We start from the raw sequence: 400,105 nt of genomic DNA on the forward strand, positions 1-400,105 counted from the left end.
CATCTGGTCCGGCAGCGCCAGTTCCTCATGAACCAGTTCGTATGCCCCACCCCTATAGCTGAACGACGTGCCGGCCTGTTCGTCCATCATTCGGGCACGGTGGCGGTAGGCGGCGGCCGAGACGATGCTGCGTCCCGCTCCCCTGCTGAGCACCTGCGCTCTGACGAACATGATCGCCACTGCCGCCTCCACATCACCCGAGTACGTCGCTACAGCGACGTATATTGCGCCCTCAAACCGATCGGACCGAAGGGCCGATGCCGCTTTTCCGGAAGACGGCCATTGGCCGTCTTCCGGCTGCGATGTTTTGGGGTTGGTGCAAAATAGCCTATTTAACTATCGTTTTCTAGTTAGTATAAGCATCATGCTGAGGCTAATTTCAGGAAAGGAAGGTACACCAATGGCCGTAAAATCATCGATTTCTGATCTCGATGCACAGATGGAGAAGCTGCGAGAACGTCGGCGGGTTTTGATAGTTAAATCGGCCGAGCGATTTGCCCGCGCGGCGACGAAATCCGGACTGGCGGAAATGGAGATCACCGACGAGGAGGTCGAGCGGATCTTCGAAGAGATCGCCGCTCGATTTCGCAAAGAGGAGAAGAAAGGGGCCGGCGGCCCGCCTCCTCAAGCGCGTCGACCAGCAGCTGGTGGCGCTGGAACGGCGCTGGAGGTTTCACATGACGGCTGAGCGGAAGAAAGATGCACGCGAGAAATTTCTGCTTGGCGGCATCGTCGTGAAAGCTGGTCTGTCGATGGCGGACCGGGCGTTTCTGCTCGGCGGACTCATCGAGCTGGCGACAGTGATGCCGGGATCGTCCGAACATCAGCGGCTACGCGATATCGGTGAAGAGGCGTTCAAGGCCCCTTCGCTCGATCCTTCTTCACCGCGCGTCGAGGAGAACGCCGGATGGCGCTGAAGGGTCGATTGCATGCAAGCCTGCTGCTGGTCTTCGTGCCGATCGCCGTGACAGCGATCACCGTCTACATCACCGGATGGCGATGGTCGGCACTGGCTCACGGCCTAGCCGACAAAACCGAATATTGGTTTCTGCGAGCAGCCCCCGTGCCGGCGCTGCTGTTTGGGCCGCTCGCCGGACTTCTGGCCGTCTGGGCGTTGCCGCTGCATCGCCGACGGCCTGTCGCTATCGCCGGCCTCTTCTGCTTTCTCGTCGTCGCCGGATTCTACGCCTTGCGCGAATATGGACGCCTGGTCCCATCAGTGGAGCGCGGCGTGGTCACATGGGACCAGGCGCTTTCCTATCTGGATCTCGTTGCCGTCATCGGCGCGCTGGCGGGCTTCATGGCAGTGGCGGTCGCCGCCCGGATCTCTGTCGTCGTGCCCGAGGCTGTTAAACGGGCACGGGGCGGAACCTTCGGCGATGCCGATTGGCTCCCAATGTCGGCGGCGGCAAAGCTCTTTCCACCCGACGGTGAGATCGTCGTCGGCGAGCGTTACCGCGTCGACAAGGAAATCGTCCATCAGTTGCCCTTCGATCCGAAGGATCGCAGCACATGGGGACAGGGCGGCAAGGCGCCACTGCTCACCTACAGCCAAGATTTCGATTCCACCCATATGCTCTTCTTTGCCGGCTCGGGCGGATACAAGACGACCAGCAACGTACTGCCAACCGCCTTGTGTTACACCGGCCCTCTGATCTGCCTCGATCCTTCCACCGAGGTCGCGCCAATGGTGGTCGAGCATCGCACCCGTGCTCTCGGGCGTGAGGTCATGGTGCTCGATCCGGCTAACCCGATCATGGGCTTCAATGTCCTCGACGGCATCGACCACTCGACGCGGAAAGAGGAGGATATCGTCGGCATCGCCCACATGCTTCTGTCCGAAAGCCTGCGTTTTGAATCCTCGACAGGATCCTACTTCCAGAACCAGGCGCACAATCTCCTGACCGGACTGCTTGCCCATGTCATGTTGTCGCCGGAATATGCCGGCCGGCGGAACCTGCGCAGTCTGCGCCAGATCGTTTCCGAGCCAGAACCCTCCGTGCTCGCCATGCTACGCGACATTCAGGAACACTCGGAATCTCCCTTCATCCGCGAAACGCTCGGCGTCTTCACTAACATGACTGAACAGACCTTCTCCGGTGTCTATTCGACGGCGTCGAAGGATACGCAATGGCTCTCATTGGACAGTTACGCCGCGCTCGTCTGCGGCAATGCCTTCAGGTCGAATGATATCGTATCGGCCAGGAAGGATGTGTTCCTCAACATCCCGGCGTCGATCCTGCGCTCCTATCCCGGCATCGGGCGTGTCATCATCGGCTCTCTGATCAACGCCATGGTCCAGGCCGATGGCGGCTTCAGCCGCCGAGCGCTCTTCATGCTCGATGAGGTCGACCTGCTCGGCTATATGCGGGTGCTGGAAGAGGCGCGCGATCGCGGTCGCAAGTACGGCATCAGCATGATGCTCCTCTATCAATCGGTCGGGCAGTTGGAGCGGCACTTCGGGAAGGATGGCGCGACCTCATGGATCGATGGCTGCGCTTTCGCCTCCTACGCCGCGATCAAGGCGCTCGATACGGCGCGCAATCTTTCCGCCCAATGCGGGGAAATGACGGTTGAGGTGCAGGGGCGTTCGCGGAACATCGGCTGGGACGCGAAAGGCGGCGGCGCGCGCAAATCCGAGAGCGTCAATTTCCAGCGCCGGCCGTTGATCATGCCGCACGAGATCACCCAGTCGATGCGCAAGGACGAACAGATCATCATCGTCCAGGGCCATAGCCCGATCCGTTGCGGCCGGGCGATCTATTTCCGGCGGAAGGATATGGACGCGCAAGCAAAGGCCAATCGCTTCGTGCGGACTTGATGGCGAGGGCAAGCCTGCCTCTCCGGGTTTCAGTGGTATTGAGGAAGTGTACAATGAGGAAAGAGCTGCCTCACGGCAACTCCTCCTCGGCGTATTTGGCAAGTTCGGCGCGCGCGGCTTCCAGCTCCGCCTTGATGCGGCGACGCTCCTCGACGGTAGGTGCTTCTCTGGCTTCAAGGCGCAGTTCCTCGATGGTGCATTCGATGTTGAAGGCGCTTTCGTTCGTCATCGTCATCTCCTTGTTGACGTGAAAGATGACGCCGGCAGTCGTGAGGATCGGGCCGGGTCAAGGTTCGCGTCAGCGACCGGCGGAGCCGGCGCGCGGAGGGGCCGATTTTGTCGGAGCGGAGTGCAACGCAGCGGAGGCAAAATTGGAGGCGCCGCACGACCTTGAGGCGGCCCGGTCCTCATGACAGGCTTGATGATCTGAGCAGACAGCTCACGTTTCGTTTGGCACCAGAAAACAGGCGGCGGGCAAAGCCTGCCGCCTCAGATGTGTCACCGCCGAAGCCGGCCCCGATCGCTCGAGGCCGGCAGCTCGTCATTCAGTTTGGATTGTTCCAGAGGATGACCTTGCGGTTCGGCTCGCCGCCGGGGGCTTGCGCGAGGTTGCCGAAGATTACGCCGATCTCCGGGGCCTCCAGCTTCACCGAAAGGTATTCCTCGCCAGTCTGGCGGGCGATACGGTTCCAGCCCGCGCCGATCTCGAAGCCGGTCTTGCGATGGATGATGCGATAGTCGGGAGCTTCCTCGCTCGCCTTGTGGGGGTTCGGGACGATGGCGATCGGGGCATTGACCCGGATGGTGGCGAAGATGCCTTCGAGGCTGCCGTCGGTCTTCTGCGTCAGGGTTGCGATCGTGGTGGCCATGGTATTGTCTCCTTCGGTTGCTCGGGACCATTCCCGATGGCGCCCGAAGAAGGGGCCGAGCCGCAGGCGTCACCGGAGCGCCAGCGCAGGGAAACCCCTTGCGGGTTGACGCTAGTGGCGGCCGGTCCCTTAAAAAGGCGACATGGAGAACGGGAATGGTCCCGCGCGACCGAAGGTCGGGACGAACCATTATGGCCGCTCGGTCCAGCGCTTGCGAAAAGACCAGGAGCTCTTGGAATACCCTCCGCCATCTCGCGCAAAGCCCTCGCCGCTCCTGACCACCGTAAGCGGGAAGCGCCCACCCACTGCTCCATCATCATATGTCGGCACCAGGCGGAACCGACACGGTGATCGCATCCGCGCTGCAGGCCGTGCAACTGCCGGGTGGGTTGTTCACTCCGAGATCGAATACGTGATGTTAGCCGACACGCCCCAGCAGCGCGGCTGACGGATCCGACAGTGTTCCGCCAGGCACCCAGCTTGAGCGCCCTGGCCAGCCCGCGTGATTGAGACCGGTTTCGTCGAGCGTTCTTCGCCAGGCCCAGGACGCGCCAACACATCACAAAACGGAATCCATCGGCTGCAAAGGATTCCAAACTCTCGTTGGACAGCGTCGGTCCGAGCAGGAATGATTCCCGGCATGAGCCGAAAGTCGTTCCACCTCCATTGTCAGCGCATCGAAGCCAGCCGCAACATGGCGCGCTATTACACGCTTGCAATCGATGCCAGAGCCGGGAAACACGATGACGCCAGTCGGCATGACCGAGAGCATCTCGTCGTTGCGGCGGAATGGAGCGGCCTTGGCATGCTTCCTCCAGTTCGGCGTGAAGGTGATCTGTGTCACGTTGCGGGCCTCGGCCCAGCAGGCTGCTATACGCTCGGCGCCTTTCGGCGCACCGCCGTGGAGCAGAATCATATCTGGATGCTTGAGTTGCGCCTGGTCGAGCTTTGCCTAGATGCGTTGGTGATCGTTGTAATCCATACCGCCGGAGAAAGCGATCTTGGTCCCGGCCGGGATCAGCACCTCGGTCTCGGCGCGGCGGCGTGCGGAAAGGAAATCCCTGGAGTCGATCATCGCCGCGGTGATGTTGGCTTCGTGGCCCCTCTCTTACTCTTCCGTTACGGCCGCGCACCTGCGTCCTGCTGGCCTGCAGCGGAAAATTCATGCGGTTGCCAACTTCCAGATTTCGGATCCATGACTTCCAATCAACAACTCGTTGACTTCCAATTTTCATGGTTGAGAATTCCTATTTCGGAAGGCACGCGCCACCGTCAAGGCCAGCGATCTTGGAGGATTGAAGGAGCTGGCGGAAACATGCGGGGAGAAGTTCGCCTTCGGAGTCGTCCTTTATGACAGCACCGATGTCGTCCCCTCGGCGACCGGTTGCAGAAGCTCCCCTCGTGCCTTTGGCGATTAGCCGTTTCCAGTCGCTCGGACCTACAACCGATATACTACCTATTTTAAGATAGTATAACCGTCAAGGTTCGTGCTACGCATTCTCACGTGGTTTGGTCGGCCGTTCCGGCGAAAGATGATTGTGAGAGCGATGTGCGACAGTTTCTGATTGGCGGGCAGGCGTTCGATGGCGACGCACCCGAGCTTTCGGCCCGGCTCGAACATGCCTACGCGCAGAAGCTGCGGCCACTTTGCCGATGCAAAGAGCCGCCGCTTCCCATGTACATCGCCCGCGTCGACGATCTTTATGTCATCAAGCGCATGCCACTTTCGGGGCGGGACCATGACCCCGCATGTCCGTCCTACGAACCGCCCTACGAATTATCAGGTTTGGGATCTTTGATCGGCAACGCGATCCAGATCGACGCGAGTGGGAAGGCTGCTCTGCAGCTGGATTTTCCCCTGACGAAGAAAGGCGCACGCAGCACACCCGCATCTCGCCCAGAGGCATCTTTGCCGGCGCTGCGCAATGAGACAAAGAAGCTCTCTTTGCGCGCCGTCCTGCACTATCTCTGGGAGGCGGGAGAACTGACGGAATGGCGCTCTTCGTGGGCCGGCAAACGTGGCTGGGGCCGGGTGCGGACAAGTCTCATCAACGCCGCCTCACAAATGACCGCTCGCGGTGGAGCTTTGAATGACATTCTGTTCGTGCCGGAAGGGTTTCATCAGGATGACCGGGAAGGTATAGCCGCCCGGCGGGCGGCGGCCCTGGCCGGTGCCTATGCCTCCGGTTCTGGGCCCCGGAAGCTGATGGTGAGCGTGGCGGAAATCAAGGAGTTCATTGCTGCCCGCGGTGGCCAGAAAATCGCCGTTCGTCATCATCCCTTCCCCTTCATGATTGAAGATGGGACATGGAAGCGATTGAGCGTAAAATACGAGACGGAGCTCGAACTGTGGCGGTCGAGTGAAGACTTCCATCTGATCATGATTGCGACGTTCTCGATATCCGCTGGGGGGATCACCTCTATCGAGGAGATCGCCATGATGGTTGTCAACGAGTACTGGATCCCGTTCGAGAGCATCCATGAGCAACATCTTCTGGAAAGGCTCTCAAGATTGAAGCGCAAGAGCGTGAAAGGCCTGCGTTTCAATCTCTCTCGGGAGCAACCGGTCGTCTCGGTCACCTTGCCGGAACAACACCCGGCTCCCGTCGCCATGTTCATTGTGCCTCCTGGTGCCGGTGAAGATTACGAGAGGGCGCTGGCCGAAATGATCGAGGCGAGGCCTGAAATAACAGCATGGATCTGGCGTGTTTCGGAGGAAGAGATGCCGAAGCTCCCATGATCGGAAGAGGCAAAATGTCTAGTTTTTTTAGTAATACTGACAATGGAATTGCTCCCGCACAGAGATCGACGCTGCCGAACGGTCGCAACCGAGACGAAGAAGTCGAGCGGCGATTTCTTCCTCATCTCCGCGAAAATGCGCAGGCTTAGATGTATCCGATGGTCAACGCCATCCTTGCAGGCGCCTCGAACGACGCGTCTGGGGATGTCGGAGGCGACGGGAGCAAGAGTCGGACCTTGGCTGCGGCTGCCAAAGCGTCGATATCGTCGGGAGCCGTGATTAGCCTTGTCTATCACGTGGCTATCGGGCTGTTACAGTGATCCGCGTCTCTCATGGCTGAGGCGGCTCACGCCGCCTCCTCCTCTTCCAGGTCCGGCTGCAAGGAATGCAGGTAATCGACGGCCCGCTGCGCATGCGCTGCCGCAGAAAAGATGGCGCGCTTGTCGTTGCCGAGAACCTTGAGCCAGCCATCGAGATAGCTTGCGTGGTCGGGGCGTGGTTCCAGTTCAGGGACGATGCCAAGATCGGCGCAAAGAAAGCAGCTCCCAAGTTCCGCGATCAGTTCTTCGCGGGCGCGTTCGCTCCTGTCTTTAGCATAGCGGCTGAGGTCACGATTAAGCCTCCGCGGTGCAGCGGTCCAGTGTGTTATCTCGTGACTAAGGATGGCCACATAGGAGGCGTCGTCCCTGAAGGCATTCAAGCATGGCATCTGGATGTAATCCCGAACGGCGGCATAATAGGCCGCCGATCCGCCGTGCCGGATCAGCGCGCCGGTATTGGCAAAGAAGCGAGCGGCGTCGCCGATGCGGCTCATCGGATCCTGGACAGCCGCCATTTCAGGAAAGCGCCCATAAAGACCGGCGATCTGATCGGTGTTGAACACCGTGTAGGCTTTGAGGAACGGTATATTCTGTTCGATCTCAGTGCCTCTGTCGATTGTCTCGGTGCGGATGAACGAACTGGCAAAGACCACGGTTGTGCCGGTTTCGCCCTTGCGGACGGCGCCGCCGAGCTCTTTTGCCTGGCGAAACGTCATCCACCTCGATGACTTAAAGCCGCGCGCTATGGCTTCAGACCAGAGGAGCAGAACGTTGATCCCGGTGTAGGGTTGACCGTTGTGGCGCAGTGGCCGGCTGACCTCGACTGTCGCACCTCCCGTCGTCCACGGTTTGGTCCATGACCGCACACCCTGTTCGAGATCGGCGATGATCTTCGTGGTGATGCGGCTGTAGATGTCGGAGCGTTGGTTAGATTGTTGCCTGCCCATATTTAAACCTCCGTTTTGAGGCCGCGGTCATCGCGACCTGCTACGGCGGTCCGAAAGCCAGGCTGCAAGCGCCGCCTGCACCTGCAAAGGCCGCAACGAAGTGGAGGACGGCAGAGCCGTTGCGGGGGGCGCGAGCCTGGCAGGACCAAACGCCGGGGCAGGACGCGATGGCCGCAATACGATCGGGAGGTTGTTGACGAAGGCAGACGCGGCAAGATCCGCGAGCGGTAGCCCGTCACTCACGCCGCAGATGAACCCCCGCGAAGATGGTTTACCGAGGTGACGAAGTCCGCCGATGCCGTCTCGATCCTTCGGCGCGGCAAGCTGGTCGGTACCGGCAAGGTCGGTGAACTCTCACTGCCGAGATGGCGGCGATGATGATCGGCGACGTCAAGCTCGCCGAGCTCGACAGCCGTCTGCCGGTGGCCGAAGCGGCAAGACCGGTGTTGACCGTAAGCCAGGTAAAGGCCCCGATCGCTCCGGCCTGAAGACGATCGAGATCGACGCGCTGACAGTCCGCTCCGGCGAGATCGTCGGCATCGCCGGCATATCGGGCAACGGCCAGAAGGAGCTGACGGAGATTCTCGCCGGCCAGCGCCCGACCGATGCCGGTAAGGTCATGGTCAATGGCGAGGCTTACGGCGCCACCCGCGATGAGACGCGCAAGAACAAGGTGCGTTTCATTCCCGAAGAACCGTTGCAGAATGCCTGCGCGCCCAAGATGAGCGTGAGCGAGAATCTTGCGTTTCGCACCTTCGACTTGAAGGCGAACGGCAAGGACGCGATCTGGCAGAATGAAGAAGCGTGCCTCGGCACTGATCCCCGACTTCAAGGTCAAGACCGCCTCTTCCTCTTCGCCGATCGCAGCGCTTTCGGGCGGCAACGTGCAGCGGGCGGTGCTCGCCCGCGAACTGACCGGCGATGTCGATCTGCTGATCGTATCGAACCCCTGTTTCGGTCTCGATGTTCGCCATCGAGGAGTTCGGCACGGTCGACGTGTTCGTCAACAACGCCGGACTTCAGAGGGATGCCCCTTTCGCAAGGCCGATACCGCCGAGTTTTCGAGCCAATTCCGCCAAATTTTTCGTTGACGTGATCCGGATAGTTGAGATCGAGGTCGGTGAGGCCCGTCACGGGCGGCGCGCTCGTCCATCTGCATGACGGACGGCTTCGACGACTGGCCCGGCCACTCGACTCCAACGCGACGATCGACATGCGGCTGGAACTGGGGTAGCGCCTGGAACGTTTAGAGAACGAACTCAGGAGGCCGTTATGAGCAACAATCCGAAAACCAAGACATCGTCCAATACGCAGAAGGACCCCGACGATTGGGTGAGCGGCGACGAGCCAATGACGGGAGCGCAGCGGTCCTATCTGAAGACCTTGTCCGAACAGGCGCACCAGGCCGACGTCTATGCCGAGGATCTGACCAAGGCGGAAGCGTCCAAGAGGATCGACGAACTAAAGCAGTCTCTCGATTTGAAATGAGCGGCCGCGTGCGATGGCCAATTACTTGAAGCCGAAGGCTGAGGGCAGAACTTTTGCGCGCCGAAACATGTGATCGCACAACGGCGAAAGGTCGAGACCATGGTAGGCCTGCAACTCGGCGGACTGCCTCCGCGTGAGATTTGGCGTAAAGGACTTACGCCGCAATGCAGCTAATTGAGGCGTTGTCGCTGCAAACTAAACCTTCGGAACCAATGTGCACGACGAAGCAATTTGACTTGGGTCGCTGAACGTCTCCTCTGGAAAAATTGTTAGCTTCGTGATACATATTCGTCCAATCTGTAGTGCGAAGGTGACTAATGCCAACACCTCATAATCCTCCGGCCGCTGTGCGGCGCGCGCTGGGCAAACTGGGCGCAGACATACGCGACGCTCGTCGACGTCGCCGGCTGCCTATGGCTGTAGTGGCCGAACGCGCCTTCACCTCACGCTCAACGCTTCAGAAGATCGAAGCTGGCGACACCAACGTCAGCATCGGAATCTATGCCGGCGTCCTCCAGGCACTCGGCCTTCTAGATGGGCTAAGCCAAGTCGCCGACATCACCAACGACAGCGTCGGGCAGTCTCTGGCCAGTGCGGAACTACCTAAGCACGCTCACCCGAAGCGATCGCCGAGATCGTCACGCGATGGCTGATTTTGAAGTTCATCTCGACCTTCACGGCCGCACACGTCCGATTGGACTGACGCGGAGCAACCGCGTCCGTGGCACCGAGACGATCATGTTTGAGTATGACCGAGCCTGGCTTGAGGACCCCGACCGCTTCTCGCTAGAGCCCGCTCTAGCTCTGACCCGAGGAGCCTTTGCGCCACCCGCCGGCCTCGCAACTTTTGGCTCCATTGGCGACTCTGCACCCGATACTTGGGGCCGGCGCCTCATGCAGCGCTCGGAGCGGCGTACGGCTGAGCGCGACCGCCGGGCCGTGCGCACGCTGGCGGAAAGCGACTATCTGCTTGGCGTCGCCGACGAGACCCGGCTTGGTGCGCTCCGCTTTCGCTGGGTCGGCGAAGAGCAATTCCGAGCCCCGATCCGCGCGGGCGTCCCCGCCCTCATTGAGCTCGGCCATCTGCTGCAGATCACCGAACGTATTCTGCGCGACGAGGAAACCGACGAAGACCTCCAACTTATCTTCGCGCCTGGTTCGTCGCTTGGTGGAGCGCGTCCGAAGGCCTCTGTCATCGATCAGCATGGCCATCTCTCGATTGCCAAGTTTCCCAAGGAAACCGACGACTACAGCATGGAGACATGGGAGGAGGTTGCTCTGCGACTGGCTGAACAAGCCGGCATTGTCACGCCCCTCCACGAGCTCATCGACGTCGCCGGAAAGAAGGTCATGCTCTCGCGTCGCTTCGACCGAAATGGCGCCGTCCGGATCCCCTTCTTGTCTGCGATGGCGATGATGGGCGCAAAGGACGGCGAGCGCGGCAGCTACCCGGAGATCGTAGACGCACTGGCCGAACACGGCGCGCAGGGAAAAACCGATGCCCAAGCGCTTTATCGCCGCGTCGCCTTCAATGTGCTGATTTCCAACGTGGACGACCACTTGCGAAATCACGGCTTTCTGTGGCTCGGCAAAGCCGGCTGGTCGCTGTCCCCTGCCTATGACCTCAATCCAGTGCCTACCGACGTCAAAGCGCGCGTCCTTACAACTAACATCAATCTTGATGAAGGCACCTGCTCGCTTGATCTGCTGGAAGAAGCTGCCGGGTTCTTCGCCCTCACGCTCTCCCAGGCTCGCGTGATCATCAAGGAAGTCGCCATCTCCACCGCGACGTGGCGCGAGACCGCAAAAGCGGTCGGTGCGCGGTCGGCCGAGATCAACCGAATGGCCAGTGCGTTCGACCACAATGATTTGCAGCGAGCGCTGGCCCTATGACGAGAACCCTCATCCACAGTTTCGATCTGCCCTCGGCCAGCCCGATCACCGACGTGACCGTCGACCTCGATGTAGCGGACATTGAGGTTGCTGGCATTCGCGAGGTGGTTCAGACGCCGGTATCGCGTATGGCCCATGGCCTATCCTCGACTTGCTCCTTGCTCCGATCGGTCTTGGAACGCCCTTCATCTTCCGCGAACCGCTCGGCCGGGCCCGAGGAAGATCGCTCTATCGGGGGCTACTCGGCCGCTTCGTCGCGCGCCCCCATCTAGAGCGCTAGTTCAACCTCTCGATTTTTGCGCATCTCAGCAGTTAGACCATAGATCTGCAACGGCGACGGAAGATCAAAGTCACGCGTCTACCGCGAGGAGATCTACCGTATTGGATTGCCTGGGCGCCGCCGGATTTGTCCTCGCTCGCCGTCGCTGAAGCCACACCCAGCTGGCGAACGCCCTTATACGGCAGCTCGATAGTATATTTCAGTCACCCGAAACCGACCATCGATGCGTTTGCACTGGACGATGACGTCGATCGCGATCTTCAGCATCTCGCGTATGTCGTCTCGCCCCAGATCCCGACCGCCGTCGGATTCCTTCACCAGCAGTGTCAGTTGTTCGAATGCCAGCCTGGCCGAGTCGGCATGCACGGTGGTGATCGAGCCCGGATGGCCTGAGTTCACATTGCGAATGTAGTAGAACGCTGTGCCGTCGCGCAGTTCCTGCAGAAGAATGCGATCCGGCCGCATGCGCAGACAGGATTCGAGCAAATCCTTTGCCCCGACCTTTGCCAGCCCTTGGCCACCCTTGGAGTAGAAAAGGCGGACCTGGTTCGGCTGCGGGATCACGAGCTCGGGCGTATCTTCAATCGAGATGATGCGTTCGCTGGAAGGTATATGGCGGATCAACGCCTTCGAAAGCGTCGTCTTGCCGGATCCCGTCGCCCCGGAGATGATGATGTTCTTGCGCGCGTGGACGGCCCCTCGCAGAAATGCCGGGTAGGACCCTGTTCTAAAGAACTCCAGAAGCCTACGGTCGGCCGAAGAGATGTCCGTCTCTTGCCTCGCGACCTCGGCGAACAAGCCGCCCTGCTCAAGATCGTTCAGGCTCAGCGACACCGACGACGGCTTTCTAATCGTGATGCTGACCGTTCCCTTTGTCGTCACCGGCGGGATGACGATCTGGATGCGCTCGTCGCCCGGCAGCGTTGCCGAGAGGATGGGCCGGGTTTCGTCGATCGACTGGTTGGAATAGGTGGCAACAGCCCGTGCGAGACGCATCAGCTTGTCGAACGACAGATCCGGCAGATCGTGGGTTTGCCACCCGGCCGTGCCCTCGGTGACCACCTGGGTCGGCCAATTGATGATGACCTCGTAAAGCGACTTGTCGCGCAGGAAGGGCGACAGCGGTACCAGCAGCTCGCGCACGACGCCTGAATCAGCTCCCTCTGTCATGGCGGGCTATTTCGTGACCAGGGTCGAGGCTGGACTGAAGTCGCCAAGAACCGCCCGATCGTAAATGCGGTTGCGCGGTTCGGTCACGCGAAGCCGATAGACGCTCGAGAAATCGAGATCACGCGCCACGAAGATCGAGACCAGCTCTCCTTGATGCTTCAACAGGGTCGGCGGAATGTTGATTGACTGCTCAACGGCGATGGTCGCGGCCTGCTTGCCGGCGCTCGTTGTGTTGTCTGCCTCGACATCGCTATCCTGCAGTTGGCTGTTGGCGTAGGAGCTGGCGTCGCCGACAATCGACAACAGGATCGCGCTGCCGAAGCGCTCCCACCAATGGCTATCGACGTAGCCGTCGACACCGGCACGCCCAAGGGCATCGGTTGCCGGCGACGCCAGGGTGATGATCACGGCCTTCGGCGTTTTTGCCCGGTTCCAGAGAACAAACAGGCCTTTCTGACCGCGGCGAAGGCCGCCCCGATATTCGCCAACCACTTGCGTGCCCTTCTCCATCAGCACGACCCTGCCATTATCCGACAGGACGTCGCGGTTGATGACACAGCTCGTGAATCCGGGTTGGTCGGAGGAGAGTGCCGTCTCCAGGACGCATGGAATAGAGGTTCCCATGGCGACGATGAAGTCGCGATTTCCAAGGGTTCCGGCACGCGAACCCTGCAGCTGTGTCGGTGTCAACAGCCGATTGAAGCGCTGGTCCTCGTTTTCCGCCTGGGCACCGAGACCGCCCGGGCTGTTTCCGAGTGAAACGTAATTCGAAGCGGCATCGGTGCTGGTATCCTGGTCTCGAGGATGAGACTGAGGGGATTTTTTGCCACCATAAGCGATGACCGGCGCGCGACGGGCGGCGTCGAGGAGCTTCTCATCCTCACCCGCCTGCTCGGGCATGCCGGGCGTCGGCAGGATTGTTTCCGCTGGCGTGGCGACGGGTTGGACCGGCTCCTTCGCCGGCTCGAAATCCGATGTCTGGCGGATGACGACGCGTTCGGGCTGGACGCCATCTGCGGGCTTATCCTGCCCGCGCATCGACCAGAGCGCAAAGCCGACGAAGGCGATGATTGCCAGCGCCACCACACCACGTCTCACCGTCGGATTGTTATCGAGGCCGCGGCCGGTCGTCGTTTCGGCGCGCTCACCCGGAATGTGGGTGCTGTCTTCCTCGGCCATGACGTCCTCCTATTGTCCTGTCGCAGCCGGCGTCTTCACGACGCGCTCGACAGAGGGTGAGGTCGTATTCGTTTCGGGATTGATGCCGATACGATCATAGGCCTCGTTGAAGACGCAGAGGACGTCGCCTCCCCTGCGCAGGATGAACTTGCGGCTGATCGCGTGTACCAGCACCAGATTGTTCTCGACGGACTTCGGCACCAGGCTCTCGCTGCCGTCGGAATTTTCCATGTAGATCGCCGGCATTTCCTGGTTGCCGGCAAAGGCGAATGTGGTGACCTTGCCGTTGTCGTAGACCGCCTGCGGTTCTAGTGCCGCGGCTCCTTGAGCCGAATAGCGCCAGTTGCGTGGTCCATAGGCTTCGTGAAGGGCGAGAACCTTGTCCGCTTCGCCGGCTTGAGCTGCTTGCGCGCGCGCAGCGGCCTCCAGCCTCCGACGTTCGGCCTCGTCGGCGGGATAGCGATACTTCACATAAAAGTAAGTGTTCTGCCCGGCCTCGACGGTGCCGTCGCGCACCGTCAGTTCCATCTGGTAACTGCGTGTCGAGCCGTCCCGCCTGGTCGTGACGGCCGAGATGTTGGTCACCGGCTGGTTTTCGCGGGGCTTCAGGAACAGGATGTTGCCGGCCGGCGCCACTTCCCACGCAACGCTGTTGCCGAGCGCGACGTGGGCGATCTCCTCATCGGCGGCAAACTCTATCTGCACCGAGGACCGCAACGTGCCGACGATCTTGGTGATGTTGTAGGGCTGGTAGTCGATGAAACGGACGCGGCTATCCTGCGCGGCGCCGCGCGGTATATCGAGTGCGAAGGCCGCCGTGGAGAGGCCGGCGGTCAGCGTCAGGGCGATCAGGAAACTCTTCTTCAATTGATGGCCTCCGGATCGGCACGATAGTCGCTGACGGCAAAACCAAGCGGATTGGTCAGGCGGTCGGTCGCGGACATCGGCGCGTTGACATAGGAGAAGGTGAGCGTTGCGACCCAATGGGTGGTCCTGACGTCGTCACCGCGGGTGACGGTCCTGGTATAACGCACCGATACGACATTGGCGTTGATCAGCGAGATCGAGACGATGTTGACGCGTGACGTCGCGCCGCGACCGTAGATATTCTGCGGAGAGTCCGGATTGCCGCCCCGGTAGATCACCGCAAAGCGCGTCTGTTCCGGCTGGGTCGAGAGCAGGGCGACGGTGCGAAAATTCTCCTCGGCCTCGCTCCAGACATAGGCTTCCCGCGCACGCACATATTTGGCGGCGAAGTATTTGGTCACCGCCTCATCTTAGCCGCCGGCGGCAGATGTCAGCGCCGAGACGACGTCGACGATGCCGGTCGAATTGTCGACGCGAACGACGAAAGGTTCGACCGTCTTCAAGGGCGTGAGGCCGGCAACGGCAAAGATCGAGGTGGCGGCAAGCACGCTCGCGGCGATCGCGATGGACCAGGCGATGCGCGCCGACCGCTCCACCTGGACCAGCCGATCCTGATCGAAGCGGCGCGCTCTTTCGAAATAGCTCTTTAGACTGTCCGTGCTCACCATCTCACCCCTCCCCGCACGGCCGATAGGAACCCGCAGCATCGAAATCCACGAAGGCGGCCGGCTTCTCCGTCAGCCGCTCTTTTCCATAGGAAGATACGTGGGCGGTCGCCGCCGCCGGGACAGCGTCGGAACCGTCCTGCTTGATGGGCTTGTTGCCCTCCCATTGCCACATGGAGCGGTTGAGCGGCCGGCGCGAATAGCCGTCGCACTTGGGCAAAGGGTGGGACTTCGAAGCGCAGCCAGTGAGCTCCATGGCAAGGAGAATCGAGACGATGATGCGGATCATTGGAACGCAAACCTCTGAAGCATTTGTCGTGGAGAAGTCGTCATCCGGTCCCTCAAGATCTGAGGCGACGTCCGACGGAGCGGGCTCCTCGTCCGACCGCTCGAGCGCTATGGGAGGCTGCCCAAGCGAGCGTGCCTTCGTGAGCGTCTCGGGCGGCGCCATATCCGTAGGTCAGGGACGCTCCGCCTGCCGCAAGCGCCGAGGCGATGCCGGGCAACTGATAGAAGACGTAGAGGGCTGCAAGGCAGATGGCGCAAAGCGCGACCGGGCGCATCAAGACGTCGGTATAGCCTTCGATCGCCGTGAAGGTCGTGTCGATGCAGGTGACCAACAGCGAACCGATCGCGACCACCAGGACCTGCAGAATGACAAAGTTGGCGAGCTGACCGATCCAGGACTCGGTGAAACGACGGGTCGACGGGAACATCGCAAGCGCTACGAAAATCGGGCCGATCGCCAGCACGATGGCGAGCGCCAGCCGGGCGTAGAGCGAGACGATGTAGCCGATTGCCGCCACGGTGAAGCTCGCACCGATTGCCATCATCCCGCCGATACCGGTGACGATGTCGACTGGCCAGGTGGAACGCGACCAGATTTCGCGGGCGCATTTCTGGCCCTTGTCGAGCAGGCTGTCGAAGGTGGAAGCGCTCGGTGCGGCGCCGGAGTTCAACGCCTGCGAGATCTCGCGCGGCAGGGCCTCGAAAAAAATGTTAGTGACATAGGTCTGATATTCACTGGCGTTGCGCACCAGCATGACGATGATCGCAAGCTTCATCGCCCGAAACGCGAATTCAAGAATGGGCTCGTGGACCGAGCCACGCAGGACAAGGTAGCCATAGAGCACGACGTAGAGCGTCAGCGCCGCGGTGAGCGGGCCGCTGATCCAGTTGGCGATGTTCGACGTTCCCGACGAGATGAAATTTTCTAGCGGCGACTTGAACTGGCCGTCGACGAAGCTGAAGACCTGGTACATGGCTCAGCCTCCAAGCGATGTTTTCATACGTTCAAGTCGCAGCTTCCAGTCCGCCGCCTCCGCATTTTGGCAATCGGGCGTTTGGCGCAACCCGCCGGGGTTGTTGCGGCATTCGCTGATGATCTTTGTCAGCAGAGCCTCATCAGCCATGAGCTCGTCGACAGTGTAGGTCTTGTCTCCCTGGCCGGAGCAGCCAGAAAGGGTGCGGGTGACGACGCCAAGAAGGACATTTCTCATTTGAGCGCCTCTCCCATGGCATCCATGCGCTTGCGCCAATCCTCGGCCTTGCGCTGATCATCGACCTGAACCTCTGCTTGCTGGACCATCTGCAGGGCCTGCATGCGCAGGACGTCGGCTTGCAGAAACGCCGTTTCTGCTTGTAGCCGTGCCTGGAGATCGGCGATGTCCTTGGCATCCGCAGCACCTGATATCTGCTGGCGCAGCTGATCGATGCCGTCGATGCGCTTGGTGGCGGCATCGTAGATCTGCTGGCCGAGGCTCATCTCACCGGCATTCTGGTTCTGGACGCGCGACAATTCCTGCGCATAGAAATCATCGGCGTCGGTGCGATAGGTCGAATTATCCTCCAGGAATTTCGACGCGGAGCTGCCGAAGACGCCGGTACCCGATCCCTTGAACAGACCTTCGATGGCATTGAAATCCTGCGGCAATGCCTTGCGGATCGAAGGATCGTTCAGCAGACCGGCGACATCGGCCATATTGGTGATCTTGTTCAGCGATGCGTAAAGCTGCTGGGCCTGCTGAAGCTGCTGATTGAGTGTGCCGAGCTGGGATTTAAGCTGGGTGATGCTCTCGATCTGCTTGGCGATCGCCGTCTCATCGATGACCGGAATGCCCTGCGCGAATGCAGTTCCAACGGGCAACAGTGCAGCCATCATCGCCAGCGCAAACTCTCTTCTGACCCTTTCCATCAATCCGCCCTCCTTCTTTGCTGAAACACCGGTAGCCAGTCTTCGAGCCGGTCTCCGATCTCCGAGCGGATCGCCTCGGCGAGTTCGACGTTCGCGGTGCGGCCGGACAGGATGTCGAGTTCGTCATCGAAACCCCTGAGGTTCAATTCAGCGACGACGCTGTTGTGACCCTGCTTGACGATGAAGCGCCGGCTCTCGACCGAAAGCTCGCGCGAGAGAAGTTCGAACTCGCGCTCCGTCAGTTTGAACCCGTCGACGTAGTCGGCATGGTCGCCGCGCGGATTGGGCAGAAAGATTTGCGTCGGGCACTGCTCGATGATCGTGTGGGCGATCGGCGAGACGATCGCATCGCGCGGGCTTTGGGTCGCAAACAACATCAGGCCGTTCTGCTTGCGGATCGTCTTCAGCTTGTTCTGGGCGAGATCGCGAAAACCCGCATCCCGCAGGGCCTTCCAGAACTCGTCGATGACGATGATAATGCGCCGCCCGTCGATCAGCTGCTCGATGCGGAAGAACAGATAGGCCATCAACGGGGTGCGGATTTCCTCATTGTCGAGGAAGTCGGTCATGTCGTATCCGATGAACCTGGCGCCGATCCCGATGTCATCGGTCTCGTTGTCGAACACCCAGCCGAGCGGCCCTCCTCTCTCCCAGCGCCTGAGCCGCGAGGCGATGCCTTCGGGATCGGTGTTGTTGAGGAAAGTGCGCAAGGCGCCGATCGAGCGTCTTTCGACCGGCAGGTCCGCCAGGCCATCGATGGCCGAGGCGATGTCGCGCAGCTCCAAGACCGTCAGTTCGCGCTTTGCCGATCCGACCAGCTGGCCGACCCAGCGGGCGAGGAACACCTTGTTCTCCGGCGTGAGTTCAAGTGCCTTCAACGGCGCGCAGGCGGTGGCAACACCGTTTCGAAGCGGCAGGTAAGTGCCACCCGCGGCCCGCACGAAAAGGTCAGCTCCTCGATCCTTGTCGAAGAAGACCATGTGGGGATCATGTTTTTCCAGCTGGGAGAGCATGAAGTTCAAGAGCACCGTCTTGCCGGTGCCCGACGGGCCGCACACGAAGGTGTTGCCAAGGTCGCTGTGATGGAAATTGAAATAGAAGGGCGAGCCGGAGGCAGTCTTCAGCATGGCGACGGCCGATCCCCATTCATTTCCGTCCTTCCTGCCTGTCGGATAGGAATGATAGGGGGCGAGCGCCGCGAAATTTCGCGACGTGATAGCGCCCGATCTTGCGCGATAGCGGAAATTGCCCGGCACCTGCCCCCACCAGGCCGCCTCAAGGCCAAGATCCTCGCGGGCGACGACTGCGCCGCCGTTGGTGAGATGGGCCCGTGCTTTGGCCATATGATCGGTCAGTTCTTTCACCGACGGCGCAAAGACCGAAAGCGCCAGATGGTGCTCTCCGAGCACAAAGCGGTTCGATTCAAGGTCGTCCATGGCATCGCCGAGCTCTTCGATCTGCGACGCCGCCTTGTCGCCTGCGCTCACCATCTGGTTCTGTTTGCGCCCCATGATCGTGCGCGCATCGGCTTTCGAGACGAAGGCGAAAGACTGTGTCAGGATGAGCTCGAACGGCGCCGTCAGGATGCCGTCGAGCATGCCGCTGCGGGTCGTCGCCGGATATTCCTTGAACCCGAACATGCCGGCATAGCGGCTTTCGGCCTCATGACGGATCTCGATGGTCTCGCGCCCGAAGATCACCCGATCCGAATAGATCGCCGACGATATCCTGCCCTCTGTCAACGGAACGCGTTCCCGCCGGCCGCCGACGATCTGATGCAGGACCTCGCTCGGTTCGGAGAAGAAGATGTCGTCCTGCTCGTAGAGGGAGAGCACCCGAGGCTCGAAGCGTTTCAGCCCGGCGGTCACGTCGGATACCTTGTCCTGCAGATGCTTCAGCACACCCTCGTCGACTTCGACACCGTTGCGGCGCGCCTTGCGGAGGAGCGAAAGGAGGTTGGCGGTTTTTTCGGCCGGATCCCGGCCCGGATGCCAGACAAGCGAGAGGTAAAGATCGTTTCGAAATAGATCCTCTCCGATCATGCGTTCGCGGTATCTTGTGTTCAGCCCCTGCGAAAAACGATTGGCGAACTCTCCGTCCGGATAGTCGTTGTCGCGACGGCGAATGACATGTGTCCAGAGCGCCAGGCGCTCATCGGCGATGTTGCGGTAGAGCGTATTGAGATCGCGGTGCAGGCTATTGAGGTCCAGGACATCGGCGGTTTCGAAGGATATGCCTTCAAGCGCGAGCATCACCATCAACGCCCTGGATTCGAGCGCGATCGTCGTCTCGTCGACATGACGGACGTACGGAATGAAGGTTTCCGGCCCGAGTTCGCGCGAGCGAAGCGTTGCGATGCTAGGCAAGGCTCAAATCCTTTTCGTCATAGCGCCGGATGAGCCTCAGAGGCGACAAGGTGGCGCCGCCCCAATAGCCGGCGTTGCGCGACCGGCCGCGGGTCTCGATCCAGGAAATCAGGATCCGGAACATGTTGTGGTCATGCTTGACGAGGGTGCGGAATATGAAATGGAAGACGACGCCGACAAGCGCGTAACCGATCGATCCCGCGGTGATGTAGAGGATCGTCGTCAGCATGACGTTCATGCCCATCGCCTCCATCGTCACGCCGGCGATCATCGCCGGGCGGGTGCAGGCCAGGAACAAGGTATCTTCCTCGATCGCGGCGGTGGTCGGCATGACCTTCAGCTTCCGACGATCGTGTTGACGAGTTCGGTCGCCCCAAAAATTCCGCCGATGCCGATGATCCAGAAACCGGCACGGCGCAGATCCATGTAGCCGAACATCCAGGCAATGCAGATGATGATGACGGCGATGACGGCGAGCAGCCGGGCGATGTTGCCGGTCAGCATGTCGACGATATTCTGCAAGACGGTTTCGACGCCAGCTGCCTGGGCGAAAGCCGGTTCCACCAGGCTGGCGATGATGGCCGCTGCTATCAGGAGAGAGGCCGCGACAGGGCGAAGGCTTGTTTTCGAGATCATTCACTTTGCTCCGATCGTTCGTTCTTAAACACGAGAACCTGGTATGACCGCCGGGCGTTAAAGACGTCCCACGATGCGGCTTCACCAGATTGGGGAAGGAACTGTGCGGGCGGGGATGCCTCCCCTGTGGCTGGCCGATCCGCGCGAGGGGCTTCTTCACGCGGCTCGGCGATAGCGAGAGACGCCAGGTCGGAAGGCAGGCGGACCATTTCCTGGCGGACCTGCTCGTCATAGTTGATCATTTCGCCAACAGACGGATCGTCACGCCCGTAGTAGGACTGAAGCATGACCTTTTCGGCTTGGATCGCATCGGCGCCGGCGCGCAAGGCCAGACGATAATAGCCGTCGAGCAGAGTGGCCGTCGCCTTGAGGTTCTGGCAAGGATCGAACGCATCCGAGATCGAGAGCTTGAGCCTGCGCAACTCCGTCTCGCCGATGCCGCCAAGACCGATCTGAATGTCCTGCTGATCGGCAACGAGGGAGGTCGCCAGTTCAATTGCCTCGGCCTTTGATGTGGGTTGGGGCTCAAGCGGCGGGCCGCTGTTGATCCGAATGGCGAAGGGTTTGAAGCCGCTCTCGAGACTGATGACAGCCGCGAGCGTTCTGATTTCCACCATGGGCGCGCAGTTCTGGGCGAGATCCATGAATGCCACAGCCATCGATCAGTACCAGACCCGCTGCATCGCTGCCCCGTCGATCGTGACGTCGACATAGTGAGGCTGCGATCTGACGTTCGGGCGGGCGGTGGGATAGCCCATACATTGTCGCCGTCCGTCCAACAGCTGCCATCGCGGGGACAGAACTGAGCCGTCGCTGAAATTGTACTCGTCCCCAACATGAGGGCAGAATGCATCACTCACCGGCTGGAGGGCCGTCGACACGCAGGTTACTTCTTGCCCGCGCGGTCCATAATCGCTTTCCAGCCGGTATCCGGTTTCGCAGTAATAGGGCTCATAACCCGGGCGCGAACTGTGGAAGGTGGCGCCGCTGCATGTCGGGAACGAATGCCCCTCGGCAAGCTCGCGCCAGAGCTTCTCGATCGGCGGCCGGCATTCCGCGAACTGCGTCGGCCCTCCGGGGTTGGAGAGGCACAGGATAACCTCGCAACCCCAATCATTTGCTTGCGCCCTGCCAGGTGAAGTAAGGTAGGGTGGCAGTAGGCAGCAGGCCGCCACGACTGAGTTGAACAGAAGGTTTTTCATGAGCACGACCCTTCCAAGGATATTCCATTGCCAAAGAGGCGGCCTGCCTCCCGAACTGTTTATACTGACTTATATAGCACAGTAAAATAGCATGACAAGAGCGCTCAAGACGCAATGGCATAATCTCGCCTTCTCGGGCCTCATCCTGCATGAGATCCTCGACCACCCCCGTGATGATGAGACGCCTCAGGCCAGGCTGAAGCAGGTCGGCATGATGACGATTTTGTACAGCATGAACCAGGCGCACCAGAAGCTAACCCTTTCCAGCATTATGGAAATAACGGCTCTGACGCGCAGCGGCGTCAAGGAGACGGTGGATCTGCTGGTCAAACGAGGAATGCTGGAAGAGACGATCGTCAAGAACTCGATGGGTCGTGGAACCGCGCGCCAGTTCGAGATTTCCGAAACGCTTCTGGAGAAGCTAAGTTCGTTCGGCGCTGGGTGACCAACGAGTTAAAGTGACGAATTTCGGCGCCGTCAGGTCTCACGTGCGATAGACCATTGATCTTGCATAGTCAGGAAAGAATGCGTTATGGCGCGCGCTAGCCTTCGCATGCGGTGGCCTGAAGTGGCAGGAACCTTAGGCGATTGCTATCGGATCAACTATGCTCGCAACTTGAAGCAGAAACTGACAGAACGACATCACGCAGATCCATAGCCGAACGGGTGATCGTACAGACGACCAGGGCGGCATGCCAATCGATGGAGACGTTGAGTTCATGGCGATCGTCGAGCTATGTGTTTCTGGCGACATCGAAGCCGGTGAGGTGCGCGATCGATATAATGCGTTGTTGGCACGCCGCTCGCGCAGCAAACGCGGCCTTGGTCGCAGCCCCGGAATCAGTCCGGAGATGCCGCAACCAGCTTTCGTTCAGGTAAGCGTCGGACCAGCTGGCGAGTTCCCGGACTGACTACAGATTCACCAAGACCATTGGAGAGAAGCATGACACGAGCACCACGCCGCCCCGCCAATCCACTTGATGCGGCAGAGGCTTTGTTCAAGCCAGCAAAGAAGGCCGCAGCGGCACCAGCCGCTGAACGGCGAGCGCTGCCGCACGTGAAGGAGCCGGTCTCCATGAGACTCGACAGCGATGTGCTCGCGTATTTTCAGGCGGAGGGTCCGGGATGGCAGGAGCGCGTCAACGATGCCCTGCGTGCAGCGATGAAAGAGTGATCGTGAAGGGACTGCGATCGCCCACCGGCATAGGCGGCCCGCTCACGTTCCTCCTCGCTGTCCTGCGTAGAAGTGTGTTGGGGCTTTCAGGAGGTTGATCGCACGGGGTGATTTTCCCTGTCCGAGGCGGAATAAAGCTCTTGAAGGGGTCGCGACCAATGGTCTCCGATCTCCTGAAGCATCTGCATTATTCCGAGCCAATCACGCCAATCGCAAATCGAGAGACGGGTGCAGCTTCTTTAGGTTCGGGAGAGATTTAGCCTGCCACGGATATTGATGAGTGCCTTTGACCACAAGCAGGAGGTCGCTGATTTTCCTGGCCTCGATAGTCAGCTTCGCCAGCAGATTGATCCCGGAAGAATTGAGAAACTCCAGACCCGTCAGGTTGAACGTCACCTGCTTGTGGCCTCCGTGGAGGATGCCTGAGATCAGCGAGTAGATGGGCGCGTAGGCGTCCGGCCCTGCCAGCCGGAACACGCCGTCGAAATATACCTGGTTTCGTTCCGCCCACACGCGGAAGTTTTCGTCGCTGATTTCCATTCTTCGCTCACTGATTGGAGAAGGGCGGCATCGCCACGGCTGCAGTCGTCGTCAGTATGATATGCTGATCATCATGCTCCTCGAAAGCCCATGCCATTTTTGCATCATAGTCGCTCAGAAGCGTAAGCAAACCCAGACCCGAACCGCTTCCCATTGATATGGCATTGATTTCGATTTGCTCAAGAAGAAGTTCCTCCGCGTTTTTCGACTGAATGTGACGCAGCAATTGCTGAAAACGCGCCGCGCTGCCGCCATCGATCGTGTTCTTCACCCTTATGAAAAAACGGCCGTCGAATATGCTGGCTTCAACAAGGATTTCACCAGGCTGTCGAAACTTAACGGCATTTTCTATCAGCTCATTGCTGAGGTACCCGATGTCGTGATGCGCCTGCCTGTAGTCTTTCCTGGAGCGGGAGAACGGAAGAGCCATCACCTCAGCTATAAAGTCGGAGGTCATTCCCGAATGCTTCCATCCGAGCTGAAGCGGCCCGTCGCTCAATGTAAGGCGAGTATCGACATTCAGTCTTAAGCCCGCCAAAGACTCGATACCGTATACCCTTGGTGCCATGTGTCACCTATGCCGCACTGCGAGAAGCGTAATGTCATCGTGTATCTTCTGTGATCCGATGAAGAGCATGAGTGCCGCCACAATTTCAGAAACGATTTTGTCGGCACTTAGACCGTTCAAGCGTCGTGCCTCCCGGCACAACCGTTCCATGCCGAACAGTTCCCCGAGCTCGTTTTCGGCTTCTGTTACGCCATCCGTGTGCAAAAGTATGAGGTCGCCCGTCTCAAACGCTATTTCATGGGTTTTTACGAACGCTGAGATATCGGCTTCCAGCCCGATCGGTATCCCTAGATCCATCGTGTCGATGCGCTCCACCTTGCCGTTCGCCCGCACTATGACGACTTCCTCGTGTTGCCCCGAGAGAATCATGTCCTTTCCGTCATAGTCCAGAAACGCCAGCGTGAGGTGCTTGTCGATCTTGGTCCTCACGATGTTTTTAAACAGGGCGCTGTTCAGGTCAGTGAGAAATTTGACGGCATCGGTGTTTCCCGCTTCCTGCAGGGCACGGGCCACGGACTGGACCATCAACATCAGCACACCGCTTTCGAGCCCATGTCCAGTGACGTCGCCGATGCCGATCTTTAGCCTGTTCCCGTTCTTCAAGACGTCATAATAGTCGCCACCAACTTCTTCGGCAGGTCGCATGTATGCTGCGATTTCGAGGGTCTGAAACTCCTCGAGCTCCTGATGCAGCGGAAGGACCATGAGTTGGATTCTTTCGGCGACGGCCAGCTCCGTTCCAAGACGTCGGTTTTCTCGCTGGAGCTGCGCGTTCAGTGACGAAATCTCTTCCTTTGCATCCTCGATCTGAGCGGTTCGCTCGTCGACGAGTTGCTCAAGGTTTTCGGTGTGGTAGCTGATCTGTTCGGCCATGCGATTGAATGCTTCACCCGCCTCGCCGACCTCATCTTTGCTTGTTATGGCTACCCTGACCGAATAATCCTTCGCCTGTATCCTCTTGGCGGCATCGGCAAGTGCGCTGATTCCGCTCGTTATTCGTTTCGAAGCCGCGAGTACCGCGATCGTCACGACAAGCAGCGACAGTAGGATCGCCAGAATCTGATAGATCACGATCCGGTTCGTTGCCTCTGAAATCTTGGCCTGAGCCGCATAGAGGGAGGCGTCGATTTCTCGCTCAGGCACAACCACGCCCAGAGACATCGCCTCTTGCCGAACGGGCCCAGTGACCCAGAGATTGGTCGCAGGGAGTTTCTTTACGATAGCAATATAGGGCACCAATTCGCCGTCCTGCTGCAACAACAAGTGCTGGATGCCCTGTTCGCGATCGAGAGCCATGCTCGCTATCGCTGGCTGCGAGCTTCGCTTCAGCGAACGTTGCAGCCCGGTCACGCCGGTTCCGCTCGCATCGCTCGCAGAACGAAGGCCGAGCGTTTTTTCGCCTGTGCTGTTGATTGCCACGACGTTTCCGTCTGACATGACGAGAAATCCAAAGCCGGACTGGGCCACTTTCACATTTTCAACAGTCTGCGCGAGCTGGTCGAGCGTGATATCGGCGCCTGCCGCCCCGGAGACATCCTTCCTGTCGGCGGTCCACAAGGGATGGAAGAAACTTACGATCAGCTTCCCGGTGATCGCATCCGTATAGGGAGCAGTCTGCGTTATCTCGTCCGCGACCGGCCGCGTTTTGCTGTCCTTGGCCCAATCCTGCCAGGATTCATAAAGCCCGGGAAAAAAGAAGTCCCAGAGATTCGCCTCGTTGTGACCCGGATAAAGACGGTCGAAGGTCTGAGCCTGGTCGGTGTAGGGCGTCGTCCGGAAGATCGGCCGCTCTTTCGATCCGATGTAGTACATTTGCAGCTTTGAGGCGCCGTGTTGCATCAGGCTCGGCGCAACAAGGTCGAGAACCGAGCTGGTCTGGATGTCGCGCTCGACATCCGGCTTTGGCTTATGGTCTGGTCCGAGCAGATACCCCCAGACGCTCATGACCGATACGGAACCCGCGGCGTTCTGCGACCATCTCCCCTTCTCATCGTAAGAGAGGCTGACGCTGCCCGGAGATGCACGAGAAACCGCGGCACCCACCTCGGAATTGCGCTCGGGATCGTCGATCTGCGCCTGGAGCACGCCTGCCAAGGCGCTGACGTCATTATGGACCTGGCGCAGGAGCAGACTCACCTGTGCCGCGGTCGAATCGGCATATGTGCGTACGTATTCCTGGCTTGCGGCCTCAAGGCCCTGCCCGACCTCCAGCGTTGCGTCACGCGACAACCGTTGAACGTTCCAAAGCGCCAGTCCGCCGCTCACCAGCAGGTCAAAGAGAACGGCTCCACCGACGACCAGGATGAACTTTGCTCGAAATGAGCCCAATCTTATCGGTCTTTTCGATGGTTTCCTGTCCATTACAGCGGCTTCCGGCCGGAAGCTGCCCAGATCGGCCAGCCTGCATAACCCTTGGGGTGAAGAGCAGCAAAGACATGATCTCTGAATCCTTGCCGGAACCTGCGAATGAATTCCAATGAGTCGCCACGTCGGACGGCCATCTCACCGGCATAGACGTTTTCCCATGCTTCTATGATATCTGCGAAGTCCTGGGGATCCCCGTCAAGGTTCGTCACCATAAAGCAGTCGACCTTGATCTCATCGAAGCCGGCGTCGGCGAGGAGATGACGGCTTTTCGGCCCCATCTCGACATCCATGTCGAAGTGCCTGAACAGTTTGGCGACTTCCTCGTAAGTCCATTTTATGGTTTCCGCATGTGGCTCCCCGAGACAATGCGAGTTTTTTTCGTTTGTGATGTAGACGCGCCCGCCTGGTTTGCAGATGCGGTAAAGCTCCCGCAGCAGTATCTCGGGGCGATTGAAAATCTGCAGCGAATGGCGGCAGGTCACGAAGTCGAATTGATTGTCTCTGAGCAGCATTTGCGAGGCATCGCCATAGGTGTATTCGATTCCCTGCAGATCGAAGTCGGCGGCGATCCGGCGGGCATATTCGAGGCTGCGCACGGAATGATCCAGCGCAACAAGGCGTGCCGGTGCAAACTCCCGCTGAACCAAGGCTGCGAAATCCCCAATTCCGCAGCAGATATCCGCGACGACAAGACCGCTGCGCAGGCCGTGGCGGGGCAACAGTTCCCGTTCATGCCTCCATGTCATTTTCGTCTGGGTGCGCAGAATAGGAATGAAGGTTTCATCCTCGACAAAGCTCTGGCCGGGATAGAATGCCGAATCGTAGACTTCGATCGCCAAGTTCGGCTCCGTCGCGGCGAGGGTCTGGAACAACGCGGTCGACCACGCCACCACGCTTGATGTGATAATGACGATCTTCCGTTCCGGCCTATTCCGGCAGCTCTCCTTGAGAAGGTCGGACAGGGCGGCGAAGGCAGTCATGTTGATGTGTGTCAAACGTTTGACATTGAGGTAAACGACCCCGCTGTATTTTTCCAAACTTTGCTGCACCAGCCTGAGAGCATCGGCAATCATAGCGGCGCTTTCGGGCCGCATCTTGCCTGAGAGCACCAGCTCTTGATTGGTCGGATCGAAATAAACAGCAAAGGGCACAGGAAGCATGTTCATTGGAAGTCCTCGGTCGAGGGGAAATCCGCGATGATTTGTATTCCCCGCGTGCCGTCTTTCTCAATTCGGATGGCGGCGCGGAATATCGCTGCCAAATTGGCGAGCGGAACCGTCCCATCGGACTCGACGGGATATCCGGACGCGGCCCCAAGGATAGGCTGGCGTTCGCTTGATCTTGCACGTGCGTGCTCGCGGTCAGATCCTTCCTCGCAAGGGAACGCAATTCTCAACCGATTGAATGTGGCGCTGCGATAGAGATCGAAACTTATCCTCCCCGGCTCTCCAGTCGAACGGAAAGCGAGTTCGACGAGCTCGTTCGTCGCCACGGAAAGAAAATTGGAATAGCGAGCGGGATCGCTGTGACCCTGGCCGAGAATGTCTGAGAGATATTCCGTAATCCTGTCGCAAAATTGCCATTGGGATTTGAACATCCCAACGTTCATTTCCATCGATACCATGGGCGCAAATGCGTGGTCATCGAAGTTGGATGCTTCTTCTTTCAATACACCCTCCATTCGTTTGCCGAAGGCGTCGGGTTGATGGGTGCCGCGGCTGAAACACGGCGAAAAATGATTCTTCACTATGGTCGTGGCTGACTTGCGGATTTTTCCGCCTGAGTGACGAACTCGCCGATCGCCTCGACCGAAAGCGGCCTGCTGACGAGATAGCCTTGAAGCCTGTCGCAGCCGACGCTGCGTAACCATGTCGCCTGATCGGGCGTCTCAACCCCTTCGGCCGTCACTCGCATCTCGAGGTCATGCGCAAGATTGACAATGCAGCGGACGATTGCCTGGCTTTTGAGATCGCTTTCGAGGTCGGTGATAAAGTATCTGTCAATTTTTATCGTATCGAAGGGGAAGGTCTTGAGATAGCTAAGGGACGAATAATCGGTCCCGAAATCGTCAAGCGAAATTCGTATCCCCAGCACGTTAAGGGTATTCAGCGTATCGATGTTGTTGACGGTTCGCTCAAGGAGCACGCTTTCCGTTATCTCAAGTTCCAGACGCTCGGGCGGCAAGCCGACCAGGTCCAATGTCTGGGACACGCGGTCGGTGAAGCCGCTTGTCAAAAATTCGGCCGCAGATAAATTGACGGCGACAGTGTAGTTCTGCGGCCATTTCATCGCCTCGCGACATGCCTGCTCCAAAACCCATGCACCAATTTCCGGCATCAATCCGTCGGCTTCGGCCACCGGAATAAATGCCGCAGGTGGAATAGTTCCAAGCAAGGGATGGCGCCATCTGAGCAATGCTTCGAAGCCGAAGATGCGGCCGGCTTCTGCGATGGGCTGGTACTCGATGAAAAATTGATGCTGGACCAGCGCCATGCGAAGGCTGCGGCGCAACAGTTCGCGCTGTTCCAGGGATTCAAGCATTGAAGGATCGAACGGTTTTGCGCGGCCGCGTCCTTCTTTCTTCGCAGCGTAAAGTGCGACGTCGGACGACTTCATGAGCTGCTCCGGACTTATTCCGTCCAACGGAGCAGCGGAAGTGCCGATACTTACACCGACAAACAGCGCGATACCGTCTATCGTGAAGGGCTTCTTGAACGCGTCCACCAAGGCTTCTGCCAGTCGATGCCCTTTGGCGGGATGCCCCGAGCCCATGGAAATGACCATGAATTCGTCACCCGCCAGTCGATAGGCCCTGTCGTCGTCGGTGAGGCACCCTTGAATGCGGCTCGCGGCGAGCTGAAGAAGCTTGTCGCCGGCCGGATGCCCGAGCGTGTCGTTTACAGGCTTGAAATCGTCGAGGTCGAGCTGCATCAGGGATAGAGCTTCATTCGAGGCCGTGGCCTCATGCAGCGATGCGGCGAGATCGTCGCCGAACTGACGTCGGTTGGGAAGCCCGGTCAGCGGATCGTGAGTGGCCAGATGCAAAAGGGTTGCGAGGTCGGCGCCGTTGCGTTCCTCAGACCGAACCACGGCAAACAATTCTCCGATCCGATAAATCGTGATGCCATGCGATCCCGGCTTGTTTGGATCCAGCGAGATGCGCAAGGGCCGAGCGGCGTCGCCGATCGAATGAGCCGCGAGCGTGATTTCGGACCTGTCCAACTCGGGGAAATGCTCCCAAAGCGATGCTGCTGGCCTAACGGCAGCAGGCAGTGGATTGCCCAGCAAAGTCTCGACGGGATTGAATTCGCGATCAAAGAACAAAAGCCCATCGGCCGGGTGCAAAGCTTTTGCCTCGGTTTGTTCGAGGGGCGAGCGAGCCGCACGATCTCTTGGCATGTCCCGGGCTTTCTCCAGTCGAATCTCCTAGCAGGCAGGTGGAGTATAGTGCAACTTGAGCGCGTTTGGATCCTATATTAGGCCCCCCTGATTAACAATCCCCAAAAGTCAGGACGCCGTAGCGCCTGTCCACGGTCCCGAATCCCTTGTGACCTGGCCGAGGAAAAAAATAGTATTTCGCAATCTAATCCAATGGGAAATAGGGCCTCCGCCTCCAGCTTGCCTTGCCGTTCCGTTAAACGGGGAGAATGGGCGAACAGCGCTCGCCCCTCCCCGGCTCATTTCGTGATGGTCTTGCCGTTCGGCAGTTCCACGCCAAGGACGTCATCGACGCTGCCCGCGCCGATCTCTCCAACGGTTGGAAGAGCGTTCGCGTTGAGGGCATTGGAGGTAATCGCATTCCAAGTGATAGCGTTCGCAGTGACAGTAGCTGGCGACTCCGGCCAACACCACGTGATACGGAACCGTGCCTTATGGCACCTGAGCCCCACTCACTGCGACATACACCGAATAAATCGACCGTGTTGCCGCAATAAACAGCCGGTTGCGTCTTGGCCCACCGAAAGTGAGGTTGGCGACGGTCTGCGGTACGCGGATCTTTCCGATCAGTTTGCCCGCCGGGTCGAAGCAGTGCACGCCGTCTGCGGCACTCGACCAGAGGTTTCCGTTCACGTCGGTGCGGATCCCGTCCGGGATGCCTTTGTCGATAAGGCAAAAGACGCGGCCGTTCGCGACCCTCTCGCCATCGACCACGTCGAACGCGCGGATGTGGCGTGGCAGGCTTTCGTCGTGGCTTGCCCCCGAATCCGCGACGTAAAGGATCGTTTCGTCTGGCGAGAACGCAAGGCCGTTCGGCTGGATGAAATCCGTGACGACGGCCGCAAGTTGGCCGGTCGCCGGATCCAAGCGGTAGACATTGCGGGTCGGCTGCTCCGGCTCGGCGTGATAGCCTTCATAGTCCGACATGATGCCGTAGGTGGGATCGGTGAACCAGATCGTGCCGTCTGATTTCACCACCACGTCGTTCGGCGAATTGAGCCTTGTGCCTTCGAAACGGTCGGCGAGCACGGTGATCGAACCCTCGATCTCGGTGCGCGTGACGCGCCGCCCGCCATGCTCGCAGGAGATCAGCCGGCCCTGCCGGTCGCGTGTATGACCATTGCTGAAATTGGACGGTTGCCGATAGACGGAGACGCCGCTCTCCGGTGTCCACCGCAGCATGCGCTGGTTGGGAATATCGCTCCACAGCAGCTGGTTCGCATCATTAAACCAGACAGGCCCCTCCGCCCAGCGACAGCCGGAATAAAGTTCGTCGAGGCCGGCGCTCGTCACGATCAACTGCCGGAAGAGCGGGTCGTGAATTTCGTAGATGCTGGCCTCGGCCATGGCGGTCTTCCCAATTATCGCATGCCGGCCCGGCGGCCGCCGGCGAGCATGATGACGCTGATGATGATGAGGCCGGTCATGATCAGGCGAATGCCCGCGCCGACCCCGTAGGTGTTGAGCATGGAGACGACCAGGAACATGAAGAGCGACGCGCCCCAGATGCCCGGCACGTTGGAATCGCCGCCGGCGACGGCCGTGCCTCCGATCACCACGACGGCGATCGACATCAACAGATATTCCGAGCCCATGTTGAGCGCCGCGCCGCCGGAAAAGCAGGCGAGCAGATAACCCGCAATCGATGCGAGCACGGCGCAGAAAAGATAGGTGACGAAGCGCGTGCCGTCGACCGGTATGCCCGCCATGCGCGCGGCCGGCATGCTCTGGCCGATCGCCGAGATCCAGCGCCCGTAGATCGTCTTCTCGAGCAGGAACCAGGCGAGGAGCGAGATGAGAAGTGCGACGATTGCCACGTTGGGTACGCCAAGCGTGTTCGACGTCGTGAATTCCGCCAGCACGCTCGGCGGCTTGATGCGCAATCCCCGGTTCGTCCAGATCGCTGCAGACTGCACGATGAAGCTCGTCGAAAGTGTCGCAATGATCGGCGGAATGCGCAGCGCCTTGATGAGTGCATAATTGCAGAGGCCGACGACGAGGCCGATGACGATGGCGACGAAGAGGCCGGGCAGGATCAAGCCATTTTCGACATTCATCAGCTTCAGCGCCACCGTGCCGGCAAGCGTCATCGTGGCGGGAACCGAGAGATCGATATTGCCGGGACCGAGCGTGATGACGAACATCTGGCCGATGCCGACGACGACCGAGAAGGCGGCGAAGGTGAGTGCTGCCTGCGACAGGCCGAGCGTGCTGGCGCCGAGCGTCACCATGACCGTCAGGAACCAGACGGTGAAAGCGGCAAGCCACGACCAGATCCAGGGCTTGCCGAACAGGCGGAGCAATGGGGTCATCGGCGTTTCTCCTGCTTCTCCAGGCGGTTCAGCATCAGGCGGAGCGCCAACACGATGATCAGGATGGCGCCCTGAGCGCCGATCTGCCAGTCCGGCGAGATGCGCAGGAAGGACAGGAATGAGCCGGCCAGCGTCAGCGTCAACGCGCCGATGACGGCGCCGATCGGGGAGACGCGGCCGCCGATGAATTCGCCGCCGCCGAGGATCACGCCGGCGATCGACAGCAGCGTGTAGCGCAGCGCGATATTGGCATCGGCCGAGGTGGTCAGGCCGACGAGGGCGATGCCGGCAAGCACTGCGAACAAGCCCGCAAGCCCATAGGCGGTAGCGCGCGCCCCGACAATCGACCAGCCGGCGCGCTCGACCGAGCGCTGGTTGCCGCCGATGCCGCGGATCAGCACGCCGAGCGACGACCGCATGACGAGAAGATGGGCGACGGCAGCAATGGCAATGCTGGCGACGATCGCCATCAGCGCGATCGGCGGCTTGACGGTCATCAGCGAGCGCACCCAATTCGGCGCCTGCCCGCCTGGAGCCGGCAGCAACAGCACGGCAAGGCCGCCCCAGACGAAACTCATGCCGAGGGTCACGACGATGGACGGCAGGTTGCGCAGATGGATTATGACGCCGAGCGCCGCATAGGTCGCGATCGCGCCGGCAAGGATCAGGACGCCGATCACCGGGGCATCGCGCAGAAAGGTCGCGGTGACGCAGGCGACGAAGCTCACGAAGGTGCCCATCGAGAGATCGAGATCGTTGACCGCCATCACCAGCATCTGGGCGATCGTCGCGAGCGCGATGGGCACAGCCAGGTTGAACAGCAGGTTGAGCCCGACATAACTCACGGCGCGCGGCTGCATCCAGAAGACGGCAGCGAGCAGCAGCGTCAGCGACAAGGCGGGAATGGCGAGACGCATGGCATCGGACGAGAGCCTGAACGTCATGCAGCGACCCCTTCGAAGGAGGCGGCAATGATATTCGTCTCGTTGACGGCGTCGCCGGCGAGTTCGGCCTTGATGCGGCCTTCGCGGAAGACGTAGACGCGGTCGCAAAGGCGGACCTCGTCCATTTCAGTCGAATACCAGATGAAGGTGCGGCCGCGCGAGGCTTCGTCGCGGATGATGGCGTAAACCTCCTGCTTGGTCCCGACATCGACGCCGCGCATCGGATCGTCCATCAGCACGACGGGCGCGCGGGTCGCAAGGGCGCGCGCAAAGAGCACCTTCTGCTGGTTGCCGCCGGAAAGCGACAGGATGCGGTTGGCCATATCGGGCGTGCGGATCTCGATCCGCCGCTTCCAGTCGGCGCCTTTCGTCTCTTCCTCGTTTGCGAGGATGAGGCCGCGTCGCGAAAGGTCACCGAGCGAGGCGATGGAGAAATTGCGCAAGATGCTCCACAGCTCGAAAACGCCGTTGAGGCGGCGGTCGCCGGCAACGAAGGTGACGAGCGGATCGCGCTCGGGCAGCCAATTGCTCGACTGGGCCGCATGCAGGGCAAGCAGCAACTCGGTCTGCCCGTGGCCGGCCAGTCCCGCCAGCCCGATGATCTCACCTTTGCGCGCCGCGAAGGGCAGGCCCTTCGTCTGATGCGACAGGATGAGCGGAGCGAGGGATTGTTCGCGCACCGAGCGCTGCGCGATCTCCTCCTTCGCAACGGTGCCCATGGCTTCCACAAGGCCATGATGATCAAAACCGTTCGCCGGACGTTCGGCGACGACGCGGCCGTCCTTCATGACGACGATGCGATCGGAGGTCTCGAGGATCTCGTGCAGGATATGCGAGATGAAAATGACGGAGCCGCCGGCGGCAGTGAAGCGGCGGACATGGTCGAGCATCTGACGGGCAAGGCTCGCATCGAGGGACGATGTCGGTTCGTCGAGGATCACCAGCCGTGGGGCAATGCCGGCGTCGGAGAAGGCCATTGATATCTCGACCATCTGCCGCTCGGCGATCGAAAGATCCCCCACAGCCCGGCTGCTGTCGATGCCATGGCCGGGAAAGACGGTGTCGAGGCTCTTCTCGATGATTTTTGCCGCGCGCCTGCGCCAGCCGAAACCACCGAGATCGCGGTGCATGATGCGCGTGTTCTCGACGATCGAAAGGTTGGGGCAGAGAGAAAGTTCCTGGAAGACACAGCGCACGCCGCGGGTTCGCGCGGCGTTGATGCCATAGCGCTCCAGCCGCTCGCCGTCGCTCGCCACACTTCCTTCGTGCGGCGTGAGGCCGCCATTGATCACGCTGACGATGGTGGACTTGCCGGCGCCATTGTGTCCGACGAGCCCGACGCATTCCCCCGGCATGACGCTAAGCGTCACGCCATCGAGTGCCCTGACCGCGCCGAAGCTCACCTTGGCGCCATCGACGGCGATCACCGCCTTCAAAACGTCATCCATGCTGCCCGCCATGCCTGCTCGTATAGACTGCCGCGCGGCCATTTGCGGCCGCGCGGCAGTCGCCGGGAGATTTATTTTGCCGACTCGATGACCTTGATTGCATCAGCCTGCGTGTATTCCACGTTGGCAACGCCGCCGGCCTGGGTATTGGCGAGGTTCGTTTCGAGATTATCCTGGTCGATGCGCAGGAAGGGCACGACGAGGTCCTTCTTGACCTGCTTGCCGTCGAGGATCTGCTGGGCGACCCAGAAGGCGAGCGTGGAGACGCCGGGCGCGATCGACACGGACATGGTCTCGTAGCCCTTGCCGTCCTTCTGCTCCTTCCACCATTTCAATTCGTCTTCGCGGTTGCCCATGATGATGGTCGGCATTTTCCGGTCAGTTGCGGCAATCGCCTGTGCGGCGCCATAACCGTCGCCGCCCTGCGTAACCACGCCGACGATGTCGGGCAGGCTCGGCAGGATGCCGGCAACCGCCTTCTGCGCCACGTCCTGCGCCCAGTCGCCGTGAACGGAGCCGACAATCTTGAACTGCGGGAACTGCTTGACGCCGTCATGGATGCCGGCCGAGATCTCGTCATCAACGAAGACACCGGCCAGACCGCGGATCTCGAGCAGGTTGCCGCCCTGCGGGAGTTTCTTCGACAGGTACTCCACCTCGCTTCGGCCCATTTCCTTGAAGTTGACGGCGATGCGCCAGGCGCAGGGTTCCGTCACGATGCCGTCGAAGGACACGACGGTAATGCCGGCGTCGCAGGCTTCCTTGACCGCGCCGTTCAGCGCCGTCGGCGAAGCGGCGTTCAGCACGATCGCATCATAGCCCTGCAGGATCATGTTCTGGATCTGCGCGGCCTGTTCCGTCGCCTGGTTCTCGGCGGTGGTGAAAGGGTCGGCTGCGGCAACGACGCCTGATTTCACGGCTTCGCCCGTCACCTTGCCCCAGCTCGTCAGCATGGCTTGGCGCCACGAGTTGCCGGCATAATTGTTGGAAAGGGCGATTTTCTTGGCCGACGTATCGGCAAAGGCAGAAACGGGCATCGCGGCGCAAGCAATAGCGGCCGATGCCAGAAGCATCTTACGGATTGTCATGTCTTCCTCCCTCATGATCGCCGGTCGGCGGATCGTTTCACTCCTGCCTGCCCCAATGGGGTTCGAGTGAAAATTGTTCTTGCACTGAGCTTCCTCCTCTCAGTAAGGGCAGGATGCGGGAGATCGACTGGCCTGTACAGGGGCAAGGCGGCAATTCGTTTGCGGGTTTTGCGCAACAAGCTGCGGGTTTACGCAAGACGGCGGCGCTTTCTCGGGCGCTTACTGCGAAGCGATCGCAGCGGGTTGAGGAGCCCGCTGCCGTCTATGGGAGGAACTGACGATGCTGCATCTCGCACCCGCAGCCATGTTCGACCACTATCTCGGCATTTCCCGGCTGCTCGCGGGCCAGCTCGACTTCCGCTCGGCCATCCGTTCCGTCGCCGCCGAGGTCGCCCATATCATCCCCCACGACCATCTCGATGTCTGCGTGCTGCTCGAAGGCGGCAACTACCACACGGCTTACGAGACAGGCATCGAGACCGCCTGGGGCGAGATTGCAGGGGCGCCTGTTGTCAACAGCCCCATCCGTTCGCTGCTCTGGGGCGAGGTGGAGTTTATGCTGACGGACGACGCTATGACGGATCCGCGCTTCCACTTCGAGGGCGCGTTCAAGCGGCCGATCGTCGAACAGTCGCTGAGGAGCCGCTTGCATGTACCGATGAAGGTGCAGGGCACGATCATCGCCGCACTCTCCTGTTCCTCGCAAAGGGCGGGCGTCTATACGATGGAGGATATCGAACGCGCCCGCATCATAGCCGACCTGTTGACGCCCTATTTCTTTGCGCTCAGGGCGGCCGAGCATGCACAACGCTCGGCGATCGTCGAGGCTGAGGCTCGGGCCCGCGAGGAGGGATTGCGGCAAGGCGCGCTGAAGCTGACCGAAGCTCTGGAGCAGGAGCGCCAGCGGATCGGCATGGACCTTCACGACCAGACGCTGGCCGACCTGACGCGGCTTGCCCGCCGGATCGATCGGCTGTCACGCAACGGCGAGGTGGCGCCCGAAGCGCTGGAGCCGGTCTCGCGTTCCCTGCAGCATTGCATGCAGGATCTGCGGCAGATCATCGAGCAGGCAAAGCCCTCCGTACTCCAGCTCTTCGGCCTCGCCCAGGCGATCGAGCATCATCTGGACCGATCGACCCGCGATGCGGGATCGGCCATCGAATGGGGTCTCGTTGACGAGACGCATGGCGCACTGGAGCAACTGGAACCGACCGTCAGCGTCGCGCTGTTTCGCATCGCCCAGGAGGCGATCAACAATGCGGTGCGCCATGCCGCCCCGCTCACCATCATGGTGCGGCTCGAGGCTGACGACGAGAGGCTATCGATCGAAATCTCCGACGACGGCACCGGGCTCGCCAAGGCGCGGGGACGGATCGGCGGCGGCATCGACAATATGAAGACCCGTGCGCGGCTGATCTCGGCACGCTTTATGACTGGGCCTGGTCACAACAATCGCGGGACTGCGGTGCGCGTCGTGCTGCCGCTCGGCCCGCACGACCCGGCGAGCGGGCCAAACTGAGGAGAAAGACGCGATGAAGGTTCTGATCGTCGAGGACGACCCGCTGCACCGGTCCTATCTGCACGAAGCGGTCAACGCGGCCCTGCCGGAATGCAACACGGTGATCGAGGCGGAGAACGGAACCGTCGGCGAAAAACTCGCCCGCGACCATAAGTCGGCCCATATCGTCATGGACCTGCAAATGGCGAGCCGCAACGGCATCGAGGCTGCGCGCACGATCTGGAAAGAACGACCGGAGACGCGCATCCTGTTCTGGTCGAATTATTCGGACGAGGCCTATGTGCGCGGCGTCTCGCGTATCGTGCCGGATGGCGCCGCCTATGGCTATGTGCTGAAATCCGCCTCGGACGAGCGGCTGAGGCTCGCATTGCGCTCGATCTTCATCGAGAGCCAGTGCGTCATCGACCGCGAGGTGCGGGGCCTGCAGCAGAAGAGCTTGGGCCAGACGAACGGCTTCACCGATTCCGAATACGAAATCCTCGTCGATATCGCCCTCGGCCTCACGGACAGGGCCATAGCCAAACGGAGGGGCCTTTCGCTGCGCAGCGTGCAGAACCGCCTGCAGCAGCTCTACGACAAACTCGACGTCTACCAGAGCGCAGGCGACGACCACGAGGACGGTCGCTTCAATCTCCGCGCCCGAGCTGTTACCGTCGCTTTCCTGCGCAAACTCCTGAACTACAGCGCCCTGGAGCGGGCTGAAGCAGAGCTGCAGGAGTGGCTGGATGGAAAGTAGTTTGGGAACAAACAGGATATCGATCGAACGCCAAGAGCAGGCGCCGGCGCCACAGAGGCAATAGGCGGTTCGTTCCGAAGAGAAGACACGATCCCAGGAAAGAATTTAAGATGCGGCCGGTACTACGGCCGCCACACCATAGCCTCCTGGCAGAAATCGGGTGGCCGATGGCTGACCTAGCGTGCAGAATCAATCCGCCGTCAAAGGAGGAATTTATGCTTACGCTTTACGATTATCGCCCATCGCAGAATGGCTGGAAGGTCAGGGTCCTGTTCGGGCTGCTGGACATTCCGTATCAAGTCCGCTTGCTATCGATTTTCGAAGGCGAAGCCCGCACCGATGCCTTTTTCGCCCTCAATCCGGCGGGAGGCATTCCCGTTCTGGAACTGGAGGATGGGCGGACGATCGCCGAATCCAATTCCATCCTCGCCTATCTGGCCGAGGGAACCCGGTTTCTGCCGGCAGATCGCTATCAACGTGCCAAGGTCATGCAATGGCTGTTCTTCGAACAGTATCACATCGAGCCGGTCATCGGCACGCTGCGCTTCTGGACGTTGACAGGGCGCCTCGGGCTCAACGCGGCCATGGTCGAAGCCAAACGCGCGGCTGGCCTGCGTGCCCTTGCCGCACTGGAACGCGGGCTGAAGAACACGCCGTATCTCGTGGATGAGGAGTTTTCGATCGCGGACCTGGCGGTTTACGCCTACGCCCACCGGGCAGCGGATTGCGGCTTCGTCCTGACAGATTATCCGGCGGTTACCACTTGGTTCGATCGCGTGCGGGAAGTCATCGGTCCCGGCCATCCGGTCTACCCGTATAGCGACGATCCTCATTCAGCCATCTGAGCGCGATGCAACACGGACATGAATCGATCCGCCGCGACCGATTCAGGAAACTCGTTGGACCGCCAAATGGTGAGCGCGCATGATCCGGCTATGGATGCAAAAGCCGATATCATGCTGCTTTACCGGATCGATCCGTCTCGAAACATGGCGCGCTTCTATCGCCTATCAATCCAGCCGACATTGTTCGGAGGCAGTTCTCTCGTGCGCAACTGGGGCCGGATCGGGACCGAGGGCGGCTGACAGTGGAACTGTTCGATACGCCCGGGGAGGCTGCTGTTGCCTATGAGCGCATGGCTGTCCGCAAGCTGCGTCGCGGCTATCGATACGAGAGTGCGACATGCGCCACGCAAGGGACCGTTGACGCTGCAAGGCATCTCGATCGCCTCGAACACAGTGACTAGGTATGATCCTTTGCTGATCGCGCTTGGCAGGATCAACCGTAATGTCAAATATTGACATCGCCTCGGGGATGCAGAACAATTCATCTAGCAATCTGGATAAGGAGGCCGCGGTGATGACCAGCAGCCTGCATGTTAGCCTGCCCGATGAAATGCGCGCCTTCGTCGATATGCGCGCCAACGGGAAGAGCCAATACACGACGCCGAGCGAATATGTGCGCGCGCTCATTCGCGAGGATATGGCACGCGAAGAAGACCGTCGTTATGCCATCCGCTCGCTGCTGCGGGCCGAAGAGGAATTCCGACGCGGAGAGATGCTGCCCCTTTCTGCGCTGGACGCCGTCGATGCGGAACTGGATGAAGAGCTGCGCTAGTGGCTCCTCGCGTTCTCATTCTGCTGACTGCCCTTGATAACTATCGCCTGGCAGTCCGCGAAACGGCGCGGAAATGGTCCATCGAACAGGCAAAGGCATACGGCCGCCTGCTGCGGGCGGGATTTGAAGCCATTCCCGAAGCGCATGCCCGTGTGAGGACAAAGAAAGACGAGCGCGTCGGAAATTCGCTCTTCCGGCTCCACAAAATCGAGCACCACTACGCCGTCTATATTGTCGCTGACGATACGACGTTCGTCATTGCCGCGGTCTTGCATGAGCGGATGGACATTCCCGCACAGCTGCGGGCAATCGAACGTTTGACCGACAGAGAGTACGACGCGCTGATGGGACATCCTCGGCCGAAGTCCTAAGGACCATCGGTCACGCCGAAGTGACCTGAAACGATGATCCGGAATTCACAATCCAGCCTTTCCGAACATGATCCGCCGAGCCAACCGGAACGGGCTGGCACGGGAAAACTCTCCATCATTTCTCAGACCTGTGTTGTGTTCACTGGGCGGCCGGCTTCCGCATATCCAATTGACAGATATCCTACAAGTGGATATGTCTCGATCGACGTAAATACGGATGGAACGAAACCGGCATGCCGCTGAAGTCGATCAAGCCCCTCACCCGCGCTCCCCTTCTCCACGTTTCGGTGCAGGAAAGTCTTCGCGCCTATATCGACGACAATGGGCTGAAGCCTGGGACGCTCCTGCCGGCAGAATCCGAGCTGGCAAACCAGCTGGGTGTCAGCCGCAATTCGCTGCGCGAAGGCATCAAGGCTCTGGAGTCGGTCGGCGTGCTGGAATCACGCCGCGGCGTCGGCATCTTCGTCAAGGCGTTCTCTTTCGAGCCGCTGCTCGACAATCTCGCCTACGGCCTCGGCGGCGCGCTCCGTCAGATCGAGGAAGTGATCGAGATCCGCCGGACGCTGGAAGTCGGTCTGATCGGCAAGACGGTCGAAAAGATCAGCGACGAGGACATTGCCGAGTTGCGAGCGACGGTCAACAGCATGGGCGAACATGCGCGGCGCGGCGAATCCTTTGCGACCGACGACCAGCGGTTCCACACCCTCCTCTTCCGGTGCCAAAACAACGAAACGCTTGCGCGTCTCATCGATGTCTTCTGGCTCGCCTTCTACAAGGCCTCCGATTTCGTCAATCTCGATAACGTCGATCCCGTCGCGACCTGGAGGGATCACGCGGCGATCGTCGATGCGATCGAGGCAAGGGATGTTGCAGAGGCGCAAAGACGCCTGGATCGCCACTACGAGGGTATTTCTCGGGTGATCGCTGCCAATAAGACAAATTCAAATGTGGGAGGAGCACAATGAATCGACTGTCAGGATTGTCATCCGCCATCGCGCTTGCCGCGATGATGGCTACGACCGCCATTCCAGCCTTCGCCACCCCGGCTGAGGCGGCAACACTCTCGGGCGGCTTCGATGTAGGCCCTAGCGGCTTCCAGGGCAATTTCAACCCACTGGCCGCGACGGCGGGCTTCACCTGGCTCAGCGTCTATTTCGAGCCCTTGGTCACCTACGACGAAAAGCTGCAGAAGGTGGTGGGCCTGCTTGCTTCATCCTACGAAGTCAGCCCCGATCAACTCACCTACACGTTCAAGCTCGCGGATGCGGAATGGCATGACGGCAAGCCTTTCACGGCGAAGGATGCCAAGTTCACGATAGGGCTCGCCCAAAATGCAAAGACCGGCTCTGTTTTTGCGGCCCGTCTGAATGCGATATCCTCGGTTGAGGCCAAGGACGACAAGACGCTTGTCATCAAGCTGTCGGCGCCCTCCGCAAACCTGATGGACGCCATGACCAAGGTCATGATGCTGCCCGAACACGCTTTGTCGCAGATCCCCGCCGAGCAGCTCGCCAAGAACAGCTGGTGGTCCACCTCGCCGATCGGCACAGGTCCGTTCAAATTCACCAAATACGTGACCGACCAATACGTCGAACTCGCGGCCAATCCCGATTACCGCGGCGGCAAACCGGCGCTCGAGAAGGTTATCAATCGCTATTTCGCCAATCCGGCTGCGGCGATCGCCGCGCTGCGCGCCGGCGAGATCCAATTCACCTACGTGGATTCGAACGACCTGACCGCCTTTAAGGACAGCAAGGATTTTCGCGCCATCGAAGGCAACTCTTTCGTCGTCAACTATCTCGGCTTCAATCACGACTCGCCGATTTGGAAGGATCTTCGAGTCCGTCAGGCGGTGATGTACGCGATCAATCGTGATGCGATCATCCAGAGCCTATACGGCGGCGCCGCCAAGCCGGCGAATTGCGCTTATGTCGCCGATCAGGTGGTGCCGAAGGGCATCGAGACTTATGCCTATGATCCGGAAAAAGCCAAGCAGCTCCTGAAGGAAGCCGGCTGGGACCAGATCAACGGCAACAAGCCGATTACCCTTCTGACCTATTACACGACGCCGCTTGCCGGCAATGTCATGGCCGCGATCCAGGCGATGCTCGCTCAGGTCGGCATCAACGTGACGCCGCGCGCCGTCGACGCTCCGACCTATAACAGCATCGTGCTCAACGCGTCGCCTGATGTCGCGCAGTTCCAGAAGGTCTATGCAGGCCTGCAGAACGGCCCAGATCCGGGCAGCATCAATGTCGGCCTCAACGAGAAGCAGATTCCACCGGCCGGCCCGAACGTCGCTCGGGTGCGCATGCCGGAGCTGACAAAGGCGCTCGATGCAGCCCTCGGAGAAACGGACGGTGCCAAGCGGGACACCCGATATCAGGACGTCTGCAAGGTGATGAACAGCCAGCTTCCCTGGGGCACGCTCTGGGTGGCGAACCGTTACGGCATCGCATCCACCAAGCTGAAAGACTTCACCTGGACCCCTGCCCCCGGCGGCGGACCTTACCAGGCGCATCCGGAAAAATGGGCGATCGCCGAATAGGGCGTTGCCCGTCCTGAGAAGCAAAGGGTGGCCTCGTCACCGACCCCGCCACCCTCACAGGAACGGACATTTATGCTGAGATACAGTCTCCGGCGTCTGCTGATCGGAGTGGGCATGCTCTTTGCTTTGAGCGTGCTGATCTTCGTCATGCTGCGCCTTACCCCCGGCGATCCGATCGACGCGTATATCGATCCCAATGTCCCGATGTCGCCATCGGACCTTGCGGAACTGCGCGCCACGCTCGGCCTGGATCGGCCGCTGCCGGTCCAATACGTCGCTTGGCTGGAGCAGGCGCTGACAGGAAATCTCGGTTACTCCATCAAGCGGCCCGACCAGCCGGTCCTCGGCCTCGTCCTGTCACGCGTCGGCCCAACGGTCCTTCTGATGGGAACCGCGATCGCAATCTCGATCGTCGCGGGGATCGCAACCGGCATCGTCGGCGCGGTTCGCCGCAATTCGATCGCCGACCTGTCATTGTCGGTCTTCGCGGTTATGGGCATTTCCAGCCCGCCGTTCCTGAGCGCTCTGGTCGGCCTCTATCTCTTTTCCGTCTATTTCAACTGGATGCCCTCCGGCGGCATGCTGACACCAGGACGGGAATTTTCGGCCGCCGACCTCATCCATCACCTCATCCTGCCCGGGGCACTGCTGGCCGTCGCTCAGACGGCGCTGATCATGCGCTACATGCGGGCCTCCATGCTTGAGGTCCTGAACCAGGACTATGTGCGCACCGCGCGCGCCAAAGGCGTCTTCGAATTCTGGGTCATCACCAAGCACGCCCTGCGCAATGCGCTGCTCCCCGTCATCACGCTGATCGGCTCGACCATCGGCCTTGCCATCGGCGGGGCAATCTTCATCGAAAGCGTCTTCAACTGGCCAGGCATGGGCCTGCTCATGGTCGACGCGGTGGAGGGCCGCGACTATCCCGTCATCATGGGCTCGACGCTGGTGATCGGCGCCTGCGTCATCGTCGTCAACCTTCTGACCGACCTCGCCTATGTGGTGGTCGATCCGCGGATCAGGGTGGGTTGAGCGATGCTGGCACGACCTTCTGCCCGCAGCCCAGGCCCGATCGCGCGATCCCTCCACCGCTTCACGCTCAACAACGCGGCATGCCTTGGCCTGTGCGTGATCGCGCTGATGATCCTGGCGATCCTTTCCTATCCGCTCTGGTGGAGCTTCCAGCCCAACGACATCGACCTCCTAGCGATGAATGCGGGACCAGGGGCCAAGCACTGGTTCGGCACCGATGGCGTCGGCCGCGACATCTTTGCCCGGGTCATGGATGGTGGGCGGATTTCGCTGTTGGTGGCGATCACCTCGACGGTCATTTCCGCAATCATAGGCTTCCTGGTCGGCGCGGTCTCCGCACTTGCCGGCCGCTGGGCGGATGCCGTCACGATGCGTTTCGTCGATCTAGTCATGACGTTGCCACCCGTCATCTTTCTGCTGGTGCTCGCCTCGATCGCCGGCACCGGCATCTGGCCGACGGTCCTCGTAATCTCGCTCCTCTCCTGGCCGCTGTTGGCGCGTATGGTGCGCTCGCGGCTGCTCGAACTTCGCGAGCGTGATTTCGTCATGGCGGCACGAGGCATGGGCGCCGGTCTCCCGCACCTCCTCCTCCGTCACGGCCTGCCGAACTCGATCGATATTCTGGTCGTCTTCGCGACGCTGCAGATCGCCAATGCCATTCTGCTCGAGGCAGGTCTTTCCTTCCTCGGGCTTGGCATCGCGCCGCCGGCAGCAAGCTGGGGCAACATGCTGAATGCCGCCCGTTCCACCGCCGTGCTTGAGCAGTACCCATGGCAATGGCTGTTTCCCGGCGGCGCATTGGTGCTCGCCGTCCTTGCCATCAACTTCATTGGCGATGGTCTTCGCGATGCCTTCGACCCTCGCGCCGAATTAAACTGACGTCGAAAGAAAGCAAAAATGAGCAAATTCAAGGGTGTCGTCCCCCCCGTCATTACCCCGCTGAACAAGGATTACACCGTCGACTACCCATCCTACACACGGGTGCTCGAAAACCTGATCGAAGCCGGATGCCATGGCCTCTTCGTGCTCGGCTCGACCAGCGAGGTCGTCTTCCATGATGAAAAAACGCGGCAGGAAATCATCGAGCATTCGGCCAAGGTCATCAACGGTCGTGTTCCCCTGATCGTCGGCGTCATCGATCCGACGACCGACCGCGTCATCAATCATGCCGGGATCGCCAAGTCGGCCGGCGCCGACGCCGTGGTCGTCACGGCACCGTTCTACACGGTCACCAGCCAGGCCGAGATCATCGATCACTTCCGCTATATCCGCGATGCCGTGGACGTGCCGCTGATCGCCTACGATATTCCCGTCTGCGTGCACGTGAAATTGCTGCGCCAGACCAGCGTGACGCTCGCCAGCGAGGGAACCATCATCGGCATCAAGGATTCGAGCGGCGACGATGGCAACTTCCGTTATGTGCTGCTCGATCTCGCAGACAACAAGGACGTCTTCCTGATGACCGGCTCCGAGATCGTCGTCGACACTGCGCTGCAGATGGGCGCACATGGCGTGGTGCCCGGCATCGCCAATGTCGATCCGCATGGCTATGTCAGGCTCTGGGATGCAGCTCAGCGTGGCGACTGGGCCGCTGCCCGCAAGGAGCAGGAACGCTTGTGCCGGCTCTTCGAAATCGTCTGGGTCGGCGCCGGCCGCGTCAGCGGCGGAGCTTCCGGCATCGGCGCCTTCAAGGCCGCGATGAAGAGCCTCGGCATCATCGACACGGCCTTGATGCCCCGCCCCCGCGCCGCCCTCAACGAAGCGGAAACCGCGGGGATCGACGAGATCCTGCGCGCGACAGGCCTTCTTTCCTGATGGACGCCATGCACCAGATCGGCGACACCATTCTCGACGTCAAGGGGCTGTGGACAGTCTTCCGCATCCGCTCCGGCGAGGTGACGGCGGTCAATGGCATCGATTTCTCGGTCGCAGCCGGCGAGACGCTTGCGCTCGTCGGCGAGTCCGGTTCGGGCAAATCAGTTACCAGCCTATCGGTCATGCGGCTGCTCACCCGCAACATCGGTGCGATCGCCGCCGGCAGCATCCGGCTGAAGCGCAAAAACGGCGCAGTCAGCAATCTCGTCTCGCTCAAAGATCAGGAGATGCGCACCATCCGCGGCAATGACATTGGCATGGTCTTTCAGGAACCGATGTCAAGCCTCAATCCCGTCTATACCATCGGCGATCAGATCGCCGAGCCGATCCGCATCCATCGCGGCGCGGGCCGCAAGGCCGCGATGGATGCTGCGGTGACGCTTCTGGAAGGCGTCGGCATTCCGGACGCCAGGCGCCGTGCCGACCAATATCCGCATGAGCTTTCGGGCGGCATGCGCCAGCGTGCCACGATCGCCATGGCGCTTGCCTGCGATCCCACCCTTCTGATCGCCGACGAGCCGACCACCGCGCTCGATGTAACCATTCAGGCGCAGATCCTCGACCTCCTGCAAAAGCTGCAGCGCGAACGCGGCATGGCCATGCTATTCGTCACCCATAATCTCGGAGTCGTCGCGGAAATCGCCCATCGGGTTGCCGTCATGTACGCCGGCCGGATCGTCGAGACCGGCCCGGTCACTGAGGTTTTCCGCAATCCGAAGCATCCCTATACGATGGGCCTGCTCGCCTCGATGCCGAAGCTTGGCAACGCCAGCCGCATGAAGCAAGCGGGCGAAAAGCTGGCTGCAATTCCGGGCGTGGTCCCGAGCCTCGGCAACATGCCGTCCGGCTGCGCCTTCGAGCCGCGCTGCCGGTTCGCGACAGAGGACTGTCGCAAGGCGGTGCCGCCACTTTTCGACGTCAATCCGCGCCACAAGAGCCGCTGTATCCGCTGGCAGGAGATTTAGGCCCGATGAGCGAACCACTCCTCTCCGTCCGCGACCTGGCAAAACATTACACGTCCCGCGGCACGCAACTGACGATCCTGCAGGGAATCTCCTTCGATATCGGCAAGGGGGAAGTCGTGGGACTGGTGGGAGAATCGGGCAGCGGCAAGACCACCATCGGCCGGTCCGTCCTGCGCCTGGTCGAGCCCTCGGCCGGCAGCGTCCGTTTCGACGGCACCGAGATCACCACTCTTTCGTCATCCGAGATGCGCCGCGCCCGGCCCCGGATGCAGTACATCTTCCAGGATCCGTTCGCGAGCCTTTCGCCGCGCATGACGATCGGGGAGATTCTGACCGAAGGCCTGAAAATACAGGGCATCGGCACGCCGAAGGAGCGATCGGAGCGCGCCCGCACTGCGCTGGAACAGGTCGATCTTCCGCCCGATGCGGTCAACCGCTACGCGCATGAGTTTTCGGGCGGCCAGCGGCAGCGCATCGGCATTGCCCGCGCCTTGACGCTCGGACCGGAATTCATCGTCGCCGACGAGCCGGTCTCAGCGCTTGACGTCTCGATCCAGGCGCAGGTCATCAATCTTCTGCGTGATCTGCAACAGCGGCTACGCCTGACGATGCTGTTCATCAGCCATGATCTCGCGGTGGTCGAATACATCTGCGACCGGGTGATCGTGCTCTACCTTGGCCGCATCATGGAAATAGCACTGAGCGCCGAGCTTTATGCCGGGCCGCAGCATCCCTACACCCGCGCACTGCTTTCGGCGATTCCGTCGCCCGATCCCGATGCGCCACGGCACCGACAGATCCTGAAGGGCGACATTCCGAGTCCTGCCAATCCCCCGAGCGGCTGCGTCTTCCGCACCCGTTGCCCGAACGCGCTGCCGGCATGCGGCGAGGTCGTCCCGGACCTTAGGGAAACCGCGCCGGGCCATTTCAAGGCCTGCATCCGCGACGACCTCAACTGACGCCGGAAACCGATCCATGACGCTGCAAACCCGCCGCCATCCCATCGCCGGAAACTGGGCGACCCTGCTGCTTCCGATCGCCGATGACGACAGCATCGACTTTACGGCGCTCGCCCGGGAAATCGACATCCTGATCGATGCCCGGGTCGACGGCATCTATTCGAACGGCACGGCCGGCGAATTTCATAACCAGACGGAGGCGGAATATGACCGCATTCAGGAAATGCTGGCTGGCCGCTGCCAGGCAGCCGGCATGGCCTTCGTCATCGGCGCCTGCCAGCCGGATCCGGTCATCATGCTCGCTCGCCTGCGTCGCGCCGTACCGCTGAAACCGTTGGCGATCCAGGTCATCCTTCCCGACTGGTGGCCGCTGACCAATCAGGAGGCAATCGACTTCCTGAAACGCGTTTCGGAGGCAGCCGACGGAATCCCGCTCATTCTCTACAATCCGCCACATGCGAAGCGTGTTCTATCGCCACGTGATCTCTCAGAAGTGTGTCGGTCTTGCCCGTCGGTGGTCGGCATCAAACTCGCCGATGGCGATGCGGAATGGTATGCCGAGGCCCGCGCCCACCTCAGCGAGTTCAGCCTTTTCGTACCCGGCCATCATCTCGCAACCGGAATGAATGCGGGCGTCGCGGCCGGCGCCTTCTCCAATGTCGCCTGCCTCAGCCCGCAAGGCGCACAAGCCTGGACGGACATGATGCGGACCGATATCGAGGCCGCGCTTTCGATCGAGAAACGCATCTGCGCCTTCATGGACGATCATGTCGTCCCGTTCCGGCGGGATCACGGTTTTTCCAATGCCGCGCTCGACAAATTGCTTGCCGCAATCGGCAACTGGGGGCCGGTTGGCACCAGATTGCGCTGGCCTTACCGCTCTATCGACGGGCAAAACGCAGAGACGCTGCGGGAAACCGCTCACGCCATGATTCCGGAACTCTTTGCCCCGCGGCGCTAACGCGTGGATCGGTTGGTCACCGTGCGATCCAGGAAATCAAGCACGCGAGTGGTCAGCAGCGCCGTCGCGTCCGCATCGTACGACGGCAGCGAGCTGTCGGCAAAGTAGTGCTGATCGCCGGGGTAGAGGAAAAGTTCCGCATCCTCGACCTTCTCCACGATCTCGCGGGCAGCGTCGATATCGCCCTCGCCTGCGAAAATCGGGTCGTTGTCCATACCGTGGATCTGGACCGCGACGCCATCAGGCCAGGGTCCGAAGGCCCACTCGCCGCTGATCGGCAGGCAGGAGTAGAAGAGCAGCGCCCCACGCGCACCGGGTCGCGTCTGTGCCAGCTTCTGGGCCGGCAGCACCCCGAATGAAAACCCGGCATAGACGAGCTCGGCGGGCAGTTCGCCGGCGACGCGAACGCCGCGCTCCCTCATGGCATCGAATCCGATCTCGCCGATATAGGCGAGACCCTCGTCAATGCTTGGGAATGTGCGCCCGTCGAACAGGTCAGGCGTATGCACCGTGTGGCCGGCCACCCTCAAATCGTCGGCGAATGCACGCACACCCGGGGTCAGCCCCTGTGCGTGGTGGAACAACAAGACCTCAGCCATACGGAGCCTCCGGGTGGGATGATCGGCGCACATTCGGCAACTCTACCGGGTCATCGCCTCGCCGGGAAGACGTCAGTTGCGGACCAGTGCCACGCTCTACGTGTGGCAGCAGGAACCGTTTGGACTGTTACCGGGTGAACGCTGCAGACGATTGTCGACACTCTGCTCGTTTCCATTCGGCGGCAGGTCCATGGCGATGTTGGATGCGAAGAAGCCGTTCGGTTTCAGTGTGAAGCCCGCATATTCCACTGGCATGATCGGAAAATCCTCGGGCTTGCAGACATGGGTATGGCCGAAGGAATGCCAGAGCACGACATCGGCATTCTCGATCTCGCGGTTCTGCTTGATATAATCCGGCAGGCCGTCGCCGCCGGCATGCACGTTTGGATAATCGCCGCTTGCATATTTTTCCCTGGCATCGAAGGCCGTGACCCAGATGTGCTTCTTGGCGAAGCCGCCGCGCTGGGCAACGGTCGAATCCGGCTGGGCAAGCATGACAGGCGACGGCATGACGACAATCTTGTAGCCCGGCGCTTTGCCGACGCTGTTCCGGATGTTCGGATTGGAGATTTTCCAGTAACGGCCGGTCTCGCCATTGGCAAGCGCCGGCGAATCGAGTTCGCGCTTCAGCACACGAGTCCTGGTATCGAAGACGTTGCCATAGGGATTATCTTCACCCCACGGACGCGGCACAAACTCATGCTCGGTCACGGTATTGCCATCGCCATCGACATCCATGTGCAGGCGCGCATTGAAGAAATGCTGGTGGGTCGGACCGCCGAGATTGTCATCGACCATGCCGCCCCAAGGATAGGTTTCGCCGGTCGCAACCGCCGCCGTCTGGATAATGCCGGTGAGCTTGGCTTCGAGCTGGATCGTGCCGTCCTGGTAGAGATACCAGTAGAAGCCGTAATCGTAGTTGCCGACGGTTGCGAAGAAGGAGATGACGAGGCGGCGTGAACGGCGAACTTCGAAAATCCCGTTGCGGAATTCGTAGTGCTTCCAGAGGATGCCGTAATCCTCCTCATGCATGCAGATGGCGTTCTTCATGATGAAAGGCTGGCCGAAATCGTCCGCCGCCGGCACGTCGAAATAGTGAATATGGCCGAGGCAGTCGCAGCCGAGTTCGAGGCAATTGGCCAGGCGTCCAAGGCCATATTCGCCGGCATCGAAGGCGCTCTTCCAATAGTGGTTTGCGGTCGGATCGGCATAGGGCACGACCATTTCGGTGACACTGGCGCGGAAGACGACGGGCCGCAGCCTGCCCTGATCCCTAATGCCGAGTTCATGCAGAACGAGGCCCTCGCGCGGGGTGAAACCGATACGGAAACTCCAGTTCTGCCATTCGACTTTCCAGCCGTCGACAGCAAAGCTCGGCCCTTGCGGCTGAACGATATGCAGCGGGTTGAGATCGGGCCGCGGTTCCGGGAAGGTTTCGCGGCCATAATTGCGCTTCTTCCTCGGCACCGGAATGATCTTTTCATCGTCGACGAGATCGACCACTCGGTTGGTGATCAGGTCGACCACCGCCACCACGCCCTCGATCGGATGCGCATAGCCGTTGTCACGGATATCCTCGCGCCAATAGGACACGGCGCGGACGATGCGCTTTCCCTTCTCGAACTCGCGGCCAAAATAGCCTGAGGAAAAGGGATCGATCTGGATGAGCGGAATGTCCTCGTCGGTGATGCCGCGCTTCTTGACGGCAGCGATCCAGCGCGGATCGGATTTGACGGTGCCTTCAACGGTTTCGAATTCGCACAGCATGACCGGCGGCTGGCCATAGGGCAGTTCATCGAGAGGCAGTCTTATGCAGGAGGACACCTTGGCGGCGGTCAGGTCTACGATACCCTCGAAGGTTTCACCGTTGCTGATATCCATCGCCAGGATGAAGGCGAGCCGCGGCAACCTCTCGCCCAGCCGATGGGCGGCAAGATCCGCCTTGGTCGGCTCCTCCAGCCGGATTATCGGAAAGCGAAAGGTGGCTTCGAGTTTCTGTGTCTCCTTGAGTATGGCAACAGCACAGGCGATCTCGGCAAGGCTCAGAGGATCGAGCGGATGGGTGACTGCGACAACGGCGTCCATGGACATACCTCTTTGATTTTGTGCCTTTAATTTTGGGAGAGACGACGCACCATCGCGCGTCGCAAGCCGCGGCGATCAGGATCGACCGGAGCAGATCTGCGTCTCGATCGTCACCGAGCCTGCGTGAATGCAAAACACCGAGCAGAAGGCGTGTGCCTCAACGGCAACCAGCAACGTTGCGCCGGTGAGGATTGCGACCGCGAGAACCAGAAGGCGATCGACGGGTGCAAGTTCAGCCACGGCACTCATTCGAAAACCTTTCCAAGGGAGGCGTAGAGAACGGGCCTGGATCTTTTGATCCGGACCGCAAAAAGCGCGCCAAGAATGCCCACCAGCACCATCGCATAGGGAAACGCCTTGACGATCAGGCTTTCGCTTCCGGAAAGGAGAGAAAGATTGGAAGTGACCAGCACCAGCGAACCCATGAGGCCAAGCAGCGCCAGCGCCGGCGCGATCATCGTGGTCCAGGCACCGTAGCTGCTCGGCGTCTTGCGGAAGAACATGATGACCGCGACGGAAACCAGCACCTGCACCAGCAGAATGCCGATACCTGCAAGCGCTGACATCCATGAGAACACGACGGTGTAGGGATCCGCGCCGAAGGTTACGAATAGGGCAAGCACGATGGCTGCGATCAGACTTTGCAGCAGACCTGCAGCATAGGGTGAGCCATGTTTGGCGTGAACCTTGCCAAGCACCTTTGCAGCTAGGCCTTCCCGGCCGAGGGCGAAGAAATAGCGATTGAGCGTGTTGTGGAAGGACAAGATGCAAGCAAACAGGCTGGTGATAAGCAGCACGTTCATCACCTGGCTCGACCAGGCACCGAGCACGGAATTGGCGGCAGCGAAGTAGAAACTGTCGAGGCCGGCAGCAGCAGAGGCCTGCACATTGCCCGGACCGTAGAATTGCACGATGGCCCAGGTGGAGAAGGCATAGAAGAGCGTGATGAGCAGCACGGCGACATAGGTGGCGCGGGGAATGGTCTTTTCCGGATCTTCGGCTTCCTCGCCGAAAATGGCCGTGGCCTCGAAGCCGATGAAGGAACCGATGACGAAGACCAGCGCCACACCAAGACCTGGCGTAAAGACCGACGATGGGGCGAAGGAGGAGAAGGTGATGCCTTCCGGTCCGCCGCCTGAAAAGACGATGGCGAGATCGAGAACCAGCAATATGGCGATTTCGGCAATCATGCAGACGCCCAGAATCGCGCCTGAGAAGGCGATGTTGCGCTGACCGCAGACGAGCACGACGACAAGTGCTGCGAAGGCCCAAGCCCACCAGGGCAGGACCAGCCCAAGCGGCGCGATAGCATTGGCCATGAAGAAACCGAACAGCCCATAGATGGCGACCTGAACCGCGCTATAGGTGACCAGCGCCATGAAGGCGCCACCCACACCAGCCGGCTTGCCGATGCCGTGGGTGATATAGGTGTAGAAGGCACCTGCCCCGCCCACATGGCGACTCATGGCGGTAAAGCCGACCGAGAAGAGCAGGTAGAGCAGGCCGGCGAGCACGAACGCGCCGGGAACGCCTGCGCCATTGCCAAAAGCAAAGGCGGCCGGCGAAGCGCCGACGACAGCGGTGAGCGGCGCGGCCGCTGCGACGACGAAAAACACGATATGCGCGAGCCCCACCGAGTCCTTGGCCAGACGATGCTCCGGCGATGATAGTGTGGGCATGCCTGCTTCCAGTGTCATGGAGAACCCTCTTTGCTTGTTTGTTAGCAGGAAGGTAGGCGCGGCGATCTGGCCCCGAAATTGCAGTTTGTGCCAATGAATCGATAATTCGCGCCACTGAGGTCACCGGAGACGCTGAAAATGGCAGTTGCATCGCATTTGGTCAGCCGCATGCCCGCAGTTGCTTCAATTCGAGCTTCTGTTTTGATCCCGCTGGTCCAACAAATCGATAAAAGATCCGGGAAAACCGACCTTCTTCTGGCTTCGCACGGCATTCTGCGCTCGCAACTGGAAGATCCCTATGCTGTCCTGCCCATGGCCCGTTATGTCGCGCTGTTCGAGGAAGCGGCGACAATGACCGGCGAACCAGTACTGGGAGCTCGCATGGGCACCGGATTCAAGCCCGCCGACATCGGCCCGATCGGCATGCTTTTCGCGCTCTCGCCGACTGTTCGCAGCGCTTTCGAACGGCTGTCGAAATATGTGAACGCGGTGCAGGGCGCGACCAGTTCCGGTGTGTTCGAGGAGAATGGCGATTTTGTCTGGAGCTACCGGATCGTCGATCCCAGCATGTGGCCGCGCCGGCAGGACAGCGAATTCACGATCGCCGCCTCCTGTCAGCTCGTCCGTTCGTGCTTCCGCCGTGGCTGGCGGCCGATCGAAATCCAGCTCGAGCATCACGCCCCGCGCGACGCCAGTGTGCTGGAACGCATCTATGGGACGCCCATCCTTTTCGGCCAATCCGGCAACCGGATCGTCATCGCCAAGGCGGATGCAGATCGTGTCCACCGCGCGGAAGACAAAAGCCTGATCGAAATCCTGGAGCGGCATATCGGCGATCTGGTCAACGAGCCAGCGGCGGACGATAGTGTCAGGGAAAAGGTCCAGGCTCTGATCAGCATCTATCTGGGCCGCAAGCCGATTATGGTCGCAAACCTGGCTGCCGAACTGAAGATGTCGACGCGAAGCCTGCAGCGCCGGCTGTCGGAGGAAGGCGTGTCGCTTCGCGATCTCGTTCGCCAACACCGCCAGACACTCGCCGCCCACTATCTCGCTGACCGAAAAGCCGCACCGATGTCCGAGGTGGCGCGTGTGCTGGGCTATGCGGACAACACTGTGCTCTGGCGTGCTCTACGGTCCTGGGACAAGAAAGAACCCCCATCTTCGATAGGTTGAATCGCAACAGAGATCGCCCGATCGCTGCTCTACTGCGTCGCGCCGAAGAAGGCGAGCCGGGTGAAGATCGTGTAGTCCGCTTCCGATACCATCAGCGCCACAAAAACCAGCACCAGCAGCGGCGGCAGCAGGATGGCGTAGACGAGCGCCAGCCGTTCCCAGGCCATGTGCATGAAGACGGCGACGATGAGGCCAGCCTTCAGCATCATAAACAGCAGGATCAGCGTCCATCTCAGATAGCTTTGGAAGCCGAGATAGTCGACCATGTAGGAGGCCGCGCTGAGGACGAAGAGCAGGCCCCAGACGAAGAAGTAGAGCCCGATCGGGTGCTGCTGTCCGGTATGTGCCTGTGCATGCGCCGTTTGGACTTGTGCATGCGCCGTTGTCTCGCTCATGACGACCTCACCACAGATAGAAAAACGCGAAGATGAAGACCCAGACCAGGTCGACGAAGTGCCAGTAGAGGCCCATGATCTCGACGGCCTCGTAGCGGCCCTTCCGGCTGGTGAAGAAGCCGCGCCGTTCCACGTCGAAATCGCCGCGCCAGACCTTGCGAGCGACGATGATGAGGAAGATGACGCCGATCGTCACATGCGTGCCGTGAAAACCGGTGATCATGAAGAAGGTCGATCCGAACTGGGCCGCGCCCCACGGGTTCTCCCAGGGGCGCACGCCTTCGGTGATCAGCTTCGTCCATTCGAAGGCCTGCATGCTGACGAAGGTTGCGCCGAGAAGCGCTGTCAGCAGCATCAGGATCGCCGTCGTGCGGCGGTCGCGGCGATAGCCGAAATTGACCGCCATCGCCATGGTGCCGCTGCTCGAGATCAGCACGAAGGTCATGATCGCGATCAGAATGAGTGGCACGTCCCGGCCGCCGATATGGAGCGCGAAGACCTCGCTCGGATTGGGCCATGGGACGGGCGTCGACATGCGCGCGGTCATATAGGCGATGAGGAAACAGCCGAAGACGAAGGTGTCGCTGAGCAGAAAAATCCACATCATCGCCTTGCCCCAGGAGGCGGTCTTGAAGGCGCGCTGATCCGAACTGAAATCAGCGGCGACACCGCGAAGGCCTGATGGCCTGAGGTCTGCCCCGCCGTGTGTCTCGATAGTCTGTGCCATCTGCACCCCCTAGCTAATCAACGTGCGGCAGAGATCGACGAAATCATTGGCCCAGCCGGCAAACAGCGCGAAGAGCAGCAGCCACACGGCGAGCATGAAATGCGAATAGATGGTGGACAGATCGACGCTGAGCCGCAGCCTTTCCGGCTGAACGTCGGCGGCGAATGCCCTGACCGTCGTGTGCGCGAGCACCGCAAGTCCGCCAAGGATATGCAGCCCGTGCAGGCCGGTCAGCATATAGAAAAAGCTGTTGGCGGGATTATCGGCGAGCACATAGCCGGCCGCGGTCAGTTCCCGCCATGCCTGGATCTGCCCGGCGAGAAAGAACACTGCCAGGGCAAGTGCCGTAGCGAGCGCCGGCCGCAGGCTCTCCATACGGCCTTGCTGCGCTTCGCGTTTGGCCCATTGGAGCGCGGCACTGCTGAGGGCTAGTGCTGTGGTGTTTACCCAAAGGAGGCGCGGAACCGGCATCCCCCACCAGTCGGCCGAGGCCGCGCGCATGAAATAGGCGCTGACGGCAAGGCTGAAGAGCGCGCCGACGACGCCGAGAAACACGAAGAGACCGATCTTCACCGCCGGCACGGGCGGCCGGTCGACGCCGTGATGATCCGGCAGCAGCACCGAGCCGGTTTCGAGCCACGGCTTCGAGGTCAGCCGCTGCCCGGAGAGCCACCAGATCATGATGGCGGCGATGGCAGCCAGAAAGATCAGCACGACGCTCATGCCGGAACCTCGCGGGTGACGCCATCGCTTGCCGGCACATTCTGCGGTATGAAATCCTCAGCCGCTCCCGGCACGCTGTAATCATAGGCCCAGCGGTAGACGACAGGCAGGTCCCTGCCCCAATTGCCGTGGGCCGGTGGCGTCTGCGGCGTCTGCCATTCCAGCGTCGTTGCCCGCCATGGGTTGCCGCCCGCCTCCCGGCCCCGGAAAAGACTCCAGACCAGGTTGAACAGGAAGACCATCTGCCCGGCCCCAACGACGAGCGCCATTACGGTTATGAAGATATTCAGCGTATGGGCCGAAGGTGGAACGAAGGCCGTCTCTCCCATCTCGAAATAGCGGCGCGGCACGCCGAGCAGGCCGAGATAATGCATCGGAAAAAAGATCGCATAGGTGCCGAGGAAGGTGATCCAGAAGTGGATCTGGCCGAGCGTCTCGTCCAGCATGCGTCCCGTCACCTTCGGATACCAGTGATAGATCGCCCCGAAGATGACGAGGATCGGCGCCACCCCCATGACCATGTGGAAGTGCGCCACGACGAACATCGTATCCGACAGCGGCACGTCGACAACGACATTGCCGAGGAAGAGGCCGGTCAGCCCGCCATTGACGAAGGTGACGATGAAGGCGAGCGCAAAGAGCATGGGCAGCGTCAAGTGAATGTCGCCGCGCCACAGCGTCAGCACCCAGTTGTAGACCTTGATCGCCGTCGGGATGGCGATGATCAGCGTCGTGGTAGCGAAGAAGAAGCCGAAGGCCGGGTGCATGCCGCTGACATACATGTGGTGCGCCCAGACGACGAAACTTAAGGCCCCGATGATGACGATCGCCCAGACCATCATCCGGTAACCGAAAATGTTCTTGCGCGCATGCGTGCTGATCAGATCCGAAACGATGCCGAAGGCCGGCAGCGCCACGATATAGACTTCGGGATGGCCGAAGAACCAGAAGAGGTGCTGGAAGAGGATCGGGCTGCCGCCGCCATGCTGGAGCTGCGTGCCCATCTCGACGATGGCGGGCATGAAGAAGCTGGTGCCGAGCACCCGGTCGAACAGCATCATGACGCAGGCGACGAAGAGCGCGGGAAAGGCAAGCAGCGCCATCACGGTCGCGGTGAAGATTCCCCAGACGGTGAGCGGCATCCGCATCAGCGTCATGCCGCGCGCGCGGCCCTGCAGCACCGTCACGACATAGTTCAGCCCGCCCATGGTGAAGCCGATGATGAAGACGATCAGCGAGGTGAGCATCAGGAGGATGCCCCAGTCCTTGCCGCCTGGCGTGCCCGACAGAACCGATTGCGGCGGATAAAGTGTCCAGCCGGCGCCCGTCGGGCCGCCGGGGGCGAAGAAGCCCGCAACAAGGATCAGCACCGCAAGCAGATAGATCCAGTAGCTCAGCATGTTCGCGTAGGGAAACACCATGTCGCGCGCGCCGACCATCAGCGGAATGAGGTAGTTGCCGAAGCCGCCGAGGAAGAGCGCGGTCAGGAGATAGATCACCATGATCATGCCGTGCATGGTGATGAACTGGTAATAGTGATCGGCATCGATGAAGGAGAGAGCGCCGGGAAAGGCGAGCTGAATCCGCATCAGCCAGGAAAGCACCAGCGCCACCAGGCCGATCGAGATCGCAGTAATCGAATATTGCACGGCGATGATCTTGGCATCCTGGCTGAACACATATTTGGTCCACCAGCTGTGCGGATGATAAAGCTCGACATCCTCGACTTCGGCGGATGGGATGCTGCCGGATGGAATCTCGACCATAATCTCTCTTCCCTTCCTTTCCCCGATGCGGCCTCCGGCCGTCCTCACCACGTCAGTTTGCCGGCGGCGGCTCTCCCGACGACGCCGTCAATTGGGTGAATGTCTGCTGTTGCCCGAGCCAGGTCTGGTAGTCCGCGTCATTATCGACGACGACAGTGCCGCGCATCTGCGGATGGCCGACGCCGCAGAGTTCGGCGCAGAGGATTTCGAAGGTGCCGGTGCGCGTCGGCGTCAGCCAGAAATAGGTAACCATGCCGGGGATCATGTCCATCTTGGCGCGAAATTCCGGCACGTAGAAATCGTGGAGAACATCGATCGAGCGCAGCAGGATATGCACTGGCTTGCCGATCGGCAGATGCAGCTCGCCGCCTTCGACGATGATGTCGTCGAGGCCGGTCGCGTCGTTCTTGTCGAGGCCGAGCGGGTTTTCGGGCGTGACGTCGCGCGTGTCGGCGCGGCCGAGCTTTCCGTCCGCCCCCGGCAGGCGGAAGCTCCACAGCCATTGCTGGCTGACGACCTCGACCGAAGCGGCATCGGCAGGCACCGTGATGAACTGGTTCCAGACGATGAGGCCGGGCGCCAGCATCGCGGCGACGCCGACCGCCGTTCCCGAGGCGAGCATCACTTCGAGCCTGCGGTTCTCAGGCTCGTAATGCGCCTTGTTGCCCGGCTTGTGGCGGAAGCGATAAACGCAATAGGCCATGAACGAAACCACCGCCACGAAGACGATGCCGGTGATCCAGAAGGTGATGACGAGGGTGCTGTCGATATAGGTCCAGTTGGACGCGATGGGCGTCCACCACCAAGGGCTCAGCACATGGAACAGCACGGAGCCGACGACAATCAGGACGAGGATCAGCACGACAGCCATGTCCGCTCCTCCTCGAGCAGGTTGACCCGTGAAACCACATTCCGCAAAAAAGTCCGTGTTTATTATCGCACAGATAGAAAATATCGGCAATTACGGCGATTTAGGCAGAGGCCACGTGATCCGCGACCTGCCATTCGGAGTATTGCCCAGCGTTTGGATTATCGCCCATCATTTCGAATATTGCTTTAGATAGGCGATGAGATTGGTGATCTCCTGATCGTCCTTCAGGCCGACGAAGGCCATTTTCGTGCCCTTCACTTTCACCCTCGGATTATGGAGATAATCCCGCAGCGTCGCTTCGTCCCAGACGAGACCGCCGTTACCGGCATCCTTCATCGAGGCCGAATAGGCGAAATTGGGATGCGTCCCGGCCTTGCGGCCGAACAGACCGTTCAGCGACGGGCCGACCTTGTTCGTATCGGAATCGGCGATATGACAGGTCGCGCATTTCTTGAAAACTTCGGCGCCCGCCGTCGCATCGCCCTCCTGCGCTCCAGCGCCAGCAGGGGAAAGGACAATGACGGATGCGGCGATCAGCAGAACAACACGGTAATCCACGGCAAACCCATCCTCCTCAAGCTTGCCCAACCACTCGCCACTTCTGCCGCCATTGTCGTGCGGCGCATGTTAGCGATGTTTAAAACTTAGTCCTTCGCGGACGCAAGTCAATCGGTTCGGCAATTCTGCCGCAGGATGGTGGATCCGCTGGTTTCAGCCGTCAAAAATCCTCCCATTGCCGATCCGCAGCCGCAGCGGCAGACGAACCGTTGCCGAACGCCACCGTCAGCTTCTGTTTCAAGGCATGGGCAGGAGATGCGGCCGCTCCTCCTTGGACGAGCGAAATCTGACCTGCGCGAGGCCGTTGTTCGCCATGGTGCTGGGCGGCGTTGCGGCCGATGGCGCCTGAAGAAACACCGAGCCGGAACTGCGCGAGGCGGTCGGACAAGACGGTGACTTCGGTTGCGAGCGTGTGCGACGCAGCGTTCGACTCCTCGACCATTGCCGCATTTTGCTGAGTCGACTGGTCCATCTGATTGACGGCGGTGTTGATCTCCTGAAGCCCCGTCGATTGCTCCCTGGCCGATTGAACGATCGCGTGGACATTCTGGTTGATCTGCTGCACTTCCTCGACAATTCCATTCAGGACGGCGCCTGTCTGGCTGACAAGATCGACGCCGTGCTTGACCTGTGCTCCAGATGAAATGATGAGGGCCTTGATCTCCTTGGCCGCGTTGGCTGAGCGCTGGGCAAGTTCACGGACTTCCTGGGCGACCACGGCAAAGCCCTTGCCGGCCTCACCGGCGCGCGCGGCTTCGACGCCGGCATTGAGGGCAAGCAGATTCGTCTGAAACGCAATGTCGTCGATGACGCCGATGATGTTGGAGATCGAATTGGACGATTGCTCGATGTCATGCATTGCTTCCACCGCGCGGCGAACAATTTGACCCGAGCGCTCGGCGTTCTCCTTGGTCCGCGTGACCATGGATCCTGCCTCCTCGGCGCGAACGGTGGAATCCTTGACCGATGTGGTGATCTGTTCGAGTGCAGCGGCGGTCTCCTCGACGGAGGCAGCCTGCTGTTCCGTCCGTCGCGCAAGGTCGTCGGCGGCCGAACGAATTTCGTCGGCGCCAGCCTGTATCACCTGCGCATTCTGCGAGAACGACATCATTGCCGAACGCAACTTGACGACCGAGTCGTTGAAATTGGTTCGGGCTTCATCGAGTGCCGGCGTGAAAGGCCTTTCCAGCGTGACGGTCATGTCGCCTTCCGCAAGTCTCGCAAGGCCAAGCGCCAGTTCGCCGACGGCAAACTTCACGTCCGCTTCCTGGGCCTGGTTGAGCCGGGTCCGCTCGGCACGTTCCTGATCCTGCTGTATGCGACCAGCCTCCGCCTCGGATTCGAGTTGCGCCTTATGGCGGTTGCCTTCCAGGAGGAGCTTCAGGGAACGCGCCAGATCCCCGATTTCATCACATGCGTCAACGCCGCTGATCTGAACGTCGAGTTGACCTGCTGCAATCCCCGCGGTCTCATCGATGACGTTCGAAATCCGGTTGACGAAGCGGCGCGCAATCAGCCAGCCCGCCAAGCCCAATAGGACCGCGGCCACGCCGGTGCTGATCGCCGCAGCCCGCATGATCGTGTTCAGCTGGGCAAAGAGCGTTGCCTTGGGTACGGACACGATCGCAAACCAATTCGAGCTTTCCGTAAGCTTCACCGGAACGGCTACCGCCAACGACGCAGTGCCATCCTGGCCTGTGACTTCATGCTCTTCACCGGGATTGGCGATCAGACGATCCCAGCCCGCCGTTTCCGCTCCGCTCTCAGAGAGACTTTTCCCGATCAGGCCGGCATTTGGATGGCTGACGATCTTTCCGGCAGCGGTCACAAGGCTGATGAAGCCGGTTTCCATCGGACGAATCTGCGAAAAAGCCTTGTTGGTGTCCTGCAGAGAAAGGTCGAGCCCTGCCACTCCAACCGCTTTGCCATCGATGACGATCGGCTTGGCGACCGAGGTCATCAGCACGTCCTTGCCGTCGATCGCGTAGAGATAAGGCTCGATGACAGTCGTCTTGCCGGTCTTGAACGGGATCTGATAATAATCGCCAGCGCCGGCGACCGTGTAGTCTGTCAAAGCGGCATGCGTAATTTGTCCGCCGCTGCGAACCCAGTAGGGGATGTATCGACCGGTCTGGTCATGTCCGTCCTTGTTGACGAACTCCTTGTCTTTTCCATCGAAGGCGTCCGGCTCCCAGCCCGTCCAGGTCCCAAGTACGTTCGCGTTGGCTGCAAGCATATTCGTCAGGATCTTGTCGGCTCTCGCACGGTCGGCATCTCCGGTCTGCCTCATCGTCGACAGAACCGTGTCGAGACTGTCAACAATGTGGACAGTGCCCCCGATATCTCGTTCAATCACCACGGCCTCCGACCGGGCGATCTGCCGCATCTGCTCGATGCTTTCCGTACGAATTGCGTGGTACGAGCTGTAGAATAGGACACCTGAAGCCGCAACAACGGCGATGACGCCGCAAGCGGCAATCGAAAACAAATTACGACCAGTCGTTGATTTAAACAGCATCCCCTGCCCCAAGTACTGTGACGATCTTAATTCTGCCGGATCAACTCTTCCGCCCTGTCGGCCGCCAAATATTTCGCAGGTGCGAAAAGTCGCATTTGAAATATTTTAGCCGAGCACAATTAAGAAATTCTTCGTTCTCCCCTTAATTTTCGTGGGTCGCCACGACCCTTTCACCTTGCAGGAGGATTGTACTCATCGGGTGCGCAGTTTCTGATCCGGCAGGACGAAAGGAACGAAATCCGGATGAGGCAGTTAGCCCAAGAAGCGGCACCCCCTTCGGCGGCCGATGACGACGTGCGCCCAAGGAGCATGACCTACCTATCAATCGACGGGTGAAGGTGATCCATGGATATGACGCGCATCCGAGATCGCATGGTGGAGCACCTTGTGACGCACCGTGGCATTCGCGATCCCGGCGTTATCAGGGCGATGGGCACGGTGCCGCGCGAAAAATTTGTCGATCCGGGATTCGAGGAGTACGCCTATGAAGATGCGCCGCTTTCGATCGGCGATGGCCAGACCATTTCGCAGCCGTTCATCGTGGCCCTGATGATCGAAAAGGCCGATCTGGATGCCGATGACAAGGTGCTCGAGGTCGGAACGGGCTCTGGCTACGCTTCAGCGCTCATCAGCCACATCGCAATGTACGTCTATTCCATCGAGCGTCATGAACGGCTGGCGCTCCAGGCAAGGGAGCGGTTCGAGAAGCTCGGATACGGCAATATCGACGTTCGCGTGGGCGATGGCAGCAAGGGCTGGGCGGAAGCCGCTCCCTTCGATGCTATCATCGTTTCCGCAGGCGCTCCTGAAGTGCCGGGCGCCCTGAAAGAACAGCTGGGTCCGGGAGGGCGGCTTATCATCCCCGTCGGCTGCAGCGACGCGCAGCGTCTGAAGCGCATCACGCGCACCGCAGCCGCTACCTTCGAGGAAGAAGATCTCGGCGGCGTAGTCTTCGTTCCCTTGATCGGCGAAGACGCCTGGACCGCTGCACATCCGATGTATACGGCCACGGCCCCGAGGAAAAACAAATGAACCAGTCGCTCTCGCAGAGCTACGAGCGCCTATGCCCCGATTGCGGAAAACCGCGGTTTCTTCTCGATCTCAAAGCCGACGAAAGGGACGCTGTAGCGTTTTGAATTGCTGTCCGAATTCATCTCAGAAATTGCATCTCAGAAGGAGAGATCAAGCACCTTGCCCTCGAACAGGCGGTCCCGGGAGCCTTCGAGATGCGCCTTCATCAGCCTTTGCGCGTCATCGGGCCGGCCGTCGGCGATCGCCTTGTAGATGGCATTGTGCTCTTCGTAGACCTGTTCCAGCCCTTGGCGGGGGCCAAGCAGGGAGAGGCCGTGAAGATGCATTCCGACGGCGATATGAGCTTTCAGCGCATCGATCGAGGCGGTGTAATAATGGTTGTTGGCAGCCTCCGTCACCGCGCGGTGGAAAATGAAGTCGGCGTCGGTGCGGTGAAGCTGATGGCTCGTTGCCTCGCGCAGATCCGCCAGCGCGCTGGCAATCTTCTGAATCGCCTGCTCATTGCGGCGCTTGGCGGCGAAATAGGCGGCCGCCGGCTCGATCGTCAGGCGGAATTCGTAACAGCGCTGGATATCGGCGATCGTCTTGACCGGCGAATAAGCAAGCTGCGTGGTCGGCGATCCGTGCGCGCTGACGAAGGTGCCGGCGCCTTGCCGAGCATAGACCATGCCCTGGTCGCGCAGGCGCGCCAGCGCATCGCGGACGATCGGCCTGGACACACCGAGCATCGAGGCAAGCTCATGCTCGCCGGGAAGACGTGAATCCGGCGGATAGTTTCCGCCACGGATACGCTCGAGCAACTGGTCGAAGACGCGATCGACCAGCTTGACGGCCTTGCCGCGTTCGGGCTTGCCCGGCGGGCCGGCTTCCGCGTTCAAAGAGTCGCCATTCACTTCAACCACGTCATTCTCCCCGACGGTATCTTACTATGCCGCCTGATTCCGAAGAACCAGTTTTAGCAAACTATCGGGCTTGCCGAAGCCCCCCGACTTGAGGGCGCACCGAAAATGCCGCCCGTCTTTGGCCGTAACATCGAACCAAGGAATACCGGCCTCGATCTCGCCCTTCGGCGCCACCACCCGGATGTTAAGCGCCTGGAACACCGCAAGCGCCGTATCGCCGCCGCCGACCATCAGCATGTCGGGCCTCGTGTCGTCGATGACCGCTTTGACGCCCGCCGCAAAGCGCTGGGCGACAAGGCCTGAATCGGCCGCCATGTCGCCGGTGCAACGCAGCAGCACCGGCAGCGCCAGGCCCTCCCCGCATTCGATCTCGCCCGACGGCGCGTCCACCACCACACGCAAGGTACCGGAGGCCTCGAGGCGGCTCATCTGGGCGGCGGTTATCGGATCGCGCGAGCCGAAGGCAAACAGCGTGCGCGGGCTTGCCACAAATTCCGTGACTGGCCGCCCCGCTTCGCCAAGCCGGCGGGCAAGTGCTGCGCCGAGACCACGTGCACCGACGGCAAGCGTCCTCAGCCAGTCATGACCGTCGACGATCTGGTCGAGGTCTATATCGTCCTCGGCATCGGCAACGACAACATTGTCCCTGCTGCCCTTGAACAGGTCGGCGATCCGCAGCGGTTTGGCGACCCCACGGCCGACGACGCAGCCTCGGTAGGTCACGCGTTCCTGATCAGGAATGGCGGGCGCCACGAGGATCGTCTCCAGACCAAGCGCCTCCGCCAGCGCCAGGCTTTCCGCTGCGACATTGCCCTTCAGCCGGGAGTCGATCTTCTTCATGACGACGGCGGGCTTGGCGCCACGAAGGACCTCCGTCGCCATCCTAACTCTTTCCACAGCCTCGCGCTCGCCGAGCGCGCGCGAGGCTGTGTTGACGACGACGACATCGCTGCCGGTGGCAATTGCATCCTGCACCGCCTCGATATCGACGGCGACCACAACCGAAAGGCCGGCTCCGGCAAAGGGCGTGCCGGTATCGAGCGCACCTGTCAGATCGTCGGCAATGATGGCGGCTTTCAGCGTCATGCGGTCTCACCCGTGTTGACGGCATGGCAGGCGACGAGATGCCCGGGCCGGGCCTCTTTCCAGGCGGGGATGACCTTGCCGCAGACATCCATGGCGATCGGGCAGCGTGTGTGAAAACGGCAGCCCGAGGGCGGGTTCAGCGGGCTCGGCACATCGCCCTGCAGGATCTGGCGCTGGCGAGTGCGCTCATGCTCCGGATCGGTCTCCGGAACGGCAGACAGCAACGCCTTGGTATAGGGATGCAGCGGATTGTCGAAGAGTTCCTCTCGGGTCGCCAGTTCGGCGAGCCGCCCGAGATACATGACGCCGACGCGGGTGCTGATGTGGCGCACGACAGCGAGATCATGGGCGATGAAGAGATAGGTCAGCCCGTATTTCTCCTGCAGATCGAGCAGAAGATTGATGATCTGCGCCTGGATCGAAACGTCGAGCGCCGAGATCGCCTCGTCGCAGACGATGAATTTCGGCTGGCAGGCGAGCGCGCGGGCGATGGCGACTCGCTGGCGCTGGCCGCCGGAAAGCTCATGCGGATAACGCTGGGCGAACCGCTTGGGCAGGCCGACGTCGGCGAGCAGCGTCGCCACCCTCTCCTTCAGCTCGGCCTTGGTGCAGAGCTTGTGGAAGAGAATGGGCTCGCCGATCGCCTCGCCCACCGTCATGCGCGGATTGAGCGTTGAATACGGGTCCTGGAAGACGATCTGCAGGTCGCGGCGGAAAGGCCGCATCTGCTTCTCGTCGAGCGTGGCGAGATCCTGGCCTTTGTAAACGACCCTGCCGCTGGTTGCCTTGTAGAGGTTGAGAATGGTGAAACCGGTCGTCGATTTGCCGCAGCCGGATTCGCCAACGAGGCTCAGCGTCTCGCCTTCCATGATGTCGAGATCGACATTGTCGAGTGCATAGACAGTCGCCGATCGCTCACCGAAGGCGCCGAGCCTGACGTGGAAATGCTTGACCAGATTTTCGACCTTGAGCAGCGGTTGAGCAGCCATCACGCGGCCTCCTGCATTCTCTGGACGACGAAACAGGCGGCGCGATGATTGGCGCTGCCGCTCAACGGTTCGAGCTGGGGCACCTTCTCGTGACAGATCGTTTCTGCGAGCGGGCAGCGCGGCGCAAACGGGCAACCCTTCGGCCGGCGGCCGGGCTCCGGCGGCGTGCCGCCGATCGAGGAGAGCCGGCTTGTCGGCGAATCTGAAAGCTTCGGGATCGATGACAGCAGCCCGCGCGTATAGGGATGGCTCGGGCGGGCATAAAGCTCATCAACAGGCGCGTCCTCGACCACCGTGCCGGCATAGAGCACGGCGACACGATCGACGAGGCCGGCGATCAGCGCCAGGTCATGGGTGATCCAGACGACCGACATGCCGAGCTTGGCCCTCAGATCCTTCACTAGATCGACGATCTGGGCCTGGATGGTGACGTCAAGCGCCGTCGTCGGCTCATCGGCAATCAGGAGCTTCGGATTGCAGGCAAGGCCGATCGCGATCATCACGCGCTGGCGCATGCCGCCGGAAAGCTCGTGCGGATAGGCTTGCAAACGCTCTTCCGGGGCGGGAATGCCAACGAGACGCAGAAGCTCGACGGCGCGGGCGCGGGCCTCGGCCTTTTTCATTCCGCGGTGATAGATCAGCGGCTCGCAAATCTGGTCGCCGACCCGCATGACGGGATTGAGCGAGGTCATCGGATCCTGGAAGACGAAGCCGATATCACCGCCGCGCACCTTGCGCAGCTCGGCATTCGACATCGTCTGCAGGTCGCGGCCATCGAAGCTGGCCGATCCCCCGGTGACCTTGATCTTGTTCGGCAGCAGCCGCATCAGGCTCAGCATGGTGAGGCTCTTGCCGCAGCCGGATTCGCCGACGACGCCGAGGGTCTCGCCCCTGTCGACATGGAGATCAATGCCGTCGACGACGACGGCCGGGCCATTGCGGCCATCGATTTCGACGGTCAGACCTTTGACATCAAGCAGGCGTTTGCTGTTTTGCATATCCATCATTTGCTGCCCCGCGGATTGAGCGCGTCGTTGAGACCGTCGCCGAGGAAGCTGAAGGCCACCGAGGCAAGGCCAAGCACGGCCGCCGGAGCGGCGAGAAGATGCGGATAATGCTGCCAGACGCGCAGGCCGTCCGAGATCATATTGCCCCAGCTCGGCGTCGGCGGATTGACTCCGACGCCGAGGAAGCTGAAGGCGCTTTCCAGCACCATCGCCGTGCCGAGACCGGCGCTGACCGAGACGATCAGGGGTCCGAGCGCATTCGGCACGACATAACGCTTGATGATAATCCAGTTCGACAGGCCGAGCGCCTGGGCCGCTGTGATATAGGGGCGGCTGCGGATCGACAGCACCTGGGCGCGCACCAGACGGGCATAGGGCGGCCAGGAGATCAGCGCCATCGATCCGAAGACGAGGATGAAATCCACCCATATCGTCTGGCGGTAGAAGGGATTGAGGGTCTCGAGATAGCGCGCCTCCATCCACCGGGTGATCGGCGATTTCAGCGACGCGTTGATGACGACGACGAGCAGCAAATTGGGAACCGACATCGTCACATCGGTCAGCCACATGATGGCGCGATCGAAAGGGTTGCCGAAGAAACCGGCCACCGCACCGAGCGTGAGGCCGATCAGCACCGCGAAAGAGGTGACGATGACTGCGACCAGGAAGGCGGTCCGGGTGCCGAAGACCACGCGGCTGAAGACGTCGCGGCCGAGATCGTCGGTCCCGAAGAGGTGGCTCATCGACGGCGGCGCGTTGCGGGCATTGAGGTCCTGGCTCAGATAATCGTAAGGCGTCAGATACGGTCCGAAGATCGCCGCAAAGGCGAGGATCAGAACGACGGCCAGGCCGAAGACGGCGAGTTTGTTGCGCCGCAGCCGGTGCCAGGCGTCGCGCCACAGGCTGACCGCCGGCTCCTCGATGGTTTCTGCGGGGGAAAGAGGGATTGCGGACATGGTCAGCGGCTCCTTCTTGTATCATTGGCGCGCGGATCGAGCAGCGGATAGAGCACATCGACCAACAGGTTCGACACCATCACCAGGAACGATCCGATCAGCGTGATCGCCAGAATGACAGGATAATCGGAATTGATCAGCGCCTGCACGGTCAGCCGGCCAAGACCCGGCAGGCCGAAAACAAGTTCTACGAAGATCGCACCGTTGACGATGGTGATCATGATCAGGCCGAGCTGCGTGACGACAGGCGTCAGCACCGGGCGCAGGATATGGCGCAATGCCACGACGATCTCCGGCACGCCCTTGGCGCGGGCGGTGCGGACGAAATCCTCCGACAGCACCTCGATGACGGCGGCGCGTGTCTGCCGCACGATCAGCGCGATCGGCTGGAAGGAAAGGACGAGCAGCGGCAGCAAGATGCGGACATCGAGGATGCCGCCCCAGCCATAGGGCACGCTCGCGCCCGGCAGCAGCACGATGAGGCCGACCATCAGCAGCGGACCGGCGACATAGGCCGGGATCGCCCAGAGGAAGAGAGCCGAGCCCAGAATGGCATAGTCGATGCGCGAATTCTGGTTCAGCGCCGCGATCATGCCGAGCGGGATCGCGACGACTGTTGTCAGGATGATGGAACAGAGGGCAAGCTGGAAGGAGACGGGGGTCGCGGCCGAGACCATCGCCCAGACGGAGCGGCCCGAGGTCAGCGAATTGCCGAACTGGCCGTGCAGCAGGTTCCAGATGTAAAGGCCGAACTGCTCGATGAAAGGCCTGTTGAGACCGGCGCTTTCGCGGATGGCTTCGATGCGCTGCGGATTATAGGCGACATCACCTGGCGCGCGCAGAAAGATGAGCTTGATCGGATCGCCGGCGCCATAGAAGGCCAGCGCATAGACAGCCAGCATCACCACCAGAACGGACGGAACCCAGATGGCAAACCGGGTTAGCACGTAGCGCAGCAAGGCCACCTCCCACCTGTTGTACGATGCGTTCCCATCCCTGGAAGTCAGGCGGATCGCATCTCTTCTTCTTGAAACTTGCGCGAAGACCTTGCGGCCTTCGCGCGCTTATTGCCAGGAATGATCGTTCCGATTCAGCCGATGGAGATGTTCCAGGGTTCAACGATCTGCCAGTCGAGGTTCTTGTCCAGGCCCTTGACCTCCTTGGTGGCCCAGCGCGACATCGCCTGAGAATACCATGGAATGAAGGCCCAATCGTCGCGGAACGCCTTCTGGGCCTGCTGGGCGAGAGCGATACGCTGCGGATCATCGGCAGCCTTGGTCGTCGCTTCGGCAAGCGCGCTGTCGACCTTGTCGTTCTTGTATCCGCCAAGCTTGTTCTGGGCGTTCGACGAGGTCGAGGCAATGGAGCCGGCGAGATACGAGACGGCATCGGGAACACGGGTGCCGACGTCGTCGCGGAAGATCTGGACCGAGTTCTGATCCGGACCGGCATAGGAATCCTGCTGCGGCTTCATGTCGACGGCAGTGATGCCGAGATTCTGACGCCACTGCTCGGCGATGAACTGGGCGGCGGCTTGAATAGCCGGCCCGGAGATGCCGACAAACAGGATCTTCGGCAGGCGTTCAGGCCCGCCGTAGCTCGATTCCGCGAGCAGCTTCTTTGCGCCTTCGGGATCATAGGGATAGGGCTCGAAGCCGGAATTGTCGGCGCCGGGAACCGAGTTGAGGATCTGGTCGGCTTTCTTGTGCGGCCCGTCGGGATAGGAGGCTTTGAACAGGCCGTCGCGATCGACCGCCATGATCAGGGCCTGGCGCACCTTCGGATCGTCCATCGGCGCACGGGAAATGTTGAACCAGAAGTGCTGGCTCGTGGGTATCAGCGGGCCGGCCGAGAATTCCGGGCCGAGATCCTGGATGATGGTCGAGGTGATGAGTTCGGTATGGGCATTGAACTCGCCCGACTTGATCAGCGACGTTGCGCTGACATTGTCCTCGATCGAGGTGATGTCGATGCGCGCAAGCTTCGGCTTCGGCCCGAAGAAGTTCTCGTTCGGCTCGAAAGAGAGCTTGCCGGCGTCGATATCGATGCTCGTCAGCTTGAAGGGACCGGAGAAGGCCGGCTTATTGTCGGGCTTGTACCAGTCGATGATCTCCTCGCCGTCGCTGCCGCGCGACTGCGATGCCTTGGTGATCGGCGCGATGTGGTTTGCAAGCCGCATGAAGAAGATCGGATCGGCGGCAGCCAGCGTCACGACAACAGTTCCCTCGTCGGGGGTCGCGACACCGGTCAGCTCGCTGCCAGAGCCGGCGGCGATTTCAGCGTAACCCTTGACCTTGCTCAGCACCTGGTCGGCGCGCTGGCTCTTGGTGTTCGGCATCGAGGCGACTTCCCACGAGCCCTTGACATCCGCCGAGGTGATCTTGCTGCCGTCGGAGAAGACGGCCTTGGGGTCGATCTTGAAGGTCCAGACGGTGTTGTCGGCCGATTCCCAGCTGGTGAAGACGTAAGGCTTGATATTGCCTTCGCTGTCGAAATACATGGGCGCGGCCCACCAGATCGAATTCCAGCGGAAGGTCCTGCCGCCACCGCGCAGCGGCGACCAATCCTGATCGAAGGCGGGATGAGCGACCATCAGGACCTGGCCCTCATCGGCCAGGACGATGCGGGCATTCATCCCGACCACGGTGAGGCCGACGCCGGCTGCAAGGCCGAGCTTCAGCGCATTGCGACGCGATATATTGGTCTTATCCGATTGATTAAAAGACATACATTCCTCCCAGAGTGAATTCGGCAGCGCTCTCCCTGCACCTGCCCGGCGCAGCACAATCCGTCCCCATATCGTTCTCTTGTTATTGTAAATATGTCAATAAAAATTCGCAATTTCGAACCGACGAAAGTTTTTCTAGAAAAATAATATAGCAATTACAACAAGATAAATTTTCTCTATCGCATAAAATCATTTTGTCTTCTTGACAAAATCGCCGCAATGGCAAAGCTCTTGGCGCTCTATCGCGACAGACGAATGACAATTGCATGCGCAGCCGAGCGGTTCGAACACCGACCGACGACGGGACGCGCCGAGGAGGGCGGAATGAGCAATTCCAGAATTACAGGCGTTTTCAGCGCATCGGCAACGCCCCTGAAGGCAGACAACACACCGGACCTCGCACTTTTCACCGATCATTGCAGGCAGCTGCTGGCCGAGGGGTGCCATGGCGTGGCACTGCTCGGCACAACGGGCGAGGCCAATTCCTTCTCCGGAGCCGAACGCCGCGCCATTCTGGAAGCGGCACTGAAGGCCGGTATTCCTGCCGACAAGCTAATGCCTGGCACGGGCGTCGTCGCCATTCCAGAGACGGTGGAACTGACCCGGCACGCCCTGTCACTCGGCGTGACCAAGGTCGTCATGCTGCCGCCCTTCTACTACAAGGGCGTCTCGGACGACGGACTTTTCGCCGCCTATTCGCAAGTGTTGGAAAAGGTCGCGGACACCCGCCTGCAGGTCATCCTCTATCACATCCCGCAGGTTTCCGGCGTGCCACTGTCCATTCCGCTGATCGGGCGGCTGATTGCGGCCTTCCCTGAAACAGTTGTCGGCATCAAGGAATCTGCCGGCGATTTCAATAACATGCAGGCGATCATCGCCGCCTACCCCAACTTCGCTGTGCTGGCGGGCGCCGATCCGCTGCTGCTGCCGCTGTTGAAGGCGGGCGGTGCCGGCTGCATCACCGCAACCTCCAATCTCGTGGCGAATTCACTGCGCACCGTCTACGACCATGTCCATAACGAGGCGCGAATTGCCGACGTCGAGGCTGCGCAGGCGCGCATCAACGCCTATCGCACTCTGTCCAATTCCTACGTCCAGATCCCGACCATCAAGGCGATGGTAGGGCTGAAGACCGGCAATCCCGCCTGGAAGCGCACACGCGCACCGCTGATGCCGCTGAGCGATGCTGACTATGCCGCACTCGCCGAAAGCTACGCCAAGCTGCATTGAGGAGATCCGTCGTGACCTTTACCGGCCTGCCTCCAGAAGCCGTTCCGGCCCTGATGACCGGAGCCATCACCCCTCACTCCACTGTCGAGGGCCGCGCCGAGGCCTACCTACCCTCCCCCTGCATCCAGAACCACGCGGCAAACCTCGCCTTTCTGCCGGATAGCACGCTGACCTGCGTGTGGTTCGGCGGCACGATGGAGGGCATGGGCGACATTTCGATTTACATGTCGCGGCTGGCGCCGGGCTCGCAGCGCTGGTCGGAGCCGGAGAAGATGAGCGACGATCCGGAGAAATCCGAGCAGAACCCGTTGATTTTCAAGGCTCCTGACGGAAAGATATGGCTGCTCTATACCTCGCAGACCTCGGGCAATCAGGACGGTTCCGTTGTCAAATGCCGGATATCCGATGATGGCGGAGAGACCTTCGGCCCGGTCCGAATCCTCTGCGACAGACCCGGCACCTTCGTTCGCCAACAGATCGTCGTGAATGGTAAAGGAGATTGGCTGCTTCCGGTCTTCCGCTGCGTCGGCCTGAACGGCCAGCGCTGGAGCGGCGATGCCGATACATCGGCGGTGCTGATCTCACGTGACGGCGGCGCGAGCTGGCAGATGCGTGATATTCCGGATAGTCTCGGCGCGGTACACATGAACATCCTGCCGCTCGGCGGCGATGACATGATCGCCTTCTATCGTAACCGTTTCGCCGAAAATATCCTGTCCAGCCGATCGTCCGACGGCGGCGAGACCTGGAGCGCGCCCGCGCCCACTGACCTCCCGAACAACAACTCCTCGATCCAGGCCACCATCCTGAATGATGGCGGTATTGCAATGGTTTACAACCATTCCAATGCCGACATGTCGGATGCGCGGCGCCAATCGCTCTATGACGAAATCGAGGGCATCGAGGCCGGCGAGACGGCCATTGTCGCCGACAACAGCCGCAAGGCCGTCTGGGGTGTTCCGCGTGCGCCCCTGAGCCTTGCGATATCAAGGGATGGCGGCAGGAGCTTTCCGCATCGCGTCGACCTCGATACCGGCGACGGCTTCTGCCTCAGCAACAATTCCAAGGATTCGCTGAACCGCGAATTCTCCTATCCGTCGATCGTAGGCAGCGACGGCACGCTCCATATCGCCTACACCTACTACCGGCGTGCCATCAAATATATCAGCCTCGCCCCGCAATCCCTGCCGTGAGGGAGCGGCAGCGAGCAATTGTAAAACCTGGGTCCGTTCGAGAGCAGAAGGACCCAGGATACGCCGATATTGATCGATCAGATGGTCGGAATTGATAACAGGTCGGGATCGGTCGCCAGCGGTGAAATGGCGGGCAATCCCTTACGCATGAAATCTTCTCCCCATCAAAACCATCAAGGCAACATGCTGATATATCTATATATATTTTATCGGCAGTATCGGCCTGAGACATAACTGGCCGCATGCTCGGCGACAAAAATCCCCACACATCGGAATGCCGGCTTGACATTGACATTACAACTTTACATTAAAGAGAGCAGCACTATTGCCGCAGATCCGCAGGGAGGACTGGTTCATGGCCAGCTTGGGTTCGCCAATCACGATCGTTCGGCCGCATCAGATCGAATTCGGCGTCGGAACAGCGGGAAAGCTCGGCAAATGGGCGGCCGAACAAGGCCATCGGCGCACGCTTGTCATCTCCGATGCCTTCAACGCCTCACGCATCCACATGCTGGAGTTGAAGGGCGAGGTTACCGTCTTCTCCGAAGTGACGCCTGAACCGGATACGGCCAACCTTGAAAAAGTCCTGGCGGCGGCCAACACCGCCAATGCCGAACTGGTCGTCGGCTTTGGCGGCGGCAGCGCCATGGATCTGGCAAAACTTGCCGCCGTGCTTGCCGGTTCCGAGCAGACCCTGCACGAGGTCGTCGGCCCGAACAAGGTGAAAGGGCCGCGCAAGGTGGCGCTCGCCCAGGTGCCGACGACATCCGGCACCGGCAGCGAGGCCGGCATTCGCGCGCTCGTCACCGATCCCACGACGATGGCAAAACTTGCCGTGGAAAGCCTGCACATGCTGGCCGACATCGCCGTCATCGATCCGGCCTTGACCTTCAGCGTGCCAGCCCGCACGACGGCCGCGACCGGCGTCGACGCGATGGCCCATTGTGTCGAGGCCTATACCAACCGCAAGGCCCATCCGATGGTCGACATCTATGCGATCGAAGGAGCGCGGCTCGTCGGCAAATATCTCGCCCGCGCCGTCAAGGACGGCAACGACGCCGAGGCGCGCGCCGGCCTGTCGCTCGCCTCGCTTTACGGCGGTTTCTGCTTGGGCCCCGTCAATACTGCCGGCGGCCATGCGCTCGCCTATCCCCTCGGCACACGCTGGCATGTGGCGCATGGTGCCGCCAATGCGCTGATCTTCCCGCATGTTCTTGCCTTCAACACGCCGGCCGCCCCGGAAAAGACGAAAGCGGTGATGGAAGCACTCGGCTATCAAGCTTCGGAAAACACAGCATCCGTCTTCGATGCGGCTTATGCTTTCTGCGCCGACCTTGGGATCGAGATGAAGCTTTCCGGCCTCGGCGTGCCGGAAAGCGATCTCGACGCCATGGCGGACGACGCCTTTGCCATTCGCCGGCTGCTCGATAACAATCCGCGCGACCTCTCGCGCGCCGACATTCGCACGATTTACGAAGCCGCCTTCTAGGCGACTATTTTTCGGAAGGAACCGACTGATGGACAGGAATGCGAAAGTCGCGGTGACGCTCGGCGATCCGGCCGGCGTCGGCCCCGAGGTGATCGTCAAGGCCTTGGCCACCCTTCCCAGGGAAGAGCGCCGCGATTTCATCATCGTCGGCAATGTGGAGGCCCTGGAACGCGCCGATCGCGTCAGCGGCACGGGTTTGAAATTCGGGTCTCCCGATGCCGATGACGACAGGATCGCCGTCGACGAAGTGGCGCTCGGCGCGCCCCTGCCCGAGATCGGCAAGGTGAGCCCGGTCGCTGGCGATGCTTCGGTGCGCTATATCACCCGCGCCGTCGATCTTGCCATGTCTGGTGAAGCCGATGTCATCGTCACCGCGCCGATCAACAAGGAGGCGATGAACCTTGCCGGCCATCACCATGACGGCCACACCGGGCTACTCGCGCATCTCACCGGCTCGAAGAGTTCCTTCATGCTGCTCGCCTCCGAGCGGCTGAACACCATTCACGTCTCGACCCATATCTCGCTGAAGGGCGCGATCGAACGCGCCAAGACCGAGCGGGTGCTCGCCACGATCGAAGCCGGCCACAGGCATTTCCTGCGGCTGGGCCGCAACCCACGTATCGCTGTCGCCGGCCTCAACCCGCATTGCGGCGAAAACGGCCTATTCGGCACCGAGGACATGGAATTCCTGGCGCCCGCCGTCGAGCAGGCGCAGGCAAAGGGCATCGACGTGGTCGGCCCGATCTCGGCCGATACCGTCTTCGCCCGCGCCTATAACGGCGCCTTCGATCTCGTCATCGCCCAGTATCACGATCAGGGCCATATCCCGATCAAGCTCGTCGCCTTCGAGACCGCGGTCAACGTCTCGCTCGGCCTGCCGATCGACCGCGTATCGGTCGATCACGGCACCGCTTTCGACATCGCCGGCACCGGCAAAGCCAACCACGTCAACATGCTCTCCGCCATCGCCTACGCCAGGCTGATGGCCCGCTCGCCGCGCCAAAAGGCGTGAGGTTGCAACTTGGCGCCGTTCCTCTCTGAAACCGCCATGTGATCGATGGAAATTCCGGGCGACACCTCCATAGAGCCGGACAGCCAGTGTTCTGGGTCTTGGCAAGGTCAGGAACCGTCTGGCCCGGCTTTTAATAGAGGCCGGCGCCTAATGAAAAGCCTCCTCGAATTGTGCGCAAATTATGGATAATGTCAGCCAGTCACTGACTCCTGCAGTGACTTTTTGTCCATTCGCTGTTTTTTTATTATCAGAGTCAGCATTGCTTACACTTGGGTTTTAAATGTCGATATCTTTACGTCCAGCCGCATTTCAGAATAGATGCCGCAGCTATAGTGTCGAAGATCTCATGGCTGACGCCTCCTTTGCCGCAGCTCTTCGCGAATCCGCATCCGAATTACTGGCAATCCATCGCAGAGCGCCCAGAGTAGTGCGTTATGTTGCTGATCTGCAGAAGTGGCTGCTCAGCCAAGCGGCCTTGGCATTGCATTTTGAGCGGAAACTTAACCCGTCCTGCCTCCCGTTAACCGCTTCCAACCTTGCAAAGTTTTTGGTTGAGAACCGCATCGCCAGCCACAACACTGCAGTCTCGCATCTGAAGGAGATGGCGTACTACAAATTATTCGAGCCAGCGGAAACCACAGATCGGCGCGCCAACCCGCTACAAGCAACCGCCTATGCTGAAACCCTCATTCGGCAATGGTTCGCAGGGCACCTTCGTTCCTTGGATCGCATCGACGCGGGAGATCGGTATCGGCGGTCGGAGGTTGACGAGACAATTCTATATCGCGCTCAGCCGCGTATAGCACGTCGGCTGTTTAACCATCCTGATTGGTATAATCCGCCCGAAAGCATTGCGCTGTTCGTGAGGACCGAATCCGGAAGCAATATTGCATGACCTTATGTCGCGTGTGCCGCTGGCACCGGTCTCAGGTGAGCGCTCCTGGGTGGGCGATGTCTCTGCACGACTTACCGCTATCGAATATGTAATTTCCCGCAGCCATGCCGGCAGATTGCTTGCCACCGCGCAAAATCGAGGCTTACTAGGATGGCAGGCTACCCAGATGAGCGGGGATTGTTGGATTTCCGCGCAATTCGTCTTCGACTACAGACGGTGGCAGGCCACGAAATTCTCCGTTATCTCTGAGGTTTTGGCGAGCATCCTGTAGACCCATCTGATCGCGCTGACAAAGTGCTAAAACATCCGAAATCATTCCCGGTCATGGGGAAACCGCGGCCACGGATCAACTTTCGCTCCCTCCACTCTTTTCCCTGTAGATCGTTCTTTTGGAAATTCGTTCCTCCTCATCCGTATTAATACATTTAATCTATAGACATAATTAATTGGAGAGAGTGGCAATGAGCATCGAAAAGTCCGACAACGGTCTCGGAAGACGAGACCTGCTGAAATTGTCTGCCGCCGCCGGGGTCGCCGTCGCAGGCGCATCGCTGATCGGGCAGAAGCCGGTTTTCGCAACCGAAGAGCTGTCATTGAAGGGCAAGCGCATCGCCATCAGCGCGACCGGCACCGATCATTTCTTCGACCTGCAGGCCTATAATGCCCAGATCGAAGAGGTAAAGCGCCTCGGTGGCGAGCCGATCGCTGTCGATGCGGGACGCAATGACGGCAAGCTGGTCTCGCAATTGCAGACGCTGATCGCCCAGAAGCCGGATGCGATCGTTCAGATCCTCGGGACGCTCAGCGTCATCGACCCCTGGCTGAAAAAGGCGCGCGACGCCGGCATCCCGGTCCTGACCGTCGATGTCGGTTCGACCAACTCGATCAACAACACCACCTCAGACAATTGGGGGATCGGCAAGGACCTGGCCTTGCAGCTCGTTTCCGATATCGGCGGTGAAGGCAATATCGTCGTCTTCAACGGCTTTTACGGCGTGACCCCATGCGCGATCCGCTACGATCAGCTGGTCAACGTCGTCAAATATTTCCCGAAGGTGAAAATCCTCCAGCCGGAACTGCGCGACGTCATCCCCAACACCGTGCAGGACGCCTTCACGCAGATCACGGCAATCCTCAACAAATATCCGGAAAAGGGTTCGATCAAGGCGATCTGGTCGGCCTGGGACATTCCGCAGCTTGGGGCTACCCAGGCCTTAGCGGCTGCCGGACGAACCGAGATCCGCACCTACGGCGTCGACGGCAGCCCTGAGGTGCTTCAGCTCATCGCCGATCCGAATTCGCCGGCCGGGGCCGATGTCGCCCAGCAGCCGGCGGAAATCGGCCGCACCGCCATCCGCAACGTCGCCAAGCTGCTCGCCGGCCAGACGCTGCCGCGCGAAACCTATGTTCCGGCGCTGCTCGCCAACAAGGCCAATGTCGGCGAAGTCACCAAGAAGCTGGGCATCGGCTAACAAGATTGACGAGCGATCCGCGCCATGCCGGATCGCTCGGAATTTGCAAGCCCGGAGAGATCGACATGACGGCCATTGCGTTGAAGCAGCCGGTGACGGCAGGCAACGACATCATCCGCTTCGAAGGCATCGTCAAGCACTTCGGCGGCGCGCAGGCGCTTGCCGGCGCGTCGCTGATCGTCCAGCGCGGAACCATCCACGGTCTCGTCGGCCAGAACGGCGCCGGCAAGTCGACGCTGATCAAGCTGCTTGCCGGCCTTCACCAGCCGGATGGCGGCCGGATCGAGATCGAAGGGCAAACATTCGATCGGCTGACACCGCATCTTGCCGAAGAGCTCGGCATCCACTTCATCCACCAGGATCGGCTGCTTGTGCCGACGTTCACCGTCGGCGAAGCCCTGTTTCTCGGCCGCGAGCCGCGCATATCAGGCACGCCCTTCCTCGACCGTCGGCTAATGCAGCGTCGCGCATCCGAGATTCTCAACGACTATTTCGGCGTCCGGCTGCCGAACGGCGCCCTGATCGGCGAATTGTCGACCGCGGAAAAGCAGATCGTGCAGATCACCCGCGCGCTCCTCAATCAGCCGAAGGTGCTGGTCTTCGACGAGCCGACCGCCGCTTTGGTCGCCCGCGAGGCGGATATCCTCTTCCGACTGATCCGCCGCCTGCGCGACGAGGGCGTCACCATCATCTATATCTCGCATTATCTGAACGAGATCGAGAAGCTCTGCGACCACGTCACCGTGCTGCGCAACGGGCTTGACGTGGCTTCCCCGCCAATCGGAGAGACTTCGGCCGCAGCGATTGCAACGCTCATGGTCGAGCGTGACATCAAGGAGATGTTTCCGAAGCCTGAGGTAACGCCCGGCGAGGAAATCCTCAAGGTCGAGGGGCTGTCGGCGCCGGGGAAATACAGCGATATCAGCTTCACGCTTCGCCGCGGCGAGGTGCTCGGCCTCACCGGCCTCCTCGGCTCCGGCGCAAAGGAGTTGGTCCGCACCCTCTTCGGCCTGGAGACTGCTGCGTCCGGCCGCATCGAAGTTGGCGGCAAGGCTGCTCGTTTCACCAATCCGACGCAGGCGGCCGGCCGCGAGATCGCGTTGGTGCCGGAAGACCGGCGCCGCCATGGCGTCGCGCTCGACCTCAGCGTCGCCGAAAATATCAGCCTTTCGAGCTTGGGCCGTTTCACGCGTTTCGGCTTTCTCGACCGCAAGCGCGAACGGAGCGAAGTCGATGCTCTGATCACGCGACTGCAGGTGAAAACCAACGGGCGGGATGCCTTGCTGCGCACGCTTTCAGGCGGCAATCAGCAGAAGGTGGCGATCGCCAAATGGCTGAGCCGCCATTCGGAGATCTATCTTCTCGACGAACCGACCGTCGGGGTCGATATCGGCTCCAAGGTCGAGATCTATACGCTGATCGGCGAACTGGCGGAACGCGGCGCCGGCGTCATCGTGCTGTCTTCGGATCTGCCCGAACTCATCGGCATCACCGATCGCATCCTTGTGCTCTTCCGCGGCCGCGTGGTGAGGGAATTCATATCGTCGGAGACCACGGCGGATGCCGTGCTGGCTCAATCGACTGGATCATCCGAGGGACAGCGCCATGTCCGCTGACGTAGAATTTTCGCCTTCCGGTTTTTCCGCCACGGAACCGCCTCCCCGGCTGACATTCAATATTGCCGCCGCAGCACTACGCTTCGGATCGCTGATCGCTTTCGCGGCCATCCTGATCATCTTCTCGCTGACCGCACCCTATTTCCTCAGCATCGGCAATATCGGCAATGTGCTCGGCCAATCGGCCATCTCGGGCGTGCTTGCCATCGGGCTGACGATCGTGCTGATCGCCGGCGGCTCCAATGTCGTCACCGGCGGCATCGACCTGTCGCTGGCGGCCAATATGGGCCTCAGCGCCGCCGTCTATGCGAGCCTGACGCAGCTCGGCTACGGCGATGCGACGGCGATTACGGCAGCACTCCTGACCGGCGCCCTGATCGGCACGGTCAATGCCGTCGCCGTGGTCTATGCCGGCATCGTGCCGCTGCTCGCCACCCTTGCCGTGATGAACGTCGTCGCCGGCCTGGAACTGGTGCTGACCGGGAATACCGTGCTGCCGGCTTCGACACCTTTCCTCTCCGCGCTTTCGGCCTCGGATCCTTTCGGCATACCGGTTCTCGCCTATGTGCTCCTCGGCTTTACGGCCATCGCAACGGCGATCGTGCAATATACTCCCCTCGGCTTGCGGCTATACGCCGTCGGCGAGTTTCCGGATGCGGCGCGCGCCGCCGGTTTGCCGCTCCGCCGCCTGCTCGCCGGCGCCTTCGTCGCCAGCGGCCTTGCCGGCGGCATTGCCGGCATCCTGTCCGTTTCCTATCTGAGCGGCAGCACGACCGGCTCGGGCGAGATGCTGCTGCCTGTCGTGGTGACCGCCCTGCTCGGCGCGGTCTTTTCGCGGCGGCTCGTTCCGACCGTGACCGGGACGCTGCTTTCAGCTCTGCTGGTCGGCTTCCTCACCAACGGCTTCCAGCTGCTGAACATTTCGAGCACGCTGGTCAGCGGCGTCCAGGGCCTGCTCATTCTCATCGTGGTCTCCGCGACCACGCTACTGCGCCGGCAGGAGGGCTGACCATGTCGCTCGAGACCCACTCCCCTGCCACCCCCGGCTTGCCGCGTCTGATCGCCGAAGGCCTGGTGCGCTATAGCCTCGTCCTCGCCCTGGTCGTGGTGTTTGCTGTCTTCTCCGTGGCAACACCGACATTCCTGACGCTTGCGAACCTGCAGAGCATTCTGGTCAACAATTTCACGCTGCTTGCCATCGTGTCCATCGCCATGACCTTCGCCGTCGCCTCGGGCGGCATCGACCTTTCTGTCGGAACGGCGGTTGATTTTGCCAGCTTCGCCTTTGTTTCGCTCGTCCTCGCCGGGCAGCCGGTAGCCATCGCCGCACTTGCGGGACTGGCCGCCGGGGCGCTGGTTGGTGCCTTCAACGCGCTGCTGATTTCAGGGATCGGCGTGTCGCCGTTTCTTGCCACGCTCGGCACGCTGTTCATCGGCCGCAGCGTCCAGCAGCTGCTGACCAATGGCGGCAATCCGATCTATCTGCCGCCGAACGGCGTGCCGGAAGCCTTCCGTTTCCTCGGCCACGGCGCGATCGCCGGCTTTCCGGTGCCGCTTGCCGCCGCCATCGTCGTCATTGCCGCCGCTGCGGTGGTTTTTGCCCGCACGCGGTTCGGCCGCATTATCATGTCGATCGGCATTCAGCCGGGCGTCGTGCGCTATTCCGGTATCGCCGCGCCAGCCCATATCGCCGTAACCTTTATCCTCATCGGATTGATCGCGTCAATCGCCGGCCTGATCCTGACCGCAACCGTCACCACTTACATCCCCTCCTCGGGCAATGCCTTCCTGCTCAACGCCATCGGGGCAACCTTCATCGGCACGACGCTCAACCCGCTCGGACGGCCGAATGTCGGCGGGACCGTTCTCGGCGCGCTGCTACTCAGCATGGTCGCCAACGGGCTGCTGTTGACCGATCTGAACTTCTATTGGCAGCAGGTCGGCACGGGAACACTGATCTTTGCGGTGCTCGCCCTGAGCTTCATCAACAGAAAGGCCACCGTCGGCGTGTGAGAAAAGCCGCTATTGCGGCGGCATGCCGAAACGTTCTAACCCGCCGTGGCGTCCGAGATCATGCGCGATACGGCATTCTTCCAGCCGATGATCTTGCCCTGCCGCTCGGTCTCCTCCATCGAAGGGCTGAAGCGGCGGTCGCAGGCCCAGGCCTTGGCAAAATCCCGCTTGCCGGGCCAGATGCCGGCCTTTGAGCCGGCGAGCCAGGCAGCTCCGAGCGCCGTCGTCTCACGGATAGCCGAGCGGTCGACGGGATTTCCCGTGATGTCGGCCAGGCACTGCATCGTCCAGTCCGACGCCGCCATGCCGCCATCGACGCGCAGCACCGTTTCCAGCTGGTTGGCGCCCCAGTCCTTCTTCATCGCCACCAGCAGATCGAGCGTCTGGTAGGCGACGGATTCGAGCACGGCGCGAGCAAATTCCGCCGGGCCGCTGTTGCGCGTCAGGCCGAAGATCGCGCCGCGGGCGGCCGGATCCCAATAGGGTGCGCCGAGACCGGTGAAAGCAGGAACAATATAAACCTGCTGTCCGGGATCGGCCTTGGTTGCCAGAATCCCCGCCTCCGAAGCCTGGCTGATAATGCCGAGGCCGTCGCGCAGCCATTGCACGGCTGCACCGGCAATGAAGATCGAGCCTTCGAGCGCATAGGTCGTCTCGCCGTCGAGCCGGCAGGCGATCGTCGTCAGCATGCGGTTCGAGGAGGAAACACGATCCCTGCCGGTGTTGAGCAGCGCGAAGCAACCAGTGCCATAAGTGGATTTCATCATGCCGGGCTCGAAGCATGCATTGCCCACGGCCGCCGCCTGCTGATCGCCGGCGACACCGAGGATCGGAAGTGCGGCTCCGAACAGCGCCTCGTCGACGCGGCCGAAATCATCGGCACATTCCCTCACCTGGGGGAGCATGGCTGAGGGAATACCGAGAATACCGAGAAGCTCCTCGTCCCATGCGCCGTCATCGATATTGTAGAGCAGCGTCCTCGAGGCATTGGTCGCATCAGTGGCGTGTATGCGACCATCAGTCAGCTTGTAAATCAGCCAGCTGTCGATTGTGCCGAAGCAAACCTCGCCCGCCTCCGCCTTCCCACGCAGCCCATCGATATTGTCGAGCAGCCATCGCAGCTTGGTTCCGGAGAAATACGGGTCGAGCAGCAGGCCGGTCTTGGCGCTGAACAGCTTCTCATATCCGTCGGCCTTCAGGCTCTCGCACATTTCGGCCGTGCGCCTGTCCTGCCAGACGATCGCGCGGTGAAGCGGTGTGCCGGACTTGCGATCCCAGACGACCGCAGTCTCGCGCTGATTGGTGATGCCGATTGCAGCGATATCGGTGGCGTCAAGACCAGCATCGGCAATCGCCTTGCGCACCGTGTCAACGACGGACTGCCAGATTTCGGCGGCGTCATGCTCCACCCATCCGGGCTGCGGATAATATTGGGTGATCTCCGCCTGGGCCGAGCCGGCCATCTTCATGTCGCCATCGAAAATGATGGCGCGCGACGATGTCGTGCCTTGGTCGATTGAAAGAATATAGCCGCTCATATCCGTCTCCGGCTCGCACGAAACCGCCCCGCCCGGCGAAGAGGGCGGATGCGAAGATTTCATGAGAGAAAGATTGTGGGTGCCACCGGCTTGCCGCCGGTGGCAGAAGTGATGGCCGGAAGCCTCGTCGCCTCCGGCCAGGTTCGCCTTACTTCGACTGCCAGCTCTTGACAAGTTCGTCGTAGTTGACCGTGACCGGCTTTTCCTTCTCGTTCTTGATCATCAGCTGCGGCGCAAGGTTGCCCTTCTTCACCGCATCCGCGTTCCAGTAAGCGAGATCATGCTCTTCGGCCAGTTTCGGGCCGATATCGCCCTGGACGCCCGATTTCTCGATACGGCCCATGACCTTTTCCTGCTCGCCGCAAAGAGAATCCATGGCTTCCTGCGGAGTCTTGGCGCCGGCAGCGGCGTCACCGATAGCCTGCCACCAAAGCTGAGCCAGCTTCGGATAGTCGGGAACGTTGGTGCCGGTTGGCGACCACTGAACGCGGGCCGGCGAACGATAGAACTCGATCAGACCGCCGAGCTTCGGAGCACGCTCCGTAAAGCTCTTGTCGCGAATGGTGGATTCGCGGATGAAGGTGAGACCGAGCTGGCTCTTCTTCACGTCAACCGTCTTGGAGGTCACGAACTGTGCGTAGAGCCAGGCAGCTTTCGCACGGTCCGTCGGGGTCGATTTCATCAGAGTCCAGGAACCGACGTCCTGATAACCGAGCTTCATGCCGTCTTTCCAGTAAACGCCATGCGGGCTCGGTGCCATGCGCCACTTCGGCGTACCGTCCTCATTCATAACAGGCAGGCCAGGCTTGACCATGTCTGCGGTAAACGCCGTGTACCAGAAGATCTGCTGCGCGACGTTACCCTGTGCCGGCACCGGACCGGATTCCGAGAAGGTCATGCCCTGAGCTTCCGGCGGTGCGTACGCCTTCAACCAATCGAGATACTTCTGGATCGAATAGACCGATGCCGGTCCGTTGGTATCGCCGCCGCGTGCGACGCACGAACCGACAGGACGCGACTTCTCGTCGACCTTGATGCCCCATTCGTCGACCGGAAGGCCGTTCGGCAGGCCCTTGTCGCCGTTGCCGGCCATCGACAGCCAGGCGTCGGTGAAGCGCCAGCCGAGCGACGGGTCCTTCTTGCCGTAGTCCATGTGGCCGAAGACCTTCTTGCCGTTCACGTCACGGCCGGTAAAGAATTCGGCAATGTCCTCATAAGCCGACCAGTTGACCGGAACGCCGAGATCGTAACCGTATTTCGCCTTGAAATCGGCCTTGTTCTTCTCGTCGTTGAACCAGTCGTAGCGGAACCAGTAGAGGTTGGCGAACTGCTGGTCGGGAAGCTGGTAGAGCTTCTTATCAGGCGCGGTCGTGAACTTGGTGCCGATGAAGTCGTTGATATCGAGCCCGGGGTTGGTAACGTCCTTGCCTTCGCCGGCCATCCAGTCGGTCAGGTTGCGCACCTGCTGATAGCGCCAGTGGGTACCGATCAAGTCGGAGTCGTTGACCCAGCCGTCATAAAGGTTCTGCCCGGTCTGCATCTGTGTCTGAATCTTTTCGACAACGTCACCCTCTTGAATGACGTCGTGCGTTACCTTGATGCCGGTAATCGCAGTAAAGGCAGGAGCCAGAACCTCGGACTCATACTTGTGGGTGGTCAAGGTTTCCGAAACAACCTTGATGTCCATACCCTGGAAGGGCTTCGCCGCATCGACGAACCATTGCATTTCCTTTTCCTGGTCTGCGCGAGAGAGCGTCGACACGTCGCCGATCTCTTTGTCCAGGAAAGTTTTTGCCTCGTCCATGCCGGCATAGGCCGACCCGGTCATGGCCAGCAGTACCGCTGCTGTCGTCGTCAATAAATGCCTTCGCATGATATCCTCCCAGGGTTTTGCGATTGCAGTCTTCACGTCTCAGGCGGCCAGAAATACCCCCGGCCATCTGCATCAGTTTGCCTCACACGTAACGGAATACGCCGACGGCGTAGACAACGGAGAGAGCGAGAGCCCACCAGAGGCTTGATCCCGCGAGACCAAGCCAGGCAAGATGGATAAAGGCGCTGCCGAGCAGCGAAAGGAAAAGCCGGTCACCGCGCGTCGTCTCGAAGCGCAGGATTCCGATCCGCGGGTTGCCGCCCGGCACGGCATACTCCCAGACCCCCATGCCGATCAGCAGCAATACGATAACGATGAAGAACGCGGCCGTCGGCCAGGTCCATGCCATCCATGAAAAATCGGGAAGCGAAAAGCTCATCAAACCCTCCCCAGGGCGAAGCCCTTGGCGATGTAATTGCGCACAAACCAGATCACCAGCGCCCCTGGGATTAAGGTCAGAACACCCGCGGCGGCGAGCAAGCCCCAATCCATGCCGGATGCAGAGACGGTACGGGTCATGGTGGCAGCGATCGGCTTCGCGTCGGTCGTCGTCAGCGTTCGTGCGATCAGCAACTCGACCCAGGAGAACATGAAGCAGAAGAAGCAGGCGACACCTATGCCGCTCGCAATCAGCGGCGTGAAGATCTTCAGGAAAAACCGCGGGAACGAATAGCCATCGATATAGGCCGTTTCGTCGATTTCCTTCGGCACGCCGGACATGAAGCCTTCAAGGATCCAGACCGCAAGCGGCACATTGAAGAGGCAATGCGCCAATGCCACGGCGATGTGCGTATCGATCAGTCCAAAGGCTGAGTAGAGCTGGAAGAACGGCAGGGCAAAGACCGCCGGCGGCGCCATCCGGTTCGTCAGCAACCAGAAGAAAAGATGCTTGTCACCAAGGAACCGATAACGGGAGAAGGCATAGGCCGCCGGCAGCGCGGCTGCGACCGAGATCACCATGTTGATCACGACATAGGTGATTGAATTGATGTAGCCGGAATACCAGGCCTTCTCCGTGAAGATCGTCACGTAATTGGCGATCGTCGGGTTATGAGGATAAAGCGTCAGAGAATTGACGATTTCCGCATTGGTCTTGAAGCTCATGTTGACGAGCCAATAGATCGGCAGCAGGAGCACGATGATATAGATCGTCGGAACCAGCCACCACCAGCGCGATTCCTCGCCGCGCCGGCGCATCAGACGGCTGACTTCATCGGAGGAGAGACCGCTTGCGACACTGGCAACGCTTGAGATTTTTCGGCTCGCTGTCGTTTCGTTGGAGGCGCTCATTTCAATTCTCCGCGTCGTGGCTTGTCATGACGGTGTAGAACACCCACGAAAGCAGCAGGATGATCAGGAAATAGATCAGCGACATGGCAGCGGCCGGACCGAGGTCAAACTGTCCGAGGGCGGTCTTGACCAGATCGATCGACAGGAACGTGGTCGCGTTGCCGGGACCGCCACCCGTGACGACAAAAGGCTCGGTGTAGATCATGAAACTATCCATGAAACGCAGCAGCACGGCGATCAGAAGAACGCGCTTCATCTTTGGCAGCTGGATATAGCGGAACACGGCCCAACGAGACGCACCGTCGATCTTGGCTGCCTGATAGAAAGCATCCGGAATGGAAACGAGGCCTGCATAGCAGAGCAAGACGACCAAGCTCGTCCAGTGCCAGACGTCCATGATGATGATCGTCACCCAGGCGTCGAGCGGATCCTGCACATAGTTGTAATCGATGCCAATGGCATTGAGGGAATAGCCGAACAAACCAATGTCGTTGCGGCCGAACACCTGCCAGATCGTGCCGACAACGTTCCACGGGATCAGCAGTGGCAGCGCCATCAGAACCAGGCACACCGGCACGCCGATGCCCGATTTCGGCATGTTCAGCGCAATGAAGATACCGAGCGGGATCTCAAGAGCGAGAATGATCAACGAAAAAATTAGATTTCGCTGCAGGGCGGCCCAGAAACGGTCGGAGTGCAGGATTTGGGTAAACCAGTCCGTTCCGTTCCAGAAGAACTGGTTGTTTCCGAAAGTGTCCTGAACGGAATAGTTCACAACAGTCATCAAGGGAATGACGGCCGAGAATGCCACGAGCACGAGGACCGGCAGGACCAGAAACCACGCTTTGTTGTTCCAGGTTTTTTCCATGATCAAGCCTCCGGTCCGGCGCGCCAAGAGTCGGCATAGACACTGATACCCGATGGCTCGAAGGTCACCCGGGGATCAGCAGGAATTTCCTGGTCTTCAGGGACGACGATCGCGATAGGCTGGCCGGCAAGCTGCGCGCGGACGATCTTCTGCCGACCGATATCTTCCACCTTGCTGACGGTCACAGGCATGCCCTCGCGGCCGACCCGAACAAACTCGGGCCGAATCCCAAGCTCAACCTTGGCCGCTGCCGAAGTCTTTGGCGCATAGTCGAGCGTCAGAGCATGCTCGCCCACCCGAATCGTGCGGCCTTCCACCTTGGCTGGCATGAAGTTCATGCCCGGAGAACCGATGAAGTAGCCGACGAAGGTATGGCTCGGACGCTCGAAGAGCTCGGCCGGCGTGCCGATCTGCACAATCTCGCCATCGTACATCACCACGACTTTGTCGGCGAAGGTCAACGCTTCCGTCTGGTCATGCGTGACATAGACCATGGTAAAACCGAACTGCTTATGCAGCCGCTTCAGCTGCGATCGCAGCACCCATTTCATATGCGGGTCGATAACAGTGAGCGGCTCGTCGAAGAGAATCGCATTTACATCCGAGCGCACGAGGCCGCGACCGAGCGAAATCTTCTGCTTTTGGTCCGCCGTCAAACCGCGGGCACGTCGCTTGGCCCAGTCTCCAAGATCGATCATCTCCAATATTTCACGGACACGACGATCAACGTCGGGCTCTGCCACGCCGCGGTTGCGCAAGGGGAAAGCAAGATTGTCATAGACGGTCATCGTGTCGTAGATCACCGGAAACTGGAATACCTGCGCAATATTTCGCTGCTGCGTCGGCAGGTTCGTAACATCCTGTCCGTCGAAAAGAATTCGCCCTTCGGACGGCTGAATAAGGCCGGAAATGATATTGAGCAGCGAGGTCTTTCCGCAGCCTGAAGGTCCGAGCAGCGCATAGGCGCCGCCATCGTTCCACTCGTGGTGCACTTCCTTGAGAGCGTAGTCCTTCTCGCTCTTCGGGTTCGGCCCATAGGCATGTCTGATATGATCGAGGGTGATACGTGCCATGATCTTCTCCTAGCCCCTCTGCCCGGCGGTGGTGATCGCCCGGCCGTCCGCGCCGAACGCCATCAGGTGGCGCGTATCGATGAAAACGGAGAGGTCCGTGTCCGGGTCGATATTGTGGATGCCGTGCGCAAGCATCACCCAGCGGGTGTCGGCAAATTGCAGATGCACGAAACTTTCCGACCCCGTGATCTCCGAAATCTGTGTCCGTGCTGTCAGCCGCGCCGAATCAGCCGTCTGGGCGGTTGGTGCAAGATGATGCGGGTGAAACGCTATCGTTGCCGGCCCGTCCGGCACGTTCTGAAGGTGCGGCGGCACGGCAAAAATCACAGCGCCATCGCGCAGGAAATTGCCTGCCGATTTGACCAGATCAATAAAATTCAGCGGCGGATCGGCAAAGGTTTTCGCCGTCGTCAGATCGAGCGGTTTGCGATAGACCTCGATCGTCGGGCCGAACTGCGTGATCCGGCCTTCGTTGAGCGTCGCCGTATTGCCACCAAGCAACAAGGCTTCGGAGGGTTCCGTCGTGGCATAGACGAAGATCGCGCCGGACTGGGCGAAGATGCGCGGCAATTCCTGCCGCAGTTCCTCGCGCAGCTTGTAGTCGAGATTGGCGAGCGGCTCGTCCATCAAAACGAGGCTGGCATTCTTGACCAGCGCGCGCGCAAGCGCGGTGCGCTGCTGCTGGCCGCCGGACAGGTTGAGCGGCGTGCGGTCGAGATAGGGCGTGAGCTTCAGAAGCTCGGCCGCCTTGCGCACCTCGCGGTCGATCGTGGCGGCATCCTTGCCGGATATGCGCATCGGCGAGGCGATGTTCTCATAGACGGTCAGCGCCGGATAGTTGATGAACTGCTGGTAGACCATGGCGACATTGCGTTTCTGCACCGGCATGCCGGTGACATCGGCGCCGTCGAAATGGACGGAGCCGGCGGTCGGACGATCGAGCCCGGCCATCAGCCGCATCAGCGACGTCTTGCCCGACAGCGTCGGCCCGAGCAGGACGTTCAGCGTTCCCCGCTCGAGGACCAGATCGGTCGGATAGATGTGATAATCCGCCCCCACCATCTTGGCGGCGTTTCGCAGTTCCAGCATTCCTGTTCCCGTGCCTCCACGCAGCGGGGACCACATAGCGCCTATCCGGCCATCGCCGGTCTGGCAGCCATGTACTCCTCCAATGACTGAGCCTGCTCCTTCGAAAGGCGCAGACCATCCTTTGTTCTCCTCCACAGCACGTCATCGGCGTGCCGGGCCCATTCATGTTCGACGAGGTATGTGACCTCAGCCTCGTAAAGATCGCCGCCGAACAGCCGTCCGAGATCCTCGGGGCCGCGGGCATCGCCGAGCAGTACCTCGGCCCTGGTGCCGTAGCGGCGCACCAGACGGCGCGCATGCGTATCGGCGAGGAACGGATAACGCCGTTTCAGTTTGGCGACCTCGGCCTCATAACCCCTGACCGGAAAATCGCCGCCCGGCAGATTGCTCTTGGCCGTCCAGGGCGCGCCCTTGACGCCGATCGCAGCGCCGATTTTCTCCAGCGCATGTTCGGAAAGCCGGCGATAGGTGGTGAGCTTGCCGCCGAAGACGTTCAACAACGGCGCCGCGCCGCCTTCGCCCTCGATCTTCAGCACGTAGTCGCGCGTGGCCTCCTGGGCCTTCGAGGCGCCGTCATCATAAAGCGGCCTGACCGCCGAATAGGTCCAGACGATATCCTCGGGCCTGACCGGCTCCTTGAAATATTCCGATGCCGCATTGCAGAGATAGACGGTCTCTTCCTCGGAAATCCGGACGTCCCGGGGATCAGCGGTGTAATCGCGGTCGGTGGTGCCGATCAGAGTAAAATCGCCCTCATAGGGGATGGCGAAGATGATGCGGTTGTCAGGGTTCTGGAAGAAATAGGCCCTGGGATCATCGAACTTCTTCTTCACGATGATATGGCTGCCCTGGACGAGGCGGACATGGTGAGCCTCGTTCTGACCGAAGGCCGAACGGATGACATGATCGACCCAGGGGCCGGCAGCGTTGACCAGCATGCGGGCCTGATGGCTGCCATTGCGGCCGGTGACCGTATCGATGGTGTCGATGTGCCAGAGGCCATTTTCGCGCCTGGCCGACACCACCTTGGTGCGCGGCAGGATGGTCGCCCCCTTGTCGGCGGCGTCGCGGGCGTTCAGTACCACCATGCGCGCGTCGTCGACCCAGCCGTCAGAATATTCGAAAGCCCTCGTAAACAAAGCCTTCAGCGGCTTGCCGGCCGCGTCTTTGCGCATGTCCAGCACGGATGTCGCCGGCAGCAACTTGCGGCCGCCGAGATGGTCGTAGAGGAAGAGGCCGAGCCGGATCAGCCAGGCCGGGCGGATGCCGCCCTTGTGATAGGGCAGCACGAAGCGCAGCGGCCAGATGATGTGCGGCGCCATCGCCCAGAGGATCTCGCGTTCCATCAAGGATTCGCGCACCAGGCGGAATTCGTAGTGCTCTAGATAACGCAGGCCGCCATGGATGAGCTTGGTGGCGCCCGAGGAAGTACCAGACGCAAAATCGTTCATCTCCGCCAGCGCCACCGAATAGCCGCGCCCAACGGCATCGCGCGCAATCCCGCAGCCGTTGATGCCGCCGCCGATGACGAATATGTCGTGAATTTCCGGGCCCAACTTCCCCTCCGAGCCTGCTGCGGATTTCGCATTGCACAAAACCTGCGCAATTGCGAAAGCAACATCAGTTAAAACGAAAGAGATACGAATGTCAAACGAATGTTTTCGCAGATCGATACCGGAAGAGATTCCAGAAAGAATGCTCAACGGCTTTCATGGGAATGCCCTGAAACAAAGCGCTGAAGCGCCGCGTGTCTATCGCGATCTGCCGTTGGTTTCGATTAGTTTCACATTGTTTTCGAGGCAGAGATTGCGGATCGAGGGCAGCGGACAGTGGTCGGTGATGAAGGTATGAACCTGTGAAAGCTGGCCGATCCTGACCGGTGCAGTGCGTTCGAACTTGGTCGAATCGGCAACGAGGATGACATGCCGGGCATTGGCGATGATCGCCTGGGCGACTTTCACCTCGCGAAAATCGTAGTCGAGGAGGGCGCCGTCGATGTCGATCGCAGACGCGCCGATCACGGCGTAATCGACTTTGAACTGCCGGATGAAATCGACGGCCGCTTCGCCGACGATCCCGCCGTCCGAACCGCGCACGACCCCGCCGGCGATCACCACTTCGATCGCTGGGAACAGGCGCAATCTATTGGCAACATTGATGTTATTGGTGATCACCATCAACTCGTGATGATTGGCAAGCGCCTCTCCCACCGCCTCGGTCGTCGTGCCGATATTGATGAAGAGCGAGGCTCCGCTCGGGATCAGCTCGACGGCCGCCAGGCCGATCGCCTGTTTTTCGGAAGCGGCGATCTGCCGCCGCGCCTCGTATTTGACGTTCTCCGTTCCGCTCGGGAAGGTCGCGCCGCCATGGATGCGCGTCAGGACCTGCGCATCGCAGAGATCATTCAGATCCTTGCGGATCGTCTGGGGCGTCACCGAAAAACGGGCGGCGAGTTCCTCGACCAGGACCCTGCCGCTCGATTTCGCAATCGCCACGATTTCAGTTTGCCGGTCGCTCAAAAACATAGGCGCCCCTTTCGATCTACTTTCGTTTTAAAGAAAGCGAAGAGCGGCGCAATGCCTATTTGTCAGTCACCGGCTTCCATATTCCGAATGTGTTGCGCCGTGCCAGGCGCGACTATCGCTTCCGCATCACGTTGACCACGACCACGCCGAGGATTGCCATGATCCCACCGGCAGTGCCCAGCACCGTCGGCACCTCGCCGAGCCAGACGAACCCGATCAGCGTTGCGACCGGCGGGACGCCGTAAAGGAAATTCGAAGCGCGCCCAGCCGTCAGCCGCTTCAATGCGATGGCCCAGGTCAGATAGCCGATCGCTGTGGGGAAGATGACGAGGTAGGCGACGCCCCAGTTCACGTCCGCCGGCGCCGCCGCCAGAGCGCGCACCGTCGCCGGAACGGCCGGAAAGAGCGGCACGGAGCCGATCAGCAGGATCCAAGCGGTGACGGCAAGCGCCGGCATCCGGCCAAGCAGCGGCTTCTGCAGCACGCTGGCAATCGCCGAGCAGAGTGCGGCGCCGAGAATCAGCACGGCGTTCGGATCGAGCTTGAAGCCGCTGTCGGAAGCAACAGCAATCAGCGCCACGCCGCCGAAGGAAACCGCAGTGCCCGCCCATCCCCAGCGGCCGAAGCGCTCGCCGAGTGCGAATGTTGCGATGAGCGCGGTGAAGACCGGCATGGTGTTGATGATGAAGCTCGCCGGCCCCGCCGCAACGGTCTGCTCGCCGGTGTTCAAGAGCACCGCATAGGCGGCGATGAAGAGCACGGCGGCGATAGAGAGGCGGAGGAAATCACGTTTTTCCGGCATCGGTCGGTAGATGGCCAGATAAACAAGAGCGAGGACGCCAGCCGCCACATAGCGGGCTGTCGCCAGCTCGATCGGCGTCAGAGGCCCGAGGCAGATGCGGATCACCACGAAGGAAGAAGCCCAGAAGAGGATGGTGACGACAATCGCCGCAAAGGCCACAAAATCGAAGGTGCCTTGTTGTTTCGCCGAAACCGGTGTGCTTGCCGCCATGCTCATTTTCACCTCCACTATTCGTTGCGACCATGAATTAAGCCTTTGACGCGTGCTTGAAAAGCATCGCAATCGATGATCAAATGTGCGTATGGTTCACAGCTCGCCCGTGCTTCCGCCGCTCGACACGCTCGAGACCTTTGCCCGCGCCGCCCGGCTCGGATCGTTTTCCGCCGCGGCCGAGGAAAGCGGCATCACCCATGGCGCCGTCTCGCGACAGGTCTCGCGGCTCGAGCGCTGGATGGGCGTGCGCCTGTTTGCGCGTGAAGCCCGCGGCGTACGGCTGACGCCGGAGGGCATGCGGTTTTTCGCGCGTGCCGAGGAAGCGCTTTCCCTGCTCGGCAACACCGGCGAGCGCTGGCTGCCCCGGCCCAACAAGGCGGTGGTGCGCCTTTCCGTAACGCCGTCAGTCGCTTCGTTATGGCTGTTCCAGCGCCTGCCGAAGCTCGAAGGAAACGAGCTGCATGTCGAACTGACGCTCGAACACCGGCTGGCGGATTTCGGCGAAGGCACGGATCTCGCCATTCGCTGCGGCAAGGGACCATGGGCCGGCGTGCGCGCTTTACCGCTCTGGCAGGAGAAATCCTTTCCGATCGCCGCTCCTATCCTGGCGGAGCGCCTCGGGCGGCGCTCGGATGCCATTTCGCTGCTCGATCTGCCGATCCTTCACGATTCGAATATCGAAGGCTGGCGCCGCTGGCTCTCCCGCGAAGGTATCGACTATGTCCCGCGCGGCCAGGACCGGCGCTTTGAAGACTACAATCTGGTGATCGATGCCTGCGCGCAGGGACTCGGCATCGCGCTCGCCCGCCCACCGCTGTCGGATGCGGCGCTGGCCGCCGGGCGCATCGTCGCGGTGTCGGAGCGCGCGATCGACCACCACGTGGCCTTCCACCTGATCCGCCCGGACGATGCGCTTCGAAGCCCCGCCATCGAATTTGCCAGCCGCTTCCTGCGCGAGGCCGGCCATGACGAGGAGACGATCGCCGCATTCACAGCGCCCGGGCGGGCGAAAACCTAGGGGATCTGGGCGGATCGCGCTGGATTGAGCCAAGAATAGGAGGAGCATATCCATGGCTACAGTGATCCTGTTCCACTCTGTCCACGGATTGCGCTCCCTTGAACGGGATTCGGCGGAGCGCCTGCGGGCGGCTGGACATGATGTGTTCACCCCCGATCTTTATGAGGGCAAGGTCGCCCGATCGATCGACCAGGGCTTTGCGCTGAAGGAAGCGATCGGCTGGCCCACTCTTTGCGAACGGGCGGAAAAGGCGACTGCAGCGCTGCCTGCCTCGGCCGTGCTCGGCGGATTTTCGATGGGCGTCGGCATCACAGCCGATCTCTGGCCGATGCGGCCGCTGACGGCAGGCGTACTGCTGCTTCACAGCGTTGGTGGAATTCCGGATAATGTGCGCAGCGGCCTGCCCGTCCAGGTCCATCTTGCCGATCCGGATCGCTTCGGCCCCGCCGACGAGGTTGCTGCCTGGCAAGCGGCGGCGGCGCGCTTGGGCATATCAGCAGAGATATTCAAATATCCCGGCATCGGCCATCTCTACACCGATACGACTCTGCCCGATTATGATGCCGAGGCCGCTGAACGGACATGGAACCGCATCATCGACTTCCTCGGCGCGCTTTAGGGTTTTTTCCTAATCGGCCGCAAGCTTCAGGCGCATTTCCTTCGCCAGTTCAAAACCAGCGGCCTGATAGACGGGTTCGCCGGCATCCGAGGCGTGGATGACAGCCGTGGTGCAGCCGAGCGATTTCAGGTGGTCGACAGCCTTTTTGGTCAGCGCCAGCGCGATGCCGCGCCGGCGGAAGGCGTCCTCGACATAGACGGACCAGATATAACCGAGCAGCCGTTGCTCCGGCCGAATGATTTCGGGAAACGGCGACTGATGCAGCTGGCAGGATACGGAACCGGCGATTTCACCGTCGACAATGGCAAAAAACGAGGTGAGGCATCGCTCCTCGCGGCCGCTTCTGATGAAAGACAATATCCATCCCGCCGCATCCGGTCTGTAGTGTTCCGGCGGCGTCCCGTAGCTGTCCCAGATCTTCAGATAGTGTTCGACGAGAACCTCGTCCTCAGCGGACGTCGCCATTCGAATATCGATCATTTCACAATCCGCCTTGAGCATGCGGGGGATCTGGCGTCTGATGAGGTGACGCCCCCGCCGCGATCCGGCAGGGGCGCGTCAAAGGATCCGTCAGTTCGCCGGGGTCAGCGTCATCGAAGCGCTGCCGGCGGCAACGTTGAGGCCGAGCTGGCCGGTCAGGCTGACCGTCTGCAGATGGATCGAGCCGGAGGTGCCCCCGACCAGGAGATTGGCGCCGACGCCGGCGCCGAGTGTCGCTTCGGCGGTGGCGCCGACATAAAGGCCTGCAAGCGATCCGCGATGATAACCGGCCGTCGGCGCGAACACGGCCCAGATCAGGCGGCTGCGCGTGGTAAAGCCGAGGTCGATGCCAAGCTTTCTCACTTCACCGGTATAGCGGTCAAGAAGCTCGTTGCCGACGATGGACTGGAAGATGCAATCGGCTTCCTTGGATGAACCGAGCACATAACCCGTGCCGCCGCCGATATCGCAGGTGAGATAGCCGATTTTCACGCCGTTGCGCAGATCCGGCTCTTCATATGTCTTGGTGACGAGATCGGCGGCACTGACCGCCCCCACGCCGACAAAGGTCAACGATGCCGCGGCAAACGCCGTTGCAAGAGTTTTATTCATAAGTCTCTCCTTCTCAAATCGTGGCGGGAGCATATACGCGGCTGCCCGACACCAGATAACGGACGGAACCGCAAAACGATCCCAAACCGGCGCAATTTCCGCATCGCATATGAAAGCGCATGGGAAGAGCGCAAGCGACAACAGGCTCACGGTTCGGCCCCCTTTCGGACATTTCGAAGGCACCATGCCGCCTTCTGCGCCATTTCACGATCTTGTCCGGAATGGTTGCAAAAAAGGCACGATTTCGATCACCCGGCCCGCTGCTCCGGAGCCTTGCGCACGTCAGCACCATCGATCCGATGCCGCCGCCGATGATCGCGCAGGTTGCCACGCCGCATGTATAGCTGTAGTATTCGGAAGCTTTCTCCTTGCAGAACCGTAAGCAGGGAGAATCATATGGCATTTTCCGGCATTGCCGCAGAATTTCTGCATATTCTCAAGGCATTTCTGTTTTCACTTTGACAGAAATGCCGCCTGAAATTCGTGATCCATACCCAGAAGATTATTTTTGCCGGGCCGGACAACAGCACGCCCGCCGATCTCTATTTGAGATGGCGGCGTATCGTTCATTGGGAGGGAAAAATGCGCGTACGCACAACTATCATACTGGCGGGAAGCCTTGCCGTATCCGCCTGTCAGTCCGGGACGACGTCACAGGCCGTCTCGGACCGGAATTCCGAATTCGGCTGTATTGCCGGCACCGTCGGCGGCGCGATCGTCGGCGGCCTGATCGGCAGCACCATTGGCGCCGGCACCGGCCAGGTCCTCGCCGTCGGCGGTGGCATAGCCGGTGGCGGTTTCGTGGGCAATCGCCTGGCTTGCAAATAATTCAGGAGGATAGAGCAATGAAAACCTTGCCTTTGGTGATGGCAATCATACTGTACCAATATGCCGGCGCGCTCGCCCAGCAGCCCGGTTCCCAGCAACCTGCCTCGATGTATCAGGGGCAGATGGACAGGCTCGACGTCAATTCCAGCAAAACGGTCGATCGTTCCGAATATGAAGCCTTCATGGGTACGGCTTTTGTCAGTCTCGACAAGAACAAGGATGGGAATCTGAAAGCCGATGAGACGGTGCAGATCCTGACCGTCGAGCAATTCACCCTGACGGACGCCAACCACGACGGCCGCATCACCAAGAGCGAGTTCATGCAACGGGTGATGGCGGATTTCGCAACGGCGGACCGGGATCGAAACGGCAATCTTCAATAGAAGGAAAACCCGGGGACGTCTTGAACTGACCCCGAAGATTGATGTCCAATTTTCTGGGGCCAGTTCAATTTGGCTGGGTTTTTATTCTCGATCTGTCCGCGCTATACTCTTCGCATCAGGCGCATGACGATCGAAACGACGAAGAGCACCAGGAAAATGAAGAACAGAACCTGGGCAATGGAAGCTGAAGCCCCTGCGATGCCGCCAAATCCGAGGACGCCGGCAATCAAGGCCACAACGAGAAATACCAGAGCGTAGTATAGCATCGCGATCTCCTTTTACGTTGCTGCGGTAATAACGGAGACCGCCCGCTTTGGTTCCCTCACGGCCGGAGCTGTCGCAGCGGCTTTGTTCAGCCGAAATGAAAGACGCCGCTGTACATCCGGTCGCCTTCATTCGGCTCGGGAGGCTCGGCTGCATCGAGATAGGCCTTGAGCGGACCAGTCAGCACGAACCAGACGCTCGCCCCCAGCATGAAGGAGGTTCCGACCGGATCGTCGATGCGGGCGACGAAGGGAAGGCAAGCGGCTGCAAACAGCACGATGATCCGCACGGACCACTCCGCATCGCGTTTGGTGACCGCGCGCGCTCTCAGCGATTTGTATTCCCGGGCGCCGTAGACATTTTTCCCCGCCCTCACCACCGAAAGCAGTTTGCGTGCGGAAGGCAGTGCCAGCATGATCAGGGCGATGACGCTGAGCGCGAAAGGCTTGCCGGCCATGACCTGTCCGCTGGCAATCAGGAGAAGGGAGAGCACGGCAAGATTCCACGTCGGCTCCAGCAGCTCCGGCGGCTGGCGCGTGCGGATGTGCCAGCTCCGCAGCAAGCCTGCCGCGCCGTTCAATAACGGCTGATCGATGTAACGATTGATCCAGTCCATGCAGATGCCCCGCCCCGATTGTCTGAGGAGGGTCCCGAACACCACGGAATTGGGTCATCATCGTGGCAAGCGGCCGCAATATCGACCGAAGCCGGCCCTTCGCCGATACGAATCAGCTGCGGTTAGCCCAACTCCTGCGCAACTTCCCAGACATGGCCCGAGGGATCGGCAAAGGCCGCCGTGCGGCGCCCCCATGGGCGATCGACCGGGCCGTTGAGCAGCTTTACCCCAAGCTTGCGCAGTTCGGCGCAGACCGCATCGACGTCATCGACCTTGATCGTCAGCAGAACGCGCACGCCGGAAGCGGGCGCTGCCACCGCCGATGGCTCGACCAGTTGAGGCGCTTGCGTGGCCTCCAGCAGATTGACCATCACCCCCGCGAATTTCAGGACGGAGCTGACCGCATCCTGATAGACGGCCTCGCAGGCAAAGACCTTTTGATAGAATGACTTCGCATCGTCGATATTATCGACGAACAACGTGATGACCTCGATCCCGTTCAGCTGCATGGGCAATTCTCCTCCGTTGCTCCAACCGTTCGACCGATATCGCGATCGGTCTCTGCTGGTCGGTTCGACCCTGACGGTTTCGACATGCCGCTTCAAAAAAACAGCCGTCAGCTCCGCAGGCCAGGCGCCTCGTGGCCGGTTCGCGCTACATACTCGGTGTAGCCGCCGCCATACTGGTGGATGCCCTCGGGCGTCAGCTCCAGCACGCGGTTGGAGAGTGCGGCCAGGAAATGTCGGTCGTGCGAGACGAAGAGCATGGTGCCCTCATATTGCGACAGCGCCTTGATGAGCATCTCCTTGGTGTCGAGGTCGAGATGGTTTGTCGGCTCGTCGAGCACCAGCAGGTTCGGCGGATCGAACAGCATCATTGCCATGACCAGCCGGGCCTTCTCGCCGCCGGACAGCACTCGGCACCTTTTCTCGACATCGTCGCCGGAAAAGCCGAAACATCCGGCCAGTGCGCGCAGAGGCCCCTGCCCCGCCTGGGGAAAGCGGTCTTCCAGCGATTGGAAGATGGTGCGCTCGCCGTCGAGAATATCCATGGCGTGCTGGGCGAAGTAACCCATCTTGACGCTGGCCCCGAGAGCGACATTGCCCTGGTCGGGCGCGGTAGTGCCTGTCACGAGCTTCAGCAGCGTCGACTTGCCGGCGCCGTTGATTCCCATGATGCACCAGCGCTCCCTGCGCCGCACCATGAAATCGAGCCCCTCATAGATGCTTCGGCTGCCGTATTTCTTGTGGACGTTCTTCAGACTGACCACATCCTCGCCCGAGCGCGGGGCCGGCTGAAACTCGAAAGCGACCGACTGACGGCGTTTGGGCGGCTCCACCCGATCAATCTTCTCCAGCTTCTTCACGCGGCTCTGCACCTGCGAGGCATGCGAGGCGCGCGCCTTGAAACGCTCGATGAACTTGATTTCCTTGGCGAGCATTGCCTGTTGGCGCTCGAACTGGGCCTGTTGCTGCTTTTCGTTCTGCGCCCGCTGCTGCTCGTAAAACTCGTAGTCACCGGAATAGGTCGTGAGCGCGCCGCCGTCGATCTCGAGGATCTTGTTGACGATGCGGTTCATGAACTCGCGATCGTGCGACGTCATCAGCAGCGCGCCCTCATAACCCTTCAGGAACTCTTCGAGCCAGATCAGGCTTTCGAGATCCAAATGGTTGCTCGGTTCGTCGAGCAGCATGACGTCGGGGCGCATGAGCAGGATGCGGGCGAGAGCCACGCGCATCTTCCAGCCGCCCGACAGCGCACCGACATCGCCGTCCATCATCTCCTGGCTGAAGCTCAAACCGGCGAGCACTTCGCGGGCGCGGCCATCGAGCGCATAGCCGTCCAGCTCTTCGTAACGCGCCTGCACCTCGCCGTAGCGCTCGATGATCTCCTCCATGTCGCCGGCCCTTTCGGGGTCGGCCATGGCGGCCTCGAGTTCCCGCAGCTCGGCGGCGACGATGCTGACGGGGCCGGCGCCGTTCATCACCTCGGCAACGGCGCTGTGGCCAGCCATCTCGCCGACATCCTGGTTGAAGTAGCCGATGGTGACGCCCTTCTCGCAGGAGACTTGGCCTTCGTCGGGCTGCTCTTCGCCGTTGATCATCCGGAAGATCGTCGTCTTGCCGGCGCCGTTCGGACCGACGAGACCGATCTTCTCGCCTCTGTTGAGCGCTGCCGAGGCCTCGATGAAGAGGATGCGATGGCTGAGCTGTTTGCTGATATTTTCGATACGAATCATGATGCGTGCGCGGGCCTGGGAAGAAATTTTGGCGCCCTTATGCCACGCGAGGCAGCGGCAGGATAGCCCGTTTTCCGTCCCGAAAAGCGTGCGCGGTTTTCGGGACGCGATAAGGCCGTGCTTCTTGATTTCGATCCGGATTGGATAATATCGTGGCTTACGCCAAAGGGAATCCCTGCCAATGAGCGTTCGTCCGCCGCAGTCCTTCAGATCATCCCAGCAGGATAAAAACGGTTTCAATGTCCTCGAATACGAGCTGATGTCGGAACGCGCCGATTCACTTGGCCGTCACGGGCTGAAGGTCGAAGCGGCCCTCGCCGCCCTGAAATCCTGGTCTGCCGACCGACAGAGCGCCGAAGAGCGTGAGAGGCTTCTCAATGATGCCTCCGACGCCGTCTGGGCGTTCTTCATCCAGCGGGAGATCTGCGGCTTGCGCAACAACCGTGACGCCATCCAGCGCTACGGCATTCCGAACGAAGTGATTGCGAGATTGGGCGCGGTACGAAAGTAACGGCTGACGCGCATCTTTCACCTACCGATAGAAATCGCGGTGCCGGCAGCTATGCTTGGTGCCGAACCAATGCGAAAGGGAATTGCGATGCCAAGTTCAATCCGGATCGGAAATCAGGATCTCACCAGCGACGTCTCTTCCCTCGGCGCCGAGATGCAGACGCTCGACACCAGCGACGGACGCTCCTGGCTTTGGACGGGCGACGCCGCTTTCTGGACCGGGCGCTCGCCGATCCTGTTTCCGATCGTCGGCAAGGCCCCCGACGACAAGATCGCGATCGACGGCACTGTCTATCCGATGGCCCAGCATGGTTTTGCCCGCCGGAGCGAATTTACACTCGCGGCTTCCACCGCGACGATGTGCCGATACGAGCTGACCGCCTCCGAGGCCACCCGGGCGGTCTATCCGTTCGATTTCCTGCTCGCCGTGGAGCATGCGGTGGAAGGCCGCGCGCTGACCGTCAGCGCTGAGGTGACCAACCGCGATCAAAAGACGATGCCCTTCGGGCTCGGCTTTCACTCGGCCTTCGCCTGGCCGCTGCCCGGTGCTTCCGGACGCGCCCACAGCATCACGCTCGACAATCAGGGCGAGCCCGAGCTCGTGCGGCTGGCGGGCGGCCTTATCAACCCCGCAGCGCTGCCCTCGCCGTTTCATGCTGGCCGGCTGGTGCTGGATCACGTGATGTTCGAGCAGGACGCGATGATCTTCCCCAAGGGTTCCGGCGGAGGGTTGCGCTATGGCGCCGAAGGCGGGCCGAGCCTGCGGTTCCGCTTCGAAAACCTGCCCAACCTTGCTCTCTGGACCAAGCCGGGGGCGCCCTTCCTCTGCGTCGAGCCGTGGCATGGGACCGCTGCACAAGCCGGGGCTTCGAGCGAGCTGTCGGAGCGGCCCTCGACCACGCTGCTCGCGCCGGGTGCGGTGGCGCGCTTCGCCTTCACTGTCGAGATCGGGCAATAGGCTTTCACGGGTGAAGCCCTCCTTCGCATGACGTGCAAAGGGGGGCTTTTCTTCAGAGGGTTCTTCCTGCGGCGTCTACCGGCCTTCAATGGGCGCCCGCACCGCCGCCGGCCTGCGGCTTTTTGGTGAGAAGCAGGGCAATCGCCGCCAATGCAAGCACCACGCCGATGACGGCGAAAGTGTCGCTGAAGCCCAGGATCAATGCCTGACGCTTGACGATCTGACCCATCGCGACGATTGCCTTTTGCGATGCGACAGCCGGATCGGTGACCCCGTGCTGGATGAAGTAGCCGGTAAGCTTGGCCAGGCGATCGCGAACTTCGTCACGGGTCAGCGTGATCGACTGGCCGATGATATTCGAGTGGAACTGCTCTCGCTTCGTCAGGATGGTGCCGAGCGACGCCGTACCGACCGCGCCGCCGAGATTGCGCAGCATATTGGTGAGGCCCGAGGCGGCGGCGGCATCGGCAGGAGCAATGCCGGCCGTGGTAATAGCTGTGATCGGCGTCAGCACCAGGGCCTGACCAATGGCACGCACGATGTTCGGGATCCAGAACTGGTCGCCGGCATTGTCAGCCGAAAGCGTGATGTTCATGAAGCAGCTGATCGCGAAGATCGAGATGCCGAGGAAGCCGATATGGCGGGCATCGAAACGCTTCATCAGAACCGGCACGAGCGGGATGAGCAAAAGCTGTGGCAAGCCGGTCCAGGCAAGCACGTTGCCGATCTGCTCGGCATTATAGCGCTGCACCTGGCCGAGATATTGCGGCAGGATATAGACCGTGCCGAAGAGGGCGACGCCGACCAGGACGTTGACCAGCACGCCGATGCCGAAATTGCGCTGTGTCAACAGGCGCAGCTTGACCAGCGGCTTCTTGACCGTCAATTCGATCCAGATGAAGGCGGCCAGAAAGACGAAGGCGACGATGCTGAGCTTGATGATGAAAGGCGAGGAGAACCAGTCGTCCTTGTTGCCTTCTTCCAGCACGGTCTGCAGTGCCGAGAGGCCGATCGCCATGGTGATGATGCCGGCCCAGTCGCCTTCCCTCAGAAGCTGAAGCTGCATCGGCTGCTTTTCCAGCGTCAGGGCGAGAGCCGCCGCCATGATGAGGCTCGGGATCGTGTTGATGAAGAAGATCGTCTGCCAGCCGTAATTCTCGGTCAGGTAGCCGCCGATCGTCGGGCCGATCGCCGGAGCGAAGGTGACCGACAGCGCAAAGATGGCAAGACCAAGCGGCTGCTGGTTCTTCGGCAGCTTGGTCAGCACCATGGTGAAGGCCATGGGAATCAGCACGCCGCCGGCAAAGCCCTGCAGGCCGCGCAGCAGGATCATCGTGCCGAGATCATGCGCGAAGGCACAGGCCATCGAAAAGAGCGGGAACAGGATGGAATTGACGAGGATATAACGGCGGAACGAGAAAACGTTGCTGAAATAAGCCGTCAGCGGAATGACGACGATCTCGCCGATCAGATAGGACGTCGAAATCCAAGCGCCGTTGTCGACACCCGTTCCGATGCCGCCCTCGATATCGAGGAGGGAGGCGTTGGTGATCTGGATGTTGAGGATCGCCATGAAGGCGCCGATCATGCCGGCGAGAACGGCGATCCAGTCTCTGGTGCTGGCCCCTACCCTTGGCTGCGGAACGGCGATGGCTGTTGCTGCGATTGTGGACATGACACGAACTCCTCATCCCCCGCCTAACTGCGGTCGTTCTTGGTGTCGATGCTCGGCTGGACGGACATGCCGGGGCGCAGATCGCCATTTGCGGCGGCGTCGCCGTCAAGTACGATCCTGACCGGAATGCGCTGGACGACCTTGGTGAAGTTGCCGGTGGCGTTATCGGGCGGCAGCAGCGCGAATTCCTGGCCGCTGGCGGGCGCAAGGCTGTCGACATGGCCGCGATAGACGCGGCCTGGGAACATATCGACTTCGATATCGACAGGCTGGCCAGCATGCACGTCGGTCAGCTGCGTCTCCTTGTAGTTGGCGACGATATAGGCAGCCGCCGTCGGCACAACAGCCATCAGCTGGGTGCCGGCCTGGACATATTGACCGACACGCAGCGTGCGGTTGCCGACCGTACCGTCGACGGGCGCAACGATCGTCGCATAGGAAAGGTTGAGCTCGGCCTGACGGGCAACGGCCTGATCACGGGCAAGTGTCGCCTTGGCCTGAGCAAGCTCGGCCTTCAAAAGATCGACCTGCTTGGTTGCGGCGTCGAGGGCAGCCGTGTCGCGCACGATTGTTGCCTGGGCGGCAGCGATGGCGGAAGCGGCCTGCTGTGCCGTCTGAACCGGCGCATAACCGTTGGTGGCAAGGTTGGTGTAACGCTTGTTGTTTTGCTCGGCGAAGGTCTCATTGGCCTTATCGACATCGAGCGTCGCGCGGGCGGCAGCGATGGTGGACTGCTGGATATCGAGCGAATCCTGCTTGGCATTGATGATGGCTTCGGCCGCGGCGACATCCGCCTTTGCCTGATCGAGCGCGGCGCGGAAATCGCGGTCGTCAATGCGGGCAAGGGGTTGACCCGCCTTGACCGTCTCGTTGTCCATCACAAGGACCTCGGCAAGATAACCCGAGACCTTCGGCGCGACCGTCGTGCTGTCGGCCTTTACGTAGGCATCGTCGGTCGAGATGTGGAAGCGGCCGACCGTCCAGTAATCGTGGCCGTAATAGGCGCCGGCGGCGATCAGCACGACGGCCGTAGCGCCGAGCAGCAATCCGCGACCGCGGCGCTTGCGAGCCGGAGGCTCCGAAACAACGGCAGGCTCGACAACGCGCGGTGCGTTGCCGGCCTCAAGGGTTGAGGGCGCGGCTTCCGCCGTCGTTTCCGTGGCAGGTGCGTTGTTATTCAGGGCTTGCAGCGTCTTAATCGACATCGTCTCTCTCCAGGTAGTGGAGGTCGCTGTCGCTATCGGCCGCGGCCTTCGAACAAAGTGAAATGCAAATTGGAAACTTGCTGTTTTCCAAAATATGTACTAGAAAATAGAAGTCAACAAGAATTTGGAAAATTGTCATGGTCCAAAATCACGAAATCGAGAAGAGGTCGCGAGGCCGACCCCAGGTCCGCTGCGACGACGATACGAAAAGCGTGATCATCGAGGCGGCCAACCGGCAATTCCACGACAACGGCTATGCCGCAGCAAGCATCGCTGCAATCGCCCAGGAAGCGGGTGTTTCGACCAAGACGCTCTACCGCCTGTTCCCGACGAAGGCCGATCTCTTTGCCGAGATGATCACGGAGCGGACGGGACGCTTCCTCACGGCGCTCGACCCCGGCACACTCGCCGCGGCGGATCTCAGGCAGGGGCTGGAGCGCATGCTGATGGCCTATGGCATGCTGACGCTCTCGCTGGATACGATCACCGTCACCCGCCTCGTCATCAGTGAGTCCGACCGGTTTCCGGAGATCGCCAATAGCTTCTATGAAAAGGCGATCGTCAGAACCAACAGGCTGATGGAGGATTGGCTTCGCAAGCAGATCGACCGTGGGCTGATTGCGCTCGACGATCCGCATGCGGCCTGCGGCATGCTGCGCGGCATGATGATCATGGAGCCCCAGCGCGCGGCGATGCTGCGCCAGGAAGCGCCGCCGAAGATCGATGCGATCGCGGCGCGGGCAAAAATGTGCGCCGATCTTTTCTTGAAAGGTTGTGCGCTCTGATGCAGCGCCCGGGCTCCAGAGCACGATGATCTGCTTACGGGCGACCCGCCAGCTGGGGCACGGGAAGAAGCTGCTCCGCAGCAGCCAGATCGTGCCGGACACAATCTCGCGGTCGGATAGCCGCAAGCCGTACCGTATCCGACACCTGCCGCCAATGCCGGCTTCCTTTTGCTGCGCTCGGACGGCCTGTGCGGGACGCGACTCCTATCCGCGCCTGCGCAACGATCGCTTTCAAAAGCGCACAGATATTACGTGATGCTACAGGCGCCACTAAGACCCACCTGCTAGTATTCCGGCTCCGAAAGCCTCCTCCTGAGCGATTGCTGGATGTGTGAATGGCAAAGCGTAGCGTGGCTCTTTTTCTTCTTCTGACGAGTTGCGGACATCCGAGCGGCGTGATGACGCCGGTTTCAATTTCATCGTCGACGCCGCCGACATCAAGGGTCGACATGCTGGTTGCGACCACCCGCGAGCCTTCGGGAAACCCGGCCACACTCTTCAACGGCGAGCGCAGTTCAAAGCCACATCTGACCCAGATCTCTGTTTCAATCCCGGCGAAGCGCGAAGCCGGCACGGTTCAGTGGCCTAAACGCCTTCCCCCCGATCCTGCCACCGACTTTGCCGTAACGAACGTTCAGCAGATCGACACCATCGCGCAAGGCCGCGTCTGGTTCCGGCAGCACGTGAACGGCGGGCACGCACTCGTCTTCATTCATGGCTTCAACAACACCTATGAGGATTCTGTCTTCCGGCTGGCGCAGATCGTGCACGACAGCAAGATGCAGGCGACGCCCCTCCTGTTCACCTGGCCGTCGCGAGCGGAAATCGTCGCCTACGAGTACGACAAGGAAAGTACGAACTATTCGCGCACGGCGCTGGAGCAGGCGCTTCGCACGTTGGCGGCCGATCCCAACGTCAAGGACATCACCGTCATGGCCCACTCGATGGGAACCTGGCTTGCCATGGAATCCCTGCGGCAGATGGGAATACGCGACGGCCACGTCAATTCGAAAATCCACAATGTTATCCTGGCCTCTCCCGACATCGACATTCAGGTCTTCGCCAAACAATTTGTGGAGATGGGCGAGCCGCGTCCGAAATTCACGATCTTTGTCTCCCAGGATGACAAGGCTCTCGCATTCTCCAGCTTCCTCACCGGGCGCGTATCCCGTCTGGGCGCGATCAATCCTGCTGAAGAGCCCTACACCTCGAAATTGGAAAAGGCCGGCATCACCGCCATCGACCTGACGAAGGTGAAGACCAACGACAAGCTCAATCACGGCAAATTTGCGGAAAGTCCCGAGATTGTCCAACTCATCGGCCAGCGCCTTATGACCGGCCAGACCCTTACCGATTCCAAGGTCACACTGGGTCAGGGCATTACGGCTGTCATCGGCGGAACGGCGGCAAATATCGGCACCGTAGCTGCCACCGCCGTCGCGGCGCCGGTTGCGATCATCGAGCAGCCCGTCACGCGGACGAGACCGCCACGATCCGCCAACGAGACGCTCGACGGCGACCTGAAACAACAGCCGCTGACGCAGTGAGGAGTTTCAGGTTGAAATGGCTTTTTTCCTTCACCGCCGTTTTTCTCTTCGCGCTGAGTGCTTTGGCGCAAACGCCGCCGGTGAGCCCTCAGCAGAAGATCGACGAACTCGTGCGCCTGCTGCAGGATCCCGAGGTGAAGGCCTGGCTTGACAGCCGCAAGCAGGAGAGCGGGTCCGTGCCATCCGTTTCACCGGCCGGCAATTCGGCCTTGGCCAGGTGGGAGGCCGGCGCGCGGGAGCGTGTGAACGCGATTCTGGCGGCGATCCCGGCGATCCCCACTGAGGTGTCGGCGGCGGCAACAAGAGCAAGGCGCGAGGCCGCCGGCAGAGGCTATGCGCCCGCATTCGTCATATTCGGCGGCCTGGTCGCCTTTGGTCTTGCCGCCGAGGCGGTGTATCGCAGGTTTGCCGCGCGTCGCGAGACATTGTTCGGTCGGCTTATCCCAATCGGCATATTCGCCGGCGCGATGGGCATCGTCTTTTTCGCGGTCGAATGGCCGCCGCTCGCGCGGGTGACGCTCCTTGCCTATCTCTCGGCGTTCATTCTGTTTCGATTGGCGGCGGCACTCCTGTCCGCGGCGGCGATGCGCTCGTCGCTGCGGATCAGGCTCTTGATCCTGTTCGGGCTCATCAGTTTTGCGATGGCGACAGCAGCCGTCGGCGAGCCGCTTGGCGTTTCCCCTGAAGTCAGCGACGCCATCAGCTACTGCTTCTCCGTGATTGGACTGCTTCTTGCCATCGAGGCCGTGTGGTCGATCTGGGAAGGAAGCCGCGCCCGGAAAGCGGCGATAACGGCCTTCCTCGTCGTCCTGTGGTTCGTCTGGTGCCTCAATATGAAGGGCCTGTTCTGGATCGGCATCTACGCGCTGGTATTGCCGGCGGTCCTGAATGCCGTCGGCCGCATGGCACTATCCCTCGCCAGCGATCCGGGCAGCCTGCGCGGTATCCTGGTCGCCCGCGGCGCGCGCGCCGCGGTTATCGCGCTCGCCGTGGGATGGCTGGCGCTCGTCTGGCATCTCAATCCGGATACGTTGGGTCAACGCGACCCGATGATCGCCGCTCTGTTTTACGGCGGCCTGAAGAGCGTCCTGATTCTCGTGGTCGCCGACCTTCTTTGGCAAGTGGCGCGGAACTGGATCGACCGAACTCTGCGCGTATCGACCAGCACGACATCACTTGCACCGGCCGACGCCGCCCGACGCGCGCGGTTTCGGACGCTTCTCCCTATCCTTCGCAATGCATTGGCCGTCGCTGTCGCGGTCATGGCGGGGTTGATCGTGCTCGCGCAAATGGGTGTGCAGATCGGACCGCTGATTGCGGGAGCGGGCATCTTCGGAGTCGCCATCGGTTTCGGCTCGCAGACTTTGGTCAAGGACGTCATCAACGGTGTCTTCTACATGCTCGACGACGCCTTCCGAGTGGGTGAATACATCCAGGCCAAGGACTACAAGGGGACGGTGGAGAGCTTCAGCCTCCGTTCGGTGCGTCTGCGCCATCATCGCGGCCCGGTGTTCACGGTGCCGTTCAGCGAGTTGGGTGCCGTCGAGAACATGAGCCGGGACTGGGTGATCGACAAGTTCAGGATCACCGTCGGGTTCGATACCGACATAGAAAAGGCGCGCAAGCTGACCAAGAAGGTCGGAGCCGATCTGATGGAAGATCCGGAACTCGGCCAGCACTTCATCGAGCCGCTGAAAATGAAGGGCGTCGAGCAGTTCGGCGACTACGGCATCGTGTTGAGCTTCGCCATGACCACGGTTCCGGGCATGCAGACCTATATCCGTCGTAAGGCCTATGCCAAAATTCGGGAGGTGTTCCTGGCAAACGGCATCGCATTCGCGCAGCCAACGGTGCAAGTCGGAGGCGACGACAAGGGCGGCGGCGGCGCGGCGGCCGCTCAAGCGATCCTTGCGCAGCAGGCGGCAAACGCGGCGACGCCGGCAAAGTGATCTGGCTGGCGAAGGCAGATTAAAGGCGCTAAGGTTTCAGATCATAGGCCTGCTGCGACGCACGAAGCTCCACCAGCGTCTTGCCGACACAGCTGCCCCCGCCAGCGCCGCCGATTGCCTTTGCCTTTCCATCGAGCGTGATCGTGCCGGCGATCCGGTCGGATGCGACATAGGTCGCCACGCCGTCGTGCGAGACACGCGATATGTAAAAGGCATGGTAGGTTTCGTTGTACTTGCAATGGATGACCAACGGAAACTGAGAGAAGGGATCGTCCTCAGCCTGGACGGCGTGCAGTTGAAAAACTGGCACCAGAGTCAGGGCGGCGACCAGGCTGGCAAGAACCCTTTTGGTCAACGCGATCGATTTTCGGCGGGTCATGGTTCAATCCCTCTATCGTGACCTGCAGCGCCGCGTGTGTCGTCAGACACGCAAAGGACGCTGTCACACTCTGCATTGCTAAATCGTCAGGGCGACGAGCGCATCGCGATCGAGAAGCCGAACAATCCGTTGTGATTTGCCGGCAAGACGAAGGATGCGTTTTTCCCGGAGCTTGGTAAAAGAGCGGGCAACTGTTTCCACCGTCAGCCCGAGATAGTCGGCAATATCGCTGCGAGACATCATCATATCGAATTCCGGATCCTCGGGATGGCGGTCGGCCATCTCCTGAACGAAGGCTGCAAGGCGCTTCAAGGCGCTTTGCTCGCTGATGATGAGTTGTTTGCATTGCGCCTTCGCCAGGTTCGTCAGGGCAATGCGCAAAAGATCGATTGGGACGGCTGCGTCCTGATTGGTGCGAAACGGCCTTACGCGCGATTCGCAGATGGCTTCTGCAAAATCGGTTCGGACATTCCCGTTTTCGAGCCCGAACCATTCGCCCTTGCTGCAGAAGGATAGGATATGCCGCTGGCCGTTCGACGTCAGGCGGTAAATCCGCACGGCGCCTGCTTCGACCTGGTAGATGGCAAGGGCGTATTCCCCTTCGCTGTAGATCGTTTCGTCGGCGCTGAGTTTGATCGATTGATCTTTGGCTGTCGCGGAAACCGTTCCATGGTGGTGGCCGGGAACCGTTGTGTATTTTCCGATCGCGTGATCCTGGAGCATGTGCGTCGTCCCCCATCCGCGTCCAGCATAAGCAATCGTTGCGTGCTTCGGTATTCGAGATACCCCTTACGTATTGCTACGGAAGCACTCGATCGCCGGCGGGTGTATAATGCTCTCACCCCTTGAGAGTGATACGGCGGTATCGCGGGAGGTCTAGATGGCACCGGAAGAGGGAGGGGACAGCCAGGCACGTCAAGACACCGAAAGCGTTCGCGCGCAGCTTGATCGTATACTCGCAAGTCCGGAATTTCTCGCGCCTGAACGCGGGCGCCGCTTCCTGCAATATATTGTGGAAGAGACGCTTGAAGGGCACGCCGGACAGCTCAAGGCCTTTACGATTGCACAGGCGGTGTTCGGCCGTGATGCCTCCTTCGATGCGCAGAACGATCCGGTTGTCCGTATCGAAGCGGGGCGCATCCGTCGCGCCCTTGAACGATACTATCTCGTCTGCGGAAGCAGTGACCCGATCCAAATCACCATTCCCAAAGGGGGCTATGCTCCGCATTTTTCGAGCGATGAAGACACCTCGACCGTCGAGGCCCCCGATACGCCAATTCAGGAGAACAAGCGCAGCCATCCCGGGCATGAGCGACCGATTCGATATCGCGATCTTCTCCTGCCGATCGGCATTCCCGCCCTCTTCGGCACAATGGCGGTACTCGCCCTCATCCGTCCGCTCGAATTCTACCTCTCACCGCCGGAAACGCCGCCGGCTGCCGCCTCGACGTTGAAGAGCAAAACCAGGATCGTTGTCGAACCCTTCGCGGCCCTCGGCGGCACTGCGCGCGGCGCAGATTTTGCCAAGGGGCTGGCCGATCAACTGATCGCCAAGCTCATGAAAGTGGACAACCTTGTCGTGCTTGCCCCCGATCGACCCAGCATGGAGTCGACCGGCTCGCTGTTCAGTCTGCAGGGAAGCACCCTTGTCGAGGGCACGGTTCTTCATCTGCATGTCCGCCTGATCAACGGCGCCGACGGCGCGGTCGTCTGGGCAAATCAATATGATCGCGCGCTGCGCGATCAAACCATTCTCGATGTCGAGGACGAAATTGCCGCTCAAATCATTATGGAAATTTCAAGCGACCACAAACTGGGCGGCGCAGGCCCGATTCCGTAGCCGCATCGCAAGCGATCGCGCTTCAGATCGCCGGCGGGACTGTCCATCCGGGATCGTTCGCGCCGTTATCCTCCCGATGGCAGGTCAACGGCCACCCCTGCGGCGCGCAGGCCCGCAAAGAACCTTTCCTGATCCGCCGGGCGCTGCAGGCGCAGCGAAATCTCCTGGCGGATGTTCGTCATCAATGCCGGCGCGTGGGACTGGAGCCAATTCTGCTCCAACTTGGCCTCGTCCATCTTCCCCGCGGCTCCGAGAATAGACAGCAAGGCAAGGTGACGCATGGGGTTGCAGTCGAGATCTGATATTCGCGACCATTGTTCCGCCGCTTCGATATCGCCCCTCATAAAGGCGCACATCGCCATGCCCGCCTCGTAATAGCCACGGGGGCCGGCATTTTTGTCAAGCGCCATCGATATCAACTCGCAGCCCGATTGCCATTTTCCCGACATCGCCAATCGTAAGCCGTACTCGCCAGCAACTTCCACATCGTCGGGATCTGCGGCATAGGCTGCCGTCCCGGCCGCCAGTGCCTTGTCGATATCTCCCCGGAAGAAGTTCACCAGCATAACGGCGCGAAGCACGCGGGGATTATCCGGCGCCAGCGATGCCGCTCGCTGTGCCGAAGCCGTTGCCAATTCGAGGGGCTCGGCCGAAGAGGGTGTGCCGAGCTTGTAGCGAAATCTAATTTCGTCAAGATAAACCAGAGACAAGAGCGCCCATGACGTCGCATCATCCGGGGTGCGCCGGAGTGCCTGTTGCAGGCACTCGCGCACTGCACCATGGCTTTGGACAGTCATCGCCTGGAGATAGCTATAATAGGCCGGAATACAGGCATGGGAATCCTGGTCTGCTTTCTGCGCCGGCTGCGCGATCATGGCTGTTTCGGCTTGAAAGATCGCGCCATGGGGCCGCGCTACCGCGCCGGTGATTTGCCGAGCAACGTTTGATTGAATCCAGAGCTTATTCTGAGCGCGAAGATCGGCATCGAAATTATTGGCCCAGATGACGGCCCCGTCCGCCCGACGCACCAGCCTGGCAACGGAGCGCAACCGGCTTCCGTCCGTCTGGACGTTGCCCTGAAGCGCGTAGTCGGCAGCAGTGGCACGATCACCCATCGGCGGATCGGCGACCACGACGATGTCATCGAGCTGGGCAAGCTGACCGATAAGATCGTCCCTCAGGCCGCGGGCGATATCCGAACTGGAATCGACGGAACTGCTCTCTGCAAAAACCTCGACAGCAACCGTCGGAAGGGAGGCTTTCGGCGGCAGCGGCCTGATCCGGGCACCTCCCGCCACAAGAAATGCCGATGCAAGGGCGAGAAGAAGAAGGATGGCCAGCAGACCGGTTCCGAGATGACGAGCGATCGGGGCCGGAGGGCTCGTCGCCTGAGGCGAATGACCTTGATCCTCGAATTCTTCGATCCGCGGATTTTCCGGGTCTTTTTCGGGCCGAACCGGCACCGACGCATCGCGGGTGTATTCGAAATGCGGCACATATCCGCCTTTCGGCACCGTAATAATCACGTCGTCCGCCTGGCCGGCGACGAGATAATAACGTTCGAGGGCCTTTCGTATTCGGCCTGCCTCGATCCTGACGACCGGATCATTCTGCGGGTCGAATGACGCTTCCCGACCAAAAACCATATTTGCGATGGTAAATGCCTTCAGGAAGCCTGATCGACCAGCGAGCGTCTCGCTGACGACAAATTCCAAAAAATTTCGCCCGCGCTTCGGCGCGTGAAACTCTTCACTTGCGAGAATTCGCTCGACTTGCCGGCAGATTTCCTCAGCCGTCGGTCCAAGACTGCTGAATACATCGATCTTTGTTGCGTTTCTCATGATCGCCCCTACGACTGATCACGCAATTATTTAAGCATCTTCTAAAGCATCATATCTCAGAGGCTTCCAGTTGCAAGCATCGCTTTTCAAATTATCGGGCGTAGGCTGGCCAGGGACTAGCCGGTAAGGTCCGCCCGGTTTCGGTCGACAGCTCGACCGCGTCGATGGCGATGGCCATGCGCATGAGCTCTGCAAGATTGCGAGCTCCCATTTTGGCCATGACGTTGGCGCGATGGACCTCCACCGTGCGCGAGCTGATGCCGAGATGATAGGCGATCATCTTGTTCTGCAAACCATCGAGCACGCCGTTCAGAACCTGATGTTCGCGGTCCGTGAGTTGACGAACTCGTGCCGCGACGCTTTCGGAATCGGCGATTGCGCTGCCTGGCCGCCTTTGTCCCATTGCCAGATTGATCGCCGCGATCAATGCTTCCTCCCTGAGGGGCTTTTCCAGGAAATCCGACGCTCCCGCCTTCATTGCCTGAACGGCTGCAGCGATATCGCCCTGGCCGGTAATGACGATCGCCGGAACGTCTGCGCTGAACCGGTGCAGACGGTGAAGCAATTCGATGCCGTTGACATCGGGCATGCGCAGATCCGTCACCAGGCAGTTTCTACCCGAAAGAGGCAGAATATCCAGGAATGCCTTTGCGCAGCTGTGCGCTCGCACGGCAAAACCTGCCGATACCAGCAAGAATGTCAAAGATCGTCTCAATACCTCCTCGTCATCGACGAGATGGATCGTAAGGTCGTTCGTCATCGATTTCGGTCTCCATCAGCGGAAGCGAGAACGAGAAGACTGAACCATTCTCTGTTCTTCTACGCGCACTTATGCGGCCTCCATGCGCCTCGATAATGCGCTTGGACAACGCCAAGCCCATACCAAGGCCATGCGGCTTGCCGGTCACGAAGGGACGAAACAACGACTCTTCCATCTCGGCTGCAATTCCGCAGCCATTGTCGGACACGTCAACAACGACATGCGAGGAATTGTCTACAGTTGTCCGGATCGCAATCGAGGGCTGCTCCACACACTCGGTCGCCTCCAGGGCGTTGCGAACGAGGTTCGTGAGCACCTGCACGATCTGAACGCGGTTTCCAAGGACAGTGTTCTGCGATGCTTCGAGCCGAAAGTCGGTGCGAAGGTCTTTTCGCCGCGCCCCGATGAGCGCGAGCCTTGTCGCCCTATGGATCAGCTCGTGCATCGCCTCCGGTTTCCTCTCGGAAGCGCCACGCTCTACGAATTCTCTGACGTTCTGGACGATACTTCCTGCCCAGAGCGCCTGCTGCGTAATTTCCAGCAGCGCTTCGCGAAGCTGTTCACCGCGCCGGCGACGATTGCCCATGACAAGGCGCCCGCACCCCTCGGAATAGGCTGCGATAGACGACAGTGGCTGGGAAAGTTCATGGGCAAGTGTAGACGCCATCTCGCCCAGTTCAGTCATTCTTGCAAGGCGGGCAATCTCATGCTGCAGCTCCTGAACTTGCTGCAAAGTCTCGCGTTCGGTTCGAAAGTCCTCAAAAATCGCCGCAGTGAAGACGCCTTTTTCATCATGCTTCCTGATAATGGTAAGGGCGGTCGGAAATTGAACTCCGCTCTTGGTGATCGCCAGACCAGCACGCACCGCCCCGTGGTCTGCCCAGCGCCCATTCAATTGAACATTCGGTGTCGCATGCCAGATGAAGCCGATCTTTCGGCCCATCAATTCGCGCTCTTCATAACCGAACATGGCGACCGCAGCCTTGTTGCAGGCTGAAATTCTATGGCGGTCATCGATAAAAAACACCGCGTCCGGCATGTGTTCGTGGAGTTGCCGGATCCAGTCCATCCGCAGCCCACCATTTCCTTCGCGCAAAGCGCACGCCGGCTCGTGAGACACCGCCTGCGGCGTTTCGGATGGGACTTGTCCTGCCACGACTGCGACGGCGGAACCGGCTTCGGCGACGACACGCGGCGCCTCCATCTTGATGGACATGATGGTCTCCTCCGTCCCTTGAGAAGTCTTGGCCCACGGACCGTCTTTTGTCCTCCAGAATGACTGCACAATACCACCGTTGGGCGGCTAATCCGTGTAGTATCGCGTAGCCTCTATTGGTCTTCCCTAGCGAACCTTTCGGCGCAAACCCATGGCGGGCGTTGATCCGGCTCAATGCCTCTGCCTCATTGTTCCACTATGGTGAGAAACAAAGGGCAAGTGGCCGTTTAAGGGAGCTAAAAGATTGAGACGCCCCCGTCACCCGTGGACGGGGGAGCCGCAAGGAATATCGGCGACCGATTGATGGCCATAGCTCGTCGGATCTATTTCCGCAGACAAGACCCACAAGTTCCGGCTGATCGCCGGACAGGCGAAACATGCCGGATAGACGAGTGGCGTGCCGGAATGACCACCTCATGTCCGGTTGACCTGGTGGATCGTCGGGAGGGTTTGGTGATGTGGCGATTGCCAGTCGAAGCTCCGTTCGAACAGGATATAGAGCTCGCCGTCATCGACGACGAAGGCGTCCATGCCCTGGTTTTCCCGTGCCAGCGTCTACCCGATGGCTGGATCAATGCGGTGACCGGCGACACGCTCGACATTCATCCTACCCATTGGCGCCTATGGCAAATCCATCGACGCGATGGTTCAGGTCTTCAATGAACTCCCGCCCATGGCTGGCGGAAGGGCAGCAACATACTGCTCCGTGGATTGTCTGCGATCAATGACACGACCGATCTGGCCGAAATAGTCTGGTTTTCGAAGAACGGCCGGCGCGGCCGCGATCCGGAAAGCTGGAAGGAGGACCACATGCGTGGTTTCGGGGTTCACTCGGAGATCGGGAAATTGAGAACCGTCATGGTTTGCAGGCCGTCTCTGGCTCATCAGCGCCTGACGCCTGCCAACTGCCATGATCTGCTTTTTGACGATGTCCTATGGGTACATGAGGCTCAGAAAGATCACTTTGATTTTGTGCTGAAGATGCAGGAACGGGGCGTTGAAGTTCTCGAGCTCCACGACTTGCTTGGCCAGGCGCTTGCCAACAAACAGGCGCGCGATTTCATATTGGACCGGCGCATCACCCCGAATGTGCTCGGCTCGCAGATCGCCGAGGCGATGCGACCGTGGCTTGACGAAATGCCGCCCGCGCAGCTTGCCGCATTCATGATCGGCGGCATTGCAATCTCCGACCTGCCTGAGGTCAAGGCGAAGTCGCTGATGCTCAGCGCCTTGCCGGAAACGGATTTCGTCATCCCGCCGATTCCGAACACGCTATTCCAGCGCGACCCCTCTTGCTGGATTTACGGCGGCGTGACCTGCAACCCGATGTTCTGGCCGGCAAGACGCGCGGAAACGCTGATCCAGCGTGCGATCTACAAGTTTCATCCAATCTTCCTCGGCGGCGATTTCCAGATCTGGTGGGGCGATTCAGACCATCAGTTCGCCAATGCGTCGATGGAGGGAGGCGACGTCATGCCGATCGGCAACGGCACGGTCCTAATCGGCATGGGCGAGCGTACGACCTATCAGGCCGTCGGCCAGGTCGCGCAGGCGCTATTCAGGAACAAGGCCGCAAAGAGGGTGATCGGCTGCCTGATGCCGAAGAGCCGTGCGGCAATGCATCTGGACACCGTTTTCAGCTTTTGCGATCGCGATGTCGTCACGCTGTTTGCCGAGGTCGTCGATCAGATCCGCTGCTACAGCATGTATCCGAAAGACGACGACGGCACATTCGAGATCCATCCCGAAAGCCAGCCGATGCTCGATGTCGTCGCCGAAGCACTCGATCTGCCGCTATTACGTACGGTCGAAACAGGCGGCAATTCCTATCAGGCCGAACGCGAGCAATGGGACGACGGCAACAATGTCGTCGCGCTCGAGCCCGGCGTCGTCGTCGCCTACGACCGCAACACCTACACGAATACGCTGCTGCGCAAGGCGGGGATCGAGGTCATCACCATTCGCGGCTCCGAACTCGGACGCGGCCGTGGTGGCGGACATTGCATGACATGCCCCATCTGGCGCGACCCTGCTTACTGACGTTTCCATCCACGAACCGGACCGACGGAGCAAGACAATGAGCTTCAATCTGCGCAATCGCTCACTTCTGACCGTGCAGGATTACACCCCGCGGGAGTTCCGCTATCTCCTCGATCTCGCCCGCGATCTGAAACGGGCCAAATATGCCCGCACCGAGCAGGAGCACCTAAAAGGCAAGGAAATCTGCCTCATCTTCGAGAAAACCTCGACGAGAACGAGATGCGCCTTCGAGGTCGCCTGCTCGGACCAGGGCGCCAACGTCACCTATCTCGACCCGTCAGGCTCGCAGATCGGGCATAAGGAATCCTTCAAGGATACGGCGCGGGTGCTCGGCCGTATGTATGATGCGATCGAATATCGCGGCTCCGCGCAGAAGGGCGTTGAGACGCTGGCACGTTACGCCGGAGTGCCCGTCTATAACGGCCTGACGGATGAATATCATCCCACACAGATGATTGCCGACGTCATGACCATGCGTGAACACAGCGATAAGCCGATCACCGCCATCAAATATGCCTATGTCGGGGACACGCGCTCGAATATGGGGCATTCACTGCTGATCGTCGGCTGCCTGCTCGGCATGGATGTGCGCATCTGCGGCCCGAGATCGCTGTGGCCGTCTGAGGAATACATGAAGATCGCCAAGGATCTGCAGAAGGCCTCGGGCGCACGCCTGCTGGTCACCGAGGATCCCAAAGAAGCCGTCAAAGACGTCGATTTCATCCACACGGATGTCTGGGTTTCGATGGGCGAGCCAAAAGATGTCTGGCGTGAACGCATCAAGCTGCTCACCCCCTACCAGGTCAATCAGGACCTGATGAAAGCGACCGGTAATCCGCAGACCAAGTTCATGCATTGCCTGCCGGCGTTCCACGATACCGAAACCACGCTTGGCAAGCAGATCGCCGAAGACTACGGCATGGCGAACGGCCTCGAAGTCACGAACGACGTCTTCGAGTCCGAGGCCAATGTCGCCTTCGAGCAGGCGGAAAACCGCCTGCATACGATCAAAGCCCTGCTTGTGGCTACCTTGGGAGATTGACATGCGTGTCGTCATTGCGCTGGGCGGCAATGCGCTTCTTCGGCGCGGGGAGCCTATGACTGCCGATACACAGAGGCGAAATGCGCGCACCGCAGCCCGGGCGATCGCGCCCCTGGCCGCTGAACACGAGCTGGTCATAACACACGGCAACGGGCCGCAGGTCGGGCTGCTTGCGCTGCAGGGGGCGGCCTACAAGCCCGAGGAAGCCTATCCGCTCGATGTTCTCGGCGCCGAGACCGAGGGCATGATCGGTTACATGCTGGAGCAGGAGCTCGGCAATCTCCTGCCGTTCGAGCAGCCTTTGGCCACGCTGCTGACCATGGTGGAGGTCGATGCGGCCGATCCGGGCTTCCAGAACCCCACAAAGTTCGTCGGCCCCGTCTATGAGAAGGCCGAGGCTGACCGGATCGCCAAGGAAAAGGGCTGGGGGTTCAAGCAGGATGGCGAAAAATGGCGGCGTGTCGTCGCCTCGCCGGCGCCCAAACGCATTTTCGAGATCCGTCCGGTCCGCTGGCTGCTGGAACAGCGCACCATCGTCATCTGTGCGGGCGGCGGCGGCATTCCGACAATGTACGAAAAGGGCAGCGACCGGAAGCTGATCGGTGTCGAAGCCGTGATCGACAAGGACCTATGCTCGGAGCTTCTGGCCCGCGAGCTTTATGCCGATCTCCTGATCATGGCGACCGATGCCGAGGCCGTCTGCACCGACTGGGGCAAGCCGTCCCAGAAGGCGATCCATCAGGCCCGTCCCGACGACTTCAAGCAGTTTTCCTTCCCGGCCGGGTCGATGGGCCCGAAGGTCGATGCCGCCTGCCATTTTGCGCGGGCCAGCGGCAAGACCGCGGCCATCGGAGCCCTCGCCGACATCGCGGGGTTGGTGCGCGGCGAACGCGGAACGATCATCAGTGAAAATTTTGCCGGCCTGAGCTGGCACACCTAGAGCAATTCCAGGAAAAGTGCGAAGCGGTTTTCCGTCCGGAATTGCGTCAAAAAAAGAGGTTAGAGCGGTTCTGCGTTTCCGTGAAAAGGTGAACCGCTCTAACCGTCCGATCCTGACCCTTCAAGCAAACTTATCCTGAGGCGGCAGCGGGCGCGGTACCGCGCTCGCTGCTGCCGTCTCCTTGTCTGTGGCGCCAGCTGCATTTCGTTTTTGCCAGACATAGACCGGGATGCCGAGCATCAAGAGTACGAGACCATAGAGCACCGGTTCGGCACCGGAGCCGTAGAGGGTGAAGATTGCAAAGACGAAGGCGATGATCTCGATTGCGCTCACCCGCGGCATTCGCCCATGGGCGACACCCGCAATGAGGCTTCTGGCAAGCGAGCAGAAGGCATAGGGAATGACGGCGGCCATGGTGCTCAACCCGACCATGAGCCGGTAGACGGCCGCGAAACCTTCGGAGCCGATCGCCTGGACGAGCACCAAAAGCGTTGCGAACGTGGCTGAGACGATCATGCCCCATGCCGGCACGCCGCGCGGGGAGAGTCTCGCAAAAAGCGGCGGAAACAGCCCGTCCCGGGCAGCCGCCATCGGAACCTGCCCCATCAGCAAGGTCCAGCCATTGAGAGCGCCGATCGAGGAGAGCAGCACAGCAACCGAGATCGCCAGCTCGCCGGGCCGTCCCCACATGACCCCCGCGGCCTGGGAGAATGGCGCAACCGAACGAACGAGCTGTTCGCGCGGCAGGAGGCCCATCACGACAATAGTGCCCAGGAGATAGAGGGCCGCGGCGATCGAGATGCCAAGCACGGTCGAACGGGGGATGGTCCGTTCGGCATTCTCGACATCGCCTGCAGGCACGGTCGCCGATTCCAGTCCTAGATAGGCGAACATCGTCAGTGGCGCCAGAGTTGCTACCGACTGCAACAGCGATTGTCCGCTCGGATTGAATTCGGAGAAATGCGAGGTGTCGATGAAGAGAAGGCCGATGATGGCGACGGCGCCGAAGGGAAGCAGCTTGGCATAGGTGGTGACCTGCGCAAAGACGCCCGCCGCATGAACGCCGCGGAGATTGACGAGCACGATCGCCCAGATCACGCCAAGCGTCAGCACGGTCGCGGCGAAGCGGTTGGCGAGAGCGGGGAAGAGATCGACCATTACGCCGGCAAAGGCAATGGCGATGACCGGCAGCGACGTCCAGATGGAAATCCAGTAGCCCCAGGCAATCAGGAAGCCGGCGAAATCGCCATAGGCGAGCCTCGTATAGGCATAGGGGCCGCCGACAGCGGGCACGAGGCGCGCCAGGCGCGCAAAGGTGAGGCCGAGGCAGATCGCGCCGGCGCCCATGATGATCCAGACGATAATTGCGAGGTTGCCATAGGGCGCGACCGCGGCCGGCGAAAGATAAAAGCCCGACCCGACCATGTTTCCCACCACGATGGCGGTGCAGGCAGCAAGTCCCAGGCTCTTGCCATTTGGCGACGTTGTCATGGTCCCCTCCCCGAAAACATCCTTTCCGACGCCGATATCGTCTCGGACATCTGTTCCCGGAGGCAATCTTCCTCCCAAAGAATAGACGCCGCAATCCGGTTCAATGCGTAGTGGGTGACCCTGTTGGGATGGCCTGGATTAAAGAGCTGAAGCATGATGTCGCTCGAAAGCCGCTCCCGCTTTTCCGCATCGTGCTTCAGCTCACGTCCAGCAGACGCGAGGCGATTGATCGTACTCAATGCTTGGCTTCGGTGCCTGAGCTATCTTCCGCAAATGAACATCATTTAGTTCTCGGGAGTTAGAGCGATGAAGATGGCCATGATCATTGGACTTGCCGTATTGACTGCCGCCACCGGAATTGCCCCGGTCGAGGCCCAGCAGACCCGACGCGAATATCGGAGAATGAACTGGAGTGAGAATCTGCCCGAGGCGGTGCGAACTTATCACGACAGACGATTCACGATCGTTAGCTACAGGATGGCAGAATTTTCGGAGACCGGCTCACACCCCAAACAGGGAAGTGAAGAACACGTCAAAGCCCTCAGAGACGCAGTTCGCGCGAACAAATGGCTTACAGCCCAACTCAAGGCCAAGAAGCTTACCGCGAACGACATCGAATGGGTCTCGCGGGCACGCAACGGCAACATGACCTTCTATACAAAATGAGCGGCATCTGTTCCGGGTAAATTTCAGGCTGGGCAGCTCTGCGCGGCCTTGCCTGCTCGTCCACCGGATGACCGGCCGGCTGCCATAGCGCGACTGCGGCCGGCAACGGATAAAAGCAAAACCACCCCGTTTCACACCTCGTCTCCCCTTCACGATCAGCATAAAACGATTGGAACGAAGGGTGTCGGAGGCGGGGGCAATGAGGTTAGACGAGCAGGGATTTCTCAGAATCTCGATCGCGGCGACGGTTGTGGTCGCTACACTCGGCGTGGTTTTCGGCATTCTTTCCGGATCGTTCTCCATCGCTTTCGACGGCGTTTATTCGCTGGCCGATGCGGCGATGACCGGGCTAGCGCTCTGGGTTTCCAGCCTGATCATACAATCGACGCAGAGCGACGCACGGTCGGGCAGAATCCGAAACCGCTTTACCATGGGCTTCTGGCATCTGGAGCCCATCGTGCTGATGCTCAATGGCTGCCTGCTGATGACGGTCGCCGTCTATGCGCTGATCAGCGCGGTCATTAGCATCCTGAGCGGTGGCCACGAACTGCAATTCGGCATGGCGGTCGCCTATTCCGCGGCGACCCTGCTTGTCTGCGCCGCTATGGCTTTCCTTGGCATTAGGCTGAACGCCAGCATCAAATCCGATTTCATCTCGCTGGACATCAAGGCCTGGATCATGTCCGGCGGCATCGCGTTAGCGCTGCTGATTGCATTTCTGATCGGCATGGCCGTGCAGGCGACGCCGGTCGCATGGGTCGCCAGCTATATGGACCCCGCGGTTCTGGCGCTGGTCTGCCTGGTCATGATCCCGCTTCCGATCGGCACCGTCTGGAGGGCGTTGAGCGAGATCCTGCTGATCGCCCCTGTCGACCTTCAGGAGCATGTCGACCGCGTCGCCTCGGAAACGGTTCGCCGCCTCGGCTTCCTTTCGCACCGCGCCTATGTCGCCCGGGTCGGTCGCGCAATGCAGATCGAACTCTACTTCATCGTGCCGGAAGGACTTCCGGCAAAGACTGTAGAGGAATGGGACGCACTCCGCGACGAGATAGGGGCCGCGATCGGAGACGAGAGCGCCAATCGCTGGCTGACGATTGCCTTCACGGCCGATGCGGAATGGGCCGAATAGGCCGGCATCAGCGTTCCACCGATATCGAAATGCTTTGCCTCACGTTGATTGCAATCAACGACGGTGCACCACCCGTCATGTACGATCCCTCCAGCTGAGATGCGCATCGCTGCAGAGCGGTCACGGCCTTTGGCCCTCGGTTTCCGGAGGAACGCATGGAATTCCAGAAGGCATTTCCGATAGCCGTTATCGACGAGGACTTTGATGGCAAGAGCGCTGCCGGACGCGGCATGCGCGATCTGGCGGCCGCAATCGAAAAGGAAGGCTTCCGGATCGTCTCCGGCGTTTCCTACGAGGATGCGCGGCGCCTCGTGCATATCTTCAACACCGAATCCTGCTGGCTGGTTTCCGTCGACGGGACCGAGGACAAGACCACGCGCTGGCAGCTATTGGGAGAGGTGCTGGCCGCAAAGCGGCAGAGGAACGACCGCCTGCCGATTTTCCTCTTTGGCGATGATACGACCGCGGAAGACGTCCCCGCCGGGGTGCTGCGCCACGCCAACGCCTTCTTTCGGCTGTTCGAGGATACGGCGGAATTCATGGCGCGCGCCATAGCGCAGGCTGCCCGCAACTATCTCGACCAGCTGCCGCCGCCGATGTTCAAGGCGCTGATGGACTACACGCTCGAGGGCGCCTATTCCTGGCATACGCCCGGCCACGGCGGCGGTGTCGCTTTCCGCAAGAGCCCCGTCGGCCAGCTCTTCTATACTTTCTTCGGTGAAAACACGCTGCGATCCGATATCTCCGTATCGGTCGGCAGCGTCGGTTCGCTGCTGGATCATGTCGGGCCGATCGCCGAGGGCGAGCGCAATGCCGCACGCATCTTTGGCACGGACGAGACCCTGTTTGTGGTCGGCGGCACGTCGACGGCAAACAAGATCGTATGGCATGGCATGGTCGGGCGCGGCGATCTGGTGCTGTGCGACCGCAACTGCCACAAGTCCATCCTGCACTCGCTGATCATGACGGGCGCAACACCCATCTATCTCACGCCGTCGCGCAACGGGCTCGGCATCATTGGCCCGATCTCGAAGGACCAGTTCACGCCCGAGGCAATCGCGCAGAAGATTTCCGCGAGCCCCTTTGCCGGGCAGACGAGCGGCAAGGTCCGGCTGATGGTCATCACCAATTCGACCTATGACGGCCTCTGCTACAATGTCGATGCGATCAAGGCATCGCTCGGCGACGCAGTCGAGGTGCTGCATTTCGACGAGGCCTGGTACGCATATGCCAATTTCCATGAATTCTACGATGGCTTCCACGGCATCTCGTCGAACCTGCCCACCCGATCGCAGAACGCCATCACCTTTGCCACGCACTCGACGCACAAGCTGCTCGCCGCTCTTTCGCAGGCCTCGATGATCCATATCCAGCATGCCAAGAACAAGCGTCTCGACGTCACCCGCTTCAACGAAGCCTTCATGATGCACACCTCGACCTCGCCGCAATACGGCATCATTGCCTCCTGCGATGTCGCAGCCGCAATGATGGAGCAGCCTGCCGGGCGCGCGTTGGTGCAGGAGACGATCGACGAGGCGATCAGCTTCCGCCGGGCGATGAACACGATGAGGCAACAGACGGATGGCAGCTGGTGGTTCGATGTCTGGGAGCCGGCGGTTGCCGAGCAGACGCCGAGCGATACCCATGCCGACTGGGTTCTGAAGCCTGATGATGCCTGGCATGGATTTACCGCCCTTGCCGAAAACCACGTCATGGTCGACCCGATCAAGGTCACCATCCTGTCGCCGGGCCTCTCGGCAAGCGGCGTCATGGACGAGCATGGCATACCGGCCGCCGTCATTACCAAGTTCCTGTCGTCGCGACGCATCGAGATTGAAAAGACCGGCCTCTATTCCTTTCTGGTGCTTTTCTCGATGGGCATTACCCGCGGCAAATGGAGCACGCTCGTCACCGAACTCCTCAACTTCAAAGATCTCTATGACGCCAATGCGCCTTTGACCCGAGCGCTGCCGGCGCTCGCCGCTGGACATCCGGAAGCCTATGCCGGCATGGGGCTGAAAGATCTCTGCGAACAGATTCATTCGATCTATCGCAAGGACGATGTGCCGAAGGCACAGCGCGAGATGTACACGGTCTTACCCGAAATGGCGCTGCGTCCGGCAGATGCCTACGACAGGCTGGTCAAGGGCCGGATCGAGAGTGTCGAGATCGACAATCTCATGGACCGCATCCTTGCCGTGATGATCGTACCCTATCCGCCGGGAATTCCGCTGATCATGCCGGGCGAGCGGATTACCCAGTCGACGAAGTCCATTCAGGACTATCTGCTGTACGCCCGTGATTTCGACCGGAAGTTCCCCGGTTTCGAGACCGACATCCACGGCCTTCGCTTCGCGCCCGGTGACGGCGGTCGCCGCTATCTTGTCGATTGCATTGCAGGGGAGGAGCAGGAATGATCCCGCGCGATGTAAAATCTCCGACGGTCGCCATACCGTTTCACAAGATGCTGAAGATCGTGGCCGTCATCGACCGTGATAATTCTCAGGCCCAGGAACTGGTGGCACAGATTACCGCCCAGGGTTTCCATGTAGAACTACGCAACGACTATTCCGCTGATGCATCTGAGGATGCTGACGTCGGCGCCTACATCGGATCGGTCGAGGGCGGCAAGCTGCCGGCGGCGCGCAGCTTCCTTCGATCCGTGAGAGATATCGGTTTTCGCACGCCAATTTGGGCAATGGCGGATACGCTGACGATTGCGGATATGGATGTCGTCGAGATGGCCGGCGAGGTGGATGGCTTCGTCTATCTCGGCCAGCAGACGCCGACCTTCTATGCCAAGCAGATCGTGTCCAGTGCGATCAATTACGGCAAGTCTTTGCTGCCACCCTTCTTCGGCGGCATGATGGCCTATGACGGCGAGGCGAATATCGCCTTCGATTGCCCGGGGCATCAGGGCGGCCAGTTCTATCGGAAGTCGCCGGCCGGCCAGCTCTTCTTCAAATATTTCGGAGAGAGCATTTTCCGCAACGATCTCTGCAATGCCGATGTCGATCTCGGCGACCTCCTCATCCATGAAGGCCCTGCCGTCGAGGCACAGAAGCAGGCGGCGCGCATCTTCGGTGCGGATCGCACCTATTTCATTCTCAACGGCACGAGCACCTCCAACAAGGTGGTCGCCAATGCGGTGCTGCGAAGCGGCGATCTCGTGCTTTTCGATCGCAACAATCACAAATCCCTGCATCAGGGCGCGCTCGTGCAGGCTGGCGCCATCCCAATCTATCTGCCGACGGCCCGCAATTCCTTCGGCATGATCGGGGCTGTCGACTGGGCAGCCTGGGACGAGGCTTGGTTGCGGCAAAAGATAGAGGAACATCCGCTCATCACCGATAAGAGCCGCGCGAGCGCTGAAAGGCCTTTCCGCCTGGCCTGCATCCAGCTCGCGACCTATGACGGCACGATCTACAATGTGCGACAGGTGATGGAGAAGATCGGCCATCTCTGCGACTATGTGCTCTGGGACGAGGCCTGGATCGGCTACAACGCCTTCCATCCGCTCTTCCAGGGCCACAGCCCAATGCGGCTGAAAGACCTGCGGGCGGATATGCCGGGACTGTTCTCAACGCAGTCCGTGCACAAGCAGGGCGCCGGTTTCTCCCAGGCTTCGCAGATCCACAAACGCGACGAACATATCAAGGGCCAGCGCCGGTTCGTCGAACACAAGCGCTTCAATGAATCGCTGCTGATGCATGTTTCGACCTCTCCCTTCTATCCGCTCTTCGCCTCGCTTGACGTCAACGCCAAGGTGCACGAGGGCCAGGCGGGTGAGATGCTCTGGGACCGCTGCATCGAGCTTGGGATCGAAGTTCGCAAGAAGCTGCGCGGTTTCGTTGAGCACTACGAAACCAAGGCCGCAGGCGCAGAAGAGAAATGGTTCTTCGATCCTTTCGTGCCGGACAAGGTCACCATTTCGGGCTCAAAACATACCAACGACCTTGAAGCCGTGCGGTGGGAGGATGTGTCCACGGACGTGCTCAAGCGCGAGCAGCAATGCTGGCGGTTCGATCCGCAGGCAAAGTGGCACGGCTTTGCCGGATATGCGCCTGAATATACGATGGTCGATCCCAACAAGCTTACGCTGCTGACACCCGGCATCGACCGCAAGACCGGCGAATATCGCGAGTTCGGCATTCCGGCGACTGTGGTCGCCAACTATCTGCGCGAACAGCGGGTCGTGCCGGAAAAATGCGATCTCAACAGTCTTCTCTTCCTGCTGACACCGGCGGAGGACGAGAGCAAGCTGAACACGCTCGTCGCCAAGCTGGTCAAGTTCAAGAATCTCTGGGATCGCGACGCACCGCTGCAGGAGGTGCTGCCGACCGTCTTTGCGGCCAATCGAGAGCGCTATGCCGGCTATACGGTCCGCCAGGTCTGCCGCGAGATGCATTCCTTCTATCGCGAGGCGGGCGTCAAAGAGCTGCAGCGTCTCTGCTTCCGCTCCGAAAGTTTTCCGGAACCGGCTATCGCTCCCAAGCAGGCCTATGAAGCGCTGGTCGCCAACGATGTCGACTATGTGCCGCTGACGCAGGCTGCCGGCCGCATTTCGGCAACGCTGGCGCTGATCTATCCGCCAGGGATCGGCGTGATCGTTCCCGGCGAGCGCTGGGACGACAGGGCGCGCCCGATGCGGGACTATTTCCTGGCTTTCGAAGAGTCTTTCAACCGATTTCCGGGGTTCAATTACGAAGTCCAGGGCGTGTTCCAGGAAAGGATCGGCGGGCGGATCAAATTCCACACATATGTCGTGCGCGAGTAGACGCAGGGAGGGTTTCGTCATGACCGACAACACAATGCATCTCGCGGCCGAGGCCACGACCAAGAAAAAGATGAACCTGATGCAGCTCACCTTCATCGTTGCCGTCAACATGATGGGGTCGGGCATTATCATGCTGCCCGCCAACATGGCCCAGGTCGGCGCGATCTCGCTGCTTTCCTGGCTCGTGACCGCTATCGGTTCGATGGCGATCGCTTATGGCTTCGCCCAGGCCGGGCTGTTCAACCAGCGTCCCGGCGGCATGTCCGCCTATGCGGAGGATGCCCACGGGAAAGACGGCTACTTCATGGTGTTCTTCCTGTATTTTCTTTCACTTGCCGTCGGCAATGTCGCGATCGGCATCTCGGCCGTAGGCTATCTGGCCGGATTTTTTCCTATACTGACGTCCACGCCCATCATGACATGCGTGGCGCTGATCATCCTCCTATGGCTGACCACGGCTGCCAATTTCGGCGGGCCGCGCATTACCGGGCGTATCGGCTCGATTACGGTCTGGGGCGTCATCCTTCCGGTCGGGCTGCTGTCGATCATCGGCTGGCTCTGGTTCAGTTCAAGCACATTCGGCGCTGCCTGGAATCCGAAAGGCCTGACGCTTGCGCAAGGCATGGGATCGAGCATTTCGCTGACGCTTTGGGCCTTCCTCGGCATGGAGTCCGCCGCGCAGAATTCCGATGCCGTCGAGAATCCCAAGCGTGACGTACCGCTCGCCTGCATGTTCGGCACGCTGGGCGCCGCCGTCATCTATATTCTGTCGACGACGGTCATCCAGGGCATCGTGCCAAATGCCGATCTCGCCACCTCCACAGGGCCGTTCGCACTGGCCTATGCCACGATGTTCAATTCGACGATCGGTTCGATCGTCATGGCGCTGGCGGTGCTTGCCTGCCTCGGCTCTTTGCTGGGCTGGCAGTTCACGATCGCCCAGACGGCCAAGACTGCTGCGGAAGAGAGGATGTTTCCATCGATATTTTCACGGGTTAACGAGATGGGTGCACCTGTCAGCGGCATGATCATTCTCGGCATCGTGCAGACCTGTCTCGCCCTGATGACCATCTCACCGACGCTCAGCGAGCAGTTCTCCGCTCTCGTCAATCTCGCCGTCGTGACGAATGTGCTGCCTTATATCATCGCGCTTTCAGCGCTGTTCGTCATGATGAAGGCTGCCGGTGTGCCCCAGGCGAAATACAGGCTGAACGCCGTCATCGCCCTGGTCGGCATGGCTTACAGCGTTTTCGCCATCTATGCCTCCGGCAAGGATGCGGTACTCGGCGGCATGATCGTCACAGGGATCGGTTTCATCATTTACGGACTTATCGCCCCGCGTTTCGCCAGCGGCGTGAACCAGGCGCCGGCCGAATAGCACAGGGAGGACCCAAACATGTCAGGGAGAAATGATCGCTGGGGGGCGATTGCCGCCTCTGTCCTCGCCGTGATGGCCGCCTCGGCCGTCGCACCGCCCGCGCATGCACAGACGCTCGAGCGCGTCAGGACGACCACCGCGCTGAAATTCGGCTACGACCCCGACGCGAGGCCTTTTTCATTCGATGCCCAGCAGGGCAGACCCGACGGTTATGCGGTTGCCCTCTGCGACCGGATCGCCGACAGCCTGAGGGCGCAGCTGAACCTGTCGAAGCTCGACGTGGAATGGGTTTCCCTTTCAGGCGACGCCAAGCTGCGTGCCATACAGGACGGCACGGTGGACCTTGTCTGCGGGGCAGAGCCGGTGACGCTCAGTCGCAGGCAGCAGGTCTCATTCTCGCTGCCGATCTTCCCGAGCGGCACCGGGGCGCTGCTCAATGCGAGTGCTCCGCTGGCGCTGCGCGAGGTTCTGCAATATGGCGAGCCATCGAGCCGGCCCGTCTGGCGCGGCGCGCCGGCCCGCACGATCCTTGAGCACAAGACATTCTCCTCGATAGCCGGAACGACAAGCGAAGGCTGGCTGTCCGACAGGATCAAGACCTTTCAGCTCGCGGCAACAGCGACGCCCGTGAGCAACTATCAACAGGGGATCGAACGTGTCCTGGACGGCCGTTCGGCGGTGCTCTTCGGCGACATGCCACTTCTGATGGATGCCGCCGCTCGCAGCGACAGCTCCGGCAATCTCATCATCCTCGAGCGTCATTTCACCTACGAGCCGCTCGGCCTCGAGCTGGCGCGCGGGGACGAGGATTTTCGCCTCGCTGTCGATCGCGCACTGAGCCAGACCTATGCAGCACAGAATTTCCGGGCGTTTTTTACAACATGGTTTGGGCAACCTGACGACGCAGTCGTGACCTTCTTCCGGCAGACGGCCCTTCCGGAATGAGGCCACGAGCAGAGTAGAAAAGACCGAGCAAGACAGGGATCATCGGCGTCGGCCAGGAGAGAGCGGCAACAGATCATCGCCATCCAGGTGATCAGACGGGAGTGAAAGTTGAGCCTCCTTTTTAAAGAGATTCGCGATAGCCCCATGCTCTGGCTGCTGGCCGCCGTGCCGATGGTGTTCGCAGCTGCGGCGCTCTTCCCCGAGGCCCATACGGCGCTTTTCGTCCTGTCGGTGCTGGCCATCGTCCCGTTGGCCGGCCTGCTCAGTCATGCGACCGAATCCGTTGCCGCCAAGACGGGTGACGCCGCGGGTGGGCTGTTGAATGCGACCCTTGGCAATCTTACCGAACTGGTTATCGCGCTGGCTGCCCTGCAGGCCGGCGAATATACGCTGGTGAAGGCATCCATCGCCGGAGCGATCGTTACCAACACGCTGTTCATGCTGGGTGCTTCGTTTCTGCTCGGCGGGCTCAAATACCACATTCAGGAGTTCAACCGGGCCAGTGCGCGTATTCAATCCGGCCTGCTTTTCCTGGCCACAGTCGCGCTGCTGATGCCTTCGGCGCTTGGCGAATTGGACACGGCATCGGTCGCGCCAGTCACTCAAACGCTCAGTCTCAGCCTCGCTGCCTTGCTGATCGTCGGGTACGGGCTTGGGCTGTTGTTCACGCTTCGGACGCATCGGGAATTTTTTTCTTCAACGGAACATGCCGAGGCCGGCGAAGCGCCGTGGCCGATTGGTCTTGCTCTTTGCACACTTGCCGGCGTCACCGTACTCGTGGCCCTGGTGAGCGAGATTTTCGTCGAGTCCGTGCAGGAAGCGGCCGAAGCCTTCGGAATGACCCCCGCCTTTGTCGGTTTCATCGTCGTCGCATTGGTCGGCGGCGCAGCCGAAATGGCCTCGGCGTTTTCAGGCGCGCGCAAGAACCGGCTGGATCTGAGCGTGGGCATCGCGCTCGGGAGCGCTTCCCAGATTGCCTTGTTCGTTGCGCCCGTTCTGGTCTTGATGAGTTATTTCATCGGTCCGTCACCGATGGATCTGCAATTCTGGCCAGGTGCCGTGACGATGATGTTTCTTGCGACGGTGACTGCGATGTTCGTCACCAACAGCGGGCGATCCGCATGGTTTGTCGGCGTGCTCGTGCTGATGGTGTATATGATTTTCGCCATAACACTGTACGTCCTGCCGCCGGCAGTACGATGAGGTCCCGCGTTCCCAGACGGGCGCGATTGGGCGGCGGACATCATACCCGGCAGATGAGAAGGCTGTTCTTCATTGCACTCGCAGAGCAGCTTCGTGTCATCTGGCCGATCCTTTCCGGCATCGTGTCGATCATGGTCGCATCCGGACTTGCAATTTGGCGGATCGAGAATTGGCGGATCGATGAAGCGCTTTATTTTACCTTCGTGACGGGACTGACCATCGGCTACGGCGACTTCACGCCCAAACATGTTTCGGCCCGAATACTGGCTTTGGTCATCGGTTTTGCAGGGATCGTGCTGACCGGCGTCATTGCAGCCGTCACAGTAAAGGCCCTGAGCGTGACGGACCGAGACGACAGCTAGACCTCGCCAGATTGCCGGCGCCACGTGGCTCTCGTTTCCAAATTCGTACATTTTATTTGTGATCTCGGGGAACGATCCGATATCTTGGTGACTTCGTAATCCATTGCAGGGGTGTGTTGAATGCGGAGCTGATCCATGAGCAAAGAACGTGGCCGCAGAAAACTAATGTTGCGACTCCCCGATATCCGGCATCTTCTGGAGAGCTTGACCAGTGAAGCGCTCGCGGAGATGTTTGAATCCTACGATCTTGCCGTCGATGCACTGGAGCGGTTCCGAAGTAGGAGCCCGAGGGACGAGAAGCTGATCATCGAATATGAACAGCTCTGCCACGAAATAGAGCAGGAGGTCGTCGTCTACTGCAAGAACCGGTGAGTCCCGCCAGCGCCGCTGGCGATCTATCCCAGAGGGGATCTCGCCTGCCTCGACGGGGCCGTCATTGCGGGTGTTCGATGCGTTCCGATTGAGCATCGAATCTCGCGGGGCGGCTATTTTCCGATCCAGTCGAACCCGAAGGCCAGGCCCAGGCTTTCAGCAGTTCGTAGAAGACGCCGAGAACGACCGGCCCCAAAAACAGCCCCAGCAGGCCTTGTGACAAGGTGCCGCCGATGACGCCGATCAGTATCACCGGCATTGGAGTGGAGAGGCCGCGCGCCATCAAGATCGGTTTCAGTATGTTATCGACGATCATGATGGGGATCGCCACGACGGTGAAAGCCAAGGCGATCCATGTCGGCCAGGAGAACCACGCCCAAACGATGACCGGCAAAAGAATAAGCGCAGGCCCGAGCTGCATCAGGCACAGGGCGAACACAAGAAAGGTCAAAGGCCCGCCCGCCGGAACACCAAAAAGGGTAAAACACAGCCCGCATAACAGCGCTTGCAGGAAGGCAACGCCAATGACGCCCCGCGATACATTGCGCACCGTAGCTCCCGCCAGCCGGGCAAAGCCGACGCCCTTTTCACCGGCGATCCGGCTTGCCAGCACCTGTATGGTTGCAGCCAGGCGTGCTGACCGCGTGAGCAATACGCCCGAAAGAATGATCGAAACGACAAAGCTCAAAACGCCGCCGCCGATCAAGGCAAGCTTCGTGACGATAACGCCCGTCACTTCACGAATGGGCGCCTGAAACTTGACGATGGTAGCGGCCAGATCGCCTGCAATCTTATTCCACGCGTCGTGGATCCGCTCGCCGACGACAGGCCATTCGCGAATGGCGGCCGGCGCTGAAGGGAGCGTGAAGTTCCCCGTCCGTAACTTGTCGATCAACACCTGCGCGGTGTCGGCAAAATTCACCGCAACGAGGGCCAGGGGCGCAATGATCAGGACGAGACAAAAGACGACGATAATTGCGGCCGCGATGACGGGCCTGTTCCCGATCAGCCTGGAAAGCGCCTCGAATATCGGGAAAAGGGCGACCGCAAGGATGGCCGACCAGATGACGATCAGCGCAAAGGGAGCAATCAGAACGACGGTCCAGTAGGCAAAAAGCCCGACAATGCCCAATCGGACAAGGTCGCTTATTCTCGCCTCTATCGAAATCTGCCCTGACCCGGCTCCCTGCGCCGCCGTATCGCCTGTATTCTCCATCGTTGCGTCCCGTCCGCCATGTTCTAGAGCGGTTCAGCTTTTCGCGGAAACGCAGAACCGCTCTAACCTTTTGTTCTGACGCAATTCCCGGCAAAAGCGCTTCGCGCTTTGCCTGGAATTGCTCCAGGCTGAGGTCGTCTTATGACGTCGTATCCGGCACAACATGGCGGATGCTACGGTCCTCCATGAAATCCGCCGGCCGCTTCTGACGTTTGCCGAGATCGGGTGCTTCAAACTTCACACGCTCATAAGGGATTGATTGCAGGATGTGCGAGATGCAATTGACCCGGGCACGCTTCTTGTCGTCCGAGGGCACAACCCACCACGGCGCATGGTTGCTGTCGGTCATCCGCAGCATCTCGTCATAGACACGCGTGTAGTCCCACCAGCGCTGATAGGATTCAACATCCATAGGGCTGAGTTTCCACTGTCGCGTCGGGTCGTCGATCCGGCGCCTGAAACGGCGTTCCTGCTCTTCCTCGCTGACCGTCAGGAAGTATTTCAGCAGAACGACGCCGCTTTCGACGATCGCAGCCTCGAAGCGGGGCGCCAATTCAAGAAAGCGCTGCGCCTTCTTTTCGCTGCAGAATCCCATGACACGATCGACGCCGGCGCGGTTGTACCAACTACGGTCGAATATGACGATTTCGCCAGCGGCCGGCATATGAGCGATATAACGCTGCATGTAGATCTGAGATTTCTCGCGGTCGGTGGGCGCCGGCAATGCCACGACGCGAAAGACCCGTGGACTGACCTTTTCCGTTATACGCTTGATCATGCCGCCTTTGCCGGCGGCATCCCGCCCCTCGAAGACGATGACGACTCTCGCACCGGATTTCTTGATCCAGGCTTGCAAATGAGCCAACTCGACCTGCAGGCGCTCGATCTCCTTGTCATAATCCCATGATTTCTTTTTCTTCTTATCCTTTCCGACGCGGCCTGCCTCTCCATCCGTCTTTGCGGGCTCGTAATTCTCGTCCATTTCTCTCTCCCTTGCGCGAACATATCCTAGCCTGCCGAGGCGGTGCTGCCGGCCTCGCCGACACGTCCGATCAGCGCTTGCAACGCCTCTTCCCTGCCGTTGAAAAGATTGTGGGCGCCGATCGCTTCGACGACCCCCGCGCGCTCGAGGATGCCGCGGCTTTGTTCGCTGAGGTCGGTCATTGCAAAGACGATATTTCGCTTCGCCAGGATCTCGGCCACGGCATCGAGCGCGGCTGCGCCGGTGCTGTCGATATGCGTGACGGCGCTGGCATCGAGTACGAGGCATCTGGTTTCGGCAGGAAGTCCCTTCGCTACCGATGTCAACCGCATGCGCACGTAATCGGCGTTGTAAAACAGAATGCTGCCTTGGATGGCGAAGACGGCGGCCCCCTCGATGGGGTGAGCTTCCGGAAAACGGGCGAGATCGAAAAAGCCGTGCCGCCCATCGATACGGCCAAGAAGACCGTCGCGGGGAAACATCGTCTGACGCAAGAGATAGACGAGCGTTGCCGCAACCGCGACGATGACGCCGTTGAGAACACCGAAGCTGATTGCGCCCCACATGGCGATCAGCGCAAAAATGAATTCCATGCGGCTGATGCGCCAGATTTTTTTCAATTCGTGAATATCGATGAGGCTGATCGCCGCCGTTGCGAGGATTGCGGCGAGCGCGGGAATGGGGAGTATCCGCAGCGCACTGTGAAGGAAAACGAGCGCTGCGATCAGCGTCGCGGCCGACACTAGCCCTGCGACCTGAGAGACGCCGCCCGTCGACAGATTTATCGCGGTTCGAGAATCCGAGACGCTGACGGGAAACGAGCCGAACAGGCCGGGCGCGATATTGGCCGCACCAAGTCCGATCAATTCCTGATTGGCGTCGACCTCCTCTCCGGTTCGTGACCCGAAGCTTCTTGCCGCGACGATGCCGGCGCCAAAGCTGACGAGAAAGATCGCGGCCGAACCGAGTACGATCTTGTCGAGAGGCATCTGATGCAATGCAGGCAGGGATAGGCGCGGCAGTCCGCTTGGGATATCGCCGACAACTGCAATGCCCCGGCCTTGGAAGTCGAAGATCGCCGAAAGGACGACCGAGAGGACAACCACCAGGACAGGGCCCGGAACTCTGAACCGGAAGGCTCGGACGATCCATAACAGGGCGAACATGAAGAGGCCGAGAACGAGCGAAGGCCAGTGGATCAGGCTACTCTTGGCGAGCATTTCGACGAGCGGCGGGATCAGTCCTTCCGATTCGATCTTCACTCCGGTGAAGCGACCGATTTGTCCAACAAGGATCGAGAGCGATACGCCAGCGAAGAAACCCACCAGAATGGGACGGGACAGAAAGCTCGCGAGAACGCCGAGCCTCAGCAATTTCGCCGCAATGCAAAAGACACCGACGCCAAGCGCAAGGGCCGACGCGATAGCGACCCTGTCGGTACCTGCCGTCGTGGGTTCGGCCGCGATGATGGCACCCATGGCGGCCGCCAGGACGGTCATGGTCGCGGCGTCTGGCCCGACGACCAAAAGCCGGGAAGGACCAAAGATCGCATAGGCGATCGGGGCAATGATGCTGGCATAGATGCCGGTCTCCGGCGGCAGGCCGGCGATGGCGGGATAGGCGATGGCGCTCGGCAAGCCGACTGCGGCGATCGACAGTCCGGCCGGAATGTCACTGCGGAGCCAGTCTTTGTTGAAGCCGGCCAAGCCCCGCAACATCGGAAGACTCCCTATCACCGCTGGCTCCTTATCCTTTGCCGCTGGCGCGCATCAATGTTCGAGGAACACGTAGTTCATCCAGCTGCTCATGCGCAGCAGCACCTTGCGCAGGACGGCGACATGGTGCCAATGATGGGTGTAGACTGCGACCTCCGCGACCACGCCGCCCGGCAGTTGATAATCATCGGTGTTTTCGAGCAGCTCGATCCGAGCCAGCGTTTGTCCGGGCGATAGGCGCTCGGGCGATTGCGGGTCGATCAGCGCGCCGCTCGGCTGCAGCTGGCCCTGGGCCATCACATCGATGACCTCTTGCACCCGCGCCTTAAATATCTTGCCGGGCACGGCTTTGAAGGCGACCTCCGCCTCGTCGCCGACGTGGACGCGCTGCAGCGAATTCTGGATGAAGGCTGCCCCCAGCATCCGGTCCTGACTGTCGATGAAGACCATGACCGGCCGCAGCGGAAGGGGATTGGCCATCATTCCAGGGCGGAGGAAGACCTGCGTGACGTAGCCGTCAGACGGCGCCCGCACCACCGTCTGATCAAGCTCGTATTCGGCATTGTTCAGCTCCGCCTGCAGCCTTGCAACCGTCGGGTTCGTTCCGTTGATGTCAGACTCGTAGGCGAGCCTTGCCTGCGCGGCTTGTGCGCGGGCGGTGTCGACCGTAGCTTCCGACGTCAGATAGATGCCGCGCCGGTTTTCCACCTCGAGTTCGGAAAAGACGGCACCCTTGCCGCTCGACTTTGCATTTTCGTTCGATTGCTGGAATTTCTCGAAGGCCTGCTGGGACCTGTCCCTTGAGGCTTCGGCGCCCGTGACCGCCGCATTGGCTGCATCCAAGGCCGCTTTCAATTGCAGAACCGACTGCTCGGCTTCGGCGAGCGCGGCTTTCTTCTGATCAACCGTGAACTGATAGGGCCGGGGATCGATGCGAAAGAGGATGTCGCCCTTCTTCAGGGGCGCATTCGGTGTCACCGGCACCTCGACGACCTGTCCTCCGACGACGGGAATAACGGGAGCCGAAGTGAAATAAATGCGCCCGTCGCTCGAATACGGATGATTGTAGCTCATCAAAAGCAGCAGGGTGGAGATGAGGAAGATCCCGCCGAGGACGGCCGTCGCGAGCGTCCACTGGTTCACCGGAATCCTGAACACTTTGAAGATCGTCCAGCAGATCGCGGCATAGGTCAGTACGAGGAGCAGATCCATCAGGCGGTCTCCTTCTCCGGCGTTTGCGCCTCAAGCTCGGCGATCCGGGCATGGAGACGAGCAATTTCCGCATTCGCTTCGGCTTCCGCCGATAGTTTTCCGTCTTGACGGATACCCCAGCCGCGGTCTTCACGGTAAAGCGTCGCCCAGATGAATAGGAACGGCCAGATCGCATGAAGCGTGAAGAGGCTGACCCATCCAGCGACATGGATGGCATCCTGATGGGGGTGATTGCGCGCCTTGGCGATCAGATGCGGAATGTCGTGAATGGCAATCACGGCATAGAAAAGGGTGACCACGACAAAGGCCAATACCCCCAAGGCAAAATAGTCGAGAAACACGACCCCTCCCTTCCGGCTTGGCTTACCCGAGCCGTCGATCGCAAAGCGAAGGTGGAATAGTAGGCCCGTTTCGGTGCAAAGGCCCGTAGCATCGCGTAATCTCTATCGGGGCGTTCGCGGACGATCCGCCCGGGGGATTTGTCGGCGTGGAAGGAAACGAGCGAGATCGGCGAGGCGAATCCCGTTTGCCGTCTCGTATCGCGCATGGGATGCGTCTTCAGAGGCCGAGCACCGTAGGATCGCGTATTTTACGTCTCCAGACGGTCCGCCTGTTATATAGTTTCCGCACTGCTTAGTGCAGTTTCGTCGGCGGGGGCGGAGATGGCGTCGGGAGAAAGTAGTTCGACATATTTGTCCGCTCTTGAAACGGCAGAGGATTATTTTCCCGACCAGGCGAGGCTGGTGCAGCGGCTTTTCTACGTCGATGAGGCTTTTCACAGCATGTGCGAGGATCTCGCTGCCGCGGCGCAGGCTTTGGCGCATGTCGAACAGTTGCCCGACACGTTGAGAGAAGCGCGGCGGCTCGAATATGCAGGCCTGGTCGATGCCTTGTTGAAAGAGATGAGGGAGGCGATTTCACAATCTAAAATTGTAATGCTCCGGCGGTCACCCGCCATCGGCCCGAAATCTCCGTGAACGCATCCGTCATTCAACTGATTCTAGGGAGGTCCATGTGCGATGAAAGCAATTTCCCGCAAACTGCTTGGTGGGTTGTCCGCTCTGGCGATCATTGCGCTGCAGCCAGCCTTTCCCATACGAGCACAGGCCCCTGCGCCGGCTGCGGCGCCCACCCAGCCGAGCCCAGAACAGCCTGCGGCTGCCCTTCTTTCGGAGGATGAACTCGAGGTGCTGGTGGCGCGGATCGCGCTTTATCCGGACGAACTGGTCGCGGCGATTTCGGCCGCCTCCCTCTTTCCCGTGCAAATCATCGAAGCGCAGCGCTTCCTGGAAGCGAAAAAGAAAAATGCCGATCTCAAGCCCAAAAGCGATTGGGACGGCAGCGTCGTTTCGCTGCTCAACTACCCTGACATCGTCAAGATGATGAGCGAGGATCTCGATTGGACTCAATCACTCGCCGATGCACTCGCCAATCAGCAGAAGGACGTGCTGATTGCCATCCAGCAGCTTCGTGACGAGGCGGTGGCAAAGAACATCATCAAGACGGACGACAAGGTGACGGTCGTCACCGAAAACGACAACGTCATTATCCGGCCGACCAACCCCGAGAAGATCTATATCCCGCAATATCCGCCGGAAATGCTTTATGAACCAGACTATGCCGCGGCGCCGATTTCCTATTATCCCGATTCTTACGACAGCTACTACTATCCGGGCGCCACGTTCTTTGCCGGCGCGGTCACCGGGCTTGCCTGGGCCGCCGTCGTCAATTGGGACGACTGGGGCGTATGGGGCGGTCGCTGGGGCGGCGGCGATATCGACATCGATTGCAACAATTGCCTGAATAATCGTAACTTCAACGGAAAAATGAAGTGGAACGACGTCGACTGGGCGAATGTCGACCGCAGTAAGCTGAGCATCGGCAAGGACCAGCTTGCCAAGCTGGACCGGTCGGCGATCAAATCGGGGCTTCAGGCCGACAATCGCAATCAACTGCGCAACAAGGCCGCAGATATCCAGGCGGGTCAAAGGCCGGGCAATCGCGGGACGGCCGCTCGTGCGGACGATATCCGAAAAAACACGGCGCAAGGGCTGAAGGCCAAACCGCAGGCGAACAGGCCGACGGCCGCCAATCGTCAGAACTTATCCCGGCCAGAAACCCGTCCTCAAAATTCGGCTAATCGCCCCGCACAGAGATCCGTCAACAAACCCAGCAAACCGCAAATGGCCGCCCGGCCAGACAATCGCGGACGCCAGTCGAGCGCACTTGGCAATGTGCAGTCCGGCCGCCAGCAGAACGTCGCCTCGAAACGAGGCGCGCAAAGCATGGGCGCCCGCCCGGCGGCCCGTCCCCAGCATCACTCGCGCCCGATGCCGTCCCGCGGTGGTGGCGGCGGCCGCGGTGGCGGTGGCGGCCGTGGCGGCGGCGGGCGGCGATGACACCCCTTACGAGCCCATGGAGTTACATCATGAGACATCAATCGATGGTAGTCCCGCTCATGCTTGCAGCAGCGCTTTGCACGATGCCGACGACGCCGGCGCTTTCGCAGGTGCAGACGGATCTCGCCGAATACAAGGCGGCAACGCCCGCACCGAAATTCGACAGCCCGTCTCTTGCACTCGACCGGCTGAAGTCGGTGCTCGGTTCCAACAATATCGGGGATCTTGGGGATCTGCTCGGCCTGAACGCAGACAGGCTGCGCTCGAGCAACGAGGCTATGATCGCTTATGGATTGATCCGGGAAGGCGCCGAGCGACAACTGACCTTGAAAGACGTCGAAGGTGCCAAGATCGTCGTGATCGGCAATCGCCTCTGGCCTCTGCCGTTTCCGCTGACTAAGGACAAGGACGGGAAGTGGTCCTTCGACACGCAGCGCGGCCTCCAGGAGATCATCAATCGGCGCATCGGCGAAAACGAACTCGCGACGATCGACACGATGCATGAATATGTGGCAGCGCAGTATCAATATGCGTCCGAAGATCGCGATGGTGACGGTATTTATGAGTTCGCCAAAAAGTTGATCAGCAGTCCGGGCAAGCTGGACGGCCTCTATTGGGACCAGAACGTCTATGCGGAGGAAAGCCCGGCAAGCGCGCTGGTCGAGACGGCCGCCTTCGGCGCCGCCAAACGCGGGGAAGGTTATTTCGGATACCGCTATCGCATTTTGACCGCCCAGGGCGACAACGTGCTGGGCGGCAAACAGAGCTACGTCATCAATGGTTATATGACCGGTGGCTTTGCGCTCATCGCCTGGCCGGTCAAATATCGGGTAACCGGCGTGCAGACCTTTGTCGTCAACGGGATGAGCGCGATCTATCAACGCGATTTGGGGCCACAAACGGAACAGCGCGCCGCCGCAATCAAGGAATTCAATCCGGACGCCAATTGGACTATTGTAAGCGAATAGGGTCTTACAGCGTAGCGCCGTCGTCGGCCGCCGCATGTACCCAGGGGCGGCTGCATGATGCAACCGCCATGGCGCGATTGGAATAGCGTTTGTTGCCCGTGACTTCCCGCCCTAGCCATTGCGGTAGGGGCGGCAGGTCATATTCGCTCGCTATTTCAATGTCCGCGAGCGTCAATCCTTCATAGGCTCCGGCAAAGACGTCTACATCCCATTTTCTGCCCTCGTGCAGTACCCGGTAGCGGGTTTTTTCAATGACATGGCCGGTCGCATGGAGAAGCAGATCCCGTGCCTCCTCGACAGGAATCTCGTATTCATATTCGTCCTTGGCGAGCCCCACTGTGCGGAATTTGATCGTCAGGCAAGCAGAACGGCCGTCAATCAGGCGAACGCGTACGGAGTTCTCATCGCGAGACAGATAAGCCTGCTGCAGGACATGCGAAGCGCCGGCAACTCTCGTTACGCACGAGGAACTTGCGCTCGATCTCGATCGCTTTCAAGTTGATCGCCTCTACATGCTGCTGCCGGTCACTCGACAGGCGGCTCCCAAGTGAGGAAGAAACCGACGTCTCCGGGCATGCCGTCCGGGAAGTTGATGATCATGGCCTTCAGCCCATAACCCTGCGGTTTGGCAACTTCCTCGAAGAGCTCGAGGAGTTCCTTTGCCTTTCCCTGCAGCGTCTTCTGCCATCCGGACAGATTGTTGTTGATGGCCCGGCCGCTGTCCGTGCAGAACGTCGACGGAAAGCTGTAGATCAGCGCCTCGTATTTGCCGTCTGCGGCTGCTTTCATGACCAGCCGCTTGATGACGGCGCGTTCTGTTTCGCCAATCTGCTTGCGAAAGAAATCCTCGACAAACTCGGCGTGTTTCTTTGCTTCACGCGCCTTGATCTTTTCGCTGCGCTCCATCTCGAGAAGCTGAAGCTCCAGAGCGCGTTTGCGCAGTTCCTCTGCGCTTGTCATGGGTTGGGGTGTAGAGGTCTCAGGTGATGTCATCGCAGGCTCCTCCAGAATACACGGCGATGATAGAGCGCGCTTGGAGGCTAAGGCAGTAAAATACATGTCGACGCTGGTAGAATACGGTATCCTACGCGTGCATTTCGTAAACTGTGACTTACGTCCATCATTTGGCTATTCACGGGCTTCGTTCAGTATTGGTTAGGTTATTCGGCTGGGCGGCATTGCCGTCACGCTGGACGGGGACTATTCTCTAGGGCTGCGTGCTGCTGGTTGTTCGCAATCGGAGTCTGGGGGGACCGATGACGAGTGCAGGCATAAACAGGGTCACCACCTCACAGGAGGAGGTGCAGCAGCAACTCGAGCGCATTCTTTCCAGCCGGGAGTTCCGCCTTCCCGAACGGGCAAGGAGGTTCCTTGAATTCGTGGTCACGGAAACGCTTGAGGGCCGTCGCGACTACCTGAAGGCCTTTACCATCGCACAGGCCGTTTTTGGCAGAGACGCGAACTTCGATGCCCAGCAGGATCCCTGCGTTCGCATCGAAGCTGGTCGGCTGAGACGGGAACTGGAACACTACTACCTGACCGCCGGCGATGCGGACCGGATCATCATCACCATCCCCAAGGGCGGCTACGCGCCGGTCTTCGATGTCGTCAGCGGTGCTGAACCCACTGATAGATCGGCGCTTGAGAAGTCCGATCGGCCCGGCTCGTCAGGCGACGATAACGGCCAGATCACTACGGCCGCGGATACGATCGGCCGGGAACAGGCGGACCGGCGCTTCTGGCCCGGCAGATATTGGCTTCTTGCAGCGGGCGCGGTGATTGTCCTGGCCTCGGCAGCGGCTCTCCTTCGGCAGGTCGGATTGCCGAGCGCGGAACGCGAAACGACATCAGGAGCCGATAATCGCCCCACCATTATCGTCGAGCGTTTTGAAAGCGTCTCTGACGGGAGCCTTGCCTCCGACATCTCTCGCGGCATGACCGACGACATCATCGAGAAGCTGGTGCGCTTCAATGATATCGTTGTCGTCACCGACATGCCGCGGAATAAATACGGCGAAGCCTCGTCACGGCCGCTCTACGCCCTCCAGGGAAGTGTGCGGATCGAAGGCAGCAAGCTGCGCTCGACAGCCAGACTCGTGCGGCGGGCGGATGCCGCCGTCATCTGGGCAAGCGATTATGATGCTGACATGAAGGTGCAAGGCATCCCGAAAACGCAAGCAAGCCTTGCCGGGGATATCGCGACGGCGGTCGCGCGTCCATTCGGCGTGATGTTCCAGACCGATACCGCGGCCATCGCCGGAAGCGCGGACGCTCTTTCATGCGTTCTGTCCTACTACAGCTACCGCAGCGAAATGACCATGCAGGCTCACGAGGTGGCAAAATCCTGCCTGCAGCAGGCCGTGAAAAAAATGCCGGCCGATTCCAATATCGTGGCCCTTCTTTCGTTGATCCATCTCGACGAGTTCCGCTTTTCATACCAACTTCACTCGAAATCGACGGCCGCCACGCTCAGCCTGGCGAAGGAACTTGCCGAGCAAGCCGTGCGACTCGACCCGAGGAATGCACGCGCGCTTCAGGCACTGATGCTTGCAAACTTTTTCGACAATGATCCAGCCGGGGCCCTCAGTGCCGGCGCCGCCGCCTATGCCAGCAATCCCAACGATACCGAGGTGGCGGGTGAATACGGCCTGCGCCTGTCAATGTCGGGGAAATGGGATCAAGGCTGCACACTGATTTCAGAGGCAGTCGGCAAGAATGCCGGACCACGCGGATATTACGAGGTCGGAATGGCGCTCTGCGCCTTCATGCGGGGTGATACGCAGGCTGCGGAACTGTGGTCGCGCATGTCGGATCTCAATTACAATCCGATGCATCGTCTCGTATTGCTCTCCATTCTCGGCACGCTTGGAAAAAAGCAGGAAGCAGCGGAACAGCTTGATTGGATCAGGCGCGAGGCACCCGCATTGATGCCAAACATCAGGCAGGAGGTTGCCAGGCGGCTGGCTCGGACCGAAGATCAAAAGCGTTTTCTTTCGGGAATAGAAGCCGCTGGCCTTTCTGTGCAATAGGGCAAAGGTCCGAAGGAGGTGTCGTTTGGGGAAACTTGTCCGCTTTCAGCCTGCATCAATCGATCGAGCAGGCCTATTCTTGTATCCTCCTTACACTCACCAATCACGGCCCGCCCTCCCACAACATCATGTTCCTAAGCTCGCTCGCCGAGGAGCATGACCGACGGCTGATCGAGGCCTTTCCTCGCAACCAGCACAGAGAACGCGCCTAACTCAAAACGCTAACAGATCGAACTGATGCGTCATACGGTATCCCGGCTTCATTACCGGGAACCTAGCCGATCCCTTATCCGTTAGATAGGCAGGAAAGCACGGGTGTTCCTCCTGTGCGATCCGTCTTTACCAAAGAACTTGCCCCGTTTCGGCGGGGCCTTTTTTGAGCGCTCGGGAAGTATGCAATCGGTCAGTTAATTTTCAGCCAATGCCTCACCCAAGCCACAGCGCCATCGCTGGCATAGGCGACAACCTCGCCAATAGTGAGGCCGGCGAAGGCTATGAGACCTGAGATGCCGCAGCCCGGCGCCTTCCTGTGGCCCCAAGCGCTGCTTCACTGCCTGGTGGTTTTCCTCGCAGCGGAAACATACCTCGACATATTTGCAGAGAGAAGTGTCTTGCGGCATTGCAATAGTTGATAACGCACTGCAATATAACTGTCACAAATCTGTGCAGTTGGGGCGCCGTACGATGAGGATTTGCATCTACAAGTCGGAAAGAGCACCTGAGCTTACCCTCTTGCTGAGAGAAGGCTTGCCTGTCCCGTTCGATACAACGATAGACAAATGGACCAAAATCAAGGTCGTCACCGACAGGGAAATGAGAGCAGACCTTCTGATTCAAATGGGCGGCGCGGGGTATGCGTTAGTTCGACTTGGCGGGATGAGACAACATTAGGCGATAGCACCGCCTTGTGCCGCGTTGTCACGACAAGACCGTCGCATCGCGTGGATTTTTCTGCTTGGAAAGACATGCGCTTGGCGCTCACGACCCGACCGGCGGCCACATTGCGCGCCTCGGACTGAAAGCTGCCTCGTTGACTTAGGGGTATTGAAGGATGCGAACCGCCGATCACGCTCAAATGCTTCGGCGAGATTCACAACGCGCCCTGCGGTGACGGAACACCGACGCGAATGGCCCGCGAGAAATTCGGCGAAACACCGTCGTCGTGCGCCCTTGCAGCGATGTGTGCGGCGGACCGCAATTGGGACAGGGGAACCGAGGTATCCAGCGCGCCCCGGTCATAGGCGTATTCCGGCAGGTATCCGTTCACGATAAGGCGCCAGTCCGTCGGTACGGCGTCGCCTGCGACGCGCATCATCTTGACGATGGTCGTCGTGCAGTTGGTCGTCAGCGAATTGTAGAAGGCGGGCGTGGCCGCGAGGGTGTTTGCGTCGGAAACGTATTCGCGCAGAAGAAGCCTCGCAGCCCCCGGCGACGCCCTCAGGCGATAGATCTGGACGTCCTCACCACGAAAATTGGAGCGGAGACCGATCACATCCCTTTCGTCTGCGGCAAGGATGACCAGGGGACTGCTTTTGAAGAGGTCTGCCAGCGGTGAGAACGAACCTCCGGAAAGGCGACGCACTTCGATGGACCACGCCAGATAGCGGCCGTCGTCGAAGCCGAAGCTCATGATGACATGCGCGATGGTCGGACCTGACCAATACGACATGAACATGTCGACGCTCTTCAGCTTGTTCAGGTCGTAACTGCGTGTCGTCCATCGTTCCGTAAAGTCGGTGGTGCTGCGCCACTGGAAATCGCGGACATTTGTCAGCGTCAACAGCTCACCGTCGAATTCGCCGGTGACCTGACGAGCGACGTCCGGAGCCCACGCGCCATTTGCCGGCGGTTCGATCGTACTCCACCAGACGAGGACAAGGACGAACGCGGCCGCAAACGCGAGGACTGCACGAAAGCGCCTTCTGTCAAGGAGAGCCACGATGACCCAGGCGCCAAAAAGCCCGAACAAGATGGCGCTGGCGTGCCTGCCAACCTCGGGCAACGGCAAGCGGTACCAAAGCGCGAGCGACGACCAGGCCGATGCAAAGGCGACAAGCAACACCAGCGCTGCAATGATGATCGCACGGACCGGTCGAACCATTTTTTGCTTTTCCAAACGAGTTTGAAGCATCCGTCCTGATCATGGACCCTATCGGTTTCCGGACTCGAAGCCCAGAACCTAGACGGCCGGCAGGAATGGTCTCGATATCGAGCGGGGAATTCTCGAAACCTGCGGGTGGCTTGACTGCGGTCATTCAGCGAAAATCACCGCGGGCGACACTCTCAGCCGCTGCAACTACTTCGTCGTCCTGACCGCGTTTCATCGCGTCGATACCCGTCCGGCCATCCAAAGCCCCGTGCGGCGTGACAAGGAACCGGTAAACCGCCCATGCACCGCCCAGAACCTCATGCAATTTCGGAAGCGCAGGATAGGGCCGACCGTCCCGATCGAGTTGCCATAACGGAAAACGGAAGCCTCGTTTGGCGCCGTCGAGACCGAGAACCTGCCCGTTCTGGCGCTTTGTGTTGACGGTGACGCGCGAAACGCCGAGCAGGTCCGCGAACGCTTCCGCGCTGAGCATATCGTCCTCCGCGAGAATTTCCGCCGCGCGACGCCTGCCACGTTCCCGTGCGGCGACCAACGCTGCCTGGAGTTCGTCATCCAGCTCTGGCACCTCTTCTACCGGAAACACATCCTGATGAGGCAGCGGCTCTTCTTCAACGACTGAAATCGTCTGCGCTCCGACCAGCGGATCCACGACGACGCGGAAACTGACCTGATGGCCGGCTTCTCGGCTCAGCTTAACCGCCTTGGCGTATTGTCTGATCAGCGCCTTCTCGAAATCGGCTTTCCGTGGCAGTTTCATCGAGAGCGCAATGTTGGGAGAATCGTTTCGGGGTTCGTTGGCGAGAGTTTTCGTAGCGGGCATGGTCTTCGGCCTCCTGCGCTATAACCTAGGCAGGATACGACAGTTCGTCAAGTTTGTTAAGTTCGTAAATCACCTCTTTCGGCCTGCCGCAGCTCAGGAAAATGGACGAGGCCTTTGGCGATCGCGCCTATGTATCGCTCCGCCGGTGACGACGGCGATGCCGTAACTGTTAGCGTGGCCGGCAGGGACGGTCGGAAGAGGCGATGGAGCGGGCGAAGGCCGTGATGATTGCGTTGACCGCGTTCGGGAGGCGAAGCGGCGGGCCGTTGCGACGCTCCAGCATTATCCAAGCGATGCGAAGTTTGGAGCAATCCGCTTGTGATGGCGGTAACTCATATACGCAAATTTGTCCTTCGAAGCGGCCCACGCGTGGACTAACCGCATAATCTCGCCCGCGGTCACGAGCCGCGCCGAATCCGACCGCGCCACGTCACTTTTCGCAGAGCCGTCGGCCGCCGGAATATGGCTGATAGGTACAATCGGACGGCCGGAAGGAACGGTAACTGCGCGAGCAGGCGGTGATATTACAGGACTGTGGCACGCCCTGACCATCGCTTGCCGCTCCTGTCGATCGCACTCCATCCAGGGTAGGTTCGGCCGTCGCCTGCCGTATGAAGTCACGCCAAATATGCGCTGGCAAGGCGCCGCCCGTCACCCCCTTCATCGGTGCGTCGTCATCGTTGCCAACCCAGACACCGACGACCAGCGATTCCGTGAAGCCGACGAACCAGGCATCGCGATTGTTCTGGCTGGTGCCGGTCTTGCCGGCTGCGAACGAGCCAGGGTCTGCTTCACGCCCAGTGCCGCGCTCGACCACCAACTGCAGGAGCCCGAGGAGATCGGATTGGTAGGGCGAAAGATCGACATTCGGCTTTGATTGTAAGCCAACTCGAAACACGTTGGGCTGCCCTGCCGCTTGAAATTCGATGATGCCCCAGGGTTTAACAGGTGCCCTGCCGAGTTGGACAGACGCATAGGCGCTTGTGAGGTTAAGCAGATTTACTTCGGATGTCCCAAGCGCCAAAGACGGGGTGCTGACGAGAGGCGCATCGATGCCCAGTTCACGCGCTGCAGCGATCACATTGTCCAAACCAACCTCTTCGGCAAGCGCCACTGAAGCGGCATTGAGTGATCGCGCGAACGCCTCGGCAAGCGTAACCCAACCTCGATAATTGCCACTGGAATTTTCTGGCGACCAGCCATTGATGTCAATTGGCGCATCCAGAACCTGGTCAGACAAGGTGAGCCCAGCCTTTAATGCTGCGTAATAGACGAACAGCTTGAAGGTGGAACCCGGCTGGCGCATCGCAGTGACGGCGCGGTTGAACTGGCTTGCCTTGTAGTCGCGCCCGCCAACCATCGCGACGACCGCGCCATCGGGCGTCATCGCAACCAACGCGGCCTGCGATGCTCCGACTGTCTTTCCTTCACCGTCCAAGGCTCCTTTCACGACCCGTTCGGCGATTTGCTGCAATTGCGGCACCAGCGTGGTTCGCACCGTCGTCGAACCTGGCGAGGAACCGGCGATTTCGCTCGCTTGCGGCGAAATCCAGTCCGCAAACCAGCTTCCCGAGCGCGGCGTTGGCGTCGTTGGATGCAGCTTGGTAAAGCTCGCCTTGGCCTCCGCCGCCTCTGGCGCGGTGATCTTTTCATTTGTTGCCATCGCGTCGAGAACGACTGTGGTGCGCTGCCGGGCGCCTTCGAAATTGTCGATAGGATTCCATTGACTTGGCGCCCGCAGCAACCCCGCCAGCATCGCCGACTCCGGCAGGTTAAGGGCGCTGATATCCTTGTTGAAATAGATTCGCGCGGCGGCAGGCATGCCAGTGGCCCCCGCGCCAAGATAGACGCTGTTGAGATAGCGCGTCAGGATTTCCCTCTTGCCGAGCTTCCACTCCAGCCAGACTGCGATCACAACCTCCTGTATCTTTCGCTTTATCGTTCGATCGCTGTCGAGGTATTGCAGCTTGATGAGTTGCTGGGTGATCGTGCTGCCACCCTCCACCACTGAGCCAGCCTCCAAATTCCGGAGAAACGCCCTCCCGATCCCTCGTGGATCGACGCCGAAATGACTCATGAACCGGCGGTCCTCAATTGAAAGGACGGCATCGATCAGATGGGGCGGGAACTGGTCGTATTGCGCATATGGCCCTTGATAAGGTCCCTGCCTTACCAGCGGCGCACCGTCAGCGGTTTCCAGAACAACGATAGGCTTCAACGTCCCGTGACGGATCTCGCTCCACGGCACGTCTTTTAGTGCCCACACCAGCACGCTGCATGCGAGAAAGCTGACAAGCAAGGCCGCCCCCACAGCGAATTTCCACCAGTTCGCCGGAAGCCATCGGCGCCGGCGACTTTCGCGCGGCTTGGTACGCCGATCACGAATGCCGCGCCCGACTTTGATCGCAGCAGTCGTCATCCATTTGGTGGGAGCTGATATGTTTTCCAGCCGCATCAACCTCCTTAGCTTCGTTCTCAAAAACGAAGCCATCGTCTTGGTCTTTGCCAATGCAGAACTTGCATGCAAATCGTGGCGCAGCGCACGTAGTAGATTGCTCGCGGCCTGTCGAGTTTGGAAGAAGGGTCCGTGGGGGAATTGCGGGCTGTCGGTCTGGGTGGTTTCCGGCGAATCCGAGGCGGTCACTTGAGTTGCCGTATCCGCGGGCTGATTGCGACCCGTGCTCGAGTTGTCAACGCTTTCGCCTGAGGATTTGGGAGGATTAGGCATGGGCTACCGCTAGAAGGCCAAAGTAAACGTGAACTTATAGCCGGGCGATGCTGAGGGTTCTATCGTAAAAGATTCCAATGGCTCCGAGGAGTTTTCCCTGTGGCGATAAGTGCGGGATTGCAGGAATGCCAAGGCGCCCATAGCCAGCAGCGATAGAAGCTGCCGGCATCCCTATCCCCGCCGAATTGGAACACCTTTTCTAAGCCGGCCGAAGAAGGTTTTGGAGGGCCTGGGCGCCCAGGCATCGAAATGACCGATTCAAATAGAGGGAGGCTGGTCCAGCCCCCAAATTCCATCGTGACGGATGATGACGCTTTGATCCGGCTGCTAATCTGACAAGCCCAGCTTAATGGTCTGCAGGACGCCCTGTAACTCTAGTGGTGTTTGAGGTGGCGGCCGCCCAACGCACAGGAGATTTCAATGCTTGGGGTTCAGCAAGTGCTCGCTGAGCGGCCCACCGAATAATACAAACTATTTATCGAAACACTGCTCAATTTGTATTTTCGAGCGAAATCAAATAATGAACTCTTTAGTTGTAAAGAAAATCTGTGGACACAGAACTCTAAAAAGTAGTATTTATTGAAAAGATACAGAGGATGCACAAAGTATCCTTGCAACACCATGACTCGTTATGCCTATAAAACACCCCATTTCTTGATCCCCGCTCTGACGGGGTTTTCTTTACAGGCATCGTTATTTGATTGTACCGGGAACCTGGCCGATCCCTTATCCGTTAGATAGGTAGGAAAGCACGGGTGTTCCTCCTGTGCGATCCGTCTTTACCAAACTTGCCCCGTCTCGGCGGGGCCTGGCCTGCTGCCGGTTTATCGGACAGGAGATTAAGCTAATCCCACCTTGGTTTCAAAGTCATTTGGGCTGAGATACCCCAGTGTCGAGTGGCGACGTTTCGGGTTGTAGAAGCGCTCGATGTAATCGAACACGTCCGCTCTGGCGTCGTTCCTCGTGCGATATACCTTGCGTGCCGTTCTCTCCGTTTTCAGTGATGAGAAGAAGCTCTCCATTGCTGCGTTGTCCCAGACATTTCCGGAACGGCTCATCGAACAGGTGATGCCGTGGTCGCCCATGAGGCGCTGGAACTGCTCGCTCGTATATTGGCTACCCTGATCGAAATGGTGCAGCAGCGCGTCCGGTTTTCCTCGACGCCAGATCGCCATGATCAGTGCATCGGTGACGAGTTGGGCCGTCATGTTGGCATTCATCGACCAGCCAACGACACGGCGTGAGAACAGGTCGATGACTGCTGCGACATACAACCAGCCCTCTGCGGTCCAGATATAGGTGAAGTCAGCCACCCACTTCTGGTTCGGACGGTCCGCTACGAACTGGCGGTCGAGGACGTTCGGCATGATGACGGCACGGTCACCGGCATCCTTTGGCAAGCCACGCCGTCTTGGCCTGGCCCTGAGCGCATTCAAGCGCATCAGCCGCTCTATACGATGGAGGCCGCAGGATAACCCCTCTTCCAGCACATCGTGCCAGACCCGTCGAGCACCATAAGTGCGGTCGCTCGACTTGAAGCTCTGCGTGATCTTGTCCAGCAAGAGCTCATCATAGCGGGCGTGTTCGCTCGGAGAACGATTGAGCCAGGCGTGAAAGCCTGATCGGGAAACTCCCAGCGCTTCGCAGAGCCATGCCACCGGCCAGATCGAACGGTGCTTTGCAATGAACGCGAACTTCATATCGCGTCCCTGGCAAAGTAGGCAGCGGCCTTTTTTAGGATATCGCGCTCCGCCTTCAGCTTGGCGACTTCACGACGGAGCCGCTCGATCTCAAGCTGCTCCGGCTTCATATGCCCTTTTCCAGGAAACGACTGGCTGGGATCGTCGCCGTATTCACGAACCCATTTGCGCAAGACATTCTCGTGGACATCAAGATCACGAGCCGCCTGCGCAACAGTGACCCCACGTTCCCTGACAAGCTTCACAGCCTCAAGCTTGTACTCGCGGCTGAATATTCGTCTTTGCATTCATGCTCTCCGGTTTCAGGAGGAACACCTTAACTCGATGTCCATGAAACCGGCAGCAGGCCAGCCTTTTTGAACGCTCGGGAAGCATCCGATCGGTCAGTTGATTTTCAGACAGTGCCTCACCCAAGCCACAGCGCGATCGCTCGAGGCCCTGCTCCGTCGGCAAGGTCAAAAATAGCTGTACTGTCCTGAACCTTGCCCGCGCCGATATCTCGAGTATTGGGTAGGAACGCCCTATGACCGGCCGTGCCAATTAAGTGTGATGCTGATCTACAGTGGAGGTGCTACTGTATGTCAGAGCGTCCGTGGTTTGTGTTGACGACGTTCCTGCCGAGTGATGGCTCGCTGCGCGAGTTTTCGGCCCATGAGGGCCATTTCCATGTCAAAAGAAGAACCGGTTGTCCATCTTGAAGCGGCAAGCACGCTTGCCGTGTGGTCTTATCGAACGAACCGCTGCTTTTCCTGTCCGCGGACCAGAAGGTTATTGCAGCCAGCACGTCCTTCTGCCGGACCTTCGAGATAGATCCTGCGACAATTCCCGGCAGAGCGCTCAGCGAGCTCGGAAACGGCGAATGGGCAATGCCAAAACTCGCTTCGCTGCTGAAAGCGACAGCGTCCCGTAGTGCAAGGATCGAGGCTTACGAAATCGACCTCAAACGTGGAATCGGCGGGCTACGAGGCGCTCGAGGCGAGCAATGCCGACGAGGCAATCCGCATCCTGGAATCGAGAGCCGACATCGACCTGGTGTTCACCGACGTGCAGATGCCCGGAACGATGGACGGCATCAAGCTATCCCACTACATCCGCAATCGATGGCCGCCGGTGAAGTTGATCGCTGCTTCAGGCATGGCAATACTCGAAGAGAGCAGCCTCCCCGAGGGAAGCCGGTTCTTTTCAAAGCCCTACAGCAATCATACGATCGCAGACGCAATGGCAGGCATGCTTTCGGGCAACTTTAGGATTCCTACCGCATAAGGAGCCGCCTCAGCGCCGAAGCTGGCTTGCAGCTTGAAACATTGGCTTCGGGCGGAACTGGAGTTCGAGCTTCCATGCCGTCACGCGGCTACCACCTGGATTTGATAGACCAGTCGCCGGGTTGGCGGCTGCCCGTTCTCTTCCAGCGTCGCCGCGGTGCCCGCAGCGCTCCGGCGCCAGTTCACACATAGCTTGACCGGTCAACGGGGCAGCCGTTGGGGATTAGCAAAGCGTAGACCTGAAGGGCGGAAACCGGGACCGACTGCCCTCCGGCAAGCCGTTCCGCTTAGCAGCCCGCGGTGCCCCTCCCAATGGCATATTGTCCAGCCATTCCTTCCCAGCGAAAGAGGACGCAAATCCCGGCCTTTACGTCGGTTTTCGACGGTGGGCCGAGCAAGGCGTCTGGTCGCTCTCCTTGAGACACTCGTGGAGCTTGGCTTAACCGACAACTGACGACATATGATCGACAGCACGATCATCCGGACCCCCGCCCGGTTCCGTTGGCAGCAGTCGTGACTACGAAGTCGCCCGATACCTTCGACGACATCCTCAGCTCGGCGGCGCGCCAAGCGCATGAAGGATGCCACGGAGTTCGGCGAGACCGCGCATGCGGCCGATGGCCGGGTAGCCCGGGGTCACCGTCTTGTCGAGATCGTCGAGCATGCGATGGCCGTGGTCGGAGCGGAAGACGATCGTGTCTTCAGCGCTGCGGCGGCGGTCTTCGGCAACCAGTTCGCGGAGAACCGCGACCATGTCGGCATCGCCCTCTAGATGTGCGCTTTCGTGGAAGGTTCGGCCGTCGCCCTCGCGGGTCGTGGCACGCAAATGGGCGAAATGGATCCGCGAGGCGAAGCGCCGGGCGATCGCCGGCAGATCGTTGTCGGCGCGCACGCCGAGGCTGCCGGTGCAGTAACACATGCCGTTGGCGGCCGAAGGCACGGCGTCGAAGAGTGCGGCATAATCCTCGCCCGTCGAGGCGATGCGCGGCAATCCGAACAGCGAGCGCGGCGGGTCGTCGGGATGCAGCGTCAGCTTGACGCCGCGCGCTTCGGCAGCCGGCGTCACCGCCTCGAGGAATTCGACCAAGTGCCGGCGCAGCCGTGTGGCATCGATGCCGCTGTAGGCGACCAGCTTCTCCCGGAAGGCCGGAATGGTCAAAGGCTCGGTGGTCGAACCCGGCAGAGCCGAGGTAATAATGCGGGTGATATCGGCAATCTCGTCGTCCGACATGGCTTCATAGACGACGCGCGCCCGTTTGCGGTCTTCATCGGAATAGTGGTGTGCGGCATCCGGCCGCTCCAGAATGAAGAGATCGAAGGCAGCGAAACGCTCGTGATCGAAACGCATGGCGGTGGCGCCGGTCGGCGTCACGAAATCGAGGTCGGTGCGGGTCCAGTCCACAACGGGCATGAAATTATAGCAGACGATCGGAATGCCGCAGGCGGCCACCGCTTCGAGGCTGGCGATCCACGCCTCGATTTCGGCCTTCGCCTCCCCGCCCTTGCGCTTGACGGCATCGGGGATCGGGATGCTTTCGACGACCGACCAGATGAGCGGCGACCGATCGGCAGGCGTCGTCTCGATCAGTGACTGCCGTTCGCGCACTTCCCTTTCCGTCCAGGCCCTGCCGATCGGCACCTGATGCAGCGAAGAGACGATATTGGTCGCGCCGGTCTGGCGAACCTCGTCCAGCGTCACAGGCGCTTCCGGCCCAAACCATCTCCAACCCTGCCGCATTCTTCTTCCTTCCCTTGCCTATTCGTTTCGCGTTGTCTGCCGTCAGCAGAAATAATCGGGATAGCGCGAGCGCAGCTCGTCGACATCTGGAATGACGGCGCTTAGGTGGTGAATCATCGCGGCACGTGCTGCCGTGGCATCGTGGGCGGCGAGCGCGTCGCGGATGACCATGTGTTCATGCACCACCTTGTCCGCGCGCCCGAGCACCGGCAGCGTCAGCCGCCGCGCCCGGTCGATCTGTATCTTCACCGTTTTCAGGATCGCCCAGATGCCGGGATAACCTGATATCTGTGCGATCGCCTCATGGAAGGCCTCGTCCTCCTCATGGAAGCTCGAGGCGTTGCCGCCCGCAGCATACCACTGCTGGCGGGCGATGATGGCGTCGAGGCGAGCGATATCAGCTGCGGTAGCGGTCAGGGCCGCGGTTTCGATAGTCGCGCCTTCAAGCGCCTTGCGCACCACCACCGCCTCGGGGATCGCCGAGACCCGCACGCGCGACACGATGGTACCCGACTGCGGATAGATATCAACCAACCCGCCTTCGGAAAGCCTGAGCAAAGCCTCGCGCACCGGCGTGCGGCTGACCCCGAAATCTTCGGCGATCCGCTTTTCCTGCAACATCATGCCGGGCGGCATCCTGAGAGAGACGATGTCGGCATGCAGGCGCTCGTAGATGGCGCCAGCCGTGGTGACACGGCGCAGCCTTCCGACGGCTTCCTGCGACGCCGGATGGACGAAGACTTCTGTTTCTGATGTCTGTCGCATGGCGATACCGGGCGCTGACGTTATGGCATACTAGTATATCAATAGTTTTCAGCTGCCAAGTCGTGCTGCAGAGGAGTGGCTCTCCAACAGCCTATGACGGCTCCCAGGGGAATGTCTTGGAACTTCGATCAGCCGAGTTGGTTGTATCCTTACCAAGGAGACGGTTATGAAAACCCAAGTGCGACGCAAGACAAACGGAAAGGCGTCAACGACGCACGGCCAAAAGATTCATCCGCGGTGGAGGCGGCTAAGCAAAAATCGACCCTGCGGGCCGCAGTCGGAAACGGCAGGTCGCCGGCATCCATTCGCGAGGAGGAAATCCGGAAAAGGGCATATTTCCTTTGGGAGAAGGAGGGTCGGCCGCAGGGAAGGCATGGACATCACTGGAAGTTGGCCGAACACGAACTCGAGAGCGAAGCCAGCAACCCTCCCAACCTAGAAGCACTGAGAGAGGCTTCGCGCCAATTTGCCGATGCATTTCTCGTCAAGACGGATATGGAGGATGCAGATCAACGCGGAGCCTCCCCCGGCACGCGCGAACAGGATTGAACTGCCGCCTCGAGCCAATCTCAGAAAGGTTCCGACATGGCTGACAAACGAAACTTAAACGCCGGTTTCACAGGAACACCCGCCGAGCAACCGGAAGGTTTGGCCAAGGCCGCGCAGTCCGCAGCCACTGAGGTGAAGCGCGAGATCTACGCAGTCGCCTCTGGCGCCAGAGACCATCCGCACACAGCAGGCGCGCTGATGCTCGGCACCAGTATTCTGGCATTCGGGCTCGGCTATCTCATCGGCCGGTCAGCGCAGGAGCGCTCGCCCCGCACCTATTGGTGATAGCGATCCTCCCAAATCGCCGACGTGACGCCCCTCCCCTGCCGCACATTCGTCGCCAACTCGCTTGACGGCTGGCGCAACCAAAGGGCCTGCTTGCATCGATCAAAGGCGGCCTATATACACCGGCGATAATCTCCACAGTGGTATCGCCGATGTTGAAAATGTTTTCGGCGGCAAGGAAATATATCCCTCGCCGGATCAAATATCTGTTGCGAAAGCCCACGCCGCCGGCCACTGCTGCGCCATTTGCCGGCCCTGTCGTGGTGGTGGGATCCGCGCCGAAATCCCACAAGCCGATTGGCCTAGACGCGACCTATCGCATCATCTCCGTCAACGCCTCGCAGCTTGCTCTTCAATCCTGGGACATCGACGCGCCCGATATCACACTGATGGGCTATAATGAGATCGAAGGCACCAATACGAGTGCGGTCGAAGTGAGACGCGTTCTTGCCGGGAAGCGCACGGGCGCCCTCTATGTCCTCGCCTGGCGGCATGGCCGCGAGCGCCTGGAAGCAGGCCTCAAGGCCATTGGTTATGGCTGCAATGAGGCCCACATCGTCGATCGCTATCAACGGATCGCGTTGCTGCACAAGGTCAGCGGACGCCTGAACCTTGAACTCGACGCCGAGACAAAGTGTTCAAACGGCATCATCGCGGTGCTCTTTGCTCTCTACAATGGCGCGACGGCTGTGATCATATCCGGCATCAATCCCCATTCGGCTGGCCACGTTTACAATGGCGTCAATCTGGCCCGCAAACACGTCCGCATGGATGCTGAAACGCTGGCACGGCTCGTCAGTCTCGGTTATCCCATCTACACGGCCGACCCGCAGGTCTCGGAAGAGATCGGCCTGCCGCTCTGGCAGGGCGATGACCATGTCGATTCAAAAACGAAGATAGCTTCTGAACGCGTTCGGACGTAAATTTCAAACCAGGGCCGCACCTCAAACGTGTTTTCTGACAAACCGGCCTTGCCGTCGCATTTGTCTCGCCACCCGCGTCATTAATTGGAACAAGTTCATCCGGGCATCTGGTTGCCGGAATGCGACACCGGGTAAAAGCCATGGATTGCGCCCTCATTCGCAGCTTGACAGAGGGGGTCTCGATCCTTAGCGAGGCAGCATTGACGCGGTCAGGACCGGCAAAGTGAAATACTTCAATCAACTCATGATAGCAGCGCTCTATCCCGGGAATGGGGCAAGGAATGCACTCGATCGAAATAACGGCATTTCGGTCTTTCTCTTTGCCATACTGCCGGGCCTTTCGCCGAACGGGAATTCCATCATCCTCACCGTGTCGATGGTGTGGGCTATATTCTGTCTGGCGACGCGCCGCTTTCCCCTGAACCTGTCGAAATCCGACCGGCTGGTCGCCATCGGCATGTCGATCTACCCGTTGGTGATGATTGCCGGCATATTCATCAATCCGCAGCCCTTCGAAGGGCTAGGCTGGATTATACGGCTCCTGCCGTTCTTTTCGGTTTGGCTGATATTGCCGCGGATGCGTCAATCTCCCAATGGCCGCCTCGTGCCGCTCTTCATCCTCGGGGCAGGCATCGGCATGATCGCCACCTTCGTTTTGAGCCTCTGGCAGGTGCAATTCGGTTTTGACAGGGCTGAAGCAGGCACGACGAACGCCGCCTTGTTGGGCATCATCGGTGTGCTCTTTGGCGGCATTGCGCTTCTCAACCTTCAGTCTCCCAGAAAGACCGAGCAAAGAATAGCGGTGCTTGGATATGCCGCAGGCCTAGGCTGCGTTCTGCTTTCCGGAACGCGATCGGCCTGGCTGGTCATCCCGGTACATGCCGTCATCTTTCTCTGGTATTTCAGCAGACATCGTTTCCACTTCAGCTTGCGCAGCCTGGCCATCACGGGCTCCTTATTGTTGTTTGGACTTCTTGCTCTGAGCAGCGCCCAGATCCTCAATCGCATTCAAACATTTCAAGAAAATGTGGCCGCGCTCGACCGCAGCGATGGCGATGTTACATCGCTCAGCGCCCGGCTCACCCTGTACAAAGCCGCTTTGTCGGCAATCAATAAGGACCCTTTTACCGGCTACGGTCCACAAAACAGGATGAGTACGGTTCTGGCAGAGGTTCCTGAAGAGATAAGACAGCAGGTCGCTTTCACGCACGTTCACAATGGTTTTCTGACCGCGGGAATCGACGCCGGCGTCTTCGGCATGGCGGCACTTTCGCTTATGCTCCTGACGCCGCTGATTGGCGCGTGGAGAAAGGAACCGGGACCTGGCCGGGATATGGCCATTGCGCTCGCTCTCCTGCTGGCTACCAGCTATGTCATAACGGGCAGTTTTGGTATCATGTTCGGCCAGAAGGCGTTGGACCCGATCTTCGCCTTCATCGTCGCCTTGATCTGCGCGGACCGAGGCGATACGCGCTTCGTCCCCGTCGTACAGAGCTGAGCTCCCAGCAGCCTGAGAGCATCTCCGTTGTTGCTGAGGGCGGAAGTGCCTTCACTCTTTCGCTTTCAAGCATTCCTAGCGCAAACGGCATGCAGACTTTTGCGCGACATGCTTTAGCTGGCGACCGATGTCCCCATAGCCGATGTATAGGTTTCAGCACCGCCGGTAAAAGCCAGATCCGAAACCTCACCCGTTGACGAGTAGCCGGAGACGAGTTCCGCCAACATCGCACGTGCCCCGATCATGTCATTGCGATCCAATACCGCCGTGAGCGAGGTGAGCTTTTTCGAAAGCTCAGGCCAGAGCAGGAAATCCTCGCGCGCCTTCATGATCCGGGGATGTTCGGTCCCCGTTGGATTATCCCCGATTAGAAGTTCCTCATAGAGCTTCTCGCCCGGCCGGAGACCGGTAACGGACAGCTCGATATCCCCTTCGGGGTTGTCCTCGTCGCGGACGGTCAGCCCGGAAAGCTCTACCATCTTGCGGGCGAGATCTGCGATGCGAACAGGTTCGCCCATGTCGAGCAGGAAAACATCTCCGCCCTCGGCCATGGCGCCCGCCTGAATGACGAGCTGCGAGGCCTCCGAAATCGTCATGAAATAGCGGGTAATCTCTGGATGTGTCAGCGTAACGGGACCACCGTCTCTGATCTGCTGCCTGAATAGTGGCACGACGGATCCGGAGGAGCCGAGGACGTTTCCAAAGCGAACCATGGAGAAATTCGTTCGCACGCCGTCGACGACCGGCTCCGCCGCAAGCGCCTGTAGGACCATCTCCGCCAATCTCTTGCTGGCGCCCATCACATTTGTTGGGCGCACGGCCTTGTCCGTGCTGATCAGCACGAAATTCGAGACGCCGCATCTATTCGCCGCCCGTGCCGCGATCAACGTGCCGATGACATTGTTTTTGATACCTTCCACGGCATTGTGCTCGACAAGGGGCACATGCTTATAGGCGGCGGCGTGATAGAGCGTCTGCGGTCGCCAGCTCTGCATGATGTGCTCCATGCGATCCTGATCGCGAACCGAACAGAGAATCGGAACGATCTCCGGACCCGTTTGCTTGTATAGCTCGGCCAGCTTCAGCAATTCAGCATGGATATTGTAAAGCGCAAACTCGTTCTGATCGATGAGGATCAGACTGGAAGGCGCATTGCGCAGGACCTGGCGGCACAATTCACCGCCGATCGAGCCGCCCGCACCGGTGACCATCACCACCTTGTTGCGCATCGCTTTGTCGAGCAACTCCTGGCGCGGCGCAACCGCCTCTCTCCCGAGCAAATCTTCGATCTCCAGTTCACGGATGTCGGAGACTGCGACGCGCCCTTGAGCCAGGGCCGTCAGATCCGGCAGCGTGCGAACATTTACCCTGGCCTTGCGAATACGCTCCAGGATTTCATTGCGGCGCTGCCGAGATGCGGAGGGGAGAGCAAGAAGCACGTTATGCACGCCAAGCGCTTCGGCGAGCACCGGAAGGTCCGACGGGTCGTAGATTGGCAAACCGCCCATGATGCCGCCCTTGAGGCGCGGATCATCGTCCAGGTAACCGACGACATTCAATTCAGCACTGTTCGTCAAGGCGCCTGCGAGCTGCCGCCCGGCGTTGCCTGCTCCGTAGATCAGCATCTTGGCGAGCGTATTCTTATGAAGGATACGCTGGTAGGTATCCCCAAGCCAATAACGGATACCGACCCTCGACAGGCCGATCGCGATCAACAACAGGAAGGGCTGGAGAATGCCGACGGTTCTAGGGACGCCCGGGACGCTGAGTGCCGTAAATATCGTCATGAAAGCGACGCCATAGATCGCAATGGCCTTCAGGACGGCAATGAACGCAGCCAAACCGGCATAACGGAAGATTGCCCGATACATGCCCATCACGATGAAGATGGGAAGCGCCATGCACAAAGAGACGAAGACGGGCAGCCACTGCACCCCGCTCAGCATCGTCCATTCGTTGAGACGGAAGCAATAGGCCAGCCAGATCGTCAGAACGCAAAAGCTGGCATCCACCAGCAAAGCCAGAGCGCGTTTGGCAGCACGCGGCATCGCCAGCAGAGGGCCGACGAGCGCCTGCATCGGCTTTAGAAACCATCCTGAGCGCAGCGTCTCAGTGGGCGTATTTTCAGGCATTGCTTACCAGCGTCTCGTGGACCAATTAGACAACCACGTTCTTGTCATTTTCTGCAATGAGCGCAACTGAAATAATCGGAAAGCGCAGTCTTCCGCACCGATTATCTATCAGAAGTAGGCAAACTAATGCGTTATTCCCTTTCGGCGGATCACCTTGCCGGCGGTCAAAAACAGGATGCGCATGTCGAAGCCGAATGAACGCCGGTTGAGATATTCGACATCGAGTTTCACCTTCTCGGGAATCGGCAATTCGTCACGCCCGTTGATCTGCGCCCACCCCGTCAATCCAGGCAGGAGCCTGTCGACGCCGTGGGCCGTTCGCATCTCTATAAGATCATACTGATTGTAGAGCGCCGGCCGTGGTCCGACAAAACTCATCTTCCCCCCAAGAATGCACCAGAGCTGCGGCAGCTCGTCGAGGCTGGATTTGCGTAAAAACGAGCCGATGGGCGTCAAGAACAGATCAGGATTTTCGAGCAGATGCGTGGCAACAGTCGGCGTGTCGATGCGCATGCTGCGAAATTTCGGCATCAGGAAAATCTGATTGAAACGCCCGACACGTTTTGACCAATAAAGGATCGGTCCCGGCGACGTAAGGCGAACACAAAGGGCGACGATAAGGCTTGGAATAAGCAGTATCAGCGACGCTATCACTGCCAGGAAAATATCCACCGCTCGTTTCAACCCCATACTCCCCAGCTCTGCCATTGTCTTGCCACTCGCGACTACCCTGCCGTATCGTCAAAAAGCGTTTTCGCGTCAACTATACGATCTCATGGAGTTCACAACGCCGATCGACGGAGCATTCCCGAGTGCCGTCGCTACCTTTTGAACCCAAGTCAAAGTGATTGAAGACAATGCATGTTCGAAAGGCAGTGTCCGCCGATGCACAGGAGCTATCCAGCCTCCTGAACGAAATCATCTTGGCGGGCGGAACAACCGCACTCGAAACTCCGCTTTCGGCTGCGGAGTTTGCGGATTGGTTTATTGACGGCGAATTTCCCCTTGTGTGTCATGTCGCGGAGCATGATCGGATGCTTGTCGGATTTCAGTCGCTGAGCTCATACGGCGATCCGCCGAGAGGCTATGCGGATATCGCGACATTTGCCCGCCTGACTCCCAAGTTTCCCGGTGTCGGCCGCGCCCTTTTTCCTGCAACACGAGCAGCGGCTGAAGAACTTGGGCTCGAATTCATCAATGCGACCATTCGTGCCGACAATGTCAGCGGCCTCGCCTACTACGCAAAGATGGGCTTTGAGCCCTATGACAGACTTGTCCAGGTTCCGCTCCTCGATGGAACTCCCGTCGATAGGATCAAGAGGCGCTTCAAAGTCAGTGTCTCGCCCCACACATAACCTTGCCATTGGCGGTACGTGGGGCAAAATCGGTGGCAGCGTTTTCGGTAAGCGAGCATAGAAGTGTGCATAACCCGGCGTTATGCAATTTTTGCATTTATTTGGTGCAATTCATATATCTTGACAATCTAAAGATGAGGCCGCAAGCTTGCGCGATGGCGAGTCTGCCTTAACGTTCTGCCGAAGAATCCGGCGATATCCGGTCGAGCCCCGGCTTAGATGTGTAAAGCGCTCCCCAGCGCCTTCAGCGCCGCCTCCATCACCGCTTCGCTGCGGGTCGGATGCGCGTAGATAGTGCCGGCGATGTCTTCCAGGCGTGCGCCCATCTCGATGGCCAGCGCAAAGGCGGCCGAGAGTTCGGAGACACCGGCCCCGACCGCCTGCAGGCCGAGCACGAGATTGGTGTCGGCGCGGGCCACAACGCGCACGAAGCCCTCATCGGACAGCATCGTCATCGCCCGTCCGTTAGCACTAAAGGGAAATTGGCCGGTGCGGATTTCATAGCCCTGGGCCTGGGCTTCCGCCGGCGAGAGACCGGCGCTGACGATTTCGGGGTCGGTGAAGCAAATGGCGGGAATGCACCGCTTGTCCCAGGCCCGCTTCTTGCCCGCAATGATTTCCGCCACCATCTCCCCTTGCGCCATGGCACGATGGGCAAGCATCGGCTCACCGGTCACGTCGCCGATCGCATAAATGCCGCGCATCGAGGTGCGGCACCGATCGTCGATCCTGAGATAGGGACCGGCGCGATCAAGATCGAGCTCTTCGAGGCCGGAGCCCGCCGTCCTCGGGCGGCGGCCGACGGTGACGAGGATTCGGTCTGCAGGCAGGGTCTGTTGCCGGCCATCTGATGTTTCGATAATCAATGCCTCGCCATTGTCGGCAAGGCCGATCGCCTTCGCACTTGTCAGAACCCTGATACCGCTTTCGGTGAGTTTGCGCATGACGGGACGCACCAGCTCGGCATCATAGAGCGGCAACACCTGCGGCGTCGCCTCGACGACCGTCACCTCCGAGCCCATCTTGGAAAAAGCCGTTCCGAGCTCCAATCCGATGTAACCGCCGCCGACCACGACGAGCTTTTTCGGCAGCTCCGTCAGTGACAGCGCCTCCGTCGAGGAAATGACGCGGCCGCCAAAGGGCAGGTTGGCAAGCTCGACGGGATCGGAGCCGGTCGCGATCACCACGGTCTCGGCGCGGATGATCTGCTGGCCGGTTTCGGTCTCCACTTCCACCGTCTTGCCGTCGCGGAAGTGGGCGCGGCCGTGAACGATCTTGACCCGTGCCTTCTGCAGCAGTCCCGAGACGCCGCCTGTGAGCCGTCCAACGATGCCGTCCTTCCAGGCGATCGTCCTTGCGAGATCGATCGAAGCCCCTTGGACGCGAATGCCCATTGGGTTCTTGCCGGCGAGCATTTTTTGCGTGGCGTCGAATTCCTCGGCGGCATGGATCAGCGCCTTGGAGGGAATGCAGCCGACCGTCAGGCAGGTGCCGCCCGGCTTGCCGGCCTCGACAATGACGGTATCGATGCCGAGCTGGCCGGCGCGGATGGCGCAGACATAGCCGCCCGGACCGGCGCCGATGACGAGGAGCTTGCAGACAATCTCTTTCATGGATCAGCCTTCGATGAAAATGAGTGCCGGCGTTTCGAGCAGCGTGCGGATGCGCTGCACGAAGGTTGCCGCATCCCAGCCGTCGATGATGCGATGGTCGAAGCTGGAGGAGAGGTTCATTATCTTGCGTGGCACGAACTGCGCGCCGTCCCAGACCGGCCGCGTGGCGATCTTGTTAACGCCAATGATCGCCACTTCAGGGTGATTGATGACAGGTGTCGAGGCGATGCCGCCGAGAGCGCCCAGCGAGCTGATGGTGATCGTGGAGCCGGAAAGCTCGTCGCGCGTCGCAGTCCCCGAGCGCGCCGCTTCCGCCAGCCGGCTCATCTCCGCCGCGCAATCCCAGATGCCGCGCGCTTCCGCGTGTCGCACGACAGGCACGGTTAGGCCGGCCGGCGTCTGCGTGGCGATGCCGATGTGCACAGCGCTATGGCGAGTGATGATGCCGGCGTCGTCGTCGAAGGTGGCGTTGACCTCCGGCTGCTCGGATATCGCCTTGACCAGCGCCCGCATCAAAAAGGGCAGAACGGTCAGCTTCGGGTGACCCGCCCGGCGGTCGCCGTTCATGGTGGCGCGCAGCTCCTCGAGCGCCGTCATATCGACTTCCTCCACATAGGTGATGTGGGGGATGCGCGAAGTAGACAGGACCATCTTCTCGGCGATGCGCCGGCGCAGGCCTGTCAGCTTGATCTCCTCGGTCGCGGTCTTCCTGGCAAAGCCGTTCTTCACCGCTGCAGGGGCGGTCCCGCTCCCCTGGGCGAGGAACTGCTCGACATCCTCGCGCAGGATCCGCCCGGCCGGTCCGCTCCCCTGCAATTGCCTGAGATCGACGCCGCTTTCCCTGGCGAAGAGCCGGACGGAGGGAGCGGCAAGCGGCTTTTCCGCCGGCGCGGCCGCCGGCGCCGGCGCCACGGGCGCCGGCGCTGCCGGGGCAGGCTTCGCAATCTCCGTTTTGGCCGTTTCGGCAATCGGCGTCTGCGAGATCTGCACTGGCGGAGCCTCGCCGACATCTCCCGCCGTCTCGATCCGCACCAGCGGCGCCTTGACCGCGATGCGATCTCCGACCTCGCCGGCAAGCCAGATGACGGTGCCGTTGACGGGAGAGGGAATTTCCACCGTTGCCTTGTCGGTCATGACGGCGGCGATCACCATGTCCTCGCGGACCGGATCTCCGGTCTTCACGTGCCATTCCACAAGCTCGGCCTCGGCAACCCCTTCCCCGACATCTGGCATCTTGATGATGAATTCGCCCACGGCTTAGGCCTCCATGACTTCGGCAAGCGCCCGCCCGACCCGGCCGGGACCGGGGAAATAGTCCCACTCCTGCGCATGCGGATAGGGCGTATCCCAGCCGGCAACGCGCACGACCGGCGCCTCGAGATGATAGAAGCAATGTTCCTGCACCAGCGCCACAACCTCGGCGCCGAAGCCTGAGGTCAGCGTCGCCTCATGCACGACGACGCAACGTCCTGTTTTCGAGACCGACTGGACGATCGTATCGAGATCGAGCGGCAAAAGGCTTCTGAGATCTATCACCTCGGCATCGATGCCGGCATCCTCGGCCGCGGCAAGCGCCACATGCACCATCGTGCCATAGGCGACCACCGTCACCGCCGAGCCGGCGCGCCGCACCTCGGCCTTGCCGATCGGGATCGTGTAATGGCCATCAGGCACCTCACCGAGATCATGCTTCGACCAGGGCGTCACCGGCCGCTCGTGATGGCCGTCGAATGGGCCGTTGTAGAGCCGTTTCGGCTCCAGGAACATGACGGGATCCGGGTCCTCGATCGCCGCGATCAGCAGGCCCTTGGCGTCATAGGGATTGGACGGCACGATGACCTTCAGCCCGCAGACATGGGTAAAGAGCGCTTCCGGGCTCTGGCTATGTGTCTGGCCGCCGAAGATGCCGCCGCCTGTGGGCATCCGCACGACGATCGGGCAGGTGAAATCGCCGTTGGAACGGTAGCGGATGCGCGCCGCCTCCTGCGTCAGCTGGTCATAAGCCGGGTACATGTAGTCAGCGAACTGGATTTCGACGCAGGGCTTCAGCCCGTAGGCCGCCATGCCGATCGCCGTGCCGACGATGCCGGATTCGCTGATCGGCGTATCGAAGCAGCGCGTCCTGCCGTATTTCGCCTGCAGGCCCTGCGTGCTGCGGAAGACGCCGCCGAAATAGCCGACATCCTCGCCGAAGACCACGACATTGTCGTCCCTTGCCATCGAGACGTCCATGGCGCTGCGCACGGCCTCGATCATTGTCATTCTGGTCATGTCAGTACCCCGCCTTCTGCCGCTGACGGCGGATATGCGGCGGCATCTCGGCATAGACGCCCTCGAAAATGTCGCGCACCGAAGGCCTGCCGCCGGCATGCAGCGTGCCATGCGTTTCTGCCTGGCGTTGCGCCTCGATCACTTCGTCCATGATTTCGGCTTCGGCCTGCACGTACCGCTCTTCCGACCATGCGCCCTTGACGATCAAATGTTTCTTCAGCCGCAACACGGGATCGCCGAGCGGCCAGGCTTCCGATTCCGTCTTCGGCCGGTAGGCACTCGGATCGTCGGAGGTCGAATGCGCGCCGACACGATAGGTCACATATTCGATCAGCGTCGGGCCGAGATTGCGCCGCGCGCGCTCGGCCGCCCAGCGGGCAACGGCATGGACGGCGAGATAGTCGTTTCCGTCGACCCGCAGCGCCGGAATGCCGAAGCCGAGGCCGCGGGCGGCAAAGGTGCCGGAGCCGCCACGGGCGATGCCCTGGAAGGTGGAGATCGCCCATTGGTTATTGACGATGTTGAGGATGACCGGCGCCTTATAGGTCGAGGCGAAGACGAGCGCCGAATGGAAATCCGATTCCGCCGTCGATCCATCGCCGATCCAGGCCGCGGCAATCCGGCTGTCGTTCTTGATCGCCGAGGCCATCGCCCAGCCGACGGCCTGCACATATTGGGTGGCGAGATTGCCCGAAATCGTAAAGAAACCGTGCTCCTTGGAAGAATACATGATCGGCAGCTGCCGCCCACGCAGGGGATCGCTCTCATTCGAGTAGATCTGGTTCATCATCTCGACCATCGGATAGTCGTCGGCAATCAGCAGGCCCGCCTGGCGATAGGTCGGAAAATTCATGTCTCCCTTGTTGAGCGCCTTGCGGAAGGCGCAGCTGACGGCCTCTTCGCCGAGATGCTGCATGTAGAAGGAGGTCTTGCCTTGTCGCTGCGCCATCAGCATACGGGCATCGAAAGCGCGCAGCTTCATCATGTTTCGCAGCCCGGTCAAAAGCTCTTCATCGGAGAGGGAGCCCGCCCAGGGGCCGACGGCCTCGCCGTCACGGTTCAGCACGCGGATGATCGAATAGGCGAGATCACGGATGTCCTCGGATGCAACATCCACCTCCGGCCGTGGCACGGAACCGGCCTTGGCGATCTTGACGTTGGAAAAATCCGGCTGGCCGCCTGGGCGGACGGCGGGTTCGGGGACGTGCAGGCTCAAACGAGCGGATTCCACCATGTCGTTTTTTTCCTCCCTTTGCCGGCCCTGCCCCTCTCCCCGGAAGCGGGCCGGATGTCATTCTTATAGATTGCGGGCTCATAGATTGCGGGCGATCACCATGCGCTGCACGTCGCTCGTTCCCTCATAGATCTGGCAGATGCGCACATCGCGGTAGATGCGCTCGACAGAATAGTCGGCGGTGTAGCCATAGCCTCCGTGGATCTGGATCGCATCGGAGCAGACGCGCTCGGCCATCTCGGAAGCGAAGAGCTTTGCCATCGAAGCTTCCGACAGGCAGGGAAGCTCCGCTTCCCGGAGAGAGGCGGCGTGAAACACGAGCTGCCGCGCCGCCTCGATCCGCACCGCCATGTCGGCAAGGCGGAAGGCAACCGCCTGATGCTCGATGATCGGCTTGCCGAAAGCCGTACGCTCCCTGGCGTAATCGCGCGCCGCCTCGAAGGCCGCCCGCGCCATGCCGACCGCCTGGGCGGCAATGCCGATCCGCCCGCCTTCGAGATTGGCGAGCGCGATGCGATAACCTTCACCTTCAGACCCGAGCCTCAGCTCGACGGGAACGCTCATGCTGTTGAAGGCGATCTGGCAGGTGTCGGAGGAATGCAGGCCAAGCTTCTCCTCGACGCGGATCACTTCGTAGCCCGGGGTGTCCGTCGGCACGATGAAGGCGGTGATCCCCTTTTTGCCGGCGCCCGGATCGGTGACGGCGAAGACGATCATGATATCGCCGTTCTTCCCCGAGGTGATGAATTGTTTGGAGCCGTCGAGCACATAGTGGTCGCCATCACGCCGCGCCCGGGTCTTGAGGTTCGAGGCATCGGAACCGGCCTGCGGCTCGGTGAGCGCAAAGCCGCCGATCCATTCGCCGCTTGCCAGTTTCGGCAGGAAGCGCTGCCGCTGCTCCTCAGTGCCGAATTTCAGGATCGGCACGCAGCCGACCGAGCTATGCACACTCATGATCGTCGAGCATGGTCCGTCGCCTGCGGCGATCTCTTCCAGCGCGGCGGCATAGGCGATCACGCCGGTATCCGACCCGCCATAGGCTTCCGGCACCAGCATGCCGAGCAGGCCTAACTCGCCCATCTCCTTCAGTTCCTCGCGCGGGAAGAGATGCTCCCGGTCGCGCTTGGCCGCACCCGGCGCCAGCCGGTCGCGGGCAAAGTCACGGGCGAGATCTGAGATTTGCTGCTGGAGTTCGGAAAGGATCATCTGTTCCCCCTCCCCGCTAGTGCCGCTCGATGGCGACTGCCGTCGCCTCGCCGCCGCCGATACAGAGCGCGGCCATGCCGCGCTTCAGGTCGTAGCGCTCCAGCGCCGCAAGCAGCGTCACCAGAATGCGGGCTCCGGAAGCGCCTATGGGATGGCCGAGCGCGCAGGCGCCGCCATGCACATTGACCTTTTCATGCGGCAGTTTGAGATCGCGCATCGCCGCCATGGCGACGACGGCGAAGGCCTCGTTGATTTCGAAGAGATCGACCTCCGAGAGCGCCAGGCCGGTACGATCGGACAGTTTCTGCAATGCGCCGATCGGCGCGGTGGCAAAAAGATTAGGCGCCTGCGAATGGGTAGCATGGCCAAGGATCGTGGCATGCGGCTTGAGGCCGCGATGCTCCGCCTCGGAGCGGCGCATCAGCACCAGGGCTGCCGCGCCATCGGAAATCGAACTGGAATTGGCGGCCGTCACCGTGCCGCCATCACGGAAGGCGGGCTTCAGCGTCGGGATCTTGTCGAGCTTCGCCTTGCCCGGCTGTTCGTCGCGGCTCACCACCTGCTCTGACTTGCCCGACTTCACCGTGACCGGCACGATCTCGCTGTCGAACCAGCCTTCGGCAATCGCCTTCTGCGCCCGCGTCAGCGAGGCGATGGCGTAGGCATCCTGCGCCTCGCGCGTGAACTGATAGGCCTCAGCGCAATCCTCCGCGAAGCTGCCCATCAAGCGCCCCTTGTCATAAGCATCCTCCAGCCCGTCGAGGAACATGTGATCCACGACACGCCCATGGCCGAGCCTGTAGCCGCCACGGGCCCTGTCAAGGAGATAGGGCGCATTCGTCATGCTTTCCATGCCACCCGCGACGGCGATCGAGGCGCTGCCGGCGGCGATCGCGTCATGCGTCATCATGACCGCCTTCATGCCCGAACCGCACATCTTGTTGACGGTGCTCGCCGCGGTCGCGAAGGGCAGGCCGGCATGGATCGTCGCCTGGCGCGCCGGCGCTTGCCCCTGGCCCGCCGGCAGCACGCAACCGAAGACGACCTCCTCGACTGCCTCGGCCGCGATGTGGCTGCGCTCAAGCGCCGCGCGGATCGCCGTTGCTCCGAGCTCCGGCGCCGTCGCCTCCTTCAGCTCTCCCTGAAAGCTGCCGATCGGGGTGCGCGCTGCACCGACGATGACGATGGGATCCTGCAAAACCATCTTTCCTCCTTGGGGCGACGCGTTCAGCGCGCGCCCATCCGCAATGCGCCGTCGAGGCGGATGACCTCGCCGTTCAGCATGTTGTTTTCACAGATATGGCGCACCAACCCTGCAAATTCCGCCGGCCGGCCGAGCCGCGGCGGAAAGGGCACGCTCTGGCCGAGTGCGGCCTGAACCTCGGCCGGCATGCCTGTCATCATCGGCGTCTCGAAAATACCGGGCGCGATCGCGACGACACGAATGCCATGACGGGCGAGCTCGCGGGCGATCGGCAGGGTCATCGCCGCCACCCCGCCCTTGGAAGCGGCATAGGCCGCCTGGCCGATCTGACCATCGAAGGCTGCGACCGACGCAGTATTGACGATCACGCCGCGTTCGCCTTCGCCATCCGGCTCCGAATTCTGGATCGCGGCGGCGGCAAGCCGGATCACGTTGAACGTGCCGATGAGATTGATGCCGATGGTGCGCGCAAAACTTTCCAGCCGATGCGGCCCGTCGCGACCGATCACCTTTTCGGCCGGTGCCACGCCGGCGCAATTCACCAAGCCGCGTAAGTCCCCGAAAGCTTCGAGGGCTGCAGCGATCACCGCGGCTCCTTCCTCGCCATCCGTCACGTCAGCCTTGACGAAACGGGCATCGCTCCCGAATTCCCGGACGATTTCCTGACCGGCTTCCACGTTGAGGTCGGCGACAGTTACCCGCCCGCCGGCTTCCACAAGCATACGCACTGTGGCCGCGCCAAGGCCGGAGCCGCCGCCGGTGACGATGAAGCTTGCACCTCGGATCAGCATGAATCTTCCTCCCTGCCGGCTACGTCCTCCTCCAAGCGCAGCCGGCAGGCACGATTCTATTCGCTCCCCCTATTGCAAGCGATGACAGAACTGCTCCATTATTTCGGCCAGTTTTGCCATAGCGGGGTTGAGATGGCCGAGATCGAGCGGCGGATGATCGCGCCTGCTTTCGTGGAGGAGGCGCTCGACAGCCTGCGGCGGCTCGGGAAACCGACGGCGCCGGTCCTCGACCGAGCCGGCCTGTCCTTCGTCGATCAGCCGGTTTCGGCGGAAACCTATGGGGCGCTCTGGCTGGCAATTGCCGCCGAACTCGACGACGAATTCTTCGGCATGGGCGCACGGCCGATGCGCAGCGGCAGCTTCACGCTGCTCTGCCATTGCGTGCTGCACGCGCCGACGCTGGGTCATGCGCTACGCAGGGCGCTGCGCTTCCTCGATGTCATGCTCGACGATCCCCGCGGGCGGCTCGTCATCCGCGATGGTCTGGCCGAGATCGAACTCCGGGATGCCGGCGACCCGCGTTCGGCCTTCGCCTACCGCACCTATTGGATCATCCTGCACGGCATCACCTGCTGGCTGGTCGGCCGGCGCATTCCGATCCGCCTCGTCGATTTCCGCTGTACGGAGCCGAAACAAGGCGCCGACTACCGGCTCTTCTTCGGCGCGCCTGTGCGCTTTTCGCAACCGATCAGCCGGCTCGGCTTCGACAGCACCATGCTCGACCTGCCGATTACGCGCAGCGAACAGGCGCTCAAACAGTTCCTGCGCGGCGCTCCCGCCAATATTTTGGTGCGCTATCGCTATGATGCCGGCATCGCCGCGGCCGTCCGCCGGCGCTTGAGCCAGGCAACGCCTGCTGCCTGGCGGAGCTTCGCCGAAATCGCTGCAGACATGCGCATGCCGCCCTCAACGCTGCGCCACCGCCTGCGCGACGAGGGACAAAGCTATGCTGCCATCAAAGACGACATCCGCCGGGACCTCGCCGTCGATCTGCTACTGGGCACACCGAAGACCATCGGCGAGATCGCCGTGCAGCTCGGTTATTCCGAACCCAGCGCGTTCTTTCGTGCTTTCCGAAAATGGATGGGCAAGAGCCCCGAGACTTTTCGGCGAGAGGAAGCGGGGGAACAGGCATGAGGTCAGTCGAACCGCTTAACCCGACTTGATTGGCCTCGCACTTTCGCGAACATCGCGGCAATCTTCATCATGAAGGATTTGCTGAAGCGACCGAGAACTTCCTGATGAGGCTCGATGTACCAGGAGTGCTCGACGATATCGTAATTATATTCATCTACGACGATCCAACTCTGTTGGAGATCGCCGAGACCAGCCCGCCGACGCTCGATGTCGGGAATTTCCAAGGTAACCCTCCCCATCTGCGGCGGCTGCGTGGTGATTGCCAGAAGGACGAGGTGCGTATTTCCATCGCTCGCGCTACGGATTGCAACGACAACACAGACCGGCCGCTGTTTTCATCCTTCGGTCTCGCCACGCTGCTGTTGCCACGCCCAGAGATAGGGATAGGTTATTATCTCACCGGGACGAAACTCATGGTTCATCGTCATAGCCTTCGCCGCGTGCCAATCGCTCGATTGCCTCGCCAAACAGTTCGGCATGCTCGTCCGGCATCTCCGAGATGATGTGGGCACGGCGCGGGTCGCTGCCACTCCGGATGCGCTCATAGTGCTCGTAACTCATCAGCACGAAACGCGGCTTGTTGTGGCGAGTAAGAACGACCGGCTCGCGGCTCGCGGCATCGGTGACATCGCCGACCTGTTTGTTGAGATCACCTGTCGTGAATTGTCGCATCGATAATATCTCCATTCGATTTCCATATATTCCATGTTTTCCATATTTTCAAGAAAATGGCATCCGAGCAAATGTGAGCGCACTTGCCGGCATCGTTCAACGGCACTTTGAACCCGACGCAACCCGCGCTACATATTCTATCGGGAGGAGTGCCATGTTTGATTTTTCGCTCGGCGAAACCGCGGACGCGATCCGCGAAACGACGGCGCGACTTGCCGCCGATCATATTGCTCCGCTCGCTGCGGAGATCGACGACAGCAACACGTTTCCGCGCCGGCTCTGGCCCGAGATGGGGGCGCTCGGCCTGCATGGCATCACCGTCGAGGAAGAATTCGGCGGCGCCGGTCTCGGTTATCTCGAACATGTCATCGCCATGGAAGAGGTCTCGCGTGCCTCGGCCTCAGTAGGCCTGAGCTATGGCGCTCATTCCAATCTCTGCGTCAACCAGATCCGCCGCTGGGCCTCGCCGGAGCAGAAACATCGATATCTGCCGAAGCTGATCTCCGGTGAACATGTCGGCTCGCTCGCCATGTCAGAAGTAGGTTCCGGTTCCGATGTCGTTTCCATGCAGCTGCGTGCCGAGCGAAAGGGCGATCGCTATATCCTGAACGGCACCAAGTTCTGGATCACCAATGCGCCGCATGCCGATGTGCTGGTCGTCTATGCCAAGACCGATCCGGCAGCCGGCCCGAAAGGCATTTCCGCGCTCATCATCGAAAAGGGCCTGCCCGGTTTCAGCGTCTCGAAAAAACTTTCCAAGCTCGGCATGCGCGGCAGCGATACAGCCGAACTGGTGTTCCAGGATTGCGAAGCGCCGGCCGAGGCGCTGATGGGCCGGGAGGGAGAAGGCGTGAAGATCCTGATGTCCGGTCTCGATTACGAGCGAACTGTGCTTGCCGGCGGTCCGCTCGGCATCATGCAGGCCTGCCTCGATGTCGTGCTGCCCTATGTGCGGGAGCGCAAGCAATTCGGTAAACCGATCGGCGATTTCCAGCTGATGCAGGCCAAGATCGCCGACATGTATGTCGCGCTGAATTCTGCGCGCGCCTATGTCTATTCCGTCGCACGCTCCTGCGACGCCGGCCGTACGACGCGCACGGATGCCGCTGCCGCCATCCTCTTTGCCAGCGAGAATGCCGTAAAGGTCTCGCTGGAGGCGATCCAGGCGCTCGGCGGCGCAGGCTACACCAAGGAATGGCCGGTCGAGCGCTTCCTGCGTGACGCCAAGCTTTATGATATCGGCGCCGGCACAAACGAGATCCGCCGCTACCTGATCGGCCGGGAGCTTATCGCATCATGACGGTGATTTCCTCGGCGATCGATCGCGACAGCGAGACTTTCAAAGCCAATGCCATCAAGAACAGGGCGCTCATCGATGAACTCTACGAGCGCTCGGCGAAGACTCGCGAAGGCGGCTCGCAAGCGGCCCGCGAACGTCACGCCGGCAAGGGCAAGCTCCTGCCGCGCGACCGTATCCAGCTCCTACTCGATGCCGGCAGCCCTTTCCTGGAGATCGGCGCGCTGGCGGCCAATGGCATGTATGGCGATGAAGCACCGGGTGCCGGCATCATATCAGGCATCGGGCGCGTGTCCGGCCGCGAGGTGATGATCGTCGCCAATGATGCGACGGTGAAGGGCGGCGCCTATTACCCGCTGACGGTGAAAAAACATCTGCGGGCGCAGGAGATCGCCCTGCAGAACCGGCTGCCCTGCCTCTATCTCGTCGACAGCGGCGGCGCCAATCTTCCGCATCAGGCCGAGGTTTTTCCCGACCGCGACCATTTCGGCGCGATCTTCTATAATCAGGCGCAGATGTCGGCCGAGGGAATCCCACAGATCGCCTGCGTCATGGGAAGCTGCACCGCTGGCGGCGCCTATGTACCCGCCATGTCGGACGAAACGGTGATCGTGCGCAATCAGGGTACGATCTTCCTCGCCGGCCCGCCGCTGGTGAAGGCCGCGACCGGCGAGATCATCTCGGCCGAGGAACTCGGCGGCGCCGAAACCCATGGCCGTCGCTCCGGCGTCGTCGATCACGTGGCGGAAAATGACGAACACGCGCTGCTTCTGATGCGCGATATCGTCGCCAGCCTCAACAGCGTGAAATCCGTCGATATCGACATCCAGGCTCCGCGTCCGCCGAAGCTCAACGCCGAGGACCTTCACGGCATCATTCCCGATGACGTGCGCTCGCCCTATGACGTACGCGAAGTCATCGGCCGGATTGTCGATGGCTCGGAACTGCATGAGTTCAAGCCGCTCTACGGCACCACGCTGGTCTGCGGCTTCGCCCGCATCTGGGGAATGCCCGTCGCCGTCATCGCCAATAACGGCGTGCTTTTTTCCGAAAGCGCGCTGAAGGGCGCGCATTTCATCGAACTCGCCTGCCAGCGCCGTGTGCCGCTGCTCTTTCTGCAAAACATTTCCGGCTTCATGGTCGGCGGCCGTTATGAGGCCGGGGGCATCGCCAAGGATGGGGCAAAGCTGGTGACGGCGGTTGCGACCGCTACCGTGCCGAAGGTCACCGTCATCATCGGCGGCAGCTTCGGCGCCGGCAATTACGGCATGTGCGGCCGCGCCTATCGCCCGCGCTTCCTCTTCACCTGGCCGAACAGCCGCATCAGCGTGATGGGCGGCGAACAGGCGGCCTCGGTGCTCGCCACCATCCGCCGCGACGCGATGGAGGCGCGCGGAGAGAATTGGCCCCTTGAAGAGGAAGAGGCCTTCAAGGCGCCGATCCGCGCCGGATACGAGGCCGAGGGCAATCCCTATCATGCCACCGCTCGCCTTTGGGATGACGGCATCATCGATCCGCGCCAGACCCGCGATGTGCTGGGCCTTGCCTTTTCCGCCTGCCTGAATGCGCCGATCCCGAAAGGGCCGCGCTTCGGCCTGTTCAGGATGTGAGCGGCGATGATGGAAAGCCTTCTCATTGCCAACAGGGGCGAAATCGCCCGCCGCATCATCCGCACGGCCAAGATGCTCGGCATCCGCACCATCGCCGTCTATTCCGAGGCCGACGCCGGCCTGCCGTTCGTCAGGGAAGCGGACGAGGCAATCGCCATCGGCCCGGCTCCGGCGCGCGAGAGCTATCTTTCAGAGGCACGCATCCTGCAAGCCGCCCGGAAAACCGGCGCCGCCGCGATCCATCCCGGTTACGGCTTCCTCTCGGAAAATGCCGAATTTGCCGAGGCGGTGGAGAAAGCCGGCATCATCTGGGTCGGCGCGCCCCCGGCGGCCATCCGGGCGATGGGGCTCAAGGACGCCGCGAAGGAGCTGATGCAGGCAGCCGGCGTGCCTGTTACCCCTGGTTACCTCGGACCGGACCAGAGCGAAGAGAGGCTGACGGCGGAAGCCGAAGCCACCGGTTATCCCGTGCTCATCAAGGCCGTCGCCGGCGGCGGCGGCAAGGGAATGCGCCGCGTCGACCGCGCTCAGGATTTCGCTGAACATCTTGCCGCCTGCCGGCGTGAGGCGGCTGCCTCCTTCGGCGACGACCGCGTGCTGATCGAGCGCTACATCAGCAATCCGCGCCATATCGAGGTGCAGGTTTTTGCCGACAAACACGGGAACTGCGTTCATCTCTTCGAACGCGATTGTTCGCTGCAACGCCGCCACCAGAAGGTTATCGAGGAGGCCCCTGCCCCCGGCCTCGATGCCGCCACACGCGCGGCGATCTGCCATGCGGCAGTGAAGGCCGCAAGAGCGGTGAATTATGTCGGCGCCGGCACCATTGAGTTCATCGCCGATGCTTCCGCCGGCCTGCATCCCGACCGTATCTGGTTCATGGAGATGAACACACGCCTGCAGGTGGAACACCCCGTCACCGAGACGATTACCGGCGAGGATCTGGTGCTTTGGCAGCTCAAGGTCGCGGCCGGCGAGCCACTGCCGAAGATGCAAAATGAGATCGTCAGGAACGGCTGGGCGTTCGAAGCCCGGCTCTATGCCGAAAATCCGGCCGCCGGATATCTGCCGTCGACCGGACGGCTCGAACATTTGAAGCTGCCGCAAAGGGTCCGCGTCGATAGCGGCGTCGAACAGGGCGATGAGATCACTGCCTTCTATGATCCGATGATCGCCAAGATCATTGCGCATGGGCCGAACCGCGAGGCTGCACTTTCAAAGCTCGCGGCCGCCTGCGCCGGGATCGAGGTCTGGCCGGTTAGGTCCAATGCCGGTCTTCTCGCCCGTATTGCCGTCGAGCCGGACTTTCGCGCGGCTCGGATCGATACCGGCTTCCTCGACCGCCACGGTGAAAGCCTTGCAGCAAAGGAGCCTGACGAGACGGTCATCGACAGAGCGGCCACTGCGCTTTCGATGGGCGCGGATGATGATCCCTGGTCGGCGCTGCGCGGTTTTCGTATCGCCGGGCCAAACGACAACCGAATGCGCGTGCGCATCGACGGTCACCTCTACTGGGGACGCGCACGCCCGGACCTTGAGCCAAATGCCGTCGAGATGGACGAAACAACGGTGCTTTTCGACGCCGGCAACGCTTGGCCGATCGGCCTGCCTGCTGCGAGCGAGGTCGAGGCGAACCATGGCCCGGGCGATGGCGCGATCCTGTCGCCCATGCCCGGCCTCGTCATTTCGGTGGATGTCGCCGAAGGCGATCGCGTTGCCAAAGGAGACCGTCTGCTGACGGTTGAGGCGATGAAGATGGAACATACGCTACGCGCACCCTTCGACGGCACCGTCGGAAAGCTGCAGGCTTCCACTGGCATCAGGGTTTCGGAAAACCAGCTGGTCGTCACCGTGGTGAAGGAGGAGGATTGATGGCAGGCCGTTATTTCGACGAGTGGGTGGTCGGCGACCGCATCGTCCACGAGATCCGTCGCACGGTCACCGAGACCGACAACCTGCTCTTCACGACGCTCTCCCACAATCCGCAGCCGCTGCATCTCGATGCCGATTATGCAGCCGGCACCGAATTCGGCCGCATCGTCGTCAACGGCACCTTCACCTTTGCGCTCACCGTCGGCCTCTCGGTTGGCGACACCACGCTCGGCACGCTCGTCGCCAATCTCGGCTATGACAAGGTGACGATGCCGAAGCCAGTCTTCCTCGGCGATACGCTAAGGGTGGAAACGGAGGTGACGGAACTGCGCCGCTCGAACTCCCGCCCCGATGCCGGCATCGTCACCTTCCGGCATCTGACGCTTAACCAGCGCGATGAGATCGTCTGCCAGTGCCTGCGCACGGCCATTCTGAAGGTGAAACCGTCATGAGGCTGCGCTCGCTGCTCTTCGTGCCCGGCGACCGGCCGGAGCGTTTCGAAAAGGCGCTCGCCTCAGGCGCCGATGCCGCCATTCTCGATCTCGAAGATTCGGTCGCGCCCGCCAACAAGCCGCGAGCCCGCGAGGCCGTGCACGATTTCGTCCTCGCTCATGCCGGCGCAACCCCTCTCCTTGTCCGCATCAACCCCCTCACCTCCCCGGAATTCCAGAATGACCTTGCTGCTCTGAGCGGCCTTCATCCTTTCGCAATCATGCTGCCGAAAGCCGAGGGGGCGGCTTCCGTGCTGAAGCTCGCAGGCTCTCTTGCATCTGAAATCCCCATCTTGCCGATTGCGACCGAGACACCATCGGCGATCTTCGAGATTGGCAGCTACCGGGATGTCGCAACCAACCTCTGCGGCCTGACCTGGGGTGCTGAGGATCTGCCCGCCGCAATGGGTGCCGCGACCGCGCGCAGGACGGATGGCCGTTACACGCCGCCTTACGAACTTGCTCGCTCGCTCACGTTATTCGGGGCGCATGCCGCCGCCGTCCCGGCCATCGAAACCGTCTATCCCGATTTCCATGATCTCAACGGTCTCAGGGCCTATGTTGGCCGCGCCCGGCGCGACGGCTTTTCCGGCATGATGGCCATCCACCCCAGCCAGGTCGAAACGATCAACCACGCCTTCACGCCCGATGCATCCGAGATCGCCTGGGCCGAGAAAGTCGCCGGCGCCTTTGCTGCCAGGCCGGACGCGGGCGTCATCCAGCTTGACGGGCGTATGCTTGATCTGCCGCATCTCAAGCTCGCGCTCCGCATTCTGGAGACATCAGGACGATAGTCCGCAATCCGCTCGCTTAACCGCCCAGCCGATCAGCCCGACTTCGCCTTTCGCTCGGGAGCTTTATGCCCTTGACCCGTGAGGTAACCGGCACCGACGGCGACGTAGAGATCCACATAATCCTTGGCGACCTGCTGCACGGTGGCTGCAAGGCTTGCCTGGGCATCGGAGACTGAACGCTGTGCGTCCAGGACATCGAGCAGCGACGAGGCGCCATCCTTGTAGCTCGTGGTCGAAAGAGCGAGCGATTCCTGTGCCGTCTGCACCTGCCTGCGCAGCGGTTCCAGCGTCTGCGTGTCGCGGCGAACCGCAGAGAGCGCGTTTTCGACCTCTTCGACCCCGTTCAGCACCGCCGCTTTCCACGCGAGATATTGGGTCCTGGCATCGGATTTCTCGATATCAACATTCGCGCGCAATTTTCCGCCGTCGAAGATCGGCAGGTTGAGTGTCGGCCCGAAGGACCAACTGGTGAGGCTCGAGCCGCTGGCACCCGATGATTTGACCCAGCTCGGCGAGATCGAACCGGAGAGCGAGATCGACGGATAAAGCTGGGCTTCGGCAGTACCGATATCGGCGACGGCCGCCGCCAGCTTGCGTTCGGCCTTTCTTATATCAGGACGTTTGCGAATGAGATCAGCCGGAATGCCGGCGCGAATGTCGCCGTGGAAAACCGGCTGGCCGGCGCTTTTCTGCAGCTCGTCCATCAGCGAGGCCGCCGGCATCCCAAGCAGCGTGGCAATGTGATGGGCCGATTCGGTGAAGCTCTGTTCGAGGCCGGGAATGTCGGACTTTGTCGACTGTACCAGGCCCTCGGCCTGAACGACGTCGAGGCGGGAGGCCGCACCTGCCTTGAGCTGCAGCTGCGTGAGTTCGTAAGTTTGCTGGCGGGATTTCAAGCTCGCCTGTGAAAGCGCGATGCGCTCCTGATAGTAGCGGGCGTCGATATAGCTCTCGACCAGGTCTTTCAGGAAGGTGAGCTTTGCATTGTCGGCCGTCGCATAGGCGGCCCCCAGCGAGGCGATGGCGCTCTCCTTCGAGCGACGGTACTGGCCGAAGAGGTCGAGCAGCCAGGAAAGGCTGGCCCCGCCGGCCGTCGTGTTGGTGGTGCCGACCGTCGTGCGGAGCCGCCCCTTCTCGCCGGATACCGTGTGCGATGCATCGACACTGAGGCTCGGCAGAGCGCCGGCGCCGGCAACCGTGACATTGGCGGAAGCCGAGTTGATGCTCTCGAGCGCCTGCAGCACATCGAGGTTCTCGCGGAGGCCATGGGCCACCAGGCCGTCGAGCCGCTTGTCGCGATAGGCCGTCCACCACTCAGCCGTCGCGACATTGCCGTTGCTCTTGCTGCCACCCTCTGCGAATTTGGCGGGGAGCGGCATCTCAGGGGGAACATGATCCGGCCCGCTGACGCAGCCTGCGAGCAGCAGCGTGAGGGCGGATGCGGCGTAGCGGAGCGATGATAGTCTTGTAGAGAGCGACGGATACACTGGCGAGCTTCCTGAACCGGGATCGTGGGTCAGGCTTAGCGAGGCCAGCGTTAACAGCGGTTAAGAAACTGTAAAGTTAGGTAAAATCGCGAGGGTCAGCCGAACCAGGAGACGTCGGCCGCCGCGGAAGCTCAATTGTGATGGCCAGTCCGCCGCCGTCAGGCAAGGATGCATGCACCCGCCCGCCATGGCGCTCGACGGCCTGCCGGGTGATGGCGAGACCCAGGCCGTATCCGCCTCTCGGCACGGCCTCTTTCCCGCGTGAGAACGGCTGGAAGATGCGCTCGAGTTCGTCGCGCCTGACGCCCGGCCCCTGATCGGTGACGCAGATTTTGAGGCGCTCGGCCGCCGCCTCGCAAGACACGGATATGCCCGAATGTTCGGCCGTGTACTTGACGGCGTTGCGCACGACGTTTTCGAGCGCCCGGTAGATCAGCTCGCCTTCGACCTCGGCGCGGAAGGCGCCGTCGACGCTTGTTGTAATCGAGACATCCCGCGTCTGGGCTTCGAATGCCGCGTCGCCGAGGATTTCGTTCAGCAGTTCGATGACATCCAGAGCCTGGGTTTTCAGCGGCAGGCCGGATCCCGCGGTCAGCCTGGCGAGCGTCAGAACTTCGCCGACCAGCGCATCGAGCCGTTCGACCTCCCGGTCCATGCGATCCAGCATGGCGCCAAGCTTCGCCGGGCTCTGCCGGAGCACACCGACAGCGGCCTGCAGGCGGGACAAGGGCGAGCGCAATTCATGGGAGACGTCGTGGAACAGCCTCTGCTGCGCATTCTGAAGCTCCTGAAGCCGCGCGGCGGTGGAATCGAAGTCATGCGCAAGTGCGGTGACCTCGTCCCTGCGGCCGGCCATCTGGTCGCCGATACGAACGTCGAAGCGGCCATGGGCAAGCGCGCTCAGGCCATCGCGAAGGTGCACGACAGGGCGAATGAGGTATCCGGCGAGTGCGGCCGCAGCAACCGTGCTCGCAATGAAGATCGAAAGCCAGGGCACCAGCAAAGCCAGGTTGTCCACGACGTTGAGAAGAAAGCTGCCTTGCGGCGTCACCGAAATCCGGTAGCAAGTTCCGTCCTTCAGGATCGATTTCGTCTCTGCCGTGCTCTCGTCCGCGCACGCAAGCGACTCCGTGCTTTTCGAAAGCCTCAGGCCGAGCGGCACCGTCTCCTCGCTTGTGCGGATGAAGCGCGCGGCGGCGTCCTCGCCATCCCTTGCAAGCACATTCGCCGTCAGCGTCAGAATGATCGCCCGCTCCTGGTATTCCCGATCGCGGCCGGGGGGCGGAATTTGAAAGAGGTTGACGATCGCGATGATGACAGCGAGCGTCGTTGCCAGCGTCAGCCAGATCGTCGCGAAGAACTTCCAGAAAAGCCTAGGCATGGTCAGTCCACGAGAAGTTGATAGCCCTGGCCGCGAACGGACTGGATCCAGGATTGCCCGTCCTCCCTCTGGCCGAGCTTCTGGCGAACGCTGCTGATATGGACGTCGATACGGCGATCGAACGGGGTCAGCGGCTTACCGAAGGCGCGCTTCGAAATCTCCTGCTTCGACACAAGCTGGCCGGCGCTGCGGGCAAGCACCTCGAGCAGGCTGAACTCGGTGCCGGTCAGGTCAAGGCTTTCTCCGCGCCATTCGGCGATCCTGCTGCCCGGGTGGATCACGAGCTGTCCCGCCCTTACGGTATCGGTGGACGCGCCGGTCGCCGGCTGACCGGCGCGGCGCAGGATGGCGCGCAGCCTCGCAGCCAGTTCGCCCGGCGAACACGGCTTCGGCACATAGTCGTCGGCGCCGAGATTGAGACCCGATATCCTGTCCACGTCATCGCCCCTTGCGGTCAGCATCAGCACGGGAACCTGGCTGAGCTTCCGGATCCTCTGCAGGACTTCGATCCCGTTCATCCGGGGCATCATGATGTCGAGCACGATAATATCGACCGTATTGCCGGCGGCAGCCGCAATGGCGGCGCGGCCGTCCGTATCCGTTACGACGTCATATCCTTCTTCGACCAGATATTCCTGCAGAAGCGTCGTCAGCTCGGCATCGTCGTCGATGAGGAGAACCTTGTTCATTCACTTCGTCCGTCATTAATCCCGTCAAGCCATACAGCACAAACACCGTCGTGGGAGCGAGTTTTACCTAACTTAACACTCACTTGACCGCACTTAACGTTCGTTCCGTTACTTATCCTGCCATGACATAGACGCGCGCCGAGGCGGTTGCCGCGCATGAGCAACAATCATCCGTCGAGTTGGCGCGGATCGGTCAAAGGCAGCGATGTCTTTGACCACAAGGAGTGCATCGTTGAGAAAACCGTCTGGAATATTCGCCACCGCCGTTGTTGCCGCGGCGCTTTTGTTTCCGCTGCGCAGTGCTGCGGCGGATCAAGCCGCTGCGCCGGCCCTCACCGTGTCGCTGGTGACGCCGGCTGAGCGGGACTGGCCGGAAACCGTTCCCGCAAGCGGCTGGCTGAAGCCCTGGCAGGAAGCCATTATCGCTTCCGAGACGAGTGGCCTGCGCATAACCGAAATCGTGGCCGATGTCGGCTCCGTGGTCAAGAAAGGGCAGACCCTGGTCCGACTGTCGCAGGACAGCGTACGGGCCGACCTTCGCAAGCAGGAGGCGGCCATCGCGACCGCCAATGCGACACTCGCAAAGGCGAAGGCCAATGCGGATCGGGCACGCCAGCTTCAGCCCTCGGGCGCCCTCTCGGATGAGAAGATCGTCGAATATTTCGCCGACGAACAGACGGCGACAGCAAGTCTTACCTCTGAAAAGGCGGCACTCGACAGCCAGAAGATCAAGCTCGACCAGACGACGGTCACGGCCGTCGACGACGGTCTGATCACCTCGCGCTCGGCCGAGCTCGGCGCGGTCGTCTCCTCCGGCACCGAGCTGTTTCGTATGGTCCGCCAGCAGCGGGTCGAATGGCAGGCGGAGGTTTCCGCCCGCTACCTCTCGCGCATCTCGGAAGGATTGAGCGTCGACATCGACGGGCCGGACGGGCGCCGCATTCAGGGCAAGGTGAGGCTCGTCGGACCTTCGGTCGACACCAATACGAGCCGAGCGATCGTCTATGTCGCGCTTCCCCAGGACGTTCACCCGCGCACCGGCCTTTACGTGACCGGCACGATCGAACTCAGGACCACGCCGGCGCTGACGGTTCCGGAGACGGCGATCGTGTTCCGCGACGGGATCAACTACGTCTTTGCGGCCGACGAGGACAAGCGGGTAAGACGGGTGCGGGTGGAGACCGGCCGCCGCAACGACGGCGAGGTCGAAATCGTCTCGGGCATCGATAAGTCGGCGCGCGTGGTGACGTCGGGCGGAGCATTTCTGTCGGACAACGATCTCGTGAAGATTGCGGGAGAAGGCTGATGAACTTTTCCGCATTTTCGATCCGCAATCCCGTCCCGGCGATCCTGCTCTTTGCGATGCTTGCCGTCGGCGGTTTGCTGGCGTTCAAACACCTGTCGATCCAGAATTTTCCCGATATGGACCTCCCGACCATCAAAGTGACCGCGACGCTCGACGGCGCCGCGCCGTCGCAGCTGGAGACGGAGGTCGCCCGCACGATCGAGGACAATCTTGCTTCGCTCAGCTATCTCGATCACATCACCACGACGATCACCGACGGCACGGTGTCGATCAGCGTCTCCTTCAAACTGGAGAAGGACAGCGAAACCGCCTTGAACGAAGTCCGCAATGCCGTGGACAGCGCCAAGGCCGATCTGCCGGCGCAGATGCAGACGCCTGGAGTCACCAAGGTTACCGTGCAGAATTCGGCGCTGGTCACCTATGCCGTCCAGTCTTCCACCCTCAATGAAACCGAGCTCTCCTGGTTCGTCGACAACGATCTGACGAAGGCGCTTCTGTCGGTGCCGGGCGTCGGACAGGTCAACCGCATCGGCGGTGTCGACCGCGAGGTCCACGTCGATCTCGATCCGACGACGATGGCCGCATTCGGCGTCACGGCGACCACTGTGTCGGCGCAATTGAAGTCGGTTCAGGCCGATACGTCGGGCGGCCTCGGAGAAATCGGTGGCACGCGCCAGACATTGCGCACGCTCGGCGCGGTTGCCTCGGTCGATGCCCTGAAGGAACTGCGAATTCCCCTCGCAAACGGGCAGCAGGTTCGCCTCGACGACGTCGCATCCGTCACCGACAGCTTCGCGGAGCGGTCTTCGATGGCCTATCTCGACGGCAAACCGGTGATCGCGGTCGAAATCAAGCGCTCGAACGGGTTTTCGGACAGCGGCGTTGCGGCCGATGTCGATACGGCGATGAAACAGTTCGCAGCCAAGCATTCCAACGTGCAAATCGAGGAAGCCTACAGCACGATCGGGCCGATTATCGACAACTACGATGGCTCGATGCACATGCTATACGAAGGGGCGATCCTGGCGATCGTCGTCGTCTGGCTCTTCCTTCGGGATTGGCGTGCGACGATCCTGTCGGCGGTGGCGCTGCCATTGTCTGTCATACCGACCTTCCTTGTCATGTATCTGGCCGGTTTCAGCCTGAATATCGTTACCCTGCTCGCGCTGTCGCTCGTCGTCGGCATCCTCGTTGACGACGCCATCGTGGAAGTCGAGAACATCGCCCGCCACCTGCAGATGGGCAAACGGCCGATCGACGCCGCTCTGGAGGCGGCCGACGAGATCGGACTGGCCGTCATCGCAACCACCTTCACGCTCGTCGCCGTCTTCCTGCCGACGGCCTTCATGAGCGGCATACCGGGACTGATATTCCGCCAGTTCGGTATTACCGCCGCCGTTGCCGTCCTCGTCTCGCTCGTCGTCGCACGGCTGCTGACGCCGATGATGGCAGCCTATTTCATGAAGGCCCATCCGAAAGAGGAAAAGGACGGCCGCATCATGCGCGCCTATATGGCAATCGTGAAAGCCGCCATGAACCACAGGAAGACCGCGGTGGCCGTGACCGCCGTCGTCGTCGCGCTTTCGCTCGCCACCATCCCGCTCCTGAAATCCGGCTTCCTGCCCGCTTCCGACGACGCGCGAGCCCAGATCACGCTCACCATGCAGCCGGGCGCCACCATCGAGCAGACGGATGCCGCGACCAGGCAGGCCGCCGATATCGTCGGCAAGCTCCAGGACGTGACGCATGTCTTTTCCGCGGTCGGTTCCGCATCCCAGGGCGGCGGCCCCGACTCGAGCACGACGAGCAGCGTCGGATCCGCGACGATCGTCGCCGTGCTGTCGCCTATCGGCGAGCGCGACCGCAAGCAATCGGAAATCGAAAACGACATCCGGCAGGCTCTCTCGGTTCTATCAGGCGTGCGGGTCGCGGTCGGCGGCGGCGGCAACGGTACGAAGCTGGAGATCACCCTTGCCAGCGACGACGCCAACGCACTCGACAGCGCCAGCACGGCGCTCGAAGAACAGCTCCGCACGGTGCAGGGTATCGGCGCGGTGACGTCGACCGCGGCCAGGCAGGCGCCGGAGATCCAGATCACGCCCGACTTCGCGCGCGCAGCGGCGCTCGGAGTGACGTCGAGCGCCATCGCCGAGGTAGTGCGCGTGGCAACGAATGGGGAATATTCCGCCGATCTTCCAAAGCTCAACCTGCCGCAACGCCAGGTCCCGATCGTCGTCCGCTTCAGCCCCGAGACACGCACGAAGCTCGACGACATCAAGAACATGCGGGTTGTGGGAACGAACGGCAATGTCGATCTCGGGTCGATCGCCGATATCCGGATCGGCGGCAGCCCCTCCGAGATCGACCGCATCGATCGGATGCGCAACGTCACCGTGTCGGTTGAACTCAACGGCCGCATCCTGGGCGACGTCAACCGCGAAGCGCAGGCGCTGCCGGCGCTCCGGCATCTGCCGTCGGGCGTCACACTTGTCGAACAGGGCGAACTTCAGCGCAGTTCGGAACTGTTCCAGAGCTTTGGCCTGGCGATGGCGATCGGGGTGTTCTGCATCTATGCGATCCTCGTCCTGCTCTTCCACGACTTCCTGCAGCCGTTCACGCTTCTGATGGCTCTGCCGCTCTCGCTCGGTGGCGCACTGCTGCCGCTGGTGTTGACCGGAACCAGCTTCTCAATGTCGGCCGTCATCGGGCTGCTTATGCTCATGGGCGTGGTGACGAAGAACTCGATTCTTCTCATCGAATACGCGATCATGTCACGCCACCAGGGCATGCCTCGGTTCGATGCCCTGGTGGATGCCTGCCACAAGCGCGCGCGACCGATCATCATGACGACCATCGCCATGGCATCCGGCATGCTGCCGGTCGCCCTCAGCCTGACCGGCGGCGATTCCAGCTTCCGGCAGCCGATGGCGATCGTGGTGATCGGCGGCGTGATGATGTCGACGCTGCTCAGCCTCATCGTCATCCCTGTCATCTTCACCTTTGTCGACGACCTCAACGAGACGCTCAAGCGCCTTGTGCGCCCGACCGGGCCTGATACCGCCGACTCGGAACCGCAGGCATCCAACGATCGCGCGGCGATCACTTTCAAGCCCGAACTTTCGAAGCGAGGGCAAGGTCAGAGATGACTGCCCTCGCCGGGTTATTGGCCAGAAGGTCCCGCGCCCGGCACGCGACGCCTGGCGATCGTCAACCTCTTCGGTCGAGTTCCTCTCCCCCGGAACAAGGCCGCGGGACGTATTCCCCCGCAGGCGGCGTCAGCCGCCTGCGCGTCCTGCTGTCTGAGATAGTCCGGTTTTCGTAATCGACCGACACGTCGCCGACGAATTGAAGACAACCGCCATCCTTGGGAATCAGCAGGTTTAGCGGCCATGCTTGGCACGCCAGGCGGCGAAATCCTCGAGGTTGTGGGGCTGCGTCGCCGGATAGAGGCCGATGATCGATTGGCCGGCCAGCACCCGTTCTGTGACGAAATCCTCGTAGGCCGTCATTTCCACGGCTTCGTCGGCAATCTCGTCGGCGAGTTCGGCCGGAATGACGATCACGGCTTCATCGTCGCCCACCATGATATCGCCGGGCCACACCGCCACATCGCCGCAGCCGATCGGCACATTGATGTCCAGCGCCTGATGCAGCGTCAGATTAGTCGGTGACGACGGGCGGTTGTGATAGGCGGGGATCGCCAGCCCGGCAATTTCGGGACTGTCGCGAAACCCGCCGTCGGTGACGACGCCGGCGACACCTCGCACCATCAGCCGCGTCACCAGAATGGAGCCGGCGGATGCGGCGCGCGGATTTTTGCGGCTGTCCATCACCAGCACGGCCCCGGGCGGGCAGCTTTCGACGCAAGCGCGCTGCGGATGCTCGGGATTGCGGAAAACCTCGAGCTTGTTCAGGTCTTCGCGCGCCGGAATGTAGCGCAGCGTATAGGCCGGGCCGACCATGTTCCGACCTTTCCCGGCGACAGGCTGCACATCCTGAATGGTCTGGTTGCGCAGGCCGCGCTTGAACAGCGCCGTGCTGATGGTGGCGACGCTGACCCGCATCAGCTTTTCGCGCGTGCCGTCCGAAAGTGTCGTCATCCCTGCATGTCCTCCTAGAAAATATCGGGTTCTCCCGCTGCCGGACCGAATTCGGGCAGCAGGTAGTCGAAATCGCAGCCCTTGTCGGCCTGGCTGACATGGGCGGCATACATCCAGCCATATCCGCGACCGAACCGATCGACGGGCTTCATCCAGGCGGCACGACGCCGGGCCAATTCCCCCTCGTCGATCAGCATGTCCAGCCGGCGGTTGGGAATATCGATGCTGATCGTGTCGCCGTTGCGCAGCAAGGCGAGCGGGCCGCCGACATGGGCCTCCGGCGCCACATGCAGAACGCAAGCGCCGTAGCTGGTGCCGCTCATGCGCGCATCCGAGAGCCGCAGCATATCGCGATAGCCCTGCTTCAGCAGCGCCTTCGGCATCGGCAGCATGCCCCATTCCGGCATGCCGGGACCGCCGAGCGGCCCGGCATTGCGCAGCACCATCACGTGATCGGGCGTCACATCAAGCGTTTCGTCCTCGACGGCCGCCTTCATTTGAGGGTAGCTGTCGAAAACCAGAGCGGGGCCTTGATGGACATGGAAGCGCGGGTCGCAGGCCGCTGGTTTGATCACCGCGCCACCGGGCGCCAGATTGCCCTTGAGCACGGCAAGCGATCCCTCCGAATAGATCGGGTTGGAAAGCGGCCGGATCACATCGTCGTTGTAGACTTTCGCGCCGGCCAGCGCCGCGCCCAGGGTTTCGCCCGAAACCGTCATCGCGCCAAGATCCAGCCGCTCGCGAAGCTGCGACATCAGTGCCAGCAGACCGCCCGCATAGTAAAAGTCTTCCATCAGATAGGTGTTTCCGGAAGGGCGGATATTGGCGATGACAGGCGTGGTGCGGCCGAGCGCGTCGAGATCGTCGAGCGTCAGCGCGACCCCTGCCCTGCGCGCCATCGCCAGGAGATGGATGACCGCGTTGGTCGAACAGCCGGTCGCCATCGCGACAGTCGCCGCATTGCGCACGGCCGCCGGCGTCACGATCCGGTCCGGCGTCAGATCTTCCCAGACCATTTCCACGATCCGCCGGCCTGAATGGGCCGACATGCGGATATGATTGGCATCAGGCGCCGGTATGGATGAGACACCGGTCAGCGTCAGGCCCATCGCGTCGGCGATCGCGGTCATCGTCGAGGCGGTGCCCATCGTCATGCAATGGCCGTAGGAGCGGGCAATGCCGGCCTCGATGCCGGCCCATTCTTTGTCCGATATCGTTCCGGCCCGCCGCTCATCCCAATATTTCCAGGCGTCCGATCCCGATCCGAGCTGCTGGCCGGCATAATTGCCGCGCAGCATCGGCCCCGCCGGCAGGTAGATCATCGGCATCCCGGCGCTGAGTGCGCCCATGATCAGGCCCGGCGTGGTCTTGTCGCATCCGCCCATCAGCACCACGCCGTCAACGGGGTGGGCGCGGATCTGTTCTTCGGTCTCCATCGCCAGAAGGTTGCGGTAGAGCATGGTCGTCGGCTTCATGAAGTTCTCTGAAAGCGCCAGCGCCGGCATTTCCACCGGAAAGCCGCCGGCCTGCAGCACCCCGCGCTTCACGTCTTCGACGCGATGCTTGAAATGGGCGTGGCAAGGATTGAGATCCGACCAGGTGGACAGGATGCCGATCAGCGGCTTGCCGGCCCAATCGCCGGCGTCGTAACCCATCTGCATCAGGCGCGAGCGGTGGCCGAAGCCGCGCAGATCTTCGGATGCGAACCAGCGGGCCGACCGCAGCTCACCTGGTGTCTTGACCGCTTTCACAGACATGCCGACATGCCTCCATTCCTATACAATATGCAACTATTGACACGACGCGAAGCGTCCGAAGCCGGAAAGATATAGGTGCTCATCAATTCCTCAAGCCTGCCCCGCCCGCCGCAGGGACCGGAGAGTCCATGCATTGCAGCGCTCGACCCATGCCAACCACTCTTGGACATTATGACAGCGGCTCCATCGCTTCGAAAGCTGGCAAGGCGCCGCTGGCATAGCCAATCGTCCCGAGCGAACCGATGGCGATCCGGCCGTCGCGGATCGACAGGAGCGGCCCATCCGGGCCTTGCTCATAGAGATCCGGATGGGCCGCGGCAAAGCGCGCTTTCTCCGCCAATGGCGCGCCCTGCATGCCAGCCACATAGTGATGGCCGTTGCGCTCGACATGGGAAAGGCCGAGGAGAGACACCAGCGCCAGATCCTGCTGCACGGCAAGTCCTGCCTGGCAGGTCAGGTCTTCGCCGGAGAGGAACAACCCCAGCACGCTTCCTGTCCTGATCCGGATCGCCTTCATGAGCGAGCGGTAAATGCCCTTGCAGGTTTTCGAAGAGACGCCGATATAGCCGAGCCCGCGGACCCGGGCGAAGGCGCCGTCGCCGTCGTCGCTTTCATCGATCAGGAAGGGCAGTTGCGCCGCGAGATCCCCGAGCGGCGTTTCCATGGTGATCTCGCGCGAGAACGGCTGTTCGACGAAGGCAATGGCGGCGCGCAGCCGCGCCAGGTGAGGCACGGCCTCGATCCGCGCCAGCAAGGCGGCAAGCTGTTCGGCGGTGGTGAATTGTTCGTTGCCGTCGACCGTCACCCGGTAATCGGGCACGCGGTCGAGCACGGCGGCGATTCGTCTGAGGCGGTCGAGATCGGCATCGATCACGCCTGAAAGCTTGATCTTGAACCAATGGTTGCCATAACGCGTTATCACCGCCTCGAGGCTCTGCGGCAGGCCATCGTCGATGGGTTCGGCGATATCGTTCTCGGTGATCGGATCGAGAAGCCCAATCGTATGCCGGGCCGAGATCGAGCCGGCGGGGCGAAGGCCGGCAAGCACCGCCGCCGCTGCATCGGCATCGATATCCCCAGGCAGCATATGGCCGCCGATGCCGATGATATTACGGCGCACTGCATCGAAAAACGAAATGCCGGCCATACGGCAATAGGCATCCAGCGCCGCGCGGGCGATGAGCGAAGGGCCGAACCCGGCGGCCAATGGATTTCCCGGCAGGCGGCGCACGGTTTCGATCTCGTTGACGCGTGCGGCGGTAAACAATGTCGTCGGGTGAGATGTTTCGAGCGACGCAGCGGCAGCGGCGCGGATCGAGGCGCGCAGCTGATCGACATTTTGCGCCGGCGTGAAGGCCGGGTTCTTGTCGAACCATTTCGGCACCATCATTTCGGCGGCTGCGCCGATGGCGGTTCGCCCCTCTTCATCCTCGACGCGGACCTTCAGGAAGGCCTGCGGCGCCTTTTCGAGGGTGGCAGCGCCGAAACGGAACGGCAGGCGCAGCCTGATATCACGCTCGAAGGCGTCGACTTCGATGATTCTGATGCGCCGCGCCGTCACGGAACCTCCAGTGCTTCTGTCCATGCTCATGCCATGCGGTCGAGCATGGCGCGGGTGACCTCGTGGTGGAGCGGCTCCCGGCGAAGAAGCCTTCCGATCTCATCCACCATGGCCTGCCCCTGGGCGAAATGCGCCTCTTCGGTGTGACCTGCGGCATGCGGCGAAATGGTGACATTCGCAAGCATGGGATCGCGGAAGGGACTGTCCGGCGGCAGCGGCTCGTTGTCGAAGACATCAAGAGCGGCCACGATACGGCCGGCCCGAATCTCGGCGAGCAGTGCCGCTTGATCGACCAACTCCGCACGCGCCGTGTTGATGAACAGCGCGCCGGGGCGCAGCAGCGCCAGTTCGCGGGCGCCGATCATGCGGCGGGTCTCGGGCAGAACGGGCGCATGCAGGGAAATCACGTCGCTTTGAGCCAGCGCATCGTCCAGCGCGGCGCTGACAACGCCGAGCGCGGCAGCCTCAGTCTCGTCCAGATAGGGATCGAAGACCAGGACGCGGCAGCCGAAAGGAACAAGCAGGCGCATCACCGCCCGGCCGACATAGCCGGCACCGACGATGCCGACGGTTCTCGCGCCAAGCAATCTCTGCGGTACGGCGGCGCGGACGTCGAGCCATTCGCCGCCGTTGCGCAGGCGATGATGCAGCCGATCAATGCCGCGCATGGCAAGCAGCGCTTCGGCGACGACGAACTCGGCCACCGAGGCGGCGATTTTCGAAGCGGCATGGCTGACGCGAAGGCCATCGTCGAACAGGCGCGCCGGTATGAGCGTGCGGACGCTGCCTGCTGAATGGGCGACAAGGGCAAGCCGAGGATGGCGCTGGCGCGCGGCGGCATCAAAGGGCGGCGTGCCCCATCCGGTAAGGCAGGCCGTGGCGCCTTGCAGCAGGCGATCAACATCGCTTGCGTCGATTGTCGCGCCGGCCGGCCAGCGCACATCGCCAAGGGTATTCAACTGGGCAATCGCCGTATCGTCGAGCATCATGCGACGTGTTTTTTCGGTCAAAAGAACGGAGATGACGGGAGCTTGTTTACGCATGGTTTTGCTCTTTCGCTGCGGCGACCAGGCGCCTGAGATGGGCGAGATCGGCGCGGGCCTTGCCGAGCGCCTGCTCGCGGGGGACCCGGTATTGGGAATGAACCGAGAGCACACCGGCAAATCCGGTGGCGACCAGATGCGGGACGATTTCGTTCCAGGGCACCATGCCCTCGTCGAGCCCATACCAATCCGAATGCCATGCGCGTTGGCCGTCGGCGCCGTAAGCGCCGGGAAACCAGCCGCCATTCTTGACGCCTATGCAGCAGAACCACGGATCGAGAAGGTCGAGGCTCAGACGCCAATCCTCGCTGCCCTCGCGAACGATCTGATTGGCCGGATCGGGATAGGCACCGATCCTGACGGGATCGCGGCCGGTGAGCAATTGCCTCGCCAGCGCGCCGGAGCTGTGCAGGGTCCCGCCGTGAAGCTGGATGGTCAGCTTGACACCGAAACGTTCGGCAAGGCGTTCGAAGCCATCAAGGTCACGCCGGGCTTCATCGACCTGCAGCTTCCAGCGGCGCGACGGATCATAGCGCCAGAAGCCAAGCCTGACCTGCCCGATGCCGGCCTCGCCGCAGCAGCCGACAAGCCGTGACGTGGAGTCGTCGGGCCGCGTGGAATCGATCGTCGCCATTGGCGTGCGCACCCCCGCCTCGGCAAAGAGCTTTGCGGCCTTGACGATTTCCTCGGGTCTCTCAGGCGAGACGGCGTGTCCCTCGCGGATGAGAAGATCGGCGCAGTCGAAGCCCAAAGCGACCGTCATCTCTGCCGCTCTTTCGAGTGACAAGCCCTCAAGGGTCTTGGTGAAATAGGCGATATCCATGGCTCAGATCCGGAAGATGCTGTTCATGAGGCAGAGACACAAAGCTCGCTGCGGCGGCCGAATGCATCGCGGGCGCAGACCGCGTAACGCACACCCTGAGGCGGCGACATGTGCAGGAATGCCGTCGAGATCAGCGGTGCCGTGCTGACTTTTTCAAAGGCCTTGCCGTCGGCGCTGGCCAGGACATCGTAGAAGATGGCAGGGCCGGCATCGCCGGCGGCCCAGAACAGCATGCGTTCTTCCCGGCCGCCGAGACCAAGGTAACGGTCGACGACAAGGCCGGTCGGTGTCGCCGGGGCCGCGCCGGTGTCGGGAACGATAAGCACCTGCGTCAGCGACGGCAACGGCACATCCAGGTCGACGCTGAGCCGGCCTTCCTCACACGCGACGACACTGATTGGATGCAGCAAGGCGGGTTCCTGCGCATGGCGCAGCTCGGCGAATTGCGCTTCGGTCGGTTCGGATGGCGCGCCGACCGGTTCGAAGGGCCCGCGCGGATTGCTTTCGTCGCGCTGGGCCTCCCAGACCTCCATCGGATTGGTGAATTCCTCGTCGATGCGCAGCAGGCAAAGCGCGTGGCGGCCGGGAACCAACCCGCTCACCTCGAGGCGAACGGCGGTCCGGCCAGAACGGTTGATGGCATCGACGCTGTGGATGAGGCTGATGGAAACGCCGCCGCCCGGCAGTCGCGTCGGCAGGATCGCCAGGCCATCCTGATCGGGAGCAAGCGGCGGTTCGGCCGTCACCTTGCAAACGGTATCGCCGAGCGTTGCCAGCAGTTCCATCGATGTGAGGCCGGGCTTCTTGACGATGTCGAAGGGCGGTGCCTGATCGACATCCGTGACCAGCCGGTTCAGATCGGTCTTGTGCTCCCACTGCGCCTTGGTGAAATTGCGCGAACCGAAATAGGCAAAGATCGTGCGCTGACCCCAACCGCCGATAAAGGCGTGGTCATTGCTGAGGAAGGTGAAATCCGCCGCCTTCGGTGCGATGATGCGCCGGTCGTGCTGTTCGATGATCCGGGCGATAATCCCGGCATAATAGGCCTTGCCGTGCCAGCTGTGATGATCGCTCCAGCCGAGCTGCGGATCGCATTCGTCGTTGACGATGGGGAGGCCGGCAAGCCGTGGGTGATGTTCCGTGAGATAGTCGACGACGAGAAGCGTGCGGTCGACGATGGCATTGGTTTTTGGAGTCAGGTCTTCCTTGCTGCCGTTGACGGCTTTTTCGTGGATCGAGATGTAGTCAAGGCGCGGCGGCCCGTCACTGGTCAGGCAGCTCGTGCCGCTGTCGCAATGGGCCATGAGGGCGCGGAAGATCGGTGACAGGGTGCGGGCGGTACCGGGTCCGCCCATCGGCAGGTTGGGATCGATGGCGTCTAGTCCCGCGACGCAGGCATCGTAATAGTTGGTGTAACCCTTGATCCCGTAGGTCCACCAGCCGGAGTCGGCCTCGTTGGTTGTTTCGAAATACCACGTGCGCAGTTCGTCCATGCCGTAACGCGCGCCATAGCGGTCCACTGTTGCCGTCACGAGATCCCGCCAGCGCCTGACCTGATCCATGTCCTCGTAATCGGTGAAGAGACCTGACGGGTTGCCCATCAGCTCGAAGAACGGCTTCAGGCGATGTTCGATCATCACGTCGAGCGCGCGGTCGAGCAGAGACCAGTCATAGCCGGTCCCGCCGGTCGCGCGCAGCAGATTGCAGAGGTAGTGCACACGCAAATACCGGATACCCTCGTTCGGCAGACCGCCGATATAGGCAAGCATCTGGCGCATCTCAGGCTCGAGCAGCAGTTCGGCCGGCGAAAAGCCGGTGCCGCGCCAGAACCGGTTGAACGGGCGGACCGCTTCACCGGCATCGACGCTGATTCGCGTACGTTCACGCATGGTCGTTTCTCCTTGGACGGAAGGTTGCCAGTTCCGCAATGCGGCAGAAGCCTGATCATTTGAACTTGTCGCGCATCGCATCGATGCCGGGGATGGTTTTGGTCAGATGCTGATGGGCGGGATCGAAGCGCTGGATCAGACCGCGGCGATGCTTGCCGACGAGAATGGTGAAGATATAACCGCGATGCCCCGGCGAGGTGGCCGTCGGGTGGTAACCCCGGTCGAGCAGGAAGGTGTCGCCGTGGCGGGTCATCAGGATCTTGACCGGGCCGTCCTCGTCATAGGTGATCTGGCTGCCGAAGCCGGTCTCGGGCTGGAAGCGATAGTGATAGAGCTCCTCGTGCCGGGTCTCGGCATCGCCGTCTTCGGTGTCGTGCTTGTGCGGGGGATAGCCGGACCAGCAGCCCTCGCCGGCATAGAGTTCGCTGACCAGGAGATTGCCGCAGCGTCCGTTCTGTCGCTGGCCGAGCAGGTGGACAATCCGCCGCTGGCTGTGTGTGTCCAGCGAGCCGACATTGACCGCGTCGACCTCGGCGGGCGTGACCCGGAACGGGGCGTAACGCGTGTCGCAGAGGCCGCCGGCAATAGCAACTTCCGCAGGTCCGCCGTGAGCCGATATCCGGACTTTGGCGCCGACCGGCGCGTAAACCGAGTCCGCATCGCCTCCCCAGATATCGGCTCGCCGGCCCACAGCTTCGAACAAGATGTCATCCACCTCGATATCCACCCGACCCGACAGCACGACATAGAGGCTTTCATGCGTGAGCAATCGCCGGGTGTCCTGCTCGTTGGAGGCAAGCATGACGAGATCGAAGTAAATGAGATCGAGCGTCTTGGAGGAGGTATCCACAATAGGACGCTGCTCGGAGCGTGGAATGAAATCGGGCATCAATTGAACTCCGGAATGGTACGGTCGGCAAAGGGATTGAGGCTCAAAGCTTCGGCGTGATGGCAGGCGACTGCGTGCCCGTCAGCTGTGACAGTGCGCAAGGCCGGCACCTCCTGCCTGCAAAGCTCGGTGGCGTGGCGGCAGCGCGGATGAAATGCGCAGCCGGGCGGCGGATGGGCGGGATCGGCGACCTCGCCCCCCAGCCGAATGCGCTGGCCGTGGCGGCGCATCCTCGGATCGGCGATCGGCACTGCAGAGAGCAGCGCTTCGGTGTAGGGGTGGAGCGGGCGCGAGAAGATCTGCTCGGTCGGAGCCTTTTCGACGACCCGGCCGACATACATGACGGCGATATTGTCGGAGATGTGCCGGACGACCGAGAGATCGTGGGCGACAAAGAGATAGGTCAACCCGAACTGCTCCTGCAGGTCCTGCAGCAAGTTGATGGTCTGCGCCTGCACGCTGACGTCGAGCGCCGAGACGGCCTCGTCGGCAATGACGAGGCGCGGATTGGACGCAAGCGCCCGGGCGATGCCGATGCGCTGGCGCTCACCGCCGGAGAAAGCGTGGGGATAGCGGCGCATATATTCGGGCCGCAAGCCGACGCTCCGCATGAGATCGGCGACCCGGTGCTCGAGTTCCCGGCCCTTGACGATGCCGTTGACGCTGAGGACCTCGCCGATGATGTCGATCACGGGAAGGCGCGGATTGAGCGAGGATTGCGGGTCCTGGAACACGATGCGCAGGTCGCGGTGGATTTCCTTGAGGGCAGGACCCGACAGCCCAGCGAGATCGACCGTGCCGCCGCTGCGGTCGCGATAGCGGATTTCCCCGCCTGTGGGCCGATAGATGCGCAGGACGGTGCGGGCAAGCGTCGACTTGCCGCAACCGGATTCGCCGACGATGCCAAGCGTCTCGCCGTCCTCGACGCGAAGCGAAACGCCGTCGACCGCCTTGACGTGCCCGACCACGTGCCGGAACGCGCCCTTGCGAATGGGGAAATGCATCCTGAGGTCGTTGAGTTCGAGCAGCGGGCTGCGTGGTGTCGCGGGACCGGCCATCATCGTCCTCCTTCGTAAAGCAGACAGCTGGCGACGTGCCCGTCGCCAATGACGACGGATTGAGGGTCATTCCGGTCGCAAAGACCCGCCCTCGCCTGCTTGCATCGGGGATGGAAGCTGCAGCCTTCAGGCCGGGCGAAACGCGAAGGCACCATGCCGTCGATGACCGCGAGCCGTTCGCTGGGTTGCCCATGCATGCGCGGCACCGACTGCAGCAGCGCCTTGGTGTAGGGATGGGCCGGCGCGTGGAAGATCGTGTCGACGTCGCCCGCCTCCACGACCCGGCCGACATACATGACGACGACCTCGTCGGCGATCTCGGCGACGACGCCGAGATCATGGGTGACGAACAGCACCGAGAGCCCGAATTCGGCCTGCAGCGAGGCCAGGAGATCGAGGATGTTGGCCTGGGTGGTGACATCGAGCGCCGTGGTTGGCTCGTCGGCGATCAGCAGCTTCGGGCGACAGGCGAGCGCCAGCGCAATGCAGACGCGCTGGCGCATGCCGCCGGAAAACTGGAATGCGTAACTTTCCATGCGCTCGGCCGGCCGGGGAATGCCGACCAGAGCCAGGGTCTCGATCGCATGCTCGCGCGCCTCCTTGCGGCCCATCTTCAGATGCAGGCGGATCACTTCCACCATCTGGTTGCCGATCGTATGGACGGGCGAAAGGGCGGCCATCGGCTCCTGGCTGATCAGGCCGATCTGAGCGCCGCGGATCGCCCGCATGTCACGGCCGCGCGGATCGAGCGCCGCGAGATCGACGGCGGGTGCGTCCGGATCGGGCCGGTAGCGGATCGCGCCCGAGACGATGCGGCCGCCACGCGGAACCTGATTGAGGATCGAGCGGCCGGTGATGCTCTTGCCCGAACCGGATTCGCCGACAACGCAGACCGTCTTGCCGCGCGGGACGGTGAAGGAGACGCCGTCGACCGCCCTGATCGTGCCCAAACCGCCGAAGAAGTGGGTCCTGAGATCGTCGACCTCGATCAGCGGGTCGCGATCGGCGCGCCGCCCGCCGGCGGCGGCGAAATTGGAGTCAGTATTCATAGGGATCTGCAGCATCGCGTAATCCATCACCAAGGAAATTGAGGGCGAGCACCGTGACGATCACCGCGATGCCGGGAAGAAACAGCCAGGGTGCGCTTGAGACCGCGAGGATGTTCTGCGCTTCCTGCAGCAGCACGCCCCAGCTGACGACAGGCGGACGCAGGCCGATGCCGAGGAAGGAGAGCGCGGTTTCGGCCAGGATCATCGTCGGGATGGCGAGCGTCACCGAGGCGATGATGTGGCTCATGAAGGACGGAACCATGTGCCGCCAGATGATGCGCATCCGGGAGCAACCATCGAGACCAGCGGCGAGGACGAAATCCTCGGTTTTCAGCGACAGGAAGCGGCCGCGCACCACACGCGCGAGATCGGTCCAGCCGATCAGCGACAGGATGACCGTGATCCAGAGATAGACCAGGACCGGATCGGCGCTGATCGGGACGGCGGCCGCGAGGCCCATCCACAGCGGGATGGTCGGGATCGAGTTGATAAGCTCGATGCAGCGCTGGATCACATCGTCCACCCAGCCGCCATAGAGGCCGGAGATACCGCCCAGGATGATGCCGAGGACGAGGCTGATCGCGACGCCGATGAGGCCCACGGACATTGAAACGCGGGTGCCGTGGACCGTCCGGCTGAAGACGTCGCGGCCCAACCGGTCGGCGCCGAACAGGTAGAATGGTTTGCCGGGCTCGGTCGGGCCTATCAGGTGCCGATCAATATTGAACAGCCCCCAGAGCCGATAGGGTTCGCCTTTCACGAAGAAGCCGACAGAAATGACGATGGCCGGATCGGGCGCGTAATCGCGGCTGAGCGCGATCGGATCGACCTTCATCGAATAGCCGTTGACGTAAAGCGGATGAAATCCGCCCGCCGCATCGTAGCCGGCGAATCTGAGCTGCTGGGGCGGCGCATAGGTGTAGCGGGAATCGTAGGTCTGCGACGAAACCGGGGCGAGGACGTCGGCGAATAGGGCGACCAGGTAGATCAGGAAGATGACGATGCCTGCGGCGAGCGCCAGCCGATGACGGCAGAAGCGCCACCAGATGAGCTTCCATTGTCCGGCCAGGGCGTCAGCGTTTTGGACGGGTTCAGGCGACAGCGCGATGGCTTGATCTGTCATTTTGTATGTCCTTCATCCGTTGCGAATGCGGGGATCGAGCCAGGCGAGCAGCAGATCCGAGATCAGCGTGCCGATGAGGGTCAGCATGCTCATCAGCAGGATGAAGGTGCCGGCCAGATACATGTCCTGGGCAAACAGCGCATTGAGCAGAAGCGGCCCTGTGATCGGCAGGCTGAGGACGATCGAAACCACCACCGAGCCCGAGACGAGGTGCGGCAGCACCCAGCCGACTGTGGAGACGAAGGGGTTGAGCGCCACGCGCACCGGATATTTCAGCAGCAGCCGGATTTCGCTCAAACCCCGGGCGCGCGCCATATCGACATAGGGCTTGTTGAGCTCGTCGAGCAGGTTGGCGCGCATGATGCGGATCAGCGCCGCGGTGGCGCCGGTGCCGAGCACGACGACCGGTATCCACATATGGGAGATGAGATCGCCGAGCTTGGCCCAGCTCCAGGCGGCGTTGATGTAGGTGGGCGAAAACAACCCGCCGACGCTTTGGCCAAAATACTGCGACGAGACGAACATCAGCACGAGCGCCAGCAGGAAGTTCGGGATGGCGAGGCCGAGAAAGCCGAAGAAGGTGGCGACGTAATCGCCCACCGAATATTGCCGCACAGCCGAGTAAATGCCGATCGGAAAGGCCACCGCCCAAACGAACAGCAGCGTGGTGACCGAGACCACCATCGTCATGCCCATGCGCGCCCAGATCAGCTCGCTGACCGGCTTGTTCCAATCGAGGGACTGGCCGAAATCGCCGCGCAGCAGGATGCCGCTGATCCATTTCCAGTATTGGACCGCCCAAGGCTGATCGAGGCCATAGCGTTCGCGCAGGCCGGCGATCACACCGGGGTCGATCGTTTCGTTCTGGGAGGCCAGACGCGCGGTCATCGCCGTCAGGAAGTCGCCGGGCGGCAGCTGGATGATGATGAAGGTCACGACCGAGATCGCGAACATCATCGGGATCATGTAGAGCAGACGTCTGATGACGAAGCCGGCCATGTTCAAGCTCCTTCAACCGGCGATCGCCGATCGGATTGGGATTGGGCGGGGCTGGTGGTGGAATGGCGCCCGCGGACGCCATTCCCGCCGATCATTTGTCTTTATTGTTGGTAGTAGAAGGTCTCCGGCTTTGCCGGTCCCGGCGTCATGTAGAACGACGTGCTGGGGATGACCTTCGGGACATTGCGCATATTGGTCTTGACGATGCCGACGCGATCCGGCTCCAGGTTGGTGCCGATGACGTAGAATTCGTCACGGGTGATCGCCAGCAGTTCTTTCATCGCGGCCAGCTGCTTTTCAAGAGTCGGGGCTTCCTGCACCTGCCGGTAGAGATCCATCTGCTTCTTGGCAGCGGGGCTCGGCTCCTCAGCGTTCGGATCCTTGGGGTTCTGGTAATAGAGGCCCCAGGCCGTCGCGAAGCTCGACTCGTATTCGTGCGGGAAATACCATTTGGGATCGAGCAGGCCGAGGAAGTCGTAGCCGCCGCCGCCAACCCATCCAAGGCCGTCATTCTCATTGTTCTGCAGGCGGGAGAAGATCAGCGAACGTTCGGCCGGGCGGGGCTGCATGTCGATGCCGACGGCCCGCCAGTAGCGCTGGATCATCTCGAGGGCGTCGATCTGGATCGGGCTTCCCGTCAAGGCGTCGATCGCAAAGGTGATCCGCTTGCCGTCCTGGCCGAGGCGATAGCCTTCGGCGTCATGTTTGGTCAGGCCTGCCTTGTCGAGATACTGATTGGCGAGATCGACATTATATTCCAGATACTGCGTCGCCATTTTCTCGTCGTAGAGTGCACTGCCTTCGCGGGGTGCGGCCTGATAGGGTTTGGCTTGTCCGGCATAGATCAGCTGGTTGAGCTCTTCGCGGTTGATGGCGTAGCTGAGGCCGATGCGGAAATCCTTGTTGGAAAAGACGGCGCGCAAGGCCGGATTCTTATGGGTCTGGTTGAGGGTGATCAGCAGGGCATTCGACCATGCCGGCCGGGCGACGAAGAGGCCGTAGCCGCCCTTTTGCTGGTTCTGCACGATCACGGTGCGGGCATCCGTCGTCTCGATGAAGCGGTTCTGCATGTCGATTTCGCCGCTGATCGCCTTCAGGATGATCGCCTGGGTATCCTGCATCACGTCGATGGTGATGCGATCGAAGTAGGGAAGCTGGTTTCCGGCCGTATCCACCTTGGCGTAATATGGATTGCGTTCGGCAACGACCTGGGTGGTGCCGTTATAGGGTGCCGTCAGCACCCAGGCATCGAGCGTCGGACGACCGAGATCGCGCCAGCGGCCGGGAAAGCCGATCTTGTTGTTGAAGAGCTGAACCCAGTCGGTTGCCCCCGCCGCCTTCACCAGGGCGTCGATGCCGTCGGGATTGAAATCCTTGTGGAACTGCTTGAGGTAGTGCGCCGGCGCGGCGGCCAGGATATCGGAGCCGCGCACGGTTGCCATATTCATCAGGAAGAGGCCGTTCGGCGCGGCAAACTTGAAGACGACCTTGTCGTCGGCGAGTTTCTCGACCTTGACGGTCTCTCCGCCCGCGGTCAGCCAGTCGGGTGCGGCCGGCGTGATCTTGGTGTTGCGCAGCACGTTCTCGTTCCACCACACCAGATCGTCGGCGGTGAAGGGCTCGTCGTCCGACCAGCGCGTGCCTGCACGCAGGGTGAAGGTATATTCGGTGGCGTTGTCATTGACCTCGACGCTCTTGGCGATATCGGGGATCACCTCGGTCCATTCCGGGTTCCAGCGGACCAGCCTGGTATAGCCGATCGAACGCTCGATCTCGCTGTCGCCGCCGCCAAAGGTGGCCGTGCGCCAGGTGCCGCCATAGGTACCTACCGATTCCAGCGGCGTGAGCACCAGCGGCTCCTTGGGCAATCGCTGGTCGACCGGCGGCAGCTTGCCGGAATCAACGAGCGCCTTGAGTTCCGGCGCCTCTTGAAAGCCGAAGGCGGCGCCCGCCCAACTGGAACCAATGAGGATCGCCGCGGCAATGGTCGAAACGACCTGCCGTCGTAGAATTCTGACGTGCTGCATTCTCTCCTCCCAACGATCGCGTTCTAGGTTATCGTTAACGTATTCTCCTCTTTCCATTACGTTATCGTTACCGTTAAATCGTGTCAAAGAGTTTTTTGTTGTCGTACTCAGAGTCCGGAACTGCCTTGGCTTTCCCGGAAATTATGTTAGTTATCGTTATCTCAAATTCCTACTATCCAAAGAGACATCCCAGTTGAGCCGCCCCAAAGAGCCAGAATCCAAAATAACCATCGCCGATGTCGCCCGCGCCGCAGGCGTGTCACCGATGACGGTGTCGCGCGTACTCAACGACCAGGGCGGCGCCAGCGCGGAGACCACTCAGCGCATTATCCTGGCAGCCAACGAACTCAATTACCGGCCCAATCCCTTTGCGCGCGGATTGCGCTCCGATCGATCGAAGACCATCGGCCTTCTCGTTCCCGACATCACCAACCCGTTCTTTCCCGAGGTCATCCGGGGGGCCGAGGATGCGGCGACTGCCGCCGGTTACAACCTGCTGCTCTCCAATGTCGTCGAAAACAGCAAGCGCGAGGGCGAGCTCATCGAAGCGCTGCTGCGCCATCGGGTCGACGGGATTATCGTCTGCAGCGCGCGGCTGCCGGATGCCGCTCTGCACAAGGCGCTCGCGCCTCACCGCGCCGTTGTGCTGATCAACCGCGAGGCCCCTACCGAGATCGCGGGAACGATCCTCACGGACTACGAGACCGGAGCCTCACGCGCCATCGATCACCTGGTCGAGCGCGGGCGCCGCAAGATCGCGATCGTCGCGGGACCACGCAGTTCGTTCGGCGGCAAGAGCCGTCTCGTCGGTGTCCGCAAGACGCTGGCGGCCCACGGGCTCAAGGCGGAAGGCATCGTCTATTGCGATCCGACCGCGGCGGGCGGACAGACGGCGGCAGCACAATTGCTAGCGGAAGCGCCCGGCATCGACGCCCTCGTATGCTACAACGACCTCAATGCGATCGGCGCCATGAAGGCCTGCCGGGCTGCCGGCATTTCGATCCCCGAGCAGATTGCCCTGATCGGTTTCGACGACATTCCGACGGCCGAACTGCTGTCTCCGGCGCTCACCACTTTGCGGGTGCAGAAGCGGGAAATGGGTGAGGAAGCCGTGCGCCTGCTGCTCAGCCGCATCGCCACCAAGAACCGCCAGCACGGCATCGTCATCGTACCCGAGCTCATTGTCCGCGAAACGACCTGAACTCCAATCCCAATAGGAGGAATATCCATGGATGCCGATAATCTGCAGTCACTGGCCTTGCCTGAGGAGAAGAAGGCCTGGTTCGTCCACGACCGGTTCGGCATGTTCGTGCATTGGGGGCTCTATGCCCTGCCGGCCCGTCATGAATGGGTCAAGAGCCGTGAAGAACTGAACGATGCCGACTACCAGAAATATTTCGATCACTTCGACCCCGATCTCTACGATCCCAGAGAATGGGCGAGACGCGCGAAGGCTGCCGGCATGAAATATGTGGTGCTGACGACCAAGCACCATGAAGGCTTCTGCCTCTGGGACACCAAGGCGACCGATTTCAAGGTGACCAACACGCCTTACGGAAAAGATCTGCTGCGCCCCTTTGTCGATGCCTTTCGCGCGGAGGGCCTGAGGATCGGCTTCTACTACTCGCTGATCGACTGGCATCATCCCGACTTCACCGTCGATCCGCGCCACCCGCAGCGCAATCATCCCGATGCGATGAAGATCAACGAAGGCCGCGACATCAAGCGCTATGCCGCCTTCATGCGCGAGCAGGTGCGCGAGTTGCTGACCGAGTTCGGCCAGATCGACATCATGTGGTTCGATTTCAGCTATCCGCAGTGGAAACTCGGAGAACTGGTCGGCAAGGGCCATCGGGACTGGGAAAGCGAGAAACTCGTGCGCCTGGTGCGCGAGCTTGCCCCCGATATCATCATCAACAACCGGCTCGATCTCGCCGGCCTGCAGCCCGACATCGTCACGCCGGAGCAATATATGCCGCGCGCCTGGCCGAAACGCGACGGCAGGCGCGTCGTCTGGGAGGCCTGCCATACGCTCAGCGGCTCCTGGGGTTATCACCGCGATGAGGATACCTGGAAAAGTGCCGAGCAACTGGTACAGATGCTGATTGGCACCGTCGCCATGGGCGGCAACCTCCTGATGAACGTTGGGCCGACGGCTCGCGGCACGCTCGATCACCGTGCGATATCAGCTCTTGCCACGTATGAGGAATGGATGGCAGTGCACGAGCGCAGCATCGTCGGCTGCACTCAGTCCGACTTTACCGCCCCGCCCGATTGCCGGCTGACCCAGAATGGCGACCGCCTCTACATCCACCTCTTCAACTGGCCCTATCGCCATCTGCATTTCGATGCGCTGGCGGGGAAGATCGAATATGCGCAATTCCTGCATGATGGCAGCGAGGTCACCTGGCTGCGCCCGTCCAGCAACACATTGTGGGTGAACACCCAGTTCCCCGTCGCCGAAGACGAGCTGACATTCGTCCTGCCGGTGCGCCGGCCCAAGGTCGTGGTCCCGGTCATCGAGGTCAAGCTCAAGGCCGCGAGCGCGGCCGGCCTTCAGGATTGAGATGCAGCGAAAGCGATGAATCGGTCCGATTTTGAGAACGTGATCGAGCTACTGGGATGAAAGGCTCACGGCGCGGCGGCCCGAGATCGAGGCCGTCGTTCGGGGCTCAGATGTCATCGCTCGCGAGACTGGCAACACCTTTGCGGTTGAGCTCGGCGAAAGCCCGATGGAATTTCGCGCCAGAATTGGCTAGCAATGACCACCCGAATAAATTGCAGCGAGATCCCCAGACATATCGGAGCGACGATCATGGTGAGCACGACGCCGACTATCGCATATGGAAAGCATACCGACCTACAGATTGCCGCTTTGGGCGAGACGGGATTCAAGTCCGATCCAGTAAAACGCTTTGACGACTTTGAGAAAAGTGGCAGGCTTGCGGGCCTGCATGGGGTCGTAGCCCTTCGCGGCGGCCGTATCGTCTTCGAGCGGTATTTCGACGGCAACGACATGACGTGGGGGCGGCCGCTCGGGAATGTCAGATTCGGGCCGGACACGCTCCACGATATCAGATCCGTCACCAAAAGCATCGTCGGTCTGCTCTATGGCATCGCACTTGAAGAGGGTCGCGTGCCGGCGCTTGATGAACCGATCATCGAGCAGTTTCCCGAATACTCCGATCTTGCCAGCGACCCGCAGCGCAGACGATTGACCATCCGACATGCGTTGACGATGACGCTTGCCATGGAGTGGAACGAAAATGCGCCCTATACTGATGCGGCCAACAGCGAGATCGCCATGGAACAGGCGCAGGATCGCTATCGCTTCATCCTCGACCGCCCGATCCTTGCGGAGCCCGGACGCGGATGGATCTACAGTGGCGGGGCTGTTGCACTGCTTGGCAAGATCATTGAGCAAGGCACCGATCAATCCTTGCCGGAATTCGCAAGCGAAAAGCTGTTCTCCCCTCTCGGGATCGACACCATCGAGTGGATCCGTGGCCAAGACGGCAAGGCATCGGCCGCATCGGGGCTGCGGATGGCGCCACGCTCGCTGGCTCGAATTGGGCAGATGATATTGGACGGTGGCAGATCGGACGGTCGTTCCGTCGTTCCCAAATCCTGGCTGGACCAGAGTTTCCAGCCCGCCGCGATGGTCGATATCGGCTGGCCGGGAATGCATTACGGCTACCTGTGGTATGTGGGTGAGGAAGCCATCACGGATAGGACTGGGACCTATGGCGAGCGCTTCATCGCCGCAATTGGAAATGGCGGGCAGCGGCTGTTTGTTTTCCCGCGCTTTGACTTCGTCCTTGCCATTGCCACCGGCAATTACGATTCTCCCGACCAGTGGAGAGCCCCTGCCGCATTGTTGTACGAGGTGTTTCTGCCCAGCCTGACGGCCACCTGAAAAACCGGCTCGGCCTGAGCGGGCGGGAGACGGCGCCGTTCAGGAGAACGGCTCGGTCGGTCCCGCCGCCGGATTGGTGAACCAGCGCGGGCCTTCGGCAGTCATGGTGATATGGTCCTCCAGCCGGATCCCGAATTTTTCGGGAAAGACGATCATCGGTTCGTTGGAAAAGCACATGCCGGCGGCAAGAGGCGTATCGTTGCCGCGAACGATATAGGGCTCTTCATGGATCTCCAGCCCGAGGCCATGACCGGCACGATGCGGCAGTCCCGGCAGGCGGTAATCGGGGCCGAGGGAGTGCCGGGCAAGCACCTTGCGGGCGGCATCGTCGAGGATTGAGCAGGCCACGCCGATCCGGGCTGCGTCGAAAACGGCCTGCTGCGCCTCGCGTTCGATCCACCAGGCGCGCTCGAAGGCGCTGTCGCCGCCCTCCAGCATATAAGTCCTGGTGATATCGGAATGATAACCGTCGATCCGGCAGCCGGTATCGACCAGAATGACGTCGCCCTGGCCAAGGACCTGATCGCCGTCGGCGCCATGCGGGAGCGAGGTCGCCGCGCCGAAGGAGACGATTGCGAATGTCGACCCGTCGTCGGCGCCGGCCTGGCGATGCCGGCGATCGATGAAATCGACCACCTCGGATGCCCTCACGCCCGGCTTCATCAGCGCATGCACCTGCCTGTGGACATCGAGCGTCAGGTTCATCGCATATTGGATGAGCGCGATCTCCGCATCCGATTTAATACGACGCAGGCCGCGGATCAGCCGCCCGCCATTAGAAAGCCTTTCGGCGCCCATCGCCGCTGCCAATGCGTGATAGAAGAAAAGCGGCAGACCGTCGTCGAGCGCAAGCCGCCCGCCCCGGCCGACAAGCCGGGAGATGAGGGCAGCACTGCTCTCTTCCTCTTCCCAGACCAGGATTTCGCCGGGCAGATGCGGCAGGGTTTCGACGCGGCTGCGTTCGAATCCCGGAACGATGTAGGAGACTGCCGTGGGAGTCACCAGCGCGCCGAGGAATCTTTCGCTCGGATGCCAGACGAGACCAGTGAAATAGCGCAGGCTCTCGGTCGGCCCGAGAAGCACGCCGGCGAGCCCTTCGGCTTCGATCCCTTGCCGGAGTTTCGACAGACGGACCTGCCGTTCTTCCTCGGTGATGCGGGGTACAGGGTGCTGCCACGACATGTCGTTTTCCTGTTTTTTCTCAGCTTGATTCAGCGGTTTTGCGATATGTCGATCGCCACCGGCCGGTCGAGGTCGCGGGCGAGATAGTCCTGAATCTGACGGACGATCTGCGCGGCGTGCGCAATTGCCAGCCGGTCGGCGCGCTCGGCGTCGCCGGCCTCGATGGCGGCGATGATTTCCTCATGTTCATCGACATATTGGCGCGGCAGCCGGTCGTCGAAGGTCGCATAGTAGAGGCGAAGGATGCGCCGGCCTTCGTCGAGCAGCTTGGCGAAGAAGGTCGTGTAATAGGAATTGCCGGCAAGCTCGGCAATCGCCACGTGGAATTCGCGGTTCGCCTCGATCATCGCATAGGGGTCGCGCGCGGCAACGGCGTCGGCGAAGTCTTTCTGGTGTCGGCGGATGGTCCTCATGATGTCACCATTTCGCCGCTCTGCCGCCCCGCGCGTCGTGACGCGGTACATCAGCGTCAGCGCTTCGAAATAGGTGGGCAGGCCTGCGAAATCGATCGGCGCAACGATCGTGTTCCGGTTCGGCAGCGTCGTGACTAGCCCGTCGGCGGCAAGCCGCAACAGCGCCTCGCGAATGGGTGTCCTCGACATCCCGAAGCGCTCGGACAGCCGGACCTCGTCGAGCGGGCTGCCGGGTTCCAGCGCCATCGACAGGATTTCCCGACGCAGCGTCACATAGACGCTCTGCGTGCCCGAGCCGCGCACCCGTATATGTTCCGCGTCATTCTGCATTCCGTCCGTCCTCTTTCATGAAAGCCTTGTATTGCGTTTCTGCCGTTTCCCGCAACGGCGTCCATGGGTTCCCGAATTATTCGAGATCAGGACGATTGAGTCTTGTCGACAGTTTGTATATAACGAAATCAATCTTAACGGAGTTTCGATCGATGACAACAGGATGGAAGGGCGTATTTCCCGCCGTAACGACGCAATTCAACGAAGATCTTTCCGTGGATCTGTCCGCGACCCAGCGTGTCCAGGACGCACTCGTCAACGACGGCGTCAACGGGCTGATCGTCATGGGCACGTGCGGCGAAAACAATTCGCTCGATCCCGATGAGAAACGCACGATCCTCAAAGCCGCCGTCGAGGTCGTCAACGGCCGTGTTCCCGTTGTGACAGGCGTGTCCGAATTCGACACGCGCCGTGCCGTCGCCTATGCCCGCGATGCCGAAAAGCTTGGCGCCGACGGGCTGATGCTGCTGCCGGCCATGGTCTATGTGCCGAAGCCGCAAGAACTGATCGCGCATTTCCGAACCGTCGCCGAAGCGACCTCGCTGCCGATCATGCTCTACAACAACCCGCCGGCTTACCGCGTCAATATCGGCGCCGATGTGCTGAAGGTGCTGGCAGACGTGCCGAATATCAAGGCGGTCAAGGAAAGCGCGCCGGATCCGCGCCGCTTCACCGATCTCATCAATGAATTCGGCGATCGCTTCGATATTTTCGCCGGCCTCGACGACGTTGCGCTAGAGGGCCTGATGCTCGGCGCCAAGGGCTGGGTCTCCGGCCTCACCAGCGCCTTCCCCGAGGAATCCGTGCAACTCGTTGCGGCCGCCGATCGCGGCGATTGGGAAGAGGCCCGCAGGATCTATCGCTGGTTCATGCCGCTTCTGCATCTCGATGCCGAACATGACCTCGTTCAGTCGATCAAGCTCGCCGAGCAGATCATGGGCCGCGGCTCCGAACGCGTCCGCCTGCCGCGCCTGCCGCTTTCGGGCGCCCGCCGCGCCGAAGTCACGGCAATGGTCGAAAAAGCCGCCGCGACGCGCCCCTCGAAGGCCCGTCAGGCGGCCTGAGACAAAGAGGCCGGCAAGCGCTCATAGCCGCTGCCGGCCTTTCCATACCTCGCGCTAGGCGCCCGAAGCGCCGGCGGAACGGCTTAGGCTGTTGCGGCTGATCAGTGACGGTATCTGGAAAATATGCTCGGCACTGGTGCGGCCTTCTATCCTGGAAATCAGGGTTCGGGTGGCGACCTGGCCGAGTTCCCTGCCCGACTGATCGATGCTGGCGAGATTGACGAGGCCAAGGGCCGCGGTCGACGAATTGTCGTATCCGATGACGGCGAGGTCTTCGGGCACGCGCACGCCCATCTCCATGGCCAGGCTTAGAAGAGTGATCGCGTCGAGATCGCTCCAGCAGAACACCGCGCGCGGCCTGTCTTTCCTTGACAGGAACTTTCGCATCGCCTCTTCCCGCTTGGGCGAGGCGATAGGGATTTTTCCGATCGGCGCGGAGGAGCCGAACCCGCCGCGCTGCATCGCCCGGCGGAACCCGATCTCACGCTGGCGGACGACTGAAACTGCGTGCCCCTCGCGCTCGCCGAGGCTCAGCATTTCGATATCGCAATAGCCTTCAGCGAGAAGCGCTTCGACCGCGATCTCCGCCCCGCGCTGATCGTCGGCATTAACGGTGTCGAAGGCCGTTGCGGCGGCATCATGGTAACCGACCGCGACAATCGGGATCTGGACCGCGAATTTTGCGATGATCTCAGAGGGCAGGCGTGGCGCAACGAGGATAAGGCCGTCCATCTTGTAGTCGATCATCGACTCGATCAAAGACGTCTCCAGCTGCACGCGCGCATCGCTGACGCCGATCATCGCCTGGTAATGCGAAGGCGCCAGCACAGCGTTGACGCCGGCAATCACCTCGGGAAGGAAGGGATTACGGATGTCGATCAGGAGCACACCGATGGTGAAACTCCGGCCGCGCAGTCCACGCGCGGCCCGTGAGGGGCGATATCCGAGCGCGTCGATGGCATCGGTCACCTTTGCCCGCAACCCTTCGCTGACGCCGTAGGCGTTTCGCATCACCTTGGAAACCGCGGCGACCGATACGCCTGCGTGGGTTGCCACTGTCCGGATCGTCACGCGATCGTTTCGTTGCAGTTTTTGTTTGTCTTCGATCGACATGAAATCTCTGGGCTTACAGCGGGCCGTCAACAATTGCCCGCAGAACCACCATGGCAGACCGGCGACGAAATTTCTATTGCACATCCGAAAAAAATGTAGAACGTTATATGGAGAACGTTCTACATTTTGTCGGGAGGACTTGATGAACTTTCAGCCGGCAGCCATCAGCGGCAATCTCGTCTCGCGTGCCTGGTCCGGGGATATGGTCGCGCCACTCTCGGATGGCGGCCAGGGAACGGCCGCAAGCTTCATCGCTAAAAGCTTCGAGCATGATGGCGCGGGACATCCGGTCGAACTCTTCATCTCCGCTCTCGGCCTCTACCGCTGCTTCATCAACGGCACCCGCGTCGGCGAGGATCTGCTGACTCCAGGCTGGACGAACTACGACGATCGCATTGCCTATCAGCGATACGACGTCTCGAACTTGCTGAAGCCCGGCCTGAACCGTATCGAGATCTGGATTGCCGACGGATGGTACCGGTCGCCTCTGATGTGGGGCGCCAAGGCTATTCCCAATTGCTGGGGCGACAGGATCGGCGCCATCGCCGATCTGGTCGGTCCCAGCGGTATCATTCTTTCTACCGATACGACGTGGCGCAGCGGCCTCCTGCCGATCCTGAAGTCGGGGATCTATTTCGGCGAGGTCTACGATGCCCGTCAGGAAAATCTTGTCGAGACCCATGGCACGGAGAGATTGCCATTCGACAGAACGCTGCTCGTCGCGCATGAAACCCCGGCTGTGCGGGAATTGCAGCCGCTCGCCCCAGTCGAAAGCTGGACCGATGATAACGGCAGGACTGTCTATGATTTCGGCCAGAATGCCGGCGGCTATGTCAGATACACGGTGCGCGGGGCTGCCGGCGCCGAAGTGCGGGTGGAGCATTCGGAAGTCCTCGGCCCCGACCGACATTTCGACAATCGCAATTATCGCACGGCCGTGGCGCAGACCGTCTATACGCTGCGCGGAGAGGGCGACGAGAGCTATTCGCCGCATTTCACTTTCCAGGGCTTCCGCTATACCAGGGTGACCATCACCGGCGATGCAAAGATCCTGGCGATCGCCTCCATCCCGATCTCGTCGGTACCGGAGCCTGCCGGCGGCTTCACCACAGGCAATGCGCTCGTCAATCGCCTCGTCCAGAATACCATCTGGTCGCAGCGCGCCAATTTCGTCGAAGTGCCTACAGATTGCCCGCAGCGCGACGAACGCCTGGGCTGGACCGGCGATGCCCAGGTATTTGCCGCAACAGCATGCTGGCTGAGTGATAGCCAGTCCTTCCTCCGGAAATATCTGCGCGACGTGATGGCCGACCAGCGCGAGGACGGCGCCGTCTCGCATTTTTCGCCGGACCCGACGCGCCTGCATCCTGCCGACTTCCCAGGTTATGCCGGCTCGACCGGCTGGGGTGATGCGATCGTCGTCATCCCCTGGGTTCTCTACACCCATTATGGCGATCGGGCGGTTCTTTCGGAGTGCCTGGATTCCATGGTGCGCTGGGTCGATTTCGTCTGGTCGATCTCAGATGGTCCGCTGGTGCGCCCGCCGTCGCGCTGGGGCGACCGCGGCTTCACCTTCGGCGACTGGCTGCAGCCGGTCGGCGACAATAGGAAGCCGCGACCGACGATTGCCGACGACTGCGCAGCCACCCTCTACCATTTCATCTCGACCGACCGTCTGGCAAAGATCGCAGCCGTTCTTGGCGAGCGGGCGCTCGAAGATGAGATGAAACGCCGCGCCGGAGAGATCCGGCTGGCATTTGCGAACGAGTTCATCACGCCATCGGGACGCCTTGCCCACAACGACCAGACCTCCTATGCGCTGGCTTTCCTCCATGACCTGATACCGGCGGAACATCACGAGGCGGCCCGACAGCATTTCAGGCAGGTGATCATCGATGCCGACTACAAGATCGGCACCGGCTTCATTGGGACGCCGGCCCTCTTGCCGGCCCTGACGAAGCTCGGAATGGACGATCTCGCCGAAAAAGTCTTCCTGCAGGAGGATGTGCCGGGCTGGCTCTATCAGGTCTCGAAGGGGGCGACGACGATCTGGGAGCGCTGGGATTCCATGGCGCCCGACGGCACCATCTACGAACCCGAGATGAACAGCTACAACCACTATGCCTATGGCGCCGTCTGCCAATGGCTGTTCGAATCCGTCGCCGGAATTTCGCCGAGCCCGGAGGCACCGGGCTTTGCCGAGGTGATCGTCGATCCCGCGCCGATTCCGTCCCTCTCGCCGGTTTCAGCCCATCATGACGTGAACCAGGGACGCATCGAAGCCGGCTGGCAGTGCGACGGCAACCAGATCACCTATGTGCTGACGCTTCCGGAAGGCTGCATCGGCCGCTTCCGGCCCGGAAACCGGCACCGGAACCCGTCGCTCAACGGAGAGCCTGTCATCGGGGAAGCCATCATCCCCCCGGGAACGCACAAGCTGGTCTTTTCCCTATCCAATTCTTGAGGAGCATACACGTCACACCGTTCAGAGGAGGAACGTCATGACACATCGGATAAAGCTCATTCTTGCCGGCACGTCCGCGCTTTTGGCACTGGTCGCGGCCGGCCCGTCGCATGCGGAAGTCACGCTGTCGTTCCTGATCGACAACAATCCCGACACGGTCGCGGCTGCCGAGGCACTGGTTGCCGCTTATCAGGCCAAGGCGCCCGACGTGACGATCGAAATCGAGCAGCGGCCCGGCGGCGGCGAGGGCGACAACATCATCAAGACGCGACTGGCGACCGGGGAAATGTCCGATGTATTCCTTTATAATTCCGGTTCGCTGCTGCAGGCGCTGAAACCCGCCCAGACGCTCGTCGATCTGAGTGGTCTCTCGTCGCAGGCGAAGGTGGACGACGGTTTCAAGTCAGTCGTCCGCGCCGATGGCAAGCTCTACGGCGTTCCCTTCGGCACGGCGATGGCGGGCGGGATCCTCTATAACAGGAAAATCTATCAGGACCTCGGCCTCTCCGTACCGAAGACATGGGCGGAGTTCATGGCGAACAATGCGAAGGTCAAGACATCAGGCAAGGTCGCCGTGGCGCAGACCTATCGCGATACCTGGACCTCGCAGCTGTTCGTTCTGGCCGACTATTACAACCTGCATGCCGCCGTGCCGAATTTCGCAGCCGACTATACCGCCAATAAGGCGAAATATGCAGAGACGCCTGCGGCGATGAAGGGCTTCGAGCGGTTGAAGGATGTACACGATGCCGGCCTGATGAACGAAGATTTTGGCGCGGCAAGCTACGATGACGGCCTGAGATTGGTGGCGACCGGCGAGGCAGCGCATTATCCGATGCTGAGCTTTGCCGTCGGCGCGCTCAAGCAGAATTATCCCGAAAACCTCGCCGACGTCGGCTTCTTCGCGCAGCCGTCCGACGATGCTGGGACCAATGGCCTGACGGTCTGGATGCCGCCGGCCCTCTATATTCCCGCGACCAGCCAGCACGCTGAGGAAGCGCGGAAATTCGTGGATTTCGCCGGAAGCGTCGAGGCTTGCAAGCTCATGGTGGAAACCAACGCCGTTCAGGGGCCTTCGCTGATTGATGGCTGCGACCTGCCGGCCGACATACCGCCTGCAATAAAGGACATGCTCCCCTATTTCGAAGCCAAGGACAAGACGACACCGGCACTGGAATTCGTTTCGCCGATCAAGGGACCGTCGCTCGAGCAGATCACCGTCGAAGTCGGCTCGGGTATTCGCCAGCCGGCCGATGCAGCGAAACTCTATGACGATGATGTGCGCAAGCAGGCCAAGCAACTCGGGCTGCCCAACTGGTAGCGGTCTTTCGGGTCAATCGACCTCGCTCCTGATGGAGCGAGGCTCCACCCGATCGAAGAGGTAGACATGATCGAGACACGCCCCCGCTCGCGCAAATCGCCCTACCCGCTGTGGTTTTTCATTCCGGCCGCCATCATCTACGGCGTGCTGTTTCTTGTTCCCACGGTCTCATCTCTCTGGTTCAGCCTGACGCGCTGGGATCTTTCGACGGCCGAATTCATCGGGCTCGAGAATTTCCAGCAATTCTTTTCAGAGCCGTTCCTGATCAAGGGGCTCGTCAACACGCTGATCTACGCCGTGACGACATCGGGCCTGAAGACGGTCTGCGGGCTGCTGCTGGCCGTGCTGCTCACCAGCAATATATTTGCCCGTGGTTTTCTGCGAACGCTGGTCTTCTTCCCCGTGCTGGTCTCGACGATCGGCATCGGCATCACCTTCGCCGTCATGATGCATCCGACCAAGGGCATCATCAATGTCACGCTGGAGGCGCTCGGCATTCCCGGGCCGGGATGGCTGACCAATCCGGCGCTCGCGCTGTTTTCGGTGGCCCTCGTCGATGTCTGGAAAGGTGTGGGGCTTGCCACGTTGATCTTCATCGCCGGTCTCGCTGCAATCAGCCCCGATTATTACGAGGCGGCGAGGATCGATGGCGCCACCCGGCTCCAGCAATTCTTCCGGATCACCCTGCCGCTCGTGCGTCCCGCCACCGTCATCGTGGTGACCTTGTCGCTGATCGGCGGGCTTCGTTCCTTCGACCTGATATGGGCCATGACCCGGGGCGGACCTGGTTTTTCCTCCGACGTGATCGCCTCGGTCATCTACAAGCAGTACCAGGCGGGTTTCTATGGTCTGTCGACGGCCGGAAACGTCATCCTGTTTGCGCTGATCGCGGTGATCATCCTGCCATTCACCCTATGGTTCAACCGGCGCGAGGTCGAGGCATGAGAAGCGTCCGCCCTTATGTGACGGGGGCGATAGCCCTTGCCGTCGCCACCATCATCTTCGTCATGCCTTTTGCTTTCGTCGCGCTCCAGGCGGTCAAATCAAAGTCCGAAGCGTCCCGTCTCGACTTCGAATTGCCGGAGCACTGGCTGTTCTGGGATAATCTCGTCGCCGTCTTCAAGGCGCGCGACTACCAGCTCGTGCTTGCCTATTTCAACTCCACCCTGATCACGGTTGCCTCCGTGACAATCCTCATCCTGCTGTCGGCGATGGTCGGATACGTCATGCAGCGCCGCAAGACCGCCTGGAACAGGGTGGCCTTCATTGCACTTTTCATGGGCCTGATGATGCCGCCGGCCGTCGTGCCCACCATCGGCCTCTTGCAGGAGATCGGCCTCTTCAAGACCATGACGGGCATGATCCTGATCCAAGTCGCCTACAATCTCTCCTTTTCGATATTACTCTACCGCTCGTTCATCTCGACCATCCCGCGCGATCTCGATGAAGCGGCGCTGATCGACGGCGCCAAACCCCGGCAGATCTTCTTCAGGGTGGTGCTGCCGCTTCTGAAGCCGGTGACCGTCACCAATATCGTCGTGCAATCGATCGCGATCTTCAACGATTTCACCAACCCGCTCTACTACCTGCCCGGCAAGGAGAATGTGACGGTGCAGCTGACGCTCTATAATTTCCAGAGCATGTATACGAGCCAGTACAATCTCCTCTTCATGAACATCCTCCTCGTGACGATCCCGCCGCTGATCGTCTTCATCTTCTTCAACCGCCAGATCGTCGCGGGCATGACGTCAGGCGGAGTCAAAGGGTAGTAGGAATGGCCGAACTCACTCTCAAACAGGTTCGCAAGAACTTCGGCGCCCTTGAGGTCATCAAAGGTATCGATCTCGACGTTTCTTCCGGCGAATTCGTCGTTTTCGTCGGCCCGTCGGGCTGCGGAAAGTCGACGCTGCTGCGCATCATCGCCGGCCTCGAGGAAACGACGTCGGGCGCGCTGACCATCGGCGGCAAGGACGTGACCTACGCCGAACCCTCTGAGCGCGGCATCGCCATGGTCTTCCAGAGCTACGCGCTCTATCCGCACATGACCGTTGCAGAAAATATCGGCTTCGGGCTCTCGCTCGCGCGCCGCCCGAAAGCAGAGATCGCGGCCAAGGTCGCGGCGGCGGCCGAAACGCTGCAACTCACCCATCTGCTGGAAAGAAAGCCGAAAGCACTCTCCGGCGGCCAGCGACAGCGCGTCGCCATCGGCAGGGCCATCGTTCGCAATCCCAAGGTCTTCCTGTTCGACGAGCCGCTCTCCAACCTCGATGCCTCGCTCCGAGCCCAGATGCGCCTGGAGATATCAGAGCTCCACGCACGGCTGAAGGCGACGATGATCTACGTCACCCACGATCAGGTCGAAGCCATGACGATGGCAGACAAGATCGTCGTCCTGAACGGCGGCGCGGTCGAACAGATCGGCAGTCCGATGGAACTCTACCGCAATCCCGCAACCCCCTTCGTCGCCGGCTTCATCGGCGGCCCGAAGATGAACCTCTACGGCGGCGATACGGCCCGGCGAAAGAACTGCACCACCTACGGCATCCGCCCGGAACACATCAGGCTTTCGGACGGCGCCGGGCAGTGGCAGGGAAAGATCCGGCATGTGGAGCGGTTGGGCGCCGACGCGATCCTCTATCTCGACGTTCCCGACCTCGGCGAGATGGTCGTGCGCGCCGAAGGCGAGACGCCGTTTGCGCCTGGCATGACAGTCTGGGCAAATCCGGTCGAGGGAGCGGAGCACCGGTTCTGAGGCTAACATCATGGCTTCGTCAGTCGATGTTTTCCTACGCCGCCATTAATCACGCCAATCTTGAAAATCTGCAATCAATGATTAATATGCAGTCATTGATGAATGGAGATAGAGATGGCAAGCATGACGATCCGCAATCTCGATGACGGGCTGAAGCAACGGCTGCGCATGAGGGCCGCAACGCATGGCCGCTCCATGGAGGATGAAGCGCGGGATATCCTGCGTGCGGCCCTTGCGACCAACGAACCGCCGGCGCGCAATCTCGCGGATGCCATCCGAGCGCGCCTGCTCTCGGTTGGCGGCGTTGAACTTGATATCCCGCCGCGTGAGCCGATCCGCGAGCCACCGGACTTCGCGGCGTGATCGTTCTCGATACCAATGTCATTTCGGAGTTGCTGACGCCTGTCCCGAATACATCAGTGCTCAATTGGCTCGCCGCGCAGCATCCTCCGTCAATTTTCACGACAGCAGTCACTGAGGCGGAGATCCTCTATGGCCTGCGCCTCCTGCCCGAGGGACGCCGCCGGCGTGATCTCGAAGCGGCAATCCTCCCGATCTTCAGCGAGGATATCGGCGGGCGCGTATTGCCGTTTGATCGTGACGCCTCAAATGTCTATGCCATGATCGCCAGCGACCGCCGCAGAGCGGGTCGGCCGATCAGCCAGTTCGATGCCCAGATCGCCGCCATCGCGATTTCGCGCGGGGCTTCGCTCGCGACGCGCAACGTCTCCGATTTCACAGGCATTGACCTCGAAATTATCAATCCGTGGAAAGACAGATAGAGGCGCGGGCAGCCGGCGCGTTGCAAATCTGGGCAGAATTGCGTCGGAACAGCCAATAACTCCGACTTGTGAAACATCACGCGATGGAATCGCCGCCGCCTGATCGATTCAGCATATTCATTGGACGCGGGCAGCACTCGCATAGGATTCTTGGGTCTGACCCAAGCGACCCATCCGACATTGCTTTTTCGTATAAACCCCGCGCAGAATATGGCGCGCTTCTATCTGCTGACGGTCGAACCGACCCTGTTCGGCGGCGGTTCGCTCATGCGTTGCTGGGGACGGATCGGAACCAAAGGGCAGCTGAAGATCGACCTGTTCGACACGGTTGTCGAAGCCAGTGAGGCTGCCGGGAAGCTGTTGCACGACAAGCTCAAACGCGGATACAGCCGGAATGAAGAAAATTCCCGTGAACCCGGCTCAAAACCGATCGGGACGCAAAGGCGCTAATCCGCGCCAGCTCTCAATGGCGGTGCATCGCCGGCCAAGGAGAGAAGCGGCTCGTAATCGGCTTCGGAAAGCACCGCAAAATCGACGAGACCCAGAGTGCCGAGCGTCGCGGCCAGCGATGGCTCCTTGATGGCGGCATGAAGTGCACTACGCAGCAGAAGGACTCTCTCGTCCGATGCGTCGCCGGAGGTGATGAACGGCAGACCCGGACCTCTCGGCGTCTCGGCAATGATGCGGATATCCTGGAGAAGGTCGGGATCGAAGCGGAGAATATTGGCATAGGTGACGCAATCGATCGCCGCACTATCCGCCCTGCCTTCCGCCACAGCGGCGATGCTGCCGCCATGGCTGCCGGTTTCGATGATCCGGCCGAAGAAGCGGCCATTGCGGGCAAGCGGCGCGACGGCGGCGCGAAAGAAATTGCTGCCGGAATTGCTCTCGGGGCTGTTGATCGCAGCCGTCGTGCCACGCAAGTCCTCCGGCGACCGAAGGGGGGAATCCTTGCGGGCGATAATGAAGCTGCACATCGACGGGCCGTCGCAGCCGGGATGGTCATAAACCGGCGTCGCCACCAGGCGGACCTTGCCGCGCAGGTTCTTCACATAGGGATAGCCGCATGTCTGCGAGAGAAGAAGATCGGGCCGCAGCCAGGCCTCATCGTAGGGAATGCTCTGATCGCGCGTCTCGGGCAAGTCCTCGAGACCGGCCTGCGCGAGGGTGCGGCGGAGAAACGACCAGAGTTCTGCTGTCGCATCCTCGAGCGGCTGGGATGTGACATACATGGCGATGCTGACGAGATGCATTCCGGTCTTTCCTTGCGGCGAAAGCGCAAGCATCGACCAAGTCAGGCGATGCCGCCCAAGCACACATATTTGAGTTCGGTATATTCGTCCAACCCGTGCCTGGATCCTTCGCGGCCGAGGCCCGACATCTTCACGCCGCCGAACGGCGCCTCGGCGGTGGAGACGAGACCGGTATTGACACCGACCATCCCATATTCGAGCGCCTCGGCGACGCGGAATACCCGCGACAGATCACGGGCGTAAAAATACGAGGCCAGCCCGAATTCGGTATCGTTTGCCTGCTCGATCACATCCTGCTCGTCGCGGAAACGAAAGAGCGGCGCAAGAGGCCCGAAGGTTTCCTCGCGAGCGACCTGCATGCTCCCGTCGACGTCGCGCAGAATGGTCGGCTCGAAGAACAGGCCGCCGAGCGCGTGGCGTTTGCCGCCCGAAACGAGGCTGGCACCCTTCGACACGGCATCGCGAATATGGGTCTCGATCTTGGCGACGGCATTCTCGTCGATGAGCGGGCCGAGCACGACGTCGCGCTCCAGGCCGTTGCCGACCTTCAATGCCGCAACGGCCGTCGCGAGCTTGGCGGCGAAGGCTTCGTAGACGCCGCCCTGGACATAGATCCGGTTTGCGCAGACGCAGGTCTGGCCGTTGTTGCGGAACTTGGCGATGATTGCGCCTTCGACCGCAGCATCGAGATCCGCATCGTCAAACACGATGAAGGGTGCATTGCCGCCAAGCTCGAGGCCGAGCTTTTTGATCGTCGGCGCACATTGCCGGTAGAGCAGCTCGCCTGTGCGGGTGGAGCCGGTAAACGTCAGGACCCTGATGTCGCGGCTTGCGGTCAATACTCCGCCGATTGCCGCTGCGTCACCGGTCACGATGCTGAGGAGGCCTGGCGGCAAGCCGGCGCGCTCCGCGAGAACGGCAAGCGCGATGGCCGAGAACGGCGTCTGCGGCGCGGGCTTGAGAACGACGGCACAGCCGGCGGCAAGTGCCGGTCCGACCTTGCGCGTCATCATCGCATTCGGAAAATTCCACGGCGTGATGGCCGCCACCACTCCTGCGGGCTGACGCAGGACGAGGATGCGCTTGTCCGGCTGATGTCCCGGGATGATCTCGCCATTGATGCGCCTCGCTTCTTCGGCGAACCATTCGATGAAACTGGCACCATAGGTGATCTCCCCCTTGGCCTCGCCCAAGGGTTTTCCCTGCTCCAGCGTCAGGATCATCGCCAGATCGTCGCGGTTTTCGATCATCAGGCGGTGCCACGCCTTGAGAACGGATGCGCGTTCGCCGGCAGTCTTCTTCGCCCAAAGCTTCTGGGCAATGACGGCCGCTTTGATGGCATCCACCGTCTCCGCGGCTCCGAGATCGGGGACCGCGCCCAGCGCCTCGCCCGTCGCCGGGTTGCGGATCGTCGTCGCCTGCCGGCCTTCCGCTTCGATCCAGCGATCGGCGACCGGGCATGCCTGACGGAACAGCGAGGGATCAACGAGCTTCATGTGCCAACTTTCAGCAGAACACGTGCGCCGCACCAGGATCGAACTCCAGATGCACGGTATCTCCGCGGCTGAGACCGGTGATCGCCTCATGACCAAACGGCAGGCGAACCGCGAGCGCCTCGCCCGCCGCCGTTTCGGTCGCGACATGGATATTGTTGCCGAGGAAGGTGATGTCGCTGACCGTGGCGGCAAGACCCGTTCCCGCCGGAGCGCGCGACAGCCGAATGCGCTCCGGCCGCAGCATCAGGGCTGCCCTTGTGCCCGAGGCGCCTTTTCCGTGCACCGGGATGCGGTTGAAGACGGTCCCGCCACCGAGCGAAATGGTGGCCTGCCCATCGGACGACGACAGCAGGTCGCAGGAAATGAAGTCGCTGTCCCCGATGAATTCCGCAACGAAACGGGTCTTGGGATTGGCATAGAGTTCGGGGCCGGTTCCGATCTGGTCGATGATGCCCTTCGAAAAGACCGCGATGCGGTCGGAGAGCCGCAAGGCTTCCTCCTGATCGTGCGTGACGTAGAGGATCGTCACTTCGGTCTGTTGGTGGATCCGGCGGATCTCGTGCTGGATTTCCTCGCGCAGCTTCTTGTCGAGCGCCGACAGCGGCTCGTCCATCAGCAGCACCGGCGGATCATAGGCAAGGGCCCTGGCGAGGGCGACGCGCTGCTGCTGACCGCCGGACATCTGTGCCGGTTTGCGATCCTCGAAGCCTTCCAGCCGGACGAGGCGCAGCATCTCCTTCACCTTGCTGTCGATCTCGGCCTTGGACTTGCGCCTGACCTTCAGCGGAAATGCGATGTTTTCGCCCACCGTCAGATGCGGAAACAGGGTGTAACGCTGGAACACCATGCCGATGTTGCGCTTGTGCGACGGCGTGGCGAGCAGGGTCTTGCCCTCCAGCGCAATGTCGCCTTTCGTCGGGTTGTCAAATCCCGCCAGGATGTAGAGCGTCGTGCTCTTGCCGGATCCGGAGGGTCCGAGAAAGGTGAGGAACTCACCACGCCTGACGTCGAGAGTGACATCGTGCACGGCGACGACAGGGCCGTATTCCTTGCGTATACCGCGGATCTGAAGGAATGGTTCGTTCATTGTTTCAGTACCTTACGCACGACGGCAACAAGGGCCATCAAGATGATCGTCAAAAGGATGAGAAGGGTCGACGCTGCAGCGACGACAGGCGTCAGGTCTTGCCGGAGCGTCGCCCATACCTTCACGGGCAGCGTCTGCAGGGTTGGGCTGGACATGAAGATCGCCACCACCACCTCGTCCCAGGATGTGAGGAACGAGAAGACGGCTGCCGAAAACAGCCCATGGCTGATCGCAGGAAGCGTGATCCTGATCTTTGCCTCCAGCGGCGAGGCGCCACAGAGCACCGCCGCATCCTCGATCGACTTGTCGAAACCCTCCAGCGCGCTCGATATCGACAGGATCGAGAAAGGTAGCGCGAGGACGAGATGCGAAATGACGAAACCCGTCAGCGTCCCACCAAGGCCGATCCTCAAGAAAAAGGCGTAGAGAGCAACCGCGAGAACCACGACCGGAAGGATCATCGGCGTGAGGAACAGCGCTTTCAGCGCATCGCGAAAGACGAACGAGCCGCGCACCAGCCCGAAGGACGTCACGAGCCCGAGCAGCACCGACAGGACGGTGACGATGACGGCGATCTTGAAGCTCGTCAGAGCCGATTCCAGCCAGCGCGGATCGGCGAAGAGCTCGCCATACCATTGAAGCGTCCAGCCCGGCGGCGGAAAGATCAGCCACTGCGAGGAACCGAAGGACAGCGCCGCGATGAAGAGGATCGGCAGCAGCAGGAAGGCGGCGGTCAGAAGCGTTATCGCGAGAAGCACGTATTTCCACCAGCCGAGACGGTCGAAATTGAGCAACATGTCAACGTCCTCCCGGGTTCTGGCTGCCGAAGAAACGCAGCTGCACGGCATAAAGCGACAGGGTCACGACGAGAAGAACCAGTGCCGCAGCACCGCCCATTCCCCAATTGACCAGCGACTGCACGAATTGCGCGATCAGCTCTGCGAGCATCATGTTGGCGGTGCCGCCGAGAAGCGACGGCGTGACGAAATAGCCGAGCGACATGACGAAGACCATGAGGGCGCCGGCCGCCATGCCGGGTGTTGCCAGCGGCAGGAGAACGCGCGTCAGACACTGCCACCGGTTGGCGCCGCAAAGGGCGGCCGCCTGCAGGATCGACGGGTCGATCTTCCTGATGACGCCGTAGAGCGGCAGGATGATGAAGGGCAGCATGATATAGGTCATGCCGATCGTCACCCCGGTCAGATTGTTGACGAGGGCCAGCGGTTTGTCGATCAGGCCCATTCCGATCAGCATCTTGTTGATGAGCCCCGTGCGCTGTAGAAGTACCATCCAGGCATAGGTGCGGGCGAGCAGGTTGGTCCACATCGACAGAAGCAGGATCGCAAAGATCACCGAGGTCAGCCGTCCGGGCATGATTGCCAGCGCCCAGGCAACGGGAAAACCGATCAGCAGCGAAATCACCGTGACGAGGCCCGAGACGATGAAGGTGTTGGCGAAAATCTTCAGATAGGTCGCAGACCCGATCAGCTGCGCATAATTGCCGAGGCCCGGCACCGGCTCCAGCACGCTTCGCAACAGCAGTATCGCCACCGGCACGATGAAAAAGATGCCGACGAAGGCGAAAGCCGGAGCGACCGCGCCAAAACCTGTTGCCCTGCGCACCTTTGGCAAAGGCGCAATTATGCCGGAGGCATCGCTATACGTCGACATGACAGTCCTTCCCACCCGTCAATTTCCGCGGGGCGCGCGCCGAATACAACCGATTGGCACCGGCGCGCCGCGGGGGCACGGCGACCTTCGCCGTGCCCGTTCATCTCAAGTTTCAGCCTATTTCGCCTGCCAGGCGTACCACTTCTCGCCGATGGCATCGCGGTTCTCTGCCCAATAGTTCATATCGGCATTCACCTGGCTTGCCGTCTGCTGGTCCGGCAGGGTCTTGGCCGTCTCCGGGTCCATCAGCTTGGCCGAGTCGAGATTGATCGGCGCGTAGCCGGTGGCTTTTGCGAGGGCCGCCTGCGGTTCAGCCGAGGTCGCCAGCGCGATGAACTTCATCGCAGCCTCGGCGTTCGGCGAGCCCTTCGGCACGACGAGCGCATCGGCAGCGGTGATGTTCTGTTCCCAGGAAGTTTCAACCTTGATGCCGGTCGCTGCAAGCGCCGTCATGCGGCCATTCCAGACACTGCCGAAGGGAGCCTCGGCGGAAGCCAGAAGCTGCTGCGACTGCGCGCCGCCCGACCACCAGATGATGTCGGATTTGATCGTATCGAGCTTCTTGAAGGCACGATCGAGATCAAGCGGATAAAGCTTGTCGGCAGGCACGCCGTCGGCAAGCAGTGCCGCTTCAATCACGCCGGGAGCCGACCACTTGTAGAATGTGCGCTTTCCCGGAAACTTGGCCGTATCGAACAGATCGGCCCATGTCTTCGGGCAGGCGCTGACGGCATCGGCATTGCAACCGATCACGAAGGAATAATAGAAACTGCCGACCGAATAGTCGGTGACGAAGCGCGGATCGAGCTTGGATTTGTCGATGACCGAGAAATCGAGCTTCTCGAGCTGGCCGTTCTTGCCGGCCTGGGCGGCATAATCGCCTTCGACGTCGACAACATCCCAGCTGACCTGACCGGCTTCGACCATCGCCTTGAGCTTGCCGTAGTCGGTCGGCCCGTCCTGGACGACGGTGACGCCGGTCTTCTCGGTGAACGGACTTGCCCATGCAGCCTTCTGCGCGTCCTGGGTCGTTCCTCCCCAGCTCGAAAAGACGAGGTTTTCAGCCTGTGCCGGCGCGGACACAGCCACAAATGCGGCGACCGCCGCGAAAGCAAATGTTGTTTTCATGTTCCCTTATCCTTGTTCTGTTTGCCTACGGGTATGCCTTATGCCGTCAGTGCGCCTCGCTCCTGGGAGAAAAGTTGGCTGGCTTCATAATCTTGTTTTCCGCCACCTCGATCAGATCGCGGATCTTGGGCAGGAAAGCCTGCCATCGGGGGTCGGCCATGAGCCTCTGGCGCCTCGCCTCCCGGTCGTCCAGGCTCGTAAAGGCCCAGATGTGGACGATCTCGTTGATCGTTCCGATTTCCGAGAAGAAGTAGCCGACGAGCGTGCCGAGATGGCTCTTCTGGATCTCGATCCCTTCTTCCTCGACGACCTTGAGATATTGCGGGATGGCGCCATTCTTCAGCCGATAGGTCCGGATTTCGTAAAACATCGGCGCTATCTCATCACGAAGGGATCGGGGATCGGATCATCCGACGTCCTGAGCCAGATCGTCTTGGTGCGGGTATAGTCGAGGGCCGCGGCCATGCCGCCTTCCCTGCCATGGCCCGACAAGCCGAAACCGCCGAAGGGCGCAATCGGCGACACCGCGCGGTAGGTGTTGACCCAGACGATGCCGGCGCGAATGCCCTTCATCAGCCGGTGCGCCCGGGTCAGGTTCTGGGTAAAGAGGCCGGAGGCAAGGCCATAGCGGGTATTGTTGGCAAGCATCAGCGCCTCGGTCTCGGTCTCGAATGAGACAACGGACAGGACTGGCCCGAAGAATTCCTCGATCAGCGAGGGTGAATCGACATCGTCGCAGTCCAGGATCGTCGGCGGGAAATAAAAGCCTTCGCCATCGATCTTGCTGCCACCGGTGACAAGGCGGGCGCCACTTTCGATCGACCTGGCGACAAGCGCGCCGATATTGTCCTGTTGGCGCTTGGTGGCAAGCGGGCCGACTTCGGTCGCCATATCGAGCGGCGCGCCGATCCGGATCGCCTGCGCCTTCTCACGCAGCAAGGCGACGAATTTGTCCTTGACGCTGCGTTCGACGATCAGCCGCGATCCGGCAACGCAGCTTTGTCCCGTCGCGGCGAAGATGCCGGCGACCTGGGCGTTGGCGGCACTTTCGAGATCCGCGTCGGCAAACACGATGAACGGCGACTTGCCACCGAGTTCGAGCGAGGTGGAGGCGAGGTTTTCGGCCGAGTTGCGAACGACGTGCCGAGCGGTTTCGGGACCGCCGGTGAAGGCGACATGTGCGACCTTTGGATGGCGGCCGAGGGCCGCGCCGCAGGAGCCGCCGAAGCCCGTGATGATGTTGACGACGCCTGCGGGAAAGCCGGCCTGATGGACGAGACGCGCAAATTCGAGAAGCGGCGCTGGCCCGTCTTCCGAGGCCTTGACCACCATCGTGCAGCCGGCAGCGAGCGCCGGGCCGATCTTGACCGCCGACAGGAAGAGCTGGCTGTTCCACGGCACGACCATGGCGACGACGCCGATCGGCTCGCGGCGAAGCCAGACATCCATGTCAGGCTTGTCGATTGGCAGGTAGGAGCCTTCGATCTTGTCGGCGATGCCGGCATAGTAACGATAATATTCGGCGACATAGGCGATCTGCGCGGATGTTTCGCGGATGATCTTGCCGGTGTCCTGCGTCTCCAGCTCAGCCAGGATCTGCGCATTGGCGGCAACAAGATCGGCGAGCTTGTAAAGCAGCTTGCCGCGTTGCGTGGCTGTCATTTTCGACCAGGGGCCATCGTAGAGCGCCCTGTCGGCAGCGTTCACGGCTCGGTCGACATCAGCCTCGCGCGCTTCCGGCATATCAGCCCAGATGGCGCCAGTGGCCGGATCGATGCTGGGATAACGGGCCTCGCCGTCCGAGAATTCGCCGTCGATGTAATGCTGGAAACGCCGCATGGCCCTACTCCTGAAATGCTGGCATGACCTCGGCGATGAAGCGTTCGAGCGACGCCTTCTTGCGCTCGAATCTCATGCCGGTGTCGATCCAGAAGGAATACTCGTCGTAACCGAGTGCTTCATAGGTCTTGAGCCGGTCGATGACGGTCCGTGCGTCTCCAACGACGTTGTTGGTGCGCATGACCTGATCCGAAAGCATGGCGTTCGACCTGATCTGGTCGTCCGGAATCCGCTCGATCAGGCCTTGGGTAACCGGCTTCTCATTTTTGAACCAAGCGAAGAAATAGTTGTAGTAAACGCTGAGTTCGTGCGCGGCCTGGGCGACATCTTCTTCTGACGAGCCGACATAGGTGTGGCGCAGCAGCATGATCTTCGGCCGCTCGATCTCAGGATTCTTGGCGCAGGCATCGTTGAAGCGGTCCATCAGTGACTGAACCTCGTCATCGCCCTGCCAGAGCGGCGTGACTTGAACATTGCAGCCGTTGGCGACGGCGAATTCGTGCGAGTTGGGATCGCGCGCCGCGACCCAGATCGGCGGGTTCGGCTGCTGCAACGGCTTCGGGGCGGAGGTGGTCGCGGGGAACTTGAAGAATTCGCCGTCATGGGCGTAGTCACCGTTCCAGATTCCTTTGATTGCCGGGATGAGCTCGCGCATGCGCTGACCGGCGCCCCAGGCATCGAGACCCGGGAGCAGGCGCTCGTATTCGAAGGAATAGGCGCCGCGCGCAATGCCGATATCGAGCCTGCCGTCGCAGATGATGTCGGTCATAGCCGCTTCGCCGGCAAGCTTGATCGGATGCCAGAAGGGAGCGATCACCGTTCCCGTGCCGAGCCGTGCCTGCGATGTGCGGCGCGCGAGATCGGCGATGGTGACGAACGGGTTGGGTGCGATGGTGAAATCCATGCCATGGTGCTCACCCGTCCAGATCGCATGCATGCCACCCTTATCGGCAATCTCACAGAGCGCGACGAATTCCTCGTAAAGGCTCTTGTGGCTCTGGCTGGCATCGAGCCGTTCCATATGGACGAAGAGGGAGAACTTCATGCTTTTGCGCCCTTGGCTGGAATGGGATGAACTTTGCCGCCGGTCTCGTCACCGAAATAGACGCCGAAATTGCCGATCGAGCTTTCCATCGCGAAGCGATTGACGATGTCGGCGGTCGAGCTGGTCTTGAACTGCGCGCCAGATAGAGCATCGGGCTTCAGGAACCTGCCGCTCGCTGGCTCCCCATCGCCTGCGACAGCGTGGTAGACGATGTGCTGCTTGCCGTCGCTCTTGCCCTCGTAAACCGAATAGAGAAAGCCGATGCTGACCTTCAGCCCGGTTGATGTCTCCAGGTATTTTTCCAGCATCTCCGTCGGGTTGCCGTCATGGGCGTCAATGCTTGGGAGAAACAGAACGTCATCGCCGAGCAGCAGAACCTCTCCGCGCCGTTCGACGACGGCGGCAAGTTCCAGATTGCCTTCGCTCGCCGCGGAAACCGCCTTGCTGGCGAGCGTCGGCGTGAAATAGCCGCCACGGGCATAGCCGAGACCATTGCGGCCGCTATTGTCGAAGGATTCGATCCGTCCCATCAGGATGACGTGGTCGCCGGCCTCGATGACCTCTTCCATCGCGCATTCGAACCATGCCGCCACGTTCGAGAAGACCGGGCAGCCTGCTGATCCCTTCGACCACTCGACCGCCGCAAACCTGTCTTCGACCGGCCGCGCAAAGGTATTCGACACGTCCTTCTGCGTTTCCGACAGCACGTTGATCGCGAAATGCTGCGCGCCGGTCATGGTCGCGAAATTGCGCGACGTCTTGGCGAGGCAAACAAGGAGCAAGGGCGGATTGAGCGAGACTGACGTGAAGGAATTCGCCGTGAACCCGATCGGATTTCCATCCCTGTCGCAGGCGGTGACGACGGTCACGCCTGTGGGAAAAGCCCCGAATGCATCGCGCAATGCCCTTGGATCGGCAGTCTGGATTGTCATCGTTCATCCTCCCCCAACGACAGCCACTCAGCGAGTAGCGAATTTACGATTTCAGGCGCGGTGAGGTTCACCATATGACGATGACCCTCCACGATGCGGACCCTGCCTTTCGGCGCAAGCGCCGCCATTTGCGTCGCCATCAAGGGCGTCGAGTTCGGATCATCGGATCCCGTCAGGAACAGGGCTGGACCTTGAACGTCTTTCCAGCCATCGGCATAGGTCTCGTCTCCCCCGGCGAAGGCGGCGTAAGCCACAGCATAACCCTCGGGATCGACGAGGTTGAGCCATTTCCGCGTCAGTTCGCGAGCGGCGTTGCTGCCCGGATCGTCGCCGAACCAGCGCGCCAGTGGACCTTCCTTATCCACGCCCGCTACAGGAATGGCCGCGGCCCGCGCAAGCACCGCAGCCTTTGCTTCCGGGTCGCGCCTAAAGACCCCGTTGAGGTAGGCGACACGCTTGATGCGTTGACCGAACGTCGCCGCCGCCCCTCCCGACACCAGCGCGCCCATGGAGTGCCCGGCGACATTCGTCGCTTCGATTTCCATCTCGTCGAGAAATCGGCCGAACCAGGCGACGAATTCCTCGAGGCGGCTGCCCACCGGCAGCTTTGCACTCTCGCCGTGGCCCGGCATGTCGACGGCGATGACGCGCTTTCCGCCGGAAAGCGATGCGATCTGCGGCGCCCAGGCTTCGAGCCGCATGCCGACGCCATGGATCAGAACCAGCGGCTCGCCGTCGCCGGCCTCGTGATAGGCCGTTCCGCCCGCCGTCTTCTTTCGAGGCAAGGAACCGGCGTCCTTCGCTGCAGCGGCGCCTGAGATCGATCCGGCTGTCAGCATGTCAACGCCCACCCTTTCAAACGCCCGCAGGATTGGCGACGTCCTGCCCCAGGTCCTTCAGATCCTGGTAGCGGTCGCCGATGCGGTGATGGGGACGCCCGCCCACCGACGCGCCCAGAGCCACGACGATCTCGTCTGCGGCGGGCGCGTCGGGGATCGACGTCTGGATGGTCAGGTAGTGCGAGCGGCGGCCTTCATCATTCTTGTCCATCAGCGGGATCATGATCGGCGCATTGGCAGGGCCGCGCGTGTTGCAGAAGGCGAGATAGGACTTTGCGCCCACGGCCTGGCGATAGAAATTGCCGAAGCGCAGGGTGTGGATGAGCGCCGATGCATGCTCGATCTCGCCATTCAGGCCGACGACAGCAGCCTTTCCATATCCCTCGACAGCCTCGCCGGAGCCGACCGCCTCGATGATCATCTTGGTGAGCAATTCGCCGAGAATAGGAGCGGCCGCATGGATTTCCGGCTTGAGGTCTTCGACGAAGCCGCGTCCCGCCCAGGGATTGTTCACGACCGCAAAGGCGGAGAACAGCTTCAGCGGCACCGCCGCAGCCTTGCCGCCCTCGATCAGCGTCGTTTCGATCTGCAGTCCCGTCTTGCGAATTTGAATGGCCATCGAATACCTCATTTCTCATTTTGGTATTATGGTATGCCATAATATGACGCTGTCAAGTTCGTTTCTACGAAGCCGGGGATTTAAGCATCAATCCAGAAATAGCCTTTACAAAACAGTAATTTATAACTGCTGATGCGCTCATCAGCATCTATCGCTGCGGATCTTGCCCTGGCGAAAATCTCCAAGACGGCAGGCGAGCACTCATAGGCTCCCCGGAGAGAACTTCTTCATTCAGCTTGCGTTGTCAGCTGACACAGCCGCGAAGATCCCAGCTCATGCAATGCCACCTCACATATTATTTAATATGGCATACCATCACATTGAGCAAAGTTGGGTGTCAAGCCGGGAGTGCGCACTCCCCGGAATCGCGCGATCGATGTTTACTGGCTGCCGCCGATGGCTGCGGCGGGCGGTCGGCCTATTCGGCGGACGTCTTGGCGGATAGCACCGCTTCGGCAATCGCGCAGGCGGCGGCGACATGGTCCATCGCGGCCTGATAGGCCCCATCGCCATCACCGCGGCGGATGGCATCAACGATCTTCGACATCTGCGCCGGTCCTTCGATGCCTCGCCGCTCCGTCTTGATCGTCATCGAGCGCAGGTGGTTTATGCGCACGGTGAGGAGATTGACGACGCCCCAGGCGACATGCCTGTCGACCATCGTGAACAGCGTCTGATAGAAGGAAGTGGTGTTCGCGAGCACAGCCGTCATATCATTGTCGCGATAGCTGTTGCGGATCCCGGTCAGGGATTCTTCCAGCGCGGCGACGATCTCTGGACTGCTGCGCTCCGCGCATAGCCGCGCTGCCATACCCTCGAGCGCGCCGCGGATCTCATAGATCTGTTTGGCTTCGTCGATGTCGAGCTGGGCAACGATCGGCCCCTTGTTCGGCAGATTGGCGACGAGCCCTTCCGATTCCAGGTGCCTTAGAACCTCACGCACGACGGTCCGGCTGACGCCGAGCTGGGCACAGAGGTCGCGTTCGACAAGGCGGTCACCGGGACGGAAATAGCCGTTCACAATGGCTTCGCGGACCTTGTCAAGCGCCAATTCCCGCAATGTCTTTGCAGGACGCTCGACCCTGATTGTTGCGTCCTTCAGAGCACCGCTCATTCTGCACCTCAGAGTTGGACTGACTTCGCGCTCAAATTCCCGCACGGCAGCCGAATTCGAAAACCGTATTATGGCGTACCAGATACTGTAGCTGTCGCCGGCCGGCAATTCAACCGCACCATAGCGATCGGGGATTGTCAGCCTATGCTTCGGCACTCGGCCGTTTCGCGACGATCTCTTCGACCACGGCCTTCGCCTGCACCCGAATGTCGGGAACGGCCGTGATCTCCCAGAATTGGCCCGCGGTCAAGGCGCCGACCGAAAACAGCCGGGCGGGCGAGATCCGCGATGGCGCCGTCACCTCGGAAGCGGCATCCACCTGGATCCCGAGGCCGAGAGGATCAGGGGCGATCAGTTGAAACCGGCTCATTTCCTTCAAAAGCGGTGAATGGCTGATCCCGGCACGCTCCATTCCCGTGCAGTTGACGAGCCAATCCGCCCTGATCTCGGCGATGTCCCCTGTCCCTCTGATCCTGTATCCGGCAAGGAGCCTGTCCTCCTCGGCCCCGAGCGATTTCAGGAAGCCTGCATGGAAACGGACGGTTCCCTCCGAGACCAGTTTCTCGAACGTACCGAACACGTCGGGCGCGACCCGGTGACGATGGATGTTCCACCAGGGGAGTGCATGCCTGAGGAAGCGTGCCCGCTCCTTGCTGGAAAGACGCTGCCAGAGAGCCTGCGTGACGGGCCTCAGGCCGTCCATTACGCTTCGCCAGTCGTCGACCGCCCTGCTCTTTTCCCGTAGGCTCTTCAATATGCCGCTGATCGTACCCGGAAGCGCCTGGACATCGATCGGAAGCGGCGGCAGCGGCTTCCTGGCATGTCCGAGCGGCGCGAGCCCGCGGCGTGAAAGCACGTCGATCCTGCCATTGTGGCCGTGAGCGCGAAGTGCCAGAACCTGGTCGATCATCGTCAGCCCGGAGCCGAGGATACAGACGGCATCGGACGATGCGACGCGCCTCAGCCAAGAGAGCCGCCACGGGTTCTCGACGATCCGCGATCTCAGCGACAGCGGGACCCCAGCCGGGTTGACCGGGAGGTTGGCGTTGCCGACGCCAAGGCAGAGCACCACGTTCTTCCCGGCGATCTCGTCGCCATTGCCGAGGTGAAAGGCCAGCGTGCTGCTATAACGTTCGACACATCCCGTCGCCTTGGCCCTGATGAAATCGACCCGGCAGCGGCCGTCCCGCTTTCGAAGCAGCCGCGCAAGCGTATCCCTGACATAGAGACCGTAGTCGCTGCGCGATGCGAAATCGCCTGCCTGCATCAGGCGTCCATGGCGTTTCAGCCAGTCGACGAAGTCGTCGGGATGATGCGGCAACAGGCTCATGCGGCCCGCGGGCACGTTAAGGCGATGGAGATAGAGTTCCGTCCGATAGGCCGTCCCGCGGCCGAAGCCGGGATCGTCGCCAACGACGGCAATCTTCGCCGAGGCGGGAAGCTGCTCGATGAGATTGCAGGTCACGGCTATGGCCGAAAAACCGGAACCGACCACGATAACATCATATATCACCGCATTCTCCCTGAAGCTCCGTACGCCCTAGCTCTCGTCGCTCACGCGTCCTTGGGATCGCGCAAGTGGCAGAATCACGAAAACAAATGTCTTCATAGTCTATAAATATAGTTTGTTATTTCTCCCGCTAGCCCATTCTCAACCATTACCCTTTTGAGGGTGAGATTAAGGGGGCCGGGTGGCCCTCAAACAAAGGGGCTCAAGATGAATTTCAAAAATTTGGTTGCCGCCATCGCTATCGGCGTCGGCACTCTCGCAGCGGCTGTTGTCGCCGAAGCGGCGGACAAGAAAGTCGTCGTCGGCTATCAAACCGATGCCCTGCCGTCCTCAGTGGCAATCGCCAATGGCGAATTCGCCAAGTCGACGGGATACGACATCGACTTCCGCAGGTTCAATTCGGGCGCCGAGATCTTTGCGGCCATTGCCTCGGGCGATGTCCAGGTCGGCTATGTCGGCTCCAGCCCGTTTGCGGCCGCGGTATCACGCGGGCTTGAGGTCAAGGCCTTCTACCTCGCCTCCATCTCGGGCATCGACGAGGCTCTCGTCGTCCGCAACGGTTCCGGCATCGAAAGCGTGAATGACCTGAAGGGCAAGAAGCTTGCCGCCGCGCCTGTTTCCACGGACCACTATCAGCTCCTGGCGCTGATCAAATCGCTGGGCCTGACCGAAAAGGACGTTCAGGTCTTCGCAATCCCTCAGCCCGAGATCGTCGCAAGCTATAATCGCGGCGATATCGACGGCGGCTTCGTCTGGGATCCGGCGCTGACCGAACTCAAGAAGAACGGAAAGGTTCTCGTCACCTCGAAGGATGTGGCAGACAAGGGTGCGCCGACCTTCTCGGCCTGGGTGGCGACCTCGAAGTTTGCCGCCGACAACCCGCAATTTCTCAAGAGCTTCGCCGCGGTCATCAACAAATACTACACGTCCTTCGCCTCGGACAAGGCCGCCTGGGGTCCCGACAGCGACAACGCCAAGTCGCTCGCCAAGCTTCTCGGCGGAACGCCCGACCAGCAGGCATCGGCCCTGAAGAACCTCACGCTTCTGACGCCTGAGGTCCAGGCATCGGATGCCTGGCTCGGCGGCGGCGAAAAGGCAGGTGCCGGCAGGATCCTCAAGGACACGGCATCCTTCCTGAAGGAACAGGGCAAGGTTTCCGACGTGCTGGCCAACTACGGTGCCTTCGTCACCGCCGACGCGCTCACCGGCGTCAGCAACTGATCCTCCCCGACGTCGGCCCGGCTTGCCGCGCCGGCGTCAAACAGCGAGCGGCCACATGCTTAAAGTCGATCACGCCAGCGTCTTCTTCTCAGCCCGCGACGGACGGACCGTCCACGCGCTCGATCGCGTCTCTTTCGATATTCCCGAACGAGGCTTCGTCGTCGCGCTGGGAGCGTCGGGATGCGGCAAATCAACCCTTCTCAATGCGATTGCCGGATTTCTTCCGCTTTCGGACGGCCGGATAACGCTCGATGGTCGCGCGGTCGAACGACCAGGCGCGGATCGTGGCGTCGTCTTTCAGAAGGACTCGCTGCTGCCCTGGAAATCCGTGGTCGACAATGTCGCGCTCGGTTTGAAATTCGCGGGCGTAAACCCGAAGGAGCGGCAAGCGCACGCGCTGGAGCTTCTCAGGCTCGTCGGACTCGACGAATTCGCCGGCGCCTTTCCCTACGAGCTGTCGGGCGGCATGCGGCAGCGTGTCGGCATCGCGCGCGCTCTGGCGACAAATCCAGACATCCTGCTGATGGACGAGCCATTCGGCGCGCTCGACAGCCTGACGCGCGAGCAGATGCAGGAACTGCTGGTTTCCATCTGGGACAAGACGGCAAAGAAGGTTTTCTTCATTACACATTCGATCGAAGAGGCATTGTTCCTGGGCACGCAGGTCCTGGTCATGTCACCGCGGCCGGGGCGCGTCGTCGCGCGCTTCGACCTCGATTTCATCAGCCGCTTCGCCGAAACCGGCGATGCCCGATCCATCAAGGCGTCGCCACAATTTGCCGAGCTGCGCGAGGAAATACGCGCCATTCTCCACAGCACCGAAGACTTGAGGAGCGCCGCATGAGCGATATAGTACAGGCCACACCGATTGTGGCCGATACGGCGGACCGCCAGGTCAAGCTGGTGAAAATGGCAAGCTTCGGCGCCGGCGAGAAGTCGACGGTGGCGATCAGCGTCGCCACTGCCTTGGCCCTATTGCTGTTGTGGTGGCTCGTATCGGCGCTCGGCGTCGTTCCACACCTCTTCCTGCCGCGCCCGGACGAGGTGCTGAAGCAGATCGGCGTCATCTATCGCGACGGCTACGCCGGGGCGTCGCTGTCCGAGCATGTCTTTGCGAGCCTGTTCCGCATCGTGGTCGCGGCCCTCATCGCCGTCTCCGCCGGCATTCCGCTGGGTTTGCTGATGGGCCTGAACCGCTGGGCAAAAGGCGTCCTCGACGCGCCGATCGAGTTCTACTGGCCGCTTCCGCCGCTCTCCTACCTGCCGCTGATGATCATCTGGCTCGGCATCGGCGAGACATCGAAGATCACGTTGCTGGTGCTTGCGATGTTCGCGCCGATCTGCCTCTCGGCCCAGGCCGGCGTTCGTTCGCTGCCGATCGAGCGCGTCAATGCCGCCCGTTCGCTGGGCGCGAGCCGGCTGCAGCTCTTCCTGGATATCGTCCTGCCCTCCGCCCTGCCCGAGATCCTCACCGGCATCCGGATTGCGCTCGGGGTCGGCTGGGGCACGCTGGTTGCCGCCGAATTGATCGCTTCCACGCGCGGGATCGGTTTCATGATCATGTCTGCGTCGCAGTTCCTGGCAACCGACGTCGTCTTCGTCGGCATCGGCATCATCGCCATCTGCGCCTTCACCTTCTCGGCGGCCATTCGTTTCCTGGAGGCATTCCTCGTGCCGTGGAAGGGCAAGATTTGACGCGTAGCGGCGATCGCGGATATCCGCCGCGTGTCAATGCACCGTAAATCTGGCCGCCTCGGCTTGGCGCCGTTGCAGGGTGCGGATCAGCATTGCGGCTTCCCTGACGATCCCCGAAAATGTCGCATCGTCGGCATCGGCGATCCTTCCCGTCATGTCACGGATGATCGTCGTCAAATGGATGATCGCGCTGCGGCTTTGCGCATCTTCGGGTCCGAATTCAGTATTGGCCATGGCGAGCAGCGCCTGCACCAAACGATCCATGGTCTGCCGGCGCCTGCTTCTCGGGTCGGCGTTCGGATCTTCGCTGAGGCGCAGGAGGTCGGCTACGATGTCGGACATTCCGGCCCCATTCACAACGCAAAAGCGGGCGGCATCGAAACGAACCGCTTTCGAGCGCCCGGACGCGTCTTCAATGCGTCCAGCAAGCGGTAGCCATTGCGCCAACGGCCGAAGCCGCTGGCAATATTGATATGCCCGGCAAGGCCGATATTCCTGGTCTCGGCGTTCCATAGGCCGCCGAACAGGGTCAACCGATCGACCGTCATGTACGCATCGTTCATGCTGCCGACGACGATGCTCGGAAAAGGCAGGGGCGCCGTCGGCATGGCGCCAAACGAGATATGCCCCGGATGCAGGATTTCCGTGGCGGGCAGATCGCATGGAGCAACGAGCAATGCCCCTTTGACGCGACGCGCGGCATTCCGTCCCGCCAGCCGGGCGGCCAGCAGGCACCCGAGACTGTGGGCCACCAGATAGGCCTCGCCGGCCTCTTCAAGCGCACCCTCCAGCCGCGGCAACCAGCTGTCGAGGTTCGGATGGTCCCAATCGTCCTGGACGACGCAACGGCTGTCCGGATGATCCTGCAGCCAATGTCGCTGCCAATGCCCTTCTCCCGAGCCGAACAGTCCGGGAAGGATAAGGATGTGGCTCATCGGATCAGCCCGATCACTAGGGCGAACAGGAATGTGAAAGAGCCGGTGATCGTGCAGATTCCGGCCGCATGCCTGATCTGCGACATGAGGCCGGTGGAAGCCCTTCTTGCACCGCGCCGGCCGAGGCCGGTCTCAACGACGATTGCCATCACGCCACCTCCTCAATACCAAAGTCCGGGAATCGCGCCCCAATAATGGAGTTCGTATTCGCGCGCGGACCAGTCACGTTCGTCCCGCGCGAATGATCCATTCACAGGCTCGCGCACCTTCACCGCAAGGAGGAGGCCGATCACGAGTTTCAGCCAGACGTGAAATTCAAGCTTCATGCGAACCTCCTGTCAGGGACCGATAGTTTTCTGTTAAGAAATCAGCGAATGACGTCTCGCATTGGCAAGAAGATCGCGAAGCGATGCCTCTGGCCCATAGAGCATCAGCAGGCGATTTTCCTCGCGTTTGGCGAGGCGATATCGTCGGGCGAATTCGAAGACGCTCCACAATTGATCGCTGGCCGCCGGCCTTTCCGCATCAATGTTCGTTGCTTCCTGAGATCGAGCCATGGCGACGATCCTCATTCGGCAGCCGCCAGCGCCGGGTTTGCGCCCGGGAAGAAGGCTCTCAATTCGCCGATCACTTCACTGATGCGGCTCGAAAGCGGTTCGGATGCAACCGCATAATCCTGGAAGTCACGATCGGACGCATAAACAGCGGTTGGCAGCGTGTGAGCCATGAAAAACCCGAACAGCGGCCGAAGCTGGTGCTCGACCATCAAGGCATGTCGGTCACCGCCGCCTGTCGCCGTGATGATGATCGGCTTGCCTCGAAGCTCATGCGGATCGATCAGGTCGATCAGGTGCTTGAAAAGACCGGGATAGGAACCCTTGTAGGTCGGCGAGCCGATGATCAGGGCGTCGGCCTGCACGATCTCGCCGACGACACGCCTGGCCTGCTCGTCGAGGTCCTTGCGCCATAAGGCGCTGCCCAGCGACGGACCGAAATCGTGCAGATCATAGGTCTTGCTGGCAAAGCCGTATCGGATGCTTGCGCGTTCGGCGACGTGGCGCACAAGCGCCAATGTTTTCGAAGGACGGTTGAAGCTGCCAGCAATGCCGACGAGTTTGAAACCTGACATGGTTTTTCCTCTCTTTGGATTGCTCAACTATTGTCTACACAATTGATAGATTAAAGGAACGTAAGTCTCTCCTTGCTGGCGTCGTTGAAAAAAACGTTCGCCACCACTTCGGCACGCATAAGCTGCGCTTCGTGTCGCAATTTCGGGAAACATCGATTTTCAGCCGAGCAGTTCGCAACCTGCCGGCTTTTCGACCTGCGGGTGATCGTCAATCGCTTCGGCAAAGACCGCAATCAGAACGACGCTCTACCGCATGAGATCTGGTCAGTGGGTGGACAGTGACGCTGCCCTCAGACGCGTATCCTTCGGGCATTCGCCGAACGCACTGAAAAGGCTCTAAAACCATTCTGCAACGCACGAAGCGAGACCCCGACGGCCTCTGCAACCATTGTGATCGTGAACGGTTCGCTGATGTTTGCGTGCATGTAGTCGATAGCGCGCCGAACATGCCAAGGGGCGATTGCCGATACTTTTTGTCCCAAATACTCAGTAAAAGATGCTGGGTAAACCGGAGGATAAGGTCCGACATCGCTTCGCTCAGCAAGGAAAGACCGACAGGCGATGACAGGAGAGGACCGTTGTTGCGCATGCCCTGCATGATTGTCCCCACCAGGTTGCCAATGATCTGACCCGCTGGACTTGTGAGATCGAGAACCGGTTCAAGATCAAGCGACTCCAGAACTGGTTTCTCCAAAAGGGCCGAAATCGTGCGTTCACGATGCTCCAATCGAGACACAGAATCGTGCCTTTTCGTTGAACCTCGGCGCCCACGAAAAAGTTCGATCCTTCGTCAACGGCTGCGCTCCGATGAGCCCATAACTCGTCGAATATGAATGAACCATCGACTCGAAGTCGTTTCCTTGATGAGTCGGAGAAAAACGGAACACAAGACGTCTGACGACTTATGAAGTCAGATGCTGCTGTCGTCATTGCACTGCGATCACATTGGTAAAATCCGCAGCGGCGAAACCGGTTTTGGCTTCTATTAGACAAACGTCTTTGCAGCTGGCACGGCTGGCGGGCACTATCCCGTCCCCGCCAGCCTGACCAAATGGCTTTGCCGCAAGGGTGAATATTATTGGTATAAGATTTCCGGTTCAGGGGTCGGATTGGACGACACGCTCTGCTTTTTTCGCCCTCAGAAATATATACTTCTTATAGATTTAGCGGGAGTTTTTCATGCCATTGCAGACGGCTGATGTCATCGATTTCCAGGCTTACCGGCAGTCGCGCAGCAAACATGCTGATGTGGTTCAAGCGACCGCACCGGTATCATTTGCAATGCAGCCAGTCCTGATGTGGGTGCCGTATTGGGGTTTCGTCCCCGTCATGGCAATGGGCACTCCGGGATATGGGGTCTGATCAAGCGCTTCTCTCGGACGGCGAAGCCAGAGATACCGCCGAGGAGATCACGGTTCAAACAGGACAAAATTTGCGGCGCATCCGTACCCGGCGCGGCTATTCCCTGGACAGGCTGGCAAAGATCGCCGGCGTGAGCCGTGCGATGCTCGGCCAGATCGAGACGGGCAAAAGCAGCCCGACATTAAGCATTCTCTCGAAGATCGCGCTTGCTCTAGGCATTCCCTGCGCCGCTCTGATCGCCGAACGCGGCGAGAGCCCGGTCATCGCCGTGCCCAGGGCAAGATCGAAAATTCTCTCCTCCTCCGAGGGGCGCTTTCGGACACGGGCTCTTTTCCCCTTCGAAGGCGAGCGGAAGGTGGAATTCTACGAGCTCAGGATCGCTCCGCACCATACCGAAAACGCCGACGCCCATCAGCACGGAACGGTTGAGAATCTGGTCGTTGCTCAAGGCACCGTCGAAATCATCGCCGGCAAGCAATCGCCGCATATCCTGGGTGAAGGCGACGCCATCATCTTCGACGCAGATGTACCCCATATCTATCGCAACATGACGGGAACGGAAGCGATCCTCTACCTGGTGACGACCTATCTCGAAGACGTTCGCGCATGACGCAAAAGAGCCCCCGTCTCCGGAGGCTCTCGATCGTTTCCCTGAGGGACGATGGCTCAGGCGGCCATCATGCAGCACATCATCATGCCGCCGCAGTTCATCATGACGGGCATGCCGCCCGACATCATCGACATCATGCGCTTGCAGCACTCCATGAACATTTCGTTGTTCATGCCTTCCATCGGCTTCATTTCACAGATCATGCCCTCGGCGGTCATGGTGCACTTCATGGAGCCCATCATCATCATTGGCATGGAGGCCATCATCGGCATCATTGCACCCGACATCATGGGCATGCCACCCATCATCGGCATCATTCCGCCCATCATCGGGTTCATCATGGCGGGCATCATGTTGTTCATCATCGGCATCATGTTCATGGCGGGGTTCATCATCTCTCTCCGGCAGTGGCGTTTCGCGTTTTAATGAGCAGGGAGATAAAAGAACTAATTGCAGCAAACAATGTAAAAAAATCTTCCCATATCTTTTCCTCCAATAGAATGGAGCGGTTTCGATGGGATTGCACAAACTTGCCAAAATAACGGAATTCCGTCCGCTATCATCGATCAAGCGGAGCGGCGCTTGCTTCGCCGACGTTCGGGAACGGCAATTCGACTCAGCTCCTGCAAAAGCACAAACGCCGTCGCGCCGGGCGCGACTGACAACGGCATTGGCGGCCTGAGTCGGTGACCTTCGGGTGCCTGACGCCGCACCCGTCACGAATGACGGGGATGCTTCGGATCGTCGTGCGGCTTCAGGAAAAACCGGCGGACAATGTCCCAATAGCCGTCATAGACAAGCCCGCCATTCGAACAGACGAGCGTTTCGCGATTTTGGCGATAGACCGTGGGAAGGCGATACCACGAGATGCCCGGCCGGCGATGATGGAGAACATGCAGGTTGTTGTAGAGGAACAGCAAGCCGAAGAAATGGCTGTTTTCGACGATAGCGGTGCGCTCCTCGTGGCTCTCGGCATATCTGTGCTCGGCATAGGATCTGAGCCGCGTCATCGCCGCGCCGGTGTAGACGAAAGCAAGGTAAAGCCACAGCGGCACGCCGCAGACGAGCGTCGCCCAGAATAGAACGGCGGCGACACCGATGCCGTGTGCTGCCCATATCCGCCGTCTTCCCGGTTCGTTCGTCCAGATCAACCGCCATTCCTGCCCAAGGAAACTCAAAATCATAACCGCGGGACCGATGGTCAAACGACCGAACAGGGTGGTGTTCCATCGCGCCAGCAGCCTGCCGGTCGCGCCGAGCTGCTCCCAGGCAGCCTTGGTGAAATAGGACGATTCAGGATCCTCGATGGGATCGGTCAGAAATTCGTCGCGATGATGCTCCAGATGGCTGTCCTTATAGATCGGATAAGGCAGCCACAGCGACAGCGGTATCGATCCGATCGCATCGTTTAGCCATCGGATTCCTGTGGGGTGGCCGTGAATAACCTCGTGCTGAAGCGATCCGTGCCAGGCGATCAGCCAGCCTCCAACAATGATCGCCACGATCGGGGATAATGATTGCCACCACCCGGTGAGCGCAAAAAATCCCCCATGGATGACGAATGCGAGAATGATGGTCGGCCATTCCGTCGGGCGCGTGGGAATAATGGTCCCGGCGGTCTGCGAAGTCTTTTCGGGCATGCGTGTGATTTCCTGATCAATCACACCAATCTATCGCATGGCATCGGCAGTAGAGAATAATACCTATCTATTTTATAGACTTATGTGAAAAAATCCGCCTCAACCCTGGCTGGATTCCTCGATCCAGACCTAGGGCCTGTCGCCGCGAAGATGACGTTCGAGGAAGGGCAGGTTGTCCTGTCCCCAATAGAGTTCGCCGTCGTGGACATAGGTGGGAAAGCCGAAGACGCCGCTGTCGCGCGCGCGCGCGCGGTCGGCCGACCATTTGTTCTGGACATCGTCATCAGCCTGCCGCCGGAGCAGTGCCGCGCCATCGAACCCTGCTGCGGTCACGATCGCCTCGCGCACGTCGGACCTGCCGATGTCCTTCGCCTCGCTCCAGAAGGCATGCTGCAGGGCGCGGGCAACGCCGATCCAATCCTGGCCGTCGAGATAGGCTGCAATGACGAAGAGAGATGCCCGCGTCGGATCGCTCAACTCCGGGCGATGTTCGAGCCACAGCTCCTTGCCGCGCACCCGCGCCCAGCGTTTGAGATCCCGTGTCCAATAGGCACGCCGGATCTCGGGGCGATTGCGCGAGAAGATACCGCCATTTTCTTCGACCACCGTCGTCAGATAGGGCGTGATGGCAACCTCGTTCTTTGCCGCAAGTTCGGTAAAGGCGTCGAAGCCGATGTAAGACCAGGGCGAGCCGATCGAAAAGAAATAGTCTACCGATTTGGTCACTGTTGCATATTCCCTGAGAGATGATGGTTCTGGCGCCGAATGGATGTGGCTGAGGGCATTCAGGAGGCGGCACGAACGTCGGATTGCCCTTTCCATCCAAGCTCCGGTGCGATCCGCGTCACGAAATCGTGGAGAATCTGGCGGTACTCCTCGTGCTCGAACTCGTAAGGGAGCTCCAGCCTCAGCTCGCTGACCTCGGGCAGGATCGGATCGGCGAAAAGCCGCCCCAGGATCTCATCCGACGTGCCGACGATATCGCGGGCGAACAAGGTGCGCCGCTCGCCCTGCGGCGAAAGCGTCCGCTCATGGCGGCCATCGGCATAGTCGCGATAGCGGCGGCGCGTTGGGGCATCGGCGCTGTCGAAGGGCACGATGACGCGGCCGAGCGCGACCCGGCGCTGCGTTTTGGCGGCGCGAAAGGTTTCGATCAGCCTGGATTGCGCGGTGAAGAAATCATCCGTCCCCTCCCCCGTTATCACATTCCCGGTCAACAGGTTGAAGCCGTTGCGGCCGGCCCATTCAGCCGAGCGCTGCGATCCGCCGCCATACCAGATCCGGTCGATCAGGCCTTTGGCATAAGGCTGCAGGCGCGGTCGCTGCGGACCGAAAGGCGTCTTGATGAAGGTCTGTTCGTCTCCGAGATAGGTGCCGCGCAGATTATCGGCAAAGCGCAGCACGCGCTCATGCGAGAAGTCGTAGCCCGTCCAGTCGCCGTCGAAGACGAGCGGCGCGATCAGGTCGGCATGCAGCGGCCGGCCGGCGCTGACGCCGATATTCAGGCGCCCACGCGAGAGAACATCGACCGTGGCGAGGTCTTCGGCGAGCCGATAGGGGCTTTCATAGCCGATCGGAATGACCGCAGTTCCAAGCTCGATCCGGCTGGTACGCTGCGTCGCCGCCGCCAGGAAGGCGCTCGCGGAAGAGATCCCGGGCTCCAGGTGCCGCTGGCGGACCCAGGCGCTGTCGAAACCCAGATCTTCGCCATATTGCAGCTGCTGGAGTGTCTGCTCCAGTCCCGACAACGGATCGTCGTCGGGATAGTTGCCGGGGGTAAGGAAGCCGATATGGCTGATGGATATGTTGCCCACTCGTGCCATCCGACGATCAGTATTTCGGCAGGCCGGGCGGGTTGGTCTCGGATGCCGGCAAGGCTTCCTCTGAAAGATGCCAGTGGTCGAGGATCTTTGCGTAGGTGCCGTCCTTAATCAGGCCATTGGTGGCGATGGTCAGCGCATCGGCCAGCCCGCTTCCCTTGCGGGTGGTGATCGCGACATCAGAGCGATCCGGCCAGCCGGCGCTCAGCGTGCCGACGCGCTTGATGTTCTTGTCGCGCGCGGCGATGAAGACGAGCTGCGCATGCGGCTGGACGATGACATCGGCCCGGCCGGAACGCAGCGCGAGAAGGCTCGCTGCCTCGTCGTCGTAATATTGTAGTTCGATCGGCTTCAGGCCGGCCGCGACATCTTCCTCGCTCCACTTCACCAGGATACGCTCCTGGTTGGTGCCGGCGCCGACAATGATCCTGAGGCCTGCAGCGTCCCTGGGCTCCTTGATCGAGGCCATGGGACTGTCGGATTTCACGAAGATACCGTGCAGGCCCTGGCGGTAGGTGGAGAAATCGAACTTCTCCTTGCGCTGCTCGGTGACGCCGACATTGGAGATGACGGCATCGTACTTGCCCGAGGTCAGGCCGAGCGGCCAGTCGATCCAGGCGACGGGCACAATCTCCAGGGTCAGGCCGAGGCTGTCGGCAATGGCGTAGGCATAGTCGGGATCGGCCCCGACTACGGTCTTGGCGTCGGTTGCATAGGTGGCAAGCGGCGGGCCGCCGGGGCTGACGGCGATAGTGAACTTGCCTGGCGTAACGAACTTGAATTCTCTAGGGATCGCGGCGACGGCCGCATCGTTCTTGACGGCATGAAGCCGACCCGGCTGCTGCGGGCTGAGGTCGAATTCATCGGCGGCCTGGGCTGCCCCAAGGCCGGTCAAAACAGCTATCAATGCTGCGAGGAAGAAGGTGCGGATATCGGGAAAGGTCACGTTCGACATATCTCCGTTTGCATGAAAGTCGGGGACGGACCGGCCCACCCGCCGGTCCGCCAAGTGAACGTTACGAACCGCTCTTCGGCAGGCCGGGCGGATTGGTCTGGGCCTTGTCGATCGCCTCAGGCCCGAGGTTCCAGGTATCGAGGATCTTCCTGTAGGCGCCGCTGGCGATCAGGTCGTTGACGACATCGGTCACCGGCGCCGCCAGGCCGCTGCCCTTGCGTGTGGTGACGGCAATCTCGGCCGTGATCGGCCAGCCGCCGCTGACGGTGCCGACGAGCTTGGTCTTGCCGTTTATCCCCGCCGAATAGGCCTGCGTCGCGTTCACGCTGAAGACGGCGTCGGCCCTGCCGGACTGGACGGAAAGATCCTTGACCGCGCCGTCGTCGTAATATTGCACCTCGATCGGCTTGAGGCCGGCCGCGACGTTCTGTCGGTCCCATTCCAACAGGATCTTCTCCTGGTTGGTGCCGGCATCCGTGATGACTTTCAGGCCGGCAATATCCTTCGGCTGTTTAATCGAGGTGATTGGATTGTCGACCTTGACGTAGAAGCCGAGCTCATCCTTGCGGTAGGTCGAGAAATCGAACTTTTCCTTGCGCTCTTCCGTGACCGTCACGTTCGAAATCACCGCATCGAACTTTCCGGATGTGAGCCCCAGCGGCCAATCCGCCCATGCGACAGAAACGAGATTGAGTTTCAGGCCCAGGCTGTCGGCGATCGCCTGCGCGAGATCGACGTCATAACCGATGACGGTCTTGGAATCGGAGGCGTAATCATGCAGCGGCAGATTGCCGCTCGAGCTGATGCCGACGGTGAAGACGCCGTTTTCAACGAACTTGAAGTCCTTGACCTCGGCGATGCGCTTCTCGTTCTTTTCCACCCGTAGCCGGTTCGGCTGCTCGGGGCTGAGATCGAACTTCTGCTGTGCCTGAGCCGATCCGAAACCGAGTGCGGCAATGGTGACCGCTCCTGCTATGACTAGCTTTGTTCTATCTGCAAATGTCATGTCCCGTCTCCATTTCATCTTTAGGTTGTTGTTATTGTCAGTCGACCGGAGCAGCCCGTCGCGGCCCGGCATTTCGCCAGCGCTGTCAGGCGCTAGAGAACCTTGGCGAGGAACTCCCGTGTGCGGGGATGTTCCGCTTGCGTGAAGATGCGGGCCGGCGGGCCAGCCTCCAGAATGCGGCCGCTTTCCATGAAGACGACGGTGTCGGCGACCTCACGGGCAAAGCCGATTTCATGGGTGACGATGACGAGCGTCGTGCCGGTGCGGGCAAGCTCTTTGATGACATCGAGCACTTCGCCGACCAGCTCCGGATCGAGCGCCGAAGTCGGCTCGTCGAAGAGCAGCACTTTCGGGCGGAGCGCCAGCGCGCGGGCGATCGCCACACGCTGCTGCTGGCCGCCGGAGAGCTGGCGCGGATAGGCGTTGATCTTGTCGCTGAGGCCGATGCGAGCCAACAGCTCCTGCGCCAGTTGCACCGCTTCCTCGCGGCGGATGCCGCGCACCTGGATCGGTGCCTCGATGAGGTTTTCGAGCACGGTCAGATGCGGGAAGAGATTGAAGCTCTGGAAGACCATGCCGATATCGGCGCGGCGCTTGAGAATATCCTTCTCCTTGAGCTCGTAGAGCGTATCTCCCTTCCTGCTGTAGCCGACGAAATCACCGTCGACGGAGATGAAGCCCTCCTCGAGACGCTCCAGATGATTGATGGCGCGCAGCAACGTCGATTTGCCGGAGCCGGATGGACCCAGGATGGCCGTGACGCTGCCTGCCGGCAGATTGAGTTCGACGTCGTCGAGCACCTTCAGCGAGCCGAAGCTTTTGGAGATACCGTGGATGCGCACCGCACCGCCCGCGGCTCGCAGCGTCGACGCATCCTGGAAACCGATCTTGCGCACGCTGTCGGTCGCCGTGTCGAACGCAGGCAGCGGACGACGGAAGCGTTCCAGGAATGCCTGGAAGGGCAGCGGCGTTGGGTTGCGAACGGCGCCCCTGGAGAAATAGCGCTCGATATAGTGCTGGGCGATCGACAGCACCGTCATAATGATCAGATACCAGACGGTCGCAACTATCAGCAGCGGAATGACTTCGAGATTGCGGCGGTAGATCACCTGGACCGTATAGAAGAGTTCCGGCAGCGCCAGCACGTAGACCATGGACGTGCTTTTCGCCAGGCCGATCAGTTCGTTGAAGCCGGTCGGCAGGATGGAGCGCATGGCCTGCGGCAGCACGATGCGGAAAGCCTGGCGACGCCGCGGCAGGCCGAGTGCGGCCGCCGCTTCCAGTTGCCCGTGATCGACTGACAGAATGCCGCCGCGCACGATCTCGGCGAAGAAGGCGGATTGGTTGAGCGTGAGGCCGAGGAAGGCCGCGGCGAAGGGCGTCAGCAACTGCACGGTAGGATAGTCGAGCAAGACCGTATCGGTGAAAGGAACGCCGATTCTGATCGTCTCGTAGAGATAGCCGAGATTGTTCAGTATCAAGAGCAGCACGATCATGGGGATCGAGCGCAACAGCCAGATATAACCCCAAGAGAGACCGGAAAGCAGCGGCGACTTGGAAACGCGGGCAAGCGCCAGAGCCGTGCCGAGAATGGAACCGGATATGGCGGCGAGCACCGTCAAGAGCAACGTCCGACCGAGGCCGACCAGCACCGGCTCGGCAAAGAACCATTCAGCAAAGACGTTCCAACCCCAGCGCGGGTTGGTGAAGGTGGAATAGAGCACGGCGACGATGACGAGGGCGGCGAAGATCGTGCCCGCCACCCGCTCGGGATGGCGCGCCGGCACGATGCGGTAGCGGGAATAATCCTGCCTTGGTTCTGCCGTCCTGCTGCCGGGCTCGATACCCGCGAAATCCGTCGTCAGTGCCATTGCCTTTTCCCTCTTATGATTGTCGGCCTTTGCCGTTTTCAGTGACTTGCGCCCGCCACGCGCAGGCGCGGCTCCGCCTCTTCGAGAAGAGGCTGCGCGAGATGGGTGATGTCCTTCTCGAAGGGCAGGCTCTTGTAGATCTCGGGATCGACCGACGTGTCGAAGAGAGCGGTGTAGCCATAGTTCACATAGAGGCCGACGGCCTCGGGCTGGCGAAAGCCGGTCGTCAGATAGATGCGGGCATAACCCTGGCGGGCGGCCTGGGCCTCCAGTTCCACCAGCACCTTGCGGGCAAGGCCCTGGCGGCGCAGATCGGAGCGCGTCCAGATGCGTTTGAACTCGGCCGTGCGCTCGGCATAGTGCTTGAACGCGCCGCCGCCGATGGTTTCGCCATCGCGGATCAACAGGAGAAAATTGCCGTAGGGCGGTGCGAAGGCTTCGGGGGGATAGCGGTTGAGTTCGGCGGCCGCACCTTCGGCATTGAAATAGGTGCCGTAGCGGCTGTCATATTCGTAGATCAATTCATCGATCAGCGGCTTGGCGCGCGGGTCGAGAGGGCTGGTATAGAGAAAGGTATCGCTCATATCGTTCATCACCCGTTGTCATCAGTGAGGAAGGTTTCGGCGAGCCGCACCCAGTAGCGGGCGGCAGGCGCGATGATCGCGTCGTTGAAATTATAATGCGCGCTGTGGAGTGGAGCGCTGTCGCCATTCCCCACGAAGAGATAGCTGCCTGGATTCGCCTGCAGCATGAAGGCGAAGTCCTCACTCGCCGTTCTCGGCCGGAAATCCTTCTCGATCGCGGCGAGACCGAGCGCGTCATATGCGACATCGCGGGCGAAGGCGGTTTCTTTGGCGTGATTGACGAGCGCTGGAAAGCCGAGACGGTAATTCACATCGGCCTCTGCGCCGAAGCTTTCGGCCTGGGCGCGAGCAAGGGCTGGAATGCGCTCCTGCAACAGCTGGCGGACCGTCTCGCTGAAGGCCCGCATGGTGAGCTTCATCTCGACGCTTTCCGGGATGACGTTGGAGGCGGAACCGGCATGAATCGAACCGACGGTGGCGACCGCCATGTCCTGCGGATCGACATTGCGCGAGACGACGCTCTGCAGGGCGGTGATGAAAGAGGCGGAGGCGAGCACGGGATCAACGGCGCGGTGCGGCTCGGCCCCATGGCCGCCCTTGCCGACGATCTTGATGACCGCCTGATCGACCGATGCCATGGCAGGACCGGTGACGAAGCCGAATTGACCCGCCGGCACACCCGGCCAGTTATGCAGCCCGAAGACCGCATCGACTGGGAAACGTTCGAACAGGCCTTCCGAGATCATCTTGCGGGCGCCGGCACCGATCTCTTCCGCAGGCTGGAAGATCAGCCGCAGCGTGCCGCTGAAATTGCCGCTCTCGGCGAGATAACGGGCGGCGGCGAGCAGGATCGATGTATGCCCGTCATGGCCGCAGGCATGCATGACCCCGGGATTGCTGCTGGCATAGGCAAGCTCCGTGGCCTCCTCGATCGGCAGGGCGTCCATGTCGGCGCGAATGCCGATCCGTTTCTCGCCCGCACCGCGCCTGAGGGTGGCGACGACGCCGGTTCCGGCGATGCCCGTCGCCACCTCGTAGCCCCAGGAGGAAAGCCGGGATGCCACGAGCTTGCTGGTCCTCAACTCCTGGAATGCAAGCTCCGGATATTGGTGCAGGTCGTGGCGAAGCGCGATGATCTCGTCGAGATAACCGGCGATGCCCTTCTCGACCGGATCGTTGCTGCGCGGGTTCTGAGCGATGAGGTCCATGACGGTTCGCCGGCGCTCAGGCGCCGACGGCCTTTCCGTGCTCGACCTGATCAGCACCGGCCGCATAGCGGCTTTCGCGGAAGGGTAGGCCCAGATGATCCCGCAGCGTCTCGCCCTTCAGAACCGGATCGAAGTAACCGCGTTCGGTGAGGATCGGCAGAACGTATCTGGCGAAATCGTCGAAGCCCTCGGCGATGACGGGAAAGCCGAGGATGAAGCCGTCGGCGGCCCCATGGTCGACCCAGCGGATGATTTCGTCGGCGACGTGCGCGGCGGTGCCGATGAAGGCGGTGCGCGGCGTTGCGGAATCGAGCGCGACCTGGCGGAGCGTCAGGCCCTTTTCGCGCGCCGTCCTTTTGATGCGGTCTGTGGTGGCGCGGAAATTGTTCCTGCCGATATCGCCGAGGTCCGGGAACGGCTCATCGAGCGGGTAAACGCTGAAATCGTGATGATCGAAGAAACGGCCGAGATAGAGCAACGCCTCCTCAATAGTGACGAGGTTGCGGATCGCCTGGTACTTGGCTTCCGCTTCGTCAGGCGTTGCCCCGACGATCGGTCCGATACCCGGGTAAATACCGACTTCCGCAGCACTTCGGCCCTGCGCAATCACGCTGTCCTTGAGCTGCCGGTAAAAGGCCTGCGCCTCTTCGAAAGGCCCGCCATTGGTGAAGACGGCATCAGCATGCTTGCCGGCGAGCCGGATACCGGAATCCGAGGCGCCGGCCTGGAAAACGACCGGTTGGCCTTGCTTCGAACGGCCGATGTTGAGCGGGCCCTCGATGCGGAAGAACCGGCCTTTGTGGTTGAGACGATGCATCTTCGTCTTGTCGACAAAGACGCCTGTCTCGCGGTTGCGGATAAAGGCGTTATCGTCCCAGGAATCCCAGAGACCCTTGATCGCATCGATATAGTCCTCGGCGATCTCGTAGCGCAGCTCGTGCTCCGGATGCTCGCGGCTGTAGTTGCGCCCCGATCCCTCGAGCGGCGAGGTCACCGCGTTCCACCCTGCCCTGCCGCCGCTGATGAGGTCGATCGAGGCGAACTGGCGGGCGATGGTGAAGGGATCGCTGTAGGAGGTCGAGACTGTACCGACGAGGCCGATCTTCGAGGTAGAGGCGGCGAGCGCCGACAGAATGGCGATCGGCTCGAATCGGTTGAGGAAATGCGGGATCGACTGCTCGTTGATATAAAGCCCATCGGCGACGAAGGCGAAAGCGATGCCGGCCTCCTCAGCCTTACGCGCGGTCTTGACGAAGAAATCGAAATTGACGCTGGCATCGGCCGGTCCGCTCGGATGTTTCCAGGCATTCATGTGGCCACCGGGACCCTGCAACATGATGCCGAACGTGACGTGTTTCTGAGCCATGGGATCAATCCTCCTTGGAAACGGTCAGGCGACGAGGGAAAGCCGCTCCTTGGCGAGCAGCTCGATGGAGGCAAGGCGCTCGGCGATCGAAAGCGCTGGCGTGTCGAGCACAAACTCCTTGACGCCGTAGCGGCCGTGAAGTTCGTCCAGCTCCTTGCGGATCTGCTCGGCCGTGCCGTGCAGCACGTTCGGCACCTTTTCCTCGATGCGGTAATCGGTGACGCCGGCCTGCCGGGCGAATTCGGCCGCCTGCTCCTCGCTGCCGACATTGACGGTCTGGCCGTTCGGCAGGAATACCTTGACAAGGCGCAGCCTGCCGACACGCTCGCGGGCATAGTCCTCGCTTTCCGCGGCAAAGGCGGCTAGCGCCAGGATCGGACGCTTTCCGCCGGAAGCGTGCTCATAGGCCTCGAAGCTCCTGCGCAGATTGTCCGGATCACCGTTCAGGTGACCGGCGAAGACAAGCTCCCAGCCTTTCTCGGCGGCGAGTTCGGCGCTTTCGACGCTGGCGCCGAGCAGGAAACGTTCGGGAGGCGTCGGCGGGAAAGGTGTCGCCTGCGCGCCATCGTATTTCGGATCGGCGGCGAGATATGTGTTGAGATCGGAAAGCTGACTTGCAAAATCCGGCTTTCTGGACGGATCGACGGCTAGTTGAAGGGCGCGCGTCGACAGCGGAAAGCCACCCGGCGCCTTGCCGACACCGAGATCGACCCGGCCGGGTGCCAGCGAAGCCAGAAGATTGAAGGTCTCGGCAACCTTGTAGGCGCTGTAATGCTGCAGCATCACGCCGCCGGAGCCGATGCGGATCCTCGAAGTCCTGGCGAGAAGGTAGGCTATCAACGCTTCCGGCGCGGAACTCGCCAGATTGGACATGTTATGATGCTCGGCGACCCAGAAACGGTGATAACCGAGTTCCTCGGCCCGGGCGGCGATCTTTACCGTCGCCCGTAGCGCATCCGCGGCGGTGAGCCCCTCTTCGATCGGGCTTTTGTCGAGAAGGCTGAGGAGATAGGACATGATACCACGATCCGATCACTGGTTGCAAAGTTTAGTCTATAAAATCAGTAGACAAACTTTATTATAAGAAATCCCATTCTCTTTGGGGCCGGCGGAGTGAAAAAAAGCATCCACTCCCCCGAGGGGATAATCGACCGCTGGGAATGCGCCGCCGCGGTGTCCAAAAGTGTCTTTAAATTGACCATTTAATGATCAACATTCTGGTCGAAAGGGAGTGAGCAGATGAAGCTGTCAGAACAGGTCAAGCCGATCAGCTATCTCAAGGCGCACTCGCCGAGATCATCAGGACACTGAAGGATAATCCTCAGCCTGTTGTCATTACGCTGCACGGAGAGGCGAAAGCCATCCTTCAAGACGTCGGCCAATATGAAGAAACGCAGGAAACGCTAGCGCTTCTGAAGGTGCTCGCGCTCACCAACCGTCAGGTTGACGAAGGCAAGCTGCGCCCAGCAACGGAGTCCTTCGCGCGCATCCGCAAACGTCTGGCCGACAGCCAACCCTGATGTCATATCGTGTTCTGTTCGCCGAGGACGCGGAACGCGATGTTGAGGATCTCTATCGCTTTATCGCTCACCGTGACGGTGCCGAAACTGCAGAGCGCATCCTGACGGAAATCGAGCGCGCCTCTACCGATCTCGAAGAATTCCCCGCCCGCGGAAATAAGGAGCTCGCGAGCATCGGCATCTCCGAATATAGGGAACTGCACCATAAACCCTGGCGCATGATTTATCGCATCATGGGCACCGATGTCGTCGTCTATTGCGTGATCGACGGACGCCGCGACGTGCAGGCTTTCCTGGAGCGAAGGCTGATCCGCTGAGGTTCGGCATATCGTTCTTCGCCAGGTCCGACATGTGGCTTGCCCGATCCCCTGCCCTCAAAAAACCGCTGGCCATTCCTCGGACCTGGCCATAAACGCCCACACGGAGACCTGACGCCTACCCCGCCTTTCGGCCGGCCGGCGCGTTTGCCCGCAGCAGCGCCATGAACATCGGGCCGATCGCGAATTCTCCCTTCTCGCTTCGCCGCGTCAGGTCGCGAAGATTGCCGCCGGCCGAATTGATGTGACCGCCGCGCTCCAGGATGCATGCATCACCGTTGCGGCGTTTTCCGCGCCCATCACATTTGCCGCCTCCTCATAGGCTGACGGGCTCACGCCCAGCATCGATCGAACCGTGATGGCTGCGGTAATCAGGTCGCGCCAAGCAACGGCGCCAGCGAAAAGGTGAAGGCTTCCTCCACCTCCCCTGCCCTGTCTCTGCGCACATAGCGCTTACCGTTGGGGCTATCCTTACGCAGCAGAAGACCTGCTTCGACCAGCGCTGCGAGATGCCGCCGGACGGTCTGCTCGGCCATGCCGTGCGTTCTCAAGGAAAGCTGGATATTCGTCAGGCCATTTTCCTGGGCCAGCTCGTTCTTCGGATAAAAACTCAGCAGTGCATTGAGCACGGCAAGCGCACAATCGGTGATGCCGAGCAACGGCTTTGCTTCGCACAACGCGCGAAACAATTTCCATTTATCGGCCGATTGATCCGGCTTGATTTCACCTGCCATGACCTGGCTTGCGAGCATGCCAAGTGTCATCGACCGCCGCCCGGTTCGGTGCCTTTTTCTTTTGCGCGTTATCTCCTATCCGAATTGTCAGCTGACAACCGGTCTAACTGCCTCATTTTCCTCTTCGAACTCGGCGGCGAGGCCTGCCAACCGCTGAGCCAGGAATTCCGAAAACGCCGCCGATTTGACGGTGATGCGAAAGGTTTTGCCGGAGCGGGACACCGAAGCAAGCGGCGCCCCCGCTTGGGTCCGCAGCGTCTGCTCGGCCCGCTGCGGTGCGCTCTTCTCTTCCAGCGCCTTCCAGACGGCGTCGAAACGACCGTTAGTCTCTAACGCCTCGAAACCGCCGGCACGAATTGCCGCCTGCGCCTTTTTCGACCCGCCCGTTTCCCTGAATTTTTCAGAAAACGCCAGCCAGCGCGGGCGCCCAACCTTGGGGGCCGGCCCCACGGCAAGAATGATCTCTGGATCGATCGTCTGCGCCACCTGCAGCAGCCTCGAGGTTTCCGGCTTATCGGTCGCCAGCGCCTTGGCAATCATGTCTCGGCTAAAGCCATGTTCATCCATGCGCCGCGCAAACAGCGCCCGTTCGATAAAGCTCAAGTCAACGCGGGGACCGTTTTCCTGACCCTGCGCGAGGATCAGTTCCTCATCCGTGAGCTTGCGCACGACGGCCTTGACCGCAACCCCGATCTCGGCGGCCGCGCGAAGTCGCCTGTGTCCATAAGCCGCCTGGTAATGCCCGGCCTTTACAGGATCCGGCCGCACCAGGATCGGGACCTGCTGTCCGCTTTCGCGAATTGACTGCTTCAACCGCTCGAATTCGGGATCTTGATCGACCGGAATGCGGTCGCGGATAAAGGACATTTCGACGGTGGCCGGATCGATCTCCAGCACCTTGTCGCCGGAGGCCAGCGATTCACGAAGCGCCTTGGCGGCGGCCGCTTCCTCGCCCAGCCGCCCTAGCGACAGGTTCATCGCCTTGACCGCACCCGAGGGCCGATGCGCCGGCTGCGCGCTTGGTGCTTCGGGCCGCGCCGGCTCTACGGAGCCGACCATACTCTTCAGGATATCGCGACCTTTTGGGCTCATGTCCGGCTCCATGCACTGCGAATGAGTTGCTCGACCTCGGCATTGACGCTGTCGACGGATTCGACACCGCGGTCATAGGTCTGGCGATGCATCGTCTCGCGCCCCGCCTCGTAGATCGTCTGCTTGGACAGGCCCGCATCCGAGACCGCAGTCGACTTGACCATCATCGAGGTCAAGACGCGCTCGCCGAACAGACTGCGCAGGAAGGCGACGATCTGTGCCTGCGGACCGTCATTGGCCTCGTAGCGGGTGATGAGATAGCGCATCCAGTCATAATCAAGATTGCCGCCCGCCTGCTTGACGACGGCCAGAAGGTCGGAGGTCATCGTCAGGAACTGGTTCATCGACGCCACGTCGAGCATCTGCGGATGAACGGTGATGAGAACGGAGGTGGCGGCACAGAGCGCAGACAGCGTGAGGAAGCCGAGGGTAGGCGGGCAATCGATGATGACGACGTCATAGCTCTGCTCCAGCGAATGCAGCGCATTGCCGACCCGCATGAAGAACATGTCCTTGTCGTCGCGGTTGGTGTCTGCCAGCGCCTTTGGAGTATCGTGTTCGAACTCGTGCAGTTCGAGATTGCCGGGGATGAGATCGAGCCCGGGGAAATAGGTCTGGCGGACGATGTCGGCAACGTCAAGGCGCGTCTCGTCATATTTGATGGCTCCGTAAAGCGTCTCGTTTTCGCCCACGTCGAATTCGGGCTGATATCCAAGCATCGCCGACATCGATGCCTGGGGATCGAGGTCGACGGCAAGCACACGGTAGCCGCGCAGCGCCAGGAACTGCGCCAGGTGGATGGATGTCGTCGTCTTGCCGGAGCCGCCCTTGAAATTGGTAACGGCGATCACCTGGAGATGATCGCCGGGCCGGCGCATCGGCAGATATGAGGGTTTGGTGCGCCCGAGATGCTGGCGCATCGCATGGATTTCCTCGAGCGAGAACACCCGGCGGCCCGTCGCCGTCTTTTCAGGATTGATGCTTTCCACCTGGGCGGCGAGATGACGAACATAGCTGTCTGTGACGCCGAGCAGCTTGGCAGCCTCAATGCTGCTAAACCGCCGCAGCGACTTGCGGGCGTCGGGCGAAAACAGCCGCTCGAACAGCACCTGCAACTGGCTGCTGAGAATCGTCGAGTCCTGCGCGATCGTCTCGTCGATCGAGACTCGACTCGCTCTCTTGGCTTTCTCAACAATCGCGGCCTTGATCGGCATTCACGCAAATCCTGATAAATCGGGTAATTTTGCGCAAATGATCGTGAGTCTCGCGATTCCGTCAAGCGATTTCTTGGTTAGCCAATCCATAACAAACCGGATTCGGCGAAGAAATCATGTGGAATTCAGGAATCTTAGCTCGTTGTCAGCTGACAACGGCGACCATACCTCACGTCATCGAAGCCAGCTAGCGGATAACGGCCCCATTTCGACAAGCTCGATGCCGCTGCCGACTCGGCCGGAGAGGGGTCCCGTCGCAGACCGCAACAGGCAATCCCCGCTTCTCATTTATAGGCAGACGGACGGTACAGGCTCTCGGCTTCCAGCCCACGCGCGGGCTCGCCGCCGGAGGGTTTGTCGTTTGCGTCGTGGGGTTCAGGATCGCGTCGTGACGGAGCAAGGCCGAGCATCTGTTCGAGACGGCCGGCATTGAGCGGAGCGCTTATTCCCTTGAAGTTCATGACTCATCTTTCGTCTGCGCATGACTTGCGTGAGGCTGCGAAGATAAACGCAATTTGAGCCTGCCGAGAACCGCCCGCCGGCGTTATCACCATCTTTTCGATGGGGGCAGAAGAGATGAGGGGAGGGGAGGGAGTTTCCTCTATAACGGCTAAGCAATGGAAACGCCGTTGCCATATCAAAGGTTAAAAACTGGGAGACGCTTCTAGGCGAATCGAGCCCTGAGGAATATGTAGGACGGCAATCACCGGGTGCCGTCGATCAACTGCCGGTGACGTTTATTCCCCAAATAGTGATCCTTCTCTATCGGAACTTATCCGCCGCTTCACTTCCGTCTGTGGAATTCTTTCTTGTTTACCTCCTGTTTACCATAAGACGCCCAGCGCGCCTCGGCATCGCGCAAGAGTAAGCGGGGCTGATTTGGTGGCCATGCCGACACAATCAGCATGTCTCACACCGAGCTGGGTGCTCGAAGGGCCGAGAGCGTTCAGGCGCGTGCTGCAACCAGGGAGGCGAGGGGTGCAACAGCATGATCTTCGTCACTGATACCCAGCCGATCGCCAAGATAGTGCCAGAACGACAGGCCGAGCTTTTGGCAGGTCTTCAGGGGGAATGCCTCAATCCACGTCTGAGCGTTTATAATAAGCGGGCGTAAGCGGCTATCGCGCCTTCGTTTCCTCGCGATTGGTGAAGTGGGCATTGCCCAAGCCCGTGCCGATGGTCAGCACCGCCCATTTCGAGACGTCTTTCATGAAAGGGATCTGTGACAATCCCTGCACGACGGCATCGTTGTGCATCATCACGAATGTGCTGTGGTCGCCGATCTCCGGAATGGCCTTCATCAACGCCGCGGGAAGGTTGAAACGATCGCTTTCCCAGTTCCCACCCGGCAGGTTCTGTCCGCCGCGTTCGATCGAGCCATCGGCTTTGATAATGCCTGGACAAGCGATCCCGATGATGGGAGCGGGTTTCAGACTGGCCTTTTCAGCCTTGTCGATCAGGTCCCGCAGCATTGCCGCCAGCTTCTCTATCGTCGCGCTGCGGCTTGGTTCGTCATCGGCATGGCGCCAGATCGCCGATTCCCAAACACTCGCATCGGCAAAATTCGGCGCCTTTTCCTTTCCGAATTCAACGATGCCGGCCCGGGCGTTCGTGCCGCCGATATCGACGGCAAGCATGGCCTCATAACCCTTGAACATCCAGGGCGGCATCAGGTGGACAGAGCCTACCAGCCCCGCTTCGTCGGGATGGTGAGCGATCGGTACAATTTCGATATTGTTGCCAGCCGCCTTGAGAAGAACCATGGTCCTGGCGATTGCCAGCTCCCCGAAGCGGCTTTGCCTGAAGCCGCCGCCAACCACGATACGCTCCGTCTTGGACCAGCGCTCGTCTTTGAGGAACTCCCCAATCACCTCGGCAAAGTCCTGCGAGAAGTCCTCCACCGCGCCCATAACAAGCGCGGCAGCTTCCATATCGTCTCCATTGAGCAGAGCCTCGATCTTTTTCTTGGAAAGCTTAGCCGTCGCAACCTTGCCGATCGGGTCATCTCCAAACTTGCGGACGCGTTTTCTCCAATCGTCGAGCTTCCGCAGGAAGGTCTTCTTGTTGGCGTTGTCGCCAACGAAACCGTTCTTGTCACGCAGCTCATTATTGTAGTCGTCGATCGTCACCAGCGGCAAAACCGTCGCGCCATGCGCCAACGGAGCATTGACCTCGTCACGGTGCTTGGAACTGCTTTTGGCCATCGATGTACTTTCTGCGGTGTGAGTGCTCGAACCGGGCCAGATAGAACGCGGACTTGCCTTTGGATGTTCCGGCGGCTCACGGTCATCTTGTCCTCGCCGCCCGGCGACCTAGCTTCAAAGATTGCAGAGTTTGGAGAATGCCGTGCAGGACGACGCCGCTACCCAGGAAATGCTTTCATTGGTCTTGGAAGAGCCGGACCGCTGGGCGATGTTTCTCGACATCGACGGGACGCTGCTCAATCTTGCACCCACGCCGGATGCGATCGAGGTTCCCGAAGCGCTGCCCGGACAGCTTCATCGCCTGTCGAACAAGCTCGGAGGCGCCTTGGCGCTGGTCACCGGACGGTCGCTTGCCTATGCCGACACCTTGTTCAAGCCCTTTGCATTTCCGACGGCAGGCCTTCACGGCGCGGAGATCCGAAGTGCTGCCGGACTGCACACGCTCGAGGCGACGCCCGAGTTTCAGGCGTTAAAACATGCGCTGACGGCCGAAGCCGAGCACTACCCTGGGGTCTTGATCGAAGACAAGGGCGCTGCCGTTGCGGCCCATTACCGGCTTGCGCCCGAATATGAAAAGGTCCTCGAAGAGCGCATGCATTACTATGCCGAGATCGCCGGATCGAACTGGGCATTGCAACTCGGCAAGATGGTGTTCGAGCTACGCCCGGCCCGGTCGAGCAAAGGCGACGCGCTGGAGCGGTTCTTCCAGTCCGATCCCTTCAAGAATCGTTATCCCATTACCATCGGCGACGACCTGACCGACGAGTCGATGTTTGCGACCGCCAATGCCCGCGGCGGCGTTTCCATACGTGTCGGCGCGATCGGCGCCCCGAGCTGCGCCACGAGCAGGCTGTCTTCGGCCGCGCTGGTCAGAAACGTCATTGCAGCCTTGGCCGCCTGACGCGCGTCCTCCCGCGCGATGTCTGGCGGCGGATGCTGTCGTCTTTCCACCGTCCGCACGGCGTCAACTGTCAAAAAAGTATCGGTTTGGACGGGGAATCGTGGTGGCGGGCATGAAACAAGCCCACTACACTCCCCACAACAATAAGCCAAAACGGGAATTTGGCGGGCGGGCTTGGAACCGCCCTCGGAGGAGGAACAATGGAACCTGACTTGGAAGTCGTTCAGATCAGGCCCGGCGAATCGTTCGCAACGAAGGCGCATGGCTATCCCTACCATACGGTCCGCTGGCATTTTCACCCCGAATACGAACTTCATCTCGTCGTCGCGACGACGGGACGGTATTTCGTCGGCGACTTCATCGGCGAGTTCGAACCCGGCAATCTCGTGCTTGCCGGCCCCAATCTTCCGCACAACTGGATTAGCGATGTCCCGAAGGGATCGAGCATCCCGCTTCGATGCCAGCTCATCCAGTTCAGCGAGAATTTCATCAGCGACACGATGAAGGTGCTGGCCGAGCTCGGCCCGTTCGAACAGGTTCTCGAAGCCTCCCGTCGCGGCGTGCTCTTCGGCACTGACACCAGCCGGCAGGTTGCGCCGCTGATGAACGAGGTGCAGCAGGCCCAGGGCGTGCGGCGCATCGAGCTCTTCATGATGATGATCGGCCTGCTCAGCCGGGCAGGGGATGCGCAGCTTCTCGCCAGCCCGAGCTATCTGCCCGATCCCTCGGGCTACATGTCGGCCGGCATCAACAAGGCGCTCGCTTATATCCGGGAAAACCTGACGAAATCCTTCGACGAAGCCGATCTCGCGGCGATTGCAGGACAATCCACAGGCGCCTTTTCGCGCGGCTTCCGCCGCCATACCGGCATGTCGCTCGTGCAATATGTCAAACGCCTGCGCATCAATCTCGCCTGCCAGATCCTGATGAGCGACGACCACGCATCGATCACCGATATCTGCTTCGAGGTCGGCTTCAACAACCTGTCCAACTTCAACCGGCAATTTCTCGCGGAGAAAGGCATGACACCGTCCCGCTTCCGCCGATTGTTGGGTGACAACATCGACGTGGCGAAGGCGGCCTAAGCAAGCCGAACGAACAGGAATTCAAGGACACGAAGCAACAATACGCCTGAGCCGGCGATAGGGAGGACAAGGAGGAGGAACGAAAACGACACTGACTTTGAACGTGAGCGCGCAACAAGCGGCTCGCGAGAGGAGACGCTTGTCCTCAAAAAACGCAAACGGCCGGACAGGCGCACCCGTTCATTCAGCTGAACGGCCACAGCAGAACACTGCATCACGAAGCTACACGATTTTTTCCAACGGGAGGAGATGAAAATGATGAAGTTCTCGACAAAGACGGCAGGCGCCGCGGCACTTGTCCTGTCCCTGCTGGGCGGCACGTCCGCCTTTGCACAAAGCGCCGTTGCTGATGCAACGGTCGCATTCCTCATGCCCGATCAAGGCTCGACGCGTTACGAAGAACATGACCATCCCGGTTTCGTCGCGGAAATGAAGAAGCTCTGCGCATCGTGCAAGGTCATCTATCAGAATGCCGATGCCGACATCGCCAAACAGCAGCAGCAGTTCAATTCGGCAATTACCCAGGGTGCGAAAGTCATCGTGCTCGATCCGGTGGATTCGGCGGCGGCCGCGTCTCTCGTCCAGCTCGCTCAGAGCCAGGGCGTCAAGGTTATCGCCTATGATCGTCCGATCCCGAAAGGCAAGGCAGATTTCTATGTCTCCTTCGACAACAAAGCGATCGGCAAGGCGATCGCGGAATCGCTCGTCCAGCATCTGAAGGCTGAGAAGGTGCCGGCCGATGGCGGCGGGATCCTGCAGATCAACGGTTCACCGACCGATGCGGCCGCCGGCCTAATCAAGGACGGCATTCACGAAGGCCTGGCGAGCGGCGGATACAAGACGCTTGCCGAGTTCGACACGCCGAACTGGCAGCCGGCGAACGCCCAGCAATGGGCAGCCGGCCAGATCACGCGCTTCAGCAAGCAGATCGTCGGTGTTGTCGCCGCCAACGACGGCACCGGTGGCGGCGCCATCGCAGCCTTCAAGGCGGCGGGTGTCGATCCCGTGCCGCCGGTGACTGGCAACGATGCCACGATCGCAGCACTGCAGCTCATCATATCAGGGGATCAGTACAATACGATCTCCAAGCCGAGCGAAATCGTTGCCGCCGCCGCTGCCGACGTTGCAGTGAAGCTGCTCGCGGGAGAAACGATCAAGGCCGAGATGACCCTCTACGACACGCCCGCGCAACTCTTCGTGCCCGCCGTCGTCACTGCCGAAAACCTCAAGGCCGAGATCATCGACAAGAAGATCAACACTGCCGAGGAGCTGTGCACCGGCCGTTACGCCGACGGCTGCAAGACGCTCGGCATCCTCAAGTAGTCCGCAAGGGAAGGCGCGGCCGGTCACCGGTCGCGCTTCCGTTTTTCGCTTTTTCCGAAAGGCCAGGCGATGTCTGAAACCTCTCATCTTCTTGACCCCTTCCGTCAGCCTGTCCTCAGCCTGCACGGCATATCAAAGAACTTCGGGGCGGTGTCGGCGCTCACCGATATCGAGCTCGATGTGCATGCCGGCGAGGTCGTGGCGCTCGTGGGCGACAACGGCGCCGGCAAATCGACACTGGTCAAGATCCTGGCCGGCGTGCATCAGCCGACCTCCGGCACGATCCTTTTCGAAGGAAAGCCGGCGAACCTGTCGAGCCCCAGTGCTGCGCTCGATCTCGGTATCGCAACCGTCTTTCAGGATTTGGCACTCTGCGAAAATCTCGACGTCGTCGCCAACATCTTTCTCGGCAAGGAGCTCAATCCCTTCCAGCTCGATGAGGTCGCCATGGAGATCCGCGCCTGGAAGCTGCTGAGCGAGCTTTCCGCGCGAATCCCGAGCGTGCGCGAGCCCGTCGCCTCGCTTTCCGGCGGGCAGCGTCAGACGGTGGCGATCGCCAGGTCGCTGCTGCTCGAGCCGAAATTGATCATGCTCGATGAACCCACGGCAGCGCTGGGCGTCGCCCAGACCGCCGAAGTGCTGGATCTGATCGAGCGTGTGCGCGAGCGCGGCCTCGGCGTTATCATGATCAGCCATAATATGGAGGATGTGCGCGCCGTTGCCGACCGCATCGTCGTCCTGCGGCTCGGACGCAACAACGGCACCTTCATGCCCGATGCATCCAACGAAGAGCTCGTCAGCGCGATCACCGGCGCATCCAACAATTCCGTCTCCCGCCGCGCCATGCGCCGCAAGGCGCAAAGCCGAGAGAATGAGGAGGGCAGGCCATGATGAAGACCATGCAGAATGAACCGGCATCACCCGCGCTCCTCGACCGGCGTGACGAAAGAGTCCTCCATGACGACAGCCTCGCCGGGTGGGTCCGCGCCTTCTGGGACCGCATCCGCTCCGGCGACCTCGGCTCGCTGCCTGTGATCGTCGGTCTGGCGATCATCTGGACGGTGTTCCAGGCGCTCAATCCGGTGTTTCTCTCCAGCGCCAACCTCGTCAACATGCTGTTCGACTGCTCGACGGTCGGCGTCATCTCGCTCGGAATCGTCTGCATCCTGATGGTCGGCGAGATCGACCTTTCCGTCGGCTCCGTCAGCGGCTTCGCCTCGGCGCTGGTCGGCGTCTTCTGGATCAACCAGGGCTGGCCGGTGGTGCTTGCCATCTTCGCCGCCATGGCCGTCGGCGCCTTGATCGGCTCGCTCTATGCCTTCCTCTTCAACCGCTTCGGCATGCCGAGCTTCGTCTCCACCCTGTCGGGACTTCTCGCCGTTCTCGGCCTGCAGCTCTATATCCTCGGATCGACCGGTTCGATCAATCTGACCTACGGCTCCTGGCTCGTAAATTTCGGGCAGATCATGGTCATGCCGGACCCTGTCGCCTATGCCCTGGTGGCGTTTGCCGGCATTACCATCTTTTTCTCCAGCTACCGAACGGCGGCGCGTCGGCGGGCTGCCGGCCTCTCGTCGAAATCGGTCGGCGGACTGCTTCTGCGTGCCGTCATCATCACCGTCGCGCTGGAGGCGGTGGCGTTTTATCTCAACCAGTCGCGCGGCGTTCCCTGGATGTTCGGCCTTTTCGTCGGGCTCGTCGCCGCGATGAACTATGCGCTGACGCGCACGAAATGGGGACGCTCGATGCATGCCGTCGGCGGCAACCGGGAGGCGGCCCGCCGCTCGGGCATCAACGTGTCGCGCATTTATGCGAGCGCCTTCGTCATGTGCGCCCTGCTTGCGGCGACCGGCGGTGTGCTTTCGGCTGCTCGGCTCGCCACTGCAAGCCAGCAGGCCGGTACGGGCGACGTCAATCTCAATGCCATCGCCGCGGCGGTTATCGGCGGCACGAGCCTGTTCGGCGGGCGCGGCAGCGCCTATTCGGCCCTTCTCGGCATCATCGTCATTCAGTCGATTGCCAGCGGGCTGACGCTTCTCGATCTGTCATCATCGCTTCGATACATGATTACCGGCGCCGTTCTTGCCGTCGCCGTCATCGTCGACTCGCTGGCACGCCGATCGCGGATCTCGCTCGGCAGGGCCTAAACCATAGAAAAGCAGAGGAAGAAAATGGGACAGGATCTGTCTGGAAAAGTCGCGGCTGTCACCGGAGCGGCGTCAGGTATCGGCCTGGAATGCGCCAAAGCCTTGCTTGCTGCCGGCGCCCGGGTCGTGCTGGTCGACCGCAACGAAGAAGGCTTGAAGGAAATCTGCGCGACGCTCGGGGCCAATGCCATTCCGCTGGTCATCGATCTCACCGACCCGAAAAGCGTGGCGCGAATGATGCCTGAGATTCTGGACAAGGCAGGCCAGCTCGACATCTTCCACGCCAATGCCGGCTCCTATGTCGGCGGCGAGGTGCTCGACGGCGATCCCGACGCCTGGGACAGGATGCTCAACCTGAACATCAATGCCGCATTCCGTTCGGTGCACGCGGTCCTGCCGCACATGGTGGAACGCAAGACCGGGGATATCATCCTGACGAGCTCTGTGGCCGGCATGGTTCCTGTCGTCTGGGAGCCGATCTACACAGCCTCCAAACATGCGGTGCAGGCTTTCGTCCATACGCTGAGGCGGCAGGTGGCAAAACATGGATTGCGCGTCGGCGCCATCGCGCCCGGCCCCGTCGTGACGGCCCTTCTCAGCGATTGGCCACAGGAGAAGCTGGATGAGGCGCTTGCTGCAGGTGGCCTGATGGAGCCGAAGGAAGTGGCCGAAGCGGTGCTCTTCATGCTGACGCGCCCACGCAACGTCACGATCCGCGATCTCGTCATCCTGCCGCAAAGCACAGACATCTGACGAACAAACGCTCTGGAGGAAACGGACATGATCTTCGACAGATTTCGCCTCGACGGACAAGTGGCGCTGGTGACGGGCGGCACGCGCGGCATCGGGCTTGCCATTGCCGAGGCGCTCGGCGAAGCGGGTGCCAAGGTCGTCATCACGGGACGAACGCGCAATGGAGCGGCGGAAGACCGGCTTTCCGAGGCCGGTATCGATTGCGATTTCATCGCCGCCGACCTCATGAAGGAAAGCGCCGCCGACGAACTCGTCACCGAAGCCCTTTCGCGGGGGGGCCGGCTCGACATCCTCGTCAACAATGCCGGCATCGCCGTTCATGGCGACAGCGGCGAATTTTCCGATGCGATCTGGCGCGAGATCATGACCGTCAACGTCGATGCCGTCTTCCGCGCCTGCCGCGCAGCACTCGCCCCCATGCGGCGCCAGGGCGGCGGTGTCATCCTGAACATCGGCTCGATGTCGGGCATCGTTTCCAACATTCCGCAGAACCAGGTCGCCTATAACACCTCGAAGGCGGCGGTTCACATGATGACGAAGAGCCTGGCAAGCGAGGTTGCCGCTGAAAATATCCGCGTCAACGCCATCGCTCCCGGCTATATCGAAACCGATCTGTCGCGCGGCGGCATTGAAAATCCCGACTGGTTTCCGACCTGGCGCAGCATGACCCCGATGGGGCGCGTCGGGCAGCCGGAAGAGGTAGCGAGTGCTGCCTTGTTCCTCTGCTCGGCGGCGGCAAGCTACGTCACCGGCGAAGTGTTGGTCATCGATGGCGGTTATACGACGCGGTGACACGCGGGTACCAGCTATCGTCTTCCACTTGCGCATGGGCGGCACATGCTCACGCCAGGCAATCGAGCATCCATTGAACACCAAAGCGATCGGTGAACTTGCCGTAATAGCTTCCCCATGGCTGCACCGCGAGCGGTGTCGTTATCTCGCCGCCTTCGGCCAAGTGCGCGAAAAGCCTGTCGGTGCTGTCACGGTCATCCATGATCAGCATATGGGCGGAGCCGCGCATCGGCTCGGCATCGTGATTGTCCGAGGCGAAGAAGAGAATACCAGGTCCTTCGAAGCGGGCATGCATCACCTTGCCCTGCATGGCTTCGCTGGCAACGGGCATTCCGTCTGCGCCGTGCCGCTTCAATTCCGTGACACGGCCAAGCCCGCATTTGGCATAGAAGGCAAGAGCCTCCTCGCAGCCGGTGGAAAAGAAGAGATAGTTGGCAAGCTGCATGGCTTGGCTCCGTCGTAGCGCCGGACCGCGACTCATTGCTGTCGCCGGCCCGGTCTTGCATCAGGTCCGAGATTTCCGCGCGTGCGCCCCGATCGTTACGAGACGGCAACCGCACCCTGGATGGCGCCAACAAGCTCGGCGTTGTTATAGCTGCGGCCGGCGATACCCCAGGCCCCCTCAGGCGCATAGACGATGTTGGACCATATGTGTTCGCGTTTGAGCCGGCCCTCCGCGGCCCGTTCGAGGACATCTGTTGCTTTTTCAAAGAAGGCCTGTTTTGCTTCAGCGCTCGCCAGCGCAATCTCGGGCAGCCTGAGTTCGATGAACGCTGCGGCGACCGGCTTTCCCCCGGCAAGCATATGTTCACGCGGCAGCACATTGATGGTGCCGATGATATTGGCCGTCATGAAAGCATTGCCGGTCAAATCGGCGGCATCAAGCAACGCGTCCGTCAGTCCGGCAAAGGCTAGGGCCTGTGCCTGCTGCGAAAGCAGGCCTTCCGGTACCGTAAGTGTGATGGGCATCGCATGTCTCCCTGTTTCGGATCGTGACCGTTTCTGATATATACCGATCACTCTTTATGCATACACACCGATCGCTCTCTTAGCAAGGCATAAAGAGCGATCACTCCAAATGAGGTATTCATGCGTTACAGTGCCGAACACAAACAAGAGACCCGAACGCGAGTGATCGCGGCGGCGGGACAGGTTTTCAGAAAGGAAGGCTACGGCGGCGCCGGTATTGATGCATTGACCAAGGCGGCGGGCGTGACCAACGGCGCCTTCTACGGACACTTCAAGTCGAAGGGCGAAGCCTTCCGCACGGCCGTGCTGACGGGTCTCGAAGAGCTGCGGCAGGGAATTTCGGCGCTGAAAATCAACCAACCGAAAGACTGGCTGACGACGTTCGTCGGCTACTATCTCGGCTATAAAAGAACCTGCGAACTGGGTGAGAGCTGCGCTCTGCCGAGCCTTTCCCCCGATGTGATGCGCGCGGACGATGAAACGCGAAGCGCCTATACGGTAGAGATCAAACGCCTCGTCGAGGAAGTCGCAACCGGCCTGCAGGAGCGTACGATAGAGGAGCAATCCGAAACACAGCGGGAGGATCGAGCGATCCTGCTACTCGCCATGCTGAGCGGCGGCGTTACCCTCGCGCGCGCCGTTTCCGACCCGGTACTCTCCGAACGCATCGCGGATGTTATCGGACAGGCTACCTTGACAGCGATGGAGCCCAAAAATTGATCCGCTTGCCTTGATGTCGATGCTCAGGACAGGGTGCCGCAGGCGCTCTGGTAATCGGCAAGGACGCGATCGACCGCTGAGATCAGGATAGTCTCGGGATCGCCGGCTTCAGCCGCCGAAATCTGCGGCAGAAATTGGTGAAGCAGCGTTTCCGGGATTGTCTTGCCACGCAGCGCGCCGAGCATGGTCTCGAAAGCCCGGTCGGCTTCGGGCCTGTTCCAGTAATAGCGGATGCGGTCGCTGTAGCTATAGTGTCGTTGCAGGCGCAGGGCCGTGGCGTCGCCGTGATAGTGGGCCTGCCAGTCGCCGGGTGCGGCCAGCATCACCGCCTCCATTGCGGCCGCCAGAGGCCTGTCGCCGTAACCGGGAACCATCTCGGAGGCGATCATATCGAGCGCATAGGCTGCCTCGCGCAGCGCAAAGGTCAGGCCGGGACCAACCTTCAGGATTGGAAAGCCGTCTTTCACAAGTCCGGTAAGCGCAGCGCGCGTCTGGTAGTCCGTGGAATGGGCTTCGAAAACGAATTGCGGCTCCTCGTCAAGAAGCGCGGTCAACTCAGTTGCAAGCTCGGGTCTGTAATCGATGACGTTTTCGCTGCCGAACTCGACGCCCGGCTGAACGACGAAGGCGATGACGCGCGAAAAGGCGTCCTCGAATCCTGCCCGTGAAAAGATTTCGCGATGAATGGCGATTGTCGCCCGGGCGGCTTCAGGCGCGGTCGGTCGGAGTTCTTCCAGCGCATGGTCGGCGCCGCCCGGCACCGGAACCTCGGTGCCGAGAATATAGAGTGGCAGCGGCGCGCCGATCGCCTTCGCCGCCCTTTCGCTGACCTCGGCAAGTCGTGCGGCACGCTCGGCGGTCGTCCTGTCGTCGAGAGCGACCGGCTCGCCGGCGCAGCCCATCGAGGCATCGAGGTGGATCTTGCTGAATCCCGCTTTGACATAGGCCTCGACCATAGCTTCGGCTTTCTCAAGCGCCGCCTCCGGCGCTTCCTTCCGCCACGGATTGGGGCCGAGGTGATCGCCGCCGAAGATCATCTGCGAGCGATCGAGCCCTTCCTCGGCGGCCACGCGCTCGACGAAGCGGATGAAAGCCTCGGGCGTCATGCCGGTATAGCCGCCGAGATGGTTGACCTGGTTGCAGGTCGCCTCGATCAGCACCGGTCCGCCTTCCCGAACCGCCCGCCGGATGGCGGCCCTGAGGACGAGGGGATGGGCGGAGCAGACTGACGTAATGCCGAAGGGCGCTCCTTCGCGCCGCGCGGCGGCAAGACGGGTCAATATCTGATCCATCGACTATCTCCTCGGGGTTTCGGCGATGAAGGCCGCCAGTTCGACAAGGGTCGAGACGCCTTCCATCGGGCCGAGCCGGGTCACGTTCCGGGCCCCGGCGGCATTGGCATGAAGGAGCGCGGCATCCGGTGTCATGCCCTTGCGGCGGCAGGTGAGATAGGCCGCGCCGAAACTGTCCCCAGCGCCGGTCGGGTCGATCTCGTCGACAGCGAAGGCGGCGCAATCGACGCGCTGACGGTCACGGCCGAAGAAAGACGCACCCTGTTCGCCTCGCTTCAGGACGATCTCGCCTATGCCGCTCTCCAGGAGGCTGGCAACAGCCGCCACCTCGTCGTTCAGCCCGGCGGCGGTGAAAAGCTCCTCGCCGGAGGGCAGCAGCAGATCCGCTGCGCCGAGAACCTGATTGAAGCTGTCCAGAGCGCCGTCGTCCGTCAGCAACTCCTTACGGAGATTGGGATCGAAGGAGATCGATCCGCCACGGGCACGCACCGTTTCGATGGCATAAAGGATCACCTCGCGGGCGCCGGGAATGGAAAGGGCTGTTCCCATGACGTGCACATGCCCGGCTCGCCCGATAAGGTCTTTGGCCGCGGGCGTCAGGCCTACCTGGCCGGCAGCGGATCTGGCGATGTTGAAGACGAAGTCGCGAGCACCATCCGGCCGGTAGCGGACGAAGGCGCTGCCCGTCGGCCAGTCCTCGCTCACGGCGATGGCGGAGACGTCGACGCCGTCCTGCCGCAGGCGATCGACGTTCAGCCGGCCGAAATCGTCATTGCCGACGCTGGCGACGATGCCGGCCGCACCGCCCATGCGGGCGACCTGATCGATAAAAATAGCCGGCGCTCCACTGGGATAAGGTCCGGTCAGGGCCTGCGGCTCGCGGAACCCGGCTCCCACCGTCGTCGCCATGATCTCTACCAGGATCTCACCGACCGTGACCGTTGGGCCAAGCGCTTCCGGCGCAAGTGCCCTCAGAGGGAATGGCATCTGCAATCTCCTTTATGCGAAAAGCGTCCTCCGCACTCCGCACAGTTCATAAAACGCGACTTTCTCCGGCCGTACCTTGCCTGCCGAAACCAGTCAAGAATAATTTTACGCGTGATAATTTTATGTTGCATCGCGGCGCCGATCTTCACGTTGCACCGCATCGCAATATCAACGTTATTGGCAAGGCAAGTGCATCAAACTTGCAATTACGACAGGAAAGCTGTCCAAATCGGTCGTGAAAACGTCCTTGACAAACTTCGTCGGGATGACAGATAAAAGTTTACGCATGTAATTTTATGCGTGAACATCCGTAAAGGAGGAGCGGAGACCATGAGCAAGATCATTTGCATTCTGTCTGCGTCCGTCGCCTGCCTCGCATTGGCGGCCGGAATGGCGGACGCCGAGGAGCTGACGATCGCCACTGTCAACAATGGCGACATGATCATCATGCAAAAATTGTCGCCGGAATGGGAAAAGGAGACCGGCAACAAGGTGAACTGGGTGGTGCTGGAAGAAAACGTCCTGCGCCAGAAGGTCACGACCGACATCGCGACGAAGAGCGGCCAATACGACATCATCACCATCGGCGGTTATGAAGCGCCGATCTGGGGCAAGCAGGGTTGGCTGGCTCCCGTCGGCGACCTCGGCGCCGATTATGACTATGATGACCTGCTCGCCCCGATCAAGGCCGGGCTGACCGTCGACGGCAAGCTCTACGCGGTGCCCTTCTATACCGAAAGCTCATTCACGCTTTACCGCAAGGACCTCTTCGATGCGGCCGGCATCAAGATGCCCGACGAACCGACCTATGACCAGATCAAGGAATATGCGGCCAAGCTGACAGACAAGGCGAAGGAACAATACGGCATCTGCCTGCGCGGCAAACCGGGCTGGGGCGAGAACATGGCTTTCCTGGGAACCATGATCAACGCCTATGGTGGGCGCTGGTTCGACATGGACTGGAAGCCGCAGATCAATTCCGAGCCCTGGAAGAAGGCGATCACCGACTATGTCGCCCTGATGACCAAATATGGTCCTCCCGGCGCGACTGCCAACGGCTTCAACGAAAACCAGGCGCTGTTTTCAACCGGCCATTGCGCGATGTGGATCGATGCGACGTCGGCCGCCGGCCGCGTCTACGATCCGAAACAGAGCAAGGTCGCCGACAAGATCGCCTTTACCCGCGCACCCATTGCCGTCACGGCAAACGGATCGAGTTGGTCTTGGTCCTGGAACCTGGCAATTCCGGCCACGTCGAAGAAGCTCGACGCCGCCAAATCCTTCCTGAAATGGGCGACCTCAAAGGACTACGTCAAGAAGGTTGGTGAGACGGAGGGATGGGTGGCCGTGCCGCCCGGCACGCGCAAGTCGACCTACGCGCTTCCGGAATATCAGAAGGCCGCCCCCTTTGCCGATACCGTGCTGAAGGCCATCCTTTCCGCCGACCCGGCAAAGCCGACCAAGGATCCGGTTCCCTACACCGGCGTCCAGTTCGTCGCCATTCCTGAGTTCCAGGGCATCGGCACGCTCGTCGGCCAGCAGGTCGCCGCCGCCTTGTCCGGCCAGCAAACGGTCGCTGCCGCCCTCGACAGCGCCCAGAAGCAGGTCGAACGCGACATGAAGAAGGCGGGTTACCCGAAATAAATCCTGATCCTCGCGGTTTTCCGCGAGTTCCTCCCGGGAAGGTTCCGGCAGCGGCGCTGCCGGAACCTTCTGATTGGAGCGACCCGTCATCATTGACGCATTTCCGGCTTCTTCGCCTGATGAATTGGAGAAAGACATGAGACTGAAAGACAAGGTCGCCCTGATCACCGGCGGTGCGCGCGGCATTGGTCTCGGCTTTGCCGAAGCCTTCGTCAAGGAAGGCGCCAAGGTCGTCATCGCCGATATCGACATCGAAAGGGCAACGAGATCCGCTGCAGCAATCGGCCCCGCCGCAAAGGCGATGAAGCTCGATGTCACCGATCTCTCGGCCATCGACACTCTCGTCAAGGCGGTCGACGATGAGTTCGGCGGTATCGACATCCTCATCAACAATGCCGCCATCTTCGACATGGCGCCTGTCAACGAGATCACCGAGGAAAGTTACGACCGGGTCTTCTCCATCAACCTGAAGGGCCCGCTCTTCATGATGAAGGCCGCCTCGAATGTCATGATCAAGCGGGGCAGGGGCGGCAAGATCATCAACATGGCAAGCCAGGCCGGTCGTCGCGGCGAGGCGCTGGTGCTGCTCTACTGCGCCTCCAAGGCGGCCATCATCTCGGCGACGCAGTCGGCGGCGCTCGCGCTCGTCAAATACGGCATCAACGTCAATGCGATCGCACCGGGCGTCGTGGACGGCGAGCATTGGGATGTCGTCGATGCCCATTTTGCCAAATGGGAAGGCTTGAAGCCGGGCGAGAAGAAGGCCGCCGTCGCCAAATCCGTCCCGATCGGCCGTTTCGCCACGCCTGACGACCTCAAGGGTCTGGCCGTCTTCCTCGCTTCCGCCGACAGCGACTACATCCTCGCCCAGACCTATAATGTCGACGGCGGCAACTGGATGAGCTGACCGCAGCCGCAAACATGAAGCCAGGAGCCAGAGGGATGGAAGCCATCTGCTATAGCGAAAAGGGCGTCGCGGTTACCAAGACGCTGCCGGTACCGGAGGTCAGGCCCGGCCATGCGCTTGTGCGCGTACGCGCGGCCGGCCTTTGTCATACCGATATCGACGTCCTGCATGGCCGCTATGGCGAAGGCCGTTTTCCGCTGGTTCCGTGCCATGAATTTGCCGGCGTGGTCGAGGCCGTCGCGGGCGATGTCTCCGGCCTTGCCGTCGGCGCCAAGGTCGTCGCCGACCCCAATCTTCCCTGCGGAGAATGCCGAGCCTGCCGCAAGGGGTTAAGCAATCTCTGCCGTGATCTGAAGGCCTATGGCGTGACGGAGAACGGCGGGTTTGCCGAATACAGCCTGGTCAGGACCGATCATCTGCATGAGATCGGCGATCTCGACTTCAACCTCGCCGCACTTGCCGAGCCGCTTGCCTGCGTCTTGAACGGCCTCGGCAGCGCCGGCCTGCGGGCCGGTCCGGCTGGAACGGAGAATGCATTGGTCTTCGGCGCCGGGCCGATCGGGCTGCTGCTTGCGCTTTCCCTGAAAGCCGAAGGCGTTCCGTCGGTGACGGTTGCCGACATCAACGAGGGCCGCCTTGCCTTTGCCGAAAAGCTGGGGCTGGAGACGGCCGTCTCGGGATCTCAGGCGCTTGCCGCCCGCCACCATGACTTCGATTTCGTCGCCGATGCGACCGGCATCGCCCGCGTCGTCGAAAGCATGATCGATTTTGTCACCGACGGCGGCACGGTTCTCGTCTTCGGCGTCTGCGCGCCCGATCAGCGCATTTCCATCGCGCCCTTCGAGATCTTCCGGCGCCAGATCCGTTTTGCCGGGTCCCATTCGCTGAACCGCAACATTCCCGAGGCCCTCGCAATCCTGAAAAGAGACAAAGGCGCGATGGCCGCGCTGGTTTCCCATCGCCTGCCGCTCGGCGAGGTCTTGCCTTTCATCATCACGAAGTCCGCCGATCCCGCAACGATGAAGGTACAGTTCTCCATCGACTAGATCGACCTCATCGTCATCGTAGCCGAACGACAACCGCTTTTCGTTCGGCGATGAGTCATCTAGAAACCGTCAGGAGCGACCGATCAGGAGATCAGATGGTGGGAAAGACGATCAAAACCATGGAGGACTTTTCGGAGTTCGTCGGTCTGTCGCGTCCCACCGTCTCCAAATATTTCAGCGATCCAATGTCGGTGCGCCAGAAGACGCGGGAAACGATCGAGCAGGCCCTGAAGAAATCGGGGTTCCGGCCCAATATGTTCGCCGTCAACCTCAATCGACGGCGCAGCAACATTCTCGGCGTCATCATTCCCAATTCCACCGATCCCTTCTACATGGCGCTCACCCGCCGCATCGAGATGATTGCCAACGAGACGGGGTTCCTGGCCTTCGTCCTGTCATCGGACGGGAAGGCGGAGATGGAAGACCGGGCGATCAAGACGCTGAAATCCATGAATGTCGCCGGCGCGATCATCGCCCCGCTCGGTGTGGAATCCCACCATGCGACGCTCGATGAACTCGGCCGCAGCGTGCCCCTCATCTACGTGGACTCGCCACTCGACGAGACATCCTCCTTCGTCGGCACCAACAATCGCCAGAGCTTCAATCTGATCGTCGACTATCTCTGCCGCTCGGGCGAACCGCCCTGCTATTTCGGCATGCCGCATGTCAACACCAACGCCTTGACGCGCCAGACGGCCTATGTGGAGGCGATGGAGCAGTTCCGGATGGTGCCTGAGATTGTCGGGCTTACCGACAGCAAGACCTGGGATTTCGAGCGTTTCGGCTTCGAGGAAGCGACCCGCATCCTCACCTCGGGCGAAGGTTTCCCGACGCGCACCGTGCTTTGCGCCAACGACCGCGTCGCTTTCGGCGTCATCGCCGCCGCCTATCAGCAGGGACTCAAGGTCGGCCACGGCGCCAATTATGATCTGCGCGTTGCCGGACATGACGACCATCCTCTGTCCCGCTACGCCTGCCCCCCGATTACGACGGTCGCACAGAACTATAACGAGATCGGCCGGCTGGCGATCGAGCTGCTGCTCGGCAGGCTCGGCGAGGGCACAGGGGCGGTCGCGCCGGCGGACCGCATTCTTCTCAATGCCGAATTGATGCTGCGGACCTCGGCGTGATATGGCGCCTCAGGCGCGGGGCAGGCCGGTCGGCCGCATGTGCTTCCTCAGCGCCGCGATCCTGAAAATGGCGTTTGCCGCGCCATAACCGCGGTAACCGCGCCGCTCGACGATCTCGAAGAACAGGCCCTCGCCATAGGTCGGGCTGTAGAGCTGGAAATATTCGCCGTAATCGTCGCGATCGTAGAGGATGTTGTTGGCCTTGAGGCGATCGGCAAATTCGGCATCGAGGCCGAAGCGAGCTTCGAGATCGTCATAATAATTCGGTGAAATCGCAAGCGAGACGAAACCGTTTGCCGCAAGCGCGGCGGCGGTCGCAAAAATGTCGTCAGTCCTGAAGGCGAGATGCTGGATGCCGGAGCCGAAGGTTTCGGCGATAAAGCGGCCGGCCAGCGTGTTGCGGTTTTCCGCGCCGTTCATCGTGATGCGCAGAGACCCTTCCGCATTCTCGACCACCTGGCTACGGACGATGCCGGAGGGATCGACGATATCGACCATGGGCGTCTTCTCCGCCTCGACGAGCGACGTATAAAACAACAGCCAGGTCAGAAGCTCCTCGTATTTCATCGTTTGCGCCATATGGTCGATCGATTGCAGCCCAGCCGGCTGCGGAGGGATATCGTCCTCGATCGCATCGAACTCGATCTCCCAGATGCGGCCGAGCTCGGTCTTGCGGTCGAGGAAATAAAGGACGCCGCCACCGACGCCGCGAACGGCCGGCATCTCGATCTCGCCGGCATCGAGCGATTGCGCGAACCGTTCCGCCCCGAGCGCGACGGCGCGCTGCAACGCAGCCTTGGCATCATCAACCATCAGGCCGGCGGCATAGGCCGAGGTGCCGTGAACGGCATAGGAGGCACTGGCAAAGCCCTTCTGCTCGGTATTGACGACGAGATTGATGGCGCCCTGGCGAAAGACGGTGACGCGCTTGGTTTTATGCCTGGCCGCCTTGCGGAAACCGAGGCTGGCAAACAGCGCCTCGAGCGCGGGCGCCTCGTCCTCATCCGCGGTGAATTCGACGAAGGCGATGCCCTCGACGGCAGCGCGCGGCGGCATGGCCGGCACCGGCAGCGCGCTCTCCGGCTGCTGCCGCTTCACCTGGTCGCCGAGATAGATCAGAGAGCGGCGGCCGTCGACGGCGATCGCGCTCGGCGAACCGCCGCGAAACTGGTCGTTGAAAATCTCCAACGACAGATAGCCGTCATAACCGGTTGCGGCGACGGCCTTCATGAAATCGAGCACCGGCAGGTCGCCTTCGCCCGGCATGTTGCGGAAGTGCCGGCTCCAGTAGAGCAGATCCATGTCGAAGAGCGGCGCATCGGCGAGCTGAATGATGAAGATCTTCTCCTTCGGGATCGAGCGGATCGAGTTGACGTCGATCTTGCGCGACAGCGTATGAAAGCTGTCGAGGATCAGGCCGATATTCGGATGATCGGCCCGCCGGACGATTTCCCAGGCGTCGCGATGGTCCTGGATGTGGCGGCCCCAGGCGAGCGCCTCGTAACCGACGCGCAAGCCGCGCTTGGCGGCGCGCTCACCGAGCTCATGGAAGTCCGCCGCCGCCCGGTCGAGACCGCCGAGGGCAGCCGGCGAAACGTTCGAGCAGACGAGCACGAGATCGGTGCCCATCTCCTGCATGAGGTCGAACTTGCGCTCCGCTCGGTCGAAAGTGCGGCCGCGCAGCGGCTCCGGCATGCCTTCGAAATCGCGGAACGGCTGAAAGAGCGTGATCTCCATTCCGAGATCGCGCACCATGCGGCCGACTTCCCCAGGGCTCTCGTCGAAGATCAGGAAATCGTTCTCGAAAATCTCCACCCCGTCGAAACCTGCCTTGGCGATCGCCTCAAGCTTGTCACGCAGGTCGCCGCTCAATGAAACGGTCGCAATCGATGTCTTCATCGGAGTGGTCCTCGCAATAGGCGTTACGCCGTCATGGTCTTGAAATGCGCAAGCATGCGACCGACATCGGGCTCCCTGCCGGTGATCAGGCGAAAGGCGCCGAGCACAACCATGCCCGCGAGCAGCTGGGCGATCGTCACCTTCAGCACGAAGAAATAAAAACGATGATACGGGTCATGCGCTCCTCCCAAAGCGTGGCCTTGCCCTTGCCGGCTGACCGTCGTCAGACACGCGAATGCGCGTCATAACCGAGATATTGCCGTCGCGATTGACTCCTCCGCTGTTCGCTCTTTCAGAATGTACTAACTAGTTCGTATGTCAAGCAACATCTGTTGAAACATGCCGCCAACGTGAATAAGACTGACGGGCAAGGAGGCAGTTACCTTTTGGGAGGCTCCGCCTCAGCCCCGCGCGGATAGGGCGGGCAGCGTGATCTCGAATTCGGCGCCGGCGCCTGCCGTCTGCAGCAAGCGGATCGTGCCGCCGTGGGAACTCAGCATGGCGCGGACGATGCCGAGCCCCATGCCGGTGCCGCCCTGCTCGCGGCGGGTCGAGAAGAACGGCTGGAAGACGCGCTCGCAGTTTGCCTCGGAAATGCCGCTGCCGTCGTCGCGGACAAGAATGACGGCTGTTCGGGCACTGGCCGACACTGTGAGTTCCAGGAGCGTGGCGCCGTGCTGCAAGGCGTTTTCGGCAAGATTGGTAAAGACGATGCCGGCTGCTTCCTGGGGAAGAGCAACTGACAATCCAGTATCGCCTGCGCCTGAGATCCTGAGGGCAGGGAATTGTCCGCGCAGCAAGGATATGATGTCTGCGACGCTGATCTGGCCCTCGGTCAAAGGCGTTTCGGCTTGCGCAAGCTCCCTCAGCCGCTGCAGCAATGCATCCAGCCGGACTGCGTCGGCGACGATGTTGTCGAGAAAATGCAGCCGCTGCGCTTTCGTCATCTGCTGCTCGCCGTCATCGTCGCGTAAAAGCTCTGCCGCACCCCGGATGGCCGTCAGCGGCGATTTCAGCTCATGAGAGACATGGGCGGCAAAGGAGCGGACATATTCCGTGCGATCGACCAGTTTCCCGGCGAGATCGAGGAAGCTTTGCGACAGCACCGCGATCTCACGCGTTCCATGACTTTCGAGCGGCCGGATTGCAGCCTTGCCGCCGCGGGCGATCTCGTCCGCGCGGGCGATCAAGGCGTCGATAGGCCCGGTAATCGTGCGCGTCAGCACATAGGCAACGGCGAGCGTCAACAGGAGGACGACGACGAGGGCGCCGATTTCCGTCGGCGCCATTCCGCTCGAACTCGCCTCGGCGGTGCGAAACCAGATGACGATCAGGATCGGCAGCATCATGACGGTCAAAAGCACGGCAAAGACGATCAGCGCCAGCGTCGGCCGCCACTTCGTGCGGACTTTCGGCGCCGGCATCAGACCTTCCTTCCGATTTCGCCGCCGAGCTTGAAGCCGATGCCGTGAACGGTTGCGATGACCCCCGAGCCGCCAGCGGCCCCGAACTTGGCCCTGATGTTGCGGATATGGCTGTCGATCGTCCGGTCGGAGACATAGGTGTTCGGGCCATAGGCCGCTTCCATCAGTTGTTCGCGGCTGAAGACCATGTCCCGGTGTGACAGCAATGCATCCAGGATGGCAAATTCGAGCGCCGTCATCGCGATGGCGCTCTCGCCTAATGTGACCGTCCTGCCGCGGCGGTCCAAACTGAGTTCGCCGGCAACCAGAGCGGCATGGCGTCTGTCAGGGCCTGCTTCACTGCCGCTGCGCTTCAGGATCGCCTTCACCCGGGCGACGAGTTCGCGCGGGCTGAAAGGTTTGGTGACATAGTCGTCTCCGCCGATTTCGAGGCCCAACACCCTGTCGATCTCCTCGTCGCGCGCCGAAAGAAACAGGATCGGAAGGCCCGAAGTCTTGCGGATCTGGCGGCAGACTTCCAGACCGTCCATGTCGGGCATGCCGATATCGAGAATGATGAGATCAATGTTGCCGCGTCGGAAGGCCGCCATCGCCTCGATGCCGTTGCGGGCTGCCGTCGATGCCATGCCGGCGCGTTCGAGGGCGAAGCAGATCACATCGCGAATGTGAGGTTCGTCATCGACGACGAGAATGCGGGGCGCCATCCACCAGTCCTGCGTTGTTTGTCGGACCTGTTGTTATCGTTCTCGTTCTATCTTGCAATGGGAGAAAGGAGATAGCTGTCCAGTCGCGCAGACCGGAAAGTCCAGCTCCGCCAGTCGCGCCGGCGCATCTCAAAATTCCTGGCGAGGTAGTACCGAACTGTCACCGCTTGGGTCCTCTGGTCCATCAGATGATCCGGCAGCTTGAGGAGATAGAGATCGAGTGCGGGAATGGCGGAAGGGCCGAGTGAGGAGAGATAATCGATATCAAGCGGCTGGCCTTCGAAGCTGATCTCCCGGCTGTGGGTGACATTGAAGCGGGCGCTGAAAGCGGGGAAATCGATGAAGGCGCTGATGTAGAGAACGGCGATGAGGGAAGCGAGGTTGGTGGCGATCAGCCATTCGTTGGATCGGTTCAGCAGAATGCGCAGCAGCATCAAGGCAAGGCCGATGGCGACGATGCCCATCCAGAGACCAGCGGCAACACGCAGTTCCGTCAGCGAATAGGCCTCGACGTAAAGCTCGAGCCGCAGCATCGAAGACAGGCAGAGAAGGATGTTCTGGCCGATCCATGCGTAGACAAGGCCGCGGATCAGGGGGCTTTTATCGCCGGGGCCATCGGGCCGCATGGCGAGGAGGACGAAACCGGCGGCAAGAAGCGCTGTCGCAATCAGCGGATAGGCGCCGCGATGAGCATATTCGGCATGGCTCATGTGATCGGGCAAATCGGCGCCGCCCCAGAGATAGACGAGATCGAGAAGCGTCTGCACGGCAAAGAGCGCATTGAAGAGAAGCAGCGACCGCAGCAGCGAGGCGTGGCCGAGCGGTGCATTTTTGGTCGGCACGATATGGAGCGCTCTGCTGGCTTGCGACCTCGCAGTGCGGCGTGCCAGCCGCGGCCGGAGCATCGCCCAGACGACCGCTGATATCACCACCCAGAAGCCGATCCGCCAGGGATCAAGAAACTGCAGCAGAAGGTCAAAACGGATACTGCGCAGCGTGACCTCGATGAGCGGATTCGCCGCCGCAAAAAGAAGCAGGAAGACCGATGCGAGAATGAGCGGCATCACGCAGAGGCCGATGCTTCTGCGGATTTCGGCTGAAGACGAATGTTTGGCCCGTGTCGCAAAATATCTCTTGCTGTCCTCGACAAGCCGGAATGGAATGACGACAGCGAAACGAAGAAACACAGAAGGCAGCTCGGTTAGGCTGCGCGGTACAAGTCTGGCGCAGGTGAGAGCAACTGACATCAGGGCGCAGAGGCAAAGAACAAAGCCCATGGGCGACGATGTTTCCAGCAGAGGCGCCGACGCCAGGATCGAAAAGCCGAGGAGAAGAGCCGCCGTTAAAGGCGAGAGGCTCTTCATGGCCGGGAACAGAATGCAGGCGCAGATGGCGAGCGCAAAGAGAAAAAGATTTATCCCGGGTTCCTGGCCAAAGATCAGAAAATCCGCCAGCGCCACGATGCCAAGCAGCACGGGAATTCGGCCGGGATTGCGTCTGATGGGCATCGGCGATGTCAAGGTGTCGGTTGTGTCCATTGCTGGTCCTCTCGTAAATGCCGCCGTTCCATCACGATGCGCATGCTTGCGGAGATCCCCTCGGAAAAGGCCCCCCGAGGCTGGCGCGTCTCTATCAGCCACCACCCGTCCTTGCGGAGGCGATCCGGCACAGCGGAGGGTGTGATGCGGGGCGGGGTGTCGTTCTTGCTCATGACAGGAAAATGCCCCGCCGGATTGCAGATTTTGTGCAGAAGGTGAGGAGCAATTCAGGAAAATCGCGCTGGCCTGCCAGGTCATTTAGGAAGTGCGAAGACGGCGTCGTCTACATCCCTCACGACAGGTTTTTCTTTTCCGCTTGACGGCGCCGGCGCGCGGAGGAGGTCGTAGAAATCGGTCTTTCTTAACGCGGATGGTATCCACAACTGGAAACTCCGCACTAGGTTCAGCCTGGACCCGTCAAATTCGCCGCGGCGGGCTCTTAGGCCACGGTCAACGAGACAACGGGGCAGACATCTGCCTTCACAATCCAGGTACTCCAAGGAGTTTCTCCCAATGCCGGACACCTCTCAAGCGCCGAAGACATTCCCAGCTCCCAAGGATCAACGCCTCCGGGATCTCGCCGACTGCATCCGTTTCCTCTCCATGGACGCGGTTCAACAGGCAAAGAGCGGTCACCCCGGCATGCCGATGGGTATGGCTGACATCGCGGCGGTTCTCTTTTCCGAGTTTCTGAAGTTCGATGCGGGCGATCCCCATTGGTTCGACCGCGATCGTTTCGTCATTTCCAACGGCCATGGCTCGATGTTGCTCTACAGCCTGCTCTATTTGACGGGCTACAAGGACATGACGATCGACGAGATCAAACGCTTCCGCCAGATCGACAGCCGCACCGCCGGTCACCCCGAATATCGTCACGCCACGGGCATCGAAACGACGACCGGCCCGCTGGGGCAGGGGATCGCAAACTCCGTTGGTCTGGCGCTCGGCGAGCGGATCATGAACGCCTCGTTCGGCGACAATCTGGTCAACCACCACACCTATGTCTTCCTGGGCGACGGCTGCCTGATGGAAGGCATCAGCCACGAGGCGATATCCCTTGCCGGACATCTGAAGCTCGGCAAGCTCATCGCCTTCTGGGACGACAACTCGATCTCGATCGACGGCGCGACAAGTCTTGCCGAATCCGATGACCATCCGGCACGTTTCCGCGCGGCGAACTGGCACGTCCAGCAGATCGATGGGCACGATACCGATGCGATCCGCGCTGCGATCATCGAGGCGCAGAAGGTGACGGATCGGCCGTCGATGATTGCCTGCAAAACCATCATCGGCTTCGGTTTCCCCACAAGGGCGGGAACGCAGAAGGCCCATAGCGACGCGCCCGGAGAGGACGAGATCGCCGGCGCCCGCAAGATCCTCGGCTGGACATCGCCTCCCTTCGAAATACCGCAAACGCTTCTGAGCGATTGGCGGAAGATCGGCGCCAAAGGCGAGTCGGCGCGGATGGCCTGGGCGATCCGTCTCCAGACCGCTTCGCCGGAGAAGCGAGACGATTTTCAACGACGGATGAAGGGAGAGCTTCCGTCCGGCTGGCGCGCCGCCATCGCTGCGGCAAAGCAGGAACTCTTAGGCTCCGAAAAGGACCTCGCCACCCGACAGGCGAGCGGCATCGTGCTCAACCATCTCTTCGATGCGATCCCTGAGCTGCTTGGCGGGTCGGCGGATCTGACGCCCTCGAACAACACCAAGGCCAAGAACCAGGTCGAGATCAAGCCTGGGGAATATGGTGGCTCCTATATTCACTATGGCGTCCGCGAGCACGGCATGGCGGCGGCGATGAACGGCTTGGCGCTGCATGGGGGGCTTGTTCCCTATGGCGGGACGTTCCTGACCTTTTCCGACTATTGCCGCCCGGCGATCCGGCTCGCAACGATCATGGAGGTCCGTTCGATTTTCGTGATGACGCATGACTCGATCGGATTGGGCGAGGACGGGCCTACACACCAGCCGATCGAACACCTGAGTGCACTGCGCGCCATTCCTCGCCTCGCCGTCTATCGTCCGGGCGACCCGATCGAAACGGCCGAGTGCTGGGAGGCGATCATGGATACGCCGCGGCAGGCGGCGCTGATTGCCCTGTCTCGCCAGCCGATGCCGCTTTTACGCCGCGACCCGACGGACGAGAACCGCTCGGCAAGGGGAGCCTACGTCCTTCAGGAAGCCGAAGGCGGCGAGCGGCAGCTGACGATTCTTGCCTCCGGCTCGGAACTGCATCTGGCGGTTGAAGCCCGCTCGGTGCTGCAGAACGAGGGGATCCGCACTGCCGTGATTTCGATGCCGTGCAGGCTGCTGTTCGAGAAGCAGGATGCCGCCTACAAGAGATCGGTGTTGGGTGAGACGCGAGCGAGAGTCGCCGTCGAAGCTGCCGTGCAGGATTCCTGGGACCGTTATCTCGGTGTGGACGGCGTGTTTGTCGGCATGCATGAATTCGGAGCATCCGGCAAAATCGACGACGTTTACAACAAGTTCGATATCACGACAGACGCCGTGATACGCGCTGGACGCGAAGCGACCGGAAAACAATCCTAGCGATCCAAAGCAGGCAACCAGGCCGAGCGCCGATTACCTAAATCTTGGCGCTCGCTTGGCGTTGTGGAGCAGTTCGCAGGCGGTCGCGAATGGCCCGAAAAGTTTGAGCAGCAGCGCTTGTTCCTCTGCGTCTATACGGTGACGAGCGCAGAACTCCGTTACGGACCAGACTTTTGTCAGATCGTCTGTTTCGATTTGTTTGGGTTCGATGTGTTCGGTCAACGGCGTCTCCTCCAAATGCCAAGACTACGCCCCCATGGCATTTATAAGAATTAGCTAAAAAATGCTATTTGCACAACCGAAGAAAGACGTCGTCACTCCGCTGCAACGGGGATACCGGACTATTGGATGGCACGGATGCTGTCAGGCTTTGTCGATCATCGCCACGCGCAAGATATGGTTCATGCGGTCTTGCCAGCCCGGGCCATCGGCCTGGAAATAGGCGAGCACGTCGCTGTCGAGCTTCAGCGAGACGAGTTCCTTTGCGTTGGGCAACACCGGCCGTTCGACGGCAGCGGGCACGGCGATCTTCTTCGCCGGTTTGAACAGTGCTTCCGCAGCGTCAAGTGGATTGAGCGGCCGGCGCGGTGGTCGGGACATAGACATCTCCAAAGGCGGGGTGTTGTCGCCACATTGTATCGCGTTGGTGCGTGAATACCGGTTGCTTCGTCTCCGTCGAAACACCCCAAGCATTCGCGGCTTATGGGTTGCGTCAGGCATCCTATGAGGATTCGAACGGTTTAGCCATCGCTGCAAGCTGTCCGGCTAGGGGTTTTACTTCCGCTCAGATGTAACCGCACCTTGCCGCGCCTTGCATCAAGACACGCGCACATATGAAAACGCCCGCCGATTATGCGGCGGGCGTCGTTTGTTCATGAACTCAGCCGCTGTTTAAACGAGGTGAGCGTCGGTGCCGGTGATGTTGAGCGTCAGGACGCCGACATCCGTGTGGCCTTCGCCGTCGGAGATCTTGTAGTACTGGACGTTTTCCGTGACCTGCTGGCCGGCAGTCAGGTCTTCCGTCAGCGTGTAGGTGAATTCACCATTCGGCTTGACGTGGAAGATGCCATGGTCGCCAGCGATGTCGGTAACGGCGTCGAGGCCGCTCTTGGCGCTGACGTTCGTGCCGTCGAACTGACGGAGGAAGAGCTTGCCGTTGTCGCCCTTAATGTCGTTGCTGAGAACGTTGCCACCCATGACGTCGCCTTCGGAGAAGCTGAAGTGGTCATCGACAGCCACCGGCTTGACCTGGGTTACGCCCTTGATGTTCAGGGAGAACACGCCGACGTCGGTGTGGCCGGCGCCGTCGGAGATCTTGTAGGTGACACGTTCGGTCAGCGTTTCACCGTTGGTGAAGCCGATCTTGGCAGCGTCGCTGAGAACGTAGGTATAGCTGCCGTCCGGCTTGACGAAGAAGGTGCCGAAGTCGCCATGGATCTCGGTGACCTGGCTGTTGCCCTGCTTGGCACCAACGCTTTCGCCGTCGAAGGCGCGCAGGTACAGGTGGCCGTTGTCGGAAGAATCGTTGGAAAGCAGATTTCCGGAAATTACGTCAGTTTCGTTAAATGTTGCACTATCATCAGTTGCGTGTATCGGCGAAGCCATTGCTCTCTCCTAAAATTGTTTATCGACGGGTCAATTTTGACCTTAGCGAGCGGCTCCTTTAACAACTGATTAATACTATAAGTCAATAACCTATTTACCAGAAGGTTAATTTCGCCGCCGATTTTCCCGTTGCTTCATTTCCGATGGAATAATTCCATTTTCACGCAAATTTGAAGAAAAATTGGCGAACTAATACGCGGATAACTTGAGTAAAATGCTAGAGACGGATACCTCCGGTGGAGTTTTGTGACGCAACGGGTTCGCCCGTTGCAATCGCGGTCTCCGAGACTTATTTTACAGCTGCGACCGATCGAAGCGGGACCGAAGCCGTATGGCTTGTAGGCGACACGCTTGCGCATCGCGCCATACGCTGCGCGATAAGCAATCCCACACACAAGCGATAACCCGGCCATGGCCGGCGAAGGATTTTTTTGAACGACCCAAAAAAAGTCACCGCGGTTGCGGCGGCCAAACCGCGTGAAGGTGACGAGTTCGCCGCCCCGCCGGGAGCTGGACGCCGTCTCCCTGCCTTCTCACCTGGCGCGAATTGCAGGCGCTGATTGTCGAGCAGCTCGGCTGAACGGCGATCATCACACCACCACTCAATAAGGAGAACTTGAAATGCAGGTACTCGTCAGAGACAACAACGTCGATCAGGCCCTCAGGGTTTTGAAAAAGAAAATGCAGCGCGAAGGCCTTTCCGCGAAATGAAGGAACGGCGCGCCTACGAGAAACCATCCGAACGTCGCGTCAGGGAAAAGGCGCAGGCGATCAGCCGGCAGCGCAAGGCTGCCCGCAAGAAGATGCAGCGCGAGGGCCTGCCTGCCGGGAGCAAGCGCACGGCTGCCCGCTAGCCGCTCCTGCCTGGGAGGCCTCCCAGGCCTCGGTGGTTATATCCGGAAAGGACAGACAATGGACGAACTGAACAGCCTCACCGTCTCGGAGGAACGCCTGGAAGATTGCCGCGATGTCGTGGAGCCGGATCTGCAGGATCTGATCCAACGCGCCCTGACATCCGGCTTTTCCCGGGAAGAGATCCTCATCGCGGTCAGCGAACTGGTCGCCGAAGACTTCGCAGTGGTCATGAAAACCCCGAGCGTCCATTGAGGGCGACCATGAGAAGATCAGGGGATCATGGCGACAACGCCGGGGTCAAGCTCTGACGCCGCTCAGCGCTGGCTGGCCGATGCCTTGACGAAATCGATGAACGCCCGCAGCGGCGCGGGGACCAGGCGCCGTCCGGGATAATAGAGGAACGGACCGGAAAAACGCTGCCACCATGGTTCGAGGATCGGCTCGAGGGCGCCGCTGTCGAGATGCGGGCGCAGCCAGTCCTCGAAAACGTGGATAATCCCCGTACCCGATATCGCAGCGTCCACCTTAAGATCGGTCGCCCCGCCGATCCTGACGATCAGGGGGCCGCTCGGCTCGACCCGAACCACCTCGCCGTCTCGCTCGAATTCCCAGGGCGTCGTCAGCGCGCCGCTGGCAAATCGGCCGAGCAGACAGGCATGGCCGAGCAATTCGCTCGGGTGCCGCGGCCGGCCATGACGATCGAGATAGTCGGGGGACGCCGCAGTGGCAAAGCGCTGCACGCGTGGGCCGATCGGCACGGCGATCATATCCTGCTCCAGCCGCTCATCATAACGGATGCCGGCGTCACAGCCGGCGGCGAGCACGTCGATGAAGCTCTCTTCGGCGACCACCTCCAGCCGAATGTCGGGATAGGCGGCGAGAAATGGCGGAACGATGGCGGGCAACACCAGCCGCGCCGCGCTGACCGGCACATTGAGCCGCAATGAACCGGCCGGCCTGTCGCGAAAACCGTTGACGACATCGAGGGCGGACTCCACTTCCGACAATGCGGGACCGAGCCGCTCCAGCAAACCCTTGCCCGCCTCTGTCGGAACGACGCTGCGCGTCGTGCGGTTGAGCAACCTGACGCCGAGTTGAGCCTCCAGCCGACGAACCGCCTCGCTGAGGAAGGAGGCGCTGCCGCCGCTGGCACGCGCGCCCTCACGAAAACCGCCGGCCTGTGCCACGGCCACGAAGGCATTCAAATCACTCAAGTCGACTTTCATTGTTCGCGATCCCGCACAGCCCGTACGGATTGTACCCAGTTTTCACGCGGCCGGACAACGCCTAACTTCGTGTCATCTCTTGAAAGGAGTTCGATCATGTCCACAATCGATCAGTCCGGCACATTCACCATCGGCGACCGTCGCGTCAAACGGCTTGGCTACGGCGCCATGCAGCTTGCGGGTCCAGGCGTGTTCGGTCCGCCCAGGGATCATGACGCCGCCTTGGCGGTGTTGCGCGAAGCCGTTGCTTCAGGCGTCAATCACATCGATACCAGCGACTTCTACGGCCCCCACGTCACCAACCGGATCATCCGCGAAGCGCTGCACCCTTATCGCGACGATCTCGTCATCGTCACCAAGATCGGCGCGCGGCGCGGGACGGATGGATCATGGATTCCGGCCTTCTCTCGCGAAGAGCTGACGCAGGCGGTACACGACAACCTCCGCAATCTCGGCCTGGATGTGCTCGACGTGGTCAACCTCAGAATCACGTTCGACCTGCATGGCCCCGCCGAAGGATCTATAGAGGAGCCCCTGGCGGTGCTTGCCGATCTTCAGCGACAAGGTCTCGTCCGTCAGGTGGGCTTAAGCAACGCCACATCGAAACAGGTCGCCGAAGGCCGCGGGATCACCGAGATCGTCTGCGTGCAGAACCAGTACAATCTCGCGCATCGGGCCGACGATGCCCTCATCGACGAGCTTGCGGGCAAGGGCATCGCTTATGTACCGTTCTTTCCGCTCGGCGGCTTTACCCCGCTGCAATCGTCCACGCTCTCCAACGTCGCCGCACGCCTTGGCGCCACGCCCATGCAGGTTGCGCTCGCCTGGCTGCTGCGCCGTGCGCCGAACATACTGCTGATCCCCGGCACCTCCTCCGTCGGCCATCTCAGGGAAAACCTCGCCGCCGCCGGACTGATGCTGCCGGATGATGCTGTCCAGGAACTGAACAGCATGGCGAAGACCGCCGTCTGACGCCATTGGAGGGTCGCGGGTGATCCGGTCGCTTACGCCATGCCTTCGCGCATGGCGTAAGCGCAGTGCCGTATCCGGCTGCGAAAACCCGTTGGGGCTATGCCTCAATAGCGCTCGGGAACGTATAGTTCCGGCGGCACTGGCGCCCTGATGTAATCGGCATGGCGAACGCGATCCGGCAACTCAATATCCTGCTTCGGGACATCCTCGTAAGGAATCTGCTCGAGCAGATGGGCGATGCAGTTCAGCCGGGCCCGCTTCTTGTCTACGGCCTGGACCACCCACCAGGGCGCTTCCTTGGTGTGCGTGCGCGCCAGCATTTCTTCCTTGGCCTTGGTATATTCTTCCCAGTGGACACGGCTTTCCATATCCATCGGCGAAAGCTTCCACTGCTTCAGCGGATCGTGGATGCGCATTTTGAAGCGAAATTCCTGCTCCTCGTCGGTGATCGAAAACCAGTATTTGATCAGCACGATCCCGGAACGGACGAGCATCCGCTCGAATTCCGGCACAGAGCGGAAGAACTCCTCGAGTTCGTCCGGGGTGCAGAAACCCATGACACGCTCGACGCCGGCGCGGTTGTACCAGCTGCGGTCGAAGAGCACCATTTCGCCGGCAGTCGGAAGATGCGGGACATAGCGCTGAAAATACCATTGATGGCGTTCCCGCTCGGTCGGCGCGGGCAGCGCGACCGTGCGGCAGACGCGCGGATTGAGCCTTTGGGTAACACGCTTGATCGCGCCGCCTTTGCCGGCAGAGTCCCGGCCTTCGAAAAGCACGACCACCTTCAGCTGCTTGTGCTGAACCCAGTCCTGCAAACGCACCAGCTCGTGCTGCAGCCGGAAGAGTTCCCGGAAATAGATCTTCCGCTCGAGTGTCTGCTCGGCCGGCTCCGACATTCCTTCGGCGACCAGATCGTCCAGTCGGTCCTCCTCCATCTGCATTTCCAGCTCCTCATCGAAGCTGTCGGCGATTTCGGCCTTTATCCGGCTAAGCTGGTCCTGATGTGTTTGAGACATGGCCTGTTCCTTTTTGCTTTTTTGACAGGAGCATGTCAGTGCGAAGTTTGTGTGACAGTTCTGACAACCGTCCACCGAGATGGCCCGACCCCAGCCACCGAAGCGCGTCTACAGCTGCCCCGCCCGGTACTGATCGACAAGGTTCCGGCATGCGCGGATCGTCAGGGCCATGACGGTGAGCGTCGTGCCGGCGATACCGCTGCCGGGAAAGGCGCTGGCATCGGTGACGATGAGGTTCGGCGCATCCCAGACCTGGTTGTAAGAGTTGAGCACCGCGGCCTCCGGGGTTTGGCCCATGCGCGCGCCGCCCGTCTCGTGAATTGCCGCGCCCATGCACATGGTCTTGCGGAACCATTTGCGGAACATGAAACGGCTGAAGGCATCGGCGTCGGGGAAGGCACCCTTGCCCATCTCCTTGAGGCCTGTGGGCGAGCCGATGAATTCGAGGTCGCCGCCAACTTCCCTGACCATGGCGATGAGCGTCTCCTCCTGACGGCTGAGCAGCGCCCGTTCCTCCTCCTGCATGACGCAGCGGATATGCGGCACGGGAATGTTCCAGGCATCCCTGCGCCTGGCATCGAGGGTGATGCGATTGTCGGCGTAGGGCAGCATTCGGCCAAAGCCGAAGAAGGCGAGACGCGCATCGGTGTGCTCCGAGACCGGCGCGCGACCGACGCTGCCCTGGTAATCGAAATCGCCGCGGGCAACGTCACCTTCGCCGAAGCGGGGAATGAAGATCCCGCCTGACGGATTGTAGAATGGGTCGGTTGGTGCGGAATCGTCGTGCGCCCAACCTTTGGCTTTGGAAAAGGAGCCGAAGGCGAGGCAGGGAAGCTGGTCCATGAAATAGCGGCCGAGAGCGCCCGAGCTGTTGCCGAGCCCATCGGGATGTTTCGCCGAAGCCGAATTCAGGAGCAGCCGCACGCTCTCGATCGGCGAGGCCGAGAGCACCACTGTCGCGGCGTGGGCGGTCGATACCTCGCCGGTGTTGCGATCGATGAACTCAGCGCCGGTGGCGCGGCCGGTTTTCTCGTCCGTGGTGATGCCGCGAACGACGGCATCGTAACGGATCGTCAGCCGGCCGCTGGCCTTTGCTTCGCGCAGTGGCCGCGGCATGCGGTCGGCGTCGGGCGCGATATAGCGCCACGAGATGACGTGCCGCTCCGGCCAGCGGCTTTCGACCGCCTGCTTGAAGGTCTGTTCGGCGGGCGTCAGGCTTGCCGGCTTCGCATAGACGCCGTCCGGCAGGGTCGGCACGTTGTCCTTATTGCCGTAAAGCCCGAGATAGGCCTCCACCTCGTCGTAGAAAGGCGCCAGCTCGTCATAGGAGACCGGCCAGTCGACGCCCTTTCCGGCGCGTGTGTGGATCTTGAAATCGTCGTCGGTCCAGCGCAGCAGCACCCGCCCGAAACTGTGGAGGCGCCCGCCGCCCTGGCGGCCGCGGATCCAGAGGAAGGGTTCGCCCTTCGGCGTCGTATAGGGGTTCTTGCGATCGTTGACGAAGAAATGGCTGAAGCGTTCGGTGAAAAACGCCGCGCGCGCCTGGATCGGCTGGCCCTTGAGGGTCGCGCGCGCGCGCTCCCAGATATTGATGCTGCTTGCCGGCGCCTTCTTGCGCGCCGGGTCGAAATCCCCAGGCCCGACGGCGGGACCCGCCTCGAGCAGCAGCACCGACAGCCCTTGCGCCGTCAGTTCTTTTACCGCGAAGGAACCCGCCGCGCCGGAGCCGATCACCAGCGCATCATAGACGATCTCAGGCATGTCTTTTCAAATCCTGTCCTGGAGCAATCCTCAAAACGACGCGAAGCGCGTGCGGAATTGCGGGAAAACAAAGGGATGGCGCGTCACAGCCGCGATCCGTCGGCGCCGAAGAGGGAGGCCTTGGCGATATCGAGCCCGGGAGCCACGGCATCGCCGGGCTCGAGTGTGACGTCGCCCATCAGCCGGAGCGAGAGGCTCTGGTCCGCCCAGTCGAACCAGACGACGGCATCCGAACCCATCGGCTCGACAACGGAAACGCGGCCCAGAATGGTGGGCAGGCCGCTTTCGGCGCCGTCGAGCACAAGATGCTCAGGGCGAAAGCCGAGTGTAGCCGGTCCTTCAGCTACGGCTGCGCGGAAGGAGTAGTCGGAGAGATCGATGGTCAGCCCCTTGCTCCTGAAGACTAGCGGCCCGTCGCCGCGCTCGATCCGGCCCTCGACGAAATTCATCGCCGGAGCGCCGATGAAACCGGCAACGAAGAGATTGGCCGGGCGGCGGTAAATCTCGGCCGGGGAGGAGAGCTGTTGGATCACGCCGTCGCGCATGATGGCGATACGATCGGCAAGGGTGAGGGCCTCGACCTGATCGTGGGTCACGTAGATCATCGTATTGCCGAGGCGCTGGTGCAGCTTCTTGATCTCGACGCGCAGTTCGTTGCGCAGTTTGGCGTCGAGGTTCGACAGCGGTTCGTCGAAGAGGAAGACATCGACTTCACGCACCAGCGCCCGGCCGATGGCGACGCGCTGGCGCTGGCCGCCCGACAGTTCGGCAGGGCGCCGGTCGAGCAGCTTGTCGAGATGGAGAAGGGCGGCGGTGCGGGCGACGCGTGCCTCGATCTCGTCCTTCGGCAGGCCGGCGACGCGCAGGCCGAAGGAAAGGTTCTTGCGCACCGACATGCGGGGATAGAGCGCGTAGGACTGGAAGACCATGCCGATGCCGCGGTCTTTCGGCTCCTCCCAGCTGACATTCTTGCCCGAGATCCAGACTTCGCCTGATGTAATGTCCTGCAGGCCGGCAATGGCGTTCAGAAGCGTGGACTTGCCGCAGCCGGAAGGCCCAAGCAATACCAGGAACTCGCGCGGCGCGATGTCGATGGACATCTTCTCGATCACCGTGTGATCGCCATAGGCGATCTTCAGGTCCTTGACGGAGACGGCAGATTGCATGGAAGCGTTACCCCTTGACTGCGCCGGCCGCGATGCCGCGCACGAACCAGCGGCCGGACAGGAAATAGATGGCGAGCGGAACGATGGCGGTCAGGATGGTCGCCGCCATGTTCACATTGTAGGTCCGCTCGCCCATCGTGGTGTTGACGATATTGTTGAGCTGCACGGTCATCGGCAGGTTGTCGCGCCCGGCGAAGACGAGACCGAGCAGGAAATCGTTCCAGATGCCGGTGAATTGTAGCATGGAGACGACCACGACCATCGGCACGGCGATCGGCAGCATGATCTCGAAAAAGATGCGCCAGAAGCCCGCACCGTCGACGCGTGCCGCCTTGCAGAGTTCCTCCGGGACGCTGACGAAATAGTTGCGGAAGAGCAGCGTCACCAGCGGCAGGCCGAAGATGACGTGGACGAGAATGATGCCGGCGAGCGAATTGTAGAGATCGATATTCGCCATCGCCCGGACCATCGGATAGAGGAAGATCTGGTAGGGGATGAGGCCGCCGGCCATCAGCAGACCGAAGAGCAGGTTTGCCCCGCGCGGGCGCCAGAGCGACAGTGCATAGCCGTTGACGGCGCCGATGAAGACCGAGAGCGCCACCGAGGGAAGGGTGATTGCCACCGAATTCCAGAAGCCGCTGCGAATACCGACGCAGACTGTTCCCATGCAGGCGCCCGACCATGCGGTCATCCAGGCGGAAAAATCGAGCCTGGCCGGCAGGGCGAATATCTCTCCGAGCCGGATTTCGTCCATGGACTTCAGCGAAGTGACGACCATGGTGTAGAGCGGCAAAAGGAAGAACAGCGCTGCGACAACAAGGAAGGTATAGAGACCAATGCGCCCGGCGGTGATCTGTACCGGCTTCGGGCCGTTTGGATGAGGATCGGCCATTACGCGGCTCCCTTCGCTTTGCCGCGCATGTGCATCGCGTAGCGGAACGGGGCGACGGCGATAATCACGCCGAGGACGAGCACCGTCGCGCCGGCTGTCGCAAGGCCGAGGTTCTGGCGCCCGAACAGATTGTCCATGATGAATTTCGCCGGCACTTCCGTTGCATTGCCGGGGCCGCCATTGGTCATGGCGACGACGATGTCATAGGTCTTGATCACACCCATGGCGAGCAGCATGCCGGCGGCGGCCAGCGCCGGCCCGAGCTGCGGCAGGATGATCGAGACGTAGATGCGCCAGACGGGAATGCCGTCGATCCGCGCCGCCTTCCATTGCTCGGCCTCGATGCCGCGCATGCCGGCGAGCGCAATGACCATGACAAGCCCCGCGCCCTGCCAGACGCCAGCGAGCACCAGCGCATAGATCGCCATGTCGCGATTGACGACCCAATCGAGGACGAAGCTTTCCCAGCCAAGCGACCGCACGCTTGCCTGAATGCCGAGTGTGGGATTGAGCATCCATTGCCAGATCAGCCCCGTCACCACGAAGGACATGGCATAGGGATAAAGGAATATGGTCCTGAAGGCGCTTTCGAAACGGATCTTGCGGTCCAGTGCTGCGGCCAGCAGGAAGCCGAGCAGCAGGCAGCCCGCGACGTAAAGGACGCCGAAGATCAGCACGTTTTGCAGCGAGGCCAGCCATTTGGCGGAAGAGAAGAGCTTCGAATACTGCGCAAAGCCGACATAGATCGAAGATGGAAACAGCGTCGAATTGGTGAACGACAGCCGGATCGACCAGGCCATGGTGCCGATAAAGACTGCGACCGCGACAAACCATGTCGGCAGCAGCGCGATGGTGGCGGAAAGATTGGCTTTGCGTTTGATGGACATCGGCCAGCTCGTTGACGGGAAAACGGGGCACAGGCTGCCATGCAAGGTGACGGCCCGGCAGCCGTGGCGTCGGGATCAACCCGACGCCACGGGCACGATCCTACTCGAAGATGGCGAAGAAGTTCTTGGCCGCAGCGCCTGCGTCGTCCGAACCGCCGCTCCAGTATTCGTCGACGAAATCGTCGAGCGCGCCGACCTGCTGGGGCGTTAGCACGATCGCCTGGTCCGGCACGATGGCGTCGGCACTCATCAGTTCGGCGCCCTTCTGGGCACAGGTATCCAGTTTAGACTTGTCAACATCGGAGCGCATCGGCACCGAGCCCTTCTTGAGGGCGAATTCAACCTGGACTGTCGGGTCCATGACGACTTCGGCGAGCAGTTTCTGCGCCTTGTCGGTCGCAGCATTGCCCGTTTTGGGGAACCAGAGGGAGTCGGCGATATAGACCATGCCCTTCGATTCCGGTGCGATCATGCAGCCGTAATCCTTGCCCGGCACCTTGCCGGCAACGGTGAACTCGCCCTTTGCCCAGTCGCCCATGAACTGCACGCCGGCCTTGGCGGTGATCAGCATGGCGGTCGCGTCGTTCCAGTTGCGGCCGGCAGCGCCGGCATCGACATAGCCGCGCAGCTTGCCGAGGATTGCGAGCGTCTTCTTCGCGCCCTCGACGGATGCCTCGCTCTTGTCCTTGTCGGCATAGATCTTCAGGAAGCCGTCGATCCCGACCTGCGAGAGCAGGATCATGTTGAAGACCTTGGTCTGCTGCCAGGGCTGACCACCCCAGGCGACCGGGACGACGCCGGCAGCCTTCAGCTTATCGAGATCGGCGAAGAACTCGTCCCAGGTCTTGGGCTCCTGCGAAATACCGGCCTTATCGAAGGCCTCCTTGGAATAGAAGACCCAGCTTTCGCCATGGGCTCCGGTGGGCGCCAGATAGACCTTGCCGTCATAGGAAATGAGATCCTGGATCGATTTCGGCAGGGCGTCGGCCCATTTACCGGCGGCGGCCACGTCATCGATCGGATTGAACAGGCCCTGGCTGACGAAATCGGCGGCTGCGAGGCCAATGACGCCCTGCTTGGCGCCGGGCGCGTCACCCGCGACGATACGGTTCTGGAAAGCGGCATCGGCTGCGCCGAAACCAGCGATCGAGGAATCTTTCCAGACGCCGCCGCGCTTTTCGAATTCCGTCTTGATGACGTTCAGGGCCGCCGCCTCGCCGCCCGACGTCCAGGACGACATGATCTCGATCGTCGGCTTGTCCTCGGCATGCGCCGAGGCGAAAAAACCGGCAAGTGCCACGCCGGCAAGAAAGAGCTTCATCATGGTCTTCATAGATCCACCTCTTGAAAATGCCCTCTTTGCGGGGCGTTTGTTGTCTTGGAATTGTTGTCAGCGATAGATCGGCAGGAGCGCCTGCCGGACGAGCGTAAGCCCGTTGGCGATGTCGCGGACGGGATCGGGCGCGGCATCGAGTTCGAGGATCGCCCAGCCTTCATAGGCCCGGTCGCGCAGCAGCCGGATCCAGGCCGGCCAGTCGACCCGTCCGAGGCCGAAACTGCAGAAGTAGGGCTGGTGGCTTTCGTGGATGTGTCTGTCGATCGGCGTGTCGACCGGCATCGGGCCGATCGCATCCTTCCAGTGGGCGATGATCATGCGTTCGTGATGGCGATCGACGAGCTGGACGGGATCGGAGCCGGCAACGATGATATGGGCCGTATCAGGGCACATATGCACATAGGCCGGATCGGTGAGCATCATCATCAGGTCGACGTCGCGCGCACTGGCAAAGATCGAGTGCGCCTCAGTGTGCAGTGCAAGCCGCACGCCCCTGGCAAAAAGGATCGCACCGAGCCGGTTGAGGAAGTCGGCAATCACTTTGGCGCGGTCGAAATCGTGGAACTGCACCGGCTGGGCGCCGAGCGTCTGGCGTAAGGGCCCGCCGATCACCATGATGTCGCTGCCGCAGGCCTTCAGGAAATCGGCATAGCGCTCCGCCTTGTCGATCAGCGCACGCTGGGCCTCGGGGTCGGCAAAGTCGCCGGCCGCTTCGAGCTCGGCGAAGAAGCCGCTGCACAGAGTCAGGCCGCGCCTTGCCAGCTCGGCCCCGAAGGCGTCGACGGAACCATAGGTCTTGATGGCGTCCTGCCAGTTGAAGGGAGAGAAGGTCAGCTCGACGCCGGTGACGCCGGAGGCCTGGACGCTGTCGAGTATCTTGTCCCAGAAGGCTCGCGGCTCGCCGCGCGCATGGTCGACGATCGCTTCATGGCTGTCGACGCCCCAGAAACCGGGATGGAAGAATGTCACGAGATCGACGCCGAAGCGCAGCCTGTCGCCAGTAGCCATAACCTATCCATTTCCTAAGGCATGGCCTACCCGCGTGCGGAAGGATGTTCCGCATCCAATAAGCCATGGATTTTCAACGCATTAAGGATTGGCAATCGTTTGCCATGACCAAATGATAATCAAGCTGGTTTTTTAAGCAAGCGATTTTTGGCAAACGTTTGCTATAAATCGTCGCCTGCCTTAAAGTTGCAAATCGAAGCATCCGGAAGAGAGAAGCAAAAGTGAACAAAAACAAGGATGTGGCCGGAGAGGAGCAATCGGGCGCGTTGATGGCCGATGTTGCGCGGCTCGCCGGCGTGGCGATCTCGACGGTCAGCCGGGCGCTTGCCAATCCCGGGCGGGTCAACGAAAAGACCCGCGCCAAGATCAATGCGGCAGCGAGACAGCTCGGCTATACGCCGAATGCCATGGCGCGCGGTCTGAGAGTTGGCAAATCCAACATCGTCATGATCATCCTGCCGGGATCGCTTTATTACGGTGTCTCCCAGATTATTCCGCAGGTTCTGCAGAGCATCAACAAGTCGCTCATTCAGGGCGGCTACAACCTGATGATCGCCAACCTCGACCGCGACGAGATTTCCGAACGGCATATTCTCGACCTCGCCTTCGGCGGCAGCGTGCGAGGGGCCATCATCCTGTCGTCGAAGCTTCCTGAAGTGGACGGACGCTCGCTTGCCGGTTCCGGCCTGCCGATCGTTTCAATGCTGCTCGACATGAGCGATGCGGGCCTGCAGAGCGTCGTGACCAACGACCGTGAGGCGGTGCGCGATGTCACGGCCGAACTCATCCGGCTGGGCCACCGACGGTTCTTCTATCTGGCAGGGCCTGAAGACAATTATCACGATGTCGAACGTTATGCCGGCGTGCTCGAGGCGCTCGGGGCGGCGGGATTGTCCGAGGAGCTGGTGCATCGTTCGGGCGGTCAGCTCGATTATCAACACGGCTTCGACATAGGCGTTCAGGCAGCGGATGATTTCGTGCAGCTGACCGAGAAGCCGACGGCAGTCATCGCCACCAGCGACGACATGGCCATCTCATTTGTCAGCCGGATCCAGCGTACGGGCTTGAGCATTCCCGATGATCTCTCGGTCGTCTCCTTCGACGGCTCGCCCGTCTGCGAATTCTCCTCCCCGCCGCTCTCGACGATCGAGCAGCCGGTGGAAGAGATGGGACGCGCGGCGGTCGATCTCCTGCTCGATGCCATTGACCAGCGGCAAAAAGCGGGGAAAGTCCGCACCGTTATCCGCAGCAAGCTTATTCTGCGGGAGAGCGTCGCTCCTCCGAGGAGCTGACGGAGCCGGCCCCTCCGCGGAACGTCGATGGCGATGTCTCGATGAGGCTTGATGCCGAAACGGGAACCCTTGAGCAGATCTTGCTCTCGGCCGAAGCCTGGGCGAGAGAAGCACGCGCGATGGGAGGCGCTGTTTCCAAAAACGCTTTGCTCTTCGATGGATTCTATTTCGTCTAGCCGGGCTGGCTGCCATCAAGAACGTCAAGCGACAGGTCCCCATAGGGCGCGGATTGCGCTCCATCAAAACTTCGTCTGACCCCATCAGTCGACACGTCGTGCTACGAAAATCACAACACCGGGCGATCTGAAACTTCGGCTATGCGCGGTGGAATTTTGAAATTCCGAGCACGCACATGGACCTCTCGAAGATCAAGACGCTGATCGACTTTGTCGGACGATCGAACATTACCGAGCTGACTGTGACGGAAAAGGACGTGACGGTTCGGATTTTCCGAACCGCGACGGGGCAGGAGGCTGTCGCCGAACTCGAGCAAAGGCCGAGATCAATCGTCGATGCGCCTTCGAGCGGCGAGAAACCGTCCCATGTAGTGAAGGCGCCCGTCTTCGGCGTTCTGCACAGGGCCCCGGCGCCCGGGGAGCCGCCATTCGTCGCAATCGGCGACGCTGTTGAGGAGGGGCAGACGCTTTTTATCATCGAAGCGATGAAGGTCTTCAACACGATCGCCGCGCCGCTGTCCGGGTGCATCACGCGCCTGACCGAAATCGACGGCGGCGAGGTCGAGACCGGCGAGCTGCTGGCGGAGATTGCCTGATGCCGGAAATGCCCGAACAATCCGCAACTGCCGGACGCCGCTTCGATACGGTCCTCATCGCCAACCGTGGCGAGATCGCAGCCCGGATAGAGCGCGCCTGTCGCGAGCTCGGCCTGAAGACGGTCGCCATCTGCTCCGAGGCGGACAGGGACGCGCCCTACGGCAGCACCGCCGACAGCTTTCTCTGCATCGGCCCGTCAAGTGCAGCCAGGAGCTATCTCAATCAGGATGCCATTCTTCTCGCGGCACGTCTGACCGGCGCAGGCGCCATCCATCCCGGCTATGGCTTTCTGTCGGAAAACGCAGCCTTCGCCGACGCCGTCGAAAAGGCGGGGCTGATCTTCATTGGCCCGAGTGCCTCGTCGATTGCGACGATGGGCGACAAGATCTCGGCGAAGCGGGCGATGATGGCCGCCGGCGTCCCATGCGTTCCCGGCCCGGACACCTCGCTGCCCGACGATCCCACATCGGTCGAACGCATCGCGCTGGAGATCGGATATCCCGTCATCATCAAGGCGGCCGGTGGCGGTGGCGGACGCGGCATGCGTGTCGTGCCGAAGTCCGATCAACTGCATGAGGCGATCGCGCTGACGCGGGAAGAGGCGCGCAAGGCCTTCGGTTCCCCCTCGCTCTACATGGAGAAATTCCTCCAGCATCCGCGCCACATCGAGATGCAGGTTGTTTGCGACGATCACGGCAACGCCGTGTGGCTGGGGCACCGGGACTGCTCGATGCAGCGCCGCCATCAGAAGGTGGTGGAGGAGGCGCCCGCACCTGGGATCGCAGCCGATATCATCCAGCCGGTTGGCGAGGCCTGCGTGCAGGCCTGCCTCCAGATCGGCTATCGCGGCGTCGGAACCTTCGAATTCCTCTATGAGGACGGGGCTTTCTATTTCATCGAAATGAACACGCGCCTTCAGGTCGAACATCCCGTCACCGAGGTGACGAGCGGGCTCGACATCGTCCAGGCACAGATAGAGGCGGCCCAAGGTCACGTTCTCAATCTCACCCAAGGCGATGTGACGTGCAAAGGCCATTCTTTCGAATGCCGCATCAACGCCGAGGATCCGGACACCTTCCTGCCGTCGGCTGGCGTCATCACCCATCTGGTTTTGCCCCAGGGGCCGGGCATTCGGGTCGATACCCATATTCATACCGGCTACACGGTCTCGCCCTATTACGACTCGCTGATCGCCAAGCTGATCGTGCATGCGCCGACGCGGGCGGAAGCGATGGCGAGAATGTGCGACGCGCTTGCCGGCACGGAGATCGAGGGAATCGCCACCAATATTCCCTTCCTGCGCTCCCTGTTCGAGGACCACGCATTCGCGCGCGGCGAGACCGACATCCACTATCTCGAACACTGGCTGAAGCTGCGGAGGGCGGCATGAGCGCGATCGATTTCAGCGATCCGGCAACCATCGCCTTCCTCACCGACGCGCTGACGACCGCAGGCGTGCACGGGCTCGAAATCTCCCGTCCGGACGGACAGCTTCGTATCGTCGTCGCCGGAAAAGATGGCGCCCGGCTCAGCTCGACCGGAGCGCCGCCACGCGCGCCCAGTTCCGCAACGGCCGTCGTGAAGGCGCCGATGGCAGGCCGCTTCTATGTCGAGCATCCAGGCTCCGCCACGCCCCAGAAGCTGCCGCGCTCCGTATCCGACGCGGACGTCGTCGGTTTCGTCGGGGTAGGGCATGTCCTGCTTCCCCTTCGCGCCAGCCGTTCCGGTGTTTTGATCCGGCTGCTCGCCGAGCCCGGCGCCCTGGTCGGCTTCGGTGATCCCCTGTTCGAAATCGAGCTTCAGCCATGATCGTCACGACGAACAGACGCGCATCCCAACGCGAGATCGTTCCAGCCACCAATAGCCAGGCTCGCGTTTCCTCGATCGGCGCCAGATCCTTCCTGCTCGAGGCGCCAGGCGATTTCGATCTTGCCGCGCAGCGGCGGATCTGGGCCCTGTCCCAGACGGTGAAGGGCTGGCCGGACCTTGCTGAAAACATCCCCGGCATGACCAACCTGCTGGTGATCTTCAAGGAGACGCCTGAAGATCCCGATGCGGTGGTCGCCCGGCTGCTGGAGGCGTGGGAGAATGCGCGCAGTATGGATCTCAAGGGCAAGACGATCGAGATCGCCGTCCATTACGGCGGCGACCATGCGATGGATCTTCCAGCCCTTTGCGATCTTTCGGGCTTAAGCGATCGCGAGGTCATCCGTATCCACCACGAAGCGACCTACCGCGTCTTCGCCTTGGGCAGCGCTCCCGGTTTCGGCTATCTGCACGGTCTCGATCCGCGCATCTACATGCCGCGGAAGACCGTGCCTTCGCTGAAGATGCCGAAGGGTTGCGTGACGATCGGCGGCATGCAGACCGGCGTCGCCATGCTCACAGGCCCCAACGGCTGGAATTCCATCGGCTTTGCGACCCTTGAGATGTTCGACCCCACCTTGCCGAGCCCCGCCATGATGGCGCCGGGAGATACGGTGCGGTTCCTGCCGGCGAGGATCGAGCTATGATCGAGATTTTGGAAAGTGGCCCGTTCAACACGGTGCAGGATCTTGGACGCCCCGGCTACCGCGATATCGGCGTATCGGCGAGCGGCGCGATGGATCCGCTTGCGGTCCGGATCGGCAATATTCTCGTCAGCAATGACGAAAATGCGGCCGTGATAGAGGTGCAGACCTTCCCGTTCAGCCTGTGTTTCGAGCAGCGAATCGTCTTTGCCGTCACCGGCGCCGACGGCAATCCTCATCTGGACGGATCGGAACTCCTTCCCTGGTGTGCCTATCTCGCGGAACCGGGACAGGTTCTCGAATTGAGGCAACCTCCGCAGCTTGCGCGTGCCTATATCTCGCTCGGAGGCGGGCTGGATATTCCCGTTGTCATGGGTTCGCGAAGCACGTCGCTCCGCGGCGGCTTCGGGGGCAATGCCGGCCGGCCTCTGGCGAAGGGCGATCGGATCGCGGTCGGCGAGGACGCGGAGATCGCCATGCTGCCGGCCCAGGGTCTTGCCGTCGTCGAACCGGCCGTAGCGTTGCGTGATGTCTTCTCCGCTTCCGTCGACGGCACGCTGCCGATCCGGGCCCTGCCAGCCGGCGAGCACGATCTTTTCGCCGGAGATAGCGAAGATTTCTGGAGCCAGACCTGGAGGATTTCCTCCCGCAGCGACCGCACGGGCTATCGCCTCTCCGGCGAACCGATCACGCCGACGGCGTCGATCGAGATGCGTTCCCACGGCGTCGTACCCGGCGTGATCCAGGTTCCGCCCGGCGGCGAGCCGATCGTGCAGATGAGCGATGCGAACACCGCCGGCGGATATCCGAAGATCGCCGGCGTCATCGAGTGCGACCTGTGGCGGCTCGGGCAGGCCCGCATCGGCGCCCGCCTCAGCTTCGTTCGCTCGACCCATGCCGAAGCGCGCGCCGTGGAACAGGCTGTCGCCCGCTATGTCGACGACGTCAGGCAGACATGCCGGATGGTCAAGCGCGCCTTGAAGGCGATGGCCTGATGCGGGACGCCGACATCCATGAAAACAAGGCGACGGCCGTCAAAAGGAGGAACCGATGAAGATCGATCTGAATTCCGACATGGGCGAAGGATTTGGTCCCTACCGGCTGTGCGACGACGAAGCGATGATGAAACTGGTCTCGTCGGCCAACATAGCTTGCGGCTTCCATGGCGGCGACCCCGAGACGATGGGGCGCATGGTCCGGCTCGCGAAGCTGAACGGCGTCGGTATCGGCGCGCATCCTGGCTTGCCCGACAGGCTGGGATTCGGCCGGCGCGAAATACCGTTTTCGGCGGACGAGCTTCGCCAGCAGATGCTTTATCAACTCGGCGCCCTGATGGCGATCGCCCGGAGCGAGGGGGTTACTGTCTCCCATATCAGCTTCCATGCGGCCATGGGCAATATGGTCAACCGCGATCCTGTCGTCGCCGACCTGATGATGGATGCGATCGCCGCCGTGGATACCAATCTTGTCATCTTCGTCACGTCAGGCAGCGAGATCCAACAGGCCGCCAGACGCGCGCGCTTGAAAACGTTGGCGCTCTTCCTTGCCGACCGGGCCTATGACGCCGAGGGCGGACTTGTCGCGCGCGGGCTCCCCGGCGCGGTCATTAAAGACGAAGCTTCGGTGCGCACGCGTGTGCGGCAATTCCTGCTCGACGGAACCGTCCAGACTATCGACGGCGCCGTGATCGCGATGCCGGCCCGCTCCATTCTCGTCCATAGCGATACGCCCGGCGCCCTGGAGCTTGCCGGCATCGTGCGCGCCGAAATCGAAGCTACAGGCGCGACGCTCGCGCCTGCCGCTGGACTCGCCGACTGACGCAATCCTGATCGCTTGCGGGCGGTCTCTCGTTTCAATCTCCCATCGAAGGACCAAGTCCGATGTCCGTCATCGCAGACCGCCTGAAAAACGTTTCCATATCCGCATCCGCCGCCATGACCCAGCGCGCCCGGGAACTGGCCGCACGAGGGATCAAGGTCGTCAGCCTCTCGTCCGGCGAGCCGGACTTCCCCACCCCGACGCACGCGATCGAGGCAGCCCATGCTGCAGCTCTTGCGGGTGACACGAAATATCCGCCGATGGACGGCACACCGGCGCTCAAGTCCGCCATCATCAGGAAGTTCAAACGGGACAACAATCTCGACTACGATGCCAGCCAGATCGTCGTGTCGGGCGGCGGCAAGCAGGTGATCTTCAATGCCATGCTGGCAACCTGCAATCCGGGTGACGAGGTCGTCATTCCCACCCCCTCCTGGGTCAGCTATGCCGACATCGTCAAATTCGCCGGCGGCGTCCCGGTCGCAGTCCCCTGCCACGAACAGGCCGGCTTCAAGCTGCGTCCGGAAGATCTGGAGGCAGCGATCACGCCGCGCACCAAATGGCTCTTCCTGAATTTCCCGAACAATCCGACCGGTGCCGCCTGCTCGCGGGTGGAGATGGCCGCCATCGCCGAGGTCATGCTGCGCCATCCCGATATCTGGATCATGACCGACGACATCTACGAACACCTGGTCTATGACGACTTCCAGTTCTGCACGATCGCCGAAGTCGAGCCGAGACTCTATGACCGCGTCCTGACGATGAACGGCGTCTCCAAGGCTTACGCGATGACCGGATGGCGGCTCGGCTTCTGCGCCGGGCCGAAGGACCTGATCTCCGCCATCAGCAATGTCAACGGCCAGAATGGCGGCGGCATTGCGACGCTCACCCAGGCTGCGGCGACCGCGGCCCTGGACGGTCCTCAGGATCTTTTGAAGGAGCGCGCCGCGATCTACAAAAAGAGACGCGACTTCGTCCTCGACAAGTTGTCCGAGGTGGAAGGGCTGCGTTGCCACAGACCCGAGGGCGCCTTCTACATCTACCCCAATATCTCGGGGCTGATCGGCAAGACCAGCAAGGGTGGGCGAAAGATCGAGACCGATGTCGATTTCGTCATGGCGCTGGTCGAGGAGCATCATGTCGCGACCGTGCAGGGAGCGGCTTACGGAATGAGCCCCTTCTTCCGCATTTCCTACGCGACCAGCATGGAGAAACTCGACGAAGGCTGCGCGCGCATAGCCCAGTTCTGCCGGGACATGCGCTGACCGCCGACGTGCGTTAGGCTTTCAGCCGCGCCGTCAGGCCGAGAAGGATGTCGCGGACGGCGAGAGCCGGTTCCGACAGGGGATTCTGGTCGGAAACGCAAAGCGACAGGGTTTCCTCGATCCGTGGTGAGACGAGGCGGCAGATCAGCGGCTCGCTCGATTCCGATACGATGCGATCGGCAATGGCTTTTGGCATAATCGTCGCACCGAGGCCGCTGCCCACCGCGCGGGCCAGCGTGCGGACGATTTCGACCTCGGCGACGACCTTCAGATTGGTGCGGGTGCGCGTGAAGGCGGTATCGACCGCTCGCCGGACGAAGTTATAGGCCGGTGGCAACAGCATCGGAATCCCGTCGAGAGCGCTGACCGGAACAGGCTTCTCACCCGCTTCGATGGCAAAGTCGCGATGGGCGACCAGGAAAAACTCTTCACTCAGGATCGGCTCGAACCGGACACCCTTGATCGGGCCGGTTCCATGGAGAAGGGCCATCTCCAGCCGGCCATTCATGATCATCTGGCTATAGGTCTGCCCGACGCTTTCGGTCAGGTGCAGCAGGATGCCGGGATGCAGCTTCCTGGTTTCCGCCAGGAGTTCGACCGAGAGCGTGGCCGCACTGCTGAACGGCACGAGGCCGACGGACACGCGCCCGGCAAGCGAATTGCCGGCCGCGGATGCATCCGCTTGCGCCTGTTCCATCTGCCGCAGGATAATCTGCGCATGGCGATACACAGCATGTCCCGCATCGGTCATGCTGACGCCTTGCTGGCTGCGGATCAGCAGCTTGTGGCCGAAATGCTCCTCCAGTGCTGCAAGCTGCTGGCTGAGGGCCGGCTGGGCGATGTGCAAAAGGTCCGCCGCCCGCGTGATGCTGCCGCTGTCGACGATCACGATGAAAGATTTGAGGCGTCTGATGTCCATGAGGATCGGGGTACCGTTCTGATCTGCGCGGGTCACATGTTTGCAGACGTGCATGGCTTTTGCAACGCGGCGCGGATGCCGCGAGGCGATGCTGACATCGCCTGCTTCTGTTCTTCCGCCGCGGCCCCGGCTCCATAACCGTTGCTTATTGCTCCAGAGATAATCGGTCTTAGGCAAGGGATGAAAGCTTCGCTACTGTCTCGATCAACAACAAGGGAACGACAATGCCATTCTCCGACTACAAGACCGCACTGGTGACCGGCGCCTCTTCCGGTATCGGCGCAGCCGTGGTTGAGCGGCTCCGCCGGGAGAACATCGAGGTCCATGCCGTTGCCCGTAGCGCAGATGCCCTGCAGCAGCTGGCAGCACGGACGGGCTGCATCGCCCATGTCGTCGATGTGACCGACCGTCAGGCAATAGCCGAGCTCACCCGTCGGGTGGAGTTCGATATTCTCGTCAACAATGCCGGCGTCGACCGGCCGAAGAAGTTCCTGGAAGCCGATGAGGCCGATATCGATCTCCTCGTCGACGTCAATCTCCGCGCGGTCCTGCATATCTGCCGCCTTGTCGTGCCTGGCATGGTGGCGCGCGATCGCGGGCACGTCATCAATATTTCTTCGATCGCCGGCGCTTATAATTTCGGTGGCAACTCGTCCTATCACGCCACCAAGGCAGGGGTGAGCATGCTGTCCAACCAGCTGCGCATCGACGCTTTCGGCAAGCGGGTACGGGTGACCGAAATCTGCCCCGGCCGGGTCGCCACCGACATTTTCAATCACGTCCATGGCGATGATCCCAGCGTCCGCGAACGATTCATCGACGGCTTCGAATTACCGCAGGCGGCCGATATCGCCGATGCGATTGCCTTCGCCATCGCAGCTCCCGTCGCCGTCAACATCGGACACATGGAGATCACGCCCACGCTGCAGGTCATGGGCGGCCTGCAGACGGCGAAGCCCGCGGCCAAGACGGATCCATCCGGGGAGCCAAAGCCGTGAGTGGTTTCGACCTTTCGGCAATCCTCGGAAATCCGGAATATGCCGCGATGCTGCTGCATGGCATCGAGATGACCTTCATCATCTATGCCGGGTCCTGGTCGCTGGCGATGGCGTTGGCGATGCTGCTGCTCGCCTTGCGTCTGTCACCCTTTCGCTTCGGCGATCCGTTGGTCGCTGCTTACGTATCCTACCACCGGAATGTTCCCACCCTGGTTCAGCTGATGCTGTGGTATTTCGGGATTTTCACCCTGATGCCGAGCGGGCTGGCGACTTGGCTTGCAGTCCACAATGCGGAGGCCATCTTCGCCGTCATCGGGCTCGGGCTCTGCCAGGCGGCCTATTTCAGCGAAGATCTTCGTTCCGGCGTGCGCTCGGTCAGTCCCGGCCAAATGCAGGCGGCCCGGGCCCTCGGCCACGGTTATGTCTCGGCGATGCGCTTCGTCATCATGCCGCAGGGCGTGCGCAACGCGCTGCCGCCGCTCATCAATCACAGCGTTTCCCTGTTCAAGAACAGCAGTCTCGCCGTTGTCATCGGCGCCTCGGAGCTGACGCATGCCGTCAAGGAAATCGAGAACCTCAGCTTCAGGACCTTCGAGATCTACCTGATCGGCACGGTTCTCTATCTCTTCTTCTCGCTCGTGATCATGAGCATCGGCGCCTATCTCTCGATGCGCACCGATCCTGCCCGGAGTGCGCGCGCATGATCCACGACATGATCGCCATCGTCCGAGATTACTGGCTGCTGCTGCTGATCGGCCAATATCCGAACGGCCCGCTTGGCGGGCTCGCCAATACGCTGATCCTTTCGGCGCTCAGCATCGCTCTCGCCTTTCCGGCCAGCATTCTGTTCGCATTGGCGCGGCTCTCCAAATTGCGTCTGCTGCGCTGGCCGGTGACGGCGCTGGTTTATTTCACCAGGGGCGTACCGCTCCTGATGCTCATCCTGTGGAGCTATTTCCTCGTCCCGCTCATGACTGGCGCCGACGTGCCGAGCTTCCTCACCATGCTGACGACACTCGTGGTCTACCAGAGCGCGTTCCTGAGCGAAGTCGTGCGCGCCGGCATCGTGGCGCTCGGACCGGGCCAGATGGATGCGGCGCGGGCGCTCGGCCACGGCTATTTCGGGGCGATGCGCTTCGTCATCCTGCCGCAGGCGCTCTACAACATGATCCCGAGCATCCTCTCCACCTTCGTCTCGACGATCAAGGACACGACGCTCGGCTATGTGATCAACGTGCCGGACCTCACCTTTGCGGCAAGCCAGGTCAACAACCAGCTCCTGACGCAGCCTTTCCAGGTCTTCCTCATTCTGGCGATCGTATATTTCGCCATCTGCTGGACGCTCACCTACTTCGCGAACCGCCTCGAGCGGCGCATCACGCGGCGGCGCGCGGGACTTGCCAGCTTTCCCGCCGCCGCCCCGATCACGCCGTCGAAAATTGTATCGGAGCAGCTATGACCATGTCGGTATCAGCACAGGAACCGCAGACGATCCGGCTTTCGCAGGTCTGCAAGAGCTACGGCGACTATCCGGTCCTGAAGGACATCGATGCGCAGGTGGCGCGCGGCGAAGTCGTGGTCATCTGCGGTCCATCAGGTTCGGGAAAATCCACGCTGATCCGGACGATCAATCGCCTGGAAGAGATCAACAGCGGATCGATCACGCTCGACGGACAAAACATCCACACCTCGATGCGGGCAAAGGAACTCAATGCGATGCGCAGCCGGATCGGCTTCGTATTTCAGAACTTCAACCTGTTTCCGCATCTTTCGGTCGCCGAAAACGTGTCGATGTCGCCGATCCGGGTGAAAGGCGTGGCGCCCGACCTCGCGCACGAAAAAGCCATCAAGCTTCTCGATCGGGTCGGGCTCGCCGACAAGGCGCGAGCCTATCCCGGCCAGCTCTCCGGCGGCCAGCAGCAGCGGGTGGCGATCGCCCGCGCCCTCGCCATGGAACCGCCGGTCATGCTGTTCGACGAACCGACCAGCGCGCTCGATCCCGAAATGGTCGGCGAGGTGCTCGCCGTCATGAAGAGCCTGGCGTCCGAAGGCATGACCATGCTCTGCGTCACCCACGAAATGGGCTTCGCGCGCGACGTCGCGGACCGGATCTGGTTCATCGATGCCGGTCAGATCATCGAAATGGCGACCCCCGAGGAGTTCTTCAGCAATCCGACCCATCCCCGGGCTCAGCGCTTCCTCGCTGATCTCAGGCATTGATACCAATCACCAAAAACAAAGGAGAACAGCAATGAACTGGAAATGCCTAAGCCTCACTGTCGCATTTGCCGGCATGGCGGCCGCCTTGCCCGCAAAAGCCGATCAGCTCGATACCATCATGTCGGCGAAGACCCTGCGTTGCGCGACGTTCGCCGATGTTCCTCCCTTCGCCTCGCCGGATCCGAAAACCCGCGAAATGGCCGGTTTCGACGTCGATCTCTGCGGCGCCATCGCCAAGGAATTGGGCGTCAAGGCTGAAATCAAGCCGGTTTCGGTCGAAGCGCGTGTGCCGGAGGTCAAGCTCGGCCGGGTCGACATCACCGTCGCCAACCTTGCCTATACGCTCAGCCGCGCCGAGCAGATCCAGTTCAGCGATCCCTATTATCTCGCCAAGGAAATGCTGATCGTGCCGGCGGACGATGCCGGCAAGAAGAAGGCCGATTACGAAGGTCAGCGCATCGCTTCGACCAAGGGCTCGACTTCGGAAATGTCGATCAAGCTCAACAAGTCCGATCCGCTGACATTCCAGGATACGGCTTCCGCCTATCTCGCCGTCCAGCAGGGCAAGGCGCGCGGCATGGTGGCCAACACCATGACGACGACCAAGTTCGTCAATGAATCGAAGAGCAAGGGCAAAGAAATGCGGATGATCGAGGAACCGATGCTGTTCCAGCCGATCGGTATCGGCATGGCCAAGGATCAGCCGGTATTGACCGCCAAGATCAACGAAATCCTGCACAAGCTCGATGAATCGGGCGAAATCAACAAAATCTGGGACAAGTGGCTCGGCCCGAATACAGAATACAAGATGACGCGCACTGACAAGGTCGTACCGCTCTCGCAGCTGAAGTTCGATCCGATTCCGTAAGCCGACCGGCCTCGGCGTCGTCCGATGGCAATCTCCCAAGCGAATTCGGACGGCGGGATATGCCCGCCGTCTGCCAACGATGTGAGGCATCCATGATCCATATTAAAGATATCGCAGAACGGCCTGGCAAAGCCGACATCGACGCCCTTTCCAAGTTTTCACCCGCAACGATTCATGAAGCCCAAGGGCGCCGCGGAGCGCTTTCTTCCCGCCTCAAGCCGGTGGACTACCGCATGAAACTGTGCGGTCCTGCGTTTACGGTCAAATGCGCGCCGCGCGACAACATCATGCTGCAGCTTGCCATCAACTACGCAAAGCCAGGCGACATCATTGTCGTTTCGGCGGGCGAGTACGAGGAGGCCGGCTCCTTCGGCGATGTCCTTGCCAATGCCTGCCTTGCAAAGGGCATCGGCGGCCTCGTGACAGATACGGGCGTGCGCGACACGCTTCAGCTGAGGGAACTTGGTTTCCCGGTCTTCTCGCTCAGCGTCTGCATCAAGGGAACGGTGAAAGAAACCATTGCCGCAGTGAACGATCCGATCATCGTTGGTGGCGAAACCATCAATCCCGGCGACATCATCGTCGGAGACGCCGACGGACTGGTGGTGGTGCGCAGGCAGGAAGCGCAGGAAGCCGCAAGGCTCTCGCAGGCCCGCGAAGATGCCGAAGCCGGTTATATCGCGGCGTACAAGCGGGGCAAATCGGTCATCGAGGTCAGCAATCTGGAACCGGTGCTGAAAGCCAAGGGCCTCGTCGTCGAAATCTGACGCGATACCGCAATAGCTATCAGCCCTGCCACTTCAAAGGGGGCGGCTGGCCTTTTCGGCCAGCCGCCTTATGCAAACCGGGCGGCTCAAACGCTTTCGGGCGTAATCGTTTCGAAGGGAACCACGCGCTGAAGGATAGTCGGGCTGTCGCGATGTTCCAACGCTGCGATCATCGTGGCGATCAATTCGTCTGATATCTGATCCAAGGGATGGCACAATGCCGCCATGATCAGGCCTTCGGTCAAGCCCTTGCGCGTTTCCGGGCCGATGTCGCGGCAGACGACCCTGACCTTATCTCGCTTTTCGGCAGGCGCTTCGCGAAGAGCGCGCAGCACGCCGGAAATCCCCCCTCCGACAATGAAAATGCCTCTGAGGTCATCGAGTTCGGAAAGCAGTTGGCTGACGATCCGGTAGGCTTCCTCCGGCTCCTCATGTGTCGGCCGGCTGTCATCCACCTGAAGATGGGGCGCATGCTCCCGCATATAAGATCGAAAGCTCGCATCGGAGACATCCTGGCACTGATAGCGATGATTGCCGATGAAGACGGCGATCCGGCCGGGCATCGGCGTGGTCTGAGCGAGAAACCATGCGGCGGTGCGCCCGAGTTTCCAATTGTCGGTGCCAACGAAGCCGGCGCGATCCCGGGCGGACTGATCGGTTATGTAGGCGACAACCGGCTTTCCTCTCTCCTTGAGCGATTGGATGGTCTGCCCGATCAACGGGTGATCGCCCGCAATGACAGCAACTGCATCACAGCGTTTGCCAAGCGCTTCGAGACGATCTGCAATATTTTGTGGCTCGAGGACATCGACAAAATCGACCACAGCCACGACTTTTTCGTGCTGGCGTCTCGCGGCCGCCTCCGTGATCTTGGAGCCAAACAGCCGGTAGAGCTCACGGCTCGACTGCTGGAGAAGAAAGCCGAAACGATAGTTCGGCAGGAGCCGCTGTCTGCGGTCCTCGATCACGCCGCGCCCATAAAATCCAATCTCTTCCGCGGCATTTTGCACCCTCTCGATCGTTTCCGCACGCACTGCGCCGGTACCTCCGAGGATGCGGTTGACCGTGGCGATACTGACGCCGGACGCCTGGGCAAGATCGGCAATGGTCGGTCTCTTCATGATATATTTCATTCCATTTCCGGATGAAATGAAATGATACATTAATTTCATCTAAACGCAATAGGCATTCCATTTATAGAGGGCAGTTGATACAAATATTCCAGCGAGTTGGGAGCCTTGCTTTGAGGAATTGTTACTCTCGACCGCCTTTTTGGGAGGAAATCACATGAGTTTTTCAATGAGCGCCGTACGCGGGCTGCTGGCTGGCGCTGTTTTCGTTCTTGGCGCTTCTTCTGTCATGGCCGCGAATATTGCTGTTGTCGGCGGCAAGACCGACGACGAATTCTGGAGCCGTATCAAGAAGGGCGTTGATGACGCCCGGCTCGTCGTCGAGAAGAATGGCGGCTCCGTCAGCTATCTGCAGCTGCAGACCTACGACAATCTCGGGCCTGACGCCGCCCAGCTCGTCCGCACGGCCATCAGCCAGGGCGTGACCGGCATCGTGGTGCCCGACTGGGTGCCCGAGGCCGAGGACGAAGCCATCAAGGCTGCGGTCGCCGCGGGCATCAAAGTCATCCTGATGAATGCCGGCAACATCGACAAAGCTCGCGAGCTTGGCGCGATCAACTATGTCGGGTCGGATGAATACACGGCCGGCAAGGCAGGCGGCGAATATTTCGCGTCCAAGGGTGCGAAAAATGTCATTTGCGTCAATACGCTCCCGGGTGCGGCAAACCAGGAGGCCCGTTGCAAGGGTGTCATCGACGGCATCACCGGAAAGGGCGGCACTGGCAAGCAGCTGCCATTGCCGGCGACCAGCTTCGGCGATCAGACGGCAATCGCCGAGGCCGTCAAGGCGACACTGCTCCAGGACGACACCATCGACGGCGTCCTCAATGTTGGGGCTTCGGACGCTGATGCGGCTGCAAGCGGGATCGCTCAAGCGAACAAAGTCGGCAAGGTCGCGCATGGCACCTTCGACCTGAATGCCTCGGGGCTTGCCCGCATCAAAGACGGTTCGCAAACCTTTGCAATCGACCAGCAGCCTTACCTGCAGTCGCTGCTGGGGGTTTCGCTTCTCGCCTCGCATATCGACTACGGCACCAACCTGCCGACCGCACCGGTGCTGACCGGCCCGGGCATCGTCGATGCGGCGAACATCGACGCCACCCTAGCCGGCGTCAAGGAAGGCGCTCGCTGATCGTTCGAAACGGGTTCCGGTCCGCGGAAAAATACGCGGGTCGAAGTCTATCGAGCGTGCGGCCCGCCGCGTCCGCGCGCCTGGAGATTCACGCCCAAACTGGGGTAGGCATATGAACAATCTTTCATTCAGCAACCTGTTGCGCCGTCCCGAGGCGGGTGCATTCCTCGGACTTGTCGGCGTCCTCGTGTTCTTCGTCGTATTCGGCAGCACCAAGTTCCTGGAGCCCGCCGGCGCCGCAAGCTGGCTCAACGTCGCCGCCAATCTCGGCATTATCGCTCTTCCCATCGGACTTTTGATGATCGCAGGCGATCTCGACATTTCGATTGGCGCGATGATCCCGGCCGGCTCCATGACGGTCGCGGTCCTCTCGGGCTACTACGATCTTCCCATATGGGTCGGAATGCTCGGTGCGCTTGCCTTCGGCCTCATCGTCGGGCTGGTCAACGGCTACCTCGTCGTGCACACGGCCGTGCCTTCGCTGATCGTAACGCTCGGCACCCTCTTTGCTGTACAGGGCCTGATGCTTGGCACCTCGGTTCTCGTAACCGGCACCACGAGCGTGGCGCTGACTGCCGACCCCTGGGCAAAGTTCCTTTTCGGGCAGTTCCTGGCCGGATCGTTTCAGGTGATCATTCTGTGGTGGGTGGCCATCACCGCGATCTTCATCTTCTTCATTCACTTCTCGCCTTACGGGAACTGGATTTTCGCGATGGGCGGAGACAAGGTCAGTGCCCGCAACGCCGGCATTCCGACAACCCGTCTGACGATGGTCCTCTTCGTCCTCTCGGCGATGAGCGCGTCCTTCGTCGGCATGTGTCAGGCCATCCTGTTCAATTCCGCGCAGGTTTCGGGCGGAATGACATTCATCTTCAACTCGATCATCTCGGTCGTCGTCGGAGGTGTGCTGCTGACCGGAGGGTTCGGGTCGGTGATCGGGATCTTCTTCGGCACAATCACCTTCGCCGTCGTCAACCAAGGCATCTATTTCACGACCTTCGACCGCAACTGGTCGAGCCTGATCATCGGCGTGATGCTGCTCGTGGCCGTCCTCATGAACAATACGTTCCGCCAGATGGCGCTGACCTATTCACCCAAGAAGAAGAAGTGAGAGCTGAGACATGGCTGGCCCAATTCTTGAACTTGAAAACGTCAACAAGTCCTTCGGCCCGATCGATGTGCTCTACGACATCACATTGAGCGTTCATCCCGGTGAAGTACTTTGCCTGCTGGGTGACAACGGTGCGGGAAAGTCCACCCTGATCAAGACCTTTGCCGGTGTCTACAAGCCGACGAGCGGCACGGTGAAGTTCGAAGGTCGGCCCATCGTCTTCCAGAATCCGCGCGAAGCCGCAGACCTCGGCATCGCAACGGTCCATCAGTTCGGCGGCACCTTTCCGCTGATGAGCATTGGCCGTTCGTTCTTCGTGGGGCGGGAGCTGACCAAGGGCTTCGGCCCATTCAAAATCTACGACCGCAAAGCCGCAAATGAAATCGCGGTCAAGGCCGTGCGCGAGTTCGGCATCACCCGCATCGACGATGGCGATCGCCTGATCGGCGGTCTGTCGGGCGGGGAGCGGCAATCCCTAGCAATCGCCCGAGCCGTCCACTTCGGCGCCCGGGTGCTGATCCTCGACGAGCCAACCGCCGCTCTCGGCGTCAAGGAGGCGGCGCATGTGCTGCGTATCGTCCTGGAAGCGCGCCGTCGCGGCCTCGCAGTCATCTTCATCACCCACAACGTCATTCACGCCATGACGGTGGGAGACCACTTCGCGGTGCTCATCAAGGGTGCAAAGGCGGCCGATTTCCGCAAGGGCGAAAAGACGCGCGAAGAGATTACCGACCTGATGGCAGGAGGCGAGGCCATGGCCGAACTCGAAGCCGAAATCGAAGCGTACTCGACGGCGCATAGAGGACATCCCCCGCCGGTCTGACCGACCGCTGCCGCGGATGAACTCCAGAAACTCTAAAAAGCTCGCCCACCCCGGCGGGATGGCCCAGCACAATCATCGGACGGGTAACAGCCATGAAAATTGCAATCGACCCCTTTATGCATCGCCACCTCTCACTCGAAGAATTGCCCTCGAAAGTGGCTGAACTCGGATACGAGTGGATAGAGCTCAGCCCGAGGGCCGATTTTCTCGAGTGGTTCAAGGCGCCGCGTGTGTTTCCGGCCCGCGCCAAGGCATTCAAGAAAGCGCTCTCCGATGCCAATGTCGGCATTGCCTCGATCCTGCCGATGTATCGGTGGGCCTCGAACGATGAAAATGAGCGACAAGCTGCCGTCAAGCACTGGAAGCGCGCCATAGAGATCAGTGTCGAACTCGGCGTCGACACGATGAACTCGGAATTCGGCCGCGGACCCCATCCGGACAAGGGTTCGTGCTACTGCTGCCATACCGGTTCAATGATCGAGGCCTGCGAAGACGCCTGGTGGCGTTCGATGGAAGAGTTGGTGCCTGTCTTTGAAAAGGAAGGCATAAACCTGCACGTCGAGCCGCATCCCGAGGATTGGTGCGAAACCCTGCAGCCAGCGCTCGATATCATCAGGACGGTCAACTCGAAGAACGTCAAGTTCCTCTATTGCGCGCCGCATACTTTCTATTTTGGCGATGACACCAAAGCGATGCTCCGGGAAGCAAAGGACGTGCTCGCCCATGTCCATGTCGGCGACACCTTCAATCACAAGGCCTCTTCGGGGCTCCGCTACATCCTCAACCCTCCGGGCACGCAGGCCAGGGTGCATCAGCACCTGAACATCGGCCAGGGCGAGGTTCCCTGGGAAGACTTCTTCGGCACGCTGGCGGAGATCGGGTTCGACGGCATCATGACCGCATGCGTTTTCGCCTGGGAGGACAAGGCCGACCACTCCGGCAAGTTCATGCGCGCCGAAATGCAGCGCTACGTCGACAAGTACTGGACCGCGAAATAACGCGCGATGTCCCTCTAGCGGTTGGCGGTGCAGCCAAGCGATTGGCGCGAGCGACCGCGACCGGGTTCTGCCCGGAACGCTTAAACATCACAGACATCAATTCTTGGAAGGACAGAAGATGATCAACGGAGAAAGATCCATCGAGCGCCCGCTGCGCTGGGGCATGGTCGGCGGCGGCCGTACCGGACAGGTTGGCTACAAGCACAGAACCGGCGCCCAGCGGGACGGCACCTACCGGCTCGTCTGCGGCGCCTTCGACCTCGACGCCGAGCGCGGACGCGACTTCGGCACGAAGATCGGCGTCGCAGCCGACAGGTGCTATGGCGACTTTAAGGAGCTGATCGCCAAGGAGGCCGGGCGCGAGGACGGTGTCGAGGTCGTGTCGATCGCCACGCCGAACTTCACCCATTACGAGATCACCAAGGCGTGCCTCGAAGCCGGCCTTCACGTCATTTGCGAAAAGCCGCTATTCTTCACCGTTGCCGAATGCGAGGAGGTCGCGAGACTCGCCGAAGAGAAGGGCCTGATCGTCGGCGTCACCTACGGCTTTACCGGCCATCCGCTGGTTCATCAGATGGCGGCGATGGTCAAGAAGGGCATGCTCGGCGATATAAGAATCGTCGACATGCAATATACCCACGGCTTCAACGCGGGCGACGATGTCGGTGCCGGCGAAGCCGTGAAGTGGCGCACCAATCCCAAGACCGCCGGCCCGACCTTCGTTCTCGGCGATATCGGCACACACCTCTACTACCTCTCCGAAGTGGTGCTGCCGCATATCAAGATCGAAAAACTGCTCTGCGATCGCAAGGCCTTCATTCCGACCCGTGCGCCGCTGGAAGACCACGCGACCGTTCTCATGCATTACGACAACGGCGCCCGCGGCCGTCTTTGGGTGTCCTCGGTGAATGCCGGCAATATGGGTTCGCAGCGCTACCGTTTCGTCGGCTCCAAGGCCTCCATCGAATGGTCCGATTCCCATCCCGACCAGCTGATTTACGAAGTGCAGGGCGAACCGAACCGCACCCTGCACCACGGCATGCCCTACCTCGAAGAGGAAAGCCTCGCCTGCGATCGCATGGGCGCGCTGCACACCGAGGGCCTCGGCGACAGCTGGGCGAACATCTACCTCTGGATCGCCCAGTCGATCGATGCAAAACGCCGCGGCGACGAGGCCTTCCTCAGAGACCATCACTACCCCGGCATTCAAGCCGGCACCGAAGGCGTGCGCTGGCTGGAAAACTGCGTCCTCTCGGCAGACGCGGGTTCGGCCTGGGTCGAGTTCAACTGATCCACCGGGGGGCGCGCCGGATCTCCTCCATCCTCCTCCCGGGCGCGTCCCCAACCCCTCTTTTGGAAAGACAATGACATGAAACTATCGATCTGCACCGATGTGATGGGTGACCTTTCCTTCACCGACATGCTCGACAAATGCGTCAAACTTGGCGTCGAGGGTATCGAGATGACCGGCGGCGGTTGGTCTCGTGCACCGCATTTCCGCGCCGACGAGCTGCTGGCCGACAAGGGTCTCTTGAAGACGAAGCTCAAGGAAATTGAAGCGCGGGGCCTGGAAATCGCCGCGCTCAATTGCTCGGCCAACCCGCTCGATCCGGGTGACATGGGCAAGCGCCACCGCAAGGAGATGGAACAGACGATCCGTCTCGCCGGTGAAATCGGTGTGAAGACCATCGTCACGATGTCCGGATTGCCGGAAGCAGCACCCGGCGACATGGTTCCGAACTGGCTCGTCTACACCAAGAGCTGGCCGGAGGAGATGCCCGAGCGTGATCGCTATCAGTGGGAGGACCGCGCATTCCCGCTCTGGCATGAGCTCGTGAAGCTTGCCAAGGAAGTGGGCGTCGAGAAATATGCGCTGGAAAACTTCTCGGCAATGCTCGTCTGGAACCCCGAGACTCTGTTCCGTCTGCGCAACGAGGTCGGCTCGACTGTCGGCATGAACCTCGACCCCAGCCACCTGTTCTGGAAGGGTGCCGACCCGATCGCTTCCGCCCGGGCGCTGGGCGGTGCGATCCATCATTGCCACGGCAAGGACACGCGCATCGAGCGCGGGCTTGCCGATGTCAACGGTCTGCTTGAACTGAAGGACGTAACTGACGTCGCCAACCGCAGCTGGAACTACGTTGCCGTCGGCGCTGGCCATGACCTGCAGTGGTGGAAGGAGTTTTTCTCTGTGGTTCGCATGGTTGGCTACAACGATTGGGTCAGTCTCGAGATGGAAGACTTCACCATGTCGACCGAGGCGGGCATCCAGTCCTCCATCGACGCGCTGCAGGCAACGATCAGCCGCTGACGGAGCGAGTGGGGCGTGCTTGTGCGGAAAGATCGATCTGGACACTATTATGGACGCGTGTTCTATAAAGCGGACAGATTTGAGGGGAGCACGCCATGCATCTTTCCATGTGGACTTACCCCTGGGACATTCAGGACCAGGGGCTCGACGCCTTTGCCGCCGAGCTTCGCGGACGGGCGGGCCTTAACACGGTCAGCTTGGCGACGTCCTATCACGCCGGCCGTTTCCTTCAGCCGCGGAGCCCGCAGCAGAAAGCCTATTTTCCCGAGGACGGGACGGTCTATTTCCGGCCGGATGAAATCCTGTGGAAGGACAAGGTGATCAGGCCGTTGATGGCCCGAAATGTGGCCGAGCGCGGCGACATGCTGGATGCGCTCGTCGAAGGGCGCGAGAAGACCGGCCTCAAAATTTCCTGCTGGACGGTCTGCCTGCACAACAGCCGTCTCGGCATGCTGCATCCCGATCACGTGACGCGGAACGCCTTCGGCAATCCGAACTATTACAATCTTTGCCCCTCAAGCCCTGAGGCGAGGGACTATGTCGTCACCCTCGTGCGCGACATCACAACCAACTATCGGCCTGATATGGTGGAGCTCGAAAGCCCGAATTTCATGGGCTTCGCGCACGAGTACCATCACGAAAAGGACGGTGTCGGGCTGAATGCCGAAGACAATTTCCTGCTGTCGCTCTGCTTCTGCGACCATTGCACGGCACGCGCCGGAAAGGCCGGCGTGCCGGTCGAGGGCGCGCGCCGAACGGTGGCGCGCTTCATCGCGGAACTCTGCGAACGCGCCGTGCCGGATCGGCAATTCCCGGACTTCCCGGCAGCCGGCATCGATGCCTACCGCGACCATTCCGACCTGCATGCCTACCTTGCCTGGCGCAGCGAGCCGGTGACCAGTCTGATCGGCGAAATCAAGGCGGCGGCCGATCCCGCAAGCCGCATCGTGCTCATCGATCTGAAGGACGGCTGGCTCGGCGGCGTCGATCTGGCAGCGGTCGGCAGGCTCTGCGACGGGGCGATCCTCTGCTGCTACGATATGGAGCCGGATGCCGTCGGCGATGTCATTCGCACCGGCCGGGCGGCGATCGGGCCGGAAAAGTTCCTCGGGGTGGGTCTGCGTGTCTTCTATCCGGAGGTCGACGGGCCGGCGATCCTGGCGGCACGCGCCAAGGCCGCCGTCGATGCCGGCGCTGATGGCGTCAACTTCTACAATTACGGCCTGATACCGGCAAAGCGCCTCGACTGGGTCAAGGCGGCGGTCCACACAATCGCTTGAGCAGATCAGCGCTCTCAGGAGGCGATTGGTTCAGCGACCTGGATCAGGCAGTCGCCGGCCTGGCTGTCGCAATGCAGCCTGTGGGAAATGACGATGCCGCTCTCGGCAAAGCGCAGCTCTTCTTCCGGTTGCTCCAGGCATTCCAGGTCATGGTACCATCCGGCGAGATCGCCGGCGGAAACGGATGCGCCGAGGGCTGCGGCGGGCTCGAACCAGCCTCTTCGGTTCGCATAGATGCCCTGGCTGTGACGAGACAGCGAAAGCAGCTGCAACGGTCCGGGCTCGGCGAGCGGTAGGCGCGACAGGACCGGGCGTCCGACGATGCCGAGCGCAACGAGCAGCCGATCGATCGCTGCTGCCGTGAAGGCCATCGTCTCGGGCGTCACCGTTCCGCCGCCGCCGAACTCGCCCGAAAGACCGATGATTCCCGACCGCCGGGCAGCACCCATCGATGTCGGCGCCGCCGGTCCATTGTCGGCGATGAAGGCATGCGACGCACCGAGCGCGCGCACCAGCGAGACGGACCGCTCGAAGCGGGCCGCATCGGCCTGCCGTTCGATCAGCGTGCAGGGCAGGTGCGCCATCGACGTGCCGCCCGAATGCAGGTCGAGCACAACGTCATGGCGTGGAAAGAGTTCATGTTCGAGGAAATGCGCCATGCGCGCCGTCGGCGACCCTGTGGGATCGCCGGGAAAGGCGCGGTTGAGGTTGCCGCCGTCAAAGGGCGAGCAGCGCTTGGCCGCCATTGCCGCCGGCAGGTTTGCCATCGGCAGGATGGTGACCGCGCCGCGGATTTCCTCAACCTTGAGCAACCGCATCAGCCGCCCGAGCTGGAGTTCGCCCTCATATTCATCGCCATGGTTGCCCGCCATCAGCAGCAGGGACGGTCCCTCGCCATTCCTGAGGCGAAGGATCGGAATACGGATCTGATAATAGGGCGAACGGTCGATCGAATAGGGAATCGCGAGGTGGCCGGCCTGCCGGCCCTCACGCGAAAAGTCGATCGGATTGACGAGACCGCTATGCATGATGTCTCCAGTGCGGGCGGTTGCGATGCCGTTACCTACGCATCGTGCTTTCCGAAAATCGAATCCGATTTTCGGGCCGATACGCTAGAGCGCGGCGACCGCGGTCATTTCGACGCGCAGATCAGGATCGGCGAGACGAGCTTCGGTGCAGGCGCGGGCAGGCGGATTTTCGATGTCGATCCAGCTGTCATAGACGCTGTTCATCGCCTCGAAATCGACGATTGCCGGCAGGAAGACGTTGACAGCGATAAGGCGCGAGCGGTCAGTACCGGCTTCTTTCAAGAGAGCGTCGATCTTGCCAAGCACGTCGCGGGTCTGGTCCTCGATGCCGGCCTTGCGATTTTCCGCAACCTGGCCGGCAATGTAGACGAGCCCGCCATAGCTGACGGCCTGGCTCATACGGGAACCTTTCTGGTAACGCTGGATCATGCAGCTTTTCCTTTTCTTGCTTTTGGAGGAAGAGTTCAGCCGAAGCTGGTCAGATAGGCCACCGTCACCGAATGATCGGGATCGAGGCCATAGAGAATTGCGTGCCGGTCAAGGCAGGTGCAGGGATGCGAGATACCGAATTCGATAACGTCGCCGACCAACACGTCGCTATCATCGGCAAGCGCCAGGAAGGCGTGCTGATCGTTGAGGCGCAGAACTTTTGCACTTTCGAGATCGGCAAGACGGGCGCCATTGCGATAGACCGCCAAGGGCCGCGGCATCCCCTGGTCCATCGCCACATCACGCATGCCCATTCCTGAGATCGCGAGCTGCGGCTCCGGCCGGGACAACACCTCGGCCCAGACCCGCAGCGCGGGGCGGAAACCCGCAGCCGCGGAAATCATCTCGCCGCCGATGCGCAAGCCGCCGCGCGCATTGAGGCCGGCAAGGCCGCGTTCGTAGATGCCATGATCGTGGAAGAAGATCGCGCCGCTGCGCAACACGAGCCTGCAGGCGGGATCGGCCGCGACGACGGCTGAAAGCCGCGCGACCACAATATCGAAGAACACCGACCCGCCTGATGTAACGAGGAGCGGGCGCTGATTGCCGATGCGGGCGCGCAGCTTCGGCAGGAAATCTGATGTCATCGCCATCAGCGCGTCGATCCGCAGCATCGTCTCTTCCGGATCGGCAGTCGCGGCCGCGCCCTCATAGGCGGCGATGCCGGTCAGCCGGAAGGCCGGTGTCTCCATGGCGAGGATCGTGTCGAGAAGCTTTGCTGCGGCATCAGCGCTGCGGATACCGGCGCGACCGGCGCCGAACTCTACCATCAGCCCGAGAGGCGGCAGATCTGCACGCCCCTGCCATGCGGAGGAGAGAGCCTCGAGCAACGCCATCGAATCCACGAAGACATGCAATTCCGCATCGGGATATTGGCCAAGCAGGGCGGCAAGCCGGCGGGCGGCGGCGGCCCCGCCGATCTCGTTGGCGAGGATCAGCCGGCGCTGTCCCGCCTTGAGCAGGACCGCAGCCTGGCGAATGTCGGCGACCGTCATGCCCCAAGCGCCGGCTGCAACAAGCGTATCCGCCAGGACCGTCGACATCGGCGTCTTGGCGTGTGGAGCGATTTCGGCGCCGTGACTTTTGACATAGATCATCATCAGTTCGGCATTGTCGGCGAAGGCCTGCCGGTCGAGCGAGATCAGCGGCAGGGCCATCCTGCCGTCATAAGGTTTCCATCCCTGCTTGCCGATGGCAGCAAGCGAGAGCGGCGGATGGCCCGGTGGAAAGCCGCGCACCCGCTCGTCGATCAGCACGTTTTCCGTCGTGGTATGAAGGTCAGACATGGCAGCCCCAGATATCGGCCGGTTCGGCGATGCCGAGGCGATAGGTGTCGTTGGCGGTGGCAAAGAACAAAGCGCGCTGTTCGTCGTAAGACAGCTGCGAGGCGACGATGCGGAAAACCTGATAGACCTCGTCGAAAGAGGCATGCAGGCCGGCGACCGGAAAGTCGCTCGCGAACATCGAACGGTCAGGACCGAAACAATCGAGGCAATGCTCGATCACCGGCCGCAGGCTTTCGAGCGTCCATTGGTTGTCATAGGCGACGAGGTCGGAAATCTTCAGACGCACATTCTGCTCGTTGCCGAGCGCCCGCAGGCCGCGGCGCCAGAGCGCCATGCCGTCCTCGGTCCTGTCGGCGGGACTGCCGCCGTGATTGAGCACGAAAAGCGTTAGCGGGAAGGCACGTACCAGCTCCAGTGCCTCGCCCATCTGCCAGGGATAGAGCATCAGGTCGAAGACCAGCCCGAGGCGCGTCACCTCGGCAAGCCCCGCCCGCCAGGCGGGATCGCTCATGCGATTGGCGCGCGGCGCAAAACTCTTCGCCGCTTCAGGATGCCAGCTCAGAATATCGCGGATGCCGACGACGTTGGGGTTTTCCGCTTCCGCCTCGAGCAGGCGCATGGCGTCCGGCCCGTCGAGGGGAACGCGCGCGATATAACGGTGCGCCACCCCGGACGTGCGGTCGAGCCCGTCCAGCCAGCGGCTTTCCTCCAGCGGATGCTCGTCGGACCAGCCGGCCTCGACATGGACGGTCGCAACCACGTTCTGGTGTGCGGCATCGGCACGATAATCCCCGATGCCGTAGTCGCACAGGATCGGCGCCAGGCTGCCGAAAACTATCTCTTCACCAGCCGCCCGCGCCTTCTGCAGCCAGGGATGACGCTGCAGGCTGAGATCCCAGAGATGGTGATGTGGGTCGATCACCGGCCCGTCATAGGCTTGCGTCATCGGCGCGCCTCGCGGCCGGAAATAAGCAGAAGCGCGAGGATCAGCGTGCCGAACATGATCGACCGCCAGCCGGGCGAGGCGTTGACGACGGTGATCAGCGCAGTCGTCGTGACGAGCAGGATTGCTCCCGGAATGGTTCCGGCATAGGTGCCACGCCCACCCAAAATCGACGTGCCGCCGAGCACCACCGCGGCGATCGACGTCAGCAGGTAGGGATCGCCGATGCCGACATAGCCTTGCCGGTTCATGCCGAGCACGAGAATGCCGGCGAGCCCTGCGAAAAAGCCCGAAAGCGTATGGACGATCAGCGTGTTGCGCGTGACGCTGACGGCGGAAAGGCGGGCAGCCAGCGGATTCGCTCCGAGTGCAAGGAAACGGGCGCCGATCGGCATGCGATGAACGAGCAGCAGGACGACAACCGAGACGACAAGCCACAATACGATGCCCGAGGGAATGCCGAGCGGCCGCGCCTGCCCGAGCAGGATGACCGCCGGATTGCTGACGGTGACGGCACTGCCGCCCGCAATGATAACGAGCAGGCCCTGCAGGAAGGTCGCCATCGCAAGCGTCATGATGATCGGTGGCACGCGAAGATAGCCAGCACCGGCCCCGTTCATCAGGCCGATAGCCGTGGCGACGCCAAGGGCTGCCACGATGCCGGCGAGGCCGGTCGGGTCCCAGGCAGGTGAAATCAACGGCAGCAGGATTGCCGTGACCGTGATGACAGCGCCGACGGAAAGATCGATGCCGCCCATCTGGATGACGAGCGTCTGACCGGCAGCAACGATGCCGATCACCGCAGCAAGTTCGATCAGATATCGCAGGTGTCCATAGGCGCCGAAACCGTGCAGCGTGAAGCTCGCAACGATCCAGACGAACGCGACCAGAAGGAAGGTCAGGAGCGGCGGATTGCGGAACGCGGATCTGATGATGTTCATCGCCTTGCCCTCCATGTGCCAAGAAGCTCGGGCACGGCGACCGCGCCGACGATGATCAACCCTTGAGCGATATATTGCGCAACCGGCGGGAAGCCGAGGAAGAACATGACGTTGATCATGACCGAGAGCAGCAGGCTGCCGCAGATCGCGCCGCGCATCGTGCCTTTGCCGCCGAGGAAGCCGACGCCGCCGAGCACGGCGGCGGCGATCGAGTTCAGCGTGAAGGGCGTGCCGATGACGGGATCGCCCGACCCGGTCTGGGCGGCGACGAAGAGACCGGTCAGGGCGGCGAGAAGACCGGACAGCGCGAAGGCTGCGACCTTCACACGTTCAACTGGGACGCCGGAACGGAATGCGCCGACCGGATTGTCGCCCGCCGCGTAGATCCCGAGGCCGAGAGGCGTTGCGAGAAAGACCTTCCAGAGTACCAGGATGACGACGAGCAGCAGGAAGGCGACCGGCGTGTGGCCGGCCAGCGTGGTCGACAGCCAGTCGGGAATGAACCCGCCCGGCCGCGGCAGCAGGATGAGGGCGACCCCGCCGATGATGAAGGAGCCGGCAAGCGTGACGATGATTGCGGGCAACCGCAGATACGTGACGATGGCGCCGATGACCGCGCCGATGGCAAGGCCGACAAGCGCGACCGCGAGAATGCCGCCCGGTACGCCGAGCGTCCCTTCCATCGTCGTTGCGGCGATCACGGCTCCGAGGCTGACCAGCGGTCCGATCGCCAGCGTGATGCCGCCGTTTAGCATGAGCAGCGCCTGCGCCATGGTGACGAGCGCGAGCGGGAACCAGTTCTGCGTGAACTTGGAGAAGCCGCCGATGGAAAGGATGCCGGGAAAGAGCACGGCGTAGAGGATGAGAAAGGCGGCAACGACAAGGTAGAGGCCGCCGAGGCCGCGGTTGCGGCGAAGCTGGACAGAGCCGTAGAGCCGGGATGACGAACTTGTGCTCATGCTGCGGCTCCCTGTGGTGCGGCCGAGATGCCCATGGCCGCGCCGACGATCGCCCCTTCGCTGATTTCATCGTGCGATAGCGCCGCCGCGACGCGCCCCTCGCGCAGAACGACGATGCGGTCGCAGAGATGCACGAGCTCCGGCGTATCGGAACTTGCCAGAATGACGAGCCGTCCTTCGGCCGCGAAGGCGCGCAACATGAGATAGATCTCCCGCTTGGTCTCGATGTCGACGCCACGCGTCGGATCGTTGAGCAGCAGGACGGAGGGATCGAGCGGCAGCCATTTGGCGAGCGCCACCTTCTGCTGGTTGCCGCCGGAAAGCGCCTGCACCGGGCGTGCCGTATCGCCTTTGATCGTCAGGCGGCGCGCGAGATCGGCGACTAGGCCGGTTTCCGCCGGCCGGTCGCGTAAGCCGTTGCGGGTGAGCCGCCCAAGCGAGGGCAAGATGAGATTGGAGGCAATGGAGTGGGGCAGCACCAGCCCTTCATGCTTGCGGTCAGCCGGAACATAGACGATGCCCGCCGCATTCGCCTCGCCGACATCAGCGGGCAGGGCGAGTTTGCCGGATACTTCCGCGCGAGCGGCCGAGGCTGGAATCGCGCCATAGAGACCAAGTAGTAGGTCTTCCTGCCCCTGTCCCACCAGTCCGCCGATGCCGACGATCTCGCCGGCGCATGCGGAAAAGCCGATGTCGTGCACCATGCCGGCGGAGAAGCCCTCGACGCTGATGCGTATTTCGCCGGGTCTAGCGGCAGCGCGCGGTGGGAACAGGTCGCCAGTCTCGCGGCCAACCATGAGGCGCACCAGGCCTTCGCCGTCGATGCCGGACAGCGACTGGTCGGCGGTGACCAAGCCGTCCTTCAGCACCGTGACATGCGAGCAGAGCGCCTGCACTTCGTTGAGGCGGTGGGAAATATAGAGAAGTGCCGTGCCACGCTTTCTTAGCGTCTCGATCAGCCGGGCAAGGATGCCGGCTTCGTGCGCGGAGAGCGACGAGGTCGGCTCGTCCAGAATGAGCACGCGCGGCTTGCGGAACAGTGCCTTGGCGATCTCCACCATCTGACGGCGGCCGAGCGCAAGATCGGCGAGCGGCATGTCGAGCGGCTCGGTGAGCCCGACCAAGTCGCAGACCTCTTGCACGCCGCGGTGGAGCGCTCGGTAATCGATGAGCCCGAACCGGCGCGGAAAGGCACCGAGCCCGATGTTTTCGGCGATCGAGAGACTGGCCGTCAGGCTCAACTCCTGCTGCACCACGGCAATGCCGGCCGCGCGCGCAGCTGCCGGGCTGAAACGTCCGACCGGCTTGCCGTCGACCAGGATGGAACCGCTGTCGGGCTGGAGGGCGCCCGACAGGAGGTTGATCAATGTGGATTTGCCTGCGCCGTTTTCGCCGAGCAGGGCGTGAACCCTGCCCGGCAGAAGGGCGATATCGACGCCCTTCAAAACGGGATTGCCGAAAAATCCCTTGAACACCTGCCGGGCTTCCAGCAGGGGTCGTTCTTCCGTCATGACGGCTTCCCTCAACCCGAGTTACTTGGGCGGATTATTTGAGCGGATTACTTGGCGAGCAGCTTGTCGAAGAGCGCCTTGTCATAGTCCGAGTAGATATAGCCGTCAGCGGGGAACTTGTCGGCACGTGCGAGATAGCTGCCGATCGTGCTGTCGTCGATGACGGGCAGCGGCACCTTGACGAAGGCCGGGACGTCCTTGCCTTGGAGCGCCTGCACGGCGGTGTAGACGGAAAGCGCGCCGAGCCAGTTGGGCTGCATGGTCGCCCAGCCCTTCAGGCCCTTCTCCTTCCAGAGCTCCAGGAACTGCCGGGCATTTTCGCCCGTCGTCGGCACCTGTTCACGACCCTGGCGCTCGAAGGCCATGACGGAGCCGGCCGACAGTGCACCGCCGAGCGACAGCACCCCGTCGATTTCGGGATTGGCGAAGAGCAGGCTGGTCATCGCTTCCTGCGCCGGCGCGACGTTATATTCCGTGTTGGTCTCGGTGATCACCTGGAGGCCCGGATTGGCATCGAGGACCGGCTGGGCGCCCTTGCGGCGATCATCGCTCACCGAAATGCCGGCCGGGCCGTTCATGATGATGATCTTGCCCTTGCCGCCGAGCTGGCTGACCATCCATTTGGCAGCGGTCGCGCCCCATTCATTGGAATCGGTGTTGATCTTGGCGGTCACCTTGTCGGTGTTGACAAGGCTGTCGAAGTTGACGACGGCGATGCCCTTGTCGCAGGCATCTGAGATGACGCGGTCGAGCGCATTGGAGGAACCGGCGATTACGACAATGGCGTCGACATTTGCGTCGATCATCGACTGGATATGCTGGATCTGCGTCTGGGCGTTGCCCTGCGCGTCCGTGATCATCAGGTCCTTTACAAGTCCGTCTTTCTTCAGTTCGTCCACTTCGGCCTTGATGGTGCCTTCGGTCTGCTTCATCCAGGTCGGCACCGAATAGATGTTTGCCCAGCCGATCGTGTAGGGCGCCTTCCTGTCACCCTTGATGCAATTGGCTGCGGCGGACGCCGTGCCGGCCGAAAAGGCGAGAAGTGCCGCAGCGGCGGCAGCGCCCGCGAGGAGGCGGCAGCGCAGCGAGGCAGAAATGCTGTTTTCAAGATGCTTCATGTCGATCCCCTTTTTTGTGCGGCAGCGCTATCGGCTTGCCATCTCCCATTTGTCCAGTATAATGTACATGTGATCTATATACCGGACGCGGCGATCTTATGCCGTTTTTTCCGCCTCGCAAGAGGGGTTGAAAAATTTCGTTCGCGAGGAATGACAGGATCGGTTGACAGATGCGGCGGAGGGTTTGAAAAGCTTGGCCCGACAAAAACAAGGATCGATGGCAATGGACGCAATTCAGGACGAAGCAGTCGGCAAACGCGCCCGCGGGCTCGACCGAGCCTTCGAAATCCTCGATTTCCTGCGCCAGAAACGCCAGGCCTTGAAGCCGAACGAAATCGCTGCGCAGATCGGCGCGCCGCGCTCGTCGGTCTACGAACTCGTCAATCTGCTCCTCAGCAACGGCATTCTCGAATTCACCGGCGGCGAGGGGCGTGTCTATCTCGGCCGCAAGCTCTATTTCCTGGGTGCCGCCTACGAGAACCATTTCGACTTCACCCGCGAATGCGAGGCGGCGCTGGAACAGCTTGCCGACGAGACCCGGGAGACGGCGCAGTTCTGCATGCTCGATGGCAACAGATATACGGTCGTGCGCATGCGCGAAGGCGCGCGGCCATTCCGCATTTCGACGGATGTCGGCCAATCGGTGCCGATCCCGTGGACGGCATCGGGCCGCCTGCTCGTCGCGCATCTGTCGGACCAGGACATCCTGAACTTCATTCCGTCGCAGGATTTCCGCCTGCCGAATGGCGAATGGCTCGACCCGCAAACCTTCATCGCCGAAGTGCGCCAGGCCGAGCGTGAAGGCCTCTTCACCTTCAACAGCATTGTTGACAGCTTCACGCACTGTTTTGCCGTACCGGTGCGGGACGAGGAAGGCCATGCAGCCGCAACGCTCTGCCTCGTCACGCCCCGCGACGACGGCATTGCGAACCGGGACCGCTATCTCGACTGCCTGAAAAAGGCCGCCACCGGTCTGGGCCACGCCCCGGCACGATCAAAAAGAGGCTGACGCTCCGAGCGCAACAGACCTTGATAGGGCTCATCCGTAAACCGGCCCTTTTCCGCATGTTTCTTAAATTGCGTCACACAAGCATGGCCACCTGGCCGCGCTTGCAGGATGCCGCGTGTCTGCCGTCCACGATCGCGAGACCTCAAGGACCGGCCGCGGGATCGCATATTCCGGGCTGCCTCGATCGTTGATTTCGAGTTTCAAGCTTATCCCGCAAATCTATTCACTCTGCCTCCGAAACTATGAAATTAAGTTTCTCTATAAAATCTATGGGAAACGTATTTTAGTCACCGACAGCCAAATTAAACCTTGGCTTTGGAGAAGAGCGGCTGTCGAGGGCAAACGGAGAGGACGCGAGATGACACGGAAAATCAGGCTTGGAGCATTTCTTCCCGGTGGCGGACAGCATGTTGCTTCATGGCGGCATCCCGACCAGCCAGTCGACGGCGCGACCAGCTTCGAGTTTCACAAACAGCTCGCCCTGACTGCCGAGCGCGGCCTCTTCGATGCCTATTTCCTGGCCGACGGATTGGCTGTCGGCTTCGGCGGGGCGCGTGAAGGCGGCAATGCCCGCGTGGCCGGCTTCGAACCCGTGACATTGTTCTCCGCCCTTGCGCCTCTAACCACCCACCTCGGCTTCATCGCGACGTCCTCGACCACCTATGAGGAGCCATATACGACCGCTCGCAAGTTCGCCTCGCTGGATCTGATCTCCGAGGGCCGGGCCGGCTGGAACGTCGTGACCACGACGGGCGACCTCACGGCGCAGAACTTCAACCGCGAAACGCAGCTCCCGCATGCCGAGCGATATCGCCGCGCCGCCGAGCATGTCGAAGTCGTCCGCAAACTCTGGGAAAGCTTCGAGGACGACGCGTTCATCCGCAACAAGGAATCCGGCGTGTTCTTCGACCCGACGAAGCTGCACGATACCGACCACCGTGGCGAGCATTTCAGCGTGCGTGGTCCGCTCAACGTCTCGCGCTCGCCCCAGGGGCATCCCGTTATCGTCCAGGCCGGGCAGTCCGACGACGGGCGCGGGCTTGCCGCAGCGACGGCCGAAGTCATCTTCACCGCTCACCAGCACATCGAAACCGCCCAGGAATTCTACCGGGACATCAAGGCACGCGCCCGCGGCCTCGGCCGGAACCCCGACCATATCCTCGTCATGCCCGGCGTATCCGCCTTCGTCGGCAGGACCGAGGCGGAAGCGCGCGAGAAATACGAGCGTCTGACCTCGCTCATCGTCGAAGAGGACGGGATCGGCCTGCTTAACGGCCTGACCGGCGGCACACTCGACCTGCACGGTTACGATCTCGACGGGCCGCTTCCGCCCGCGCCGCCGACGGAAGGCATGAAGAGCCGCCAGGCACTCATCCGCCAGATCGCCGACGAAAACAATTTCACCATCCGCCAGCTCTATCAGTGGATCGCATCCGCCCGCGGGCACTACACCATCGTCGGAACCGCCGAACAAATCGCCGATACGCTGCAGACATGGTTCGAGAACGAAGCGGCCGACGGTTTCAACATTCTTCCGCCCTGGCTACCGACGGCGCTCGACGACTTCGTCGACCTGGTCATCCCGGAACTGCAGCGCCGCGGCCTGTTCCGCACGGCTTACGAGGGCAAGACGCTCCGGGAAAACCTCGGCCTGCCTTTCCCGACCAACCGATGGGCTGCAGGGCGTGCAACTCTCCAGGCAGCAGAGTGAGGAGTGGACCATGGCCTATGAAATCAACCAGGCTCTTCCCGCAAGCTTCGGCGGCCTGAAAAGCCGAGAAAGCAATATTTCCGGTCTCGGATCCCACGTGCGCCGGGTGCTTGCATCGTTTTTGCCGCGCTACGGCCTGCTCATCGCCTTCCTCGTGCTCTGGCAGGTGTCGAGCACCAGGGGCTGGGTCAATCCCGCCGTCTTCCCGCCCTTGAACGTGATCCTCTCGGCTCTTTGGACCAATCTCGCCAACGGCGCGCTGCTCGATGACATCGCCATCAGTCTGCAACGCGCGGGAACCGCCTTTGCCTTCTCCGTCGTGATGGGCATTCCGCTCGGACTGTTCATGGGCCAGTTTCGCATGGTCGAGCAGGCGCTCGATCCGATCCTGCAGCTCTTCCGCCAGACCTCGGCGCTGGCGCTGTATCCCGTCTTCATCCTCCTGCTCGGCCTCGGCGAAACATCCAAGATCTTCGTGATCTTCTGGGCGACGCTGTTTCCGGTCCTGCTCTCCACGATTAGCGGCGTCAAGGAGGTGGACAAGAAGCTCATCGAGATGGCGCGGACCTATGGCGCCGGACCGCTGACCATCTTCCGCCGCGTCATCCTGCCGGCCTCCGTGCCTGCGATCTTCGTCGGCCTGCGCCTTTCGGCCACGACAGCGCTTCTCCTGCTGATCGCCGCCGAGATGATCGGCGCCAACAAGGGCATCGGCTTCCAGGTCATGAACGCCCAGTACAATTTCCAGATCCCGCTGATGTTTGCGGCGATCCTTCTGCTCGCCTTTCTCGGCCTTGCGGCGAATGCCCTGCTCGTTCTTCTGCAGCGCCGCCTCTGCCGCTGGTCTCAGCCGAGCGCCTGACCCGTTTTACCGATTTTCTCTTTCCGAAAGGACACCCCGATGACATTCCATCCCCGCAACCTTCTGCTGCCGGCCGTGATCGCTCTCGGCCTTGCCGCGCCGGCCGCCGCCGCCGACACGGTGAAGTTGCGCTACCTCGCCAGCCAGGGCGGCCTTGCCGCCCACGAACTCGCCGCCGAACTCGGCTATTTCGACGGCACGGGCATCACGCTCGAGAATGTCGGTTATGCCCAGGGTGGGCCGGCCTCCCTCATCGCTCTGGCATCCGGCGATGTCGAGATCGGCAGCGCTGCCACCTCCGCCGTCCTGAATTCGATCATCGGCGGCAACGACTTCGTCGCCGCCTACCCGTCGAACGGTATCAATGACGAGGTGCAGTCGACGTTCTACGTGCTGGAAGACAGCCCGATCAAAAGCATCAAGGACATCGTCGGCAAGAGCATCGCGGTCAACACGCTTGGCGCGCATCTCGACTACACCATCCGTGAGGCCTTGCATTCCGCCGGCCTGCCGACGGACGCAGCCAATCAGATCGTCGTTCCCGGGCCGCAGCTCGAACAGGTGCTGCGCTCCAAGCAGGTCGATATTGCCGCCTTCGGCTATTGGCAGACGACTTTCGAGGGTGCGGCACTGAAGAACGGCGGCCTACGTGCGGTTTTCGACGATACCGACGTGCTCGGAGACATCGCCGGGGGCTTCGTGGTCCTGCGTCGCGATTTCATTCAGCAACATCCGGAAGCCTCGAAGATTTTCGTCGAGCAGTCGGCCCGCGCCCTCGACTATGCCCGCGAGCATCCTGAGGAAACCAAGAAGATCCTGGCCAAGGCGCTGGCAGAACGCGGTGAGAACCCTGATATCGCGCAGTATTTCCGCGGCTATGGCGTACGCGCCGGAGGCCTGCCGGTCGAGCACGACATCCAGTTCTGGATCGATGTCCTGGTTCGCGAAGGCAAGCTGAAGCAAGGCCAGCTGGCGGCCAAGGACATTCTCTTTACGGCCGACGCCAAGCCGGCAAGCAACTGAGGAAGCGTGATGAGCATCGCTGAAGACACGCGCCGCGGGGAGGTGACGATCCGTCGCCTCTCCAAATCCTACAAGCTGAACGGGACACCCCTGCAGGTTCTCAGGGATATCAATCTCCACGTCCGCTCCGGCGAAAGCCTCGCCATCGTCGGCGCGAGCGGCTCGGGCAAGACCACACTGCTTAGGGTTCTGGCCGGGCTCGAGGAGTCCGATAGCGGAGAGGTGCTCGTCGACGGCAAGGCGATACGAGGCGTCGGCGCAGAGCGCGCCGTCATCTTCCAGGAGCCGCGGCTGCTTCCCTGGCTGACAGTGCTCGATAATGTGGCCTTCGGGCTGGAAACGAGGGGTCTTTCCCGCGAGCAGGCGCGGAGCCGAGCAAGCCACTACGTCAAGCTTGTCGGCCTGCAGCAATTCGAAGCGGCCTATCCCCGGCAATTGTCAGGCGGCATGGCGCAGCGCGTCGGCATCGCCCGAGCGCTCGCCGTCCAGCCGGAGATCCTGCTGCTCGACGAACCGCTCGGCGCGCTCGATGCGATGACCAAGATCGGCATGCAGCAGGAACTCGCCCGCATCTGGCGAGATGAGGACGTGACGACCATCCTTGTCACGCACGATCTCGAAGAGGCGATCTATCTCGCCGATCGGATTCTCATCCTGCCCAGGGAAAAGGGAGGCGAGCCGCGCCTGATCGAAATCGATCTGCCCCGCCCGCGTGACCGCAGTGCCCCGGAATTCGTCCGGCACCGTGAGGAATTGCTGAACCTCTTCGGGCTGCATTGAAGTCTGTTGTCGGGGCGCTTTTACCGCCCGCTGGCTTCAGTCCGTTTAACCGGGGGTTCGCTCTATCCAGAGATCGACGAGTTCGATGCCCAAGCCCTCGAAATCCCTGGTGTTACGCGTCACCAGGATGAGATCGTAAGCAATCGCGGTAGCCGCGATGAGGCCGTCCATTGACGACAGGCCACGGCCACTCCGCTTTGCAAGGCCCATGAGGTCGCCCCAGGCCAGGGCAACCGGTTCGTCCACCGGAATGATACGATGCTCGAAGCGTTGCGTCAGATCTTGGGCAAGCCATTCGGCCAGTGCGTCGCGTTTTCGTCCCTTGTCCATCAGGGCAACGCCGCGCCTGATCTCTGCGATCGAAACGATGCTGATGAACGAGCGATCCTCGTCGAGCCTGTCCAGCCATTCCAAGACGCGCACGCTAGGGTTCGGCTTCGTCACCTCGGACAGGATATTGGTGTCCAGTAGAAGCCTCACAGTGCCGGATCACGCGGTTCGTCACGTTGACGCTCGAGGTCCAGATCGGCGCCGCGTAACGGCGATTCCATCAGAAATTCGGCAAGCGTTCCCTTGCGCGCGGTCTTCCTTTGCCATTCGTCTGCAGAAACGACAACAACGCTCGGCTTGCCATTTCGCGTGATTGTCTGGGGCGCGGATTGCGCGCGTTCGATGACCTCGGAAAGCTTGGCCTTTGCACTGGCAACAGTCCAGCTTTCATTGTCTTGCGGTGACGGCTGCATCGCTCATCTCCTGACCAGAATGACCATAGTGACTATATAAGCCGAGATCGGGTGAACTGCAAGCCGAGCGGATTGCGTCGCAGGGTTCAGTTTACAAGCGTCGCGATACTCGGCCACCAATTGCGGGGAAGGCGGCGATCACGGCCTGCCTCTTACCCCCGCGGTCAGATAAGGCCGCCGATCCAGTTCCGCGGATCGGTAGGAACTGCGCAGCCGCAGCAGGTCTTTGCGGGCGATCAAGCCACACAGCTTGCCCGAGCCGGGATCGACGATCGGAATACGCCCGTTGCCCGTCGAGAGCATAAGGTCGGCAATGAAGGCGACCGTATCATCAGGGTGTCCCACGGGAACGGAATCGTCCGTGACGTTTTCTGCAAGCGTCTGGGTGACGAGGTCCGATTTCCCCTGCCAGAGAAGGGCATCCGCCCTCGAGACGATCCCGGACAGCCTGCCCATCGCATCGACCACCGGATAGATCCGGTGCGTTTTCTGCGGAGAGGCGAAGAAATCGCACGCCTCTCCCACCGTCATGGTGCCGGGAAGCGTATCGACATCGCTGATCATGATCTCCCTTGCCCGCGACAGTTCGAACGGGTCGACGCCATATTCGCGGGTGATGTGCTGTCCGCGGCGAGCGATCTTCTCGGTCAGGATCGAGCGGCGCAGCAGAAGCACCGTGACGGCATAGGCCGTAACCGTTGCGGCAAGCAGGGGAACGAGCGTGCTGATGTCGCCGGTGATCTCCATGGCAAAGAAGGTTCCCGTCAGCGGCGCGCGCATGGTTCCACCCATCATGGCCGCCATTCCGACCAGCGCCCAGAAACCGGGATCATTGCCCGGCATGACGATCCCGACTAGCCATCCGAGAGCGCCGCCGAAGATGAGGAGGGGAGCAAGCACGCCGCCCGAGGTGCCGGACGACAGGGCAAATAGCCAGATGACCATCTTCACCAGCAGGATCGACATGACAGCCGGTGCGAGCAGCCGGTTGTTGAGCAGACCGTCGATGATGTCGTAGCCGACGCCCATTGCCCGCGGTTCGATCAGGCCGCCGAGGCCGATGACGAGGCCGCCGAGCATGGGCCACCACATCCAGTGGATCGGCAATGCCTCGAACAGGTCCTCGATCTTGTAGAGCAGTGTCGTCAGCAGTCCCGATTGCAGGCCTGAGATGATGCCCATCGCCGCGCAGGCGAAAATCCCCCACCAAGGCAGAGCCACCTGGAAATGGGCCGGAAACAGCGGCCCGGCGCCGAACAGCAGCGGACGCCAGCAGATCGACACGCAGGCTGCGACGGCGACGGGAATGAAGCTGCGCGGCTTCCATTCGAACAGCAGCAGTTCGACCGCCAGCATGACCGCGGCGATCGGCGAACCGAAAATCGCCGTCATGCCCGCAGCGGCGCCGGCGACGAGCAGCGTCTTCCGCTCGGCCGCGCTCATGTGAAAGAACTGCGCGAAAAGCGATCCGATCGCGCCGCCCGTCATGATGATCGGTCCTTCGGCGCCGAACGGGCCGCCGGTTCCGATGGAGATCGCCGACGACAACGGCTTGAGCACCGCAACTTTCGGCGACATCCGGCTACCGCCGATCAGGATGGCCTCGATCGCCTCGGGAATGCCGTGGCCACGGATCTTCTCCGATCCGAAGCGGGCCATCAACCCGATGACGAGCCCACCGAGCGGCGGGACCAGCACCACCCACAGCGACCGCGGCACGCCAGCCAGAGAGGCGGGCTGAATGCCGATCTCTCCGAACCAGATGGCATTCGTCACGAGCGCGATAAGGCTGACGAGGCACGAGGCGGCAAAGGCGCCAGCTGTGCCGACGATGATCGACATTCCGGCCAGCAGGAGGACCCGCCTGTCGGTGGTGAAATCTCCGGCCTCGCGCCGGGAAAGACCACCCGTGAAATCGTGCGGCCGGTTGCTGGGTTGATGCTGCGCCATGGAAGCCTCTGCTACGCGGAAGTGGGTACGTTTACGCCGCTAAATATATCGTGATACGATATAAATCAATGGATGAAAGTGCGGCGGTGAAAATGTCTCAGAAGGCGCTTCACTTGACCGGTCGGCGGCGGCCCATCTATTCGAGATCGGGGAACAGTTTGCGCTCTATGAACCGCGGCCGATCGCGTCGATTGCGGCACTTCGTCCAAGCGGCAGAGGAGACTGAGTTTGAAGAAGACCGTGCCGCCGCTGAGACAGGAGGATTACGAGGCTCTCGCCGACCTCCGATTCGCGCTTCGCCAGTTCATGGACTTCAGCGCCTCCGCCGCGCAGGCGGAAGGACTGCCCGTCCAGCAGCATCAGGCGCTGCTCGCGATCAAGGGACAACGCGGCGATGCCATGACGATCGGCATGTTGGCCGAGCGGCTCATCATCGCGCCCCATACGGCGACCGAACTCGTCGGGCGGTTGTCGGATGCCGGACTGGTTGAACGCCATGCCGATCCGGTCGACAGACGCCGCCAGACGATTCTCTTGACCGAGAAGGCGGACGAACTCCTGACGAGACTGAGCGCCGTTCATCTCTCGGAAATCAGGGTGATGGCCCCAAAGCTGATCGAGCTTCTCCTCGAACTTCAGAAATCGGCCCACAAAGCGGAATAGCGCACTCTTGCGCCACGCCGCAGGCAAGATCGGAGCGTGAAAAGTTGCGCCAGCGGCGGGCCGTCTGGCCCTCCGGCGTTCAGCCCAAGAGCGTGTTCCTCAAGCGATGAATATGGGCAGCCCCGATACCGCAGCAGCCGCCGATGATCGTCGCGCCGGCCCCGGCCCAGGAACAGGCAAAGCGCGAATAGGCATCGTCATTCAGGTCATCGCGGGTATCGTGCAGGCCTTCATTGGCGGCAGCCTCGCCTGTTTCCCCTTCGAAAGCATTGGCATAGACGCCGATTTCGATCTGAGCGTCCGCCTTCCGGAACACGCGGGCTGCGGTCTCCACGGCCGCGCGCATGACCTCGGGCTTGCTGCAGTTGAACAGGAACGCCTCGGCACCCGATGAAGCCGCCCATGACGCGGCGTCCTCGACGCTTTCGCCGGAGCGAAGCTTCGGCTCGCCGCCCCTTATGGCTGCCTCGTCATCCGCCAATGTGAAGGAAATCCAGAACGGCTTGCCTGATGCCACCACTGCCCTGCGCACTGCCTCGCCCTCGGCGATCAGGCTCAATGTTTCGCCGAGCCATATATCGACGAAAGGATCGAGGTTTTCGACGAGCACCTTGAGATAATCCTGCACCTGGGAAGGCTGAAAATTCTGCGGCTCGTAGGAGCCGAAGATCGGCGGCAGCGAACCGGCGACCACCACCTTTCGGTCGGCGACGGCATCGGCGGCTTCCCGCGCCAGGCGACCGGCAAGACGGATCAGTTCCGCGCCCTCCTGCTGGAATCGGTCCTCGCCGATGTGAAAGGGCACGAGCGCATAACTATTCGTCGTAATGACCTCAGAGCCGGCGGCGATGAATTCCTCGTGTACCCTACGCACGATATGCGGCGAATGCATCAGCGCCAATGCCGACCATTCCGGCTGTTTCAGTTCGGCCCCAAGCCGCAGAAGCTCGCGGCTCATGCCGCCATCGAGAATTCGCATCGTGCTCAAGAAGTGATCTCCATTCAGGCCGTCGCGCCGTCACCGGCAGCAGGCTTTTCAAAACAAAGTGGGCGAGGTGTGCGTGGTACGCTTCATCGCGTACAGGAATTCATGACCAGTCCTTTTTCCCACGCCTAGCGGCGAACCGGCACTTGCGCTTCGAGACCTCGAAAGACGCGGGCGATCACTGCGGTCAGGGCGAGATAGAAGAGGGTGACGACGATCAGCGGTTCATAGACGAGCAGCGTGTCTTGGCGAACCTTGTTTGCCACGGCGTAGAGATCCATCACCGTCACCGTGAAGGCGAGCGGCGTCGCCTTGAGCTGCATGACGATCTCTCCCGCAATAGTCGGCAGGGCGATGCGAATGGCGCGCGGCAGCCAGATGCGGCGGGTCAGCTTCCAGGGCGACAGGCCGAAGGCTCGGCCGGCTTCGAGTTCGCCTTTGGGAACGGCGAGCAGCGCGCCGCGCAGTACTTCCGCTTCGTAGGCCGCATAATTCAGTGTGAAGCTGACGGCGGCGAAGAAGAAGCCCTCGCGCAAGACAGGCCAGAACAGGCTCTGGCGGATACCGGGAACCATGGGCAACAGCGACCCGACCCCGTAATAGAGCAGCCACAGCTGGATCAGCAGCGGCGTGCCGCGGAAGAAGGTGCAGTAACCGCGAGCAAAGAGCCGCGTAAACCTGCCGCCGCTGACCTGCGCGAAGGCGAGACCGATCGCAAGGACGAAGCCGAACACCACGGAAATGACAAGCAGCGCAACGGTCTGCCAGGCCCCCGTCAGAAGAAGCGGCCAGTAAGAAGAGATCCAGGTGAAACTCATGGGCGCACTTTCTTCAGGCAAGGCGCGGCTGGCCGCGCCGCACCCGCCCTTCGATCAACTTGAAGGCGACGTTGGAAACCAACGTGATGACGAGATAGAGAAGGGCCGAAGCAAGGAAGAAGACGAAGTAGTGTTTGGTGCTCGCCCCGGCGAGACGGGTAGCGAGCGCCAGTTCCTGATAACCAACGACCGCAACCAGCGCGCTGTCCTTGGTGACCGACATCCACAGATTGGCAAGACCCGGCAGCGCATTTGGCAAAAGCGCCGGCAGCAGCACGCGGCGGAACCGCAGCATCGGCCCCATGCCAAAGGCTTTGGCCGCCTCGATCTGACCAACGGGAACGGCAAGGATCGCGCCGCGCAGCACCTCCGTCATATAGGCCCCCTGCACGAAACCCAGCACGGCGATGGCCGCGACGAAACCGTTCACATCGATCGGCGGCAGGTCCAACGCGGCCAGAAGCCGGTTGAGGCCATCGGTGCCGGCATAATAGAGCCCGACAATCAGGATCAACTCGGGAACGGCTCGGATCAGCGTCGTATAGAGATCGAGCAGAAGGCGGAGCGCTCGATTGCCCGAAAGCTTTCCAAGCGCGCCGGCCGTGCCGAGCAGAAGACCGATGGCGAAGGCGCAGGCCGAGATGGCGACTGTGGAGACCGCGCCCGTCAGCAGGACGCCACCCCATCCCGGAGGATAGGGAGACAGCAGTTCCAGAATGCCTTGTTGCGCAGTCGCCATCGTCAGGATTGCTTACTTCGCGCCGTAGATGTCGAAATCGAAGTATTTCTTGGTGATGGCGTCATATTTGCCGCTGGCGCGGACGGCAGCGATGGCCGCATTCAGTTTGGTTTTCAGCTCGGTATCTTCCTTGCGAAGGCCGCCCGAAACGCCGGCGCCGAGGATCTCCTTGTCGTCGGCGACGTCGCCCATCTTGGCGCAGCAATCCTTGCCGCCGTCGCTCTTCAGGAAAGCGTCGAGCGCCAGTGAATCGCCGAAGACATAATCGATGCGGCCGGAGGCGAGATCCTGGAAAGCCTCGTCGAGTGTCTGGTAGGTCTTCTCTTCTGCAGCCCCGGCGAAATACTTCTTGTAGTATTCCGACTGGATCGTCGACACCTGGATGCCGATGGTCTTGCCCTTCACATCCTCGGCAGTGGCGCCCGGCTTCTGATCCTTGGGACCGATCAAGGTGCTCGGCGTGTTGTAATATTTGTCGGTGAAATCGATCACCTTCGAGCGTTCGGCGGTATTCGACATCGATGACCAGATCACGTCGAACTTCTTGCTCTGGAGAGCCGGAATCAGACCATCCCAGGAGATATCGACGATCGAGCACTTCTCCTTCATCTCGTCGCAGACGGCGTTCATCAGGTCGATTTCCCATCCGTGCCATTCGCCGGATGCATCCTTGGCGAAGAAGGGCGGGTAAGATTCGTTCATGACGCCGAAGCGGACTTCGGCCTGTGCGGCGACCGCGGAAAGCGCAAGTGCCGCGCCGGCGAAAAGCATGGGGAGCAGTTTCATTCGCAGGATTCTCCTGGTTGGTGTTGTCGATGATGGCACGGTGGGCATCAGTGGGCGCTGAGACCGGTGAACTCCCGGCAGCGGGCGCTGACCGGCGATCCGAAGACTTGTTCCGGCGAGCCTTCCTCTTCGATCCGTCCCTGATGCAGGAAGAGAACACGGTTCGAGACATCGCGGGCGAAGCGCATCTCATGCGTGACGATCAGCATGGTCCGCCCTTCTTCCGCGAGATCGCGGATGACTTTGAGAACCTCGCCGACCAACTCCGGATCAAGCGCCGAAGTCGGCTCGTCGAACAGCATGACGGCAGGATCGACGCAAAGCGCCCTGGCAATTGCCGCGCGCTGCTGCTGGCCACCGGAGAGAAAGGCGGGATAGGCGTCACGCTTCTCAAAAAGCCCGACCTTGTGGAGCAGGGCCTCTGCCTTTTCGATCGCCTCGCGTCTGGGAATGCCCATGACATGCACCGGCGCCTCGATGACGTTTTCGAGCACCGTGCGATGTGCCCAGAGATTGAAGCTCTGAAAGACCATGCCGAGCCCGGTCCGCAGCCGTTCGATCTGCCGCCAGCTGCGTGGCTGCAGCCGCCCGCCGCGGCCGGCTTTCAGCGCGACCTCCTCACCGTTCACGGCAATGCGGCCGCGATCGGGCGTTTCCAGGAAATTGATGCATCTGAGGAAGGTGCTCTTGCCGGAGCCCGACGAACCGATAATGGAGATCACATCGGATTTGTGGGCCTGCGTAGAGATACCCTTGAGAACCTGTTGCGAGCCGAAGCTTTTATGGAGATCTTCGACGCGAAGAGCAGGAAAGGGTTGATCTGGCATGCATGGTTCCGGCTGAACTGAGTTTGAGAAGGATAATGATAAAATAACGCGGTTTTTTCGCGCAATTTTCATCCATTCTGCATATTTTGTGCAAAATAATCTTCTTCGTGCGGCGAATGCGGCAGAAAACGTGAAGCGCTGCGGCGAGAACTGGAGTGAACATGGAACAACTGGACCGTTTTGACCGTGACATTCTCGATATCGTTCAGCGCGACTGCCAGCTGAAGGCCGAAACGATAGCCGAACGGATCGGCCTGTCGGTTTCGGCTGTGCAGAGGCGGCTGAAGCGCCTGCGCGAGGAAGGGATCATCAAGGCGGAAGTCGCCGTCGTCGACCGGAAGGCGACCGGGACATCGATGGTATTCATCGTCGGCATGGAGATCGAACGGGACAATTACGACGCGCTGGCGAAGTTCCGCGTGTGGGCCGAGAAGCAGGACCATATCCAGCAGGTCTATTACGTCACCGGCGCCGTGGATCTGATCGCGATCGTCACCGCCCGCGACGTCGAGCATTATGACGACATCGCCGCCCTGATCATGGCCGACAATCCGCAGATCCGCCGCATGCACACAAATGTCGTGCTGCGGGACGTCAAGCTCGGGCTGTTCGTGCCGCTCGAATAGTGCTGGCGCGGCCGCGTTGGTCCGCCGCGCGGACAAGCCGCTGGACTCGCATTTGCCAAAGGGCATAATTCCGGGCACACATTCTCGGGAGGAATGATCGTTGACGCTCAGACACCAGATCATCGCATTGGCGATCGTTCCGCTCGTCATTTCGATCCTTGCCATCACCACCTTCATCACATGGCAATCGGCAAACCTTGCCAAGAACAGCATCGATACGTTCGAACAGAACATGCTGAAGACCAAGGAAGCCGAAATCCTCAATCTGACCAACCTTGCCCTGTCCGCCATCCAGACGATCTATGACAAGGCTGGTCCCGAAGACGAGGCCGCCAAACAGCAGGTGTCTGAGATTCTGACCTCGCTCGACTACGGCAAGGACGGATATTTCTTCGTCTACGACTACGACGGCAACAACATCGTCCATCCACGCCAGAGTTTTCGGCATGGGCACAATTGGCTGGACCTCACCGATCCGGATGGCGACAAGGTCATTGCCGAGCTGATCGCCACGGCAAAGGCCGGCGGGGGCCTGCATCAGTACAAATGGCAGAAACCATCGACCGGACAGATCGCCGACAAGCTCTCCTTCGTCGTCAGTCTCGACAAATGGCACTGGGTCGTGGGAACCGGCGTTTACCTGGACGATGTCTTTGCCCAGAGTGCGGCCGCCAATGCGGTGATGCGCGCCAACATAAGACGGACCTTCATCATCGTCGCGCTGATCGCCGTGCCTTCGGTGCTCGTCGTTTTCACGACCTGCATGCTCCTGACCTTCCACGAGCGCCGCATGGCCGATGGCCGGCTCAAGGCGCTGACGCAGCGGGTCATCGATACCCAGGAAGAAGAGCGCGCGCGGCTTGCCCGCGAGTTGCATGACGGCATTTCCCAGAATCTCGTCGGCGTGCGCTATGCCATGGATCTCGCCGGCCGCAAGGTCAGGACCAATGTCGACGATGCGGCCTTCACCATTGAGCGCGGCATCGAAGCGTTGAACGGCGCGATCAAGGAAATCCGCCGGCTGTCGCACGATCTACGCCCTCGCGTGCTCGACGACCTTGGCCTGACGGCGGCCCTCGAAGCACTATGCCATCACTTCGCCGAGCGGACCGGGATCGAGACGAAGATCGATGCTTCGGGCTTCACGGATACGCTGAAGGCCGAAGCCAACACCGCCCTCTATCGCGTCGCACAGGAAGCCTTCAACAATGTCGAGCGGCATTCTGGCGCCTCCCGGCTTGCAGTCAAACTCTGGAGCGACGGTGGCCGCGCCCGCATGACGATTTCCGACAACGGCAGCGGCTTCGATGAAAGCAAGGACGGCACATCCGGCAGGTCGGGCCTTGGCCTGCGCAACATGCAGGAGCGGATGGCCCACTTCCGGGGCCTGCTGCTCATCAACAGCAGCGAGGCCGGCACGACGCTGACCGCCATGATGCCGAAATCGGTCAATCTGCCCGCCGGCAAGCAGGCGGAAGCGGCATGAATGAACGCCCGAAAATCAGGGTACTGCTGATCGACAACCATCCGCTGGTGCTGGACGGCTTGAAGGCCGTGCTCGAGACATTCGACCATATCGAAGTCACTGGGACGGCGGGGCTGGCGCAAATCGGCCTCGACATCGCCCGGCAGATCCAGCCGCAGGTGGTGCTGATGGACATCAACATGCCGAAGCTGAGCGGCATCGACGCGATCGAACTGTTCAGGAACGAACTTCCGCAAACCCGCGTCGTGATGCTCTCCATGCATGACAGCCGCGAGTATATTTCCTCCTCCGTCATGCATGGCGCCGCAGGCTACGTCCTCAAGGACGTCTCGACTGACGAAATCGTCGCGGCCATCGAGACAGTGGCGGATGGCGGCACCTATTTCTCCTCGGGCGTCTTCGACGCGCTGATGGGCGAGCGTACCGAGGAGGGGAGCGATCCCCTGACGCCGCGCGAGCGCGACATCCTCGGGCTGATTGTTGCCGGCCGAAGCAACCGGGAGATCGCCGAGGTGCTCGGGATAACCTCCGCCACAGCGGAAACGCATCGCAAGAACCTCAAGAGAAAGCTCGGCATCGCCACCACGGCGGGCCTTATCCGCTATGCACTCGATCACGGCATCGTCTCGAAAGTCGAGAAAATCTAGCCTACCCACTTCTGGGTAGACCGCGGCATTTCGGCTCCGCGCCCATCTTGTGAGGACAAAATCAACGCCATAGGACTCCCCTCACGGCTGACCGAGCGTGAGCCGTTGGGAGGAACTCATATGCGTTACATCAGCTTCCGACTGTGCGGAAAACCTCGAGCGACCCGAACCGGGCCTGCCACCGCGGCCGGCTGACAGACCTGCCTTCCACGCCGACAACTGGAACATGGCGACCGCCGCCCGCGGCGCCTGAAAGGGATCCCGACATGGAAAAACCACGTAGCAAGGCAGCGCTCTGGCTGCTTGTCATTCCGTTTATAGGTCTGCTCTGGCCGCCATTCTACAATCTCCGCGAACCGGCGCTTTTCGGCTTTCCCTTCTTCTACTGGTATCAGCTTCTCTGGGTGCCGATCACGGCGACGCTGACCTGGATTGCCTATCGGAGCGTTCGCCATGACGACTGACATCAACGGCACGGCGCTTGCCGTCTTCATCTTCTTCTTCGCCCTCGTCACCGTCATGGGCTTCGTCGCAAGCCGCTGGCGCAAGCCGGAGACGCTGGCCCATATCGACGAATGGGGTCTCGGCGGACGCAACTTCGGCACCTGGATCACCTGGTTCCTCGTCGGCGGCGATTTCTACACCGCCTATACCGTGATCGCCGTCCCGGCGCTGGTCTATACCGTTGGGGCCTACGGCTTCTTCGCATTGCCCTATACCATCGTCGTTTATCCCTTCGTCTTCATGGTCATGCCGGTTCTGTGGAAACGCGCCAAGGATTTCGGTTATGTGACGGCCGCCGATGTCGTCCATGGTCAGTACGGATCGCGTGGTCTCGAACTCGCTGTCGCGGCAACCGGCGTCATCGCCACCATGCCTTACATCGCTCTCCAGCTCGTCGGCATGACGGCGGTCTTGAAGGCGCTCGGGCTGCACGGCGAATTGCCGCTTGCGATCGCCTTCATCGTGCTGGCGCTCTACACTTATTCCGCCGGCCTGCGCGCCCCGGCGCTGATCGCCTTCGTCAAGGACATCATGATCTATATCGTGGTGATCGCAGCCGTAGCACTCATTCCGTCGAAGCTCGGGGGCTATGCGAATGTCTTCGCCTCGGCCGATGCGGCGTTCCAGGTCAAAGGCTCCGGCAGCCTGCTGCTCGGCGGCAACCAGTATGTCGCCTATGCGACGCTCGCTCTCGGTTCGGCTCTTGCAGCCTTCATGTATCCGCATACGCTGACGGGCATCTTTGCCTCCAACAGCGGCAAAACGATCCGCAAGAATGCGATCATGCTGCCCGCCTATACGTTGCTGCTCGGCCTTCTGGCATTGCTCGGCTATATGGGACACGCCGCCAACCTGAAGCTCGACAGTGCGAACGATGTCGTTCCCACCCTGTTCAAGACGCTCTTCTCGGGCTGGTTCTCCGGCTTCGCCTTTGCAGCGATCGCCATCGGCGCGCTGGTGCCGGCGGCGGTGATGAGCATCGGTGCTGCCAATCTCTTCACCCGCAATTTCTGGAAAGCCTACGTCGATCCCAAAGTCAGCGATGCGGGCGAGGCCAAGGTCGCGAAGGTGACGTCGCTGGTGGTGAAGGTCGGCGCGCTTCTCGTGATCATCTTCCTGCCGACGCAGTTCGCACTCGACCTGCAGCTGCTCGGCGGCATCTGGATCCTGCAGACGCTTCCGGCCCTGGTCTTCGGCCTTTATACCAACTGGTTCCGTGCACCCGCTCTACTCGCCGGCTGGTTCGTGGGCTTCTGCGGCGGCACCTTCCTCGTCTGGGACGCCGGCTGGAAGCCTCTGCATCTGGTGAGCCTCGGCGGCGAACCCTTCACCGTCTACACCGGCCTGCTCGCGCTTGCCGCAAACATCGCCGTTGCGGTCGCAATCACCGCCGTGCTTCCGGCCAAGGCTCCGGCGCGGGCGTAAGATGACCTCAAAACGAAGGGCAGCAAACGCTGCCCTTCGTCACTTTACGCCTCAGTCGAGGCTGCAATCAGATCCGGCGATCAGAATTCTTCCCAATCGCCGGCCAATGCCGCATTGCCCTGGAACGACTTGCCCACCTTGGCAATCATCTGGCGAGCGGGCGACGCTACGGGCTGAGCATGCTGCGCCGCTGCAGCCGGCTGCGATGAGCGCTTGGATGCCACCGATCCTCCGATATTGAACTGACCCAGGAGTTGGAACAGCGCGTCCGCTTCCTTGGCGAGATTATGAGCGGCGGCTGTGGCTTCCTCCACCATGGCGGCGTTCTGCTGTGTGCCCTGGTCCATCTTGTTGACGGCGGTATTGATCTCTTTCAGCCCCGTTGCCTGCTCCTGCGAAGCGCCGACGATCGCCCCGACATTGCCGTCGACCTGCTGCACCTGTGCGGCAATCTCCTTCAGTGCCTTGCCGGTTTCGCCAACGAGGGCAACGCCGTTTTTCACATGGCCGTTCGAAGCGTTGATCAGTTCCTTGATCTCCTTCGCTGCCTTGGCGGACCGTTGCGCCAGTTCGCGCACTTCCTGGGCAACGACGGCAAAGCCCTTGCCGGCTTCACCGGCGCGGGCGGCTTCGACGCCGGCATTCAGCGCAAGCAGGTTGGTCTGGAAGGCGATCTCGTCGATGACGCCGATGATGCTTCCGATTTCAGTGGCGGAGGATTCGATCTTGCCCATGGCGTCGACCGCATCCCGAACGACGCTGCCCGAGCGCTCCGCGCTGTCTTTGGTCTTGCGCACGAGCTGCCCGGCTTCCTGGGCCTTGTTGCTCGAATCGGCGACGGTCGTCGTGATCTCTTCCAGCGCAGCGGCGGTTTCCTCGACGGATGCGGCCTGCTGTTCGGTCCGCTTGGCGAGATCGTCCGAGGCGGAGCGGATCTCCTGTGCGCCGGCGGCGATTGCGCTCGCGTTCTGGGAAACTCTCTGCATGGCGGCGCGGAGCTTTTCGACCACCACATTGAAGTCGGCCCGGAGCTTTTCCAGAGACGGGATGAACGGGGTATCGATCTGCTGCGTCAGGTCGCCGTCGGCCAGCGCCTGCAAGGCATTGCCCAGTTGGCCGACAGCCTTGTCGGTCTGCTCGGCAAGGGTACGACGTTCGTCGGCATCCTGCTCGAGCCGCTGCCGTTCCGTCACTGCCCGCTTGGCTTCCGCGTCTGCTTCCCGTTCCGCCTTCGCCGAAATTGCGTCGCGCAAGCCGGCCACGGCGCGCGCGAGCTTGCCGATCTCATCGCCCCGCGCTTCCAGACGACGATCACCGTCGAGATTTCCGTCCGCCATCGCCTTCAGCGAGAGCTGAAGTTTTGCCATCGGGCCGACGATCGTGCGGGATGTGATGGCTGCGGCAATGATGGAAAGAACAGCGGCAATCGCGAGTGCTGTCAGCGCAATCGGCTTGAAGCCGCTCGCCGCGCTTCGAACCTCGCCGCCGACCGATTTGTTCAGCGCTTCCTGGAAATCGATGAATTTGTTGATGGCGCCGAGCCAGGCAACGAAGGCCGGCCGAGCCTGTTCGAGCAGGATCTTGCGGGCTGCCTCGCCATCGCCCTTCTCCTGCAATGCGATGATCTGGGAAACCAGAGGATTGGTTTTCGCCTGTATGTCGGCGATCTCCTTCAGGATGGACTTTTCCTGATCCGTCGCACCTGCCGGAGATGCAACCATGTCGGCCATACGCTTTTCGTTCTCGGCGTAAGTTGCCGCCAGCTTTTCGATCAATGCCTCCGCGCTCTTGCGCTCATCCGCTGATGTCACGAGGGTCACGTCGCGAATGGCGATCGCGCGGTCGTGCACGCTGCCGCGATAGTTGATGGCAAAGCGCTGCTTCACGCTGTTGACGTCGTTGATCGTTTCAAGATTGCTGTTGATCTCAGCAACCTTCACCGCCGAATAGATGGTCAGGCCGGCCATCAGCAGAAGCAGGAAGCTGAAACCGAGGGTCAGGCGCACCCCGATCCCGAAACTCTTAATGCTCTTCATTATCGCTCTCCATCGCCTCGGCGTGGTTTGTTAAAGGTGTCTCGGCTGGCATGATCGCTCGTCACAACTCGTTGAGGTGTGGAGCTCGATCTGACCCCGGAATACGCCGACGTCGCTCGGCGCGCGCAACGAGGCGCGAAGCGCGCATCGAGGTAAAAAGATATCATGCGAGATGTCGGGGCCTGGCTGCCATCATGGCGCAGGTGACGATCCTGCGAAGGTCACTCCGATATCCTAAAAATTTAGGGGAATATATTTTAGAGAGTGTAAACGCAGACGGCAGAGGCATCATTGCGTCGCGCATTTCGTATATTTCGCCGGTATTTTTCGCGCAAGATGCACTATCCTGCACATCAGGAAGAATATGCCAAGTTGCTGGAGATAATTGGGATATCTCTTTTGTTGCAAACCGGACTCCTCAACTCTCTGCGCTCGACATGCGGACAATGATCTCCGCAATGACTTCGCCGATGCCGGACGATCACCTGACGGCTTTTCGCAAGCATCAGCCCCGGAGCAGCGGCAGCAGCTGATCGCCCTGCCGCTTGATCTCGGAGAGATAAGGCGTGTCGGACAGCACGAAGTGCGTAATGCCCAGATCCTCGTATTTACGCAGCGAGCCGGCGACATCAGCCGCCGAACCGACCAGCCACGTGGTGCCTGCGCCACCGCCGCCGTATTTGCCCGGCGCGGTATAGAGATTGTCGTCGAGCACGTCGCCGCGTTCATAAAGAGCCAGAAGCCGCTGCTGGCCGACGGCGAGCATACGCTGGTGATCATGCCAGCCAGCGCCTTTGCTCTTCGCCATCTCGGCAACCTTCGCCTCGGCGTCGGCCCAGGCCTGTTCCGTGGTGTCGCGAACCAGTGTCGTGATGCGCAGTCCGAATTCCAGCGGCGGAAGATCGCGGTCGAGTTCCCTGCTCAATGCTTTAAGCCGCTCTATCCGCTCGCGGACGCCGTCGAACGGCTCACCCCAGAAAAGCTGGACATCGGCCTCGGTCGCGGCCACCCGCTCGGCCGCCTCCGAGGCGCCGCCAAAATAGAATTTGGGGTGCCGTCGGTCGCCGCGGACCTCGATACGCGGCACCACGGTGGATTCGGCGACACCGAAATGATCGCCCGCCGAGGTCACGTTTTCTTCGGTCCACAGTCTGCGGACCAGATGCATGAACTCCCTGGTCCTGGCGTAGCGATCTGCCTGATCGCCCTCGCTGTCGCCATAGGCAGCCAGGTTGTCCTTGCCCGATACGATGTTGATCCGCACGCGGCCGCCGGTCAGGTGGTCGAGCGTCGCCGCCGCGGACGCGAAGTTCGCCGGCCGCCAATAACCCGGGCGGATCGCGATCAGCGGCTCGAAGGTGGTGGTTCGCGCAGCGAGCGAGGCGGCGACCGTGAACGTGTCGGGCCGGCCCCAACCGGTGCCGATGAGCGCGCCCTTCCAGCCATGCTCCTCCAGCGCCCGGGCGTGGCTGGTCAGCGTATCCAAGCTGTTGTGGTCCTCGACGGCGGAATCACCGCGATGGCCGGGCCTGACGTCGTTGGGAATATACCAGAGAAATTCGGAATGATTGCTCATGCGATGCTGCAGTTCTGTGGATTGGAAAGGGACCCGGGGTTAAGGCCGCCAGAGAGATCACACGGCCACTTGCGCCTCCGGGGCTGCTTCCAGATTGTGAATGACACCGAGACCAAGCAGACTGAACAACGCAATTTTTAATGCCTTTGCCAATGTCATCGTCGATCTTCCCGTTTCGGATTGCTGTTAGCAGGAACGATGCACGGTAAGATGAAATATAATACACTAAATCAATAGACTATTTAGTTTAATATTAGGCTCGCCGACGAAAAATTGTCCCCAAAAAGACGGCAATGGAAACTTCGCCATCCGTCGCGTCCCAGGGATAGCCAGTGCGCCAGGCAATGAGAAAAGCGCCTGGGATGGGCCATCCGCAGGCGCTTTGCAGCAATGATCTCTCCGAAGGCCGGACGGTTTTTGATCGCCCGCTATTGCCGAAGCCGGGATCGCCTGATGTCAGGCCGTGGCCGGCGGATATTCGTTGGCCGAGAAGACGTGATGATGCACCTTGCCGGTGAAGAGCTGCAGGAGTTGCCCGGTGACCTCACGGCTTTCGAAGCGCACATCGGAGCGAAGTGCTGCATTCACCGCCTCCATATCGGGATAACGAATGGCGAGCGCCATGGCGTAGACCGGGGCGCCTTCGTCACGTTCCATCCCGTCCAGCACCCGGACTTCCTCGGCGCCCGGGAATTTCGTCCACAGAGGGACGAGCCGCTGCCTGACAAAATCGCGGAACTCCTCTTCTCTGCCGGGATGGATTTCGCCTTCAAACAAAGCGTAACGAATGATCATAGGTTCTCTTTTCCCAAACTCGCCGGAGCCGGATCGATGGTGACGTGGTGCAGGGGAGGAGGGCGTATCAGTCGATACGCCCTTGGTCGAAGGGCTTATTTGCCCCAGATTTTCTTGTATTGGTCGCGATAGCCGTTATCGGGGTCGAAGCTGTTCTTCGGTCCTCCATCGAATTCGACGTTCTGGCTGGTCACCACATGCAGCGGCGACACATAGCCGGACCACGGAGCGCCCGCAAAAGCGCGGTTCAGTTCGTCGACGAGCTGCCAGCCCTGGAGATTGAGCGGTTCAGCGACGGTGACGGCCTGATACTGCTTGGCGCGGATACGCTGGTAGGCGCTCTCCGAACCGTCGCCGGCTGCGACGTTGACCGGCTTTCCGTCACCGGCAATGCCGGCGGAGGCAAGCGACGGCCCCATGAAGTCATAGTAGAGGTCGTTGATCGCCAGGGAATGCGTCCACTTCGCCCCATACTTCTGCAGAAGCGATGTGGTGAGCTGCGGCATGCGCTGGGAGGTTTCGGCAATCGGCGTGTCGACATATTCGAGCACCGTGCCGCCGAGATCCTCGATCTCCTTCTTCATGCGGTCGGCCTTGGCGATCGCGATCGCATAGGTAGAGTCGGTAAAGATGATGACGCCAGGCTTGCCGCCGGCATCGGCAAAGGCCCAGTCCGCCGCGGACTTCGACACTTCCATCGCATCGGTCGTGACGTTGGCGAAGACGCCGACGTCGGGAACGGGACCGACCGCCGAGGCGGCGTGCCAGGAAACCATCGGAATGCCGGCCGCCTTGGCTGCTTCCATTGCCGGCTTCTGCTCGACGGCGTCGAAGCCGTTGATGATGATGCCGTCTGGCTTCAGCGCCATCGCCTGGCCGAACGCCGCGGTGCGTCCGCCGATGGAACCGGCGCCGTCAAGCGCCTTCACCGTCCAGCCCAATGCGCCTGCCGCTTCCTGAACACCATTGACCACGCCGAGGATGCCGCCGTTCTTCATATCGGCGGCAAGGATGACGATGTTCTTGCCCGCAGCCCCCTTGGGGCCGGTCGTCGGGCCATCCCACGCACTCACCTTCGACGCGTATTTGTCCACCACGGCCTTGGCGTCGGCCATCGAGTCGGCCAATGCCGGCATGCTCAGCATAACGGCGACGGTTGCGACCGTTGCCTGCAATAACGCTCTGCGCTTCATGTTCACTCCTCCATTTTATTTGTTATGAAATGCCGGCGATCCGGCCTCATTTCGATGCGGGCGTGATCCTCCTCACGGCCCCGCGCTTGCGCTGGGCGTAACCTGCTATGCCGATGGCAATCAGCAGCGTCACGCCGTTGAACAGCGGTTCGACAAAGAACGATCCGCCGAATTGCTGAATTCCTGATATTCCGACCGCCAGGATGATGACGCCGATCAAAGTGCCCCAGACGTTCACCCGTCCCGGCTTGATCGTCGTCGACCCGAGGAAAGCACCGACAAGCGCCGGTAGGAGATATTCGAGGCCGACGCTCGCCTGGCCGATGCGCAGCTTCGAGGCGAGAAGAACGCCGGTCAGCGCCGCCAGCAGGCCCGAGGTGACGAAGGCGCCGATCACGAATTTGCGGACCGGAATGCCGTTGAGGGCGGCGGCCTTGGGATTGGCGCCGATCGCGTAGAGATAGCGGCCGATCGGCAGGTATTCGAGCACGATCCACATGCAGATCGCGATCAAGAGCACGTAAATGCCTGTAATCGGCAGGCCGAACAGCATGGTGCCGTTCAGCGCGTAGAAACCCTCAGGCAGGACGCCGACCACCTGCCGCCCGCCGGTGTGCCAGAGCGCAAGCGCGTAGAGGACGGTTCCCGTGCCGAGTGTGGCGATGAAGCTGTCGATCTTGGCAACCTCGACCAGCAGGCCGTTGATGAAGCCGGTGAAGACGCCGAGTGCGAGGACGATGAGGACGGCGACCGGCCAGGGCAGGCCATAGGCCGTCTGCAGGCTGATGGCGAGAATATGCCAGAGCACGATGCCGTAGCCGACGGTCAGGTCGATGCGACCCGATGCCATAGGGATCATCGCAGCCAGCGACAGAAGCGCGATGATCGCCTTGTCGGACACGATCGAGCGGACGTTCAACACGGTCGGGAACGTACCGGGCAGAAGGATCGAGAAGATCACGATCAGGCCGACGGTGAGGATCACCAGACCATAGACCGGGATCAGGCGTCCGATCTTCTGCCCTGTAGACAGGCCGGCCATTTCGCTCTTGGTCGGCTCCAGCGCCGTGGATTCAATGGATTGCATGGCTGTTCTCCCGATAGTTCAAGCGGCCTCCGATGCGGATGCGGCTGTGATAACCGCCTCCGTCGTCAGAGCGCTTCCAGTCAGTTCGCTGACGATTTTGCCGCGCGAGAAAACCAGCGCGCGGTGGCAGATATGGGCAATTTCCTCGAAATCCGTCGAGACGACGACAACCGCGAGGCCGGCCTCGAGCGCCTGGGTGATCAGACGGTAGATTTCTGCACGCGCGCCGATGTCGACGCCGGCGGTCGGATCTTCCGCGATCAGCAGCTTGCGGCCAGTCGCCAGCCAGCGGCCAACGACGACCTTCTGCTGATTACCTCCGGAGAGGGCCTCTACCGGCAGATCCGGGTCGTTCGGCCTGAGGCCGACGGAATGACCGATCTTATGAGCAAGGTCGGCTTCGCCGCGTGGCGACAGGAAGGACAAAAGCCCACGTCCGACGGCTCCCGGATTGAGGTAGGTGTTTTCCCGAATGGAAAGCGAGAGCGCCACGGATTCTTCCGTCCGGTCACGGGCGATTAGTCCGATCCCCGACGCCATGGCCCGCAGCGGGCTCGAAAGGTTAGGGGCCTCATCATGCAGCAGAACCGAGCCGTCGAAGGGCTCGCAGCCGAACAGTGCCCGGCCGATGCGTTCCTGACCGGCACCGCGCAATCCGGCCAGTCCCAGAAGTTCACCTTCGCGGATATCGAAGGATATCGGGCTCGTACCGGCGCAGACGAGATCGCGAACCTTAACGATCGCCTTGCCGGGCTTGATCTCGGTCTTCGAAAAGAGGCTGTCGCCGCTGCGGCCGATGATCATCGTGACGAGTTCGTCCGGGGTCGTCTCGCTGACGGGCTTCTGTCCCACCATGCAGCCGTCGCGCAGAACGGCGACCCGATCGGCGATCCGGAAAATCTCGTCGAGCCTGTGGGAGACGTAGATCATACCGACGCCGCGGTCCTTCAGCGGGCGGATCGCATTGAACAACCGGTCGACTTCATCGGCGGGAAGGCTCGCCGTCGGCTCGTCGAGCACAAGAACGTCGGCTTCGACGGCAAGTGCGCGAGCAATGGCGACAAGTGATTTTTCGGTGCGCGACAGGGCCGAGACCCGCGTGGTCGGATCGAAATCGCAGCCGACGAGCTTCAAGGCTTCCCGGGCGCGCGCCTGCGTCCTGTTCCAATCAATCAGGCCGCGACGCATCGAGAAGCCCTGCGACAGGCCCATATTCTCACCGACCGTCATCCACTCGATCAAACCAAGATCCTGATGGATGAAGGCAACCGGTTGCCGCTCGTTCGGCTTCGGGGGGCGATGATGGTAGCTCTGGCCGCGAAACAGGATGTCGCCGCTATCGGGCTTGTAGATGCCGGCAAGCGTCTTGATGAGCGTCGATTTGCCGGCGCCGTTCTCCCCGAGCAGCGCAAGAATTTCGCCCTCGCGCAAATCGATCGAGACGTCGCGCAGCGCCTGCGTGCCGCCGAAGCTCTTGGTGATCGACTGGAACTCCAGCAGTCTCTTGGCTTCCACTGTGGCTCCTCCCAAAGCTGCGGTTGTCATTGCTGTATGTTATCGATAACATTTATGGATGGTCAAGCGGAAAGATGGCGATCTCGAATTTCTCCAGAGATTGAGATCAATCGCCGCGGAGTCCGTCGAGAAGGCGCATCATCTCGGCCGAGTCCTTCGGCCCGAGACCGGCTGCGCAAAGCAGGCGGTGGATTTCGACCACTGCGCCCGTCATCGGCAATGGCGTCTTCGTCTTCAGCGCAAAGGCCTGAAGCGAATCCAGGTCCTTCAGCATGTTGTCGATCCTGCCGGTCGGCGAGAAATCCCGCGCGGCGAACTTCGCCATGAATTCCTGCATGATCCGGTTGTCCGCCCGGCCGCCGGCAAGGGCTCTCGGAATGGCTGCCGCATCGACGCCGCCGGCTTCCGCGAGCTTGACCGCCTCGGCGACGGCCTGAAACAGCACGGCGCAAAACAGCTGATTGATCAGCTTCGTAGTCTGCCCGGCGCCAGATGTGCCCATCAGCGTATAGTTGGCGGCAAGATGCCGCATCACCACACGCGCCCGCTCGAAATCCTCCAGGTTGCCGCCCGCCATGATCGTCAACCGTCCGCCGAGCGCGCCGGGCACGCCGCCGGAGAGCGGGCAATCCACCCATGCCATGCCCGTTTCCCGGCGCAGTCGCGCCGCCATCTCGGCCGTCTCGGCAGGATCGATGGACGACATGTCGATCAGCAGTTTGCCGGCATTCGCCGCCGCGGCGACACCCTTTTCACCGAAGACGACGGCGCGCACGATATTTGCGTGATTGAGGCTGAGCACGCAGAATTCCGAGGCCGAGACAGCATCCTCTACGGAGCTCGCTGCGCGGGCGCCCTTGGCCACCAAAGCCGCGACTTTTTCGGCATCGAGATCGAAAACGGAGACCTTGTGCCCGGTTTCGATCAATCGGGTGACGATCGCCGTTCCCATGATGCCGGCGCCGATGACGGCGACATCTGCTCTATAATCATCCTGCATGATAATCTCCTCCCTTGACGGCCATGCCGCTCAGTCCCTTGCAAGCCAGCGCCACAATATCATCCAAGGCATTGTCGATCGCCACCGTCACCACACCGGCTTCGCCGGTCGGCGGCTCCAGCGTCCGCAGCTGGCTGTCGAGCAGGGACGCCGGCATGAAATGGCCCTGGCGCGCCTGCATCCGTGACAGCAGCAGGTCGCGGGATCCCTCCAGGAAAACAAAGGCCAGGCGCCCGCCCGCCGCCTGCCGCAGCCTGTCTCGATAGCTTCTCTTCAGCGCCGAACAGGAAATCACCAATCCTTGCGATGCATCCTGTGAGGTTCTTATTTCCTCGCCGATCCGGTCGAGCCACGGTAGGCGGTCGTCATCGGCAAGCGGTATGCCCCGCGCCATCTTCTCAACGTTTTGAGCGGGATGGAGCCGATCGCCCTCCAGAAACGGTATGCCGTTTCGGGCAGCGAGCCGTTCTCCGACCGAGGATTTGCCGCAGCCGCTGACGCCCATGACAATGACGGCCAGAGGCGGTGCCTTCTTCGCGAAGCTCATCGTCCCACCTCTGTCAGAGGCAGGTCGTGATGCCGCCGTCGACATACAGCGTGTGCCCGTTGATGAAGGACGAACCGCGGCCCGACAGGAAAACGGCAGCCCCGACCAGTTCCTCGACATTGCCCCAGCGGCCGGCCGGGGTGCGCTTCTCCAGCCAGGACGAGAATTCGGGATTATCGACGAGCGCCTGGTTCAGCGGCGTCTTGAAATAGCCCGGCGCGATCGCATTGATCTGCAGGCCATGCTTGGCCCAGTCGGCACACATGCCGCGGGTCAGGTTCCGCACTGCGCCCTTGGTCGCCGTATAGGGAGCGATGCCGGGGCGCGCCAGTTCGCTTTGAACGGAGGCGATATTGATGATCTTGCCCTGGCCGCGGGCGATCATGCCCTGGGCCGCCGCTTGGCCGACGTAAAAGACGCTCGAAATATTGGTGGTCAGCAGCAATTCCCATTTGTCCGCCGGGAAGTGTTCCAGGGGCGTGCGAAATTGCATGCCGGCATTGTTGATCAGGATGTCGAGCGGCCCGATATCGGCTTCGATCGCCGCGATCCCCTGTGCGGCAGCGTCCTTGCTGGTCACGTCGAAGACGGCCGCATGGGCCGACAGGCCTTGATCCCGGAGGCTTTCGACCGCGCGCTGGACCGTTTCCGCCGTGCGGCCGTTGATGATGACCTCGGCTCCATACTGCGCCAGGCCCTCGGCCAACGCATAGCCGATCCCCTGGCTAGAGCCGGTGATGAGAGCCAACCGTCCGGTAAGATCAAACAGGTTCTTCATGCAAATCACTCCTCCAGTCTCGCTGCGGGTAACGGCTTGCGCCGTCACCCGGGTGAAACTTACTTGACATCCCTTTCCCGGATTATATGTTATCGATAACATAATCAACTGCCAAAATGCGGGATGGAGACGAAATGCCTGAGGTAGAAATCTTGATGGCCGGTGCGTATCCGGAATGGGACATGGTGGATCTGGAGGCGAATTATCGTGTCCACCGCCTGTGGGAAGCGGCGGATCGGCAGGAACTGATTTCAAAAGTCGGCGGCGATATCCGCGCCATTGCTACCCGTGGCGAACTCGGCGCTTCCGCCGATCTGATGAAGCGACTGCCGAAACTGGAGATCGTCTCCTGCTACGGCGTCGGCACCGACGCGATCGACCTGTCCTATGCCCGCGCCAACGGCATTCGCGTGACGAACACGCCCGACGTGCTCACCGAGGATGTCGCCGATATCGCCATCGGATTGCTGCTCGCCACGGCGCGACAGATCCCGCAGGGCGATGTTTTCGTCCGCACCGGCCAGTGGGGCAACGTTGCCATGCCACTGGTAACGCGGGTGTCCGGCAAGAAGGTGGGCATCGTCGGCATGGGACGGATCGGAAAGGCAATCGCCAGAAGGGCTGCCGCCTTCGGCTGCGACATTTCCTATTTTACCCGCAATGAACACAAGGACGTTGCCTACGCCTACCAGCCCGACCTCATAAAGCTTGCCGATTGGGCCGATTTTCTGGTCGTCATCGTCCCGGGAGGGGCAGCGACGACGAAGATCATCAATGCGCCAGTGCTCGACGCTCTCGGCCCCAACGGCATCCTGATCAATGTTTCGCGCGGGACGACCGTCGATGAGGAAGCGCTGATCGCAGCGCTCCAGGACCGCACCATTCAGGCCGCAGGCCTTGACGTCTTCCTGAACGAACCGAGGATCGACGCACGTTTCCTGGCGCTTGAGAATGTCGTGTTGCAGCCCCATCACGGCTCTGGCACTGTCGAAACGCGCAAGGCCATGGGCCAGTTGGTCAGAGACAATCTCGCTGCGCATTTTGCGGGTGGCCCGCTTCCAACTCCCGTCGTGTGAGGATCCCGATATGAAAGCCATCGTCATTCATGCGGCCAAAGATCTCAGGATCGAGGAGCGCGAACCGGAGATCGCGGGAGCCGGGCAGGTGGAGATCGCCATCGAAGCCGGCGGTATCTGCGGTTCCGACCTGCATTATTACAATCATGGCGGCTTCGGCACCGTTCGCCTGCGCGAACCGATGATCCTCGGCCATGAGATCGCCGGCACGATCAAGGCGCTGGGTGCCGGCGTCACAGACCTTGCCGTGGGGGATCGTGTCGCGGTTTCCCCGAGCAGGCCGTGCAACCATTGCCAATATTGCCTGAAGGGACAGCAGAACCACTGCCTCAACATGCGGTTTTACGGCAGCGCCATGCCAATGCCGCATATTCAGGGCGGCTTTCGCCAGCGCCTGGTGGCGGAGCGCTGGCAATGCCACAAGGTCGCCGACGGCATTTCCATTCACGAGGCCGCCTTCGCCGAACCTTTTGCCGTGACGCTGCATGCGGCAAACCGCGCCGGATCGCTGCTTGGCAAACGGGTGCTTGTCACCGGTTGCGGCCCCATCGGGATGCTGGCAATCGTTGCGGCGCGCGTTCTCGGCGCCCGCGAAATCGTGGCGACCGATGTGACCGACAGTGTTCTGGCCATTGCCCGCACCAGTGGCGCGGACCGAACGATCAACGTGGCAACGCATGCAGCCGACCTTGCCGCTTACAGCGCCGACAAGGGATATTTCGACGTCATGTTCGAGGCGTCAGGCAATGAGAGGGCCGTGCGCGCCGGCCTGGAAACACTGAAGCCTCGCGCCGTTCTCGTGCAGCTTGGCCTCGGCGGCGATGTCTCCATTCCGCAGAACATGATCGTTGCGAAAGAAATCGAGATGCGCGGGACTTTCCGTTTCCACGAGGAGTTTGGGCTCGCCGTCGAATTGATCAATGCGTGTCGCGTCGATTTGAAGCCTCTGCTGACGGGTGTTTTTGCCATCGACGAGGCCGTCGCTGCTTTCGAATTGGCGGGCGATCGCAGCAAGTCGATGAAAGTGCAGATCGCCTTCTGACCCAACCACGTGATTCCCTAAGTCGGAATCGCGTAGAGATAATATTATCGCCAATTCAAATTGTTGCAGCGCCGCGCGTCTGAAAAGACGTGCGGCGTGGTCGTGCTCACACTGTCGGCGCGCCGGCGCGATCGGTGCTTTCGCGCAAGACAACCCTATAGCTGGTCAATGTGATCTCGTCGCCGGTCGCCTCGCCGCTTTGCAGGGCGTGCAGCAGGCGAGCAGCCGCCTGGCGGCCGATGCCATAACAGTCCACATTGATGGTCGTGATGCGCGGATGACAGATGGATGAGATCTCATAGTCGCCGAAACCGGCAACGGCGATGTCCCGCGGAACCTTCATTCCCCTGCGCGTACATTCCATGATGGCGCCGAAAGCGGAAAGGTCGGAGACGCAGAGAACCACTTCCGTGTCCGGCCAGCGCTCCAGCAGGCTGACGATAGCCTGGCCGCCCTGCTCCATGGTGATGGGCGGGACGCCGAAGGAAATCATCCGCCCCGGTCCCAGGCCGAGTTCTTCGACAGTCTTCTGGAAACCGCTTCGCCGCTGGCTGCCGCGCGTATCGCGCGCCGTCGTTCCGCCGATATAGCCGAACTTCCGATATCCCTGGCTGGCAAGCGTGCGCACCAGCAAAGCCATCGCCTCGCTGTTGGAAAAGCCGACGACATGATTGATCGGGTCTTCCGGAAGTTCCCAGGTTTCGACAACGGGAATGCCGGCTTTTGCAAGCATCCGCCGCGCCCGCGCGGTATGTGAACCACCGGTCAGGATGATGCCTTCCGGGCGGCGGCGCAGCATCGCCTCGATCAGCTCTTCTTCCTTCTCCGCCGAATAGTCGGTATAGCCGAGAAGAAGCTGCAGACCGGTATTCTCCAGCGCATCGGTAATCCCTCGCGCTGTGTCGGAAAAATTTGAATTGTTGATGGACGGCACCAGCGCCGCGATGAAGCCGCTGCGCCGCGACGAAAGACTGCCGGCCGAAAGATCGAGCACATAGCCCAGCGCGTCGACGGCTTCCATGATGCGCTTGCGGGTCTCCTCGGAAACACTCGCATCCTGTCGAAAAGCGCGCGAAACGGTCATGGCCGATACGCCGACATATTTGGCGACCTCCGCCATCGTCAGCTTTTGAGCATCTCCCGGCTTGAGACGCTTGTCTTTCGGCTCATCCTCGTTTTTCACTGGTCTCCGCTTTCACAAAGCTTCAGAGTCGGGCAGTTCGAGACACGATAAAGTTATCGCTATCATCCTACAATCGATATTATTGCAGCCATACGTCGTTCCACAGCTTGAAAAGCCGAATTCGGGCGGGATTTCCGCAGGTGCGGACGCATCAACATCTGTACGAGACCTGAAAAACAAGACAAGATGATATCGATAACAATTTGAGATAGGAGGCATCATGTTCGGGGAAATCGAAGGTACGGGGTTCGAGGTTCTCGATCCGCGCTTTGAAAGCTGCTTCGTCGGCCATGCTCGTGTCGAACGGCTCTGGACCGGCGGCCGTTGGCTGGAGGGACCGGCGTGGTTTGCCGCGGGCCGTTATTTGGTTTTCTCCGATATCCCCAACAATCGGATGATGCGCTACGACGATACCAGCGGGCATACCTCCGTCTTCCGCTCGCCCAGCAACAACTCGAACGGCAACACCGTCGATAATCAGGGTCGGCTCCTCACCTGCGAGCATCTGACGCGCTGTGTCACGCGAACCGAATTCGACGGCAGGGTCAGCGTCCTGGCCAACCGGATCACGGGTAAGCGGTTCAATTCCCCAAACGATGTCACCGTCAAATCCGATGGCACGGTCTGGTTCACAGACCCGAGCTACGGCATCCTCCACGATTACGAGGGCGACTACGGAGAAGAGGAAATCGGCGGATGCCATGTTTACCGGCATGATCCGGCGACGGGCGCGACCGATCAGATGACATCCGACTTCGTCAAGCCGAACGGGCTGGCTTTCTCACCTGACGAGACAGTGCTCTACATCGCCGACACCGGCGCCTCGCACCTGCCGGGCGGTCCGCGTCATATAAGAAAATTCGCAGTGTCAAGCGATGGAAAGCTCACTGATCTCGGCGTTTTCGCCGAATGCACCGCCGGCTTTTTCGATGGCTTTCGCGTCGACCGGAAGGGAAGGATATGGGCGAGCGCCGGCGACGGCGTGCACGCCTATGATCCTGACGGCACTCTGCTCGGCAAGATCCATATTCCCGAGATCGTTTCCAATGTTGCTTTCGCAGGAGAGAAACTGAACCGTCTCTTCATCACTGCGACCACCTCTCTTTACGCTGTTTATCTCACGGCCAACGGATCGAGACTGGGTTAACGCCGAGGAGAGGCTCCCCTTTCAGAAAGCCTCTCTGTCACGAACCGACGATCCGATCAGCCTTCACCGTTGGCTGAGGCCGTCCGCCAGCCTGATGAGGCCGAGGAAGTCCGACCTGTAGCCGAAAGTATCAGTCCCCCGCGATGCCGCGGCGAGATCGGCAATTGCCTGATAGGAATAGGAATCAACGGCGGCGACGCGGCTCAGTTTCTGGCCGAAGGCGGCGACCGCTACCGAGAAACGGACATCCTGCGGCGCGGCATCAACGCTGGCGACCGCGTTGCTGTCACCGACGGGCGTGGTGATGAGAGCGCTCTTGTCTTCGCCCGGCCGCTTGTAGCGCATCTTGACGAAGGCAAGTTCGCCACGATGCGCGCTGTCCGATGTTTCGGCCGGCGCCTTCTCAGCCGGGCCGTAACGCAGGTCGTCATTCATGACCGCCGGGCTTCCCCTGGGCGTGATCTCGTAAATTGCCGTGACGCTGTGGCCTGAGCCGATATCGCCGGCATCGACGCGGTCATTGTTGAAATCCTCGCGGTTGAGCGCGCGCGTCTCGTAGCCGATCAACCGGTATTCGGCGATGCGTTCCGGATTGAACTCCACCTGGAATTTGACGTCCTTGGCGATCGGAAACAGCGTCGATCCGGCTTCTTCGACCAGCGCCTTCTGCGCCTCCGCCAGGGTGTCGATATAGGCGGCGCTGCCATTGCCGTTCTGCGCCAGCGTCTGCATCAGGGAATCGTTGAGATTGCCGCGCCCGAAGCCGAGAACGGTCAGGAAGATGCCGTCCTTGCGTTTCTCTTCGATAATCCGCTTCAAATCCTCGTCGCTCGACGGGCCGACGTTGAAGTCGCCATCGGTCGCCAGCATCACCCGGTTGACGCCGTCCTTGACGAAGGCTTGCTTGGCAAGATCATACGCCGCCTCTATGCCTTCGGCACCGCCGGTCGAGCCCCCCGCTTCAAGCCTGTCGATCGCAGACAGGATCTTCGATTTCTCCGCCACTCGGGTCGGCTCCAGCACCGTGCCGGCATTGCCGGCATAGGTGACGATCGAGACGGTATCGTCGGCCTTCAGCTTGTTCACGAGCAGGCGAAAAGCACTCTTGAGCAACGGCAGCTTGTCCGGCTCGTCCATCGAGCCCGACACGTCGATCAGGAACACCAGATTGGCATGGGGCGCCGTTGCCGGCGCGATGTCATAGCCTTTGATCGCCACATGCATCAATTCCGTGTCGTGATTCCACGGTGTCGGCATGACAGTCACCGTCGCCTTGAACGGCTGATTGGCATTCTCGGGACGAGGCCAGTCATAGGGGAAATAATTGATCATCTCCTCGACTCGAACCGATTGCGGATCGGGCATCGCCCCACCCGTCAGCGACCTGCGGACGAAGGAATAGGAGGCGCTGTCGACATCGGCGGAGAAGGTCGACACCGGATCGGTCGCAACGCTCTTGATCGGATTGGCCGCGGCATTGGCAAATCGCTCTCGGCCGGGATCGAGCTGGATCTGGACACGTCCCTCCGCCGGCGGCGCAGGCGAAGGGACGATGGCGGCCATCGGTTCGGTCAATAGCTGCCCCTCAACCGCTATGCCCGGAGCGGCCGGCGCAGCGCGCTTGGCTAGCCCGGCTGTCGCGGCGGAATCCTCCAATTTACTCTTGAGAGCATCGGGCTTTGCGGCCTGCTGCTCTTTGTCCTGTGAGGTTTGCCCATCAGTCGCGGCGGCCGATTGAGCCGGCCCGTCCTCTTCGGTCGCCGCCTCGGAAAGCTGAGGCGAGGCCGTGACGGGTTCTGCCGGTTTCGGCGCAATATTTTGCGAAATATTGTCCGTGATCTTTTCCTGATCGACGATCGGCAAGCCGCTACGGGTCAGCTCGATTGCGAGATAGCCGGCGGCGGGAATGACGAGCAGCGTCGCAAGGGCTGAACCGGCGAGAAATTTCTTGTTCATGGCAGGGCTCCATATCCAGTTGATGATGGAGCTTTGACGCCAGCCCTTCGCATTTCCTTGGGGCACCGCTGCATTATTTCCGGCGTCGTCGAAGGCCTGCATCGCCGCCGCAAGCGCACGCGCGCGTGCCTCCGGATCGGCCGCCGGCGGTGTGGTGCGGGAGAGCTTTTCGAGTTCCTTGTCCACGGTCATACCTCTTCCTGGCCGAGCATAGCCTTCAGCCTCTTGCGCGCCTCATGGACCTGCCAGGACACCGTCGTTTCCGAGCAGCCCATGACATCGGCGGCGGCGGCGTGGCTGAGGCCTTCGCCATAGACGAGCAACACCGCGTCGCATTGTCTTTCCGGCAAAGCACGCACAGCCGCCCATAATTCGCTCGAGACCTCGTCGTCATTTCCGAGTGGTCCATCCTGCTGCGGCTCGGCGGCATAGGCGCGGAAGGTCCGCTCCTCTCGCGCAAGCTTACGCCTGTGATCGCGGGCAGCGTTGAGCGTCAATGTGTAGAGCCATGTCCTGAAGCTGCTCGCGCCGCGAAAGCTGCGGATTGCCCCGCCGAGCTTGACGCAGACCTCCTGGGCGATGTCGTCGGCGTCGGTGGAACTGCCCGACCATCGCCACGCCGTCGCATGGACGAAATCATAATGACGCGAGACCAGTTGCCCGAAGGCCTCACGGTCACCGCGTTGCGCCCGTTCTATGAGCTCCGCGTCCAATGCGCACCTACCCCCAAGCTATCAAGCAAGATGCTATTTCGGGATTGAGACGTTTCTCCGATGGCTTTCCTTGGGTCGACGACCAAAAAATTATCAGTTCTTTTGAAAAATATACGGAGGCCCGAATTGCAGGTTCAAAATTATGGAGCGTCGCGACATCCACAGGTCGCTGGCGGACAGATTGCCTGCAACACAAGAGCGCATGATGAAAGCAGAGTCGGCCAGGGACATGGATCTGCATTGTCCCAAATCGAAAGGACCCTCCATGTCCGCTCCATCGCCTACCCCTACCGAAAAGGGCATCCTGCAGTTTCTCGAAATTTGCGATAGCTTCTATCCCGTCGATGCCGTCGAAGCGTCAGTCGAGCAGCAACGGCATTGGTACGACGCTCTTTGTGCACGGTTCGACCGGCCGCTGCCCCCTGACATGATCTTTGCCGACGGCATGGTCCAGCGCATACCGATCCGGCGTTACCGTCCCCGGAAGATCAGCACCCGTACCGTCCTTCTCTATCTTCATGGCGGCGGCTTTGTCGTCGGTTCGCTCGAGAGCCATCATGCCATCTGCGCCGAGATCGCCGATTTTGCCGGCGCGGAACTCGTTTCGGTCGATTATCGCCTCGCCCCTGAATATCGCTGGCCGGCACAGACGGATGACGGCTTCGCCGTGTTGAAGCATCTGCTTTCCGCCGACAACAAGGTCGTACTGATTGGCGACAGCGCCGGCGGCAATCTTGCGGCGGGCCTTGCCTTGCGTGCACGCGACGAGGAATTGCCCGGTATTGTCGGCCAGGTCTTGATCTATCCGGCGCTCGGCGGAGGCCTCGATACCGGCTCCTACGTCGAAATGGCCGAGGCACCTGGCCTGACGACGGCAGATGTCGCCTATTACCGCGAGATTGTTCAGGCCCCGGCGGACAACTCCATCGCCGCGCCGCTCAACGTATCGTCCGCTGCCGGGCTGCCGCCGGCCTTCATCACCGCCGCTTATTTCGACCCCCTTCGCGACGACAGCCGGCAATACGCCGCCCGCCTCGCCGACGCGGGCGTCGAAGTCTGGTTCCGGGAAGAGCCGCAGATGGTGCATGCCTGGTTGCGCGCCCGTCACATGAGCGACGGCGCGCGCGACGGCTTCCGCGCCGTCTGCGAGGCCGTCAGGCATTTTGCCGCGACTTGACGATCACATCAGATCGCGCGCGATCCGCTTTTCGGCAAAGACCTTTTCGAAGATCTGCACGTCGTCCTCAAAAGCGGTGACGACGGCGCTGATGATCCAATCGGTCCGGGTGCAGGCGATCTGCGCGGTCGCGACCGTGCGGACAAACCAGCCCGGGCGGCGCATGTCGCAGGTCCATGTCGACGTGCCCTTCATCGACAGCGGATCACCCGGCGAAATCGACCAGACTTCCTCGCGCAATTGACGGGTCGACAGCCCCGTCTCAGGGTGCTCGTAGAGCCCGGTATCCTCATGAATGCAATAATCGGTTCGATTGGCCGAGAGATCGCGGACGACCTGCCGTTTGGTCGCGGCGGCGACATGCTCGATGTATTTCGGCAGCGGATCGGGATTGGCCGGTTCCTCGATTTCGATCCGCTGGTGGTCGCCGAGCATCGGCAATCCCAGGCCGAGCGAGGCGATATCGATGTCGATCCCTTCGTCTTCAGGCGGCGGCAGGATCATCGGCCAATAAGCCGTCGAAAGCGAGAGACGGATGCGATGCCCCTTGCGGAAGCGATAGCCGCAGGCATCGAGCACGAGCCGGATCGATACATTCTCGCCTGGCACGAGCGGCATGGGATCGGCATTGCCGTCGCGGTGAGTGAGATTGACGACGCCGAAGGCGACGCGCGTCGCCGTGCCGTCGGGATGGATATCGACGAGCCGGGCGCAGAGATTGCCGCCCGTCGCCCGCGCGCGCAGCGCAAGCGTGAGCACGGGCCGGCCGAGATAATCGCAATCGGCGGAAAGCGGCACCGTATCGAAGACCAGCGAACCGGCATCGTCGGAGCGCTGATCGATTGCCATTTCGGCGTCGGGCTTCAGCGTAAAATATTCGCCCGAGGCCGTGCCGGTGTCGAGAGGGGAGCTGAGATAGACGGGATGCTCGGGCGCATGCGGGATCGGCATGCCTTCCGTCAGCTTGCCGAACTGCTCGACATAGAAACACTGCATCCGCGGAGGCGACCATTCATCTTTGGCGACCCAGAAGCCCGGATCGCTGTCGCGGCGCGGGGCAGGGCGGATGGCGTCGAGAATATAGGCGCGGGCCTGGGGCAGGTTGTCGATGCCGTTGTCCTCGCCACGCAGCCATTTGTTCCACCAGGCGATCGCTTCGCCATGGAAATCCGTGCGCGGCTTCGGCCAGGCAAAGTGCGGATATTTGTGCACCCAGGGGCCGATCAGCGCCTTTGCCTTGCCGCCTAGGCCCTCGACCGCCATCAGAGGCGTATTGCGATAGCCGTCCGCCCAGCCCGCAATGACCAACGTCGGGATTTCGACGCGGGAAAAATCCTCTGAGATCGAGCCGTGACGCCAGAAATCATCGCGTCGCTGGTGGCTCAGCCACTCTTCCATGAAGAAGGGTTCGCCTGCCAGTCGTTCCAGCCACATCTCCTTCCAGCGCTCACCAACAAGCGCAGGATCGGGCGGCCGCGACTGATAACCGAGCATCGTCGCCGCCCATGAAAGCTGGGCGGAGAGATGGCAGCCGTTCTTGTAATGGATATCGTCATTGTAGCGGTCGACGGTCGAGGCGATCGAAATGACGGCCTTCAGCGCCGGCGGACGGAGTGCTGCGACCTGAAGGCTGTTGAAGCCGCCCCAGGAGATGCCCATCATGCCGACCGAGCCGTTCGACCATGGCTGCGCGGCAATCCAGGCGATCAGCTCGCAGGCATCGGCAAGCTCGCGTTCGGTATATTCGCCGTCGATGACGCCGTCGGACTCTCCCGATCCGCGAATATCGATGCGAACGCCTGCAATGCCCGCCGCAGCAAACACCGGATAGGTCGATTCATCGCGTGGGCTCGTCCCGTCGCGCTTGCGGTAGGGCAGGAATTCGAAGACGGTGGGAACGGGATCTTTCTCCGCGCCGTCGGGCATCCAGATGCGCGCGGCTAGCCGCGTCCCATCCTTCAGCAGAATCCATTTATTCTCGATGGTGGTGAAGCCGCGCGAGGCCATGCTCATTCCTTGATGCACATTCAGTTGCCGGCGCTTTCCATGCGACGCGTGGCGAGCACGCGTTCCAGCCAGCCGATTTCCATTTCCGGCACGGATTTCAACAGCAGATCGGTGTAATCGTCAAAGGGCGGTGACAGCGCCTTCGATTTCGGACCGAACCGCACCAGCTTGCCACGATGCATCACCGCCACGCTGTCGGCAATCGCCCGGACGATCGCGATGTCGTGGGTGATGAAGACATAGGATAGCTGTTCTTCCTTTTGCAGGCGCAGGAGCAATTTGAGGATACCCTCTGCCACCAGCGGATCGAGCGCCGAGGTCGGCTCGTCGCAGAGGATGAGTTCGGGCTTGGCGGCCAGCGCTCTTGCGATCGCCACGCGCTGCTTCTGGCCGCCAGAGAGTTCGGCCGGATAGCGATCGACAAAGCCCTTGCCCATTTCGATCTGGTCGAGCAGTTCCTTGACCCTTGCCGTCTTCTCAGCGCCTCTCAGGCCATAATAGAAGGTCAGCGGGCGGCCGATGATGTCGCGGACCGTCTGTCGCGGGTTCATGGCGGTGTCGGCCATCTGGTAGATCAGCTGGATGCGCCTGAGATCAACGTTCGGCCGGTTCTTGAGATCGGGCATCAGCGGCTTGCCGTCGAAGACGATGCGCCCGCTGCTCGGCGGCAGGAGGCCGGTAATCGCGCGAGCCAAGCTCGATTTTCCGGAACCGGATTCGCCGACGACCGCAAGCGTCTGCCCCTTCGGCACATGCAGCGAGACATCGTGCAGCACCTTGAAGCCGTTGGAATATTCGGCGCTGACATTTTCCACCTTCAGGAGCGCCGTGGATTGGTCGGCGGCCTCCTCGCGATAGGCCTGCCTGACATTGACGAGGGCGCGGGTATAGTCTTCCCGTGGTGCCTCGATGATCTGCTGGACGCTGCCATATTCCACCTGTTTGCCGTAGCGCAGAACCATGATGTTATCCGAGATCTGGGCGACGACGGCGAGGTCATGGGTGATGTAGAGGGCAGCTGTGTGTGTTTCCTCGATGGCATGCTTGATCGCCGCCAGCACGTCGATCTGCGTGGTAACGTCAAGCGCCGTGGTCGGCTCGTCGAAGACGATGAGTTCGGGATTGGAGCAGAGCGCCATCGCCGTCATCGCCCGCTGCAGCTGGCCGCCGGAAACCTGGTGGGGAAAACGCTCGCCGAAGGTTTCGGGATTGGGCAGGCCGAGCACTCCGAACAGATAAAGCGCACGTTTGCGCGCCTCGTCCTTGCTCATCAGTCCGTGTTTGACGGACGCTTCGATCACCTGATCGCCGAGCCGATGCGCCGGATTGAAGGCGGCAGCGGCCGATTGCGCGACATAACAGACCCGGGCACCGCGAATCTTCCGGATGCCGTTTTTGCCGAGCGCCAGGATGTCGGCGCCGTCCAGCAGCACCTCGCCGCCGGTGATTTCGGCGCCACCCCGGCCATAGGCGAGTGCGGAAAGGCCGATCGTCGATTTGCCGGCGCCCGATTCCCCGATGAGGCCGAGAACCTTGCCCTTCTGCAGATCGAAGGAAACGCCGTCGACGATCGTGACCCGCTTCGGCGGTTCGCCCGGCGGATAGCTGGTCGCCTCGATCTTCAGATTGCGAACGGAAAGAAGCTCAGGCATCGCCGCGCCCTCCCTTGAGGCTGGATGTGCGTTTCAGGAGCCAGTCGACGACGAGGTTGACGCAGACGGCAAGGGCCGCGATCGCCGAGCCCGGCACCAGCGCTGCCGATATGCCGAAGATGATGCCGTCCTTGTTGTCCTTGACCATGCCGCCCCAATCGGCCGCCGGCGGCTGAATGCCGAGACCCAAGAAGGAAAGTGTGGAGAGGAACAGGATCGAGAAAGCGAAACGAAGCCCAAACTCGGCAAGCAGCGGCGAGAGCGTGTTCGGCAGGATTTCGCGGAAGATGATCCAGAGCTTGCCTTCGCCGCGCAGCTTCGCCGCCTCGACGAATTCCATCACCGCGACGTCGAGCGCCACGGCACGACCGAGGCGGTAGACGCGGGTCGAATCCAGGATCGCCATGACGAGGATCAGCACGATGATGTTTTGAGGCAGCACCGCAAGAACCACGAGCGCGAAGATCAGTGTCGGGATCGACATCATCAGATCGTTGAAGCGCGAAAAGACGGTGTCGATGAGGCCGCGTGAGACGGCGGCGGTGAAGCTCAAAATGACGCCGAGCGAGAAGGAGATGATGGTCGCAGCCGATGCGACCAGCAGTGTCGTGCGCGCGCCGTAGATCAGCCGCGAGAGGATGTCGCGGCCGAGATTGTCGAGGCCGAAGACGTAATTCGCGTCGGCAGGCGCCCAGACGTCGCCGACGACCTGGGTCTCGCCATAGGGCGCGATCCAGGGTGCGAAGAGGGCGCAGATGAAGGCGATGGCAATGCCGATGATGCCGATCCAGGCGGTGATGGGGATGTCTCGCAATCTCATCTTGGATGCCTCAGCCGGGGATTGGCGATGATCGCGAGGATATCGGCCGTCATGTTGAGGAAGATATAGACGGCGGCAAAGATCAGGCCGCAGGCCTGCACGACAGGCATGTCGCGCACGGTGACCGCATCGACCATATATTGGCCCATGCCGGGATAGACGAAGACGACCTCGACGACGACGACTCCGACCACGAGATAGGCGAGATTCAGTGCGACGACGTTGATGATCGGCGCGAGCGCATTGGGGGCGGCGTGCTTGACGATCGAACGGGAGGCGCTGAGGCCCTTCAGTTCCGCAGTCTCCATATAGGCCGAGGACATGACCGAAAGGATCGCCGCACGCGTCATGCGCATCATATGGGCGAGCACGACGAGCACGAGGGTCGCCGTCGGCAGCGCGATCGCCTTCAACCGCTCGACGAAGCCCATGCTGTCATAGACCGTCGCCGGGAAGGTCGCCATGCCGAACTTCACCGCGAAGAAGAGGATCAGCAGGTAGCCGATGAAGAATTCCGGCAGCGAGATCGCCGCAAGCGAGATCACGTTGATGATCTTGTCAGGCATGCGGTTGCGGAAATGCACCGACAGCATGCCGAGCCCGACGGCAAGCGGCACTGAAATCACCGCTGCGAAACCCGCGAGGAAGAGGGAGTTGCCGAGGCGCTTGCCGATCTGTTCGCTCACCGAATTCTTGCTGGCCCAAGAGGTGCCGAAATCACCCTGCACGGCGTTGCCGAGCCATTCGACGTAACGCGTCGTGACCGGGCGGTTCAGTCCGAGGTCCTGGCGAATATTGGCAACGGCCTGCGGCGTCGCCGACTGGCCGAGATAGGTGGTAGCAAAATCGCCGGGCAGGGCTTCCAGACCACCGAAAATCAGGATGGAAACAGCGAAAAGCAGGACGACGCTGAGCACGAAGCGCTCGAGGATAAGGGCAAGCAACGGAAAACGCTGCCGGAACTTTAGCCCAGGCAAGATGTCGCTCGGGGCAGGATTGGTCATGGCGAAGGCCTCGCGCTAAAACGTCGGGAGGACCGCGGGGTTTCATCCCACGGTCCCGGCTTCGTTGGAGATCAGAGGGGGCAAGCGCCCCCTCTTGCCATCAGGCGTCCAGCCAGACGCGGGTTGCGACGTAGCCGTTCGACATGTCGTTGCCGATATCGTGGACATAGCCCTTCACCTGCTTGGTGGAGGCGTTCACGAAGTCGTTGAACATCGGCAGGATCACGCCGCCCTCGTCTCGCACCGTCATCGCCATGGTGCGGTACATGTCCTTGCGCTTGGCTTCATCAAGCTCGGCGCGGGCCTGCAGCAGCAGCTTGTCGAAGTCAGGACGCTTGAAGCGGGTGTCGTTCCAGTCCGCCGTCGAGAGATAGGCGGTGGAATACATCTGATCCTGCGTCGGACGGCCACCCCAATAGGAGGTCGAGAAGGGCTGGACGTTCCAGACATTGGTCCAGTAGCCGTCGCCGGGCTCGCGCTTGACCTCGATCTCGATCCCGGCCTTCTTGCAGCTTTCCTGATAGAGGACGGCCGCATCGACGGCGCCGGGGAAGGCGACTTCCGACGTGCGCAGGAGGACCGAGCCGCTGTGGCCCGATTTCTTGTAGTGGAAGGCCGCCTTGTCGGGATCATAGACGCGCTGCTCGATGCCCTCGGGGAACAGTGCATAGGTGCTGTTGATCGGGAAGTCGTTGCCGACCTTGCCGTAGCCGCCGAGGATCTTCTGCACCATGGTCTCGCGATCCATGGCGTATTTGAGGGCCAGGCGCAGGTCGTTATTGTCGAACGGCGCCTTGTCGCAGTGCATGATGAAGACGTAGTGGCCGCGGCCGGCGGTCGAGAGGATCTCGACATTGGGTGCGCGTTTCAGCATGTTGACCGTCTTCGGGTCGACGCGGTTAATATAATGCACCTGGCCTGATGAAAGAGCCGCGATGCGGGCGGTGGCGTCGTTCATGCCGATGATCTCGATCGAATCGACATAACCGCGGTCGGTTCGCCAGTCGTCCTTGTTCTTCTCGAAGGTGGCGCGGACGCCAGGCTCGAAGCTCGTCATCTTGTAGGGGCCGGTGCCGATCGAGGCCAGAGGATCGTCGACGCCGCCATTCGGCTGGATGACCAGATGGTAGTCCGACAGCAGCAGCGGCATGTCGGCATTGCCCTCGCTGAGCGTCAGCACGAGATTGCCGCCGTCGGCCTTGATTTCCTTGATCGAGCCGAGGACACCGAGCGCGCCGGATTCCGACTTTTTATCGGTGTGGCGCTTCAGCGTCGCAACGACGTCATCGATCGTCATCTCCTTGCCGTTGTGGAACTTGACGCCTTTGCGGATCTTGAAGGTCCAGGTCGCCGCGTCCTTCGACGGTTCCCAGGATTCGGCAAGCGCCGGTACGGCAGCACCCGTCAGCGGATCGGATTCGACCAGCATGTCGCCCCAGCAGCGGCCGATGCAGAACATCACCTGCGACAGGAATTTCGCCGGATCGTTGGAATCGGTTGCAGCGCCTCCTTCGAGGCCGAGCTTCAGGTGGCCGCCGCGCTTCGGTTCGGCAGCTTCAGCGCTTTCGGTGAAGAGCTTGTCGGCGACGGCAAGTGTGATGCCCGCCGCCATGGCGCGTCCCATGAATTCGCGGCGGCTCAGTCCGCCTGCCGTGACGCGGCTTGCGAGATATTTGGTGTAGTCGTTCATTCCCCAGTTCCTTCTTTATGGTGCGTTGACAGAACTTCCGGGCAGATTCGCAGGCGGTTTCCTCTCCACCTCCGATGCCCGCATCATGCGGGAAAATGCTGCGGTTGCTGCCGCCTCCCTATCTTCCTTTCCAAATGGGGCTTCGCTTCTCGGCGAAGGCCCGTGCGCCTTCCAATTGGTCCTCGCTCGAATAGAGCATGTCGACCGTCGCAAACTGCCGCTTAGTGATCTTGTTCATGGCAGTCTGGAACGTCGAACCCTCCGCTTCGCGGACGATTTCCTTGATGGCCGCGTAGACGAGCGGCGGCCCGCTTTCGAGCAGGCGGGCAAGCTCCCACGCCCTTTCCATCAGCCAGTCTGCCGGCAGAACCTCGTTGACGAAACCCCAGCGATGCGCCTCGTGAACGTCGAGCCAGCGTCCCGTCAGAAGCATGTCCATGGCGATGTGATAGGGGATGCGCTTCGGCAGCTTGATCGAGGCGGCATCGGCAACCGTGCCCGAGCGGATTTCCGGCAGGGCGAAGGTCGCATGGTCGGCCGCGAGGATCAGATCGGCCGAAAGCGCGATCTCCAGTCCGCCGCCGCAACAGATGCCGTTAACCGCACAAATGACCGGCTTGTTGAGGTCGCGCAGCTCCTGCAGCCCGCCGAAGCCGCCGACACCGTAATCCCCGTCGACCGCATCGCCTGATGCCGCTGCCTTGAGGTCCCATCCGGCACAGAAAAACTTTTCGCCGCTGCCCGTCACGATGGCGACACGCAAGGCCGGATCGTCGCGGAAATCGCGGAAGATCAAGCCCATGGCACGGCTTGTGGCAAGGTCGATGGCATTCGCCTTCGGCCGGTCGATGACGACTTCGAGCACTCCGCCGTCCTGTCGTGTGCGAATCTGGTCGCTCAACCTATCCTACCTCCTCCGCCGTATGAGGGCATCAACCGCAGCGACACCGCGTCCCTCGGGAAGAACCATTAATGGATTAATGTCCAGTTCCTCCAGGTGTGCCGCGTTCATTACGACATAATCTGCCGCTGTTGCGATAGTGTCGATCATAGCCTCGAGATCGCCTCGCGGCCGCCCGCGATAGCCATAGATCAATTTTGCGATTTTGAGGCGCGCAATCGCCGTGTGAATATCTGCTTTCGTCGCCGGAAGCGGCAGGATGATGGAATCTTCCAGCAATTCGACGAAGATCCCACCCGCTCCAAGCATGAGCGACAATCCGAAGACGGGGTCGCGGGTAGCCCCGACAATGAGTTCGGCGACCGGCGCATCGACCATCCTCTCGACGAGATAACCGGCATCAGAGGCCATAGCCGCCGCCGCATTCGACACCGCCTCTGGATCTCTGAGGTTGAGCACGACGGCCCCGGCCTCGGTCTTATGCGCGATACCGAGACCCTTCAGCACGACGGGGAAACCGAGCCGTTCCGCCAGCTCGGCGGCTTCGCCAGGAGAAAAAGCCTGCAGCCCCCCGGGGATAGGGAGGCCGCAGGCGGCAAGCTCTATCTTCGCATCAGCTTCCGTCAGTGTCTCGATCTCGCCGTCCGCGGGGACGACGTTGAGCAAGGGCAGGGGAGGCGGACGATCCCAGGCCTCGCCAATCCCAGCGGCGACTTCGGCCGCGGTGATGGCTTCGTCGATACCCGAGAAGGCGACGATACCATTTGACATCAGGCGCTCGGCGACAGGCTCCGGCATGTTCTCAGGAAGGGTCGCGAGAAGCCCGGCCAGCGTACCCGTGGCGGAGGCTGCTGCGATAACCGCGTCCGCCGTCGTCATCCATTCGGATGCCTCACACCGGTCACTGCGGGGAAAATCGAGAACGACGAGATTGAGAGCGCAGCCACCCTCGAACATAGCACTGAAGGCCTCCGTCTGACGGGCGAGATCGCCCCAAACGAAGGTGTGGTAGTCGAGCGGATTGGCAAGCGCCACCATCTCGCCCAGGACCTCGCGCAGCCGCGGCAATTGCCGTGGCTGGAGGGCCGGGAATTCCACTTTGCGGCCGACTGCGGCATCCGCCATCAGCGAGGCCTCGCCGCCGGAGCAACTCATGGACGAGATCGAATGGTTTGCAAGCGGGCCGGCGATATGCAGGAGTTTCAACGTTTCGAGCAGCGCCGGCAGGCTTTGGACACGACCGAGACCGAGGCGCGCGAGCACGGCATCGGCAACCGCATCGCTGCCGGCAAGCGAGGCGGTATGCGAGACGGCCGCGTGTTTTGCCTGCTCCGACTTGCCGACTTTCAGGACGACGACGGGCTTCCTCGAGCGACGGGCAATGGCGGCAAGACGTTCGAGGGCGGCGAGATCACCGAACCCTTCGACATGAAGGCCGATGGCCGTCACACGCGGGTCGTCGATCAGCGCGCAGGCGACATCGGCAAGCGATGTCTGCGCCTGGTTGCCGGCAGTGACCACATAGGCGATCGGCAGCCCGCGGGTCTGCATGGTCAGGTTGATGGCGATATTGGAGGACTGCGTGAGGATCGCAACACCGCGTTTGACCCGCTGCATGCCGTGCTGATCGGGCCATAACAGAGCGCCGTCGAGACCGTTGATCAGCCCGTAGCAATTGGGTCCGAGGATCGGCATGTCGCCGGCGGCCTCAAGAAGAGCTTGCTGCAGCTCGGCGCCGTCGGCAAGTTCTGCCGTCGCCTCGCTGAAGCCCGATGCATAACAGACCGCCCCCCCGGCGCCAGCCCGCGAAAGGCCGCGCACGATGTCGACGGTGAGCACCCTGTTGACGCCGACAAAGGCGGCATCCGGTGCTGCGGGCAGATCGGAGAGGGAGCGACAGCAGCGCCGCCCGAGCACTTCGTCCAATTTGGGATGGACGGGCCAGATCTCGCCGGCAAAGCCCATGCGGTCGCACTGCTCGATCACCCTGCGCGCTTCGCGGCCGCCGAAGACGGCGATCGTTTGCGGTCTGAGCAGGCGGTCGAGCGGGCGAGATGTCATCGGCTCACGCTCCCAGGGGTCTGAGCAGGTCGCGGCTGATGATGTGCCGCTGGATTTCGGAGGTACCGTCCCAGATGCGCTCGACGCGCGCATCGCGCCAGAAGCGGGCGAGCGGAAGGTCGTCCATCAGTCCCATGCCGCCAAAGATCTGGATCGCCTCGTCGGTGACGCGTGCCAGCATTTCGGAGGCGTAGAGCTTGGCCGAAGCGATCTGCCGGTCTGCGGGGCGGCCGGCATCGACCTGCCAGGCGGCGGCAAGCGTCAGCCAATCGGCTGCGTCGATCTCGGTGATCATGTCGGCGAGCTTGAAAGACACACCCTGATTGGCGCCGATCGGCTTGCCGAATTGCTTGCGTTCGGCGGCATAGGGCAGGGCCAGGTCGAAGACACGCCGCGCCCGGCCGACACAGGTGGCGGCAACCGTCAACCGCGTGCCGTAAAGCCACTGATTGGCGATATCGAAGCCGCGATGCACCTCGCCCAGCACTTGGGCTTCGGGAATCCGGCAATCGGTGAAACTGAGGGTGCAGTTATGGTAGCCGCGATGCGAAACGGAATCATACCCCTTGAGAATTTCAAACCCCGGCGTGCCGCGATCCACCAGGAAGGCGGTGATCTTCTTCTTGATGCCTTTCGGCGTTTCCTCTTCACCCGTCGCGGCAAAGACGATGACGAAATCGGCGACATCGGCATGGGAGATGAAATGTTTCGTGCCGTTCAGGACAAAGTCGCCACCGTCGCGGCGGGCAGCACACTTCATGCCGCGCATATCGGAACCGGCGTCCGGTTCTGTAATCGCAAGCGCATCGATCTTCTCGCCGCGCACCGCAGGCAGGAGGTAGCGCTCGCGCTGCTCGCCCTCGCAGGCCATCAGAATGCCGGATGGCCGGCCGAAGAACACCGTCAGCCCCAGCGAGCCGCGCCCGAGTTCCCGCTCGACCAGCGTGAAGGTGGTATGGTCGAGACCGGCGCCGCCGACCTCCTCTGGGAAATTGCAGGCGTAAAAGCCGAGATCGATGCATTTGCGCTGGATTTCGCGCCCGAGCTCCGCCGGCACGATGCCGCTGCGCTCGACCTCGTTCTCATGCGGATAGATTTCGGTTTCGACGAAGGCGCGAACCGTCTCGACGATCATTTCCTGTTCTTCGCTGAGACCAAAATTCATGCCGATCCCCCTATCGCCTCTGACCGACGTGACGGCCGACGCCTTCGGGCGCCGCCAAAGTCGCATGTGCTTCCGCGATCGCCTTGACCTTGTCGAACACGGCGGCCGGCGCCGGCGTGGCCTTGCCGGCCTTGCTCTCGACATGCAGCAGCATGTGCTCGGCGGTGGCGAGAGTCTCGCCCGTCTCCGTGTCGCAAAGCGTGTGAAAGACGTGCAGTCGCTTTTCGTCGACACCAAGCACCTGGCAGGTCGAATGGATCGCCTGACCGAGCTTCGCCTCGCCGAGATGGCGGATGTGGGTTTCCACCGTGTAATAGCTTTGCCCCGCCTCGACATAGGCAAGGTCGACGCCGATGAGGCGCAGCAATGCGTCTGACGTATCGCCGAAGACCTGCAGGTAGCGGTGCTCGGTCATATGGCCGTTATAGTCGACCCAGGCCGGGCTGACCTCCGTCTCGACGAGCCTCAGCGGCTTCGACGGATCGAAAGACTTGGGTGTCCCGCCGCCTTGTGCCCAGAGCGATTGCTCGAAATCCTTCAACAGCTTGCCGGCACCCCAGCCCTTGCCGCCATGGCCGCCCTTGAGGGCCTGCAGAATACCGACGAGGTTTTCGTCGCGGATGCGTTCGAGTTCACGGAACGACAAGCCGGCTGCCTGCTCGTCGGATTGCCGGCCGATCTTTTCGATCAGCGCGTCGTCGAGATCGACCACATCGGTGAGCTTGGTCCAGGGCCAGGCGAGGCAAGGGCCGAACTGAGCGAGGAAGTGGCGCATCCCGGCCTCGCCGCCGGCGATGCGATAGGTCTGGAACAGGCCCATCTGGGCCCAGCGCAGGCCGAAGGAGTAGCGGATGACGTCATCGAGCGTCTCGACGGTGCAGATGTCGTCATGGATCAGCCACAGAGCCTCGCGCCACAGCGCTTCGAGCAGCCGGTCGCCGACGAAGGCCTCGATCTCCTTGGCGATATGGACGCCCTTCATGCCGATCGGCGCCAGCCTGTCCATCGCCGCTTCAATGGTCGCCGCCGAGGTCTTTTCGCCGCCGACGATTTCGACGAGCGGCAGCAAGTAGACGGGATTATAGGGATGGGCGACGAAGAGGCGCTCGGGATGTTTCATGTCCCGCTGCAGATCGGTCGGCAGCAGACCCGAGGTGGAAGAGCCGATCAGCGCATCAGGACGGGCCGCGGCATCAATTTGTGTCAGTACACCACGCTTGAGATCGAGCCGTTCCGGCACGCTTTCCTGGATCCAGTCGGCACCGGCGACGGCTTCCTCCAGCGTTTTGCAGAACCTCAGCCTGCCGCGCGGCGGCAGCGGTGCGCCGGTCAGCATGGCATAGGCTTTTTCGGCATTGGCAATCACTTCGCCGACGATGCGGCCCGCCTCCGGATGCGGATCGAACACGTCAACATCGATGCCGGCGAGCAGGAAACGGGCGATCCATCCGCCGCCGATGACGCCGCCGCCGATACAGGCTGCCTTGTTGATCCCTGTCATGCCGCCCTCAGCGCTTCGTCAGTTTGAGTTTCTTGCGAACGTCTTCCGGGCCGATGATCCGGGCGCCCATGCCTTCGACCACCTGCACCGCCTTTTCGACGAGCTGCGCATTGGTGGCGAGCTGGCCCTTGCCGACGAAAAGATTGTCTTCCAGGCCGACGCGGACGTTGCCGCCGGCCAGAACCGCTGCGGCGGGATAGGCCATGGCGTTGCGGCCGATCGAGAAGGCCGAGAAGGTCCAACTCTGCGGCACGTTGTTGACCATCGCCATGAAGGTATTGAGATCGTCGGGCGCGCCCCACGGAATGCCCATGCAGAGCTGGATCAGCACCGGGTCTTCGATCAGGCCTTCCTCGGCGAGCTGCTTGGCGAACCAGAGATGGCCGGTGTCGAAGGCCTCGATCTCGGGACGCACGCCGAGATCGGTCATCTTCTTCGCCATCGCCCGCAGCATGGCCGGGGTGTTGGTCATGACATAGTCGCCGAGGTTGAAGTTCATCGTGCCGCAGTCGAGCGTACAGATCTCAGGCAGGCATTCGGCGACATGGCTGACGCGCTCGGTGGCGCCCGCCATGTCAGTGCCCCTGGGATTGAGGGGAAGGGGACTTTCGACATCCCCGAAGATCAGGTCTCCGCCCATACCGGCGGTGAGATTGAGGACCACGTCGACATCCGCCGAGCGGATGCGGTCGGTGACTTCCTTGTAGAGATCGTTGCGGCGGCTGGCACTCCCTGTTTCCGGATCGCGGACATGGCAGTGAACGACCGCCGCACCGGCCTTTGCCGCATCGATCGCGGAATCGGCGATCTGCTTGGGAGTGATCGGCACGTGGCTGGATTTTGAGATCGTATCGCCGGCGCCGGTGACGGCACAGGTGATGAAAACATCGCGGTTCATCGCAAGAGGCATGTTTTTGTTCTCCCCGTCTTAACTAGCATTACGCGACAGGTTGGGCAGCGATGCTTTGCATTTTCAGAAGTTATCGATACATTATCAGAAATCTTGGGAGGTAACCTTGCTGCAGCGATCGACGGAACGGCTCGATATCGATCTTCTCGTCCTGCCGGACACGAACCTGATCCTGATCGCGTCGGTCATCGAACCGCTGCGTGGCGCCAACCGTATTTCGGGCAGCGAACTTTATCGCTGGCGGCTGCTGACGCCTGATGGAGCGCCGGTCCCGACCACCAGCAATATCGCCGTTCCCGTCGAGGGGATCTTCCGGGCGACGACCGAGGATCGGCCTCTGTTCGTGCTTGCCAGCTATAATTGGCGCGGAAGCGCCACGCCCGCACTCAAGATGCAGCTCTCCCAGGCCGCGCGCCACCGTACGGTGATCGCCGGCATCGAATCCGGGACATGGTTGCTTGCAGAGGCAAGCCTGCTCGATGGGCTGCCCGCCACCGTCCACTGGGAGGACTACGAGGATTTCGCGCTTGCCTATCCCGAGGTGCGGGCCGTCAAGGACCGTTTCGTCATCGACGGCAAGCGTCTGACGACATCGGGGTCGCTCCCGACCGTGGACCTGATGCTGGAGATAATCAGGCAGCGGCAGGGTTATTCGCTGGCGCTCGAGGTCAGCCGGCTGTTCCGCTACGAGCAGCCTTCCTTCCACGCCGACGAACCGCTTTCCGCAGCCTCGGCGGGACTGCGCATGCACGATCCGCGCGTGACGCAGGCGGTACGGCTGATGGAGGAGCATATCGAGCAGCCCCTGACCCTTGCACGGCTCGCCCGCAGGGTGGGCGTCAGCGCCCGGCATCTGCAGGATCTCTTCCAGCAGAGCATCGGCGCGCCGCCGCATGTGCATTATCTCGCCCTGCGCTTGAACACGGCGCGCCGCAAGGTGATCGAGACGACAGCCTCCTTCGCCGACATCGCGGCAGCGACCGGCTTCAATTCGGCTTCGGCCTTTGCGAGAAGCTACCGGGCGAGCTTTTCCGAGAGTCCATCCGAAACCAGGCGCCGTTTGCGCCGCCGCATCACACCATCGAAAGCGCCGGCATAGGCTGGAACGCCTCCCGCACCATTTCGGCAAGCTCGCGTATGGCCTCGCTGGAGCGATAGGTGCTCCGGCGAAGCACGACCTTCGAGGAATCGACCGGCGGAAAACCGTCTTCGGCGGTCAGTTCCCGACAGCCGGACGGAATGCTGCTGCGCGAAAGCGTGGTGACGGCAAGGCCGGCGATCACGGCGTTCTTCAGCCCCGAACCCGTATCGGCGATGAAAGCGATCCGGTAATTGCGGCCGATCTGCTCGAGCGACCGGAGCGCAAAATCGCGTGACCAAGTGGAGTTGCGATAGGTTGCAATGGGCAGGGGGTCCATATCATGCAGCCGGTGGACCATCGACGTGACCCAGACGGTCGGGTCGATGCACAGAACCTCGCCCTGCCTCTGGTCGCTCCAGTCGAACACGACGGCAAGATCGAGTTCGTCCCGCTCCAGGGCGGCAATGTTGCGGGATGTATAGTCGCAGGACACGGTGACCTCGACCGCCGGATGACGCACGGCGAAAGCCGCAAGGGCTGCCGGCAGCACCGTCTGGCTGTATTCCTCGGGAATTCCGATACGCACCGGCCCATCAAGCGGCTTGCTTCGGATCGTCGCGGCGGCCTCGTTCAGGAGATCGATGACCCTGCGGGCATAGGGCACGAGCTGTATGCCCTGGCGTGTGAGTAGCACGCCGCGGGCGCCGCGCTCGAACAGCGTTTCCCCGATCGCCGCCTCGAGCCTCTTGACTTGGGTGCTGACGGCCGATTGCGTCCGGCCGATGCGCTGGGCAGCCGCGGAGAAGTTCGACGTCTCGGCGACGACCAGAAAGGTTCTCAGGAGGTCGCTCTCGATCGGTTCGTGCATGGAAAGCCATAGAAAAAATCGATGATAGCCATCACTACTATTCGTTTGTCTAATGTCAATTCCCGGCGCAGAAATGATCCGCGTTCGACTTCCTTCTTTGAGAATATCTGCGTGACCATTGAAAATACGGCCAGACCACTCGCAGGCAGCGAGCACGAGAAGGGTGTGCTTCTCATCGTTGCCGCGACGCTTGCCTGGAGCGCCAGCGGCGTCTACTCGCGGCTCCTGACCACCGACGTATGGACGGCGATCGCCTGGCGGTCGTTGTTCGGCGGCTTGTTCCTGCTGATCCCCTGCCTTTTCCTCGAAGGGGGCATCTCGCGGCAACAATGGCGTTCCGTCTTTCATCCCACAGGTCTTGCGATGATCGCATGCCAGACTTTCAGTCAGGGATGCTTCATCGGTGCGCTCTACATGACCACCGTCGCCAACGTGGCGATGATCTATGCGACAACGCCGTTCATCGCGGCCTTGTTCGGCTGGCTCATCCTTCGGGAGAGGGTCGGCAGGCGGACGCTGATTGCCGGAGGCATCTCGCTCCTCGGCGTGGCCGTCATCGTCGCCTCCTCGATCGGCGGCGGCACGGGGTGGGGCGACGTGCTGGCACTCGGCATGACCGCGTCTTTCGCGCTCGTCATCATCATTCCGCGCATCAATCCCGGCGTGCCGAGCCTGCCGCCAACCGTCGTCAGCGCCTTCCTGACCCTCCTCATCTTCGCTCCGTTCGGCTCGGTCGGTTCGCTCGACCTGCACAACTGGATCGTCCTTGCCGCTTTCGGCGCGACCAATTTCTCGCTCGCGCTGGTGCTCTTCCTGGCGGGGGCGAAGCGGATGCCGCCGGCGGAAGCCGCATTGATCGGCACGATGGAAATCGTGCTCACGCCCTTCTGGGTCTGGCTGCTGTTTTCCGAACAACCGCCTGTCGCCACCTATTTCGGCGGGGTGATCATTCTCGGCGCCGTGTTCTGGCACACGGCCATGGACTTTAAGCGCGGGCAGCGGCAGCGTTCCTGAGGCGTCATCGCCTTGCAGGAAGATTATCCACGTCTTTGCCGACTGTCGTCTTTGAGTTGCGCCCTGTCGTTTTCATGAGCGCTGTTTTGCGCAAGGCGTGGTTTGCTGAAGGTGTTTAAGGCGGCAGAGGAACCGAGATCGACCGAAAGGAGGTTCTGGAGCCCGGAAACCAGCTCTTTGCGCAGCAGATCGACAGATTGCGGCAGGCGATCACGAGCCGAACAGGACAGGCTGAACCTTCAGCGTTCGCTCCTCCCTTCCATTCAATCCGTCTCCGCCTATTTGCAGAATTCGAGTATCGCCCGATGCGGCGATATGGACATGCCGGGCTGCAGAGGAGGCAGGCCGGAAGAAAAGCTTGCCGTCGGCTGCATTGGTTGCGGGTCGAGGTATTTCAAACGTGGGAGGAATCCATGAGCAAGAATAGAGGCGTCGTTTATCTCCGTCCGGGCAAGGTCGAGGTTCGCGACATCGACGACCCGAAGCTGGAAGCGCCCGATGGCCGCCGCATCGAGCACGGCGTCATTCTCAAGGTCATATCGACCAACATCTGCGGCTCCGACCAGCACATGGTCCGCGGCCGCACGACCGCGATGCCGGGCCTGGTCCTCGGTCATGAAATCACCGGCGAGATCATCGAGAAAGGCATCGATGTCGAGATGCTCGAAGTCGGCGATATCGTCTCGGTGCCCTTCAATGTTGCCTGCGGCCGTTGCCGCTGCTGCAAGTCCCAGGATACCGGCGTCTGCCTGACGGTGAACCCGGCTCGTGCCGGCGGCGCTTACGGCTATGTCGACATGGGCGGCTGGATCGGTGGACAGGCGCGTTACGTCACCATTCCCTACGCAGACTTCAACCTGCTGAAGATCCCGGATCGGGACAGGGCCATGGCGAAGATCCGCGATCTCACCATGCTCTCCGACATTCTGCCGACCGGCTTCCATGGCGCGGTGCGGGCGGGCGTCGGGGTCGGCTCAACCGTCTACGTCGCCGGCGCCGGCCCTGTCGGGCTTGCGGCTGCGGCTTCGGCTCGCATTCTCGGCGCTGCCGTCGTCATGATCGGCGATTTCAACAAGGACCGCCTGGCCCATGCCGCAAAGGTTGGCTTCGAAGCGATCGACCTGTCCAAGAGCGACCGCCTTGGCGACATGATCGCGCAGGTCGTCGGCACCAATGAAGTCGACAGCGCCATCGACGCCGTCGGCTTCGAGGCGCGCGGTCACTCGGGCGGGGAACAGCCGGCGATCGTGCTCAACCAGATGATGGAAATCACCCGCGCCGCCGGTTCGATCGGTATTCCCGGCCTCTACGTCACCGAGGATCCGGGCGCCGTCGACAACGCCGCCAAGCACGGCAATCTTTCGCTCCGCTTCGGCCTCGGCTGGGCCAAGGCCCAGTCCTTCCACACAGGCCAGACGCCGGTGCTGAAGTACAATCGTCAGCTCATGCAGGCGATCCTGCACGACCGGCTGCCGATCGCCGATATCGTCAACGCCAAGGTCATCCCGCTTGACGAAGCCGCTGAGGGCTACGAGAGCTTCGACCATGGAGCGGCGACGAAATTTGTCCTCGACCCGCATGGAGACGTCGCGAAAGCCGCCTGACGTCTAGGACCGAAACAGAGATGGCCGGCAAAGCCGGCCATCTTGCATCCATCACACATGGTCTGAGCTATTGGATGCTGAACGGGAAATACTTCGCGTTGATCATGTCGTAAGTCCCGTCTTCCTTGATCGTCTTCAAGGCTGCGTTCAGGCGCGCTAGACGTTCGCCGTCATCCGGACGCACAGCAATTCCGGCGCCTTCGCCAAAATAGGTCACATCGACCAGATCCGGTCCCTTGAACTCGCAGCACGTTCCCGCCTTCGTGTTGGCGATCCAGTCGTAGATGGCAAGCTTATCCTCGAGGATAATGTCGACTCTTCCGTCCGACAGCCCCTTGTACAATTCCGGCGATGACCGGAAAACCGTCTTCTTCATTTCGGGATAAAAGTGCTTGGCGTAGGATTCCTGCGCCGTCGACGACGTCACCCCGAGGTTTTTGCCGCTCAAGGCAGCGGGGCTGATATCGCTGATCGGCGAATCCTTGCGAGCGATGAATACCGTCGGACTGTTGTAGTATTTTTCAGTGAAGGCAACCTTTTGACGCCGCTCAAGGCTCATCGACATGGATGAGACGATCGCGTCGTATTTGCTGGCAATGAGATCCGGGATCATATCGTCCCACTTCTCGATGACGAACTGGCACTCGAACTTGCCAACTTCGCAGAGGGCGTTGGCGATGTCGATGTCGAAGCCCTGAAGCTTGTTGTTCGCATCGAGATAGTTGAAGGGCGGAAATGCGCCTTCAACGGCAATTCTCATGGGTGTCGGATCCTGCGCAGCCGCCGGGAGCGGCGAGGCCGCGGCCAAAAGGATCGCCACGCCGCCCGCCATCAGCGTTCCGCGCAATATGGATTGAATGGACATGCGCAGCATCGTCGGAAACTCCTTGGGGCGTCGTCGATCTCTGCCAATAGTGCGCCTTAGCTTTTAATTCTACGTGAACGCTTCCTTGTTACTGTCGGTGGACGACGCCCGCTTCTAGTGGTGTTCAGGGGTCTAGGCTTGCACATCGTTCGTCCTTCCAGTTCCAATACGTTTCAGCAATCCTGGATCGCTTCGGGCAGAATTCTCTTTCTCATCGCCGTCAGCGGGCTTGGCGCGATCGGGCTTGTCGTGCTGTCGGCGCTGTGGGCGGGAACCGAGAGCGACGCTGCGGCTCTCGATCGCCAGCGCCAGCTGGTCAATGCGCGCCTGCGGGAACAGGTCACTCAGGTAGCCCATGTCATTGGCCAGTTCGGCAATGGCTATCTCGCACGAGTCCATCCTGCCTCCCGTTCGGCCGGAGTTTCCTCCAGCCTCGACATGGTTTTGACGGCGGCGACGGGAAGCGCGATCAGCCAGACCGCAATGTCCGCCTTCGGCTACGACCAGGCTTTCGTCGTCGACGAGAAGGCCCAACTGCTGATGATGGCAGACGCCCAAACGGAGAAGCGTTTTCGCTGGATGAAGCCTCTCCTTTTGCCTCTCCTTCAGGATGCCCGCCTTGCCGCGAGCCCTGGCGCATCCAACGAACGACTGTCGTCGTCAATAGAAAGCCGCCGTGCGAGCGCAGCGCAGCCCAACCGTGCGCTGGCCAATCTGATGCGGCTGGAAGGTCGCCCGACGATCGTTGGGGTCGTGGCCATCGACGAAGCGCCTCAGGGACAGCAGCAGCCGGCGCGGCAATTCCTCATCGTCGTGCGGTTCATCGACGGCGCGGCACTGGACGAATTGAGCCGGCAGCAGGGCCTCAACGGCGCACGCTTCGCGCGCACGGCCGATGCTGACGAAAACGAGGTTGCGTTTCAGATCGACGCGACGGCAAACGGCGAACCGATCGGCTTCATCGTATGGCGGCCCGACCTTCCGGGTTCCAGGGTGATCGGCCGGCTGATGCCGGCGCTTTCGATTGCCGCCTTGGTGATCGCGGTCCTGTTCTCGTTCCTGCTCGTGCGTCTGCGCAGCAGTCTCGGCGATTTGAGGAAAAGCGAGCTGCATGCAAGGCAGCTTGCCCTGCATGATGTGCTGACCGGCCTTCCCAATCGCGCGCTGTTTGCGATGCGCTTCGACGAGTGCCTGGCCGATACGCAGAATTCGGTCGAACGCTTCGCCGTGGCGCTTCTCGACCTCGACCGATTCAAAGCCGTGAACGATACGTTCGGCCATGCCGCCGGCGATGAACTGATCAGGATGGCCGCCGAGCGGATCCGGTCGGTGCTTCGCCCCGATGACACGCTTGCCCGGCTCGGAGGGGATGAATTTGCCTTGCTTCTCCGGGATATCAGCGACGATCAAATTTTGCCGGCAATATGCGAAGCGATCGTTGCCGAACTCGGTAAACCCTTCCCGCTTCTGAAGGGTGAAGCAGTCGCGCAGGTCGGCGGCTCGATAGGCGTGACTGTCGTGCCGGACGCCGGGCGGAACGCCGATGACCTCATGCGCTACGCCGACGTCGCGCTTTACGAGGCAAAGGTCGGCGGAAGAGGTCAATGGCGCGCCTATTCGCCATCCATGGACGGCGGCAGGAACGCGCGCGACATTCTCAAAAACGAATTGCGGGAAGTTCTGGCCAAGGGCGCGGCCTCATCCAGCGGTGGCATGCAACCCGATCCGTGCGCAAGCAGGCCGGATTTCGGATCGCTCGAAGTCCATTATCAGGCGATACACCGCGCTGAGGAGGGATATCAGGCATCGGGTGCCGAAGCCCTGGTGCGCTGGCGTCACAGCCAACGCGGGCTGTTGACGCCTGCGAGCTTCATCGCCGTCGCCGAGGAGGGCGGCCTGATCGACGCGCTCGGTTTCTGGGTATTGCGAGAGGCCTGCACAGCCGCCTGCAACTGGCCTGAAAACAGCTTCGTTGCGGTCAACGTATCTCCCTCCCAGTTGAGGAGGCCAAAATTTGCCGAGGAAGTATTCGCCGTGCTTCAGGAGACCGGGCTGGCGCCGTCCCGGCTTGAACTCGAGCTCACCGAATCCTCGCTCATCGAGGATAACTCCGACGTTTATACGGTGTTGACATCGCTCCGCGGCCGCGGCGTTCAGATTTCACTCGACGATTTCGGAACCGGCTATTCGTGTCTCAGCCACCTGATGCGCTTCGATATCGACAGGATCAAGATCGATCGATCCTTCGTCTCGTTGCTCGGCACGAAGGCCAACGGGGCAGCCATCATCGGCGCCATTGTCGCGCTTAGCCGCAACCTCGGCATCTCGACGACGGCCGAAGGGGTCGAGACCGAATATCAACGCGACTTCCTGACCGCCCTCGGCTGCACCGACCTCCAGGGCTATTTCTTTTCCAAACCGGCCCCGCTTCGCGAACTCGATTGTTTCCGCCAGCCTGAGGACGCCGCCGGGCCGCGCACGATCGGTCCAATAGCCGTTGCGTGAAAGGCGTTGCCCTGCGAGATAAGACGCCGGGCCTGATATCATTGATTTTGGAGGAGAATATATTCCGTCGAGCCATTCGGTTGTTGCTGACCGTTGTCATCGTCCTGGCCGTGGTCATCGGCTTTCGCTGGTACCGCTATGTCACCAATGCGGAAAGCCCGTATGATGAAGTCGGCATCGAGTTGAACAGCCGAATGCCCGGCCCGATCAACAAATGGGGATGCGTCACACTGCACGCTACGTTCGGTGGCGCCTTGCCGCCCTATGGCTGCCAGGATAGCGCAGATGCCCGCAAGTGGCGGTAAGCCGCCCCGGCCGCCGCTGACGGAAAGACAAAATCGAGCATTTCAGGCAGGCCTGTCGGGTCGCATCGAACCATCGCGCATGTCGATCTGCGTTCATCACGTCCCTCTCGGTTCCAGGCTTGACATGGGCTCGACCGAGGACGTAGCCTCCGCAGCATTCACCAGGGGGGTCCCGGCAAGGGGCTGAGATACTGCTGGACAATACGGCTTTGCCTGTTGTGGCGCAGTGACCCGTTGAACCTGATCCAGTTCATACTGGCGTAGGGACGGTGCAAGCGCTCGAAAGGCATTGGATTCGTTTTCGAATCCGGGCTGGCGTCTTTTCATCATTCCGGCGTGAGGACTGGGTCTCCAAACCAAATTGGAGCCTCACCATGACAATTGTCGCCAAGAACCTTCACCCGACCGTCACGACCGGCCCTTTGCCGGCATCCCGCAAGATTTTCGTCCCAGGAGAACTGCACCCGGATATCCGCGTGCCGATGCGGCAGATCAGCCTCCATCCGACCTCAGGCGAACCGCCGGTGACGGTCTATGATTCCTCCGGCCCCTACACGATCGAAGGCGCCGATATAAGTATCGAGCAGGGTCTTGCCGCATTGCGCCGCGACTGGGTGCTCGCCCGCGGCGACGTCGAGCCCTATGAGGGCCGTCGCGTCCGCCCCGAGGACAACGGCTTTGCCAGCGGCGACCGGCTGACGCCGGAGTTTCCAACAAAACGTCAGCCGCTGCGGGCCAAGGACGGCAAGGCGGTCACGCAGCTTGCCTATGCGCGTGCCGGTATCGTCACGCCGGAGATGGAATTCATCGCCATCCGCGAAAACCTCGGCCGCAAAGCGCAGGCAGGCACGATGCTTCGCGATGGCGAGAGCTTCGGCGCCCATATTCCCGATCACGTGACGCCGGAATTTGTCCGCCAGGAAATAGCCGCCGGCCGTGCGATCATTCCCGCCAACATCAATCATCCGGAATCGGAACCGATGATCATCGGCCGGAATTTCCTGGTGAAGATCAATGCCAATATCGGCAACTCGGCCGTCACCTCGTCGATGGCGGAGGAGGTCGAGAAGATGGTCTGGGCCGCCCGCTGGGGCGCCGATACCGTCATGGATCTTTCAACCGGCCGCAACATCCACAATATCCGCGAATGGATCGTCCGCAATTCGCCGCTGCCGATCGGCACCGTGCCGCTTTACCAGGCGCTGGAAAAGGTCGAGGGCATCGCCGAGAGCCTCACCTGGGAAATCTATCGCGATACTCTGATCGAACAGGCCGAACAGGGTGTCGACTATTTCACCATCCATGCCGGCGTGCGGCTGCACTACATCCCGTTGACCGTCAACCGCGTCACAGGCATCGTCTCGCGCGGCGGCTCGATCATGGCGAAGTGGTGCCTGCATCATCACCGCGAGAGTTTCCTCTACGAGCATTTCGAGGAAATCTGCGATATCTGCCGGGCCTATGACGTCTCCTTCTCCCTCGGCGACGGCCTGCGCCCCGGCTCGATCGCCGACGCCAACGATGCGGCGCAATTTGCCGAACTCGAGACGCTGGGCGAGCTGACCAGGATCGCCTGGGCGAAAGACTGCCAGGTGATGATCGAAGGGCCCGGCCATGTGCCGATGCACAAGATCAAGGAGAACATGGACAAACAGCTCGCCGTCTGCGGCGAGGCGCCTTTCTACACGCTGGGACCGCTGACGACCGACATCGCGCCGGGCTACGATCACATCACCTCGGGGATCGGCGCGGCGATGATCGGCTGGTTCGGGACGGCCATGCTCTGCTATGTGACCCCGAAGGAGCATCTCGGCCTGCCGGATCGCAACGACGTCAAGACCGGCGTCATCACCTACAAGATCGCCGCCCATGCCGCCGATCTCGCCAAGGGCCATCCTGCCGCGCGCATTCGCGACGATGCGCTGTCGCGCGCCCGTTTCGAATTCCGCTGGGAAGATCAATTCAATCTTTCCCTCGATCCGGAGACAGCCCGCTCCTTCCACGACGAGACGCTTCCGAAGGAGGCACACAAAGTCGCCCATTTCTGTTCGATGTGCGGCCCGAAATTCTGCTCGATGCGCATATCGCACGATATCCGGTCGGAAGCGCAGAAGGAGGGTCTCGAAGCCATGGCCGCCCGTTACCGCGACGGCGGCGACCTCTATGTCGAGGTCTCTTCCATCGAAGCCCCGGGTGCTTGAGATGCGCGTCCTTGTCAAAGGGGCCGGCGTCGCCGGCCTCGTCGTGGCGCACGAACTGCATGCCCGTGGCGCCGAGGTAAAAGTCCTGGATCCGCACGCAAACTTCGATCGCGCCGCGTCCTGGCTGGCGGGTGGCATGCTGGCGCCCTGGTGTGAGCGGGAAAGCGCCGACGACGCTGTGCTCCGGCTCGGAGCACAGGCGGCCGATCGTTGGGATGCCATCCTGCCAGGACACGTCGCCCGCAATGGGACGCTGGTGGTCGCGCCGGCGCGCGACCAGGGGGAGCTGAAACGCTTTGCCGGCCGGACGAGCGGTTATCGATGGGTCGATGAGGAAGACATCGCAGCGCTGGAGCCGGTCCTTGCCGGGCGGTTCCGGCATGGCCTGTTTTTCGCGCAGGAAGCCCATCTGAATCCCAGGCATGCGCTGCGCGAATTGAAAGAAAAACTCACGGCGCTGGGCGTTGTTTTTGCAGCTGGCGATATCGAAGAAGACGGTTTCTCCGATATCGTCGATTGCACGGGTGCCGCGCGCATCGGGCAGGTTGGCGATCTGCGCGGCGTGAGGGGCGAGATGCTCTATCTGAGTACCGATGAAATAGAGCTTTCACGGCCCGTTCGCCTGCTTCATCCCCGCATCCCGGTCTATGTCGTGCCTCGCGGCGGCGGCCTCTTCATGGTCGGCGCCACCATGATCGAGACCGATTTCGACGGACCCATTACCGCACGCTCGCTGATGGAATTGCTGAACGCGGCGTACACGCTGCATCCGGCCTTTGCCGACGCTGCCCTCGTCGAAACCGGCGCCGGCATTCGTCCGGCTTTCCCCGACAATCTTCCGCGGGTCGTGCGGGAAGGCAATGCCGTCGTCCTCAACGGCCTTTATCGCCACGGTTTTCTCCTGGCGCCCGCAATGGCGGCACAAGCCGCAGATCTCGTCTTTTCCGGACGGACGAAGCAAAGGAGCTCCCAATGCGTCTGATCATCAATGGCGAACCTCAGACAACCGCCGCCACCACCCTTTCGCAGCTGTTGGCCGCACTCGACTATGAAGGCGAGTGGCTGGCAACCGCCGTCAACGGCGAACTCGTTCATCGCGAAGACCGTGAAGGTCACGCTCTGAACGACGATGACAGGATCGAAATCCTGACCCCGATGCAGGGAGGCTGACATGCTTGATCTTTACGAAACCCAGATCGGGTCGCGACTTCTTCTCGGCACTGCGCGTTATCCTTCGCCGGCCGTCCTTGCCGACGCCGTCAAGCGATCCGGGACAGAAATCGTCACCGTGTCGCTGCGGCGTGAAGCGGCCGGCGGGCGCAATGGCGGCGTATTTTTCGACATGATCCGCGCGCTCGGCGCGCGCGTGCTCCCCAACACTGCCGGCTGCCATGGCGTGTCCGAGGCGGTGCTGACGGCCAAGATGGCGCGCGAGGTGTTTCAGACCAACTGGATCAAGCTCGAGGTGATCGGCAATCACGACACGCTGCAGCCTGACGTTTTTGCGCTCGTGGAGGCCGCGCGGATCCTCTGCAGCGAAGGCTTCGAGGTTTTTCCCTATACGACGGACGATCTGGTGGTGGCCGAGCGCCTGCTGGAGGCGGGATGCAAGGTCCTGATGCCCTGGTGCGCACCGATCGGAACGGCGGCGGGGCCGCTCAACCTTTCCGCTCTTCGATCCATGCGCGCGCACTTTCCCGATGTGCCGCTGATCGTCGATGCGGGGATCGGCCGGCCCTCGCATGCAACGATCGTGATGGAGATGGGCTTTGATGCGGTCCTTCTCAACACAGCCGTTGCCGGCGCGGGCGATCCTGCCGCCATGGCGGAAGCCTTTGCCAAGGCGATCGGTGCCGGCAGGCAGGCATTCGGCGCCGGAATGCTGGAACCGCGTGACATGGCGGTTCCCTCCACACCCGTGATCGGAACGGCGGTCTTCGCGTGAGGCTCGATCCTTTCTATCTCATCGTCGACAGCGCCGCCTGGATCGAAAGACTGGTTCCGCTTGGTGTCAAACTCGTGCAACTGCGCATCAAGGAACGGTCGCTGCCTGACATACGCGCGGACATCCGGCGGGCAAAAGCAGTCTGCGAGGCGCATGGATGCCAGTTGATCGTCAATGACTACTGGCAGCTTGCCATCGAGGAAGGCTGCGACTTCGTCCATCTCGGCCAGGAGGATCTGGCTGTGGCCGATCTTGCCGCCATCCGTAAGGCCGGACTGAAATTAGGGCTTTCCACGCATGACGAGGCGGAATTGGCAATCGCGCTTGCGGCGCGCCCTGATTATATCGCACTCGGTCCGATCTACCCTACCATTCTCAAGGCCATGCCCTGGGCGCCGCAAGGTCTTGACCGCCTCCATAGCTGGAAAAGCCGCATCGGTTCGCTGCCGCTTGTCGCCATTGGCGGGTTGACCGTGGAACGTCTTGCCGGTGTGTTCGAAAATGGGGCTGACAGTGCTGCCGTCGTGACCGACATCACGCGCAATTCCGATCCCGAGCGACGAACCCTCGAATGGATTGCAGCGACCCGCGGATCGGGGACCAAGTGATCCGGATGAAGGTCGGGCGTGACATCTCGCAGATGTTCATCAGGAGATCTGCGAGATCGCGACGTTGTTGTCCCTATTCGATCGTTGCGAGTTCGATGCCGAGTGCGACGGTGCTGCCCGCCTCGACTTTCAGGCGAATGCGACCGGACTTCGGTGCGACAACCCGAGTTTCCATTTTCATCGCCTCAATCAATGCCACGACGTCGCCTTCCGCAACCTGCGCTCCGTCTTCCACGAGCCATCGCTGCAGCGTCCCGGGCATGGGCGCGGTCATCGCGCCTTCGCTTGCCGCTTGAGAAGGAGGCTTCGCTGCGGGAGCAGCGACGGCGCCAGAAAAGAGCGCAGCCGGAAGCCCCAGCACATGGCGCTTGCCGTCGATCTCGATGAAGCTGCGCAGAAGCTCGCCTTCGACCGGATCAACTCGAGGGGAGGGCTCCACGCCGCGAAATTCGGTCTCGATCCAATTGGTGAAGACGCGGAAACCGTCCTCACCGGTAAAATCGCGCTCGTTCACGACGGCACGTTGGAAAGGCAGTACGGAAGCGACCCCCTCGATCTGAAACTCCGCAAGCGCCCGGCGGGCGCGCACGAGCGCTTCCTCTCGGGTCGGCGCGGTGACGATGAGCTTCGCCATCATCGAGTCGTACAGCCCGGGAATTTCCGAACCGGTTTCGACGCCTGCGTCGAGGCGCACACCAGGCCCTGCCGGCGCGCGAAAGCGGGTGATCCGGCCCGGGGTCGGCAGAAATCCCCGCCCTGGATCCTCGGCGTTGATGCGAAATTCGAACGAGTGGCCGCGTGGTTGCGGCGTGTCGGTGAGGGAAAGCGGCAATCCATCGGCAATGCGCAACTGCTCGATAACGATGTCGACGCCGGTCGTCTCCTCCGTGACGGGATGTTCCACCTGAAGCCGCGTATTGACTTCGAGGAAGGATATGGCGCCTGCCTGCGACAGCAGGAATTCTACCGTTCCGGCCCCGGTATAGCCTGCCGCGGCGCAGATCGCGCGGGCAGCGTCGTGAATGCGGCTCCGCTGCTCGTCACTGATGAACGGAGCGGGAGCCTCTTCGACCAACTTCTGATTTCGTCTCTGCAGAGAGCAATCGCGCGTGCCGAGCACGACGGTGTTGCCGTGACTGTCGGCGATGATCTGCGCTTCGATGTGGCGCGGCCGATCGAGAAACTGTTCGGCATAACATTCGCCGCGGCCGAAGGCTTCCGTCGCCTCGCGGACCGCGGATTCGAAAAGCTCGCCGACCTCTTCGAGCCGCCGCGCAACCTTTATACCGCGCCCGCCGCCACCGAAGGCGGCCTTGATGGCAATCGGAAGCCCCACCTTCTTGGCGAATGCCACGGCATCGGCAGCGGTCTGCAGCGGACCGTCGGAACCTTTGACGAGAGGTGCTCCCACCTTCGCCGCGATCCGCCGGGCTTCCACCTTGTCGCCGAGCGCCGTGATCACGCCGGGGGAGGGGCCGACCCAGGTCAATCCCGCATCGATGACGGCTTGCGCAAATTCCGCACGCTCCGACAGGAAACCATAGCCGGGATGGACGGCGTCGGCCCCGGCACGGCGGGCGATGTCGAGGATCTTTACGATGTTGAGGTAAGTGTCGGCGGGCCGGCCCGCACCGAGCCCATAGGCTTCGTCGACCAGTTCCGCATGAAGCGCGTTGGCATCTGCCGCCGCATAGATCCCGACCGACGTGACGCCGTAGTCCCGCGCAGCCCGGGCGACGCGAATGGCGATTTCACCGCGATTGGCGATGAGCAGCTTTTTCATCGGATGGTTTCCTTCACCATCGGATCGAAAGGAGCAATGGGATTGAACCGGATGTTTGCGCCGATCGGCAGCTGGCCGGCGAGATCCAGGTGATGGGCCGCAATCACACCGATCACAGGATATCCCCCGGTCAGCGGGTGGTCCGCCAGGAATAAGACCGGCTGGCCGCTATGCGGGACCTGTATGGCGCCGAGAGCCGTGCCTTCCGAGGCAAGTTCGGCCGCGTCACGCCTTTCGAGAGGAATGGAACCCGACAGGCGCATGCCGACGCGGCTGGATTCCGCCGTAACCTGCCAACTCTGCGAAACGAGGGTCTCCAGCCCCTTATCTGTAAACCAGTCCGAGCGAGGGCCAAGGATGGTGTCGAGCGTCACGGTCTCGCCGCTGCGCGGAAGCGGCCACGGCAAGGGCCTGAAGGGGTCGACCGCCATCGATCGGCGCTCCGCGGGCACAAGAATATCGCCCGGCGCAATAGGCTCGGGGCCGACTTTTGCCAGCGTGTCGGTCGAGGTCGAACCGATGACGGCCGCCACCTGAAATCCGCCGCGCAAAGCCAGGTAACTCCTCATGCCTTCCGGCGGCAGGCCGATTCTCAGTTCGTCCCCCGCATCCAGCGCGAATGGTCTTCCCAAGGGGACAACAACGTCCCGGCGATCGCTGCGATGAATCGTCAACGGACAGGGCGCGCCGGTAACCGCCAAAGTCACCGGACGATCCGCCAGCAGCGAAAGGCCGCCGAACGTGATCTCGATCACGGTCGCATCGCGCGGGTTTCCGACACAGAGGTTGGCCTCCGACAAGGCAAAGCGATCCAGGGCCCCGGATTCGGAAATGCCCTGGTCTGCCCTGCCGGCCCGACCGAGGTCCTGGTACAATGCCGGTCGGTCCGATCGGGTAATAGTGAGGCCGCTCTCCGGCGGAGCCGGTGCCGTCGGCTTGGCCGATGCCATGCTGACCGGGGCGGACTGCTGCGCCGAAAGACGACGGAAGCGCACGCGGTCTCCGGGGGCCAGCAAAGCGGGCCGCTCCCGTTGGGTGTCCCACATGCGCCACGGAGTCGTCCCGAGAAGTTGCCAGCCGCCGGGACTATCGGACGGATAGATGCCGCCGAAGCGGCCGCCGATTGCGACTGAGCCCGCCGGGATCCGCACCCGCGGACTTTTCCGGCGAGGGACATCGAAGGCAGGATCGTCGCAGGTCATATAGGAAAAACCCGGAGCGAAACCGGTGAAGGCGACGGTGAAGATCGCCTCGCTATGCCGGCGTATGAGCTCCTCGACCGTCCAGCCGAGCAATCCGGCGACATCTCCTAAATCCTCTCCGTCATAAACCACGGGAATTTCGAAGAAGGAACCTTCGCGTGCCATGCGCACGGAGAGGTCCATTCCCGCGATCAGATCCGCCAGCTGCGCGCGGTCGGTTTCCAGAGGATCGAACCGAACCATGACGGTGCGCGCTGCCGGAATGAGTTCCTTCACGCCCGAAAGCCCTTTTTCCTGCAGCCTGTCGAACTGTGCTTGCGCCGTTTCGAGATCCGCAAGCTCGATCAGGAAACTGTCGCTGCCCGCAGGGAGGAACCGCAGCAGCTCACCCACGGACCGCACCGTCCGTCACGTCGGCGAAAGCGGCCAATCGGATGCCGCGGCCGGTAAAGACCTCTCGCAATCTTTGCGCCAACGCGACTGCCGTCGGAGTGTCACCGTGAACGCAGATCGTCTGCGCTTCGAGTTCGATATCGTCGCCGTCGATCGTCGCGATCCGGCCTTCGCCCACCAAACGCAGCATCCGTTCGGCGACCTGATCCGGATCGTGGATGACCGCGCCCGGCGCGCGGCGGCTGACGAGGGTGCCGTCGGCATTGTAGGCGCGATCGGCAAAGGCTTCGCAGACGACGGTCAGCCCGGCCGCGCGGGCCCGTTTGACGATGGGAGCACCGGCGAGCGCCATCAGAATGAGGGAGGGATCGATAGCCTTTATCCCTGCAATCACATCGCCCGCCTGGCGGGCGTCGTTCGAAATGGTGTTGTAGAGCGCCCCGTGCGGTTTGACATAGCGTACCTTCGTACCTGCCGCTTTCGCCAGGCCCTGAAGCGCGCCGATCTGGTAGATCGTATCACCGACCAGCTCTTCGCTCGACGGATCCATGTTGCGCCTGCCGAATCCAACGAGGTCCCGATATCCGACATGCGCCCCGACCATCACGCCCCGGGCCGCCGCCGCCCGCAGTACCTTCAGGATGCCGGCAGGGTCACCGGCATGGAAGCCGCAGGCAATATTCGCGCTCGTCACGATGTCGAGCATCGCGACATCGTCGCCCATGGGCCACGGACCAAAGCTTTCACCAAGATCGCTGTTGAGATCGACGGTCACCATATCATAGCCTGTTGATTGATAGCGTTGAGATTGTTGAATAACATATTCCAGATTGTTCAACAATATAAATTTGTCTATGATCGTCCGGGCAGGTCGTCGGAGTGAGCAATTTCATGGCTTTGGTGAATTTGGATGAGCAGACTGATCAGCCGCTTTCCGAAAAAGTGGCTTTACGAATCCGGGAAATGTTGATCCAGGGGCGCTTCACGCCAGGTGAAAAGCTCTCCGAACATCAGGTTGCCGGACAGTTCGGCATATCGCGCAATACCCTGCGGGAAGTCTTTCGGCTGCTGACCAGCCAAGGGCTGCTGACGCATATACCCAACCGCGGGGTCTTCGTCGTTTCACCCGATGAATCCGCTGTCATGGACATCTACCGCGTGCGATGGGTCATTCAAAAGGGAGCCATCCAGGCGGCAAGCCGCGGGCATCCGGCCCTGGCCAGGATGACAGCTCTTACGCAACAGGCAGATGCCGCCCGCTCCAGCAACGACTGGCAGCAGGTCGGGACGGTCAATATGGAGTTTCACCGCGCGATGGTGAGCCTGTGCGACAGTCCGCGGCTTTCACTGTGTTTCGATCTCGTTCTGGCCGAACTTCGGCTTGTCTTCGGCCTGCTGGAATACACGGGTCATCTCCACGAACCCTACATTGAGCTGAACACAAGCCTTCTGCAGTTGATCGAGGCGGAAAAGGCTGCGGAGGCCATCGATTTCCTCGAAGCCTATCTGCTCAAATCGGAAAGATCGGTTCTTGCCGCCATGCAGCGGAAGAAAGGATAATGGAGCCGCGGCGCCCGACATTCCCATAGTCCGTATTACGCCACACACATCGGCGGCCCGAATTTTACTGTTTTTCGCACCACAAAATCCAAGTCTCGCCTGAATTTCCTGTCGCTACTGCGCGGCGGCTACCACGATTATGAGCTTAACGATGCCGCGTTCGATTACCTGAAAGAACGCCGGTAACTGGAGCAGATCTGGAGGCACGGGGGATTCCGATTTCACTTCCTTTATGACGAAGCGCCGTCTCCCCCAGCCGGAGCATGCCGATACGCTGTCGCTGAAGGCGTTGCGCGAGCTCGTGACTGGTCTGGTGGAACGGGCTGATCGGGCAGAGATCCGGATTGAGGCGCTCGAGGCTGACAACCGAAAGCTTCGAGAAGAAAACGATCAGTTGAGGATCGAGAACACCCGGCTGAAGGTCGACAACCAGCTTCTGCGCGACGAGATTGCGCGACTTAAAAACCTGCCGCCACGCCCACCGTTCAGGCCATCGGGCATGGAACAGGCAACGAGTGACAAGGCGGTTGCCGGCAGCCGAAAGCCTGCGCGGCGTCGCGGGCCGAAGGGCGACACCAGGAGCGCCACGCGCGAAGAGGTGCTGCCTGCCAGAGCCCCACCTGGATCGCGGTTTAAAGGCTACAAGGATTGCGTGGTGCGGGATCTGGTCGTGCGGGCCGAAGTGGTGCGCTATCGCCGCGAATGCTGGCTGACACCGGAAGGACGCACGATCATTGCACCGCTGCCAGCAGGGATAAAGGGCGGCTACGGCGCCAGTCTGCGTCGCTTCTGCCTGATGCTTCATAGCCGTGGACAGGTGACAACGCAGCGACTGACGACCTTGCTGAACGATGTCGGTGTCGAGATTACAGCGTCATCGCTAGCGATGATCGCGACCAAACGCCAGGTCATCCGGTTTTTGGAAGACCGTCAGGTCGACCCCGCCCTTCTGGCGCGGTTGATGACACGCGAACCGCGGCGGTTTGCCAATCAGGTTCCGTTTCTCGAATATCTGGCCGCCAATGGTGTCGACATCTTCGACAAGGACATAGTCCGCCCGTTTGCCGAGGCCGGCATCAGGGGCGCCATCCGCCATCATGGTCTGGTCGGCAATGCGGTGATTGTCTCCGACGATGCCGGACAGTTCCGCGTCGGCACCCATGCGCTGTGCTGGGTCCACGCCGAACGGTTGCTGCACAAACTGATGCCGGCGACACCCGGCCAAGTACGGCATGTCGAAACCCTGCGGGATCTCATCTGGCGCTTTTACAAGGCCCTGAAAGCCTATCAGCGAAGACCTGATCCCCGTGCAGCCCGGGGCATTCAGGCCCGGTTCGATCGGATTTTTTCCATCCGCACCGGTTATGGCGATCTGGACAAACTGCTGTTTCGGCTGAGCCGCCGCAAGGAAGAACTGCTGCGGGTTCTGGAGCGGCCTGAAACCCCGCTCCACACCAATGCGTCGGAAAGAGATCTCCGCGGATTTGTCATCAAGCGAAAGATTTCCGGCGGCACGGTCAGTCGCAACGGTCGTCAGGCGCGTGACAGCATGCTCGGCCTGATGAAGACCTGCCAAAAGCTCGGCCTGTCGTTCTGCGCTGCCCCTGTAACTTATTGATTCATAATCAAGAAGCAGCCAAAAAGAAGCTATCTCGACTTTCATTTCCGTCACGGTTCGTTAACCATAACTACTCGTACCGTGGAGTCCGTCATCCCGTCCTTCCCTGATTGGCGAATTCGTGCAGCCAAGGGACCATCAACATCGGCCTGATGGTCGATCGGCACGGCGTGTCAGATCCCGCGCAGATAGCCGCCGGCGGAGTTGATATACCGCTGCCCTTTCAAGGACGCAGGCCATGACAGTGGCGGCATTTTCAGGTCCCGTGATCTCGCAGGCCTGTTCGTAAGCCGATGGGCTAACGCCGAGCATCGAGCGAACCAACACGACCGCCGCCATCAGATCGCGCCAAGTGCCGATCGAAGCCTGCGGACCACAGGCTGCGATCTCCGGGCAAGCCTGAAGCACCGGGCCCACCCAAGGGGAAATGATTTTAGCCCACCGTTGGCAGTGAGGGTAGAATGGCCCGGCGATGGTTCGCCCCCCCCCCCCGCTTCATCCGTCAACAGGCGCGCTATCGGTTCGGCCCGACCTGACGATCGATCCTCCACCGTTTGCCACGCACGTGCCGCGTGACGGCACCGAGCGCGCCGATCCCCCTATAGGTGAGATGCTGTTTTTCGTCATTATGGAGCGCTTCGACCTCAATGTTTACCGCGTTTACCGCAGTAAACTTTTGCGATCGTCCGTCAGGCCGGAAAGGGGTTTTCTACCCCCACCTACCAGCGCCTCGTCCTAGTTTACTGCAGTAATCTTCTCGATCATTTCCGCCCCAACCCTTGTAGGCAGGGCAATCAAGACCCTATCACGAGGTTGTCCAGTCTTTTTCAAAGGCCTGCACAGGTTGCCGCTGAGTCATCAAAGGGCGCAGCCCATACATTCGCTGACCGAATCGCAAGAGGTCAGCCGGCGTCACCGGCGTTCTAGCCGATCAGAATGTGTCGTAAAATATCGACCCCCAATTGACGTCTGGGGCATATGCAATGGAGGAGAGGGCGACGTCGCGACCGATCCCGACCGCGTATGGGCTCGTAGTTGCGCAGAGCAATTTCTTGGACGGGCCGCAACCCTCAAAGGAGCGCAGATATGCGCTTTTAGCTGATCCGCGCAGAAAACAATCGCACGTAGCATCTTTTCAAAGACCGTTATTCGTTGTCGGTCGAGCAATTCACCAAATGACTCGATCCGGAGCTTCACGCAGAGATTGCCCGGCTATTCTCCGAGAAGGGCGATCTCCGCCACGGAAAATCCTAGCGGTGCGTCGTGACTTTCAGCCTGCGCCATCGCCTTCACCAGCGCGATGATCGTTTCACGGATATTGCGGTCGGCAATCTTCAGAAAGGCGCGATTGAGCACCAAGCCCTCTTTCGTCCGTAGAAATTCCGCGACCGGATCTCCACTCATCGAGAGTTCCAGCCCGCGCGACGTCAACGGCTCGGAATCTCCCTGTTCGAAGAAAAAGCCCACTGACGTATGAAGCACATCTGCGATGCGCTGCAGACGGCTCGCGCCGATGCGGTTGACGCCCTTCTCATATTTCTGAACCTGCTGAAAGGTCACGCCGATCTGTTCGGCAAGCCTTTCCTGACTCATTCCGAGCAACTGCCGGCGCATTCTTATGCGCGCTCCGACATAGCCATCTATCGCATTCGGTGTCTTGACATTCATCGTGTTTTTTCAGCCTCAATCGCATTTTCCATCGGCGCAGCTCTATTATTCCCCGCGTCGATTTTCCATGATTGTTTTCACATAGCTTATTCAAGATGCGATGATCGCGACCGACTGTGGTATGAAAGCCCCCATCCGGGCGACAGGGACCCTGCATAATCCGCCGGCAGAACAGCAAATCGAACAAATGCCGTACCGATCCCGGGGAAACTGGGCTGTGATTGTCGCCAGCCTTGCGCTAAATGCACTTTAGCGACCGCCGCTCGACAAACTTCCCGGCCCCGATCGCCCCGAAAATCCATCGAAAAAGACGCGGCACGGCACCGACCATGCCTGTGTGCAGGAGGAGTATTCATGGCAACTGTTGCTGAGAGCGCGCCCCGTTTCGAAAAGGCAGCGATGTCCATCCTGATAGCGGTCAGCTTCTGCCACATGCTGAACGACATCATGCAGTCGCTGCTCGCGTCGCTCTACCCGCTATTCAAGGCGAATTACGATCTCGATTTCGTCCAGATCGGCCTCCTCACCATGACTTTCCAGGTCACGGCCTCGCTGCTGCAGCCGGTGGTCGGCATTGTCACCGACCGCTGGCCGATGCCCTATTCGCTGCCGGTCGGCATGGCGAGCACCTTTTGCGGCCTCGTCCTGCTCGGCAATGCCGGCAGTTTCGCCCTGCTGCTTTTCGCCGCAAGCCTGATCGGCTTCGGCTCGGCCGTCTTCCATCCCGAGTCCTCGCGCGTCGCGCGTATTGCCTCCGGCGGCCGCCATGGTTTCGCGCAGTCTTTCTTCCAGGTCGGCGGCAATGCAGGCCAGGCGATCGGCCCACTGCTTGCCGCCTTCATCGTGCTACCGCTCGGCCAGCACAGCGTCTCCTGGTTTGCCGTCATCGCCATGGTCGGCATGATCGTGCTGAGCTGGGTCGGCAACTGGTACATGAGCCACAGACGCCAGAACGCCGGCAGGCATGCGATCAGCCGTACCCTTCCGTTGCCGCAGAACCGGGTCGTCTGGGCGCTGCTGATCCTCGTGCTTTTGACGGCAACGAAGAATGTCTACATGGCGAGCGTGTCGAGCTATTTCACCTTCTGTGTCATCGACAAGTTCGCACTCAGCGTGCAGCAGGCGCAGTTGATGCTCTTCCTGTTCCTTGGCTCGGTTGCCGTCGGCACTTTCCTCGGCGGGCCGATCGGCGATCGCTTCGGCGCCCGTTTCGTCATCTGGTTCTCGATCCTCGGCGTCATTCCCTTCGCCCTCCTGCTTCCCTATGCGAACCTCTTCTGGACCGGTGTGCTCAGCATCGTCATCGGGCTGGTCTTCGCTTCAGCCTTCTCGGCGATCGTCGTCTTCGCCCAGGAACTGGTGCCGGGACGCGTCGGATTGATCGCCGGCGTCTTCTTCGGCTTCGCTTTCGGAGCAGGGGGGCTAGGGGCGGCACTGCTAGGAGATTTCGCCGATACCCACGGCATCGACTTCGTCTATCGCATCTGCTCCTACCTGCCGCTGCTCGGCCTGCTGACGATCTTCCTGCCACGCATCCCGGGGCAGAAGCCGGCCTGAAGGGTGTGGTCAGCACGGAATACCTCAGCCCAGGATTTTCCCGATATTCCACGCTAGGCCAGCCTTGACGTTTTGCACGGCCGACTGCGGTCAGTCGATATTAGGAACCCACCGTGCCTCAAAGTGTCCTCAACATAGGCCGGCATGCAGTGATCCGCGTTGGCCTCGCACTGTCTCGGATCCCAGAGCTGATGGGCGGCGAGTTTCAGCACCAGCGCCAGCGCCTGCGTCGCCCTCCAGGGCAGGAGGGCTCCGGTCGCGACTAAAGACCGGGCTTCGAGATGGTCGATGGCCGCTTGCCGCGGATCAACGTCGCCGAACAGATCGTCGGGCAGACCCCGCTGGCGCAGCAGGCCGAAGGGGCGTATCCCAACTTCGGCCGGGGAGCGTTTTATGACCTTGAGGCGAGACAAAGAATCACGCTCGCCTGCTACGGTTGATGACAATGTCTCGGCTATAATGCCAAGCAAAGATGAAAAGATCCGCGCCGCCCTGCTTTCACGAACAGGAGGTTCCGGTGCGGCGCCTCACTAACTCTCTCGCACCGCTGCGCCCACCATGGTCAGCAAACGGCGTGCGTCGACACGCTTGAAGTTAGGCGCGCCTAACTCGTTGGCGCCCACCACTTGTACGCTTCAAGGCACCCGTCCTACGTTAGCCTGCTCAATTTTCGCGCCCCTTCTTGGCATCAACTGTGAATGTTCAACCCATCTTAAACGACGACGGACAAACGGAAGTCGGATCCATGTTGCGCTCACCATCGAGACAGGCAAGTTAGGCGCACCTAACTTGCAATCGCAGAGCAAGTAAGGGGCCGCGCGCTCAGTTCGAACTTCGCCCTTCCGCAGTGCCCCATCAGAAACACCGCCGATACCGGCAGCGCTCGGAGTTGCGATGATCGTCGCGCCGACACCAATATGTCCAAAGCTCAGATATCTGAGTACGCATTGTTACGCTCACCAAACAACCTCGACACCGCGTCTCCCTGCCGATTTGACACACCGGCCAACTCCGCATTTCCAAATCGACGCGCGGACCCGGCTCGACACCGATGCACTAAACCCCTGAGGTACAATCACCCCGAGGAGAATTTCGCGAGGCTGGTCCCGGGACAACGGGAAACGCATCAAACGGCTAGGATCTGACGCCACGAGATAGAAACAATACGCGACTTAATCTCGGGGCAGGGTTAGGCGCGCCTAACTGCTCCCCCACTGTTCACCTTCAACTGCGCCATGACCATCGGCCCGAGTGAAAACTCTCCTCGTTCCCAGCGCCTCGTCAAGTCGCGCAGATAGCCACCAGGCGACGTGATAAAGTTCGCCCTCTCGAGAATACAGGCGATCGCGATTGCCGCATTTTCCGGTCCCATCACATCGCAAGCATCTTGATAGGCCGATGGGCTCACACCTAGCATCGATCTGACCACAACGGCAGCCGACATCAGATCACGCCAGCCTCCCACCGCAACGGCGTGTCCATAGTCGCAGATCTGCGGGCAAGCCTTCAGTACAACACTCAACGGGAAGGATGTAGTCGCCGGGCGCGGCGGTAAATCGGTTCCACCAGACTTTGCCCCCTGCTCTTTTCGAGAGCGAGGTTCAAGTTCATTGATGGATTCGGGTTTTGAATTCTGTATGTGGCGCTCATTACGAGCATCATTGGTGCTAATATTTTCGGTTTCTTCGTGACTATTCAGGCGGCTGAGTACTTCGGAGTAGAGGAGCTGCATTTCATCGAGCAGGTTATGCACGTCTGCCTGCGAAGGTGTCCGAGGGATGCGTGCTATCAAATTGAGATAGATGTCCTCGATCGTTTGCCAATCGCCCTCCGCGCCTTCCTCCATCGCCGCGCTAATCAGTTTCCGAACGTCCCTTCGGCATATTGTCAGTGTCTCCTTGGCTCTTCTGAACGCAACACGGGCAGCCACGACCTCCTGCGCCATCAGAGCAAGTTCCTCAGCCCGCGCCAGAAGCGGAGACAGGTCGAAGCCGAAGGCCGTTTCGATGTCGCCATCACGATCCTTCCGTGCAAATCTCTTTCCGTTGGCGCTGTCTTTTCGCACAATCAGACCTGCGTCGACGAGGATTGCGAGATGGCGCCGAAGCGTGGCTCCCGCAATGCCGTGGGCGCGCAGTGTCAGCTGGGCATTCGAAGGAAAGACGATCATCTGCCCATCCTGTCGCAATTCATTGGTCGGAAGGAAGGTTAGAAGCGCATCCAGGATGGCGACGCTGCGATCCTGAAGGCCAAGCGTTTCCCGGGCTTCAGCAACATCACGGAAGACTTTCCACTTCTCGACAGACTTACCAGGCTTGATCTCGTTCGCGGCCATCTGCCGCTTCACGAGGGCAAGCGTCATCGACCGCCGCCCAAACGGCGTCGTCACACTTCCCGTATGCATCGTCTTTCACCTTTCAGAAGGCAAAAGAAATCCGCTCACCAAAAACGGCGCCAAGACTCTTGACGAAGATTCATGGAAATGCGATTCTCTGTCTTGCTACAGAACAGATAAGGGCTTCCAGGACGGCGACGTTCAGGGGGCTCTTTTCTTTTGCGGGTTTCACTCCGTGGTTCGTTGATCCAGCGTGCTATTTCGCAGAGCGGTGCTCGCGATACAGTTCCTCAAGCTTCTCCAGGACGAGCGCGGCAAACTCAGGCGCTTCTTTCCGGTCGATGGCGATTTCCAGTTTTCCGTCCGTGTTCAGCACTTTCGCGAGGCGCTTTCCGTCGGCGGCGGTCCACACGTCAACAGCCACCGGAACTGCCCGCGGTTTCAAGTGCGCGACAACAGCCTTGAAGCGTGCCTCCGAGGGAAGGGACTTGACCGCCGCCGATTCGAGAAACAGCTTGGCCAAGTCGAGCGATCCGTCCTTGGCAAGCAGGTCTGCGAGCTCAACCCAACTCCGGCGCCCTACACCCGGGGCGGAACCGATTGCATTGATCAGATCCCGGGGGATCCTGACTACGACGGACAGCATGTAGGACAGATCGCTTTTATAGACAGACAGCGCTGACATGATGACGTCCCTGGAAAAGCGCTGCTGCAGATTATCGGCGAAGAGGGCCTTCTCGATATAGGTAAGATCCTCGCGCTCGTTGTTCTCCTGGCCCTGCGCCACAACGAGTTGCTCATCCGTCAAATCGCGAACGATTGCCTTGACCGGGCGTTTAAGCGCCTGAACGGCGCGAAGCCGACGGTGACCAAACGCCACTTGATAGCGGCCGGCCTGGTCTGGGTGAGGGCGGACAAGAATCGGCACCTGCTGGCCTTGTTCCTCAATCGAACTAATCAGCCCGTCGATATCGCCGGGCATGCGGTCTTGTACAAAGGAAGGCTCGACCTCGCTTGGGTCGATCTCGATCACTGTCTGGCCCTCTGCAAGTCGCCGTTCGATCTCATCTGCACGGGCCTGACGGGCCTTTTCCTCGCGGATGCTGGACCCGACCTGCTTGACCAACTTGTTGTCCGCCGAGGATTCGTCGGACTGCAGAGACGGCGAAAGCAGCGGACGACCCTGCGCCTTTGCCGGACGCGCTGCGTCGACCTGTACGAGGTTCAGAAGGTTCTTTCGGCTCATACGGCTCTCCCCCAGGATTTCTTGATCAGGGTCTCGATTTCCTCGTTGACGTTGTTCATCGCCTCGAGCGCACGGTCGTATGTGCTGCGCGTAAACTGACCCCTCTCGACCTCGTAAAGGGTCTGGTTGGTCAGTCCGGCATCAGAAACGGCCGTGGTCTTGAGCATTGGGAAATTTAGGACGTGGGAACCAAAGATCGAGCGCAAATACCCCACCATCTGGTTCTGCGGCCCATCGGCAGGCTCAAAGCGCGTAATCAGGTAGCGCATCCATGAAAAGTCGACATTTCCCCCTGCTGTGGCGACCTCCCGAAGAAGTTCAGCAACCATCGCCAGGAACTGGTTCATCGACATAACGTCCAGCATCTGGGGATGAACCGTCACGATCACCGACGTCGCTGCGGTGAGGGCGGACAGCGTGAGATAGCCAAGCTGCGGCGGGCAGTCGATGACGACCACATCGTAGTTGCTTTCGACCTCGTCCAAAACCTGGCGAACCCGGTCGAAGAACATCACATCGCCCACTTGGCGCTTCATCAACGCTCGCGGGGTATCGTGCTCGAATTCCATGAGTTCCAGATTGCCCGGGATTAGGTGAAGATCGGGAATGTATGTCGAGCGAATGATCTCTTGGATGGGCCGGCGCTCGTCATCATAGCGAATAGCGCCGTACATGGTTTCGTTGGAGCCTACATCGAGTTCGGGCTGGTTGCCGAAGAGCGCCGAAAGGCTGGCCTGAGGATCCAGATCGAGGGCAAGAACCCTGTACCCGCGCAATCCTAGATGCTGCGCCAGATGCGCTGCCGTTGTGGTTTTGCCGGAGCCACCCTTGAAGTTCATAACCGATATAACTTGCAGCGCTTCACCATCGCGCCGGTGCGGAAGATACCGCCTGTCGGCGCGGCCGACACGATCGAGATGCCTGCGGATTTTGTCGATGTCTTCGACCGAATAGGAGCGGCGACCGCCCGCCGTCGTGCTCACCTCGAGATCCTCGATGTCGTTTGACACCTGACGAAGGTAGACTTCCTTGACACCCACGAGCTTAGCAGCCTCTGATGGCTGGAAATGCCGAATCCCTTTTTCGGCAACCGGTGGGAAAGTGCTCAGGTGATGTGCTTGAAGCTGCGTTGCAAGCGCTGACGAGTGCCGTTCGATAAGTTCGACCAATGTCTCCTGTGCCGCCAATTTATTTCCAGCCGGTCGCTTCATTTTCAGCCCGATATTTCACAACAGCGCTTTGAGGCGGCCAAAACCGATTTACACCGCTGTTGCAATAAGCCCCGATTCTGGTGGGCGGGCAAGCTATTTATGGTAAAGGAATTCTTAACGAACCTGCTGGTCTTGAAGGAAAATCGCCGCTCTTTACCCCAAAACTTCCAAGCGAAACAAGCGTTTGACGTATTCGGGCGCACATACGAAGATCCTCGCAAAAAGCAGTTGATATTAGAGGCGAATGCCTCGTGTCCCTGCGTCGGTGCCTACTTTCGGATGAAGAACTAAGCGACTCAGTACAGTGGCATGTCCAGCCGAAAACATTATTCGACTTCAAAGGCACCGCGGATGGCGATATTGAGAAAACAAAAGATTACGAGAACAATCGCGCGGCGCGCCCAGGCCGTCGGGTAGCGCTGTTGTAATAGCTTGACGCCTGCTGCACTGATCGATGCCGAGATTGCTCCATTGCCTCTTAGAGCGGGACGCCACGGTTTGCCGCTTCCGTCAGATATCCCGACCGCAACCCCGTTCGCGGAAAATTCGCTCACCTCTAAACCAGCCGCTGCCACCCTCTGCTTGACGATATCGTTGACCGCTTTTGGGTCGAGCGCACGACGGGACACATCGCCCCAACGATCGATCGCACGGGATATGCTGCCGCTGTCGATCTTTGCACCCGTCAACCAGACGTTCAGCGCGTCCACCGGCCGGCCGGTCAGATAAGCGATTTCATCTTGGCCGGCGCCAGAATTCTTGGTGTGGCCGAGGTGGGTGGAAAGAGAGGGCAGGGACTTCCGTCCTCACCGCGGACCGGCGCCTCGATCGTCAACTGCTCCTTGCGCAGACCGGCCACCTCGCTGTGCCGGCGTCCACCGGAGGCTCGATCCCGAACGTCGCGCAGACTGTCGCTGCTGCAGGTTGCGAGCAGCCCGGCCAGCACCTCGCCTGTTACCGCCTTGGCGCTCTTGCGGCGATGTGGCCGTGCTACGGCGCGTACCGCCAGCCGGATCGCCGACACCCACGGCATCGACTTCGTCTATCACATCTGCTCCTACCTGCCGCTGCTCGGTCTCCTGACGGTCTTCCTGCCGCGCATCCCCAAGCAGAAATCGGCTTAGGTCGGTCGCCTGCAGATAATGCATGAGCCCGGATATCCCTCGGGAATTCCGGGCTCGACGCATTATGCGATTTCGCGCGTCGCTATCGCGACGGGCACGAACGTATTTTTCTTCTCATATGAGGAAGAGGGATCACCATTCCTTTAATCCACTATTTTTATAGATAATATTCATTGGAGAATGACATCGGTTTCGGCACGATATTGGAAGGAAATGGCATGTCTGCTCTCAAACTGGTCGGCCTCGCGGGTAGCTTTAACCGTCCCTCGAGGACCTTCGCGCTTATCGAAAATGTTGCTGGCCTCGCCGCTGAGAGATACGGCTTCGACAATACCCTCTACGACCTGACCGATGTCGGCCCCTCGCTTGGCCAGACGCTGCGCCGTGACGATCTCGACAGTCGTGCAAAGAAGGTCGTCGACGATATCGTCAATGCCGACGTGCTGGTCATCGGAGCGCCGACCTACAAGGGCAGCTATCCCGGTCTCTTCAAGCATCTGATCGACCTGATCGACCCACATGAACTACGCGCTAAACCGATCGTCATCACCGCGACAGGCGGCGGCGATCGGCATGCGCTGATGGTCGAGCATCAGCTCCGTCCGCTCTTCGGCTTTTTCATGTCTCACACACTGCCGACCGCCATCTACGCGTCCGACCGCGACTTCACCGATTACCGTGTCTCATCCGAACCGCTTTCCAAGCGGATCGGAGACGTCGTCAGCGAGATTTCGGCCTTCTTTCCCCTTCGCAATCAGGCACTTATCGCTGCCGAGTGAAGATTGCCGGAATGGTTCGAGACGGCGCCCCTGAGGCGCCGTCAGACTGCTGACAAACCCGTCGATTTTTTCGGCGGGTTTTGCTTTTTTGGCGATAGGATTCTTTGCCGGTCGTGTTGGCAGAGGGCGAAGAAGGAGGTTTCGGCTTACGCCGTGGCCGGTTTTGGTGCTTTTGTCAGGGCCATTGCGATCTTCTTGATGTTTTGGGCGGCCGCAGCCAACAG

370 protein-coding genes, 18 pseudogenes and 1 riboswitch are annotated in these 400,105 nt (G+C 61.1%); of the genes and pseudogenes, 167 read left to right on the forward strand and 221 right to left on the reverse strand.

The genetic code is table 11. The features are described 5' to 3' along the window. On the reverse strand, nt 1-180 hold a 180-nt coding region (locus EFD55_RS34250), incomplete at its 3' end, for a hypothetical protein (protein ID WP_425376243.1). A gap of 220 nt (nt 181-400) precedes the next feature. Between EFD55_RS34250 and EFD55_RS02615 the strand changes: the two genes are divergently transcribed. Genes EFD55_RS02615 through traG form a run of 3 tightly spaced genes read left to right on the forward strand, consistent with a single transcriptional unit; the run spans nt 401 to nt 2,821 of the window. After that, nucleotides 401-688, forward strand: a complete 288-nt coding sequence (locus EFD55_RS02615) for a TraC family protein (RefSeq protein ID WP_125842712.1) — start codon at nt 401-403, stop codon at nt 686-688. Further along, on the forward strand, nt 678-917 hold the full coding sequence (locus EFD55_RS02620; protein ID WP_125842714.1) for a conjugal transfer protein TraD: 240 nt from the start codon (nt 678-680) through the stop codon (nt 915-917). The genes EFD55_RS02615 and EFD55_RS02620 overlap by 11 nt, the downstream gene beginning before the upstream one ends. Next, complete coding sequence (traG, locus tag EFD55_RS02625) at nt 908-2,821, forward strand: Ti-type conjugative transfer system protein TraG (RefSeq protein ID WP_125842716.1); 1,914 nt, start codon at nt 908-910, stop codon at nt 2,819-2,821. Before EFD55_RS02620 ends, traG begins: the two co-directional genes overlap by 10 nt. A 70-nt stretch (nt 2,822-2,891) precedes the next feature. Here the strand turns inward: traG and EFD55_RS33005 are convergent, their stop codons facing one another. The 3 genes and pseudogenes from EFD55_RS33005 to EFD55_RS02635 form a co-directional block, all read right to left on the reverse strand. Further along, a complete protein-coding gene (locus EFD55_RS33005) occupies nt 2,892-3,050 on the reverse strand; it encodes a hypothetical protein (protein WP_164737516.1) in 159 nt (52 codons plus the stop codon). 316 nt (nt 3,051-3,366) lie between these two features. Continuing rightward, complete coding sequence (locus tag EFD55_RS02630; protein WP_125842718.1) at nt 3,367-3,690, reverse strand: DUF736 domain-containing protein; 324 nt, start codon at nt 3,688-3,690, stop codon at nt 3,367-3,369. Between the two features lie 721 nt (nt 3,691-4,411). Then, nucleotides 4,412-4,783, reverse strand: a pseudogene (locus tag EFD55_RS02635) (DUF2493 domain-containing protein); the annotation flags it as partial. 163 nt (nt 4,784-4,946) lie between these two features. Between EFD55_RS02635 and EFD55_RS33595 the strand changes: the two are divergent. Together EFD55_RS33595 and EFD55_RS02645 are read left to right on the forward strand one after the other, a co-directional pair. Next, nucleotides 4,947-5,155 (forward strand): annotated as a pseudogene (locus tag EFD55_RS33595) (hypothetical protein); the annotation flags it as partial. Nucleotides 5,156-5,239: 84 nt separating this feature from the next. Beyond that, nucleotides 5,240-6,430, forward strand: coding sequence for a DUF1173 domain-containing protein (locus EFD55_RS02645; protein WP_125842721.1), 1,191 nt, complete (start codon nt 5,240-5,242; stop codon nt 6,428-6,430). Nucleotides 6,431-6,776: 346 nt separating this feature from the next. Here the strand turns inward: EFD55_RS02645 and EFD55_RS02650 are convergent, their stop codons facing one another. Next, entirely contained in the window at nt 6,777-7,697 is a 921-nt protein-coding gene (locus EFD55_RS02650) for an ArdC family protein (protein ID WP_125842723.1), read from the reverse strand. 270 nt (nt 7,698-7,967) lie between these two features. Here EFD55_RS02650 and EFD55_RS02655 point away from each other — a divergent pair. From EFD55_RS02655 to EFD55_RS02670, 4 genes and pseudogenes are all read left to right on the forward strand, one after another. Next, nucleotides 7,968-8,662: pseudogene (locus EFD55_RS02655) on the forward strand (ATP-binding cassette domain-containing protein); the annotation flags it as partial. A 307-nt stretch (nt 8,663-8,969) separates the two neighbouring features. Then, on the forward strand, nt 8,970-9,185 hold the full coding sequence (locus EFD55_RS02660) for a DUF3072 domain-containing protein (protein WP_125842725.1): 216 nt from the start codon (nt 8,970-8,972) through the stop codon (nt 9,183-9,185). Between the two features lie 317 nt (nt 9,186-9,502). Continuing rightward, nucleotides 9,503-9,838: a helix-turn-helix domain-containing protein gene (locus EFD55_RS02665; protein ID WP_125842727.1), complete on the forward strand. Its 336-nt coding sequence runs from the start codon at nt 9,503-9,505 to the stop codon at nt 9,836-9,838. Further along, a complete protein-coding gene (locus EFD55_RS02670; protein ID WP_125842729.1) occupies nt 9,831-11,078 on the forward strand; it encodes a type II toxin-antitoxin system HipA family toxin in 1,248 nt (415 codons plus the stop codon). The genes EFD55_RS02665 and EFD55_RS02670 overlap by 8 nt, the downstream gene beginning before the upstream one ends. Nucleotides 11,079-11,532: 454 nt before the next feature. Here EFD55_RS02670 and virB11 read toward each other — a convergent pair whose 3' ends face one another. The 13 genes and pseudogenes from virB11 to EFD55_RS02740 form a co-directional block, all read right to left on the reverse strand. Next, nucleotides 11,533-12,528: a P-type DNA transfer ATPase VirB11 gene (virB11, locus tag EFD55_RS02680; protein ID WP_125842731.1), complete on the reverse strand. Its 996-nt coding sequence runs from the start codon at nt 12,526-12,528 to the stop codon at nt 11,533-11,535. Nucleotides 12,529-12,534: 6 nt separating this feature from the next. Beyond that, nucleotides 12,535-13,707, reverse strand: coding sequence for a type IV secretion system protein VirB10 (gene virB10 / locus EFD55_RS02685; protein ID WP_125842734.1), 1,173 nt, complete (start codon nt 13,705-13,707; stop codon nt 12,535-12,537). A gap of 9 nt (nt 13,708-13,716) precedes the next feature. Further along, nucleotides 13,717-14,574, reverse strand: coding sequence for a P-type conjugative transfer protein VirB9 (gene virB9 / locus EFD55_RS02690; protein ID WP_125842736.1), 858 nt, complete (start codon nt 14,572-14,574; stop codon nt 13,717-13,719). Beyond that, nucleotides 14,571-15,242 (reverse strand): annotated as a pseudogene (locus EFD55_RS02695) (VirB8 family type IV secretion system protein). The gene virB9 and the pseudogene EFD55_RS02695 overlap by 4 nt, the downstream one beginning before the upstream one ends. A 1-nt stretch (nt 15,243) precedes the next feature. Beyond that, entirely contained in the window at nt 15,244-15,528 is a 285-nt protein-coding gene (locus EFD55_RS02700) for a hypothetical protein (RefSeq protein WP_125842738.1), read from the reverse strand. A 52-nt stretch (nt 15,529-15,580) separates the two neighbouring features. Continuing rightward, nucleotides 15,581-16,501: a TrbL/VirB6 family protein gene (locus tag EFD55_RS02705; protein ID WP_125842740.1), complete on the reverse strand. Its 921-nt coding sequence runs from the start codon at nt 16,499-16,501 to the stop codon at nt 15,581-15,583. A gap of 3 nt (nt 16,502-16,504) precedes the next feature. After that, a complete protein-coding gene (locus tag EFD55_RS02710) occupies nt 16,505-16,738 on the reverse strand; it encodes an EexN family lipoprotein (protein WP_125842742.1) in 234 nt (77 codons plus the stop codon). Continuing rightward, nucleotides 16,735-17,433: a P-type DNA transfer protein VirB5 gene (gene virB5, locus EFD55_RS02715; RefSeq protein WP_125842744.1), complete on the reverse strand. Its 699-nt coding sequence runs from the start codon at nt 17,431-17,433 to the stop codon at nt 16,735-16,737. Before virB5 ends, EFD55_RS02710 begins: the two co-directional genes overlap by 4 nt. After that, nucleotides 17,433-19,799 carry a VirB4 family type IV secretion/conjugal transfer ATPase gene (locus EFD55_RS02720; RefSeq protein ID WP_125842746.1) on the reverse strand — a complete coding sequence of 789 codons (2,367 nt, stop codon included), beginning with the start codon at nt 19,797-19,799 and terminating at the stop codon, nt 17,433-17,435. Before EFD55_RS02720 ends, virB5 begins: the two co-directional genes overlap by 1 nt. Further along, the gene (locus EFD55_RS02725; protein WP_125842748.1) at nt 19,792-20,130 is read right to left on the reverse strand and encodes a VirB3 family type IV secretion system protein; all 339 of its coding nucleotides are present in this window, start codon (nt 20,128-20,130) and stop codon (nt 19,792-19,794) included. The genes EFD55_RS02720 and EFD55_RS02725 overlap by 8 nt, the downstream gene beginning before the upstream one ends. Before the next feature lie 5 nt (nt 20,131-20,135). Further along, the gene (locus EFD55_RS02730) at nt 20,136-20,435 is read right to left on the reverse strand and encodes a TrbC/VirB2 family protein (protein ID WP_125842750.1); all 300 of its coding nucleotides are present in this window, start codon (nt 20,433-20,435) and stop codon (nt 20,136-20,138) included. Beyond that, nucleotides 20,432-21,094 (reverse strand): lytic transglycosylase domain-containing protein, encoded by a 663-nt coding sequence (locus EFD55_RS02735; protein WP_125842752.1) that lies wholly within the window; start codon nt 21,092-21,094, stop codon nt 20,432-20,434. Before EFD55_RS02735 ends, EFD55_RS02730 begins: the two co-directional genes overlap by 4 nt. Nucleotides 21,095-21,097: 3 nt before the next feature. Beyond that, nucleotides 21,098-21,637 carry a hypothetical protein gene (locus EFD55_RS02740; protein WP_125842754.1) on the reverse strand — a complete coding sequence of 180 codons (540 nt, stop codon included), beginning with the start codon at nt 21,635-21,637 and terminating at the stop codon, nt 21,098-21,100. Between the two features lie 91 nt (nt 21,638-21,728). Here EFD55_RS02740 and EFD55_RS02745 point away from each other — a divergent pair, with 91 nt between their 5' ends. The 3 genes from EFD55_RS02745 to EFD55_RS02755 all read left to right on the forward strand — a co-directional run bounded on the left by EFD55_RS02745 (nt 21,729) and on the right by EFD55_RS02755 (nt 22,811). Continuing rightward, a complete protein-coding gene (locus EFD55_RS02745; protein ID WP_125842756.1) occupies nt 21,729-22,082 on the forward strand; it encodes a MarR family transcriptional regulator in 354 nt (117 codons plus the stop codon). Nucleotides 22,083-22,356: 274 nt separating this feature from the next. Next, nucleotides 22,357-22,548 carry a hypothetical protein gene (locus tag EFD55_RS02750; RefSeq protein ID WP_125842758.1) on the forward strand — a complete coding sequence of 64 codons (192 nt, stop codon included), beginning with the start codon at nt 22,357-22,359 and terminating at the stop codon, nt 22,546-22,548. A gap of 32 nt (nt 22,549-22,580) precedes the next feature. Beyond that, nucleotides 22,581-22,811 carry a BrnA antitoxin family protein gene (locus EFD55_RS02755; protein ID WP_125842760.1) on the forward strand — a complete coding sequence of 77 codons (231 nt, stop codon included), beginning with the start codon at nt 22,581-22,583 and terminating at the stop codon, nt 22,809-22,811. Between the two features lie 201 nt (nt 22,812-23,012). Here EFD55_RS02755 and EFD55_RS02760 read toward each other — a convergent pair whose 3' ends face one another. From EFD55_RS02760 to EFD55_RS02810, 11 genes are all read right to left on the reverse strand, one after another. Beyond that, a complete protein-coding gene (locus EFD55_RS02760) occupies nt 23,013-23,351 on the reverse strand; it encodes a slr1659 superfamily regulator (protein WP_125842762.1) in 339 nt (112 codons plus the stop codon). 7 nt (nt 23,352-23,358) lie between these two features. Further along, nucleotides 23,359-23,919, reverse strand: coding sequence for a slr1658 superfamily regulator (locus tag EFD55_RS02765; protein WP_125842764.1), 561 nt, complete (start codon nt 23,917-23,919; stop codon nt 23,359-23,361). Nucleotides 23,920-23,922: 3 nt separating this feature from the next. Further along, nucleotides 23,923-26,280 carry a SpoIIE family protein phosphatase gene (locus EFD55_RS02770; RefSeq protein ID WP_125842766.1) on the reverse strand — a complete coding sequence of 786 codons (2,358 nt, stop codon included), beginning with the start codon at nt 26,278-26,280 and terminating at the stop codon, nt 23,923-23,925. Further along, a complete protein-coding gene (locus EFD55_RS02775) occupies nt 26,280-27,452 on the reverse strand; it encodes a methyltransferase domain-containing protein (RefSeq protein WP_125842768.1) in 1,173 nt (390 codons plus the stop codon). The genes EFD55_RS02770 and EFD55_RS02775 overlap by 1 nt, the downstream gene beginning before the upstream one ends. Next, a complete protein-coding gene (locus EFD55_RS02780; RefSeq protein ID WP_376774088.1) occupies nt 27,449-27,967 on the reverse strand; it encodes a hypothetical protein in 519 nt (172 codons plus the stop codon). The genes EFD55_RS02775 and EFD55_RS02780 overlap by 4 nt, the downstream gene beginning before the upstream one ends. Nucleotides 27,968-28,032: 65 nt before the next feature. After that, nucleotides 28,033-29,685, reverse strand: a complete 1,653-nt coding sequence (locus EFD55_RS02785) for a putative bifunctional diguanylate cyclase/phosphodiesterase (protein WP_125842772.1) — start codon at nt 29,683-29,685, stop codon at nt 28,033-28,035. A gap of 471 nt (nt 29,686-30,156) precedes the next feature. Then, nucleotides 30,157-31,071: an SMP-30/gluconolactonase/LRE family protein gene (locus tag EFD55_RS02790; RefSeq protein WP_125842774.1), complete on the reverse strand. Its 915-nt coding sequence runs from the start codon at nt 31,069-31,071 to the stop codon at nt 30,157-30,159. 14 nt (nt 31,072-31,085) lie between these two features. Continuing rightward, complete coding sequence (locus EFD55_RS02795) at nt 31,086-32,036, reverse strand: ABC transporter permease (RefSeq protein ID WP_125842776.1); 951 nt, start codon at nt 32,034-32,036, stop codon at nt 31,086-31,088. Beyond that, complete coding sequence (locus EFD55_RS02800; RefSeq protein WP_125842778.1) at nt 32,033-32,980, reverse strand: ABC transporter permease; 948 nt, start codon at nt 32,978-32,980, stop codon at nt 32,033-32,035. The genes EFD55_RS02795 and EFD55_RS02800 overlap by 4 nt, the downstream gene beginning before the upstream one ends. Next, on the reverse strand, nt 32,977-34,428 hold the full coding sequence (locus tag EFD55_RS02805) for a sugar ABC transporter ATP-binding protein (RefSeq protein WP_125842780.1): 1,452 nt from the start codon (nt 34,426-34,428) through the stop codon (nt 32,977-32,979). Before EFD55_RS02805 ends, EFD55_RS02800 begins: the two co-directional genes overlap by 4 nt. Before the next feature lie 71 nt (nt 34,429-34,499). Then, the gene (locus tag EFD55_RS02810; protein WP_125842782.1) at nt 34,500-35,516 is read right to left on the reverse strand and encodes an ABC transporter substrate-binding protein; all 1,017 of its coding nucleotides are present in this window, start codon (nt 35,514-35,516) and stop codon (nt 34,500-34,502) included. A gap of 280 nt (nt 35,517-35,796) precedes the next feature. Here EFD55_RS02810 and EFD55_RS02815 point away from each other — a divergent pair, with 280 nt between their 5' ends. From EFD55_RS02815 to EFD55_RS02880, 14 genes are all read left to right on the forward strand, one after another. Continuing rightward, the gene (locus EFD55_RS02815) at nt 35,797-37,035 is read left to right on the forward strand and encodes a GAF domain-containing sensor histidine kinase (protein ID WP_125842784.1); all 1,239 of its coding nucleotides are present in this window, start codon (nt 35,797-35,799) and stop codon (nt 37,033-37,035) included. 13 nt (nt 37,036-37,048) lie between these two features. Next, on the forward strand, nt 37,049-37,771 hold the full coding sequence (locus EFD55_RS02820; protein ID WP_125842786.1) for a response regulator transcription factor: 723 nt from the start codon (nt 37,049-37,051) through the stop codon (nt 37,769-37,771). A 215-nt stretch (nt 37,772-37,986) separates the two neighbouring features. Further along, on the forward strand, nt 37,987-38,616 hold the full coding sequence (locus EFD55_RS02825; protein ID WP_125842788.1) for a glutathione S-transferase family protein: 630 nt from the start codon (nt 37,987-37,989) through the stop codon (nt 38,614-38,616). Between the two features lie 54 nt (nt 38,617-38,670). After that, nucleotides 38,671-38,856: a WGR domain-containing protein gene (locus EFD55_RS33600; RefSeq protein ID WP_245438374.1), complete on the forward strand. Its 186-nt coding sequence runs from the start codon at nt 38,671-38,673 to the stop codon at nt 38,854-38,856. A 274-nt stretch (nt 38,857-39,130) separates the two neighbouring features. Further along, on the forward strand, nt 39,131-39,388 hold the full coding sequence (locus EFD55_RS02835; RefSeq protein WP_008536431.1) for a ribbon-helix-helix domain-containing protein: 258 nt from the start codon (nt 39,131-39,133) through the stop codon (nt 39,386-39,388). Then, nucleotides 39,388-39,759 (forward strand): type II toxin-antitoxin system RelE/ParE family toxin, encoded by a 372-nt coding sequence (locus EFD55_RS02840; protein ID WP_125842790.1) that lies wholly within the window; start codon nt 39,388-39,390, stop codon nt 39,757-39,759. The genes EFD55_RS02835 and EFD55_RS02840 overlap by 1 nt, the downstream gene beginning before the upstream one ends. 233 nt (nt 39,760-39,992) lie before the next feature. Continuing rightward, the gene (locus EFD55_RS02845) at nt 39,993-40,724 is read left to right on the forward strand and encodes a FadR/GntR family transcriptional regulator (protein ID WP_125842792.1); all 732 of its coding nucleotides are present in this window, start codon (nt 39,993-39,995) and stop codon (nt 40,722-40,724) included. Further along, a complete protein-coding gene (locus EFD55_RS02850; RefSeq protein ID WP_125842794.1) occupies nt 40,721-42,307 on the forward strand; it encodes an ABC transporter substrate-binding protein in 1,587 nt (528 codons plus the stop codon). Before EFD55_RS02845 ends, EFD55_RS02850 begins: the two co-directional genes overlap by 4 nt. Nucleotides 42,308-42,379: 72 nt before the next feature. Further along, nucleotides 42,380-43,339, forward strand: a complete 960-nt coding sequence (locus EFD55_RS02855; RefSeq protein WP_125842796.1) for an ABC transporter permease — start codon at nt 42,380-42,382, stop codon at nt 43,337-43,339. 3 nt (nt 43,340-43,342) lie between these two features. Then, nucleotides 43,343-44,218, forward strand: a complete 876-nt coding sequence (locus EFD55_RS02860; protein WP_125842797.1) for an ABC transporter permease — start codon at nt 43,343-43,345, stop codon at nt 44,216-44,218. Between the two features lie 18 nt (nt 44,219-44,236). After that, entirely contained in the window at nt 44,237-45,154 is a 918-nt protein-coding gene (locus EFD55_RS02865; protein WP_125842799.1) for a dihydrodipicolinate synthase family protein, read from the forward strand. Next, nucleotides 45,154-46,179 (forward strand): ABC transporter ATP-binding protein, encoded by a 1,026-nt coding sequence (locus EFD55_RS02870; protein WP_125842801.1) that lies wholly within the window; start codon nt 45,154-45,156, stop codon nt 46,177-46,179. Before EFD55_RS02865 ends, EFD55_RS02870 begins: the two co-directional genes overlap by 1 nt. 5 nt (nt 46,180-46,184) lie before the next feature. Further along, nucleotides 46,185-47,138, forward strand: coding sequence for an ABC transporter ATP-binding protein (locus EFD55_RS02875; protein ID WP_125842803.1), 954 nt, complete (start codon nt 46,185-46,187; stop codon nt 47,136-47,138). Between the two features lie 16 nt (nt 47,139-47,154). Next, nucleotides 47,155-48,099: a dihydrodipicolinate synthase family protein gene (locus EFD55_RS02880; protein ID WP_125842805.1), complete on the forward strand. Its 945-nt coding sequence runs from the start codon at nt 47,155-47,157 to the stop codon at nt 48,097-48,099. Here the strand turns inward: EFD55_RS02880 and EFD55_RS02885 are convergent. The 4 genes from EFD55_RS02885 to EFD55_RS02895 all read right to left on the reverse strand — a co-directional run bounded on the left by EFD55_RS02885 (nt 48,096) and on the right by EFD55_RS02895 (nt 52,480). Further along, nucleotides 48,096-48,698: a dienelactone hydrolase family protein gene (locus EFD55_RS02885; protein ID WP_245438376.1), complete on the reverse strand. Its 603-nt coding sequence runs from the start codon at nt 48,696-48,698 to the stop codon at nt 48,096-48,098. The genes EFD55_RS02880 and EFD55_RS02885 overlap by 4 nt on opposite strands. A 96-nt stretch (nt 48,699-48,794) precedes the next feature. After that, entirely contained in the window at nt 48,795-50,783 is a 1,989-nt protein-coding gene (locus EFD55_RS02890) for a primary-amine oxidase (RefSeq protein ID WP_125842808.1), read from the reverse strand. A gap of 75 nt (nt 50,784-50,858) precedes the next feature. After that, the gene (locus tag EFD55_RS33010; RefSeq protein ID WP_165504786.1) at nt 50,859-51,032 is read right to left on the reverse strand and encodes a hypothetical protein; all 174 of its coding nucleotides are present in this window, start codon (nt 51,030-51,032) and stop codon (nt 50,859-50,861) included. Then, nucleotides 51,029-52,480: an APC family permease gene (locus EFD55_RS02895; protein WP_125842810.1), complete on the reverse strand. Its 1,452-nt coding sequence runs from the start codon at nt 52,478-52,480 to the stop codon at nt 51,029-51,031. Before EFD55_RS02895 ends, EFD55_RS33010 begins: the two co-directional genes overlap by 4 nt. A gap of 120 nt (nt 52,481-52,600) precedes the next feature. On the opposite strand from EFD55_RS02895, the gene EFD55_RS02900 reads away from it, so the two are divergent. Beyond that, on the forward strand, nt 52,601-53,635 hold the full coding sequence (locus EFD55_RS02900) for an AraC family transcriptional regulator (protein WP_125842812.1): 1,035 nt from the start codon (nt 52,601-52,603) through the stop codon (nt 53,633-53,635). A 29-nt stretch (nt 53,636-53,664) separates the two neighbouring features. On the opposite strand, the gene EFD55_RS02905 is transcribed toward EFD55_RS02900, so the two are convergent. The 7 genes from EFD55_RS02905 to EFD55_RS02935 form a co-directional block, all read right to left on the reverse strand. Then, nucleotides 53,665-54,030 (reverse strand): cytochrome C oxidase subunit IV family protein, encoded by a 366-nt coding sequence (locus EFD55_RS02905; RefSeq protein WP_125842814.1) that lies wholly within the window; start codon nt 54,028-54,030, stop codon nt 53,665-53,667. Between the two features lie 7 nt (nt 54,031-54,037). After that, entirely contained in the window at nt 54,038-54,757 is a 720-nt protein-coding gene (locus EFD55_RS02910; protein ID WP_125842816.1) for a heme-copper oxidase subunit III family protein, read from the reverse strand. 9 nt (nt 54,758-54,766) lie between these two features. Further along, nucleotides 54,767-55,480: a cytochrome c oxidase subunit 3 gene (locus EFD55_RS02915; protein ID WP_125842818.1), complete on the reverse strand. Its 714-nt coding sequence runs from the start codon at nt 55,478-55,480 to the stop codon at nt 54,767-54,769. After that, nucleotides 55,477-57,246, reverse strand: coding sequence for a cytochrome c oxidase subunit I (gene ctaD, locus EFD55_RS02920; protein WP_125842820.1), 1,770 nt, complete (start codon nt 57,244-57,246; stop codon nt 55,477-55,479). The genes EFD55_RS02915 and ctaD overlap by 4 nt, the downstream gene beginning before the upstream one ends. 52 nt (nt 57,247-57,298) lie before the next feature. After that, the gene (locus tag EFD55_RS02925) at nt 57,299-58,117 is read right to left on the reverse strand and encodes a cytochrome c oxidase subunit II (RefSeq protein WP_125842822.1); all 819 of its coding nucleotides are present in this window, start codon (nt 58,115-58,117) and stop codon (nt 57,299-57,301) included. 168 nt (nt 58,118-58,285) lie between these two features. After that, nucleotides 58,286-58,675, reverse strand: coding sequence for a c-type cytochrome (locus tag EFD55_RS02930; RefSeq protein ID WP_125842824.1), 390 nt, complete (start codon nt 58,673-58,675; stop codon nt 58,286-58,288). A gap of 160 nt (nt 58,676-58,835) precedes the next feature. Beyond that, complete coding sequence (locus tag EFD55_RS02935; RefSeq protein WP_125842826.1) at nt 58,836-61,193, reverse strand: methyl-accepting chemotaxis protein; 2,358 nt, start codon at nt 61,191-61,193, stop codon at nt 58,836-58,838. A gap of 345 nt (nt 61,194-61,538) precedes the next feature. Between EFD55_RS02935 and EFD55_RS02940 the strand changes: the two are divergent. Next, nucleotides 61,539-62,210: pseudogene (locus tag EFD55_RS02940) on the forward strand (protein-L-isoaspartate(D-aspartate) O-methyltransferase); the annotation flags it as partial. Between the two features lie 152 nt (nt 62,211-62,362). On the opposite strand, the gene EFD55_RS02945 reads toward EFD55_RS02940, so the two are convergent. The 7 genes from EFD55_RS02945 to EFD55_RS02975 form a co-directional block, all read right to left on the reverse strand. Then, nucleotides 62,363-63,127, reverse strand: coding sequence for a FadR/GntR family transcriptional regulator (locus EFD55_RS02945; RefSeq protein ID WP_125842830.1), 765 nt, complete (start codon nt 63,125-63,127; stop codon nt 62,363-62,365). A 24-nt stretch (nt 63,128-63,151) separates the two neighbouring features. Continuing rightward, nucleotides 63,152-64,213 carry a four-carbon acid sugar kinase family protein gene (locus EFD55_RS02950; protein WP_125842832.1) on the reverse strand — a complete coding sequence of 354 codons (1,062 nt, stop codon included), beginning with the start codon at nt 64,211-64,213 and terminating at the stop codon, nt 63,152-63,154. Then, entirely contained in the window at nt 64,210-65,202 is a 993-nt protein-coding gene (locus tag EFD55_RS02955) for an ABC transporter ATP-binding protein (RefSeq protein WP_125842833.1), read from the reverse strand. The genes EFD55_RS02950 and EFD55_RS02955 overlap by 4 nt, the downstream gene beginning before the upstream one ends. Then, nucleotides 65,202-66,206 carry an ABC transporter ATP-binding protein gene (locus tag EFD55_RS02960; RefSeq protein ID WP_376772327.1) on the reverse strand — a complete coding sequence of 335 codons (1,005 nt, stop codon included), beginning with the start codon at nt 66,204-66,206 and terminating at the stop codon, nt 65,202-65,204. Before EFD55_RS02960 ends, EFD55_RS02955 begins: the two co-directional genes overlap by 1 nt. Further along, nucleotides 66,206-67,165, reverse strand: coding sequence for an ABC transporter permease (locus EFD55_RS02965; RefSeq protein WP_125842837.1), 960 nt, complete (start codon nt 67,163-67,165; stop codon nt 66,206-66,208). The genes EFD55_RS02960 and EFD55_RS02965 overlap by 1 nt, the downstream gene beginning before the upstream one ends. Before the next feature lie 2 nt (nt 67,166-67,167). After that, nucleotides 67,168-68,124, reverse strand: a complete 957-nt coding sequence (locus EFD55_RS02970; protein ID WP_125842839.1) for an ABC transporter permease — start codon at nt 68,122-68,124, stop codon at nt 67,168-67,170. Nucleotides 68,125-68,255: 131 nt separating this feature from the next. Next, nucleotides 68,256-69,893: an ABC transporter substrate-binding protein gene (locus tag EFD55_RS02975; protein ID WP_125842841.1), complete on the reverse strand. Its 1,638-nt coding sequence runs from the start codon at nt 69,891-69,893 to the stop codon at nt 68,256-68,258. Between the two features lie 324 nt (nt 69,894-70,217). On the opposite strand from EFD55_RS02975, the gene EFD55_RS02980 reads away from it, so the two are divergent. The 9 genes from EFD55_RS02980 to EFD55_RS03020 all read left to right on the forward strand — a co-directional run bounded on the left by EFD55_RS02980 (nt 70,218) and on the right by EFD55_RS03020 (nt 80,813). Next, nucleotides 70,218-71,123 (forward strand): dihydrodipicolinate synthase family protein, encoded by a 906-nt coding sequence (locus tag EFD55_RS02980; protein ID WP_125842843.1) that lies wholly within the window; start codon nt 70,218-70,220, stop codon nt 71,121-71,123. A gap of 11 nt (nt 71,124-71,134) precedes the next feature. After that, the gene (locus EFD55_RS02985) at nt 71,135-72,316 is read left to right on the forward strand and encodes a sialidase family protein (RefSeq protein WP_125842845.1); all 1,182 of its coding nucleotides are present in this window, start codon (nt 71,135-71,137) and stop codon (nt 72,314-72,316) included. Nucleotides 72,317-72,671: 355 nt separating this feature from the next. Continuing rightward, nucleotides 72,672-73,805, forward strand: coding sequence for an iron-containing alcohol dehydrogenase (locus EFD55_RS02990; protein WP_125842847.1), 1,134 nt, complete (start codon nt 72,672-72,674; stop codon nt 73,803-73,805). Nucleotides 73,806-73,833: 28 nt separating this feature from the next. Then, a complete protein-coding gene (pdxA, locus tag EFD55_RS02995) occupies nt 73,834-74,817 on the forward strand; it encodes a 4-hydroxythreonine-4-phosphate dehydrogenase PdxA (RefSeq protein ID WP_125842849.1) in 984 nt (327 codons plus the stop codon). Between the two features lie 346 nt (nt 74,818-75,163). Further along, a complete protein-coding gene (locus tag EFD55_RS03000) occupies nt 75,164-75,712 on the forward strand; it encodes a hypothetical protein (RefSeq protein WP_245438377.1) in 549 nt (182 codons plus the stop codon). 461 nt (nt 75,713-76,173) lie between these two features. Then, nucleotides 76,174-77,184 (forward strand): sugar ABC transporter substrate-binding protein, encoded by a 1,011-nt coding sequence (locus tag EFD55_RS03005; RefSeq protein WP_125842851.1) that lies wholly within the window; start codon nt 76,174-76,176, stop codon nt 77,182-77,184. Nucleotides 77,185-77,249: 65 nt separating this feature from the next. Continuing rightward, nucleotides 77,250-78,800 carry a sugar ABC transporter ATP-binding protein gene (locus tag EFD55_RS03010; RefSeq protein ID WP_125842853.1) on the forward strand — a complete coding sequence of 517 codons (1,551 nt, stop codon included), beginning with the start codon at nt 77,250-77,252 and terminating at the stop codon, nt 78,798-78,800. After that, nucleotides 78,790-79,809 (forward strand): ABC transporter permease, encoded by a 1,020-nt coding sequence (locus tag EFD55_RS03015; protein WP_125842856.1) that lies wholly within the window; start codon nt 78,790-78,792, stop codon nt 79,807-79,809. The genes EFD55_RS03010 and EFD55_RS03015 overlap by 11 nt, the downstream gene beginning before the upstream one ends. Before the next feature lie 2 nt (nt 79,810-79,811). Beyond that, nucleotides 79,812-80,813, forward strand: a complete 1,002-nt coding sequence (locus tag EFD55_RS03020; protein WP_125842857.1) for an ABC transporter permease — start codon at nt 79,812-79,814, stop codon at nt 80,811-80,813. A gap of 35 nt (nt 80,814-80,848) precedes the next feature. On the opposite strand, the gene glpK is transcribed toward EFD55_RS03020, so the two are convergent. The 10 genes from glpK to EFD55_RS03070 all read right to left on the reverse strand — a co-directional run bounded on the left by glpK (nt 80,849) and on the right by EFD55_RS03070 (nt 92,099). Further along, entirely contained in the window at nt 80,849-82,351 is a 1,503-nt protein-coding gene (gene glpK / locus EFD55_RS03025; RefSeq protein ID WP_125842859.1) for a glycerol kinase GlpK, read from the reverse strand. A 148-nt stretch (nt 82,352-82,499) separates the two neighbouring features. Then, the gene (locus tag EFD55_RS03030; protein WP_125842861.1) at nt 82,500-84,224 is read right to left on the reverse strand and encodes an ABC transporter substrate-binding protein; all 1,725 of its coding nucleotides are present in this window, start codon (nt 84,222-84,224) and stop codon (nt 82,500-82,502) included. Nucleotides 84,225-84,306: 82 nt separating this feature from the next. Further along, nucleotides 84,307-84,603 carry a DUF2160 domain-containing protein gene (locus EFD55_RS03035; RefSeq protein ID WP_003595821.1) on the reverse strand — a complete coding sequence of 99 codons (297 nt, stop codon included), beginning with the start codon at nt 84,601-84,603 and terminating at the stop codon, nt 84,307-84,309. Further along, nucleotides 84,603-85,514: a carbohydrate ABC transporter permease gene (locus EFD55_RS03040; RefSeq protein ID WP_125842863.1), complete on the reverse strand. Its 912-nt coding sequence runs from the start codon at nt 85,512-85,514 to the stop codon at nt 84,603-84,605. Before EFD55_RS03040 ends, EFD55_RS03035 begins: the two co-directional genes overlap by 1 nt. 1 nt (nt 85,515) lies before the next feature. After that, nucleotides 85,516-86,382 carry a carbohydrate ABC transporter permease gene (locus tag EFD55_RS03045; RefSeq protein ID WP_125842865.1) on the reverse strand — a complete coding sequence of 289 codons (867 nt, stop codon included), beginning with the start codon at nt 86,380-86,382 and terminating at the stop codon, nt 85,516-85,518. A gap of 2 nt (nt 86,383-86,384) precedes the next feature. Then, nucleotides 86,385-87,455 carry an ABC transporter ATP-binding protein gene (locus EFD55_RS03050; RefSeq protein ID WP_125842867.1) on the reverse strand — a complete coding sequence of 357 codons (1,071 nt, stop codon included), beginning with the start codon at nt 87,453-87,455 and terminating at the stop codon, nt 86,385-86,387. A 9-nt stretch (nt 87,456-87,464) separates the two neighbouring features. Next, nucleotides 87,465-88,544, reverse strand: a complete 1,080-nt coding sequence (locus EFD55_RS03055; RefSeq protein ID WP_125842869.1) for an ABC transporter ATP-binding protein — start codon at nt 88,542-88,544, stop codon at nt 87,465-87,467. Nucleotides 88,545-88,585: 41 nt separating this feature from the next. Continuing rightward, complete coding sequence (gene glpD / locus EFD55_RS03060; protein ID WP_125842871.1) at nt 88,586-90,100, reverse strand: glycerol-3-phosphate dehydrogenase; 1,515 nt, start codon at nt 90,098-90,100, stop codon at nt 88,586-88,588. Between the two features lie 195 nt (nt 90,101-90,295). Next, on the reverse strand, nt 90,296-91,069 hold the full coding sequence (locus EFD55_RS03065) for a DeoR/GlpR family DNA-binding transcription regulator (RefSeq protein WP_125842873.1): 774 nt from the start codon (nt 91,067-91,069) through the stop codon (nt 90,296-90,298). A 112-nt stretch (nt 91,070-91,181) separates the two neighbouring features. Continuing rightward, entirely contained in the window at nt 91,182-92,099 is a 918-nt protein-coding gene (locus EFD55_RS03070) for a DMT family transporter (protein WP_183736658.1), read from the reverse strand. A gap of 73 nt (nt 92,100-92,172) precedes the next feature. On the opposite strand from EFD55_RS03070, the gene EFD55_RS03075 reads away from it, so the two are divergent. Together EFD55_RS03075 and EFD55_RS03080 are read left to right on the forward strand one after the other, a co-directional pair. After that, nucleotides 92,173-93,102, forward strand: a complete 930-nt coding sequence (locus tag EFD55_RS03075) for a LysR family transcriptional regulator (RefSeq protein ID WP_125842877.1) — start codon at nt 92,173-92,175, stop codon at nt 93,100-93,102. 52 nt (nt 93,103-93,154) lie between these two features. Next, nucleotides 93,155-93,721: a dienelactone hydrolase family protein gene (locus EFD55_RS03080; protein WP_125842879.1), complete on the forward strand. Its 567-nt coding sequence runs from the start codon at nt 93,155-93,157 to the stop codon at nt 93,719-93,721. Between the two features lie 9 nt (nt 93,722-93,730). On the opposite strand, the gene EFD55_RS03085 is transcribed toward EFD55_RS03080, so the two are convergent. After that, nucleotides 93,731-94,201 carry a GNAT family N-acetyltransferase gene (locus EFD55_RS03085; protein WP_245438227.1) on the reverse strand — a complete coding sequence of 157 codons (471 nt, stop codon included), beginning with the start codon at nt 94,199-94,201 and terminating at the stop codon, nt 93,731-93,733. Nucleotides 94,202-94,291: 90 nt separating this feature from the next. After that, nucleotides 94,292-94,813 (reverse strand): DUF992 domain-containing protein, encoded by a 522-nt coding sequence (locus EFD55_RS03090; protein ID WP_125842883.1) that lies wholly within the window; start codon nt 94,811-94,813, stop codon nt 94,292-94,294. Between the two features lie 582 nt (nt 94,814-95,395). Here EFD55_RS03090 and EFD55_RS03095 point away from each other — a divergent pair. Next, nucleotides 95,396-95,641 (forward strand): glycine zipper 2TM domain-containing protein, encoded by a 246-nt coding sequence (locus EFD55_RS03095; protein ID WP_125842885.1) that lies wholly within the window; start codon nt 95,396-95,398, stop codon nt 95,639-95,641. A gap of 17 nt (nt 95,642-95,658) precedes the next feature. Beyond that, nucleotides 95,659-96,024 (forward strand): EF-hand domain-containing protein, encoded by a 366-nt coding sequence (locus tag EFD55_RS03100; protein ID WP_125842887.1) that lies wholly within the window; start codon nt 95,659-95,661, stop codon nt 96,022-96,024. Between the two features lie 101 nt (nt 96,025-96,125). Here EFD55_RS03100 and EFD55_RS03105 read toward each other — a convergent pair whose 3' ends face one another. The 4 genes and pseudogenes from EFD55_RS03105 to EFD55_RS03120 form a co-directional block, all read right to left on the reverse strand. Next, on the reverse strand, nt 96,126-96,290 hold the full coding sequence (locus tag EFD55_RS03105) for a DUF1328 domain-containing protein (protein WP_085739096.1): 165 nt from the start codon (nt 96,288-96,290) through the stop codon (nt 96,126-96,128). Nucleotides 96,291-96,376: 86 nt separating this feature from the next. Then, nucleotides 96,377-96,965: pseudogene (locus EFD55_RS03110) on the reverse strand (hypothetical protein). A gap of 61 nt (nt 96,966-97,026) precedes the next feature. Continuing rightward, nucleotides 97,027-97,413: a VOC family protein gene (locus EFD55_RS03115; protein ID WP_125842891.1), complete on the reverse strand. Its 387-nt coding sequence runs from the start codon at nt 97,411-97,413 to the stop codon at nt 97,027-97,029. A gap of 107 nt (nt 97,414-97,520) precedes the next feature. Continuing rightward, nucleotides 97,521-99,143 (reverse strand): ABC-F family ATP-binding cassette domain-containing protein, encoded by a 1,623-nt coding sequence (locus EFD55_RS03120; RefSeq protein WP_125842893.1) that lies wholly within the window; start codon nt 99,141-99,143, stop codon nt 97,521-97,523. Between the two features lie 181 nt (nt 99,144-99,324). Here EFD55_RS03120 and EFD55_RS03125 point away from each other — a divergent pair, with 181 nt between their 5' ends. Together EFD55_RS03125 and EFD55_RS03130 are read left to right on the forward strand one after the other, a co-directional pair. Continuing rightward, nucleotides 99,325-99,654 carry a DUF6665 family protein gene (locus tag EFD55_RS03125; protein WP_125842895.1) on the forward strand — a complete coding sequence of 110 codons (330 nt, stop codon included), beginning with the start codon at nt 99,325-99,327 and terminating at the stop codon, nt 99,652-99,654. Between the two features lie 87 nt (nt 99,655-99,741). Then, nucleotides 99,742-100,611, forward strand: coding sequence for an aldose 1-epimerase family protein (locus EFD55_RS03130; protein WP_183736656.1), 870 nt, complete (start codon nt 99,742-99,744; stop codon nt 100,609-100,611). Between the two features lie 85 nt (nt 100,612-100,696). Here EFD55_RS03130 and EFD55_RS03135 read toward each other — a convergent pair whose 3' ends face one another. Further along, nucleotides 100,697-102,286: a DHA2 family efflux MFS transporter permease subunit gene (locus EFD55_RS03135; RefSeq protein WP_125842899.1), complete on the reverse strand. Its 1,590-nt coding sequence runs from the start codon at nt 102,284-102,286 to the stop codon at nt 100,697-100,699. Between the two features lie 23 nt (nt 102,287-102,309). Beyond that, nucleotides 102,310-103,491: an HlyD family secretion protein gene (locus tag EFD55_RS03140; protein ID WP_125842901.1), complete on the reverse strand. Its 1,182-nt coding sequence runs from the start codon at nt 103,489-103,491 to the stop codon at nt 102,310-102,312. Between the two features lie 137 nt (nt 103,492-103,628). On the opposite strand from EFD55_RS03140, the gene EFD55_RS03145 reads away from it, so the two are divergent. From EFD55_RS03145 to EFD55_RS03155, 3 genes are all read left to right on the forward strand, one after another. Further along, nucleotides 103,629-104,276: a TetR/AcrR family transcriptional regulator gene (locus EFD55_RS03145; protein ID WP_125842903.1), complete on the forward strand. Its 648-nt coding sequence runs from the start codon at nt 103,629-103,631 to the stop codon at nt 104,274-104,276. Nucleotides 104,277-104,611: 335 nt separating this feature from the next. Further along, a complete protein-coding gene (locus EFD55_RS03150; RefSeq protein WP_125842906.1) occupies nt 104,612-105,823 on the forward strand; it encodes an alpha/beta hydrolase in 1,212 nt (403 codons plus the stop codon). An 11-nt stretch (nt 105,824-105,834) separates the two neighbouring features. Beyond that, complete coding sequence (locus tag EFD55_RS03155) at nt 105,835-107,772, forward strand: mechanosensitive ion channel family protein (RefSeq protein ID WP_125842908.1); 1,938 nt, start codon at nt 105,835-105,837, stop codon at nt 107,770-107,772. A gap of 28 nt (nt 107,773-107,800) precedes the next feature. Here the strand turns inward: EFD55_RS03155 and EFD55_RS03160 are convergent, their stop codons facing one another. Together EFD55_RS03160 and EFD55_RS03165 are read right to left on the reverse strand one after the other, a co-directional pair. Next, nucleotides 107,801-108,151, reverse strand: coding sequence for a hypothetical protein (locus EFD55_RS03160; RefSeq protein ID WP_125842910.1), 351 nt, complete (start codon nt 108,149-108,151; stop codon nt 107,801-107,803). Nucleotides 108,152-108,229: 78 nt separating this feature from the next. Further along, nucleotides 108,230-108,874 (reverse strand): helix-turn-helix domain-containing protein, encoded by a 645-nt coding sequence (locus tag EFD55_RS03165; protein WP_125842912.1) that lies wholly within the window; start codon nt 108,872-108,874, stop codon nt 108,230-108,232. A gap of 157 nt (nt 108,875-109,031) precedes the next feature. Between EFD55_RS03165 and EFD55_RS03170 the strand changes: the two genes are divergently transcribed. After that, entirely contained in the window at nt 109,032-109,991 is a 960-nt protein-coding gene (locus EFD55_RS03170; RefSeq protein WP_125842914.1) for a hypothetical protein, read from the forward strand. Between the two features lie 65 nt (nt 109,992-110,056). Here EFD55_RS03170 and EFD55_RS03175 read toward each other — a convergent pair whose 3' ends face one another. The 3 genes from EFD55_RS03175 to EFD55_RS03185 form a co-directional block, all read right to left on the reverse strand. Further along, entirely contained in the window at nt 110,057-111,832 is a 1,776-nt protein-coding gene (locus EFD55_RS03175) for a hypothetical protein (RefSeq protein WP_125842916.1), read from the reverse strand. A 91-nt stretch (nt 111,833-111,923) separates the two neighbouring features. After that, a complete protein-coding gene (locus EFD55_RS03180; RefSeq protein ID WP_125842918.1) occupies nt 111,924-112,592 on the reverse strand; it encodes a response regulator transcription factor in 669 nt (222 codons plus the stop codon). Next, on the reverse strand, nt 112,558-113,808 hold the full coding sequence (locus EFD55_RS03185; RefSeq protein ID WP_125842920.1) for a sensor histidine kinase: 1,251 nt from the start codon (nt 113,806-113,808) through the stop codon (nt 112,558-112,560). Before EFD55_RS03185 ends, EFD55_RS03180 begins: the two co-directional genes overlap by 35 nt. Before the next feature lie 810 nt (nt 113,809-114,618). Between EFD55_RS03185 and arcA the strand changes: the two genes are divergently transcribed. From arcA to arcC, 3 genes are read left to right on the forward strand one after another with little or no spacing between them, the layout of a single operon-like run. Then, the gene (gene arcA, locus EFD55_RS03195) at nt 114,619-115,848 is read left to right on the forward strand and encodes an arginine deiminase (RefSeq protein ID WP_125842922.1); all 1,230 of its coding nucleotides are present in this window, start codon (nt 114,619-114,621) and stop codon (nt 115,846-115,848) included. Nucleotides 115,849-115,885: 37 nt separating this feature from the next. Next, a complete protein-coding gene (locus EFD55_RS03200) occupies nt 115,886-116,890 on the forward strand; it encodes an ornithine carbamoyltransferase (RefSeq protein ID WP_125842924.1) in 1,005 nt (334 codons plus the stop codon). A 1-nt stretch (nt 116,891) separates the two neighbouring features. Then, nucleotides 116,892-117,830 (forward strand): carbamate kinase, encoded by a 939-nt coding sequence (gene arcC / locus EFD55_RS03205; RefSeq protein ID WP_125842926.1) that lies wholly within the window; start codon nt 116,892-116,894, stop codon nt 117,828-117,830. Nucleotides 117,831-117,950: 120 nt separating this feature from the next. On the opposite strand, the gene EFD55_RS03210 is transcribed toward arcC, so the two are convergent. Continuing rightward, nucleotides 117,951-119,321: an amino acid permease gene (locus tag EFD55_RS03210; RefSeq protein ID WP_125842928.1), complete on the reverse strand. Its 1,371-nt coding sequence runs from the start codon at nt 119,319-119,321 to the stop codon at nt 117,951-117,953. 306 nt (nt 119,322-119,627) lie between these two features. Between EFD55_RS03210 and EFD55_RS03215 the strand changes: the two genes are divergently transcribed. From EFD55_RS03215 to EFD55_RS03255, 9 genes are all read left to right on the forward strand, one after another. After that, complete coding sequence (locus EFD55_RS03215; RefSeq protein WP_245438378.1) at nt 119,628-119,987, forward strand: hypothetical protein; 360 nt, start codon at nt 119,628-119,630, stop codon at nt 119,985-119,987. Between the two features lie 199 nt (nt 119,988-120,186). Beyond that, a complete protein-coding gene (locus EFD55_RS03220) occupies nt 120,187-121,116 on the forward strand; it encodes a cation diffusion facilitator family transporter (protein ID WP_125842930.1) in 930 nt (309 codons plus the stop codon). 155 nt (nt 121,117-121,271) lie between these two features. Further along, entirely contained in the window at nt 121,272-123,533 is a 2,262-nt protein-coding gene (locus EFD55_RS03225) for an Orn/Lys/Arg family decarboxylase (RefSeq protein WP_125842932.1), read from the forward strand. Further along, entirely contained in the window at nt 123,530-125,893 is a 2,364-nt protein-coding gene (gene speC / locus EFD55_RS03230) for an ornithine decarboxylase (RefSeq protein WP_125842934.1), read from the forward strand. Before EFD55_RS03225 ends, speC begins: the two co-directional genes overlap by 4 nt. 19 nt (nt 125,894-125,912) lie before the next feature. Further along, nucleotides 125,913-127,271 carry a putrescine-ornithine antiporter gene (potE, locus tag EFD55_RS03235; protein WP_125842936.1) on the forward strand — a complete coding sequence of 453 codons (1,359 nt, stop codon included), beginning with the start codon at nt 125,913-125,915 and terminating at the stop codon, nt 127,269-127,271. Between the two features lie 18 nt (nt 127,272-127,289). Continuing rightward, complete coding sequence (locus EFD55_RS03240; RefSeq protein ID WP_125842938.1) at nt 127,290-128,216, forward strand: amino acid ABC transporter substrate-binding protein; 927 nt, start codon at nt 127,290-127,292, stop codon at nt 128,214-128,216. 108 nt (nt 128,217-128,324) lie between these two features. Continuing rightward, entirely contained in the window at nt 128,325-129,419 is a 1,095-nt protein-coding gene (gene cax / locus EFD55_RS03245; protein ID WP_125842940.1) for a calcium/proton exchanger, read from the forward strand. 53 nt (nt 129,420-129,472) lie between these two features. Continuing rightward, a complete protein-coding gene (locus EFD55_RS03250; protein ID WP_183604828.1) occupies nt 129,473-129,781 on the forward strand; it encodes a potassium channel family protein in 309 nt (102 codons plus the stop codon). Nucleotides 129,782-129,916: 135 nt separating this feature from the next. After that, complete coding sequence (locus EFD55_RS03255; RefSeq protein WP_125842944.1) at nt 129,917-130,153, forward strand: hypothetical protein; 237 nt, start codon at nt 129,917-129,919, stop codon at nt 130,151-130,153. A gap of 61 nt (nt 130,154-130,214) precedes the next feature. On the opposite strand, the gene EFD55_RS03260 is transcribed toward EFD55_RS03255, so the two are convergent. The 5 genes from EFD55_RS03260 to EFD55_RS03280 form a co-directional block, all read right to left on the reverse strand. Next, nucleotides 130,215-131,369, reverse strand: a complete 1,155-nt coding sequence (locus EFD55_RS03260; RefSeq protein ID WP_125842946.1) for an AI-2E family transporter — start codon at nt 131,367-131,369, stop codon at nt 130,215-130,217. 139 nt (nt 131,370-131,508) lie between these two features. Next, nucleotides 131,509-132,351 (reverse strand): polyphosphate kinase 2, encoded by an 843-nt coding sequence (gene ppk2, locus EFD55_RS03265; protein WP_125842948.1) that lies wholly within the window; start codon nt 132,349-132,351, stop codon nt 131,509-131,511. A 26-nt stretch (nt 132,352-132,377) separates the two neighbouring features. Further along, nucleotides 132,378-134,069: a SulP family inorganic anion transporter gene (locus tag EFD55_RS03270; protein ID WP_210276053.1), complete on the reverse strand. Its 1,692-nt coding sequence runs from the start codon at nt 134,067-134,069 to the stop codon at nt 132,378-132,380. 51 nt (nt 134,070-134,120) lie between these two features. After that, a complete protein-coding gene (locus EFD55_RS03275) occupies nt 134,121-135,278 on the reverse strand; it encodes an HlyD family secretion protein (protein ID WP_125842953.1) in 1,158 nt (385 codons plus the stop codon). Then, complete coding sequence (locus tag EFD55_RS03280) at nt 135,278-135,619, reverse strand: DUF3302 domain-containing protein (RefSeq protein ID WP_125842955.1); 342 nt, start codon at nt 135,617-135,619, stop codon at nt 135,278-135,280. Before EFD55_RS03280 ends, EFD55_RS03275 begins: the two co-directional genes overlap by 1 nt. Nucleotides 135,620-135,940: 321 nt before the next feature. Between EFD55_RS03280 and EFD55_RS03285 the strand changes: the two genes are divergently transcribed. Genes EFD55_RS03285 through EFD55_RS03295 form a run of 3 tightly spaced genes read left to right on the forward strand, consistent with a single transcriptional unit; the run spans nt 135,941 to nt 138,645 of the window. Continuing rightward, nucleotides 135,941-136,255 carry a hypothetical protein gene (locus EFD55_RS03285; RefSeq protein ID WP_125842957.1) on the forward strand — a complete coding sequence of 105 codons (315 nt, stop codon included), beginning with the start codon at nt 135,941-135,943 and terminating at the stop codon, nt 136,253-136,255. Nucleotides 136,256-136,297: 42 nt separating this feature from the next. Next, nucleotides 136,298-137,677 carry a DUF3300 domain-containing protein gene (locus EFD55_RS03290; protein ID WP_125842959.1) on the forward strand — a complete coding sequence of 460 codons (1,380 nt, stop codon included), beginning with the start codon at nt 136,298-136,300 and terminating at the stop codon, nt 137,675-137,677. 29 nt (nt 137,678-137,706) lie between these two features. Beyond that, nucleotides 137,707-138,645 (forward strand): DUF2950 family protein, encoded by a 939-nt coding sequence (locus EFD55_RS03295; protein ID WP_125842961.1) that lies wholly within the window; start codon nt 137,707-137,709, stop codon nt 138,643-138,645. A gap of 4 nt (nt 138,646-138,649) precedes the next feature. On the opposite strand, the pseudogene EFD55_RS03300 reads toward EFD55_RS03295, so the two are convergent. Next, nucleotides 138,650-139,142, reverse strand: a pseudogene (locus EFD55_RS03300) (CYTH domain-containing protein). 28 nt (nt 139,143-139,170) lie between these two features. Beyond that, a complete protein-coding gene (locus EFD55_RS03305) occupies nt 139,171-139,638 on the reverse strand; it encodes a hypothetical protein (protein ID WP_125842963.1) in 468 nt (155 codons plus the stop codon). Between the two features lie 263 nt (nt 139,639-139,901). On the opposite strand from EFD55_RS03305, the gene EFD55_RS03310 reads away from it, so the two are divergent. Next, the gene (locus EFD55_RS03310) at nt 139,902-141,674 is read left to right on the forward strand and encodes a hypothetical protein (protein ID WP_125842965.1); all 1,773 of its coding nucleotides are present in this window, start codon (nt 139,902-139,904) and stop codon (nt 141,672-141,674) included. 38 nt (nt 141,675-141,712) lie between these two features. Further along, nucleotides 141,713-141,883, forward strand: a pseudogene (locus EFD55_RS33605) (HEPN domain-containing protein); the annotation flags it as partial. Between the two features lie 194 nt (nt 141,884-142,077). Here the strand turns inward: EFD55_RS33605 and EFD55_RS33610 are convergent. From EFD55_RS33610 to EFD55_RS03335, 5 genes and pseudogenes are all read right to left on the reverse strand, one after another. Further along, a pseudogene (locus tag EFD55_RS33610) lies at nt 142,078-142,194 on the reverse strand (DUF1515 domain-containing protein); the annotation flags it as partial. A 570-nt stretch (nt 142,195-142,764) separates the two neighbouring features. Further along, nucleotides 142,765-143,775, reverse strand: coding sequence for an Lnb N-terminal periplasmic domain-containing protein (locus EFD55_RS03320; protein WP_125843406.1), 1,011 nt, complete (start codon nt 143,773-143,775; stop codon nt 142,765-142,767). Nucleotides 143,776-143,929: 154 nt separating this feature from the next. Then, nucleotides 143,930-144,604 (reverse strand): XRE family transcriptional regulator, encoded by a 675-nt coding sequence (locus tag EFD55_RS03325; protein ID WP_125842967.1) that lies wholly within the window; start codon nt 144,602-144,604, stop codon nt 143,930-143,932. Between the two features lie 430 nt (nt 144,605-145,034). Further along, on the reverse strand, nt 145,035-147,332 hold the full coding sequence (locus EFD55_RS03330) for a PBP1A family penicillin-binding protein (RefSeq protein ID WP_125842969.1): 2,298 nt from the start codon (nt 147,330-147,332) through the stop codon (nt 145,035-145,037). Nucleotides 147,333-148,171: 839 nt separating this feature from the next. Beyond that, nucleotides 148,172-149,319 (reverse strand): IS3 family transposase gene (locus tag EFD55_RS03335; protein WP_125842971.1). Its coding sequence is split into 2 segments (ribosomal slippage): nt 148,172-149,070 and nt 149,070-149,319, totalling 1,149 coding nucleotides; the frame shifts between segments, so codons are not numbered across the junction. 379 nt (nt 149,320-149,698) lie between these two features. On the opposite strand from EFD55_RS03335, the pseudogene EFD55_RS33615 reads away from it, so the two are divergent. Next, nucleotides 149,699-149,979, forward strand: a pseudogene (locus EFD55_RS33615) (histidine kinase); the annotation flags it as partial. Beyond that, nucleotides 149,978-150,295, forward strand: coding sequence for a response regulator (locus EFD55_RS03345; RefSeq protein WP_245438379.1), 318 nt, complete (start codon nt 149,978-149,980; stop codon nt 150,293-150,295). The pseudogene EFD55_RS33615 and the gene EFD55_RS03345, both read left to right, overlap by 2 nt. Nucleotides 150,296-150,844: 549 nt before the next feature. Here EFD55_RS03345 and uxuA read toward each other — a convergent pair. Both uxuA and EFD55_RS03355 read right to left on the reverse strand, forming a co-directional pair. Continuing rightward, nucleotides 150,845-152,032 carry a mannonate dehydratase gene (uxuA, locus tag EFD55_RS03350; protein ID WP_125842975.1) on the reverse strand — a complete coding sequence of 396 codons (1,188 nt, stop codon included), beginning with the start codon at nt 152,030-152,032 and terminating at the stop codon, nt 150,845-150,847. 42 nt (nt 152,033-152,074) lie between these two features. Beyond that, on the reverse strand, nt 152,075-152,797 hold the full coding sequence (locus EFD55_RS03355; RefSeq protein WP_125842977.1) for a GntR family transcriptional regulator: 723 nt from the start codon (nt 152,795-152,797) through the stop codon (nt 152,075-152,077). A gap of 111 nt (nt 152,798-152,908) precedes the next feature. Between EFD55_RS03355 and EFD55_RS03360 the strand changes: the two genes are divergently transcribed. From EFD55_RS03360 to EFD55_RS03375, 4 genes are all read left to right on the forward strand, one after another. Beyond that, nucleotides 152,909-153,346, forward strand: coding sequence for a DUF2934 domain-containing protein (locus EFD55_RS03360; RefSeq protein ID WP_125842979.1), 438 nt, complete (start codon nt 152,909-152,911; stop codon nt 153,344-153,346). A 36-nt stretch (nt 153,347-153,382) separates the two neighbouring features. Beyond that, a complete protein-coding gene (locus EFD55_RS03365; RefSeq protein WP_125842982.1) occupies nt 153,383-153,631 on the forward strand; it encodes a hypothetical protein in 249 nt (82 codons plus the stop codon). A 152-nt stretch (nt 153,632-153,783) separates the two neighbouring features. Further along, nucleotides 153,784-154,554 carry a membrane-anchored protein gene (locus tag EFD55_RS03370; RefSeq protein ID WP_165504787.1) on the forward strand — a complete coding sequence of 257 codons (771 nt, stop codon included), beginning with the start codon at nt 153,784-153,786 and terminating at the stop codon, nt 154,552-154,554. Between the two features lie 223 nt (nt 154,555-154,777). Continuing rightward, nucleotides 154,778-156,052, forward strand: coding sequence for an O-antigen ligase family protein (locus EFD55_RS03375; RefSeq protein WP_125842986.1), 1,275 nt, complete (start codon nt 154,778-154,780; stop codon nt 156,050-156,052). A gap of 113 nt (nt 156,053-156,165) precedes the next feature. On the opposite strand, the gene EFD55_RS03380 is transcribed toward EFD55_RS03375, so the two are convergent. Both EFD55_RS03380 and EFD55_RS03385 read right to left on the reverse strand, forming a co-directional pair. Then, complete coding sequence (locus EFD55_RS03380; protein WP_125842988.1) at nt 156,166-158,184, reverse strand: polysaccharide biosynthesis protein; 2,019 nt, start codon at nt 158,182-158,184, stop codon at nt 156,166-156,168. 123 nt (nt 158,185-158,307) lie between these two features. Then, complete coding sequence (locus EFD55_RS03385; RefSeq protein WP_125843408.1) at nt 158,308-158,874, reverse strand: sugar transferase; 567 nt, start codon at nt 158,872-158,874, stop codon at nt 158,308-158,310. Between the two features lie 167 nt (nt 158,875-159,041). On the opposite strand from EFD55_RS03385, the gene EFD55_RS03390 reads away from it, so the two are divergent. Further along, nucleotides 159,042-159,539, forward strand: a complete 498-nt coding sequence (locus EFD55_RS03390) for a GNAT family N-acetyltransferase (RefSeq protein ID WP_125842990.1) — start codon at nt 159,042-159,044, stop codon at nt 159,537-159,539. A 215-nt stretch (nt 159,540-159,754) separates the two neighbouring features. Here EFD55_RS03390 and lpdA read toward each other — a convergent pair whose 3' ends face one another. The 7 genes from lpdA to EFD55_RS03425 all read right to left on the reverse strand — a co-directional run bounded on the left by lpdA (nt 159,755) and on the right by EFD55_RS03425 (nt 167,858). Continuing rightward, complete coding sequence (gene lpdA, locus EFD55_RS03395) at nt 159,755-161,152, reverse strand: dihydrolipoyl dehydrogenase (RefSeq protein ID WP_125842992.1); 1,398 nt, start codon at nt 161,150-161,152, stop codon at nt 159,755-159,757. A gap of 3 nt (nt 161,153-161,155) precedes the next feature. Further along, the gene (locus EFD55_RS03400) at nt 161,156-162,406 is read right to left on the reverse strand and encodes a dihydrolipoamide acetyltransferase family protein (protein WP_125842994.1); all 1,251 of its coding nucleotides are present in this window, start codon (nt 162,404-162,406) and stop codon (nt 161,156-161,158) included. A gap of 3 nt (nt 162,407-162,409) precedes the next feature. Continuing rightward, complete coding sequence (locus EFD55_RS03405; RefSeq protein WP_125842996.1) at nt 162,410-163,423, reverse strand: alpha-ketoacid dehydrogenase subunit beta; 1,014 nt, start codon at nt 163,421-163,423, stop codon at nt 162,410-162,412. A gap of 1 nt (nt 163,424) precedes the next feature. Then, complete coding sequence (locus tag EFD55_RS03410) at nt 163,425-164,657, reverse strand: 3-methyl-2-oxobutanoate dehydrogenase (2-methylpropanoyl-transferring) subunit alpha (protein WP_125842998.1); 1,233 nt, start codon at nt 164,655-164,657, stop codon at nt 163,425-163,427. Nucleotides 164,658-164,735: 78 nt separating this feature from the next. Continuing rightward, complete coding sequence (locus EFD55_RS03415) at nt 164,736-165,863, reverse strand: acyl-CoA dehydrogenase family protein (RefSeq protein ID WP_125843000.1); 1,128 nt, start codon at nt 165,861-165,863, stop codon at nt 164,736-164,738. A gap of 16 nt (nt 165,864-165,879) precedes the next feature. Then, nucleotides 165,880-167,067 carry an acetyl-CoA C-acyltransferase gene (locus EFD55_RS03420; protein WP_125843002.1) on the reverse strand — a complete coding sequence of 396 codons (1,188 nt, stop codon included), beginning with the start codon at nt 167,065-167,067 and terminating at the stop codon, nt 165,880-165,882. Nucleotides 167,068-167,090: 23 nt separating this feature from the next. Next, nucleotides 167,091-167,858: a 3-hydroxyacyl-CoA dehydrogenase gene (locus EFD55_RS03425; RefSeq protein ID WP_125843004.1), complete on the reverse strand. Its 768-nt coding sequence runs from the start codon at nt 167,856-167,858 to the stop codon at nt 167,091-167,093. Between the two features lie 81 nt (nt 167,859-167,939). Here EFD55_RS03425 and EFD55_RS03430 point away from each other — a divergent pair, with 81 nt between their 5' ends. Beyond that, the gene (locus EFD55_RS03430) at nt 167,940-168,995 is read left to right on the forward strand and encodes an AraC family transcriptional regulator (protein WP_125843006.1); all 1,056 of its coding nucleotides are present in this window, start codon (nt 167,940-167,942) and stop codon (nt 168,993-168,995) included. A 2-nt stretch (nt 168,996-168,997) separates the two neighbouring features. Here the strand turns inward: EFD55_RS03430 and EFD55_RS03435 are convergent. Then, nucleotides 168,998-169,417 (reverse strand): annotated as a pseudogene (locus tag EFD55_RS03435) (hypothetical protein). Beyond that, nucleotides 169,407-169,667, reverse strand: coding sequence for a type II toxin-antitoxin system Phd/YefM family antitoxin (locus tag EFD55_RS03440; protein WP_125843008.1), 261 nt, complete (start codon nt 169,665-169,667; stop codon nt 169,407-169,409). Before EFD55_RS03440 ends, EFD55_RS03435 begins: the two are co-directional and overlap by 11 nt. A gap of 154 nt (nt 169,668-169,821) precedes the next feature. Between EFD55_RS03440 and EFD55_RS03445 the strand changes: the two genes are divergently transcribed. Genes EFD55_RS03445 through EFD55_RS03465 form a run of 5 tightly spaced genes read left to right on the forward strand, consistent with a single transcriptional unit; the run spans nt 169,822 to nt 175,731 of the window. After that, nucleotides 169,822-170,967: an isovaleryl-CoA dehydrogenase gene (locus tag EFD55_RS03445; protein ID WP_125843010.1), complete on the forward strand. Its 1,146-nt coding sequence runs from the start codon at nt 169,822-169,824 to the stop codon at nt 170,965-170,967. Continuing rightward, nucleotides 170,964-172,574 carry a carboxyl transferase domain-containing protein gene (locus EFD55_RS03450; protein ID WP_125843012.1) on the forward strand — a complete coding sequence of 537 codons (1,611 nt, stop codon included), beginning with the start codon at nt 170,964-170,966 and terminating at the stop codon, nt 172,572-172,574. Before EFD55_RS03445 ends, EFD55_RS03450 begins: the two co-directional genes overlap by 4 nt. A gap of 6 nt (nt 172,575-172,580) precedes the next feature. Continuing rightward, nucleotides 172,581-174,446, forward strand: a complete 1,866-nt coding sequence (locus EFD55_RS03455) for an acetyl/propionyl/methylcrotonyl-CoA carboxylase subunit alpha (RefSeq protein WP_125843013.1) — start codon at nt 172,581-172,583, stop codon at nt 174,444-174,446. After that, a complete protein-coding gene (locus tag EFD55_RS03460; protein ID WP_125843015.1) occupies nt 174,446-174,898 on the forward strand; it encodes a MaoC family dehydratase in 453 nt (150 codons plus the stop codon). Before EFD55_RS03455 ends, EFD55_RS03460 begins: the two co-directional genes overlap by 1 nt. Beyond that, on the forward strand, nt 174,895-175,731 hold the full coding sequence (locus EFD55_RS03465; protein WP_125843017.1) for an HpcH/HpaI aldolase/citrate lyase family protein: 837 nt from the start codon (nt 174,895-174,897) through the stop codon (nt 175,729-175,731). The genes EFD55_RS03460 and EFD55_RS03465 overlap by 4 nt, the downstream gene beginning before the upstream one ends. Nucleotides 175,732-175,763: 32 nt before the next feature. On the opposite strand, the gene EFD55_RS03470 is transcribed toward EFD55_RS03465, so the two are convergent. The 3 genes from EFD55_RS03470 to EFD55_RS03480 all read right to left on the reverse strand — a co-directional run bounded on the left by EFD55_RS03470 (nt 175,764) and on the right by EFD55_RS03480 (nt 179,288). Next, entirely contained in the window at nt 175,764-177,218 is a 1,455-nt protein-coding gene (locus EFD55_RS03470) for an efflux transporter outer membrane subunit (RefSeq protein ID WP_125843019.1), read from the reverse strand. A 76-nt stretch (nt 177,219-177,294) separates the two neighbouring features. Beyond that, on the reverse strand, nt 177,295-178,599 hold the full coding sequence (locus tag EFD55_RS03475) for a HAMP domain-containing sensor histidine kinase (RefSeq protein WP_125843021.1): 1,305 nt from the start codon (nt 178,597-178,599) through the stop codon (nt 177,295-177,297). 2 nt (nt 178,600-178,601) lie between these two features. Beyond that, a complete protein-coding gene (locus tag EFD55_RS03480; protein WP_125843023.1) occupies nt 178,602-179,288 on the reverse strand; it encodes a response regulator in 687 nt (228 codons plus the stop codon). A 205-nt stretch (nt 179,289-179,493) separates the two neighbouring features. Here EFD55_RS03480 and EFD55_RS03485 point away from each other — a divergent pair, with 205 nt between their 5' ends. Further along, nucleotides 179,494-180,594, forward strand: coding sequence for an efflux RND transporter periplasmic adaptor subunit (locus tag EFD55_RS03485; protein WP_125843025.1), 1,101 nt, complete (start codon nt 179,494-179,496; stop codon nt 180,592-180,594). Continuing rightward, the gene (locus tag EFD55_RS03490; RefSeq protein ID WP_125843027.1) at nt 180,594-183,740 is read left to right on the forward strand and encodes an efflux RND transporter permease subunit; all 3,147 of its coding nucleotides are present in this window, start codon (nt 180,594-180,596) and stop codon (nt 183,738-183,740) included. The genes EFD55_RS03485 and EFD55_RS03490 overlap by 1 nt, the downstream gene beginning before the upstream one ends. A 234-nt stretch (nt 183,741-183,974) precedes the next feature. Here the strand turns inward: EFD55_RS03490 and EFD55_RS03495 are convergent, their stop codons facing one another. The 12 genes from EFD55_RS03495 to EFD55_RS03550 all read right to left on the reverse strand — a co-directional run bounded on the left by EFD55_RS03495 (nt 183,975) and on the right by EFD55_RS03550 (nt 198,912). Then, a complete protein-coding gene (locus tag EFD55_RS03495; protein ID WP_125843029.1) occupies nt 183,975-184,694 on the reverse strand; it encodes a ribonuclease activity regulator RraA in 720 nt (239 codons plus the stop codon). A gap of 14 nt (nt 184,695-184,708) precedes the next feature. Continuing rightward, on the reverse strand, nt 184,709-186,451 hold the full coding sequence (gene araD / locus EFD55_RS03500; protein ID WP_210276052.1) for an L-arabinonate dehydratase: 1,743 nt from the start codon (nt 186,449-186,451) through the stop codon (nt 184,709-184,711). Between the two features lie 169 nt (nt 186,452-186,620). Further along, nucleotides 186,621-188,042, reverse strand: coding sequence for an enolase-like domain-containing protein (locus EFD55_RS03505; RefSeq protein ID WP_125843031.1), 1,422 nt, complete (start codon nt 188,040-188,042; stop codon nt 186,621-186,623). Then, the gene (locus tag EFD55_RS03510) at nt 188,039-189,055 is read right to left on the reverse strand and encodes a hydroxyacid dehydrogenase (RefSeq protein ID WP_125843033.1); all 1,017 of its coding nucleotides are present in this window, start codon (nt 189,053-189,055) and stop codon (nt 188,039-188,041) included. The genes EFD55_RS03505 and EFD55_RS03510 overlap by 4 nt, the downstream gene beginning before the upstream one ends. Continuing rightward, entirely contained in the window at nt 189,048-189,878 is an 831-nt protein-coding gene (locus EFD55_RS03515; RefSeq protein WP_125843035.1) for a sugar phosphate isomerase/epimerase family protein, read from the reverse strand. Before EFD55_RS03515 ends, EFD55_RS03510 begins: the two co-directional genes overlap by 8 nt. Before the next feature lie 23 nt (nt 189,879-189,901). Next, on the reverse strand, nt 189,902-191,767 hold the full coding sequence (locus tag EFD55_RS03520; protein ID WP_125843037.1) for a GH39 family glycosyl hydrolase: 1,866 nt from the start codon (nt 191,765-191,767) through the stop codon (nt 189,902-189,904). Between the two features lie 55 nt (nt 191,768-191,822). Next, nucleotides 191,823-192,656, reverse strand: coding sequence for a 5-deoxy-glucuronate isomerase (locus EFD55_RS03525; RefSeq protein WP_125843039.1), 834 nt, complete (start codon nt 192,654-192,656; stop codon nt 191,823-191,825). After that, nucleotides 192,656-193,714 (reverse strand): ABC transporter ATP-binding protein, encoded by a 1,059-nt coding sequence (locus EFD55_RS03530; protein ID WP_125843041.1) that lies wholly within the window; start codon nt 193,712-193,714, stop codon nt 192,656-192,658. The genes EFD55_RS03525 and EFD55_RS03530 overlap by 1 nt, the downstream gene beginning before the upstream one ends. Next, complete coding sequence (locus tag EFD55_RS03535; protein ID WP_125843043.1) at nt 193,714-194,763, reverse strand: ABC transporter ATP-binding protein; 1,050 nt, start codon at nt 194,761-194,763, stop codon at nt 193,714-193,716. The genes EFD55_RS03530 and EFD55_RS03535 overlap by 1 nt, the downstream gene beginning before the upstream one ends. Continuing rightward, entirely contained in the window at nt 194,753-195,886 is a 1,134-nt protein-coding gene (locus EFD55_RS03540) for an ABC transporter permease (RefSeq protein WP_125843045.1), read from the reverse strand. The genes EFD55_RS03535 and EFD55_RS03540 overlap by 11 nt, the downstream gene beginning before the upstream one ends. Before the next feature lie 12 nt (nt 195,887-195,898). Beyond that, on the reverse strand, nt 195,899-196,885 hold the full coding sequence (locus EFD55_RS03545) for an ABC transporter permease (protein WP_125843047.1): 987 nt from the start codon (nt 196,883-196,885) through the stop codon (nt 195,899-195,901). A gap of 101 nt (nt 196,886-196,986) precedes the next feature. Next, nucleotides 196,987-198,912, reverse strand: coding sequence for an ABC transporter substrate-binding protein (locus EFD55_RS03550; RefSeq protein WP_125843049.1), 1,926 nt, complete (start codon nt 198,910-198,912; stop codon nt 196,987-196,989). A 193-nt stretch (nt 198,913-199,105) separates the two neighbouring features. On the opposite strand from EFD55_RS03550, the gene EFD55_RS03555 reads away from it, so the two are divergent. The 3 genes from EFD55_RS03555 (at nt 199,106) to EFD55_RS03565 (ending at nt 202,828) form a co-directional block, all read left to right on the forward strand. Next, nucleotides 199,106-200,113, forward strand: a complete 1,008-nt coding sequence (locus EFD55_RS03555; RefSeq protein ID WP_125843051.1) for a LacI family DNA-binding transcriptional regulator — start codon at nt 199,106-199,108, stop codon at nt 200,111-200,113. A 27-nt stretch (nt 200,114-200,140) separates the two neighbouring features. Beyond that, the gene (locus EFD55_RS03560) at nt 200,141-201,478 is read left to right on the forward strand and encodes an alpha-L-fucosidase (RefSeq protein WP_125843053.1); all 1,338 of its coding nucleotides are present in this window, start codon (nt 200,141-200,143) and stop codon (nt 201,476-201,478) included. A gap of 249 nt (nt 201,479-201,727) precedes the next feature. Then, nucleotides 201,728-202,828: a serine hydrolase domain-containing protein gene (locus EFD55_RS03565; protein WP_205909772.1), complete on the forward strand. Its 1,101-nt coding sequence runs from the start codon at nt 201,728-201,730 to the stop codon at nt 202,826-202,828. Between the two features lie 39 nt (nt 202,829-202,867). Here EFD55_RS03565 and EFD55_RS03570 read toward each other — a convergent pair whose 3' ends face one another. Beyond that, complete coding sequence (locus EFD55_RS03570) at nt 202,868-204,010, reverse strand: M24 family metallopeptidase (RefSeq protein WP_125843055.1); 1,143 nt, start codon at nt 204,008-204,010, stop codon at nt 202,868-202,870. A 29-nt stretch (nt 204,011-204,039) separates the two neighbouring features. After that, nucleotides 204,040-204,753 carry a GntR family transcriptional regulator gene (locus EFD55_RS03575; protein ID WP_125843057.1) on the reverse strand — a complete coding sequence of 238 codons (714 nt, stop codon included), beginning with the start codon at nt 204,751-204,753 and terminating at the stop codon, nt 204,040-204,042. A gap of 152 nt (nt 204,754-204,905) precedes the next feature. Between EFD55_RS03575 and EFD55_RS03580 the strand changes: the two genes are divergently transcribed. Further along, nucleotides 204,906-205,817 carry a dihydrodipicolinate synthase family protein gene (locus EFD55_RS03580; RefSeq protein ID WP_125843059.1) on the forward strand — a complete coding sequence of 304 codons (912 nt, stop codon included), beginning with the start codon at nt 204,906-204,908 and terminating at the stop codon, nt 205,815-205,817. Nucleotides 205,818-205,871: 54 nt separating this feature from the next. Here EFD55_RS03580 and EFD55_RS03585 read toward each other — a convergent pair whose 3' ends face one another. Next, nucleotides 205,872-206,930: a LacI family DNA-binding transcriptional regulator gene (locus EFD55_RS03585; protein WP_125843061.1), complete on the reverse strand. Its 1,059-nt coding sequence runs from the start codon at nt 206,928-206,930 to the stop codon at nt 205,872-205,874. A gap of 142 nt (nt 206,931-207,072) precedes the next feature. On the opposite strand from EFD55_RS03585, the gene EFD55_RS03590 reads away from it, so the two are divergent. The 8 genes from EFD55_RS03590 to EFD55_RS03625 all read left to right on the forward strand — a co-directional run bounded on the left by EFD55_RS03590 (nt 207,073) and on the right by EFD55_RS03625 (nt 214,699). Next, a complete protein-coding gene (locus EFD55_RS03590; protein WP_125843063.1) occupies nt 207,073-209,394 on the forward strand; it encodes a family 78 glycoside hydrolase catalytic domain in 2,322 nt (773 codons plus the stop codon). A 37-nt stretch (nt 209,395-209,431) separates the two neighbouring features. After that, nucleotides 209,432-210,715: an ABC transporter substrate-binding protein gene (locus EFD55_RS03595; protein ID WP_125843065.1), complete on the forward strand. Its 1,284-nt coding sequence runs from the start codon at nt 209,432-209,434 to the stop codon at nt 210,713-210,715. A gap of 66 nt (nt 210,716-210,781) precedes the next feature. Beyond that, nucleotides 210,782-211,660: a carbohydrate ABC transporter permease gene (locus tag EFD55_RS03600; protein WP_125843067.1), complete on the forward strand. Its 879-nt coding sequence runs from the start codon at nt 210,782-210,784 to the stop codon at nt 211,658-211,660. Further along, nucleotides 211,657-212,484 (forward strand): carbohydrate ABC transporter permease, encoded by an 828-nt coding sequence (locus EFD55_RS03605; RefSeq protein ID WP_125843069.1) that lies wholly within the window; start codon nt 211,657-211,659, stop codon nt 212,482-212,484. The genes EFD55_RS03600 and EFD55_RS03605 overlap by 4 nt, the downstream gene beginning before the upstream one ends. A gap of 5 nt (nt 212,485-212,489) precedes the next feature. Continuing rightward, a complete protein-coding gene (locus tag EFD55_RS03610) occupies nt 212,490-213,467 on the forward strand; it encodes an ABC transporter ATP-binding protein (protein WP_125843071.1) in 978 nt (325 codons plus the stop codon). Between the two features lie 114 nt (nt 213,468-213,581). After that, on the forward strand, nt 213,582-213,830 hold the full coding sequence (locus EFD55_RS03615) for a FitA-like ribbon-helix-helix domain-containing protein (protein WP_125843074.1): 249 nt from the start codon (nt 213,582-213,584) through the stop codon (nt 213,828-213,830). Then, the gene (locus EFD55_RS03620; RefSeq protein WP_125843076.1) at nt 213,827-214,249 is read left to right on the forward strand and encodes a type II toxin-antitoxin system VapC family toxin; all 423 of its coding nucleotides are present in this window, start codon (nt 213,827-213,829) and stop codon (nt 214,247-214,249) included. The genes EFD55_RS03615 and EFD55_RS03620 overlap by 4 nt, the downstream gene beginning before the upstream one ends. A 150-nt stretch (nt 214,250-214,399) precedes the next feature. Beyond that, a complete protein-coding gene (locus EFD55_RS03625) occupies nt 214,400-214,699 on the forward strand; it encodes a WGR domain-containing protein (RefSeq protein WP_245438380.1) in 300 nt (99 codons plus the stop codon). Here EFD55_RS03625 and EFD55_RS03630 read toward each other — a convergent pair. From EFD55_RS03630 to EFD55_RS03695, 14 genes are all read right to left on the reverse strand, one after another. Beyond that, nucleotides 214,696-215,502: a phosphate/phosphite/phosphonate ABC transporter substrate-binding protein gene (locus EFD55_RS03630; protein WP_125843078.1), complete on the reverse strand. Its 807-nt coding sequence runs from the start codon at nt 215,500-215,502 to the stop codon at nt 214,696-214,698. The genes EFD55_RS03625 and EFD55_RS03630 overlap by 4 nt on opposite strands. 41 nt (nt 215,503-215,543) lie before the next feature. Then, nucleotides 215,544-216,998, reverse strand: coding sequence for an NAD-dependent succinate-semialdehyde dehydrogenase (locus EFD55_RS03635; protein WP_125843080.1), 1,455 nt, complete (start codon nt 216,996-216,998; stop codon nt 215,544-215,546). A 10-nt stretch (nt 216,999-217,008) separates the two neighbouring features. Continuing rightward, nucleotides 217,009-218,085 carry an ABC transporter ATP-binding protein gene (locus EFD55_RS03640; protein ID WP_125843082.1) on the reverse strand — a complete coding sequence of 359 codons (1,077 nt, stop codon included), beginning with the start codon at nt 218,083-218,085 and terminating at the stop codon, nt 217,009-217,011. Beyond that, nucleotides 218,082-218,882 (reverse strand): ABC transporter permease, encoded by an 801-nt coding sequence (locus EFD55_RS03645; protein ID WP_125843084.1) that lies wholly within the window; start codon nt 218,880-218,882, stop codon nt 218,082-218,084. The genes EFD55_RS03640 and EFD55_RS03645 overlap by 4 nt, the downstream gene beginning before the upstream one ends. Before the next feature lies 1 nt (nt 218,883). Beyond that, nucleotides 218,884-219,756 carry an ABC transporter permease gene (locus tag EFD55_RS03650; protein WP_125843086.1) on the reverse strand — a complete coding sequence of 291 codons (873 nt, stop codon included), beginning with the start codon at nt 219,754-219,756 and terminating at the stop codon, nt 218,884-218,886. Between the two features lie 117 nt (nt 219,757-219,873). Then, entirely contained in the window at nt 219,874-220,884 is a 1,011-nt protein-coding gene (locus EFD55_RS03655; protein ID WP_125843088.1) for an ABC transporter substrate-binding protein, read from the reverse strand. A gap of 46 nt (nt 220,885-220,930) precedes the next feature. Further along, nucleotides 220,931-221,254 (reverse strand): NIPSNAP family protein, encoded by a 324-nt coding sequence (locus tag EFD55_RS03660; RefSeq protein ID WP_125843090.1) that lies wholly within the window; start codon nt 221,252-221,254, stop codon nt 220,931-220,933. A 5-nt stretch (nt 221,255-221,259) separates the two neighbouring features. Beyond that, entirely contained in the window at nt 221,260-222,723 is a 1,464-nt protein-coding gene (locus tag EFD55_RS03665) for an aldehyde dehydrogenase (protein ID WP_125843092.1), read from the reverse strand. A 4-nt stretch (nt 222,724-222,727) separates the two neighbouring features. Continuing rightward, nucleotides 222,728-223,768: an LLM class flavin-dependent oxidoreductase gene (locus EFD55_RS03670; RefSeq protein ID WP_125843094.1), complete on the reverse strand. Its 1,041-nt coding sequence runs from the start codon at nt 223,766-223,768 to the stop codon at nt 222,728-222,730. After that, complete coding sequence (locus EFD55_RS03675; protein ID WP_125843096.1) at nt 223,765-224,700, reverse strand: flavin reductase family protein; 936 nt, start codon at nt 224,698-224,700, stop codon at nt 223,765-223,767. Before EFD55_RS03675 ends, EFD55_RS03670 begins: the two co-directional genes overlap by 4 nt. Next, nucleotides 224,697-225,539: an alpha/beta fold hydrolase gene (locus EFD55_RS03680; RefSeq protein ID WP_125843098.1), complete on the reverse strand. Its 843-nt coding sequence runs from the start codon at nt 225,537-225,539 to the stop codon at nt 224,697-224,699. The genes EFD55_RS03675 and EFD55_RS03680 overlap by 4 nt, the downstream gene beginning before the upstream one ends. Before the next feature lie 16 nt (nt 225,540-225,555). Then, entirely contained in the window at nt 225,556-226,158 is a 603-nt protein-coding gene (locus tag EFD55_RS03685; protein ID WP_125843100.1) for an amino acid synthesis family protein, read from the reverse strand. Between the two features lie 418 nt (nt 226,159-226,576). Next, a complete protein-coding gene (locus EFD55_RS03690) occupies nt 226,577-227,272 on the reverse strand; it encodes a GntR family transcriptional regulator (RefSeq protein WP_125843102.1) in 696 nt (231 codons plus the stop codon). Between the two features lie 142 nt (nt 227,273-227,414). After that, nucleotides 227,415-228,785 carry an FAD/NAD(P)-binding protein gene (locus EFD55_RS03695; RefSeq protein WP_125843104.1) on the reverse strand — a complete coding sequence of 457 codons (1,371 nt, stop codon included), beginning with the start codon at nt 228,783-228,785 and terminating at the stop codon, nt 227,415-227,417. Nucleotides 228,786-228,989: 204 nt separating this feature from the next. Here EFD55_RS03695 and tauA point away from each other — a divergent pair, with 204 nt between their 5' ends. The 3 genes from tauA to EFD55_RS03710 are packed head-to-tail and all read left to right on the forward strand — an operon-like array spanning nt 228,990 to nt 231,698. Further along, nucleotides 228,990-230,003, forward strand: coding sequence for a taurine ABC transporter substrate-binding protein (tauA, locus tag EFD55_RS03700; RefSeq protein ID WP_125843106.1), 1,014 nt, complete (start codon nt 228,990-228,992; stop codon nt 230,001-230,003). Between the two features lie 55 nt (nt 230,004-230,058). Beyond that, nucleotides 230,059-230,847 carry a taurine ABC transporter ATP-binding protein gene (locus EFD55_RS03705; protein ID WP_125843108.1) on the forward strand — a complete coding sequence of 263 codons (789 nt, stop codon included), beginning with the start codon at nt 230,059-230,061 and terminating at the stop codon, nt 230,845-230,847. After that, a complete protein-coding gene (locus EFD55_RS03710; RefSeq protein WP_125843110.1) occupies nt 230,844-231,698 on the forward strand; it encodes an ABC transporter permease subunit in 855 nt (284 codons plus the stop codon). The genes EFD55_RS03705 and EFD55_RS03710 overlap by 4 nt, the downstream gene beginning before the upstream one ends. Nucleotides 231,699-231,731: 33 nt before the next feature. Here the strand turns inward: EFD55_RS03710 and EFD55_RS03715 are convergent, their stop codons facing one another. Genes EFD55_RS03715 through msuE (EFD55_RS03730) form a run of 6 tightly spaced genes read right to left on the reverse strand, consistent with a single transcriptional unit; the run spans nt 231,732 to nt 233,762 of the window. After that, on the reverse strand, nt 231,732-232,040 hold the full coding sequence (locus EFD55_RS03715) for a hypothetical protein (RefSeq protein ID WP_125843112.1): 309 nt from the start codon (nt 232,038-232,040) through the stop codon (nt 231,732-231,734). Nucleotides 232,041-232,051: 11 nt separating this feature from the next. Next, nucleotides 232,052-232,633: an RBBP9/YdeN family alpha/beta hydrolase gene (locus EFD55_RS03720; protein WP_125843114.1), complete on the reverse strand. Its 582-nt coding sequence runs from the start codon at nt 232,631-232,633 to the stop codon at nt 232,052-232,054. Next, nucleotides 232,630-232,782: a hypothetical protein gene (locus EFD55_RS33015; protein ID WP_164737514.1), complete on the reverse strand. Its 153-nt coding sequence runs from the start codon at nt 232,780-232,782 to the stop codon at nt 232,630-232,632. Before EFD55_RS33015 ends, EFD55_RS03720 begins: the two co-directional genes overlap by 4 nt. A gap of 12 nt (nt 232,783-232,794) precedes the next feature. Further along, on the reverse strand, nt 232,795-232,959 hold the full coding sequence (locus EFD55_RS33020; protein ID WP_164737513.1) for a hypothetical protein: 165 nt from the start codon (nt 232,957-232,959) through the stop codon (nt 232,795-232,797). A 33-nt stretch (nt 232,960-232,992) separates the two neighbouring features. Continuing rightward, the gene (locus EFD55_RS03725) at nt 232,993-233,190 is read right to left on the reverse strand and encodes a hypothetical protein (protein ID WP_125843115.1); all 198 of its coding nucleotides are present in this window, start codon (nt 233,188-233,190) and stop codon (nt 232,993-232,995) included. A gap of 11 nt (nt 233,191-233,201) precedes the next feature. Then, the gene (gene msuE, locus EFD55_RS03730; RefSeq protein WP_125843117.1) at nt 233,202-233,762 is read right to left on the reverse strand and encodes an FMN reductase; all 561 of its coding nucleotides are present in this window, start codon (nt 233,760-233,762) and stop codon (nt 233,202-233,204) included. Nucleotides 233,763-234,941: 1,179 nt separating this feature from the next. Here msuE (EFD55_RS03730) and EFD55_RS03735 point away from each other — a divergent pair. The 3 genes from EFD55_RS03735 to EFD55_RS03745 are packed head-to-tail and all read left to right on the forward strand — an operon-like array spanning nt 234,942 to nt 236,160. Further along, complete coding sequence (locus tag EFD55_RS03735; protein ID WP_125843119.1) at nt 234,942-235,124, forward strand: hypothetical protein; 183 nt, start codon at nt 234,942-234,944, stop codon at nt 235,122-235,124. After that, on the forward strand, nt 235,114-235,734 hold the full coding sequence (locus EFD55_RS03740; RefSeq protein ID WP_125843121.1) for a helix-turn-helix domain-containing protein: 621 nt from the start codon (nt 235,114-235,116) through the stop codon (nt 235,732-235,734). Before EFD55_RS03735 ends, EFD55_RS03740 begins: the two co-directional genes overlap by 11 nt. 51 nt (nt 235,735-235,785) lie before the next feature. Beyond that, nucleotides 235,786-236,160 (forward strand): hypothetical protein, encoded by a 375-nt coding sequence (locus EFD55_RS03745; RefSeq protein WP_125843123.1) that lies wholly within the window; start codon nt 235,786-235,788, stop codon nt 236,158-236,160. A 290-nt stretch (nt 236,161-236,450) separates the two neighbouring features. On the opposite strand, the gene EFD55_RS03750 is transcribed toward EFD55_RS03745, so the two are convergent. From EFD55_RS03750 to EFD55_RS03795, 10 genes are all read right to left on the reverse strand, one after another. Next, nucleotides 236,451-237,374, reverse strand: coding sequence for a fatty acid desaturase (locus tag EFD55_RS03750; protein ID WP_125843125.1), 924 nt, complete (start codon nt 237,372-237,374; stop codon nt 236,451-236,453). Between the two features lie 129 nt (nt 237,375-237,503). Continuing rightward, on the reverse strand, nt 237,504-238,100 hold the full coding sequence (locus tag EFD55_RS03755) for a 2-hydroxychromene-2-carboxylate isomerase (RefSeq protein WP_125843127.1): 597 nt from the start codon (nt 238,098-238,100) through the stop codon (nt 237,504-237,506). 59 nt (nt 238,101-238,159) lie between these two features. Then, on the reverse strand, nt 238,160-239,197 hold the full coding sequence (locus EFD55_RS03760) for an LLM class flavin-dependent oxidoreductase (protein ID WP_125843129.1): 1,038 nt from the start codon (nt 239,195-239,197) through the stop codon (nt 238,160-238,162). 7 nt (nt 239,198-239,204) lie between these two features. Beyond that, nucleotides 239,205-240,149 carry an ABC transporter substrate-binding protein gene (locus EFD55_RS03765; RefSeq protein ID WP_125843131.1) on the reverse strand — a complete coding sequence of 315 codons (945 nt, stop codon included), beginning with the start codon at nt 240,147-240,149 and terminating at the stop codon, nt 239,205-239,207. A 61-nt stretch (nt 240,150-240,210) separates the two neighbouring features. Next, a complete protein-coding gene (locus tag EFD55_RS03770) occupies nt 240,211-241,155 on the reverse strand; it encodes an ABC transporter substrate-binding protein (RefSeq protein WP_125843133.1) in 945 nt (314 codons plus the stop codon). Nucleotides 241,156-241,247: 92 nt separating this feature from the next. Beyond that, nucleotides 241,248-243,026, reverse strand: a complete 1,779-nt coding sequence (locus EFD55_RS34075; protein ID WP_125843135.1) for an amino acid ABC transporter permease/ATP-binding protein — start codon at nt 243,024-243,026, stop codon at nt 241,248-241,250. Nucleotides 243,027-243,064: 38 nt separating this feature from the next. After that, nucleotides 243,065-243,622 (reverse strand): GNAT family N-acetyltransferase, encoded by a 558-nt coding sequence (locus tag EFD55_RS03780; RefSeq protein ID WP_125843137.1) that lies wholly within the window; start codon nt 243,620-243,622, stop codon nt 243,065-243,067. Beyond that, nucleotides 243,619-244,818, reverse strand: a complete 1,200-nt coding sequence (locus EFD55_RS03785; RefSeq protein WP_125843139.1) for a M20 aminoacylase family protein — start codon at nt 244,816-244,818, stop codon at nt 243,619-243,621. Before EFD55_RS03785 ends, EFD55_RS03780 begins: the two co-directional genes overlap by 4 nt. Nucleotides 244,819-244,834: 16 nt before the next feature. Then, a complete protein-coding gene (locus EFD55_RS03790; protein WP_125843141.1) occupies nt 244,835-246,184 on the reverse strand; it encodes an LLM class flavin-dependent oxidoreductase in 1,350 nt (449 codons plus the stop codon). 24 nt (nt 246,185-246,208) lie between these two features. Further along, complete coding sequence (locus EFD55_RS03795) at nt 246,209-247,201, reverse strand: LLM class flavin-dependent oxidoreductase (protein WP_125843143.1); 993 nt, start codon at nt 247,199-247,201, stop codon at nt 246,209-246,211. 222 nt (nt 247,202-247,423) lie between these two features. Between EFD55_RS03795 and EFD55_RS03800 the strand changes: the two are divergent. Next, nucleotides 247,424-247,704: pseudogene (locus tag EFD55_RS03800) on the forward strand (type II toxin-antitoxin system Phd/YefM family antitoxin). Further along, nucleotides 247,704-248,021 (forward strand): type II toxin-antitoxin system RelE/ParE family toxin, encoded by a 318-nt coding sequence (locus EFD55_RS03805; RefSeq protein WP_125843145.1) that lies wholly within the window; start codon nt 247,704-247,706, stop codon nt 248,019-248,021. Before EFD55_RS03800 ends, EFD55_RS03805 begins: the two are co-directional and overlap by 1 nt. Before the next feature lie 118 nt (nt 248,022-248,139). On the opposite strand, the pseudogene repC (EFD55_RS03810) reads toward EFD55_RS03805, so the two are convergent. The 5 genes and pseudogenes from repC (EFD55_RS03810) to EFD55_RS03835 form a co-directional block, all read right to left on the reverse strand. Next, a pseudogene (gene repC, locus EFD55_RS03810) lies at nt 248,140-248,785 on the reverse strand (plasmid replication protein RepC). Between the two features lie 57 nt (nt 248,786-248,842). Further along, nucleotides 248,843-249,847 (reverse strand): plasmid partitioning protein RepB, encoded by a 1,005-nt coding sequence (gene repB, locus EFD55_RS03815; protein WP_125843416.1) that lies wholly within the window; start codon nt 249,845-249,847, stop codon nt 248,843-248,845. After that, on the reverse strand, nt 249,844-251,061 hold the full coding sequence (gene repA / locus EFD55_RS03820; RefSeq protein WP_125843147.1) for a plasmid partitioning protein RepA: 1,218 nt from the start codon (nt 251,059-251,061) through the stop codon (nt 249,844-249,846). Before repA (EFD55_RS03820) ends, repB (EFD55_RS03815) begins: the two co-directional genes overlap by 4 nt. 284 nt (nt 251,062-251,345) lie before the next feature. Continuing rightward, nucleotides 251,346-251,522, reverse strand: coding sequence for a hypothetical protein (locus EFD55_RS33025; RefSeq protein WP_164737512.1), 177 nt, complete (start codon nt 251,520-251,522; stop codon nt 251,346-251,348). A gap of 657 nt (nt 251,523-252,179) precedes the next feature. Further along, nucleotides 252,180-253,265: an ROK family protein gene (locus EFD55_RS03835; protein WP_125843151.1), complete on the reverse strand. Its 1,086-nt coding sequence runs from the start codon at nt 253,263-253,265 to the stop codon at nt 252,180-252,182. A 121-nt stretch (nt 253,266-253,386) separates the two neighbouring features. Here EFD55_RS03835 and otsB point away from each other — a divergent pair, with 121 nt between their 5' ends. From otsB to EFD55_RS03870, 7 genes are all read left to right on the forward strand, one after another. Further along, the gene (gene otsB, locus EFD55_RS03840; protein WP_183604830.1) at nt 253,387-254,166 is read left to right on the forward strand and encodes a trehalose-phosphatase; all 780 of its coding nucleotides are present in this window, start codon (nt 253,387-253,389) and stop codon (nt 254,164-254,166) included. Nucleotides 254,167-254,366: 200 nt separating this feature from the next. Continuing rightward, nucleotides 254,367-255,251 carry a helix-turn-helix domain-containing protein gene (locus EFD55_RS03845; RefSeq protein ID WP_125843155.1) on the forward strand — a complete coding sequence of 295 codons (885 nt, stop codon included), beginning with the start codon at nt 254,367-254,369 and terminating at the stop codon, nt 255,249-255,251. A gap of 249 nt (nt 255,252-255,500) precedes the next feature. Further along, on the forward strand, nt 255,501-256,574 hold the full coding sequence (locus EFD55_RS03850; RefSeq protein WP_183736654.1) for an ABC transporter substrate-binding protein: 1,074 nt from the start codon (nt 255,501-255,503) through the stop codon (nt 256,572-256,574). 69 nt (nt 256,575-256,643) lie between these two features. After that, on the forward strand, nt 256,644-257,465 hold the full coding sequence (locus EFD55_RS03855; protein WP_125843157.1) for an ATP-binding cassette domain-containing protein: 822 nt from the start codon (nt 256,644-256,646) through the stop codon (nt 257,463-257,465). Next, nucleotides 257,462-258,721 (forward strand): sugar ABC transporter permease, encoded by a 1,260-nt coding sequence (locus tag EFD55_RS03860; RefSeq protein ID WP_125843159.1) that lies wholly within the window; start codon nt 257,462-257,464, stop codon nt 258,719-258,721. The genes EFD55_RS03855 and EFD55_RS03860 overlap by 4 nt, the downstream gene beginning before the upstream one ends. Nucleotides 258,722-258,745: 24 nt before the next feature. Next, nucleotides 258,746-259,474, forward strand: a complete 729-nt coding sequence (locus EFD55_RS03865; RefSeq protein ID WP_125843160.1) for an SDR family oxidoreductase — start codon at nt 258,746-258,748, stop codon at nt 259,472-259,474. Between the two features lie 27 nt (nt 259,475-259,501). Then, nucleotides 259,502-260,266: an SDR family NAD(P)-dependent oxidoreductase gene (locus tag EFD55_RS03870; RefSeq protein WP_125843162.1), complete on the forward strand. Its 765-nt coding sequence runs from the start codon at nt 259,502-259,504 to the stop codon at nt 260,264-260,266. 49 nt (nt 260,267-260,315) lie between these two features. On the opposite strand, the gene EFD55_RS03875 is transcribed toward EFD55_RS03870, so the two are convergent. Further along, on the reverse strand, nt 260,316-260,711 hold the full coding sequence (locus EFD55_RS03875; protein WP_125843164.1) for a VOC family protein: 396 nt from the start codon (nt 260,709-260,711) through the stop codon (nt 260,316-260,318). 95 nt (nt 260,712-260,806) lie between these two features. Beyond that, nucleotides 260,807-261,235, reverse strand: a complete 429-nt coding sequence (locus EFD55_RS03880; RefSeq protein WP_125843166.1) for a tautomerase family protein — start codon at nt 261,233-261,235, stop codon at nt 260,807-260,809. Between the two features lie 120 nt (nt 261,236-261,355). On the opposite strand from EFD55_RS03880, the gene EFD55_RS03885 reads away from it, so the two are divergent. Beyond that, nucleotides 261,356-261,955, forward strand: a complete 600-nt coding sequence (locus tag EFD55_RS03885; protein WP_125843168.1) for a TetR/AcrR family transcriptional regulator — start codon at nt 261,356-261,358, stop codon at nt 261,953-261,955. Between the two features lie 23 nt (nt 261,956-261,978). Here EFD55_RS03885 and EFD55_RS03890 read toward each other — a convergent pair whose 3' ends face one another. Both EFD55_RS03890 and EFD55_RS03895 read right to left on the reverse strand, forming a co-directional pair. Further along, entirely contained in the window at nt 261,979-263,247 is a 1,269-nt protein-coding gene (locus EFD55_RS03890; RefSeq protein ID WP_125843170.1) for a D-tagatose-bisphosphate aldolase, class II, non-catalytic subunit, read from the reverse strand. A 3-nt stretch (nt 263,248-263,250) separates the two neighbouring features. Further along, nucleotides 263,251-264,234, reverse strand: a complete 984-nt coding sequence (locus tag EFD55_RS03895) for a tagatose kinase (protein WP_125843172.1) — start codon at nt 264,232-264,234, stop codon at nt 263,251-263,253. Nucleotides 264,235-264,564: 330 nt separating this feature from the next. Here EFD55_RS03895 and EFD55_RS03900 point away from each other — a divergent pair, with 330 nt between their 5' ends. The 4 genes from EFD55_RS03900 to EFD55_RS03915 all read left to right on the forward strand — a co-directional run bounded on the left by EFD55_RS03900 (nt 264,565) and on the right by EFD55_RS03915 (nt 268,961). Beyond that, entirely contained in the window at nt 264,565-265,878 is a 1,314-nt protein-coding gene (locus tag EFD55_RS03900) for an ABC transporter substrate-binding protein (RefSeq protein ID WP_164737511.1), read from the forward strand. 136 nt (nt 265,879-266,014) lie between these two features. After that, nucleotides 266,015-266,785, forward strand: a complete 771-nt coding sequence (locus EFD55_RS03905; protein WP_125843174.1) for an L-iditol 2-dehydrogenase — start codon at nt 266,015-266,017, stop codon at nt 266,783-266,785. A 35-nt stretch (nt 266,786-266,820) separates the two neighbouring features. After that, nucleotides 266,821-267,831, forward strand: coding sequence for a zinc-dependent alcohol dehydrogenase family protein (locus EFD55_RS03910; RefSeq protein ID WP_125843176.1), 1,011 nt, complete (start codon nt 266,821-266,823; stop codon nt 267,829-267,831). 119 nt (nt 267,832-267,950) lie between these two features. Continuing rightward, entirely contained in the window at nt 267,951-268,961 is a 1,011-nt protein-coding gene (locus tag EFD55_RS03915) for a LacI family DNA-binding transcriptional regulator (RefSeq protein WP_125843422.1), read from the forward strand. 9 nt (nt 268,962-268,970) lie between these two features. On the opposite strand, the gene EFD55_RS03920 is transcribed toward EFD55_RS03915, so the two are convergent. From EFD55_RS03920 to EFD55_RS03935, 5 genes are all read right to left on the reverse strand, one after another. Then, nucleotides 268,971-270,860, reverse strand: a complete 1,890-nt coding sequence (locus EFD55_RS03920; RefSeq protein WP_125843178.1) for a bifunctional sugar phosphate isomerase/epimerase/4-hydroxyphenylpyruvate dioxygenase family protein — start codon at nt 270,858-270,860, stop codon at nt 268,971-268,973. A gap of 23 nt (nt 270,861-270,883) precedes the next feature. Beyond that, a complete protein-coding gene (locus tag EFD55_RS33030) occupies nt 270,884-271,051 on the reverse strand; it encodes a hypothetical protein (RefSeq protein WP_165504784.1) in 168 nt (55 codons plus the stop codon). A 210-nt stretch (nt 271,052-271,261) separates the two neighbouring features. Next, nucleotides 271,262-272,284 (reverse strand): HAMP domain-containing sensor histidine kinase, encoded by a 1,023-nt coding sequence (locus EFD55_RS03925; RefSeq protein ID WP_125843180.1) that lies wholly within the window; start codon nt 272,282-272,284, stop codon nt 271,262-271,264. After that, nucleotides 272,284-272,988, reverse strand: a complete 705-nt coding sequence (locus tag EFD55_RS03930) for a response regulator transcription factor (protein ID WP_125843182.1) — start codon at nt 272,986-272,988, stop codon at nt 272,284-272,286. The genes EFD55_RS03925 and EFD55_RS03930 overlap by 1 nt, the downstream gene beginning before the upstream one ends. 47 nt (nt 272,989-273,035) lie before the next feature. After that, nucleotides 273,036-274,526, reverse strand: coding sequence for a DUF4153 domain-containing protein (locus EFD55_RS03935; RefSeq protein ID WP_125843184.1), 1,491 nt, complete (start codon nt 274,524-274,526; stop codon nt 273,036-273,038). A 513-nt stretch (nt 274,527-275,039) separates the two neighbouring features. On the opposite strand from EFD55_RS03935, the gene tkt reads away from it, so the two are divergent. Beyond that, nucleotides 275,040-277,076 carry a transketolase gene (tkt, locus tag EFD55_RS03945; RefSeq protein WP_125843188.1) on the forward strand — a complete coding sequence of 679 codons (2,037 nt, stop codon included), beginning with the start codon at nt 275,040-275,042 and terminating at the stop codon, nt 277,074-277,076. A 33-nt stretch (nt 277,077-277,109) separates the two neighbouring features. On the opposite strand, the gene EFD55_RS03950 is transcribed toward tkt, so the two are convergent. From EFD55_RS03950 to rapA2, 3 genes are all read right to left on the reverse strand, one after another. Next, nucleotides 277,110-277,298: a hypothetical protein gene (locus EFD55_RS03950; protein ID WP_064841742.1), complete on the reverse strand. Its 189-nt coding sequence runs from the start codon at nt 277,296-277,298 to the stop codon at nt 277,110-277,112. Nucleotides 277,299-277,439: 141 nt separating this feature from the next. After that, entirely contained in the window at nt 277,440-277,676 is a 237-nt protein-coding gene (locus tag EFD55_RS03955) for a BrnA antitoxin family protein (RefSeq protein WP_125843190.1), read from the reverse strand. A gap of 291 nt (nt 277,677-277,967) precedes the next feature. Further along, nucleotides 277,968-278,681: a calcium-binding lectin RapA2 gene (gene rapA2 / locus EFD55_RS03960; RefSeq protein ID WP_125843192.1), complete on the reverse strand. Its 714-nt coding sequence runs from the start codon at nt 278,679-278,681 to the stop codon at nt 277,968-277,970. 621 nt (nt 278,682-279,302) lie between these two features. On the opposite strand from rapA2, the pseudogene rpsU reads away from it, so the two are divergent. Both rpsU and EFD55_RS03970 read left to right on the forward strand, forming a co-directional pair. Further along, nucleotides 279,303-279,535 (forward strand): annotated as a pseudogene (rpsU, locus tag EFD55_RS03965) (30S ribosomal protein S21). Nucleotides 279,536-279,593: 58 nt separating this feature from the next. Next, nucleotides 279,594-279,788: a hypothetical protein gene (locus EFD55_RS03970; RefSeq protein WP_125843194.1), complete on the forward strand. Its 195-nt coding sequence runs from the start codon at nt 279,594-279,596 to the stop codon at nt 279,786-279,788. A 62-nt stretch (nt 279,789-279,850) separates the two neighbouring features. Here EFD55_RS03970 and EFD55_RS03975 read toward each other — a convergent pair whose 3' ends face one another. Next, nucleotides 279,851-280,762, reverse strand: a complete 912-nt coding sequence (locus EFD55_RS03975) for a LysR family transcriptional regulator (RefSeq protein WP_125843196.1) — start codon at nt 280,760-280,762, stop codon at nt 279,851-279,853. Between the two features lie 96 nt (nt 280,763-280,858). On the opposite strand from EFD55_RS03975, the gene EFD55_RS03980 reads away from it, so the two are divergent. Then, a complete protein-coding gene (locus EFD55_RS03980; protein WP_125843198.1) occupies nt 280,859-281,734 on the forward strand; it encodes an aldo/keto reductase family oxidoreductase in 876 nt (291 codons plus the stop codon). Nucleotides 281,735-281,838: 104 nt separating this feature from the next. Here the strand turns inward: EFD55_RS03980 and ppk2 (EFD55_RS03985) are convergent, their stop codons facing one another. From ppk2 (EFD55_RS03985) to EFD55_RS04015, 7 genes are all read right to left on the reverse strand, one after another. Beyond that, nucleotides 281,839-282,753 (reverse strand): polyphosphate kinase 2, encoded by a 915-nt coding sequence (gene ppk2 / locus EFD55_RS03985; protein WP_125843200.1) that lies wholly within the window; start codon nt 282,751-282,753, stop codon nt 281,839-281,841. Nucleotides 282,754-282,861: 108 nt separating this feature from the next. Beyond that, nucleotides 282,862-284,514 (reverse strand): GMC oxidoreductase, encoded by a 1,653-nt coding sequence (locus EFD55_RS03990; protein ID WP_125843202.1) that lies wholly within the window; start codon nt 284,512-284,514, stop codon nt 282,862-282,864. 83 nt (nt 284,515-284,597) lie between these two features. After that, complete coding sequence (locus EFD55_RS03995; RefSeq protein WP_125843204.1) at nt 284,598-285,680, reverse strand: ABC transporter ATP-binding protein; 1,083 nt, start codon at nt 285,678-285,680, stop codon at nt 284,598-284,600. 7 nt (nt 285,681-285,687) lie between these two features. Continuing rightward, nucleotides 285,688-286,572, reverse strand: a complete 885-nt coding sequence (locus EFD55_RS04000; RefSeq protein WP_125843206.1) for a carbohydrate ABC transporter permease — start codon at nt 286,570-286,572, stop codon at nt 285,688-285,690. Then, entirely contained in the window at nt 286,572-287,459 is an 888-nt protein-coding gene (locus tag EFD55_RS04005; protein WP_125843208.1) for a carbohydrate ABC transporter permease, read from the reverse strand. The genes EFD55_RS04000 and EFD55_RS04005 overlap by 1 nt, the downstream gene beginning before the upstream one ends. Before the next feature lie 100 nt (nt 287,460-287,559). After that, nucleotides 287,560-288,792, reverse strand: coding sequence for an ABC transporter substrate-binding protein (locus tag EFD55_RS04010; protein ID WP_125843209.1), 1,233 nt, complete (start codon nt 288,790-288,792; stop codon nt 287,560-287,562). A 57-nt stretch (nt 288,793-288,849) separates the two neighbouring features. Then, entirely contained in the window at nt 288,850-289,803 is a 954-nt protein-coding gene (locus EFD55_RS04015) for a sugar phosphate isomerase/epimerase family protein (protein WP_125843212.1), read from the reverse strand. A gap of 221 nt (nt 289,804-290,024) precedes the next feature. Between EFD55_RS04015 and EFD55_RS04020 the strand changes: the two genes are divergently transcribed. The 8 genes from EFD55_RS04020 to EFD55_RS04055 all read left to right on the forward strand — a co-directional run bounded on the left by EFD55_RS04020 (nt 290,025) and on the right by EFD55_RS04055 (nt 297,461). Further along, nucleotides 290,025-291,095: a LacI family DNA-binding transcriptional regulator gene (locus tag EFD55_RS04020; protein ID WP_125843214.1), complete on the forward strand. Its 1,071-nt coding sequence runs from the start codon at nt 290,025-290,027 to the stop codon at nt 291,093-291,095. 352 nt (nt 291,096-291,447) lie between these two features. After that, nucleotides 291,448-291,867, forward strand: a complete 420-nt coding sequence (locus EFD55_RS04025) for an acetyl-CoA carboxylase biotin carboxyl carrier protein (RefSeq protein WP_125843216.1) — start codon at nt 291,448-291,450, stop codon at nt 291,865-291,867. Beyond that, nucleotides 291,867-293,258 carry an acetyl-CoA carboxylase biotin carboxylase subunit gene (accC, locus tag EFD55_RS04030; RefSeq protein ID WP_125843218.1) on the forward strand — a complete coding sequence of 464 codons (1,392 nt, stop codon included), beginning with the start codon at nt 291,867-291,869 and terminating at the stop codon, nt 293,256-293,258. The genes EFD55_RS04025 and accC overlap by 1 nt, the downstream gene beginning before the upstream one ends. Continuing rightward, complete coding sequence (locus EFD55_RS04035; protein WP_125843220.1) at nt 293,255-293,677, forward strand: acetyl-CoA carboxylase; 423 nt, start codon at nt 293,255-293,257, stop codon at nt 293,675-293,677. The genes accC and EFD55_RS04035 overlap by 4 nt, the downstream gene beginning before the upstream one ends. Beyond that, the gene (gene pxpB, locus EFD55_RS04040; protein ID WP_125843222.1) at nt 293,674-294,381 is read left to right on the forward strand and encodes a 5-oxoprolinase subunit PxpB; all 708 of its coding nucleotides are present in this window, start codon (nt 293,674-293,676) and stop codon (nt 294,379-294,381) included. Before EFD55_RS04035 ends, pxpB begins: the two co-directional genes overlap by 4 nt. Beyond that, nucleotides 294,378-295,373 (forward strand): 5-oxoprolinase subunit C family protein, encoded by a 996-nt coding sequence (locus EFD55_RS04045; protein ID WP_125843224.1) that lies wholly within the window; start codon nt 294,378-294,380, stop codon nt 295,371-295,373. The genes pxpB and EFD55_RS04045 overlap by 4 nt, the downstream gene beginning before the upstream one ends. Nucleotides 295,374-295,428: 55 nt before the next feature. Then, on the forward strand, nt 295,429-296,196 hold the full coding sequence (locus EFD55_RS04050; RefSeq protein ID WP_125843226.1) for a 5-oxoprolinase subunit PxpA: 768 nt from the start codon (nt 295,429-295,431) through the stop codon (nt 296,194-296,196). A gap of 62 nt (nt 296,197-296,258) precedes the next feature. After that, the gene (locus EFD55_RS04055; RefSeq protein ID WP_125843228.1) at nt 296,259-297,461 is read left to right on the forward strand and encodes a pyridoxal phosphate-dependent aminotransferase; all 1,203 of its coding nucleotides are present in this window, start codon (nt 296,259-296,261) and stop codon (nt 297,459-297,461) included. Between the two features lie 13 nt (nt 297,462-297,474). On the opposite strand, the gene nac is transcribed toward EFD55_RS04055, so the two are convergent. Continuing rightward, nucleotides 297,475-298,434 carry a nitrogen assimilation transcriptional regulator NAC gene (gene nac, locus EFD55_RS04060; RefSeq protein ID WP_183604832.1) on the reverse strand — a complete coding sequence of 320 codons (960 nt, stop codon included), beginning with the start codon at nt 298,432-298,434 and terminating at the stop codon, nt 297,475-297,477. Nucleotides 298,435-298,604: 170 nt separating this feature from the next. On the opposite strand from nac, the gene EFD55_RS04065 reads away from it, so the two are divergent. From EFD55_RS04065 to EFD55_RS04090, 6 genes are all read left to right on the forward strand, one after another. Further along, on the forward strand, nt 298,605-299,378 hold the full coding sequence (locus EFD55_RS04065) for an SDR family oxidoreductase (RefSeq protein WP_125843232.1): 774 nt from the start codon (nt 298,605-298,607) through the stop codon (nt 299,376-299,378). Then, nucleotides 299,375-300,082 carry an amino acid ABC transporter permease gene (locus EFD55_RS04070; protein ID WP_125843234.1) on the forward strand — a complete coding sequence of 236 codons (708 nt, stop codon included), beginning with the start codon at nt 299,375-299,377 and terminating at the stop codon, nt 300,080-300,082. The genes EFD55_RS04065 and EFD55_RS04070 overlap by 4 nt, the downstream gene beginning before the upstream one ends. Continuing rightward, nucleotides 300,079-300,837 carry an amino acid ABC transporter permease gene (locus tag EFD55_RS04075; protein ID WP_125843236.1) on the forward strand — a complete coding sequence of 253 codons (759 nt, stop codon included), beginning with the start codon at nt 300,079-300,081 and terminating at the stop codon, nt 300,835-300,837. Before EFD55_RS04070 ends, EFD55_RS04075 begins: the two co-directional genes overlap by 4 nt. Next, nucleotides 300,834-301,598: an amino acid ABC transporter ATP-binding protein gene (locus tag EFD55_RS04080; RefSeq protein WP_125843238.1), complete on the forward strand. Its 765-nt coding sequence runs from the start codon at nt 300,834-300,836 to the stop codon at nt 301,596-301,598. Before EFD55_RS04075 ends, EFD55_RS04080 begins: the two co-directional genes overlap by 4 nt. A gap of 31 nt (nt 301,599-301,629) precedes the next feature. After that, nucleotides 301,630-302,466 carry an ABC transporter substrate-binding protein gene (locus EFD55_RS04085; protein ID WP_125843240.1) on the forward strand — a complete coding sequence of 279 codons (837 nt, stop codon included), beginning with the start codon at nt 301,630-301,632 and terminating at the stop codon, nt 302,464-302,466. A gap of 92 nt (nt 302,467-302,558) precedes the next feature. Beyond that, nucleotides 302,559-303,233 carry a 4-carboxy-4-hydroxy-2-oxoadipate aldolase/oxaloacetate decarboxylase gene (locus EFD55_RS04090; RefSeq protein WP_125843242.1) on the forward strand — a complete coding sequence of 225 codons (675 nt, stop codon included), beginning with the start codon at nt 302,559-302,561 and terminating at the stop codon, nt 303,231-303,233. A gap of 86 nt (nt 303,234-303,319) precedes the next feature. On the opposite strand, the gene EFD55_RS04095 is transcribed toward EFD55_RS04090, so the two are convergent. Next, on the reverse strand, nt 303,320-304,354 hold the full coding sequence (locus EFD55_RS04095) for a LacI family DNA-binding transcriptional regulator (RefSeq protein WP_210276049.1): 1,035 nt from the start codon (nt 304,352-304,354) through the stop codon (nt 303,320-303,322). Between the two features lie 166 nt (nt 304,355-304,520). Between EFD55_RS04095 and EFD55_RS04100 the strand changes: the two genes are divergently transcribed. The 7 genes from EFD55_RS04100 (at nt 304,521) to EFD55_RS04130 (ending at nt 312,018) form a co-directional block, all read left to right on the forward strand. Continuing rightward, entirely contained in the window at nt 304,521-305,495 is a 975-nt protein-coding gene (locus EFD55_RS04100) for a substrate-binding domain-containing protein (protein ID WP_125843244.1), read from the forward strand. A gap of 112 nt (nt 305,496-305,607) precedes the next feature. Further along, nucleotides 305,608-306,606, forward strand: coding sequence for an ABC transporter permease (locus tag EFD55_RS04105; protein WP_125843246.1), 999 nt, complete (start codon nt 305,608-305,610; stop codon nt 306,604-306,606). A gap of 10 nt (nt 306,607-306,616) precedes the next feature. Further along, nucleotides 306,617-307,429 (forward strand): ATP-binding cassette domain-containing protein, encoded by an 813-nt coding sequence (locus EFD55_RS04110; RefSeq protein ID WP_125843248.1) that lies wholly within the window; start codon nt 306,617-306,619, stop codon nt 307,427-307,429. A gap of 92 nt (nt 307,430-307,521) precedes the next feature. Further along, a complete protein-coding gene (locus EFD55_RS04115; RefSeq protein ID WP_125843250.1) occupies nt 307,522-308,427 on the forward strand; it encodes a sugar phosphate isomerase/epimerase family protein in 906 nt (301 codons plus the stop codon). Nucleotides 308,428-308,545: 118 nt separating this feature from the next. Further along, nucleotides 308,546-309,718 (forward strand): Gfo/Idh/MocA family protein, encoded by a 1,173-nt coding sequence (locus EFD55_RS04120; protein ID WP_125843252.1) that lies wholly within the window; start codon nt 308,546-308,548, stop codon nt 309,716-309,718. A gap of 78 nt (nt 309,719-309,796) precedes the next feature. Next, on the forward strand, nt 309,797-310,738 hold the full coding sequence (locus EFD55_RS04125) for a sugar phosphate isomerase/epimerase family protein (protein WP_125843255.1): 942 nt from the start codon (nt 309,797-309,799) through the stop codon (nt 310,736-310,738). A 95-nt stretch (nt 310,739-310,833) separates the two neighbouring features. Beyond that, nucleotides 310,834-312,018 (forward strand): hypothetical protein, encoded by a 1,185-nt coding sequence (locus tag EFD55_RS04130; RefSeq protein WP_125843257.1) that lies wholly within the window; start codon nt 310,834-310,836, stop codon nt 312,016-312,018. Between the two features lie 14 nt (nt 312,019-312,032). Here the strand turns inward: EFD55_RS04130 and EFD55_RS04135 are convergent, their stop codons facing one another. The 8 genes from EFD55_RS04135 to EFD55_RS04170 all read right to left on the reverse strand — a co-directional run bounded on the left by EFD55_RS04135 (nt 312,033) and on the right by EFD55_RS04170 (nt 320,293). After that, nucleotides 312,033-313,046, reverse strand: a complete 1,014-nt coding sequence (locus EFD55_RS04135) for a succinylglutamate desuccinylase/aspartoacylase family protein (protein WP_125843259.1) — start codon at nt 313,044-313,046, stop codon at nt 312,033-312,035. An 84-nt stretch (nt 313,047-313,130) separates the two neighbouring features. Beyond that, nucleotides 313,131-313,475 carry a RidA family protein gene (locus EFD55_RS04140; RefSeq protein ID WP_125843261.1) on the reverse strand — a complete coding sequence of 115 codons (345 nt, stop codon included), beginning with the start codon at nt 313,473-313,475 and terminating at the stop codon, nt 313,131-313,133. Between the two features lie 35 nt (nt 313,476-313,510). Beyond that, entirely contained in the window at nt 313,511-314,821 is a 1,311-nt protein-coding gene (locus EFD55_RS04145) for an alanine racemase (protein WP_125843263.1), read from the reverse strand. Continuing rightward, a complete protein-coding gene (locus tag EFD55_RS04150; RefSeq protein ID WP_125843265.1) occupies nt 314,814-315,767 on the reverse strand; it encodes an amidohydrolase family protein in 954 nt (317 codons plus the stop codon). The genes EFD55_RS04145 and EFD55_RS04150 overlap by 8 nt, the downstream gene beginning before the upstream one ends. Next, entirely contained in the window at nt 315,764-316,705 is a 942-nt protein-coding gene (locus EFD55_RS04155; protein WP_125843267.1) for an ABC transporter permease, read from the reverse strand. Before EFD55_RS04155 ends, EFD55_RS04150 begins: the two co-directional genes overlap by 4 nt. Then, entirely contained in the window at nt 316,702-317,664 is a 963-nt protein-coding gene (locus EFD55_RS04160) for an ABC transporter permease (RefSeq protein WP_125843269.1), read from the reverse strand. Before EFD55_RS04160 ends, EFD55_RS04155 begins: the two co-directional genes overlap by 4 nt. Beyond that, a complete protein-coding gene (locus EFD55_RS04165) occupies nt 317,661-319,175 on the reverse strand; it encodes a sugar ABC transporter ATP-binding protein (protein WP_125843271.1) in 1,515 nt (504 codons plus the stop codon). Before EFD55_RS04165 ends, EFD55_RS04160 begins: the two co-directional genes overlap by 4 nt. A gap of 47 nt (nt 319,176-319,222) precedes the next feature. Continuing rightward, nucleotides 319,223-320,293 carry an ABC transporter substrate-binding protein gene (locus tag EFD55_RS04170; protein ID WP_125843273.1) on the reverse strand — a complete coding sequence of 357 codons (1,071 nt, stop codon included), beginning with the start codon at nt 320,291-320,293 and terminating at the stop codon, nt 319,223-319,225. Between the two features lie 223 nt (nt 320,294-320,516). Here EFD55_RS04170 and EFD55_RS04175 point away from each other — a divergent pair, with 223 nt between their 5' ends. The 5 genes from EFD55_RS04175 (at nt 320,517) to EFD55_RS04195 (ending at nt 325,678) form a co-directional block, all read left to right on the forward strand. Next, the gene (locus tag EFD55_RS04175) at nt 320,517-321,302 is read left to right on the forward strand and encodes an IclR family transcriptional regulator (RefSeq protein ID WP_125843275.1); all 786 of its coding nucleotides are present in this window, start codon (nt 320,517-320,519) and stop codon (nt 321,300-321,302) included. 358 nt (nt 321,303-321,660) lie between these two features. Beyond that, complete coding sequence (locus EFD55_RS04180) at nt 321,661-323,013, forward strand: LLM class flavin-dependent oxidoreductase (RefSeq protein ID WP_125843277.1); 1,353 nt, start codon at nt 321,661-321,663, stop codon at nt 323,011-323,013. A 10-nt stretch (nt 323,014-323,023) separates the two neighbouring features. Next, on the forward strand, nt 323,024-323,875 hold the full coding sequence (locus tag EFD55_RS04185) for an ABC transporter permease (protein ID WP_125843279.1): 852 nt from the start codon (nt 323,024-323,026) through the stop codon (nt 323,873-323,875). A 39-nt stretch (nt 323,876-323,914) separates the two neighbouring features. Continuing rightward, a complete protein-coding gene (locus EFD55_RS04190; protein ID WP_125843281.1) occupies nt 323,915-324,898 on the forward strand; it encodes an ABC transporter substrate-binding protein in 984 nt (327 codons plus the stop codon). 9 nt (nt 324,899-324,907) lie between these two features. After that, nucleotides 324,908-325,678: an ABC transporter ATP-binding protein gene (locus EFD55_RS04195; RefSeq protein ID WP_125843283.1), complete on the forward strand. Its 771-nt coding sequence runs from the start codon at nt 324,908-324,910 to the stop codon at nt 325,676-325,678. Between the two features lie 45 nt (nt 325,679-325,723). Here EFD55_RS04195 and EFD55_RS04200 read toward each other — a convergent pair whose 3' ends face one another. From EFD55_RS04200 to EFD55_RS04210, 3 genes are all read right to left on the reverse strand, one after another. Then, nucleotides 325,724-326,158, reverse strand: a complete 435-nt coding sequence (locus EFD55_RS04200; protein ID WP_125843285.1) for a type II toxin-antitoxin system VapC family toxin — start codon at nt 326,156-326,158, stop codon at nt 325,724-325,726. After that, entirely contained in the window at nt 326,155-326,421 is a 267-nt protein-coding gene (locus tag EFD55_RS04205) for a type II toxin-antitoxin system Phd/YefM family antitoxin (RefSeq protein WP_125843287.1), read from the reverse strand. The genes EFD55_RS04200 and EFD55_RS04205 overlap by 4 nt, the downstream gene beginning before the upstream one ends. Nucleotides 326,422-326,559: 138 nt before the next feature. Continuing rightward, nucleotides 326,560-328,371, reverse strand: coding sequence for a chloride channel protein (locus tag EFD55_RS04210; RefSeq protein WP_125843289.1), 1,812 nt, complete (start codon nt 328,369-328,371; stop codon nt 326,560-326,562). Between the two features lie 228 nt (nt 328,372-328,599). Here EFD55_RS04210 and EFD55_RS04215 point away from each other — a divergent pair, with 228 nt between their 5' ends. Then, a complete protein-coding gene (locus EFD55_RS04215; RefSeq protein WP_125843291.1) occupies nt 328,600-329,034 on the forward strand; it encodes a MarR family winged helix-turn-helix transcriptional regulator in 435 nt (144 codons plus the stop codon). 79 nt (nt 329,035-329,113) lie between these two features. Here EFD55_RS04215 and EFD55_RS04220 read toward each other — a convergent pair whose 3' ends face one another. From EFD55_RS04220 to EFD55_RS04240, 5 genes are all read right to left on the reverse strand, one after another. After that, entirely contained in the window at nt 329,114-330,022 is a 909-nt protein-coding gene (locus tag EFD55_RS04220; RefSeq protein ID WP_125843293.1) for a homocysteine S-methyltransferase family protein, read from the reverse strand. A gap of 125 nt (nt 330,023-330,147) precedes the next feature. After that, nucleotides 330,148-330,837, reverse strand: a complete 690-nt coding sequence (locus EFD55_RS04225; protein WP_125843295.1) for an ABC transporter permease — start codon at nt 330,835-330,837, stop codon at nt 330,148-330,150. A gap of 13 nt (nt 330,838-330,850) precedes the next feature. Next, nucleotides 330,851-331,576: an ABC transporter permease gene (locus EFD55_RS04230; protein WP_125843297.1), complete on the reverse strand. Its 726-nt coding sequence runs from the start codon at nt 331,574-331,576 to the stop codon at nt 330,851-330,853. A gap of 12 nt (nt 331,577-331,588) precedes the next feature. After that, complete coding sequence (locus EFD55_RS04235) at nt 331,589-332,362, reverse strand: transporter substrate-binding domain-containing protein (RefSeq protein WP_125843299.1); 774 nt, start codon at nt 332,360-332,362, stop codon at nt 331,589-331,591. Between the two features lie 47 nt (nt 332,363-332,409). Further along, nucleotides 332,410-333,189: an ABC transporter ATP-binding protein gene (locus EFD55_RS04240; protein WP_125843301.1), complete on the reverse strand. Its 780-nt coding sequence runs from the start codon at nt 333,187-333,189 to the stop codon at nt 332,410-332,412. A gap of 161 nt (nt 333,190-333,350) precedes the next feature. On the opposite strand from EFD55_RS04240, the gene EFD55_RS04245 reads away from it, so the two are divergent. From EFD55_RS04245 to mctP, 5 genes are all read left to right on the forward strand, one after another. Then, entirely contained in the window at nt 333,351-333,815 is a 465-nt protein-coding gene (locus EFD55_RS04245) for an Lrp/AsnC family transcriptional regulator (RefSeq protein ID WP_010029817.1), read from the forward strand. Between the two features lie 100 nt (nt 333,816-333,915). Continuing rightward, on the forward strand, nt 333,916-335,301 hold the full coding sequence (gene mctS, locus EFD55_RS04250; protein WP_125843303.1) for a two-component system sensor histidine kinase MctS: 1,386 nt from the start codon (nt 333,916-333,918) through the stop codon (nt 335,299-335,301). Further along, nucleotides 335,298-335,948 (forward strand): two-component system response regulator MctR, encoded by a 651-nt coding sequence (gene mctR, locus EFD55_RS04255; RefSeq protein WP_125843305.1) that lies wholly within the window; start codon nt 335,298-335,300, stop codon nt 335,946-335,948. Before mctS ends, mctR begins: the two co-directional genes overlap by 4 nt. A gap of 266 nt (nt 335,949-336,214) precedes the next feature. Beyond that, nucleotides 336,215-336,412 carry a DUF3311 domain-containing protein gene (locus tag EFD55_RS04260; protein WP_125843307.1) on the forward strand — a complete coding sequence of 66 codons (198 nt, stop codon included), beginning with the start codon at nt 336,215-336,217 and terminating at the stop codon, nt 336,410-336,412. Further along, nucleotides 336,402-337,877 (forward strand): monocarboxylate uptake permease MctP, encoded by a 1,476-nt coding sequence (gene mctP, locus EFD55_RS04265; RefSeq protein WP_125843309.1) that lies wholly within the window; start codon nt 336,402-336,404, stop codon nt 337,875-337,877. Before EFD55_RS04260 ends, mctP begins: the two co-directional genes overlap by 11 nt. An 80-nt stretch (nt 337,878-337,957) precedes the next feature. On the opposite strand, the gene EFD55_RS04270 is transcribed toward mctP, so the two are convergent. From EFD55_RS04270 to EFD55_RS04310, 9 genes are all read right to left on the reverse strand, one after another. Then, the gene (locus EFD55_RS04270; RefSeq protein WP_125843311.1) at nt 337,958-339,913 is read right to left on the reverse strand and encodes a HAMP domain-containing methyl-accepting chemotaxis protein; all 1,956 of its coding nucleotides are present in this window, start codon (nt 339,911-339,913) and stop codon (nt 337,958-337,960) included. 505 nt (nt 339,914-340,418) lie between these two features. Beyond that, nucleotides 340,419-341,489, reverse strand: a complete 1,071-nt coding sequence (locus EFD55_RS04275; RefSeq protein ID WP_125843313.1) for an LLM class flavin-dependent oxidoreductase — start codon at nt 341,487-341,489, stop codon at nt 340,419-340,421. A gap of 456 nt (nt 341,490-341,945) precedes the next feature. Beyond that, the gene (locus tag EFD55_RS04280; RefSeq protein WP_125843315.1) at nt 341,946-342,284 is read right to left on the reverse strand and encodes a hypothetical protein; all 339 of its coding nucleotides are present in this window, start codon (nt 342,282-342,284) and stop codon (nt 341,946-341,948) included. 95 nt (nt 342,285-342,379) lie between these two features. Beyond that, nucleotides 342,380-343,477 carry an ABC transporter substrate-binding protein gene (locus tag EFD55_RS04285; RefSeq protein ID WP_125843317.1) on the reverse strand — a complete coding sequence of 366 codons (1,098 nt, stop codon included), beginning with the start codon at nt 343,475-343,477 and terminating at the stop codon, nt 342,380-342,382. Nucleotides 343,478-343,523: 46 nt separating this feature from the next. Beyond that, nucleotides 343,524-344,564: an ABC transporter permease gene (locus EFD55_RS04290; protein ID WP_125843319.1), complete on the reverse strand. Its 1,041-nt coding sequence runs from the start codon at nt 344,562-344,564 to the stop codon at nt 343,524-343,526. Nucleotides 344,565-344,582: 18 nt separating this feature from the next. After that, nucleotides 344,583-346,079, reverse strand: a complete 1,497-nt coding sequence (locus EFD55_RS04295; RefSeq protein ID WP_125843321.1) for a sugar ABC transporter ATP-binding protein — start codon at nt 346,077-346,079, stop codon at nt 344,583-344,585. Nucleotides 346,080-346,185: 106 nt separating this feature from the next. Continuing rightward, the gene (locus EFD55_RS04300) at nt 346,186-347,079 is read right to left on the reverse strand and encodes an NAD(P)-dependent oxidoreductase (protein ID WP_125843323.1); all 894 of its coding nucleotides are present in this window, start codon (nt 347,077-347,079) and stop codon (nt 346,186-346,188) included. Continuing rightward, nucleotides 347,069-347,626 (reverse strand): gluconokinase, encoded by a 558-nt coding sequence (locus EFD55_RS04305; RefSeq protein WP_125843325.1) that lies wholly within the window; start codon nt 347,624-347,626, stop codon nt 347,069-347,071. The genes EFD55_RS04300 and EFD55_RS04305 overlap by 11 nt, the downstream gene beginning before the upstream one ends. 13 nt (nt 347,627-347,639) lie before the next feature. Beyond that, the gene (locus EFD55_RS04310) at nt 347,640-348,404 is read right to left on the reverse strand and encodes an SDR family oxidoreductase (RefSeq protein WP_125843327.1); all 765 of its coding nucleotides are present in this window, start codon (nt 348,402-348,404) and stop codon (nt 347,640-347,642) included. Nucleotides 348,405-348,538: 134 nt separating this feature from the next. Between EFD55_RS04310 and EFD55_RS04315 the strand changes: the two genes are divergently transcribed. Both EFD55_RS04315 and EFD55_RS04320 read left to right on the forward strand, forming a co-directional pair. Beyond that, entirely contained in the window at nt 348,539-349,480 is a 942-nt protein-coding gene (locus EFD55_RS04315; RefSeq protein ID WP_125843329.1) for a 2-hydroxyacid dehydrogenase, read from the forward strand. A gap of 10 nt (nt 349,481-349,490) precedes the next feature. Further along, nucleotides 349,491-350,522: an L-idonate 5-dehydrogenase gene (locus tag EFD55_RS04320; protein ID WP_125843331.1), complete on the forward strand. Its 1,032-nt coding sequence runs from the start codon at nt 349,491-349,493 to the stop codon at nt 350,520-350,522. A gap of 106 nt (nt 350,523-350,628) precedes the next feature. On the opposite strand, the gene EFD55_RS04325 is transcribed toward EFD55_RS04320, so the two are convergent. Next, nucleotides 350,629-351,705 carry a LacI family DNA-binding transcriptional regulator gene (locus tag EFD55_RS04325; RefSeq protein WP_125843333.1) on the reverse strand — a complete coding sequence of 359 codons (1,077 nt, stop codon included), beginning with the start codon at nt 351,703-351,705 and terminating at the stop codon, nt 350,629-350,631. 220 nt (nt 351,706-351,925) lie between these two features. On the opposite strand from EFD55_RS04325, the gene EFD55_RS04330 reads away from it, so the two are divergent. Continuing rightward, nucleotides 351,926-352,852 carry an SMP-30/gluconolactonase/LRE family protein gene (locus EFD55_RS04330; RefSeq protein WP_125843335.1) on the forward strand — a complete coding sequence of 309 codons (927 nt, stop codon included), beginning with the start codon at nt 351,926-351,928 and terminating at the stop codon, nt 352,850-352,852. Between the two features lie 63 nt (nt 352,853-352,915). Here EFD55_RS04330 and EFD55_RS04335 read toward each other — a convergent pair whose 3' ends face one another. Together EFD55_RS04335 and EFD55_RS04340 are read right to left on the reverse strand one after the other, a co-directional pair. Then, nucleotides 352,916-355,000: a VWA domain-containing protein gene (locus EFD55_RS04335; protein ID WP_125843337.1), complete on the reverse strand. Its 2,085-nt coding sequence runs from the start codon at nt 354,998-355,000 to the stop codon at nt 352,916-352,918. Beyond that, nucleotides 354,997-355,521: an RNA polymerase sigma factor gene (locus EFD55_RS04340; protein ID WP_125843339.1), complete on the reverse strand. Its 525-nt coding sequence runs from the start codon at nt 355,519-355,521 to the stop codon at nt 354,997-354,999. The genes EFD55_RS04335 and EFD55_RS04340 overlap by 4 nt, the downstream gene beginning before the upstream one ends. A gap of 265 nt (nt 355,522-355,786) precedes the next feature. Between EFD55_RS04340 and EFD55_RS04345 the strand changes: the two genes are divergently transcribed. Beyond that, nucleotides 355,787-356,698, forward strand: coding sequence for an alpha/beta hydrolase (locus EFD55_RS04345; protein ID WP_125843341.1), 912 nt, complete (start codon nt 355,787-355,789; stop codon nt 356,696-356,698). Nucleotides 356,699-356,701: 3 nt separating this feature from the next. Here EFD55_RS04345 and EFD55_RS04350 read toward each other — a convergent pair whose 3' ends face one another. The 10 genes from EFD55_RS04350 to bcoG all read right to left on the reverse strand — a co-directional run bounded on the left by EFD55_RS04350 (nt 356,702) and on the right by bcoG (nt 370,409). Next, nucleotides 356,702-358,705, reverse strand: coding sequence for a CocE/NonD family hydrolase (locus EFD55_RS04350; RefSeq protein WP_125843343.1), 2,004 nt, complete (start codon nt 358,703-358,705; stop codon nt 356,702-356,704). A gap of 20 nt (nt 358,706-358,725) precedes the next feature. Next, nucleotides 358,726-360,357 (reverse strand): ABC transporter ATP-binding protein, encoded by a 1,632-nt coding sequence (locus EFD55_RS04355; protein WP_125843345.1) that lies wholly within the window; start codon nt 360,355-360,357, stop codon nt 358,726-358,728. Next, nucleotides 360,350-361,177 (reverse strand): ABC transporter permease, encoded by an 828-nt coding sequence (locus EFD55_RS04360; RefSeq protein ID WP_125843347.1) that lies wholly within the window; start codon nt 361,175-361,177, stop codon nt 360,350-360,352. The genes EFD55_RS04355 and EFD55_RS04360 overlap by 8 nt, the downstream gene beginning before the upstream one ends. After that, a complete protein-coding gene (locus tag EFD55_RS04365; protein ID WP_125843349.1) occupies nt 361,174-362,181 on the reverse strand; it encodes an ABC transporter permease in 1,008 nt (335 codons plus the stop codon). The genes EFD55_RS04360 and EFD55_RS04365 overlap by 4 nt, the downstream gene beginning before the upstream one ends. 100 nt (nt 362,182-362,281) lie before the next feature. Further along, the gene (locus tag EFD55_RS04370) at nt 362,282-363,871 is read right to left on the reverse strand and encodes an ABC transporter substrate-binding protein (RefSeq protein ID WP_125843351.1); all 1,590 of its coding nucleotides are present in this window, start codon (nt 363,869-363,871) and stop codon (nt 362,282-362,284) included. A gap of 118 nt (nt 363,872-363,989) precedes the next feature. Further along, nucleotides 363,990-364,772 (reverse strand): carnitinyl-CoA dehydratase, encoded by a 783-nt coding sequence (locus EFD55_RS04375; RefSeq protein ID WP_125843353.1) that lies wholly within the window; start codon nt 364,770-364,772, stop codon nt 363,990-363,992. A gap of 6 nt (nt 364,773-364,778) precedes the next feature. Beyond that, entirely contained in the window at nt 364,779-366,833 is a 2,055-nt protein-coding gene (locus EFD55_RS04380; protein ID WP_125843355.1) for an acetate--CoA ligase family protein, read from the reverse strand. A 4-nt stretch (nt 366,834-366,837) separates the two neighbouring features. Further along, complete coding sequence (locus EFD55_RS04385) at nt 366,838-367,998, reverse strand: acyl-CoA dehydrogenase family protein (protein WP_125843357.1); 1,161 nt, start codon at nt 367,996-367,998, stop codon at nt 366,838-366,840. 10 nt (nt 367,999-368,008) lie between these two features. Then, entirely contained in the window at nt 368,009-369,499 is a 1,491-nt protein-coding gene (locus tag EFD55_RS04390; protein ID WP_125843359.1) for a carnitine 3-dehydrogenase, read from the reverse strand. Nucleotides 369,500-369,506: 7 nt separating this feature from the next. Continuing rightward, on the reverse strand, nt 369,507-370,409 hold the full coding sequence (bcoG, locus tag EFD55_RS04395) for a 3-dehydrocarnitine:acetyl-CoA trimethylamine transferase BcoG (RefSeq protein WP_125843361.1): 903 nt from the start codon (nt 370,407-370,409) through the stop codon (nt 369,507-369,509). Between the two features lie 76 nt (nt 370,410-370,485). Between bcoG and EFD55_RS04400 the strand changes: the two genes are divergently transcribed. Further along, complete coding sequence (locus EFD55_RS04400) at nt 370,486-371,508, forward strand: GlxA family transcriptional regulator (RefSeq protein WP_125843426.1); 1,023 nt, start codon at nt 370,486-370,488, stop codon at nt 371,506-371,508. Here EFD55_RS04400 and EFD55_RS04405 read toward each other — a convergent pair. Further along, a complete protein-coding gene (locus EFD55_RS04405) occupies nt 371,483-372,358 on the reverse strand; it encodes a LysR substrate-binding domain-containing protein (RefSeq protein WP_125843363.1) in 876 nt (291 codons plus the stop codon). The two genes, EFD55_RS04400 and EFD55_RS04405, sit on opposite strands and share 26 nt — an antisense overlap. Nucleotides 372,359-372,469: 111 nt before the next feature. Between EFD55_RS04405 and EFD55_RS04410 the strand changes: the two genes are divergently transcribed. Then, complete coding sequence (locus EFD55_RS04410; RefSeq protein WP_125843365.1) at nt 372,470-373,372, forward strand: DMT family transporter; 903 nt, start codon at nt 372,470-372,472, stop codon at nt 373,370-373,372. 413 nt (nt 373,373-373,785) lie between these two features. Further along, entirely contained in the window at nt 373,786-374,976 is a 1,191-nt protein-coding gene (fdhA, locus tag EFD55_RS04415) for a formaldehyde dehydrogenase, glutathione-independent (RefSeq protein ID WP_125843367.1), read from the forward strand. A gap of 67 nt (nt 374,977-375,043) precedes the next feature. On the opposite strand, the gene EFD55_RS04420 is transcribed toward fdhA, so the two are convergent. Next, on the reverse strand, nt 375,044-375,850 hold the full coding sequence (locus EFD55_RS04420; protein WP_125843369.1) for an ABC transporter substrate-binding protein: 807 nt from the start codon (nt 375,848-375,850) through the stop codon (nt 375,044-375,046). A 108-nt stretch (nt 375,851-375,958) separates the two neighbouring features. Here EFD55_RS04420 and EFD55_RS04425 point away from each other — a divergent pair, with 108 nt between their 5' ends. The 7 genes from EFD55_RS04425 to EFD55_RS04455 all read left to right on the forward strand — a co-directional run bounded on the left by EFD55_RS04425 (nt 375,959) and on the right by EFD55_RS04455 (nt 383,405). Beyond that, on the forward strand, nt 375,959-378,346 hold the full coding sequence (locus EFD55_RS04425; protein WP_183736652.1) for a putative bifunctional diguanylate cyclase/phosphodiesterase: 2,388 nt from the start codon (nt 375,959-375,961) through the stop codon (nt 378,344-378,346). Between the two features lie 80 nt (nt 378,347-378,426). After that, nucleotides 378,427-378,651 carry a hypothetical protein gene (locus EFD55_RS04430; RefSeq protein ID WP_210276047.1) on the forward strand — a complete coding sequence of 75 codons (225 nt, stop codon included), beginning with the start codon at nt 378,427-378,429 and terminating at the stop codon, nt 378,649-378,651. 153 nt (nt 378,652-378,804) lie between these two features. Beyond that, nucleotides 378,805-378,936, forward strand: a riboswitch (TPP riboswitch). Nucleotides 378,937-379,025: 89 nt separating this feature from the next. Next, a complete protein-coding gene (thiC, locus tag EFD55_RS04435) occupies nt 379,026-380,852 on the forward strand; it encodes a phosphomethylpyrimidine synthase ThiC (RefSeq protein WP_125843373.1) in 1,827 nt (608 codons plus the stop codon). A 1-nt stretch (nt 380,853) separates the two neighbouring features. Then, on the forward strand, nt 380,854-381,834 hold the full coding sequence (gene thiO, locus EFD55_RS04440) for a glycine oxidase ThiO (RefSeq protein ID WP_125843375.1): 981 nt from the start codon (nt 380,854-380,856) through the stop codon (nt 381,832-381,834). Further along, nucleotides 381,825-382,022, forward strand: coding sequence for a sulfur carrier protein ThiS (thiS, locus tag EFD55_RS04445; RefSeq protein ID WP_125843377.1), 198 nt, complete (start codon nt 381,825-381,827; stop codon nt 382,020-382,022). The genes thiO and thiS overlap by 10 nt, the downstream gene beginning before the upstream one ends. A 1-nt stretch (nt 382,023) precedes the next feature. Then, on the forward strand, nt 382,024-382,797 hold the full coding sequence (locus EFD55_RS04450; protein WP_125843379.1) for a thiazole synthase: 774 nt from the start codon (nt 382,024-382,026) through the stop codon (nt 382,795-382,797). Then, nucleotides 382,794-383,405, forward strand: coding sequence for a thiamine phosphate synthase (locus EFD55_RS04455; RefSeq protein WP_125843381.1), 612 nt, complete (start codon nt 382,794-382,796; stop codon nt 383,403-383,405). The genes EFD55_RS04450 and EFD55_RS04455 overlap by 4 nt, the downstream gene beginning before the upstream one ends. Before the next feature lie 73 nt (nt 383,406-383,478). On the opposite strand, the gene EFD55_RS04460 is transcribed toward EFD55_RS04455, so the two are convergent. Genes EFD55_RS04460 through EFD55_RS04470 form a run of 3 tightly spaced genes read right to left on the reverse strand, consistent with a single transcriptional unit; the run spans nt 383,479 to nt 387,561 of the window. Then, nucleotides 383,479-385,188 carry an acetyl/propionyl/methylcrotonyl-CoA carboxylase subunit alpha gene (locus EFD55_RS04460; RefSeq protein WP_125843383.1) on the reverse strand — a complete coding sequence of 570 codons (1,710 nt, stop codon included), beginning with the start codon at nt 385,186-385,188 and terminating at the stop codon, nt 383,479-383,481. Continuing rightward, nucleotides 385,185-386,783, reverse strand: a complete 1,599-nt coding sequence (locus EFD55_RS04465) for a 5-oxoprolinase subunit B/C family protein (protein WP_125843385.1) — start codon at nt 386,781-386,783, stop codon at nt 385,185-385,187. The genes EFD55_RS04460 and EFD55_RS04465 overlap by 4 nt, the downstream gene beginning before the upstream one ends. Further along, entirely contained in the window at nt 386,776-387,561 is a 786-nt protein-coding gene (locus tag EFD55_RS04470) for a LamB/YcsF family protein (protein WP_125843387.1), read from the reverse strand. Before EFD55_RS04470 ends, EFD55_RS04465 begins: the two co-directional genes overlap by 8 nt. 101 nt (nt 387,562-387,662) lie before the next feature. Here EFD55_RS04470 and EFD55_RS04475 point away from each other — a divergent pair, with 101 nt between their 5' ends. From EFD55_RS04475 to EFD55_RS04480, 3 genes and pseudogenes are all read left to right on the forward strand, one after another. Beyond that, the gene (locus EFD55_RS04475; protein ID WP_376774087.1) at nt 387,663-388,343 is read left to right on the forward strand and encodes a GntR family transcriptional regulator; all 681 of its coding nucleotides are present in this window, start codon (nt 387,663-387,665) and stop codon (nt 388,341-388,343) included. Between the two features lie 9 nt (nt 388,344-388,352). Beyond that, a pseudogene (locus EFD55_RS34260) lies at nt 388,353-388,526 on the forward strand (IS66 family transposase); the annotation flags it as partial. 49 nt (nt 388,527-388,575) lie between these two features. After that, nucleotides 388,576-389,961, forward strand: coding sequence for an IS66 family transposase (locus EFD55_RS04480; protein WP_125843389.1), 1,386 nt, complete (start codon nt 388,576-388,578; stop codon nt 389,959-389,961). A gap of 156 nt (nt 389,962-390,117) precedes the next feature. On the opposite strand, the pseudogene repC (EFD55_RS04485) reads toward EFD55_RS04480, so the two are convergent. Together repC (EFD55_RS04485) and EFD55_RS04490 are read right to left on the reverse strand one after the other, a co-directional pair. After that, a pseudogene (gene repC / locus EFD55_RS04485) lies at nt 390,118-390,369 on the reverse strand (replication initiation protein RepC); the annotation flags it as partial. Between the two features lie 804 nt (nt 390,370-391,173). Beyond that, nucleotides 391,174-391,629, reverse strand: a complete 456-nt coding sequence (locus EFD55_RS04490) for a helix-turn-helix domain-containing protein (RefSeq protein ID WP_125843391.1) — start codon at nt 391,627-391,629, stop codon at nt 391,174-391,176. A gap of 354 nt (nt 391,630-391,983) precedes the next feature. Here EFD55_RS04490 and EFD55_RS04495 point away from each other — a divergent pair, with 354 nt between their 5' ends. Continuing rightward, nucleotides 391,984-393,186, forward strand: coding sequence for an MFS transporter (locus tag EFD55_RS04495; protein ID WP_125843393.1), 1,203 nt, complete (start codon nt 391,984-391,986; stop codon nt 393,184-393,186). 284 nt (nt 393,187-393,470) lie between these two features. Here the strand turns inward: EFD55_RS04495 and EFD55_RS33630 are convergent. The 5 genes and pseudogenes from EFD55_RS33630 to EFD55_RS04520 all read right to left on the reverse strand — a co-directional run. Next, nucleotides 393,471-393,569 (reverse strand): annotated as a pseudogene (locus EFD55_RS33630) (prevent-host-death protein); the annotation flags it as partial. Between the two features lie 806 nt (nt 393,570-394,375). After that, the gene (gene repC / locus EFD55_RS04505) at nt 394,376-395,590 is read right to left on the reverse strand and encodes a plasmid replication protein RepC (RefSeq protein ID WP_125843394.1); all 1,215 of its coding nucleotides are present in this window, start codon (nt 395,588-395,590) and stop codon (nt 394,376-394,378) included. 187 nt (nt 395,591-395,777) lie between these two features. Next, nucleotides 395,778-396,767, reverse strand: coding sequence for a plasmid partitioning protein RepB (gene repB / locus EFD55_RS04510; protein ID WP_125843396.1), 990 nt, complete (start codon nt 396,765-396,767; stop codon nt 395,778-395,780). After that, nucleotides 396,764-397,954 carry a plasmid partitioning protein RepA gene (repA, locus tag EFD55_RS04515; RefSeq protein WP_245438382.1) on the reverse strand — a complete coding sequence of 397 codons (1,191 nt, stop codon included), beginning with the start codon at nt 397,952-397,954 and terminating at the stop codon, nt 396,764-396,766. The genes repB (EFD55_RS04510) and repA (EFD55_RS04515) overlap by 4 nt, the downstream gene beginning before the upstream one ends. 400 nt (nt 397,955-398,354) lie before the next feature. Continuing rightward, a pseudogene (locus EFD55_RS04520) lies at nt 398,355-398,999 on the reverse strand (tyrosine-type recombinase/integrase); the annotation flags it as partial. Nucleotides 399,000-399,320: 321 nt separating this feature from the next. Here EFD55_RS04520 and msuE (EFD55_RS04525) point away from each other — a divergent pair. Beyond that, nucleotides 399,321-399,881, forward strand: coding sequence for an FMN reductase (gene msuE, locus EFD55_RS04525; RefSeq protein ID WP_125843400.1), 561 nt, complete (start codon nt 399,321-399,323; stop codon nt 399,879-399,881). A 3-nt stretch (nt 399,882-399,884) separates the two neighbouring features. Further along, the coding region (locus tag EFD55_RS33435; RefSeq protein ID WP_208653546.1) for a hypothetical protein at nt 399,885-400,105 on the forward strand (221 nt) is incomplete at its 3' end.

This window comes from Rhizobium pisi, from assembly GCF_003938655.1.
GTDB classification, from domain to species: Bacteria; Pseudomonadota; Alphaproteobacteria; order Rhizobiales; family Rhizobiaceae; genus Rhizobium; species Rhizobium pisi.

Coding starts and splice junctions, on each gene's coding strand:
- EFD55_RS02615 (WP_125842712.1), top strand. CDS start 401: ATGGCCGTAAAATCATCGATTTCTGATCTCGATGCACAGATGGAGAAG.
- EFD55_RS02620 (WP_125842714.1), top strand. CDS start 678: ATGACGGCTGAGCGGAAGAAAGATGCACGCGAGAAATTTCTGCTTGGC.
- traG (WP_125842716.1), top strand. CDS start 908: ATGGCGCTGAAGGGTCGATTGCATGCAAGCCTGCTGCTGGTCTTCGTG.
- EFD55_RS33005 (WP_164737516.1), bottom strand. CDS start 3,050: ATGACGAACGAAAGCGCCTTCAACATCGAATGCACCATCGAGGAACTG.
- EFD55_RS02630 (WP_125842718.1), bottom strand. CDS start 3,690: ATGGCCACCACGATCGCAACCCTGACGCAGAAGACCGACGGCAGCCTC.
- EFD55_RS02650 (WP_125842723.1), bottom strand. CDS start 7,697: ATGGGCAGGCAACAATCTAACCAACGCTCCGACATCTACAGCCGCATC.
- EFD55_RS02660 (WP_125842725.1), top strand. CDS start 8,970: ATGAGCAACAATCCGAAAACCAAGACATCGTCCAATACGCAGAAGGAC.
- EFD55_RS02665 (WP_125842727.1), top strand. CDS start 9,503: ATGCCAACACCTCATAATCCTCCGGCCGCTGTGCGGCGCGCGCTGGGC.
- EFD55_RS02670 (WP_125842729.1), top strand. CDS start 9,831: ATGGCTGATTTTGAAGTTCATCTCGACCTTCACGGCCGCACACGTCCG.
- virB11 (WP_125842731.1), bottom strand. CDS start 12,528: ATGACAGAGGGAGCTGATTCAGGCGTCGTGCGCGAGCTGCTGGTACCG.
- virB10 (WP_125842734.1), bottom strand. CDS start 13,707: ATGGCCGAGGAAGACAGCACCCACATTCCGGGTGAGCGCGCCGAAACG.
- EFD55_RS02700 (WP_125842738.1), bottom strand. CDS start 15,528: ATGATCCGCATCATCGTCTCGATTCTCCTTGCCATGGAGCTCACTGGC.
- EFD55_RS02705 (WP_125842740.1), bottom strand. CDS start 16,501: ATGTACCAGGTCTTCAGCTTCGTCGACGGCCAGTTCAAGTCGCCGCTA.
- EFD55_RS02710 (WP_125842742.1), bottom strand. CDS start 16,738: ATGAGAAATGTCCTTCTTGGCGTCGTCACCCGCACCCTTTCTGGCTGC.
- virB5 (WP_125842744.1), bottom strand. CDS start 17,433: ATGGAAAGGGTCAGAAGAGAGTTTGCGCTGGCGATGATGGCTGCACTG.
- EFD55_RS02725 (WP_125842748.1), bottom strand. CDS start 20,130: ATGCCGACCACCGCCGCGATCGAGGAAGATACCTTGTTCCTGGCCTGC.
- EFD55_RS02730 (WP_125842750.1), bottom strand. CDS start 20,435: ATGATCTCGAAAACAAGCCTTCGCCCTGTCGCGGCCTCTCTCCTGATA.
- EFD55_RS02735 (WP_125842752.1), bottom strand. CDS start 21,094: ATGGCTGTGGCATTCATGGATCTCGCCCAGAACTGCGCGCCCATGGTG.
- EFD55_RS02740 (WP_125842754.1), bottom strand. CDS start 21,637: ATGAAAAACCTTCTGTTCAACTCAGTCGTGGCGGCCTGCTGCCTACTG.
- EFD55_RS02745 (WP_125842756.1), top strand. CDS start 21,729: ATGACAAGAGCGCTCAAGACGCAATGGCATAATCTCGCCTTCTCGGGC.
- EFD55_RS02750 (WP_125842758.1), top strand. CDS start 22,357: ATGGCGATCGTCGAGCTATGTGTTTCTGGCGACATCGAAGCCGGTGAG.
- EFD55_RS02755 (WP_125842760.1), top strand. CDS start 22,581: ATGACACGAGCACCACGCCGCCCCGCCAATCCACTTGATGCGGCAGAG.
- EFD55_RS02760 (WP_125842762.1), bottom strand. CDS start 23,351: ATGGAAATCAGCGACGAAAACTTCCGCGTGTGGGCGGAACGAAACCAG.
- EFD55_RS02765 (WP_125842764.1), bottom strand. CDS start 23,919: ATGGCACCAAGGGTATACGGTATCGAGTCTTTGGCGGGCTTAAGACTG.
- EFD55_RS02770 (WP_125842766.1), bottom strand. CDS start 26,280: ATGGACAGGAAACCATCGAAAAGACCGATAAGATTGGGCTCATTTCGA.
- EFD55_RS02775 (WP_125842768.1), bottom strand. CDS start 27,452: ATGAACATGCTTCCTGTGCCCTTTGCTGTTTATTTCGATCCGACCAAT.
- EFD55_RS02780 (WP_376774088.1), bottom strand. CDS start 27,967: ATGGAGGGTGTATTGAAAGAAGAAGCATCCAACTTCGATGACCACGCA.
- EFD55_RS02785 (WP_125842772.1), bottom strand. CDS start 29,685: ATGCCAAGAGATCGTGCGGCTCGCTCGCCCCTCGAACAAACCGAGGCA.
- EFD55_RS02790 (WP_125842774.1), bottom strand. CDS start 31,071: ATGGCCGAGGCCAGCATCTACGAAATTCACGACCCGCTCTTCCGGCAG.
- EFD55_RS02795 (WP_125842776.1), bottom strand. CDS start 32,036: ATGACCCCATTGCTCCGCCTGTTCGGCAAGCCCTGGATCTGGTCGTGG.
- EFD55_RS02800 (WP_125842778.1), bottom strand. CDS start 32,980: ATGACGTTCAGGCTCTCGTCCGATGCCATGCGTCTCGCCATTCCCGCC.
- EFD55_RS02805 (WP_125842780.1), bottom strand. CDS start 34,428: ATGGATGACGTTTTGAAGGCGGTGATCGCCGTCGATGGCGCCAAGGTG.
- EFD55_RS02810 (WP_125842782.1), bottom strand. CDS start 35,516: ATGACAATCCGTAAGATGCTTCTGGCATCGGCCGCTATTGCTTGCGCC.
- EFD55_RS02815 (WP_125842784.1), top strand. CDS start 35,797: ATGCTGCATCTCGCACCCGCAGCCATGTTCGACCACTATCTCGGCATT.
- EFD55_RS02820 (WP_125842786.1), top strand. CDS start 37,049: ATGAAGGTTCTGATCGTCGAGGACGACCCGCTGCACCGGTCCTATCTG.
- EFD55_RS02825 (WP_125842788.1), top strand. CDS start 37,987: ATGCTTACGCTTTACGATTATCGCCCATCGCAGAATGGCTGGAAGGTC.
- EFD55_RS02835 (WP_008536431.1), top strand. CDS start 39,131: ATGACCAGCAGCCTGCATGTTAGCCTGCCCGATGAAATGCGCGCCTTC.
- EFD55_RS02845 (WP_125842792.1), top strand. CDS start 39,993: ATGCCGCTGAAGTCGATCAAGCCCCTCACCCGCGCTCCCCTTCTCCAC.
- EFD55_RS02850 (WP_125842794.1), top strand. CDS start 40,721: ATGAATCGACTGTCAGGATTGTCATCCGCCATCGCGCTTGCCGCGATG.
- EFD55_RS02855 (WP_125842796.1), top strand. CDS start 42,380: ATGCTGAGATACAGTCTCCGGCGTCTGCTGATCGGAGTGGGCATGCTC.
- EFD55_RS02860 (WP_125842797.1), top strand. CDS start 43,343: ATGCTGGCACGACCTTCTGCCCGCAGCCCAGGCCCGATCGCGCGATCC.
- EFD55_RS02865 (WP_125842799.1), top strand. CDS start 44,237: ATGAGCAAATTCAAGGGTGTCGTCCCCCCCGTCATTACCCCGCTGAAC.
- EFD55_RS02870 (WP_125842801.1), top strand. CDS start 45,154: ATGGACGCCATGCACCAGATCGGCGACACCATTCTCGACGTCAAGGGG.
- EFD55_RS02875 (WP_125842803.1), top strand. CDS start 46,185: ATGAGCGAACCACTCCTCTCCGTCCGCGACCTGGCAAAACATTACACG.
- EFD55_RS02880 (WP_125842805.1), top strand. CDS start 47,155: ATGACGCTGCAAACCCGCCGCCATCCCATCGCCGGAAACTGGGCGACC.
- EFD55_RS02885 (WP_245438376.1), bottom strand. CDS start 48,698: ATGGCTGAGGTCTTGTTGTTCCACCACGCACAGGGGCTGACCCCGGGT.
- EFD55_RS02890 (WP_125842808.1), bottom strand. CDS start 50,783: ATGGACGCCGTTGTCGCAGTCACCCATCCGCTCGATCCTCTGAGCCTT.
- EFD55_RS33010 (WP_165504786.1), bottom strand. CDS start 51,032: ATGAGTGCCGTGGCTGAACTTGCACCCGTCGATCGCCTTCTGGTTCTC.
- EFD55_RS02895 (WP_125842810.1), bottom strand. CDS start 52,480: ATGACACTGGAAGCAGGCATGCCCACACTATCATCGCCGGAGCATCGT.
- EFD55_RS02900 (WP_125842812.1), top strand. CDS start 52,601: ATGGCAGTTGCATCGCATTTGGTCAGCCGCATGCCCGCAGTTGCTTCA.
- EFD55_RS02905 (WP_125842814.1), bottom strand. CDS start 54,030: ATGAGCGAGACAACGGCGCATGCACAAGTCCAAACGGCGCATGCACAG.
- EFD55_RS02910 (WP_125842816.1), bottom strand. CDS start 54,757: ATGGCACAGACTATCGAGACACACGGCGGGGCAGACCTCAGGCCATCA.
- EFD55_RS02915 (WP_125842818.1), bottom strand. CDS start 55,480: ATGAGCGTCGTGCTGATCTTTCTGGCTGCCATCGCCGCCATCATGATC.
- ctaD (WP_125842820.1), bottom strand. CDS start 57,246: ATGGTCGAGATTCCATCCGGCAGCATCCCATCCGCCGAAGTCGAGGAT.
- EFD55_RS02925 (WP_125842822.1), bottom strand. CDS start 58,117: ATGGCTGTCGTGCTGATCCTCGTCCTGATTGTCGTCGGCTCCGTGCTG.
- EFD55_RS02935 (WP_125842826.1), bottom strand. CDS start 61,193: ATGCTGTTTAAATCAACGACTGGTCGTAATTTGTTTTCGATTGCCGCT.
- EFD55_RS02950 (WP_125842832.1), bottom strand. CDS start 64,213: ATGACGCTGAAAGCCGCCATCATTGCCGACGATCTGACAGGTGCGCTC.
- EFD55_RS02955 (WP_125842833.1), bottom strand. CDS start 65,202: ATGGCTGCTCAACCGCTGCTCAAGGTCGAAAATCTGGTCAAGCATTTC.
- EFD55_RS02960 (WP_376772327.1), bottom strand. CDS start 66,206: ATGGATATGCAAAACAGCAAACGCCTGCTTGATGTCAAAGGTCTGACC.
- EFD55_RS02965 (WP_125842837.1), bottom strand. CDS start 67,165: ATGTCCGCAATCCCTCTTTCCCCCGCAGAAACCATCGAGGAGCCGGCG.
- EFD55_RS02975 (WP_125842841.1), bottom strand. CDS start 69,893: ATGTCTTTTAATCAATCGGATAAGACCAATATATCGCGTCGCAATGCG.
- EFD55_RS02980 (WP_125842843.1), top strand. CDS start 70,218: ATGAGCAATTCCAGAATTACAGGCGTTTTCAGCGCATCGGCAACGCCC.
- EFD55_RS02990 (WP_125842847.1), top strand. CDS start 72,672: ATGGCCAGCTTGGGTTCGCCAATCACGATCGTTCGGCCGCATCAGATC.
- pdxA (WP_125842849.1), top strand. CDS start 73,834: ATGGACAGGAATGCGAAAGTCGCGGTGACGCTCGGCGATCCGGCCGGC.
- EFD55_RS03000 (WP_245438377.1), top strand. CDS start 75,164: ATGGCTGACGCCTCCTTTGCCGCAGCTCTTCGCGAATCCGCATCCGAA.
- EFD55_RS03005 (WP_125842851.1), top strand. CDS start 76,174: ATGAGCATCGAAAAGTCCGACAACGGTCTCGGAAGACGAGACCTGCTG.
- EFD55_RS03010 (WP_125842853.1), top strand. CDS start 77,250: ATGACGGCCATTGCGTTGAAGCAGCCGGTGACGGCAGGCAACGACATC.
- EFD55_RS03015 (WP_125842856.1), top strand. CDS start 78,790: ATGTCCGCTGACGTAGAATTTTCGCCTTCCGGTTTTTCCGCCACGGAA.
- EFD55_RS03020 (WP_125842857.1), top strand. CDS start 79,812: ATGTCGCTCGAGACCCACTCCCCTGCCACCCCCGGCTTGCCGCGTCTG.
- glpK (WP_125842859.1), bottom strand. CDS start 82,351: ATGAGCGGCTATATTCTTTCAATCGACCAAGGCACGACATCGTCGCGC.
- EFD55_RS03030 (WP_125842861.1), bottom strand. CDS start 84,224: ATGCGAAGGCATTTATTGACGACGACAGCAGCGGTACTGCTGGCCATG.
- EFD55_RS03035 (WP_003595821.1), bottom strand. CDS start 84,603: ATGAGCTTTTCGCTTCCCGATTTTTCATGGATGGCATGGACCTGGCCG.
- EFD55_RS03040 (WP_125842863.1), bottom strand. CDS start 85,514: ATGAGCGCCTCCAACGAAACGACAGCGAGCCGAAAAATCTCAAGCGTT.
- EFD55_RS03045 (WP_125842865.1), bottom strand. CDS start 86,382: ATGGAAAAAACCTGGAACAACAAAGCGTGGTTTCTGGTCCTGCCGGTC.
- EFD55_RS03050 (WP_125842867.1), bottom strand. CDS start 87,455: ATGGCACGTATCACCCTCGATCATATCAGACATGCCTATGGGCCGAAC.
- EFD55_RS03055 (WP_125842869.1), bottom strand. CDS start 88,544: ATGCTGGAACTGCGAAACGCCGCCAAGATGGTGGGGGCGGATTATCAC.
- EFD55_RS03065 (WP_125842873.1), bottom strand. CDS start 91,069: ATGTTTTTGAGCGACCGGCAAACTGAAATCGTGGCGATTGCGAAATCG.
- EFD55_RS03075 (WP_125842877.1), top strand. CDS start 92,173: ATGGTTCACAGCTCGCCCGTGCTTCCGCCGCTCGACACGCTCGAGACC.
- EFD55_RS03080 (WP_125842879.1), top strand. CDS start 93,155: ATGGCTACAGTGATCCTGTTCCACTCTGTCCACGGATTGCGCTCCCTT.
- EFD55_RS03085 (WP_245438227.1), bottom strand. CDS start 94,201: ATGATCGATATTCGAATGGCGACGTCCGCTGAGGACGAGGTTCTCGTC.
- EFD55_RS03090 (WP_125842883.1), bottom strand. CDS start 94,813: ATGAATAAAACTCTTGCAACGGCGTTTGCCGCGGCATCGTTGACCTTT.
- EFD55_RS03095 (WP_125842885.1), top strand. CDS start 95,396: ATGCGCGTACGCACAACTATCATACTGGCGGGAAGCCTTGCCGTATCC.
- EFD55_RS03100 (WP_125842887.1), top strand. CDS start 95,659: ATGAAAACCTTGCCTTTGGTGATGGCAATCATACTGTACCAATATGCC.
- EFD55_RS03105 (WP_085739096.1), bottom strand. CDS start 96,290: ATGCTATACTACGCTCTGGTATTTCTCGTTGTGGCCTTGATTGCCGGC.
- EFD55_RS03115 (WP_125842891.1), bottom strand. CDS start 97,413: ATGCAGCTGAACGGGATCGAGGTCATCACGTTGTTCGTCGATAATATC.
- EFD55_RS03120 (WP_125842893.1), bottom strand. CDS start 99,143: ATGATTCGTATCGAAAATATCAGCAAACAGCTCAGCCATCGCATCCTC.
- EFD55_RS03125 (WP_125842895.1), top strand. CDS start 99,325: ATGAGCGTTCGTCCGCCGCAGTCCTTCAGATCATCCCAGCAGGATAAA.
- EFD55_RS03130 (WP_183736656.1), top strand. CDS start 99,742: ATGCCAAGTTCAATCCGGATCGGAAATCAGGATCTCACCAGCGACGTC.
- EFD55_RS03135 (WP_125842899.1), bottom strand. CDS start 102,286: ATGTCCACAATCGCAGCAACAGCCATCGCCGTTCCGCAGCCAAGGGTA.
- EFD55_RS03140 (WP_125842901.1), bottom strand. CDS start 103,491: ATGTCGATTAAGACGCTGCAAGCCCTGAATAACAACGCACCTGCCACG.
- EFD55_RS03145 (WP_125842903.1), top strand. CDS start 103,629: ATGGTCCAAAATCACGAAATCGAGAAGAGGTCGCGAGGCCGACCCCAG.
- EFD55_RS03150 (WP_125842906.1), top strand. CDS start 104,612: ATGGCAAAGCGTAGCGTGGCTCTTTTTCTTCTTCTGACGAGTTGCGGA.
- EFD55_RS03160 (WP_125842910.1), bottom strand. CDS start 108,151: ATGACCCGCCGAAAATCGATCGCGTTGACCAAAAGGGTTCTTGCCAGC.
- EFD55_RS03165 (WP_125842912.1), bottom strand. CDS start 108,874: ATGCTCCAGGATCACGCGATCGGAAAATACACAACGGTTCCCGGCCAC.
- EFD55_RS03170 (WP_125842914.1), top strand. CDS start 109,032: ATGGCACCGGAAGAGGGAGGGGACAGCCAGGCACGTCAAGACACCGAA.
- EFD55_RS03175 (WP_125842916.1), bottom strand. CDS start 111,832: ATGAGAAACGCAACAAAGATCGATGTATTCAGCAGTCTTGGACCGACG.
- EFD55_RS03180 (WP_125842918.1), bottom strand. CDS start 112,592: ATGACGAACGACCTTACGATCCATCTCGTCGATGACGAGGAGGTATTG.
- EFD55_RS03185 (WP_125842920.1), bottom strand. CDS start 113,808: ATGTCCATCAAGATGGAGGCGCCGCGTGTCGTCGCCGAAGCCGGTTCC.
- arcA (WP_125842922.1), top strand. CDS start 114,619: ATGCGTGGTTTCGGGGTTCACTCGGAGATCGGGAAATTGAGAACCGTC.
- EFD55_RS03200 (WP_125842924.1), top strand. CDS start 115,886: ATGAGCTTCAATCTGCGCAATCGCTCACTTCTGACCGTGCAGGATTAC.
- arcC (WP_125842926.1), top strand. CDS start 116,892: ATGCGTGTCGTCATTGCGCTGGGCGGCAATGCGCTTCTTCGGCGCGGG.
- EFD55_RS03210 (WP_125842928.1), bottom strand. CDS start 119,321: ATGACAACGTCGCCAAATGGCAAGAGCCTGGGACTTGCTGCCTGCACC.
- EFD55_RS03215 (WP_245438378.1), top strand. CDS start 119,628: ATGAAGATGGCCATGATCATTGGACTTGCCGTATTGACTGCCGCCACC.
- EFD55_RS03220 (WP_125842930.1), top strand. CDS start 120,187: ATGAGGTTAGACGAGCAGGGATTTCTCAGAATCTCGATCGCGGCGACG.
- EFD55_RS03225 (WP_125842932.1), top strand. CDS start 121,272: ATGGAATTCCAGAAGGCATTTCCGATAGCCGTTATCGACGAGGACTTT.
- speC (WP_125842934.1), top strand. CDS start 123,530: ATGATCCCGCGCGATGTAAAATCTCCGACGGTCGCCATACCGTTTCAC.
- potE (WP_125842936.1), top strand. CDS start 125,913: ATGACCGACAACACAATGCATCTCGCGGCCGAGGCCACGACCAAGAAA.
- EFD55_RS03240 (WP_125842938.1), top strand. CDS start 127,290: ATGTCAGGGAGAAATGATCGCTGGGGGGCGATTGCCGCCTCTGTCCTC.
- EFD55_RS03250 (WP_183604828.1), top strand. CDS start 129,473: ATGAGAAGGCTGTTCTTCATTGCACTCGCAGAGCAGCTTCGTGTCATC.
- EFD55_RS03255 (WP_125842944.1), top strand. CDS start 129,917: ATGAGCAAAGAACGTGGCCGCAGAAAACTAATGTTGCGACTCCCCGAT.
- EFD55_RS03260 (WP_125842946.1), bottom strand. CDS start 131,369: ATGGAGAATACAGGCGATACGGCGGCGCAGGGAGCCGGGTCAGGGCAG.
- ppk2 (WP_125842948.1), bottom strand. CDS start 132,351: ATGGACGAGAATTACGAGCCCGCAAAGACGGATGGAGAGGCAGGCCGC.
- EFD55_RS03270 (WP_210276053.1), bottom strand. CDS start 134,069: ATGTTGCGGGGCTTGGCCGGCTTCAACAAAGACTGGCTCCGCAGTGAC.
- EFD55_RS03275 (WP_125842953.1), bottom strand. CDS start 135,278: ATGGATCTGCTCCTCGTACTGACCTATGCCGCGATCTGCTGGACGATC.
- EFD55_RS03285 (WP_125842957.1), top strand. CDS start 135,941: ATGGCGTCGGGAGAAAGTAGTTCGACATATTTGTCCGCTCTTGAAACG.
- EFD55_RS03290 (WP_125842959.1), top strand. CDS start 136,298: ATGAAAGCAATTTCCCGCAAACTGCTTGGTGGGTTGTCCGCTCTGGCG.
- EFD55_RS03295 (WP_125842961.1), top strand. CDS start 137,707: ATGAGACATCAATCGATGGTAGTCCCGCTCATGCTTGCAGCAGCGCTT.
- EFD55_RS03305 (WP_125842963.1), bottom strand. CDS start 139,638: ATGACATCACCTGAGACCTCTACACCCCAACCCATGACAAGCGCAGAG.
- EFD55_RS03310 (WP_125842965.1), top strand. CDS start 139,902: ATGACGAGTGCAGGCATAAACAGGGTCACCACCTCACAGGAGGAGGTG.
- EFD55_RS03320 (WP_125843406.1), bottom strand. CDS start 143,775: ATGGTTCGACCGGTCCGTGCGATCATCATTGCAGCGCTGGTGTTGCTT.
- EFD55_RS03325 (WP_125842967.1), bottom strand. CDS start 144,604: ATGCCCGCTACGAAAACTCTCGCCAACGAACCCCGAAACGATTCTCCC.
- EFD55_RS03330 (WP_125842969.1), bottom strand. CDS start 147,332: ATGCCTAATCCTCCCAAATCCTCAGGCGAAAGCGTTGACAACTCGAGC.
- uxuA (WP_125842975.1), bottom strand. CDS start 152,032: ATGCGGCAGGGTTGGAGATGGTTTGGGCCGGAAGCGCCTGTGACGCTG.
- EFD55_RS03355 (WP_125842977.1), bottom strand. CDS start 152,797: ATGCGACAGACATCAGAAACAGAAGTCTTCGTCCATCCGGCGTCGCAG.
- EFD55_RS03360 (WP_125842979.1), top strand. CDS start 152,909: ATGTCTTGGAACTTCGATCAGCCGAGTTGGTTGTATCCTTACCAAGGA.
- EFD55_RS03365 (WP_125842982.1), top strand. CDS start 153,383: ATGGCTGACAAACGAAACTTAAACGCCGGTTTCACAGGAACACCCGCC.
- EFD55_RS03370 (WP_165504787.1), top strand. CDS start 153,784: ATGTTGAAAATGTTTTCGGCGGCAAGGAAATATATCCCTCGCCGGATC.
- EFD55_RS03380 (WP_125842988.1), bottom strand. CDS start 158,184: ATGCCTGAAAATACGCCCACTGAGACGCTGCGCTCAGGATGGTTTCTA.
- EFD55_RS03385 (WP_125843408.1), bottom strand. CDS start 158,874: ATGGGGTTGAAACGAGCGGTGGATATTTTCCTGGCAGTGATAGCGTCG.
- EFD55_RS03390 (WP_125842990.1), top strand. CDS start 159,042: ATGCATGTTCGAAAGGCAGTGTCCGCCGATGCACAGGAGCTATCCAGC.
- lpdA (WP_125842992.1), bottom strand. CDS start 161,152: ATGAAAGAGATTGTCTGCAAGCTCCTCGTCATCGGCGCCGGTCCGGGC.
- EFD55_RS03405 (WP_125842996.1), bottom strand. CDS start 163,423: ATGACCAGAATGACAATGATCGAGGCCGTGCGCAGCGCCATGGACGTC.
- EFD55_RS03410 (WP_125842998.1), bottom strand. CDS start 164,657: ATGGTGGAATCCGCTCGTTTGAGCCTGCACGTCCCCGAACCCGCCGTC.
- EFD55_RS03415 (WP_125843000.1), bottom strand. CDS start 165,863: ATGATCCTTTCCGAACTCCAGCAGCAAATCTCAGATCTCGCCCGTGAC.
- EFD55_RS03420 (WP_125843002.1), bottom strand. CDS start 167,067: ATGGTTTTGCAGGATCCCATCGTCATCGTCGGTGCAGCGCGCACCCCG.
- EFD55_RS03425 (WP_125843004.1), bottom strand. CDS start 167,858: ATGCTGATCCGAGGTGCAAGCTTCATCGTCACCGGCGGCGGCTCCGGC.
- EFD55_RS03430 (WP_125843006.1), top strand. CDS start 167,940: ATGACAGAACTGCTCCATTATTTCGGCCAGTTTTGCCATAGCGGGGTT.
- EFD55_RS03440 (WP_125843008.1), bottom strand. CDS start 169,667: ATGCGACAATTCACGACAGGTGATCTCAACAAACAGGTCGGCGATGTC.
- EFD55_RS03445 (WP_125843010.1), top strand. CDS start 169,822: ATGTTTGATTTTTCGCTCGGCGAAACCGCGGACGCGATCCGCGAAACG.
- EFD55_RS03450 (WP_125843012.1), top strand. CDS start 170,964: ATGACGGTGATTTCCTCGGCGATCGATCGCGACAGCGAGACTTTCAAA.
- EFD55_RS03455 (WP_125843013.1), top strand. CDS start 172,581: ATGATGGAAAGCCTTCTCATTGCCAACAGGGGCGAAATCGCCCGCCGC.
- EFD55_RS03460 (WP_125843015.1), top strand. CDS start 174,446: ATGGCAGGCCGTTATTTCGACGAGTGGGTGGTCGGCGACCGCATCGTC.
- EFD55_RS03465 (WP_125843017.1), top strand. CDS start 174,895: ATGAGGCTGCGCTCGCTGCTCTTCGTGCCCGGCGACCGGCCGGAGCGT.
- EFD55_RS03475 (WP_125843021.1), bottom strand. CDS start 178,599: ATGCCTAGGCTTTTCTGGAAGTTCTTCGCGACGATCTGGCTGACGCTG.
- EFD55_RS03480 (WP_125843023.1), bottom strand. CDS start 179,288: ATGAACAAGGTTCTCCTCATCGACGACGATGCCGAGCTGACGACGCTT.
- EFD55_RS03485 (WP_125843025.1), top strand. CDS start 179,494: ATGTCTTTGACCACAAGGAGTGCATCGTTGAGAAAACCGTCTGGAATA.
- EFD55_RS03490 (WP_125843027.1), top strand. CDS start 180,594: ATGAACTTTTCCGCATTTTCGATCCGCAATCCCGTCCCGGCGATCCTG.
- EFD55_RS03495 (WP_125843029.1), bottom strand. CDS start 184,694: ATGACGACACTTTCGGACGGCACGCGCGAAAAGCTGATGCGGGTCAGC.
- araD (WP_210276052.1), bottom strand. CDS start 186,451: ATGTCTGTGAAAGCGGTCAAGACACCAGGTGAGCTGCGGTCGGCCCGC.
- EFD55_RS03505 (WP_125843031.1), bottom strand. CDS start 188,042: ATGAGCATGGACAGAAGCACTGGAGGTTCCGTGACGGCGCGGCGCATC.
- EFD55_RS03510 (WP_125843033.1), bottom strand. CDS start 189,055: ATGCGTAAACAAGCTCCCGTCATCTCCGTTCTTTTGACCGAAAAAACA.
- EFD55_RS03515 (WP_125843035.1), bottom strand. CDS start 189,878: ATGGATATCGCCTATTTCACCAAGACCCTTGAGGGCTTGTCACTCGAA.
- EFD55_RS03520 (WP_125843037.1), bottom strand. CDS start 191,767: ATGCGTGAACGTACGCGAATCAGCGTCGATGCCGGTGAAGCGGTCCGC.
- EFD55_RS03525 (WP_125843039.1), bottom strand. CDS start 192,656: ATGCCCGATTTCATTCCACGCTCCGAGCAGCGTCCTATTGTGGATACC.
- EFD55_RS03530 (WP_125843041.1), bottom strand. CDS start 193,714: ATGGCCGGTCCCGCGACACCACGCAGCCCGCTGCTCGAACTCAACGAC.
- EFD55_RS03535 (WP_125843043.1), bottom strand. CDS start 194,763: ATGAATACTGACTCCAATTTCGCCGCCGCCGGCGGGCGGCGCGCCGAT.
- EFD55_RS03540 (WP_125843045.1), bottom strand. CDS start 195,886: ATGACAGATCAAGCCATCGCGCTGTCGCCTGAACCCGTCCAAAACGCT.
- EFD55_RS03545 (WP_125843047.1), bottom strand. CDS start 196,885: ATGGCCGGCTTCGTCATCAGACGTCTGCTCTACATGATCCCGATGATG.
- EFD55_RS03550 (WP_125843049.1), bottom strand. CDS start 198,912: ATGCAGCACGTCAGAATTCTACGACGGCAGGTCGTTTCGACCATTGCC.
- EFD55_RS03560 (WP_125843053.1), top strand. CDS start 200,141: ATGGATGCCGATAATCTGCAGTCACTGGCCTTGCCTGAGGAGAAGAAG.
- EFD55_RS03565 (WP_205909772.1), top strand. CDS start 201,728: ATGGTGAGCACGACGCCGACTATCGCATATGGAAAGCATACCGACCTA.
- EFD55_RS03570 (WP_125843055.1), bottom strand. CDS start 204,010: ATGTCGTGGCAGCACCCTGTACCCCGCATCACCGAGGAAGAACGGCAG.
- EFD55_RS03575 (WP_125843057.1), bottom strand. CDS start 204,753: ATGCAGAATGACGCGGAACATATACGGGTGCGCGGCTCGGGCACGCAG.
- EFD55_RS03580 (WP_125843059.1), top strand. CDS start 204,906: ATGACAACAGGATGGAAGGGCGTATTTCCCGCCGTAACGACGCAATTC.
- EFD55_RS03585 (WP_125843061.1), bottom strand. CDS start 206,930: ATGTCGATCGAAGACAAACAAAAACTGCAACGAAACGATCGCGTGACG.
- EFD55_RS03590 (WP_125843063.1), top strand. CDS start 207,073: ATGAACTTTCAGCCGGCAGCCATCAGCGGCAATCTCGTCTCGCGTGCC.
- EFD55_RS03595 (WP_125843065.1), top strand. CDS start 209,432: ATGACACATCGGATAAAGCTCATTCTTGCCGGCACGTCCGCGCTTTTG.
- EFD55_RS03600 (WP_125843067.1), top strand. CDS start 210,782: ATGATCGAGACACGCCCCCGCTCGCGCAAATCGCCCTACCCGCTGTGG.
- EFD55_RS03605 (WP_125843069.1), top strand. CDS start 211,657: ATGAGAAGCGTCCGCCCTTATGTGACGGGGGCGATAGCCCTTGCCGTC.
- EFD55_RS03610 (WP_125843071.1), top strand. CDS start 212,490: ATGGCCGAACTCACTCTCAAACAGGTTCGCAAGAACTTCGGCGCCCTT.
- EFD55_RS03615 (WP_125843074.1), top strand. CDS start 213,582: ATGGCAAGCATGACGATCCGCAATCTCGATGACGGGCTGAAGCAACGG.
- EFD55_RS03630 (WP_125843078.1), bottom strand. CDS start 215,502: ATGCATCTCGTCAGCATCGCCATGTATGTCACATCCCAGCCGCTCGAG.
- EFD55_RS03635 (WP_125843080.1), bottom strand. CDS start 216,998: ATGAAGCTCGTTGATCCCTCGCTGTTCCGTCAGGCATGCCCGGTCGCC.
- EFD55_RS03640 (WP_125843082.1), bottom strand. CDS start 218,085: ATGAACGAACCATTCCTTCAGATCCGCGGTATACGCAAGGAATACGGC.
- EFD55_RS03645 (WP_125843084.1), bottom strand. CDS start 218,882: ATGTTGCTCAATTTCGACCGTCTCGGCTGGTGGAAATACGTGCTTCTC.
- EFD55_RS03650 (WP_125843086.1), bottom strand. CDS start 219,756: ATGTCGACGTATAGCGATGCCTCCGGCATAATTGCGCCTTTGCCAAAG.
- EFD55_RS03655 (WP_125843088.1), bottom strand. CDS start 220,884: ATGAAAACAACATTTGCTTTCGCGGCGGTCGCCGCATTTGTGGCTGTG.
- EFD55_RS03660 (WP_125843090.1), bottom strand. CDS start 221,254: ATGTTTTACGAAATCCGGACCTATCGGCTGAAGAATGGCGCCATCCCG.
- EFD55_RS03665 (WP_125843092.1), bottom strand. CDS start 222,723: ATGCGGCGTTTCCAGCATTACATCGACGGCGAATTCTCGGACGGCGAG.
- EFD55_RS03670 (WP_125843094.1), bottom strand. CDS start 223,768: ATGAAGTTCTCCCTCTTCGTCCATATGGAACGGCTCGATGCCAGCCAG.
- EFD55_RS03675 (WP_125843096.1), bottom strand. CDS start 224,700: ATGACAATCCAGACTGCCGATCCAAGGGCATTGCGCGATGCATTCGGG.
- EFD55_RS03680 (WP_125843098.1), bottom strand. CDS start 225,539: ATGCTGACAGCCGGATCGATCTCAGGCGCCGCTGCAGCGAAGGACGCC.
- EFD55_RS03685 (WP_125843100.1), bottom strand. CDS start 226,158: ATGGCCATTCAAATTCGCAAGACGGGACTGCAGATCGAAACGACGCTG.
- EFD55_RS03690 (WP_125843102.1), bottom strand. CDS start 227,272: ATGAGCGGTGCTCTGAAGGACGCAACAATCAGGGTCGAGCGTCCTGCA.
- tauA (WP_125843106.1), top strand. CDS start 228,990: ATGAATTTCAAAAATTTGGTTGCCGCCATCGCTATCGGCGTCGGCACT.
- EFD55_RS03705 (WP_125843108.1), top strand. CDS start 230,059: ATGCTTAAAGTCGATCACGCCAGCGTCTTCTTCTCAGCCCGCGACGGA.
- EFD55_RS03710 (WP_125843110.1), top strand. CDS start 230,844: ATGAGCGATATAGTACAGGCCACACCGATTGTGGCCGATACGGCGGAC.
- EFD55_RS03715 (WP_125843112.1), bottom strand. CDS start 232,040: ATGTCCGACATCGTAGCCGACCTCCTGCGCCTCAGCGAAGATCCGAAC.
- EFD55_RS03720 (WP_125843114.1), bottom strand. CDS start 232,633: ATGAGCCACATCCTTATCCTTCCCGGACTGTTCGGCTCGGGAGAAGGG.
- EFD55_RS33015 (WP_164737514.1), bottom strand. CDS start 232,782: ATGGCAATCGTCGTTGAGACCGGCCTCGGCCGGCGCGGTGCAAGAAGG.
- EFD55_RS33020 (WP_164737513.1), bottom strand. CDS start 232,959: ATGAAGCTTGAATTTCACGTCTGGCTGAAACTCGTGATCGGCCTCCTC.
- EFD55_RS03725 (WP_125843115.1), bottom strand. CDS start 233,190: ATGGCTCGATCTCAGGAAGCAACGAACATTGATGCGGAAAGGCCGGCG.
- msuE (WP_125843117.1), bottom strand. CDS start 233,762: ATGTCAGGTTTCAAACTCGTCGGCATTGCTGGCAGCTTCAACCGTCCT.
- EFD55_RS03735 (WP_125843119.1), top strand. CDS start 234,942: ATGCCATTGCAGACGGCTGATGTCATCGATTTCCAGGCTTACCGGCAG.
- EFD55_RS03740 (WP_125843121.1), top strand. CDS start 235,114: ATGGGGTCTGATCAAGCGCTTCTCTCGGACGGCGAAGCCAGAGATACC.
- EFD55_RS03745 (WP_125843123.1), top strand. CDS start 235,786: ATGGCTCAGGCGGCCATCATGCAGCACATCATCATGCCGCCGCAGTTC.
- EFD55_RS03750 (WP_125843125.1), bottom strand. CDS start 237,374: ATGCCCGAAAAGACTTCGCAGACCGCCGGGACCATTATTCCCACGCGC.
- EFD55_RS03760 (WP_125843129.1), bottom strand. CDS start 239,197: ATGGCACGAGTGGGCAACATATCCATCAGCCATATCGGCTTCCTTACC.
- EFD55_RS03765 (WP_125843131.1), bottom strand. CDS start 240,149: ATGTCGAACGTGACCTTTCCCGATATCCGCACCTTCTTCCTCGCAGCA.
- EFD55_RS03770 (WP_125843133.1), bottom strand. CDS start 241,155: ATGACATTTGCAGATAGAACAAAGCTAGTCATAGCAGGAGCGGTCACC.
- EFD55_RS34075 (WP_125843135.1), bottom strand. CDS start 243,026: ATGGCACTGACGACGGATTTCGCGGGTATCGAGCCCGGCAGCAGGACG.
- EFD55_RS03785 (WP_125843139.1), bottom strand. CDS start 244,818: ATGGACCTCATCGCTCAGAACCCGCGCAGCAACGATCCGGTCGAGAAG.
- EFD55_RS03790 (WP_125843141.1), bottom strand. CDS start 246,184: ATGGCTCAGAAACACGTCACGTTCGGCATCATGTTGCAGGGTCCCGGT.
- EFD55_RS03795 (WP_125843143.1), bottom strand. CDS start 247,201: ATGTCCTATCTCCTCAGCCTTCTCGACAAAAGCCCGATCGAAGAGGGG.
- EFD55_RS03805 (WP_125843145.1), top strand. CDS start 247,704: ATGTCATATCGTGTTCTGTTCGCCGAGGACGCGGAACGCGATGTTGAG.
- repB (WP_125843416.1), bottom strand. CDS start 249,847: ATGAGCCCAAAAGGTCGCGATATCCTGAAGAGTATGGTCGGCTCCGTA.
- repA (WP_125843147.1), bottom strand. CDS start 251,061: ATGCCGATCAAGGCCGCGATTGTTGAGAAAGCCAAGAGAGCGAGTCGA.
- EFD55_RS33025 (WP_164737512.1), bottom strand. CDS start 251,522: ATGAACTTCAAGGGAATAAGCGCTCCGCTCAATGCCGGCCGTCTCGAA.
- EFD55_RS03835 (WP_125843151.1), bottom strand. CDS start 253,265: ATGGCCAAAAGCAGTTCCAAGCACCGTGACGAGGTCAATGCTCCGTTG.
- EFD55_RS03845 (WP_125843155.1), top strand. CDS start 254,367: ATGGAACCTGACTTGGAAGTCGTTCAGATCAGGCCCGGCGAATCGTTC.
- EFD55_RS03850 (WP_183736654.1), top strand. CDS start 255,501: ATGAAAATGATGAAGTTCTCGACAAAGACGGCAGGCGCCGCGGCACTT.
- EFD55_RS03855 (WP_125843157.1), top strand. CDS start 256,644: ATGTCTGAAACCTCTCATCTTCTTGACCCCTTCCGTCAGCCTGTCCTC.
- EFD55_RS03860 (WP_125843159.1), top strand. CDS start 257,462: ATGATGAAGACCATGCAGAATGAACCGGCATCACCCGCGCTCCTCGAC.
- EFD55_RS03865 (WP_125843160.1), top strand. CDS start 258,746: ATGGGACAGGATCTGTCTGGAAAAGTCGCGGCTGTCACCGGAGCGGCG.
- EFD55_RS03870 (WP_125843162.1), top strand. CDS start 259,502: ATGATCTTCGACAGATTTCGCCTCGACGGACAAGTGGCGCTGGTGACG.
- EFD55_RS03875 (WP_125843164.1), bottom strand. CDS start 260,711: ATGCAGCTTGCCAACTATCTCTTCTTTTCCACCGGCTGCGAGGAGGCT.
- EFD55_RS03880 (WP_125843166.1), bottom strand. CDS start 261,235: ATGCCCATCACACTTACGGTACCGGAAGGCCTGCTTTCGCAGCAGGCA.
- EFD55_RS03885 (WP_125843168.1), top strand. CDS start 261,356: ATGCGTTACAGTGCCGAACACAAACAAGAGACCCGAACGCGAGTGATC.
- EFD55_RS03890 (WP_125843170.1), bottom strand. CDS start 263,247: ATGGATCAGATATTGACCCGTCTTGCCGCCGCGCGGCGCGAAGGAGCG.
- EFD55_RS03895 (WP_125843172.1), bottom strand. CDS start 264,234: ATGCCATTCCCTCTGAGGGCACTTGCGCCGGAAGCGCTTGGCCCAACG.
- EFD55_RS03900 (WP_164737511.1), top strand. CDS start 264,565: ATGAGCAAGATCATTTGCATTCTGTCTGCGTCCGTCGCCTGCCTCGCA.
- EFD55_RS03905 (WP_125843174.1), top strand. CDS start 266,015: ATGAGACTGAAAGACAAGGTCGCCCTGATCACCGGCGGTGCGCGCGGC.
- EFD55_RS03910 (WP_125843176.1), top strand. CDS start 266,821: ATGGAAGCCATCTGCTATAGCGAAAAGGGCGTCGCGGTTACCAAGACG.
- EFD55_RS03915 (WP_125843422.1), top strand. CDS start 267,951: ATGGAGGACTTTTCGGAGTTCGTCGGTCTGTCGCGTCCCACCGTCTCC.
- EFD55_RS03920 (WP_125843178.1), bottom strand. CDS start 270,860: ATGAAGACATCGATTGCGACCGTTTCATTGAGCGGCGACCTGCGTGAC.
- EFD55_RS03925 (WP_125843180.1), bottom strand. CDS start 272,284: ATGCCGGCGCCGAAAGTCCGCACGAAGTGGCGGCCGACGCTGGCGCTG.
- EFD55_RS03930 (WP_125843182.1), bottom strand. CDS start 272,988: ATGGCGCCCCGCATTCTCGTCGTCGATGACGAACCTCACATTCGCGAT.
- EFD55_RS03935 (WP_125843184.1), bottom strand. CDS start 274,526: ATGGACACAACCGACACCTTGACATCGCCGATGCCCATCAGACGCAAT.
- tkt (WP_125843188.1), top strand. CDS start 275,040: ATGCCGGACACCTCTCAAGCGCCGAAGACATTCCCAGCTCCCAAGGAT.
- EFD55_RS03955 (WP_125843190.1), bottom strand. CDS start 277,676: ATGTCCCGACCACCGCGCCGGCCGCTCAATCCACTTGACGCTGCGGAA.
- rapA2 (WP_125843192.1), bottom strand. CDS start 278,681: ATGGCTTCGCCGATACACGCAACTGATGATAGTGCAACATTTAACGAA.
- EFD55_RS03970 (WP_125843194.1), top strand. CDS start 279,594: ATGGACGAACTGAACAGCCTCACCGTCTCGGAGGAACGCCTGGAAGAT.
- EFD55_RS03975 (WP_125843196.1), bottom strand. CDS start 280,762: ATGAAAGTCGACTTGAGTGATTTGAATGCCTTCGTGGCCGTGGCACAG.
- EFD55_RS03980 (WP_125843198.1), top strand. CDS start 280,859: ATGTCCACAATCGATCAGTCCGGCACATTCACCATCGGCGACCGTCGC.
- ppk2 (WP_125843200.1), bottom strand. CDS start 282,753: ATGTCTCAAACACATCAGGACCAGCTTAGCCGGATAAAGGCCGAAATC.
- EFD55_RS03990 (WP_125843202.1), bottom strand. CDS start 284,514: ATGCCTGAGATCGTCTATGATGCGCTGGTGATCGGCTCCGGCGCGGCG.
- EFD55_RS03995 (WP_125843204.1), bottom strand. CDS start 285,680: ATGCAATCTGCCGTCTCCGTCAAGGACCTGAAGATCGCCTATGGCGAT.
- EFD55_RS04000 (WP_125843206.1), bottom strand. CDS start 286,572: ATGGCCGATCCTCATCCAAACGGCCCGAAGCCGGTACAGATCACCGCC.
- EFD55_RS04005 (WP_125843208.1), bottom strand. CDS start 287,459: ATGTCCATCAAACGCAAAGCCAATCTTTCCGCCACCATCGCGCTGCTG.
- EFD55_RS04010 (WP_125843209.1), bottom strand. CDS start 288,792: ATGAAGACCATGATGAAGCTCTTTCTTGCCGGCGTGGCACTTGCCGGT.
- EFD55_RS04015 (WP_125843212.1), bottom strand. CDS start 289,803: ATGGCTACTGGCGACAGGCTGCGCTTCGGCGTCGATCTCGTGACATTC.
- EFD55_RS04025 (WP_125843216.1), top strand. CDS start 291,448: ATGGACCTCTCGAAGATCAAGACGCTGATCGACTTTGTCGGACGATCG.
- accC (WP_125843218.1), top strand. CDS start 291,867: ATGCCGGAAATGCCCGAACAATCCGCAACTGCCGGACGCCGCTTCGAT.
- EFD55_RS04035 (WP_125843220.1), top strand. CDS start 293,255: ATGAGCGCGATCGATTTCAGCGATCCGGCAACCATCGCCTTCCTCACC.
- pxpB (WP_125843222.1), top strand. CDS start 293,674: ATGATCGTCACGACGAACAGACGCGCATCCCAACGCGAGATCGTTCCA.
- EFD55_RS04045 (WP_125843224.1), top strand. CDS start 294,378: ATGATCGAGATTTTGGAAAGTGGCCCGTTCAACACGGTGCAGGATCTT.
- EFD55_RS04050 (WP_125843226.1), top strand. CDS start 295,429: ATGAAGATCGATCTGAATTCCGACATGGGCGAAGGATTTGGTCCCTAC.
- EFD55_RS04055 (WP_125843228.1), top strand. CDS start 296,259: ATGTCCGTCATCGCAGACCGCCTGAAAAACGTTTCCATATCCGCATCC.
- nac (WP_183604832.1), bottom strand. CDS start 298,434: ATGCACGTCTGCAAACATGTGACCCGCGCAGATCAGAACGGTACCCCG.
- EFD55_RS04065 (WP_125843232.1), top strand. CDS start 298,605: ATGCCATTCTCCGACTACAAGACCGCACTGGTGACCGGCGCCTCTTCC.
- EFD55_RS04075 (WP_125843236.1), top strand. CDS start 300,079: ATGATCCACGACATGATCGCCATCGTCCGAGATTACTGGCTGCTGCTG.
- EFD55_RS04080 (WP_125843238.1), top strand. CDS start 300,834: ATGACCATGTCGGTATCAGCACAGGAACCGCAGACGATCCGGCTTTCG.
- EFD55_RS04085 (WP_125843240.1), top strand. CDS start 301,630: ATGAACTGGAAATGCCTAAGCCTCACTGTCGCATTTGCCGGCATGGCG.
- EFD55_RS04090 (WP_125843242.1), top strand. CDS start 302,559: ATGATCCATATTAAAGATATCGCAGAACGGCCTGGCAAAGCCGACATC.
- EFD55_RS04095 (WP_210276049.1), bottom strand. CDS start 304,354: ATGAAGAGACCGACCATTGCCGATCTTGCCCAGGCGTCCGGCGTCAGT.
- EFD55_RS04100 (WP_125843244.1), top strand. CDS start 304,521: ATGAGTTTTTCAATGAGCGCCGTACGCGGGCTGCTGGCTGGCGCTGTT.
- EFD55_RS04105 (WP_125843246.1), top strand. CDS start 305,608: ATGAACAATCTTTCATTCAGCAACCTGTTGCGCCGTCCCGAGGCGGGT.
- EFD55_RS04110 (WP_125843248.1), top strand. CDS start 306,617: ATGGCTGGCCCAATTCTTGAACTTGAAAACGTCAACAAGTCCTTCGGC.
- EFD55_RS04115 (WP_125843250.1), top strand. CDS start 307,522: ATGAAAATTGCAATCGACCCCTTTATGCATCGCCACCTCTCACTCGAA.
- EFD55_RS04120 (WP_125843252.1), top strand. CDS start 308,546: ATGATCAACGGAGAAAGATCCATCGAGCGCCCGCTGCGCTGGGGCATG.
- EFD55_RS04125 (WP_125843255.1), top strand. CDS start 309,797: ATGAAACTATCGATCTGCACCGATGTGATGGGTGACCTTTCCTTCACC.
- EFD55_RS04130 (WP_125843257.1), top strand. CDS start 310,834: ATGCATCTTTCCATGTGGACTTACCCCTGGGACATTCAGGACCAGGGG.
- EFD55_RS04135 (WP_125843259.1), bottom strand. CDS start 313,046: ATGCATAGCGGTCTCGTCAATCCGATCGACTTTTCGCGTGAGGGCCGG.
- EFD55_RS04140 (WP_125843261.1), bottom strand. CDS start 313,475: ATGATCCAGCGTTACCAGAAAGGTTCCCGTATGAGCCAGGCCGTCAGC.
- EFD55_RS04145 (WP_125843263.1), bottom strand. CDS start 314,821: ATGTCTGACCTTCATACCACGACGGAAAACGTGCTGATCGACGAGCGG.
- EFD55_RS04150 (WP_125843265.1), bottom strand. CDS start 315,767: ATGACGCAAGCCTATGACGGGCCGGTGATCGACCCACATCACCATCTC.
- EFD55_RS04155 (WP_125843267.1), bottom strand. CDS start 316,705: ATGAACATCATCAGATCCGCGTTCCGCAATCCGCCGCTCCTGACCTTC.
- EFD55_RS04160 (WP_125843269.1), bottom strand. CDS start 317,664: ATGAGCACAAGTTCGTCATCCCGGCTCTACGGCTCTGTCCAGCTTCGC.
- EFD55_RS04165 (WP_125843271.1), bottom strand. CDS start 319,175: ATGACGGAAGAACGACCCCTGCTGGAAGCCCGGCAGGTGTTCAAGGGA.
- EFD55_RS04170 (WP_125843273.1), bottom strand. CDS start 320,293: ATGAAGCATCTTGAAAACAGCATTTCTGCCTCGCTGCGCTGCCGCCTC.
- EFD55_RS04175 (WP_125843275.1), top strand. CDS start 320,517: ATGGACGCAATTCAGGACGAAGCAGTCGGCAAACGCGCCCGCGGGCTC.
- EFD55_RS04180 (WP_125843277.1), top strand. CDS start 321,661: ATGACACGGAAAATCAGGCTTGGAGCATTTCTTCCCGGTGGCGGACAG.
- EFD55_RS04185 (WP_125843279.1), top strand. CDS start 323,024: ATGGCCTATGAAATCAACCAGGCTCTTCCCGCAAGCTTCGGCGGCCTG.
- EFD55_RS04190 (WP_125843281.1), top strand. CDS start 323,915: ATGACATTCCATCCCCGCAACCTTCTGCTGCCGGCCGTGATCGCTCTC.
- EFD55_RS04195 (WP_125843283.1), top strand. CDS start 324,908: ATGAGCATCGCTGAAGACACGCGCCGCGGGGAGGTGACGATCCGTCGC.
- EFD55_RS04205 (WP_125843287.1), bottom strand. CDS start 326,421: ATGCAGCCGTCACCGCAAGACAATGAAAGCTGGACTGTTGCCAGTGCA.
- EFD55_RS04210 (WP_125843289.1), bottom strand. CDS start 328,371: ATGGCGCAGCATCAACCCAGCAACCGGCCGCACGATTTCACGGGTGGT.
- EFD55_RS04225 (WP_125843295.1), bottom strand. CDS start 330,837: ATGAGTTTCACCTGGATCTCTTCTTACTGGCCGCTTCTTCTGACGGGG.
- EFD55_RS04230 (WP_125843297.1), bottom strand. CDS start 331,576: ATGGCGACTGCGCAACAAGGCATTCTGGAACTGCTGTCTCCCTATCCT.
- EFD55_RS04235 (WP_125843299.1), bottom strand. CDS start 332,362: ATGAAACTGCTCCCCATGCTTTTCGCCGGCGCGGCACTTGCGCTTTCC.
- EFD55_RS04240 (WP_125843301.1), bottom strand. CDS start 333,189: ATGCCAGATCAACCCTTTCCTGCTCTTCGCGTCGAAGATCTCCATAAA.
- EFD55_RS04245 (WP_010029817.1), top strand. CDS start 333,351: ATGGAACAACTGGACCGTTTTGACCGTGACATTCTCGATATCGTTCAG.
- mctR (WP_125843305.1), top strand. CDS start 335,298: ATGAATGAACGCCCGAAAATCAGGGTACTGCTGATCGACAACCATCCG.
- EFD55_RS04260 (WP_125843307.1), top strand. CDS start 336,215: ATGGAAAAACCACGTAGCAAGGCAGCGCTCTGGCTGCTTGTCATTCCG.
- mctP (WP_125843309.1), top strand. CDS start 336,402: ATGACGACTGACATCAACGGCACGGCGCTTGCCGTCTTCATCTTCTTC.
- EFD55_RS04270 (WP_125843311.1), bottom strand. CDS start 339,913: ATGAAGAGCATTAAGAGTTTCGGGATCGGGGTGCGCCTGACCCTCGGT.
- EFD55_RS04275 (WP_125843313.1), bottom strand. CDS start 341,489: ATGAGCAATCATTCCGAATTTCTCTGGTATATTCCCAACGACGTCAGG.
- EFD55_RS04280 (WP_125843315.1), bottom strand. CDS start 342,284: ATGATCATTCGTTACGCTTTGTTTGAAGGCGAAATCCATCCCGGCAGA.
- EFD55_RS04285 (WP_125843317.1), bottom strand. CDS start 343,477: ATGAAGCGCAGAGCGTTATTGCAGGCAACGGTCGCAACCGTCGCCGTT.
- EFD55_RS04290 (WP_125843319.1), bottom strand. CDS start 344,564: ATGCAATCCATTGAATCCACGGCGCTGGAGCCGACCAAGAGCGAAATG.
- EFD55_RS04300 (WP_125843323.1), bottom strand. CDS start 347,079: ATGCAGGATGATTATAGAGCAGATGTCGCCGTCATCGGCGCCGGCATC.
- EFD55_RS04305 (WP_125843325.1), bottom strand. CDS start 347,626: ATGAGCTTCGCGAAGAAGGCACCGCCTCTGGCCGTCATTGTCATGGGC.
- EFD55_RS04310 (WP_125843327.1), bottom strand. CDS start 348,404: ATGAAGAACCTGTTTGATCTTACCGGACGGTTGGCTCTCATCACCGGC.
- EFD55_RS04315 (WP_125843329.1), top strand. CDS start 348,539: ATGCCTGAGGTAGAAATCTTGATGGCCGGTGCGTATCCGGAATGGGAC.
- EFD55_RS04320 (WP_125843331.1), top strand. CDS start 349,491: ATGAAAGCCATCGTCATTCATGCGGCCAAAGATCTCAGGATCGAGGAG.
- EFD55_RS04330 (WP_125843335.1), top strand. CDS start 351,926: ATGTTCGGGGAAATCGAAGGTACGGGGTTCGAGGTTCTCGATCCGCGC.
- EFD55_RS04335 (WP_125843337.1), bottom strand. CDS start 355,000: ATGACCGTGGACAAGGAACTCGAAAAGCTCTCCCGCACCACACCGCCG.
- EFD55_RS04345 (WP_125843341.1), top strand. CDS start 355,787: ATGTCCGCTCCATCGCCTACCCCTACCGAAAAGGGCATCCTGCAGTTT.
- EFD55_RS04350 (WP_125843343.1), bottom strand. CDS start 358,705: ATGGCCTCGCGCGGCTTCACCACCATCGAGAATAAATGGATTCTGCTG.
- EFD55_RS04355 (WP_125843345.1), bottom strand. CDS start 360,357: ATGCCTGAGCTTCTTTCCGTTCGCAATCTGAAGATCGAGGCGACCAGC.
- EFD55_RS04360 (WP_125843347.1), bottom strand. CDS start 361,177: ATGAGATTGCGAGACATCCCCATCACCGCCTGGATCGGCATCATCGGC.
- EFD55_RS04365 (WP_125843349.1), bottom strand. CDS start 362,181: ATGACCAATCCTGCCCCGAGCGACATCTTGCCTGGGCTAAAGTTCCGG.
- EFD55_RS04370 (WP_125843351.1), bottom strand. CDS start 363,871: ATGAACGACTACACCAAATATCTCGCAAGCCGCGTCACGGCAGGCGGA.
- EFD55_RS04380 (WP_125843355.1), bottom strand. CDS start 366,833: ATGACATCTCGCCCGCTCGACCGCCTGCTCAGACCGCAAACGATCGCC.
- EFD55_RS04385 (WP_125843357.1), bottom strand. CDS start 367,998: ATGAATTTTGGTCTCAGCGAAGAACAGGAAATGATCGTCGAGACGGTT.
- EFD55_RS04390 (WP_125843359.1), bottom strand. CDS start 369,499: ATGACAGGGATCAACAAGGCAGCCTGTATCGGCGGCGGCGTCATCGGC.
- bcoG (WP_125843361.1), bottom strand. CDS start 370,409: ATGCCTCTTGCGATGAACCGCGATGTTTTCATCACCTGTGCCGTCACC.
- EFD55_RS04405 (WP_125843363.1), bottom strand. CDS start 372,358: ATGCACGAACCGATCGAGAGCGACCTCCTGAGAACCTTTCTGGTCGTC.
- fdhA (WP_125843367.1), top strand. CDS start 373,786: ATGAGCAAGAATAGAGGCGTCGTTTATCTCCGTCCGGGCAAGGTCGAG.
- EFD55_RS04420 (WP_125843369.1), bottom strand. CDS start 375,850: ATGCTGCGCATGTCCATTCAATCCATATTGCGCGGAACGCTGATGGCG.
- thiC (WP_125843373.1), top strand. CDS start 379,026: ATGACAATTGTCGCCAAGAACCTTCACCCGACCGTCACGACCGGCCCT.
- thiO (WP_125843375.1), top strand. CDS start 380,854: ATGCGCGTCCTTGTCAAAGGGGCCGGCGTCGCCGGCCTCGTCGTGGCG.
- thiS (WP_125843377.1), top strand. CDS start 381,825: ATGCGTCTGATCATCAATGGCGAACCTCAGACAACCGCCGCCACCACC.
- EFD55_RS04450 (WP_125843379.1), top strand. CDS start 382,024: ATGCTTGATCTTTACGAAACCCAGATCGGGTCGCGACTTCTTCTCGGC.
- EFD55_RS04460 (WP_125843383.1), bottom strand. CDS start 385,188: ATGAAAAAGCTGCTCATCGCCAATCGCGGTGAAATCGCCATTCGCGTC.
- EFD55_RS04470 (WP_125843387.1), bottom strand. CDS start 387,561: ATGGTGACCGTCGATCTCAACAGCGATCTTGGTGAAAGCTTTGGTCCG.
- EFD55_RS04480 (WP_125843389.1), top strand. CDS start 388,576: ATGACGAAGCGCCGTCTCCCCCAGCCGGAGCATGCCGATACGCTGTCG.
- EFD55_RS04490 (WP_125843391.1), bottom strand. CDS start 391,629: ATGAATGTCAAGACACCGAATGCGATAGATGGCTATGTCGGAGCGCGC.
- EFD55_RS04495 (WP_125843393.1), top strand. CDS start 391,984: ATGGCAACTGTTGCTGAGAGCGCGCCCCGTTTCGAAAAGGCAGCGATG.
- repC (WP_125843394.1), bottom strand. CDS start 395,590: ATGCATACGGGAAGTGTGACGACGCCGTTTGGGCGGCGGTCGATGACG.
- repB (WP_125843396.1), bottom strand. CDS start 396,767: ATGAGCCGAAAGAACCTTCTGAACCTCGTACAGGTCGACGCAGCGCGT.
- msuE (WP_125843400.1), top strand. CDS start 399,321: ATGTCTGCTCTCAAACTGGTCGGCCTCGCGGGTAGCTTTAACCGTCCC.